Origin of the sequence: Chitinophaga qingshengii (assembly GCF_014529935.1) — a bacterium.
GTDB classification, from domain to species: domain Bacteria; phylum Bacteroidota; class Bacteroidia; order Chitinophagales; family Chitinophagaceae; genus Chitinophaga; species Chitinophaga qingshengii.
Map to the genome: position 1 here is coordinate 3,171,930 of NZ_JACVFC010000001.1, position 461,373 is coordinate 3,633,302.

Below are 461,373 nucleotides of genomic sequence, written 5' to 3' on the forward strand. Positions count from 1 at the left end.
CGCTGCAATACTGCATTCCCGGCCACCAGGGCAATATTGGCGTAATACCGGCGTATAGCCGTACATTTTGCGGCACCTGCAACAGACTTCGTATATCCGCTACCGGTAGTATAAAAACATGCCTCTATGGCAACGATGTTTTAAATGTAAAAGACCTGATCCGGTCAGGAGAAGCAATATTACCGGCTATACGGCAGGCGCTGCATCAGCGTGCTGTCAATGGTTTTGAGGCTGAACGGCTACATACCAGCGCACTGGAAAGTATGTCTGTCATTGGTGGATAAAATTATTTCACCAGCATTCTCACCCCAGCATATAAAATCAACACCGCCGTAGCGCCCGCCACCCATTTGGGTTTCAGCACACGGGCACTCAGCCGCGCGCCGATCTGTCCGCCGATGATCACTGCTATCAATAACGGCCCGGCAAATGCGGGATCGAATACGATGGCCTTTTTGGCGGCCTGCCCCATCAGACCGGCAATGGAATTGACGAGGATAAAAAAGCTGCTCAGTCCTGCTACATTTTTAGCGGTGTCGTACTTGCCTAACCGTAGTACCGGCGCGAGGTAAATACCTCCACCGATGCCGGTCATACCGGACAGTAAGCCGATAGCCCCGCCGATAAAGCCATACAGGGTACCGTTGCCTTCCCGCAATGTTTCCGGTTCCTGGTTGTTTCGTTCAAAAAACATCCGGTAACACATAAACACGGCTGCCAATGTAAGCGCCACACCCAGCAACAGGAAAAAGGTTTCCTGTTTCAAGGGTAAGTAACTTCCAATAAAAGCTAACGGCACACTCACAAACGACAATAATAAAGCCTTCTTCATGGGCAAATGGCCACTTTTATAAAAATGATACACGCCGCCTGCCACAACGGCTACATTGCACAACAGCGCCGTGGATTTCATCAGCTGAAAGTCGATCCCCCACAGGGCCAGGATAGCCAGATAGCTGGAGCCGCCGCCGAAACCGGCCGCTGAATACACCAGCGCTACCAGGAAAAAAAGAAGACAAAGTTCTATAACCACATTAATAAGTTTGCATCTGGTCGTCGATGGCACAGGCCCAGGCATGGATACCGCCTTCTACATTATATACATCCCTGAAACCCAGCTCCACCAAACGCTGCCCTACGGCCCGGCTACGCATACCATGATGGCACAGCACCGCCAGCGGAGCATCCGGCTGTAATGCAGCTGCACGGCTCAATACCTGTGCCATAGGAATATGGATGGCTTGCGGCAGATGACAAATTTCCCATTCATCCTCTTCTCTCACATCCAGTAATTGCAGGTTACCTTGTTGCAGGCGCTGCTGGAGTTGCTGTACTGACAGGGATTGCAGGTTATTCACTTCACAAACGGTTTGCTGGTAGTTGTTCGCCAAACGTTGTATCTGTAGATTGGCAGCTACCGGTGTAATATTAAAAGTAAGGTGGGTATTATGCAGTGTGTCGATGGTCATCAACTGGTTTTTCAGCGGTGTGCCAATACCGGTGATGATCTTCACCGTTTCGTTGGCCTGGTAACAACCAATGATACCGGGCAATACGCCCAACACACCTATTTCGCTGCAATTCAGCATTTCACCGGATTCCGGCGGCTCGGGGAAAATACAGCGATAGGTAGCGCCGCCCTGGTAGTTAAACACGCTCAGCTGTCCTTCGTACTTATAGATAGCGCCATAGACCAGCGGTTTACCGGTAATCACACAGGCATCGTTGACAAGGTAGCGTGTACCGAAGTTATCGGAACAGTCTACTACTACATCGTAGGCGCCTATTATTTCCAATGCGTTACCGGTAGTGAGCCAGGTATCATGTTGTATGATCTGCACTTCCGGATTCAGCTGTTGCAGGCGGGCGGCAGCCAGTTTTATTTTGGGCTGGTCCTGATCGGCGGTGGTGTACAAAACCTGTCGTTGCAGATTGGTAACGGAGACGGTATCATGTTCCACGATACCGATTTTTCCTATACCCATGGCCGTTAGGTATTGCAATACCGGTACGCCCAGTCCACCCGCGCCGATTACCAGCACGGAAGCGGCCTGCAGCAGGCGTTGTTTTTCCGGGCCAAAGCCTTCCAGTCTTGTCTGTCGGTCATATCGTTGCATAACAAATCGTCTTTTGATCATGGTTTCACCCGGCGGTACATCGTCACCAGGTCAATATATTGTCCGTCTTTTTGCTGTATTCCATTAGGCAGGCGGCCACATTCGAGGAAGCCGAAGTTGCGGTACAGGTGCATGGCTTTATCGTTGTTGCCAAATACCTGGAGATGTATCAACTGTATTTTTTCATGTTGTTCGGCCCAGCGCAGCATGGCCGTCATCAGGCGGCGACCGATACCCAGGCTGCCCCAGGCGCGTTCTACGGCGATACCCATTTCTGCGATATGTGCCTTTTTCTGATAACCGCTGTGGTTCACGGTAACAGAGCCCACCAGGGTATCGTTTACAATAGCTACCAGCATCAGCTGATTGGGATTGTCCAGGTAAGTCCTGATATAATCTTCTTCAGATCGCTCGGTCATTTCGAGCGCTTCTCCGGGGGTAAACAAGAGGTAATCCGTTTCCTGCGTCATTCGCTGGAAATTACGCAGCAGCCCGATGGCGTCTGTTATCACAGGGGGCCTGATGATCAGTTCCTCTCCGTTGGGCAAAAAATGTCTCATAGTACGAAAATAAAAAAAAGCAGCCGGTTTAGGGCTGCTCTTTATCATCAAAAAACAGATATGTTATGCAATTTTGTCTGCCCCGAAATAACGGTGCAATACCGCCGGCAACGGTATACCCGCTGCAGTCTGGTTGTTTTCCAGTATGCAGGCCATGATGCGGGGAAGCGCCAGGGAGCTGCCGTTCAAAGAGTGGGTCAGCTGCGGTTTGCCGTTCGCTTCCTTGAAACGGATCTTCATGCGGTTGGTCTGATAGGTTTCAAAGTTAGATACAGAGCTTACTTCCAGCCATTTCTGCTGGGCAGCGCTGTATACTTCAAAATCGTAGGTAATGGCAGAAGCGAAGCTCATATCGCCACCGCACAACCGCAGAATGCGGTAAGGCAGCTGGAGCGTGTTGAGCAGCTTTTCCACATGGGCCACCATCTCATCCAGTGCGTCAAAAGATTTCTCCGGATGAACGATCTGTACGAGTTCTACTTTATCAAACTGGTGTACCCTGTTCAGGCCACGCACATCTTTACCGTAAGAACCGGCTTCACGGCGGAAGCAGGGAGTATAACCGGTCATTTTGATAGGCAGGTCTGTATCTTTCACGATCTCATCGCGGTAGATGTTGGTCAGTGGCACTTCTGCAGTTGGGATCAGGAAGTAATTATCTTCCGTAGCATGATACATCTGACCTTCTTTATCCGGTAACTGGCCTGTACCAAAGGCAGAGGTTTCGTTTACCAGGTAAGGAGGGGCGTATTCGGTATAACCGTTGTCCAGGTTGAAGTCCAGGAAATACTGTATCATCGCGCGTTGCAGGCGGGCGCCCTGTTTTTGGAACACAGGAAATCCGCTGCCGGTGATTTTATTACCCAGCTCAAAATCAATCAGCTGGTATTTTTTTGCGAGGTCCCAGTGCGGCACAGCATCTGCAGGCAGGGTGGGAATATCACCACCGCGGCGTACTTCCACGTTTTCTTCCGGCGTTTTGCCGGGAGGAACGATCGCTGCAGGCAGGTTAGGCAGTTTTACGAGGGTATCGTGCAGTGCTTTTTCGGTAGCGTTCAGTTCTTCGTTCACCGGTCCCAGCTTCTCTTTCAGGGCATTCACCGCGGCACGTTGTGCTTCTCCTTCCTCTTTTTTACCCTGCGCCATCAGTTTACCGATCTCTTTAGAGAGGCTGTTCACCTGCGCTTGTGTTTCATCATACTCCTGGGTGAGGCGCTTACGCTTGTCGTCCAGTGCCAGTACTTCGTCGACCAGACCTGTTTCTTTAAAGTTTTTCAGGGCCAGGCGCTCTAATACCAGTTCTTTATTTTGACGTATAAACGGTACTTGTAACATGTTATATTATTAAAAAATTTGCTCAAAGATAAAAAAATAGCATTTAGCTGAGATATTTACCTACTATCGGGATTCTGCGGCCCACACCAAAGGCCTTGGACGATACCCGGATAATAGGGCAGAATTGATTCCTTTTGTATTCGTTGGTGTTGACCATCTTTAAGGCCCGCGAAACCAAAGCGGAGTCAAATCCCTGAGCAATAATTTCTTTAGGTCCCTGGCGGCGCTCAATGTACTGGTACAGCAGTTTGTCCAGTACGGCGTAATCCGGCAGGCTGTCGCTGTCTTTTTGATTAGGGCGCAGCTCAGCGGAAGGGGCCTTGTCAATGATATTTACCGGTATAATTTCTTTATCCCGGTTGATATACCGCGCGAGCGCGTATACCTGCATTTTATACACGTCGCCCAGTACAGACAGGCCACCGGCCATATCGCCGTAAAGGGTACCGTAGCCGGTAGACAGCTCACTCTTATTGGAGGTATTCAGCAGGATATACCCGAATTTGTTGGAAAGCCCCATCAGCAGGTTACCGCGGATACGGGACTGGGTATTTTCTTCTGCCACATTGAAGGGCAGTCCCTGGAAATACGGTTCCAGCGTGGCCAGGAAACTTTCGTAAATATTGTTGATGCGGATAACATCGTAGGGATTGTTCAGGTTTTGAGACAAGGCTACGGCGTCATCTACAGAGTGTTCGGTAGAATAGGGGGAAGGCATCAGCACCGCCCGCACGTTTTCAGCGCCCAGCGCGTCGCAGGCGATGGCCAGCGTCACTGCGCTGTCGATACCGCCGGAAGAGCCCAGGATAGCCTTTTTAAAGCCCATTTTGCCGAAATAATCACGGATACCCAGTACCAGCGCATCATAGATACGATTGATATTATGTTCAAATACCAGTTCCGTCAACGGCGTGAAAGCCTGCATGGCGGCAGGTGCTTCGCCTTTGGCGAGCAGCTCTTCCAGGTCCACGCCGCCCATGGCTTCGGTGAAGTAGGGCAGTTCTTTCACCACATTACCGGCAGCATCGTAAATCAGGGAACCGCCGTCAAATACGATCTCCGTCTGGGAGCCCACGGTATTACAGTAATACATGGGCAACCTGTATTTCAGCACGTTGGCGCGGATAATCTCTTTACGGTCTTCATCATGGTCGTAGTCAAACGGAGATGCGGAAAGATTGATCATCACATCCGGCTCCTGCGCCATCAGCAGGTCCATGGGACATACGCGGTACAGCGGGTTATCGCCCAGGTTCCAGATATCTTCACAGATAGTCACCGCCAGTTTTTTGCCTTTAAACGGAATGATGTTCCAGGCATAGGACGGCTCGAAGTAACGGTATTCGTCGAACACGTCGTAGGTGGGGAGCAGTGTTTTGTGCACCACCTGTTTTACTTCGCCTTCATGGAGGAACCAGGCCGCATTAAAAAGGTCTTTGCCTTCCCGTTGCGGGTTGCGGGCCGGACTGCCTACCAGCACGGCGATATTTTGTGTATGGGCTTTGATCACGTCGATAGCGTGATAACATTGCCGGATAAAATCTTCAAATTCCAGAAAATCGCGGGGGGGATAACCACAAACGCACAACTCGGAAAACACGACCAGGTCAGCGCCCTGTTCCCGGGCGGCCTGAATGCCTGCTATGATCTTCTCTGTATTGTGTTCAAAATTGCCTATATGATAATTCTGCTGTGCCAGTATAATTTTCATATCCTGAAAAAAGTTTAGTTTGGCTGTTGTTGTTAAAAATATACGCCCAGCCGCAGCGCAAAGCTATTCATATTTACTTTACCATCATCCCATTTAGCGTTGCGGGTTACATCCACAAAGCCATTCTGGTAGGTGAGACCTACGATACCGGTGAGGGTTTCACCCAACGGGTACTCTATTCCGGCGCCGATGAGCATGCCGATATTAATGCGGTTCATTTCCGGTAAGATGTTTACCCTGTCTGTTGTTTGATTAAGGGAGATGACATCCGCCCTGCCGCTGACCGGGAAGGCGAAATAAGTACCGAATTGTCCCCACCAGTCGATATCGTTATGAGAAGTGGTTTTTAACTTCAGCGCTACCGGTATTTCGATATAGGTGAGTTTCATATTATATTCCGACGGATTAGCTTTGAAGTCGCTCAAACCTTTGCCGGCATCATATTTCAGTTTACTGCCACCCAGTACCACGTTAAAACCCGAAGCCAGTGCATAGTTACCGGTTTCATTCAGGTTAAAATCAGCCATCAGCCCGAAGTTCAGTCCCAGTTTGGAACTGTTGCGGTTTACGCCCGACTCCTGGGGTTTCAAAATAGAGATCATCGGATCTATTTTAAAGCCCAGCCTCACCTGGCGGCCAAAATTATTGTAGCCGCTTTGTGCCATCCCAGCCGTTGCGATCCCTAATGTCAATGCCAGCAGGAAAAACCTCTTCATATGATTCATTTTAACGATGAAATTACGAATATCAATTTCGAATTACGAATTACGAATTATGAATTCGTAGTGCCCCATACAATAAGGTTGCTAAAGAAACGTATTATATAGGAATTATTTTAATTCGTAATTCGTAATTCCCAATTCGTAATTGTTTAATAATTTTACCTCAATGCGAAACAATTCTACATATTCCCTGCTTACCGGCTGCCTCATGGCACTGTGCCTCTATGCCTGTAAATCCGGCAATAAAGCGCCGGATGTTAGTCATATACCCATGAACGTTAGTATACAACGGTTTGATTCGGCGTTGTTTACCCTCGATACCAACAACGTACTGGCCGGCTTGCCCCGTCTTCATGAAACGTACCCGCTTTTTACGCCCATTTATCTGTCAGAAATCATGAACATGGGCGCCTATGGCGACAGTAGCAAGGAACTGGCGCAGCAGCTGCGGCTTTTCCTGACCAACAAGGACTTCCGGCAGCTGGCCGCTGATGTGAACCAGCGGTTTGGCAACACCGCTCCGCTGAAAAAACAGCTGGAAGAGGCTTTCCGTTACACCAAATACTATATTCCGGCTTTCCGCACCCCCAAAGTGGTCACTTTCACGTCTGCTATTGCCAATTATGGTGCCATTACGATCGACTCTATCCTGGGAATAGGACTGGACATGTATATGGGAGCCGATTTCCCACCCTATGCCCAGATCCCGGACTATCCCGAATATATGATACGCCGCTTTGCGCCTGAATATATTACCACCAACTGTATGCAGGTGCTGCAACAGCAGATGTACCCTTCGCCCCGCAATGGCGGTGGTTTGCTGGAACAGATGATAGAAGCCGGCAAACAACAGTATTTTCTCTCCAAAGTACTTCCCGATACCCCGGATTCTATCCGTTTCGGCTATACGAACGAGCAGCTGCAATGGTGCCGGGATAATGAAAAAATGATCTGGAACTTTTTCGTACAACATAACCTGTTATATACTACCGACTGGCAGCAGATCAATCTTTTCATGAACGATGCACCGGCCACCCAGGGTATGCCTGAAGGATCTCCCGGAAAAATCGGCTACTTCGTGGGCTACGAAATCGTGAACAAATACATGGAAAAACATGCTGACGTAACCGTACAGCAATTGATGGAGTCGAAGAATGTACTGGAAATATTCAAGGCAGCGAGGTACAGACCTTAGTTCAGTTTGAAAGGAACCACCATCTGGAATTCAGGAATCCTCACTTCGAGGATTTTCTTGTCCAGTTGGTTTTCCATCTGGTAGGTACCGTACATCTTCCCTATTTCAGTGCGGAGATTGGATCCCGAGACATATTGATAAGTCTCGCCGGGGGCCAGTAGCGGCTGAACGCCTACTACGCCTTCACCTTCCACTTCACGGTGGGTACCGTTGGAATCAATGATATACCAGTGGCGGCGCAGCAACTTGATGGGGAAAGTATTGTTGTTTTCAATGGTAATACGGTAAGCAAACATGAATTCGCCTCCAATAGGATTAGAATAATCCGGCTGGTAGAATGTTTCCACGCTGATGGTGATGCCCTCTGTTACCTTCTTAACCATAAAATCAACCTTTGACGTAAAAATAATAAAAATAAAGCCAGTGGGTACAAAAATTATATTTTCCGCAACACTTTAACGATTTTTTAAATAATTTCTATTCCCTCCAACATTCCCGGGTCAGCCTCCGCCTTTCTGGCGGCTACCTCCAGCGGGTTCTGGTAATATCCCTTCCGCATGGATTGGTACAGATACCGGGCCAGGAAACCTATCATGCCGTATTGGCGGTACTGTTTTACATGGCATACCTCATGCCGGACCCAGGCAATATCGGACAGGAACTCGAACCGGGACGCACCATGCAGGTGTATTGTGCGTCCCAGTACCATGGCTACTTCCTGTACCCCCATCACCATGGCGGCAATGCGGGCAAGCCCTGAATTCACTTGTATGCGGCAGCTTATTTTTTCCAATCCTTTTTCCCGAATAATGTAAATCTACGGGAAATATTGAAACCCCAGCGGAACTGCCCCTGTAACCAGGAGGTCGTCGTTTCCGGGATAAACTGGGTTTCCTGTATAGCGGAAGAATTGGTAAAATTAAGATGGAACACGTGCCCACCGGTCTCTATTTCCAGGCCTACGCCCAGCGGGTTATAAAAAGTGATCCCCTGCGCCTTGTAATAGTCACGGCTGGCCTGCGACCGGAAAGGATAAAAATATTCCGCTACAATACCAATCCGTTTGGACAACTTCAGCCGGCCACCTACCCCCAGGGCAAAGAGGTTGTTCTCATCCATATATCCTACCCGGTTACGGTGCACATAAGTGGGCGACAGCGAGAATGCCAGTTTGTCCCCGAACTTACGGGCAATGATACTCTGGGCGACGTAACTCATCCTGTCCGAAGCGCCACCGAAATAGGCCGCCTGATGCGGGTCTGCTTCTGAAGTCATACAAGACATGACCGCAGTACCCAGCAAAGCGACAGATACCGGTACATAACCGTCCCGGGTTTGCTCTACCAGCCGGTATTTCAGCAGCAGGTCTATCAGCTGATGCTGCGCCCCCGATCCTTTGGAGCGGCCCAGACCGGCCATCAACCGGTTGGTAATGCCATATTCCAGACCGATACGGATATCGGTGGAATTATCGATGCCATAAAATGTTTTGACGCCGCCAAATTCCCCGCCCAGGTCGCCAAAACGGTGATCTACCCTCACATCCAGCTCATGTTTACCCAGCATATCGGTAGAATGCCCCATAATAATACGGGTACCCTTATAGGTATACAATACCTTCGGATGCGCCGGACCGGTAGAATCAAATAACTGGCTCAGGTCCTGCTGCGCCTGAGCATATAAGCTGATGCCGGTATACAGCATCAGTAAAACCATCTTTTTCATGGGTATATTTAAAATGATGAATACAAGATTTACCGGTTGACCGCCGTATATACTGCGTTGACCGTTACCGCTACTACTTCGGCTACATTTTTTACTACCAGTGAAGGCACATCAATACGATGATCCCTGATACTGATGTTGAAGGTGGAGCCTGCCGTTATGTTACCGTCTTTCACCGTGATGGTGCCTTTTTCCCGGTAATTTTTATCTACCCCGTGCAGGTTCAGCGTGCCTTCCACGATGACCTCGTAAGTGCCGTTGCGGCTGAGGTCAGCCCCATCCAGTACCTTTCCCTTGAATTCGGCAAACGGATATTTGTCGCTCTCCAGGTAGTTTTGGTTGAAATGTTCCTGCATCAGTTTCTTTTTAAACTGAAAAGCAGTAATGGGTACTTTAAAATAGATAGCGCCGGTTTTTACGTTGATAGCCGATACGCCCTTGTCTGTTTTGGCTTCTATATCTTCCAGCGGAGCGGAAGAGAAAAAAGAGAACCGGGTATTTTTACAGGAAAAAACATCCTGCGCTGATACCGCACCGGTGATGATCACCAATGATAAAAGAAGAATCAGGTTTTTCATGTGTAAAAGATTTTGGTTTTACTGATCAGGCATACTGTGTTCTATCCAGCAGGCCAGCGAGTCTTTCATTCCCTTTGTCAGTGCCGGGAAACGGGACGGCGGCATATCCGCCTGGGCGCTGGTCACCCGCTGCGCGAAGACCGCTTTCGACGCTGTGATGTAGGCTTTCAGGTTATCCGGGGAAGAGAAATCGGCACGTCCACGGGGAATAGCGCCGGTATGGCATCCACGGGAAGTACAGTTGACTTGTATCGCCTGATACGCGTAACTGGTAACAATACGGGCCGTCTTACAATCCAGACCGGCGTTTGGGATGACAGGAGCCGGTGCCTGTTCATTTTTACAGGCTGCAAACAGCAGGCAGCCAGCTAACAAGAGTTGGGTTTTCCTTTTCATAATAGCTTATTGATCAGCATCTGATACGAAAGATGCATGGATTGGGTTGCCAGGGTTATACTATTTGGATATTGTTGTTATTTTGCAGAAAATATTCCACCCGTGACCATAGAACAAATCTATCATATCTATCTGCAGCATAGCAGCATTCAGACAGACACCCGCAAGTTGCAACCGAATGATATTTTCTTTGCCTTAAAAGGAGACAATTTTAACGGCAACGAATTTGCCGCCAAAGCGCTGGAGATGGGCGCCGCCTTCGCCGTGGTAGATGAAGCCGCCTATTTTACCCAACCGGATAAAATGGTACTGGTAGATAATGTACTGGAAACCCTGCAGGCCCTGGCACTATGGCACCGGAAACAATTAAACATTCCTTTTCTCGCTATTACCGGTACTAACGGTAAAACCACTACGAAAGAGCTGGTTAACGCCGCCCTCTCCGCCGGTTTTAAAACGTTCGCTACCATCGGCAACCTCAATAATCATATTGGCGTACCCCTCACCATCCTGGGCATCAAGCCGGATGTGGAAATAGCTGTGATTGAAATGGGCGCCAGCCATCAGAAAGAAATCGCCGGCTATTGCACCATCGCCCTGCCTACACATGGTATTATTACCAACATCGGCAAAGCCCACCTCGAAGGTTTCGGTAGTGAAGAAGGCGTACGCATCGCTAAAGGAGAACTGTACGATTATCTCCGCGCCAACAACGGAACCGTATTTGTGTGCAACGATTTCCCGTACCTGGTGGAGATGAGCAAAGGCATTGCCAACATAGTAACCTACGGCAGCAAAGACGCCGATTATACTGGCACACCCGTAGCCGGCAAGGCTCTGCTGGGCGTTGAAGTACCCGGTAAGATCGAATTTATTCAGACCAAACTCACCGGCGCTTACAACTTCCCCAACGTAATGGCCGCGGTAGCCGTAGCAAGTCATTTTAAGGTACCGGTAGAAAAAATCGGTCCCGCTATCGCTGCCTATACACCGTCCAACAACCGCTCACAGGTCATGCAGCAAGGCAGCAATACCATCATCATGGACGCCTACAATGCTAACCCTTCCAGCATGAAAGCGGCCATCGATAATTTCGTGGGCCTCGATTCCTCCCGTAAGGTGCTAATGCTCGGCGCCATGATGGAGTTGGGAACCGATAGTGTAAAAGAACACGAAACATTGGTGAAACAACTGCAACAATACCATTGGGAAGCAGTCGTGTTGGTAGGCGGCGACTTCAAAAAAGTCAACCATCCTTACATTTATTTTGATACCGCAGCCGAAGCCCAACAATGGCTGCAGCAGCAACAATTCCAGGACATGCATATATTAATTAAAGGCTCCCGCAGCACCGGAATGGAAAAAGTATTGGGATAAAATTTTTGTGCAGATACTTATTTTATAATTATTAATGATTTCATAATTGTATTATTTTTAATGCTATTATTTCTCATTTGATATTTGCCAAAATCTGAATCGCAATGCACAACAACAATTGGTGTAAAACCCTATGTATGCTCATCTGCATACTGCTAATCTCTGTTTTCATTTTTGCCCAGGAAACCACCTCCGATATTGCCGGCATCATCGGCAGTAACGATGGCCCCGTACCCGGCGCCAGCATTGTGGCGCTGCATCAACCTACCGGAACGCGTTATGTAACCGTATCGCGCAAGGATGGCCGTTTTAACCTGCCGAACCTGCGCGTCGGCGGTCCTTATGTATTAACCGTTTCCTACATCGGTTTCAAAGACGAAAAAAGAGAAAACATTTTCCTGCAACTGGGACAGGAATACAAAGCAGATATCAAGCTGCAACAAAGCACCAGTAACCTCAACGAAATTGTGGTGAAAACCGCCGCACAAAACAAAGTCATTAACAACGCCCGCACCGGTAGCCAGGAAGTGATTACCCGTGCGCAGATGGACCGGTTACCTACCATTACCCGTTCCATGCAGGACTTTACCAAACTCACGCCGTCTGCCAATGGCCTTAACATCGGAGGCAGAAGTAACCAGCTGAACAACATTACCGTTGATGGCGCCAACTTTAACAACTCATTCGGTCTGCAGCCTACACTTGGTTCCCAGACTGCTTCTCAGCCCATCAGCCTCGAAGCGCTGGAACAAATCCAGGTAAACGTATCTCCCTATGATGTAAGACAAGGCGGCTTCTCCGGCGCTGGCATCAACAGCGTTACCAAAAGCGGCACCAACCAGTTTAAAGGTACAGTGTATACCTACATTCAGTCCCCCGGTCTCCAGGGCCTGAAAGTTGGTAATACCACCGTTACCAAACCTGTTTTCGATTATAACCTGCGCGGCTTCTCTGCCGGCGGTGCTATCAAACAAAATAAACTGTTCTTCTTCATCAGTGCAGAACAGGAGAGAATCACCGCTCCGGCGACCAGTATGGTAGCGAACAGTAAAGCCGGAGCACCGGCCACAGGCAATGTTTCCGGAGCAGTGGCCGATACCCTCAACGCCTTACGCCAGTTCCTGATCGATCAGTATCAGTATGACCCGGGCAGCTACCAGGGTTATACCTATCGCACTTCCAGCGATAAGATCACGGCTAAAATTGATTGGAACGTCAACGAAAGCAACACGTTTACGTTCAAATACAACTATCTGAAATCCTTTAAGGATATCCCTGCCAGCAATAGCGGCGCACCAGGAACCGGCCGCCAACCCAGCAATACCGGACTTCCTTTCAGTGGCAGCGGTTATACCATCAACAACAATTTCAATATCTTCATTGCAGAGCTGAACACCCGTATCGGCAACCGCGCCTCCAATAAATTACAAGTAGGTTTCTCCGCTATGCGCGATTTCAGAACAGCTTTATCTGCCAAAGAATTCCCGCTGGTAGACATTCTCGACGGACAAGGCAACAGCTACACTGCTTTTGGCTACGAACCTTTTACTTACAACAACAAACTCAATACGAACGTCTACCAACTATCAGATATCTTTAATCTATACCGTGGTAAACACGAAATCACCATCGGTACACAGAACTATTATAAAACATTCCTCAATGGTTTTGCGCCCAACTATATGGGCAACTACCGTTTCAATTCCATGACGGATTTTTATGCCAGCGCCAAAGCCGGATCGGCCACCGCTTCCCGTTATGCGCTGTCCTATACTACCACCAAAGACGGCGCTTTCCCCTATGCTAAAGTAAACATGCTGGAGCTGGGCCTTTTTGTGCAGGATAAGTGGAAAGTTACCAATTATTTCACCCTGACCTATGGTTTACGTATAGACGTACCCGTTATCGGCAGCACTTTCGACAAAAACGATTCGCTGACAACGCTTACTTTCCGCGACGGTATCCATCTGGATGCAGGCCGTGCTCCTAAAACCAAACCGATGTTATCCCCCCGCATCGGCTTCAACTGGGACGCTACCCATGACGGTAAAACACAGGTACGTGGCGGCGTTGGCCTGTTCTCCGGTCCTCCGCCGGCAGTATGGCTGAGCAACCAGGCCGGCAACAACGGTGTGCAATTTGGTTCTTTCGTTGCACAAACAGGCGATAATACTCCCAGCATTCCATATGCCTTTAATCCGGATCCATCCAAATATCGGGTAGTCACTACCGAGCCATCCAAACAGTATAACATTGCCGTCATTGACCCGAACTTCAAATATCCGCAGGTGCTGAAGGCTACCCTGGCTGTCGACCGCCAGTTGCCGTGGGGCATCATCGCTACATTGGAAGGCAACTACTCCAAAGACATCAATGCCGTGTACTTCCAGAACGTGAACCTGCCTGCCAGCGGCCTGCAATTGGACAGTACACCAGACCACCGGCTGCGTTACAGCTCCACCAAAATATACGGAGCCGGTACCAGCCTGGGCAATCCAAACATCAGCGATGCTATCCTGATGCGTAATACCAACAAAGGCTACTCTTATTTTGTAACCCTGCAGGTGCAGAAAAATCTGCCTAACCTGTACCTCAGTGCAGCGTATACTTACAGCAAATCCCGTTCTGTAAACGATGGTGGCACCATTGCCCAAGGCAACTGGCGAGACCGGCCGGTAAGCGGCGATCCAAACGAAGCCTCATTGGGTTACTCCAACTACTATCTGCCACACCGCATCATTGCCGCAGCTACCTATCGTTTCACCTGGGCCAAAAATTTCGCTACCTCTATCGGTATGGTGTTTGAAGCCGCTCCCAATGGTGTGGCCAACTACACTTACAACGGCGATCTCAACAACGATGGCTCTGGCGGAAACAATGACCTCATTTACATCCCGGCGACCCAAAACGATATCAAACTGGTACCGGTAGGTTATGGTGACAAAAAATTTGACCCCAACAATCCGGCAGACAAACGCAGCGAAGCAGTTACCTGGAATCAGTTGGACAACTTCATCAAACAGGACGATTACCTGAGCCACCATCGTGGTCAGTATGCAGAACGTAATGCCGTGGTATTACCTTTCTTCAAACGCATGGACCTGAATATCACACAGGACATTTTTGTATTCAGCGGTAAACAGAAAAACAAACACACCCTGCGTCTTACTTTCGACATCATCAATTTCGGCAACCTGCTCAACAGAAGATGGGGTACTTATCAAATTGCCAATGTGCCTTCTTTCCTGAAATATGAAGGACAACTCCGCGATGCCAATGGCAAACCAACCGCAGCACCGGCATTCTCTTTTCCTTACCAGGACAAGGACAACCAAATTCCGGTGACCAATTCCTGGAGGGACAATACCAATACATTATCCCGCTGGCAAGGACAGGTGGGTATCAGGTATATATTCAACTAAACTGTGATGGACATGATTTTTGCTGATTTCGCTGATTCGCGAAGATCGAAGCGATAATTTATTAACAAATAGAAAGCCCCTGCTGAAATATATCAGCAGGGGCTTCCTCTATAATAAAATATCAATTATTGATTTCTTCACTCATCTTCGCGAATCAGCGAAATCAGCAAAAATCATGGCTATCACAGTTCCGGGTTATAATATTTTAGTACTTAACGCGTTAATACCTTAAACGCATATACGCGGACGCAAACAACGACAGTAACTGAAGCATCAATTGCCTTCGCTATTATTATCCATTATCCCGCCTTTTAAAAGAAATGAAATACCAGGTTAGCTAAAAAAAAAAGACCTGCAAGCTAAAAAACCCGCAGGTGTTCATAACCTATGCCAACTTTAGAGTAATCGTGAAAACTTAAAATTCATATTAAATATAAAAATCAAGTTTTATAATATCTTGAGTATATAAGGATCTGTCTTTTAAATTTTTGTTTTTGATTGTCTATTACTGAGATAACGTATCAGAAAATATATTTGTTCAAAAAAGGTCAAAAAATTTTGGGCAATTATTCTTCTGATTTTGGTTTTTTGGGTTCCCTTTCGAGGTCACTCACATTATCTACGTACGACAGGTTCTCTTTGGATTGCTAAAATGGAAAAAAAATTAAAATAAATTTAATTATTGTTTTTTATAATGTATAAGTAATTCGCTATTTGACTTCTTGACAAATTTCGATCAATACCCCATTTGTATTTTTTGGGTGCAGGAAACAAATCAGCTTATTATCAGCCCCTTTTTTGGGGATTTCCTGCAGCAAAACAAAACCTTCCGCCTGCAACCTGGTCATCTCCGCATGAATATCGGCCACCTCGAAAGCGATGTGATGCATCCCTTCTCCCTTTTTTGCCAGGAATTTGGCAATAGCACTGTCCGGCCCGGTAGCTTCCAATAATTCAATCTTGGTTTCGCCCTGTTGAAAAAAAGCAGTCTGTACCTGCTCGCTGGCCACTTCCTCCTTTTTATAACAAGGGGTGTTCAATAGTTTCTCAAATAACGGAACAGACACGTCCAGCGAGGCGACAGCAATCCCGATATGCTCTACTTTTAACATGGGAAATTCTTTTATGGGTATAAATAGTTACAGTCTTTCTTAACCCGGTAAAAATAGAACTTATGTCGTAGATTTGGATTGTTTGGGAGATGATATAAAAAATAAAATAAATATGTTTGATTTGCCCGTTTACCTGGATAACAACGCCACCACGCCCTGCGACCCGCGGGTACTGGAAGTGATGTTGCCCTACTTCAATGTGATGTTTGGCAATGCGGCAAGTCGCAGTCATTCCTTCGGCTGGACGGCAGAAGCCGCCGTGGACAATGCCCGGGAGCAGGTAGCCCGGCTCATTGGCGCCCAACCACAGGAGATCGTTTTCACCTCCGGCGCCACGGAGGCCGTCAACCTGGCTATTAAAGGCGTGTTTGAAACCTACACGGCCAAAGGAAATCATATCATTACCTGTCAAACAGAACACAAAGCGGTATTGGATACCTGTAAACACCTGGAGAAAAAAGGCGCCGCAGTTACTTACCTGCCGGTGAACAGTGAAGGCCTTCCGGACCTGGCCGCCCTGGAAGCCGCCATCACCCCGCAAACCATCCTGATTGCCCTGATGTACGCCAATAATGAAACCGGGGTGATCCATCCGGTGCAGGCCATTGGCGCCATTGCCAAAAAACACGGCGTTATATATATGTGCGATGCCACCCAGGCAGTAGGTAAAATTCCGGTGAATGTACATACCGACCAGATAGACCTGCTGACCATCAGCGCCCATAAACTATACGGCCCTAAAGGAGCCGGCGCCCTTTACGTCCGGCGCCGAGATCCACGGGTGAAGCTCACCGCCCAGCAAGACGGTGGCGGGCATGAAAGAGGCATGCGCTCCGGCACCCTCAATGTACCGGGTATTGTTGGCCTGGGTATGGCCTGCGAATTAGCCCAACAGGAAATGGAAACGGAGGCAAAAAGATTATCGGCCATGCGAAACCGCCTTCAGGATGCGTTATTACAAATAGAACATGCCTATGTGAATGGTTCCGTTGAACACCGCCTGCCGCATGTGATGAATATTTCCTTTAAATACGTAGAAGGGAACACCTTACTGATGGGATTCAATAAAACAATTGCACTGTCTTCCGGCTCCGCCTGCACGGCAGCTTCTATGGAACCCAGCTATGTGCTGAAAGCCTTAGGTATTGGCGACGACCTGGCCCGTGCCTCGTTGCGCTTTGCCCTGGGCCGGTTCACCACCGACGAACAAATCGATTATACGATCCGCACGGTGACCGATACCGTTCAGCAGCTGCGGGCACAAAGTCCGCTCTGGGAAATGTACCGGGAAGGACATCCGGTGGATAGCGCTTCCTGGGCACATCCATGATTTTCCTCCCGGCAACCATAATCTTATATATTTGTATTTTTATGTATCCTAATCCTTACACAACTGTCCATGCTTGCCATCTTTAAGAAAGAGATAAACCAGTTTTTCAGCAGCGTCACGGGTTATGTGGCTATTGTGCTGTTTTTACTGGCAAACGGCCTTTTCCTCTTCGTATTCCCTGATACCAATCTGCTGGATACCGGTTACGCCAACCTGGACCCGTTGTTCGACCTGGCGCCGCTGATTTATCTGTTACTCATCCCGGCTATCACCATGCGCTGCTTTGCCGATGAGTTTAAAACCGGTACCATGGAGCTGTTGAGTACCAAACCACTAAGCTGGTGGCAGATTGTGATGGGTAAATTCTGGGGAAGCCTGCTGATCGTGGTCATTTCCCTGGTACCTACCGTAGTGTATTATATTGCCGTACGGCAGCTGAGCGTCAACCCGCAACAGCTCGATAATGGCGGTATAATCGGGGCTTATACCGGTTTATTCCTGCTAGGCGCCGTTTTCACTGCCATCGGCATATGGGCCTCCTCGCTCACCAGCAACGCTATGATATCTTTCCTGATAGCCGTTTTCACCTGCTATATTTTTTACAATGGTTTCGATGCCCTCAGCAAAATCCCTGCTTTCAGCGGCGGAGCCGACTACTACCTGCAAATGGCCGGTATCCGGTTTCACTACACGTCCATCAGCCGTGGCGTGATAGACAGCCGTGACGTCATCTATTTCATCAGCGTCATCGGTTTGATGTTATATCTCACCAAATTATCCCTACAAAGAAAACTCTGGCAGAACGGTTAATATAAACAGTATGGCTAAACGAAAAAAATATATACAGCGGGCGCTGGTCATCATCCTGGTACTGATAGGTGTGAACATCGTTGCGGCCTACCTCCACGGCCGATGGGACCTCACCGCTGAAAAAAGATATACGCTCACCGGCAGCACCAAACAGCTGTTGCGTCAGCTCAACAGCCCGGTAGAAATTGAAGTATTCCTCAAAGGCGATTATCCCGCTTCCTTCAAACAGCTGGCCCAGTCAACCCGGGAACTGCTGGATGAATTCAGGGAATACGGCAAACAAAATATCCGTTTTACTTTCATCAATCCCGGCCAGGGACTTTCAGACTCTGCCCGCATGAAATTTTTCGGGGAACTCACGGACCATGGTATCATGCCGTTTAACATGCAGGTACAGGGAGATGCCAACGACAGCTATTCCCAGAAACTCATCTTCCCCGGTGCACTGGTACGGTATAAAGGAAAAACCATCGGCGTCAACCTGCTGAAAAATCAGGGAGGGCAGGATCCGCTGCAATCCATGAACAACTCGGAAGCATTGCTGGAATATCAGTTTGCCAATGCCATCAGCAAATTACAGGATGAAAAAAAGCCGTTGGTAGGGTATATGCTGGGCCATGGCGAATCGTTGGGAGCGGAAGTATACGACGCACTGACTACCCTGCAGTCCAATTATGGTCTCGATACCCTTACCCTGCAATCTGTTCCTGCTATTCCGCATGATTTTGACATCCTCCTGTTTGCCAAGCCCGCAGCGGCTTTCAGCGATCAGGATAAATTGAAGATTGACCAGTTTGTGATGAATGGAGGAAAAATATTATGGTTTATCGATGAAGCCAACGCCTCCATGGACAGTCTGCATCAGCGGCCGGAATTCCTCGCCTTCGATCAGGGGCTGAACCTGGAGGATCTGTTGTTCCGTTACGGCGTACGTATCAACCAGGACCTGGTACAGGACCTGCAATGCGATGTAGTGCCGCTGGTAGTGGGCAATGTGGGCAACCGTCCGCAGATACAGCCGGTGCCGTTTCCTTATTTCCCGATGCTGACGCCCACCGGCGCGCATCCTATTGTAAAAAATATGGATATGGTGCTGAGCCGTTTTGTGAGTTCGCTGGATACCGTGAGAACAGAAGGCGTGAAAAAAACTATCCTGCTCACCACTTCCCGCAGCAGCCGGAAAGTGCGTATCCCGGCACAGGTAAGCTGGGACATTGTTAAAGCCAAACCCAATGTGAGAGAATACCGGGAACGGAATATTCCTGCAGCCGTATTGCTGGAAGGGCATTTTACCTCTTTGTTCCGCAACCGCCTGGATCAGGCTACCATGACCGATTTTCAGCGGGTGAGCGGTCGCCCGTTCCGGGAAACGGCCGATACCGTTAACAAGATGATTGTTGTGAGCGACGGGGACCTGATCGCCAATGCCGTATCCCGTAAAGAAGGGCCGTTGCAGATGGGTATTAACGAGTTTAACCCGGGGTTTGCCTTTGCCAATAAAGAATTTTTTCTCAACTGTCTGGAGTACCTGAGTGGTAAAAGTGGTATCATGGAAAGCAGGAACAAGGAACTTACCCTTCGGCTGCTGGATGCAGAAAAGATCAGGAAAGAAAAAACGAAATGGCAGGTCATTTGTTTTTTGGTACCGATAGGCCTGGTGCTGCTTTTTGCGATGGTGTTCCAATTCGTGCGCCAGCGGAAGTTCTCGCAAAGTTTATAAGAACGTAAAGGATTAAAGCGAAGGAAACAATTACCTGTAAAGACATTAAGGTTTATACACATACAATAAAAAAGATGACCGAAGTCATCCTTTTTTATTTTTTTTATATGCATTTTACGACCCGGCTGATAAGCATTTCACCTGCATCTCTTGGCGCTCTTTGCTCTCTTATATGTCTTTGCGAGCCCATTGCGTGGAGAAATACCTATCTTTGCTCCTCACAAAAAGTGCGTGCTTAATGACACCTATCCAGTGGACATATCTCATCTTCACCGTGGTGATAGTCCTGGCTTTAGTTTTTGATCTGGGTTTATTCAGTAAGAAGAACACCAAAACAACGCTTAAAACCGCTTTATGGCAAAGCATTTTCTGGGTAGGGTTAGCCGTTTTGTTCTTTGGGTTTATGTGGTTTGAAGATGGTAGTGAAACAGCCATCAGCTTCATGAGTGCTTATCTCATGGAGAAATCACTCTCGATGGATAATATTTTTGTATTTATTCTCATCTTCGGTTTCTTTAAAGTAAGGGAAGAACACTATTCACGTGTCTTATTGATAGGTATCCTGATGGCACTTGTGTTCAGGGCCATTTTCATTAGTGTGGGAGTAGTGCTGATCAGCCAGTTTCACTGGATATTATACATCTTTGGTTTGATACTGTTGTATACGGGTTATAAGATGTTTAAGGCGAAGCCGGAGGATGAATTTAAACCAGAAGAGAGTATTGTATACCGGTTTATGAACAAATACCTGCGGGTGGCTCATGAGGAGGTGAATGGAAAATTTGTTGTCCGCAAAAATAATAAGGTGTATCTGACTACGTTATCTGTAGTAGTCGTGATGCTCGCCGTAACCGATATTATTTTCGCGCTGGATTCCATTCCTGCGGTATTTGCCATCTCACAACAGCCGGTAGTAGTATATACCTCCAACATATTTGCCGTACTGGGATTAAGGTCCCTGTTCTTTTTGTTGAGAGGTGCGGTAGATAAATTCGATTATCTTCCGCAGGGAATAGCTATTATACTGATATACATAGGACTAAAAATGCTGGCCGATTACTTTATCCACATACCGGTATATGTGTCGTTGTTAGTGATTGTTCTTTGTCTGGGAGGGTCTATCTGGTACTCCCGTCATCATCAGAAAAATAAGTTACCTGAAAGAAAAGCCTAATAATAAAACAGCTGTTATAGGAGTCATAGCAGTATGTTAGTGATTATTCAAATCTGATAAAAGTGTATAACGCAGCAAGCATTAACAAGACGCTCAAAGGGGAATTGTTGCAAGAGACCGGATTTTCTGAAATTGAGCATCTCTTACTGGACAGCCGGAAACTGAGTTTTCCGGAAACATCGCTGTTCGTACCCCTGGTTAGCCCTCGTCGCAACGCTCATCAGTATATTGAAGAGCTTTACCGTAAAGGCGTCAGCAACTTTATTGTGAGTGAGCCCGTGCCTTTGGAAAAATATCCTAAAGCCAACTTTATCCTGGTGAAAGATACCTTACAGGCGTTGCATACGCTGGTAGCATTTCACCGACAGCATTTCCACATACCGGTTATCGGTATCACCGGCAGCAATGGGAAAACCATCGTCAAAGAATGGCTGTACCAGTTGCTCGAAAAGGATTACAACATTGTACGCAGCCCGAAGAGCTACAACTCGCAAATAGGTGTACCGCTCTCCGTATGGCAGATGAAACCCGAACACCAGCTGGCTATTTTTGAAGCCGGTATTTCCCAACCGGGAGAAATGGTGAACCTGGAGAAGATTATCCGTCCTACGATCGGCATCTTTACCAATATCGGCGAAGCGCATAGCGAAGGATTTCTGAATATCCGGCAGAAGATCAACGAAAAACTGGTACTTTTTGCTAAAAGCGATATCCTGATTTACTGTAAAGACTACCTGGCCCTCAACGAATGTGTATTGTCTTTCCACAACCAGGTAGGTAAAAAAGAAAACCAGGAAGGCGGCGGCGGCGGACCGGAACTGTTCTCCTGGTCCCGCAAAACAGACGCCGACCTGCGTATTGTAACCATCGACAAACACGATAACCACACCCGTATTGAGGCGTTGTACAAACAGGAAACGCTGCAAATCAGCATTCCCTTTGTAGATGAAGGCTCCGTGGAAAACGCGATCCACTGCTGGGCCCTCATGCTGTACCTGAACAAGGAACAGGAAGTGATCCAGCAACGGATGGATCTGCTCAGCAACATCGCCATGCGGCTGGAACTGAAACAGGGCATCAACAACAGCTCTGTCATCAACGACGCCTATAACCTGGACCTCGGTTCCCTGACGATTGCACTGGATTTCCTCCAGCAGCAACAACAGCATGCAACCCGCACCGTCATCCTCAGCGATATCCTGCAAAGCGGCAAAAGCGACGCCACCCTGTATGAGGAAGTGGCCGACCTGCTGCAGAAAAAAGGTATCAATAAACTGATCGCCATCGGGAAAAACATCGGCCGGGAAAAGAAAAGCTTCCAGCAGGTGGAAAACCTGAAGACACAGTTCTTCAATACCACGGATGAATACGTGCAGCAGTTCAACGCCGATGATTTCGAAAATGAAACCATCCTCGTGAAAGGCTCCCGTGTATTCCAGTTTGAACGGATCGGTAAACTGCTGGAGCAAAAAGCCCATCAGACCATCCTGGAAATCAATCTGAGCGCCATCGCCCACAACGTAAAGCTGTACCAATCCCTGCTGAAACCAGGCACCAAACTAATGGCCATGGTAAAAGCATTCTCTTATGGCAGCGGCAGCTTTGAAATTGCCAACCTGTTGCAATTCCATGGGGTGGATTATCTCGCGGTAGCTTATGCCGATGAAGGCGTGGAACTGCGCCGGGCCGGTATTACCATGCCTATTATGGTGATGAACCCCGAGCCTGCCAGCTTCGATGCTATTTTGCACTGGAATCTGGAACCGGAGATCTATTCCATGAGTATCCTGCTACAGTTTATGGAAGAAGTAAGTGCAGCCGGCAAAACCGAATTCCCGATACATATCAAGCTGGACACGGGTATGCACCGTCTCGGCTTTGTTAAAAACGATATTGCAGAGCTGGCACAGGCGTTGACAGCCAACCAGCTGTTGAAGGTACAGTCTATTTTCAGTCACCTGGCCGCCAGTGAAGACCCGGAAAAAGATGTACTCACCCAGCAGCAAGGCCGCCTGTTCTACGAAATGAGCCATGAGCTGCAGAAAGCGCTGAGTTATACCGTCATCCGCCATATTTCCAACAGCGCCGCTATTACCCGTCACCCGGATCTTCACCTGGACATGGTAAGGCTGGGCATTGGCATGTACGGCCTCGATTCCAGCAATGGTATACAGGAGCAGCTGCGGAATGTAAGCACCCTGAAAACCACCGTGGCACAGCTGAAACACCTGGAACCCGGCGATACTGTAGGCTACGGCGCCCATTGGACCGCTAAAACACCTGCTGTGACCGCTACGGTACGTATCGGTTATGCCGATGGATACCCCCGCCGGCTGGGCAAAGGTGTTGGTAAAATGCTGATCCGTGGCAAAATGGCGCCTGTTATCGGCGTAGTGGCGATGGATATGCTGATGCTGGATGTAAGCCATATCCCTGATATTATGGAAGGCGATGAGGTGATTGTTTTTGGTGAAGCGCTGTCAGTGCAGCAACTGGCCACCTGGGCGGATACCATTGCCTATGAAATATTAACAGGAATTTCACAGCGGGTAAAAAGGGTATATTTCCAGGAATAATGATATTGCAGGCTTCGGACTTTGAAATAATCTGTTATTTTTGATAAAATTTTAATATCAATTGAAATATCGTCACGTAGTTTTTATTGTTATCCTTATCCTGGTCATTGATCAGGCACTGAAATTCTGGATCAAGACGCACATGTTCATGCAACAGGAGTTTATCATTTTCCCCAACTGGTTCCGTATCCATTTCATTGAAAATGAAGGGATGGCTTATGGTCTTAAGTTTGGCGGCGATTTCGGTAAAATATTACTGACCACCTTCCGTTTGGTGGCGGTAGTTGCCGGTTTCATCTACATCAAAAAACTTATCCGGGAAAAATACAGCACCGGTTTACTGATCTGCTGTTCCCTGATCCTGGCCGGCGCAGCCGGCAACCTGATAGATAGCATGTTCTACGGGCTTATTTTCAACGACAGCATCGGCTACGAAGTAGCGAAGTTTATGCCTGCCGGCGGCGGTTATGGCAGTTTCCTCCACGGCCGCGTGGTAGATATGCTGTACTTCCCCATCTATGAAGGTTACCTGCCCAGCTGGATACCTTTCAAAGGCGGCGATTATTTTGTGTTCTTCCGCCCGGTATTCAACGTCGCAGATGCTGCCATCTCTGTTGGTGTAGTCACCATCCTGCTGTTCCAGAAACGGTTTATTTCCCGTCATGCAGCTAAAACACCGGAGAAAACACCGAGTCATTTAGAAGTTTAGTCATTTAGACAGATATTTTTCGGGGGATTTTTGATTTTCGATTTCATCGGATTCAGAAAATCCCCCGATTGTTTTTAGGAAGATGGATATGCCATTTTCAGGAAGGGTTGGCTGAAATGAGTCAACCTTTTGCATTTTAGCGGCGGTTTATATTTCCGCCAGGTGGGGGGATATCCAGGTTGCCCAGGGCTGAAGCTCTGGGCTAAGATGTTGATGCGGCAGGCTTTCATTTAAGCCCGGCGCCTGTTTAAGCCCGGACACCGGCAGCTAAAATATCTTCCTTACAAAGTTCCTTACTATCAACCACTTGTAATTTATTTTTTTTCACTGCTTTGAAATGAACATTCCTCATTTTATATTTGTCTACTAATTCTATAGACTATATGGTTTTTAAATCTGTACATACTATGTTATTACATCGATGTTGAGGCGCTACATAAGGCTTTTCAGCGTTCCTTACCATTTTTATCATCATTCCAGGATCTACATAATGTTATAACTTTTACCCAATCATGCAAAAGTTCTTACCGATACTGGCCAAAATCCTGATTTTGGCACTTGTATTCCATCCAACCCTATCAAAGGCACAACTCAACGGCTCCTATGTAATTGAAGGCAAAATTACAGACGATCATGGCATTGGCCTGCCAGGCGCTTCTGTTCAGATAAAAGGCACTTCTTTTGGCGCCATCACCGATGCCGATGGCCATTTCCAGGTAACCAGCAATACCCGCTTCCCGCTGAAACTGGTCATCCGCCTGATTGGCTACCAGCCACAGGAATTTGACGTCAAAAACAGCAACAGTAAAGTAGCGATTCAACTGTATACACAATCGCTGCTGGTCAACGAAGTTGTAGTGTCCGCCTCCCGCCAGCAGGAGAAACTGCTGCGTTCCCCGGTAGCCATCGAAAAGCTGGATATCCGGGCCCTGAAAGAAACACCTTCGTCTACTTTCTACGACGCACTGGGTAACCTCAAAGGCGTACAGATGACCACCGCCGGGCTCACCTTTAAAGTATTCAATACCCGCGGCTTTAACGTACCCAATAACTTCCGCTTTATGCAGCTGGTAGACGGGGTAGATAACCAGGCAGCCACCCTGGGCGTACCGCTGGGTAACGCCATCGGACCTACGGAGCTGGATATACAAAGCGTGGAAGTCACGCCCGGCGCCTCTTCCGCCTTGTATGGCATGAACGCCATCAATGGTATGTCCAACCTGGTAACCAAAAACCCCTTCGATTATCAGGGTGTGAGCGTTTACCAGAAAATAGCCTTTAACCACTTCGATGGTAAAGGCAGCAGTCCCAAGCCACTCACGGAAACGGCTGTACGTTATGCACAGGCCTACTCCAAATTTTTCGCCTGGAAAATCAATGCCAGCTATATGCAGGGTACCGACTGGTACGCCGACAGTCACGATGACTTCACCCCGCAAAGCAAAATCAATCCTGACTTCCCACAGCTCAGCGGTGAAAATAACATCGCTGCCGATAACTGGAACAAATACGCCGACCAGGGTAATATTTCCATCACCGATAAAGACGGCCGCGCTTACACCGTGCACCGCACAGGCTACTGGGAAAAAGACCTCGTAGGTGATTATACCGTACGCAATACCAAAATAGACGGCTCCCTTAACTTCCGCCTGCGGAACAAAATGGAGATCTCCCTCGCCAGCCGCTGGGGCCAGATGGACGGCTTCTTCCAACGGGGCAACCGTATCGGTCTCAGAGGCGTGACTGTTTCCAATCACAAACTGGAAGTGGTACACCCCGACTTCACCGTACGTTCATATGTTTCCATCGAAAATACCGGCAAGTCCTACAATATGAACCCGCTGGCCGATAACCTGGAGAAATCTTTCAAAACAGATAAAGTATGGCAGAAAGACTATACCACCGGTCTCAATAACGCGCTGACACAAGGTTTGGACCTGGTAGCCGCGCATAAGGCAGCCCGTGCCTTCGCCGATGCCGGCCGCTTTGAACCAGGCACGCCTGCCTTTGAAGCACAACGGGATAAAATCAAAACTATCAACGACTGGGACATTTATCCTACTTCCAGAAACCCCGAAAACACCTCCGGTGGCGCCGCACTCAAACAGGAAAGCCGCTTTTACCATACAGAAGGCACCTGGAACCTGCGTAAATACGTGCACTTCGCCGACCTCCTGGTAGGCGCCGACTACCGCACCTACGAGATCATCCCCGATGGTAACAACTTCGTGGATTTCACCCGGCCGCTGGATAAACGCAACCAGGAAGGCGGAAAACATATCTGGTATGGTAAAATCGGCGGCTTCGCCCAAATCAGCAAAGCTTTCTTCAATGACGCGCTGAAACTCACCGGCTCTTTACGCTACGACAAAAACGAAAAATTCGCCGGTAAGGTAAACCCGCGTATCGCAGCAGTGTACACCGTCAAAGACAAACACAACTTCCGCTTGTCCTGGCAAAATGGATTCCGCTTCCCCTCCCTGTTTGAAGCATTTTCCTTTGTGAATAACGGACAGGTACGGCGCGTAGGCGGCCTCGCCTTTATCGAAGAAGGATTGGGGTACTTTAAAAATTCCTATCTCACCACCTCGGTAGATGCTTTCAATGTGGCGGTTAATAAAACCATCAATTCAGAGCATGTGACCAAAGACGTTGCCGCCGCTAAAAATGCCGGCCTGCTGAAAGTGGCCAACCTGGACCCCATTGTGCCGGAAGAAATCACCTCTTTTGAAGCCGGTTATAAAGCCGTATTGCTGGACAATCGCTTGTTCATCGACCTGGATGGTTATTATAGCTCCTATAAAAACTTCATCGGTCAGATTGAAGCGGTAGTACCTCAAACCGGTAATGTAAACTCACCGGATGCCGCCGTACTGAATCAGATGCTTGACAAAAGCCTGCAAAACCGTTACCGCGTGTGGACCAACAGTAAATCCACCGTTAACAACTACGGTTTCGCAGCAGCGGTTACCTATGATATTTATAAGAGTTATACCGTTAGCGGTAACGTCAACTTCAACAAACTGGCACAGGATAAAACCAAAGACGATGCACTCGTACCAGGCTTCAACACCCCCGAATGGTTTACCAACATCAGTATCGGCAACCGCAATCTCTATAAAAATATAGGCTTCAACGTAGTATGGCACTGGCAGGATACTTTCTACTGGCAGAACCTCTTCGGCAATGCCGATGTACCTGCCTACAGCACCGTAGATGCGCAGGTGACCTACCGGGTGCCCAAAATCAAAACATCATTTAAACTGGGCGCCTCCAACCTGTTGAATACAGCATATTTCCAGTATGTGGGCGGTCCTACCATCAGAGGGTTGTATTACCTGACGATTACGTATGATAATGTGTTTAAAAAATAATCTTTACAAAAAACCCGGGGTTGCAACCCCGGGTTTTTTGTTTACAACGCATTTCTCAACGGTTCATTTTTTTCAAAAGCAGTGATATTATCGAGTGTAGTGGTGGCTATTTGTGTTAATGCTTCCCTGGTAAAGAAGCCCTGATGGGCGGTTACCAGTACATTGGGAAAGGTGGTAAGACGGGAAAGCACATCATCCTGAATGATAGTACCGGAGAAGTTTTGGAAAAACAGTTGTTCTTCCTGTTCATATACATCAATACCGAGTGCGCCGATATGCCCATTCTTCAGTGCTTCCACGACAGATTTGGTATCAATCAGGCCGCCGCGGCTGGTGTTGATCAGCATTACGCCCTGTTTCATCTGGCTGATGGTATGGGCGTTGATGAGGTGTTTGGTATCCGGTGTCAGCGGGCAATGCAGCGAGATGATATCTGATCCGGCCATGATGGTTTCGGCAGATACATAGGTAACACCGGCCTTTACCAGTTCTTCGTTATTGTGTACATCGTTTGCCAGCACTTTACAACCGAAGCCCAGCATAATACGGCAAAATACGGCGCCGATATTACCGGTGCCAATTACACCGACGGTTTTCCCATAAACATCAAATCCTTCCAGTCCGCTTAACGTAAAGTTGTTATCACGTACACGGTTATACGATTTGTAGATTTTACGATTTAATGCCAGTAACAAAGTGACCGCATGTTCCGCGACTGCGTGTGGCGAATACGCCGGCACCCGCACTACTTTTATACCTGCTTCCTCCGCAGCTTTGAGGTCCACGTTATTGAAACCTGCGCAGCGCAAGGCGATCAGCCGGACGCCTTTCTCTTTCAGCCGGCGGATAACGGCAGCATCTACCTTATCATTCACAAATACACAGACGGCAGTTTCCGCTTTAATTAGTGCGGTATTATCTTCATTAAGCGGAGATTCCAGGAAACGGAACCGGTGGGTATTTTGCGCATTGGCCAGGTTAAAGTAGGTAATGTCGTAGGGCTGCGTGCTAAAAAAAAGTATATCCATCTCCGTTAGTTAATACAGGGTTAAAAAAAATACGGATTTGCGGGTTTTGACACCACACAAATCCGTAGTATGATAATCGGATTCTTTATTTGATATCGCCGACCATATTACCGGGTACTACCCACTCATCGAATTGTTCGGGAGTAACATAGCCCAGTTTCACGGCCATTTCTTTCAGTGTGGTACCTTCTTTATGTGCTTTCTGTGCGATTTCTGCTGCTTTGTAATAACCAATTTTGGTATTAAGGGCAGTCACCAGCATCAGTGAATTTTCCACATGTTTACGGATATTCGCTTCAATAGGTTCGATGCCTTCAGCGCATTTATCGTTGAAGCTCACACAGCCTTCGCCGATGAGGCGGGCAGAGTGCAGGAAGTTATAAATCATCACCGGTTTGAACACGTTGAGCTCAAAGTGGCCGTTGGCGCCGCCGACAGAGATAGCCACATCGTTACCCATTACCTGTGCCGCGATCATGGTCAGGGCTTCGCATTGGGTCGGATTTACTTTACCCGGCATGATGGAAGATCCAGGCTCGTTGTCCGGGATATGGATTTCGCCGATACCAGCGCGGGGGCCGGAACTCAGCATACGTACGTCGTTAGCGATTTTCATCAGGCTTACGGCAACTGTTTTGAGGGCACCATGGGCTTCCACGATAGCATCGTGTGCAGCCAGTGCTTCAAATTTGTTGGGAGCAGTGATGAAAGGCAGTCCGGTCAGTTTGGCGATATGTGCCGCTACGTTTTCGGAATAACCTTTAGGGGTATTGATACCGGTACCAACTGCAGTACCGCCCAATGCCAGTTCGCTCAGGTGAGGCAGGGAATTGTTAATTGCCCGCAGACCGTGGTCCAGCTGCGCTACATAACCACTGATTTCCTGGCCCAGGGTGAGTGGGGTAGCATCCATGAAGTGGGTACGACCGATTTTCACCACATGTTTGAAGGCTTCGGCTTTCTTTGCCAGGGTATCACGGAGTTTTTTAATACCGGGGATGGTTGTTTCCACCAGCATTTTATACGCCGCAATATGCATGGCAGTAGGGAAGGTATCGTTGGAAGACTGAGATTTATTAACGTCGTCGTTCGGGTGAACGAATTTCTCTTTATCCGTGAGCTGGCCGCCATGAATAACGTGGGCGCGGTAAGCTACCACTTCGTTTACGTTCATATTGGACTGGGTACCGGAACCTGTTTGCCATACTACCAGCGGGAACTCGTTGTCCAGTTTACCGGCCAGTATTTCATCGCACACCTGACCAATCAGATCACTTTTTTCTTTAGGCAGTACACCCGCGTCGAGATTGGTGAGCGCCGCCGCTTTCTTCAGGTAAGCAAATGCCCTGATGATTTCTTTGGGCATTCTGTTGATGTCCTGGGCGATCTTGAAATTTTCAATGGAGCGCTGTGTTTGAGCACCGTAATAGGCGTTTACAGGCACCTGTACCTCACCCATCGTGTCTTTCTCTATTCTAAATTCCATGGCTTAAGCATTTATGAATTAATGCAGCAAAAGTAAACTGTTCTGGTTATTCTCCCTTAAAATTTGCCTGTCTTTTCTGAATAAACGCTTCAGCGCCTTCCTGCAGGTCTTTGGTAGCGAAACAGGCCGCGAATTCACGGATTTCGGTTTCCCATCCGTCAACATCCTTGTCCACAGCGGCATTCACGCATTTTACCACCCGGCCTACGGCCAGCGGCGCTTTGGTGAGTATTTTCTGCAGGATAGCGATCGTTTTAGGCAGCAGTTCTTCCTGTTTCACCACATGGTTTACCAGACCCCAGGACAGGGCGTCTGCGGCAGTAATCATGTCGCCGGTCATCATCAGCTCTGTAGCTTTTCCTTTACCAACCAGCAGGGTAAGGCGCTGAGTACCGCCGTAGCCGGGGATCAGGCCCAGGTTTACTTCCGGCTGGCCAAATCTGGCGTTTTCACTGGCTATCCTGAAATGGCAGGCCATAGCCAGCTCGCAGCCGCCTCCCAGTGCAAAGCCGTTCACCGCAGCGATAATAGGTTTGGAAGAGTATTCGATCCGCTGAAACACCACATGGCCGCTTTTAGCCAGTTCTTCCGCCTGTTTTGGTGAAAGTGTCAGGAATTCGCTGATATCTGCGCCGGCTACAAAGGCTTTTTCACCGGAGCCGGTAAGGATAGCAGCTTTGATGTCTTTGTTACGGTAAATCTCATCAATCACCAGTCCCAGTTCTGCCATCATCTGCTGATTCAGGGCGTTCATCTTTTCCGGGCGGTTGATCGTGACAATCAAAATATTATTATCCAGTTGGGTAGAGAGTGTCTGGTACATGGCCTTCATTTTTAGTTTATCAATATTAAGCAATATTCGATAACTAATGAATCAGGTTGAGCGCTGCCTCCAGCTGCAGGTCGCGGCCCATTTTCAGCGCGGCCGGGTTGTAGGGAACGGTAATGTCCGGCGGAAAACCTACCCCCTCATAGATAGTACCATCCTTATATTTAAACATCAGGGAGGAGGTGTATACCAGGTTGAGCCAGCCGGTACTGAACTGGCCGCCATTATAGAATTTATTGCCGGTTAGTGGCCCATTGGCGCCCCAGGTGCGCTCCCCTACAAAATGACCGTTGGGCATGGTTTTAACAGCCATGGTCGTCATCTCAGCCATGCTCACCGACCAGGCGTCCGCCAGCATGACAATAGGCACCGTGACCGCCTTGGCTCCCGGCTGCGGTGTTACATAAGCCGGCGCCCAGGGGGAATAATCCAGCCGGCCATTGCCTTGCTTGGACCGGGTGTAGCCAAATTGCAGCTGCCGGGTAGTCATTTTTCCCAGCAGGAAATTCAGATCGGCCAGATCTCCACCGCCGTTGCCACGGACATCGATAATGACGCCTTTCAGGTCGGTACGCTGGGCCAGGTTGTCGAAGAAATATTGTTCCACCCTCTTTACACCGTTCATAGTATCTGTATTGAACAGCGTTTTAAGGTTGAATCCGCTGAAAAACAGGTACAGGATATTCTGGTTAATGGTCCCGGAAACAGCCACATACTGTTTTTTATCTGGCGTATTGGTAAATCCGCGTACACCGGCACTCAGATAATGACGGGGAATGGTGTCATAAAAATGGAAAATACTGATAGGGGGGTGGAAATCCGGGTTGGCTATTTTCCGTTGAAAAGCCGGGTTAACTGATGCAGAATCTGCCAGCCAGGTATCTGCAAAAGAAATATCATAGTGGGAATCCACCAGTCCGGCGGTCATCTGCTTAAAATAAGTATACGCTTTACGGACATCATTGGAATCATTGACATTCAGTTTTGCAAAAAGGGGTTTATAGGTACGATACACCTGGTCCCAGTTGACTGTATCAATATTCCAGAAAACATAGTTGTTGTTCATGCCGGTCCAGAAGGCATCAAACACTTCATTAAAATTAGCGCTGACATAGTCGCGCGGATCATTGAGCTGTGGCAGATCTTTCCGGCAGGCGGCGGTCATCATCAACATCAACAGCAGGGGCAGGAGATATATAACAGGAGATTTTTTCATCTTCATACAAAAAATTAAAGGTGAGCAACAAATTATTCAGCATCGCCGTGGAACAGGCGGTGGAGGTTAACCAGGCATCCTGCCTGTAAGACGTAGGTATCGTTGTAACGGGGAACCTGGTCTATCATGTAATTTTTCTGTTGATCGGTTAGTCCGTAGTAATACCGGGCTTCCACGAAAAGGCGGAACCTTTGCTGCAGCAGATATTCCACCCCGCCGCCGGCCACCAGGCCCCATTCCATACGGCGATCACGGCGGCTGTCGAAGGTATATTTCTCATCATAACGATACGCCTCATTATACCGGAAATAATCCGATGTCTGCTCATTGTCCGGCACATCCGGCGTACTGCTGAAAACATTGGACATCGCGCCTTTGATACGGCCGCTTATCCAGTAGGCGCCATAGCCTCCGGCATTGAGGAAACCTTTTAGTTTTTCGCCGCCGAAGGAAAAATGCGCCATCAGGGGTAACTGCAGATAGCCGTTGAGGTTATACTGGTAGATACCATCGAAAAAATGATCGCGGCGCAGTTCATAACTCTTGCGGATATACGACGGATCAGCCTGTACCGCCAGCCAGTCATTGACATGATATTGCAGTACCAGGCCGGCAACAAATCCGCTATACTGGCGGTACTGGGTAAAAGCGCGGTAGCCGGCGTTGGTGTGTACGTAGTTGTTGACGTATCCGCCGGAAACGCCTATTTCAAACTGTGCGCGGACGGAGAGGGTCAACAGGGAAATGATGGTGAAAAGGAGGAAGTGTTTCTTCATAAGAGTATCCGGTTGATAATGGCATAAAAAAATCCCGTAGCACCTTATCTGCTACGGGACGTTATAAAAGATAACACTTTAAGTGCCTAATAGTTCACCTCAATTTCCGCTTTTCCGCTTTTCATTTTCATGTAATGTCTTTTCTTCGGCACTTTGAAATATTTCACGCCTTTAAACGTATAACCGAAGGTGGCAAATACGAGGTTGCCCTCTGTACCTCTGTAGGGGTAACTTTTGCTACCGGTAGGACCGGTGCTGAAATCGCGGTTAAAGAAGTTTTGCGGGTAGTATTGTACTTTCAGTCCGAAGCCGTGTATCCGCAGGCCTGCGAACAGGGATGGCATGATCAGCGGGGTGCGGTCGCTGAACCACTCATTGAACTTATGTACTTTTTTACCGTCTACAAACTGTTTTTCCTTGTAGTTGAGGGCCAGGTCCAGCTCTCCGCCGAAGAAGAAAAAGGCGCCGCCGGTAACATCCCCGATTTTTAAGCCGAGTGGTACCCCCATTGTATACACGCGCTGTTTCAGTTTCAGGGAATCTGTCGGTTTGGAAATCAGCCCGATGTTTTTGAATTCCAGGCCGGTAAAGGCGCCGAAGTGCCGGGAGAAGTCCTTGTTGAAGCTCACATGATAATTAAAAATGAAGCTGAAGCGCGGAATATTGCGCATATGTTCACCATTCAGTTTCATATCTGCGAAGGACAACATGCCGGACAGGCCACTGGTAACATATACATTGTCCCGTTTTTTGGGATATTTTCCGAAGGAGATGGACACTTTACCATCGGAAGCGGCAGTGGAAGCCGTGGAATCTGTATGCTCCTGGGCAAAGGCACCTGTGGCAGCTAAAAGCAACAGTAACAGGACTGGGTATAACTTGTATCTCATAAAAATGGCGGTTGTGGTTTTTTAGATTTCTGGTGATATTATACCCGGAAGACGACCCGCCTTTAGAAATGTTACGGCTACACGAAAAAAAATTTAAAAATTTCTGTGCCCGGCCACCCAGGTGGTGATATAATCGGAAATATCTTTGGTGTGAGTGCCGGGAGGGAACAGTTTACCGACGCCCATTTCCTGCAACTGCAGCATGTCTGCATCGGGGATGATACCGCCGCCCGTAAGCAGTACATCGTTCAGTCCTTTTTCTTTCATCAGGGCTATTACTTTAGGGAAAACCGTCATATGTGCACCGGAAAGGATGCTGATGCCGATGGCGTCCACGTCTTCCTGGAGAGCGGCATTGACCACCATTTCAGGGGTTTGCCTTAATCCGGTATAGATAACTTCCATACCGGCATCACGGAGGGCGGCAGCGATCACTTTGGCGCCGCGGTCGTGCCCATCGAGGCCGACTTTAGCTACCAATACACGAACAGGGCGATTTAACTGGTTGACCATGCTAAAAAATTAAGGTGGTAAAGATAACGATTAGCCGTTACTAAAAGCTAAGCGCTATTTTTGCTACCTTTGCAGACATATTTAATTTTTCTTATGAGCGAAGAAAGGTCACTCAATTTTATAGAACAAATCGTAACCGACGACATTGCTAATGGCGTCAACGACGGGCGTGTACTGACACGTTTCCCGCCAGAACCCAATGGCTATCTCCATATAGGACATGCCAAGTCTATTGCATTGAACTTTGGCCTGGCCCAGCAATTCAACGGCAAAACCAATCTCCGCTTTGACGATACCAATCCTGTTACCGAAGACACAGAATACGTAGACTCCATCAAGGCAGATATCCGCTGGCTGGGCTATGAGTGGGCGCAGGAACTGTATGCTTCCGACTATTTTGAGCAGATATATGAGTTTGCCGTAACGCTGATCAAAAAAGGGCTGGCGTATGTAGAAGATGCCAGCGCTGAACAGATCGCTGCCAGCAAAGGTACGCCCACCACTCCCGGTACCCCAACACCCGCCAGAAGCCGGTCCGTTGAAGAAAACCTGGACCTGTTTACCCGGATGCGCAATGGTGAATTCAAGGACGGGGAAAAAACCCTCCGCGCCAAGATAGACCTGGCTTCGCCTAACATGCACATGCGCGATCCCCTCATGTACCGGATTAAACATACCCATCACCACCGTACCGGTGACAAATGGTGCATCTACCCGATGTATGACTTCGCCCATGGCCAGAGCGACAGTATTGAAAAAATTACCCATTCCCTCTGTACACTGGAGTTTATTCCCCACCGTCCGCTGTACGACTGGTTTATCAAGGAACTGGAAATATTCCCCAGCCATCAGTATGAGTTTTCCCGTCTGAACCTGACCTATACGGTCATGAGCAAACGAAAACTGAAACAGCTGGTAGAAGAGAAATATGTAAGCGGCTGGGACGACCCCCGCATGCCTACCATCAGTGGCCTGCGCCGCCGTGGCTATACACCTGCCAGCATCCGTCAGTTCTGCGAGCGTGTAGGTGTACAGAAACGGGAACAGATGATCGACCTCGGCCTGCTCGAGTTCTGTGTACGGGAAGAGCTGAACAAAACCGCCAACCGTGTGATGGCTGTGCTGGACCCGGTTAAACTGGTGCTCACCAACTATCCGGAAGGACAGGTGGAAGAAATGACTGCCGAAAACAACCCGGAAGATGCTGCTGCCGGCAGCCGTACCCTGCATTTCAGCAAAACGCTGTATATCGAGCGGGAAGACTTCATGGAAGAACCTCCGAAGAAATTCTTCCGTTTAGGACCTGGTTTGCATGTACGCCTGAAAAACGCTTACATCATCAAAGGTGAAAGCGTGGAAAAAGATGCGGATGGCAACATCACCACCATCTACGCTTCCTATCTGCCGGAAAGCAAAAGCGGCGGAGATCACAGCGGCATGACCGTAAAAGGCACCATCCACTGGGTAAGCGCCGAACACGCTGCTACCGCAGAAGTACGGTTGTATGACCGTCTTTTTAAATCAGAGAACCCCAGCGCTGAGGAAGGCGACTTTAAAGACTTCATCAACCCGGAATCCCTGCAGGTGATCAAAGAAGCCTACGTAGAACCTGGTCTGTTACAAGCTAAAGCGGGCGACCGATTCCAGTTTATGCGTAAGGGTTATTTCACTGTAGATCCTGACAGCACTCCTGAGAAGGTGGTGTTCAACAGGACTGTAACGCTGAAAGATGCCTGGGCAAAAGAGAAAGGCAAAGCCTAAAAAATAGTTATATAAAAAGAAATCCCCGTTGATCAGCTCAACGGGGATTTTTTTATGCAGATAATGCGGTTATCAGCTATTAAACGCCGCCACTCCTTTAGCTATGCGGGTACGGGTTTCTGTAAGACCCAGCGTAGCTGCGATATCAAAAACCGGAGGACCGAATTTGCCGCTGGTCAGCATAATGCGGAAAGGCAGCTGCAGTTCGCCCATTTTAATATTTTTTTCTGCCGCCAGGGCTTTGAAGCTGGCTTCCAGCTCCGGCGCCGTGAAAGCGGAAACATCGCCCAGTTGTTCGGACCAGGCCGTAAAGAAAGCAGCTTTATCCGCGTTCCATTTAGGTTTCACGGCAGCTTCATCATAAGCAGCAGGTGCTTCAAAGAAGAAAAATCCGTGTTCCCAGATGTCGTTGACAAAGTAACAGCGTTCTTTTACCAGTCCGGCTACAGTAGCCACATATTCCGGTGCCGCCTTCAGTCCTTTTTCTTCCAGCACGGGTTCAAAGAGGCGGGCCAGGCTTTCATTGTCTTTATGATGCAGGTACTGGTGGTTGAACCATTTCGCTTTCTCATAATCGAATTTAGCGCCTGCTTTATGTACGCGGTCGATAGAGAACTTATTGATCAGTTCTTCCAGGGAGAAAATTTCCTGTTCGGTACCATCGTTCCAGCCCAGCACGGCCAGCATATTGATGAATGCTTCCGGCAGGAATCCCAGTTCACGGAAACCTTTGGTAACTTCGTTGGTACGTGGATCGGTCCAGGTCATGGCATATACAGGGAAACCGAGGCGGTCGCCATCGCGTTTGCTCAGTTTACCGTTGCCGTCTGGTTTCAGGATCAGTGGCAGGTGGGCCCATTGCGGCATATCTGCTTCCCAGCCCAGATATTTCCACAGGAGGATGTGTACCGGTGCGGAAGGTAACCATTCTTCCCCGCGGAAAGCGTGGGTGATCTTCATCAGGTAATCATCTACCACCACAGCGAGGTGATAGGTAGGCATACCATCGGCTTTCAGCAGTACCTTATCATCAACCTGACCGGTGTTGAAGGTCACTTCCCCGCGGATCATGTCGGTAAAGGACAGCTCCTGGTCGGCAGGCATATTAATACGGATAACGTGCGGGGTATTTTTAGCCAGCAGTTCCTGTACTTCTGCCTCGGAGAGGGAGAAGGAGTTGCGCATCTTTTCCCGTACTTTATGGTTGTACTGGGGTTGCGGATTTTCAGGCGTTTTCAGCCTTTCGCGGAAAGATTCCAGTTCTTCCGGGGTATCGAATGCGTAGTAGGCGTGGCCGGATTGCACCAGTTTCTCCGCATACTGACGGTACAGCGGTTTACGTTCACTCTGGCGGTAAGGCGCATAAGGACCACCCACAGCCGGGCTTTCATCCGGGGTGAGGCCACACCAGCGCAGACATTCGTTGATGTATTCTTCTGCGCCCGGTACGTAGCGGGTCTGGTCTGTATCTTCAATACGCAGTATAAAGTCGCCTTTGTGCTGCTTTGCAAACAAATAGTTGAACAATACAGTGCGTACACCTCCAAGATGTAGGCCACCAGTAGGACTGGGGGCAAAACGCACTCTTACTTTTTTGTGATCCATAGATCGCAAAGGTAAGGAAATAGCATATAGGTTTTAGTGGTTTTAACCTATCTTGCGTTCATCGCCTCACGCTAAAAGTCAAAGCCCTTGTTCTATCTTACCAAAACACCCGGCATCCTGAAAGCTTTGTACAGCAGTTGTATCTGGGACTTGCCCCCGGCAAACAATTCCGTTTACCTGACCTTCGATGATGGTCCCCATCCGGAAGCGACGCCGTTTATCCTGGAACAGCTGAAAAAGTACGATGCCAAAGGCACTTTTTTCTGCATCGGCAAAAATGTGGTAGAGCATCCCGGTATTTACCAGGATATCCTGGAGGCAGGGCATAGTACCGGCAATCATACCCATAACCATTTAAATGGCTGGAAAACCAGTACAGACAAGTATATTGAGAATATCCTGGAAGCCCGGAAATACATTACCACCCCGCTTTTCCGGCCACCTTACGGCCGGATCACCCCTTTCCAGGTGAAACAGCTGAAACGGACCATTCCCGGTGTGAAAATCATTATGTGGGATGTGCTGAGCGCGGATTTTGACCAGGAGATAGACGGAGAAGCCTGTGTGCAGAATGTGGTTTTTAAGATGAAGCCGGGGTCTATCGTGGTGTTTCACGACAGTACCAAGGCCTGGGACCGGATGTCTTACGCCTTACCGCGGGTGCTGGAATATTGTAAAAAGCAGGGGTATAATATGGCAGCGATCCATTAAATAAAAATAGCCCGGGGATGGAACCACCGGGCTATGACATACAGCTGTTAAGCAGATTATTTTAATGTTACTTCTCTTACTTTATCGCCATTGATGGTGATCGTAGCATTTGCATCGCATATGCCGTTGCCATAGTCGATGATAGCTGTCAGGCTGTTATAGGCTACTTTCAGCTGTCCCTGGGAGATCCATTTGCAGTCGCCTTTTTTGATCAGCGGTGTTTGAGTGCTGATATCGGCGCTGCCGGCAGGACCGCCTTTTACGTATTTAATAGCAGCAGTGCCTTCAATGCTGTACACATTATCATTTGGAGTAGCGGTACCGGCACCGGCGGTTTGTTTCACGGTCTTTTTGCTGTTATAGCCTACGATCAGGGAATCAGCGTAGGTTACAAGGCCATCGGTGATGTCAGATGTATATTGAACACCAGTAGTGGTGTTGTAGCTGATACCGGAGATCACATTTTTACCGGCCACCGGGATACCGTTGTATTTATACCCGTCGAGCGTGATTTCTACGCGGGTACCGGTAGCGAAGAGGAAACCGGAGAAACTGATATAAACCTTACCGCTGCGGGTAACGCCGTAGTTATCGCGGCAGGCGTCGCCGTAATCGATGGACAGTTGTTTGGGCCATACGCCGGGGTCCGCGCTGCTAATGATGATAGAGGGGCAGTCCGTTATATCGGCGTAATCCGCATAATCCGATTTCCGGACGTTGCCGGCCACATTATGGCTTACCGCCGCAATAGCCGCCGTTTCAAACAGGTCGCCATAGATGCCCTGCATCTGTGCTTCGTGGGAGGCCACTACCAGGGTACTGTTGTCATGTTCGTTGTTGGTAGCTGCGTCGTTGGTCACTTCTTTTTTACAGGCGAAGAAAAGGGTAGCCACTGCCACGGCGGCGATGGTTACTGCCAGCACACGATTTGTACTGAAATAGCTTTTCATGGTATAGTTTTTTTAAATTAGGTTTTTCAGGATTTACCTTTGCGGAAACTAAGATACCTATTAAATATTAAAAAAATAAAAATTTAATAAAATATTTTTATCATGTTGTGGATCGATACGCACGCACATTTGTATTCGGATGAATTTCTGACCGACCAGCAGGAGATGGTAAAACGGGCGATAGATGCCGGAGTCACCACTTTAATGCTGCCGAATATTGATGAATCGTCTATCACCGGTATGCTGAAGCTGGAAGCGGCGTATCCCAAAAACTGTTTCGCCATGATGGGGTTACACCCCTGTTATGTGAAGCAGGACGTGGAGAACCAGTTACGGCTGGTGAAGGACTGGCTGATACACCGTACTTTCAAAGGCATCGGTGAGATAGGGCTGGACTTTTACTGGGACAAATCGTTGCTGGACCAGCAGTACCAGGCTTTCCGGGAGCAGCTGCAGCTGGCCCGGCAGTATAAACTGCCTGTTTCCATCCACAGCCGCGAGGCCACACGGGAATGTATAAACGAAGTAAAAGCCTTGCAGAACGGCGATCTCAGTGGGGTGTTCCATTGTTTTTCCGGCACACTGGAAGAAGCCAGAGAGATTATCGACCTGGGTTTTTACCTCGGTATTGGCGGGGTAGTCACCTTTAAAAAATCCGGGTTGGATAAAATCGTGGAAAACATTGGCCTGGAGCACCTGGTACTGGAAACAGATGCGCCTTACCTGGCGCCGGTACCTTACCGGGGCAAACGCAATGAAAGTGCCTATATTCCGCTGATCGGTGAAAAGCTGGCAGATATAAAAAATCTAAAAATAGAAGACGTAGCCGCTATTACAAGCAGCAATGCGCGGAAATTATTCAAAACGCTCTAACTGTTTAGAGGGTACCTTTGCAGGCAACTGGCAGTTAGACAATGAGTAAAATTCTGATAATCTACACGGGCGGTACAGTCGGCATGATCTACGACGATAAAACCAAAGCGCTCCGCCCTATCGGCTTCAATGAAATAAGGAACAATTTACCGGAACTATACCGGATGGGGATCGATTTTTACGTGTATGCGTTTAATCCGCCTATAGACTCCTCAGATATGCAACCGGAAATATGGGTAGAACTGGCCAGCATCATTGAAGACCGTTACGACCGTTACGACGGATTTGTGATTCTGCACGGCTCAGACACCATGGCATTTACCGCCTCTGCGCTGAGCTTCATGCTGGAGAACCTGTCCAAACCCGTGATCCTTACCGGTTCACAGTTACCTATCGGTAAAATACGCACCGACGCTAAAGAGAATATCATCACCGCTATGGAGATTGCCTGCTCCCGGCATAATGGCAGTCAACACTCCATGGTACCGGAAGTATGTATCTATTTTGACTTCTCCCTGTTCCGTGGCAACCGTTCCAAAAAATATAACGCCGAAAAATTTGAGGCGTTTTATACCATGAACTATCCGCAACTGGCAGAAGCGGGCATCGATATCAAATACAAACAACAATTCATTCTGCCTACACCTACGGCACCGCTGAAAGTGCATAAAGAACTGGAGACCAACATTACCGTATTGAAGCTGTTTCCTGGTATCAGCCGCAAGGCAGTGGAAGCTACGCTCAGTGTTCCCGGCCTGAAAGGCGTGATCATGGAAACCTTCGGCAGCGGTAATACCAATACCCAGCCCTGGTTTATTGAGAGCATCAAAAAAGTGATCGACAACGGCGCTATCGTAGTAGACATCACCCAGTGTGACGGCGGCTCCGTGGAACTGGGCAAATATGAAACCAGTCAACATCTGGTGGAGGCTGGTGTGGTGAGTGGTCATGATATGACCTTTGAAGCAGCGGTGACCAAACTGATGTTTGTATTGGGTCAGGGGCTTTCCAAAGCAGAAAGCAGGCAGATGATTGAAACATCTCTGCGGGGCGAACTCACACCTATAGAGGTCTATTAATACGAATATAAAAGAGAATTAAAGCAGAAAGTATTGAAACAGTATACTTTCTGCTTTTTTATTACCATTTTTTTTCTATATTTAACTATCAGGTCTTATTTCATCCCGTTCCCCTGCAGCTCTTTCTATCACCACAAAACTCCAATGTATGAATGTTTCGTTAACGCAAAAGTTTATCGCGGAATTCTTCGGAACGCTGGTACTGGTACTGATCGGTTGCGGCAGCGCTGTGATTGCCGGTAGCCATGTAGGCCTGCTGGGCATTTCTTTTGCTTTCGGTCTGTCTGTGCTCACCATGGTATATGCCATCGGGCACATCTCCGGCTGCCACATCAACCCCGCTATCACCATTTCCATGCTGGCCACGGGCAAAATTTCCGGTAAAGATGCCGGCGCCTACATCGTAGCACAGATACTGGGTGCTATCGCCGCCGCAGGCATCCTTTACGCCATGGCTTCCGGCAGAGCAGAGTACTCCCTGGCTGCCAACGGCCTCGGACAAAACGGTATCGGCGACAACTACCAGGACCACTACAACGTTACCAGCGGCCTGATCTTTGAAATCGTGTTCACCGCCATTTTCCTGGTTGTGATTCACGGCGCTACCAGCAAAAACAATGGCAACGGCGGTTTCGCCGGGGTAGCCATCGGCCTCTCACTCACCATGATCCATATCGTGGGTATCCCCATTACCGGCGTATCCGTAAACCCCGCCCGTAGTATCGGTCCCGCTATTTTCGCAGGCGGCGATGCCCTGGCACATCTCTGGATTTTCATCGTAGGCCCCATTATCGGCGGACTTATCGGTGGCGCTATCTGGAAACTCTACGATAAAGCATAAAAAAAACTTGGAAAATAAAAGGAAAGGATTATCTTTGCAACCCTGAAACGGAAGCTCAACCCTTCCAAATATGTTTCAAAGATAATCACGGAGAAGTGCAGGAGTGGTTGAACTGGCACGCCTGGAAAGTGTGTATAGGTGAAAGCCTATCAAGGGTTCGAATCCCTTCTTCTCCGCAAGCTTTAAAGCTCTGGTAACGCAAGTTATCAGGGCTTTTTTGCTTTGGAGGGAGGTGGTGCAGACTCATCTGGCCTTAACTTCAACGCCCAAAATGAGAATACCTTTCCTTTTTTCCGATACTCTCTTATAGTAGTAATCAGCCATTTTGAATAGTTGGCGAAGTCTGCATCATTATCTTTGGAAAAAAGTTCAATTGCTTCACCATTCCAGGTTACTACCACATAGGAGTAAAATCCGCCGTCTTTCCCGGTTCCCCACAGGAGACTGTCTTGGGTCTGATAAAAGGGAAATCCATAACCTTTTGAAAGGTCTTGTCTAACCTGATCATTGTTCCAGATTTCGTAGTGTCTAAAAAGAAAACGTGTTTGAAAAACATATTTCCCATTAGAATATCTATCATCCTCTCCAGCCCAATTCTCACCTTCTATTAATTTAAAGCCTTTAGGGAAAGATATTTGTGCTGAAGTAGGTACTGCACAGAGCAGAAAAAGTAAACTAAAAAAGTATTTCATAGGTCGGTATACGTTGATCGCTCAATATATCAATTCCCTTACATTTTATCGGCAGAATTTCTTAACTAAGGAAAAAGCCGGAAAAGGTAAAGACAATTATACCATCATCCCACCATTAAATTACTGCTCAAATAAATCAAAGACTAATAGAACGGAAAAGGATAACACGAAACACTTAAGCATGAATTTTGTTCACCGCAATAAAAATTTTTAGTTTCAATTTTCTTCATATATTGCCGAACCATTAAAAGGAATCCTAACTATTATACCAAACTCAAAATAACCATGCAGGGTAACACCACATACACCTGCATTGGTGAATACACTACTCCAAAATAAATACCTCAATGGAAGCTAACAACAAAAACACCAAAACATTCCTGCAGATCTCAGTGCATCTTACAGGGTATGATGAGATGGATTTATTGGGTACCGGCATGCTGGAATCCTATTACGATGTTGTAATACATGAAAACAACCTCCATCTGGTCTCAGAATTCCTTACAACATCTGAGAAGATATTAGGCGATCTTCCAAACATCAATGACAAAATCAGGCAGCAACTGATCGACGATGTTAAGTTCAATAGTCTAACAAGTAATATCATCATGATGTGGTACATGGGCACCTGGAATGGCAATGTGGTTAGTCCTCAGTCGTACATCCAGGGCCTTGTTTGGAAAGCGGCAGACACACATCCTCCGGGAGCTAAACAACCAGGTTACGGTTCCTGGGAAAATCCACCTATCACTATTCACCCACCCGTAGCAGTCAAACCTGCTGCTAAAGCCGAAACGCTTACTACAGTTTAACAAAAATCACATCAGTTATGGAAAACACAGAATACGATGTTATCATCGTAGGGTCGGGTATTGCCGGTTGTGTAATGGCCAAGACCCTTACCCAGGCGGGGAAAAAAGTACTGCTGCTCGAAGCTGGTTTATCTGCCGGTATCAATCTAGACAAAAACGGTAATTTTTACAACTATGTAGATTACCTGAATACCTATTACAAGGCGAATGCAAAAGTACCCAATTCTCCCTACCCTAATATCAAGGATGCACCTTCACCCAATGTATTGGATATTCAGGCCACTCCTTCTGTAGACAAAGGCTACTATGTGCAGGAAGGTGAGCTGCCTTTTGCCAGCGATTTTCTAAGGGGCCCCGGAGGCACTACACTGCACTGGCTGGGATCTACCCCCAGAATGCTTCCGAATGACTTTCAAATGAAAACTAACTATAACGTAGCTGTTGACTGGCCTATTACCTACAATGAGCTTGTACCTTATTATGAAATGGCTGAACTGGAAATAGGAGTTGCCGGAGATGCAAGTGTGCAACCTAATGCAAATGAATATACGAAAGGATATGAGTTTCCGATGAAGAAAATTCCCCAGAGTTATCTCGATCAGAAATTTATGGCACTGGTGGATAAGGTTAATAAAGGTGAACACCCTGTACAAATAGATAAAAAGAAGGTGACTATTGGTTTGACGAGTACACCACAGGGCCGAAATGCTGTTCCTAATGAAAAATACCCATATATAGATGTAATGTGGAACGCGGAACAGCAAAAACTGGTCATGACCAAACATATGTATTGGTCTGGTAAGGACCGCGCTTTCAAAGAGCTGGATAAAAAAGAGAAATACCAATACCTCCCTGTTGGCGCCGTGTGGGACCCTAATACCGGCCAGCGTTGTGAAGGTAACGCCAGTTGCGTGCCTATCTGCCCTGTACAGGCAAAATATAATGCGTTGAAATCATTGGCAAAGGCTGATGAGTCAAAGCTGACAATTAAAACACAGTCTGTAGCCTCAAAGGTGTTGCATAACGGTGAAAAAACGCAGATTACGGGGGTGGTGTACAAAACCTATGCATTTGGTGATGATGCCATTGAATACAAAGAAGTCATTGCAACAGCAAAAATATATGTACTGGCAGCCAACGCTATTGAGAATGCAAAGATCCTGCTGGCTTCCGAAGCAGCCAATTCGAGCAAGCAGGTAGGCTGCAACCTGATGGACCATTTGTGTTTACTTACCTGGGGATTGTTGCCAGAAAAGGGATATCCTTTCCGCGGACCAGGATCTACCACCAATATTTCCTCCTTTAGGGACACCGATACCCGTAAAGATCATTCAGCCTGGATTTGTCCCGTGGATAACTGGGGATGGGGATGGCCGAAATTTTCTCCGGGATCTGATGTGCAGGATGCCGTTAAAGAAAAAAAGTTCGGCAAAGAACTTAGAAATCATTTGTCCGACGTACTACCCAGACAGTTATTGTTACATTACGAATGTGAACAATTGCCCAATAAGGACAACCGGGTGTCAATAAAGGATGAATATAGAGATGCCTTGGGTAACCATCGCCCGGTGATTAAATACAATGTGTCTGATTATGAAATAAAGGCATTTGCAGCAGCAAAAGCCATCAACGACCAGCTGTTTAAAGCCGCTGGTATTAAAGACTTCACAAAATACGGTGAAAAAGATGAAAATGGTAAGTTCAAGAACCCGGACATTGTAACACCTCCCAGGAGTAAGGAAATATATAATTTCTGGGGAGCGGGGCATATTGTGGGTACTCACCGCATGGGTAAGGACGCCGACAAATCTGTCGTAGATAAAAACTTATGTACATGGGATCACAACAATCTTTACCTGGTTGGCTGTGGCAATATGCCTACCCTGGGGACCTCCAACCCCACACTTACCATGTTGGCACTTACATTTAAAGCTGCAGAAGCAATTCTCAAAAAAATATAATATACATTCTATGGCATTTGAAAAATCTGTTAAGGGAGAACGTCAGACCTTACTACCGGATGACTTTTTGGCCGACCTGCCGGTGGTTGATGAGACCTTATCCATCGAAGATGATTTCGATAAAAAATTGAGTGAACTAAAAAAACAGCTGCAGATAGCGCTGGAGCTGGAACACTCTACCATCCCGCCTTATCTCTGTGCGCTTTACTCCATCAAGCCCGGCACCAACCTGATGCCCGTGGAGATTATAAAAAGTGTAGTGCTGGAGGAAATGTTACACATGATTATGGTGGCCAACTTAATTAATGCGGTTGGCGGCAAGCCTAGAATTGGGGCAAAAGAACAAGGAGAGGATCGGGATTTCGTCCCCAACTATCCTGCACACCTACCCGGAAACGTAGACCCATCACTGACCATTAACCTGGAATGCTTTTCAAAAAAATCCATTCAAACGTTCTGGCGCATCGAACACCCTTCCAGCGACCGTAATCTACCTACTGAATTTTCCGCTTCGCAATACGGTTCTATCGGAGAATTCTATGAAGCGCTATTAAAAAATATCATCACGCTGGAAGCGGCTGCAAAAGCAAAAGGGAGGTCCATCTTTCATAAAAACCCGGATAAGCAGGTGAAACCAGAACATTATTATGGAGCAGGAGGCAAACTGTTTTCTGTTGAGAACCTGGAAGATGCTATCAAGGTTATTAAAGAAATCGTTGGGCAGGGAGAAGGTACATTGGGCTCTATTTTTTCAACACCCTATCGTGAAGGAGACCCTAAATACCTGATTTTTGGTCCGGACGTAGAAGAGTATGCGCACTATTTCCGTTTTAAAGAAGTCTTTTACGAGCGATTTTATGCCGTTGACGATTCTGCGCATCGTGATAGTCCCAATAAAGGACTACCCACCGGAGAGCGGTTTAACGTGGACTGGGATGCTGTTTATAAGATGAAGCCGAATCCCACGCTGGCAGATTATAAAAAAAATATGCCAGGGGTCTACCCAAAGGCCAGGGAGTTCAGTCTCACTTATTCAGCCTTACTGAATAATATCAACGATGCCTGTAATGGGAATCCGGATGTATTAAGCAAAGGTATTCCGCTGATGTACCAGTTAAAATACCAGGCAATTGAACTGATGAATATCCCCATTGGCAACGGCTTAATGGCCGGCCCCACATTCGAATACATACAATAGCTCCTTTTTTTCACCTCTTAATAATTAAATACTATGAGTACTGATCTGCGCGCCGGCGCACCGGTAAATGTTGTCAATGCACCAACTGAAGGCTTACAAGAGACGCTGCACGTAAAAACGATGGAATCCGGGGATTTAGCCACCTTCATTACAGACCTGGAAACAGATGGCGCAGCGGTGCTGACGGAAAAAGAAGTCATCGCTACCACTGCTACAGCGAAGCAGCCTACGTTGGGTCCCTTAGCAGATTTGCAGGGAGATTGGACAGGGAGAGGCCTGAATGTGATGTCGCTGCCTAACAACTTTAAAGCAAATCCTGCCCATCGATTTAAGGTGAAGATTAACTCGTTGATTGAAGATACACAGTTCTCTCCTATCAGCGCTCCGATTCCAAACAGAGGCAATATACAAGATGACATCTTCTTTCTGGGGCTAACTTATCTGCAAAAGGTGAGCGATGGGGAAACTCTGGAGGGACTTCATATAGAACCAGGTATCTTTCTGTTCCTGCCGTCTAATCCGGAGCAGAAGGATGCGACAATTGTAAGGATGGCTACTATTCCTCATGGTAACGCTGTTATGGCACAGGGCCCCTTCCTTACTGTTCCCTCCGCACCTATTATTAACAAGGTAGATCCTACGCCGTTTATGTTGGATAAAGATGGAAAACGTAAAAACATAACAGATCCTGGTTATCTGAAGGCTTTTTCCGAGGCTATAGATAAGGCTCCGCCTCATATTAACAAAGAAGCGTTTAAAGATCCGAATGTAATATTGAGCGATTACAATAAAAAGCTGATTCATGACGGAAAGAAGATTATCAGCACAACTGTATTCCAGGTGAATGCTACACCCATAGGTGGTATTAATGATGGTTTGGGGATTGGTCCTTCGTCTCCGAAGGATGGCGGCATCACGAATATTCCATTCGTTGTAAAGAATGCCGATGCGAACAGTATGAGTGCAACATTCTGGATCAACACTGTTGAGAATGAAGACAAGAGCCAGTTCCTGGTACTGCAGTATTCACAAACCGTTATACTGAAGTTCTCATTTCCCAAAGATTCCAATTCAAAGGAGCCGGATATCATGTGGCCACATATTACAACGGCGAATTTGATTAAACGCTAGATAAGTATATTTTGATACTATTTGCATCCGTTCGAAGTGGACGCCCTCTTGTCCACAGAAGAACAGAGAGCCTTCAGGTCGTTAGATTTGAAGGCTCTCTGTTTTTGAAAAATTTGGCGCAGAAGTCCCCACAGCAAAAAAGAAAATATTTCATAGACCGGCGTACACTGAAATCCTACACATCAATTTCCTTAGATCTTCTAAAAAATTTCTTATCTTTTTAGGGAAAGTAACAGCATTCCTACACTTTAAAAAACCATAACATGAGACCTGTAACCTTCGGTATGAATATCAGCCTGGATGGCTATTGTGATCACACGTTTACGATTCCCACTGAAGAGCTGTATGATTATTTTACCGGTATGATGGACGATGTGGACCTGGTCTTTTTCGGCCGTGTGATGTACCAGCTCATGTTCCCCTATTGGGCCGATGTGGCAAGAGATCAATCCGGCACACCAGGCGAAATAAAGTTCGCTGAAAGATTTACTGCCATCGATAAAGTGGTTGTTTCCCGGTCATTGGAAAGTGCGCCTGAGAACGTCCGGATTATTCGCAGCAATCCGGCAGCTGAACTCTTGAAACTGAAACAGCAGCCCGGCAAAAAAATCTCCGTAGACAGTGTCAGCATGCTTCCGGAACTGATAAGTGCTGGTTTGATTGATGAATTTAATCTGGTCATCCATCCGGTAATTGTGGGAAAAGGCAGGCCCATCTTACCGGCCGGCAGCCTGCAGGAACAACTGAATTTAAAGCTGGTGGAAACAAAAAATTTCTCCTCCGGAGCTGTGGCACATCATTACCGGAAAGGTTAATGCGTCACCAATGAAAACCCAAAGACTGATTTCTCTTTATTCCGGAACATTTTTTTACCCCTGATAATTCTGACGGGCATCAGCTCATCCTCATCATTGTCAATAGTAGTTGTGCTAAATGCCTTCTTCTTTTTGAAGAAAGAGGAAGTAGTATTGGTATTGGGCCCCAAAAGCATTCCGACTGTACCGTTATCCAGTAAGGTAGCATGTGTTCCATTAGAATTTATAACCGTTTTAACGGTACCGTCACCGATAATAGTGGAAGTTGTTCCATTGGAATTGATGGCGGTTCTTACAGTGCCCGATCCCACCACTACGGAATGTGTCCCATCAGGGTTTATAATAACGGATTGCGAGAAGGTGTAGCTTATAGAGAAGAAAAAGAATAACGCTATCAGTAGCAGCAATTTTTTCATATAAATTGATTTTTGGGTCGTTTGTACAAAAAAGCCGGCAATTCAATGTAGCGCATATTTCAGGCCAGATTGAGCTATCATGATAACATTACACAAGAATGTTTTTTGTAATTGATTATTAATTGTTTGAGATTTGTTGCTATTGTTATTTTTGAATAAACAGTCCCCATAATGCCCAATAACCCGATATGGATAACAATTTTATTGCTGCTATTGACTGCCGGCTGCACCAATCAGGCAGCTAAAATGGAGATTCGTTACACCTCTCTCAACGACTACGACGCTCACTATGTATTTAACCTGAAAGATAGTCCAGCTGGCTTAATGCACCTATATGGATATACCTTACAAGATCTGAAAGCGTCCAAACACTACCGGGATTCTATACAGGCAAGCGGGCATCCATATGATGCCCGGGAGAGCCTGCCCCTGAAAGCTGAACCAGTGGTACTTTACACGCCACCTAATGAATGGGAAGGCGCTCCGGATAGCAGCCATATGATCATTTCCTTTTCAACAGACGAGGATAGTTACCGGATAAACGGCATCACAGTATTTGCCTGCAAGCAGTCACACATACAGGTAAAATCGCTGGAAAAGAAAAATAGCGGTTGTACGCTGCAACTCAACACAGCATCGTTGAACCTCTGCGCTCTGCGGTGTATGTTGCAGCAAACCGATACGCTGAAGTACCAGCTTGGCGCCGACAACTTTACCTATTCATTCGTTAACAGCAACAGCCAGAAGCTATTGGCCATTGCTTATACAGAAAAGGGGAGATACCTGGAGTTGATCTTCCCGGAAAAACAACCATAACCGGTATGATGAAAAAGTACGTCTTTACAACAATAGGTTTACTTTACTCTCTGGCGCTATTCGCGCAGAGTGGTGCTTTCTCCCTGGAAACAGCACAGCGCCTGCCTGCACAGGGTTATCCCTATGGTAGTATACAGCTGATGAAAACCTTTTCTTCACAATGGGAAAACACACCCAACAAAGCAAACAATAAATCATACCCGGAGAGCACTACCCTGGATACGCTCAGCGCAGCCATGTACCGGGATTTTACTGCCCCTACGAGGAAATCCTTGTCAGGCAGACATCTACATAATTTATTCCCCCCGCAATATTTAAAAAAACAAGGGCTGGAACCCGCTGCCGATACCGGCACACTGCTGTTATTAAAGCTATCCGAAGCACATGGAATCTGCGTTTATTCAGCCATGATACAACAGGATATTCCCTGCCGCAATTGCGAGTATCCACCCCAACAGCTGCTCAATATGCTGTTTACTGCATCCGGCAATAAAATCATCGACAGGCTGTTGTTTACCTATAGTAAAGGCAGCGACCTGGAACGCAGGGAACGATACGGGTATATCGACCAACAGGGGAATATTTTGATAAAAGACTTCTCGGCTGATGAACTCAATGGGTATCTTTTAAACAAACAAAAATGGCGGGTAACGGCTAAAGGCACTTTTCGCAAAATTCAATAAAAATCACCGTTTGTTTCGTCCGGAAATAATCCCAAAGGCATAGTTGAGCTGAACGAGAATAATAAATCCAATACTCAAATAAGTATTGATGAAACACAATAATGCGCCGGCAAAGTATAACAGTTGCGCTACTACAATACGCTGTTTGATAGCACCGCTAATCGCTTCATTACCCTCTTCCGTTTCAACAAAGCCATGCTTTACCGCATAGCTCCAGTTAATATAAAGACTGACTCCCAACATCAGTATATTAAACCAGTAAACGAATATGGCAAACCGATAATTCGTGTAGTCGCTCAAAAACGCAGTCGAGAAAGGCAACAGCGAAACGAATAACAGGAACAACAACGAAATCCAGTTGAGGTTTCTATCACTTTTGTGGATATACGCAAATTGGGCGGACTGTCCCACCCAGAAAATACCCGCTGTCATAAAGCTCAGAAAATACACGAGAAACCGGGGCATCTGCGCCAGGAAAACATGCGCCAGTTCACCTTCGGTGATCTTCCCTTCTGCTGCGGGTACTTTGATCTCCAGCACCAATAAAGTCATGGCTACCGCAAATATGCCGTCACTGATCGCTTCTATGCGCGAAGTACTTTTTCCTGCAATTTTATTATAGGATAATTTCATGTTTTTAAAGTTGGGGGGATGCGTTCAACACGACAAATCAGGATAAAGATAAAAAATTTCGGCAATCGTCTGCTTGCGCCAGGTAATCAATAATGATTATATTTAAAACACCAGGAAACACAACCAGCTATAATGTCATAACAAAATGAGCACAACCAACAGAAATATACCAGGAACAGTAGCAGTAGAGGGCCGGGAGCATCTCTATATTTTAGACGACGGGAACGATTGTTTTAAAAAACACGGTAAACAGTCATTGTTCGGGAAAGTCACTTCGCAGTGCAGTATTGCCCAACATGGTGGGGTAATATCGGAAAACTGCAAACTATGGCTGCCTACAGAGGAGCTTTTCCATGGACTGTCTTACAAAGGTGATATTAAAGGGTGGCGGACGCAAATCCAGCAGGGAGCGGCATTACTGGGATTATTGACAGGCCGGATAGAGGCTGATAATATCATTTTATCCGATGGCAGAACATATCCGTTATCAGCGTGCAAAACAGTGTTTTATTAAACCGCCCCGGATATTAACCCATCCGCCGCGAATATCAATTCCCCTCCGTCTATCTAAAGATAGACGCTAACTTCGAGGCCATACTAAATTCAAATACATGCTGGAACAGGAAAAAGCGCAATTTCTGCAACAATCCCAAAAACGGTCACGATACTTCAGTATCTTCCTTGTTGTACTTCCTATTGCCGGCGTAGCTTTCTTTCTTTTCAACACATTTCCTGCAGCGCCCCGCTCATCAGACGCGGGAGGTTATGCGACCTTCACCTACGAATCCCAGTTGCGGGATTGTATCATCTACGCGGCAGTCATGTTTTTCCTGGTGTCTTTGATCAGCGTAGCCAGCTGGGCATGGAAACGGGCTTTCTTTAACCGTTTTCACGAAGTGATTATGGGCATGTCGGTGGCCGATTTTAATACCATGCGCCACCTGAATGATAGCCTGCCGGCCTATAACATGAACCGGCTCATGCCCCCTTACCTGGTCAACAATCAGGTACTATATGTTTTTAAAGCCTTCCGTACCCTTACCATCCATTTTTCAGAGATCACGGAGATGGGCGTTTGTTTAAACTATGTCAGAGGAGGTACTAACGACCAGGTATATATCAAAACACACGACGACCGCTTCTATTTCCATATTGCTGGCGGGAGACAGTATACCGAAAACCTGGAAAGGCTGGTACAGCAGATACAACCGCCCGTTCCGGTGATCCGTTACCAGGGTTCCATTGGTGTGTTGAGGGGAGCGCTCCGGCGGAATAATTAAGTATCTTTAGGCGCTATGGAAATTTTTCTGCCGTCACCGCCACTTCAACCTTTTATCCAGGCTTATAAAGTCATAGAAAGCCAGGATGAAAAAGTAAACCGTGTGGTACCGGATACAGCACCCGCTATGGCTTTCCGGTTTAAAGGGCAGATCTGTTACCTGGAAAATGAATCCACCCTGCTCTTACCGGCATCCGTCATCACCGGTATCCGGAATACGGTACGGCTCATTCACTACCAACCGCATACTTCCACTATGATAGTGCAGCTGAAAGCAGCCGGAGCCGCCGCTTTTTTCAAACCCCCGCTGCATGAGCTGTTTGGGCAAAACGTTTCGCTGGACCATTTTTTTCACCGCCAATCAATAGCGGATATTGAGGAGCAGCTGTCAGCCGCTGCCAGTCATACGCAACGGGTGGCTTTGCTGGACAAATTCCTATTATCCCATCTGCAAACACCCCGGCAGGATACCCTGGTACTGAATGCCTTGCAACAATTACATACCACCAACGGCGATATCAGCATAAAAGCGCTGGCAGCCGCCCATTATCTCAGCCAGGATGCCTTCGAAAAACGTTTCCGTAAAATTATAGGCACTACGCCCAAACAAATGGCATCCATTATACGGATGCGCACCCTCCTTCAACAACCGGTCACACAGCGGCACTTCACCCACCTCGCCCTGGAAGCCGGTTATTTCGACCAGGCGCACTTCAACCGCAGCTTCAAACAATTTACCGGTCTTACACCCACCGCTTTCTATCAGGCGCCGCTGTTCTGGTAAAAATCAATGATTTTTTACAAGGATGAGGAGGACGTATGCTTCAATTTTGTGGTACTAAAAAGTACTACGATGATAACACGCTTGTCGTTATGTGCCCTGCTGCTGACAGGGACCACTGCCAACACATCACTTAAAAAACCAAATATCACCATGGATAGCGCACAACAGCACAAGGCCATTATCATTCAATTCTACGAACAGTTAAATCACCGGCAGCTGGAACAGGCAGCCCTGCCGGCTGCGGAAGACTATACCAACAACCAGGGCGGGCGTGGCCCGGCCGGTTTTATGGCACAAGTACCCCAGGTACTGCAAGCTTTCCCTGATGCCCAATGGACGTTACTCAGCGTAGCAGCGGAAGGAGATAAAGTGTTTGTAAGGCAACAAATGCGGGGTACTCATAAGGGGTTTTTTCAAGGTATAGCCCCCACATATAAAACCGTTGTGAATGAAGGAACCGGCATTTATACCTTTAAAAACGGGAAAATCATTCACCATGAAGTGTTGACCGACCGGCTGGGATTCCTGCAACAGCTCGGTGTTTTACCGGTAGATATCACCCCATCGGCTACACGGAATGAAGTATACTTCATCGACAAATTCATCGTTCCTGCGCAGGCAGCAGCGGAATTCTCAGAACGGATGCGCTACAACCGGGCGTTTATCAGGCAACTGGAAGGTTTTATTACAGATCATGTTTACCGGCAACAGGAAGACAATGGAACGCTTTCCGTTATCACGGTAGCCACCTGGAAAAACCAGTCATCCCTGGACAATGCCAAAACCAAAGTGCAGGAAGAATATAAGCGGATGGGATTTCAGCCGGAAGCGTTTTATCAGCGGCTGGGTATTCAGTTGGAGAGAGCAGTTTACCAGGCGGACAACTAAGGATTGGTTTTCTCCCACACGGCCATCACGCCGAGCAGCACCGGGAAAGCGTTATCCATCCCTTTGCGGATAGCCCGCAAAGCCCGGGAGATCTTCTTCTCCACGGTTTTGATGGAGATCTCCATCCGGTCGGCAATTTCACGATAGGTGAGGCCTTCATCGCGGCTCATGCTGAAAATAGTGCGCTGGTCTTCCGGGAAGGTCGCCAATACCCGCTGTAACACGCTATCCAGCTCCTTAAAGGCCATCGGTTCATGCAGCAGCAGATCTTTGGAAATATGGGCCAGGCGCTCGTAGAAATTGGCATCTGACTTCAGGTTGCGCAGCGCTTTCAGCTCCTGGAAACGCACTGCCTGGAAAAGGTAGGCTTTCAGGTGTTGTACTTCCACTTCCTGCCGTCTATGCCATAGGGAGATGAATACCTCTTGCACGATGTCCTGGGCCAGATCACTGTCGGACAGCATATTCCGGGCACGCAGGTATAACACTTTCCAGTAACGGTTATATACCGCCGTAAAAGCGTCCTGATCATCCAGTGTGATCCGGTACCAAAGCTGCTCGTCCGTATATGTGCTGTAATCTGGCATCACGCTACCTGTTGCTTGAGGGCATTTCAAACAGGAAGTAACAGTAGTGTATCCATCCCCGGTGTATTGGTTGGTCGAAGGCGAAGATAACTTTAGCAGCGAAATAAAGCAAGCTCTTTTTAAAAACGGAAGGGTGCAACCACGATGGCTGCACCCTTTTTTCACGGGATATGGTCAGGTTTATTATAATTTTTCCAGCTGATCTACCAGCTCCTGCGCCAGTTTCTGGATTTTGGATGTTTCAGCATCCGCCAGGGCCCTGGCTTTGCGGGCTGCTACCAGACCTTCCTGTTTTTTCTTCATGGTGAGGCATACCCATCCGAAAGTGCTTTGAATGCTGTATTCTTCCGGGTTGAGGGCGACTGCCTTTTTCGACAGTTTATAGGCCTGTGGCAGAAATGCAGCCGTTTTAGCGTCGGCTTCGCGTTTGCCGTTGAGGCGGCGCGCCAGGAAACTCAGTTTCTCTGCATCGGTCTTCAGTACGCCTTTCATGGCCTGATCAGTCAGTTTAATATATGCTTTTGCGTTACCCTGCTGCTGATACCACTCCGCTTCCAGCATTATTGCCTGTTTCAGGCGTTCAGGGGATTTGGACTGTTTAAAATGCTGTAAGCCGGCAAAGAAACCTTTTTCATCGCCAACGTAGATTTTAGGGTACAGCGTGCTGGAGATAAGCCGGTCGGCCAGCGCGTCGCGTTCTTCCTGGCCTGCATAGGAAGCGAACTGAGTCTGATTGGCCAGGTAGTATTTACCCAGGCGGTCTTCTCCGGAACGGGCAATATTTTTAATGATTTTCCATCCCAGCGGTGTATTCAGGTCTGTTTCCGGCACCTTCGTACTGATTTCTTCCCCGATCTTTTCTGCGGTACGGCGGTCAGATCTGGCTACAGCCAGGTAATAATTCAGCAGGAAAGGCACACTTCTTTCACCGGCATTGTAGCGCGCTGTCAACGACGACATGCTGCGGTCCGGATCATTGGCCATACGAGCTTCTTCCAGAAACTCCTCCACTGACATGCGGGAACCGGTGCGGTGCACCACATCTCCTTTACCATTAACGAAAAGATAAGTAGGGAAAGACTGTACATTGTACTTCTTCCGCAGGTCCACCCCTTCGCCTTTTTCCATGTCCAGCTTGGTGTTGATGAAGTGTTCATTATAATAGTGAAACACTTCCGGTACGTTGAACACATTTTTCTCCATCCACTTACAGGGGCTGCACCAGGAGGTGTAACAATCCAGGAACACTAGTTTATTTTCTTTGGCGGCCTGGTCCAGGGAGGCCTGCCAGGTGGCGTTGTTAAACGCGATTTCTTCCTGGGCCATCCCTTTCAGCGCTACCAGCAGGCAGAGCATTGATAAGATTTTTTTCATAAAATAGTCGTTGTCCCGGAGATGCAGGCATCTCCGGGCAGTAAAAAATTAACGTTCGTATTGTGGAATACCCGGGTTGATGGCTAACACATTTGGCGGCACCGGGAAAATGTAACGTTTGTCGTTAGCCGGCAGTGTAAAAGTTTGACCATTATGTGTATGGGTGATTGTTTTGGCAAAACGGGCATCTTTGTTCAGGCGTTTCAGATCTGCCAGACGGCTGTATCCTCTGAAAGCCAGTTCCCTTCTGCGTTCTTCCAGCACCAGCCGGAGCGCGGCTTCATTATCAGCGGCCACCAGGGGTTGATTATTGGTAATACGGCTGTTACGCAGGGTATTGATCAGTTGGAGCGCTCTGTCTTTGCTGCCGATTCTGGCTTCGCTTTCCGCGGCGTTCAGGTATAATTCCGGTGTACCAAAGCCCAGGTTGAAGTCTATCCACGGCGCCCACAAAACGCGGCCCGGGAATAGTATTTCCTTGCTGCCTGTATTGGATACACCGTCGCAATAGAACAGGTTAAAACGTTTATCCACTGCTCCGGTTGGCAGATCTTTCTTAAATACGCTGATCAGGTCGGCACTGGCATATACTTCTTCAAAAAGATGTCCGGAGGAAGATCCGCCTGTTCTCAACCAGATAGTCTCTTTGTCGAGGTAACCATCAGGGAAGCTGGAACTGTCTGCCGGGTTATAAACACGTCCCCAGGTACCCTTTTTTGTAGCATAACCGGCGTAGTTTAACAGTAAGTTATTTTGTTCCAGCGCTTTATTGGCATTCTCCAGCGCAGCCTTGTAATCACCCATATACAGATTCACCCGGCTCAAAAAACCGTATGCGGCACTTTTTGAGGGCTTCGAATTAAACAGCACCTTTTCCTGCAGGTTAGGCATAGCTTCTTCAATATCCTGCTTAATCTGTGTGTAAATAGCTGCTATGCTCTTTCTTTCATAAGGCAGGTTAATATCTTCAGACAATACTAACGGAACACCGAGGGCAGAAGATGCGGTAGCGGGGTCATATTGTTCTGCATAGAGATTTACCAATGTCAGGTATTCAAAGGCGCGTGCTATCTGCGCATCGGCGCGTAGCCGGATTTTTTCCTGTTCAGAAGCATCTTTCACCGCCATCACATTGTTAATGATGGTGTTGTAGACAAAGATATTGGAGTAGGAAGGCTCCCATTGCTGGTCCTTCTCATTCTGTTCAAATACCTGACCTGGAACGAAACTATAGATGTTACGTTTATACTGATTCAGAAATGAATAGGAAGCGTGTGAGTTAACATCCATATCGTCCCCTGCGATCACATCATCCGTCATAAGTCCAGGGTAAGCAGCAACAGCGCCGACCAGCACCTGGCTATTGAACAACTTTTGATAGTCCTCAAAATACTCGGGAATAGTATACCCCTTCGGTTTTATGTCCAGGTATTTATTGCAGGCGGGCAATGTTGCCAGCGACATACCTGCCATTATAAGAATAAATATTTTCTTCATGTTTGTTCCGTTTAGAAATTAACATTTACCCCAATCGTATAGCTGGGAGGTATCAACTGGCCTCTTGTGAAGGCGCCAAACTTATTACCCGCCCATACTTCAGGGTCCAGGTTTTGTTCGTTCGCAGACCAGCGCCAAAGGTTCTGTACCTGGAAACTCACGCGCATACTTTGTATAAAAGCCTTTTTCAGCAGGCTCGCCGGCAGATTATAACTCAGCGTCACATCACGCAATTTGATATAGGAGGCTTTGCTGACATGCGTGTCCGCCGCATCCCATAAAGCAGTGAAATTAGTAGAAGCCGAACTTAAATAGCCTGGTGCGATATCAGGATTTTGTTCATCTCCCGGCTTTTTCCAGTAATTAAGTGCCAACCGGTCCATATTGCTCGTATAGTTCAACTCCGGGAACTTCGTCAGATAAGGCGCCACTACATCTCTCATCACATTTCCTCCATAATAGATAAACATAAAAAACAGGTCAAAGTCTTTGTAGCGCAAGGTATTCTGCAAGGATGCAGAATAAGGAGGCACAGTTGTACCGCTGTACACCAGATCGCTGATAGAAAGGTCTGCCAGTGATTTTACGATTTTTCCATCTTTGGTATATGCCTGTGGTTTACCGGTGGCATCCAGCCCTGCATAACGTACGCTGTACAATGCATCCATTGGAACGCCCCGGCGGCGCTGAATATCATACACATAACCATACATTGAATTATCTGATACGTCGAGTCTGGTCAGTTCATTTTTGTTATAGTTGAAATTAAAGGTGGTGTTCCAGCGGAAATCCTTCGTATTGACATTGGTACTGGTCAATGTCAGGTCTACACCACGGTTGTACATGCTGCCATAATTGACAACATAATAACTCCAGCCCGTAGTTGGATCCGCCTTCATTCTGCCCAACAGGTCTGAAGTATTTTTATTGTAAAAATCAACAGAGCCCGTCAGTTTACCGGAGAAGGTACTGAAATCGATACCGATATTGGTGACTTTGGTTTTTTCCCAACGTAACCCGGCATTAGGCGGACTATATACATAGGCCTGTGATTCATTGGTCAGGTTATTATTCCCATTATCCATGGTAATCATATACGGTCCGGCATCCTTCGGAATATTCGCGTTGATACCATAAGTGGTACGCACCGCCAGGCGGTCCAGCCAGCTGATATCTTCGCCATCTGTTATCACATACAGCAATCCGGCAGACCACATGGGTTTATATTGGTATTTTGGATCTGTACCGAACAGATTCGATTGATCCATTCTGATACTACCGGAAGCGGTCAACTTACGTTTATAGGTATACGAACCATTACCATAGAAAGAAACAAACCGGTCTTCCTGATCGCGGAATCCTTTTTCTTTTCTATCCAGGTAAAAGACATCATCAACAGCTTCCACACCTCTTTGTAACAAGACCAGATCACGCTCATTCAGTGGTTTGTAATTGAGGCTAAACTCATCATACCCATATTTGTAGATATTGGTAGCGGTTCTGCGTACCTGGCGGCGCTCAGCACCAGCTAATGCCTGGATCTCATGATCTTCACCAATCAGTTTATTGTAATTCAATTGTAAGCGCAGCATGTTGGTATTGGCACTCGTCCTCCACTCATCAAACTGGCCACCCAGCGGGATTGGCGATAAGGCACTACCTTGAGGAGTAGCATCATTAATCATCTTCGTCACCACATTTGCATTCTTACGATACAATTGTTGAATAGTGGTATCCATCCGTTCTGCCTGGTAACGCACATCCAGCGTCAGACCGTTGGCAATCCTGAAGTTAGCGCCAATGTTGAGATTCAGATAATTACCTTTTCTCGTATAGTGCTGTCTGTTCACCTCTTCCAACGGACGATAGGTTTCATCCTGTAATCCCAGACTATTCAAACGATCAATTTCAAATTGTGATTTAGTCAGATACCATTGTGCAGGTTGCCCGTTCGGATCACGTAACATATAATAAGACGCTTTCCCTCTGTTATAGTTATCCATCCCCAAAAACCCGTTGTCATAATCTTCTTTGATACTGCTACCTAACACCCCAACATCCACACGCATCCATTTCGTGAAGTTGAATGAATTACGGAGATTATATCCGAAACGCTGCGATTGCTGGTTCTTTTCATACGGACTGGTACCCAGGTAATTAACAGAGAGGTTATACCGGTATTTCTCGCTGCCGCCGGAAAACGCCAGGCTGTGTTGCTGCGTCATCGCTGCCTGGCGGAGCAATTCATCCTTCATCTGGCGGTAGCGATCATTGTTGCGGTATACGTTCAGCGCATCCTGTAACTGATCTTCTGTAATTTTATTGCCTTTACGTTCGTATAACAACCGGTACACATCGTTCATTCCCTTACGGGGATTGATGGAATTATAATCATTGGACCGGTAGTTAAACATCTCCCGTTGGAAATCGACCAGTTCAGCGCTGGACATCAGGTTGCTATATCCCCTGGAAGGCAGTGGCGTAAACTTAAAAGAGTTGTTATAAGAAACTCTCATAGCGCCGGGTTTGCCTTGTTTCGTTGTCATCACAATCACCCCGTTCGCAGCGCGGGCGCCGTAGATAGAAGCCGCAGTAGCGTCTTTCAGCACTGTAATGGTAGCAATATCAGAGGGGTTGATCACCGCACTGTCGCCTTCAAAAGGCATCCCGTCTATCACATACAGGGGAGCTGTTTGCGAGCTTAAAGTAGACACCCCGCGGATCTGTTGTTTTCCTTTGTAAGAAGTCATACCGGCAGCCATACCTTCGATACGGTCTAATATGCCTGTTTGCATTCTGCCTTTCATATCGTCGGCAGAGATCGTCGCATAAGAGCCAGGGGCACGTTCTTTAGAGATCGTCTGATAACCGGTGCTTACCACAGAGATACCGGTGAGGCGGTTAGAAAGCTGTTCCAGCTTAACTTGTATACTGCTGCTTTTACCAATGGTTATTTCCTGGTTGTTGAACCCCACATAACGGATCACCAGCACCTCACCTGGTTTGGCATCGATGTTAAACCGGCCGTCTACGTCTGAAATAGTGGATTTGGTGGTTCCCTTAATCACGATGGAAGCACCGGGTAACGGCGTACCCGCGCTGTCCGTCACCGTACCGGTAATGGGCAGGGCTGCTATGGTTTCTACCGCCAACGGCGCCGCTGTAGCTGTTTTTTCTCTTTTGATGATCACCACTTTATCCACGATCGTAAAAGTGAGCGGCTGGTCTTTAAAACACTGTTGCAGTGCGGTCGCCAGCGGTGCATTTTTTACATCGAGACTGACATGGCTGGTCTGTTGCAGGTCCTCTTTCGAATACAGGAAAGAATAACCTGTTTGTTGTTGCATCTCCCTAAAAACGCTGTTGAGTGGTGCTTTCTTAACAGAAAGCGTTACTGTCTGAGCAAAAGAGCTTGCGCTCACCTGCATAAGAGCAGCCAGCAGTAACATGACAGTTAGTTTCATAATCTTCCACATTTTACTCCGGGCCGGATACCTGCCGGAGGGCTCATAAGCTGACGGGTACAGGGTACCACGCTGGTCTTGGAACCAAGCTCTTAAAATCATACATTTGATTTTGGGTGATAAATAAAATTTCTAACAGGACATTTTAAAGTTGCCCACCGGCCAGGGATACTGCGAATATCTCTGGCCATTTTTTTTCGGGCAGATATTGATTGGTTTTTGCTTTAAGGTTTGACGATAATTTTGTTTCCCTCTACCACAAAAGACACACGGCCTGTCAGCTCCAGCATTTTCAACAACCGGGATACCGGCACATCACGGGGAATATTACCCATAAAGTGATGCGTAACGTTTCCTTCGTATACCACTTCAGCCCCGTACCAGCGTGCTACCTGGCGCATGACCGTGCGTATATCGGCATCATTAAAAGCGAACTGCCCGTCTTTCCAGGCGGTGATATCTTCAGTAGCTACATCATTGAGAAGGGAAAACTGGCCGTTAGACTGCAGTTGCGCCTGCTGACCGGGTTTCAGCGTATAGGCCTGCCCGCCGTTGTTCACACGCACGGATCCTTCCAACAGCGTGGTGCGGATAGCCGCTTCATCGGTATAGGCATTGACGTTAAAATGGGTACCCAGTACCGCGACTTCCATATCGCGGACTTTTACTTTAAACGGTTGTTGCGGGTTACGGCTCACTTCCAGGTAGGCTTCGCCTTTCAGCTCCACCGTACGGTCGGCGCCGGTAAAGGCGGTAGGGAAAGTAATTGAAGAAGCGGCATTGAGCCATACCTTACTGCCATCCGGCAGGGTAAGACGGAACTGACCGCCGGCCGGTGTGGTAAGCGTATTGTATACTACCTGTTGCACAGCGCCGGGCTGGGCCTCATAAGCCAGCTGGCCCTTGCCGCTACCGGTAATTTTACTGCCGCCTTGTGGTGTTAAGGTATCGGTCACGATATCATCCAGTGCGATGATGGTACCGTTACCCAGTGTGAGTGTCGCCTTATTACCGCCCGGGTTCAGGTCGTTGCGGAAAACCGATTTCTCTGCCACCACCGGCGCCTGTTTGCGGGGAAACAGCGCTACACCCGCCACCACCAGCACCAATACGGCTGCTGCGGCGGCATAGGCCCACCGGTAGGAACGTTTCGGGGGCGCCTGTACCCGCCGCATAATACGTTCATACATGACCAGCTGCAGCACGGCTTCGGCGTCCGGCCCCAGCTCCGACTCCCCGTCAGTCTCCAGGTGCTCGCAATAGCGATCTACCAGCGCCCGCTCTGCGGGAGTAGCCGTGCCATCCAGATAACGGTTGACAAGTTCTTGAAAGGTATTTTTATCCATAGCCTGCTTACAAGTACCCAAACAGGAATGGTACCCTACGGCCAGGAAAGTTTTTTTTGGAGAAAACGCTACATAAATAAAATAATCAAATTTATTTATTTGATTATCAATCCCGGAGACTTAACTCCGGGATGGTTTACAATAATGGTCTGGGATCAAATACTACCCTCAGGGAAGAGATTTTCCCTTCTTTCAGCTGATACCAGCTGCAGCCAAAGACGGTTTTATCACCCATGATATAATCGCATAATACGCATACATCGTCGTCCTCTTCAAATACCTTATGAATGGTGTATTTCATCTTCATACGCCCCATATCTGCTATGTATACGTCTGCTCCATCACGGGAGCCTAATACGCCCACAAATTTAAAATCATCCGCCAGCAATGCCCGGGCCGCTGTCATATCTTCGTTGTTGAGCGCTGTGAGGAACTGTTCCACTGTTTTTCCTGATTGTGCCATCATTTCATTTTTTTATCTGCATGCAAAAGTCGGACCGCTGAAGCAATCTATCCTGTGACGATCGTCACAAAAGCTCAGGACTGCCGCCGGCTACGGATACGGCTCAACGTTTCCCGGGCAACGCCCAGGAAAGATGATAACTGTGAAAGCGACACCCGCTGCAACATCTCCGGATAAGTCTGTTCCAGGTACTCGTACCGTTCCTGCGCACTCATCAGTTTAAACAAAGCCGTATGTTTTTCCTGCCTTGCAGCAATACGTTGCAGGCAAAGGCGTCCCAGGGTTTCTATTTGCGGATCACGTGCTGCGGCAGACAATAACAGTTCCCTGTCGAACCGCACCACTTCCAGCGATTCACAGGCCTGTATCGCAAAAGCCGATTTTTCCCGGCGGCCATAACTGTTGATATTGGTGGCAATATCCTGCTCAAAGAAAAAATCGGTATTGATATCCACACCGTCTTTGTCATAGTAAGCACGGCAATACCCCCGGCAGATAAAATACAGCGCGTTACACACCTCGCCAGCCTTCAGCAGGTAGTCATCCTTGTGGAAATACTGTACAGAAAGCGCTGGTAGTAAGTGTTGCCAGTTGTCATCGGAAAAAGTAGTCAGGGAGTGGATGTAGGCTATTAGTTGTTGCATTGGTTACGGTGGGTTAGATGCCATTAGCCTGATATCAGGTTAAAAAATGGACGATTTCATACTTAATCAATTCCCAGTGTTTATCTCTTAAACAAACAGGGTCAAAATCTTCATCAGCCATTTCAAAGGAGCGGATATTTAAGCGAATTAATTTTTCATCATGACTATACGGATATCGTTCCTGATGTAATTTTATCATCTGGTCCAATGAATATCTGTCCATCACCTCATGTAAGTCCCAAAAATCTTTTTTCCGTGCCCCGCGTTGTACCACATCCATCTTCATCGCTATAATTTCTTCCACAGTTGCCATTCTTATACCTTCAACTATATAAGCAGGCTGAATGAATGTGTCAGTATAATATAAATCAATTTTGACAGCATCTCTTTCATTCTCGCCTACATTATAGGATGATCCCATTGCTATAATATCAATTCCGGAATCTGATACATAAGAGAAATTATTCCTCAAATAGCGATCTATCTCCTTAAAATCAATGGAAGAATATGGGCTGTCCGTAAAAAGATCTATATCAACAGATATTCTATGCCCTAGTTGTAAACTCAAAGCTGTTCTACCTACCAATCTAAAAGCATCAAAAATCTCACAATTCATCAATTGGCGAAGAGTGTGCTTCAACAGGGGATTAACAGTATTCCAGTATAGTTTATGTGGCATTTCAATTTTGCTTTTGAAGATATTTCTCTACGATATCCCTACCATAAAAACGGATAATTTCTGCCTTTTCCGTTTCATTTCCGCGTTCAAAAACACGTTGAATGACCGCTCTTTTCATCTGCTGCCAGTCAATAGTCTCTATTTTCGTATCCCAAAAGAGTATTGGCCGCAGTTTGGATAAATCAGGATGAATATCAATATGCTGTTTTCGTTTTTCTTCCTTGATTTCATAATATACCTGCAACATCATAAAGTATCCTTCTTCCAACCCTAATGCATGTTCTATTTTCAATGCGAGCGCCGTATTCATACTTCGCTTTCCCTTTGTAATGGCACCCAATGTCTGGGGATGCTCATTAATGGAAAGCGCAAAAGGCCGCTTCGAAAGCTTTCTGTGCTTCAGTTCCATTTCCAGTACCAACCCCGGATGAATGCCCTTTAATATGGATAAATCTTGTAACATATATCAAATATAAGCAAATTTGCTTACACCAAAAATCTATTGATAATCAATAAAATAAAAACGCTACTTCACCCCGCTCGACCCTCTCACCACCAACTCCGAAGGAATCACCACCCGTATATCCTTCTCCGTTAGCACCTTCTTCTCCAGTATTTTCACCAGCATCTCCGCGGCAGTTTTGCCCATTTCAAATGCGGGTTGTGTAATCGTTGTAAGAGAAGGCTGCAGGATGGTAGCGATTTCCAGGTTGGAAAAACAAACCAGCTTCACATCGCCGGGCATATGCAATTGTAACTGCTGACAGACCTGATACACGGTAGTGGTCAGCTTTTCCACGGAAGCCACGATACCATCCGGCCTATTAGCGCGTTGCAACAATTTTTTGACCAGCTGGAAATTGCGGGTAGCATCGGCAGCACAGGTGAGGATATTGCGTGGCTGCACCGGTAGCTGGTGATCGCGCAGCGCCTGGCGGTAGCCTTCCATACGCTGACGGCAGATATACAGGTCTTCGGAGATACCGAGGTAGGCGATTTCCCGGCATCCCTGCGATAGCAGGTGCGTGGTGGCTTTATAGGCGCTCTCGGCATCATCCGTCACGACCTTGGGCGCTGCCAGGGTTTCCAGTACGCGGTCAAAAAACACGACCGGTACCTCTTTGTCCATCAGTTCCTGCACATGATCAGTGCGGGTAGTTTCCCGGGAAACCGATAACAGCACTCCATCTACCCGGCCACTCTGAAAATCTTTTAATATAGCCGCTTCTCCGTCGTAACTTTCGTGGGTGAGGTAGATGATCACGTGATATCCTTTCGGCTTCACGGCCGCCTCGATACCGTTAATAGCGATGGAAAAGAAACTGTCTGCCACCTCGGGCAACACTACTGCGATATTTTTGCTCTTACGCCCACGAAGACTGCTGGCATAAGCATTGGGAATATAATTCCATTCCGCTGCCAGCGCCCGTACCCGCTCCTTGGTAGCTGCACTGATCTCATAACTGTCGCGCAACGCCTTGGAAACAGTGGATAACGAAAGCTTCAACTCCCGGGCCAACGCCCTGATATTCACATTTTTCATGGTCAATAAATCTACGAAACCGGTTTCGTAAATAAAACTCCCGGTGTATACCTATAATCCTGTTAAAATAGCCGAAATTTAAGTCAGCCTTAAAACAGCTTGCTATGGACAACAAACAGCCTTCCTTCACTGAAAAAGAAGTGAATCCTTTAACAAGCCTCGATCAATGGGAAGATGCCGTATTACAACGGTATCCCACTCCTGAAAGTATCGCCACCTCCAAAACTGTGGAGGAATACCGGAACTACGATGCCCCGGAAAGGGATACTGTCCGCGAATTCTACCGGCTCAATCATACCTACCAGACCTATGATTTTGTGCAACAGAAAAGAGCCGATTACCTGCAGTTCAATAAAAAAGAAATGCCGGTATGGTCTGCTTTCGATTTCCTGAACCAGTTGGTAGACGATTCCGATCCGGATACCGACCTTGACCAGTTTCAGCACCTGCTGCAAACATCGGAAGCGATCCGCAACGATGGACACCCCGACTGGATGGTGCTCACAGGGCTCATGCACGACATGGGCAAAGTGTTATGCCTCTTCGGCGAACCGCAATGGGCCGTGGTAGGGGATACTTTCCCGGTAGGATGTCCTTATTCAGATAAAGTCGTTTATCCGGAATACTTCCGTAATAATCCGGACTATCAGCACGCGGAGTACCAGGAAGGTACCGGCGTTTATCAGCGTGGTTGCGGCCTGCGTAATGTACATATGTCCTGGGGCCACGATGAATACGTGTACCAGATGATGAAAGACCATCTGCCGGAATCCGGCCTCTACATGCTGCGTTACCACTCTTTCTATGCCTGGCACCGGGAAGGCGCCTACGATTATCTGTTGGATGATCATGACCGCGAAATGCTCAAATGGGTGAAACTCTTCAACCCGTATGATCTCTATTCCAAAAATCCGGTGCCACCGGACTGGAATAAACTTCGTCCTTATTACGAAGATCTCGTGGCCAAATACCTCCCGGCTACCCTGAAGTTCTGACTATTTTTGAAAAACCTCCGTTTGTTGCTGCCACCGGACAAGATCCCCCGCTTGGGGGATCGCAGCAATTGATGTATCTTATCAACCAACTTTATAAATTCCACCCATCCACCACATGAATAAGCTGCAACAAGCGGATTACATCGTCTTTTTCATCTACTTTATTGCTATCGCCACCTACGGGTACTATGTGTATCATCGTAAAAAATCAGCCGCCACCAGCTCCAAAGATTTTTTCCTGGCGGAGGGTTCCTTGACCTGGTGGGCTATCGGCGCCTCTCTCATTGCATCCAATATTTCAGCGGAACATTTTATCGGCATGTCAGGCTCCGGCTTCGCCCTCGGCCTGGCTATTTCCACCTATGAGTGGATGGCCGCAGCTACCCTGATCATCGTAGCGGTATTTTTTATCCCGCTCTATCTGAAAAACAAGATATACACGATGCCACAGTTCCTCGCCAAAAGGTACAATGACAAAGTCAGTACTGTCATGGCGGTATTCTGGTTGCTGGTGTACGTATTTGTGAACCTTACTTCTATCATCTACCTGGGTGCCCTGGCGATTGCTTCCATTTCCTCCATCCCCTTTGAATGGTGCATTGCCGGCCTCTGCGTGTTCTCTGTGATTGTAACGCTCGGCGGCATGAAAGTAATCGGCTATACCGATGTGGTACAGGTAGCAGTACTGATTATCGGCGGACTGGTAACGACCTACCTGGCACTCACCCTGCTGTCAGAAAAATTCGGCTATGGCAGCCATATCCTGAAAGGCTTATCAGTACTGCGTAGAGAAGCGCCCTCACATTTTCATATGATCTTCCACAGCGACCATCCCTATTACAAAGACCTGCCGGGTTTATCTGTATTAATAGGCGGTATGTGGATCAACAACCTGGCCTATTGGGGCTGTAACCAATACATCACGCAACGCGCACTGGGCGCCAGTTTACAGACGGCCCGCAAAGGCATTTTATTTGCCGCCTTCCTGAAATTACTGGTACCGGTGATTGCGGTACTTCCCGGTATCGTAATGTTTGTACTGCATAAGAACGGGATGTTCCAGCAGGAAATGACGGATGCTGCCGGCGTGGTGAAACCGGACCATGCCTATCCTACGCTGATGAACCTGTTGCCACCGGGGTTAAAAGGCGTTGCTTTCGCAGCGCTGACAGCCGCCATCGTGGCCTCTCTTGCAGGAAAAGCCAATAGTATCTCCACTATATTCTCACTGGATATTTATCAAAAATATTTCAACCGGGAAGCCAGTGAAAAACAACTGGTGAATGTAGGCCGCTGGGCGGTGATCATTGCGATGCTGCTGGCGGCTATTGTAACGCCATCGCTGCGTTCACTGGACCAGGCCTATCAGTTTATCCAGGAATACGTCGGTTTTATTTCTCCCGGCGTACTGGCTATTTTCCTGCTCGGTTTCTTCTGGAAACGTACCACCGCCGGCGCTGCCCTCACAGGCGCGTTGCTTACCATCCCCATTTCTACGGTGTTGAAATTCCTGCCGGCATGGACAAACGGCGCTTTCCCGGACTACCCGTTCCTCGACCGCATGTCCATCACTTTTGTGCTCATCGTGATATTGATGATCATCATCAGTATCACCCGTCCTGCGAAAGAGGCCGGCCAACACGCACTGGAAATAGACAAGTCCATGTTCCGCACCACGCCCGGGTTTATTGTGGGTTCGGTGATCATCACCGGTATTCTGACGGCCCTATATACGGTTTTCTGGTAAGCCCGATTCGGCCCGCTGCCGGATCACCTGCAGGATATTGTTTTGGATATCTTTCATAATCCATGATGCCCACCAGCTGGCATAAAAATTAAAGGTAGTATGTAACTTAAAATGGCTATAGAGGTGTAGCCTGTAATTACCGTTGGACAATGGTTCCAGCTCATAGGTCCCATTCAGCACATCAAAATATTCCCCGCCAATCACCACATGTTCATCCATGGTGGTGGAAGGGATATTGTAAGGGTCTGCATGAATAGTGAAACTCATACTACGCTGATGGTTATACGCAGTAACCTTCTCATCAAATATTAATCCTTTGTCAAATATCGCTTTACGATAGGCGCCTACGCCTTCGTAATTCAGTTCGGCTTTGATAGGGCGTGGGAAACCCAGCATACGGGTAAACCATCCCTTATCCTGTGTGGCTGCGATTGCTCCCACACGGGTCACGTTTTTCCAGATGTTTTCCTTGCTGGCGTGGATGTCTATATAAGTATACGCCTTGTATTGCCCGGGAATCTTACCAATCAGCTGTTCTACCGGAGAGATGACCAACGGCAGTAAAGCCAATACAGAAACGTATATCCGTTCCCGTTTTTTATCATTTCTCCGCTTATAATAACCGGCAACACTGCCTCCTGCTGATGCAGCTATCATAAATAAGGGCAATGCCATCAACCAGCATGCCCAGCCTTCCCAGGCGAACAACAGCGTAACTACAAAAAAGAACAAAATAGGTACCCAGGGCATCAGCATCCGGTAAGTACGGCTCTCCACCTTTTCACGGGGAGACAGGTAAATTACCAACGCTCCCATACCAAAAGGAACACCAAACAGGAAGGCCAGCCCCATAACAGCAAAAAAATCTCCGAACGACCGGTTGAACAAACCATACATCACGAACAGGAACAGCAGGGGGAGAACAATGGCAAGCAACCACCAGTTACGGGAAGGAGAAGGCATAGTGCATCAGTTTGAACAGCAAGATACCACTTCTTCCTCAGTATTTCATCTGCCAGTCCAGCTTATACCGGTACAACCAATCGAAGTTTTTAGGCGCAAACAGCGGGATGAAAATAGCCATCATCCAGTCGCGGATTTTAGCCTGCCAGGGGCGGAGAATGGTTTTAGACTTACCTCTTCTTCTGCCTTCAGCTACAATCTTTTCTACTCTTGGCTTACGGTCGGTTTCAAACTTCCGGAAAGCGGCAGCGTAGGAGCCTACGCCGGCATCGCGCAGCAGCATACCCAGGTACATAGCGTCTTCCAGCGCCATGGAAGCACCCTGGCCGGCATTGGGACTTACTGCATGGGCAGCATCGCCAATCAGCAGCACCCGGTCTTTATGCCAGGAAGGCAATGAAGCGATATCGGCCACATTTACCTTCAGCACTTTTTCGGTGTGGGTTATCAGCGCTGGTATGGGCGCATGATAGTCTTTATAACGGGCAGCCATCAACGCTTTTACTTCTTCTACCGTGGTGGAATCCAGTTCCTCTTTGGTGAAAGGCACGTCAGATGGCAGGTTGGACCACCACATGGCCATGCCGTTGCCGGCGGCGCAGTAGCCGAAGAAACCATCGTTACCAAAAGTAAAATTGAGGCTGCCGATTTCGCGTGTAGTCATTTCCGGTAGGGCAGACAGGGGAGCAAAGCCGCCATAGTTTTTCATACCGGTAAAAGCAGGGGTGGGCGCATCCGGGAAAAGCAGCTGACGCGTAGTGGAATGTACGCCGTCAGCGCCAATCAGTATATCGCCTGTAACCCGTGAACCGTCGGTGAATACGGCTGTAACCTGCGTTTCATCCTGGCGGATGCTGCACAACCTTTTTTGATAATGCACGGTGAGGTCCTGCTCTTTCAGTTCCTGCAAAAGGATATCGTATAAGGCGGCACGGGAGAGGCTTACGCCTTGCTGTCCATATTTTTCAATGGAACCATTGGGCAAATTGGCAATCACTTTCCCTTTGCCATTGCGCATACAGAGTTCTTCCGATACCGCACCGGCGGCCGTCACCCGTTCTGCCAACCCCAGGGCATCCAGTACGTTCATGCCATTGGGCGCAATGTTAAAACCCGCGCCGATGGTAGCTTTGTAACCATATGCTTCGTAAATACTGCAGGAAATGCCCGCCTTCTTCAGAAATAGCGCCAGTGCCAGGCCACTGATACCACCACCGGCTATCAAAACATGAAAAGATGTTGGGAGCTGTGTCATACAAAAGGGTTTATACCTCAAAATTGTAAAACAGCGCCCTGTTCAGCAACTACGAGTAGGTAAACGGAGGGCAGGTTCCGGTAAAAGCCCTTTTTTTACCGGTCACTTAGTTCGCTTCTGCCACTTTTTTAATCTCTGTGAGGATAGAAGACCAACCACCGGCAGCCATTGCCTCCTGGTATCTGCGGTCCCCTTCGGCAACCGTGGAATAATCACCCTGGCTTACTTCCAGCAGGGTCTGACCGTCTTTGGGCGACAGCTGATAGGTTACTTTCAGATAGTTCTCAGAAGTATCGTCAATAGTGGAGTTAGGATCAATAGTGGTATACACCAGCCTTTCACCCGGAACAATTTCTTCAATGGTACCTTTTACCGCCACCAGCTCCTGACCCTCATACACTGTTTTCCAGAGCAGTTCACTACCGGGTTGCCAGTCAGACACGGTTTCGCAGTTAAACATATATTGTTTTGTTTTCGCCGGATTCACCAGGGTATCCCATACTATCGCTGCCGGTGCGTTGATGATGATGTCGTTCTTTACGATTTTTGCTTGTGCCATATAATAGTTTTTTATAGGTAGATGAATATTTCACTCTTGTACCTGGGACAAAAGTAAAATAAAGGGTTGGCGACGTGTTGCGTATTACGGATTATTTCTAACCGAATACGGAGTGAAGCCGAACTTCTTCTTAAAGGCGTTATTGAAATGCTGTGGAGTGGCATATCCCAGTTCTGCGGATATTTCGGCAGCCGTTTTCCCCGTATCACGCAGGTATTGATGAGCCAGGTGCAACCGCTGGTCAGTCAGGTAACCGAAAACAGTATTATTGAATTTCTCTTTGAAACCCCGTTTTAGTTTGTATTCGTTGAGGCCTACCGTGCGGGCTATTTCGGTCAGGCTCGGGGGCGAGTCCAGCCGGGTATTGATCAGGTCGCGTACGGCGATGATTTTTTCGGCGTCCTGTTTATTTTTCAGGAAAACGGGTTCCCGCTCAGCGGCGGTCATACAGGATTCGGCAGATAATACCAGCAGCTCCAGGCTTTTGGACAGGAGGAACAAACGCTGAAAATCGCCGGCATATTTGCTGAAACGGATCTGGGAGATGACCTGTTCCATCTGGGAATCCAGGGCGCCCCAGGTTTCAGTAAAAATGACCGGTTGACCGGCAGCCACTTTATCAGCAAAACGTTTGAGGTGGTCACTGCCATGCTGGGTCATACTCAGGAACTGTTCCCGGGGAAACTGTACCCCGAAAATCTCCAGCTCCAGGGTTTTGTTCTCCACTACCATATCAAAAGGAACGGAATACATGAAGTTATGATGTCCGCCAATCAGGTCGTAGGTTTTACCCAGCTGTTGGTAGGTGAACAGGTAATCGCCCCTCAGGCCGAAGTGCAGCCGGATGACATCATTATCACTATGGGCGGGAGAAGCAAACAGTTCCCGGAAAGAGGACAGGCCATGACCGATGAGGATGCCATCGCACATCCATTTGGTAGCGGTAAAAGTGCCGTTAGGGTAGGTAATCACTTGTTTGTCTTCCATAGTCCTGGTTGCAGTGTGCCTGCAGTGGCAAAGGTACGACGTTCGTACAAGGGCGCAAAGCAGCTTACGCAAAGGGAGATAAGGGAGCAAAGCGCGCAGGATATCCCTGCGCGCTTTGCTCCCTTAAAAATTTTTGCGCCTTGCGGCATCAGCAAATAAGCGCAAAAATTCTTTGCGCCCTTTGCTCTCTTATAATTCTTTACGAGCCTTACAGGGGCCAGGGGTTCTGATACACGGAGTTATTGAGTTTCAGCTCCCGGGCAGACAGCGACAGCTGTATCTGCAGGGGCTGATCGTTGGCTGCGTTGAACTGTTCGGTATAACCTACGCAATAGGCATCGGTAAACCGAAGTTCCTTGAGCCGGGACATGGAATCACGACGGAAGAAAATGATACTGCCGTTTTTAGTCTGGGTATTGGAGATCATCCAATCAAAAAGATGTGTTTCTCCGGCAGATTCAATTTTCAGATTAATGCTGCCTCCTTTGGGGCGGGCGGCTGGCTTTCCATTGTGATCGGTGTGCTGACTGAAGGTAAAATCGCACTCCAGTACGTTTAACTCTTCACCGTCGATGTTGAGAACTGCTTTAAAAGACATAAATAATCGGTTAACAAGTCTGCTGCAAAACAGGCAGACAGGGAAAAAATATGGTATACAACCCTGAAAATACTGATTTATCCTTATACGGACCTCATCCGGAGCTTTAATTTTTTATGGATTTTTCGGGAAATAACCCTGTTATCAGATCAGGTCGAAGGCCTGGGCGAAGCTGGTCAGGTCATACCCTGACTGGGCGCCGATTTTGCTTTTGATATTCCGGCGATGGGTGACGGCCGTTTTTTCTGAAATATGTACTTTTTCCGCTATATCGCTGGCACTTAACCCCAGGGCCATTAACCGGAGGATTTCCTTCTCCCTTTTGGTCAGCGCGGCAAAAATATGCTGGTTACGGCGCAGGAAATTGTTCTCTTCCAGCAGCCGGTTTACCTTACTGGTCACATGATGCAACGGATCAATGGGAATAGCGCAGGTGAGTACATGGGTAGGGATACCCCGTGCGTTGCGCATAAATACACGGGTAGTGCCCAGGTGCCAGGTCCAGTCCAGATGCCGGGCCAGCCGTACCTGCTGGAAAAAGGTAACGACCATGTCTTTCTCCGCCGGAGCAGACAGCATAGCGGTTACTTTGGGCACATAATCGGCCACGTCATGCGGATTAAAATAAGTGTCATAATAGCTGTGACCCATAGCCCGGAGCTCCTCCAGGGAAACATCCAGCTGCTGCCGCCCATTCTCAGACATATACTCCACATAATCTTTCTCCACATTCATCACAATAAAAACGGCCGGCAACTCATGCTCTATGGCCTGAAGGGCCTGCAGCTTCTCTTCAAGACTGGCAGCCTCGGATAACACGGAATAAGTTCTCATGTCCTGTTAAATAGTGTATAGGAAAACCGTAATGTTGTAGATTTTGTATTGCTCTCTGGTAACAAATGTATATAAAAAACGGATAAGGGTCCCCTTCCTGTAGAAAGTGACCCTTTTTTGGGGGTAAAAATATGATGATCTGTTGGAACAGTATTAGCTTTGTGTGACAGTAACAAATGGCAGTGATACATCTGCGTCAGCAAAGATACGTGAAGGAAATGATTGTTGAAATACCTACTAGTGAGTATTTTTATCGTACATCATCAGGTTTTGACGACCGCTCACATGAAAAAAACAACCGTCTGTATCAACAATTCCATCCTCCAGAACTCGCCACTGGACGATATTTCAACGGAACAGCTTTGGAACGCTGCTCAAATTCACATAGTCAAACAGGGTGACTTTCTGCTGCGTGCCGGACAAACCTGTCAACATATCTGGCTCCTGGAAAAAGGGGCCTGCAGGGCGTTCTATGATCATCATACCCGGGAGATCAATACGGCTTTTTTCTTTGAGAGCGATTTTATCACGAATATGAAAAGCCTGCGAAACCAGGATCCGTCCGGTTATCACCTGCAAGCCAATACCCGCTCGGTACTGCTGCGCTGGCATAAAGACACGCTCGCCGGACTTTATAAACTATCACCCGCCATCGCCGCTTTTGGCCGGGAACGGCTGGAACTGCTGGCTATTGCCGGGGAAACACATGCCGACTGGTTGAAGACACATACCCCCGAAGAACGTTACCAATACATCCTGCAACATCAGCCGGAGCTGATACAACGCGTATCCATCACTCAACTCAGCTCCTATATCGGCATCTCCCGGGAAACCCTCAGCCGTATCCGCCGCCGTGTTTTGTGACGTTTGACACAACAGGCGCGGCCCATTGCCCGGTACCTTTGTGGCTGAACAAATCTATCTTACATGAATCTCTCAGAACAAAAAGACCTGGTAACCCGCTTCATACAAACAGTATGGAACAACGGCGATACCAGCCGGCTACAGGATTTTCTGCACCCTGATTTTAAAGATTACTCCCTTCCTGAAGGAATGCCCACCGGTATTTCCGGTTTGCAACAGTGGGTAGACTTGACACATACATCGTTTGTGCCATTAACCATCATTGAGGAACACCTCGCCGAACCCGGTCATTGCATGGTCCGCATCTCCATGCAAATGAAACATACCGGCTTGTGGCGAGGTATTCCACCAACGGGCCTGACCGCCGTTACCACCGGCTTCCGTTCCTTTGTGTTCCGGGACGACCGGATTATTGAACACCGGGCGTTGATAGATGGCAATACCCTGGAACGGCAACTGCACCAAGCGGCCAATGTGACGGGCTGCCAACCCAAAATGACTGGCAACTGATAATATCCGGGATAGGCGATACCGTTAGTAAGTTTCCGGCGCTCTTAATGGTAGCCTGTTTGTGCATTGTAGTCCTTTTCTCCTGCGCAAACAGGCTATTCCGTTGGCAAACAATACGTGGGAAAAATATACCGGTCCTGCACTGCTGGCATACATAACATGGTTACTATCTCCCGTAAAAATGATTTTTATTTCTACAACTATGTAATACTTTATTATCTTTTAGTTATACTTTGATAATCTTTTTTATTCCTGAAACCAGATAAATTCCCCCGCCAACGCAGTTAAAAATCAGCTATTATCAGTAATATTACATACCTGATTCCGCTTTACGTTTTATTACAGGAACAATCAAAAATCGATGCTTTTTTATCTCTGCTGATGTGACAGGCAGAAAATCAACACATTCCACGTTCACCAAAATATGGTACATGAAAAGCAAACTACTACGCGAGATCACCCCGCTAACGCAAAGCGATTGTTTTTCCCTCTTCACCCGGGAGAAAACAGCCTTCGACTTCCCATTACATTATCACGACGAATTTGAACTGAACTTTATCCAGCACGCGCCCGGCGCCCGGCGAATTATCGGCGATCATATCGAAGAAATTGAAGACCTGGAACTGGTATTGGTAGGACCCAACCTGCAACACGGGTGGTTTACCCACAAACACAATGGCGGGGTTATTAAAGAAATTACGATCCAGTTTCACCGCGACCTGTTCGATGAAAAATTCCTGCAACGCAACCAGATGAGTTTCATTAAAAACATGTTTGAACGCTCCCTTCGCGGCATCCTGTTTTCTACTGAAACTACCCGGCAAATTATGCCGCGACTGATGCACCTGCCCCAAAAACAAGGCTTCGATTCTGTACTGGAACTGATGTCTATCCTGCACGACCTGTCCGCCAGCCGGAATATGCGCATCCTCTCAGATGCTACCTTCCGCAACCTGGAAACATTTTCGTATAACAGTCGCCGTGTGGAAAAGGTGATGCATTATCTCAACAACAGTTTCGATAAAAACATCTCGCTGCACGAAGCCGCTAAGCTCGCCGCTATGACAGATGTGGCTTTCAGCCGTTTTTTCAAAGCAAGGATCGGGAAAACGTTTGTGGATACACTGATAGAGATAAGGCTGGGACATGCCTCACGGATGCTGATAGAGACCACGCATACCGTTAATGAAATAGCCTACAAATGCGGGTTTAACAACATTTCCAATTTTAACCGCATCTTCAAAAAGAAAAAAGATTGTACGCCCAAAGAGTTCCGGTTGGCTTATACCACATCCGGAACACGGACATTTGTATAGTTCAACTGCAACGGATACACGCAATTAAGCGCTGATGGCCAACTGTTTGTCCACCACGGCGAGCAGCGCGTCAACGGAGAAGCTATCCTGCAACCAGGTATCGGCAAAACTGTAGGTAATCTCCAGGGAAGGAGTAATCAGGTAAACTGCCGGAACAGGCACATCTGCATTTACACCGGCAACACGGCCCCAGATAGGATCGCTCTCCCGGTAAATACCAGCTTTGCGCGCAATACGGTGTTGTGCATCCCGCACCACATCAAAAGGCAGCGGCTGGCGGTTAAATTCGGTAAAGTGCTTTTTGCCTTCGCTGGATAATACCAGCAAACGCGCCCCGGCAGCTTCTATGGCAGCATGTTTCTCTATTAATTCAGCCATCAGCCTATCTCCGTAACCGTTCCAGTTCACAGAATAAAATGCCACTACCAAAGGCTGGGCTGTCAGCAAATGCAGGGAAGTACCACCCGTAGCTGTTTGCAGTAATGGCCCGCTGTTAATCACATTGTCTTCTTCCAGGTAAAAATCAGGGAAAAATTGTCCGGCTGTCAGCGGACGGATACGCTCCCGGTTTCTTACCGGGCTGGGAAACTGATCAGCTATAGGTTCAGGCAGATAATCTGCATAACGGTGTAAGGTAGACATGCTCGCTGTTTTTAATGGCTGATAAAAAATCCGTAGCAGGGGTTTTATCACGCGTAGTTTTATAATGATACAAAGATAAGGGAAAAATCTTATTATCCTACTAATTCTATAGACTATATGCGTTTAAAAACATAAAACATTGATTGTTATTATCTTGTACCATATTTTTTTAGGGAGATGACCAACGGGAAGATAAACACCGAAAAAAGGATCATCGAAAATAAATGACACCTGGTCAAAAGATTCCTGCAGATGGTCAAAAACCGGCCGTCTGAAAGCTATACAGGGATTAGGTTTGCTCAAAACAGCCCGTAAAATGCAAACAAAATCCTGTCGATTGGTTTACCTGGACTGGCTCCGGGTAGTGGCGATATCCGGTATTTTCCTGTTTACCGCAGCGCGTCCTTTTACACAGCATGCCACCGGTGCCGCACCGGAAAAAATAGACTATATGCTCAACAGCAGTTGCATACCGCTACTGTTCTTCATCTCAGGCGCTGCCGCCGTGCATATGGCGCTGAAACGCAGCCGCACCAAAATGATCTTACTATGGATACGCCGCTTGCTGGCCCCCATCATCACCGGCCTGTTCCTCCTGCTGCCACCACTGATTTACCTGGACCAACAGAAGACAGGCCACCATTTTTGGTCATACTATGCCATAGCAATACGACTGGCACTACATCCGGCTAACTGGCACCACCTCTGGGTGATCATTTGCCTCGCCCTCAATATGATGCTGATGATACCGCTGTTCCGCTGGCAGCGCACCGCCTCGGCCCGCAGGTTCCAGCAACGGCTGCTGTGGTTCGCCGCCGGCAAACGAATATTCCTGTTACTACTGCCGGTGGCCGTAACATTTATAGCCGGTCTCCTGCTGGGATATCCCGGTTATATACTGGTCATCCTGTACTGGTGGCTGCTGTTACTGCTGGGTTACTGTTGTATGCTGCAACCCGCGCTGATGAACAGCCTGCAACGCAACCGCCGTTGCTCTTTTATATTGTTACTGGTGGCGGTCTCTCTGGTCATTGCCGGTCACCGCTGCCACACAGGGCCGCTGGTAGCGGTATTCGTAGAACCGGTCCACGCCGGCCTCTGGGTGTTTTGCCTGACGGGTTACGGCAAAAAATACCTGGACCAGGACCTTCCTATACGCCACTACGCCAACCTCTTTGCCTGGCCATTTTATCTCCTGCAACAGCCGCTGGTCGTGATTATCGCAGCCTTTGTCATGCACCGGGAATATCCGCCCGCGCTGGGATATACTTTTGTGGTCCTGAGTACCTATCTTTTTGCCCTGCTGATTTTTCACCTGCTGATTAAACCGTTTGTGCTCACCCGTTTTTTCTTCGGCGTAAAACCAGGCACACCGCCCATTACCACCGGTAAAGTGGTGAAGGTGCCTACACCCCCTTCCGATTTTTTTTACTAACTTAATTTAATGGAACAGTTCTGGCGCAAATACATTTTCCCGTTTTTATATGCCCTTTTGATCTACACCGCCATGCGCCTGATCAACGCGGTGCTTACCGGCTTCCGGTTCTGGGAACGCCCCCTGCTGGAAACGTCGATAGAGTTTCTGCTGCTGTTCATGGGATATGTTTACAGCTATGTGCTCAATTACCTGCTCCGGTACTATCAGCGCAAACCCAAGCCCGGTCCGGTTATCAAGGAATACCTGGTAGTATCTGCCGTCATCATTGCCATGACAGACGGTATCATCCTGCCTATCCAGCACTTTACCGGCGACAACGGCAGCCAGTTGTACGACGTGATCAATTTCACGCTGATCCCTACCCTGTTTTACCTGCTGTACTATGTGATCAAACGCGCCAATGCCTCGTTACGTAAGAGCTACGAACAACAGCTGCTGCTGGAAAAAATCAGTAACAACCAGTTACAAACAGAACTCCGTTTTCTCAAAGCCCAGTTCCATCCCCACTTCCTGTTCAATGCGCTGAATACAGTTTACTTCCAGATGGATGAAAACATCGGTACCGCCAAACAAACCGTGGAAACGCTCTCCGAACTGCTGCGTTACCAGTTGTACGACCATCAGCAAACCGTGACGGTAGGAAAGGAGCTGCAATACCTGCAAACCTATATCGGCTTGCAACGTAGCCGGATGAACGACCACCTCCGGTTACAGGTAGAAATAGACAACCAGCTGAACAAACAAAGCGTATACCCGTTATTGTTATTACCCCTGGTAGAAAATGCCTTTAAATACGCCGGCGGTGAATATTGGATTCATATCTCCGCCAACCTGCAAAACGGATGGCTGGTATTTCATGTGAGCAATGCCGTGCCTACGGCCATTGAAGTGAAACAGCGGAGGGGCGGCATAGGACTGGAGAACCTGCGCCGCCGCCTCGCCTTGCTTTACCCGGAGAAACATGAACTGGCGCTTTGTAATCACCCCGACAGCTATTCGGCAGACCTAAAAATTGCTTTATGAAGATCAGTTGTATTATCACGGACGACGAACCTATAGCCCGTAAAGGACTGGCCGGATATGTGGAAAAAATAGATTTCCTGACACTGGCCGGTGTTTGCGAAGACGCGCTGTCACTCAATAACCTGCTCCGGCAGCAGCCGGTCGACCTGCTTTTCCTGGACATCGAAATGCCCTATATCAACGGGGTAGAACTGCTGGAAAGTCTGACTCATCCGCCGAAAGTGATTTTCACTACCGCCTACGAACAATACGCCCTCAAAGGCTTTGAGCTGGATGCCATCGATTACCTCATGAAACCCATTTCCTTTGAGCGGTTCCTGAAGGCGGCCAATCGCGCCCTGGAAGTATTTTCCCCTGCCACGGCCACTCCTGTGGCAGAAAGGGATATCTACATAAAAACCGGGGAAAAATTGGTACGGGTACTGCTGGAAGACATTATCTTTATTGAGGCAATGGAAAACTATGTGAATATCCACACCACACACGGACGGTACCTTACGCACGCTACCCTGAAAGCGGTAGCCGAAAATGTGACCGGTCCGGAATTTGTTCAAACCCATAAATCGTATATCATCAATACCCGGAAGATCACCAGTATAGAAGGCAACAGAATTTCCATGGGACAAGCCTTCGTACCCGTGTCCAGGGGTTTGAAAGACAGTGTAATGAACATCATCCTGAAAGACAAATTGCTGAAGAAATAAATCAGACATATGCTGCTGAAACACAAACTCTCCCTGGCTCAGATCTTTACCTTCACCTGGAAGGTAGATGTAATGCTGCTGCTTTGTTGTACCCTCGTGTATTTTGTGGATAAATACTGGCTATCGGCCCATATAGCCATCCCCGTGGCAGTATCGGCAGTATTGGGTACCGCCATCGCTTTTTTTATCGGTTTCAATAACAACCAGGCCTACGACCGCTGGTGGGAGGCCCGCATGATATGGGGGGCATTGGTCAACGACTCCCGTTCCTGGGCCAGAAGCCTGCTCTACTACACGCAGACCAACGGTGACCAGGAAAAAAAGACCTTTGTCCGTCACATGATCTACCGGCACCTCTCGTTTGTTTACGCCCTGAAAACCGCCCTCCGCAAACTCCCCGACGACTACTACACCCGCTACCTTACCAAAGAAGAAATAGACTACGTTCAGCAACAGCAAAATATTCCCAATGCCCTGCTGAACCTGCAATCGGAAGATCTGCAACGACTCCGGGATTCCGGCGCGATAGACGGCTTCGCTTTTATTGAACTCAACGACCTGCTGGTAAAGCACTGCGATGAAATGGGAAAGTCAGAAAGAATCAAAAACACCGTCTTCCCACCCAGTTATGTCTATTTCACCCGCCTTTTTATCTGGTTTTATGTGATCATGAATACCCTGATGATGACCGAATCCATCGGAGCCTGGTCCATCCTCTTCGGATGGGTGTTCGGCTTCGTGTTCCATGTCACCCACCTCAACGGGATCGCACTCATGAACCCATTCGACTATCATCCGCTGGGAACCCCGCTGGACAGCATTTCCCGCACCATAGAAATCAATTTGATAGAACTGATGGGCGATGAACCGGTACCCCAACCCGTAAAACCCAAGTTTGAAGGGCTATATATTATGTAAATTACGAATGTCGAATTACGAATGACGAATTATGAGCGAATGAAGCCCTGGTTTGTAAATATTGCCTTATAATGGCCCCCCAATTCGTCATTCGTAATTCGTAATTCCGTAATTTTACTGCATGACTTATGATCAATTATGTAATCTATATGCCCAGTCCATCACGCTAAAGATACTCCGGGCACGTAGCGCGCCAATGATGTTGTCATTTTTTCACCAAACATTCAAGGAGAAAAACCATACCACCATTCCCAATGTGGAACTGGTCACCCGTTTGTCCGACCACCTGGCAGCTACCGGCTACCGGGCCACAGACGACGAAATAGACGCTACCGGCCTGCTCGACAATGAAGACGAGAGAGCCCGGAATTATGTGGAACAATGGAGCAATAAAGGCTTCCTCCGGAAGTATCCCGATGACGACGGCAACGATATCCATGAACTGAGCAGCGATATGGAAAAAGCTATGCACTGGATATCTACCCTCCGGAAAAGGGAGTTTGTGGGTACGGAAAGCCGCTTTAAAGACATCTTTTCCAAACTGAAGGAACTGGTAGACCAAAGCAATAAAGATCCTAAACAACGTATCCAGGAACTGGAAAAAAAGAAATTTGAGATAGAACAGGAGATCAAAAGCATCACCATCAGCGGAAAAGTACAGGTATTCGACGATACCCAGATCAAAGAACGCTGCTATGATGTGAACCGCATGTCCCGTGAACTGCTCAGCGATTTCAAGGAAGTAGAACATAACTTCGAACAAATCACCCAGGAAATATACCGCAAACAAAGCGAACGCGATATCGCCAAAGGCGCCCTGCTGGCCTATACCCTCGACTCTTTTGAAGCACTCCGCCAGAAAGACCAGGGTAAAAGCTTCTATTCCTTCTGGCAGTTCCTCATGGATGAAAACAAGCAGGAGGAAATGCGCGACGTAATCGATAAACTGTACTCTCTGCTGGAAGAAAGGAATATCGAGTACAAAAACGACCGCTTCCTGAAAAAACTGAAACAGTTCCTCCATGCCTCCGGCAAAAAAGTGATCGACGCCAACAAAAAACTGAGCGATAAACTCAGCCGCGTACTCAGTGAAAAAAATCTCACCGATCACCGCAAAGCGGTAGAACTGATCAACGATATCCGGCAGCTGGCCTTCCAAACGCTGGACAATATCCCCGGAGAAGAATTTTATATCGATATAGAAAGCGACCCCGAAATAGATATGCTGGACCGCTGGGAGATGGCGGAAGATAAAAAGGTCCATCCCGACGTGGAATTCCCCGAAGGTATCGGCGGAAATGATTTTGAAGACTCCGACCTCGATGCACTGTTCAATCACTTCAACATTGACCGGACATTGCTGGAAGACCGTATCAGCACTCAATTACAAAACAAAAAACAGATCAGTTTGAAGGAACTGGTGGATATCTATGGTACAGAAAAAGGGCTGACAGAACTCATCACCTATTTCTCCATCGCCAGCCAGTCATCCAGCCATATCATACTGGAAACACCAGATCCGGTATCCCTGGGCAACCGCGTCATCAACATGCCGATGGTGCTGTTTACAAACTCTCAAAACTAAAACGAAACATGGCCGATCACAATATTTCTCCCTTTGCGCACGTGTTCCTCAAACTCATGCAGGGCCCCGTGTACGAAGAAGACAAAGCATACTGGAAAGACCTGCTGGGCTGGCAAACAGAACTCAGCAAATACCTTAACCAGGTAGGACTGCAACTCATTATCAACGAAAGCGATGGTTTTGCCCGTATCCTGCAACCTGAGGCAGATGATACCTCCGGCGATAAACCATTGCCACGCCTCATGCGTAAAACCAGGCTCACCTACGAAGCCACGCTGCTCTGCATCGTACTCCGCGAAGCCCTCGATGAATTTGACATCAAAGGCAACGGTACCCGGCTGTTCATGACCCAAAAAGAAATCAAGGAAAGACTCGCCTTGTTCTTCAAAGAGCGGAACAACAAATCCAAACTGCTCAAAGACCTGAACAAACCCATCAACAGCCTGCTGAATATCGGTATCCTCAAAGCTACCCGCGAAGACGCGGCCAACAAGGAACTGCATCAGTACGAGGTAAAAAGAGTGATCAAAGCACTGGTCAACAACGAGAAACTGGAAGAAATTAAATCAAAACTGAATTTGCATGTCCACCCTGTTCAACAGTGATTCAAAAGAAAGCGGGTTCCGGTTACAATATCTTGAAATATACAACTGGGGCACGTTCCATAATAAAATATACCGACTTAACACCAGCGGCCAGACCTCTCTGCTCACCGGCGCCAACGGTAGCGGTAAAACCACGCTCATCGACGCCCTGCTGACACTGCTCGTGCCAGCCGGTAAACGTTTTTATAACCAGTCGTCCGGTACCGATCAAAGGAAAGACCGTGGTGAAGAATCCTACTTCTGGGGATACTACGGTAAAACATTCTCCGAAGACTCGCTGCAATCTAAAACAGAACAGCTCCGTCATAAGGAAAACAACCCGTACTCGGTACTGCTGGCCTATTTCTACAATGCCGCCACCATGCACCAGATCACCCTGGCGCAGGTACGCTGGTACTCCGGAGAACTGAAAAGACAATTCATCGTATCTCCGCATAAACTCAATATCAACGACCACTTCGGCAACGGTAAATTCGATATGAAAGGCGATTGGAAAAAGAAACTACGCCTGGAATTCCCGAAAACAGAAATTACCGACAGCTTCAAGGAATACGCTGCCCTCTTCAGCAATATCTTCGGCCTGCGCAGTGAAAAAGCCCTGTCTCTCTTCAACCAGACAGTAGGTATCAAAGTGTTGGGCGACCTCAATACCTTTATCCGCGGCCAGATGCTGGAAGAAACCGATGCGGAAGGCGAATTCCTGAAACTGCGCGAAAACTACGACAGCCTGCTGTCCAGCCACCGCGCCATCCAGAAAGATGAAACCCAGCTGAAAATGCTGGAACCCATCATCACCAATAAAACCGCGTGGCAGGAACTCCAGGACCGTAACCACGAACTGCAGATGCTACAGGATCTGCTGCCTGCCTGGTTCAACAAACAGGAAAAAGATATCCTGGAAAATGAACTGGAAGCACTGCAGAAAGAACAGCAGAAAACAGCCCGCACCCTCACCGGCATCAACGAACACCTGCAAACGCTCAACCTGCGCAAGGATGAACTCATTGCCCAGAAAGCCAATAACAGCGTGGACGAGCAACTGCGTTCCATCGAAAAATCCATCCACTACGAACAAAAAGCCCTCGAAGGCAAACGTAATAAGATGGAGGAATACAACATGCTCGCCGACCGGCTGGAACTGGCGCCCAATCCGGATGAACAGCAGTTCCACGAAAACATTTCAGGCGCTGAACAACTGAAAGGCGCACACGATAAACAACTGGAAACCCTCCAGGAAGAGATGTTCCATTACAAGAGCAGCCTCACCGCCGAAAGGGCCCAGGTAACACGGCTGGAAGAAGAAATTGAATCCTTCCTCAACCGCAAAAACAATATTCCCTACGAGCTGGTACGTATCCGTCAACAGCTCGCTGATATGCTCGATGTACAGGAAGAAGACCTGCCGTTTGTGGGAGAGCTCGTTCGCGTGAAAGACAGCGAAAGCCACTGGGAAAACGCTATTGAGAAAGTGCTGCACAACTTCGGCCTGCGCCTGCTGGTACCGGAAGAGTACATCATGGACATCAATAAGTACATCAACTCCAACAACCTGCAAACACGCCTCGTTTACCACAAAGTGGAAGACGAAAGTTATACCATGCTCCGTATGCCTTCCGAAAAGGAAAGCCTGCTGCAGAAGATAGAAATCAAACCCGGTACCATCTTCAAGGAATGGCTGCAAAACCAGCTGCTGGACCAGTTTGACTATACCTGTACCGATGACATGGCAGTGTTTAATAAATCACGTAAAGCCGTTACTTCCAAAGGACTAACGCGACAGGCTACACGTCATGAGAAAGATGACCGTCCGAATCGTTCACAACAAAATAACTACGTACTCGGCTGGAACAATAAAAATAAACTGCGCCTGCTGAAGGAAGAACAGGACGAATGCAACAGCAATATTGAAACGCTGCAACATAGCATCTCCCAGCTGGAAACCACCCGTAAGAATATTACCACGGTAAATACGCTGCTGAACGCTTTCCTGTCGCTCCGCAACTACAGCGAAATCAACTGGCAAACACATGCCGGCGTGATCGAGTCATTCGCCCGCGAAAAAGCACAACTGCTGCAAACCAGCGACAAATACCAGGTGATCTGCGATCAGCTCGACGATGTCACCGCACAAATCCAGGACAAGGAAAAAGAAAAAGAAAGAGCGCTGCAGGAAAAAGGCCGTATCGATGATAAAGCCGCCGAAAAACTACGTCATTTTAATCAGCTGAAGGTCAACAAGCTGGACGATGTTTCCCTGCAATATGTACTGGAATACCTGTCCGACCTGTCACTTACCGAACCGGCGGAAACCACCGCAGAACTGGCTTCTTACCGCAAACGCGCCGATGACAACCTGAAGGCCACCTTGCACGATGCCATGCGCCAATCCGCCGAAAAAGAAGCCGAAATCACCCGGCAGTTATCCGCTTTCGTGATGCCGTCCAAAGCCATCCACGATACCTATCCGGAATGGCTCGGCGATGTCAGCGACCTGCAGCCGCATGTACGATACCTCGACGAATTCACCTCTCTCTATGAGAATATCAAATACCAGCGCCTCATTGAGCACAAAGAACGTTTCCGTAAATATATGGATACCAGCATGCTCAATGCCATTACAAACTACCGGGCATGGATATACGGCCAGGAAGATCTTATCCGCGAAGTGATGGACGATCTGAACGAACCGCTCAGGAACATCACCTTCAACAAAAATCCGGATACTTACCTCCAGCTGGAATGCCGCCATGTAAAAGACGTGGAGATCCGAAACTTCAAGGAAAAACTGAGTGGCGCCGTACCCGACTCCATGAAGTATCACCTGGAAAAAGACGAAGCCTACGGCGAACAACTCTTTGAAAACATCAAAGTACTGATCACGGAGCTGCAACAGAACGAAGCATGGCGCCGCAAGGTAACGGATGTACGTAACTGGCTCGACTTCGGCGCCAAAGAATACTACATCGCCGATAATAAAGCATTTAAATACTACGAGGATACCGCCAGTCTTTCCGGTGGGGAAAAAGCCCAGTTCACCTACACCATCCTGGGGGCCGCTATCGCTTACCAGTTTGGCATCAACGAGGCCAACCGTCAGCATCGCAGTTTGCGCTTTATCACCGTGGATGAGGCTTTCAGCAAGCTGGACCCGGAGAAAAGCCACTACCTGATGGAATATTGCGGACAGCTGAACCTCCAGCTACTGGTAGTAACGCCATTGGATAAACTGAATATCGCAGAACCGTATATCCATGCCTGTCACTTTGTATCCAACAAAAACAAACGTGACTCCGTTGTATATAACTTTACCATGGAAGAATACAGGGAAAGGAAAAAAGAGTTTGAAACCATGGAAGCGTAGTTCACGCAAAGGCGCAAAGCAGCTAAGAGCGCAAAGTTTTTCATTAAGATTTTTAAGAGAGCAAAGGAGCTAAGATCAAATGTTGATCTTAGCTCCTTTGCTTTCTTATATTCGCTTATATCATCTTTGCGCTCTTAGCTGCTTTGCGCCTTTGCGTGAACTATTTGCGGGAAAAATATTATATATTTATAGATATATGATAAACGTCAGTTTCACCGATTGGAGCAGCCACTAACTTTGTGTTCATAATTCAATGCGTATGCCTTCCGTTGAAATACTATCCAGGATACAGTTTGCCTTTACGATTGCCTTCCATTACATCTACCCGCCGCTGAGCATTGGGCTGGGCCTGTGTTTGGTGATCATGGAAGGGCTTTACCTGAAAACAGGAAAACTGTTATATAAGGAAATCACGAAGTTCTGGATCAAGATCTTTGCACTGATATTTGGTATTGGCGTAGCGACCGGTATCGTCATGGAATTTGAGTTCGGGACCAACTGGGCTACCTATTCCCATTATGTAGGCGATATCTTCGGCAGTGCGCTGGCAGCGGAAGGAATCTTTGCCTTTGCCATGGAATCGGCCTTCCTGGGGGTTCTATTGTTTGGATGGGACCGGGTGCATAAAGGCGTGCACTATTTCTCCACCATCATGGTGGCAGTGGGGTCCGCCTTGTCTGCATTATGGATTGTGATTGCCAACTCCTGGCAGCAAACGCCCGCCGGATACCGGATTGAAGGGCATGATCTCGGCGCCAGAGCCGTGGTGACCGATTTCTGGGCGATGGTGTACAATCCTTCCAGCATAGACCGTTACGCCCATGTAATCATCGGTTCCTTTCTGGCAGGAGCTTTCCTCGTGATGAGCGTTGCCGCCTGGTATATCCTGAAAAAACGTTTTGTGGAACACGCACAGGCGATGTTTAAAGTAGGGTTAGCCGTAGCCGTTATTGCAGCGCTGGCGCAGCTTTTCACCGGTCACCGTTCTGCTCACTATGTCAGTAAATACCAACCCGCCAAATTGGCCGCGATGGAAGGGCATTACGATAGCCTTGCCGTGGCGGATATGTATATCATTGGCTGGGTGAATAATAAAGAACAAAAAACAACCGGTATCAAAATTCCCGGCGGGCTGTCTTTTCTGACCCATGGCAGCTTCAGTGCGCCGGTAGAAGGTTTACGCGCCACGCCGCCACAGGACAGGCCCGGCGCGGTCAACTTCGTTTTTCAGACCTACCATATCATGATCTCTATTGGGATGACCCTGATTGGTTTGACGCTACTGGCTTTGATATTATTATGGAGAAAAAAACTGTTTCAGCAACGCTGGCTGATGATTGTCTTTGCCTGGGCGGTGCTGCTGCCGCAGATCGCCAACCAGGTAGGCTGGTATGCAGCTGAGGTGGGCCGTCAGCCCTGGGTGGTATATAAACTACTGCGCACTTCCGATGCGCTTTCCAAAAAAGTAACGGCAGATCAGGTGATGTTTTCGCTGATATTGTTTACGCTGGTATATATGTTGCTGTTTACCCTGTTCCTTTATCTGCTTAACCGTAAGATACAGCATGGGCCAGACATCGCAGGCAGTACGCACGACGACGATCACGATCAGTATTACCCTAATAATTTGACAAACCTTCCTTCTTAAACTACCCTTGCATGGAAACAATACTCGGACTGGACCTTCCCACCTGGTGGTTTTTAGTGATCGGCGGACTGATCACCGGTTACGGTGTACTCGATGGTTTTGACCTCGGCGCAGGCGCCCTGCACCTGTTTTTTAATAAGGAAGAAAGCAGGCGATTAGTGCTCAACGCTATCGGACCTGTGTGGGATGGTAATGAAGTATGGCTCGTCATAGCCGGAGGGGCGCTGTTTGCAGGTTTTCCACTGGTATATGGCGTTATTTTCTCTACCTTCTACATTCCTTTTATGTTGTTCCTCGTGGCGCTCATTTTCAGGGCTATCTCCATTGAGTTCCGCAGTAAGGAACCATGGCCCTGGTGGCGGAAGATGTGGGATATTTCCTACACGGTTTCCAGTACAGCCATTACCTTGTTACTGGGACTGGTACTGGGAAACCTCATTCACGGACTGCCCATCAACAAGGAACATGAATTCACCGGCAACCTGCTGACCTTCTTTAATCCTTATGCAATTTTGATAGCCTTTACCACGTTGTCCCTGTTTATGCTCCACGGGGCTATTTACCTGGTGATGAAGACCGAAAACCGGCTCTACGCCAAACTAACTATCATGGTGAACAATTGCAGCAAGTTCTTCATTCTTTGTTTCATCCTAACGTCGATGGCCACACTGATATACATTCCGCATATGACCCATCAGTTTAAAAATCATCCGGAACTGTTCATCATCCCCATGGTAGCGGTGTTTATCCTGCTCAACATCAAACGCAATATCGACTCCAGAAAATATTTCACCGCTTTCTTCTATTCCTGTATCATCACTTCCTGTTTGCTGATTTTGTTTGCCGTAGGACTGTATCCCAACATTGTACTATCTACCACCGATCCTTCCTACAGCATCAGTATTTACCAGGCGGCATCTTCCAACAAATCGCTGAAGATCATGTTGCTTATTGCAGCCATCGGTACACCGCTGGTGATAGGGTACAGTATTTTCGTTTTCTGGACCTTCCGCGGTAAAGTAAAACTCACCGACATGAGTTATTAACAAAAGGCAGGCATCTGCCTAAAACATAAACAAAAAGAAAAGCAAAAAAGAGATATGTATGTGGGCCAGATCGGTTATATCTGCTAAAACTAAACCACCGGCTAATACCCATAAGCCCCTCCATCCGTAAGAACCTGAACAACATCTTAGCCCAGGGTGGGCTATAAATAACAGGCCCCCGCAAGAAATTGCAGGGGCTTACCATTTAACCTATATTCTGTACTGTAGCATCGTGTTTGTGTATCTTTGGAAATTCACATCACGCTCGTAATCAACCACTTAATTATTTTCCAAAGATTTGTTACATATTAAAGACAGTTTAACCTCCCCAAAGTTTAATGCGATCACAAAAAAAAATAAAAAATAATTTTTGGCTTCCGAAATTAGAGGTCACAACCTGGCAATTTCATGAACCGTATCGATAGGCTTACCGCCATCCTCATCCAGTTACAAGGCAGAAAAATAGTCAAAGCAGCTGACATATCCGAGCGATTTAATATCAGCCTGCGGACCGTATACCGCGACGTAAAAGCCTTACAGGAGGCGGGCGTGCCCATTGGAGCGGAAGCCGGTACCGGCTATTATATCGTAGATGGTTATCACCTGCCACCAGTCATGTTTTCCAAGGAGGAGGCAGCCTCCCTGCTGACAGGGGAGAAGCTCATGGAACAGTTTGGCGACCAATCCAGCCGTAAACAATTTGGTTTTGCCATGGAGAAGATCCGGTCTGTATTACGCGGCTCCGAAAAAGATTTCCTGGAATCACTGGAAGACAATATCGTTGTCATGCGCCCCTACAGCCAGATGGAGCAGGAAAATTTCCCCAACCGCTTTTTGACGGACCTGCAGCATGCGCTGGGTCATCAACAGGTAGTCAACATGGAATACTTTTCTTTCCAGGAAGAAGTGGCTACCCGGCGTGAAACAGAACCCATCGGTATTTTCCACGATGGCAGCAACTGGCACCTGATTGCCTGGTGCCGCCTCCGGCAAGGCTACCGCGATTTCCGGGTAGACCGTATCCGTAAACTTAACCTTACATCTTCCTATTATAAAAAAGATAAACGCATATCCCTGCAGGAATACCTGGAACAGCGACGCAACGCTGCCCCGGAAAAGACATTGCTGGTGAAAATAGCGGTGGATAAAGACCTCCGGAGATATATGCGCACCCAGCTGTATTATTATGGCCTCATGGATGAAATCCCCAAAGGCGATAAGGTAGAACTGACTTTCCTCACATCCAGCCTGAATTACCTCGCCCGCTACCTGATTATGTTTGGCAATGGAGTCACTATCATTGAACCCGCTGCCCTTAAAACCACGCTGTGCGAGCTGATAACGGAACTTAATAACCACTATATCAGTTAGTTATTTTGACATTTAGATATTTAGCTATTTTGATATTTGTTTGTTTAAATAACTAAATAACAAAATTTCCAAATAACTAAATCCTCCTGACATAGGGTTGTCACACCTGCTGCGTTGTTTTGTATTGTTAAACGATAAACAATATGAAAGCACAACGCAACTGTTACGTATACGTATACGACCGGTATTCAGACTGGGAGCCAGCCCTGGCCGTCTATGGACTCAACAACTTTACCGATATCCGGGTGATACCGTTTTCGGTAGACGGGCAGCCGGTCACTTCCGGCGGGAATGTCAGCGTTCAACCGCAACAGAGCCTGGAACAGGCTATAGCAGCGGATATCGACCTCCTGATTATTCCGGGCGGCGCTACCATCGCTGCCGGCGCTGAACATGAAGCGTTGTTACCCCTCGTCCGGAAACAGCTGGACAGTGGCCGTCTGCTGGCAGCCATCTGCGATGCGACAGTATTCCTGGGCAATCATGGCCTGCTGGACCAGATTTCGCATACCGGTAATGATGCCCGCGTATTGCAGATGATGGCGCCGAATTATAAAGGCGCCGCCCATTATATAGCCCGGCCTGCCGTCACCGCCGGTAACCTGATCACCGCTGCCGGCACCGCCATGGTACCTTTCACCAAAGAAATCTATACCGCACTGGGCATACTGGAGCAGCCCGAACTGGCCTTCTGGTTTGGCTTCTTCGATGCAGCCGGTAATACGCCCCAATTCAGCCATGTACCGGCTCTGCCTTTCTTCTTCCGCAGTTACGAAGTAAATATGGAGAGTATGCTGCCCCTGGTGCGGACAGCCACCCTGGAAATGTACCGGCAAGCCATAGCCGCGGGCCTGGAAGTATGCGGCCCGGTACAATGGCACTATCATCAGTTTGACGGTAACCCTCAAACCATGTTCAGGCTGGAAATTGGTCTTCCGATAACCGCCGTCGGGCCGGTACCGGCTCCCTACCAATGCGAAGTACTGCCCGCTTTCGATTGTATCAGCACCACCCATGAAGGCGGCTGGGACAAACTCGGCGATACTTACGGAAAACTGATCAGCATTACCCGGGCCCTTGGTATTCAACTGGCTGGATACAACCGCGAACAGTATTTCCGGTACGACTTTCATCAACCGGATCAAAACATCACCAATGTACAGATGGGTATCCTAAAACCTTAACATCATGAAATACAGGCATGCTCTGGGATGGGCCCTGTTATTAGTGGCAGGATTTAAAATAGACTATGCACTCAACCTAACGGATATGAATAAACTCGATCTTACCAAAACGTTTAAAAGCTACTACACTGCCAGTCTCACGCCGCAGCTGGCTACCATCGAAAAAGGATTGTTCCTGACCATCAACGGTCAGGGCGATCCCAATGGGCCCGTTTTTGCTGAAAACACCGGCGCACTCTATGCCGTAGCCTATGGAATTAAATTCCAGTGTAAAAATGCAGGCAACGATTTTACCGTCAGCAAACTGGAAGGTTTCTGGTGGGTAAACGACACCACGGTAGAACCGCTACTGGTACCGCGAAGCGAATGGATGTATGAGCTGGCTATTCGTATGCCCGATTACGTTACCCGGCAACAACTGTCGGCGGCAGTGCTCGGCGCAGAAAAGAAGAAACAGTCTTCACTGTTCAGGAATGTAGACCTGAAAACGATGGAAGAAGGCCCCTGCATACAAATGATGCATATAGGTCCTTTCAGTGAGGAACCGGCATCCCTGCAAAAAATGGAAGACTTCATGCACCAGCATGGGTTACACATGAATGGCAGGCACCATGAAATATATTTGTCTGATACCAGGAAAACAGCGCCGGAGAAGTTAAGAACTATTTTGCGGCATCCTGTGAAGTGAAAGTATTAGTCTGACAATCCCAGTTGCTGAATGGCTTGCTGGGCAGCAATCTGGCTGGCGTCTTTTTTATTGAAGGCTTTACCGGTGCAAATCAGTTCACCGTCTACCACAGCGCCTACAGTAAAAATGCGCCGGCCATTGTCCATTTGTTCATCGAGCAGTTCAAACTCGAGGACTTTGCCGTTTTTATTAGCCCAGCCATACAATTTGTTCTTGTGGTTCATTTCCACACTTTCCAGCAGCTCCATATCGATATATGGCATAAGGATACGTTTGTGAACAAACTGTTGGGTTTTGTTATAGCCACGGTCCAGGTATACCGCGCCTACCAATGCTTCGAGGGTATTACCAAAGATCTGGCTGATCTTCAGGAAGCTGTTGTATTTGTCGTAGATGGTGAGTTTACGCAGCCCCATTTTGATAGCGATATCATTCAGTTGCTGGCGGTTCACTATTTTAGAGCGCATCTCGGTGAGGTATCCTTCTGTTTTGTAAGGATATTTTTTAAAGAGATAATCGCCCACAATAGCGCCCAGGATGGCATCGCCAAGGTATTCCAACCGCTCGTTGCTTTCGAGGAACTTCTCTTTGCTTGAGCGATGGCTAAGGGCTATCTCATACAGGGCAAAGTTGCCTGGAGGGAAACCCAACAGGGCAGTGAGCTCTTTGTACAAGTGCCGCTTCTTGGATACGAGTCGATATAAAAATCCTGGCAGTAATTTCACACAATCAAGATCAAGGAACAAATTTTTTGAAAATAACAGAAGCATTATGTCCTCCAAACCCAAAGGTGTTGGATAATGCGGCTCTCACTTCTCTCTGTTGTGCGGTGTTAAAGGTAAAATTTAATTTCGGGTCTAGCTGAGGGTCGTCGGTAAAATGGTTAATGGTGGGTGGTACAATACCGTTGATGATAGACATGATACAGGCGATGGATTCAATAGCGCCGGCAGCACCCAGCAGGTGACCGGTCATGGATTTGGTGGAACTGATGTTCAGATCATAGGCATGATCACCAAATACTTTTTGAATAGCCTTTACTTCTGCGATATCACCAAGAGGAGTAGAAGTACCGTGTACATTGATATAATCAATATCATTTGCCTGCAAACCGGAATCTGCCAATGCCTGCCGCATCACGTTCATCGCACCCAGTCCTTCCGGATGAGGAGCGGTAATATGATGTGCATCCGCAGTAGCGCCTCCGCCGGCCAACTCTGCATAAATTTTTGCACCTCTTGCCAACGCATGATCCAATGATTCCAGTACCAGCGAACCAGCACCTTCTCCCATCACAAAACCGTCACGGTCGAGGTCGAATGGCCGGGAAGCCGTTTTAGGATCATCGTTTCTTTCAGATAAGGCCTTCATGGCGTTGAAACCGCCAACACAAGGCTCATTGATCACATTCTCCGAACCGCCGGTAACTACCAGGTCGGTTTTACCGTAGCGGATGCTGTACATCGCTTCAATAATCGCATTGGTAGCGGAAGCACAGGCAGATACAACGGAAAAATTAGGCCCCCTGAAGCCGTGGCGGATAGAGATAGAACCAGCAGCAATATCAAGGATAAGCCTCGTGATAAGGAATGGGCTGAAACGGGGAGTCCCGTCTCCGGTATGAAATTCTCTTAGCTCATGACTGAAGTTGATCATCCCACCAACACCGGTACCCCATATCACCCCGGCCCGATCTACATCGATCTTGTCCTTGTTGATACCGGCATCCAGTATAGCCTGATCTGCGGCAATCACCGCTGTTTGTGTAAAGGGGTCCATCTTACGGGCCTCCTTCTTATCCAGGTAATTGGTAGGGTCGAAATTCTTCAGTTCACAAGCAAAACGGGTTTTGAACTTGGAAGCGTCAAATTGACGGATATAATCCGCGCCGGATACACCGTTCGCCAATCCGTGCCAAAATTCAGCTACGGAATTGCCGAGCGGTGTAAGAGCGCCTAAACCTGTAACGACAACTCGTCTTGGTTGCATTAAAACAATTCTGATTAGTAGGATTATTTTACATGTTCTTCCAGGTAAGCAACTGCCTGGCCAACAGTAGTAATAGTTTCAGCTTGTTCGTCAGGAATGGAGATGTTGAATTCTTTTTCGAATTCCATAATCAGTTCTACCGTATCCAAAGAGTCAGCGCCTAAGTCGTTGGTGAAGGAGGCTTCAGGAGTTACCTCGGCTTCGTCAACGCCCAATTTGTCAATGATGATCTTTTTAACTCTTGATGCAATGTCTGACATAATTTTAAGTGTTTTTGGTTTAAAACTTGACTGCAAAAATATAATTTTTATTGAATTGCCAACAGATAGCCCGAATTTTAACCCCCTGCTACTATGGACAATCCCGCCAAACCCAATACAGTAAACATATTTTGGACTTTGTTAATAAAAGATTTTCTCTCATGCACCCCCCATTCCAACCAGATATTACCCTTTTCACCCCTCAGATATACCCATTCGGGTATACCCTCCTCTCTTCCAAAAAATGTATATGTCCGCTTCCTAAAATAGCCAATTATTCAAATATTCCCCTTTCCGACCCTTCTTAATCTCCATTTAACCCGCTTTTTCACCACTTATCTAACCCCTTAACGCTAATTAACAGTCCCCACATGTATTCACAACGCCCATTTATTAAATTTGTCCGGCTTATGGGAAAGCTGTCTGCTATTGAGTTATTGGATTATTTGGATATTTTATGATATAAAGGGTTTCCTAATGGTTATATAACCAAATAGTATGTACTGCCCTCCGGTTATTTATCAATTAAAAGCGAATCGCAAAAAGGCTCATTAACATGCCCAACACCAAAAAAACAGTCCGCTCCATTATTATATTGGTAGCTGCTGGTATCGTGCTCTTCCTGGTTTATAAAAATATAACCGGCAAAAAGGAAGCAGCTGCTGCCTCCAACGGAGCCGCCGCTAAAGGCGCCAATTCCCGTCAGCCCCTTACCGATGCGTGGATTGTAAAAGCTTCCTCCCTGGATCAGGCCATTGAAGCAAGCGGAACATTACAAAGCAATGAAGAAGTGGAGGTAAAACCGGAAATCAACGGCCGTATCACTCACCTCTATTTTAAAGAAGGTACCTCCGTTAAAAAAGGCGACCTCCTCGTAAAACTCTACGATGAAGACCTCCGTGCCCAACTGCAAAAACTGAAATTACAACAGGAACTGGCTAAAACAACCCTCGAACGCCAGGAAAACCTGCTCAAAATAAACGGTATCAGCCGCCAGGACGTGGATGTAACCCGCAACCAGGTGGCGGCATACGGCGCAGACATCGAATTTACCCAGACCCAGCTGCAGAAAACCGAACTCCGCGCTCCCTTTAGCGGCAAACTGGGCCTCCGCAATGTCAGCGAAGGCGCTATCGTATCCTCTGCCACTGTTATTACCACCCTGCAACAGATAGATCCGCTTAAAATGGACTTCGCCGTGGCAGAAAAATATCGCAATGTGATCAAAAATGGCGACCAGGTCAATTTCTCCGTTGCCGGCGATAAAGACGAATACAAAGGGAGTATCTACGCCATAGACCCGAAAATTGACCTGACTACCCGCACGGTTAAACTCCGGGCCATCATCCCTAATAATCACGGAAACCTCTTCCCTGGCTCCTTTGCCAAAGTAAAAATCACCCTGCGAAACATGCCGGATGCCCTCATGATACCTTCCCAGGCAGTCATTCCCGGTACCCGCGATAAAAAAGTCTTTATAGCGGATAGCGGCAAAGCTAAACTGGTAGTCGTGGAAACAGGTATCCGCACCGAAAGCGATGTACAGATCCTCAGCGGCCTTCAACCCGGCGATACCGTGGTTACCACCGGTATCCTGCAACTGAAACCAGGCATGCCGCTGAAGTTCAACAAAATACAGTAACAACCATACATATTACCGGCTTACCGCATCACCATGCCCGGAACAAGCCGGTAATAGCCAAAACATATTCTCATGAGTCTACCTTCATTATCACTCAAACGCCCCGTCCTGGCAATTGTGATGAATATCATCATCGTGATATTCGGTCTCGTGGGCTTTACCTTTCTTGGAGTGCGAGACTTCCCGGCTATCGACCCGCCGATCGTCAATGTGCGGACTTCCTACGCCGGCGCCAACTCAGATATCATCGAAACACAGATCACCGAACCACTGGAGAAATCTATCAACGGGGTAGCCGGTATCAAAAACATATCTTCCAGCAGCAGTCAGGGTAGCAGTAATATCACCGTGGAATTTGAACTGGGACAAGACCTCGAAGGCGCTACCAACGACGTGCGCGACAAGGTATCCCAGGCACTTCGCAGCCTTCCGCCCGATATCGACGCGCCCCCGGTAGTATCCAAACAGGATGCTAACTCAGACGCGATCATCTCCATGACGGTGCAAAGCAATACCCGCAACCAACTGGAAGTGACCGAATACGGTACCAACGTACTGCTGGAAAAACTGCAAACCATCCCCGGTGTCAGCGCTATTCAGATATGGGGCGAAAAAAGATATGCCATGCGTATCTGGATGGACCCCGCTAAACTGTCGTCTTATAGCCTCACACCATCCGATATACAAGCTGCCCTGCAAAGGGAAAACGTGGAACTGCCCTCCGGTAAAATCGCCGGCAACGCCACCGATTTCACGGTGCGTACCTTCGGCCGTCTCTTTACGGAAGATGATTTTAATAACCTCATCATCAAAAATGTAAACGGCTCCGAAATACGTATCCGCGATGTAGGTCAGGCGGTACTGGGACCGGAAAATGAGGAAACCATCCTCAAAGAATCCGGTATCCCCATGATCGCCCTCGCCCTCATTCCGCAGCCCGGCTCCAACTATGTAGCTATCGCGGATGAATTCTATAAAAGATTTGAACAACTGAAAAAAGATATCCCGGAAGATTATTCAGTCAACATCGCGATGGATAACACCCGGTTTATTAAAAAATCTATCGAGGAAGTGGAAGAAACGCTCATCATCGCCCTCACCCTGGTGATCCTGATCGTATATCTCTTCTTCCGCGACTGGCTCATGGCCCTCCGTCCGTTGGTAGACATCCCGGTATCACTTATCGGCGCCTTCTTTATCATGTATATCTGTGGCTTTACCATCAATATCCTCACCCTGCTGGCGATTGTATTAGCAACCGGCCTGGTGGTGGATGACGGTATCGTAGTAACGGAAAACATCTACAAAAAGATAGAAGCAGGTATGCCCCGGATGCGGGCCGCCAGAGAAGGTTCCGAAGAAATATTCTTCGCCGTTATCGCTACCTCTATCACCCTGGCCTTCGTATTCCTGCCCATCATCTTCCTGCAGGGCTTCGTAGGTCAACTGTTCCGGGAATTCGGTATCGTAGTGGCCGGTGCCGTACTGATCTCCGCCTTCGTATCCCTCACGCTCACCCCGGTGCTCAACGTGAAACTGGGCCGTAAAACACATACCCACTCCTGGTTCTATACCAAAACAGAACCTTTCTTCCGCTGGATGGAAGACAGCTATAAAAGTGCGCTGGAATCGTTTATGCGTATCCGTTGGGTAGCAGGAATCGTGATCGCAGGTTGCCTGGTACTGATCTATTTCCTGTTCAAAACATTACCGGCAGAACTCGCGCCCCTGGAAGACCGTGGCCAGTTCCGCCTGTCTATCACCACACCGGAAGGTACTTCTTTCGATTACATGGATAGCTACGTGGATAAACTAACTCAGTTCCTCGCAGATTCCATCCCCGAAAAGAAGATTATCCTCAGTGTAACCTCTCCCGGTTTCAGCGGCGCCGGCGCGGTAAACTCAGCCTTCGCCAACGTCATGCTAACGGACCCGCATGAACGAAACCGCTCCCAGAAAGATATCGTGAACATGGTAAACCGCAATATGGTCCGGTTCTCACAGGGTAAAGTATTCGCTATCGAAACACAAACCATCCAGGTAGGACGCCGTAGCGGTCTGCCGGTTTCCTTCGTGCTCGAACATATCAACTTCGATTCCCTCACCCGCGTACTGCCCCGCTTCATGGAAGAAGTAGGCAACAGCCCGGTATTCCAGGGTACCGACGTAGACCTGAAATTCAACAAACCGGAACTGCGTATTCACATCAACCGCGACAAAGCTACCCAACTCGGTGTATCCGTACAGGATATTTCCCAGACTTTACAGCTGGCGCTCAGTAACCTGCGCTACGGCTACTTCATCCGCAATGGTAAACAATACCAGGTAATGGGACAGGTGTTCCGCGCCGACCGTGATGATCCGATGGACCTTCAGAATCTCTACGTGCGCAACTCCCGTGGTGAAGCCATCCAGCTCGACAACGTGGTAAGTATTGAAGAAGAAACCAGCCCACCGATCATCTATCACTTTAACCGTTATAAATCCGCCACCATCTCTGCGGGTCTTGCACCTGGCAAAACCATCGGCGACGGTCTGAAAGAGATGTACCGCATTTACAACAAACTGGAAAACGAGAAAATAATCGACGATTCCTACACCACCGCGCTCTCCGGGTCTTCCCGCGACTACGCGGAAAGCGGCTCCAACACTATGTTCGCGCTGGGACTGGCTCTCGTACTCATTTATCTCGTACTCGCCGCTCAGTTTGAAAGCTGGATAGATCCGCTGATTATCATGCTTACCGTGCCACTGGCCTTTGCGGGCGCCTTGTTGTCGCTGTGGGTATTCGATCAAACCTGGAACATCTTCTCTCAAATTGGTGTAATCATGCTCATAGGCCTGGTAACGAAAAACGGTATCCTTATCGTGGAATTTGCCAATCATCAGCGGGATGCAGGGCTAAACAAATCAGATGCCGTTATTCACGCATCGCAGATGCGTTTACGTCCTATTCTCATGACCAGCCTGGCCATGGCGCTGGGCGCATTACCGATTGCGATGTCACTCGGCGCCGCCGCTACCAGCCGCATTCCGCTGGGTATCGTGATCGTAGGTGGTATCGTGTTCTCACTGGTACTGACGCTGTTTGTTATTCCGGCTATGTATACCTTCTTCTCCCGTCATGGCAATAAGTCAGACGATAACGAAGAAGAGGAAGCAGAAGACAGGGAAGCTGACGTAGCTGCCGCTCATGCATAAACTGTTATTAAATTTATTATGAAGAAATATATCACCAGCATCGGCCTCCTCTTTGTTTTACTGGGAAGTTCCCTGGCTGCGGCTGCGCAAGAGAAGATACTGACCCTGGAGCAGGCCATAGACCTGGCGCTTAAAAACAATTACTCCATCCGGCTGGCCAGAAATACCGCGGAACTGTCTGCTAACGATTACGCCTATGCGAATTTTGCATTCGTACCTCGTTTGAATGCCACTGCCGGTACCACCTGGAATACAACTGCCACCAAACAGGAGTTCGTCAACGGCACCAAAAGAGATACCAGCGGCATTAAAGGCAATAACATCAGCGCCAATGCCACGCTCAGCTGGACACTGTTCGATGGTCTCAAGATGTTCGCTACCCGTGATAAACTGACAGCGCTCAAAGACCTGGGAGAACTGGCGATTAAAGATCAGATACAAAACTCCATAGCTACCGTCATCAGCGGCTACTATAATGTGGTGCAACAGAAACAACAGCTGGTAGCCATCCGTGAGCAGGTATCCATTTCAGAAGAAAGGGTTAAACTTTCTGATGCCAAATTCACCACAGGCCTTGGCCCGAAAACAGACCTGCTGCAATCCAAAGTGGATTATAACGCACAGAAAGCGCTGCTGCTCCGTCAGCTCACCCTGATAGAACAAAGCAAAGCCTTACTGAACCAGTTGATGGCTGTACCGGTGGGCGCTACCGGGTATGATGTACCGGATTCCATTCCCATTAATACGAAGCTGTCTTTTGTAACACTGCAGCAGAATGTCGCCAACAACAACACTGCGATCAAAGTACAACAGCAGAATATCAACATCTCCGCATTGACGATGAAGGAACGCCGCGCCGACTATTTTCCGGTAGTGACGTTTAACTCCGGTTACAACTACAACCGTAACACGTCCAATGCAGCGTCCAACGCCTTCAGCCCGCGCTTTAACCGCAATGGCGTATTTAATTACGGGCTCACGGCCAACATCCCCATTTTCAACGGGTTCAATGTAAAACGACAGGTGAAAAACGCGCGGATCGATTTTGACTACCAGAACATTACACTCGATAATGTCAAGTCCCAGGTGGACCTCTCCCTGAACAACGCCTTTAAAGATTATGAATACTATAAAAAGGCACTGGAACTGGAAGAAGAAAACAATCTGCTGGCAGAAGAAAATATGATGGTAGCGCTGGAACGCTTTAAACAGGGCGTATCTACCACCATCGAAGTAAAACAGGCGCAGCAAAGCCTGGAAGACTCCAACTACCGGCTTATTCAGGCCCGTTACAATACCAAATTGGCAGAAACAGAACTGCAGCGGTTAAATGGTTCACTGCTCCAATAACCGATCGGATAAATACCTGAAAAGCCCGGATAACCTCCGGGCTTTTTTGTTGGCTACTGCGGGAAAGAAATATCTATGCCTTAACATTCCTGTAACATAGCCGGCTTATATTTATATCCGGATAATGTTACAACCTCGAACTATGTCTGACAGCCCTCCTAAAGCACATTTTGAAAAATTATTTGAGGAGAATAATGCAAAAGTGTACAGGTTCGCGTTCAAGTTGACAGGTGATGCCAACAGAGCGCAGGAAATTACACAGTTATGCTTTGTTCGCCTCTGGGAAAATATGCACCAGGTAAAGGAAGGGCAGGATGTATTCCCGTTGCTGTTTGTGTATGTTAAGAACCTGGTGATCGACGAAACCCGTAAACTGTACCGCGAAAAAAAAGCGATGGCCCGGGTGGCCGATAACCCATTGGACGATGCTGTTAACAGCGGGGAAAAACAGTTGCTGCAAAAGGAGTTCGCCACCCGGCTGCATAAGCTGGTGGAAAATATGCCGGAACAACGGCGGAATGTATATATGCTCAGCAGAACACATGGTTATAGTCACCGGGAAATTGGTGAGCAGTTATCTATTTCTCCCGCTACCGTTAAAAATCACCTGACAGCCGCCCTGCAATATATCCGGAAAGGGCTGGGCCACCATTTTGGTAACAATAGCTGACACACTTCAACCCAAAAACATGCGATCTTCCTTTCGTCCGTTTTTCCTTGGTAGTATCGTACTGATAGCCGCTTGCCGCAAAAAAGAGGATATTTCACCGGCACCGACAGGCCCCGTTACGCAACAGGAAATCAACAATTGGGTACTGGACAGTATGCGTTATTTTTATTTATGGAACGATCAGCTCCCTGCCAATCCTGATAAAAGCGCTGACCCTTTTACTTTTTTCAGCAGTATCAAAAACATCTCCGATCGGTTTTCCCTGCTGTACAATCCGGAAGACCCTGCCACCTATGCACATGATATCCGCAGTAAATACGGAATCGATTTCAGCATCATCAGCTGGCCGCAACGGCCGGAAGGCGTGATGGGAGTGATAAAACTGGTGGTCCCCGGCTCTTATGCAGCCGCAGCGGGCTTAAAAAGAGGTAGTTATTTTACCCGCATCAACGAAACCAGTCTTACTGCTGACAATGCCGCCGGTCTCAGTGAACAGCTCAGGACTGCCACCACCGGTACCCTTACGCCCGCAACGGTAACCGGTAACAATATCATTGAAAACATCCCTGTACAGCTACAGGGGAAACAAATTGTTGTCAATCCCGTGTATACGTCGGCGGTAGTCAGTACCACACCGCATAAAACAGGATATATCTTTTACAATGCTTTTATAGACGGATACAACACTAACTTGCTGGAGACATTCAGCAAACTGAAAAGTCAGGGCATCACGGAACTCATTATCGATATCCGGTACAATACCGGTGGCAGCCTGGCCGCAGCAGCCATGCTCACCGCGCTGATAGCGCCGGATATCACGGAGAACAATGTTTTCGTACAGTATAGTGGCAACAGCCGCCTCGGTTCCCGGACACTGAACTTCGCCACAGCACTTTCTGTTCCCGAAAATGCAGATCCTGTCAGCTTCGGCGCGTTGCAATCCGCCCGTCTTCAGCTGCCGCGGGTATTCCTGCTAACCGGCAGTCAGACTGTATCCGCCGCCGAACTGCTGATCAATAACCTCAAGCCCTATACGAAAGTGATACAGATAGGTGAAACAACGGTAGGAAAAGATAAAGGCGCGGTCATTGTAAAAGACATGCGCAGCCCCCGGCGTATTCCCTGGGTGCTGCAACCGATTACTTACCGTCTCTCCAATGCCAGCGGGAATGGCAACTACACCCAGGGCATAGCGCCACAATATCCGGTAGATGAGATGTCCAGTTTGCCGCTGTTACCATTGGGTGATGCCAGCGACCCATTGATTGCCAAAGCACTGGCCATCATCTCCGGTGGCGGCAGGGCTTCCACTGAAAACCACCATTTTACCCGTCATATCTACGACGCCGCACAACCCGCTGTGGTCAACAGCATGGTCATCATTCCAAAATAAAAAGGGGGAAAAAGGGGTCAACAAACAATCAGTAATAAATGGAGAATAATCGGTAAAACAGGGTTTCCAAAAGTAAATCAGCGCAGCCTGGCAGCTTTCAGATCCGCCCGTTCTGCTGGTAGTGCCCTCTGCAATATTTCTGCTATCACCGTTCTGCTGCCCGTTCCCAACAACAACAATCCTCCCCGGAAGTCTTTACTGGCAGCAGGGTAGTAATCCAGGTGCAGATGCCGGATAACACCGGAACTATCTTCCGGTTCGTTACCGCCAAAGGTCAGGTCACGAAAAGGCGTATATCCCTTCCTCACCGGAGCCTTACCCAATAACAACAGACCACTGGGCCCCTGTCCGGCAACTTTTTCCACCTGTATCCGGATGGGCAGCGTGGTAGTGCCGGCTGCTATAATATGCGCGCCGCGGGTAATCACCAGTCCGCCGCTATGACGGCCATCCTGTTTATTCACCGCGGTAGGCAATATATTGACCACTGCGCCGGCTTCTATCCGCAGGGTTGCTTCATTCCCTACATATACCCAGCCATCGATATACCAGGGATGGCTGGCTGTCAGTAAGGTGTTGGAAGCAATCACCTGCCTGATAGTGTCGGCCACAGGGATAATTTCCATTTTGATTTCCTGCGCAACGGCAGGATGTACAGTATCATTTTTTTTGCAGCCCGCAGTGATAACAGATAAGCTGCCTACACCATACCACAGGTATGATATAACACGGGTTATGTATTTATTGGCGGGGTACATAAAAAGGATTAAAGGTCAATGGGATTGGTCGTAATATACCCGGCGGCAGGATCATTGGCTACCGTGCATATTTGGGTCTTCCCTCCGAGTTGCGCACCCGTAAAAACAAAGAACTCAGATCCATCCGGCTGAATGATCACCTGTCCCGTAGCCGGATCAATTAGTTTTGCCGCAAATGTATATTCGTTCCCGTTATTATTTGTAGCCCTGAACCTGATAACCGGCGACAGTTTACCTCTTGACCAGCCTTTCATTACAGCCGGGTAATCCAATATATCGCCCGTTTCGGGGTCAGCAAAAATAAAAGAGAGATCATATTTTTCAAGAGGGAAAAAAGAAGCATCCAGCTTATTGAAAAACTGCACGTCAAAAGAATCTTTGGGCACCGCTCCGCCATTGCTTCCTTCTCCGATAAAGCCTTTCAGACCGAAGTCCTGGCTGTAGGCAAAGCGGAATTGTTGTGTATGGTTGGCAGCAATATTAATCAGTGTATCCGCAAGCAATTCATGTTTATTAGCATCGTAAGCGCTCAGTTTCCCCGGTTTGCCGGCGGGCACCATAAAAGAATTTCCCCCAATGGGATTAATTGTATCCAGTTGCCTGCCATCAAAATACATCATAATTTTCGGCGTATTAGGCAGATTCAGCAAGGTAACATGGACCTTGCCAACATAATGCTCTTCCGGGAGTTCACCCTTACGACAGGAAGCCATCAATGCGACTACAACTAAAAGAAAAAACAGGCGCTTAGAAAACAGATACATATTCAAAAAATTAGTAGAAAAAAAGATGATCATCACGTATAACAGATTTCTCCGTTATACGTGATGATGATTAAAAAAGATTACAGAACGGTCCAACCATTAGCCCAGGTAGTCTGTCCGGTAGGGAAAGCACCAGCAGCTTTGGCAACAGACAGGGTCTGCGGAATGTAGTTGTTAATAACACGGGTAGCACTGAACGGAGCATTCAATTTGATATTGAGGTTCGGATCGGCAGTCGTGTAACCTTTGTTGGTAGTGCCCAGCGGAGCAAAAGCAGCAAAGGAAGTAAAGTTAACTTCAGTAGAGAATGGATAAACATACGCATGAACATAGTTGTTGGTCAGGGTAGAAGTACCATTATCATACTTGGTTTTGGTATTAGCACCGGTAGCAGGTTTCTGCGTATCCAGGGAAATACCATAGTTGAAGCCCAGGAAGATAGAGTTGTTAACTACAAACTCAGCATTTCTTCTCAGGTGAGCAGCACGGCCATATCTACCAGTGCCGGAAGGCAGGCCAGTAGAGATAGAAGCAGCTGCAGCAGTAGGCTGACCAATGATAGTCACGTAGTTGTAAGTAGGATGAGTGTAAGGAGAGAATGCATCACCGTTAGCATTGTTGTCGCTTTCAAAACCGTTAGACTGGCTCTTGTCAGCACGGTTAGGATCAGATACGCCCAGTGCATACTCAATTTTACCGGAATAACCGTTGTCAGTGTCAAACATATCATCCAGGGCATCGATAGCCAGCAGGTGAGAAGCATTTACTGTACCGCCAAAGAACTCAAAAGCATCATCTTTGGATTTGTACACTTCAATGTAATCCAGTATAGTACCATTACCAACACCAGCCAGGGTCAAACCGTTCAACTCATTGTCCTTGGCGAGCTCGTAACCAGCATACTCAATTCTTACATAGCGCAGAATACCGCTGTTATCACCAGGCAGGTTGTTGGCCGGACCACCGTAAGTAGCGTCAGCAGGGGGAATACCATTAATACCTTCTACCACTACAGCAGATGTATGGTTGGTAGGAGCCTGACCCAGGATCACCACACCACCCCAGTCACCAGATTGAGGAACAGTTTCGTTGGAAGTGAAGACAATCGGGTTGTCAACAGTACCATCAGCAATCAGTTTAGCACCGCGGGTTACAACCAATCCACCACCTGGAGTACCGGGATCAGTAGTACCGGTAGGAGGGAGACCTTTAATACCTTTGATCACTGTTCCGGGTTCAATGGTTAACACGGCATTGTTAGTTACATATACCAGCCCATCCAGTTTGTAAACTTTACAGCTTTTCAGGGTAATATTAGAGGAGATCAAACCGCTGATGGTGCTGTCTCCACAGGTACCGGAAGCTCCGGAAGGACCACCGGCAACTACCGCACGGTCGTTCTTTGCTTCATTGTTCTCTTTTTTGCAGGATGTACCTAACATCATGCCCAGCACAGCTGCTGCAGACATGAGGGTTACCGCTAAGGGTTTCTTGTTCATGGGATTTTTACTTTTTAAAGTTTAAAACAAATGAATAAGGAATGAATGAATACCTGATCAGGATATACTTTTCGGTTATGCGCAAGAGCGTTAATGTGTATTTGAAGGATAATGTTATTATTGTAAGATGGTCCAACCATTAGCCCAGGTTGTATTTCCAAGCGGAAATGCACCTGCATTCCTCGCCGGAGACGATACCTGTGGAATATAATTGTTAATCACAGGTGGCGCCGCAAACGGAGCATTCAATTTAATATGCAGGTTAGGGTCCGGAGAAATGTAGCCATAACTGGTAGTACCAAGTGGAGTAAAGCCAGCAAAAGGAGTAACATAGGCATGAACGTAAACGTTGTTCAGCGTAGAAATACCAAGTAAATACTTCGTCAGGGTATTGGGTCCCGTAGAAGGCAAGGTGCCATCAATAAAAATACCACTGTTATAGCCCAAAAAGATAGCGTTGTTGATGGCGAACTCACTATTCCTTCTGAAATGTGCCACGTATCCATATCTGCCGGTACCAGTAGGAGGAGCATTGGTAACGGAGGCGGATGCCGCATTCCGCAGCCCAATAACAGTAAGGTAATTGACAGTAGGATGGGTATAGGGCGTTACCGGATCTCCATTGATGTTGTTATCGGTTTCCAAACCATTCGATTGGCTTCTGTCGGCACGGTCGGGATCAGCTATACCCAGGGCATAATTGATAGTACCATTGTAACCATGATCCATATCAAACAAATCATCTAACGGACAGATAGCCAGCAAATGAGAAGCATTGACGGTACCTCCATACATTCCAAAGGCATCCGCTTTTGCTTTATACACTTCAATGAAATCAAGCATGGTACCATTACCAACACCTGCCAGCGTCAAACCATTCAGGGCGCCCACACTGGTTTGCTCAAAACCGGCATATTCGATCCTGACATAACGCAGTATACCACTGTTGTCATTAGAAATATTCTTACCCGGCCCCCCGTAAGTTACATCGCCCTGGAAGGGAGTAGGAAGACCCGGGACAGGCAGGGCAGAAACCGGGTTAGCAGGCGCATTACCCACCAATACTACTCCACACCAGTCACCGGATGCTGGAGCCGCTTCATTGGAGGTGAAAACAATTGGATTGGCAACAGTTCCGTCAGCTACCAGTTTTGCACCGCTGGTAATAACCAATCCTCCACCAACTGCGATAGAAGATCCTTTAATTCCTTTGATGACAGTTCCCGGTTCAATGGTCATTACGGCATTATTGGTCACATACACCAGCCCGTCCAACTTATAAATTTTACAGCTTTTAAGGGTAATATTCCCTGTAATCACACTATTGATAATACTGTCCCCACAACTACCAGCGCTTCCGGAAGGACCTCCGGCTACCACGGCACGATCATCCGTAGCTACCCCATTTCCCTTTTTACAGGACATCACTGACATCAAAGTCATTATCGCTACAATAGACGTGAAGGTTATCGTTAAAAGCTGCTTATTCATAGAACATTTACTTTTAAACATTAAAATTTATACGTAAAAGTGGCACTATAAGTACGACCCGGCGACGACTTAAAATTCACCGCATCCTGCCCTGCATCATACCGCATCGCTTTCTTAGAAGGAGCCTCCCCTTTGGAATATGCATCATTTTGTTCCTCCGTAAATTGGTTGAGATAAATGACCGCATAACTGTTCAGCAGGTTACCTGCATTTACCTTAAACTCTGCATGCTGCTTCAGGAAACGAAAGGCTATCTGCGCATCCAATGACTGTAAAGGCCGTTCCATTAAAGACATTCTGTAAGTGGCATTGGGAAGAAAAACCCTGTTGGCCACTGAATTATAGGCCAGGCTAAGAGATACCGGTTTACTGTCGTAATAAATACCGGCATTGAACATAAAATTGCTGGCGCCCATCTGCGGCCTTTTTTCTTCCGGAGCAACCGTCTCCCTTACAACTACTTTCTGCGGATGGTCCTGGTCCATTAAACCAATATTAAGCAACATCGGTTTAACAGTAGCGTCCAGGTAGGTAAAGTTGCCATACACCGTAATATTGCGCAGTACAGGCGCATTGATGAAAGAAAGTGATTTCCTCATCTCCAGCTCTATACCATAGTTTTTAGCCGATTTACTGTTTAATAATTCATAATTGTTGTTCAAATCTCTCCGGTAAATTTCCATCGGGTAGGAAAGATCTTTATAGAACAAAGAAGCAGAAAGAACTTCACCTGGCCCCGGATACCATTCATAGCGAAAATCTACATGTTTGATAGTAGTGGACCTTAACAACGATGCGGTATAATCTCCCCCCAACTCAAAATCATATTCCCTGAAAACAGACAACTCCCGCAAATCCGGACGGATGATACTTTCTGAATAAGCCAAACGCAAATTCATCGACGAGGTGAGGGAATAGGTGAGGTTAACAGAAGGGAAAAACCGCCAGTTTGGTTCCCTGCTCAACAAGTCCGAATAATCATATTCCTTACCAGGTACCGTATTCAGTTTGGCGAATGTAGAATCAAGATTGTTGTTTATTTTATTCAGGTTGTAATACTCAGCCCTTACTCCCCATACTAATCTCCATTTCTCAGCAATCCTGTTATCCAGCATCGCAAATAATGCATGTAAGGCGGCAGACCGGCGCTTAAAATTATCACCAAACTGACTTATCCCTACCTGTAACCCATTTTCCGGTACAATCCTCTTTCCCAAAGGATAATAATTCTCTGAAGCATCTGTTCTGGAAAGAGTATTCAACACAAAAAACAACCTGTCTTTATTCCAACCGGCATAACCACCTTTGAAAGTATTATCAAAACCTACTTTGCCTGCATTAAATTTGAATGGAACAGACACAGCAGCTTCCCAATTGTAATTATTCTCCAATGCACGGCTCCATGATCTCAAAGCTCCTTCTGCAAAGCTGCTATTGTAAGGACCAATGGTAATATCGTTCCTTTCAGTGCCTTCAATGGGCAGGTATTGAGCCAACAAGGTGTGATTATCCGGCTTCTGCCGGTCCAGCTTCAGGTAACTGCCACTCCATTTCAAACGAATGCCCTTTGCTCCAATAGCATGTTCTCCCCGTAACTGGTTTTGCCACAAAGATGTTTGCATTCCCAGATCAAAAAGACCGAATGTATTTGCCCCAAAATTTCCATCACCAACACCAAATATCAGTTGTTGATCCAGCGTCCGCAGGTACAGCGACTGAAAACCGATCCTGCTTTTTTCCGTGCGGTATCCTACTCCCAACATACCTCCCAGGTTAGTCACGAAACTATGACGTTGCCCGTCAAACAACTTCCCCTTCAGATCTTCTTTACCTTCCGTTTCTGCAAACCCCTCTCTTCCTAATATAATATCCTGCGTAGACAAGGTATTACGATAGCTCACAGCCGCCACCAACCCCCATTGCCGGCCGGCATCGCCACGCAGCACATGTCCAAAGGAGGCCTGGAAATTAGGAGACACCGGCGCTTTAAACTTTGTAATGGTCCAGTTATTGTTAAATAACGCAGCATTTTTCCCTTCTTTCGTATAGTGGTCCGCGATATCAAATCTGTCTTTCCAATCCAGCGTTCCAAACAGGTAACGATGTTTGGCTGTATTACCCCAGTATTCACTGCCACTCAGTGGCAAAGAATAAAAATCCTTACCAGTGGTTTTATCATTGTAACTACCGCCTACGGATACATTCAGAAAATTTTCAGTAGGGATATCCAGGGTGTTCACCTCTACCAGGCCACCGCCAAATTCTGCACTACGGTCAGGTGTGATAGTTTTGATGACCGTTACATTTTCTACAATATTGGAAGGGATGATATCAAAACTGAAATTTTTCCTGTTCAGTTCTGTGCTGGGCATCACCTGCCCGTTGAGCATCGCCTGGTTATAACGCTCGCTCAGGCCACGTACTACTACATATTTATTATCCATTGTAGCCAAACCACTCACACGTTTTAATACTTCACCGATATTTTTATCCGGCGTACGGGCAATCTGTTCTGCACTGATACCATCTGTAATGGCTGCGTTATTCTTCTGCAGGGCATACAATCCTTCAACAGATGCTTTACGGTAATTACCTGTTACAGTTACTTCTTTCAGATGTGAACCGCCACTTTTCAACACAACGTTCAGCGGTACTATGCTTTTTTCTTTTACATTGATCTCTGTTACTTTTTTCGTTTCATAGGAAATAAAACTAAAGCTGAGACTATACACACCTGGTGTCAGCACCAGTTCATAACTGCCGTCTACTGCGGTGATGGTACCTTGTCCGCTCTGCGCTGCTACGGTAACACCGGGTAACGGCTCATTTTTATTGTCTACTACTTTTCCCCGGATACGGCCATCGGTTTGTGCTGCCGGAACAGGCACACTGCCTTTGCGCAAGGCTATCACTTTATCTCCCGCCAGCTCTATATCCAGTGGTGTATGCTGATCTATATAAGTCAATACTTCGCCTAATGGTCTGCCCGGAAAACGGGCTTCGGGAATTGTACACTGTTGCAGATATTCCGGATCATAAATGAAGGTATAGGGTGTTTGTTGTTGCAATGCTTTTACCACAACTGCAGCGGTCGTTTTACCCATCTGCAGCTGTACTTTGTCGGTAAGGGATTTATAGGCCTGTGCTGCTACCAGCAAAGGTGATAAGGAAACAAAAAAAGTCAACAGGATCATTACATGACATGACATACTTTCCCCTGTACAAAATCTGAGGGTAGATTTTTGCATAATGTGTTCTTTATATTTTTTGTGGATGTAGTTAGCTATTTATGATGCGCCTGGTAGGTAGTGTCATTCATCCGGACAAATGAAATGTTGTGTACATAACCCAATGCAGATAGTATTTTTTCGAGAGGCATATCCCGGCTGAATTCACCGGAAATGGTCTTCTTGCCCCGTACTGCGTCATCCAGCACAATCCGGCAGCCATAACGTTGCTGCAACCGGGCTAATGCATCTGCCAATTGGGTGTGGTTGAAATAAATTTTCCCTTTTTTCCAGTCCAGCACATCGTTCTTTTCAAAATTGGTTAGCTGTGGTTGTTTTCCGTCTGCGTAGTTCAGCATCTGACCTGGCAGCAGCACTTCGTTAAAGGAATCGGGTTTGCTAACCGCTACTTTACCTTCCAACAGACTAATCTGGATACTGCCATCTGCCATATTGGAAGTAGCAATATTAAATACAGTGCCCAGTACGGTCGTCGTCAAATGGCCGGTGTGTACAAGAAATGGTCTTCGTTCATCTTTAGCTACTTTAAAATAGGCTTCCCCCTGTAACCAAAATTCCCTGGCTTCACCATGATAACGCTTGCTTTGGTATATAACGGCAGCATGGGTATTGAGCCATACTTCACTGCCGTCTTCCATGGTAAACATCTGGATATTGTCGCTGCTGTTGTACAAGGTGTCCCACTTTAGGGCAACAGGCCGGGCAGCACTACGATGTTGCCAGAAAAAGGCGATGGAAACGATTACACCAATCATAGCGGCGGCGGCAGCGCCATACCAGAATTTAGGTACCCTGGGCTTCATCACTACCGGCGCATTGGCTTCCTCCCATTTCTCCGCCATAAACTCATCCAGCAGGGGAGTGTCTCCGGCGGTAAGCCATTCGTCCACAGTAGCTGCTTCCTGCACGGTGCATTGTCCTTTAAAATATTTTTCCAGTAACTGTTTATCCATATTCCCAACCCCTGTTCAGGGTGTTTACGGAAAGAGTACGTCCGGGAAATAAGAAGTTCCTAGTCCGTTTTGCAGGTTAACAATTTGGTAATATGAAAAAGGCTGTCCACCCGGACAGCCTTATATAACAAGTTCAAAACCAATCTATTGTTTCCCTTTCGATTTCTGATAATCTTCAAACGACTGCTTGATAAACAACAACAGATCGTATTCGGATGCTTCATTCAGAAACTGGTAACCGGGACGGTATTTATGCATAAATGAATCCAGCTCCGGCGACTGCAGTTTGGTCATTTTACCGACCAGTTCGGGAGAATAACGGTAATCAATATACTTTTCTTTCTCCCAGTATACCAGCTGGTCACGGAACTGCTCTTTGCGCTTACGTGTTTTGCTGGGCACCAGGTAAGTTAAGGCAGTAATAGGATTGGCCGGCAATGTTTTCAACACATCCATGGCGCCGGGCTTTTTATAATTGAAATAACGCCCGTACTCATCCCGCATAGCCAACGAGTCCTTGGTATGATTGATCCCCTTTACATTCACCCCCTGCAGTTCAAACAACCGTTTCTGCAGGTAAATATCCTGTGTGGTAGACATCCCCGGGGTAACTACCCGCCGCTGCGAATAACTCAGCATGGAAAACTCGATGGTATCTCCAGGCATCGCCTCTATATAATACCGCCCGCTCTCACTGCTGAGGGTACCCGTCATCGTTCGTTTGTTAACGATGGAAACAAATGGCAATCCCGTTTTGGTCTCCTGGTCCGCCACCATACCAGACAATCTTACCTGGGCAGACGTATGCTGTTGGCAAATAAAAAAGAAGATAAACAGTGCTCCGATATATATAAAAAAACGAATCATTGGACGTACTAATCTTTCAAATTTAACGTTCCCCCCGCTAATGAAAAGTTAAAAAAGGGGGCGTATGACAGTGCTCGATCGCAAAAATATTAATTATCAGCCTTATAAATAGCTTATTTTTACCTCAATTCACCATTATCATGCCACAGAAGATCATTTTTGCTACCCAACATTACCAATATCTGAAAGACCGTATACTGGCACTTCCCGATGCCCCTTGGGAAAACGGAACATTGGAAATCCGTGATTTCCCGGATGGAGAACACTACCATCGCATTGTCAGCGAAGTCAGTAACAAGGAAGTAATCCTGGTAGGAGGCACCATCGATGATAAGGAAACGCTCGAATTGTACGACCTGGCCAGCGGTTGTATTCAATTGGGCGCCCATTCGCTCACTATCGTGATACCGTTCTTTGGTTATTCTACCATGGAAAGAGCGGTGCAATACGGCGAAATTGTCAAAGCCAAAACCAGGGCCGTACTCTTTTCTTCCCTGCCCAATACTTCCCGGGGCAACAGGATTATGCTGATAGATCTTCATGTGGATGGTATCACCTGGTATTTTGAAAATGATATCCGCCCGGTTCATCTTTATGCGAAAGACTTCGTCAGGGAAGCCGCCCTGGAGCTGGCTGGCGGACAGCCTTTTGTACTGGCCAGTACCGATGCCGGCAGGGCCAAATGGGTGGAATCACTGGCCAACGATTTTCATGTACAGGCCGCCTTTGTTTTCAAACGCCGCATCTCCGGCGAAGAAACTGCTATCACGGCTATCAGCGCGGATGTAAAAGATAAAATTGTCATCATCTATGATGATATGATCCGCACCGGCGGATCTTTGCTCCACGCTGCCGAAGCATACCGCGATGCCGGCGCCCGCGAAATTTACGTGATCACTACACATGGTATCTTCGCCGGCAATGGATTCGAAAAAATTAAAAACAGCGGTATCATTAAAGGCATCGTATGTACCGATACCCACCCCAATGCATTACTTATCCAGGATGAGTTCCTGCAGGTTAAATCGGTATCCCAACTTATCGTGAACGCTATCAACGCTAAAAGCTAAACAGCTGTAAACCAGCCATACTCATATTTTTAGCCTGCCCCTTGGCAGGCTATTTGTTTTACCGCCCGATAGCGGAACACTGTAGCACGCGCTTTCGGAGCCGCTGTACACCCGTAGTATTTTCAACTCAAAAAGAATCAATGCTCAATTTTCGTATAATCGGTAACGATAGTAACACCGTCGCAGGGAGTGTGAGAATGTTTGAAAAACCGCAATGGGATATTCTTTCCGGCGTTATGCAAAATCGAATTTTCCATGCTGCGGACAATAAACGAATGATGGGAATACTAACCATACATCCGCGTAAACAAGCCACTGTTGCTATCAGCAACCAGGCCATTAAATTTTGTGGAGAAGAGTTTACAACGGTGGGAATTCCCACTACGAATTGAGGAAAAACCTGATAAAATCAATTTAAGCCCATTGTAAAAGGGTTTTCGATTGTATTGTTAGTTGATATGTATTGTCATCAAAACAATAAGCAGTCCGTAAGAGCTGCACAAAAAATTTGTAACCAAATCAAGCACTATACAATGAGAAGCCATGTACTAGCCTGGTCGGGGCTGTGCTATGCCTTTTTCTGCTATACCCCCAGCAGCGCATACACGAAACCCGAAGGGTATCTCACCATCCAGCAGCAGCCTGCGGATACTACCGTTCCGGTTGTTATCAAACCCGCTGCTGCCGATACCTCCGGTAAAAACCGGCAGGATACCACACAAAAACCCGCTCAGGACTCAACGAAACCCACTCAGGATACGTCAAAACCTGTACAGGATACATCAAAGCCTAAACAGCCTACCGCGAAACCCAAAGAGGATACCGCACTGATCCTCCCTCCGGATGATGCTACGGTGAAAAAAGAAATCGGGAAATTTACCCTCAATGGTCTGGTAAAGGACGATAAAGGCACCCCCATTCCCGGTGCGATCATCGTGAATAAAGCTACTAAAGCCAATGTGCAATCCAACCCGGATGGTAAATTCACGATCAAAGCGGGACAAAACGACACCATCAAGATAACTTCGCCCACTTTCGCTGACCAGACGATCGTGATCGAGAAAAGAGAACCGCTCACCATTACACTCACTCCTGTTAATGCCAACAAAAAAGTATTGGGAGAAGTGGTAGTTACCGCCCTCGGTATCAAGAAAAATCCACGCTCTGTAGGTTATGCCATGCAGGAAGTCAGCGGCAACGCGGTACAGGAAGCTAAAGAAGTCAACTTCGTGAATGCCCTCACCGGTAAAGTGCCCGGCGTTCAGATCAATACCAACTCCGGCTCTATGGGCGGCTCCTCTAAAATCACGATCCGCGGGGTTAAATCCATCCTGGGTGATAACAACGCTTTCTTCGTCATTGACGGCGTTCCCATGCAGAATAACAGCACCAACGATCCCGGACAGCTCAACGGCGGCGGTGGTTACGACTTCGGTAGCCCGCTCCAGGACATCAACCCGGAAGATATCGAAAACATCTCCGTATTGAAAGGGGCGGCCGCTACGGCACTCTACGGTAGCCGCGGCGCTAATGGTGTAATGCTCATCACCACCAAAAAACGCCCCGACTCGGAAAAAGGCATCGGCGTAACGTATAGCCTCAATGCCCAGATGGACCAGGTATACAAACTGCCTTCCTACCAGAACATGTACGGTGGCGGCGCCAGCCCACGTTTTGATACGCTCTACTATAATCAGCACCCCGAAGCATTCCTGAATGAACAAAGTGCTGCTTACGATGATAACAACGGTAAAGGCCGCTACGACCTGATGCCGCAGTACTACGAAGATGCTTCCTGGGGCCCGCGCCTGGATGGTCGCCTCGTTCGTCATTACTGGTCCTGGGATAAAGACAAAGGCAACCCGCTCTTCGGTCAGACAGCTCCCTGGGAAGCACATCCCAACAATGTAAAAGACTTCTACCGCACCGGCTTTACGCTCACCAATAATATATCCATGGCCGGTAGTAACGACAAAGGCGGATTCCGCCTGTCTTACGGCAATATGAACCAAAGCTTCGTACTGCCGAATGCTACTACCAGCCGCAACAACCTGTCCTTCAACGGTAACTACGAAGTGACCAAAGGTGTGCGGGCAGTGGCCTCCATGAACTACGTAGGACTGAAAGCCAAAGGCCGCCCTGGCACCGGTTTTACCGGTCCCAACCCGGCTCTTCAGTTTACCATGTTCGGTCAGCGCCAGCTGGATATCGAAAAAGAAAAAAACTACAAATACAGCGACGGCTCCCAGATCACCTGGAACCGTAAATCATGGAACGACCCGGCTGTTCAGTTCAGCAACGGCCCTTACTGGAACCGTTACATGGACTATGAAACCGACAGCCGTAACCGCCTCTTCGGTTACGCCGGTGTAGACATCGACGCCAATAAATGGCTCTCCTTCTCCGGTCGTGTATTCATGGACGATTACAACACCCTCGAAGAAGAAAGAACCGCGAAAGATTATCTCATAGGTGGTTATATCAAAAGGGTGCGTACTTCCCGTGAAATGAACTACCAATTAACGGCTGATATCAAAAAAGATTTCAGTAAAGACTTCCAGCTGAATGCTACCATCGGTGGTAACATCATGCACCGTAAATGGACTAACACCGGCGGCGCTACGCAACAGGGCCTGCTCGTAAAAGATGTGTACAACCTGAACAACTCCGTACAACCGGCTAAAATCATCGATGAATTCTTCGAAAAACAGATCAACTCCGCATTTGCTACCGCCAACCTCGGTTATAAGAACATGTTGTTCCTCGACCTCACCGGCCGCAGCGACTGGAGCTCTACGCTCTTAAGCGGTAATAACCAGTATTTCTATCCTTCAGCTTCCCTTTCTTTTGTGTTCTCTGATCTGCTGAAAGATTGGAAATGGCTGACCTTCGGTAAAGTCAGAGGTAGCCTCGCGGCCGTAGGTAACGATGCCGATCCGTACCGCATATACGATACCTACGAGTTCCTGCCGCCTTTTGGCAACTACCCGATAACACAGGCCTCCGGCACCAAATATACCAGGGACCTGAAACCGGAACGTACTACGGAAATAGAAACCGGTGTAGAACTGAAGTTCCTGGATAATCGTATAGGCGTTGACTTTACCTACTACCGCCGTCGTACGAAAGACCAGCTGCTGTACCTGTCATTACCTGCTGCAACCGGCTACACCACCGCTTATGCAAACGGCGGAGAAGTGGAAAACAAGGGTATTGAAATTGGGCTGAACCTGAATCCTATCCGCCTGAAAAATGGTTTCCGCTGGGACATCAACGCTAACCTGGCCCGCAACCGCAACAAGCTGCTGAGCATGAACATCGACCAGTACAATACTTCACTGCCTGTGTATCTTATCGGCACCGACCGCCGTACGCAGAAAGTATCTGTAGTGGCCATGGTAGGACAGCCGCTGGGTACGCTTATCGGTACCGACTATACGTACCTCAACGGACAGAGAGTAGTAGATGCTGCCGGTCACTATGTGCCTACTACTACCAGCGTACCACTGGGCAATGCTTATCCTGACTATGTAGGCGGTGTTACCAACACCTTCACTTATAAAGGCATTTATTTATCAGCACTGGTGGACTTCCAGCATGGCGGCAGCTTCTTCTCCTACACCAACCTGTATGGCGAAAAATCTGGTCTGCTGGAAACGACCGCGGAAAATGGTATCCGCGAAAACGGTATCATCGTACCGGGTGTTACGGCAGATGGTCATCCCAACACGGTGAAGATCACCGCACAGGACCACTTCGCCGCCAATGGCGGTAATGTCATTAGCCGGGCTAATATGTATGATGCCAGCTATATCTACCTGAGAGAAGCAAAAATCGGTTATAACCTGCCGGAATCATGGTACAAAAAGATCGGTGCGCAAAGTGCCCGTCTATCACTATATGGCCGTAACCTGTGGCTGATCAAGTCCAACGCGCCAAATGTGGACCCGGCCAACATCATCAATTCCTCCACCAACGTACAGGGAATTGAAGGAGGTGCGCTGCCTTCGCTCCGTTCCTATGGTTTAAACCTGAATGTATCATTCTAAAATTTGTGAAGATGACCAACAAGATTTTAACATATAGCGCTGCTTTATTGCTGCTGGCCGCCACGGCGTTCACCGGCTGTAAAAAGCTCGATGATATCAATCACGATCCTACCAAACCGACCACCGCAGAACCGCAATACCTGCTGGCCGGCGCTCAGAAAGCAACGATGGACCTGCTGTACAGCGGCCTGCAGAACGGGTATATTGCCATGCACTATGCCCAGTACTGGTCGGCCAATTCCCGTACGGACGATAGCCGTTACAAACTGGATGAGGGTAACAATTCTACCATGTGGAACAACCTTTACCGTATCTCCCTCAACAACCTGGAGACCATCGTACGGCAGAATTCCACCAAACCGGCCACGCCGGAACTGGCGGTACAAACGGCAGTCGCCCGCGTGTCTTCCTGCTGGATATACCAGATACTGGCAGATGCCTATGGTAACGTGCCCTATTCTTCTACCTTCCAGCTGGATGCCGGTAACCTGAAACCAGCTTATGACGATGCCAAAGGTGTGTACACTCATTTGCTGGATACCCTGCAGGCGCAGATCGGCATATTGGAAGGCAATAAAGGCGTGGTCGCCAAAGGTGATGCCATCTACCAGGGCAGCTCCGAAAAATGGGCTAAACTGGCGCATTCACTGATGCTGCGTATTGCCATACGCATGGCCGACGCAGATGGCGCTAAAGCCAAACAGATCATCGAAGCCCACTATCAACAGGCTTTCTCCAGCAACGATGACAATGCACAGCTCGTTTATCTGAATGCGGCGCCCAATAAATTCCCCTTCAACGATTCCGAAAGGGAAATACCGGATTTTTTCGTAAGCGCCACTATGATGGATTATATGCAGTCCACGAACGATCCCCGCTTGCCTATCTATGCCCGTCCTTCCAAGGATGACAAGGCCCTGAAAGGCATGCCTTACGGCTGGGCCAGCGCCGATGCTACCAGACCGTCTCCCGGGCATTTTTCCTACCCCGGCGTTCAAATCTACAGCGCTACCATGCCAGGCATCCTGATGAACTATGCCGAAGTGGAATTTATCCTGGCGGAAGCCGCTGCCCGTGGTATGAACGTAGGAGAGGCTGCAACGCATTATACCAATGGTATCAAAGCATCTGTTGACTACTGGAAAAAACTGACCAATAGCAACGGCATCACCGATGCGATGGTGGACCAATTCCTGGCAAAAGTGCCTTATAGTGCAGCCGACTGGCGCAATGTGATTGGTACCCAAAAATGGCTGGCACTGTATCCGCAGGGTTTCCAGGGCTGGTTTGAAAGGACCCGCCTGAATTTCAAAAAACCGGGTGGCCAGGACTTGTTTATTGCGCCTGTATCCGGCAGTATGGATGCGTCAGCGCCTTTTGTGCCTTACCGGCTGACTTACCTGGTAACCGAACAATCGCAGAACCAGGCAGCTTATAACGATGCTGCCAAAGCCATCGGCGGCGATCAGAAAGGCACCAAATTATGGTACAACAAATTCTAAATTATACTCACACTCAACTAAAACAATCAACCGGGCGCCTGCTTCTGCAGGCGCCCTTTTTTATGCTACCCCTTTTCCCAATCCGGGACTTGACTTATCTTTAAGCCCCCCTATAATAAGTTTTAAGCAATTTTATGAAGAATGTACTGTTATTACTGGCCGTAATAGCCCTGTCAGGCTATGCGTCGGCTCAGGAGACCACACATGCGTACCAGCACTGGTATACTTATTTCGGGAATGTAAAAATCAATCAGCGATGGTCTGTCCCTTTTGATATTCAGGGCCGCATCCGGGATGGTATCAGCAACAAAGGCCAGCTGCTCATGAGGGGAGGACTGCAATATGCCGTTAACAAACAGCACCAGGTATTATTGGGATATGCCTTTGTGCCCACTTATAGCGGAGTCAGCAATACATGGTTGCCGGAACACCGGATTTTTGAACAGTACATCTATAAAGCCCCTAAAATCGACATGACTCACCGTTTCCGGCTGGAACAGCGCTGGGTGGCGCAACCAAATTCCGCAGATGCACTCAAAGCTATCCAGGATTGGAAATATGGCAACCGCTTCCGTTACTTTAACCGTACCCAGCTGGATCTTAAACATAAACAGCAACCCACCCGCTTTTATGTGGCTCTGCAGGACGAAATATTCCTTAACCTCTGGGGTAACCACATCAACTCCCTTTTCTTCGATCAGAACCGTTTCCTGACCGCTGTTGGGTACAAATTCAGTCCCACCCTGAAGGCCGATATCGGTTATATGAACCAGTTCCTCCAAGCTGGTAATGGCGCCGGAAGCATGAATCATATATTGCATTTTGCTGTATTCCAGCAACTCTGATGGTCATGATTGTTGCTGATTTCGCTGATTCGCGAAGAGGGGGCGATGGCTTATCTTATCTTGTGCCTTTTTTTAAAGATGATTTAAGAGAGATGATTATATATAAACAATATTAATCGCTTCAATCTTCGCCGAATCAGCGAAATCAATTCGGGCCGTTAACCTTGAATACAATCATAGTTATCAGCCTTCACAGTTTTGGCTGAATCACCGCTTTGAAGCCTTGGTAGGCATCCTCTGTTTTAAAGGCACTAATGGGAATCAGGAAAAAGGTCTTTTTGTCGCGGTAGAGAAAGAAGAATTTTTTAGTTTCCACTACTTTGGAGAAATGGTGCCAGCTGATGGAACGTTCATGGTTGCTGGAGCGGGTGGATATCTGAATGCCTTCTTCGGAGAAGCGGAGATGGATATCATCCTTGAAGGTGGCGGCTTTGTTGTAGATGGAAATTGGCAGAAGGTACCAAAAAACGAGCCCTAACAGCAGTACCATAATGGTGATACCGGTGAGAGCGCCGGGCGTGACCAGGTTAAATCCATAGCCCGCGATGGTAGCCAGTAGCAGGATAATCAGCGTGTTACGGAACACCTTTATCTCCCCCCGATGCATGAAATGATAGCGCAATGCATGCAACACATCCCCCTTATTGTAACTGAACTCTAACTGCATTAGGCGCCTGGCAAAACGATTTTTATCTGTTTACGGAAATCGACATAGGGTTATCCATTTCATCACGTACAGTAACAGGTGCTTCCTTCTTCCGGTTTCGCTTCAGCGAAGATTGATACTCCTCGTTGAAACCCGGAAAGTTCTTCTTGATGAACAGGAAATATTGTTGCAGGGTTTTGGGGTCCACTTTGAAAGGGAACGCCAACTCCTTACCACCTCCTTTCAGGAAGTCGTTAGTGTTTATTTTGGTTTCGTTTTGTAAGTACCACTTGTAAAGGTCCACAATAGCTTTTTCCAACTCTGCTTCATCTACTTTCTCTGCCGTCTCTACGCGAGGGAATAATAATACAAATTCTTCTACCCTGACAGGCTTGGAGGATCGATCATTATTTTTGGCATTATTACGGTTATCGTTGTTATCACCGTTTTTATCTCCATTGTTGTCCCCGTTCTTGAAACCGGTGCTGGTATTGTCTCCATTACCATTCCCGTTACCAGTGTTGGCATTTGCTGATGTGACTGCGGCCAAAACTACCAACAGCATGAACAACAGCTTTTTCATAAAACATCCAATTTTTCGAGTCTTAAAAATACAATTATATTCCGAGAATTCTAACGAAGCGAAAAAAATACGTATATCCACCTGTCTGCCCAAAAAAACAAAAGCAATGGACGAACCATTGCTTTCGAGAGTCATTTACAGTGCATGATGATTCATGCGGTGTAGGAATATTTGGTTTTTCATAGGACAGTAACCATAATAAAAATTAATACAATAACAAATATAATAAAATTATATGGTGTCGGAAGAAGAAGTATAAAAATTAAATAATTTTTAATATGAGATCGAAAAATCTCAGAAATGAAAATTAAACGCCTTTAAATTAGATAAAATAAAATGTGAAACGATTCCCGTATCGGGACAACTGAGAAGAAAGTAACCTTGAAAAGGGGGGTTTGGAGAAAAAGTAAGGGCGCCTAGAAAAGCGCCCTCAATTTGTTACTATCCTATGAAAACCCTATTTGAATACAAAGGTAAGTGCATGTTATTTTTCTTTGAAATTTTAAAGGCACAATAACATATCGTTAACAAGAGTTATAACATCGAATCAGCTACAACCCATGCTGTTACCGCAATTCAGGCATTTGTAACATGTGCCGGATCTTACCGTGATATGTCCGCAAACGTTACAGGCAGGGGCATCACGCTGCATACTACGCAGGTATTCCTGCGTATTGTTTTCTGCATGATTCGCTGCAACCGCTTGCTGCCGGGGCATTCTGGAGGCATTCGTCGCCGGACTGGCAGCAGGTGTCACCCGTACACCCGATAAAGCAGGCGATTCAGCTACCTCATCATGCTCGTCTTCACCGGTATTTCCGGGCGCATCCAACACATGCACGAGATCCGTACGTCCCAGGTATTCATATCCCAACACCCGGAAAACATAGTCCACCAGCGAGGTAGCTGACTTAATGTTCGGATGATCCACCATCCCGGCCGGCTCAAACCGCGTAAACACAAACTTATCTACAAATTCTTCCAGGGGCACACCATACTGCAATCCCACAGAAACCGCTATGGCAAAGCAGTTCATCATACTCCGCAAAGTAGAACCCTCCTTCGCAAGATCAATAAATATTTCTCCCAGGGTACCATCATTGTACTCGCCGGTACGCAGGAAAATAGCTTGTCCGCCTACCTTGGCCTTTTGTGTAAATCCACCCCGCTTGGAAGGAAGCGTTTTACGCTCCACAATGCGGGACAACTGCCGCTTTAATGTCGTGTCCTCACTGGCCATCATCCGCCGGTTTACTTCTTCCAGCAACTCATCAATCGTGAGTTGCTCTAAATCGGTCAACTGCGTAACAGCTGCTGTTTCTACCGGCGCATCCGCCTTTTTCTTTTTGTCGGTTTTGTTGCTCAGCGGCTGACTAAGTTTGCTGCCATCACGGTAAAGCGCACAGGCCTTAAGTCCCAGCTCCCAGCTCAACAAATACGCATCTGCTATTTCATGTATCTCCGCTTCATGCGGCAGGTTAATCGTTTTGGAAATAGCCCCGGAAATAAAGGGCTGCGCGGCCGCCATCATGCGGATATGCCCATGCGGGTGAATATACCGCTGCCCGTGTTTCCCGCACTTATTCGCACAGTCAAACACCGGTAAATGTTCTTCCTTCAAATAAGGCGCACCTTCTACCGTCATGGTACCGCACACGTAATCATTGGCCGCTTCTATTTCTGCATCCTGGAATCCCAATGCATGCAGCAGACTAAAATCAAGATTAAAATATTGCTCCGGTACAAAGCCCAGTCGTTGTAAACAGGCTTCCCCCAATGTATACACGTTAAACACAAAAGAAATATCGAAGGAAGAAGATACTGCCGCATCCAGCTTTTTCAGCTCTTCGGCTATAAAACCCTTCTCGCTGAGCGACTGATGATTGATGTAAGGCGCGCCGGCAAAGGAACCGGTACCCTTCGCATAATCCACCATCGCCTTGATTTCGTGCGGCTGATAACCCAGATTATGCAACGCCGTAGGAATAGACTGATTGATGATCTTAAAATAACCGCCACCGGACAGTTTTTTAAATTTCACCAGGGCAAAATCCGGCTCTACACCGGTAGTGTCACAATCCATTACCAGCCCTATAGTACCGGTAGGAGCAATCACGGTCGTTTGTGCGTTCCGGTAACCATGTTTTTCACCTGCCTTTACAGCTTCATCCCAGGCCCTTGTAGCGGCTTTTAACAGGTAATCCGGACAATACCGCGCATGAATACCCCGGGGCGAAATTTCGAGCCCTTCATACGCTTCTGTGGCATCATAGGCGGCCGCCCGGTGATTCCGCATTACCCGCAGCATATCTTCCCGGTTTTCCTCAAACCGTGGAAATGCCCCCAGATGCGACGCCAACTCGGCAGAAGTCTGATAGGCCACACCGGTCATAATTGCGGTAATAGCGCCGGCAATACCGCGGGCCTCTTCGCTGTCGTAAGCAATACCACTCACCATCAGCATGGAACCCAGATTGGCAAATCCCAATCCCAGTGTACGGTAATCGTAACTGAGCTGCGCTACTTCTTTGGAAGGGAACTGGGCCATCAGCACGGAAATCTCCAGTACAGTGGTCCACAACCGGACGGTATACTCAAATCCGGATACATCGAAGCGGTTGGTATCCTCATCAAAAAAACGCCGCAGGTTCACCGATGCCAGGTTACAGGCTGTATTATCGAGGAACATGTATTCGGAACAGGGGTTGGAAGCATTGATCCGTCCACCCTTCGGACAGGTGTGCCATTCGTTGATGGTGGTATCATATTGGGTGCCCGGGTCTGCACAACGCCAGGCAGCATAAGCGATCTGGTCCCACAATTCCCGCGCCTTCACCGTTTTGGTGGCTTTGCCGGTGGTACGGGCAATCAGGTCCCAATCACCTTCCGCCGCCAGCTGCCGGAAAAAACTGTTGGGGATTCGAACGGAATTGTTGGAGTTCTGACCGGAAACAGTGCGGTAAGCCTCGCCCTCGTAATCAGAAGAATAACCGGCCGCAATCAGGGCCGCCACCTTTTTCTCTTCTTCTACTTTCCAGTTGATAAATTCCAGTATCTCCGGATGGTCCAGGTCCAGACAAACCATCTTGGCGGCACGACGGGTAGTACCGCCCGATTTAATGGCACCGGCCGCCCGGTCGCCAATTTTCAGGAAACTCATCAGCCCGCTGGACGTACCGCCGCCACTCAGTTTCTCTCCATCTCCCCGGATATGGGAGAAATTGGTGCCCACACCGGAACCATATTTAAAAATCCGGGCTTCCCGCATCCAGAGGTCCATAATGCCGCCTTCACCTACCAGATCGTCTTCCACGCTCAGGATAAAACAGGCATGAGGCTGGGGCCGCTCATAGGCAGACGTGGATTTTTCCAGTTTACCGGTCTGCTGTTCTACATAGTAATGCCCCTGGGGCTTACCTTTGATACCGTAGCTCTCATACAAACCCGTATTGAACCATTGGGGCGAATTGGGCACACAAGCCTGGTTCAGCATGCTATATACCAGCTCCTCATAAAATACATTGGCATCTTCCGGGGAAGCGAAATAACCATAACGTTCTCCCCAGGCCCGCCAGCAATTGGCCATCCGGTGTACCACCTGCTTCACCGATGTTTCACGGCCCAAACTACCATCTTCCTGGGGTACGCCTGCCTTCCGGAAATATTTTTGCGCCAGAATGTCGGTCGCAATTTGCGACCATCCCTGGGGTACTTCCACGTTGTTCATCTCAAACACCACATCCCCACCAGGATTACGGATCACCGAAGAGCGGAGGTCATACACAAACTGTTCATAAGGACGCATGCCATCTTTGGTAAAATACCGGGAGAAGGCCATGCCACGCTTGCTGCTTGCTGGATTTTTCATACCCAAAAATTTTCACTGGATTAAAAGAATATTAAGAAAAGGGGGTATACTAAAATTAGTTTTTAAAAGCCCCGGAAAGCCGGATTATTATGCACAACTTGTGGATAATTGTATCAACACTTTGCCGCCTGGTTTGTTATAAACCAAACTGATATAACAAAATCCGGCTTAAAATTTGTCGTTAGCGGTTTACTGAGTGGATGCGTCTTGTAATGCCATAAATATCATGTAGTTCATTCATAGAAAATGAATTGCATGCATATTTATTTAGCATTGTGGGTTATTAATAAAAATATTATACATTTGCGACAACCGGAACAATGCGCTATTGATGTACAATAAAATATACACTTCGTTCATCGAAAGAAAGGCCAGGAAAGAAAAAGCATTCGCGGTTTTGATTGATCCGGATAAGGTGACCCCTGCTGGCATCATTGAACTTGCGGCCAAATGCACCGCTGCCAAAGTAGATTACATCTTCCTTGGCGGTAGTCTGGTTATCACCAATCACCTGGACGAGTGCGTGCAGCAGTTAAAGGCCAGTTGCGATATTCCTGTTATTCTATTTCCAGGAAGCCCTTCGCAGGTTTCGAGATATGCAGACGCGCTTCTTTATCTTTCCATGATTTCAGGCAGGAACCCTGAGTTATTAATTGGTCAACACGTAGTATCCGCTGCAGCTGTCAAAAAAAGCCAGTTGGAAGTTATTTCCACCGGCTATATGGTTATTGACGGCGGCGCGCCCACTACCGTTTCCTACATCAGCAATGCTACTCCGATTCCCGCCGACAAAGCGGATATCGCCATGTGCACCGCCATGGCAGGAGAAATGCTGGGTATGAAAGTAATTTATATGGATGCCGGCAGCGGCGCCCGTAACCCGATCACAGAAACAATGATCAACCGGGTATCCAGCCAGGTAGAAGTTCCCATCATCGTGGGCGGCGGTATCCGTGACGCTGAAAAAGCCTATCGTAACTGCAAAGCCGGCGCCGATATCATCGTGGTTGGCAATGCCATCGAAAATGATATTTCCCTGATCAAGGAGCTGGCAGACGCTGTACACTCTTCAGCCCCCATCACTATTTAGGAATTTTTTGATTTACGATTTTTTGATTTAGCGAATCTTTTAGCAAAGATTTACGCGAATAAAATAAAAGACCGAAGCAATTATAATCGCTTCGGTCTTCTTTTTATCTTCCAGAAATCAAAAAATTCGTAAATCAAAAAATCCCTACATATCAAAGGCTCATCATTTCCTTAAATTTAACGGCCTGCCGGCGGCTCACCTCAATTTTTTCACCTCCTCTCATCTCCAGCAATAATCCGCCATTGAAATAGGTGTCTATTTTCTCGATCATGCGCAGGTTCACAATATGTTTACGGTTGGCACGGAAAAACACCCGTTCATCCAGGCGCTCCTCGAGCGCATTCAATGACTTCAGAATCAACGGTTTGTTCGTCTCGAAATATACCCTGGCATAGTTACCCACGCTCTCAAACAGCCGGATCTCCTGCAACTTAACAAACCAGCAACGGTCCCCGTCTTTTACAAACACCTGGTCGTTTTCCGACAACAGGGTACGGATACCGCCGGAGGCTGCCAGCCGGTCTTTCTCATCCTGCTGGTGCAACTTGTGAATAGCATCGGCCAAACGCTTGGGTTCTACCGGCTTCAACAGGTAGTCCAGCGCATTGTATTCAAATGCTTTCAGGGCATATTCATCATATGCAGTGGTAAAAATCACCTGTGGCGTTTTCTCCAGCTCGGCCAGCAAATCAAAACCGGTCTTGTCCGGCATCTGAATATCCAGGAACAGCAGGTCTGGGTGCAGATTCTCAATCTTCTCGATACCATCCTTCGCGTTCACTGCTTCTCCCACCACCACTATCTCCGGGTGATCTGCCAGCAATTTTTTCAGTTCACTCCTGGCCAGGCGTTCATCATCTATTATCAATGCTTTTTTCATTGGCAATATGAAGTTTGGTTGAATGACTAATTTTTAAAACATTTAAAGCCATAGCCAGGCTATAACGCCCCGCTATAGCGGTTTCCGAATAACAAGTGATTCAAAGTAACGGCATCACCACCCGGGCTTCTACCGTTGCTTCGTCTTTATTTTTGATATCAAAGGTAGCCCTGTTTCCAAACAAAAGGCTCAACCGCTGCCGCGTGCTCTCCAATCCAAATCCATGGCCATTTACCACATTTTTCTCTACCAGCTGACCGGTATTCTGAATGGTGATCTCGTGCTCCATACCGTTCAACCGGGAAGCGATAAACACCGTTCCACCACTCACCATCCGGGAAATACCATGTTTGATGGCGTTCTCCACCAGTGTTTGCAGCATCATGGGCGGCACCTGCAATTCCAGGGTGTCCGGATCTATTTCATACCGTACCTGCAACCGCTCCTCAAACCGGATATGCTCCAGTGCAAGGTAATCTTTTACTATGTTTAATTCATTTTCCAGACTAACGGTCTCTACCTTTTCCGTGGCCATGGAACTGCGCAGAATATTGGATAATTCTGTAATCGCCGTCCTCGCCCGCTGCGGATTCTCATCCACCAGCGCCCGGATACTATTAAGGGCGTTAAAAATAAAGTGAGGGTTCATCTGCGCCTTAATCGTCTTCAACTCCAGCTCTTTTACGGTCGCCTCCAGCTTTAACCGGTCCACCTGGGATGTACGGGTCCGGTCCACATAATGCCAGACAAAATATATCACCCACCAGATAAAGGAAACGGCAAAAATTGTCACATATCCTCTTTCTATCAGATTCATCAGGAAATTGCCACTCCCGGATCTGTTACCACCCATATAATCCAGCAACAGATTATAGCCGAGGTACCATACGAGATTGGTACCTATCACCAACACAAGGAAGATAACCAGTTGTCTTTCAAAGCTATAGCTTTCCCACCCCTTGAGCTTGTTTAAGAGGGTCCGGAATAGGTGAGTAGAGGTAATACCTGAAATGATAAAAATGATCAGATAAATCGTAACCGCAGACAGATCAGTCTTTTTCAGGGTGAAGTTGAAGAATAAACTGACCAGAAAATATACAGACCACCCTAACAATTGTCCCCACCAATATTTGGATACTCGTTTAAGCATTAATTCAAATTAGTAAACTTCACCATTATTCCAAAAATACCGTATGGCCCTGCCCACCGAAACCTAATTGTTATAAATGGCGAATCAGAACCGGTAAATGGTGAATCCTCTGTACCGAATGGCGGATTAACAGGAAATACGGGGTTTTTCCGGTCATTTGTCGCCGGATAACACATATTTTTTAGTAGTTTTGTTTTTAATTAAACCCTGAACCATTAATTATGAATATCACGGCCGGTTCACTTTTAAGCCAGATAAACTCCCCCGCAGATTTGAAGAAGCTGAGCAAAGATCAGCTGCATCAGGTGTGCGAGGAACTGCGTCAATACATTATTGACGTGGTAAGTGTGCATGGTGGCCACTTTGCCGCCAGCCTGGGTGTAGTAGAGCTCTCTGTAGCCCTTCACTATGTCTTCAATACCCCTTATGACCAGCTGGTATGGGACGTAGGGCACCAGGCTTATGGACATAAGATCCTTACCGGCCGGCGCGAAGCCTTTCCCACTAACCGGAAATACAAAGGCCTCAGCGGGTTTCCTAAAAGAGACGAAAGCGAATACGATACCTTCGGCGTAGGGCATTCCTCTACCTCCATCTCCGCAGCACTGGGTATGGCTATGGCCTCCCATTACAAAGGAGAATTCGACCGCCAGCACATTGCCGTTATCGGCGATGGCGCCATGACGGCCGGGATGGCTTTTGAAGCCCTCAACCACGCCGGCGTTGCCAATGCCAACGTGCTCATTATCCTCAACGATAACTGCATGTCCATTGATCCCAACGTAGGCGCACTCAAAGAATACCTGACAGACATCACCACATCGCCTACCTATAACAAACTGCGCGATGATGTATGGCACCTGCTCGGCAAACTACCGGTGGGCAAACGCTTCACCCGCGAAATGGCCTCCAAACTGGAAGCCTCCCTCAAAGGCGTGGTGTCTAAATCCAGCAACCTCTTCGAATCATTAAAATTGCGGTATTTTGGCCCGATCGACGGCCATAATATCACAAAACTGACCGATACCCTCCAGGACCTGAAAGATATTCCCGGCCCCAAACTGCTGCATATCGTTACCACCAAAGGTAAAGGTTATGCCCTGGCAGAAAAGGACCAGACTACCTGGCATGCACCCGGCCTGTTTGATAAAATCACCGGCGAAATCTTTAAAAAACAGGTGGACCGCCCACAGCCTCCCAAATACCAGGATGTTTTCGGCCACACCATCATCGAACTGGCAGAGAAAAACGATAAAATCATCGGTATCACTCCCGCCATGCCTTCCGGCTCCTCCCTCAAATTTATGATGGAGAAAATGCCCGACCGCGCCTTCGACGTCGGTATCTGCGAACAACACGCGGTTACCCTCTCCGCCGGTATGGCCACCCAGGGCATGCGCGTGTTCTGTACCATCTATTCCTCCTTCTTCCAACGGGCTTTTGACCAGGCTGTACACGACGTAGCCATCCAAAACCTGCCGGTGATTTTCTGCCTTGACAGAGCAGGCCTGGTAGGAGAGGACGGTCCTACCCACCACGGCGCCTACGATATTGCCTATATGCGCAGTATCCCCAATGTGATCATCAGCGCCCCCATGAACGAAGAAGAGCTGCGAAACCTGATGTACAGCGCTCAACTGGAAGAAAATACCCATCCATACGTGATCCGCTATCCACGCGGACAAGGCGTAATGCCTGAATGGCGTACACCGTTCAAAGCCATCAAAGCCGGTACCGGCCGTAAAATCCGCGATGGTAAAGATGTAGCCATCCTGTCCTTCGGACATGTGGGCAACTTCGTTACCGAAGCCTGCAAGGAACTGATCAGCGATGGCCTGCAACCGGCCCATTACGACCTCCGCTTTGTAAAACCACTGGACGAAGCCATGCTGCATGAAGTATTCAGCAAATTCAGCAAGGTAATCACCGTGGAAGATGGCGCCATTACCGGCGGCTTCGGCAGCGCAGTAGTGGACTTCATGGCACAACACAACTACTCCTCCCAGATTAAAATGCTCGGTATCCCCGACAGGATCATCGAACACGGTAAACCGGAAGAACTGTTCCGCGAATGCGGTTACGATCCCGCCGGTATAGCCCGCACTACCCGGGAAATGATGGGAGAGAAAATCACCGTTACCGTATAATCAATTACAAGTTTTGAACGTATAAACAATCAGGGGTTCTCCACCATGGGGAACCCCTGATTCGTAATTTGTAATTCGTAATTTAGTGACATGTATTTGCAACTAAGAATTGTAGCAGTAAAAGACGAAACACCCGGTACCAGGACCTATCATCTCGAAAACACGACGCCCGAACCCGTAGTATACCAGGCCGGCCAATTCCTCACGTTTGTCATTCAGCTACATAACAAAGAATATCGCCGTTCCTACTCTTTCAGCTCTACGCCCGGTATCGACGAGCATATGGCTGTCACTATCCGGGAGAAGGAAAACGGCGAGATATCCCGCCACCTCCTGCGTACCTGGAAAACCGGCGATATCATTACAGCACTCGAGCCCTCCGGCAGATTTACCTTTGAACCCGCTACCGGAGAACGCGATATTTTCCTCATGGCAGCCGGCAGCGGTATTACACCAGTGTTCTCCCTGCTGAAACAGATGTTGCGGGATGAACCGGCCGCTAAAATCACCCTGATATACAGCAATACCACTCCGGAAAGAACCATCTTTTATGAGCAGCTGCGCACGCTGGAAAACCAGCATCCCAGGCTTAAAATACTCTTTCTGTTCAGCAACGACCCCGACAGTCACCATACTTACCGCCGGCTTAATAATATCCTGCTGGAACTACTTGTCACCGAACATCTCCTGTTCCATAAAGAGGCTGCCCAATTTTTCCTCTGCGGTCCGCCGGAATATATGCGCATGATTCTGCTAACGCTGCATTTTATGGGCTTCGGAGATACACAGTTGCATAAAGAAAACTTCGTGATCACCACTGAAGCAAAACTGGCGCACACCTCGCTTCCTACCGACGATACACCACGCCAGGTAAATATATTACTGCGGAATGAAACCTATACCCTGGCCATCCCGGCCAATCAAACCATCCTTAGCTATGCGCTGGAACATGACGTGCCCCTCCCTTACAGCTGTAAAGGTGGTGTTTGCGGCTCCTGTACTGCCTTATGCACCAGCGGGAAGGTGTGGATGTCTGTCAATGAAGTGCTGACAGATAAGGAACTGGCGGAAGGATTGGTGCTTACCTGTGTGGGTTACCCCGCCAGTGATCAAGTTGAAATCGAATTGTAAATTATTAAAATGTAAATAGTTTTATAAATCATATCAGTTTGATTATTATTTTTTACATGCAACTATTTTTACTAAATTTTAAGAAATTCGAGAAATGCAACGCTCCCCGATTAAGATGGCAGGTTTGTGTTTGCTTTTTGTAATCATTGTTATCAATGCTTATCTCCTTACCGGAAGCGAATCATCTACCCAAAAAACCTGGCTTATACTGAATGAAACAGTACTATGCAGCGCTTTCCTGCTGTTAACTGCCACGCTTATACGTAAACAACCGGTTTCCCAGTTTGAAAACCTGTATCTCAATCATCCCATTCCCATGTGGATTTATGAGAAAGATACCCTCCGGTTCCTGTTTGTCAATGATGCTGCGTGCAAAAAATACGGTTACAGCCGTACGGAATTCCTCGCACTCACGATCAAGGATATACGGGACAATGAAGAACTGGATGCCTTGATGGAAAATGTCCGCCTGCGTTGCAACGGCACAGAATACCGGGGCATCTGGAAACACCGCCGTAAAAACGGGGAGACCTTCTTTGTGGAAATCTATGCGCACTCCGCCATCTATGAAGGTAAAGAAGCCCGCTTCATTATGGCTAAGGATGTGGACGAACAGGTACGGGCCGCTAAAGAAGCGCATCAGCTGGGCGTGAGATATGAACTGCTGGCACAGGCTACCAACGATGCCCTTTATGACCGTAACCTCGTTACCAATGAAGTGCTCTGGAAACACGGACTGGAAAGCCTTTTCCAACATCCTACGCAACCAGACACCGACCTGTTTAACTGGTGGAAATCCAATATCCATCCGGCAGACGGTCCACTTGTCATGAGTTCGCTGGACGCCTGTCTACAACAACAACACAGCTCCTGGTCACAACAATACCGCTTCCGCTGCTCTGACGGCACGTTCAAATACGTGGTAGACCGGGCATTTATCATCTACGAAAATGGCCGGCCTACCCGCATGATCGGCATCGTACAGGATATAGACCAATACATTAAACAGGCTGTACGCCTGGAAAAACAAAATAAAACCCTGAGGGAAATAGCCTGGATCAATTCACACGAAATACGCAGGCCGGTAGTATCTATTCTTAGTATTACCAACCTGTTCGATAAAAGCAATCAGGACGTGCACCTCAATTCCCGGCTCATGGAATGGCTGCACCAATCCACCCGGCAGTTGGATGAAATCATTCACAAGATCGAACACAAAGTGAAAAGTATCGAGTAGTACCGGCTACAACTCACTGACCATAAAATGGTTAAAGTCTTCTTTCAGTTCAACAAATAGTTTTTGGAATATTTCCATGCGGTTGGACATGGTTTCATAGTCACATACCGGCCGGTCATCATGGGTCACCGTTTGCGCCTGGGCCGATATTTTTTTGGCACATTGTTTAAGATCGTGGAACGTTTCGTCGGCAACTTCCCGTTGCCTTAACAGGCGGTTTTCAAAATGCTCTACTTTCTGCATTACCTCCCGGGGCGCGGAACTGAGGGCTATCTGTTCCAAACGCTCCCGCATCAATTTTACCTCTTCTCTTACTTCATTTACTTCTTCTTTCCAGGAATTGATCTGCTCAGTCAGATCTGTTGGCTGTGTTGTAATTTCCATGGTGTATTGATTTAGCATTAACAATAATGATTCATCATTACCCAAGCGATTTTTCAGTATCCACTTGACCGCTTATTTCCCGTCATTATCTGCAAAGATTCACTTCTAAGTTACAATCTTTTTCGATGCGGCCCACCTAAGTTCCGGTATTGTTTACAGATATCTGCCAAACTCCGGAAACCATGCCATCGCCTCTAAAATACCACCTGTTCCACTGCTACCCGCCTGCAGTACATTAGGCATTCCGGCAGTACGGACCAGCAACTCAGGTTCTGCATCTCCTACTACCACCCCTTTAAATCCCATTTCATACATCGAAAAATCATTCATCGAATCTCCCGCAACCAATACGTCATGATGCGGTAATGCCAGCACTCCTAACAACTGTTGTAAAGTGTTGCCTTTATTTACACCACGGGGAAGAATATCGAGGTATTTCCCCGCCGATAATACCAGGTCGCAATGCAGCGATTCCGCTATCTCCCGGGCGGTGGTAATGTCGGTAGCATCATCGTAATAATAGGAACAACGGTACTGCTGCTGTGCCTCCTGATGCAATAATCCTTTTACCGCTTTCAGTTTTTCCCGCACCTGGTCACCAGGCCATAATTTTGCTATATCCGACTGTACAGGCTCTACCGATACCAGGGAAGCCAGATGGGTAACCGTGGCGCCCACATCGCAGATAATATATTCAGGCCGGGGAAGAATATCATCTTCCAGCAGCGTCAGTACACTTCGTATACCCCTTCCCGTTACAAACACCAGTTGTATGTCTTCTCTGGCGCGGACCAGCTCGTATAAACGTTCTTTGTCTGCCGCGGAGCCGGCCAGGAATGTTCCGTCAAGATCTGTAGCTAATAACATCTTTATAAATCGTCTGTTGATCGGTTAATATAAAAGGTTTGTTCCGGGAATACAAACACCGGTATCCTATTTAACAAAAATAAAAAACAAGAGACCAACCTTACGGCGGTCTCTTGTGTATATGATGTGTCAATATATAAATTAGTTCAGCATCGGTACATCTATCAGCAAAAACGTTGCCGGTTTCAGTACTTCCACCGTTGCTTTTTCATAATCAGACAATCCAATCGCATCGCGGGTTTGCAACACTTCATCGGCCACTTTAATTTCTCCGCTGAGGAGGAACAGGTAGCTGCCGCTGCCCGGTTGTTTCGGTGTTAGATCTATCTGTTTACCTGCTTCAAACTCACCCAGTGAAAACCAGGTATCCTGGTGAAGCGACAACGCATTACCGGCGCCATCCGGCGCTACCACTACCTGCAACGCATTATGACGGGCAGCAGGATCAAAGGTGCGTTGATCATAGCGCGGGGTAATATTTCTTTCTTTCGGGAATACCCATACCTGCAGGAAACTTACATCTTCTGTTTTGGAGGCGTTGAATTCGGAGTGAACAACACCACTACCGGCACTCATCACCTGCACATCATTTTTCCGTATCACGCCCCGGGTACCCATATTATCGCGGTGTTCCAGGCTACCATCTAATACGATAGACACAATTTCCATATTGTCGTGCGGATGAGCGCCAAAGCCCATTCCACCTTTTACCTGGTCATCATTCAATACGCGCAATGCACCGAAATGAATATTATCGGGGTTGTAGTAACTGGCAAAACTGAAAGAATGATAACTTTTTAACCAACCATGGTTAGCATAACCTCTTTCGTTTGCACGTTGTATAATCTTTTTCATAGCTATTATCTCCTTGTTTTAACAATACAAAGGTCGTTCAAAACATAGGGTAATAAAATGGATCAACTATTGAAAAGCGTGGACAAAAAAATGCAGCGGAGGAGATCCGCTGCATTCCCATAAATTATGCTGATGGATACTTATACCAGTACGGCATCCATGGTGATATTGGTGTTCAACAGTTTGCTGATAGGGCAGTTCGCTTTAGCGTCAGCAGCCATTTCAGCAAATTTAGCGGCATCCAGACCAGGAACGCTGGCTTTTACTTCCAGGTGGCTGGAAGTAATGGCGCCGTTTTCCAGGGTGATAGTGCATTTGGTGTCGATGTTACCAGGAGTAAGGCCTGCACCGGAGATCACGAAGCTCAGCTTCATGGTAAAACAACCCGCATGGGCAGCAGCAATCAGCTCTTCCGGGTTGGTGCCTACACCTTCCTCAAAACGGCTGCTGTAGGAATATTGGGTATTGTTCAACACGGTTGACTGGGAAGAAACAGTACCTTTACCTTCTTTACCAGTGCCTTGCCAATTGGCGGTTGCAAATCTTTTCATGTTTTTATGCTTTAATAATTTGAGGTGATTAATGTGTAGAGGCCCCAAATTACAAAAATAAACAGGATAAAAAAACATAACCCGGCGGACAGTGCCACCGGGTTATCGCATTCATCTTTAAACTCTTCTGTTGGTTCCTACTGTTAATCGCTGCTAAAGCTCCGCTATCTCCGCTCTTATCTCCGTAAATCAGCATTAATCATGGCTGTCACAGTTACGGTTATATTAATTCCACTAATTCCGCCATTGGTTTTCTCACTTTCTTCGCATGCTGCATAGCATCATCTGCTGCTCTGAAACCGATGGCCGCTATCACTACTGTAGCCAGCCCTTTATCCTTCAGTCCTAAAATTTCGTCGTATCGGGCTGCATCAAAACCTTCCATCGGACAGGCATCGATCCCTTCGGCAGCTGCGGCGGTCAATAAGGTGCCCAGCGCCAGGTACGCCTGCTTGGAAGTCCATGCAGCAGCACCAGCTTCATCCAGTCGGTTAACCGTACCTTTCATTACTCCGGCAAAACCAGCCAGGTCTTCCTGATTGATGTGACGGGTAGCAGCTATATTATTCGTATAATCGTCTACGTGAGATTCATTGAGGTTGCTTACCCGGGCAAACACCACCAGATGCGAAGCATCTGTAATCTGTGACTGATTCCAGGAAGCAGCTTTGAGTCTTTCCCTGATCGCAGGATTTTCAACGATCAATACTTTGTATGGTTGAAGACCGTAGGAAGAAGCCGACAACCGGGTGGCTGTTGTAATTCTGTCCAACTGGGTGGCTGTTAACTTTTTCGCTGGATCAAATTTCTTCACGGCATAACGCCATTCCAGTTTTTCTATGATATCCATTGTTATTCTTTTACGCTTCTTTGATCATTTGCACACTGGCCAACAGTTTCACTTCGTCGCTCAACAGCACGCCACCTGTTTCTGTAGTGGCATTGAAAGTAAGACCGAAATCTTTACGGTTAATTTTACCGCTCAGTTCAAAACCGGCTTTGGTTTGTCCCCAGGGGTCCACTACTTCGCCGCCAAACTCCACTTTTAGTTCTACCGGGCGGGTATTATCGCGGATGGTCAGATCACCGATCAGTTTGTAATTTTCGTCGTCGATTTTTTTCACTTCTTTGGAAACGAATTGCATTTTAGGATACTGCGCTGCGTCAAAGAAATCAGCTGCCAGCAGGTGCTGGTCACGTTGTGCGTTCTGTGTGGTAACGCTGTTGATGTCGGCGCTGAAAGAAATATTGGCAGTGCTGAAATCGTTACCTTCTGTTTGCATGGTCGCTTCAAACGTACCAAACTGGCCGGTAACAGTGGTGATCATCAGGTGTTTTACTTTAAACTGTACATCACTATGCGTAGGATCTATTTTCCAGGTAGTCATAAAAATTATGTTTTGTTGTTTGTTGTTTATAGATAAATATTTGTTTGTTATTAGTTCAGAAAGCCCATTTTACCGGCGTTATAGTCACGGATAGCTTCATTGATTTCTTCCGGTGTGTTCATCACAAAGGGACCATAAGCCACGATCGGTTCGTTGATCGGTTCGCCGCTGAGCAACAGCATGCTGGTGTCTGCAAGGGCGGTGATAGTGATATCGGTGCCGTCGTGGTCAAAGAGTACGGTTTCCACCCCTTTGGCAGTGCTGCCGTTGAGGTCCGCTTCACCTTGCATCACTACAGCGATGGTATTAAAGTTCGCCGGAAATGCCACTTCTATGGTATCGCCTTTCTTCAGCTGTACATCCAGTACGTTTACCGGGGAGAATGTTTTAGCAGCGCCTTTCACACTATTAAATTCTCCGGCGATTACTCTTACGTAACCGGCTTCACTCACTTTTACAACCGGTATTTCCGCTTTGGTCAGGTTCTGGTAACCAGGCTGACTGTTTTTATATGCTTTAGGGAGATTGACCCACAGTTGGGCCATTTCCACTTTACCACCCCGTTTGCTGAATTCAGTTTCGTGTTTTTCTTCGTGCACGATACCTGCTGCAGCGGTCATCCACTGTACGTCGCCGGGCGCCAGTTTACCATGGCTGCCGGTAGAGTCGCGGTGTTCCAGTTCGCCCTGGTATACTACCGTAACGGTTTCAAATCCTTTGTGCGGGTGTTGATCCACGCCACGGGGTTTATTGGTGGGTGGGAAATAGGAGGACGCACCATAATCCATGAGGATAAACGGACTTACCGGGTTGTTCTGTGAACGGGTACCGCCCGGCAGTACACTGTGAACCCTGAAACCGTCGCCCACCATGTGGGGAGCGGGTGCTGTTAAAATCTGACTGACATGTTTTATGTTTTTCATAATTGCCTCCTTTAAAAGACAACACAAAAATACATGTTACAACATCTATTAAGAATGGATAAAACAGCTTCCTTGATGGACTTTTTTTCGGAACGACATCAAATCAAGGCTGGTGGCTCACAGAGCGGGAGGCATCCTTAAACTCGGAAGGGCTTTGGGAGGTGTATTTCTTAAAAAAGCGGCTGAAATAGTGGGGATCGTCAAATCCCAGTTTGTAAGCTATTTCCTTAGCGGTGAGGTCTGTATTATATAAGTAACGTTGGGCTTCCAGGATGACCCTGTTACGGATATGCTCTCCTGCGGTAATACCGGACAATTGTTTGCTGATCTCGTTGAGCAGCACCGGTTTTATGTGCAACAAACCGGCATAATCGGAAACGGTTTTCAGCTCCCTGTATTTTTCCTCGATCAGGTTTTTGAATTTCAGGAAGATGGAGCTATTGTGAACAGCATGCTGTTCCGGCGAAATGGCCAGGCTTTGCCCCTTGATACGGGATACAAGCACCAGGAAATAACGCAGTAAGCCATGGAGAGCGGTTTCATATTCCGGCTCTTTGGTAGTCAACTCTTTCACCATCAGTTGTACAATGGACTCAATATCAGTCGATTGAGTTGTGTCCAGGGTAATCACGCTGCTGAACTGATCGTTGAAGAAAAGCCCGGAATTGATGCCGGATACCTGGCTTTGGTCTTTCAGGCACATAAAAGCATCCCGGAAGGCAATCATATAACCATCAATCCTTTCACTCAACTGGAGTTTATGGACCTGGCCGGGAGCGAGGAAAAAGAGGGTGTTCTTCTTTACTTCGTGCGTTACGGTATCGATGGTATGCAGCAGGGAGCCTTTTTTGATCCAATAAATGGTGTAGAAATCATGCCGGTGTGGTACACCTGCCTGATCAAAAAAGTTTTCGCCCAGCTCGCAAATGCTGGATACTACAAAGGAAGGATCAGCCTGCGCGTAGGCAGGCAATGATATGATACCGATATTTTCACGTTTCTCACCCATCTGTTAACCATCTATAAGTGTACCGGCAGGTTCTTCCTCCCTGTTCTCCGGATCAATGTATTCAATAATAAAATTATTTCTGCCTTCTCCCACCATAATACCCATGTGTTTCATCTGTACCAGTTCCAACATACTCAGGAACAGGAAGATAGCATGTACCCGGTCTTTACAGTGGTCGAATATTTTCTCAAAAGACAAAGTGCGTTCCGCCCTGGCCAGCTCTTCCATATACATTCTCGAGCCTTCCATGGTATAATCATATTTATATACCACGTGCTGAGGCTTATGGTCGCGCGCCTTCATGCGTTGCATCACCTTTTCAAAGGTCTGCGCCAGTTTAAAGAGGGTAAGTGTCTGGATTTCAGTGCCTTCACTGGTTACTTCCCCAATTTCGGCCAGCTCCTTCGCAATATTCCCCCGTTTGATATGCAGCATCCTTTCGGCCTCCATTTCGGCCAGTTCGGCGGCTGCCTGCTTATAACGCTTGTATTCCAGGATTTTGTCTATCAGTTCCAACCGCGGATCAATTTCATTGCCTTGTTCGTCCAGTTCCTTACGGGGCAATAGCATTTTAGCCTTGATCCGCATCAGTGTGGACACAAAAAGGATGAACTCACTTGCCAGTTCTATGTTCAACGACTCGATATGATGAATATAATCGAGAAACTCCTGCGTGATGGTGTTAATCGGAATATTATAGATATCCAGCTCATCACGTTCTATAAAGAACAACAGGAGGTCAAACGGACCTTCAAACTGCGGCAGTTTTATCTTATAGGAAACCTGTTCACTCACTTGATGATGTTTTATGCACAAAGGCGCAAAGCAGCAAAGACTTTTTTGTTGCCCTGCGCCTTCGCGCTTTTGCGTAATATCAAAAGTAACAAAATTCCGGCTAATCAGAACTTGGCGGCAAATCCGATACCCAGTACCTGCTTCACCTGCAGCCGGGGCCCCATTACCCCTGTTTTCTTATTTTCAAACACTCTTACCTTATCGTCATATATCATATCTACATTCAGCGTGGCGGCAATGTACTTGTTCACTTTTAACTCCAGCATATTGGTAAAAAATACCACGATATTCTGCGGATTGTCAAGGTAATTGGAGAACAAGTCCAGCCGGCCTTTGTAAGTAATATTTTTTGCTACTGTTTTCATATAGTTGGCAGACAGGTAAGCACCAATTTCATATTTGAAGTGTTTACCGGTATCTACCCCATAAGCTCCCTGACGGGCCAGGTAATCATCCATTACAAATATAAACCGGGAAGTAGCAGGAGAGAGGAACAAAGAAAACTCCGGCACCGGTTTATAGTCAAAACCGGGTGACAGCAGCACATAGGCCGGTGCAAAAAACCGGGAAGACAGTTGAGGAGTGGTATCAGCAGGATACAGGTAGCCATTCGTAAATTGCGTTCTCAGGTTGCCCAGCATGCTTACATACCAATGCCTGCCAATATCATAGCCGTATTTGGAAGTAAGATCTATCCGGTCATCGGCTTTACGTGCACCCAGACTGGTTGTATTAATAAAACCGTAGGCCAGGTCTGCTACGTTATCCCATGCCCGGCGGCCATTCTTATAAAACGCCCACGCATATACGGTCGAACCCAGCGAGAAAGTATAGTTATCGCCCCCGGCGGCCCAATTACTCAACGATCCCTGGTTGATGTTCACATTCAGATTAAGCCCTTTTTTCCAAATCTGCACCGTGGTATCCTTATCATCTTTTTTGATCTTTTTACCCGTTTCATCCCTCTGGCTCTTTATCCAGTCATTTTGTGCCTGTACTGCAATAAATCCCAGTAAAAAACAGGCAATGGACAAAGTGAATTTTCTCATTAATTACTCTTTTTTGATTAACAAATAAGCACAGTATCCTGCCGGTCTCCTCCCGGAGAACAACTGAATACTGTGCTACGATATAAAAACAGCTTATCTTTTTCTCAGCTCGTCGCGGATTTCCATGAGTAGTTTTTCCTGTGCAGTAGGTTCTGCCGGAGCAGCAGGTCCTTTTTTGGTCAGGCTGTTCATAAATTTCACCAGGAGGAAAATACAGAACGCAATGATCAGGAAGTCGATCACACTCTGGATGAATGCGCCATAGGCGAAAACGTTGGCGCCGGCAGCCTTCGCTGCTGCCAGTGATGGAAAATTGGTTCCCTTGCTGCTATCCAGGTAGGCAAATTTGTCGGTGAAATTCACACCACCTGTCACCACACCAATTACTGGCATGATGATATTGTCTACCAAGGATGTAACGATCTTTCCGAAGGCGCCACCAATGATCACACCAACTGCAAGATCCATTACATTGCCTTTCATGGCAAATTCCTTAAATTCTTTAATGAATGACATAAACGCAAGGTTTTAATTTGGTTAAAATATGACGACGAAAATAATAATAATCACAGAACTGCTTAATTATTAATCCATTATTTCTTCAAACGGGGGTATTTCATATTCAGTGATTTCAGTGTATCCCTAAGCGTTAGCGCTACAATGTATTCCTTATACCAGTTATGATCTGCGGGTACAATAATCCAGGGAACATCATTACAATATTTAAATGCATCCTCATATGCGTCCATATACTGGTCCCATAATTTGGCCTCCGCTAAGTCATTCTCATTATACTTCCACATTTTCCGCGGGTCTTCTGTGCGTTCGGTCAGCCGTTGTTGCTGAGCTTCTCTGGAAACATGCAGGTAAAATTTCAGGATATGGGTATTGTTATGTTCGGTCAACAGTTTCTCAAAATCATTGATCGCTGCCATTCTTTTCCGGGCTGTTTTGTCATCGATCCATTTATGTACCCTTTGTATCAGGATATCTTCGTAATGAGACCGGTTAAACACCTGTATCATACCCTTTCCGGGAGCCTGATTATGTACCCGCCAGAGGAAATCGTGATCCAGTTCCGCCTGGGTAGGGCCTTTAAAGGAGTAAACCGTGCACCCTTGCGGGTTGAGGGTACCGGTTACATTTTTGATGACACCGTCTTTGCCGCTGGCGTCCATACCCTGAACGACCATTAATACACAGTGTTTATGCTGGGCATATAGTAAGTTTTGTAACTCGTCCAGTTCCTGCAAAATATCCTGGGTGGCGGCTTTGGTCTTCTCTTTGTCCAATTTTTTGGGAGCGGTGGTACTGATGGCTGACAACTTGATTTTACTCATGGATTTACATTCTTACCAATGAATTTAACAAAATCAGTCCAGAAGTGTTGCAAATCAAACAATTTATATTTTGCGTAATACAGTTATATTCTGAATTTTGTAAGATAAAAAAATGCCACTTTGAACCATAAATTTGCCCACTGGGGCGTTTTTCTGCTGTTATCCCTGACCTGGGGCAGCTCCTTTATCTTAATGAAAATCGGATTGGAATCTTTTACGCCCTACCAGGTTGCCAGTTTGCGATTGGTAGCGGCAGGAGTGGCGTTGTTGCCTTTTCTCCCCAAAGCCATCCGGCAAACACCGGTCAGCAAGCTGCCGGTCATTATTCTCTCCGGTATATTGGGCAATGGGTTACCCGCATTTCTTTTCTGTATCGCAGAAACGGAGATAGACAGTTCCCTGGCCGGTATCCTCAATTCGTTGACCCCGTTAATGGCGCTGCTGACGGGTTTGATCATTTTCAAAAGTCCGATTAAAAAAGCGCAGTTACTGGGGGTATGTGTGGGACTACTGGGCGTTGTATTACTTTTCAGTTCCAAAGGAATTGCCACCGGCGGTCACTGGTACTATAGTTTACTCGTGGTGGCCGCTACCATTAGTTACGGCACCAACATCAGCCTGGTACATCACTACCTGAAAGGATTTGGTTCCTTGCAGCTGGGATCTATCGCCATGTTTTTTTGTGGTCTGTTTACCTTTCCGGTATTGTTGTTCAGCGACTTTTTCCCACAGTTTGCTACAGATCATGCGCCATGGCGCTCCTTATCAGCTGGTCTGATACTGGGAGTAATGGGTACCGGCGTAGCGGCGGTATTGTTTTACCTGTTGATCCGGCGGGCCGGTTCCATGTTTGCTTCTATGGTCACTTATGCGTTACCGGTAGTAGCCATTGGCTGGGGTTTGCTGGCCAAGGAAACGGTTACCTGGGTACAGGTGGTTTGTATGGGTATTATCCTGTTGGGCGTGTATCTTGTTAACCGGGCTAAAACGGTCTCCTGATAAAACAACAGCGGAGAGACCTGCACTCATGCGTCTCTCCGCTGTTATAATTTATAAATTTTAAAATTGGTAAATTTTAAAATTTTAGATGGCCATGATTTCTTTTTCTTTTGCTTCACAGTGTTTGTCAATCAGGGCAATGTGTTTGTCAGTCATCACCTGTACATCAGCTTCTGCATCTTTCGCGGTATCTTCACTCAGACCTTCTTTCTGTAACTTTTTGATACCTTCAATCGCATCACGGCGGATGTTACGGATGGCTACTTTCGCTTGTTCCCCTTCGTTATTCACTCTTTTCACAAATTCCCTTCTTCTTTCTTCTGTCAGTGGTGGCAGGAAGAGGCGGATCAGGATACCATCATTTTGAGGGTTGATACCGATATTAGCTGCGATAATAGCCCTTTCAATTGGCTGCAGCATATTTTTCTCCCAGGGCTGAATAGTCAGGGTGCGGGCATCAGCAATACTAACGTTGGCTACCTGCGTAAGCGGGGTAGGAGCACCATAGTAGTCTACAGTGATTCCGTCCAGTATCTGAGGATTGGCTTTACCGGCTCTTACTTTTGTAAGTTCAGTTTCCAGGTGCCCGATTGCTTTTTTCATCGAGTCCGCAGCATCATCCTGGATAAGCATTAGATCATCTTGCATAACATAAATAGTTAAGTGCCTGCAAACCTACAGGTTTTCTTTTAATCATCAAAGTAACGGATACAAGAATGGCCCACCGTATGACGATAGTAACCTTCGGGCTATTTATCCTGTAATACTCCTTCGGTGGTAACCCGCAGTATTTTAGCAGCAGCGGCATTCTGGGCAGCTGGTTGTGCAATGGAGGTAACAGGTGTTTTAACCACCGCCTGTTTCCGTTTACGGGCCAGGTAGAGGACCCCGGTAAAGGCCGTGGCAGCGCCCACCACAACAAAGGTCAGCAGGGTAGTGCCCAGTCCCTGAAGGAAATAAGCCGCCACAATAAAAGCAGCGCTTACGGTCACAGATACCAGCGTTGTTTGCCGGTGGTCCAGTTTGAGGTCCAGCAGGTAGTGATGGATGTGATTACGGTCGGCCGAAAAAGGAGAGCGTCCCTGGAGCATCCGTACGGAAAACACCCTCAGGGTATCAAAAAGCGGCACTATCAGGACAGCAATAGCTACTGCCGGCGTAGCGTCGATCGGCATTTTAGCAGCCGGGTTGCCGGCCACTTCAATAAATTTAAGGACCAGTACCGCATTCACGAGGCCGATTAATAACGAACCGGTATCTCCCATAAAAATGCGGGCAGGTGAAATATTATAAATCAGGAAACTGGCCAAACCACCTGCCAGGGCAAAACCCAGCACAGCATAGGTAATTTCGCCCACATGCAGGAAATAAGCCCCTAAAACAGCACTCACCAGCAGTCCGATACTACCCGCATGACCATCCACCCCGTCTATCAGATTGAAGGCGTTGATCACTACAATAAAATAGAAGTAAGTGAGCATCAGGCTGATATTGGTAGGCAGGGTGGTAATACCCATAAACCCATACATGCTGCTGATCTGAAGATTCCCCAGGTAGATAATTGCAAAAGAAGCGATCAACTGGCCAACCAGTTTTTTGAGTGGAGATAAGCCAACAATATCATCTTTCATGCCTACCATGAAGATGATAAAAAAGGCCGCCATCATGTATTGAAACGGCGAATTTTGCATTGATGGTACACATACCGCAGCCGCAATAATGAACCCCGAGAAAAATCCAATTCCCCCGAGCGTTGGTATGCGTTGTTTATGCGCTTTTCTTTCGTCTGGTTCGTCGTACAAATGCTTTAATTCCGCTACCCGGATAAGTATCGGAATCGAAAAATAGGTTACCACAAAACTCAGGACGGTAGCAATTAAAACATTCTCCATTAGTGGGGCTTAAGTTTTGCAAAGATATTTATTTCAATCAAATATGTAAAAGAAACACTAAAAAAATCGGGATTTTTAATACTTTGAGACCGCAAAAACAAACATTCAACGTCACAAAATCTAAGAAATCAATTAGTTTTGCGGCACAAAATCACTCAAGTATCATGCCACAGCTTCAGGATATTGCCTCTCAGATCAGAAGAGATATCGTACGAATGGTACACGGCGTCCAAAGCGGCCACCCGGGTGGCTCTTTAGGTTGCGCAGATTTCTTTACCGCCTTGTATTTCAAGGTTTTAAAGCATACTCCCCAACCTTTTGACATGGACGGCCGCGACCAGGACCTGTTCTTTCTTTCCAATGGGCACATTTCCCCTGTTTTCTATAGCGCACTGGCCCGCTCCGGCTACTTCCCGGTACAGGAACTCGCCACCTTCCGTAAACTGAACTCCCGTCTCCAGGGACACCCTACCACGCATGAACACCTGCCAGGTATACGCATGGCTTCCGGCTCCCTCGGACAAGGCATGAGCGTAGCTATCGGCGCTGCATTGAGCAAAAAACTCAATAACGATAAAGGCATCGTTTTCTGCCTGCATGGCGACGGCGAACTGGAAGAAGGACAAATCTGGGAATCCGTACTGTTTGCCCCACATCATAAAGTAGACAACCTGATCATCACGGTAGACCTGAATGGTCAGCAAATCGACGGTACTACCGACGATGTAGCCGGCCTCGGCGATGTAGGCGCTAAATTCGAAACTTTCGGCTGGACCGTCCTCCACATGAACGGTAACGATATGGACGAAACCGTTGCTACCCTCGAAAAGGCTAAAAGCCTCACCGGACAAGGTAAACCAATCGCTATCATCATGAAAACCGTGATGGGACAAGGGGTTGACTTTATGGAAGGCCACCACGAATGGCATGGTATTGCCCCTAGCGACGAACAACTGGCCAAAGCATTGGCACAATTGCCGGAAACACTGGGCGACTATTAATCATTTACGGATTTTGATATTTGGATATTTTGATATTTATCTAAAGTATTCAAGGTACTATAAAAAAGCAGCGGGACTTTAATCATAAAGTCCCGCTGCTTTTTTACAAGTCCATTGTGTCTAAAACAAATAACTAAATTTCTAAATATCAAAATATTATCAGGTGGCTTTGAGAGAAATAGCCTCGGCAGCAGCCCGGCGGGCCGGATACCAACTGGCCGCCAGTCCAATCACCAGGATGGTGATCAGCACCAGTCCAAAATCCATCAGGTGCATGCTCACCGGGTAAGTATCTACCAGGAAGGAGGTGCCTTCCAGCCGGATAAGGCCAAAATATTGTTGCAACAGGCAAAATCCGCCACCCAGCACAAAGCCCAGGAACGTCCCAATACCGGCAATGATCAGGCCTTCGGCCAGAAATATCTTCATAATCAAAGACCGGCGGGCGCCCATCGCCTTCAGGATAGTGATATCCTTTTCTTTCTCAATCACCAGCATATACAATGATCCTATCATGTTGAACGCCGCAATAATCATGATAAAACTCAGAATCACATACACCGCCCACTTTTCCGTTTGCATGATCGCATACAGGGATTGATTTTGCTCGTAACGGGTTTGTATCTTGTACGATTTGCCCAACAGCTGTTGCAGCCTGGCTTTCAGCTCGTTTTGGTTTATTCCCGGTGCAGCAGCCACTTCCAGGGCCGACATTTCATTGGGCCCCAGCTCCAGCAGCTTACGCAAAAAATCGATATGGGTGATGACATACTTGCTGTTGAATTCCTGCTGGATAGCAAAAGTACCGGCAGGATATAACACGCCGTTATTCAGCGCATCATCCGGGGTCACAAAGGCATTCACGTTCCGGCGGGGTACGTATACCGTTACCGGCACCAGGCTATGCACTACATCCACCCCCAGCGCACCTTCCAGCTCTACGCCCAACACAGCACGGTAGGCAACGTCGTCGCCTATATCAAAACGTCCGCGGAGAATATTGCTTTTAACATCCGTGACCCGGTTATAACTGGTATCAACACCTTTTAATACCGCAATGGTAGGCTCGTCGCCATAACGGAGTACCGCTTTTTCTTCTACCACTTCGGAATACGCCACTACACCGGGCGTACGCCCGATGGACTGCAGCTGTACAGGTGTAAGCAACAATGTTTTTCCGCTGGCCGGCGCAATTTTTATAGCCGGATAAAAAGAGGAATACAGGGATTTTACCAGGTCTTCAAACCCGTTGAATACGCTGAGAATAACGATCAGCGCTCCGGTACCTATCGCAATGGCAGCTACACTTACCCAGGCAATGATATTGATCGCATTGGTCGATTTTTTAGCCCTGAAATAACGGGAAGCAAACTGCCAAACCATAGATACTATTGGTTATCTCCTTTGATATGAGAATCGTCTTCTTTGATTTTCTTGAAAAGTTCTTCCATTTTAAACACGTAATCCAGGGTATCATCCAGAAAGAAAGACAGCTCCGGCATCCGGCGCAATTGTTTGCCCACACGCAACCCCAGCGCCTTCTTAATCTCTCCCATTCTGTCTTTAATACGCTCCAGCATCTCATCGGGAGATTTTATCTGGAACATGCTCAGGTATACCTTCGCTTCCAGCAGGTCAGGCGTCATTTTAACAGCAGCTACGGAAATCATGCCTCCCTCCACTACATTAAAACCCATCCGCTGAAACACACTGCTCAGCTCCTCCTGTATTAATTGTCCTATTTGCTTTTGCCTTTTAGTTTCCTGCATTGCATTCAATTTTAATCGTTAACAAAACAGCTCATATGCACAATAATAACATATTTATGATATAACACTGTCAACAGCATGCTGTGATAAACAGCCCTGTTATACGCGAAATTAACCATTTCCGGGAAAGATTAGGCCTATTTACCGGCAGGGGGTCACTTAATTGTGCTATTTTTGCATGCTAATAAAAACGCGAAGCATCAGGCATGAAGACTTTCAAGCGATTACTGGGATATGCTACCCCCCTGCATCATTATGTTCCGGAATATGTTATCTATACTATCATTGGTATCATTTTCGGCATGGTCAACTTCGCCATGCTGATTCCGCTGCTGAACGTAATTTTCGACCAGGTGGCAGCGAAACCAAAGGTCCTTTCAGAACCTTCCTTTTCTTTCACCATCAGCTACTTTATTGATCTTTTCAATTATTATTTCGACTATTTTATCCGCAGCAGTGGTTCCAAACAAAGCGCGCTCTATTTTGTGTGTGCGATCATCGGCGTTTGTGTTGTCATCGCTAACCTGGGCCGTTATATGAGTACCCGCGTGGTAACCCGGATGAAAATGACGATGCTCTCCCGCTTAAGGACCAACCTGTATAAAAAATTCACCGAACAATCGCTGGGCTTTTACAGCTCCAAACAGAAAGGCGACCTGTTATCAGTGATGACCAACGACGTGCAGGAAGTAGAAGGCTCTGTCGTGAATGCTATTCAAATCCTGTTGCGTGATCCGTTTATCATCATCGGTTATTTTGCAGCGCTCTTTTACCTGTCCGTTAAGCTCACGCTTTTTACGATCGTATTTTTCCCTATATCCGGCGCCCTGATTTCCTATATCTCTAAAAAACTGAAACAAAAAGGCTGGTTCAGCCAGGAGCTGCTGGGTAAAATTCTGAACGTAACAGAAGAAACACTGGGAGGTATCCGCATCATACAATCTTTTACCGGCGCAGCCTTTATGCAGAAAAAATTCGGCGATGTAAATCATCGTTTTGTGACGGTGAGCAAATCCATGTTCAACCAGCGGGAACTGGCCTCACCGGTATCTGAAATACTGGGCGTAATGGTGGTAGTGATCCTTGTTATCTATGGCGGCACACTGGTACTGCAAGGCAGTGATTTGCTGACAGGCGCCACCTTCATGACTTACCTGGTGTTCTATTCACAAATCATGCAGCCGGCTAAAAATATCTCCACCGCTATCACTACCATGCAACGTGGTATCGTTGCGAGTGAACGTATTTTCAGCATACTGGACACACCGGTGGCAGTACAGGAAAAAGCGGATGCAAAAGCCATCAGCACTTTTGAAGACAAAGTTGAATACAACCATGTTTCTTTCAAATACGACCAGCAATTTGTGCTGAAAGACATACAGCTCACTATCCGTAAAGGACAGATGATTGCATTGGTAGGCCGCAGCGGCGCCGGTAAATCTACCATGGCGGATGTGCTACCCCGTTTCTATGATGTCAGTGAAGGTAATATTCGTATAGACGGCACCGATATACGTGATCTAAAATTGAATGATCTGCGGTCACTCATTGGCGTAGTATCTCAGGAAGCTATCCTGTTTAATGATACAGTGTTCAATAATATTGCATTTGGTCATCCGGAAGCAGACCGTGAAGCTGTGATACAGGCTGCTAAAATTGCGAACGCACATGAGTTCATTGAGCAATTGGAAAACGGATACGATACTTCTATTGGCGACCGGGGCCTCAAACTCAGTGGTGGTCAGCGTCAGCGGCTGACGATTGCCAGAGCGATTTTTAAAAATCCGCCGATCCTCATTCTGGATGAAGCTACTTCCGCACTGGACACAGAGTCGGAAAAACTGGTACAGGCAGCGCTCGACAAACTCATGCAAAACCGCACTACTATTGTTATTGCGCACCGTCTGAGTACGATCCAGCATGCCAACGAAATTGTAGTGATGGATCAGGGAGAAATAAAAGAACGTGGCACACACGACGATCTGCTTTCCCGCGAAGGTATCTACCATAAACTGGTAGAAATGCAGGAGTTTAAATAACTCATTACGATTCGATTTTTTGATTTGAGGGAAACATGAGCTTCCTTCAAATCAAAAAACCGGAAATCAAACATTCCCCAAATCATTATCTGGCTTGCATCTCCCCGCTTCTTTTGGTATTGTTTTTGTTATACCCGATTTAATAATGCCAACCCGCTCTTTGTAGCACTCACATTTTCTTTAACCTTTTAACATAGCGAACTCCTATGATTTCTATCGTAATTCCTGTATTAAACGAAGGGGCTACCATACGCCAGGTAATAAAGACTGTAAAAAAGACCAACCGCAAAATCGAGATTATTGTGGTAGATGATAATTCCACAGACAATACGGTGGAAGAGGCCATGAAAGAGCAGGTCAGAGTGATTACCAGTAGCCAGCGGGGAAAGGGCATTTCCATGCGGGAAGGAATGATGGCCGCCAAACACGAAATTATTGCCTATGTAGACGGAGATATACTTACTTATCCTGACAACATTGTAGAGTTATTAACTGATCCTATCGAGCGCGACGAAGCTGATTTCGTTAAATCCTACTTTGAAAGGCAGGCGGGCAGGGTCACACAATTAGTGGCCAAGCCGCTGCTGAGTATTCTGTATCCGGACCTTTCCCATTTTCAGCAGCCGCTCAGCGGTATGATTGCAGGCCGCAAATCCATGCTTTCACAGGTACAATTTGAAAACGATTATGGTGTTGATATCGGTTTATTGATAGATATGCATCATTTGGGTGCACGTATTGTGGAAGCCAATATCGGCAAGGTAGAGAATGCCATGCAAACATGGGAACAGCTGAGTAAAATGTCGCGCGAAGTATCGCGGACCATCTTACGAAAAGCAGAAAATATTCCGCAGGAAAACCTGGAAACACTGGGTAACATCAACCTGATCAGGGAACAGATGGAATACTCCATCCTGGAGACGATCGATAAGCTGCAGAAGATGGTCATCTTCAACCTGGACCATGCTGTTTTCACACAAAATTATTTACAATGGGCAGCCATTGCTTTTGATCATGAAGAAGAGCTGCAGCAGATTATGGCTACGGTAACAGATCCGCTGGACCGCCTGCATCAAACAGCTGCGCTTTTTGAAGGCCGCAACATTGCGGAGCTGCTGGAAGTAGCGGATGCCATTCCGCTGATACCGGGCATTCGTGAAGTAGTGCAGGAACTAAAGAAAAGGGGATATGCCTGCGGCCTTATCACCGATGGTTTTGGGATGGTAGCCCGGCACATTAAAAATCAGCTGGGAATGGACTTCGTATTAGCCAATAAACTGCATTTGGTAAACAGCGTGGCAACCGGTGAATTAACGGTTCCCGATTATTTTCTGAAAAACGGCGAGTACTGCAAAAGCGCGGTGCTGCCGTATGTAGCAGAACAATATAACATTCATACGCAGAACATTATCTATGTGGGAGATGGTAAGCAGGACACCCAACTGTTGACCGAAGCCGGGATTGGTGTTGCGTTTTGTCCACAATATCAGCGGGCATATGTAGAAAAGGTTGCCGATAAGATTATTACCGGTTTGTCATTAGCGCCGTTATTGGATATTGCGCCAGCAAGTCCTTCCAAAAAATTCAGGCTGCCTGTTATCAGCAAAAAACAAGCACGCAACATAGGTTTGGGGGGCCTGGTAGGCCTTGCAGGAGCCGGGCTCGTGTATTTTGCGATGCGGCAGTTACGGAAACAAAAATCAAATTGTTAAATACTGACTGTAAGCCATAAACGAAAAAAGGGATTTGAAAATTCAAATCCCTTTTTTCGTTTATGAGTAACGTTATATTATTTGCTCTTAGCCAGTTTAGCTTCGATGCTCAGTGTAGCGTGCGGTACAGCACGGAGACGAGCTTTATCTATCAGCTTACCGGTTACGCGGCAGATGCCGTATGTTTTATTTTCGATGCGCATCATTGCTTTTTCCAGGTGATCGATGAACTGGATCTGGCGGCTGGCCATCTGGTTGAGCTGTTCTCTTTCCTGGGAACCGCTACCGTCTTCCATGCTCATGTATTTGTTTTCAGTATCATCGGTACCGGCTTCATCTTTGCGGGTAATGAGGCCTTGCAGGTAAACCAGTTCTTTTTTAGCGAACTCCAGTTTTTTCTGGATCAGTTCCCTGAATTCCTGCAGATCTGCATCACTATATCGGAAGAGGGGGCCGGCAACTGGTTCGGGCTGGTCCAGCACTGATTTGGTAAATTCAGGCTGATAAGCGACCTGGGCAGATTTTCCACCTTTCTTTTCAGCTTTCTCGGATTTTTCAGCTTTTTCCGGTTTTTCGGTTTTCTCGGGTTTCTCGGTTTTCTCGGACTTTGCTGATTTTTCTGCTTTTACTGCAGGTTTTTCCGCTGCTTTTTTAGTGGCTTCTTTCACCTTAGCAACTTGTTCCTTTGTATCTGCTTTCTTTACTGCCATTGTTTTAAGTTCTTTTTCTTCTGACTTAGAAATTAATGGTTTTTCTTTTTCAGCGGCAACACTTTTAGTGACCACTTGCTGCTTTACAGCAGGCTCTTTTTTAACGGTCTTCTTTGCAGGTACAGCAACTTTCGGGACGGACGATGTTTTACTGTTTTTTGCGGCTGGAGCCTTTTTAACTACGTTTTTGGGGGCAGCGGCGGTTTTTTTGGCTGCTGCTTTAGCTACCACGGCTTTTTTTGCTGCGGGTGGAGCAGGCTTGGCTATTGCTGCTTTTTTGGCGGCGGCCGCCTTTTTAGGGGCAACAGGCGCGGTCTTTTTTGCCGGAGCGGGTTTAGCAGCTTTTTTAGCTGTTGTTACCTGCTTCGCTGCAGCTTTCTTTACCTGGGCCACCTTCTGGGTCGATTTACTAGCAACCTTCTTTTTTGTTGCCATGGGGGATTAGCTTTTTTTGTTAACTAATACATTAAATTTAAGGTCATTCACCTCTATTTCTGTTCCGCCCTGTAATTGCTCCACTACATCCAAGCTATCTGCCAAAATTTCCGTGCAAATATAGTCATTATAGTTTATAATCGCCGATTTCAGCGTGTCTACGCTCTCTACCTTAACGTTAATTCTGTCAGTCAGTTCGAAGCCGCTGTCTTTGCGAATTTTCTGTATCCGGTTTACCAGTTCACGGGCATTGCCTTCATCCTGTAACTGATCAGTAATAGTAATATCCAGCGCTACCGTTAAAGCACCTTTATTCGCTACTGTCCATCCAGGAATATCTTCGGAGATTATTTCAACATCAGAGAGTTGTATCTGCAATTGCTCGCCTTCCAGGGTCAGGTTGAAATGACCGTCGCGCTCAATTGTGGTAATATCTGTATCCGTGAACGCACCGATAGCTGCTGCTACCGCTTTCATTTTCGCGCCCATTTTACCACCGAGCGACTTGAAGTTCGGTTTAATCTTTTTCTTGATAAAACCTCCCGTTTCGGTAAGATAATCAATCCCTTTGACATTTACTTCACTTTTTATCAGATCCTCCACTTTTTCCAGCTGCTCTTTCATGTGGGAACCGGCAACCGGGATGAGTATCTTTTGAAGTGGCTGTCTTACCTTGATATTCACTTTCTTACGCAAGGATAATACCAGTGATGAAATATCCTGGGCCAACTGCATTCTTTCTTCCAGATCGGCATCAATAGCTGCCGCGTCAGACACCGGGAAATCAGTGTGGTGGATGGATTGTCCCTGGAAACGGCCACTCACACGGTTGAGGTTGTTAAATAACCAGTCGGTGAAGAATGGGGAAACCGGGGCCATCAATTGTGTAATTTTTTCCAAACATTCGTACAACGTCTGGTAGGCACTGATTTTGTCGTGCCCGTAATCTCCTTTCCAGAACCGGCGGCGGCACAAGCGCACATACCAGTTACTCAAATGCTCATCCACAAAGTTTTCGATGGCTCTGCCTGCCTGAGTCGGTTCATAATCATCGAAATTGGCGGTCACATCCCGGATCAGGGAGTTCAGCACGGAAATAACCCAACGGTCAATTTCCGGGCGTTCCTGCAACGGAATATAGGCTTCGCTGAATGTAAACTTATCAAGATTAGCATACATTGCGAAGAAGTTATATGTATTGTAGAGGGTGCCGAAGAGTTTGCGTTGCGCTTCTCCGATACCTTTTACGTCAAATTTGAGGCTGTCCCAGGGGGAAGCATTGGTGATCAGGTACCAGCGGGTAGCGTCTGCACCATATTGCTCAATGGTTTCAAACGGATTCACTACGTTACCGAGGCGTTTACTCATTTTCAGCCCGTTCTTATCCAACACTAAACCATTGGAAACCACTGTTTTATAAGCCACATTATCAAAAAGCATCACGCCGAGGGCATGCAATGTGTAGAACCAGCCACGGGTTTGGTCTACCCCTTCTGCGATAAAATCGGCCGGGAATGCCTCACCTTTTTCAATCAGCTCTTTATTTTCAAACGGATAATGCCATTGCGCGTAAGGCATCGCGCCACTGTCGAACCAAACATCTATCAGATCCGGTTCCCGGCGCATAGGCTTGCCGGAAGGGCTTACCAGGATAATATCATCTACATAGGGTTTATGCAGGTCCAGGATACCTTCATGCAGGTAGGACTTGTTCACATCTCCACCCAGCACTTCGTTTGCCTTACGGATTTCGGCATTCAGCTCGTCGATGCCACCAATACAGATTTCCTCGGTACCATCTTCCGTGCGCCAGATGGGCAACGGAGTACCCCAGTAGCGGCTGCGGCTCAGGTTCCAGTCCACCATGTTCTCCAGCCAGTTACCAAAGCGGCCGGTACCGGTAAAGGCCGGTTTCCAGTTGATGGTTTTATTCAGTTCCACCATCCTGTCTTTCATGGCCGTAGTTTTGATAAACCAGGCATCCAGCGGGTAGTACAGCACTGGTTTGTCTGTACGCCAGCAGTGAGGATAGGTGTGTTCGTATTTTTCTACCTTAAAGGCACGGTTCTCTTTTTTCAGTTTCACGGCGATGTCCACATCCACATCCTTGTAGTCCGGATCATCTTTGTAATTTTTAACATATCTGCCGGAGAACTCACCTACGTTGTCGGTGAACTTACCTTCACGGTCTACCAGTGTCAGGATACCGATGCCATATTTTTTCCCTACCCGGTTGTCATCTGCACCAAAAGCAGGAGCAGTATGTACGATACCGGTACCATCTTCCGTGGTCACAAAGTCGCCGATGATCACACGGAACGGATCACCTTCTTCCGGTCGGGTATAAGGAAGCAGTTGTTCGTAACGGATATTTTCCAGCTGGCTGCCTTTGGCACTGGTCAGTATCTTCCAGGGGATTACTTTATCACCTTCCTGGTAAGCCGCGAAGTCGGCATTTTCACCTTCTGCCTTGAAATACTTACCCAGCAAGTCTTTCGCCATCACTACATTGATAGGGAGATGGGTGTATTGGTTGAAAGTGCTGACGAGTACATACTCGATATTAGCACCTACCGTCAGACCAAGGTTGGAGGGTAAAGTCCAGGGAGTGGTGGTCCAGGCCAGGAAATAAACTTCGTCTGAGCCTGCGGCATCAAACAGGAATTGGGAGTTTTCCGCCTGTTTGGCCTTAAACATCGCTACAACCGTAGTATCTTTTACATCCTTATAGGTGCCTGGCTGGTTGAGCTCGTGAGAGCTAAGACCGGTACCGGCTGCCGGAGAATAAGGCTGGATACTTACGCTTTTGTATAACAGCCCTTTTTTATACAGGGTCTGTAAGCACCACCAGAGTGATTCGATGTATTTATTATCAAAAGTGATATACGGATCTTTCAGGTCTACCCAATAGCCCATTTTCTGGGTCAGGTCGTCCCACTTGTCTTTATATTTCAGTACTTCTTTACGGCAGGTCTCGTTATACTCTGCGATAGAAATCTTTTTACCGATATCTTCCTTGGTAATTCCCAGGCTTTTTTCCACGCCCAGTTCCACCGGCAGGCCATGGGTATCCCATCCGCCTTTCCGTTTTACCTGGAAACCTTTCATGGTTTTATAACGGCATACCAGATCCTTCAGGGTACGTGAAATCACATGGTGAATACCCGGCAAACCATTGGCGCTGGGAGGACCTTCATAAAATACGAACGGCGTAGCGCCTTCCCGTACTTCCACGCTTTTTTCAAAAGCCTGCTGAAGCTCCCATTGCTGAAGTATATCTTTCTCTATCTGAGGTAAATTCAGTTGGTTATATTCCTGATATTTGCTGGACATAAAACAATTCCCCGCCCTTTGATGTTATTTAGACAATAATTGATTAAAATTGTGCGAAGTTAAGAAAATACGACGGCACCTGTAAAGGCAACTTTACCAAAAACGGTAGTTTTAAAAATATTTTTCGTAACTTTTTTAGTAATTTACAATAAAGAGTATTTATTTTACGTTTTTGGCATTGTTTTAGCTCTTTGCCAGGAAGAAAAAGAGAAACCTAAGTCAGTTAATTTAACCCAACGAGGATAAACCATATCTTGATTTATGAAAAAGTTGACGTTAATTTTTTGTGCAGTATTGATCACTTCCGGCATAACTTTTGCACAGCAGAAAAAATCAGTTAAGAAAACAAAAACAGTTGCGAAAAAGGTGGAAGCACCTGCAGCGGTTAAAAGTTCTTTTGATCAGACCTTTGCCGGAACTACAGACGCGAAGTGGACGAAAACAAGTGCAGGCCACTGGAACGTCAGTTTCCACAAAGACAACATACAAACAATAGCAGAGTATGACGCTGATGGCAAATGGATTGCTACCAGAAGTTCCTACGACGCGCAAACACTGCCGGAATCAGTGGCTGGTACACTGAAAACTAAATATCCGGCTGCCACCATAAAAGATGGCTGGAAAATTGAAAGAGCAGATGTAGCTGCTTACTACAAAGTAAACATTCAGGACAATGGTGCAGAGAAAGCAGTGCTGTTGAACGATGCAGGCACCGTCACTGAATAATCAAACACGTATTTCATAGGTATAGGGATAAATAGGACAGACCCTGCTCTTTTGGGCGGGGTTTTTCATTTTATATCACCGCACCGCGGCGCATGAATACTCGCTCCCCAACGCTTCTCCGGCATCGACCCCATCTCCAGCTCCAACGTACCCCCCTCCATTAACTGCTGATGCGTGAAAAAAGGCGTATGCAACACCTCACCATTGAACCAGGCCCGCTGGATATACTGATTCTCCGCAGAACAATGCCTTGCCACAATCGTAAACCGCTTACCTTTCGGTAACCGCAGCGTCGCTTTCGTAAACACCGGACTCCCGATCGCATAAATAGGCACCCCCGCTGTAACCGGATAAAAACCGAGCGAGGAAAACACCACAAACGCACTCATCCCTCCGCCATCCTCATCTCCGGGAATACCAAAAATGTTATCCTTAAACCATACATCCAGCAGCATACGCACCCGGCGCTGCGTTTTCCAGGCCGCACCCGCATAATTATACAGGTAAGGAATATGAAATCCCGGCTCATTACCCATTGAAAACTGACCTACCAATCCGGTAGCATCCGGAAACCGGTGCCAGAATTCATACCGCGGCATGGCCGGCGTGGTGCGGAACAGCTCGTCCAACCGTCTTTCAAAAGCCCTTTCACCACCCATCAGCTGTATCAAAGCCGGAATATTTTGCTGCACCGCCCAAAGGTAAGTCCAACCGTTGTTTTCATCGTAGTAGTCGCGGCCGCCGGGGCCGCCATCCCAGGCGGGATCAATGGCTATCCATTTTCCGGCGCTGTCCCTGGGCTGGAAAAAACCAGCGCTGTCATTCCATAAGTGCCGGAAATTTTCTGCTCTTGCGGCAAACGACTGCTGATCCTTGTACCGGTGTAAATCCGCCGCCAGCTGGGATAACGCCCAGTCGTCATAACTATGTCCCAGTGTTACTGCTACTGCCTGCCGTTTTTCAAACGGGTGAACAGCCGCCACCGCTTCGGTGTCGCCAGGTGATAATGCAGGGTAATATCCTTTTGCGTAATAAAAACTATCCAGTGAAATACTGCCGCCATTTCGCCAGGGCAACATGGTTGCTTCCAGCGCATTTTTTTTCATACCCTCATACGCCGTGGTGATGCGGGGTATTTTCAGCCCCTTGCGCCAGGCGTCCAGGAAAACAATGGTGCTGTGAAAACCGTTCATACAGGGATGATCACCGTACAACCTTGGAAAAGTGGGCATCCATCCACTTTGCTCAAACATGGTAACATAAGCATCAAGCATATCTTCTTCCTGTTCCGGATGCAGGATCATGCGCAGCGGATGCAGCGCCTGATAGGTATCCCAGGTAGCATCATCTACATAAAAAGGGCGACGGGCAACATTTACTTTTTTGTTGTAGCCACTATAGTAAAGAGAATCTTCCGTAATGTTTACCATTCGTTCATGACAACGGTACAACGCTGTGTAAAAAGCGCGGCGTTGCGCCGTAGTACCGCCTTCTACCGTTATTTGACCGGCTACGTCATGCCAGCGGCGCCGGCCTTCGGCGATCAGGGTTTCCATGCTGCGACCTTCCAGCTCCTGTTGAAAATTTCGCTGCGCCTGTTCGATACTAACATACGAGATGGCATATTTTAATTCAACTGCATCCACTTTCCGGCCGGGAAACCGTACATAATACAAAGTATCTGACAACACACCTGCCGATATGGCTGTGTTAAATCTGCCATAAACATACACCGGAACATCCTCATGAAAAATTGTCTTGCCTGCAAACGCATTTGCTGAAATAAAATGCCAGGGAGTTGTGAATAATAATTTGCGATCAGCAGCTGCCGGAAAAGAAAACCGGTATACACCGGTTTTACACCCGGGCGCAAATTCCACCCGGATACTATCTTCTATCAGCATAGTACTGTAATACCAGGGATGTATCACTTCCTGCACGGGATCATAGGTAGCGCGGCGTTGCCATAAGGCTGTAGAAAGCGGTCGGGTAGCGGGTTTCACAACAAACAAAGCTCCGTTGTTGTGCGTTGCCACCTGTAACGGAAACCCGGTAATCTGATCGTCGGTATAGTCTCTCCTTAACGGATATACGCGAATCATCTCGTTGGGCAGCTGTATAACCGGCCGGGTAGGTTGTAATAACGTGGGTACGTTGCCGATAGTAGGGTCCATGTATTCCTCCGGAGCCGGCTGACAAGCACCCAAAAACAATAGGGCTACCAACGACAAAAAAGACAGGTGTGGATGCATAAGCTGCTGGTTATACAAACAGGGCCCGCGTATATGCGGGCCCGTTATGACAGTTAAAGAGGGGTTATTTGCCGTATTCAAGCACGGCCATCACGGGAAAATGGTCGGAAGGCTCTCTGGCTATGTACTTCGAGAGTTTTACCTCTTTCGGAAAATTGGCCGCAGCGCCAGTTTCATTTTCAGGACGCGGACTGCGATAAGTATCTGTCAGTATGCCATAACGGCTTACTTTGAACTGTTTTGTCAGGAAGATGTGATCAATGCGACTGTCAGTTTTGCTATCAGCACGGAAAGAATTGAATGTTCCGTTCAGCGCATAACGCACTGCCGTTGCTTCATAAGCATCCTGCATGACGCCGGAGTTATGGATCACTGCATAGGATTCGCTGTGTTGGTCCACATTAAAATCACCGGTAAGCAACGCCGGTTTATTACCCGCTATCTCTTTTACCTTAGCCAGCACCAGCCTGGCACTTTCTGCCCGGGCCACTACCCCAATATGGTCCATATGCAGGTTAAAAAAGAAAAATACAAACCCGGTTTTTTTGTCCTTAAACTCGCCCCAGGAGCAAATCCTGGGCAACACAGCATCCCATCCCTTGTTGGGTCTGTCTGTGATAGTTGACAACCAGAAATCACCATGACGCAGGAGCTTAAAACGGTCCGTTTTATAAAAAATAGCGGAATGTTCTCCCGCACGTTGTCCGTCATCCCGGCCTATACCGGTAAAATCGAAGCCTGGCAAACTATCCTTGATATTCACCAACTGATGGTATAAACATTCCTGTGTACCGAAAATATCGAAGTCATGAAACCGGATCAGCGAGGCGATAACAGGAAATCTTTGTCCCCAGCCATTTCCATGCAGCGAGTCTTCTTTGTTATTATCGTTGCGCATGTTATAGGTAGCTACGTTAATACGTTGAGCCGTTAACGTGATACACCAAATCAACCCTGCAAAAAATAAAAAAGCTACTTTCTTCATGTTATATTTTTAAAGATGATTGATTACTCTGTCCAGCCAGGGTTTTGTCCCAATTTGGGATTCAGCTGAAGGTCCGTGTAGGGAACCGGATACAGGTATTTATAATCTTTCCACTCTTTGGGCACATTATCCAGCCAGTGAATTTCACCGGAATTTCCATTGGCCAGCTGTTGCGGATTGGTCACATTATTAGCTACCGGCGATACGTTAATATAAGTAACCCCTTTCTGTTGGGTAGCGGGTAATGTTTTGTAAAAACATACGTCATTTACGCCATCGCCGTTGAGGTCCATCGGTACGTCCAGTGCAGGCACATACATGCCTGTCCAGCTCTTTGCCAGCAATTCTCCTTTTTTCCATCTTACCAGATCATAAAAACGGAACCCTTCCAGTACCAGTTCGACACCTCTTTCCCTTCTCACTTCCATGAGTGCAGGATTGGTGACTTCAGGGAAATAATTCTTTTGCATATAGGCATCCAGGACAACCGGCTTACCGGTAGTACCACCGGTAATACCGGCACGGGCGCGTAATGCTCCAATGGTTTTACTCCAGTCGTCATCCGACAATACACCAAGTTCCGCCTGCGCCTCCGCATAGTTGAGCAGGATTTCTGCATAGCGCATCAGGCAAATAGCATTGGTATTGTTGGCGCCGTTATCATAAAAGGCATCATCGAGGCTCCACTTGATAGGCATATAACCTGTATATACATACGAAAATACCGGCGGGGCGGTAATGGTGGCTCCATTGCTGGTTCTGGTATAGCCACTCGTGCGAATGGTTTGCTGCAGCCGTTTATCACGGCCTTGTGTCTCCTTTAAAAAAGGCAAGGTATCGTACCGGTCGGTATTGGTAAACGGCGTACCGTCAATATTCAGGTAGGTATTAATAAACGTGCGCGTGAAACTCAGGCGGGCGCCGTAGGTAGAGCTGGTATACCACCAGTTGGCATCGTTGAAAACTCCCAGACTGGAACTGGCGATATTGGCCAGCATTACTTCAGCAGCCACCGGCGCATTGCTGATGAACAACTGGCGGTAGGACTGCGCAGTGCCACCGCCCTGATTCAGGGAAAACGCTTTGCTGTCCATCACTACCTTTGCAGCCGCAGCAGCAGCTTTCAGCCAATTTTCAGCAGTGCCCATCAGGTTATAGGACTGCTGGTATCTACGGAAAGTACCTTCAAACAAACATACCCTCGATTTAAAACCCTGCACCACATTTTTGGTAATCTGGCTGCTGGTAGGATCATTCGCGAGGGTGATGTTGGCGGCAGCATAGTCCAGGTCTGCCACTACGGAGTCCATGATCAGCGTACGCGGATCACGGCCATTGTAAAGACCAGCGTCGTTTACTTCAAATGGTTTTCCAATCCAGGGCACATCTCCAAAACGTTTTACTTTATCAAAATAGAACCAGGCACGGAAAAAACGGGCCAGTCCGATATAGTTATTCCTCACTGCCTCCGGCACTTTAGGATTGTTGCAGTTAGCGATAAAGTAGTTGATATTGCGCAGATTCTTCCAGTCCCAGCCGGTGGCTATGCGGGATGTATAAGCTCCCTGGCGCAGAAAATCAGGTACTGCGTTCACGGCGCTATAGTCTGCCATATTATCTGCCTTATAGACATCATTGATACCAGGCAGTACATCATAGAATGAATTGGCGTAAAGCTTCATCCCGTCTTCACTGCCGAAGATGGCATCTTTGGTGGCGGTATCTACCGGCGCCTGGTCCAGGTTTTTAGCGCAACTTCCGGTGAGCACCCATGCCGTCAGCACTACCCCTAGCCAGGTAAGCCTTTTGGACAGTGCGTTTTTATATTGTTGCATAATTTATCCTTTTTATATTAAGAGGTGATGATCAAAGCGTGATACTAAGTCCGAGCGTAAAACTTTTCAGGATAGGATAGTTGTTACCATTACCGGAGTTGCCGGAATCGGTAACAGTGTCGGAGCGGCCAATACTTTCTACGTCCAGATCGCGGGTAATGCGATACATAGGAGACCAGGACCAGAGGTTTTCAGCGGAGAAATACACTCTTGCTGCGTTGAACCGTGCCCGTGATATCAGTGCTTTAGGCAGATTGTAACCGATCTGAATATTTTTCAGGCGGACGTAAGCCACATTTTGCAGGTATTTGGACTGCTGTGCTTTCAGCTCGCCGGCGCCATTCTGTGCCACATAACCGCGATAACGGGGGAAGTAGGCATCCGGATTGTCTTCGGACCAGATATTGCCGATCTGTGATTTAGGCATCTGGTTGTAAGGCCTGTTGTATTGTCCCCAGAACACATCAGATTCTGCACCAGGCCACCAGTCTTGTTTACCTACACCCTGGAAGAAAACACTGAAGAAGAAATTGTTCCAGTCAGCACTGAGATTCAAACCATAGGTGTAGTGAGGCAGGGAGTCTCCGATAATAGTGAGATCACCATGATCACCCAGTGTATTAGCACCGTTGTTGATGATGCCATCACCGTTGAGATCTTTAAACCGGATATCGCCGGGAAGCCACTGGCCGGAGTTGGAAGCCTTAAACAGTGCTTGTGCCTTGGCAGCAGCCGCCACATTGTCTTTGGTCCAGTAACCATCATTCACATAACCCCATATTTCACCTACTTTTTTACCGGCGTACCAGTCAGTTAGTTTGTTGTTTGTGTTATTATACCTGGTGATGGTAGCGCTATAGTTGGCTAAAGTAGCGTTAACACTATAATGCAGCGGTTTGGAGGCTACGTTGAACTGATCGCGCCAGCCGAGTGCAATTTCCCATCCGTTTGTTTTCAGGTCGGCGTAGTTTCCTTTAGGCACATCCGTACCAAATACAGCGGGCAGTGTCTGGCCTTGGGTGAACATGTTTTTAGTAATACGCGTATACATATCACCGGTAAAAGTGAGGCGGCTGTTGAGCGCAGCCAGGTCTACACCGAGGTTACGGGTGGTGGAGGTTTCCCAGGTAAGGCCATCCGGCAATACCACCGGCTGGGTGGTTTGTTGCGGGCGGACACCATTGATTACCCTACCGGATTGTTTGATTTCCAGTTTTTCCTGGAAAGCGTAGGACTTGATATTACCATTACCCAGGGAACCGTAAGAACCTCTGATCTTCAGGTCGGAGATAGCTGTTTCCGGAATATGCCAGAAGGCTTCTTTGGAAAGGCGCCATCCTGCGGATACAGAAGGGAAAAAAGCGTAACGCTGGCTGGCCGGAAACTTGGACGAACCGTCGTAGCGGCCGTTGACTTCCAGCAGGTAACGGTCTTTATAGGAGTAGTTCAAACGGAAAAATTCACCCATAATAGCCCAGCGCTCATAACCGCCGGCAGTGGCAATATTGGTACCCAGGGCCAGGTTCAGGTCTTTGGCATCACTGTACACAAGACCATTGCGGGTGGTGGAAAAACCTTTGTAGGTAGACTGCTCGTAGTTAAAACCGGCCATTGCTTTAAAGTAATGGTCTACCCCAAAGCGGGTTTCGTATTCCGTATAGATATTGGACGCCAGGTACAACGTGTTGTAATTGCTCATCATGAGATCGTTGTAACCCAGGCCTACGTAGGCAATGGAGCCCGGCGCATTACTATAGGGAACGGGGACGCGTAAACGTTTTTGGTTATCCGCAGTGTTTTGTACGGTGAAGTCACCTTTCAGGCGCAGTTTGTCCTTGTAAATATCCGCAGCGAAACCGGTGGTATTTCTGAACACCTGTTTATTCAGATCCACCCCATTCTTACCATAGAAAAAGTCACCCACGGTATAGGCAGCAGTATAGGTAAGCGTGCCATCCGGGTTGAAGAGCATAGAGGAGGGGTGGCCTTCATCGGCGATATTACGCCAGATACCACCGCCTTCACCTACGTTGAGCGGGTTGTGGTAATCCCTGCTGGAGAACTCCGTGCTGTTATACACGTTGAGGAAAGGAAACAGCTGAATGGATCCTTTGGCTCTCAGGTTATACATTTTATAATCGTCGGAGTTGAAGCGGAACAATCCATCCTGTCCATAATACCTGACGGTGATATAGTAGCTGGCTTTTCCGCTGCTACCGGAAACGGAGAGGTTATGTTCCGCAGCGCTGGTGTGATTTTTATACAGCAGGTCGTACCAATCGGTATTACCATAATATTCATAGTTGCCGGCTGCGTTCACAATAGTTTTCGGCAGACCGGGGTTTTCCGCGTGTTCTTTCAGCGCCGCCAGGTAAGCTTGTGAAAAAGGTTGTGTTTTGTTGATGTTCTGGGGTACCTGGGAATAATCGTTCCAGGCGGTCCAGGCTTCGTTGAAATTTTTGGCGTATTCATACCCGTCGCTTACCACATTTGGTACCGTGGTAGGCTTTTTCAGGGAGTAGTTGGTGGAATAGGTAACGCTCAGTTTGTCTTTCACCGGTGTTTTGGTGGTGAACAATACTACGCCGAAAGCACCTCTGGCGCCGTAGATAGCAGCAGAAGCAGCATCTTTCAGTACAGTAACGCTGGTCACGTCAGCGGGATTGAGCATACTGGGGTCGCCTTCCACGCCATCGATGAGTACCAGGGCATTACCGCCCTGTCCGATGGAAGTGATACCGCGAACATTATAGGCAGGGGCCTGGGTAGGTTTGCCATCGCCGGGAACGAGGTTGAGGTTGGGCACTACGCCCTGTAATCCCTGGCTCAGGTTGGGCAGCGGGCGGTTTTCCAGTGCCTTGGCAGATACCTGGGTAACAGCGCCGGTCAGGTTTACCTTTTTCTGGGTACCGTAACCTACTACCACTACATCACTGAGGGAGGACACATTTGTTTTAAGTGCCACCTGTATAAAGGCCTGGTTACCTATCACCACGGTGTCAGTACGGAAGCCGATAAAGCTGAAGACCAGCCGGGAACCGGCAGGGGCGTTAAGGGAGAAATCGCCTTTCGGGTCTGTACCAGTACCGGTGGAAGTGCCCAGCACTTTTACCGATACCCCCGGCAGCGGCTGCCCACTTTCATCCAGCACCTTTCCCTTCAACGGAAGGGATTGAGCCGAACTGCCGTAAGCATAAGAGAACAGCATTAGCGTGTATAACCATCTTTTCATGGTAACATCTGTGGTTTAATGAACAGGAGTGAATTATCGCCCTGCAAGTAAGCCGTGGCGGGTTAACAGGCAGATTAACCGGGGATTAACAGCGGTGGTTAACAGGAAAAAAAGCGATGAATAAATTATGAAATGCGTGTTTTATCTTTTAACTTAACCCTAGAGAAGTTTCTTAAAACAAAGTTAACTTCGATATCAGAAAACTTAAGCGTTTAGACTTTAATTTGCCACGTTATAAAAGCCGGACAGCCCGCCTTGTTATTCGAACAAATGAAAAAAAGACTTACAGGATTGTAAGGGAGCTTATGTACAGATATATAGTCTTTTTCCTCATATCCTTTTCACTCGTTATTACCAGCCGCGCACAGGGTGGTTACGGGCTTGCCTTTGCCAGTAAAAATATTGCACAGGAAGACCGTACTTCACTGGACCTTACGCCTGAAAAACCCATGCAGGTAAAAGGGGGCTACAGCTTATCCTTTGACCTGTCTTTCCAGCCTTTTTTCCGGTCGTACTTCGGTTATGTATTTAGAATTACGGACGAAAAGCATCAGAATATCGACCTGATATATAATGTCCGTACAAAGGCATTTTATGTGGTCACCGGGAATGCATTTTCAGGTATTTCCTTCGCGATTAGTGCTGACAGTTTACTGCATCAGTGGAACAATATCCGCCTGGATGCCAACAATGAAGCACATACGCTGGCCGTTTCCGTGAATGGCCGGCCAGTGGGTAAAATCCAGAGCGCTGTTGTTTCCGGCAGTTCGCTCCGGATATGTTTCGGCGCCCATTACCGCAAAACATTCCGCACATTTGACCTGCCCCCTATGCGGATAAGAGAAGTAAAAATGTTTGCCGGGAATACGCTGCAACATCACTGGCCGCTGGACCAAACGCGGGGGCATACCGATAAGGATCTCATCAACGGGCAAACCGCCGAGATCAAAAACCCTGTGTGGATGCGGCCTGCCTTTACCTCCTGGCAACAAACGGATTCCTTTATTGTAAAAGGGAATGCCAACGTAGCCATGGATGCAGCCTCCGGCACTATCTACATCAATAGCGACGATAGTCTTTATGCCTACCATTGTTATACACATCATACCACCGCACAATACTCACCGCATATATCACCCCCAGGGCTACACGCAGTTGTCAACCCGGTTGACCGGCAGCTTTGCCAACTAAAGCCCGACAGTCAACAGGTGAGGATATATGATACCCTTCATCATGTCTGGAACGGTGTGATGGACACACTCAGCGCCACTGTTTACTGGCATTCCAATCTCTTTTTCTCCCACTACGACAGTAGTGTGTATATCCTGGGAGGATATGGCGACTTCCGGTATAAAAATGAGGTACGCCGTTATCATCCCGGACGCCGGCAGTGGGATCGGGTAAACATGGGAGGCGATGTTTTCACGCCCCGGTATCTGGCCGCGCTGGGACATAACAAAGCAGGAGATACAGCGTATATACTAGGGGGTTATGGCAGCACTACCGGCGATCAATTGCTTAATCCGCATAACCTGTACGACCTGGTATTGTTTGATGTAAAACGCCGCAGCTTCCGGGCTATCTATCGCCTGAAAGAGCCGGAAGAGCAGTTTACCTTTGCCAGCAACATGATACTGGACACTGACCGGCAGGAATATTATGCCCTCACTTTCCCCAACGACCGGATGAACTCATCGCTGCAACTGATCCGGGGTTCGCTGAAAGAGCCGGTGTATACCGCCATGGCTACTACTATTCCTTTTGATTTTTATGATATCCGATCATCCGCCAGGTTGTTTTACACACCTGAAAGCGATGAGTTGACAGTAGTGACCTTATTCTCCCTGAAAAACAATACCACGCAGGTACGTATTCATACCTTACAGTTTTCGCCCTATGGCCTGGGGGCGCCCATGCCGCCTGGCAAATCAACACCGTTGTATCTTGTCCGGATTATCATTGCCATAGCAGTAGTAGTGGCCTTGTTCTTACTGGCGTTGGGCATTGCAGCACTGAACCGCCGGAAAATGCCCCCGACAGCACCGGCGCCGGTTGTACTGGCAACGACGATACCCGCGCCTGTGCTTACCGCTACTCCGGCGATTGCCGTTACCGTAGCTTATCCCGGCGTACAGTTATTTGGTCATTTTACAGTTACAGATAAAGAGGGGCATGATATTACCCGCGCCTTCAGTCCTTTGCTGAAAGAGTTATTCCTGTTGTTGTACCTGCATTCATTACCTGGCCGGAATGGTATTTCATCGGAAAAAATCAATGATATACTGTGGCCGGGAAGAGCGCTGAAAGATGCCAAGAACAACCGGTCTGTCAACCTCGTCAAACTGAAAAACCTGCTCGATAAAATCGGTGTTTACACGTTGGTCAAAGACAATGAACGGTGGCTTTTCCGGTTTGAAGATCCGGCTGTGCATACAGACCTGGACGATTATTATATCCTGCAGCAGGATGGCGATCATATCTCCGCGCTGACCAGCATTTTAAAACGGGGTCCTTTTCTGCAGGAGACTGAATACCCCTGGCTGGACAAATTCAAGGCTGATATAAACGAAAGGAGTACCACGCTGTTAAGCGCTTTCCTGGAGGAAACCCCGGACGCAGCGCCGGCGCTGGTACTGGAAGTATGTGAGGCCATCCTCTATGCCGATTCGCTTCATGAAGAAGCCATCAGGCATAAGTGCAGGGCGCTGGTTTCCCTAAGGCAGCATACCGCTGCGCGAAACCTGTATGCGTCGTTTCTAAAGGAATATAAAAGTACCTATGGAGCAGCGTATGAGCTGGAATATGCCGAAGCTATTGCGCATTGCTAAAAATTAAAAGCCGCCCCGCAGAAGCGAGGCGACTTTATAAAATCTGGTCGAAAACTTCTCTGGTAATTCAACTTGTGTTTCCCTGGTGTTTGATAAAGAACGCAAGTCTAAAATTTATGGCTTTACTTTTTGTATCACCGGAAAAGTTTCTTCCCATGGTCAAATCTAATAAGGAAGCTTGGAAGGGTCACAGATAGATATCTGTCCGTCGTTTTAACAATACAAAGTAACGACGATATTCGCGGCGGCGGTTTTCAATTCGGGAAAAGAAATGATCAAAGCGGGAAATTGCAAAAAAAATGCTGATAGCGGGTGGCTATCAGCATTTATAAAAACTTCTTTCTAATTGATTATCAACGAAGTAATAACTCACAAGGTTTTAATCCTGTATGTTTTTTAAAGGCGGTGGAGAAGTGGGAGATGCAGGAATAACCCATGAGCATTGCTACTTCAGACACAGACATTCCTTTTTCGTACAACAGGCCCTTGGCCTTTTCCATTCTTTCTTTCTGGAAATAGTCGTAGATGGTGGTACCATACATGGCTTTAAAGCCTTTTTTCAGGTAACATTCATTCATGGCTACTTTACGGGCCAGATCACGGATGGTGATGGGGGAATCCAGTTGTTCCAGTAAGATACTTCTTGCTTTTTCAATTTTCTCCCGGTCTTCCAGGTGCGTGAGGAAGCGGCAGCCATAACGTTCGTCGGGATCGTTCTGCATGAACTGGTCGGAGCTGTACAGCAGTAAGTCCAGGGCCCGGCTTTGCAGGAAGATGTTCTTCAGCATGCCTTCGTAGTTGTGGTGTACCATTGTTTCCAGCACTGACTTGGATTTGGTGCAGGGCTGGATGGTTTTCACGAAAGGTTTGCGTGCCTGGTTCTCAAAAAGGGAGAACGAGGTCGTATTTTTCTGAAGCGACTGAATAAATGCTGGCTGGAATCTGACAGTGATCAGGTCTACAGAAGGGACCTTATCCTTACAGGCTTCCTTATCGCCCTCTGCACACAACTGGTCGGTGCAGGCGGGATTTTTACAATATTTGCTGCCGGCCACACAATAGCGCAGTTCTATTGCGGCGGACTGCCCTCTTTTAGCCGGTTGGTATACCACCATGGCTACGTCTTCCACCGGCAGCGGTTTGTCGTAAACAAAGCGCTGCAATGTAAAGTCCAGGCAATCCGGGACAGTCACGCTATCCTGCTCCGCCAGCTGTAGCTGGTCGCTCATGGCGGGCTGCGGGATGGCTAATGCCAGTATTTCCTGAATTTCTTTCACTTTACCTGATGTTTTAAAACCGGGACAAATTTAACACTTCCAGTTTTAATCAAATACATTTTGACAATACACTTACAAAGCATTCCTAACATAAGGAATAACTTTCACGTATTTGGCGGCTGTTATATCATGCAATTGGTATAAATTTCGTTTATTCATGATAGATGGAACAAAGGAAAAGGAAATTACCCAGGATCATCAGGATAATATTAACCGCCCTCGCCATACTGCTGGTATTGGTGCTGTGTACGGGTTGGTATCTTAATCAGCACTGGACCAAGCTGTTACGCAAGGAGTTATCGGGCTATGTAACTGACTTGTCCGATAGCTTGTACATTGTACAATACAAGGACCTGCATCTCAATGTGCTTTCCGGCAGCCTGACCGTGGAAAAAGCCTCTATGACGCTGGATTCCGCTGTGTACCGCAGGATGCTGGCTGCTCATCGTGCCCCGGAAAACACCTATCTCATCAGTGTAGAAAAACTACAACTGCGCTACTTCAGACCGTGGCGGTATTTCATCAAAAATGAACTGAATGCCGGTGAACTGATCGTCACCGGTCCGAGTATAGTGATGGACCAGAACAGCACCGTGCGGGATACCACGCGGCCCAGAACAGCCTATGAGAACATCTCTACCAAGATGAAATCCATTTTCATCGGGCATTTCCAGCTGGACAACACCCATTTTAAATATGTATTTACCCGGCGCGATTCTTCCCGGGTGATCCATCAGTTCCGGAACCTTCGGATAGGGGTAAACGATTTTTTGATTGACTCTGCTGCATTGCATGATCCTACCCGTTACCTGTATGCCCGCAACTATGAAATAGGGATGCGGGATTATATGAACCGCACCCGGGACAGTCTTTATTGGATATTTGTGCGCGGTATCAGCTATGACGCAGCGGAGAGAACGCTGAATATCGGTCAGTTTGAGGTACAGCCCCGGTATGACAAGGCTGCGTTCCAGCAGCGGACGGGTGTACAGCAGGACCGGTACGAACTGTTATTTAACGACATCCGGGTACAGGAGCTGGACCCGCGGTTATTGCTGCAGGAGCAGCAAATCTGGGCCCGTCGTGTTAATATCGGGAATGGCAAGGTGCATATTTACCGGGACCGGACCTTGCCCATGCCGCCGGGCGACAAACTGGGGCAGTTTCCTAACCAGGTATTGCAAAAGCTGCATATACCCCTGAAAATAGATACCCTGACCGGTAATAATATGGAATTGCAGTACGCAGAGCTGAGCCCTTTGACCCAGCAAACGGGCGTGCTCAATTTCAGTCACGTTCATGGCCGGTTTACCAATATCACCAATATTGATTCTATGGTGGCTCGTAACAAGCATTGTCTGGCCGATTTTGACGCTATTTTCATGCAAAGTGGTAAGCTGCGGGCGCATTTCGATTTCCTGTTGAACAATCCGGCCGGCCGTTTTGCCGTCTCCGGCCAGTTGAAGAACATGAATGGCAAGGACCTGAACAGCGTTACCCGGCCGTTGGGCATGATTGAGATCCGGTCCTGCAATATCCGGGACCTGAATTTCAACATCCAGGGCGACGAGCGGAAGGCGGCCGGTAGTGTGACCCTGTTGTACGATAACCTGAAAATCGCTATCCTGAAGCAGGATAAGGACCACCACAGCTACCGCCGTAAGGGACTGATGAGTTTTGTGGCCAATGTGATGGTGATCAAAGACAGTAATCCGTTAAATGGGGAGAAAGTGCGGGTTGCCACGCCCACCCATACCCGGGATATCCAGAAGTCATTTTTTAACCTCGTGTGGAAAACATTATTTGCCGGCGTGAAGGAGACCGCGGGGGCCGGAAAATTATAGTGCAAAAAAGTGGTATCCATCCCACCCAAAAACAGCTATTCTTTTATGGAAATAAGGCTTATTTTTCGTATTTTTGCGTGATTGTCTACCGATTTTGTTTCTAAACGATTTTACACCAACATATGAGCGAAGAATTAGTGCAAGCAACCAGCCCCAGCAACGGTTATGATGCGGGGAGTATTCAGGTATTGGAAGGACTGGAAGCGGTGCGCAAGCGTCCGGCCATGTATATTGGCGACATTGGCATCAAAGGACTTCACCACCTGGTATATGAAGTCGTGGACAACTCCATTGACGAAGCCCTGGCTGGCTATTGTAAAAATATCGAAGTAACGATCTGCGAGGATAACTCTATCCGTGTAAAGGATGACGGTCGTGGTATCCCTACCGGTATCCACCCGAAAGAAGGCCGTTCCGCCCTGGAAGTGGTAATGACCGTGCTCCATGCCGGCGGTAAATTTGATAAAAACACCTATAAAGTATCCGGCGGTTTGCACGGGGTGGGTGTCAGCTGCGTAAACGCGCTGAGCTCCGTACTGCATGTAACCGTACAAACGGAAGGTAAACTGTTTGAACAGGAATACCACCGCGGTATCCCTCAGTATTCAGTACGGGAAATCGGGGTTAGCGAAACCACCGGCACCACCGTACACTTCAAACCGGATGGCGAAATATTCAAGGAAACGACCTACAACCGGGAAATCCTGGCTGGCCGTTTAAGGGAACTGGCTTACCTGAACCGTAAGATCAACATTACCCTGTCTGACGAAAGAGAAAAAGACGAAGAAGGCAACATCTTCAAAGAAACCTTCTACAGCGAAGGCGGTATCCGCGAATTTATCCAGATGCTGGATAAAAACGGTCGCCGTAACCCGCTGCTGCCTGCCCCTATCTACGTAGAAGCCCATGATGCGGCCTCCAACGTAGCGGTGGAAGTAGCCCTGGTATACAACGATGCCTTCAGTGAAAACATCTTCTCCTACGTTAACAACATTAACACCATCGAAGGAGGTACACACGTAGCCGGTTTCCGCCGTGCCATCACCCGCGTGTTTAAATCCTATGGCGATAAAAACAAACTGTTCGAGAAATCCAAGGTAGAAGTAACCGGCGATGACTTCCGTGAAGGTTTGAGCGCTATCATCAGCGTGAAAGTACCCGAACCACAGTTTGAAGGACAAACCAAAACCAAACTCGGTAACTCCGACGTAATGGGTGTGGTAGATAGTTCTGTAGCCGCTGTACTGGATGCCTTCCTGGAAGAAAATCCACGTGAAGCAAAAACCGTTATCAACAAGGTGGTATTGGCTGCCCAGGCCCGCGAAGCGGCCCGTAAAGCCCGCCAGCTGGTACAACGCAAAAGCGTAATGACCGGCAGCGGCCTCCCCGGTAAACTGGCAGACTGCTCCGACAACGATCCTGAAAAATGCGAACTGTTCCTCGTCGAAGGTGACTCCGCGGGTGGTACTGCCAAACAAGGCCGTAACCGTAACTTCCAGGCTATCCTGCCACTCCGTGGTAAGATCCTGAACGTGGAAAAAGCCATGGAACATAAGATCTACGAAGACAACGAGATCAAAAATATCTTCACTGCCCTGGGGGTAACCATCGGCACTGAAGAAGATGATAAAGCGCTGAACCTGTCCAAACTCCGTTACCACAAGCTGGTGATTATGACGGATGCCGACGTGGACGGTAGCCACATCGCCACACTGATCCTCACCTTTATCTTCCGGTATATGAAAGCGATGGTGGAACAGGGTTATGTATACATCGCCCAACCGCCACTGTACCTGGTGAAAAAAGGTAAGGAACAAATCTACGCCTGGACAGAAGAACAACGTAAAGCCGCTACCATCCAGCTGGCTGCCGGTGGTAAAGAAGACAGCGTAAACGTACAGCGTTATAAAGGTCTTGGTGAGATGAACGCAGAACAGCTGTGGGAAACTACCATGAACCCCGACAAACGTACCCTGAAACAGGTTACCATCGAAAGCGCTGCCGAAGCAGACCGCGTATTCAGCATGCTGATGGGCGATGAAGTACCCCCACGCAGAGCGTTTATCGAGTCTCATGCGAAGTATGCGAAAATCGATGCATAAACCCAGGGCTGAAGCCCTTGGCTAAAGATTTCGCTGATTAGTGGATATTAGTACGAAGAATAAAAAGAGGATCGCCCATTGATATCTTATCAATGGGCGATCCTCTTTTTTATTTTGGATATAATATAATGATCTCCGCTAATCAGCGAAATCAGTATTAATGTTTATTCCCGGGATATAATATAATTAGCCAGCAGCTGGTATATAAATACCCCTATCAGCATAATAGCCACAAATATATTGGCGTAATCGTTGGTGATAAAGGCGAAGATAATACCTAACAGCCCGATGACTGCCAATGCCAGCGTGTATATCCGGAAGATCTTTTTGTTCTTCTTTGATTCCGGGGTGTACATACTGGAAACCGGTAATAACAACACACCGGAGCAAATGGCGATAGACAGCAGTCCCGGAATGGAAGTGATCCAATACCCGGCGGCCGCCAGCAATGCCACCAGCAGCAGGCATCCTACGATGGTGGATACTTTGGTTTGCTGCGGTGTAAGGGCGTAACGGCCATAAGGATTTAACCGCAGGAACAGGTTGCTCACCGGTGCTATCAGCCAGGTGGACAAGGCCACCAACGCCAGTAACACATACAAGGGGAAAAATACTTTGCTGGCAATTTGTGTCAGGATAAAGATGCCGCCAATAATCAACCATTGGATGCCGGCTTTCTGTCTGCCCATAAAAAAGGCGTAGTTCAGGAACTGACGATACAGCCAGTAGCGGGCTTTCATCGCCTGTACCATGCCGCTCTTGGCCCATTGCTGATTGGGATCTAACTTCAGGGATTCCCTGAAATGTTCCAGTGCCTTACGGTGATCGCCGGCCTCCAGCCATTTCCAGCCCAGGTTGGCGTGCGTATAGGCGTTCTCAGGATTATGCTCCAGCGCCTCGTGCAGGTTGGAGAAAGCCTCTTCTTTTTTACCCATGTTAAATAAGGCGTTGGAGCGGAGGTTGAGGCAGACCAGGTTTTCCGGGTCTATGGCCAATCCTTCCTGCGCCTTCTGCAACGCTCCGGGGTAGTCCTTTTTAAACAGCAGTATCTGGCTCCACATACCGAAATAATCGGCCTGGTAAGGGTGAATAGACACCGCCTCGCTGATAGCCTGTATAGCTTCGTTGTACTGGTTTTTATTGAGCGCCATACGCGCCTTCAGGTACAGGAACCGGTCATCGTGCGGGGCAAAGCCCAGTGCGTTGTTGATCACCTGTTCGCCTTCTTCCATTTTGCCCATTTCCAGATAGCAGATCGCCAGCAGGAAAAGCGCATCGATATCATTGGCGCTGGTACTGAGATGTTGTTTCAGGGTAGTCAGTGCATCCTGGTAACGCCCTTGTTGCAACAGCAGCTGGGCACGCTGAATGAGTACAGCCATACATTATTTCTTTATATCCAGGTATTTCAGCACATCGTCGTACAGGCCCGCCTCGTTGGAATACAAGGCATAGTTACGGGCTGTATTAAACCATTCCCGGGTAGTGGGTTTATGTGATTTGACGGCTTTCACCAGTTCTTTTTGCGATATAGGCTGTGGTGCGCCTTTTTGGAGCGCTTCCAGCAGTTTGTCTTCCACGGCGAGGTCCACGATGGCTTTCAGATCGGCGCCGGAGTAGCCTGCCGTAGCTTTAGCCAGGGCTTTATAATCCACGTCCGACACAGGCTTGTTGCGTAGTTGCAGCTTCAGGATGGATTCGCGGCCGTCCGTGTCCGGAGGAGCCACGAAGATAATACGGTCAAAACGGCCGGGGCGGCGGAAAGCCGGGTCCAGGCTCCAGGGCGCGTTGGTAGCGCCAATGATCAGCACGTTTTCATTATTGGCTGCAATACCGTCCATTTCTGCCAGGAACTGATTGATCAGGTGACTGGCGCCGCTGTTGCGCATGGACGTACGGTTAGCGCCAAGCGCATCTACTTCATCGAAGAAGAGTACGCAGGGTTTACGCTGACGGGCCAGTTCAAAGAGCGCATGCAGGTTCTTTTCACTGTTGCCGATCCACATGTCCAGCACGTCATGTATGCCTACGTTGATGAATTCGGCCTGTATTTGTCCGGCTGTAGCTTTGGCCAGGTAGGTTTTACCACATCCCGGAGGACCGTATAACAGAATACCGCCGCCGGCTTTTTTGCCGTAGGCTTTATATAGGTCAGGGAACTGCAGCGGTTTGATAATTTTCAGGTCTATCTCCTGTTTCTCCCGGTCCATACCGCCTACGTCGGAGAAGTTCATCTCTGGTTTTTCCAGGGTGAAAATTTTATCCGGATCTTCATCGATGTTGTCCTCTTCATCAAAAGAAGAAGAAGCGGGTTGTTGTTGCGGCATGCGGAACTGCGTGTCCAGGGCTTCATCACGGAAACCCGGATTGAGTTGCAGCAGATGCTGATAGATTTCTTTGGCCGACTGGAGCGAGTTTTCTTTGACAAGGATACGGCAATGAAGCAGGAGCGCATCGAAATGATCCGGCTCATGATGTTCCAGCTGTTCCAGTACAACTATAGCGGCAGAATATTTTTGCTGATGATAAAAGGTACGGGCCAGTCCCAGTTGAGCAACGGTGTGGTCCGGCGACAGTTCCAGTACTTTGCGGTACTGTTCTTCTGCCTGCACATAATCATAATCCTGTAACAGCACCTGGGCCAGGTGTAAGCGCAACGGCACATTTTCCGGTGAAAACTGCACTGCTTCCTGTAATTGTTTAACTACTTCCGATGACATAATGTGCTTTTATTCATTTAAAACTTCAACAGTAATAATACGGAATTACCCCACAAAAATATTGTTAATATTGACGCTCGCCGTTTCTGCAGTCCTGTTACCTTCCCACTTATTCATTAATATTTTATTTAATTTAAAAATTATTACATATATTGCAGATGAATTTATCCCTATGCCCGTATATTAACCGGTACACCTATTTCCTATGAGCATAACTGGCAGCGGCGTTATTTGCCGGGCCAGCACCGGTTTACCTATGCAGCGGCGACAACAGAGCATTAAAAAATCAGCATATATGCGTTTAAAAATCTTCGTATGGGCCGTTATTGCCATCTTCGCCGGAGTTGGACTTGCCGGTTGCAGTAAAAAGAAAGACGTGACACCAGAGGGTTACTTTACGTTCAAGGCAGGGGATGCAGCCTATCGCTCCAATTCTACACAAGGGGTTATTTCAGACACGGTCGTTGCCGGTAAAAAGACACTGATCATTGACGGAGTAACCAATAATTTCGGCAAACACATGGAACTGATGATTACTTTCCCGGACGGATTGAAGACCGGGCAGTATAACGAGAGCGCCGCCGTTATGACGCTGATGGATATTCAGCAAAAAGAGACTGGTTTTATCACTAAAACCATCTCCATCAAACTTGAAAGCATTAATAGTAATCAAGCGGAGGGAACCTTCTCCGGCACCTTAATTAGTGGTGAAATAGAAAAACCTTTAACGGACGGGACTTTTAAAGTCTACTTTTAAGAAACACCGTTTTAAAAAACGCGTAAACCCTGTCTTTTAAGACGGGGTTTTTTATGGCCCGATCTGTCATTTTCGTATAGTCATCCTGGTTGTCTTAAGAAAATTATTGTTTAAGAACTGTTAAACAAATCCGGTGCATCATCCCGCTATATGATTCTTAACATTGTTTTCATACAACATCTTAAACATGATAGTTTATTAACTTAACCGGAGATTAATTCAGCTATTTTAAGATCACTTTAAGCAGTCCTTAACAATTTGGTAATGATGAGTTAACATTATGGTTGCTTTGGAGTAGTTGTTTTGCACCAGCAAATACAACACTGGCTTTATGAAATCAATTGTCACGCTTCTAGTGAGCATTCTGGTCGTCTTCGGCTTCCAAACAACACAAGCACAGATTACCACTTCCATTATTTCAGGTAAAGTAGCGGATCCTGCCGGACAGGCGATCCCCGGGGTTACCGTAGTAGTGTTAAACACTGCCACCGGTACCAAAAATGGCACACAAACCAACAGCGATGGCCGTTACATAGTTCCGAACCTGAATCCGGGCGGTCCTTACACCATTACTGTATCTTTCATTGGTTATAAAAAAGAAGTAAAAGAAAATGTGAACCTGACCTTAGGTTCCACCAACTTTAACTTTAAGCTCGCAGAAGAATCCACTGCCCTGAGCGAAATCGTGGTAACCGGCAATACCGGCAGCAAAACCGGCGGTACCAAAATAGGACAGGAGCAGATCAAAAGCATCCCCAGCCTTAGCCGTAGCCTGCAAGACCTCACCAAGGTTACTCCGCAGAGCAACAACAACTCATTCCTCGGTACCAACTACCGTTACAACAACGTAACTGTAGATGGCGCCATCAACAACGATGCGATCGGCTTTAGCCCTTCCCTCGGTGGTCAAAGCGCTACCAGCGGTCAGCCAGGTAGCAGCACCCGTACCAATCCCGTATCTCTCGATGCGATCCAGGACGTACAGGTATTACTGGCTCCATTCGACGTTAAAATCGGTAACTTCCTCGGCGGTAGCGTGAACGCGGTTACCCGTAGCGGTACCAACGAAGTACACGGTTCCGTTTATGGTTACGGCCGTACCGCTTCCATGATCGGTAAAAACAACGCCGGTGACGGTTCCAAACTGCCTTCAGACTTCCACGAATACCAGGCAGGCGCCCGTGTAGGTTTCCCGATCATCAAAGACAAACTGTTTTTCTTCACCAACGAAGAAATCACCCGCCGCGTAGACCCGGTGATCCTCGCCGCAGGTTCCGCTGATGGTGGTGGTATCCTGACTCAGGACGACGCCGATAAAATTACCGCTGTCATGAAAAATTACGGCGTAGATATCGGAACCGCCGGTAACACCAGCATCTACTCCAACTCCAACAAATTCTTCAACAGATTGGATTGGCATATCAACAGCAAACATCAGCTGTCTGTTCGTAACAATACCATCACTTCTGAAGCGACTAACCTGGAACGTGATCAACAGAACTTCCGTTTCAAAGGTATCGACTTCAAACAGGTGAATAACCAGAGCTCTACCGTTGCTGAACTGAAAAGCACCTTTTCCAACACGCTCTCCAATAGCCTGATCCTGGGTTATTCCAGCATCCACGACTACAGAGACCCGCTGTCTAACCCAGCTGCTCCGCAGATTCAGATCAAAGGCCGCACTGCCGGTTCTACCATCTTCCTGGGTACTGACCGTGAAGCGAGCATCTTCAACATGAAACAAAAAACCTTTGAGATCACCGATAACGTGACCATCTTCAAAGGCAACCATACTTTCACAGTAGGTACACACAACGAGTTTTACAACATCACCTACGGTTTCGTAAACTCCTGGAACGGCCGTATCGACTACAACAGTGTTGAAGATTTCATCAACAACAATCCCAGCCGCGTACGTGGTAACTACAACTACGCCAACAACTCCCGCGATTTCATCATGGCGAATCCTCCGGCACAGTTCAAGGTTAACCTGCTGAGCCTGTACGGTCAGGATGAAATCCAGCTGACAGATCGTTTTAAAATCACTCCTGGCGTTCGTTTAGACTACACTGGTATTCCAAACAAACAACCGTTGAGCGACAAAACGATCAAAGCACCGGTTGACGCCAACTACGGTACCACCTATACGTATACCAAACCTCAGGATATCAAAAACAACTTCCTGAATAACGTACAGATTTCTCCGCGCTTAGGCTTTAACTATGACATCAAAGGCGACAACAGCCTCGTGCTGCGCGGTGGTACCGGTCTGTTTACCGGCCGTATTCCTTTCGCATGGTTAGGTTATGCTTACTACAACAACGGTGTAACTTATGGCGCTTACGATCAGAAATCTACCAAACCTTTCGTGAACACGCCGCTGCCAGCAGCTAAACCTTCTGATAACGGCATCGCTGATTTTGCTGCACAGAACGGTGCTAAAGTAAATGACGCTGCCGGCGCAACCCAGGTGGACCTGATCGACAACAACTTCAAAATGCCGCAGGTATGGAGAAGCAGCCTGGCACTGGAATACAACACCCGTGACCAGTGGAGATTCAGCATCGAAGGTATCTACACCAAAGTAGTAAAAGACCTGATGTTCCAGCAGATCAACCTGACAGATAATCCTACCTACTACGCATACGACGTGAACAAACAACAGCCCATCTGGTCTGGCGCAAAAACCAACCCGTTATATACCAACGCTTACCTGTTGTCCAACACCGATAAAGGTTACCGTTACAGCATCACTGCTCAGGTATCCAAATCCTTCCCCTTTGGTCTGAACTTCATGGCCGCCTATACTTACGGACAGGCTAAAGATATCACCAACGGTATCCGCAACTCCATGGAATCCAACTGGCAGCTGAACCAGGCGCTGAACCCGAACAACCCGGCCCTGGCTTACTCCAACTTCGATATCCGTAACCGTATCGTAGCTACCGTTAACTACAAACACGCCTGGGATAAGAGAAACAAATGGGTTTCCAACTTCTCCGTGTTCTTTAACACTTCTTCCGGTTTACCTTATACCTATGGCTTCGTAAACGCCACCGTACAGGGTACTCCTCAACAGGTGAGCCTGGCTTACATCCCGAAAGATGTAACCGATGCCACCAACTTCTTTGCTGACATCGCTGGTGGTAAAACTGCCGCTCAACAGGCAACTGAGTTCATGAACTTCATCAACGCCGATAAATACCTGAGCAGCCGCAAAGGCCAGTTCACAGAACGTAACGGTGGCCGTACACCATGGAATACCCAAGCTGACTTCCGCTTTAGCCAGGACTTCAACTTCAAGGCAGGTAAATCCATGCACACCCTCACCCTCACTTACGATATCGTGAACCTGACTAACCTGCTGAACAAAGAATGGGGTATTCAGTACTTCTCACCGAATACCTTCAACTCAAGCGCCAGCGTAGGTGCAACACCAACCGGCAAAGTAGTGAACAACTACCCGGTCCTGAAACTGGAAACACCAGGCTCTCCTTACTCCAAGGACTTCTTCGGTTCCCGTCATCAGATGCAGCTGGGTCTGAGATACAGCTTCTAATTGTAAGTACACATCCAATAAAAAAAATGGCGTCTCTGTTGAGACGCCATTTTTTTTATATTCATTTTATCCGGGGAAGTTTTTCATGTTCTTTTTGAAAACCTTGCCCGACTCCTTGCTATCCATCGCCGCCCAATTGGCCATGGCCCAGAGCACATCCCGCATAGCCTTTCCTGATTTGGTTAAACTATAGGTTACATGCGGCGGTATTACCGGTTCCGCTTTACGGGATACCAACCCATCTGTTTCCAGTTGTTTGAGTTGCTGTATCAATACTTTTTCTGTAATGGAAGGTACTGATCTTCTTAATTCGCCGTAGCGTTTAGATCCGGATAACAACTGGAACAAAATGATCGGTTTCCAGTATCCGCCAATCTTTTCCATCACGTAGGTAACCGGGCATAACTGGCTTGCCAGCTGCTTATTAGCCTGTATTACGGAGCTTTCTTTAATTGCTGTCATGGTACATACTTTAGGGTAAGTACTGGTAAAAAGTACAGTACAAATGTATCTTTGTTCCAGCAATAAAAAAACAACTACTATGAAAATTATCATCACAGGATCATTAGGAAATGTAAGCAAACCATTAGCTACCCAACTGGTAAACGCAGGACACCAGGTGACCGTTATCAGTCAGGATATCAATAAAACAGCCGCTATCAAAGCACTGGGCGCTACAGCCGCTATTGGATCTATCACCGACGCAGCGTTTTTAACTACTACTTTTAAAGGCGCCGATGCCGCATATACCATGATTCCGCCTATTGCCACATCCGGCAACTATTACCAGGATGTAGCCGCCATAGCTGACAACTATCGCCAGGCATTGGCAGAAGCGGGCGTAAAACATGTGGTCAATCTCAGCGCCATCGGAGCAGAAGTACCAACTGGCAATGGTTTATCCAGCGCTTTTTACCAGGTAGAAGAAACGCTGAACCAGCTGCCGGATACCCACATTACACATTTAAGGGCAGGTATGTTTTATACCAACTTTTACGGTAACCTGGCGATGATATTACAACAACATATTGTTGGGAATAATTTTCCGGGAGATATCCAACTCGCGCTGGTGCATCCGCAGGATATTGCAGACGCTGCTGCAGCCTCGCTTTCCGGCTTAACCTTCACCGGCAAATCATTCCGGTATATTACCAGCGATGAAAAAACGGGGAATGAAATAGCACAGATTTTCAGTACCATAGTGGGACAGTCTATTCCGTGGATAGCATTCCCCGACGAGGCTTTACAACAAGGCGCTATGCAAAACGGCTTCTCCGCACACATGGCTTCCCTTTTTGCAGCGGTAGGTATCAGTATCCGGGAAGGCCGGTTATTCAAGGGTTATGCGGATCATCAAACGGTAACGGGCAAACGAAAGTTTGAAACATTCGCGGCAGAGATGATACCATCCCTCGCCGTATAATAAAGAAAGGCTTCAACAGTATTGTTGAAGCCTTTGCTTTTTAGTTGTAGATTAGAGCTTATTTGATACCGAATACTGTTCTTACTTCAGCGCGGATTTTGATGGTTTTGAAATCAATTTCCGGAGCACCGCCACCCATTGCATCAGCAGATTTGTACATGGCTACGTTAGCAAATTGCGGACGGACATCAGTGTAGTTATCGGTATTGATTTCCTGTACTTCGATAATGTTGTCGATGCTGTTACCGATAGCAGCCAGCATGTATTCAGCTTTCGCTTTAGCCGCCTTCATGGCTTTGATTTTTACTTCCTGGCGGTATTGTTCCATTTTGCTGGAAGTAAAGGAAGCGATGCGGGTGCTTTCAATACCTTCTGCATCAACTGCACCGAGGATATCATTGATTTTATCCAGCTTGTTCAGTTTCAGGCGATATTGTTTGCGGGCCATGAATTCATTCGGATCTTTTTTCTTCCGTAAGATTTCATAATTAGAGCTGCTGATGTTCTCGATAGTCAGGCTTTCTTTCGGCAGCCCCGCGTCAGCGATGGCTTTTACCAGTTGTTTTTCCAGCGTGGTGATGTCCACTTTGTTTTTGCCTTTTATATATTCCTTCAGGGAGATATCCAGGTTGATTTCATCCGGTGTGATTTCTATTTCAGCAGAACCGTTTACTTCAATTTTCTTTACCTGTTTATTGTCGGCCTGTTGGGCGAAAGTGCTCAAAGCGAAGAATAATCCGGCGGCTAATAACATTACCTTTTTCATGTTTCCTAAGTTTTCTTATTTAAAAAATTTGTTTTCGTTGTTTGTACACCCTCATGATGCGATGTAAAAGCCTGTTTCCACAAAAGCGGGAAAAATTTTTTTTCACCCACCATCAAATAGACATAAAAACATATTCATTTCACATTATCAATGAAACGATTACACAGGAAAAATGTTACAAAAAATTATTTACGGCTGTCTGTTATGCCTTTAAGGAAAGCATGGAGATCGTCCATATGACGGATACGATTCACTACCAACATGAAGTTTTTACCTACTTGTTTGAGTTTAGCGTTGTTGGTACGGGTTTGTATATACGTTAATATATGATTGAACGTAGGCGATTCAAAATAAGGAGAGTCGGGGTTATTGATAAAGTAGCAGCGGAGGTTTTCTTCCTTGAGCATCATTTTTTCGAAGCCCAGTTGAATAGCCATCCAGCGGCAGCGTATCATGGTCAGCAGGTCTCTTACCGGTTCAGGCAGGGCGCCGAAGCGGTCTACCAATTCTTTTTCAAACTGCTGTAAGCGGCCGTCTTCCGTGATATTATCCAGTTCCTGGTACAGGTTCAGACGTTCCTGGATACTTTCTATATAAGTATCCGGAATGAGTATTTCCAGATCGGTATCAATGGTACAGTCGTTGACGAAGTCTTTTTTCTCTTCCAGTTGTTCTTTGAAGAGGTCGCGGAATTCGTTTTGTTTCAACTCGCGGATAGCTTCGTCCAGGATTTTCTGGTACATATCGAAGCCTATTTCTGCCATGAAGCCGCTTTGTTCGCCTCCCAGCAGGTTACCGGCGCCACGGATATCGAGGTCGCGCATAGCGATCTGGAAACCGCTGCCCAGTTCACTGTGTTGTTCCAGTGTTTGCAGGCGTTTACGGCTATCGGCCGTGAGTGTGCTCATTGGCGGCGCCAGCAGGTAACAGAAGGCTTTTTTATTACTGCGGCCTACGCGTCCACGCAGCTGGTGCAGGTCGCTCAGTCCGAAGTGGTGTGCGTTGTTGATGATGATGGTATTGGCATTCGGGATATCCACGCCGCTTTCCACGATATTGGTACATACCAGTACATCGTACTTACGGTCAATGAAGTCCATGATCACCTCTTCCAGCTGATGTCCTTCGAGCTGACCATGAGCCGTAGCGATGGCCAAATCGGGGCAAAGCCCCTGGATCAGTGAAGCCATTTCAGCCAGGCCTTTTACACGGTTGTGTATGAAGTATACCTGTCCGCCTCTTTCTGTTTCGTAATAAATCGCTTCGCGGATAGCGTCCTGGTTAAATACCTGTACTTCCGTTTCAATAGGCTGCCGGTTAGGCGGCGGGGTATTGATAATGGAAAGGTCACGGGCGCCCATCAACGAAAACTGCAGCGTTCTTGGTATAGGCGTTGCCGTTAGTGTAAGCGTATCTACGTTATGTTTCAGCTGTTTCAGCTTTTCTTTGGCAGAAACACCGAATTTTTGTTCTTCATCCACCACCAGCACGCCCAGGTCTTTGAACTTTACGTCCTTGCTGAGCAGGGCATGAGTACCGATGATAATATCGATTTTTCCTTCCTCCAGGCGTTTTAATGTTCCCTTTTTCTCTTTGGAAGATTTAAACCTGTTGAGATAATCCACCGTGCAGGGGAAATCTTTCAGGCGTTCAGAAAACGTTTTATAGTGCTGGAAAGCCAGGATAGTAGTAGGAACCAGTACGGCGGCCTGTTTACCATCCACGATGGATTTAAAGGCAGCGCGGATAGCTACTTCTGTTTTACCAAAGCCTACATCACCACATACGAGGCGGTCCATGGGGGCGGGGCCTTCCATATCCCTTTTCACGTCGGCGGTAGCCTTGCTTTGGTCCGGCGTATCTTCATACAGGAAGGAAGCTTCCAGCTCTGTTTGCAGATAGGTGTCCGGCGCGTGTGCAAATCCCTGCTGGGCCTTGCGCACGGCGTATAGTTTAATCAGGTCTTTGGCAATATCCTTAACCTGTGTTTTGGCTTTTTCCTTCAGCTTGTCCCATGCATCGCTGCCGAGTTTATTCACCCGGGGTTCCATGCCTTCCTTACCGGTATACTTACTGATTTTGTGCAGTGAGTTGATGTTTACATACAACAGGTCGTTGTTCTTGTAAATAATGCGGATCGCTTCCTGCATTTTACCACCGGATTCAATCTTCTGTAAACCGCTGTACACGCCTACACCGTGGTCGATATGCGTTACATAGTCGCCCGGTTGCAGTTCCCGCAGCGTTTTCATGGTAATGGCCTTGTTTTTATTATAGGCCTGCTTTACCCTTGATTTGTGAAAACGCTGGAAAATCTGGTGATCGGTGTAACAAACGAGTTTCAGCGAATGATCAATAAATCCGTGGCTGATCGCTACCGGTATGGGGAAGAAGACAAAGTCTGCCTTCAGGTCTTCAAAGATACTCCGCAAGCGTTCAAGCTGGCGCGGGTTATCTGCGAATATAAAAAGGGAATATTTGCCGGCGTTATGTTTACCCAGGTCTTTGATCAGGAGGTCGAACTGTCTGTTAAAGACTGGTTGTTCCTGTGTATCAAAGACGATAGTTTCTGAAGATTTACCGTTTTCCGTGAAGTAGTCTTTATTGCCGAAAACGATGGTCGTCTTTTGCAGCAGCTGTTCCAGCAGGGGAGCGGCTTTCACAAAATCATCCCCGTTCAGCACCATATCCTCGTCATCATTCACCTTCACTTTTTGGCCGGTCTGCAACCAGTCATCCAGCCTTTGTTCCAGCTGTTCCACCACCCCCTGGATATAAGCCGGGTCTTTCATCCACACCACCGTATTAGCGGGAAGAAATTCCACCAGGGAAGTCTTGTGGTGATCCACCGTATGGGTGTCCATATTGGCGATGAGCGTCACTTGTGTGAGCTTGCGTTCGCTCAGTTGGGTTTCCGGGTCAAACAGGCGGATGGAGTCGATATCTTCCCCGAACAATTCGATGCGGTAAGGTTTTTCATTACCGAAAGAATAGATATCGAGGATACCGCCTCTCACAGCGTATTGGCCGGGTTCATATACAAAGTCAGTGTATTCAAATCCCCAGGCTACGAGTTTTTCCAGCAGCGGGTCCACTTTCAGGACGTCTCCAACTTTCAGCTGCACCATATTGGCACTGAAAGCCTTGCTGCCGGCCACTTTTTCCCAGAGGGCTTCCGGGTAGGTGACCAGTACTTTTTTCCGGGTACTATCGCCGGAGAATTTCATGAGCGCTTCTGTGCGCAGCATGCTATGGCTGCTGTTGAGTTCCTGGAACTGTCCGGTTTTTTTGAAAGAGTCGGGGAAGTAGAAAATGTCAAGCGCCTGACTGAGTTCTTCCAGATCGTTCTGGAAATAGGCTGCCTCCTCTTTATCATTTAAAATAAAGAGATGGTTCGCGTCTGCATTTGCCCAGGCTGATACTGCCACAAAGTTTACGGCGCTTCCACTGAGGGAAGAAAGCTGAAAGTATTGTGGGGTGGGTGATTGTATCCCCTTCACCAGCGTCTGCAGGCGAGCATCACGTTGAAATAATTGTAATACAGCCTGTAAATTCATGAAGGCTGCAAAGATACAAAGATTTGGGTATTTGATTTACGGATTTTGGGATTTATGGATTTACGGATTTGGGGGATTAGGAGAGCGGATATTTCTTCGCAAAATCGTAAATCAAAAAATCCCAAAATCTTTTATTATATTCAGTGAAAATCCTATTTCCATGCAGGAGATCTGGTATACAGGCATCGTCACCCGGCTGGTAGATGAAACCCATAATACACGGCGTTTCTGGATCCGTATCCCAGAGCTGGAACGATTTGATTTTAAGCCCGGGCAATTTGTAACCCTGGACCTTCCCATTCATGAAAAGAAAAACAAACGCTGGCGCAGTTATTCCATAGCCTCCCATCCGGACGGCACCAATGAATTTGAGTTGGTGATTGTGTTACTGGAAGGCGGGGTGGGCAGCACCTATCTTTTCAATGAAATCAAAGAGGGAAGCACTATACCTGTACGTGGCCCGCTGGGTATGTTTACCCTGCCGGCCGATATGCAGAAAGACCTGTTCCTTATCTGCACAGGTACCGGTATTGCGCCGTTCCGCTCCATGGTCAACTATATACAGCTGCACCAGCTGCCTCATCCCGATATTCACCTGATCTTTGGCTGCCGTTATGAGCAGGATCTGCTGTATGCCGCAGAAATGCGGCAGCTGGAACAAACACTGCCCGGCTTTCATTATATCCCCACATTAAGCCGGCAAGAGGACTGGGCCGGTAAAAAAGGGTATGTACACAATGTCTATGAAGAGATCCTGGCGGGCGACAAAAAGCCGGCGCATTTTTATCTCTGTGGCTGGAAAGCCATGATAGACGAGGCCCGGCAACGTATTACCGCCATGGGGTACGACCGCCATGATATACACCTGGAATTATATGGTTAGAAGCTATAACCAAAGCCTGTATCCACGTTGGGGGTTACCCGATTGGAAGAAAACATCAGCATGGCACCCATTCTGAACATAAAATGTTTATTGATAAAATGCCGCCGGCCGGAAACCGACAGCCAACCTAACAAAGTACGGTCGGTAGCCCCTTCTTCAAACCAAAGCGAATCGCCAAAGAGGTAAGTCATGCCAGCGCCCAGCTCCAGACAGTTCCGGTCCGGGTTGGGTAAACCCAAAACATAATTAAGCCCTCCATAGAGACTGGGACGGGCGGGTGTAACGGCAATCGTGGTTGTCGTTGAATCTCTGTACCTATTTCCTTCACGGACAAGCCTATAGTTCAACCGGGTTTCTTTATAACGGGGCACAAAACCAACACCGGCCAACATGCCCAGGCCTGTCCGCTTTCCGGTAAAACGCATATCATAATTGAGTCCCAGGCCGCAGGAAGCACCGAACAGGGAGCCATATATCACATGTGGCCAGTTTTTGGGCAGATAAACCGGGTGTTTTTCAGGGGGAAATGAGATGGAATCAGCAGGGGCAGCCGTTTGGGCGTAAAGGGAAACGCAGCAAAACAAAAGGGCCACAGTAGTGATACTTCGTATACGCATAGGGGGTAGGGATATATACGAAATAAAACGACTGTGACCCGGAATATGTTACATGATCTTATTCAGCACAATGTTTCTTACTTCTGTGAGCGGAACGCGTTCCTGCTCCATAGTATCGCGGTAACGGATGGTTACCGTACCGTCTTCTTTAGTCTGGTGGTCTACGGTTACACAGAAAGGCGTACCGATAGCATCCTGGCGGCGGTAACGTCTGCCTATAGCATCTTTTTCTTCGTAGAAGCAGTGGAAGAAAGGCTTACAGCTGTCCATCAACTCACGGGCAATTTCCGGCAGACCTTCTTTTTTGATAAGCGGGAACACGGCCAGTTTGATAGGCGCCAGTTTTGCCGGGAGTTTCAGTACCACGCGGCTGTCTGCTTTCTCCGGTGTGCTCAGGTCCTGCTCTTCGTAGGCGTTGCAGATGGTTAACAGGAACATACGATCCAGACCGATAGAGGTTTCTATCACATAAGGCACGTAGTTCTGGTTAATTTCTGTATCGAAGTACTGGATTTTTTTGCGGCTGTATTCCTGGTGCTGTTTCAGATCGAAGTCAGTACGGGAGTGGATACCTTCCACTTCCTTGAAACCGATCGGGAATTCATATTCGATATCCACCGCTGCATCGGCGTAGTGGGCCAGTTTCACGTGGTCTTTGAAACGGTATTTGGAAGGGTCTGTACCGAGGCTCAGGTGCCACTGCATTCTTTCTTCTTTCCATTTCTCGTACCATTCTTTCTGTGTGCCAGGGCGTACGAAGAACTGCATTTCCATCTGTTCAAATTCGCGCATACGGAAGATGAACTGACGGGCAACGATTTCGTTACGGAAAGCTTTACCTATCTGAGCGATACCGAAAGGCACTTTCATGCGGCCCGTTTTCTGCACGTTGAGGAAGTTCACGAAGATACCCTGCGCTGTTTCCGGACGCAGATATATCTCATTAGCTTCGTCTGTAACGCTACCCAGCTGGGTGGAGAACATCAGGTTAAACTGACGGACGTCTGTCCAGTTGGAAGTGCCGCTAACGCTGCAGGTTATCTTTTTCTCTTCGATCAGGGTTTTCAGGCCTGCGAAGTCATTTTCTTTCAGGAGTTCGTCCATCCGGGCCAGCACCGCGTTACCTTCTGCTTCCGGCAGTGTTTCCACGTACGCTTCAATCAGGTGGTCTACCCGGTAACGTTTTTTGCTGTCCTTGTTGTCGATCATAGGATCGCTGAAGTTGTCCACGTGACCGGACGCCTTCCAGGTGGTAGGATGCATGAAGATAGCTGCGTCGATCCCAACGATGTTTTCGTGCAGCTGGGTCATGCTTTTCCACCAGTAGTCCTTAATATTTTTCTTCAGCTCGGAACCATACTGACCGTAATCGTATACCGCGCTGAGCCCATCGTATATTTCGCTGGACTGAAAAACAAAACCGTATTCTTTACAATGCGATATAATCGCCTGGAATTTATTCTGATCTGTAGACATAGTGGCGCAAAGATAAATGCCAATTTTGAAAATATGATTGTAATTATTTAATAATATATTTCTAGCTAGATAATATATACTTATCCTTCTTCCACCGTATCCGGTGGAGCAGGCGGCACATGGGCGACTTCAATCTGTTTTACCCAGACAGCATAATCGTTAGGATAGATTTCCCGGCCCAGGTGGCGTACATACACCCGGGTAAAGACCGCCCCGAAATACAGGATAGCTGCGGAATAGTATACCCATAGCAGGATAATCACCACAGAACCGGCTGCCCCATAGGTAGAGCCTACCTTACTGGCCCCGAGGTAATAGCCGATAGCGAATTTACCGATCATGAACAGCACCGCTGTTGCAACAGCGCCCACCCTCACATCTTTCCATTTGATACGGGCATCGGGCAATACTTTAAAGATAATGGTAAACAGAGTAACGATAACCAGGAAAGGCACTACCAGGTTGGCTACATATAAAATCAGCGTAGTGGTGAGTTTGGTGGGGATCAGCTGTACCAGCACATTCTGGAATAGCTCCACCAGGCCATTGACCGCCAGCGATACCAGCAAAATGAAGCCCATGCTTACTACCAGCGAAAAAGACAGCAACCGGTTGATCAGCATACGCAGCAAACCGTTTTTCTTGGGTTTGGATTTCAGTCCCCATATAAAATTGATGGAGTCCTGTATCTCTGCAAACACCCCGGTGGCACCGATGATCAGTGTCACAAAACCAACCATGGTGGCCCAGCTCATATCATTTGACAGGGTAGCGTTACGGATCATGGATTGTATCTGAATAGCCGCTTCGCTGCCTACCAGGCCCTGGATCTGGCCATAGATACTGCCTTCCACCGCTTCCTTACCTAGAAAAAGGTCACAGAAAAAAATGATGATGATCAGCATGGGGGCGACCGAAAAGATCGTATAATAGGCCAATGCAGCGCTGAGTTTCAGTACTTTATCATCCACAAAAGCGCTACCGGCATCCTTTAGTATGTTCCAGTAGAACCGTATTTTTCCCGTTTTATTGTTCATGCAGCAGGGTTTTACCCACAGGAAGCAAAAAACATGCATGAGCATGGCTTCCCGTGGCATAGGCCAGAGAAGGATTATTTTAATTTAGGATTGTTCGCATGCCGGGTAGCATCCCGGATATTCTTTTTGTCGAAGTTTTTTTCCAGCGCCACCGTCATGTCGATACCTGTTTGATTGGCAATACACAGCACCACCCACATCACATCGGCCAGTTCATCGGCCAGCTCTCTTTTTTTATCACTGTCTTTAGCAGACTGGTCGCCGTACTGCCGGGCCATTACACGGGCTACTTCTCCTACTTCTTCCGTAAGGATAGCCATATTGGTTAGTTCACTGAAATACCGGACGCCGGTAGTATTGATCCAGTTGTCTATTTTTTCCTGTGCTTCCTGTATAGTCATGGATAATGGATTAATGTTTTAAAGATAACGGATTGCAGACATAATGGTTTATCTATTCCCGTTGCTGCGTATCAATGATAATCGTGACCGGGCCATCGTTGACCAGGGCCACTTTCATATCGGCGCCGAAGATACCGCGCTGAATGGTAGTACCGAGGTCCTGTTCCAGCTGCGCGATCATTTTTTCATACAGCGGGATGGCTACATCCGGTTTACTGGCACGGATATACGAAGGCCGGTTACCTTTTTTCGTGGAGGCGTGCAGGGTAAACTGGCTCACCAACAGGACATCGGCATGCATGTCCTTAACTGAAACATTCATCACGCCCGCATCATCGTTGAATATGCGGAGGTTGACGATCTTACTGCTCAACCATTGTATGTCTTCCTGCCCATCAGCATCTTCAATGCCCAACAATACCAGCAGGCCCTGTCCGATCTGGCCGGTGATGACGCCGTCTACCGTTACCGACGCTTCGGATACACGTTGTATAACTGCTCTCATATCAATAATAGGGCTGTTTTTATCATGAGCCGGAAAATTAACACAAACCGCCGTAACATTTGCGGCTTTTATCCGCTTAACAGCTACCAAAATCTATTGTTTATGTTACGTATGCTACTAAGCACCCTGATATTGTCCCTGCTGATAACAAGCTGCAGCAACAACAGTAAAAAGGCGGATGACCCTTGTGGAAATTGCTGCTTTGTCAGTGAATCCCTCCGCTTCCGGCTGATAGATGCCAAAACCGGTGAAGACCTGGTATCAGGTTCCCAGTCGATTATTCCGGTTGACAGTATCCATTTCCTGTTGTCAGATAACAAATCCGGCTATTATCGCCGCGCAACGGGGCTCAGTACCCAGGGAAAGTTTCTTTACGGTCCCGGCCCATGGCCTGGTATATTGCTGGAGATCGGTCTGCCTGGTGGTGCCAAAAAGGAAAAAATCACCATTAACGGCAAATCGGTGAACTGTTGCACTACCGGTATTGCCAGTGTTACCGTGGGCGAAAATCCGGTACCAGTGCAAAAAGATAGCTCCGGTGTTTATCTGATTCCTTATTCCCGGTAAATATTCCTCCCCGGGGGCCACGCTCCCGGAACTCCTGATTATTGTCTCCCCGGTTCCAACTACCCGCTTCCATCCTCTTCCTGTATCCGCTCTGCTCATCTTCGCGCATCAGTACTCATCATGGCCATCACAGTTATTTAACGTAAATTTGCATTATAAAAAAGACCCATACAATGAACATCGACGTTACACCTGAGCTCACCTTTCGTACGGCCCGCAGCGGCGGTTCGGGCGGACAGCATGTGAACAAGGTGGAAACCATGGTGGAAGGTTATTTTCATATAGACACCTCCGCCCTGTTAACCCCTGAGCAAAAACAGCTCCTCCACGAGAAACTGGCCAACCGTATCAATACCGAAGGAATATTGCAGGTGAAGTCCCAGACAGCCCGCACCCAGTTGGGCAACAAACAGGAAGTGATCTTCAAGATCAATGACCTGATCAACAAAGCGCTGATCCCGCGTAAAAAGCGGATTGCTACCAAGGTGCCCAAGGCGGTTATTGAGAAAAGGATACAGTTTAAGAAGCGGATATCTGAGAAAAAACAGCTGCGAAGGGGCAATTTTGAGTGACGGCATTCGTATTTTGCATAAAATTTTAGGATTTGAGCATCAAAAAACTGGCAGGACAGACGGTTTATTACGGGTTGAGTAATATTGTGAGCAAGCTGCTCAATTATTTCCTGACACCTTTTTACCTGAGTATTTTAAGCAGGGCCTCCTTCGGGGAGATGTCTAACGTATATGCCTATATCCCTTTTGCCAATATTGTGCTCACCTATGGAATGGAGACCGCCTTTTTTCGCTTTGCCAAGCAGGAGAACAAAGCACATGTGCTGGGTACCTCTACCATATCCCTGCTGTTTTCTACAATATCCATCACCATCCTGCTGCTGTTATTGCGCGGGCCGGTGATTAACTCGTATACCGGCGAACTGGCGGGCCTTACCGGGCATCCGTCATTTTATACTTACGTGGTACTGCTAATGGCTTTCGACGCGCTGACAGCCATCCCATTTGCACAACTGCGGCTGGAAGGCCGTCCGGTGCGCTATGCGGCCATCCGGGTAGCCGGTATCCTGACGACCATCTTCTTTAACATCTTTTTCCTGGTGATCTGTCCCAAGCTGGCGGCAGCCGGCCATCAATGGGCGCCCAGTCTGCATAACGGCAGCGACCAAACAGGATATATCTACCTGAGTAATATGCTGGGCAGCGCCATCACCCTGGTACTGTTTATACCACAGATACGGAAGATAGAATGGAAGTTTGACCCCGCGCTGTGGAAGAAAATGATCCACTATGCCCTGCCCCTGATTATTGTGGGCATGGCCGGTATGGTCAATGAAACCTTCGACAGAGCCTGGTTTCTGCCACAATTCCTGCCGGGCAACGATATGGAAGCCAAAAAGGAGACCATCGCCCTGTATAGTGCCAACTATAAACTGGCCATCCTCATCACCATGTTCATACAGGCGTTCCGGTTAGGGGCGGAGCCCTTCTTCTTCAAACAGGCCGAAAGTGAGAACCCACAGCGGGTATATGCCCGTATTATGAAGCTGTTTGTGGTGATGCTCTGTTTTATGTTCCTCTTTGTGAGCCTGTACCTCAATGTGTGGAAGATATTCCTGCGGGTGCCCTTTTACTTCCAGGGTATGCGGATTGTACCTGTACTGCTGCTGGCCAATATGTTCCTGGGGATCTACTATAACCTCACGATTTGGTTCAAGCTGACCGACCGCACCAAGACCGGTGCGGTGATCACCCTGATTACGGCTGTACTGGCTTTTCTCCTCAACTACTGGTGGATTCCGGTAATGGGATACTATGGCGCAGCATTAGCCACCATGGTCTGCTATTTTGTTCAGATGGTCGTTTGTTATGTATGGGGACAACGTTATTACCCGATACCCTATCATCTGCCTAAATTAATTACCTACATAGGGCTGGCCGTGGTCACCTACTATGTGTTCAACTGGCTGAACAGCAAAGTGCTTTCTCCCCGCGACATTTACGCCCTGAAGGCTTCATCGCTGGCAGTAGCCACCCTGTTCTTTGCAGCCTATGCCTGGTTTATCTTCCGGATGGAACGGAAAGAATTTGCCCGGATGCCGTTTATCGGGAAATTCATCAAATAATTTAGGGATTTATTGATTTACGGATTTTGGGAAGGTAGCCGCCGAAGTCCCGAAATCAATAAATCCGTAAATCAACAAATCCCTAAATAAGGAAAGGGTTGTATTTCTTCTCAAAGCCTATCGTAGTAGCGGGACCGTGACCAGGGAACACCCTTGTCTCATCCGGCAATACAAACAGCTTCTCCCGGATGCTGGTCAACAGTGTAGCGTGATTACCACCAGGCAAGTCGGTACGCCCGATACTCTGGTAAAAAAGCACATCACCACCTACAATGAACTGCTGGCTGGCGCAGTAAAAAGAAACGCTGCCCGGAGAGTGGCCCGGAGTAAACAGCACATCCAGCTCATGGCCGCCAAACGTGATCTTCTCACCTTCCACCAGGTAACGGCCAGGCATAGGTGAAGGATCGAAAGGCAGATTGTACATGGCTCCCACAGCCTGGGAGTTATCCATCACCACCTGCTCCTTCTCATGAAACTCCGGTTTTACGTGATAGGTCTCCGCTACCAGTTTGTTCCCGAAGATGTGATCGAAGTGGCAGTGGGTGTTCAGTAATCTCGTAACATTTAACCCTTCGGTTTGTATATATTGCAATAATTCTTTTCTTTCGTCCTGAAAATAACAACCCGGGTCTATAATTATACATTCCCTTTTTCCGTTAATAAGCAGGTAGGTGTTTTCCTGGAGAGGACCAAAAGTGAATTGTTGGATTTCGATCATTGTTACCTGATTTTTAGCTAATTTTAAAACAGATCACAATATTATCAATACTTTCTGTATGAACAGATTTATTACCAGGTTATTATTCGGCGCCCTATTACTTGGAACATCCGTCACACAAGCCCAGACCAATACAGTTGAATTCGGCCAAAATCGTGTTCAGTTCAAGAATTTTAAGTGGAGATATTATCAGACCCGCCATTTCAACACCTATTTTGCCCAAAATGGGCTGGAGCTAGGCAAGTATGTAGCCCAGGTAGCCGAAAAGGAATTGCCTGCGATAGAGCAGTTCATGGAGTCCAATCCCCGCCAGCGCATCAATATTGTGGTCTATAACAGCTTCGGGGAGATGAAACAGTCCAATATCGGCATTGGTATTGACTGGCAGAACACCGGAGGTGTAACAAAGCTGGTAGGTAATAAAATGATCGTGTATTTTGATGGCAACCACGAAAACCTGCACCGCCAGATCCGGCAGGGGATAGCCCGTATTTTGCTGGAAACCCTGCTCTTTGGTGAGGATATCGGCGAATTTGCCGGTAATGCCGCCCTGATAGACTTCCCCAAATGGTTTACCGATGGCTTTATCGCCTATGCTGCCGAAAACTGGAACGGCAAACTGGATGAAGAACTGAAAGCCACCCTGTTATCCGGCAAATACAATAACTTCAACCAACTGGCCTACGATAAACCATTGCTGGCCGGACAAGCCTTCTGGTACTATGTGGAAAGCAAATACGGTAAAGATGCCGTGCCTTACCTGATGTATATCACCCGCATCAACCGGGGACTGAAAAAAGGCTTCGAGCAGGTACTCAATCAAACACCTAAAAAAGCCACCCAGGACTTCTTTGTCTTCTACCAGAAACGTTTTGCAGAAGACAACCGCAGACGGAAAACATCTGCCAAAGGCCGCACCATTGTGGCACAGGAAATCGGCAAATCCGACTACTACCGCTTCAATCCCAATCCGAAGAATAACTCCTACGCCGTCGTAGAATTCAAAAAAGGCGTTTATCGTGTACAGATACAGCTGGGCTGGAACAAACCCAAAGTGCTCCTGCGCAGCGGCGTAATGCAGCTGGCCAACCAGGTAGATCCCAACTATCCGATGATGGCCTGGAACCCCAAAGGGAACCGCCTCGCTGTAGTGTATGAACATGAAGGCAAGACCAAACTGATGGTGTATGACCTCATCACGAAAACGACCCTACGTCAGGACCTGCCGCAGTTTGACCGCGTAGTGGACTTTAAATACATGCCGGTACAGGAAAATACACTTCTGCTGTCTGCCATCAAAAATGGCCATACCGACATCTTTACCTATAGCATCGCCCATTCTAAAACAGAACAAATCACCAACGACGTATACGACGACCTGGACCCGTCTTTCGCAGCCTTCCCCGGCAAAAGCGGTATCATCTATTCTTCCAACAGGCCCGTTCCTAAAGGAAGAGGCAGCGATACCACCCTGCCTAACAGACCATACAACATCTTTATGGTGGATAACTGGAACAAAAGCAGCGAAAAACAGATCACCCAGCTCACCGACATGAAGTACGGCGATGCCAGACTGCCCATGCAGTACAACACTACCCACTTCACCTTCGTATCCGATGCCAACGGTATCCGTAACCGTTATGCCGGCTTCTTTAAATCTACCAATGCCGGTGTGGACTCCCTCTTCTTCGTAGGGTCTGAAGTACTGCATAATCCTGATAAAGAAGAACTGGACTCAACACTCGCCGCCTATGGCACCACCGCCCCGGATTCCGTACAGGCCGTGGCTATCACCATGGACTCCACCTACACCTTCCCGATATCCAACTATCCTTACGGTATCCAGGAATCCCGGATTACCGGTGAACAGGGAGAAGTATCTGAAGTGGTAGGCTATGCGGACATCAAACGCCTCATGAAGCTGAAAGTAGATACCAATGTGCTGAAGAAAAGAAATGTGAATGCCAGGCCGACCAACTTCCGCAAGGCGGAAATGCATGCCGACAGCCTTCGCATGGGCCTGCCCACCTACAACGTGGCGCCGCCTAAAGACACTTCTACCCACGGTAACTTCTTCCAGAATGAATTCGCCAACGAACCGGCGGATACTTCTACCAACAGTCGAAATAATGTAGCAGGAGAACCGTCCATGCCTGGCCTGTTTGAAAAGAAAAAAGAAGAACCAGTGCTGAAAAAAGCCAAGCTGTTCCCCTATAAATTCAAATTCGCATCAGACTACCTGGTGCTGCAACTGGACAACTCAGTACTGATTAATAAATATCAACCGTTTATGGGTCAGCCCAGCGCTCCGATTCGTTTAACCGATCCCGTGAATGGTATGATTCGTATAGGCGTGAGCGATCTGTTTGAAGACCTGAAGTTTAACGGCGGGTTCCGTATTCCGTCATCCCTGCAGGGCTCTGAATATTTCTTCAGCACCAGCTACCTGAAAAAACGTTTCGATTATAAGTTCACCTACTACCGTAAAGTGGACCGGAACGGCGACATTATCATCAGTGACTCTACATTAGGCCAGTTCCAGGCGCCGGCTAAGTTTATCACGAACCTCTACCAGGCAGAAGTACGTTATCCGTTTGACCAGGTGCGGAGCCTCCGCCTGTCAGTAGGTTACCGTACCGACAAACTGGTGGTACAGGCAGTAGAAGCACCGTCGCTTTACTCAAAGAATTACACCGAAAGTTATGTGCTCGGCCGTCTGGAATATGTGTACGATAACACCATTAATCCCGCTATTAACATCTGGAATGGTACCCGTTATAAAGTTTACGGCGAGATCAATTCCCAGTTGACCAATGGCGGTTTGAATGAGGCATTCAATCCTCATTCACCGGCCACCGGCGGAAGGTTCACCTATAATATGGGCGTTGACGTCAGACACTATGAAAAGATATACCGCAACTTCATCTGGGCTACCCGTTTTGCGATGGACATGTCCTGGGGTACCCGCAAACTGTTATACTACCTGGGTGGTATCGACAACTGGCTGAACCCTCAGCTTAACCCATACACGCAGGTAAATCCAGGTACCAATTACGCCTTCCAGACCCTCGCAGAGAACCTGCGTGGTTATAAACAGAATGCCAAAAATGGTAATAACGTGATGTTGCTCAATACTGAATTACGTTTGCCTGTATTTGCCACTTTCATAGAGAAGCCCATCAACTCCGCGTTCCTGCGTAACTTCCAGGTAACCACCTTTATGGACATTGGTACCGCCTGGAATGAAAAGCTGAGCTTCAAAGATGCCAATTACACCACTTACCAGGATGAACGCGGTGGAGTGACCACCCGTATCAAAGAAGGTTTCCTCGGTCCGTTCATCGGCGGTTATGGCTTTGGCGCCCGTACTACCATCGCGGGCTATTTCCTCCGGGTAGACGCTGGTTGGCCGATGGTAGCGTTCTTCCGCGGCAGCCCGATCTGGTATTTCGGCATGGGAGTAGATTTCTAGTCCCCAGGGCTAAACAGGACCGAATAAAAGAGAAGATTGATATTTTATATACAAACAAAACGCCCGTTTGATTTTCATCAAACGGGCGTTTTGTTTGTATTTTTTATGCAGATTGTTTTCTGAACAGGGGATACATGAGGCTGAGGAAGATGCCCATACATACCGTGAAGGCCCATGCGCTGCGATGCTCTACCGGATGCAGCAGGATATCCCTCATATCGCCGAGGAGGGTGAGCGGATCTTTTACTACATCCCAGCTGTTATAGCGGAGATAACGACCGATATATACGCCCATACCACAGAGGAACATAATGGGGAATGTAAACAGCCAGGCTGGCCAGCGGGTATAGCGGGCGCGCCAGAGTTGTTCCATACTGCGGATAGACATGTAACCGAGCATCATACCGTTCCAGGCGAAGGAGAAAATCACGAACAGATCGAACCAGAGCGGGACACCGCCATCGAAGAGATGAAACAGGTCGGTGAGGATATACGGTGCATTAGGAATAAACAGCAGCCAGGCGATGAAACAGCCGTACCAGGAGAACCGGTTGCTGATTTCAGCCGGATGTTTTTCCATCCAGCGGGTAATAGCAAAGGGAACATAAGCCAGGAACAGGTTCCAGACCAGGGATACACGCAGGTAGCTACCGGAATGGTATACACGATAACAAAGCAGCGCCAGGCTGAATAAGATAGAAAAGTACAGCGTATAGGTTTGCTGGTTATTGGTGATTCGTTGCCGGATCAAACGGAAGATGCCTTTCAGTCGCATGGTACGAATGTTTTTAGATGGATAATGAATCTATAGGATATGCGGGATAAATATCAACGCACCAATACCGGCGGCGGCGATGGCGGCAATGAGCACGGCGCCTGCCGCCACGTCCTTGATCCACTTTACACGGGGATGCAATTCGGGCGACAGGTGGTCCATGATTTTTTCGATGACGGTATTCAGCATTTCTGCGACCCAAACCATCGCGATGGTGATGATTAGCAAGATCCATTCCATCCTGGAGAGCTTATACCAGCAGCCGGCTGCCGTTACTACGATAGTGGCCACCAGGTGGATGCGGGCATGTGGCTCGCTGCGGAGAAAAGCCGCAATTCCACTGAAAGCATATCCGAAACTGGCCAACCGTCTGCTGAAATAAGAATCTTTCCTCATATTTATTGTACTGTTGATTTCTCTGATAATTTATCCCACTTGATCGTTCTGCTGAAATACATGATAGCGGCCAGGGTGAGGAAGAGGCCAATACTGCCCATCAGAAGGGCCTGGTCTTCCGCACTGATGATCACATAAATGAAACCGTACAACAGCAGCAAGGTAGCACCAATTCCTGCAGCAATACGACTGCTTTTATAGGCGCTGGCTACGTACAGCGTGATGAGGCCAATGGTCAGCCCGCTGGCGATCAGGTAGGCCGTGGTAAAGTTAAGTTGTTCTGATATGGATATCAGCAACGTGTAAAAAATACAGAGGGCGAGGCCTACAAGGGCGTACTGCAATGGATGAATGGCGCGGCGTTGGGAGAGTTCGATAAAATAGAAGATGATAAAAGTGAGTCCGATCACCAGGATGGCATATTTCACTGCCCGGTTGGACTGCTGGTAGCTTTCAGCGGGCATAAAAAACTTGATACCGAAGTCGGCGCTATGGATATCATATTTGTTGCCGGCCCAGCTTTGGGGGTATTCGCGGTTCAGGTCCTGTATTTCCCAGGTTGCGCTGAAGCCTTTGGCGTCCACACGGCGGTCTTTCGGCGGGAAGGCGCCGTCGAAGCTGGGATCGGGCCAATTGGAGCTGGTATGTACGGTGGTGGTTTTACCGACAGGGGAGAAGCTGATCCTGCCGGAGCCTTTCACACCCAGTTCCAGGGTGAAAGCGCCGGCGAGGGCAGCGGTATCGCCGGAGGCCAGTGATACCGGTGACTGGATGCCGCTTTTGAAAAGGTCGGTATTGACCACGCCGGGACTGAAAGGGAAAGTGTTGCCATTCCAGACCATTTTAACCTGGTTGTCTATGCCACGCAGGTCGCTGATGCCCATGATAATGGAAGCCTGCTGCCATCTCAGGGCGGATGGCGGTACGCCTGATTTGTACAGGGCTGCCGGGCTGAAAGTACCACTCAGCTGCATTTTGGCGTCATATACCGCCACGCTGAAGATGCCTCTTTTAAGTTTTTGGGGTAACAATTCTCCATTGATTTTTAATTGTTCCGGTAACAGGTATACGTAGTTATCGTTCGCGGAACCTGCAATGGTATAGGGAATGGCCAGTATCGGGCCGGTAATATGTTGTTCGTACCCCCAGCGGCTGCTTACCTCCTCTACCGCAGAGGCTTGCCTGTCCTGGCGTTCGCGGATAACATCCATGATCATGCTGGCGGGGATGAGCAGCACGAGGACCATGATGACAATGATGATCGCTTTAAATGCATAAGCGTAGCGACTAAAAAAGGAAATGTTGTTCTGGGGATTTTCCATGGTTTTGATTTTTTAAAAAGCACTTTGTATTTCAAAGTTAAAAGACAAAAAAAATTATTTAGTGAATTTGATCATATGTTCCAGTGCAATGAGATGGCCTTTAAAAGCCTTTTCTCCGGCAGTGGTGATTGCGTAGGTGGTATTGGTTTTGCGGCCAATAAATCCCTTATACACCTTGATATAGCCGTTTTCTTCCAGGGTATTGAGGTGTGAGGCCAGATTGCCGTCGGTTACCTCCAGCATCTGTTTCAGGTCATTAAAGTTGACCTCATTATTCACCATCAACACACTCATAACACCCAGTCGGATGCGGCTCTCAAATATCTTATTTAAATTTCCGATCGGATTCATGCTAATTATTGAAAGCTTCCCTTTCTCTCATATTTCCACCACATCACGATTCCATAAACGATGTGCAATACCCCAAATCCCACGGCCCAAAAATAAAGTCCTTTACGTAAAAGAAAAAGGTTACCGATGCCCAACAACACTTCCAGGATACCCAGGTAACGCAATTCAGGCAAGGTATACTTGCTCGCATTTACCAGTGCCAGTCCATAAAAAACCAGGCAGGTAGGAGCCACCAGCGATTCTATATGATTGTACAACAACCCGGCTGCAAAAGCACCACCCGCTGCCAATGGAATGCAGACGTTGATCAACACCTTCCGGCTTGTTACATCCCATATCGGCAGGTTATTTTTCCGCGCCCTGCGCCAGGTAAAAAATAAACCACCACCCACTGCCGCCGCCATCACCACCAGGGCTGTAATAATCAACTTATACTTCAGGTCAATATAATCAGCATCACTATACACCCCGCTCTTATCCCAGCGCTCATAATACGCCACCAGCCATACCCGAGCCAGCCAGGCGCCCACCAGGGCAGATACCCCTGCTGATACGCCACTCAGCCCGCTCAGTGAAATAAACCGGCTGCTGCGCTCCATGATACGCTTAATGTCCGTTAAGGCTTGCAAATGTTGTTGATCTGTCATATTGAAAAAGCACTTTGCAATACAAAGCTAAATTAATTTCTGAAATTCCAAAATATATTTTTTTTGTCATAACTGCCTTACCTTCAGGAAAGCAACTATCCGGATTACCGTTAAATAATCTAATATTGTTGTCAGATATGTTTGGTTGGAAAAGTATTATAGCAGTCCTAATAGGCATAAGCGTTGGTTGTACGGCATTGAAGGCGCAGCAATATAAGGTCAGTGGAACAGTGAGAGATGCGCACTCACAGGAAATTATTCCCTTCGCTACCCTTCAGTTTGATCACACACAGACCGGAATGGTTACTGACGCTGAAGGAAAATTTTTATTTGAATTAAATGTTATCCCGTCAGATTCGCTACTGGTGAGGGTAATGGGATACACCATTCTTAAAATGCCGGTCAACCGGACCCTGAAAGAGCAGACAGTCAACTTCGAGATCACCCGCTCCGACGTATCCCTTAAAACATACGAAATTAAAGCCAACGTTAACTTCGCCCTTATTCTTCTCAAACAGATCGTAAAACATAAACCGGAAAACAACTATAACCGGCTCGATAATTATAAATACGAAGTATACAATAAACTGGAACTGGACATGAAAAACCTGAACAAGGAAAAATTGTCCAAAAACAGGTTCACCAAACCGTTTGCTTTCATCCTCAACAATATCGACAGCACATCGGAAGACAAACCCTTTCTGCCCATCTTCCTGACAGAATCCTTGTCTGACTACTATTATCAATCCAGCCCCCGTAAAACAAAAGAAATCATCAAAGCCGCCCGTACCTCCGGTATAGACAATGAAAGTGTGACGAAGTTCCTCGGCGGTATGTACCAGAACATCAATATCTACAACAACTTCATACCGGTATTCGACAAACAGTTTGTCAGCCCCATACACAACAACGGCGCTTTCTACTACGACTATAAAATTGCGGATACACAATATATCAGCAGCCAACGGTTTATCAAACTCAACTTCACGCCTAAACGAAAAGGGGAGAACACCTTTATCGGTGATATCTGGGTTCACGATACTACCTATGCCGTCATGAAAGCCACCCTGTCTGTACCCAAAGATGCCAACATCAACTTCGTACACCGGGTAAGTATGGTACAGGAATTTAAACAGCAGCCCGACAGCAGCTGGTTCCTCTACAAAGACAAATTTGTAGCCGACTTCTGGGCGCCCAGTCCCAAACCCGGCAAAACATTCGACTTTATCGGCCGTAAAAGCACCACCTACGATAACGTTATCACCAACGATACCGCCGCCACCAATATTTTCAGCAATAAAAAATATCCGGAGGCAGTCGTGGTGCTCGATAGCGCCCGTATCAGGAAAGAATCTTTCTGGAATGACAACCGCCCCGAAGACCTCAGCAAAAATGAGGTCGGTATCTATAAAATGATTGATACCCTTCAGCGGATGCCACTCTTCCAGCGGTATTCCAATACCATCCGCTTCCTGGCAACAGGGTATAAACCATTTGGACCAATAGAGTGGGGCCCTTATTATTATCTATTTTCCCAGAACAGGCTGGAAGGCTTCCGCCTGCGCCTCGACCTGGGTACCACGCCCAAATTCAACAAAGACCTCTATCTCTACGGATACCTGGCCTATGGCTTCGGAGATAATGTATACAAAGGTAAAATGTCGGCGCTCTGGCTCCTGAAAAGGCATCCCCGCATGTACCTCTACGGCGCCTATACGAAAGACCTCGACAACGGTTCCCACTACTACGACGAAGTAGGCACCGACAACATCTTCACCCTCGCCATCCGTAAAAACGGTATTCCACAGAAGTTCCTCATGATACAGGAACAGCGGCTGGAGTTTTTCAAAGAATACTACAGCGGTTTCTCGCACCAGGTAACGTTGCTGCATAAACAGGCAAGGCCTTATGAGCCGCTGCCTACCGCAGCTTACTACCCTAAAACTGTCAACGACCGTGACCCGCTTACCACTACCGAAGTAGAACTGAAACTTCGCTGGGCCTTCCAGGAGCAGTTCCTCGAAGGCAATTATTACCGTATCAGTCTGGGTAGTAAATATCCTATCACAGAACTGAAGTACGCCGTGAGTATCCCGGGTATCGCCAGTAGCGGTCAACAGTATCAGCGTGTATCCCTCAGCGTGTCCGACTATGTTAAATTGCCTCCTTTCGGCTCCCTGTACTATAACGTTTTTGGTGGCAAGATCTTCGGTACCGTTCCATATACTTCTCTCGAAGTACATCCCGGCAACGAAATCTACTACTACAACAAGTACGCCTTCAACATGATGAACCGCTTCGAATTCCTAAGCGATCAATATGTAGGCTTCAACGTAGAGCATACCATCGGCAATGGTATCTTCGGTTATATTCCCCTTATCAAAAAGCTGAAATGGCGTCAGTTCTGGACCGCCAAAGGCGTTGTCGGTTCCCTGTCTGAACCCAATAAAAAACTGAACCTGTATAACGGCTATCCGTTCCGTACCCTCGAAGGAAACCCTTACCTGGAGGTAGGTACCGGTATCGAGAATATCTTCAAGTTCCTGCGGGTAGACTTCATCTGGCGCGTAGCACCGGATGTATTACCGGATGAACCGGCCAGTAAAAAATTCGGTGTATTCGGCAGCTTTAAATTGCAGTTCTGATGAAAAAAGACGTAACACATACCATCCTGTTCGATACCCTGTTATCCGGCGAAATAGGTGATATGTATTACGACCTGCATAACGACTTCGAGTGTATCCGTATCAGTTATAGCCTGTTGGAGAAAAAACTGGAATTGAGGTTTACCAACGATGATGACAGGATTATCGTTACTTTTTATGATGCCCGGTTAGGCGTCTGTAGTTTTCATCCCACGCAACCGCGAAGCACCCTCGATCTCTTTCACCGCGGCCGTTTTGAAATGAATAACAATCTGCATGAAATGACTTCCAGAGGGGAGTATTATTACTGCTTATCTTTTATGGAGACTGATAAGTTGGAAGTGTTTGCCAGGCAAGTAGTGATGGAGATGAGCAGGTTGAATAGTTAAGAACAACCTATAACGTTATCCCTTTAAAAGCACTATGAAATGATTCCGTCAAACATTAAGCTTTTGATCATAACTGTACTGTACTGCATGGGTGTAACTAAGATATATAGCCAGTCCATACCAACCCACGACAGCTCCCTCATTCTTCACAATATCATTAGCTATCATATCAGATACGCTGTGGAAGCCGATTTAGGCGCTAGTTCAAAAGACCTGCTGGCGCCTTACGGGGAAGGTATCTTCCAAAAATTAATGCCGGCAGATGGCCAACTGGAAACGGAAATAATGCCGTATAACGGAGAGACACTATATCCGGATAAAACCTATCAGTTGTTTGTTATTCATCTGCCAGGCTTTAAAACAGTGTATCCGAATGGAAGGGCCATCACAAATCGTTTGCACGCTTTTCGATTTGACGAATACTATCTCGTTGCTTATAACGCTAAAAAAGATTCCATAAAATATATCAGTGGCAATTTCTTCAAATCCGCCATAACACAGGATTTCAAGTTGGACAACAATGCTCCTGAATCGTTCTTTCCCTACCTGAGATTAAGGTGTCACGCAATGAAACCCGGCAATATTATCTTCAACAGAAGAGTTGAAACAGGCCTCTATTTCACCATATACAGTAAAGACCTCAACATTGATGTGGAAGTTTTTATCCGGTATGATGATCATGAAACAGTAAATATAACCGACAGCCGGCTCTCAGGAAGTATTACCAGTACAAACATAAAATCCCGGATAATACATGCTGACTCATATTAACGGGTAAGTCAATCTGAAATTCATCATTATGAATCGAAAGAAATGCTGCAAAAAAAAGAGACTAATCACCAGCCTGTTTTGTTGGGGGCTACTTGTGATCTCCTTGCAGACATGGTCTCAATCTATTTTTAAGGTCGTGGAGACTCCCCGTGACCCACTCTTCGAAATCTGTCCAGGAAAACATGATAATGAAAAATACTATAGAATTATTCTCGCAAATGATAGTTTGTATCCTGTTTCCACCTACCCCGTTATCCCTTCTGACATTAAGATTGATACCTTAAAAGCGATTGAAGAGCTATTGGCACTTAAAGGAGACAAAAGAATATACGTAGTCCCTTTAATGTGCTATGATCCCGTACGATCACAGATTTACATGGGAGAGAGCAAAAATTACGCTATACAAGTACACGCGCTTTTCATCATAAATCAATTAATATTCGGCAATAACTTCTCATACGCCTCCTGTCCGGTACTAGTTAGCAAAAAAGATAACTCGGAAGCAACTATATCGGGAGAAATAATAGAGGAGGCATTTAAGTCCTACGGCAAATGGTATAAGCGAATAAGAAAGATTGGCCTGAGTCAGGTCATTGCCAGGAAAATGATGCCGCTAGACAGTAGTACTGTCAAATGGTACTAACAATTCTTGTTGATTTCACCAATTCATTAAGTAAGCAGGCAAAAAACAGGGGAGTGACCTCATTCAGAATAAACCTTTTAAAATTGCGTCATTATATCCACATTCATGGTTTCTCTTTTTTAATAAGCCGGGTCAGCATGTTGCTTCCATGGAAGCCTGATTGCGCACTTTTGAGCCCAATCCGTATTTCACTTTCACTATAGTTAGTCTTTAAAATCCCGGCTAATGTAACCACATCATTGGCCGTCTTTGCGTAGTCGTCGTCTATAAAGTTGTCCCACTTACTGACCAACGCCATCAGAAAGTTTGCCCTGTCTTGCTTTTGCAAATATTTTATTTCGCCATTTTTTCCTTTCAGCTTTGTCTTCTATCTGCCCATCAACAAACAAGTAATCATCGAAATCAAATGTATATAGCGACATTTTTTTCAGGACTTCAGTTAACTTTCCATTATCCCTTTCAATACTATAGATTTCTTTCAGGAATTGGTAGTAAGAATGATTATACTCTTCACGGGAATTATACATAATCTGTTCCTGGCAATATGTTTCAGCCAGATTAAGATGACCCAGCTGTATTAACCTACCAATAAGGTCACTGTTGTAATCGTTATTAAAACGAATCGGTTTAAACACGTTATAATAAGTCTCGAATAAATGATTACTCGTTACCAGGTTAAATATGGTTTCCGTATACACACTGCCATCAAAAAATTCGATTGGATTACAACCGGCATACTGCCCAACTAACTTATTTATCACCGCTGTTTTTCTTTCCCCGTTGCTTACCCCAATAACATCAACCAGGAACCACAAGTAGGAAACGCGGAGCTTATGACGATCAACAATTATCCGATCTGCAAAATACCCTACAGCGATAGTCCAACTCTCGTCAGTTCGTAGTTGCTGTAAATGATCTGCCACCTTGAGCAACTGGCTTTCCAAATACTTTTTGATTCTATTGCTGGTAGTAGCGATTGTCAGTTGTATTTCGGCCACTATTTTCACCAATGCATCAAAGTTCAGGAATGCATCCTGATCGGTTAACTGTGCGCAATATTCGTTTACTACAGTATCATGCACCTCTGCCCACAACTCTGCAATTCTTTTTACCTCACTGGCTTCCGCCCTCTTTTTGCTTTTAATTACAGCTTTCACCGCATCTCTTGTCAGCTGCTCTATATCTGCCGGACTATACTTTTTTTGCTGATTGCCAAACTGATACAGAAAAGCAAGTTCAAGATCTTTGTTTCTTGCAAGTATCTCCTTAATCCAGGATTTGAGCTTTTCAGCGTCTACCTCATCTATCAGATCCTTAAGGCGACTTTCTTTTTTGTTCCCTTTCGATGGCTGTTTTCCCTGCTTTTCTTTTATGATATACAATAGCAAAGCCGCTTTGTGTTGGCAAAAGTCTGTCTTACTCCCGCAATCACAGGAATGGGTTACAATTTCTTTTTTATCATTCAATGAGACGGCGACATCGAAACTGGCACTACCTTCATCTACATAGGCTTGAAAATAGTTTTTATCTATCTCATCACATTCCCTGACAATATTTTTCGCCGCTTTTTTCAAAAGCTCTTTAGGAAGTATTTGCATGTAGTTGTTGAGTAGAAAACTCATATGGCTGCAATACTAAAAATGTAATATTATGACGATACTGGACAAGTATACATCAAATCAAAATCATCGAACTTAATTATTCCGTCACACCCTATCCAACCCTTCACAAATCACCTTACACGCCTGCACAATCTCCTCCTCCGTAATAATCAACGGTGGTGCTATCCGCATACATTCCGGTGCAAACAGGAACCAGTCGGTGAGTACGCCATTGGCAATACAATAATCAATCGTCTTCTTATTCACCTCAAAGCTCTCTACTTCCATCGCCATCATCAATCCGAGTGAACGCACTGATTTGATAGCAGGATGTTGCAGGTGTTTGCGGAACAATTCACCTTTAGCTTTTACATCTTTGATCACCTGTGATTCCAGCAATGCGTTGAAACCAGCGAGACCAGCGGCACAGTTTACCGGGTGCCCGCCGAAGGTGGTGATATGCCCCAGCACCGGGCTGTTGGTGAGGCTCCACATAATAGTACGGGAGGAGATGAAAGCGCCCAGTGGCATACCGCCGCCCAGGGCTTTCCCGAGCAACAGGATATCAGGAATGATACCCAATTGTTCAAACGCCCATAACGTACCGTTACGGCCAAGACCACACTGTACCTCATCGAGTATCAGCAGGGCGCCGGTTTCGTTACATTTAGCGCGTAAAGCGTGTATCCATTCCAGTTGGGGAACGATGACGCCTCCTTCTGCCTGTACGCTTTCTGCAAATACGGCTGCGGTGTTATGTGTAATCAGTTCCAGGGAAGCGTAGTTGTTGTATTCGAGGTGTTGTATACCCGGCAGTAATGGCCGGTAGGCGTTGCGCCAGTATTCATCGCCGAGGATGCTGAGGGCGCCTTGTGTAGATCCGTGATAACTGCGGTTAAAAGCAGCGATCTCTGTTCTGCCGGTGAAACGTTTGGCCAGTTTCATAGCGCCTTCTACGGCTTCTGCGCCGGAGTTGGTAAAATATACACAGTCGAGGTTGCCGGGAAGATGTTGTGTCAGCGCCCGGGCATAGGCTACCTGTGGCGACTGTACGAATTCTCCGTATACGAGCAGGTGCATATATTGCTGCGCCTGTTCCTGGATAGCCTTCACCACAGCAGGGTGACAATGCCCCATGTTACAAACACTGATGCCGGCAATCAGGTCCAGATATTTCCTGCCATTGACATCCCACATATACATGCCTTCCGCTTTTACGATCTCCAATGCCAGTGGTGCATCTGAAGTTTGCGCTACGTGCTGCAAAAAAAGTTGCCTGTTGTTCATATCTCTTACATTCTCTGCGAAGGTAGAAAACAACGACTAATTAGTAATTGTTATCTTTGTAGCATTCAGATTAAAACTATCATTTATGTCTCACATTATACCCTTAAGAGGATTTACTCCGAAGATTGCAGACGGCTGCTTTATTGCACCCAATGCCACCATTATTGGCGATGTGGAGATGGGCAAAGGTTGCACAGTATGGTTCAACGCGGTGGTACGCGGCGATGTGAACAGCATCCGCCTCGGCGAAAACGTGAATGTACAGGACGGCGCTGTGATTCATTGCACCTATGAAAAATCCAAAACCATTGTGGGTAATAATGTGTCTATCGGGCATAATGCTATCCTGCACGGTTGTACAATAGATAACGATGTGCTGATCGGTATGGGCGCCATCGTGATGGACAATGCGCATATCAGCAGCAACAGCATCATCGCTGCCGGTGCGGTTATACTGGCAGGCACCCATGTGGAGCCGGGCACTATCTGGGCCGGCGTACCCGCCAAAAAAGTAAAGGATATTGATATGGCCCTTATTAAAGGAGAAATCAACCGTATCTCCAAAAACTATAACATGTACGCTTCCTGGTATAGCGAAGGAGAGCAACAACCGTAACACTTTATAAAAATATATTATATTGCGGGCAAATATCCTTCTATGAAAACGTTTATTTGCCTGCTCCTTTTGGCAGCTATTGTGCTGCCAGGCTGTTCTTCACAGAAATACGGGTGTCCTGCCACCAGCTACAACAAAAAAGATTTACAGCGATCCAACCGCAAAGCCGGCAAACAAATGCGTTTATTCTAGTAAAACTATACTATGCGCAAAATAATCGCCCTGGCCCTGTTGGCTGTTGTCTTCACGGCCTGCCGTACACAAAAGAAAGGATGCCCCCTGCCCAAACGCAACTGGGGCGCAGAGAAAGTGCTGGATGAACTCAGTAAACCCAAAAAATAACTAGTACTGTTCTTCTTCGATGGTCTCGAGGATAGTGGCATAGCTCACATACCGGTCCGGATCAATTTCTCCGGCCTCCACCGCCTCTTTTACGGCGCAGCCGGGCTCGTTGATATGCAGGCAGTTATTAAACTGACAGTGGGAGAGATAAGGTTGCATTTCCAGGAAATAGTGGGATAACTCGGTTTTCTCTATCTCTACGATACCAAACTCCCGCACACCGGGAGTATCTATCAGGCAACCGCCATCTGGCAGGTCATACATCTCTGCAAAAGTGGTGGTATGCAGACCTTTGCCGCTCCAGCCGCTGACAGCGGTGGTACGCAGGTCCAGCCCGGGTATCAGATCGTTGATCAGGGAGGATTTACCCACGCCCGAATGGCCCGACATCAGGGTGGTCTTATCTTTCAGGATCGCCTGAATGGCTGCTATCCCTTCTTTTTCTGTAGCAGAAATGAGCTTCACCGGGTAACCTATTTCGGTGTACAAGGCTTCTATTGCTTCAAACTGCTCCATCTCCTTAGCCCTGTAAATATCTTTTTTGTTGAATACCAATACCGCCGGGATATGATAGGCTGCAGCGGTGACCAGGAAACGGTCTATAAAACCCTGGGAGGTACGCGGCTCGCGGACGGTACAGATCAGCATAGCCTGGTCCAGGTTGGCTGCAATAATGTGTTTTTTATTACGCCCATGAGGAGAGCTGCGCACAATATAATTCCGGCGTTGCCCGATCTCCGTGATCATGGCGTTTTTGGCGTTAGCATCGCTGTCATCGGGCACAATCTCCACTACATCGCCTACGGCAATGGGGTTAGTAGAGGTGATATCCTCATTTTTTTTGAAGATACCTTTCATCCTTGCCTGAAATGTTTCGCCGTCAGTGGTTTTCACCACATACCAGCTACCCGTTGATTTATATACTGTTGCTTGCAATAGTCCGGAAATTTATAATATCCCCAAAGGTAACATTTCGTCACGCAAAGAAAAAAAGTGAGCAAAGAAACAAAAGGTGGTCCCTTTGCTCCTTTGCTCACTTTGATAGCTTTGCGTGATTATGGTAAACTTCTGAACAGGGAATAGCGCAATACTACCTCCAGCAGGATGCAGGCCAGGGCCAGTATCGCTAATGGGAAGAAGTGTTCTGCATATCGTTTGTAAGAGGTGATTTCCACTTTGGTTTTTTCCAGCTGATCGATTTCTGAATAGATGTTTTTCAGATCGGTGGTGTTGGTAGCCCGGAAATACTTACCGCCGGTTTCTTTGGAGATCTTTTTCATCAGCGGTTCATCAATCTGTACGTCCTGCATCACCATTTGTACGCTGCCATCGGCCATGGGCATGGGAAAGGGAGCTTTCCCCTGGGTACCTACACCGATGGTATACACCCTTATTTTGAATGCTTTGGCTATTTCCAGGGCGGTGAGCGGATCTATGAGACCAGTGTTGTTGACACCATCCGTCAGCAGAATAATGACCTTGCTTTTAGCATGACTGTTACGCAGGCGGTCTACCGAAGTAGCCAGGCCCATACCAATGGCGGTACCATCCTGTAACATGCCGCTTTTTACTTGCATAATCTGATTTTTCAGCACGGCATGATCGGTGGTAATAGGGCATTGGGTGAAACTTTCGCCGGAAAACACGACCAGGCCTATACGGTCGCTGATACGTTTGTCTACGAAGTCCATCGCCACTTTTTTGGCGGCTTCCATCCGGTTGGGTTGCAGGTCTTCTGCCAGCATACTACCGGATATATCGATGGCCATGACGATGTCGATCCCTTCACTATCGATATTTTCAGAGGTGTTGGAAGTCTGAGGCCGGGCCAACGCCGTTACCAGGGCGGCATAAGCCAGGATACGCAAGGCCAGTAATACCGGCCGGAAACGCACCTTCCAGGATACGGGCAGTCCTTTCAGGCCTGCTACGGAGGATACCTTCATCACGCCCTGCGCGTTTTTCCGCCGGGCAATGCGCCAGTAAATCATCACTGGTATCAGTAACAAAAGCCAGAAGAACGCCGGGTAGGCAAATTCAATATTTTTCCACGCTGAAAAATCCATTACTTAAAGAGGGTTAAATGACTAATTACGCACCTTTTTGCGGCTTTTCTTCCGGCACTACAGGCTCTTCTTTGGGCCTTGTCCATTCCAGGATCTCTTCGGCTTTGTGCATACAGTCTTCATGCTCATCGGCAGTAGGCTGTAATTTGGCAAATTTGGCAAGATCCGCAATGGCCAGCAGGGCACGTAATTTATCCCGCTGCTGGTTCAGTTTGGTCACCGGCTTGATATTGTTCAACAGCTCTTCAGATGTTTGTTCCAGTGCGGCAATGCCAAACTGGTGTTCGAAGTAGGTACGCAAAATATCAGTCAAACGGGTATAATACTGTTTTATATCGCCTTGTTGCCACAACTGTTCGCCTTTCAGGGATTTCAGTTGTTGAACGGCCAGTTCATAAGGCGTTACCAGCGGCAGTTTCACTGCTGGTTTCTTTTCCGGGCGTTTGCGGAAATACAGCAGCAGGCCCAGGACTATCAGCACCACAGCGGCGCCTATCGCGATATACAGCCAGTAGTCCCATATATTCCAGGGTACTGCCTGTACGGTCTTGATCGGTTTAAATGCTTTGGTGGTATCTACGGCGACAGTGTTTACATCGATGCCCAGCGGTTGACTGAACAGGGTATCTATGCTGTTGGCGCCGTTAGCGCCATATACTTCAAATTTCAGGGGAGGAAATTCCCAGCGCCCGGAGTCGAAGCTGGTCACGGTGAGCGTTTGCTGCAACACCTTCAGGTCCTGCTGTGTCAGCGTGTCCAGGTTGGAGCGGTTAACCACTTCAAAATGTTCCAGCGAGTCCGGCACAGTAGGAAACAGCAGCCTGAATTCGGGCTTGTTAAAAACTGCCGCCGGCACTGTGGCCCTCAGATGCAGCTTTACCTGTTCACCGATCCGGATGTTGCTGGTGTCCGCTTTGGCGGTCACTTCGAGGGTTTGCTGTGCCAGCAGGCCGAATGGGAACAATAACCCAATAAAGAAAGATAAAAGGATACGTCTTATCACTTGCTGTTTATACATGTCTGAATTTGCTCTCCTTAATAACTTAAGCCCTGTTTAGGAAAAATGTCTGCAGCGCTTTTACATAATCTTCATCAGTACGAACGGTCATCAGCTCTGCGCCGCTTTTCATAAAGGCATTTTTGCAATATTGCGCATGTTGTGCAAACTGGTGTTCATAATACTGCCTTACCCGGCGGTCAGCGGTATCTACCCACTGTGTGGCGCCGGTTTCAGCATCCGCTACCTGGATAAGCCCAACGGGAGGCAGGTCCCGGTCGCGCTGGTCATACACCTGGATACCTACTACGTCATGCCTTTTGGCAGCGATGTTAAGGGCATCCTGGTAATTGCCGGACAGGAAGTCGCTCAGCAAAAATACAATGCTGCGCTTTTTGGCGGCATTGTTGAAGAAACGGAGCGTTTCCTTGATATTGGTACCTTTTCGTTTAGGCGTGAACGATAGTAGCTCACGGATAATGAACAGGATATGTGATTTTCCTTTTTTAGGCGGGATATATTTTTCCATCCCGTCGCTGAAGAAGATAACGCCTACCTTATCATTGTTTTTGATGGCCGAAAACGCCAGTACGGCGCACAATTCGGTGATCAGTTCCCGTTTGTCACGTTTCTGGGTACCGAAGGCAGAGCTTTCACTCATATCTACCAGCAGCATCACCGTCAGCTCTCTTTCTTCTTCAAAAATCTTCACAAACGGGTGATTGAAACGGGCGGTCACGTTCCAGTCGATAGACCGTACATCGTCGCCAAAGTGATAGTCCCTCACCTCGCTGAACGACATACCACGACCTTTGAAGGCGCTGTGGTATTCGCCCGCAAAAATGTGGTTGGTAAGCCCTTTGGTCTTGATTTCTATCTGTCTTACCTTCTTGAGTATTTCGGCAGTGTCCAACATGATAAACGATTATGGCACTTCTACGGCATTGAGAATTTCACTGAGGATGTTTTCGCTGGTCACGTTTTCGGCTTCCGCTTCGTAGGTAAGCCCCACACGGTGGCGCATTACGTCGAAACAGATATTGCGAACGTCTTCCGGGATCACGTATCCCCTGCGTTTCATAAAGGCATATGCTTTGGCTGCCAGCGCCAGATTGATGCTGGCTCTTGGAGATCCGCCATAGGAGATCAGCGGCTTCAGCTTCTGCAGCTTGTATTCTTCCGGGTTACGGGTAGCGAAAACGATGTCGATGATATATTTTTCGATTTTCTCATCCATATATACTTCCCTAACCAGCTTACGCGCGTCCATGATATCTGCCGGCTGAATAACCGCACGGATGGGCGTAGCAGCTTCAGGGTTCAGGTTCTGACGGATGATATGTCTTTCTTCTTCCTTGGTTGGGTATCCGATTACTACTTTGAGCATGAAACGGTCTACCTGGGCTTCAGGCAGGGTGTAGGTACCTTCCTGCTCAATCGGGTTCTGGGTAGCCAGTACCAGGAAGGGATCATCCAGTTTAAAGGTATTATCGCCAATGGTGATCTGTCTTTCCTGCATGGCTTCCAGCAGGGCGCTCTGTACTTTGGCCGGGGCACGGTTGATTTCATCCGCCAGGATAAAGTTGGCGAAGATAGGCCCTTTACGCACCACAAACTCATTCTTCTGCTGGTTGTAGATCATAGTACCTACCACGTCTGCCGGTAACAGGTCGGGAGTGAACTGTATACGGCTGAACTTAGCATTGATGGCTGATGACAGCGACTTAATAGATAAAGTTTTTGCCAGACCGGGAACACCTTCCAGCAATACGTGTCCCTGTGCCAGCAAACCGATGAGCAACCTCTCCACCATATAACGCTGTCCCACGATGACCTTGCCCAGCTCCATGTTCAGGAGATCCACAAAAGCGCTGGCCTGGTGAATTTTTTCATTCAGTTGCCGGATATCGGACGATGTATTTTCCATGCTGTTAGTTTTTCAAGTGTGCTAAAATAAACATTCTCTTGTCAAATAAAACTTATCACTATGTGAAATAGCCGTTAAAATGCTGTTAAACTTGCCACAGTGGCTGCTCTCCAAGAAAATAAGTCTAACGGGGATGCCCAAATTAAGAAAGCTCCCGCATATTTATATAATATTTTTCCGTATAACGTACATTTGCCGTGGCTATGAGCCACTTAACAGCAAACTCTGACCCAAAAAAAAAGCAATATCATGGAAGATCTTGAGAAGCGGTGGAAACCAATAGAAGATATGCTGACAGCCAAATTCGGGAAAAAGCCTAATATGGAGGCGATACTGTTCCTGATCGGTGTCAATGAAATCAATCATCTGAAGAAAAAATATACCAAAGAGCAAAAGCAGGACCTGATGCACGTTGCGGTGTGTACCCTCCTCAGCAAAAGCGGTTATTACGAACTGGATGGTTATGATAAAGACGGATGGCCTCATTTCAAAGAGCTGCAACCCGTTCCCAAATTCGGCCTGGCAGAACAGGAAGCCTTTTTGAAAGAACATATCATCGAGTATTTCGCCGACGAAGCAGACGCATAATCCACTGACATGAAAAAAATTGTACTCCTTTGTACCTTATTGCTGGCTGTGGCCACTATGGCCATGGCTAAAAACAGGAAAGTAAAGGTTATTACACCCTACGGCACCATGGTGATACGCCTGTATGATCAAACGCCCAAACACCGGGACAATTTCCTGAAACTAAGCCGGAAACATTTCTACGATAGCACCCTGTTTCACCGGGTAATCAAACAGTTTATGATTCAGGGAGGCGACCCGGATTCCAAACGCGCCAAACCCGGCGCCGTACTGGGAGAGGGAGATGTAGGGTATACCATCCCGCCGGAATTCCAGCTGGACCTGTTTCACCGCAAAGGCGCCCTGGCAGCGGCACGCGACGACAATCCCACCAAAGCCTCTTCCGGATGCCAGTTCTACATTGTGCAGGGCAAGGTATTTACCGATGAGGAGCTGGACAAACTGGAGAAAACCAGGCTGGGAGGCCGTAAGATCCCGGTAGATCAACGGGAGGTGTACAAAACGGAAGGCGGGTCTCCGCATCTTGACCAAAGCTATACCATTTTTGGCCAGGTAATTAAAGGCATGGAGGTGATCGACAAAATCGCCGCGCTGAAAACTGACAGCCACAATAGGCCACTACAGGACGTTCCCATGAAAATACGGGTCGTTAAAAAATGGTTGTTGTTCTAAAAGTGTTCATCAAAATATCAACATCAAAAAATCCGTAAATCCTAAAGGATTCCTTATTTTTACGGCTCAAAACCAAACTAATTATGAATTTTCCGTCAAACCTGCGTTACACCAAGGATCACGAATGGGTTTTATTAGAAGGCAACGTTGCCACAGTCGGCATTACCGAATTTGCGCAACGCGAATTAGGCGATATCGTATTTGTTGATATTCCTACTGTAGGTAAGACTATTGGTGCTGAAGAAGTATTCGGTACTGTAGAAGCGGTAAAAACTGTTTCTGACCTGTTTCTGCCTGTTGCTGGTAAAATCGACGAAGTGAACGCGGATCTCGAAAGCGAGCCAGAACTCGTAAACTCTGATCCATACGGCGAAGGTTGGATGATCAAAATGACCGTTACCAACCCTGCTGATGTGAACGGCCTGCTGACTGCAGACCAATACAAAGCGCTGGTAGCAGAATAATTACGCCAACTGATATTTAATATACAGAAGAGACAACAGGCTGCGCGTTATGAACGGCAAGCCTGTTGTCTTTTTTTTGCCCAACGTTAATCGATTTACCGGATTATGAAACTCTGGAAATATTATCTTCCGGCCACTGTTTGGATGATATTGATCCTTATCCTCTGCACCCTGCCGGGAAAGGACATCCCCTCCAACTCATTCTTTGAAAAAGTACACTTCGATAAAATCGTTCATTTCGGTCTTTTCGGGGGTATTGTGCTGTTTCTCAGCCTGGGTGTATACTGGCATCAGAAAAAAATATCCTCCGGCATACTGTTCCTGTTTGTGGTACTGGCTGCCTTCTACGGATTTGTTATTGAGCTGATTCAAAAATACTGGGCCATTGGCCGCAGTTTCGACATGTATGATGTACTGGCAGATACGCTGGGCGCTATCGCCGGGGTGTTTGTGTTTAAACTGGTACGTTACCTGTTCTTCAAAAAGCCTCAATAAAAAATCCCCCCTGAAACCAGGGGGGAATGTATATCTGCTTATGAGAAATATGTGTATCTAATATCTTTATTGTTGACCGGCTTCTTTCTTCGCATCCATTTTCATCTTGTCGTTTGCGAAGATGGAGAACTCAACACGACGGTTGATAGCACGGTTAGCTTCTGAATCATTAGGAACTTTGGGCTGGCTCTTACCATACCAGAACCCCTGGATACGATTGGCAGCAACACCCTGACCTTTCAGGTAGTTCATTACGCTGTTGGTTCTTCTTTCAGACAGACCCATGTTGTAAGCGTCTGTACCTTTGTCGTCTGTGTGACCTTCCACCCGCACATAGGTGTCAGGATATTTGTTCAGGATCTGAGCCAGCTGCTGTACGCTCTGCTGTGCAGCAGGAGACAGATCAGATTTGTCGAAGCCGAACAGTACGCCTGCATCAAATGTCACGTTAATACCTTCCCCTACACGTTCTACTGTTGCATTCGGAACTTCGTTTTTGATTTCCTGAGCCTGTTTATCCATTTTTTTACCGATCAGGGCGCCACCGGCACCACCAAGAGCAGCACCAATAATGGCTCCCAGCGCTGTGTTACCAGCTACCTTACCGATTACGGCACCAGCAGCAGCACCACCGCCCACACCGATAGCAGCGCCTTTTTTAGTATTATCCATGCTCTGCCAGGTGCTACAGCTAAACAACATGGTTGCAGATAAAACCAGGGCTACCAGAACATTCAATCTTTTCATCATAGTAATTTTAGACATGAAGGTTATTTATATGTAAATCAGGATGACAAATGTAAGTCGAAATGTGGGAAACAAATACTTTGCCAGTTTCTTTTTTGTATCCACAACTTATTGAAACATAACTATGAACAAACATTAAAAAAAACACAAGCAATCAATTTATAATCAAATAATTATATACGATATGCTTGTGTTTTTGCCGTTATGAATACATCCGGAGAGACAACAACGAATTAGCCCAAAAGGTTTTTGAGCATACCGCCGATACCGCCGGCCTCATTATTTCCTTGCTGCTGCTGGCTGGCGCCATTGGAAAACATACTGGTCAGGTCGCTCAGGTCTACCTTACCGTCGCCGTTTTTATCCAGACCGCCGGACAGCTTACCCAGCACTCCCTGCAGATCGATACCATTAGCAGCACCACCGGTCAGGGAACTGAAGATACTGTTGAGGCTGAAATTGTTGTTGGACGGGTCGTTGGTTTTACTCACCAGGGAGCCCAGCACCGTTGGGATCAGGGAAGCTGCCAGCTGCGTTGCAGCGCCTTTGTCCAGGTTGAATTTCTCGAGCAGCGTGCCTACAAAATTATTGGAGATATTATTTACCACCGGGTTGTCCTGGGTAGCGCCGGAAGCCGACTGGCCGCCCAATAAAGACAACACGCCTTCGGTATTGCCATTGGCCAGTTCCTGTTGCAGGCCATTGGTAATAGATGCTGTAGCGGCGCCGATGACCGCTTCATTTTGTTCGTTGGGTACGTCAGGGTTATTAACAACAGTGCTCTGTGCGTGTTCCCGAACGAGTTCCATTAATTGCTCTAACATCTGCTATGGATTTTTATGGAGAAAAATAACGAGGTATAAATTAAATGTAGGATTATTTCAGCACCCCGCAAAGTCCCGCAAAGAAGCTAAGTGAGCAAAGAGCGCTAAGGAGCGGAGAAAGAAGCGGATGGTGCACACAAAAACGCCGGGCAGCGAAGGCGCGAAGGAGTTTAAAACTAGTAAGATTTAAATAAGATTTAATAAAGAGAGCGAAGAGAACACTCATTACAGTGATCTGCTTCGCTCTCTTTTATCCTTATAATAAGCAAATAAGCTTTGCGTCTTTGCTGCCTGGCGCCTTTGCACGCACCATCCGCTTCTTTCTCCGCTCCTTAGCGCCCTTTGCTCACTTAGCCGCTTTGCGTGACTAGCTGCCTTGTTTCAGCTTTTCAGCGTTTTCTGCAAACTGCAGCGCATCCACCATATCCTTGATTTCCCCGTTCATAAAGGCATCCAGGTTGTAAACGGTCATGCCTATACGATGGTCCGTAACACGGCCTTGCGGGTAGTTATAGGTCCGGATCTTGGCGGAACGGTCGCCGGTAGACACGAGGCTTTTACGCTGGGAAGCGATGGCATCTTCATGTTTACGGACAGCCGCTTCATAGATACGGGTACGCAGCATTTTCATCGCGATCTCCCGGTTGGAGTGCTGGCTACGGCCTTCCTGGCATTCTACTACCACGCCGGTAGGAATGTGGGTGAGCCTTACCGCAGACTCGGTTTTGTTTACGTGCTGGCCACCTGCACCGGAGGAACGGAAGGTGTCCATTTTAATATCTGCTTCGCGTACATCCACGTCTACTTCTTCCGCTTCGGGCAGCACGGCTACCGTAGCGGCGGACGTGTGCACACGGCCGGCAGCTTCTGTGGCAGGCACACGCTGTACGCGGTGTACACCGGATTCAAACTTCAGGGTACCATATACATCATCTCCGTTCACTTCTAACACCACTTCTTTAAAACCACCGGCAGAACCAGGGGTCTCATTCAGCAGGTTGGTACTCCAGCCTTTGGTTTCGCAGAAACGCAGGTACATGCGCATCAGGTCACCGGCAAAGAGGCTGGCCTCATCACCACCGGTACCCGCACGGATTTCCAGGATAGCGTTTTTCTCATCCTGGGGGTCTTTAGGGATCAGCAGGTTGCGGATTACCTCTTCCTGTTCCACTTTTTGCTCTTGCAGCGCTTCCGTTTCGGCTTTGGCCAGTTCGCGCATCTCCTCATCGCCACTATCCAGCACTTCCTTGTTGAAGGCAATATTATCCAGCAGCTTGCGATAGGCATCATATGCCTTCACAATCTTCTCCAGCTGCCGGTATTCCTTGCTTAGCTGGCCAAATTTTTTGTTGTCGCTTACCACTTCCGGGTTGGTCAGTGCCAGCGCCACCTGGTCAAAACGGCCTTTTATCGCTTCGAGTTTGTCTATCATAATTATCTTTGACTTTTGAGTATCCCTCCCGAAAGGGGGGTCGGTGATACTGCTAATCGGGTTGCAAAATTAACACCATTCATTTAATTAAATATCAGGTTGTTGAAACAGATCAAATTAAAAGGGAAGGATATATTCGACGGCCAGCGTTTTTTAGGCCCCGGCCAGGTACTGGTACTGGATGAAAACGGCGTAGTGACGGGCATTGTAGCGGAAAATGCTGCTGGTGACAACGTACAGGAAGTGGAGGGCATCCTCTGTCCCGGTTTCGTGAATACCCATTGCCACCTGGAACTTTCCCACATGAAAGGAGTGATTCCGGAAAAAACCGGGTTACCTGCTTTCCTTACCCGGGTAATGGAAGGACGGCAACACGGCCAGGACCAGGCAGCCGCGATCGCTGCTGCCGAACAGGCCATGTGGGACGCAGGCATCGCCGCGGTAGGGGATATCTGCAACAGTCCCGCTACTATTCCCCAAAAACGCCACCAGCGCCTCTGGTACCATACTTTCGTGGAATGTATGGGCGTAGCGGAAAGCAGCGCCGCTACCCGCTACCAATACAGCCTGGAGGTGTTACAGGCCTTCCGGGAAATACCCGGTCATAGCGCTTCTATAGCGCCGCATGCGCCCTATTCTGTCAGCAGCGCACTCTTTGGCCTGCTGGCGCAAACACCGCATAATACGCCGGTCACCATCCACAACCAGGAATGCCAGGCGGAAAATGAACTGTATAACAGCAAAACCGGCGATTTCCTTCGGTTCTATGCCCATTTCGGGATGGACGCCGGCAGTTTCCAGGCAGCCGGCACCAACAGCCTGGAAGCCTACCTGCCACGCTTTGCCCACAACAAAATACTCCTGGTACACAACACCTACACTTCCGCCGCCGACATTCAGTTTGCCCTGCAACAGCCGGTGGAAACCTGGTGGTGTTTCTGTCCGCAGGCCAATTTGTATATTGAAGACCGTTTGCCTGATATTCCCCTGTTCCGTGAGGCAGGATGTAATATTACCCTGGGTACCGACAGCCTGGCTTCCAACCATCAGCTGTCTGTTTGGGAAGAAATCAGGACCATACAGACCCATTACCCGGACATCCCGCTGGCAGAGCTGCTATGCTGGGGTACCAGCAACGGCGCCAAAGCCCTGGGCATCGAAAGCCGCTATGGCAGCTTTAAAGAAGGGATGCAGCCCGGCGTGGTGCTGATAGCCGATCACATCAAACGTATTATTTAGAATTAACCATATGAATGATTTCCTGAACCAGGTTATCCTGGACAATCCCGTAAGGGACTATCTCATCCTCATTGGGGTACTGCTCTTCGTGTCTTTTATTAAACGGTATGTATCCAAGGGGATGGCAGCCATCCTGTTCCGCCTGGTGCGCCACTGGTCCCCCCAGATCGAAGAAAAAGACTTCATCAACCTGCTGCTCCGGCCACTGGAGTACTTTCTGTTACTGGTCACCTTTATGCTGACCATCAACCGGTTCACTTTCCCGGCTGTACTCAATGTACACCTGTACAACAAGGCTACCCTGAAAGACCTGACGGATACCCTGCTATCGCTGGCCTTCAGCATGAGTATCATCTGGATCATGCTGCGCCTGATCGATTTCATCGCGCTGGTATTGGAGAAAAAAGCCCAGGTGTCGGCAGATAAGACTGATAACCAGTTTATCATCTTCTTCCGCGATTTCTTCAAGGCGATTATCTTTATTATGGGTGCCATTGCCTTTATCCGGATACTCTTTGGCCCTTCGCTGGTAGAAAAGATCATCGCCGGCCTTGGTATCGGTGCGGCAGCCCTTGCCCTCGCTGCCAAAGAAAGCATCGAGAACCTTATCGGCTCTTTTATCATCTTCTTCGACAAACCATTCCGTGTAGGCGACAGCGTAAAAGTAGACGCCTACCAGGGTACCGTGGAAAAAATCGGGTTGCGCAGCACCCGCATCCGCACGCTGGAAAAGACTTTCGTGACCGTGCCCAACAAAAAAATGGTAGACAGTATCCTGGACAACCTCTCACTCCGTACGCAGCAACGGGTGGCCATGCGCCTGGAAATAGGCTCAGAAACGCCGCCGGACAAGCTCGTAAAAGTGCTGGACGATATCCGCAACCTGCTGAAAGACAATTCCAGTATCCTGCCCGGCTTTACGGTAAACCTCAACGATTTCACGAAAGACACCTATGTCGTTCAGGTCATCTTCAATACGTATATCATCGATGGCAGCCAGTATGCAGCCCTCCGGGAGAAGGTAAACCTCTCCATCATCCGGTTGCTGGCAGACAACGAGGTGAAATTGCCTACTACGTCCACCAATGTTACATTTAGGAATTAGATATTTAGTTATTGGTGATGCAAGGTTTATTACTTATAATCAAATGAACTGTTGCATCACCAATAACTAAATATCTAAATAACTAAATTTCAAAATTCCTCCATAAGAAAGGCCTGTTGATTCCCATCAACAGGCCTTTCTTATGGAGGAAGCTCTTTAAAGCGGTTATTCTTTTTCTTTCTTGGAACTGCTCAGCAAAATGCGGGACAGATCACCTTCAATAGATTCTTTCGGCGTACCTACGATACGGCCCACTTCATTACCATCGCGGAAAACGATTACGGTAGGCAGTTTTTTCACTTTATAATCGGTAGGAGCGTCTGTTTGCAACTTCTGGTCAGCACCGAACAGCAGTACCTGGTCTTCCGGGCTGCCGGCGGTGATCATTACTTTGTACAGTTCAGGAACCACCTTACGGCTGGTTTCATCCCAGGTGCCCATTACCACCACCAGGTTGTAGTTACTCCGGTTGGATTTAATGTAGTTGAGCATATTATCATTGGGCTGGTAGCTGTTAACCCCTTTATAAAACCAATCGGTAGATTGGTCTTGCATCAGGGTTTTCATTTCTATTTTACCTTTGATCACTTTATCGTTACCATTCTGTGCCCAGGCCATCGTTGAAAAAAGCAGGCCGCCTCCCAGGAGTAATGTTTTCAAGCGCATAATCATGTTTTTATAATTGATCTTTCAGTTCGGTTAAAAAACCACGTACCTTTAGCAAAGCCTGTACCATTTCGAAATTCCGGGCCGCCAGTTTAAGATCTTCCTTCAGTTTTTGTTTGGCGCCTTCTATGGTATACTTTCTTTCCCGCAGTAAATGGTAGATCAGTTTAAGGTGCTGGATATCTTCCTGACGGAATAACCGGTCGCCTTTCCTGTTTTTTTTGGGTTGAAGAATATCGAATTCATTTTCCCAATAGCGTATCAGTGAAGTATTTACCCGGAACATGGCAGCTACCTCACTAATCGAATAATATTGCTTGTCCAGCACTAATTTGTCCAACTCCATAATCAAGTCTGGGTCTTCCGATACCTCTTTCAATGATTTACGTCCCCGCTTTTTACCTGGCTCTCTGGGTACAACGATGGTCTTCTTCACTTTTACTTTTACAGTGCCTCCCGCACTCTCCGGTACCGGATGGGGAGTTCCAGGTGTGGAAAAGAGGTCTAACTGTTGCATAACGGTAAAAAACGGTGAAAAATATTCTTTACGGGAATGAAGTTAAGCTTTTCATGGCAAGCATGTAGCTTTTATCCTCCGGAAAAATATCATTTACCTGTTACAACGTATTAAAACCTAGGCACTAACAGTACCGGCTATTAGTCGAAAGACTGGTTGCCGGACCTGGCCATCTTCAGCATACGGTCAAATTGCTCGGGGGTAAGGTCATTAAAGAAGAAGTACACAGGGTCCACCTTTTCGCCGTTTTTAATGACTTCATAGTGGCAGTGCGGGCCGGTCGATTTACCGGTGCTACCCACCCATCCCAGTACATCGCCGCGTTTTACGGCCTGGCCGGACTTCACCTTCATGCGGAGCATGTGACCATATAATGTTTTATAACCATACCCATGCCGTACAATCACATGGTTGCCATAGCCTACATCACTCAAACTGGCCTCTTCCACGGTGCCATCGCCGGTAGCGTAGATAGGCGTACCACTGGGTGCGGCAAAGTCAAGCCCGGCATGGTATTTCATGGTTTTATAGATCGGATCGATACGATATCCAAAGCCGGAAGCGATGTGTTTCAGGTCTTTATTGGCCACCGGTTGTATAGCCGGGATAGATGCCAGCATCTGTTGTTTGTTCTTGACCAGGTTGTCTATCTCGTCATAAGATTTTTCCTGTGCTTTGATACGGTTGGTCAGTTCCTTCAGCAGGATACCGGTAGAAGCAATAATCTCACTGCTGGCAAAGGATTGCAGCTGGGCAGCTTCCTCGTCGCGGTTAATTTTGCCTTCCCGGGCACTGTCAGGGATAGGAGAGGCCTCAAATATCACCCGGTAAATTTCATTATCACGGTCTTCCAGTTCGGCCAGCTTTCCCTTCACTTCTTTCATACGGCCCTGTAAAGCGTCATATTTTTCTTTCATCCCTTCCAGGTCACGGCGCAACGACTTCTCTTTCGGCGAGTCTACCACCCGGTAGGCAACAGACAGGAAGATAGCCCCGGTAACAATAGCAGCAGATACAAACCCGAGTATTCTCAGGATCTTCACCCGCAGGGATACTACGAGCTTCTCATATTTTAATGTTTGGGTATTGTAAAAATATTTAACCTTCTTCATGCACCGGGTGTACTTTACGCTGGCTTACAGCAGTGAACGCTATTCCAGCAATTTTATTTCATGAGGTCCAAACAAGCGGATGGCCGTTGTTGCGTTATTTTCTGTTCACATTAACTTTTTTATCGGGTAACACAACCTGTTTTGAATAATCATACAGGTTTCAATATTTTTGCACTCCCTGTAAACCGTCGGAAAATAAGGCGCACAAACCTAATGTAATTAGATTAAAACATCAACCTTTTGAATGTCAATTTTCTAACTACTTTATAATGGCTTGAAAAACAATATAAAAACGACCGTTTTCCGGTATTACATGGAAATAAAAATACATATTAACTCGCATCCATATTTATGACAGCATCTGAGATAAGACAGCAATTCCTGGATTTTTTTGCGTCGAAAGGACACCAGATCGTTCCTTCTGCCCCTATCGTGATTAAAAACGATCCCACCCTGATGTTCACCAACGCGGGCATGAACCAGTTTAAGGACTACTTTCTGGGCAACAAAACGCCAGCCCACACCCGGGTGGCGGACACGCAGAAATGTCTCCGGGTAAGCGGAAAGCATAACGACCTGGAAGAAGTAGGTATCGACACCTACCACCACACCATGTTCGAAATGCTGGGCAACTGGAGCTTTGGCGACTATTTTAAGAAAGAAGCCATCGCCTGGAGCTGGGAGCTGCTCACAGAAGTGTATAAAATCCCGAAAGACAAACTCTATGTCACTGTTTTCGAGGGAGATGCGAACGAAAACCTGCCTAAAGACGAGGAAGCCTATAACTTCTGGAAAGAACATATTGCAGAAGACCGTATCCTGCTGGGCAATAAAAAAGATAACTTCTGGGAAATGGGCGATACCGGTCCATGCGGCCCCTGCTCCGAAATACATGTGGACTGCCGACCGGATAACGAAAGGAAGGCCATAGACGGTAAAACACTGGTCAACGCCGACCATCCCCAGGTGATCGAAATCTGGAACAATGTATTCATGCAGTTCAACCGCCTGAAGGACAAGTCCCTGGAACCACTGCCCGCCAAACACGTGGACACCGGCATGGGACTGGAACGCCTGGTACGCGTACTGCAGGGTAAAACCTCCAACTACGACACCGACCTGTTCATGGGTACCATTCATACCACCGAACAGTTCACCGGCAAAAAATATGAAGGCACTGATACCCGCAAAGACGTGGCCTTCCGCGTTATTGCCGACCATATCCGCGCTATCTCCTTTACCATTGCCGACGGCCAGCTGCCGTCCAACACCGGCGCCGGTTACGTGATCCGCCGTATCCTCCGCAGAGCGGTGCGGTACTATTTCTCCTTCCTGGACGTGAAAAAACCACTCCTGCACGACCTCGTGCCGGTACTGGCCGCTCAGTTCTCTCACGTATTCCCCGAGCTGCAACAGCAGGTGGACTTTGTGAAGAAAGTGGTGTTTGAAGAAGAAAACAACTTCCTCCGTACCCTGGAAAGCGGTATCCGCCGGATCGAAGACTTTATGAAACAGGCAGGCAGCAAAGTAGTAGACGGACAAACCGCTTTCGAATTATATGACACCTACGGTTTCCCCTACGACCTGACTTCCCTGATCGCCTCCGAAAACGGTTTCAGCGTTGACGAGCCAGGCTTCAAAGCTGCTATGCAGCAACAGAAAGACCGTTCCCGCGCCGCTACCGCCGTAGATGCCGGCGACTGGGTAATCCTGGACGAAACACCGGACTCCGTATTCATCGGTTACGAACAACTGGAAGGCACTACCAAATTGCTGAAATACCGCACTATGAAAGCGAAAGGTAAAGAGCAGTTCCAGCTGGTACTGGGCCAAACGCCTTTCTACGCAGAAAGCGGCGGACAGGTAGGCGATACCGGCGTACTGCACTTCGATGACGAGGTAATCCATGTTACCGATACCAAAAAAGAAAATAACCTCATCATTCACTTTGCCGATAAACTGCCCGCTAACCCGGCAGCCAAAGTAAAAGCCACCGTAGCCAAAGACAAACGCCATGATACGGCCCGTCACCACTCTGCTACCCACCTGCTGCACGCCGCACTGCGCCAGATATTAGGTACACACGTAGCCCAGAAGGGGTCACTCGTAAACGCAGACAACCTGCGCTTCGACTTCTCCCACTTCGCTAAAGTGACCGATGAAGAGATGGCACAGATTGAAAGCATCGTAAACGAAAAGATCCGTCAGAACATCCCGGTAGTGATCAAGGAACTGGCTAAGGAAGAAGCCCTGCAACTGGGCGCCATGGCACTTTTCGGTGAAAAATACGGCGATGTGGTGCGTGTAGTGATCATGGACCCGGCCTACAGCGTAGAGCTGTGCGGCGGTACCCACGTAGGCTCCACCGGCGAACTGGGCCTGTTTAAGTTTGTATCCGAAGGTGCGGTAGCCGCCGGCGTTCGTCGCGTGGAAGCCGTTACCGGCGCTAAAGCCGAAGCCTTCGTCAACGAACAGCTGCAACAACTCAAAGAAATCAAAAATACCCTGAAGAACCCGAAAGAACTGGTGAAAACAGTGGAAACACTGGTTCAGGACAAATCTTCCCTGGAAAAACAACTGGAAGCCCTGGAACTGGAGAAAGTACGCCAGCTCGCTGCCAGTCTGCGGAACCAGGCACAGGATATCAACGGTGTTAATTTCCTCGGTCAGGTGGTAAGCGTTGGCAGTGCGGAAGGCCTTAAACAACTGGCCCTGCAGTTGAAAAACGACATCCCTAACCATGTACTGCTGTTTGCAGCCAATATCGGCGGCAAAGCCAGCGTAGCCCTCAGCATCGCCGACGAACTGGTGGCAGCCAAAGGATGGGAAGCACCTAAAATCATCAAGGAAAAAGTAGCTCCCCTGATCAAAGGCGGCGGCGGCGGACAGAAATCATTCGCTACCGCCGGCGGCCAGGAAACAGATAAACTGGATCAGGTAGTGGCTGCGGTAAAAGCCATCATCGGATAAACACATTCGGTTAATATATCAAAAGCCGACCCCGGGAGGTCGGCTTTTTTATTTAATATCGTAGCAGGAATTCCCCGGAAGCAGCCCCTGGAAAAAAATTTTAACATTTCATCAGATGATCACCGTCACCTGACAAACAGTTTTAACTTTTTCTTGCCTGTTGCCCCGGTTATTTTTGTAACACCAAAAAAATTAAACTGGCATATGAAAAACGTACTCAGAAATTTTACCCTTGCAGGCTTCGGTTGCCTGGCCATTAGTGTAGCATCCGCACAAAACCGGAATGCTCCCGCTAAAGATAAAATGGGCGAGTATGATGAAATCGTCATTAAAAACAAAAGCAACAAAGGCGGTAAAGTAACCGTAGAAATCAAAGACGGCGATATCCTGATCGACGGCAAAAAAATGGATGAATACAATAATCCTGACATCTCTGTTTTCCGTCGCAGTATCACGCCGATGAATGGCAACAACTTCAGTTTTGACGGGCCTTCCGGCGGCGGTATCCAACTCTTTAACAGTGACGGAGATGACGAAGAAGGCGAAGCCCTGCCGATCACCGGTAACAAAGCAGTACTCGGTGTAATCACCGAAAAAACAACCGCTGCAGGCGCTACCGTAAAAACGGTTGCTCCCGGCAGCCCGGCTGAAAAAGCAGGTATCAAAACAGGAGACGCCATCACAAAAATCAATAATGAAACGATCAACGAACCGAAAGAGCTGTTTGAAACCGTTGGCCGTTTCAAACCAGGTGACAAAATAACGGTTACGTATATACGCAATAAAAAGGAAAGCAAAACATCCGTCACACTGGATGAAAGAAAAGAAGATTCTTTCGGCAGTGAATTCAGTGGCCCCCGCAGAAGAGGCAACCTGTTTACTTTTCCCATGCCCCGCGGCGGACAAGGATTTGGCGGACCGGGCTTCTCTTTCAACACACCGGATGAAGGCGTAAAACTCGGCATCCAGGTACAGGACACCGACGAAGGCGATGGCGCACAGGTGATCAACATGACACCCGGTTCCCCGGCAGAAAAAGCAGGCTTCAAAATCAACGACCTGATTACCGATATGGCCGGCAGCCCGGTAAAATCAGCACATGACGTAGCTGAACTCTACCGCGCTAACCGCAACAAAGGAACTATAACGGCTACGATTAAACGAAATGGTCAAACGCAGACCATCGATATTAAGGTTCCGAAAAAACTGCATACAGCAGATCTTTAAACAGACTTTTTTCTTTTGGGTTTAATATACAGGCGAACGGCTGACCAGCAGGTCAGCCGTTTCGTTTGATAGACGTTTATGTTTCCCATTATTTCATAATCCTCTTCAGCATACCCAGCTTATTCTTAAACGGCGGATACTTCACCGGCACATCCAGCCAGGTAGCCGTTTTCAGCATGCCTTTGGCATGTGTGAACGTTTCAAAGCTGTAACGTCCGTGATATTGCCCCATACCGCTATAACCCGCTCCTCCAAAGGGCAGCTCAGGATTGGTGAGATGCACCAGGGCATTGTTGACACAACCACCACCAAAACGCACCTGTTCTATCAATGCATTTTCTGTTTTTTTGCTTTTGGTGAAGACATATAACGCCAACGGATAGGGATTTTTCCGGATGGCTTCGATGGCTTGCGGTAAAGTCTCAAAAGTAAGGATAGGCAGCACCGGGCCGAAGATTTCTTCCTGCATCACCGGATCATCCCACTCTACATCATCCAGCAGGGTAGGGGCGATGTAGCGCTGATCACGGTCTGTTTGTCCGCCATGCAGCACATGTCCTTCTTTCAGATAAGCCGCCACCGCATCGAAACGGCGGGTATTGATCATCCGGGCATAGTCTTCGCTGGCCGCCGGATTATCCCCAAAGAACTCAACGATAGCCGCTTTCAGCGCTGCCACCAGTTCCTCCTTTATTTTATGATGTGCCAGGAGGTAATCGGGCGCTACACAGGTTTGGCCGGCATTCCAGAATTTGGACCAGATGATTCGTTTAGCCGCCACCTTTATATTCACTTTTTCATCTACCACACAGGGAGATTTTCCACCCAGTTCCAGTGTCACGGGTGTGAGATGCGGCACTGCCATCTCCATAATTTTTTTTCCTACCGGAATACTACCGGTAAAAAATACGTGATCAAAACGGAAAGCCATCAATGCCGGAATCACGGTACCACCCTCGCCTTCTACTACGCTGATATACGCCGGATCAAAGGTTTCCCGGATCATATCGGCGATCACCGTGGCGGTATGTGGCGCCAGTTCAGAAGGTTTCAGGATGGCGCAGTTACCGCCGGCAATAGCGCCTACCAGCGGGCTGATCTGCAGCATAAAAGGATAATTCCACGGTGCGATGATCAGCGTAAGGCCCAGCGGCTCGCGGTATACACGGCTGCTGCTGGGATAAGTCACAAAAGGCGAAGTCACCACTTCCGGCTCCATCCACTGTTTCAGGTTGGCTGCGATATAGGCGATTTCTTCATATAAAAATCCCACCTCGCTGCTATAGGCTTCCAGCGGGTGTTTATGCAGATCGTTCTTCAGTGCTTCGAGGATACGCGGCTCAAAACGCTGTATCGCTTTTTTCAGTCGTTGCAGCATCGTCTTCCTGAAAGCATAAGGACGGGTAACACCGGAATCGAAATAATCGTGCTGGGACTTGTACAGTTGACTTATCTGGGCATTGCTGATCATAGGGTGAAAATTTAACCTTTATCTGCCTCAAGTTAGGTATTTCCGGGCATGAAATAGGCCGAAAACCCAGCATTATTTGAATATATTTGTGGTAATCAGTACGGATTATGAGCGATATCTATAGCAAATATGAAACTGTGATCGGGCTGGAAGTACATGCCCAGCTGTTGACCGACAGTAAACTGTTCTGCAGCGACAGTGCAGCCTTTGGCGGAGCGCCCAATACACATATCAGCGCCATTTCCCTGGCACATCCCGGCACCTTGCCCCGGATGAACCGTAAAGCGGCGGAATATGCCATCAAACTGGGCCTCGCCTGCCACTGCGAGATTGAAAAAGACAACTATTTCGCCCGAAAAAATTATTTCTACCCCGACCTGCCCAAAGGCTACCAGGTATCCCAGCATACGGCGCCTATCTGCAAAGGCGGCTATGTACCGGTAGTAACCGATGCCGGCAGCCGGCAGATTCAGCTCAACCGTATCCACCTGGAGGAAGATGCCGGCAAACTGCTGCATGATCAGGACCCGGCCAACAGCTATGTTGACTATAACCGCGCCGGCGTGCCCCTCGTGGAAATTGTGAGCGAACCCGATATGCACACCAGCGACGAAGCCTACGCCTATCTCACGGAACTGCGGCGCCTCGTGCGTTATCTCGGCGTATGCGACGGTAACATGGAAGAAGGCAGCATGCGCTGCGATGCCAATATCTCCGTACGTATCAAAGGCACTACCACACTGGGTACCAAAGTGGAAGTAAAAAACATGAACTCTATCCGCAACGTAAAGCGGGCCATCGATAATGAAGTCAAAAGACAGATAGACCTGATCGAAGCCGGCGGCACCCTGGTACAGGAAACCCGCAGCTTCGATGCCGCTACCGGCAGCTCATTCTCCCTGCGTTCCAAAGAAGAAGCCAACGACTATCGTTACTTCCCGGAACCAGACCTGGCCCCCTTCCACCTGACAGATGAATTCATCGCTTCTATCAAAGCTACCCTGCCAGCACTGCCGGAAGAACTCATTCAAAAATATATTACCGTTTTCGGTCTGCCGGAATATGACGCCCGCGTGATCTGTGACGATAAAGGCACCGCCGATTATTTTGAAAGTCTTACTGCTATCACCACACAATACAAGGCTGCGGCCAACTGGATGCTGGGCCCGGTAAAATCATGGCTCAACGAACATTCGGAAGATATCTCCCGGTTCCCGGTTACACCGGCTGCCCTGGCAGCCCTCATTCAACTGACTGACAGCGGGAAAGTAAGTTTCTCCATCGCCTCTTCCAGGATATTACCGGAGATGACCAGCACCTCCGAGGACCCGCTGTCCATCGCTACCCGGCTCAATCTCCTGCAGGATACCAATGCGGATAATATCAGTCCCATTATCGATGAAGTACTGGCCAAATACCCCGACAAGGTGGCCGCTTTCCGCGGTGGCAAAAAAGGATTGTTATCCCTTTTTGTGGGAGAAGTCATGAAACTGTCCAAAGGCAAGGCAGATCCGCGACTGACCAACGAACTGCTGGCAGAAAAATTGAAAGGGTAGCCGCTTTGAAGATATTTAGCTAATATTGACAGTTGAAAGGCTCAGAAAAACGATAAAAAATCAGTAGCATGAAAAAATACTTATTGTGGATGTCCGTTGCAGCGTTCCTGGCCGGATGTACCGGTGGTCAACAGGAAAAAGGAGAATTTAAAATCGAGGGACACTTTACCAATCTTCCCCTCGGCTCTATCGTACTGGAAGAACTGACGCTCGATAACCTGAAAATGGTGGACTCTACCAGCGTAAAAGATGCCAGTGGCAAATTTACCCTGAAAGGTATGGTTCCCGAACAAGGTCTCTACCGTATCCGTTTTGATAATGGCAAATTCATCCTGCTGTCGCTCGACGCCGGAGATATGAAACTGGAAGGCGATGTCAACAACCTGGAAGCCATGAAGGTAACCGGTTCTGAAGCAACTTCCGAACTGCAGCAGTTCCTGCAGGACATCAGCAAACAGTCTATTGCCCTGACAGAAGAAATGCGCAAGGTAGACAGCCTCCACGGCGCTAAAGTACCGGACAGTGTATTTCAGCCGCAATTGGCCGCTATCCAAAAGAAAGAAAAAGATTTCGAACAAAGCTTCTTTGATGTCGCTGAAAAAACTAAAAATCCGGCCAACGCCGTTTTTGCTATCAGCCAGGTAAGAAACCCGGAAGAAATCATTGCCCACAAACAGGTGATCGCCGGTTTAACTACCCGTTTTCCTAAAAACACCCTGGTAAAAAGCATGACCGATAAAATCGCTGAGCTGGAAAAAAGCAACCAGACAGGCGCCGGTGATGCGGCAGGTGGCGAAGAACCTTCTGCAGCGGTAAAAGTAGGCCAGGAAGCACCTGATTTCTCTCTTCCTGATCCTAATGGCAAAACAATCAGCCTGAAGTCGCTGCGTGGTAAATACGTGCTGCTCGATTTCTGGGCCAGCTGGTGCGGACCTTGCCGCCAGGAAAATCCTAATGTAGTGAGAGCCTTCCAACAGTTTAAAGGTAAAAACTTCACCATCCTGGGCGTTTCTCTGGACAAAACCAAAGATCAATGGCTGGCTGCTATCGCGAAAGATGGTCTCACCTGGAATCACGTGAGCGACCTGAAGTTCTGGGATTCATCTGTAGTACCACTGTATGGTATCAACGCTATCCCGACCAACTTTCTGCTCGATCCGCAAGGCAAGGTAATTGCCACTGACCTCAGAGGCGATGATCTGATTGCTAAACTGCAACAAGTACTGAAATAATTCTTTTTGATATAAAACAAAGGCCGGCCTGGTATACAGGCCGGCCTTTGTTTTATATCTGCTACAAAAAAAATGTCCCGGGAGGATTCCCGGGACCGATGTTAACTGAATATATGTTACTCATCATCTAATTATGCTATAGATATTAGTATTCTGGATTCTGTTGTGCTTTCAACGTAGGGTTGGAAGCAGTTTCAGTGGACGGAATAGGCCAAATAAAACGGTAATCCGTATAAGTGATGGCGTTATAGCTTGGCGTAACCGTTGGTCTGGTAGTAGTATTGTAATCACTACCATCCGTTTTAAGATCGGCCTTCAATATTTTGGCCGGAATACCTTTGGCGGAATACACCGGATCGAGTGCAAGACGGTGGATATCCGGCCAGCGGCGGCCTTCACCGGCAAACTCAACACGACGTTCGTTCAGGATAGCCAGTGTCATGTCTGCAGGCGGTACGGTAATTCTGTTTGGGCTGGCAGCAGGTAGTGATCTGTTACGTACGGCGTTGTACAGCAAAAATGCCTGGGCAATGTTGCCGGTACGGGAATAGGCTTCAGCCGCATTCAGCAATACTTCCGCATAACGGATAATAGGCGCCCAGTCAGATTTATTCAGACCATCGCGGTATTTGTAGCTGAAGTAATAATTATCCACCGGTTTACCATCTTTAGTGGTAGTTTGTTTAATCTGCATCAATGACCTGCGCAGGTCATCAGTCGCCCAGAAAGGTGCATTGTACAGGTTAGGGCTGGTAGCTACCAGTCCGCGGCCACCACTGGTGGAAGGCAGGAACATGGAAGCCAGCGCACCGTTCGTATCACCATTTGCCAGCGCACTGTTGGCAATAGAGAAAACAGATTCCCCATTCTTATCATTTTTAGTAAATGGTTCGTCCGGGCTGGCAGTCAGTGCATATCCGTTGATGGCGCTGGTAAAGCTGGTACCGGCAGCAGCAGTACCCAACTTGACGCCTTCTGCAATTACACCGGCATAATCGCCTTTATGCAGCTTTACCCGCATTTTCAAAGCAATCACAGCTCCCTGAGTAGCGTGGTTATAACCGAATTTCGTAGTACCGTTTAAGTTAGGTTCGGCAAAATCCAGGTCGGCCAGGATTTTATCATAGGCTTCTGCTACAGTACCTCTGCCAACTTTGATACCCTCTTCGATTTTCGCAACGGAGTTCATGGCCATGGTACGGTAAGGAATACCCATTTCACCACCATTCTTAGAAGCGTATGGGCGGCAGAAATGAATCAACAGTTCATGATGAGCCAGCGCACGCAGGAAGCGGGCCTCCGATTCCAGTTGCAATCCTTTTGCGGATGAAATAACCCCTTTACCTGTTGCAGCTTTTACTCCTTCTATGAAGGTGTTAGCCTGGTTGATCAGCGCATACAGGTTTACCCACATATTCACATTATTCGCGGAAGTGGTGGAATACTGTGCCTTGTAAGTGATTTCATAAAACCCTTCCAGGTTGACCATATCTTCCCCTCTCATTTCACCCTGCTCAATAGAGGCAGCACCGAAAGGATAGCCACGTCCGGCAGTGTAACTATCGTTGTAGCTACCGATAGCAGCCGCATTATACACGCCATTCAATGCCAGCTCCACCTGCGCGGAGTCAGTGAAAACGGTATTATCCGCCAGCTGATTTTTTGGAGTAAGTTCTGTAAACTTACTGCAGGAAGTAAAACCAACTGCTATTATCAGCAATCCTGCCACCGCTTTGGTAATATTACCACTATATTGATATCTCAAATTTCTTGTCATGATGCTAATTTTTACAGTCCAACATTAATACCGATTGTGTAAGTACGAGGCATAGGGTTGGTGTTATAATCGATGCCCGGTTCAGTGTTTGCTCGCAATCCGGTATAGGCATTCAGTTCGGGATCCATACCGGTGTATTTGGTGATCACAAAAGCGTTTTGTACCTGTGCAAATATGCGGAGGTTGCTCAGGTGCATATTTTCCACTACACGTTTAGGTACGGAATAACCCAGACCAATGTTTTGCGCACGGATAAAGCTGGCATCTTCCAGGAAGCGGCTGGACGCATTACCATTCTGTAACACGAAGTTGTCAGAACCCTGATACAACTTAGGTACGTCAGTTTCCTGTCCTGGTTTAGTCCATCTGTTGAGCAGCTCTCTGCCACCGTTTTGGAATTTCTGGTTGTTCAGTGCCTCCTGACGGGTAACGTTGTATATTTTGTTGCCCCCGGCGAAAGACAGGAAGATATTCAGGTCAAAACCTTTGTAGGTAAAGGTGTTATTCAAACCACCATAATAAGTAGGGGTAGCCTGGCCCAATACACGTTTATCCGTAGCAGTGAGCGCTTCTGCTCTTTTGCTCATATCCTCCGGTTTGGCAGGATCATAGGCGTAGTAATAACCTGATTTGAAATCACCCTGCACAATAGAACCATCTGCCTTTTCCCATAATGGGTTACCATTAGCGGTGTTTACCCCTTTGGAAACATAGCCATAGAATTCACCCACGGAATTACCTACACGGGTAATATTATAGGCATAAGTGATATCGGCATCATTCACCAATCCAGTCACCCTATTTTTAACAAAGGAGATATTAAACCCTGTAGACCAGGTGAAATCTTTACGCTGAATGTTGGTGCTGTTAACGGAAAACTCAAAGCCTTTGTTGTACATCAAACCGATGTTGCGGCTGATAACGTTAGGTCTGCTGGCGCCGGGAATACCGAGGGAAGGCGGAGTTGGCGCTAACAATACCATACCATCAATATTGTTTTTGAAGTATTCAGCAGTTACATTAATACGATCATTCAGCAGTCCCAGGTCCAGACCCACATTAATCTTCTTGCTGGTTTCAAAAGTCAAATCGGGATTGTACAGCTGATTGTAGATCAGCCCCAGGTCATTCCCATACAATGCAGTTTTGTAAAGACCGGCAAAAGGATAGGAACCAATCTCCACATTACCTACTTTAGCATAACCACCTCTGATTTTCAGATTGCTGATAAAGTGAAGTCCTTCTGCATTACGGAAGAAGTTTTCCTGAGACAGTCTCCATCCCACGGAAACGCCTGGCAGGTCGGCACTTTGATTGCCCGGAGGCAGTGCAGAAATTGCGTCGCGACGGAAGGTAGCAGATACGATGTAACGGTCCAGGTAAGCATACGTAGCCCGCGCGAAATAAGAACGGAAAGCGCGCTCTATGATATCACCGCCGATAGTTTGTGTACCGGCGCCGTTGGTGATAATGTTGTTTTGTCCAAAGAATGCGCTGGTCAGGTTGGTCCCATTGGCAGAGAAGCTGCGTTCTCTGGTTTTTTGGAATTCAATACCAGCTACCGCATTGATGTTATGATCGCCCAACTGCCTGTTGTAGCTGAGGGTATTTACCCAATTGTAGCGGAAACTTGGAATAGACTGTTGAAATACGATACCCTTAAAGTTACGGCCGTCACCGTGAACAGGGTTCCAGTATTGGAAGTCTTCTCCATTCAGTGCATTAACACCGATCTGTGTTCTTACATCCAGGCCTTTGATGATTTGTACGTTGGCAAAAGCATTACCAGTTACGTTCAGGTTCTGGTTGCGGTAAATATTATTGTCGATTACGTACAGAATATTGGTGTAATTATCTGTGATTTTTTCCAGGTTAGCGCCACTACCCAGTACTTGTTTGTCGGCACTGAGGTTGAAGGTACCATCATTCCATTTAGCCGGTACGTTAGGTAAGGCACGCAGCGCGTTGGTGATGTTACCGGAAAGGCCGGTGGTGCTGTTATTGAGACCATTGTTGGTAATATGGGAAATATTGGCATTGATGCCCACTGTAATCACATCCAGCGCTTTTTGTTCCAGTTTAAAACGAGCCTGGTATTTACGCTGGCTATTACCTACGGCAATACCATTCAGCTCTGTATAGCCCATGGAAATGTAGTAGTTGGTTTGATCGTTGGCACCGCTGAGAGACAGGGCATGGTTGTGCTGGAAACCTGTGCGGGTAACGATCTTCTGCCAATCAGTATTATAGAAACCACCATCCGGATTAGGAGTAGGGAAAGCTACTGCTGCTTTGCCCAGGTTGGTATATTTCTCATTGGTAACGGTGATAAATTCGTCCGCATTCATTAAAGGGAAACGTTTGGAAGGTGTAGCTGCTGCAAACCAGTTGTCGTAGGTAATTTTAGCTCTTCCCAGTTTACCTTTTTTGGTAGTGATCAGGATCACACCACTGGCGGCGCGGGAACCATAGATCGCAGTAGCAGCACCATCTTTCAGTACTTCCATGCTTTCGATATCATTAGGATTGATATCACCCAGCGGGTTGTTAGGAGTAACACCGCTTTGGTTACCGGTAATGTAAGGAACTCCATCTATCACATACAGCGGATCAGCGCTGCTGGTGAGGGAGTTCGTACCGCGGATACGGATACGGGCAGCCTGACCGAGGATACCGCTGGGTACAGACACCTGTACGCCTGCGACCTGTCCCTGTAACTGGCGGTCAACACTGGAGTTAGCCTGGTTAACCAACGCCGTGCCCTTTATGCTGGACACAGCAGCCGTCAGGTTTTTCCTTTCGATAGTGCCATATCCCACTACCACTACTTCACTCAATCCTTTCTCATCTCTTGCCAGTTTTACGTCAATACTGTTTTTTCCGGCAATATTTATCTGTTGGGAGGCATAACCTACAAAAGACACATCCAGTACGGCGGCTTTTGCATCTACTTTTAACTGAAACTCGCCGGCACCATTGGTGATAGTACCGTTAGTAGTGCTAACAATCCTCACGGTAACACCGGGCAAAGGAGCACCATCCTTTGCATCGGTCACTTTACCGGAGATTGTTCGTGTTTGTGCCAGCGCCTGTATAGCACTGATGGCCGCAAACAGCCAAAGAAGCAATCCTTTCTTCATAAGCGATTTTGATTTTGAAAAAAAAGTAACTGGTAACATATAGTTTAGGCATGGAGGAGCCGTTAAGCACCTGTGCTTTTTCTCATAAAAAAATTTAGCAAAAAAGTGACCGTGCGCAGAGAGTTCTGCACTATCTCATATTATATCAACAAGAAGTCTGATCGAAAAATACTCCTGTACAGAATAAATTCACGTCAATAAGCAAAAACAAATTTTAGTTGACTACCCTCTTTGTAATCCTATAACGATGTAAATTAATCTACCCCCTATGTTAGCAGGAAAAAAAGATACTACAGCTACAGAAAAAGAGTGTACATCAATTGTCAATAACGAAGAGATACAAGCTGGTCAGGCATGATACTCATAAGCACTTAAAACCCCTTAATAATTAACTTAAAATAAGCTTGGTTTAGAATTTTTCGTTCAATTTAGATTTCAATTTTTCTCTACAACTTCGGATTCTGGTTCTTCTCTTATCTTGATGGGTACAAATATAATGAAAACGTTCAGGCAGGTAATAGCATGTTCGTGTTATGCGCAAAAAGAAAAGGCTACCCACAGGGGTAGCCTTTTTCCGGTTATCTGAAGTATCAAATTATTCTGTACCGCCAGCCCACCAGATCTTGTCTCTGAAGATGTTGACTTTAGGAACATTGGCGCCGTTGTTGGAGGTTTCCGTGGTAGGATAAGGGAATCTTTCCAAAAATCCATAGGCAGCGTTGTTATTATTCGGATTATTCAACGTCGGGATTCTTGTTCTGCGGTAATCGTTGTATGCTTCGATTGCCTCAGCTTCATAGAACGCAATGTATTTCTGCGTCATGATTTCCTGCAGGTTTGCTGCCTGAGTGTTTCCCAATAAAGGTACAACCTTGTTGTTATAATAGTCTGCCCCACCCGTTACACCGTGATAAGCAAAATTAGCTTCAATAGCTGCCTGTAAAGCAGGTCTGAAATCCTGACCTTTTCTGGCAAGCAGTTCTGCTTCGATGAATTTCACTTCATGATAAGACATGAGCGGAGTAGGCGCTGTCCGGTTAAGGGAAAGTTTGGATGTTGAGTAAAGTGTCCCTTGGCTTTCCAATGCCGTACCATTTGGTGCTGGTACTACCTGCCCATCTTTTTTCTCAAAATAGGCTGCGATACGCGGGTCATTGCGTTGATTCATCAGATCATACAATGTCTTACTGGTAGAAAGCGCTTTTCTATCTTTAAGATGTTGAAACCATGGATTTTCTCCGGTAGCTGTAGGCTGGTACTTGTCAAAAATAAATGCATTCAATGCATTATCAATGCCGTTCGGCAAGCAGGCCAGCGCTTTGTCAGCGGCATCAGGCATTACGCCTGACAGGTGCAGATAGTAACGCATTTTGAGGCTCCATGCAGCTTTCACCCATTTGTCCATGTCCCCTTCGAGGATAAGGTCATTCTCAGCAATTTTATTGATGATGGCCTGATCTACGGGTTTGGCAAAGTTGGCAATGGCAGCATCCAGGTAAGGAATGATCACCTTGGTATAAATATCCTGCTGTTTGTCATATTTCGGATGACGGTTATCCAGACCTTTCAATGCTTCATTAAAAGGCACCTGTCCCCACATGTCTGTCACAACGGCCAGATTGTAAGCCATCAGCACCTGTCCGATACCGAGGGTAGCGGTGTTTTGCGCTTCAGCTCCGCCCGGAGAACATTTTTTAATAATGTCCTGCAGGATCATCATGTTATCGTAAACCGCATTCCAGCTGTTATTCATCAGCGAAGATGCAGTTACACCCACACGCAAGTCAGCATCTCTCATCTGGCCGTGAGTACCTGTATTCAGTTCGACAAATACAGATGTATACCAGGCCATATCTGTACCGACAGTGGAAAAGGCGGTTTCTGTAGTAACCGCAGGCAGTTCGTTTGCCGCCAGAACGTTCTCTGCATCATTCCGGTTCTTATTGATATCGTCCATGATCTTGTCCGTACAAGCGGTAAAGGACAACGCGACCAACGGCACCATTATATATCTCCAGTGTTTCATAATCAATGTGCTTTTAAAAATTAGAAAGTCAGGTTAAGACCTACACCAATGCTGCGTGCCTGCGGCAGGGACATATAGTCGAAACCACCCTGCATGTTACCGTTACCCTGAGAAGACTCAGGATCGAAGTTAGGCAGCTCTGTCCACAACAAAATATTACGTGCAGAAATATTCAGGCTGGCAGCTTTAAACACTTTCATCCGGTCCAGGATGTTGCGGGGAAGATCAAAGCCCAGAGAAATTTCTCTTAATTTTAGGTAGGAAGTACCGTATATATTGGCTTCGGAAATAGAACCCAGCACTGTGTACAGATCCTGGAGGGCGCTAGCACCTTTAATCACTTTGTCATTAGGTTCTCCGCCGCTACCGTCAGGCTTAACAGTAGATGCTTTCACACCTTCATACTTGATCTCATCGGTACCACGGCTTTCTGTCCTTTTAGAAGTACCATACAGATCAATCAGTCTGTTGGCACCAGAGTACATCTGACCACCATTTTTCCATTGTACCAATGCGCTCAAATGAACAAATTTATAACGCAGGGTCGTAGAGTAGTCCATAATAAACTTAGGTGTAACGCTGCCGATAACACCATCGTCGCCTCCAATAGGATAGCCGTCGTCATCCAGCATTAATTTTCCTTCGTTATTACGAGCAAAAGTAGTACCGTAGATAGAAGGATAAGAATAACCAATCGCTGCACGCACTTGAGGATCGGTAAAGCCTCCCAGGAAGATGTTATCTACACCAGTAGACAGTTTCACTACTTCTGTAGTCACTTTAGTATAGTTCACATTCAGATTCCACTCAAAATTGTTGGTTTTAACCGGAGTAGTTTTCAGTGAAATCTCATGTACTTTGGCAGACAATTCACCACCATTCTGATATACCCGTGCAAAACCAGTAGATCCTGCCATCGGTACTGCAAAAATTTGATCGATTGTATTCTGCGCGGTATAAGAGTATTCTAAGCTAATTCTGTTTTTCAGGAAGCCCAGTTCAGCGCCGAACTCGTATGATCTGGTGTTTTGTGGTTTGAAATCGGAATCGTACAGAGTGGAATTCGGACGGAAAGCCACTAGGTTGTTAAACGGAAACACGATACCATCTTCCAGGAACCCGCTGGTGGAATTATGTTTCTTATACACCGGCAACAGGAAGGTTCCTGCAGTACCCACTTGTGCAACTGAAGCACGTACTTTAGCAAAGATATCTTTGTCCTGCAGAGAAGGCAGCTCGCTCACTACCCATGCCAGTGATCCGGATGGATAAAAGAAAGAACGTTTACCCGAAGGCATGGTAGATACGTATTCGTTACGAGCAGACACGTTCAGGTACAACATTCTTCTCCAGTCCAGACCAACGTTACCATAAAAACCAACTTGTCTGTCCCTGTATTGAGATTGTGTGCTGATCTGAGTCATAGCGTTGTCCATGTTCTTATAGCTTGGAACAACAAGGCCAGTACCATCACCAGTGATCAGACGAGTGTAGTTGTCGTTCAATTCGCTACCCACCATAGCTGTCAGCTTAAAGTCACTGTTCAACTGTTTGTTATAGGAGATGTTCAGTAAAGAGTTGAAAGAACGGTTGGTGAAAGCTCTGTTAAGGATGGAACCACCAGTAGGTATGTCAGGAGACGGTACTGTTCCGGAAGCGGTAGTACCGCCGGTTGGAGCAGATCCCAGCTCATAGAATTCATCCATATTGGTATTGTAAATATCAGTACCCAACTGATATTTGATAATCAGATCCTTGATGGGTTCGTATAACACAAAAGCATTCCCAAAGAAACGTTTGGTCTTTTCGTTGAAACTATTGAACTCGTTAGACCAATATGGATTATCAAATGTACCAGTACGATAAGAGATTTGTTTGTATTTGTTACCCGCTTCGTAGTAGGGTGTGTTTTTCATATCGTAGCTCGGAGGCGCGCCATAGATCTGGAACAGAATACTGTTATTACCAGTAGGCAGTCTGTCGATATCAGTGTTAGACAGATTGAAGCTGGTTCCCACTTTTACTTTAGAGCTTACATTAAAGGTACCATTGAACTTGGCATTAAAACGGTTCATGCCTGTGCTGCGAACAATACCTTTCTGAGAAGTATTACCGAAGCCAAAAGCATAGTTACCCCAAGAACCTGCCTGAGACATATTCAGGGAAGTATTGGAAGTATAACCGGTCTGGTAAAAGTCTTTAGGATTGTTGTATGCCTGAGGGGTCAACCATTTACCTGCCTGAGGACTCCAGTATTTACCCTTGGATTCAGCGGTAGGCGTACCACCGTTAAATACATTGCCCACATTGCCACCAAAAGTAGGATCATCCGGAATGGCGCCTATCTCGGGTCCCCAGGAGCCGGAACCAAAGTTGAGATAGTTTCCTCTGGATCCCTGCGCATATTTCTGTTGCAGGTCAGGCAGTCTGGAGATCTGATCCCACTGATAGTTGGAAGACACGTTGATCACCGGTCTTCCTCCTTTATTGCTTTTACCGCTTTTGGTAGTGATCATTACCACACCATTCGCAGCACGCATGCCGTAAAGGGAAGAAGCTGCCTGGCCTTTCAAGATGTCAATAGACTCGATATCATTCGGGTCAATATCAATAGAACGACCGGCGAAGTCGGTACCAGTTACACCCAGACCACCTACCTGGAAGTCAGGATTACTGTTTACCGGCATACCATCCACTACATACAGAGGAGCGTTGTTACCATCAAAGAAACGGGCACCACGAATGAAGATCTGTGCAGAAGCACCAGGCATACCGCTGGAAGCTCTTACTTCCACACCGGATACCTTACCCTGAATGGCCGTAGCCAGGTTAGGGTTGGCTGCCCGTACCAGCTCTTCAGATTTTACTGTACCTACCGCATAACCCAGCGCCTTTTTCTCGCGGGTTACACCGAGCGCGGTTACTACCACTTCACCCAATTGTTTGTTGTCCAATACCAGGTGCACATTCAGTACATCTTTGGCAGCCAACGTTTGGGATTCGTAACCCATAAAGGTAAATACGAGGTGGGCATTCGAAGGTACTTCCAGTTTATAGGATCCATCAGCACCTGTAACCGTACCTTTGGCAGTACCTTTCACAGTAACAGTTACACCTTGAAGATGGGCGCCGTCCTTGGAATCGGTCACCCTACCTGTAATCGTTCGCGTCTGCGCAATCGCGTGCACGACGCTAATGGCCATGAGAAGCCATAAGAGTAGTCCTCTTTTCATAAGCAATTTAGATTTGATTTATTCAGTTAACCTAAAACACTGGGTCGTCGAATTACTTTACGCTTTAACTATTCGGGAAACTCAGGGACACTGCAGTAAGAGCACTGTTTTGGCATCAGGCACTACTTTCACAGCATAGGATTCTAAAACATCTACATAAGCAAAGCAGTAACATAACGGGTTACAACATCACACAATTCAGATTTTGATTTTTTAGTTAAATGTTAATTTTTCTTTAAAAACCGACACAAGATATAAAAACAAAAAATATTTCCTACTACCCGAAGGTAATATTTTTAACAAATCCATAAGATTCTAAATCATTCTTGATAAGTTAACCTACCTATATTTCATAACAAAACGCGCCACCCTGGCGGATGACGCGTTCTCCTAAAATGTATATGCAATAGCGTTATCAGGGCTTGGACAAAGTTGTGGGATTGTTCCCAAAACTACCTTCGTCCACCTCTGTTGTTACATTTAATAAGATTGTAGTGTCGCAGGGATTGATTTCTCCAGTGCCAGACACCGTCAGGTTGTGATACCCATCAAAGAGGTCCGCAATCTTTTGCTTCGGTATCGTGAACTGATAACTCTGCTTCACAAACGTGGCTGTCATTTTCACACCAGCAAGCCCGGCCCAGCCCGTAAAGGTAAATGTCGTACCAGTCGGATCTATGGCTACTGTTACAGGATAAGTTCCTTCAGTAACTCCGGGATCGTCAACGGTCATGCTCCCAGGATACGCCGCCAGATTAAGCGGACATACCTTTTTATACCTCAACCTCGGGATCAATCCTACGGAGTTCAAGACATCAGAACCATAAGGACGCAGGAAGCGTTTGCTACCATCAGCCAAGGTAACCGTGTCTCCAAAACCATGGAGCTGCGAACCATCGCTCATGGTGAAATTAGTCGCCACCTCAAAATAATCCCCTGCCTTTAATCCGTTGGCAGGAAGTCCAAACAACTGCATGATCTGCGTCCCGGTAAGACCAACAGTGGTTGGCAAAGAGGTAATCCCCCCCTGCAATACTTTGATGTTATTGTATTTCCCGTTCATCGCTATCACTACATCGGTTGTTTTGGGCTGATCTCCGGTAGGAAAATACAAGGCAACGTTGAAGGCTGTATTAAAATCCGGCAGGTTGTCCGACTGTATCAACAAATCTTTCGTTTTATCCTGCGTAAACTGCGGCACCTGACGCTTGGTAATACCATCCGGCAGCTTGGGATTATCATTCTTCCGGCAGGCAAAAAAAACGACCATTCCCAGCGCCAACATTGTTATATAGATAATCTTATTCTTCATACTTACAGTTTTTGTGTCCGTGAATGAGGAGGTTATTTTTGCCAGAATACGGGCGTTGCGGCTGGTTGTTTCTGCGCCGGAGCATTCGGGTTTACCTCTATTTCATTATTAGGCCAGGGCAGCGAAAGCGGATAACTCCTTCCAAGCGCTACAGATATTTTAGCCTGTGGAGGTGGCAGGGTAGGGTTACCCAGCAGCGGCGGCTGCGCGAAACCACCAGGCGCCATGGTCGGATCATTCGGATTAAACAGAATGGGAAAACCGGTACGACGGTAGTCTGTATAACTATCACAACTAAAGCCAAATGTCTGTATCCATTTCTGGGTCATGATCACTTCCAGTTTATCTTTGGCTGTAGCCCTGGCATCATATACGGCCAGTATTTTATCGCGATAATCAGTGGCAGCTGTTCCCACAATCAACGGCACATTTTGATTTCCTTTAGCCAGACCGCTGACAAAATCTACCTGTTTAAACGATTCATCAATCGCATCAGACAACTTCTGACGGGCATTTCCTGGCAAAATACCTGCATTCATCAACTCTGCTTCTATATAAAGCACATCCGCATAAGTAAGCAACCTCAAAGGCGCCGCACCAGTGCCACTGCCGGCCTTCACCACGGTCGCATCGCCAATATCGTAGCGGCCACCCACCGGGTATATACCAAACACCGTCATACTATTGTCCTGCGAAGCATTCCGGAACGAACTCGTTGATCCGAAGTAAATGGAAATAAAAGCGGAATCACGATACTCTGTCGGATTCTGTGAGGCGCCCGTTTTACTATTCTGATTATAAAAATAGTAAGGAATCCTTGGGTCCTTAATACCAGTAAACAAGCGCGGGTTATATCCCTTCATGATTTCATAAAACCAGGGACTGATATAATGGGATTTCTGAGTAGCATAATATTCGCTAAATCCGGGATTTCTATCATCGGGCGCTACCTGAGAACCATATTTCATCATAAACCCTTCCTTGGTTTGACTAATCAATCCTCCTGCACTGACCAGCTGATTCACCGGGCCAGATACATCTTGCACCAATCGCACCTGGTTATATAATTTTAACTTGAGACTTTTAGCCATCCTCAGCCAACTCGGGATATCACCACCATAAAATAAATCATCCTTATTAGGCTCCTGCACCGTTACAGCAGTAGACTGCAGATTGGTAATACCTTCATCAATAAGGGCAAATAACTTCGGATAAATATCAGCCCCCTTGTCGAATTTCGGATAGCGCAGACCGTTAGGTCCAAACTGATTTGCCTCCAGGTAAGGCAAATCGGCAAACGCATCCACAAACTGGCTGTAGGCATAAGCCTTCAATATCTTGCCGATACCAGCGTAATGCTGGAAACCGCCGGTATTAGCCTGTGCAATCAGCTGCTCCACATTCTCCATCATCCCGATATAATCCGGGAGACCACTCACTGGCTGTGCGGCGTAAAAAGAAGCCCATGCACCATTAATATTAACATCAATACCGGTTGATCCGTATTGATCGGGGTCTTCCCTTACCACAATCTGATGCGTGTACACAGACAATACTTCCGTGAGCCCTAACGCGCCCCGGGCAGCATTGGTGAATCCCAAATCATAAGACAACCCTTGTTCTGCACCGGTAAGCAACAGAGGCAACGAACCTTTCGCAGGATTATTGGGATCTTTATTAATATCCAGAAACCCTTTTGTACATCCCGTCACCACCACGAGTGCTATTAAAATTATACTGCTTAATCTTTTCATCGGTTCAATTTTTAGTGATAAACTAGAATGTCACTTTCACGTTTACACCATAACGTCTGGTAGTAGGTGCACCGGACAATTCTATACCCTGTATGTTAGTGGCGCCAAAGCTGCCCACTTCCGGATTAAAACGGGTATACTTGGGGAAATAGGGCGCATAATACCAGAGGTTTCTTCCTGTCAGCGTCAGGGTCAGTGCACCAATAGGTGTTTTACTAAACCATTTCTTTGGAAAATCATAACCTAATGTCAACTCGCGGAAAGTGTATACGGTAGCGTCATACACATTCCATTCGGATGCGGAGTTGGTGGCAAATGTTTCTCCAAAATACATTTCAAAAAGGCTGATGGCAGTATGATTCGGAATTCTGTTCCCTTTATCATCCAATAAGGGCTTTCCGGTATTGACATCTCCATAATAACCGGGAATCACGTATACATTTTCACGGTTCTCAGGACCGGTATCTTTGGTCACACCACGTCCCAGCAGGGAGCTGGTGGTCACGGAGTAAATATCACCTCCTCTGGTCAGATCGAAGAGCGCATTCAGGAAAAATCCTTTATAGTTCAAAGTAGTACCTAAACCGGCCTTGAAATCAGGATTGGGATCACCGACCATACGCTGGGCAGGATCTCTAACCAGATAACCATTGGAAGGATCAATCAGCAAACTTCCATCTGTATCTCTGACATCCGCATTTCCACGCAGATAACCGTAGGGTTTACCTGCTTCCAGGAATGGAGAAAGGGCATCCAGCACACCTCCCAGCGGCAAGCGGATAACACCGGGTTTCAACTCTTTCACGATGCTTCTGTTCCGGGTGAATATACCGTGTATGTTCCAGGTAAGGTTTTGATTGCGGACTGCGATCACATTCAGGTCCGCTTCAATGCCCTTATTGGTCAGCTTTCCATAGTTGTCTATCACCTGCACAAAACCGGAAGAAGGCGGCAATGACAAGGGAGCAATCTGGTTAGTAGACAAGCGGCTATACCAGGCGAAATCCAGTGTTACCCTTCTTTCATAAAATTCCAGGTTGGCGCCCACCTCAAAGTCCTGCGTAAACTCAGGCTTCAGATTGGGGTTACCCGCCGCAGGGTCCTGCATAACACCTGATTGTCCCTGGAAAGGAGGGTTTACCCGGAAGATATTAAACAACTGGTACGGGTCTGCATCCCGGCCAACCTTGGCCCAGCTGGCCCGTATTTTACCAAAGGTCAGCACCTTGCTTTCCATTTTAAGCGCGTCGGTGAAGATAAAGGACGCTGCCACACTGGGATAAAAGTAGCTGCGGTTGCTGGAAGGCAGGGTAGAGGACCAGTCATTTCTGCCTGTCAGTGTCAGGAACAACCATTTTTTATAGTCCAGATCTACTTCCCCGAAAATACCCCACAACCGGCGCTGGAAGAAAGCATCCTCCGTCGGAATAACCGTTTTGGTGTTCAGCATACTGTAAGTACCTGGTACCACAATGGTTTTACCGGTATTGATCTGTGATTTTGTGGTACGTTGGTTCACGTTATGTCCTACCAGTACTTTCAGTCCGAAGTCTTCATTTTTCAGTTTAGGGGTGAACGTACCAATAAGGTTGGATTCTATTTCTGTAAAACGATAGTTCTGTTGCACAATTTGACCTACCCCTTCCGCGCCTCTTGAACCGATATCCACCACTTCCTTACGCAGGAAGCTGTTCTGGTTTACCCCAATCTGATAGCTGAGATTAAACCAGGGTAACACTTCATAGTTGAGTTTCAAACCGGCTACATAACGGTCAGTAGCTGTGGTAATCGTATTATGTTTGAAAGCCCAGAGCGGGTTATCATACTGCGATTTATTGGTAGATACCGGATTACCGGCTGCATCCTCGAAAGGCAAGCCTGCAATATTCCAGTTTCTGGCCAGGAACAGGTTACGGGCAAAGGAAGAAGTAGCTCCCGGTACCTGGTTTTCCCCGAAAATACTACCCCCCTGGTTACTGGTACTGTAACTGAAGTTGCCATTCACGGTCAACCCATTAGCCAGACGGGTGACACCGCCAATAGACATGTTTCCTCTGTTAAAAAATGAGTGGGGTACATAACCATCCTGACTTAGATAGGAGGCAGTGGCGCTTAGTGCTGACTTTTCATTGCCTCCATTTACGCCCACAGAGTTCTCCGTAATAAAACCGGTACGGAACAGGTCTTTTACGTTATTGGGCACTGCCCGGTAGGCGATGTTACCGGAGGCAGGGAAAAGCTCAGGGAAAGCACTCAGATAGTCCGGCCAAACCGGTATGGAGTCTAGTGTACCAAACCGCGGCCCCCACGAGCCGTTCGCGTTTTGATATCCGAAACTGGCGCCCGCGCCATAGTCGTTCTGGTATTTGGGCAGGTTGGCCACCCTTTCCATCGAAAGAGAACTGGAATAAGTCACTTCCAGTTTTCGTTTACCAATATTGGCACTACCGGATTTGGTGGTGATAATGATCGCGCCATTAGAAGCTCTGGAACCATATAACGCTGCCGCGGCAGCACCTTTCAGCACTGTCATGGAAGCAATATCATTGGGGTCGAGGGACGAAAGACCGCTGGAGTAGGCGCCACCACCGGATGTCTGACTGGAAGTGGTTACCTGATCATTATTGTAAGGAATCCCATCTACTATTATCAAAGGTTCGTTGTTACCGAAAAAGGAGGTATTACCGCGGATATTAATACGGGTGGCGGCTCCCGGCGTACCCTGCGAGGTTCTGATGTCTACGCCGGCTACTTTACCCTGTAAGCCTTTCAGCATGTCCGGCTCGGATTTTTGTACCAGCTGATCAGGTTTTACGGTAGATACAGAGTACCCCAATGAGGCTTCGTTTCGTTTTAAACCAACAGCGGTTACCACTACTTCGCCCAATTGCTTTTTATCGGCCTCCATCGCCATGTCAACTTCATTCCCCGGGCCTACTGCGACCTCTTTCGTGAGATATCCCACAAAGGAAAACACGAGCGTAGCGCCGGTAGCTACATTGGGTAATTTATAAGTACCATCACCGGATGTAAAAACACCTCTGGTCGTTCCTTTCACGACTACGGTAACGCCGGGAAGCGCAGAACCATCTTTAGCATCCGTAACTTTTCCGCTGATCGTTCGTGTCTGGGCTACTGCGCTGAGAACGCTGCTGCACACGAACAGCCATAGTAGTAGCACTCTTTTCATAAGCGACTTGGTTTTGATTGACTGAAATAGAAGTTAACCCGGTTAAATTACGACAAAAAAAGCTGATATATTACCAGTATTGGTTAAAATAATATCAGATAATTTCAGATATTTTGCTATATGAACAGATATAAATATTCGTTAAATAACAACTAGATAACAGGAAGACATTCGGAAATGTTGAGAAAAATACAGTTGGGGAAATACATTTTTTTTATGCGAATAAGAAGAAATCTGCATAAAAGAATTTTTTTCCAGATGGGGGAGAAGTATCACATAACGTCAATAAGGATTCCAAACGGTACACAACAAAAAAGGGGCGCCCAATGGGCGCCCCTTTCATTTCATCAGATGCGGAAATTATTTATTATAGTCAGGATTCTGAACCATATTCGGATTGGCATCTATTTCAGCCTGTGGGATCGGGAAAGCCACACGCGCATTGGTAGGAAGAATTTCTACCTGCGGCAGTGCATCCGCATCCAGCACATGACGTATTCCACCCAATCTGAACAGATCGGTAGCAGCAAAACCTTCACCTACCAGCTCCAGTCTTCTCTGCTTAACCAGTTCCGCTCTCACAGCAGCCGGAGTGGCATCAGTGAAAGCTGTCAGACCACGATGCTGACGCAGGTCGCTAAGGTCTTTAGCAGCCAACGCTAAATTACCCTGACGCATATAAGCCTCTGCACGGTTCAGCAACACTTCACTTACTCTCAGGATTTTAACGTTGGACATACCTGTCAGCCCCAGGCCGTTACCCACCCACTTCATCATGTAGAAGTTGCCGGAAAATGCTTTCACAGCAGCGTTACGGTAATCAGCAGGGTCCAGCAACGCCATAAAGCTATTATTCAGGCGAACATCTCCATAACCACTGGTAGAAGTACCATCGTTGGGCAGGTAGATATTACCGAAGTTATCGGAACCTCTGTTTTCCGGTGTCAGGAAACGCAGACTGAAGATGTCTTCAGAAGTGGCTGCGTTGGTGGTATAGTTGCCCAGGTAATTAGCATCGCTCCACAGCGGAAAACTATTGATCAGCGGCGTAGCCTCATCTATTACCAGCTGCCAGTTGGCATCTGTGGGCTTGGTAGTGTCGCCAATATACAGATAAGCACGGGTCAGCAACGCTGAAGCCGCCTGTTGGGACGCACGGAAAATGGCGTCTTCTTTAGTTGCTGCCACCGGCGCCAGGGTTTTAGCCACCTTCAGGTCACTGATAATAGCTTCGTAAGTCGCTTTCAGCGTAGCACGGGAAGGCTTGTAGGTAGCAGGCACTTCTACGGCATTCATCACCAGCGGTATACCGGTATTCGCATCTCCGGCTTTGTCCTTCATCTGGGAATATGGACGGGTGTATCTTCTCGCCAGGTCAAAATGCGCCAGGGCGCGCATAAAGTAGGCTTCTCCTTTATACGGTTTGGTAAGATCCGTTTCCGGCAATTTATCGATGATCATGCTCGCCTGGCTGGCAACACGATATGGATTCAACCAGGTTTTGTTTTGTGAAGCAGAAGCCAGCGGTGTAAAGGTGTATTTAAACTCAACGGTAAACCGGTTAGAGTTGGCAGCGGTGATCTTCATATCATTACCGGTAACATCGGCAGATACGTTATAGTCGCGGCCATAATACTCCAGTTCCTGTGCACGTTCATACAGACCGTTCGCCAGAATACGGGCATTCGCTTCAGTAACAGCGGTTTTATCATCCCACGCATTGGATGGTGCGATGTCGAGCTTGGAGTTACAGGCGGAAAAAGCCATAGCAGCTACCAGCGCGAGTATAGAAAGTTTTGGATATTTCATAATTTAAACCAAGATTTTGTTAAGCAACTTCTTCAATTACAATCCTACACTAATACCAAATGTGAACACACGGGAAGTAGGATAACGGTAGAAATCAACACCTGCGTTGGTAGTAGCCAGAGAAGCAGTGCTGGTCGGAGGCAGCGGGTTAGTGTTGATATCCGGATCCCATCCTTTGTAGCCTGTCAGTGTCAGTAGGTTTTCTGCCTGTGCATATACGCGCAGGGACTGCATCTTCATAGTACCCAGTAGTTTTTTAGGCAGTGTATAGCCTACGGTCAGGTTTCTGATTCTGGCGTAAGACAGGTCTTCGAGGTAGCGGGTAGAAACCTGGTTACCAGCGTTGGTACCGGTACCACCTAATACCACTTTAGGCCTGTCGGAATTATCTCCTTTTTGTTTCCAGTGATCCAGCGCATCTTTCGCCTGGTTACGGGTGATAGCACCATCGCTTTCCAGGTTGGAGCGGTTGTAGTTGTATGCTTTGTTGCCCGTGCTGAAAGTGATCAGCATAGAGAAATCAAACTCTTTGTAGTTGATTTTGTTGGTCCAGCCGCCAGTTACTTTCGGCAGTGCCTGACCTACAAACTGTCTGTTAGCCTGCGCTTCCAGGTAGCTCTCGGTCGGTTTTCCACCATTACCAATCCACATAGGATTACCATTGTCCGGATTTACACCTGCCCATACCGGCATATACCAGGAGCCAAATGGCATACCCACTTCAATACGCTGTCTGGAACCGGCAGGAATAGCTTGTTGACCACCCAGGTTCAATACTTTATTACGCAGGGTAGAGAAGTTTACGTCGGAAGTCCAGGTAAAGTTTTTAGTACTAACAGGAATACCGCCGATGCTTACTTCAAAGCCCTGGTTCAGCATTTTACCAACGTTCATGTTGATAGCGTCAAAACCGCTGGTCATAGACAGTGGCAGCTGCATCAGCAAAGCGGAAGAACGTTTGTCATAGAAACCTACGCTACCGTATAAACGACGATTCAGTACGCTGAAGTCCAGTCCGATATCGAACAGGTTTTGTTTTTCCCAGCTCAGGTTATAGTTGGCAGGCTGGTTGGCAAATGCAGCAGCTTCACCCAGGTAAGCACCTGTGAGGCTGTACAGGCCACGGAAAGGGAAGTCAGGGTACAGACCCAGTCCTTCTGCGTTACCCATTACACCATAGCTGGAACGCAGTTTCAGATCGTTCAGCCAGGAGATGGATTTGGTGAATTCTTCTTCTGTAATACGCCATGCAGCACCTACAGAGTAGAAGTTACCATAGCGCGCGTCTTTAGGGAAACGGGAAGAACCGTCTCTTCTGAAGCTGGCGCTCAGGAAGTATTTTGATTTATAGTCGTAGTCAGCTTTACCGATCAGACCCTGGAAAGCATAGGCTCTCTCGCTACCGGAACCGTCGAACAGATTGGCTCCTACGTCTGGTACCTGCAGCTGATTGCCGGGGAAACCGTTTTTCGCAGACAGGGTATAAACCCAGTTCTGGTAAGAGTATTCGTTACCGGCCAACAGGCGGAAATTATGGTCTTTCTTTACGGTAAAGTTGTAAGTCAGCAATTGCTGAGTGGTATACAGACCGATGTTGGAGTTCCCGTTATACAGATAACCGCCATAGTTACGGCCATCATAGGAATCAGGAGCAGTCCATTGTTTTTCACGGATACCGGTGAGTTCTGCATTACCTTTTACGACGAAGCGCAGACCATCAATGATGTTATAACCCAGGGCTGCGTTGAAGATCGTTTGTGTGTTGTTGCTTTTGCGATAGTTGTTGGCTACCGTGTGCAGGAAGTTACCACCCTGCAGGGTAGGGCGCCAGGAATCCGGAATATCGGACACACCAGCCCAGGTAGGAGAACCAGGTTGACCTTTTGTATAGCCGATATAAGGATTACCGTTATCATCATAAGCAGGAATCCAGGGCACTTGTGTGAGTGCGCCCATCAGGGGAGAAGAGTAACCATTACCGCCACCAGCGCTGGACTGGTCGGTATAGCTACCGCTCATTTTTACGGCCAGGTCAAACTTATCGTTGAATTTGTGGTCCACGTTCAGACGACCGGAATAGCGGCTAAAGCTGCTACCAATCAGGATACCATCCTGTTTGAAGTAATCGCCGGAAGCGTAGAAGGTAGTTTTTTCGTTACCGCCACTGGCGTTAATCCCGTAGGCCTGTGTTTTACCAGTGCGGAAAGCCAGGTCCATCCAGTCTGTGTTGTAGTCGGCCAGATGATCCGGGCGGATCTTCTTGATATCATCCGCGGTAAACAGTTTTTGGGTAGGATGTTTCGGGTCCATTACGTTAGCCAGACCTTCACGCTGATACTCGAGCAACTCGGTAGCGTTCATCATCGGGATACGTTTAGCCAGGTTCTGGAAACCGAATTTACCATTGAAGTTGATTCTGCTTTGGCCTTTTTTACCGGATTTGGTGGTAATAACCACTACACCGTTAGAACCACGGGAACCGTAGAGCGCAGTAGCGGAAGCGTCTTTCAGAATGGTAACGTTTTCGATGTCGGCAGGGTTCAGGTTGGAGAGGATGTCCTGAGAAGGTGTATTCTGCGTAAAATCACCGGAGGACATAATCACACCGTCCAGTACATACAGCGGGCTGTTGCTGGCGGATACAGAACCGATACCGCGCACCCTTAATTCCGTTTTGGAACCAGGCTGGCCGGAGTTGGTAGATACGGAGATACCAGTGGCATTACCTTGCAGCATCTGGTTTACATCCGGCAGGGAAATGTTGTTTACCTTGGCGCCGCTGATGGTGGAAGCAGCGATGGTGGAGTTGGTCTTTTTCTCCAGGGTGTAACCGGTTACCACTACCTCATCCAGGCTCTTGGAATCGGTACCCAGGGAGATTTTAAGTGTGGAAGCTTCGCCTACCGGCAGTTCTTTGGTTTCATAACCGATGAATGAAACGACTAATACATCTTTCGCAGACACCTGCAGGCTGAATGTGCCGTCTGGAGTGGTGGCAGTACCTCTGGTGGTGCCTTTTACCTGGATGGTTGCGCCAGGTATAGGAGATCCGTCTTTCCCGTCGGTAACTTTCCCCGTTACGTTGCGACTCTGCGCAAAAGCCTGACCAACCACGCATAGCACGGCCAGGAGGAGAAATAATACTTTCCTCATAAGCATGATTTTGTTTCCTAGTTTTTAACCTTCAAAAAATACTAATCTATATCGAGGCCTGTTACCTCAATTCATTTGGTTTCCGTTCCGTAAATAAAAGTTGATATAATATGCGTGGATAACTATAGCTGGCAGGTAGAATACAGTATGACAATCTCAAAAAAGTATGACAATCGTAAAAATCAACGACTTCTTTTACGATTTATTCAATAAATCGCTTGAAGAAGTAGTCAACTTCTTTCCCATAAGCAGTTTCCTTAACAATTTTTCAACCAGCTGTAAATATAGTTTTTATTAACAAAAAATTAAGCTGGAAAAGTTGGCGATAACACGACAATAACATTGTTTTAACACAACGTTAACTTATTATTTTTTTGTAAAATTTGTATATGCATGAGAATAAACAAGCGATAGGACTACCACCTGCATTTCAACAAAATCTAAATCGAAAATAAAAGTTGTCCCACCTGTTGGTGGGACAAATAAACTTATCAGGAAAGGGTGAGCGGGTAGTTTTTCAACAACTCCAGCAACACGCTATACAGGTCCTCATTACGATGGTTAAACCTGTATTCACATTCTTTAAGATGTAAATAGGCCGTATTACGGTTCAATCCCTTGAACTTGGCCAGGCGGTGCTTGGTAAGCCCCCAGAACGCATCTACATCGTCCATTAAAGGGCCTCCGCTTATCGTATCTGTTGTTGAGCTACCCAACCTGTACAAACGGTACTGGCCGAGGTCCACCACCCCATTAAACCGGCGTAAACGCTCCGTCGCATCCAGTGTTTCCAACACGGAGCGGCCACGGGTAGCGGCATGGATCATAGGTCTGCTTACGTCAGGTAAAATTTCGGTGTGTAACCGGTCAGCAATTCTGCAGATACCGAAAATAACCGGCTTTACAATGCGGTCAACTTCCGGTTTAACAGCCACCAGCGTGTCGCCGTCGTGGTCTGTCTGGGTCTCAACCTGCCGGTTGTCGTAGGCTACGACCGGAACCGGCACTGGATGCTGCGTTTCGCAATAACGGGCTATCTGGTTTCTGAGTTTCTTCAGGTAACTGTTGATCGTTACCCTGCTTACTCCGCTGATATCCGCGATCTGCGTCGCAGTGAGATCGTCGGCGAACAGCCGCAGGATCTCCTTAAACTTGCGCTCGGATAAATGAGCGCCCTTTAAGTATTTGTTTTTCATGAACTAGTGGTTAGAATGGCATTATAAACCTCTTACTTTTTATCCGGTATACGGCCCGCTTTTATACAAGCGGCTATAAGGGTATTTGAATGCTGTCCACTAGATTATTTTAAGCCCTTTTTTTGTCCATTTTAGCTAAAAAAACTGAAATTGTTTAGCACCAGACCTAAAAAGCGCAAAGCAGCAAGGATACCGCGTTTAAATAATTCGGCCTCCTTGCTGCTTTTTGCGCTTTATATAAAAAAACTATTCGTTGTCGTTTACACCCAGTTTAGACATTTCGATGTCCTCTTCTTCATCCAGCGGTTTCCACAACTCCTTCTTCCGCGCCTTCTTCAACAATGCCTTCTCCATCCATAGCAGTAAGGCGGGCAAAATAGTCAGGTTTGTAATCATCGCTACTACCAGGGTTAACGATGTCAGCCATCCTAACGCCTTGGTACCGCCAAACTCCGAGAAACTGAAAATCATAAAACCGGCAAACAGGATCATCGAGGTGTAAATAATACTCAACCCCGTTTCATGAATGGTCTGCTTCACGGTCGCAGATATATCCAGATCATGCCGCGGCAACTCCTGTTTAAAATTCACCAGGAAACGAATGGTAACATCAATGGCTATACCTAACGCCACGCTGAATACCAGCACTGTAGATGGCTTTAATGCCACGCCAACCCATCCCATCACCCCGGCAGTTACGACCAGCGGAATCACATTCGGAATCAAAGAAATGATCAGCATCCGCCAGGAACGGAACAAATACAGCATACATACCATAATCAACACAAAAGCTAACAGGATACTTTCCGTTAAACCATTGATAATGAAACGTGTTCCTTCCTGGAAAATCACACTGGTACCGGTAAAAGTCACCTTGTAATGAGCGGTATCAAAAATAGCATTCACCTTTGGCTCCAACGAGTCCATCAGCAACGGTAAACGTTGTGATCCCACGTCTTTCATATTCACACTCACCCGCGCTATCTGCCTGGTACTGTCCATAAAGGAAGACACCAGCTTGGAAAAAGTAGAAGCCGAACCATTGGCTGTATTGGCCGATTTCATCCGGAGATAAGGCGCTAAAAAGCCTAAATCAAACTGATTGGGCACTGCGTAGTTGGAACTGTCGCCGTTGTAATAGGCCTGCTTGGCAAACTTAATCCCTTCCACTACAGACAACGGCCGCGCAAAGTCAGGCTGCGAGGATATCAACTGCGTCAGCTCATCCAGCTTGTTCAATGTCTGCAAATTCACTACGCCGTTTTTACGCCTGGTATCTACCGCTATCTCCAACGGCATCACGCCCTTAAAGTTGTTCTCAAAAAACTTCAGATCGGTATACAGCTTATCTGTCTTCGGAATATCATCCAGCATATAACCGACCGACTTCAACCTGCCCATCCCTACCAGCGCGGCAATCACCAGTACGGCTGTTACCAGGTACACCGGCTTGCGGTATTTAAACACCAGCGTGGTCAGGAAATCCAGCACCTTGCCCAGGAAAGCATTATCGAGATAGTTGATATGCTTGGTTTTAGGCGGTGGCAGGAAACTCAATACAGACGGCAGGAAAATAAAGGATATCAGGAAGATGAACATGATGTTCAATCCCGCTACCACACCAAACTCTTTCAGGATGGCACTGTTGGTAAAACAGAATACGCCAAAACCAATAGCAGCGGTAAGATTGGTAAACAACGTTACAATACCCATGCGTTGTATCATCCGCACCAGGGCCTTGGTTTTGTTGCCGTGCTGCGCATATTCCGTATGATATTTACTGAGGAAGTATACACAGTTCGGAATCCCGATTACCACGATCAGCGAAGGAATCAACCCTGTCAGCAACGTGATCTTATATCCCATTAATACGATGGTGGCCACAGACCATACTACGCCAATAGCCACCACTACCATCGACATCAATACGGCGCCGAAGGAGCGGAAAAACAGGAACAGGATCAAGCCGGTAAGCAGGAAAGATATTTTCAGAAAGAGTTTCAGCTCATCAGCCACTTTAACGGCCATGACCGTACGGATCAGCGGTAACCCGCTCAGATGCACTTCGGTATGATGCTTTTCCTCAAAGGCTTTCGCCAGCCTGGTGATTTCAGCAACAACGGCGGTTCGTTTAGGGGAATTAAACACATCTTTGTTAACATAGATGGCCATCATATAAGCCTTCGTATCCGGATTATACAGCAGTCCCTTGTAGAACAGCAGGGTCTTAAAAACACCCGCCAGGCTATCGATCTGCGGCTGCGTATAACTGCTGTCTTTAAACAGGAGTCCGGCTTCCAGCTTCTGGGTACTGTCATTCTTCACCAGGTTGATGGCCAGCGGCACGCTGAGGATATTTTCCACCGCGGAAACCTGCTTCAGGTTATGGTTCAACTGTAAATAATCCCGGAAAAAATCTGCCTGGAAAAATTTATCTGTCTGTACACCGAGCACCAGCATGTTACCATCTCCGCCAAACTTCTTTTTGAACTCCTGGTATTCCAGGAACTTAGGGTTATCATGCGGTATGGTAGCCACATAATCGTAAGACATCTGCACCTTGGAGGCATAAAAAGCCATGACGCCGGTGGCGACCAGTAACAGTAGAAGGAGGGGTAGTCGGAATTTTAGCACAAAGCTGGCTAAACGTTGCCACATAAGGATTTTTCAATTTGTTAAATGGCGTAAAGGTAGTTAAAATCCCTATTAGCTAACCCGCCGATCGGCAGATGAATTACATTTGTCCCTAAATTGCAGCTTTATTCCGGCGCATCATTAAAATCCAGGCACCTTGCTTCATAAAACACGCGGCATAGTATTACGGACAGTGAAATACGGCGATACCAGCGTGATCGTGGGTATTTTCACGGAACTATTCGGGCTCCAGTCCTATATTGTGAACGGTGTCCGCTCTGCCAAGCCCAAAGCGGCTAAAGGCGTACTGTTGCAACCCGGCAACATCCTGGAACTGGTGGTGTATCATCAGGAAATCAAAAACCTGCAACGTATCTCCGAATTCAAGCTGGGCTACATCTATACCTCACTGCATTACAATGTGGTAAAAAACACCATTGCCCTGTACCTGATTGAGTTGTTACAGAAAAGCCTGAAGCAGCCGGAGCAACACCTTGACCTGTACTACTTTACGGAAAATACCCTGCAGCTGCTCGATGGATCGCCTACAGCGGTTATCGCCAACCTGCCCCTGTATTATACGCTGAAACTGGGCGCTTTCCTGGGCTTCCGGCTCAATGGCCGCTTTTCCGAGTACACGCCCTACCTGGACCTCCAGGAGGGGACCTTCTCCGATCTGCCACCTCACCACACGGCTCACCTGGACCCTGAATACAGCGAATTAACAGACCGGCTGTTCCAGTGCCACGAGGTGCAACAACTGGCAGCTATCAACATGTCTAAAGAAAAAAGAAGGAAATTATTATACGCTTACCTGGAATATCTCCGGCTGCATATGCCTGATTTTACAGAGCTGCACTCACCGCCCATCCTGCACGAGATCCTTGACGCCTGATTGTGCCAGCCTGGCGCCTTTTTCTGTAAAGAATTCCAAAGTAGTGGCAGTGCCATCAAAAACAGCGTAGGAAGTATAGTTCAGCCATTCTCCCAGGTTGATGTAACGACTGTTGTCGCCTACCTGTAAATCCAGCGGCAGGTGCCGGTGACCGAAGATAAAATAGTCGAAATGTTCGCGTTGTAATACTTCCCGGCTGTAGATCGCCAGCCATTCCTGGTCTGCACCCAGGAAATGTTCCAGCTCCTGGCCCGCAGCAGCGCGGCTTTTACGGCTGAAGTAATTGGCCATGGAAATGCCCGCTACAGGATGGATACACGAAAACAGCCAGCGGCAGACTGGATTACGGAAAACTTTTTTGAGGAATTTATAACCATGATCGCCGGGACCTAACCCGTCGCCATGGCCGATATAGAATTTTTTACCGCCGATGGTGAATACCTGTGGCTCGTAATAAACAGGAATGCTCAACTCATCTTCAAAATAACCATCCATCCACATATCATGGTTACCGATAAATACGGATATACCGATACCTTTGTCTGTCAGATCTGCCAGTTTTCCCAGCAGCCGGGTATATCCTTTGGGGATCACATGTTTGTATTCAAACCAGAAATCGAACAGGTCGCCTACCAGGAAAATATGAGCGGCATCTTTTTCCGCCATTTCCAGCCATCGCACGATGAGTCGTTCCCGTTCCCGGCTGGCGTTCATATTGGGCACCCCCAGGTGGAAATCAGACGCGAAATATATTTTCTTATTGGCTGGTAAAGGAATTTCCATGTGACAATTTGCGTTTCCCCTTTCAAACATATAGCCTTCCGCGTATGGTTTCAAAGAACAGGGATGTTCCATTAAAACCGGCAGGCGGAAGGCTAATGCGAAATGAATTTATTCGTCTACTAAAAATACGTATACTTCTTTTGGCCCGTGGATACCCACTACCAGTGTTTTTTCGATATCTGCCGTACGGCTGGGACCTGTAGCGAAAGATACTGCCGAAGGCAGGTCATTGCCGTATTTGTCTTTCAGTCTGCTGAAAGCATCTTTCAGATCAAATACCAGCTGGTGTGTGTAAGCCACCATAACGTGTACAGGCGCATATACCGGTACCACTCTTCCGCTGGGCTGGGCAGCACTGAGTACTACCGTACCGGTGCGGGCGATCAGGTACTCGCAGTCGGTGATGGCAGCATCTGCTTCGTGGATATTCCCCTGGTTCAGTGAAGGCAGGTCGTTTTTTCCGATCAGCTTCAACAGGCTGGGGGTTTGGCAGTAAACATTCCGCCATTCCTTGTTTTCGGATAATACCCGCAGATTTTCCAGCAGTTCTGCTTTGCTGGTACAGAAAACAAATTTCCCCTGCAATCTGGCAAACTCTTCTGCAAACTTCAGTTCCAGCCCTTCGTTCTCTGTCTTGAAAACAGCAGAGTTGCCCTCCGAATTCGGGAAGGGCAACTGTACAGGCTGGCTTAACGCATTCCGTACTCTCTTCAGAATATTTTCCTTGGCAGGAGAAATCTTCATATTAAAAATTATGCATTAGCAGGTGAAGGAGAAGGGTTGATGATATCTGCCGGATGTACACCGTCAGTGGTCATACCTTCTTTTCCCAGGTGATGTTCTCTCGGCACATCATAAGGACGTTTGCCGATCAGCCTTTCCAGGTCGGCCTGGTATAAAACTTCTTTTTCCAGCAGTTCCTTGGCGAGGGTTTTCACCTGTTCCATTCTTTCGGTCAGCAGGTTTTTGGTCCTTACATAAGCCGCATCAATCAGTTTTCTCACCTCTTCGTCGATCATCCGGGATGTTTCTTCGGAATAAGGTTTAGTGAAGGACTGATCGCTGTTCGGGTCATAGAAAGAGACGTTGCCGATCTTATCGTTCATACCGTATACGGTCACCATTGCGTAGGCCATGCGGGTAATTACCTGCAGGTCGTTCTGTGCGCCGGTGGATATTTTACCAAATACCAGCTCTTCCACAGCACGGCCGCCGAGGGTCATGCAGATATCGTCCAGCAGTTGTTCGGTATTATACAGGTATTGTTCTTTCGGCAGGTATTGTGCATATCCGAGTGCAGCTACACCACGGGGCACGATGGTCACTTTCACCAGCGGGTTGGCATGTTCGAGATACCATCCGCAGATGGCGTGTCCGGCTTCGTGGTAAGCGATTACTTCTTTTTCTTCCGGGGAGATGATTTTGTTTTTCTTCTCCAGGCCACCGATCACACGGTCGATGGCATCGTTGAAGTCTTCCATCTCTACCTGTGTTTTGCCTTTACGGGCAGCGATGAGGGCTGCTTCGTTACATACGTTGGCAATATCAGCGCCGGCAAATCCGGGGGTCATAGAGGCCAGTTTCTTCACATCCAGGTTAGGGGATGTTTTGATAGGCTTCAGGTGTACTTCAAAAATGGTTTCTCTTCCGGCCAGATCAGGTTTGTCGATAGAGATCTGACGGTCGAAACGGCCGGGGCGCAGCAGGGCGCTGTCCAGTACATCCGGGCGGTTGGTAGCAGCCAGGATGATGATACCGCTATCGGTACCGAAACCGTCCATTTCCACGAGCAGCTGGTTCAGGGTGTTTTCCCTTTCATCATTGCTCATCATCACGTTTTTACCTCTGGCACGTCCAATCGCGTCGATCTCATCGATGAAGATGATACAAGGCGCTTTTTCACGGGCTTGTTTAAACAGGTCGCGTACACGGCTGGCACCCACCCCCACAAACAGTTCCACGAAATCAGAACCGGACATGGAGAAGAAAGGTACCTGAGCTTCTCCTGCCATGGCTTTCGCCAGCAGGGTTTTACCGGTACCCGGAGGGCCTACGAGTAAGGCGCCTTTCGGTATCTTACCACCCAGAGAGGTGTATTTTTTCGGATTTTTCAGGAAGTCCACAATCTCCATCACTTCCACTTTTGCTTCATCCAGACCAGCAACATCGTTGAACGTAATGTTCACACGGGTACCTTTATCAAACAAAGTGGCTTTGGACTTACCGATATTGAAGATACCACCCGGGCCACCGCTACCACCGGCAGGGCCGCCCATTTTACGCATCAGCAATACCCACAAGCCAATGATCAGGATAATAGGCAGCAACAGCTGGAAGATAGGTTCAAACCAGCTTTGACGTTCGTCATAGGAGATTTTAACCTGATTTTCCATCGGCACCCCTTCCTGGGCTTTGTCGATGTCTTTTTTGAAACTCTCTTCGCTGCCAATGGAGAATTTGAAGTGAGGACCGGGATTCAGGCCACCACCAAAACGGCTCCTGGCCACGTCTGTGAATTTGGGCAGTTTAAGACTGTCTTGTTTTATGTAGACCTCTACATATTTCTTGTTTACAACAACCAATTTATCTACGTCTCCAGGTTTCAAATAATTCAACTGAAACTCCTGGAAGCTGATCTCTTTGGTGGAGGGTTTGAAATCCGGGAAGAAGTTCATTGCGAGCAGGGCAATGCCTATAAAAGCATACACCCAGTATATATTGAACTTCGGTCCTTTTTTCGGAGATTTCTCTGAACCCTTATTGAAGTTATTGCCTCCTTTTTCCATAATCTTACGCTCCTTTACGGATGTTTATTACAATCAGAATATTTATATAATAATTAATACTTTCAAGACTGATTTGTTCAGTCATCGTTGTGGTCCATCCTGTCGGCGTCACTCCACATTTCCTCGAGATTATAGAACTTCCTTGTTTCCGGTTGGAATACGTGTAAAACAATATTCACGTAGTCTACCAGTATCCACTGTTGAGCCGTAAAGCCCTCGTGTTTATAAGGGGCTTCACCAACCTTCAGCTCTACTTCGTGAGCCACAAAGTCGGCGATTGCTCTTACCTGGGTATTGGAATTGGCTTCACATATTACAAAGAAATCGGCCACAGCTTCAGGAATCTGGCGTAGATCCAGGGACACGATATTTTCCCCCTTCTTTTCCTGTATGGCTTTTATGATGGTGGTAAAAATTTCACTTTCTCTGGTCAGGCGCGTTTGGGCCTTTTTCCTCGTGCTCAGAACGGTTAAGGGTGCCAATAAATCTCGTTTTTGTTAAAAATAAACTTTAATTGTCAAAGTTACTAAACAAGCGCTAATATAAGATGCAGAAATATCATGCTTAAGGGCCTACAAATGTTAAGAAAATAATAAAATGAATTACTTTTCCGGCTGTTTTAAGACTAAAAAAGGTTCATGTGGTAGGATACCCGTTTTATATACTAGACGAAATTGACAGCACCAATAACTATGCCATGGGGCAGGTAAATTCGGGCCATGTGACATCCGGTACAGCCTGGTTCACCAGCAACCAAACGGCAGGAAAAGGGACACGCGGGAAACAATGGGTGGCCCGCCCCGGCGACATTATCGCACTCTCTGTTGCCCTGCAACCAGCCATGTTACCGCTTTCCCGTCAATTCATGCTAAGTATGGCCGTAGCGCTGGGTGTGCATGACTTCCTCACTACTTATGCCGGTGATGAAACCCTTATCAAATGGCCCAATGATATTTATTGGCGTGACAGAAAGGCAGTAGGCATCCTGATAGAAAACGTATTGCGGGGTAATATGTGGCATTATGCCATTATCGGCGTCGGCATCAACCTGAATCAGGGGAAGTTCCCGGACGATCTTCCCAATGCTGTCTCACTCAAACAAATAACCGGCAAAAATTGGGACGCTGCCACCATGGCACAGGAACTCTGCCGCTACCTGGATGCCCGGATCCGGACACTGCAACTGTCCGCTCTCGATACACTACTGGCAGAATATAAGTCCAAACTCTTCCGTTGGCAACAACCCGGCCTGTACCGGAAAGATGGCGTCGTTTTCCAGGGCATTATCCGCGATGTATTACCCGACGGCCGCCTTTGCCTGGAGCGCGACGGAGAAATACTGCAGCTTGGCTTCGGTGAAGTGGAATTCGTGTTGAGCAAGTAGGGTATACTTACTGTGACAAAGCAAAACTTCAGCACAGCAGGACTAATACAGGACGCCTACAGTGGCCGGCATGCACTGTACTTTAGGGCTACACCGGACATAACGGTTGATGCGTTTCCCCGGGGAAATCACCCTTTTATACCGCCACGCGGCTCTACACAACACATATTACTGCACCGGCTGCTTCCAGTCATAGCTTTGCTGCTTCGCCCATACACCCTTCTGCAACAATACCGGCACCTGCGGCGATAATGCGGACAACAGATATACGCTGGCGCCATGTTCCCGGGCCAGGATATGCTCTATCGCACCTACCTTCTCTATCTTCCCGATTAACGGGCGATACTTATCATCCGGCTCATATCCCAGCAAAATGATGTATTGCAGGGTATCCAGCCGGGGAAACCAGTATACATAGTCCGCACTGAAGGATATCGCAGCCGGCATGCTATCACGGTTATAATAGTTTACTGCACCCGCCTCGCCATAGTTATCGGCCATCACCAGGGTGTGTTTTCTCGCCTCTTCGGGTATCCGCTGCCATGCCTGCATCGTCAACTGCGACAGCTCCTTCCAGCCCAGCATGTCCGCAAAATCCTGCGGCAAAGCATGGTCCTTTCCTTCTTCCCATCGCAACATACCCAATGCGGCAAACTTGGCTGCTTTCTCCTGGGCTTTGTAGGGATTCAATACCGGGAACATCACATTCAGCAGGTATACAAACGGTACCACCACCACAGCCAGCCATAACACCCTCAGGTAACGGCTCCAGCCATTCCGGAAAACGCGCTCCCAATAAGCACAACCGAAAGCTATCAGCACCGGATACAAGCCCAGCGCATAATAACTCTTGGCCCGCATATAAATCATCAACAAAATGACCAGTACATACATCAGCAATACCACCCGGTAAATCCGGTAGGGCCAATAAAACAACAACCCCACAAAAGCAGCGACTACCAGGAAAGCACCACCCAGAAAAAAGATAAACTGATCCGTCACAAAGCCCATCCGGCTAATATGTACCAGCTGGGTAGCTGCCAGTTCGCTCATATGATGCAACACCGGAAAACCATGCTGCACCTGCCATATCAGGTTAGGCGATATCAACACGAGCATCATCAGGCCTCCCAGGTATAAATTTTTCTCCCGGAAAATACGCCGGTGCGAAGACAACAACAACGCCGCCAGCCAACCTGCCACCAATACCGCCATGGTGTATTTATTGAGTATCCCGGCACCCGCCACCACACCGGCCCACAGCAACCATTTACCCTGCTGGCTTTGCAGGTAAAGCATCATCAGCCAGCAGAACAGTGCCCACATCAGCACATCGAAAGAATTCGGCTGGTACAATACATTCAAACGTGAGAAAGCAGAACAAACAAATACCGACAATGCCAGCGCCTGCGCATACAACCCGCCGCCCAGGAAACGCACCATCCGCCAGATAATCACCATTGTCAACGCTCCGTACAATGCCGGGAAAAAACGAACCCAGAAATATCCGCCGCCCAGCCATTTAATCAGCAGGGAATTGAAAGCAGTAAAAGGCGGAACCGACAAATAGCCCGCCGTCAGATGATACCCCATATCCAGGTGCAGATACTCATCGCGGTGCAGGTCATACGCCGGGTTCACCACCGTATACTGAAATATTATTTTAAACACTAAAAACAGTAAGAGCAATAACAGGGAAGTACGACGCGGGTCTAGCTTCATGGGACACGATTTTGATTGATTACAACAGGAATAAGATGATCATCTGCAAAATAAAAAAGCGGAAAACTGCCTCTTTAAGCACAGTCATTCCGCAGGTTACTTTTTTATCTTGCTTATCCGCTATGCAAGGCAGGACGCTCTTTACAAGGGATCATCAAGGGCATCGATGATAACAAGATTTTGGTTGATAAAGGCGTTAACAAATTGTGAAATTTTCAGAAACTAATCAAAAATCAATTTGCAACTCAGTTGCAATAAATAGACGTAGCCGGTATAGTAAAGGGTTTGAAGACATTCAGTAGAAAAAAACTTAACATTGCGTCTATTACCGGTCATCCAAAAAATATCCGGAAATCATTTAAATTCGGTAATGCCTACTCAAAAAAACCCCGCTATTCTGCTCCAGACGATGGAGGACTTCACCGAAAAACTGTACGCTACGCAAACCATGATACCCAAAGCCCCCCTGAAAGGAAGCTTTGCCGTTCATGACCGGGCGGATCATCCCTGCGTGGATGAGGTGACAGCCAGCAGACGGGACTATTATAAGATCAGCTTCTTTAGTAAAGGACAGGGTATATTTACGATGGGAGAAGACCAGTACGAGATAGATGGTCCAACCCTGCTGTTCCTGAACCCGCATGAGGTAAAAACCTGGAGGGCTACCTCCGACGTACAGGAAGGTTATTTCTGTCTGTTTACAGACCTGTTGTTCGATTCTGTTCATGCCCTTCATGAAGATCTCCTGCTGCACCCGTTGTTACAACAGGGCGCCAGGGCAGTATTCAAACTTGATCAGCAGCAATGTGATTACCTGCAATCCATCTTCCGGCAGCTGCTGAAAGAATACCACGAAAACGCCGCTTTTAAACAGGAAGCCATTCTCATTTACCTGCGGTTGCTGATGCTGGAAGGCAAACGGCTGGCAACACAGGCGCATACGCCGGTGCGTTCACAAACTGCGGCACAGGTGCTGGCGCATCGGTTCACCGATATGCTGGAAAAGCAGTTCCCCATTGAATACAATCATAACCAGGTAAAACTGAAAACAGCCAAGGAATTTGCACAGCGGCTGAATACGCATCCTAACCACCTGAATGCCTGCGTAAAACAAACTACCGGTCGTACGGTAAGCGAACATATACGTATGCGCATGTTACTGGAAGCCCGGTTGTTGCTCATACATACCGACTGGCAAATCGCTGAAATAGCCTGGTGCCTGGGCTTTGAAGAGCCCGGCAACTTCACGCACTTCTTTAAAAATCACAGCGGGCAGGCGCCTCATATCTACCGGCTGCAATAGCACTTTGATTTTTACAATTAATACTTTGCCTGCTACAATTGCCATCCCCTTACCGCTGGTTAATTTTGACACATAAAATTTAACTATATGCAGTACAGAAAACTTGGAAAAACCGGCGAATCAATATCCGCTATAGGACTGGGTTGCATGGGCATGTCCTTTGCCTATGGCAATGCCGGCGATTTTAACGAAGAAGAATCACTGAAAACGCTGGAACTGGCGCTGGAACTGGGTGTTAATTTCTGGGATACCGCGGATATGTACGGACAGGGTGCTAATGAAATCCTGCTCTCCAAAATATTGGCTACCAAAAGGGACAAGGTTTTCCTGGCCACCAAATTCGGTTTCCGTTTCCGGGAAGATGGTTCCACTTATTTTGACGGATCTCCAAAACACCTGAAAGAAGCCTGTGATGCCAGCTTAAAAAGGTTAGGAGTAGATGTAATTGACCTCTACTACGCCCACCGCGTAGATGACCAGGTACCCATCGAAGAAACCGTAGGTGCCATGGCCGACCTGGTAAAAGCCGGCAAGGTGCGTTACCTGGGCCTGTCTGAAGCCAGCGCCGCTTCCATCCGCAAGGCTTACACCGTACATCCGATCGCGGCATTGCAAAGTGAATATTCCCTGTTCACCAGAGACGTGGAAGGAGAAATCCTGAAAACCACGCGGGAACTGGGTATCTCCCTGGTTGCCTATAGCCCCCTGGGAAGAGGCATGACCACCGGCGCTATCACCAATGCCAGCACACTGGCAGAAAAGGACTTCCGCAGAACATTACCCCGTTTCCAGGAAGGTAACTTTGAACAGAATCTGCAGACAGTTACTGCATTGGAGGGCTTTGCGAAAGAAAAAGGAATCACTGCGGCTCAACTGTCCCTCGCCTGGCTGCTGGCACAGGGAGAAGATATTATACCGATACCCGGCACTAAACGCAGAAAATATTTGCAGGATAATGCAGCAGCGGCTGATGTACAGCTGAGCAGCGCTGACCTGGAAAAAATAAATGCCATCCTGAAAGACGGCATCGCTGGCGCCAGATATACAGAAGGATCCCTGAAACTGGTGAACCGGTAGTGATTTACGGATTTTTTGATTTACGAATTTTTTGATTTCGTGAATACAAGCGAAGACCAAGGCAAGTAATTTATCGATTTGGTCTTCGCTTTTTGTCATCCCAGAAATCAAAAAATTCGTAAATCAAAAAATCCGTAAATGATTTCATTTTGTTCTCTTATATCCCCAGTCCAGCAACCATTTGATCACTTTCTCCTTATAATCGCCCTGGATGAGTATCTGGCCGTCTTTTACACTACCGCCGGTACCACATTTTGTTTTTAAGTCCTTGCCCAGCTTTTCCACATCTTCGTCTTTGCCAATAAAACCATCTACCAGCGTTACCACTTTACCGGCGCGTTGTTTGGTATCCAGTTTTACCCGCAGCTGTTGTTCAGCAGGGGAGAGGGTTTCCTGTTCTTCCGTATGTTCGGGTTCAAATGAAAAATTAGGATCGGTAGAATATACAATTCCGTTGCCGGCGTTATTTTTTTTCTTGGTCATGGCGCAAAAAATTTAGAGTTTATTCATTCACGATCACTTTGATAGCGGCTGGTTTAACAGACAACCGTACCGTACCGTCGCCATTGATGGGCACTGCGTCGCCATCTACCTGCAGGTACTGCAGCGAATGACTGCGGATCGTAATTTCCTTTCCGGTATAATGTTTAAGATAACGTGTTTTATCGATGTTGCCTGCCAGTGAATGAAAACTCACAGGAAGCAGGTGATAAAAACGCACAGGAGGCATAATACAGAGGTCCAGCTGCCCGTCGAAAACACTGGCGCCGGGCGCCAGTTTAAACTCGTAGCCAAACTGATTCCCGTTGGCCACGGTGAGCAGGAACGCTTTTTCGTCCAACTGGCGGCCATCGATACTGATTTGGTAGGCTTCCGGATTATAGCTGCTGAAACTTTTCAGCACCAGTTTGGCATAGCCGATCAGGCCACGTTTTTTGGTATGTTTAAACTGCTCCGCAATCAGTGCATCGAAACCAACCCCGGCATTACTGAGGAACAGATGCTCATTGGCGTAGCCCACATCAATAGGCCGTTGTTTATTGTTGATGATCAGCTGCAAGGCTTTATCCACATCCAGCGGTATTTTCAGCGCTCTGGCCAGGCCATTGCCACTGCCCAGCGGCAGGATAGCCATAGCGGTATCACTTCCCACCAGCCCCTGGGCAATTTCGTTGATAGACCCATCGCCACCTACGGCCACTACAGTATCCACGCCGTTTTTCACCGCCTCTCTGGCCAGGTCGGCCCCATGCCCCAGATAAGCCAGGTGGGTGATGCTCACCTCAAACTGACCTGCCGGGAAATACCTGCCGATGGCGCCTTCCAGTCGTTTCTCACGATCTGTGCCCGCTTTGCGGTTAATGATAAAAAGGATCTTCTTCAAAAAAACTGTTTTAAGATATAATCGCTTTCAGACTCAGGTCCAGGCTTACAGCATGATGAATAATAGCGCCTACGGAGATAAAGTCCACCCCGGTTTTAGCATATGCCTGAATAGTATCCAGGTTGATACCGCCGGATGCTTCCGTTTCCACCTTCCCGTTAATTAACGCCAGGGCGGCCGTGATTTGTTCAGGCGTAAAATTGTCCAGCATAATCCGGTCCACCTGTCCTACTGCCAGCACTTCCTTCACATCTTCCAGGTTGCGGGTTTCTACTTCTATCTTCAGCGGCAGGTTACGTTCTGCCAGGTAAGCTACGGTTTTATTGACAGCTGCGGTGATACCGCCGGCGAAATCGATGTGGTTGTCTTTAAGCATCACCATATCATAGAGGCCCATACGGTGATTAACGCCGCCACCTATACGAACTGCTTCCTTTTCCAGCATCCGGAAATTAGGGGTGGTTTTGCGGGTATCCAGGATACGGGTATGGTATCCTTTCAGCAGCTCCACATATTGATGGGTGAGGGTGGCGATACCGCTCATCCGTTGCATACAGTTGAGCACCAGCCTTTCTCCCATCAGCAGGGTATGAACGGCTGCTTCTATTTCAAAAGCAGTTTCACCGGCCACCATGGCATCTCCGTCTTTTTTAAACGGGGTGAATACCGCGTACATATCGAGCCATTTAAAGATAGCGGCTGCCACTTCCATACCCGCCAGGATGCCATTTTCCTTGATTTTCAGCACAGCCTTCCCTTTGGCAGTGGGTGGTATACAGGCCAGGGTGGAATGGTCCCCGTTTCCGGTATCTTCTGCCAGGGCACTTCTGATAAACGCATTCAGCGCAGCTTCTTCTAACATGGTGCATAATTTAGTCCCGCAAAGCTACGGAAGTGAGCAAAGTACGCAAAGGATAAATATCGGGAGCTTAATATCCTTTACACCCTTTGTTGCTTAAATCAGTAAAAATCTGCAAAGGATAAATATCCGGAGCTTATATCCTTTGCTCCCTTTTCTCCTTTGCGTGACAAAAATAAAAAGTGCCCCGCAATAAATGCGGAGCACAGTGGCTTTTTCAATGAATTTATGTGGTCAATTTTACTTATTCTCAAATCTCAATTCGTTGAGGACCATGGCTCCTCCTTTTTTCTGGAGGAAGAAGGAAAGGCGGTAATTTCCGCCGCTGGTGCTCAGATTACCGATACCAAACCGGGAAGCTTCACCTCCCTGGTGTACCAGTTCAAAGGATTTAACCTGGTTTTTGGAGAAAAAATCCTTCAGGATAATCTCCGCCTGCGCTTTACTATAAGAATTCGCTTTACCGCTGATATTAATTTCGACATTATTGTCCAGGTAACGGGATAAGCTGTTAACATCGCCTTGCTTGATAGCTCCTACCACATCTTCAAACGGTCCGGCAACCAAATTTTCCTCCGAACCTGCCGACAGCGCATATGCTGAAAAAATTCCTCCCAACAACACCATCAGCACAATCAATAGCTTCTTCATTGTCAGTTTTTTTATTAGAAAAGTAACATAATCAAACACAAATTAAATGCGAAAACTATGCCAAACGCGTTGTAACTCAACAAAATCACATCATAGTGGTAGCAATGAATCAATAAATAATAATCTAAAAATAACATGTAAATAAATTTGAATAACTGATTATCAGAATAGAAGCTGACCGACCCTGGCATTTGTTATTTTTAGATTAGGCGTATTTTTGTAAAATATTTAGAAAGTATTCAACTGCATTATAAGTACTTTCACCCCGAGTTGAACATCAATAAACTATTAACCTTAACCAGACAGGATATGGAAAAGAAAAGAGCCATTCTCGTAATTATGGATGGATGGGGCGAAGGTAAAGTACCTACTGCCGACGCCATTGCACAAGCGAAGACACCTTTTGTAAGCAGCCTATATAACAAATATCCCCATAGCCACCTCGTTACCTGCGGTGAAGCCGTAGGCTTACCGGACGGACAAATGGGCAACTCTGAAGTGGGCCACCTCAACATCGGCGCCGGCAGAATCGTTTACCAGGAACTGCAACGGATCAACGTAGCGGTACGCGACGGAGAACTGGCCGCCAATCCTGTTCTGCAGGACACCCTGGCACACGCCAAAAACAATAACAAAGCCCTGCACCTCATCGGACTGGTGAGCAACGGCGGCGTACACTCCCACATCGAACACCTGAAAGCACTGACCTCCATCGCCAAAGAAAAAGGCCTGGAGAAAGTATATATCCACGCCTTCACCGATGGCCGTGATACCGACCCCAAAAGCGGATTGGGCTTTTTGGAAGACCTGCAGGCACACCTGCAACAGTCAACCGGCAAAATAGCCTCCGTTACCGGCCGCTACTACGCTATGGACAGGGATAAACGCTGGGAACGCGTGAAACTGGCCTACGATGCCATGGTACACGGTACCGGAACGGGTACCCACGACGTGCTCACCGCCATCAAAGCCTCCTACGCAGAAGGCGTAACCGATGAATTCATCAAACCAATTATTGTAGAAGATGAAACCGGCAAACCCGTAGCCACCATCCAGGACGGCGATGCTGTACTCTGCTTCAACTTCCGCACGGACCGCTGCCGCGAAATATCCCAGGTACTCACACAGGAAGCCTTCCCCGATTTCAATATGAAACCGCTGCAGGTGTACTATACCACCATGACCGAATACGACAAGACCTATAAAAATGTACACGTTATCTTCGAAAACGATAACCTGAACATGACCCTCGGTGAAGTATTGGCGAAAGATGGTTATACCCAGGTACGTATCGCAGAAACAGAAAAATATCCGCACGTTTCCTTCTTCTTCTCCGGTGGACGGGAAAAAGAATTCGAAGGCGAACGCCGCATCATGATACCTTCTCCCAAAGTAGCCACCTACGATCTGCAACCTGAAATGAGCGCCAACGAAGTAACCGACGCCATTGTACCGGTGCTGCAGGAGAAATCAGCCGATTTTATTGCCCTCAACTTCGCGAACGCAGACATGGTAGGCCATACCGGTGTATTCTCCGCTGCAGTAAAAGCCGTAGAAACAGTAGACCACTGCGTGGAAAGAGTTGTCACCGCCGCACTGGCCAGCAACTACACCGTATTCCTGACTGCCGACCATGGTAACGCAGACTATATGGTCAACGAAGACGGTACGCCTAATACTGCACATACCCTCAACCTCGTTCCTTTCTTTATCATCAGCAACGACTTCCAGGGTAAGGTGAAAGATGGTAAACTGGGCGATATTGCCCCTACCATCCTGCATTTCATGGGACTGACCGCACCTAAGGAAATGACCGGCAACCTGCTCGTTTAGTTCTCGCGTAGTTCTCGCAAAGAACGCAAAGGAGCAAAGAGCGCAAAGATTATATAAGCGAAAAAAGAAAGCAAAGGAGCGATGGATCAACATTTGATCTTCGCTCCTTTGCTTTCTTATTAATCTTAACAAAAAACCTTTGCGCTCTTTGCTCCTTTGCGCTCTTTGCGAGCACTACGCGGAAAAAATATTTCCAGGATGTGTAACTTTTCATTTATCCATCCCGTTTAACTATCACCATTCTGATATTTTCTCAGTCAGACCGACTGATATTCATATTTTTAGTGCTCTCGACAGATTTGCTCATGCATCGATGCGCCGTTTTTACGGCGCATTTTTTCTGACCCATATTTAAGTACTAATTTTGCCGTATGAAACATTACCGCTACATGACGGTACTATTAACCATATTCGGTTTTATAGCCTGCCATCAGGATAACAAAACAACAGGAAAAACAACGGCCACTGCCAAGTACGAACCACTGCCAGCCTATTTCCAGGGAGAACGGAACCGTATGCACTCCGATAGTTTCAGCCTGCACAAAACAATCACCCTCAACGGCGTGAAAGATACCGCTACCATTACCGGCGCCGACAGCACCGCCCTGCAGGACCTGCTGAAACCATTCTCCGATATAGACCTGAACAAACCATCCCTGCGGGATGAATACGATACCTCCAGCTTATATGATCCCTTTTCCGGCCGGAAATCCGTTATCTATAAGTCTAAAGGAAAACAAACCTTCCCGTCTGAGGTAACGATGGAGCTGGATAAAAACGGTACCATTCAACAGGTCAATATCCATAGCTATACCGTCAACATGGTGTACGAGTTCAGGCAAGACCTGTTTTACCAACGCAATAAAAACATTCGTATCGCCACCTATCAGAAAATAGCTTTCCTGGCGCCGAAAGAAGTAGAAGTCAATGTAGCGGTCACGCCCAAAAACAGGATGTAACACATGACACCAGCAGCGTTTCAGCAAATAGCACATACCATACCGCTCGAAGCCGGTATCTACAAATATTATGACCAGGAAGGCACCCTGCTGTACGTAGGGAAAGCCAAAAGCCTGCGCAAAAGAGTCAGTTCCTACTTCGTAAAAAATCACGATAACTTCAAAACCCGGAAACTGGTGGAACACATCCACCATATTGAGTTTACGATCGTGGATTCCGAACAGGACGCTTTCCTCCTGGAAAACGCCCTGATCAAACAGTTTCAGCCCAGGTACAACATTAACCTGAAGGACGATAAAACCTACCCGTATATCGTTATCAAACATGAACCGTTCCCACGGGTGTTTTTTACCCGCAACGTGATAAAGGATGGTTCAGATTACCTGGGGCCGTTTACTTCTGTAGGCCGTGTCCGTGAAATACTGGAAGTGATCCGGTACAACATTCCCCTGCGTACCTGCAATCTCAATCTGAGCGAGCAGAATATTAAAAAGGGAAAATTCAAGGTATGCCTGGAATACCACCTGGGCAACTGTAAAGGCCCCTGTGAAGGATTACAGACAGAAGAAGACTACCGCGAAGGGCTTTCGCAGGTAAAAAACGTACTGAAAGGCAACCTCTCACCGGTAGTGAACCTTTTTAAGGAACAAATGCAGCAATACGCTGCCAGTATGGAGTTTGAAAAGGCTGAGATCATGCATAAAAAGATCAAAAGCCTGGAAGACTATTCTGCCAGGTCCACCATTGTCAACAACCGTATGGGCAATGCGGACGTGTTCTCCATCATCAGCGACGGCAATCACGCCTATGTGAACTATCTCCGCATTTTCAACGGTACTATTTCCGATACCAAAACGGTGACCCTGGAGAAACAACTGGAGGAAGGCGATGAAGAAGTACTCAGCTACGCGATCGCCTATCTGCGCGATGTATTCAAAAGCATCACCACGGAAATCGTAGTGCCTTTCCCGTTAGAATACCCGGAGAGTAACGTCACCATTACGGTTCCCAAAGGCGGCGACAAAAAGAAGCTGCTGGAGCTGTCAGAGAAAAACGTGAATTATTTCAAAGACGAATTATACCGTAAGAAAATACTCCATCTGGAAGGCAAGAGCGATATGGAACGCAAGCAGGTGCTTTACCAGCTGCAGGCAGATCTGGAATTGCCGCTGTTGCCGGAACATATCGAATGTTTCGATAACTCCAATTTCCAGGGCGCCTATCCGGTGGCTGCCTGTGTAGTGTTTAAAGACGGAGTAGCCTCCAAAAAGGATTACCGGCATTTTAATATCAAAACGGTACAGGGTATCAACGACTTTGCCTCTATGAAAGAAGTCGTATACCGGCGCTATTCCCGTTTGCTGGCGGAGCAGCAGCCATTACCCCAACTCGTTATCATCGATGGTGGTAAAGGTCAGTTAGGCTCCGCTATGGAAAGTATCCGCGAGCTGGATTTGATCGGCAGCATGACAGTGGTGGGCCTTGCTAAAAATGAAGAAGAGATTTTTTTCCCGGGTGATTCGGAAAGTATCAAACTGCCTTTCAACAGCGAAAGCCTGAAACTGATCCGCCGCGTACGTGATGAAGTACACCGCTTTGGTATTACTTTTCACCGGCAAAAACGCAGTAAGGGCACCTTTAAAAACGAACTGGAAACCATTAAGGGAATCGGCCAGCAGACAGCCACACAGCTGCTAAAAACCTTCCGTTCCGTTGCCAAAATAAAACAACTCACCGAAGAAGACCTAACCCAGGAAATAGGCAGTGCCAAAGCCAAACTGGTGTGGGAACATTTCCACAAAAGCCAGGATTAAACGGCTTCTCCTACCTGTTGCGGACAACTGCGGATCATATTTTCCGCCTGTAATATATGCCGGTTGATATGCGCTGTCATAAAGCCGAATGTATCGCCTACAGACAATTTAATCAGGCTGGACAGGGAAGTGGCAACTTTTGCTTTTTGCAGGTTAATGTGAAAGGCTCTGTCCATCAGTATTTCCATGGTTTCCTGCTGTTGGATAAATTCCTGTAAGACGGCGGTTGCATCCGGTTGTGTGGAAGGAAGATGTCCTTTGGGGGATTTCATACGGGAACGCAACTTTCCATCTGGGGTGGGTTGCATTTGTTTGGTAAACCAGGCACCCAGCCAGCTGCTCTTAAAAGTATCCAGGGGGCGGCTGCCATTTTTTTCCGCCACAGTAATGGCCTGGTCCAATCCGGGCAGGTAAAACCGGCCGTAGGTATTGAGGTGTTCCAGGCATTGCAGGGCACTCCAGCACCCGGGTTGGGAGGAATAAGACAATACAGCTACAGATTGGCCACCAAAACGGCTTTCTGCTTTATACTGAACTGCAACTGTCTGCTGGCGGAGTTCTTTCAAAAAAGCGCTGGTATTAATCGGCATCATCATTATAGAATTTACCACAAAACTATCTCTTACGCTAACGGAAAAAGTTGGCGCAGATCAAGATTTTACAACTTTACTGATTTCAGGAGTTTGCTGAAGGTGGCGGGATCGATGCCCAGGTAGGAAGCCAGGTATTTCTGTGGTATCAGCTGTAATACGTGCGGACTGCGGGTCAGCAGCGTTCTGAACTTCTGTTCCGCGCTGTAGGAGAGGATTTCCTTGTGGCGGTCCAGTATACCCCCCAGGGCGGCTACTGTGCCGAGGCGCACCCATCTGTCGAGCAGCGGGTATTGCCGGGTAAGCCGGTCGAAATCAGTCCAGGACATGCGTAACATACGGCTGGGCGTGAGTGCTTCCAGGAACCAGGGAGAGGGGCGTTGCAGCTGAAAGGCATCTATTACACCGGAGAAGGAGCCGGTGTAGGAAAACAGGATGGTTACTTCGCGATCTTCTTCGAGGCTAAACAGCCGTTGTACGCCGTCTTCCACGAAGTAGATATATTTTTCCACCTCACCGGCTACAGTGATCATTTCTTTTCTTTTGAAAGCCACTGGTGTCCAGCAGGCCGACAGTTCCTCCCATTCCTTGTCGGGCAGGGGCATGATGCTGAAAGCTGTTTTACGGAGAAGTTCCATGGAAAGCAAAATACGAAGACTGTATCATATAAAAAGCAAAGACCCGGCAGGTGCCGGGCCTTTGCTTTTTATACGTAGTACGTAATTCGATTTGTTTAGTATTGCCAGAGATCCTGTTCTTTATTAAAGATACGGTCTTTGATAGACTGGCCTTCGAGAAGGCGCATTTTACCGTCTTTAATGTAGTCCTTGATTTCGCGGTTGTAGGTATTGTTTTCCTTCACGATATAGCTGCCGAAGAAACGCATCTCGAAGAGGTCTTCCCAGCTGATAGTAGACGCGTCGTTGTTCTGGTTGTACACATCGTACTTAGCCAGGGTGGCGCGGAGATCAGGATAATATACCCAGAACAGGGGGATAGAAGCGCGGACGCTGCCATCTTCGTTCATACGAGACACCATAGGGGCGATACCGAGGATACGGACTTTCAGGGCAGAAGCTTCTTTGTCGAATACCCATACTTCTTTGATCTTGTACTGTCTGATAGTACGGGGATCGAAGTCGTCGCGGGTAGTCACCATTTTTTCTTCGCCGGTTACCGGGTCGATACTGCGTACGGTCCTTTCTTCACCTGCGATCTTGGTTTGGATCTCATTATACGGCATTACCGTTGTGAAGCGGTCATCGATAGGGTTGAATGCTTCAACTTCCTTATTCTTGATAGCAGTCAGCAGAATGTTAATGAACAGTTGGTTCGTGCCACTTTCGTCTTCCACGTTGTATTGGAAGGGGAGGTTGATTTTCTCCCGGACATCGATTACCTGCCAGACACGTTTTTCCCAGAAACGGTCATCCTCGCGGATGTAATCGTAAACGATAGGAACACGTTCTCTTGCGAGGTTTTTCTCCGCTACTCCATCCACGCGCAGGGATTTGCGGGGCGTATCAGATACGGGGGCGGTGAGGCCGTCCGGACGTTGAGACGCTGCCGTAGGAGCAGGAGGAGGTGGTGTTACAGCATTCCCGGTAGCAGGGTTTACAACCGGTGCATTCGGGTCTGTGGGCGTAGCTTCCGTAGCTGTTCTCCGACGGGTAGTACCGCGTCTTTGCGCATCTGCAGTTGTAGCGGCTATCACCAGCAACATCGTACACCAACCAATTCTGTTAAACATTACTGCTCGCATATTCAGTAATTTATGACCTGTTAATTTAATTTAAATATTGTGCTCGGCATTGTACGGACAACACCATCCGGGCCTTTTACTTTTACATTTTCGAAGTATACTTCATCACCCGGGCGGAGGGCACGGATAGAAGCGACTACGCTGTTCGGGAAATAAGCGGAGTTGGCTTCACCTTCCTGGTATTCTTTGCCTTTGGCAGATACACCGATACGGTAACCTACTACATCATATTTTACGCCTTCAAATTCGAAGTCTTCCAGCGCAGCAGCGAGACCCAGCTGAACTTTAAAGTCAGCGGCTTTCATGCTGCCACCTTTGTTAAATCCTACTTTCAGTACCGGGTCCGGAACACGTTTTACACGGAATTCTTTCTGACCCAGTTGTTTTACTTTACCGTCTACATTAGCTACCACGTTGATGATCGCTTTACCAGGCTGGCTAACGGTTACCACGTATTCACCGGAGCCGCGTTTGGTAATGTTACCACCGTTCATGGAAGCAGATACCGCTTCTGCAGGTACGCCGGCAGCGGAGATAGAGATCGGGTTCTGCAGACCGATGTACAGTACGTTCATTTTGTCGGCAGAGATAGAGGTGGTAGAAGCGCCTACGTTATAGCTTTCAGTGAAAGTTTGTGTGATAGGTTCGCCACCGGCAGGGTTAGGCAGGGAGATAGTACCGGAAATGGTTCTCTCGCCGATGCCGCTCACTGGCATGGAATAGGTAGCCAGACCATCAGTAGCAGTAATCGTTTGCCCGTTAACGGTAATCGTTGGGTTTACGGTGGTGCTATAAGCGCCCACTGCGATTTGTGCAGTCAGCGTTTGGCCGTTCATCAGGTTTTTGGAATTCAGGGAGATGAATGGTCTGATTTTATCAAATTTAAAGTCTTTCGCATTGATCTGACGATACAGGTCGTCGATGATAGCAGACTCAGAGTTTTTGATATCGTTCTGGAATTTACCCAGGATGGTTACTGCAGCAATAGTAGGAACCATGTTGAAGTGGTAGGTAGTCCATGTTTTAGCAGCGCCGGTATGATCAGCACCGGATTTACCTACTTCTATTTTCAGGGGTAAAGTTTTTGCAAATTTTGCCTGGTCTTTAGGTTCAACAAAAGTAAGCAGCTTTTTGCGCAGCTCCTGCAGTCTGGCTTCCAGTTCAGGACCTTTTTTCATATTCTCCATTACGCGGGTAGGAGCATCCAGGTCGGACTTGGATTTGAGCTCGCCTGTTTCATCTTTACCACCGCTTTGCTGGATGATCAGATCTTTCAGGCCTTCCACGTAGTTGTATGCATCCGCGGAAAGTTTTTTCACTTCTTCAGCTTTTGCTTTCAGCGGTCCAACTTTTTCCGCGTTTTCCTTCATTTGTTCCGTGAACTGCCCGTAGATGAAATTGTTTTTATCTGTGAGGGCGCCGTTGGATGTAATGATAGAGTTATTGACGATACTAAATGCATTTAATATTTCAGCAGAGACGTTCAACGCGAGCATGGCCGTTAAGACCAGGTACATAATGTTGATCATCTTCTGCCTGGGATCTTTAGGTAGTGCCATAGTTCTTTAGCAGATTTAATGAATGGTTTATTAAACTATAAGCAATACATTATCTGTTTCCGTGCATGGCAGTCAACATGTTGCCGTAGATAGCATTGAGGTTGCTGAGGTTTTTAGCCAGCAGGGTAATTTGTTCCTGCGTTTTCTTAGCGTCGTCGATGCTGCCGCTCATAGCCGCTGAAGTTTTCTGCAGGTTGCTGTAGAAATTGTTCATGGCTTTGAGGTGGTTGTTGGTGTCTTGCAGTTCCAGCTCATAGATAGCGTTAAGGGAAGCCAGGTTTTTGGTCATGCCCTGCATCTGTTCGTGGAAGCTTTTGGTAGACTCGGAGGCACTATTGAAGGAGGATACTGCAGAAGCGGCGGTAGTGTAGGCGTTAGCCACGTTACCGATAGCAGCGGCAGCTTCTCTTGTTTTCTGGGTGTAGTCTCCGGTTGCTGCTACTACGTCGCTGATATCTCTCATTTTATCAACGGTAGTACCCAGTTTCTGGAAGTTTTCGCTCAGGCGTTGCAGATTAGCAGGAGTGATATCTGCTTCCTGCAGCATTTTGTCGAGACCAGCAACAGCAGGGCTGCCGGCAACGGCTACTACCTGGCCTTCGGCGTGGGAAGCGCCGGAATCAGGCACGAATGCGTATACGAAGAAAATGAGCGCTTCGGTGCTCAGACCAAAAATCAAGGCGACATCCGCTAATGGCCAGTGTTGCAGTTTAAATAACGCTCCGATAATTACAACAGAAGCGGCAATACATACGAAAAAGTTCAGCCATTTAGCTTTGTTAGGATTCATAGCCATAGGTTAAAATTTACTGGTTAAAGTGATAAGTGTTAAAGTTCTCTGTATGGAATAGTTATTTCTCAAAGATTTGCTTAATGTGTGCATAAATAAACGCTTTTCTGGTTTAACGGATCAGCTGTTATTTGTGTTTGCTTCTTCTGCTCAATGCGATGGTACATCTAAAACCTACATACGATTTGGCACTGTCCTGATATTCATATGTTCTGGTACCTGTTTGCAGGAAGTATCCCACATCTTTCCAGGAACCGCCTCTGATAGCTTTACGTTTCATTTTCAACGGCGCGTCGTCCGGAACATCCATTCTCAGATAAGGGTTCATATCGGAGGTGAATGAGTAGGCATTTTCGTAGAAGATGTCGGCAGTCCATTCTGCTACGTTACCGGCCATGCAATACAGACCGTAGTCGTTAGGCCAGTAGGCGTCTGCACGAACGGTGTAGAATCCGCCATCTTCCGGATAGTTACCGCGGCCGGGTTTAAAGTTGGCCAGCAGACAACCTTTTTTATTGCGGATATAGTAACCACCCCAGGGATAGGGAGTCTGCTCTCTACCGCCACGGGCAGCGTATTCCCACTGTGCTTCAGAAGGCAGCTGGAATTTATCTTCCGTGAATAATTTTTTAGAGTTACGGTAATCTTCCCAGAACTTACTTCTCCATTCGCAGAAAGCGGTGGCCTGGTGCCAGTTAACGCCTACTACCGGATAGTTGTCGAATGCCGGATGCCAGAAATACATACGGGTCATCGGCTCGTTGTAAGCATAAGAGAAGTCCCTGATCCAGCACAGCGTGTCCGGATAAATGGGAACGTCTTTCTTTACGATGAACGTAGAACGGGGCTTACCGAAGTTCTCCCTCAGCTTGGCCTTGTCCCAGTTAAACGTTTCCTGGTGATAAACCAGCTTTCCAACGTCTACGTCCTTACGGCCGTACAGACGGTCCGCTTCGGTGTATATCATCGCGTCCAGTTTTTCCACTGTCGCTTTGTCTTTCCAGTTGATCTTCTGTTTCCAGTCGATAATGTCATGCCCGTCGTCCTGTTTTACGTGACCCAACAGGATGTGCGCAATGGAGTCCTGAACCCACTGCACAAACTGGCGGTACTCGTTGTTCGTGATCTCCGTGGCATCCATGTAGAAGCCGGAGATAGAAATCGATTTGTTACGCGCAGTGTAGGCATAGTTCACATCCTCATCGCTGGGACCCATGTGAAATGTTCCAGCAGGAACATAAACCATCCCATAGGGTACAGGGGGGGTGTACTTGGGTCTGGGGCTTACGCCGATCAGTTGCCCTTGTGCATTTTTGGGGCCTTTACTACCGCCACAGCTGGCCAGCAGGGAAACCAGCAGAATTGCCAACAGACCTTGTAAATAGTTAAGCTTCATAAGGGTAGCTTTCATCAGAATATGTTTTTCTATAACCAGCCTGGTGCTTTTTGCCTGAATGCTAGGGAACACATTTCTCATATTTATCACCCGCTTTGTTTATATGAAAGATAGCAAATGTAATAATAAAATTTAATTTGTAGTCAACTTTTACACAACTTTTTCAATTCCACATACCCCGGTTCGGTAACTAATTTAAACGTATTTTTTAACATTTTATTATATCACCGGTCCAACATTTATTTTACTTCTTCTACCCTTATAACGGGCAAGTTACATAATTATTCTATTAAATTAATAATTTCTTCTATATAAAACACCGGCTTAATACAATGATAATCCTTGCATAAATAAACTAATGTGTTGTTTTCCTGGTATCTATCCTCCAGGAGCGGAATATCAGGCTGATTTTTTTCTGAGCCGATTAAAATCCGGAAAGGGATAAACCACTGCCCCGCCGCCTGCATTTGCTCCCGGAAAGCCGGACCTACCACCGCTATTTCAGGGGTACCTTTTACAAATTGCAATAACTGGCTCGCCCACACGCCGAAAGAAGTGGGATACCGGGTAACCGTTTGCGCAATGCCCGATACTGCGGCCACTGCCTTGTTTCCCCAATCTTTATTATCGAAAACAACAGAAAGATACCAAAGGTTCTGCGCCATCAATGCATTACCACTGGGCACCGCTCCATCGTAGATTTCCTTCTTCCGCACAATCACATCATCCTGTCCGTCAATAGTATAGTAGAAAAGATGACCACCATCACCAAAATGATCATTGACAAAAGCAGTGATGTCATGCGCCTGGTACAGGTACCGCGTATCCCCGGTAATTTCCTGCAGGGCTATCAGCGCGCGTATCAGGCAGGCATAGTCGTCCAGGAAGGCAGGGTATTTGGCCTGACCACCTTTCCAGGTATGGTAAAAGGCCTGTGTACCGTCGTTCTGCGGGAAATGCTTCAACAGGAAATCCATATTGCGCACCGCCATCTGCCGGTAAGCATCATCCCCTAAAGCGGCATACGCCCGGCAACAGGCATGTACCATCATGGCATTCCAGCCCAGTAATATTTTATCGTCCAGGCCCGGACGGACCCGGTTGGCCCGCACAGCCAGCAGTTTTTCCCGGCAGCCTTTCAGCATAGCGCCCAGTACGGCCGGATCATACCCTTTTTCAGCGGCAAACTGCTCCAGTGGCTGTTGTATCCACAATATATTCTGCTCCTCCCAGTTTCCCTGTTCAGTTACATCATAAAATTCACAGAAGGGACCTGCCTGCTCGCCCAGTACATGGTGTATCTCCGCCTTGCTCCAGGTGTAAAACTTACCTTCCACACCTTCGGAATCTGCGTCCAGCGCAGCATAAAAGCCACCCTCCGGAGCGGTCATCTCCCGGGTAATAAAGGTCAGGGTATCTTTTATAGTTTGTGCGTACACGTTATAACGGGTCAGTTGCCAGGCATCACACAACACATCTATCAACAACGCATTATCATACAACATCTTCTCAAAATGGGGGGCCAGCCACTTCTCATCGGTGGAATAACGGGCAAAACCGCCACCCAGCTGATCATACAGGCCTCCCTGCAACATTTTATCCAGCGACAGCAAAGCCTGTTGCAAAGCTTCCGGATGTTTATAGGCGTGATGATACCGTAGTAAATACGCGATGGTAAAAGTCTGCGGGAATTTAGGCGCCCGCCCGAAACCACCCCATACCGTATCTGCCTGCCGCAATATGTTTTCGCAGATGGTATCACATTGCTGGCGGGTAAACAACTCCTCCCGCGGGATATTGAAGTTAACACCGGCATCCAGTCCAAACTGGCTCGATTGCTCAATATGCCGGGTCAGGTTATCGGCCTGGGTTTCTATGTCTTCTCTTTTGTTGGCGAAAGCATCGGCCAGCGACAGGAGTACGTCTTTCCACGACGGCCTGTTATACGCCTTTACCGGCGGGAAATAAGTACCGCCGTAAAACGGTTTTTTATCCGGCGTGAGGAATACGTTCAACGGCCATCCACCGGCGCCGGTCATGGCCTGTACTGCATCCATATAAATATGGTCCAGGTCCGGCCGCTCTTCCCGGTCTATTTTAATATTGATAAAATACTGATTCATGATGCCGGCAGTAGCCGCATCTTCAAAGCTTTCCCGCTCCATCACATGACACCAGTGACAAGCAGCATATCCGATACTCACCAGGATCGGTTTATTTTCCTTCCTGGCCCGCTCCAGTGCCTCTTCGCCCCAGGGATACCATTCCACCGGGTTATGCGCGTGCTGTAGTAAATAAGGACTGGTTTCGCCCGCAAGTTTATTCATGGAATCCGCTTAATTAATTGAAACAGGGACAGTTGACTGACTAAAAAATACGACGCTACAAGAATAAAAAGATTTTAAGAGAATTTACACGTTGCCGAAATATTTTTTAGGGAGATAACAATAATAGCTGCTGCGGCCGCTTTGCAGTAAAAAAAACAGGGATGGCAATTGCCATCCCTGGTAAACTATTTATGCGACACAAATTTTCGCTTATTTCTTAAGACCTGCTAGGTACTGATCCAGCGCTGCCGCCATAGAAGGTGCTTGCGGAGCTGGTGCTTTTACATCCAGTCTTAATCCTGCTTCTTCCACCGCTGCCGATGTAGTAGGTCCGAATGCCCCGATACGGGTACCGTTCTGTTCAAAGGAAGGTACGTTCTCGAACAAAGACCTTACGCCGGAGGGACTGAAGAATACAATCATGTCGTAGTTGGTCTTTGCCAGGATCTCCTTCACATCGTTGGAAACGGTCTTGTAAAGGGTAGCTGTGGCATACTCACACTTGTTCGTTTTCAACCATTCTTCAATGTCCTTCTTCTGACTGTCGGAACTCGGGAAGAGAAACTTCTCATTGTCCCGGTGTTTGTTCATTACTTCCAGTACACCTTTGGTAGAACCGTCGGCACCGTAAAACACCTTCCGCTTGCGATAAAGAATAAACTTCTGCAGGTATAACGCAACTGCTTCCGTGATACAAAAGTACTTGCAATCCTGCGATACTTTGATCTTCATTTCCTCACAGATCCGGAAAAAGTGATCCACCGCATTACGGCTTGTAAAAATTACTGCCGTGTAAGTCAGGATGTCAATTTTCTGTTTCCGAAACTCCTTAGCGGGTAAGCCTTCCACCCTGATGAATGGAAAAAAGTCCAGTTTTATGTTGAACTTTTTAGCCAGATCAAAATAGGGAGACTTTTCTGTTTCAGGCTTAGGTTGAGAAATTAGGATTGACTGAATTTGTTTACCTTGCAAATCTTTTTTTGGCCCGCCTTTTATCATACTTTTTTATGCTCTTGTGTTAACAATAGGCGATAATCAAGGATTACCAGTTAACCAGATATTCAGCAGCACCTTCGTTAATATTAGCACCGGCGCTACTTCGAATGCGCAAAGGTAAAGAAAAAAATGCAATTTACTGAAGGATAGGTATTGCTTAACCAAAGAATAAGACCTAATATACCGGTATAGAACCAGTAATATAATAAAGAAGATTGAAATATAGAGGAAAGTATGGGCTATTTCGACGTCGCAAAAAGCCAGCACAACCAGGAATGGGACCAACAACACCCCTAAAATTTTATTGATCAGGTATAAGATAAAAATATAGGCATCCGCCAGCTCGCTGTTACCAAACAACCAGCCACAAAAACGCAGCATCACATACTTAATCCCGTAAACAGCCGCCACCAGGATAACCAGCCCCGGAATCAGCAACCATGGCTCCGCCTGCGGAAATACCTGTTGCCGGTACAATACCAGGTAAAGGTATACGCCCAGCGACACCGCAAAGAACGCATTGAGCAGCATATTCGGGAAAGGCGCCTGTGACAGCTGGTCCTTTAACTGCCGCTGGCTCAGCGTAGGATTAAAGAAAGCCCGGAACAGATCCACAAAATATTTGGTGTATGCCAGCCGGATAATACTCAACAACAGTAAAACACCGCCCACCAGGTATACCAGCCAGTCCATATTGCGGAAAGGGCGTAAAATATTGGTATCCCGGAACAGTGGTTTACCCGGTTTCAGGAACACATTCTCTTCAGCCAGCTTCTTCAGGTATAAATCATACTCCGATACCGGCTTGGGTTTGGGAACGGCCGCCAGCGCAGCGCTGTCGGTTTTATGTATACCGGTATCGGCTGGCGATGCAGCCGTAGCGGGGGTTACCGCCCTTCTCACCGTATCTTTTGCTATAACACGCGTGGTGTCTTTTTTCACCGCAACCTTTGCCGGACGGGGCTTCGGACGAAGCGAATCGGATACCGCATGGGTAGCCGCCGGTCTCTTTTTTACAACAGGGGCCGGCACAGCAGCACTGTCTGCTGTTTGTGCCATCATCGGTAAATAGCTGAAAATAAGTAGAAACAATAACCAGTTGCGCACCAGGAAAATATTTTGCTATGACTTTTAATCGGTTTTCCAAATTCTATGTGCCCCATCATCACACCAACCAGGGGGCAATTAACAGTGTCCTGCTCACATAACAAAACTGAAACGTAATTTTGCTGTTTGCAAAGATATTAAAATAGTCCATAGTTGACCGGTAAAACGGCAACAGCAGGCTATTATATAAAAACGTCCATGGCCGGAATTTATTTACATATTCCTTTTTGTAAGCAGGCTTGCTACTACTGTAATTTCCATTTTTCCACTTCGCTGGCCCGGAAAGCCGAAATGGTACAATGCCTCCTGCAGGAAATCACCCTGCAACAGCCCTACCTTGCCGGTGAACGGGTAGACACCATCTACTTCGGCGGCGGCACGCCCAGCTTGCTGGACACTGCAGAACTGCAACAACTGCTGGACTGCCTGTACAACACCTTCGATGTGGCGCCCGATGCGGAAATTACCCTGGAAGCCAATCCGGACGACCTGGACATCCACAAGCTGCAGTCTCTCAGGGATGCGGGTATCAACCGGCTCAGTATCGGTGTACAGTCCTTCCATGAAACCGATCTGAAATGGATGAACCGCGCCCACAACAGCCAGCAGGCGCTGGACTGTATTGTACAGGCGCAACAACTCGGATTTCATAATATCACCATAGACCTGATTTACGGTGGTCCAACCCTTAGCGACGAAGGCTGGCGGCAGAACGTGCAACAAGCCATTGCACTGGGCGTTCCGCACCTGTCCTGCTACGCACTCACCGTGGAACCCGGCACTGCGCTGGACCATTTCATCCGCAAGAAAAAAATGGCCGCCACAGATCCCGATAAAGCCGCCCGTCATTTTGAGTTACTGATGCAATGGCTGGAAGCTGCCGGCTATGAACACTACGAAATTTCCAATTTTGCGTTGCCCGGCTGGCATTCCCGGCATAACAGCAGTTACTGGCAAGGCCGCTCTTACCTGGGGCTGGGCCCTTCCGCCCACTCCTTCAACGGACACTCCCGGCAATGGAACGTAGCCAATAACGCCGCGTATATCAAAAGCATTACCGCGGGGGTAGTGCCTGCGGAAGTGGAAAGTCTGACCACTGCCATGCAATTCAATGAATACATCATGACCTCACTGCGTACCTCCGCCGGCTGCAACCTGGAATGGGTGGCGGAAAAATTTGGAGCCGGCCAAAGCCTGCGCCTGCAGGCCGAAAGCAAAGCCCTGATTGCTAAGGGATGGATGGAACACAAAGGAGAAACACTGCGGCTCACGAAAGCCGGCCGGCTCTTCGCAGATGGCATTGCAGCGGATTTGTTTATTTGATTTACGGATTTATGGATTTATGGATTTTGGGGAGTATTGAGCGAATATCGACGAGAAAAAAATTTAGGGATTTAATTATTTAAAGGACTATTTATACAAAACATCTCTTTAATAACTAAATCCCTAAAATCAGAAAATCCGTAAATGATATTACCAGCCCAATACGTAGGAGAAGATCAGTGGTGCTACGATGGTGGCATCTGATTCCACGATGAATTTAGGCGTATTGATATCCAGTTTGCCCCAGGTGATTTTTTCGTTGGGAACAGCACCGGAGTAGGAACCGTAGGAGGTAGTAGAATCGGAGATCTGGCAGAAATAGCTCCAGAAAGGAACATCTGTCCACTCCAGGTCCTGGTACATCATCGGTACTACGCAAATCGGGAAGTCACCGGCGATACCACCACCGATCTGGAAGAAGCCAACGCCTTTACCACCGGAGTTTTTACGGTACCAGTCAGACAGGAAGATCATGTATTCAATACCGCTCTTCATGGTAGACGCTTTCAGTTCACCTTTGATGCAGTAGGAAGCGAAGATGTTACCCATAGTGCTGTCTTCCCATCCCGGAACGATGATAGGAATGTTCTTTTCAGCAGCAGCCAGCATCCAGCTGTTTTTAGGATCGATTTCGTAGTTTTCCTTCATCACACCGCTCAGCAGCAGTTTGTACATGTACTCATGCGGGAAATAACGTTCACCGGCATCTTCTGCGTCTTTCCAGATTTTATGGATATGTTTCTGGATACGGCGGAATGCTTCTTCTTCAGGAATGCAGGTATCGGTTACGCGGTTAAAGCCTTGTTCCAGCAGGTCCCATTCTTCCTGAGGGCTCAGGTCGCGGTAGTTAGGCACTCTTTTGTAATGGGTGTGTGCTACCAGGTTCATAATATCCTCTTCCAGGTTTGCACCGGTACAGGAGATAATGTCCACTTTACCCTGACGGATCATTTCCGCGAAAGAAATGCCCAACTCGGCCGTACTCATGGCGCCGGCCAATGTTACCATCATTTTACCACCTTCCAGTAAATGTGTTTCATATCCTTTGGCAGCATCCACCAATGCAGCAGCATTAAAGTGGCGGTAATGGTGCTGGATAAATTGAGAAATGGGTCCCTTATTCATGTCATTTAATCATTTATACATTAACAGTCTGGCTCATAAAGCCTTGACAGCTGGCAAAGTTAAGATAATTTTCGAAGGGAAAGGGGAGTGGGCTATAAAAGCGAAAGGTCTGTGGCAGCGCCCACAGACCTGTTCATTTCAATCAAACGGAAAGCACAACTAAAACTAGGCTTTTTTAAGACGGCTCTGTAAGCTGGTAGCGCCAGATCCATCCGCTTTTAATGTGGTCCAGGTATCTTTTCCTTCGAGGGTAATGAAGTATACTACGTTACCGTTGGCAGCATATTCCACGATGCAGTAGATATTATCTTTCGGATATTTTTTGTTCAGTCTTGAAGTCAATGCCAGTGGCAACTGATCCGGAGCCAGGTAGCGGGAAGTAGCGAGCAGGTTGCCTCCATCGTCGAAAAAGGCGGTCACTTTGCTGCTGCTGATAGTAAACTTAGCAGTGTAAGTCTTATTATCATCTGTATACCATTTTACTTCACTGGCGCCTGCAAAACTTTCTTTGAAAGCACTTGCTATTTTGCTGTTAACAGTAGTTTCGTACGGATTTGCAAAGAGAGTGGCTGAACTGAGCAAGAATGCTGCACTCATCAGGAGAATTAACTTTTTCATGGCGGAAAAAAATTAAGAGGTTTTTAAATTTTTTTTGTTGGTTTTTTGCTTTGATGACTCAAAACTACGACGCGAATGGATGGTTGGTCAAGGCATACTTTACTGGTGGAGACACTTGATAAGTTGGAGTATCCGCTTTCGGACGTCCGGTTGGCCGGGGGCGGACAACCGCGCGTCTTCCGCAGCCCTGGCTTGTTTGTTGGTGCCACCTTGCCAATGTTGCATGAGCGAACGTTAAGATTGTGTTAAAGTGGATAGGAAATATGGTTCAACGTGAAAAGCGGCACGGCCTTCCTGTTCAATGGTAAAACGATCGTTACATTTGTTCCGTAAAACACCAGAAAGGCTTTATTATGAACTACCTGGCACACGCTTACCTGTCTTTTCACCAACCGGCACTGATAACCGGCAACCTGATCGCTGACTATGTAAAAGGCCGGCAGCAGCTGGCATTGTATAGTCCCGCCATACAACAAGGCATCCGGATACACCGGGCTATCGACACTTTTACGGACCAGCATCCCGTTACCTCCAGGGCCAAGTCTTTTTTCCGGCCTGCCTGCGGCCTCTACAGCGGGGTGTTCACAGACCTGGTATACGATCATTTCCTGGCGCTTGACAGCAGCCGTTTCCCCGGGGAAACCCTGTATGATTTCGCCACAGAGGTATATGACGTCATTAATCATCAAGAGGAAACATTGCCAGAGCGGTTCCTGGACATGTTTTCCTATATGCAGCAATATAACTGGCTATATAATTACCGCAACGACAACGGCATGGAAAGAGCCTTCCGGGGCGTCAGCTCCAGAGCAAAGGGATTAGAAAGCAGTCCTGCCGTTATTTTCGCCGTTTTCCTGGAACATTATGAAGCGCTGCGGGACTGCTACCAGGCATTTTTCCCTGCGCTACAGACACATGTGGAAAATTTGTTACAAACCGAAAACCGCTAAGGGTCCGTTAACAGGGTAGGCTCACTTTCCTGATTCGGTAAAAATCTCTAGGTTTGGGGCCGCAAACAGTTTTATCAGTATATAAAGTTTACAGAATGTTTAGAAAAGCCATCATCTTCGCCTTCGCACTGGGATTATATGCCACCCATGCAGGCGCACAGGATAAAAAGTTACCCCCATTGGATGCCAGCCCGATGGATATGGCCTATTATCCGCCCATGTACCCCTACGTAGTAAAAGTGAAGGGAGAACCGGGCAACCTCGTAGCCCGTGTTATCTATAGCCGGCCGCAGACAAAAGGAAGAGATATTTTTGGCAACCTGGAAGAATATGGAAAAATATGGCGATTGGGCGCCAACGAAGCCACGGAGATAGAATTTTTCCGGCCGGTAACGATCGCAGGAAAAAGTATCCCGAAAGGACGGTATACCATGTATGCTATCCCTACCGAAAAAACCTGGACCATTATCATCAACAAAGAAACGGATATATGGGGCGCGTTTAAATACGATCAGCGTAAAGATGTAGTAAGAACAGCCCTTCCGGTAACTGCCCTTGATACACCGGTGGATGCCTTCACCATGGTATTTGAAAAAGGTGATCCCGGCGCCAACCTGGTGATCGCCTGGGATAAGGTGACGGTAAGCCTGCCCATCCGGTGGACAGACAGCCCTGTAAAAAAATAAGGCAGGTATCTGCCCACAAGATAAAAAGACAGAGGCCCGGCGACATCAAAGTCGCCGAGCCTCTGTCTTTTATATAATTTTTGTCTGTTCAAATGGAAAGGGCGGTAAGAATACCGCCCTAAGAATTTTAACCATATCCTATGAAAAACCTATTACGAAAGTATAGCGAATATCCGTACCTGTTAGTGATGATTTGGTGAACGATATAAAAATCCTCGTAAGCGTGCAAAATCATTCCATCAACAATTTTTAAACCGCTAAATTGGACAATAATTGCCCCGTCTGCTAAAATGTTTCCCATCGCAAAACAGCCTATATTTGAAAAACCACCAGAAATTATTCATTATAAAATATTCAAGACATGAAGCTGGGAACTAAACTCATACACGCAGGTGTAGCGCCCGATCCCTCCACGGGGGCCATTATGACGCCTATCTTTCAAACCTCCACCTATGTACAAAGTGCTCCGGGGGTACATAAAGGATATGAATACGCGCGCACCCAAAACCCCACCCGCGATGCCCTTCAAAATGCGTTGGCAGCCATTGAAAACGGTACCCATGGTATCAATTTCGGCAGCGGCCTCGCAGCTACCGATGCCGTGATGAAACTCCTCTCGCCCGGTGATGAAGTAGTGGCTACCAACGACTTGTATGGCGGCACCTACCGTATCTTCACCAAAGTATTTGAGCGCTACGGTATTAAGTTTTCCTTTATAGGGATGCGCGACGCAGCGAATGTAGCAGCGCATATCACGCCCAACACCAAAATGATCTGGCTGGAAACGCCCACCAATCCGCTGCTCAATATTATTGACATCGCTGCGGTGGCGCAAATCGCCCGGAAGAACAATATTTTGCTATGTGTAGACAATACCTTCGCCTCCCCGTACCTGCAAAATCCGCTGGACCTGGGCGCAGATATCGTACTGCATTCCGCCACCAAATACCTGGGCGGCCATAGCGACGTAGTACATGGTGCTGTGATTGTTAAAAACGAAGACCTGGCTAAACAGTTGTATTTCATACAAAACAGCTGCGGCGCCGTACCCGGTCCGCAGGATTGTTTCCTGGTATTACGGGGCATTAAAACCCTGCATGTACGAATGCAGCGCCACTGCGAAAACGGCGAAAAAATCGCGCATTTCCTGCGCAATCACAGTAAGGTAGACAAGGTATACTGGCCCGGATTTACCGATCACCCTAATCACGACATTGCCAAACGGCAGATGCGGGGTTTTGGCGGCATGATGTCTTTCACCCTGAAAGATGATAATATGGACGCTGCCAACCGGGTACTGAGCCATACGCACCTGTTTTCCCTGGCAGAATCACTCGGTGGAGTAGAGTCGCTGATCGGCCATCCGGCCAGCATGACACATGCCTCCATTCCCCGGGAAGAACGTATTAAAAACGGACTGGCAGACTCTCTCATCCGCCTGAGTGTTGGCATTGAAGATGCAGACGACCTGATAGAAGACCTGAACCACGCGATTGGCTAGCACGCTCATCAATCTGATTTTAATTCTTTCCGGTTAAAAATTATCTTTACAGCTATATCATTTTACCTGGACCATATCCACAGCCTTTTTTAATGTGCTGACGACATAAACCACCTGCGCAGTTGCCCCGATGGTAACAGCGCAGGTGGTTGAGCGTATAGCCAGGCTGCCGGTGTTACATGTGAAAACTATGAAGAGCCAACAATTGAAGGATTTCCTGAATGCGAAAGCGGCATCCTACAATCATCCGGATTTTATTGCAAATGACCCCATTTGCATCCCGCACCGATTCAGTGAACTGCAGGACATAGAAATTGCAGGCCTCTTTGCGGCCATCCTGGCCTGGGGCAACCGTACCAGCATCATCAATAAATGCACGGAACTGATGCGGCATATGGATAATGCGCCCTATGACTATATCCGTAATCACGACCCACGCGACAGGATGAAGCTGATGACCTTCTGTCACCGCACCTTTAACGGCGTAGACCTACTGTATTTCGTGGAATTCCTACAGCATTACTATACCAACATCACCTCCCTGGAATTCGCTTTTAGCGGGCATTTGACCCCGGAAGATGAAAACGTGGAAAAAGCCCTGGTTGGCTTTCATAAAATGTTTTTCTCCCTGGAACATCCCGCCCGGACTGAAAAACACATCTCTTCTCCTGCCAAGCATTCAGCATGCAAACGATTGAACATGTATTTACGCTGGATGGTGCGAAAAGATGAAAATGGCGTGGATTTTGGGCTGTGGCAACATATTTCCCCATCACAACTGATATGCCCGATGGATGTTCACGTCAGCCGCGTGGCTACCCGGCTGGGACTCATATCAGATGGGAAGTCAGACTGGAAAACAGCCGTAGCGCTCACCCATGAGCTCAAAAAGCTGGACCCGGAAGATCCGGCCAAATACGACTTCGCCCTGTTCGGACTGGGAGTGATTGAAAAATATGTTTGATCAAAATAAATTACGGTAATGAAAAAACTATTGGGCGCCATTGCTTCTTTGTTGACTTTAACCTTCGCCACCCAGGCGCAGGATTATATGTCTATCAATTACAACTTCAACAAGGGAGAACAGTTTGAACTGGAACAGAAAAGCCACACAGAAACCTATACCACTGTTAACGATATTCAGCAACGGGTAACCCGCGATTATAACAATATCATCAGCATTGACGTTACAGATGTGATTCCCGGCAAAACCACGCTCACCTTCCGTTACAAGGAACTGCGCTTTAACTTTAACGCCAAAAACCAGAATATTTTTGTAGATGCCAAGGTGAACAAACCGGAAGAGCCCTTCCAGGCAGGTCTGAAAAAAGTGCTGGACCAGCCCTTCACCGTGGAATTACAAAGCAGCGGCGCCATCAGTAAAATTGAAGGCCTCGATAACCTGGTAGACAACGCGGCTACCGCTTTCAGCAGCTTAAAGAAAGATGAACAGGAAGCCTATAAAAAACTCATCAAAGACCAGTTTGGCACAGAAGCTTTCCGCACCTGGCTGGAACAATTACTGATCATGTACCCCGCCCATGGCATTAAAACCGGTACCCAATGGGAAGAAAGCGTTCCCCTTCGCGGTGGCCTCATTGGCCGGGTAGACCTGTACTGGAACCTGCAAACCTGGGATACCCAGACCGCTAAAATCGGCGGTACTGCCAAAATAAACACAGATAAGGTACAAACCCTGACCCTCGACGACGACATCAAAGCCACGGCGGAAATCAGCGGTACCACTACCTCCAATTACATGGTGATGCGCAGTAGCGGTCTGCCTGCCATTTGCGTACAGAACACCGAAATGACGGGTAACTACACCTACAAGGTAAACAGGGCGAAACGTATTAAACACGACCTGAAAGTGCCGGTAAAGGTCATTACCAACGCTTCCTACAAAATAAAACAGATGAAATAATGAGCACCTTTCCGGTACCACATCTCCAGGAAACAGCTACCTGGGCACAACAAAACTTTGAAGTGAGTGTGCCTCCGGACAATATCAGCTTTGATCATCTATCGGAAGTCCTGGGCAAACGGCTCGAATACCTGATCAGCAAAGATTTTCAACAGTTTATCTTTCTCCTGTACCGTATAGACGTGTCAGAGAAAAAAGTAAGACAGATACTGGCATATGCCGCCCGGCAAGGCACTGATCCATACCGGCCCATTGCCAACCTGATTATTGAAAGGCAACTGCAGAAAATAGCTTCCCGCGAAGCTTTCCGGCAGGATAACCTGCCGGACGACGAAGAAAGATGGTAAATCATTTACGGATTTTGGAATTTATGGATTTACGGATTTCGGGAATGGGAGATTAGTCAATGTCATAAATAATGTGATAAAAAAAGCAGCGTGATTCATCATCCGCTGCTTTTTTTATCACATTATTTGAGATTCGCCCAATAATCAGCCAATCCCAAAAATCCGTAAATCCATAAATTTCAAAATCCGTAAATCAAAACATCAGTTCTCTTACTTTCTCTTTGTCTTCTTTTTCTTTATCAAGGTCGAAGAAAGTACCGAATACCCTGTCCCAGAAAGCAGAGCTCACGCCAAAACCTTTATCCTCACTTTTGTAATGATGCAGGTGGTGATTACGCCACAGCGGCTTCATGAACTTAAAAGGAGGGTTCCAGGCATGGATAGCATAGTGCATGCTGCCATAGATCAGGTAGCCAAGCAGAAAACCCGGGAAGAACATAAAAGTGTACTGCCGAAGGAAGATATACTGGCTGCCGAAGATCGCGGAGGCCAGTATCAGACTGGGCACCGGCGGCATGAACAAGCGCTGCTTGTCTCTCGGGTATTCGTGGTGGTTACCGTGCATTACGTAAATAAAACGCTGCACACGCGGACTGTCACTGGCAAAGTGAAACATAAACCGGTGCATGATATACTCGAAGAACGACCAGAATAACATCGCGCCTACGAATATCATCGCCACCGTTCCCACTTCAAAACCTAATGTGTCATGGCTATAATAAAGCATATAGCCAATAATGGGCAAATACATTCCCCAGATCACCAGGGGATGCGTCTTTGTCAACATCTCCAGGTACTGGCTTTCAAATAATCTTGCCTGTCCTTTGTTCTTAATCTTTTCAAATTTCATGAATCCCAGTTTTAACGCGCAACAGTTACGGGAATGATGAATAAAACCCCTCTTACTTTATCCCCGGCAGGTAGCTATGCCCCCGTCTGCCGGTTTCAGGCACAAAAATACAACTTCACCTTCATTGGGGGGTTTTAGTCTCCAAAATATTTTATTCAGGGCTGCTGATAATTGATCCGAAACAACTGCAGATCCGGCTGGTATGCCCGTTTCCGTTGCAGCTCGTATTGATAAAGGATATTACCGGCATCCCGGAAAAAAGGGTACCCTTCTTCATCATATTCATATTTATTATCATTCAATACCCCATCCCGGTTCACATAAATGGTCCCGGTCAGCATAAATTCTACATGATGCTCAAAATCAACAATATAAGCGGCATCTGTCAGGAAACCGTACGACCAGCCCGTTTTATTAAACACCCGTATATTAGACGCGATGTGGTGCCCTGCACCCTTAAAAAGAAAAAATTTCGTGTAGCTGTCGAAGTATTCGGTGGTATCGTAAACAGGGTCTGTGCTTTCGGAAGGGTATTCAGACATATACCGGTACAGGAAAGAGTAATCCTGCGGAGCAATATGGAAACGCTGCGCTGCCGGTACCGATTGCGGAAACATGATCGATTGCAACATCTGTTGCAGTGACTGCAACGGCAGGTTGTTATGTTTGGTAAAATCCATCGGCTCGGATACCAGGTGATCATTTTTATCCATGTAACCAGCGCCTATCCGGATGTTTTTACTGAAGTCATATTGCAGTTTACTCTCCGCCGGCGCCTGTCTGTACAAGGTTTTCCCATTTTTCACAAACCGGATGGCATTGGTATGCCGGTTCTCTTCTTCCGACAGCGGCATAAACCGCCGCACAATACGCACCTCCTTATAGCCCTTTTTCCACAGCCTTTCGTGAATGGATTGCTGTCCCACAAATTCATACAACCGGTTATAGGCATCGTTGTCGCTGATCAGGAAAATACGTTTAATGTAGTGGTTGATAGAAGGCAGCCCGCTTTTAGCGGTACTATCGGTATGCACCGTTTCCTGCCCGCTCCAGCTACTGTCAGACAACATGGTGGTATTACCGTCCAGTCCGGGTACTTTCAGCTCCCTCATTTTTTCCAGCGCCAGCAGCGCAATAGGCAGCTTTACCGTACTGGCCGGGTTAAAGTACTGATTAGCATCCACGTTGAGATAATAATGCCGGAAATGAGGTTTATTTTGGGCATCGCGGTCAATCTGCGTATAAATCAGCTGATACCGGAAAGAATCAGGATGTTGCAGGATATGCTGCAACAACGGGGTAGCCTCGCGGGCAAACATGTTTTTCAGTAAAGTGTCGGTACGGGGCTGTGCCTCTGCAAAGGACAAACAGCCACAAAGCAGCAACATCAGACAGTTACGCATCATAGCAGAGCAATAGTGGTTCTGGTTACCAAAATATAAAATTATCCGCTGGCTACTAAATACCGGCGGATCTTTTCGTTAAAATTGCCCGCTCTCAGCCCGAAACGGGCATTTAATTTAGTAAAAAACCGCAGGAGCATCCTTATATTTGGTCAATCATACAACCAGAACAATACAAATCATGAAACTTGTAAGTTATTTAAGAGAGGAAACAGACCAGCTGGCCATTCTTGTTGATGGACTGTTATACAACACCCAGGAACTGCATCCCGACCTGCCCAACAACATGGGCATGTTCCTGATGATGTGGGAAGATGTGATCGACATAGCCAAACAAGCCGATGCCAGCCTGAAAGCCGGTAAACATCCGGGCAATGCGCATGGCGTACCGGTGGAAAGCGTACAGCTGCTGTCTCCCGTACCATTCCCTACATCCTGCCGCGACGGCTACGCCTTCCGGCAACACGTTGCCGCCGCCCGGCGCAACCGTAAAGTGGAGATGATCCCTGAATTTGATCAGTACCCCATCTTCTACTTTACCAATCACAACGCCATCCAGGGACCCGGCGATATTCACTGTATGCCGGACCATTTCGAAAAACTGGACTTCGAACTGGAAGCAGCGATCGTTATCTGCAAAGCAGGCCGCAATATCAGCGCAGCGGAAGCCGATGATTATATCGGTGGTTATATGATCATGAACGATATGAGCGCCCGCACCCTGCAGATGGAAGAAATGAAACTCAACCTGGGCCCTGCCAAAGGCAAGGACTTCAGCACCGTTATAGGTCCCATGCTGGTAACACCCGATGAACTGGAAACGTTCCTGATCCCGGCAAAACCAGGCCACACCGGCAATAACTACAACCTGAAAATGACTTGTAAAGTCAACGGTATCCAGGTCAGCGAAGGCAATATGGGCGATATGGACTGGACCTTTGCTGAAATCGTGGAACGCTGCGCCTATGGCGTTAACATCCTTCCCGGCGATGTGATCGGCAGCGGAACCGTAGGCACCGGCTGTTTCCTGGAACTGAACGGTACCGGAAAACTCAACGATCCCAACTATACCGAACAATGGCTGCAACCCGGCGATGTGGTTGAAATGGAAATCGAAGGACTGGGCACGCTGTCCAACAAAATCGTAAAAGAGGATACTGACTTCTCTATACTGGCACTGAAGAAAAACGTATAGGTATGAAGGTAGTTCCATCCGAAATTAAAACCAGCGAACTGCAGGCTTATATGCAGGGAGCTATCGCTCCACGCCCGATTTGTTTTGCCAGCACGGTAGATGCAGAAGGCCGGCCTAATTTGTCTCCCTTCAGTTTCTTCAACATGTTCGGCACCAATCCGCCTACGCTGATTTTTTCACCGTCCCGGCGCGTGCGTGACAATACCACCAAACATACGCTCGAGAATATTTACGCTACCCGCGAAGTAGTGATCAACGTAGTGAACTACAGCATGGTGCAACAAACGTCACTCGCCAGCTGCGAATATCCGCCGGGCGTAGATGAATTTGTGAAGGCTGGTTTTACACCGCTGCCTTCAGAAAAAATAAAACCGCTGCGGGTAAAGGAAAGCCCGGTTCAGCTGGAATGCGTGGTCAAACAGATCATTGAAACCGGCAACCAGGGCGGCGCCGGTAACCTCGTTATCTGCGAGCCTGTGCTGATTCATCTCAACGATGACATCTTCGATCCCAACGGCAAAATAGATCCGCATAAAATAGACCTGGTAGCCCGTATGGGCGGCGACTACTACTGCCGCGCTTCCGGCGATGCCGTATTTGAAGTACCCAAACCTAATACACAATTAGGAATTGGCGTAGATGCGTTACCGTTATCTATCCGTAATAGCCGTATACTCACCGGTAATGATCTCGGGAAGCTGGGCAACGTCCACGAAATGCCTTTCGTGGACCCTGCTTTTGATGATCATCACCTGAAAAATATCATCCAGTATTACAGCGTTACACCAGAGGAAATGGAACGCGAGTTGCACCACTACGCCAAACAACTGCTGGAAGCCAACAAGGTAGGAGAGGCCTGGCAGGTGTTACTCAGCGCGTAGGTCCACGCAAAGGCGCAAAGCAGCAAAGAGCGCAAAGTTTTTTAATTTTAAATAAGAAAGCAAAGGAGCGAATGATCAAATTTGATTATTCGCTCCTTTGCTTTCTTTTATTCGCTAATATTTCTTTGCGCTCTTTGCTGCTTTGCGCCTTTGCGTGAACCTACAGGATGTTTCCGAACACTTTTTTCAGCAGGTCCGTTGTTCTGGCAGCAGGATTGGCGCGGATAGCCGCTTCTTCTTTACCAATCTGATCAAACAGCGCGTTCACCGCCATGCCGGTTACGTAGTCCTGTAAATCAGGATTTACTTTATTAAAGGTAGTCGGCAGTTTGTTATAGGTGTTTACGATATCACCATAGAAGCGGGTAGCACTGGTGCTGTCAAGTGATTTTTTCACAACAGGTGAAAAAGCCGCTTTCAGCTGGTCTGTTGTTTTACTTTTGAAAAATTCTGTAGCGGAGTTATTACCACCTTTTACGAGGTTGAGCGCATCGGTGAGCGTCATTTGTTTGATGGCATTCACGAAGATAGGCGCTGCATAACCGACTGCTTTTTCAGCGGAACGGTTGATCTGCAGGATCGCTTTATCCACTTGCGGACCGAGGCCTACGGCTCTCAGGGTATTACCGATTTTCACCGCATCGGGAGGTAATAACAACTTGTACAAATCGTTGCCAAAGAAACCGTCTGTTTTGTTGAGGCTGGCGATACCGTTGGTAACACCTTTCAGGAGCGCTTCCTTGATAGCGGAACCCGCTTCAGATTCCGTTACTTTGGCACCGGTAGTAGTGGTATTGGTAGTGGTGGTTGCAGTAGAATTGGATTTTCCGAGTTTTTTCAGTTTATCCAGTAATTGTGCCTGGCTGGCGTGCATGCAGCCAACGCCCAGCAGCACTAACAGTGTTTTTTTCAGCATAAGTGTTGTGATGATAGTATTAATGTTTCAAATATATACAATTATTCGTGTATCGTTAATAACGGAATATGTGTCTGGTAGGCCAGTTTAGTGGTATTACTGCGTTTGAATATCCGCTCAAACAAACCATGTTTTTTAGGAATCGTCAGTATCAGATCCGCCTCCAAACCTTCCGCAAATTCCGTGATGCCCTGAATGATATCCGGGTTGTCCACAAAATGATATTGTGGCTGGTACCCTTCCAGTAAAGTGTCGAGCATCAGCGTTTCAAACGGCGTATCTGTAGAAAAATGTTTGCTTTCATGATCTATGTTGATGACATGTATTTCAGCATGAAAAGCATCCAGTAATTTCTTCAGCGGTGCAATAGGCGTAGTATCAGCCACCTGGCGCAGATCGCAGGCAAACACTACTTTTTTAATGCCTTTGAAGGTTGCTTTACCGGGAATAATCAGTACCGGGCAGGTAGTATGTTTCACTACATCGATGGTATTGGAACCCACCAGTATTTCTTCCATCTTACTACCTCCGGTAATACCCATCACGATCAGGGAGACTTCCTCTTCCTTCGCCACATCATTGATGGTAGCGGCTAACAGGGTATTGTCTGCCCGGGTCACGATACTGATGCCTTCCGGGGCTACGGGCGACAGTTCTTTCTGCATTTTATCCAATCCTTCCAGGGAAGCGATCCGCAGGTCATCAGGATTTACCATCGGAATAGATGTAGGCACATCGGGGATGGGAACAATCAGCTCGTAGGCATGATAAAGCACAATCCGGTCAACTTTTAGCTGTGTAGCCAATGCCAGCGCATAATTGGCTGCATTATAGGCGGTATCAGAAAAATCAGTGGGTACAAGTATCGTTTTCATATGACTAATTTTAAGATACAGAGAGCATTACTTAAAGTTAACGATGTGACGCGGTATCTGAAAGCTTCCCTGAAAGGGTATAGAAAATTTAATGCCGAAAATTTTCACGCAAAGGAATTTTAAGATGGTAGCGGGTGGTAAGCCCGCCAAGGATCGAAGATCACGTTATGCCGCTTATTTTTTACATATGATGTTCCATTCTTCCCAATAAAAGACCATATTCTGTAACTCATATTATACTTAAAAACATACAATATAAGTTACAAAATATGGTCTTCGATCCTTGGCAGGCTTAACCACCCGCTACGGTCTTATGGTTCCTTTGCGAGACTATTTCTCTGGTTTCATTTGCGGGAAGAACAACACATCCTGGATAGAAGGCTGGTTGGTCATCAGCATAGTAAGACGGTCGATACCGATACCGATACCGGAAGTAGGCGGCATACCATACTCGAGGGCACGGAGGAAATCATAGTCGATGTACATGGCTTCATCATCGCCACGTTCCATGAGCTGTACCTGTTCTTCGAAACGTTCGCGCTGGTCGATAGGATCGTTCAGCTCACTGTATGCATTGGCAATTTCTTTACCATTCACGATCAGCTCAAAACGTTCTACCAGTCCGGCTTTGCTGCGGTGTTTTTTCGTCAGCGGGCTCATTTCCACCGGGTAATCGGTGATGAAGGTGGGCTGTACGTAGTGGCCTTCGCATTTTTCGCCGAAGATCTCATCGATCAGTTTGGCTTTACCGAATTTGGCGTCTACGTGGATACCCAGTTGTTTGCAGACATCACGGAGCTGTGCTTCGTCCATGCCGGCGATATCGAAGCCGGTGTGTTCTTTGATGGCGTCGTACATAGGCACACGGCGGAAAGGCGCTTTGAAGTCGATCACTTTCTCACCTACCTGAACTTCTGTAGTGCCATGCAGGGCAAGCGCCACTTTTTCCAGCAGGGTTTCGGTGGTACGCATCATCCACTCGTAGTCCTTGTAGGCGGCGTACATCTCCATAACGGTAAATTCCGGGTTGTGGGTACGGTCCATACCCTCGTTGCGGAAGTCTTTCGCAAATTCGTATACCCCTTCAAAACCACCTACGATAAGGCGTTTCAGGTACAATTCGTTGGCAATACGCAGGTATAACGGTATATCCAGCGCATTGTGGTGCGTAACAAACGGACGGGCAGTAGCACCGCCGGGGATAGCCTGCAGGATGGGAGTTTCCACTTCCAGGTAGCCCATGTTATTATAGAAGTCGCGGATGGTCTGAAGGATTTTAGTGCGTTTGATAAACACCTCTTTCACTTCCGGGTTGATGATCAGGTCCACATAACGTTGACGGTATTTGAATTCGGGATCGGTTACCTCGTCAAACACCTGGCCTTCCACTGATTTCACGATCGGGAGGGGGCGCAGGGCTTTGGACAGCATGCTTACTTCCCTTGCGTGAATGGAAGTAGCGCCGGTTTTGGTGATGAAAGCATATCCTTTTACACCGATGATGTCACCGATGTCCATCAGTTTCTTGAAAACAGTGTCGTAGCCGGTCTTGTCTTCACCGGGGCAGATATCGTCGCGACGTACATACAGCTGGATACGGCCGGCCTTGTCCTGCAATTCCACAAAAGCGGCCTTGCCCATATCACGCACGCTCATAATACGACCTGCCAGGCATACATCCTGGAATTGCTCCTTGGTGGCTTCCGAATAGTTATTTTTTATGTTAACGGAAGTATCATTAACCGGGTACTCTGCCGCAGGATAGGGGTCGATGCCCAGTTTCTGCAGCTCCTGTAATTTTTCCCGGCGTATAATCTCTTGCTCAGATAATTGTGTCATGTGATTATTTGTAAATGCCAAATGGAGTGCAAAAATAACTGATTATAGGGAGAATCTCATGCAAAAGGGCTGTAAGACTACAGCCCTGCTTATTTTTTTGACCATATCCTATGAAAACCGGCTTAAAGGTAGCCTGTTCCACTGCTATAAGCAGCCCTGGTTCGGGAATGTGGTCAATAATTGCATAAACGGCGGCAATATCCGGATATCTGGCTGGCCGTTTATGGATTTTGTGAAAGGTATGTTTGAGTTATGCTTATTTTCGCCCGCCAACGACAACAAAATCAACTATCATTATTATGAGAAGCTTATCATGGTTGGGCAGCACCGCCCTGTTGCTTGCCGTTATGCCACATTTAGAGGCACAGGACAAGCAGGATATTACCTTTGAGCAGGCCTTCAGAGGTCAGGCCACAGATATTACCCAGCCCTTGCCGGCACTGAAAGGCTGGGCAGATGGCGAGCATTACCTGGAAATGCGCCGCGACGCTGCCGGTCGTATGCAAGCCATGAAAATAGATGCCCGTACCGGAAAGGCTGAAATATACACCGCCCCGGTAGATGGCCCCAGTGTAGAAGTACGCGACCGCGATGTTTACTATAAAGGCGTTGATGGTAACAGTATCCGGCTGACCAACGACACCCTGGAGGAAAAAAATCCTACCCTGTCACCCGACGGACTGCATGTGGCCTTCACCCGTCACAACGACTTGTATAGCGTAGAAATAGCTTCCAAAAAGGAAACCCGTTACACACACGATGGCACCGATGTTATTTATAACGGGTGGGCATCCTGGGTGTATTATGAAGAAATCCTCGGCCGCCCCACCCGCTACCGCGCTTTTTGGTGGAGCCCCGACAGCAAACAAATCGCCTACATGCATTTTGATGATACCAAAGTGCCTGTATTCCCGATCTACAGTGAAAAAGGACAGCATGGATTTCTTGAAAATACCCGTTATCCTAAAGCCGGCGACCCTAACCCTGCTGTAAAAGTAGGCGTGGTGCCCGTAGAAGGCGGCAACACCGTATGGGCCGATTTCAATGAAAACGATGATCAGTACTTCGGTATGCCTTTCTGGACAGCCGACAGCAAACAACTCTGGATGCAGTGGATGCCCCGCAGCCAGGACAATCTGAAGATATACAGCATTGATCCGAAAACAGGCGCTAAAAAACAGATCTACAGCGAAAACCAGCAAACCTGGGTAGATTGGTTCGACGACGTTCCTTTCCTGCAAAATAACCAGGGCTTCCTGCTGCAGAGCGATAAAACCGGCTGGTCACACCTCTATCTCCATAACATGGACGGCTCTCTGAAAAAACAGCTCACCAATGGTAACTGGACGGTTAAATCCGTGTTGCATACCGACGAAAAAAACCAGGTGATCTATTTTACCGCCCGCAAAGAGGTTTCCACCCGTTTCGACCTGTATAAGGTAAATATGAAAACCGGCGCTATTACCCGGCTGACTTTCGGCAACTACAACCATGAAATCAGCATGGCGCCCGGTGGTAAATACTTTATCACTACCTATTCCAACCTGCTTACCCCTTCCAGAATGGCCCTGCTGGACAATAACGGCAAAGTGATCCGGGAACTGGGCAACAGCAAAGGCAATAAATTTGATCAGTTTAACCTGGCTAAAACGGAGCTGACTACCTACAAAACCCGCGATGGCCTGGTATTACCGATGACTATCACCCTGCCGGTACACCTGCAGCCCGGTAAAAAATACCCGATCCTGATCAGTATTTATGGCGGTCCTAATGCGGGTACTGTGTATGACAGCTGGAAATTCTCTCCCATATCCCAATGGTGGTCACAGGAAGGCGTTATCCAGGTGGTGATTGACAACCGCAGCAGCGGCCAGCTGGGAAAAATGGGAATGAACTACATTCACCGCCAGCTGGGCAAGTATGAAATTGAAGACTATATGGATGCCGCTATGTGGCTGCGTACCCAGCCCTGGGCCGATCCTTCCAAAATATGTATGACCGGCGGCAGCTTCGGCGGCTATATGACTGATATGGCGCTTACTTACGGCGCAGATGTATTTACCCATGGAATGTCCAACTTCGCCGTAACAGACTGGCAGTTGTACGATAGCCATTACACAGAGCGTTACATGGATACCCCGGCGGAAAACCCCGAGGGGTACAAAAATACCTGCGTCATGACCTACGCCGACCGCTATAAAGGCCTGCTTCGCATGACCCATGGCACCATGGACGATAACGTGCATATACAACAGGTTATCCAGCTGGTTGACAAGTTCCAACGGCTGAACAAACATTTTGAATTTATGCCGTATCCTGGCGAGCGCCACGGCTACAGAGGTCCCAATGCCGCGCATTTCTCTTCCGAAAACGCCCGCTTTATCTACAATCATTTGCTGGATCAGCCATTCCCTGCAAAATTCAGCACCAAATAACGACCATACGGTCCTGTATAAACGAGGTCCCGGAGCATATCGTCACGATATCCCTCCGGGACCTCGTTCTTTTTGTCTTAAAGGTGTGTGAATCAACGTATAAAAAGGTAAGAAAGCGACATCACAGGCAAGGATAAACAGGACCAAAGTAAATAGGACCAAAAAAAGTTTACGGGTTAAGTGATCATGAATTGTTCAGGTAAAGGGAGAAAAAGTATGAGGTGCGGGTAACAGGTTTTAGAGAAAAAAAACAGGGCTGCAAGACTACAGCCCCGAAAAATTTTAACCATATCTTTATTGAAAAACCTACACCAAAGGTGGGCGTTTTTTGAATTAGATGTTGCTCCATTTTTGTGAACGATATATTTTATTCGGGGAACGTCGTAAAAGAGACGGTGAACGCATATTGCAGTTTAACGCGTATTATTTAATTATAATGCAACTAATTTTAACATATAAAATTGATTATCATTTAGTTATATCGTAAAAACGGCTTACTGGCGGTAAAAATGCCTCCTGCTGCCTGCAGCCACGCTACAGGTGAACGTATTAAAAGAAGCAGTGAACGTAAAATGACAAGCGGAAAGTGCAGGGTTAAGGAAAATAAAAAAGGGTGGTAAGAATACCGCCCTTGTAATAATTTTAACCATATCCTATGAAAAACCTAAAACAAAGATATACCGTGAAATCCAGTCCCGGGTTTCCATTTCCGTGAACGCTGTAATATTGTTCGTGAAAAGAGGATAATCGTAAATATCTTATTATATTAAATAATTTGCAATATTATAAATATATAGAATTATTTTTTATAAATATGTATTAATGATTGATTATTAATTTATAATGAAGTTCTAATGTCAACGTATTATTTTTTTTCGTTGAATTGCGGGAAAAAGACCTGATAACTTTATGCGTTCACAGCATAAACGGGCACGTTGACGGACTGTATCTATACGTTGAACCTGTTACTGCTCAGGCTATCCGTTGGCCGTTTTGGACGGTCTTGCCTGGCTGCAGGAGGGTAACTTCTTTATCATCGCCTAAAACACCTAATACCAGGCACTCAGAAATAAAATTGGCGATTTGTTTGGGAGGAAAATTAACAACCGCGATAATTTGTTTGCCGATCAGTTCTTCCTTCTGGTATAGCCGGGTAATTTGCGCTGAAGATTTTCTCATGCCTATTTCCGGTCCAAAATCTATCAGCAGCTGATAGGCGGGGTTACGCGCCTTGGGAAAATCATTTGCCTCGATAATTGTTCCCGCTCTCATTTCTACCTTTTCAAAGTCCTGCCAGTTGATCAATTCCATGTTCGGTCGTTTTTTTAAAAATAACGGACTGCGTCCAAAAAAGCAAAAGTGAAGATTGGTTTGTGAGGAGCGGTCGGATAACGTGTTGAAATGCACCTTCAAAAGGGCATTCTGGCATAGTTATTGTTTTTAATATTACAAATTTTAGGTTAAAAAATAGGTTAAAGCGAAAGAACCCCACCTGCAGAGGTGGGGTTCTTTCGTTATATACGTTCCGGCGGCGTAGTTACTGCATAGACAGGCTGTCCTGCATCGTAATAGGTCCGCTTACATTGATAATCTTTCTGTCGGTAAAATCTTCGTTGGCGATCAATCCCCAACCATGGAGGGAGTCGGTAGGGGTTTTAATAAACACCTCTTTGGTAGAGTAGAATACCTTCTTTTTAGGATCCCAGTTCAGTTCGTCCGTCTTCAGGCGGTCACCCTTTTTATTCACCACCACCACATTTTTGGTGAGGAATATGGCGCCTTCATCTTCCATATAACGGCCGGTATCGGCAGTCAGCGTACTTTCCAGACCCAGGGTATCATTGAACATGAGTACTTTCAGGCCTTGTTTAAACTTCACATACGACGGCTTGTCCAGGGTTCTTTCCATAGCCGGCGCCGTTAGTTTGGCGTTCACCTTGCCGTTCTGGCTGAAGATGCCCACGATATCCGTACCGTTTTCCACCGCTGCTTTTTTGGAATCAAATTCCATGATTGCCTGGACATCATTTTCGCAGGCAACAGCAGTCAGCGCAATACACAGATATATGAGTCGTTTCCCGATCATACGGTCAGGCTTAATCGTATTTCTTCTTGATAAACCACCTATCGCTCAGGGTAAAGCCCAGCGACAACCGGTAGATATTTTCTTTCAGGGCGGTATTGTTATTACCACGGTGGGCTACATCAAAGGCAACATTGACCATGCTATACTGGTTGGAGTAAGGCATACGGCGTACCGGTAAACCCGCGCCTACTGTAAAGCCCATGATATTCATGTTCTGACCACCGAGCTTCAGGTAATCCAGTCCGTAATAAGCACCCAGGCGATAAGCCACACGGTTCCAGTAACCGCTGAGTGCCGTTGCATTGGGTACAAACTGGCCACCGATAGCGAGTTTCCAGGCATTCTGGAGGGAATCCGGCTGGTCATATTTTCTGAAATTGCTCCACTGGGTAGTGTTGAAGTCCATACCGATCTGCCATTTATCCAGCTTACGCAGCATAAAACCGGCGCCCAGTTCCTGCGGGTATATGACGGTACCCTTAGGCCCTTTCTCGGATTTAACCGAGTCGAGCGAGGAAAAGTCGTTGGTGGATGCATTGTATACCAGGCTTTCGCTCAGGTTTTCCTGGCGCACCGACATATTCTGTTGCAGGCTTCCGGAAGCGCCCAGTGTCAGGTCCATCTCTTTGGTGAGTTTGGCTTTGTACTGTACACCTACTTTGTAAAAGAAGCTGCTATAGCTGATACGTGTCATGTGGCGGGACGCATTGATATCCGTTACCGGGTAAATGACACGGGTATTGTTCTCAATATTACCGAACAGGTAACCCAGGTTTACACCGATGCTGAAATTACCGATGCCCACACCGGTACCCGCATATAATTGGTATAAACCGCCACTGCCCTGGTAACGGCTGGCTACCGGCAGTTTCAGGGTATCAAAAAAGATCTTGTCCTGCGACTCCTGGATGTTGTAGGATACCCTGGTTACGGGTCTCAAGCCCAGGTTGATGCCCCATTTTTTGCGGACAGGGATGCCTATCTGCAAATAGGAGAGGGTACCAAAGCCGGAGTTGAAGCTGGCGTTTTTGTCGGAGATAGACCGGGAGCCCGCTTCCACCCCTACATCGAAAGTAGTGAGCAGCAGATTGGAATAGCTGGCCGGATTGATAAAGTTAACGGATGTAGGATCACCATACGCCTGTGATACGCCACCCATACCACGGTTGACCGTATTCTGGTTGTTGTTCAGATCGCCTAAACCGTAACGCGAGTAAGGTGAATTATCCTGTGCTGTAGCATTATTTGCCACCAGGAAAAATCCAACCAGGAAGCAAAGAATACTGACTTTAGTCCAATGCATTTCGTATCAGAATTGAGTTTAAACCCTTGTCCAGTGAAAATTATGGGTCTGCAAATATCTACTTTTTAAGGCGGGAAGCAAAAAAAACCAAAATCCGCCCTGTTAAAAGCGCGTTAAAGTTGACAATCCCGAACGCCGAAAGCCTTTACTGGCCGTCATCTCCCAACAAAAATATATTTTTTTATCAATATCTTATGAGGTGTTTTTACCATCAAAAAGTTTACAGGTCTTCTGCAGAAAGATTCCTGAAATGACCATTGAGCTTTACCCGCTCTTTGAGCCGCTCCATTTCCGCCATCATCGGAATTACCTTGTGAAGATGACGTTTCAGGTATTCCAGTCGCTGTACTTCATAAAACAGGTGCAACAACTCGTACTCTTCCGTAAGTGACAACCCGGCGTGGTGAGCCAGGTCATAAGCTGTGAGCCGGGCATCTTCCCGTGGAAATTTTTTATGTACCTGGAGAATGGCGTGCAGCTCGCGGATACCGTGGAGGACTTCCTCCAGCAGGCGCATATTGCTCCCCTCATGGTTTTCCGGGTAATTGACAATAGCACCGGCATATAATTTATCAGGGATGGAGCCAATATGCTCCAGTGTCCTGAATACACTGGTTCCCCGTGTAATCAGGTCCATTTCCCCGTTATCATATAATTTTTCCACTCTTTCTATGGTTACCAGGGTTCCGTATTCCATTATTTTTTTGTCGATTACCGCCGGAATGCCAAAAGGCTTATTTTCGGCCACGCATTCCCGGGTTAATTGTTTATACCGGGGTTCAAATACGTGGAGATTCAGCTGTTCTCCCGGATATACCACAATACCAAGGGGAAATATGGAGATAAAATTTGTCATCTTGCAGATCGGCGTTTAGACTAAAGATAAAAAAAACGGGCCGCATAAAGGGCGCATAATCCGCTTATTAGCCTGTCATTATGCATATATTAAATAAAAGGAATACCTTTATAGATAACATTATTACTCATTCGCAGACATGTTAGCAACTACATCCACGATATCGTTGTTGATTTCTACCTATAATTGGCCAGCAGCCCTTGCCTTATGTCTGAATAGTATCAAATCACAGACAATATTACCCAATGAGGTAATTATTGCTGATGATGGTTCCCGGGAAGACACCAGGGAATTGATTAACAGCATCAGAAAAGATTTTCCGGTGCCACTTATTCATGTATGGCAGGAAGACAAAGGGTTTCGATTGGCACAGATCAGGAACAAGGGAATCGCACAATCCACTTCCGACTATATTATCCAGATTGACGGCGATCTTATACTGGATAAACACTTCGTGGAAGACCACCGGCACCTGGCTGAACCCGGCTATTTTATTACCGGCAGCAGGGCCCTTCTCTCTTCAAATGTTACCAATCAGTTGCTACAGGCGCATGAGGTCAATATTAACTACCGCGCTACGCCGTTCAGCCATCTGTTCAACGCTTTACGTTTTCCGGCCCTCAGCCGCTTTCTTTCCAAACGTTATAAAGTAGGTGGCAGACATAAATATTATGTTAAAGGTTGTAACATGTCCTTCTGGAAAAAAGACCTGCTCACCGTCAACGGATACGATGAAAACTTCACCGGCTGGGGAATGGAGGATAATGATATTGCGGTGAGGTTGTTAAATGCCGGTGTCCGGAAAAAATTTATCAAGATGGGGGGTGTAGCCTATCACCTCTATCACCGGGAGAACTCCCGTGGTAAACACCAGGAAAACATGATCCTGGTAAAAGCCGCTGTTAGCAGTAAAAAAATCAAAGCAGACAAAGGTATCCTGGAATACCTGATCAACTAAAGATATTGTGCATGTACCAGCAATATATGGATGGACTTTTGCGTGGAGAGATCAAAGCGCTGGCCCGCTGTATTTCCCTTGTGGAAAATGAAGCGACCGGCTATGAGTCCCTGCTGGAACAGCTACCCAACAACAGTCAAACGAAAGTAGTGGGTATCACGGGTCCACCCGGCGCCGGTAAAAGCACCCTGGTCAATGCACTGATCACCCACCTGCTGGCCGCCGGCCAGAAAGTAGCCATTATTGCTGTAGATCCTTCTTCTCCTTTTAATTTCGGCGCCTTGCTGGGCGACAGGATCCGGATGGCGCAACATTTCGGCGATCCCAACGTGTATATCCGGTCCATGGCCAGTCGCGGTGCACTCGGCGGCCTTAGTCCTAAAATCATTGAAGTCAGCGATCTGATTAAAGCCGCCGGTTTTGATTATCTCTTCATTGAAACGGTAGGAGTAGGGCAGAGCGAAGTGGAAATTGCCGGTATCGCCGACACCACCATCGTAGTGGTAGTCCCTGAAGCAGGCGATGAAATTCAAACCATGAAAGCCGGATTGATGGAGATCGCAGATATTTTTGTGGTCAATAAAGCAGATCGTGACAACGCCGATAGCTTTGTTAAAAACCTGCGATTGCTGGCCCATAGCAAACAACAGGAACATTGGGAAATACCTGTTCTCAAATCCATTGCTACCCAACAGGAAGGGATAAACGAAATTACCGCCGCTATTGAACGGCATCACCAGGCCATACAACATCAGCACCAGCGCCATTCCATCCTGCTTGCAGAAAAAGCCTATCAGCTGATACAATACCGGCGTATGCACGACATCAGCAAAAAAACGTTGCAGGCAGAAATTACCGCACAGATGGCGCAACAATCATTTAACCTGTACCGGTATGTTGCAGAAAAGGCAGGTCGTTAAATTTTATTATCTTTGTCCCATGCGGACAACTACATTCGGCATATCCATCGCTTACGCAGTGTTCAACTACGGCCTCTGACCCTGAGGCTGCGGGCATCTTGTTGTCTCCACTTTCCCGTATTCAATTTTATTTCTCACGTATAAATCTGGTTATTATGGCTTGGTTATTCCTGCTTATTGGCGGACTATTTGAAGTTGGCTTTACGATTTCTCTGAAGTATTCTGAGAATTTTTCTAAGCTGTGGCCTTCTGTCAGCTTTTTTATCTGTATTTCGCTCAGTTTCTTTTTCCTGAATAAAGCGATCAATAGCGGTTTGCCGATTGGCACCTCTTACGCCGTGTGGACAGGCATTGGGGCAGCCGGTACCGCCATTGCAGGCATGATCTTTTTTAAAGAGCCTTTTGCGATGTGGCGTATATTCTTCCTGATTATGCTGATCGGATCTATTGCAGGCCTGAAGGCCGTATCCGGAGGAGAGTAACTTTATTTGGCAAGGCGCCCGTATCAGGCGGCGCGCCTTGTTTTAATCAAAGGCCATGACACCATAAAAGCCACCATAGCTGCTCCCGATACCGGCAGCACCGCCGGCAGGCAGTGTGTCAGCTCCAGCATGAGTACAATGGCTGTCAGCCAGGCCCTGGTAACGCCGGCAAATAACGCCCCCATTCCTATTAAAGCAGCCATCACCGGATTGATGATAATACCAGGGCATATCAATTGAGCGGCCACCGCCAGTAACAAGCCGATGGCGCCTCCCATAATCAACAGGGGCGTGATCGTTGTACCGGTATTATTGCCCGCCGTAAAAAACAGCCACGCTATCAGTTTCACAAAACCAGCCACAAACAAGAGTTGCAGCGTTACATGCGCCTGCAGGATATTACTTCCATATACCTGTCCGTTACCCAGACTTTCCGGCGCCAGGTAGCCCAATATACCTACGGGTACCGCCGCCAGCAGCAACCACCACGGGTTACGTCGCCGGAGCCGCTCCGCTACCAGCATAAGGCCACGGGAGGCGCGGATCACCAGTACCGCTATCAGGCCGATGAGCAGTCCCAGTACCAGGTATACACCGAAAGCCGGTCCATTCAAAGCCGGACCGGTCCCCATTACAAAAAAAGGTTCCGTGTTGTGTGAAAAGAAATGTGCCAGTCCGCCTACCGCGATGCCCGCCAGCACAGGCAGGAGGGTGGCCAGCGACCAGCTGCTGAGCCATAATTCCAGCGCCAGCAGCAACGCCGATACCGGCGCCCCAAAATACCAGGCTACACCGGCAGCAGCGCCGGCTACCAGTAGCAGTTGCGCTTCTGCAGTGGAAATACGCAATTTTTGCTGGTCCTGCTGCGCAAAAGCCCCGGCTGTCAGCATAACAGGAGCTTCCATGCCTACCGGTGCGCCGGTGCCGATATTAATCGCCAGCGCCGGTAGTTTCCAGGCGGGAATATTTTGCCGCGAAAGCCATAAGGACAAGGCGGCGCCTATGACCGGGATGAACAGTAGCAGGATACCCGCTTCACTGTCTACCGGGTTGCTGCTTGCGCCCGACAATTCCCCGAAAAAGGCCAGGGCGGTGATATAGCGTACCAGCCAGGTGAGCAGCATACCGAAGCCCACCGTTAGAATACCGGCAGCAGTAGCCAGGGCTGTCAGGTAGCCGATACGTCGGAAATGGCCCCCGCCGGGGATGGTTTCAAAATTTTCTTTGCTTCCGGATAGTACAGAGTGGATACCAAGACCGTTTTTATATAAGAATGTCAGGATGTTTTTCATTTCGGCAGTTAAAAATACCTGGTTAACAGGAAATCAAAGCTATACAGTTCATCCGAAAATCTCAAATAATTCAAAGTCCTATATCTGCTCGAACAGATTGGTATACTGCAAATAAAAAAAAGTTGCTGCAATTGCATAAAATTGCATTTAAATAGGATTCCTTACTATATTTGCACACGACCATCATCTAATTGCAGCAGTTCAAAACGTTTGTACGATATGATTAACGCAGCTGAACGGTCATCCCTGATTCCAGCACCCCAAAGCACGTCTGTTGATGCACAGGTATTGATTAAGATCAAACGCATGATGTTGTTCACGCATGAAGATGAACAATATCTGACGATGGCGGGAGCCATATTGGCACCTCATGCAGAGGAGATATTGAACCGCTGGTATGAGGGTATTGTGCGTAACAATTACCTGGCTCATTATTTCACCAGTAGTGGCGCCCCGGACCTGGATTACCTCAACGATCTCCGTCCTCATTTCAAAGCGTGGATTATGGCCTTATGTAACCGTCATGACAGTCATCGCTGGTGGGAATTTGAGGAGCGTATTGCCCGGCAGTTGCAGCTCAGAAATGTTCCGCTGGATGATTTACATCCTTTGTCGCCGGTGTATTTGCGGTACATGACAACTTTCGTATTTCCGGTAAGTGAAGCTGGCCGTTTTTTTATCAACGGTGCAGGATATAACGAAGCAGAAGCAGCGGCCATGCATCAGGCGTGGTTTAAGGCTGTGAGCCTGAGTGCCCTGTTATGGATTTATCCTGATGACCGGCCGGCGCCCTTTTAGATAACCATTATTGCCCCAAACTATTTTATGGAAGTAGCCGTATACAAGGCATATGCGAAAAAGAGAGCAGGAGGGTTTCTGCACTTCGACATTATTGTGCCTACCGAAACCGCTTTTACCGCTGTATTGGCCTATGGCAGCGCTTTTTTACAGGGCCGGCTATCCGAAAATGTTCCTGTTACCGGCAGAGATTGCCGGTTTTGTTATATCACTGAAATCCTTCCACGCTGGGCGCCGGCGATCGCCAACCGGGGATATTATATTCATGAATCCCAAGGATGTCACTAATATGCTATTTACAAGCCGCCTTTATTATTGTACCTTGCCCCGCTAATTAAGGACAGTAGTAACTATGGGGAAAGTTTCCACATTCAGCCCCGCGCAGCAGGCAGAAAACACACCAAGCAAAATTGTGGTTGCCCTTGAGCGCTTATCAGAGGCTTTCAGGGTGCTCCTTTGGCAGGAGGCCACACAATATGGGTTGAGTCCCATACAGATTCAGGTACTGACGTTCCTGCTCCATTATCCGGAAGAGCAACGGACAGTGACCTCGTTAGCGTTGTATTTCAACATGACAAAAGCCACCATCAGCGACGCTGTGAAATCGCTGGAACAAAAGAACTACCTGGTAAGAAAGCCGAGCCAAACGGATACCAGGAGCCATTCCCTACACCTGTTGAAGGAAGGACGCGCTATCGCCAAAAAGGTGGAGCACTTCGCCGCTCCTATGCAGGAAGCCGTAGCAGCCAGTCCTGTAAAGGAACAAGGCGTACTGCTCGAACAACTGATGCAGCTGATTTACCAGCTTAACCAACAGGAGGTGATTACGCACCAGCCGATGTGCTTTAATTGCGAGCACTTTGCCGCCGGCAAACGTGGGAATTATTGCAACGCGCTGGGAATCACCCTGAAGCAGGGTAGCCTGCGGGTAGATTGCCCGGTATTTGAAGCCGCAGAATAGGCCAACAACTTAGCTTGTCCGGTGTGAGTGTTTTGTTGTATGTTTTAGAGAGATGCAGACCATTTTTCCGTTCTTCAGCAGAACGCTCCCCCGGGGAGCCTTGTCAGGGTTGTATACGTGCCAACTGTAATGTCATTTCATTATCTCCGGCAACAAACCCCAGTTTTTCGTAGAGCTGACGTCCATCCTTGCTGGCATGCAAGCTCAGTTTACCCGTGTTACGATCCTTTGCCTCTATCATCAGCCTTTCCATTAAGGCTCTGGCTATGCCTTGCCCACGATAAACGGGCAACGTATATACATTGAGGATATAGGCCACCTGGCCATCAAGATTGTGATAAAGAGGAGGCTGGTTATAAAAAACGATGCCGGCGCTGGCCACTACCTGGCCATTATCTTCCGCCAATAAGTTAACAAAATCGCCCTTGGGAAGGTGTTCCCGGAGGTAAACAGCTATTTTTTCCTGTAACAGCGCGTCGCGGGAAGTATCTGCCTGCGGATATATTTCGTTCAGAAACCGGAGCCGTAGCGCTACCAGCTGAGTAATATCATGGATGTTCGCCTTTCGATAGGTGATCATAGCGAATATATAAATAGGGTTAAAACAAGGCTGTGGAAGCTATATCAGGAGGCTTCCCGGTTGCTTTTCCACCAGCGGAAAGCCAGCAGACCGATGATCGCCAGCGGTGTAAACGCCAGCATCAGGATACCATTGTTCAATCCCTTCGCAGGGCCTTCTCCCAACTGTTGCGCTGTTTTGGTACAAAGCGAGCATTGTGCCAGCAACGGTGAGCTCATCACTGTCAGTATTACGGTCAGCAGCAACAAATACAGCTTATTCATATCATCATCATTTAATCCAGCAAAATTAGGTCATCTAACGGAAAATCATCTTCGGAAATATATCAATGGTAATATGGGGAAATCATGATATACACAATCACTCCTGTTACAGCCACATAGAACCAGATAGGCCAGGTGATACGGGCTATTTTCCGGTGCCGGGGTATATCATTCTGGAAACCACGCAGCAGGGTAAACAGCACCAGCGGCACAATGATACCAGCCAGTACAATATGCGTGAGCAGCAGGAAGTAATAGAGATAACGGATACCGCCCAACACCGCTTTTTCTGCTGCGTCTACCACGCCGTTATGGTCTGCATCCCCGAAGCGTGTTTCAGGCGCCAGGGCATGGTAGGTAACGTATGACAAGAGGAAGATGACCGATAGCCCCACCGCAATGAGGTTGGTGACTTTATGCGCCTTTACCTGTTGATTTTTAATGAAATACAGGCTAGCCACCAGCAATACCGCCGTAGCGGAGTTGAGGATGGCGTGGAACAACGGAAGAATCCTGACATCGAAACCCGGATGGAAGTCCGGTTTCGGCATAAAGAACAATATAGCCACCAGTGCGGGGATCACAACAGAAATGATGGCAATAGGTGTGTTTAGATTTTTATTTTTAAGTTCCATAATATATTCCGGATATGCGAAAGGTGGAAAAAGAAGAGAGATCTTTCTTTTATCCACCTTTCAGTAATACGTTATCATTTATCAGCTAAAATTTCTGAACAAACCTTTCAGGAATTTCCAGAATCCCGGGCGATGCCTGTCTTTTTCAAGATACAGGGTAGCGATATCGGTAGCACATTGTTTAACGGCGTTGGAATCGAGCCCGTTGTAGTATCCTCTGATATGTCTGTTTTTATCAATCAGTACCAGCTTTTCAGTGTGAACGAAATCATCCGGTCCGCCATCGCCTTCCGTTACAGAAACGAAGAAATCGTGTCTGGCGAGGTCGTAGATTTCTTTCTTATCGCCGGTCAGCAGCCACCAGTTGTCCGGATTTACATTATAGTCATATCCGTATTTCCGCAGCCTTTGAACTGAATCTCTGACAGGATCTACCGAAAAGGAGAGGATCTGGAGCAGGGTATCTGTTTTCCCGTAAGCGCTCTGGATCTTTCTCAGGTTTTTGGTCAGGGTAGGGCAGATAGACGGACAGGAAGTGAAAAAGAAATCTACCAGGATCACTTTACCTTCCATGTCTTTCAGGCTTACCTGCTGACCCAGCTGGTTGGTCATTTTAAAATCCCTGATCTGATGGAAAACGGTGTCGTAGGTGGTTTTACCATTTTGAACAACCGTATCCACTCTTTCGGGAATGTAATACTTTGGAATAGGTATTACGTTTTTCCCGTAATGATCTACAATCAGGTAACCTGTCAGCGGTACCAGTATAGCCAATGCAACTCCTAATATAGCCCTGCGAGAGATGACGCTGAAATTTAAATGTCAAAAACTTAGTGGTGTGTTCCGTGGCCTTCAGCCGGTGCTTTCACTGCTTCGATCGGAGTACCTGGTTTCAGGTCTCTGTTCATATTTTTCCAGGAATTACCTTCATAGAGGAAAGCGATAATGAACCAGATGAAGAGCAGCAGTGGAATCAGTACAGTATAGATCAGGTTTTTAATTTCGCTGCCGAGGTGCATGAACTCAGAAACGATATAAAATGCTTTCACTATTGTCAGTCCGATGAACACAGCGTTCAGCAGTACTCTGCTGGGGAAACCTGTTTCCAGGTGTAAAAACGCCAGACCAACTTCCACCATGGTTACAGCCAGGAGGATCCAGAAAGTTCTCCAGATCTTTTTGGTAGATGAATCATGATGTGCATGTCCTTCTGCAGTATGCGTATGCTCCATTCCTATTGAGATTAAATAAATTCTAAAATGCGATAATTCAAATTACAAACCTTGTATCCGTTTAGTTGAAGCTACCCGATTAAAGCAGGTAGAAGCAGGTGAATACGAATACCCAAACCAGGTCTACAAAGTGCCAGTACAGACCGACTTTTTCCACCATTTCGTAGTGACCTCTTTCTTCGTAGGTACCTTTCAGTACGTTAGCGAGGATGATGATATTCAGTACAACACCGGAAGTTACGTGCAAGCCGTGGAAACCGGTGATGGTAAAGAAAAAGTTAGTGAAGTTGGTAGAAGCCAGGGTACCATCCACGTTGTGGAAAGGATTGCGGCCCCACCAGGCGCCTTCATGGAACAGGTGTGTCCATTCCCAGGCCTGACAAGCGAGGAAGCAGATACCACCGATGATGGTCCAGATCATCCATTTGGCAACAGCTTTTCTATCTCTCATGTGACCGGCATGAACGGCCAGTACCATGGTCACAGAGCTCATGATGAGGATAAAGGTCATCAAGCTCACAAATACCAGCGGTAAGTTGGCGTGTCCCATACCCGGGAAGGAACGGAAAACGTCATTCGGATCAGGCCAGGAAGTGCTGGAAAAGCGGATAGTTCCGTAAGAGATCAGTAATGCTCCGAAGGTGAAGGCATCTGAAAGCAGGAAGTACCACATCATCAACTTACCATAGCTCACATTAAAGGGAGAGTATCCTCCGTCCCACCATTTTTTCTTCGCTGTAACTGCTGTGTCCATTGTTAGTTTTATAAAATTTTACAAAGTTTATCTCGCGATACTTAAAAAAATCAACAGGTAGATCCACAAAACGTCCACGAAATGCCAATAGGTGGCAGCTACTTCGATGGGAACTGCGGAGTAGGTTCTGACGCGGGTTCTGTAGGCCCGGCCAAACATGATAAGCAGTGCTACCACACCGCCTAATACGTGCAGCATGTGCACGCCTACGATAACATAAATAAAGGAAGCGGAAACCGGTCCGTTGAGGGCGAGTCCGCTATTTCTCATTTGTGAAAAGCCGATCCACTGACAAACAGCAAAAGCCACACCTAATACAGCGGTGAGGGTTATCAGTTGTTTGTAGCGTTGCATATTCCTTTCCTTAAACTGTTTAAGGGCCAGGTGGATAGTCAGGCTGCTCAGTAAAATTAAAGCAGTAGACAACCAGAAAATATGCGGCAGCTCAAATGCCAGCCAATTAGCCTGCGATCTCTTCACAACGTACGCACTGGTAAATCCGATGAACATCATGGTAATACTACCCATTGCTATCCATAGGGAATACTTGTGCGGATGAATTTTCTTACGTTGTATGCTCATTGTATGCATCACTCCTTCTATTGCTTTTAGGCCTTGTCCAGCAGCTGTGCCAGCTGAACAATGGTCAGGTAAATGTATGAACCAAACATCAGTTTACGTGCTGCAGGGACATCATTCTTTCTGTACAGGTTAATTGCACGGTACAGGAAAAACACACCTGCCAGGATGGCCACGATAGCAGAGATACCGCCGGTGATCTTAAGCAGGTAAGGTGCTACGCCGGCAGGGATCAGTAACAGGGTATACATAACGGCCTGCAGCGCAGTGAACTTATTAGGTTCACCATTGGCAGGCAGCAGTTTAAATCCTGCACGGGTATAGTCTTTATGTGCAATCCAGGCGATAGCCCAGAAATGCGGGAACTGCCACAGGAACTGGATCGCAAACAGTGACCAACCGCCTTCGGAAAGGTTGTTGGCGCCTGCAGCCCAGCCAATGAGCAGCGGCATAGCACCCGGAATTCCCCCTACCAATACAGCCAGGGAGTTCCATTTTTTCCAGGGTGTGTATACGAATCCGTACATCACCAGGGAGAAAAGGCTCAGGGCAGCGCTCAGCCAGTTAAAACAATATCCCATGACCAGGAAACCAGCAACACCGGTTACCGCTGCTACGATGACCGCTTCCGTTTCGCTCATCCTGCCGGAGGGCAGGGGGCGGGTGGCGGTGCGGGCCATCAGCTTATCGGTATTTTTTTCCCATATCTGGTTGATGGTATTGGCTGATCCGGAAACCAGCAAACCACCGGCAAATAACAAAAGAACTTTGATCAGGTCAAACTCCACACCCGGCACCAGCAGGTAAGCTACCACAGATGAAAATACCACCATGAAGGTGAGATTAAACTTCATTAACTGAGAATAATCCTTCACCTTACTCGCTACTGCATACGATGACGACAACTTTATGGAGTTTTCTTGCAACATTTTATTTCTATCCACATCCCGGGTTTTAAATCCGGGACAAATTTACAAACATCACGGTGAACAAGATTCCGGAAAGCAGTTTATTTCTGCGTCCCGGAATCTGTTTATAAGTTAGTGAGCTGACTCGTTAGGACCAATTGGTTCTGTCTGCGGGATGAAGTCTCTTCCATCCTTGCTGTAGTCATAAGCCCAGCGGTGAACTTCAGGAATTTCACCAGGCCAGTTGCCGTGACCCGGGTTGATCGGAGTAGTCCATTCCAGGGTGGTAGCTTTCCATGGGTTCGTTTCGGTCAGTTTTCTTCCTTTGAAGATGCTGTAGAAGAAGTTGAACACGAACAGCAGCTGCGTAGCGAACACCAGGATTACCACGATAGAGATAAACTGGTTGAGGCCACCAAACTGGTTGAAGGAAGTCCAGCTGGAGTAGTCGAAATACCTTCTTGGCATACCGGCCATACCTTCGTAGTGCATAGGCCAGAAGATCAGGTAAGCACCGATCAGGGTTACCCAGAAGTGGATATAGCCGATAGTATTGTTCATAAAGCGGCCATACATTTTCGGGAACCAGTGATAAATACCGGCAAACATACCGAAGAAAGCGGACACACCCATTACAATGTGGAAGTGAGCGATTACGAAGTAGGTATCGTGCAGGTGAATATCGATAGAGGAGTTACCCAGCCAGATACCGGTCAGACCACCAGAGATAAAGGTGCTCACGAAACCGATAGAGAACAGGGAAGCCGGTGTAAAGCGGATATTACCTTTCCAGATGGTAGTGAGCCAGTTAAATACCTTGATGGCAGACGGCACCGCAATGAGGAGGGTGAGCAGTACGAAGAAGGCGCCGAGGAATGGGTTCAGACCAGTAACGAACATGTGGTGAGCCCAAACCAGGAAGGCCAGGATACAGATAGCGAACAGGGAACCGATCATGGCCAGGTAGCCGAAGATAGGTTTACGGGAGCTAACTGCCAGTACTTCAGACACCATACCCATGGCAGGGAGGATGATGATATATACTTCAGGGTGACCGAGGAACCAGAACAAGTGCTGGTAGAGGATGGCGCTACCACCTTCGTTTGCCAGGGCTTTACCTGCGATGAAGATATCAGAGAGATAGAAGCTGGTACCAGCGTGACGGTCAAACAGCAGCAGAATGAAGCCGGACAGCAGTACAGGGAAAGACAGTACACCCAATACAGCGGTAAAGAAGAATGACCAGATGGTTAAAGGCATTTTGGTCATGCTCATACCTTTGGTACGCATGTTCAGCAGGGTAGAGATGTAGTTCAGACCACCCAGCAGCTGTGAAACAACGAACAGCGCCATAGAGATCAGCCACAAGTCAACACCTATTTTAGAACCGATGGAAGCGTCGCCCAGTGCACTCAGTGGAGGGTACATGGTCCAACCGCCGGAAGCCGGTCCTGTTTGAACGAACAGGGAAGCCATCATCACGAGGCTGGCCAGGAAGAAGAACCAATAGCTCAGGCAGTTCATGAAAGGAGAAGCCATATCGCGGGCACCTACCTGCAGGGGAATGAGCAGGTTAGAGAAGGTACCGCTCAAACCAGCGGTCAATACAAAGAATACGAGGATAGTACCGTGCATTGTCACCAATGCATAGTAAGCTTCCGGAGTGATACGGCCACCTTTAGCCCAGTGACCCAGAATGCTTTCCAGCCAAGGGAAAGTAGCATCGGGAAAACCCAGTTGCAAACGGAACACCACAGAAAAGAAAGCACCGATGATAGCCCAAACGATACCGGTGATCAGGAATTGTTTGGCAATCATTTTATGATCAAGGCTGAATACATATTTCGAGATGAAATTGTCTTCATGATGGTGCTCATGATCATGATGATCATGCGCGCCGTGCATTACCTCCTGTTGACTGTGCAATGTTGCTTCGTTACTCATAATCGGTTCTGTTTATAATAAACCAACGCCCGGGAAGGTATCGCGTTTGTTAGTTTGTCTTTTTTTATTGGTTAATTACTGCGTCAAAAAATTCTTCTACACAAAATTACGGCTTACCGATATTCGCTGCCACTGTTTTTTGTGTGCTATCGGCCTTTGGCGCTTCAGCAGGAGCCGCGGCCGGGTGAGCCAGGCTGTACTGCAGCGGTTGTTTTGCAACCCAGGCATCGTATTCTTCCTGAGTTTCAACAACAATCACACCTCTCATAGAGTAGTGACCGGAACCACACATCTGATCGCAGGATATTTCGTAGGTGAAATCCGGGTTACCGGTTTTTTCCTTCATTTGTTTGGTAGTGTACTTGGGAGTGAACCACAGGGTGGTAGGAATACCCGGTACAGCGTCCATTTTCATACGGAACTGAGGTAAACCGACGTCGTGAATAACGTCACGGGAACCGATTATGAATTTTACAGGTTTACCTACTACCAGGTGCACTTCAGTTGCCATGAAGTCGTCTTTACCCAGTTGGTCATCCCAATCCATACCCAGCGGGTTGCTGGCAGCTTCGTCGATTTTTTTGAAATCGCGGCGGCCGAGCTGGCCGTCTTTACCTGGGTAGCGGATGAGCCAGTTAAATTGTTTACCAGTTACTTCTACGATCGCTGCATCTTTCGGAGCGTCGGAGGTGAGCTGGAACCAGTGTTTCAGACCGAATGCCACCAAAACAGTCAGTGCGATGGCCGGGATAACGGTCCAGATCACTTCCAGTTTGTTGTTATGCGGAAAATAAAATGCTTTACGGCCTTCTTTTTCCTGGTATTTAAATGCGAACCAGAACAGGAGGATCTGAGTACCGACAAACACGATACCCGTGATGGCGAGGGTTACGTAGATGAGTGTATCTACGCCTTCACCCTGTACAGATGCAGATTCGCCCAGGATCTTGCCCTTCAGCAGATTATTACAATAATACACGCCGATGAGCCCCAGCACCAGGAATGCTATCAGCAGGAAACCATTGATACGGTTACTTTGCTGGCGCGCTTTCTTTTCTCCCTTCAATATGGACACATATTCGCTCGCCTTCGCAATCTGGAAGATGACTATGAATATGAGAACAATAACTAAGACTGCTAAAAATCCTGACATTGCTATATGAAATAATTAAGTTATCTAATGCTTTTCTATTGCTAAATCTTCGTTATCACCATATTAGGTGTGGTGAACAATACTTTCTTTCAGGTAAGGATGATTTTTCGGTACCAGCGGAGCTTTAGTGAGCGCGTTAGCTACCAGGAAAATAATCAGACCAACGAAGCCAGCGCCCAGACCCAGTTCATACCATGGGAATACCAGGTGTTTGTAGGTGCCGGGGCCTACCATCTGCCAGAAATCGAGCCAGTGACCGGCGATTACTACAACAGCGATGAAGGCTACGGAAGTATAGTTACGTTTGGTGTCTCTCTTCATGAGGAACAGCAACGGCGTAATAAAGTTGATCAGGAGGTTCAGGAAGAAAATAGGTCTCCATTCGCCCCATACGCGAGGCTGGAAGTATTCAGTTTCTTCCGGCATGTTAGCGTACCAGATCAGCATGTACTGGGAGAACCAGAGGTAAGTCCAGAAGATGCTGAAAGCAAAGATAAATTTACCTAAGTCGTGCAGGTGTTCTTCATTTACGTAAGTCAGGTAACCATGTTTTTTCAGGTACACCACAAACAGTGCGATCAGGGACAGGCCGGATACCCAGCTGCTGGCGAAAGTATACCAGGAATACATAGTAGAGAACCAGTGTGCGTCGATGCTCATCAACCAGATCCAGGGGGTGGTGGAGCCAACGCTCAGGGTGAATACAACCAGGAAAGCACCGCACCAAACGGTATTTCTCCAGATCAGTTTACGGCCGGTTTCTGGTTTCAGGTCCCAACCATCTTCTTCGATAGACATGTTACGGAGCTTCAGGGTGAAGAAGATCCACAGGCCCAGTGTGAGGATGGTAGCGGTAGTATAGAAGCCTTTGTTCAGGAAAGCGGATTTCCAGGTCAGGATCTTATCTTCTGCTACGTGGTGTGCGTTGATCCAGTGGTAGATGTGTTCTTTACCACCGAAAACGATGATCATTACAATGATAAACAGGATCGCAGCCAGGGCAGGAACTGCCATGGAAATTGCTTCAGGAACGCGACGGAAGGCAATCTGCCAACCACCGTGTGCCAGTGTTGTGGCTGCAATAAAAAAGGTGCTGGCCAATGTAATCAGCAAAAAGAAGCTGCTGTTTTGCAACAGACCGGCCCAGAACCGTGTCGCGTTCTCGCCTTGAAACGCAATTAATCCGATCAATAAAGTCAGCAAGCCCACGCCCATTAACACGAAGCTGGTCTTTTTTAATCTTGCCGGTACTACAAATTGGTCTTTCATTACTGTATATTAAAATACTTGTTTGAAATTCAGTTTTAACTCTTTCTAACTTATTTGGCTGCTGCGCTATCTTTCGCAGGAGCGGCTGCAGCTGCAGGCTGAGCAGCGCCTGGTTGTTTGCTCTTAATGTAAGCAGCAATCTTCCAGCGTTGTGCTCTGTCGAGCTGGCTGGCATAGCTACCCATCATATTATAACCATAGGTCATTACATGGAACAGGCGGCCTTCGGAATAACCAGCTTTAGCGCCGGCTACCAGGTTGGCTGGTGCTGCAGAGTAAGGGCCTTCGCCTCCTTTGTACAGCGGACCGTTACCATCCAGTGCAGTACCGTGGCAGACACCGCAATAAATATTAAATAAACGCTCACCTTCTTTCAGATCATCGGGGGTGATGGTCAGCGGATTTTTTACCAGATTTGCCTGTGCCGTATCTGCTTCTTTCAGATGGTAAGGCAAAAGTTCACCTCTCTTAACTGTTCCGTCCACTGGTTTCAGACCTGCCAAACGCGCACTGTAAAACTCATACGCACGGGATTCATACATGTCGGGCATATAAATCCTGCCGGGCTTCCTGTTATGCTCCCCTCTGTTACAGGCTGCCAGGAAAGCTCCAGTTGCCAATGCGGCTACAATCAATATGTTAGAAGTCCTTTTCATCAGAAATTATTTATGCTAGCTTTCATTAGTTCTGCTTACAGCTTCTAATGGTTGCAACTGTATTTTTTTGCTGTTAATGTTATTAAGCGTTAGCCGGAGAAGCGTAAACGTCCTCGTCGTTTTTGTCATATCTGCCATACCACCAGCCAGCTTCAGCCCGCTGTTCGTTGACATCGTGTGCACCAGCTTCGTTCAGGAAACGTTTGATTTCCTCTGCGTTGCTTTTTTCGGTGAGTTCGATGACCATTACAAACTTATCATCAGTTTGTCTGGGATGGAAGATATGTTTCTTTACGCCTGGCATTAACTGACACAGGTAGCAGAAAGTCATTACCATACCTACCGCCGCAAACAATACAGTCAGCTCGAAGGTAATAGGAATGAATGCCGGTAATGGAAAGTGAGGCTTACCACCGATGTTCAGCGGCCAGTCTACGTTAAATACCCAGCTCATGAAAGTTAAAGCCGTGGTGGTACCAGTGATACCATATATGAAACCGGCTGTGTGCAGGCTGGTTTCCCTTAAACCCATTGCATGATCCAGGCCGTGAACAGGAAAAGGAGTGTATACATCGTGCAACTTGTAACCTGCAGTGCGAACTTTCTTCACTGCCGGAAACAACACTGCCTCATCGTCAAACAAGCCTACAACAAAATTTTTAACAGCCATATATTTAAAAATTCAAATTCCAATTAATTAATTCTGTCAATTCCTCTATTAGTGAGCGTGTTCGTGGTGAACAGCTTTTGCAAATTGTTCTGCAGTTTCACCTTCGTATACTTCCATTTTCTCTTTAAAGTTCTCACCGGAAGTTTTCAGGATAGCCTTGATTTCAGCTACTGCGATTACCGGGAAGTATTTAGCGAACAGGAAGTAGCAAGTGAAGAACAGACCAAAAGTACCCATGTAGAAACCAACTTCCGGCCAGGACGGACGGTAGTAAGACCAGCTGGATGGCAGATAGTCGCGGTACAGGGAAGTACAGATGATCACAAAACGTTCGAACCACATACCGATGTTTACGATGATGGACATTACGAAAGTAACAGCCACGCTTCTTCTCATTTTACGGAACCAGAACACCTGCGGCGTGATTACGTTACATGTCATCATGATCCAGTAAGACCAACCCAGCGGACCGGCAGCACGATACTTGAAGAAAGTAGCGAACTCGTAAGGGTTAGCACCGTACCATGCCATGAAGAGCTCAGTCAGGTAAGCACAACCTACTACGGAACCGGTGAGTACGATTACCTTGTTCATGGCTTCCATGTGGCCCAGGGTAATGTATTCTTCCAGGTGTAATATTTTACGGGTGATGATCAGCAGTGTTTGTACCATCGCGAAACCGGAGAAGATCGCACCCGCCACGAAGTAAGGAGGGAAGATGGTAGTATGCCAACCAGGAATAACGGAGGTAGCAAAGTCAAAAGATACGATGGTGTGTACAGACAGTACCAGCGGAGTAGATAAACCTGCCAGTACCAGCGACAGCGCCTCGTGACGTTGCCAGTGTTTGGTAGAACCTGTCCAACCGAAAGCAGCTACACCGTACAGCAGTTTACGCAGTTTGGTTTTAGCTCGGTCACGGATGGTAGCGAAGTCCGGAATCAGACCGGAGTACCAGAACAACAGGGAAACGGTAAAGTAAGTAGAGATCGCGAATACGTCCCACAGCAGCGGAGAGTTAAAGTTAACCCATACCGGACCGCGGGTGTTAGGATAAGGCAGGATAAAGAAAGCCATCCATACACGACCCATGTGAATAATCGGGAACTGGCCGGCGCACATTACCGCGAAGATGGTCATCGCTTCTGCCGCGCGGTTCACCCCTGTACGCCATCCCTGACGGAACAGCAGGAGGATGGCCGAAATCAGGGTACCGGCGTGACCGATACCTACCCACCATACGAAGTTGGTGATATCCCAACCCCAACCGATGGTTTTGTTCAGATTCCAAACACCCACACCGAAATAAATCTGCCAAAACACTGAAAATGCGCCGAAGCCCAACAGTGCCAGTGAAATTACAAAGCCTACATACCACAATTTACCAGGCTTCCCTTCAATGGGACTAATGATATCTTCCGTTACCTGGTGATAATCCTTAACCCCGTCAACTAAAGGTTCTCTCAGTGTGGATTCGTATTTTAAACTCATATTCTATAAGCTTTTAGCTGCTAGCTTCTAGCTACTAGCCCTTGTCTTTTGTTATGATCTCAGATTCTGTAACTGTCTTTGTTATTTTCTCCCTTAACGTTACTTGTTAAAAGATCTTACGCATGATGCGCTTCTTCCTTGTGAGCAGATTCTTTCTCTGCTTTTTTAGGAGCGGCATCTTTGTTTCTGATCTTAGCCAGGTAGTTGATTGAAGGCAGTACGTGTGTTTCTTCCAGCACGTAGTACATTCTTTCAGTTTGCTCTTCGTTACGGATCTTATAGATTTCGCTGTTTTTGTCGTTTACGTTACCGAATACGATCGCATCAGCGCCACAAGCCTGCTGGCAAGCTGTTTTAGCAGCACCGTCTTTCAGCGGGTGACCTGCTTTCTTAGCGTCCAGTTTAGCTTCCTGTAAACGTTGTACGCAGAAAGAACATTTTTCCATCACACCACGGCTACGAACCACTACATCAGGGTTCAGTACCATACGGGTGAGGTTATCGTTCATATCAGCAACATCGTACAGGTTGTTTTCGAAGCTGTCCGCACCGTTCCAGTCTCTCCAGTTGAGGCGACGAACTTTGTAAGGACAGTTGTTAGCGCAATAACGGGTACCGATGCAACGGTTGTAAGCCATCTGGTTAATACCTTCAGAGCTGTGGTTGGTAGCACCAACCGGGCAAACGTTTTCGCAAGGTGCGTTATCGCAGTGCTGGCACAGCATTGGCTGGAACACTACTTCCGGATTGTTCTCATCACCGCTGAAGTAACGGTCGATACGGATCCAGTGCATTTCGTGTCCTTTACCTACTTCCTCTTTACCTACTACAGAAACGTTGTTTTCTGCCTGACAAGCAATGGTACAAGCGCCGCAACCGAAGCAGGTGTTCAGGTCGATGGACATGCCCCATTTGATACCAGGGTAGGGGTGAGAAGAGTACAGGGTAGCATCGCTGCGGAAGTCTTTACCAAACTTATCCAGTTCCCTTCTGTCTTCATTCACTTCTTTCGGATTGTGGCTGAATTCAGCGAGGGTAGTTTCTTTAATGATAGGACGGCCTTCGTAGCTGTTGTGTGTTTGTGTTAACGCAACAGGGTACATTTTACCGGTAGCTTCTACTGCAGCGTCTGCAGTGAAGTAATCGAAAGTCTGACCGTTGAAGCTTACGAGCGGGTAAGCGTTCTGGCCGATGCCAGCGGCAGCGCGGCCAATATTTTTACCACGGCCGTAACCTACTGCGATAGCGATCGTTTCAGGGTGGATACCTGGTACAATCAGCATTGGCAGTACGATTTCTTTACCGTTGGTTTTTATTTTCAGTTCTTTTTTCTCAACGTTGATTTCGTAGTCATCACCCAGTTGAGCAGAGAATGTTTTAGCGAGCGTGTTGGAGATACAAGCGTAGTTGTCCCAGGTAGCGCGGGTGATCGGATCAGGCATTTCCTGCAACCATGGGTTGTTGGCTTGTCTACCGTTACCGATGGCTACTTTTTCGTACAGTACTACTTCGTATTTACCACCTTTTTTCGCGCCGGAGATTTTCGCAGCAGCGCCGGCGATATCACCGGAGAAGGAGGCGCCACCTAAAGCGGGAGCCGTAGTTGGTTCAACCACACCATCCTGCAGTGCTTTATCCCATGCTTCCTGGCTACCCAGTTTAGCTACCCATTCAGCCTTCAGATAGTCGGCCCAGGCAGTGGTGTTACCAGTCCATGCCAGCAGGGAATCCTGTGCAGCACGTGTTTTGAAGAGAGGGGAGATGGTAGGTTGTGCGAAGCTGTAGTAACCTGGTTTGCCCTGAGCGTCGTTCCAGTTTTCCAAGAAGTGGTGATCAGGAGCAGCGAACTTACACAGTTCAGTTGTTTCGTCGAGGCGGTCGTTGAAGGACAGGGAGAGTTTTACTTTCTTCAGGCCTTCGCTGAATTTAGCCGCGTCGAAGTAGTCGTAAGCCGGGTTAGCGCCATATACCAGTACAGCACCGATGCTGCCTGCGTTCATGTCGTCTACCAGTTTGGTCATATCGCTGTCGATACCCTGGCGGTAGCCGGAAGGGTTAGCCCAGTCGATAGTAGTACCGTTAGCGCCTACGATATTGTTGATCGCGTTAACGATCAGTTGAGTGTTTACGTCGTTGGAGCCGCTTACTACCAGTGCTTTACCGGCGAATTTCTTCAGTTCAGCAGCAGCTTTCTTAATACCTTCTTCTACTTTAGCATCCAGTTTGGGAGCGGTTACGCTGCCGCCTACAGCTGCCAGCAGGGCCAGTGCTACTGCACCAGCTTCAGAAGGTCTGTGCGTATATCTTTCGTCAGCGTTTGCACCGGTGAGGCTCATATTGCTTTCGAACGCGAACAGTTTGGACATTTCCAGCTGTTTAGCGCTCACCTTACGGGTTTGTGCAAATTGACGGGCGTATTCAACGGGGTTGAGCCAGGTACCGATGAAGTCGGCGCCAAGGCTAACGATTGCTTTTGCGTTTTCGAAGTGGTAGGAAGGGATGGTCCTTTTACCGTAGGAAGCCTCGTTAGCGAGCAGCATACCGGAGTATGATACCGGATCGTGCACTACGTGGCGGGAGTTGGGATACTTAGCCAGGAAAGCGTCGATTACTTTCTTAGTGCTTGGGCTGAGGATGGAAGTGCTTAACAAAACAACGGGAGCACCGCCGAGGCCGGCCAGTGCAGCGCTTACTTGTTTATCCAGTTCCGCCCAGGTTGTTTCAGTACCGCCGATAGTCGGGAAACGCAGACGAGCTACGTCGTACAGGCTCAATACAGTGCCTTGTACTTTTGCTGAAGTAGAACCACCTGTGATGGAAGACAGGGTGTTACCTTCTATTTTAATGGGACGGCCTTCGCGGGTTTTAACCACCACCGGCACATACTCACCATCGATGGTGTAAGAAGAAGCATAATAGTTGGCTACGCCCGGAGTAATTTCCTCCGGTTTGTTCACGTAAGGGATAGCCTTATGAACGGGCGTTTCGCAGCTGGCAGCGATAGTAGCCGCAGCTGTAGTGAAACCGAGGTATTTCAGAAAGTCCCGGCGGGGGGTAGTCGCATTCAACAGGCCTTCACTCTCAAACGGTAATTCTTCACTGAATTCGTTCTTCACAATTTCCTGATGCGCTTCGGTATTGTGCAACTCCTCCAAGCCTTTCCAATACTTTTTTTGCTCCATGTTATATTAACGAGTTACGTTTTATGAATTTTGATATCTTCTGAAACACGTCATGATTTTCTGTAAGCAGAAAATCATGATGCGTTAAATCCTTTCTAGTAGTGACATTTTTGACATTCAGTACCACCTACCATTTCAACAGTCACACTATCGATCTTCTTATCTTTAATATCCTGATGAAGTTTCTCGAAGATGCTGTAGTAGTTGTTGTCAGCGAACTGTACTTTAGTGGTACGGTGACAGTTAATACACCAACCCATTGAGAGGTCAGCGAACTGGTGAACCTCGTCCATTTCGGTGATAGCACCGTGGCAGGTCTGACATTGTTGTTTACCGGCTACCACGTGTTGGGAGTGGTTGAAGTAAACGTGGTCAGGCAGGTTGTGGATCTTAGTCCATTCGATAGGACGACCTGGTTTGGTATACTTACCTTTTTCAGCGTCCCAGCCTACGTAATCGTATAATTTTGCGATTTCTGCGGTACCGTCCACTTTCTTGCCTTCAGCAGTAAACAGCTCAGGGCCGGAGTACTCTTTAATGGCTTTGTGACAGTTCATACAGATGTTCTCGGAAGGAATCATAGCGTGCTTGCTCTTCTCAGCACCGGCGTGGCAATACAGACAGTTGATCTGGTTGATGCCGGCGTGCACTTTGTGGCTGTAGAAGATCGGCTGCTCAGGCATATAGTCTTTCTGACGACCCAGCCCGATAGCTCCCTGGATGGTGAAGTAACCGCCTACCATGAAGAGCACCAGGATACCCAGGGCGATGTAGGCTTTGTTTTTGTAGAAGGGGATCGGCTCAGGAGTAGGATGACCTTCTTTATCACCAGCAAGTTTGTTCAGGTTGCTGTTGATTTGCATCAGGATCAGGGCTACCACAGCCAGGATCAGGGTGATAATACCGAAAAGCAGGCTGTTGTCGCTGCCTTGCTCTTTGGCACCGGCAGTTGCAGGACCTTCTTTAGGAGTACCACCTACAGGTTTAGCCTCTTCAACTTTAATGAACGCCAGGATGTCGTCAATATCTTCATTGGTTAATGAAGGGAAAGCCGTCATCGCGGTTTTGTTGTACTCATTAAAGAGGTCGTTGGCGTACTTGTCGCCAGACGCCAATACGGACGCGGAGTTATGAATCCACTGGTGCAATAATTTCTTATCAGCCCAGCGACCTTCTACCCCCGCCAGTGCAGGACCTGTCAGCTTCTTGTGGACATTGTGACATGAAGCGCAGTTTTGTTGGAAGATTTGCTTACCCTTGGCAGGATCCGCTGCTTTTACGGCAGAAAACGGAATTACTATACTAGCGCATAGAATAAGCACACTCACAAAATGCTTGCGCAAAAGAATGGAAACACGACGATACACAGCCTATATAGTTTAGATTTGACCTAAAGTTTCTTAAAAGTGCCAGCAAAAATAAGACACAATGTTGACAATTTACCAACAATTCTAAAAATTATTTGCCTTAAGAAAAGCGTCATTTTGGCTCCCCGAACGATGACATCCCTGTTGTAATCCTTTATGCTGGCTAATTACGGAGTACCCCGCTCCTGACCTTTCAAAACTTATTATTTTGATTGAAAGTTCGATTCCATTTTATTGACAGGCCTATATAATAGCAGGACAGGCGTTTTGCAAGGGATATAGTATTATTATATGCAGATCCAAACTTCATAGCGGCCCCCTATATCCCTGCCTACATAATATATTATATTACCTCAACCGCCTGAATTTACAGTAAGAATCTTATTTTTACCATTAATAACCTGCCACCGGACCAGAATGTTCAATCTGTCTGTAAAAAATAACTCCCATGCGTACACTCATTGGCTTATCCGCCCTTTTCGCCGTCCTGACGGCCTGTAACAATCACCCAACTACCCAAACCGGCACTGATAGCGCCACTGGCGGCACCACTACACCAAAGGCCACCACTACGGCGACCCACATCACCGGCACCTACCAGGGTACCCTGCCCTGTGCAGATTGCCCGGGTATGGATTACCAGATCAGTCTCTTCGACGATCATACCTTTACCGAACTGGTATCCTACCAGGGCAGGGGACAAGGCATCGCCTATACCGAAAAAGGAACCTGGCAACAGATCAACGACTCTATTGTCAGCATTAAGAAAAAAACCGACAGCAGCTCTTTCCTCGCTTCGGAAAATAAACTCCTGGTATTGGACAAACAAGGCAAACGCATTGAAGGCGCCCTCGCCAGCAACTATGTGCTGAAACCGGTAGAAGGCGGCGACCGCCGCGACATACTGGCCCGGAAAGCCAGTGACGGCGTTACCTTCACCGCCAATGGCAACGAACCCTTCTGGAGCCTCGACGTGGAAGCCCGGAAAATCAAGTTCTATACCGCTGCCGGCGATAGTGTCCTGGCTACCCTGCCTGCCGCCCGGCCCAATACTGATACCCTGAAGGTGTATACCACCCCGCAACTGACTGTCTCCATCCGGAATGTGATGTGTACCGATGATATGAGCGGACTCATGCGCCCAAATACTGTAGAAGTAAAGGTAAAAGACCAAACTTATCATGGTTGCGGGGAGTATGTGAAATAACTCCCGTCCGAAAAAACTGTTGAAATAGTACCTTTGCGGCTAAAACAGAACAGTTGAAAAACATTGTCATTTTCGCATCGGGTGCAGGAAGCAACGCGCAAAAGATCATCGATCATTTCAGGAATTCAGATAAAGCCAAAGTATCCCTGATTATATGCAACAAACCAGGAGCGGGCGTGCTCGACATCGCCCAACGGGAAGGGATACCCGCTGTATTAATTGAAAAGGAGAAATTCTTCCATACAGATACCTATGTGGAACTGCTGAAAGCGCAGCATACAGACCTGATCGTGCTGGCTGGTTTCCTTTGGAAAGTACCGGCTAACCTGGTGGCAGCATTTCCCAACCAGATCATCAATATTCATCCGGCGCTGCTCCCGAAATTTGGCGGAAAAGGCATGTACGGGCATTTTGTGCACGAAGCGGTAATTGCCGCCGGGGAAACAGAAAGTGGCATCACCATTCATTATGTCAATGAAAAATATGATGATGGCGAAAGCATCCTCCAGGAACGCTGCGCGATCACTGCGGAAGATACCCCGGAGACAGTGGCCCGTAAGGTTCAGGCGTTGGAGCATCAATGGTTTCCGGTAATTGTGGAACGAATATTGCTAAAATAATAAACGGTATGCGGCCCTTACCAGTGGCCGCATACCGTCCGTCAACCCTCTCACTCGTTACCTACTAACTGTATGAAAAAGACTCTGTTGCTCATCGGAATACTCTGTTTGTCTGCGGCATCAGCCTATGCCCAGGACGGCGGAAAAAAGATCCGGGCTACCTACCTCAAAATAAATCCCACTACCCTGATTAATGAACTGGACATTATCCTGGAACAGGACATCTCCGACAAAATCAGCATAGAGCTGGGTGTCAGTGGTATTTATACCGATTATCCCGACTACGTTCTGGCCAAGAAAATCGACTTCGGCCAGAAAAAACCCGATATCAGCACAGAACAATTTGTAGACGGGCGTGGCCTCGGATTCCGGGCAGGGCTCCGTTATTACCTGATCACCCGGGAAATAGGTCCCAGTTCCGCTGCCGGTACCTACTTTGAACCGATACTGATCTACAAAAAGTTGTTCTACTCCAATGAAGATGTGGTCTTCAACAACAACACCTACACCAATTCCGGCTCTAAAGATGTATATGCGATACAGTTACTTGTAGGCCGCCAGTTCCGCAGGGAGAAACTGGTGCTCGATCCCTACTTCGGTATCGGCCTCCGTGGCAAAGCCTATCATTCCGATAATTATGAATCAGGCGAAAACGGGGTAGTGAACCGTAACAAGGGCACCCTGGTAAGCGTACTGCCCAGCCTGCACCTGGGTATCAAGCTGGGCCTCCGCCTTCGCAAGTAATACAACGTTCACCATCTAAAAAGGTACAATCACCTTCGCGCTGAAATTCCTGCCCATATTATAAATACCTCTCCGTCCGTTGGGGGACTCATTATAATATTCAAAGTATTTCAACCGGTTCATATTGGCCTGATAAGCCACGTTAAAGGCATTGTCCAGCTGCAGGAACAGTTCCAGCACCGTTTTCCCCTTTTTGTTGACAATACCGGAACCGGCGCCGAAATTAATCAGCGTATAGCCGGCGGTGTAAGTCTCCGTATCATCTACTCCATAAAAATGATCCTTCGCGGCAAAACGATCCACTTCCGCCCGCACATATGCTTTGGATAGCATCCCAAAATTGCGCGTGGCCGTGGCTTTCAGCGCAGAGCGTATATGCAGTGGCGGTATAAAGGGGAGATAACGGGCAGCATCACCATACAACCCGATCAGGGCCTTATTGCGGTTACGCCCTTCCGTATAGGCGGCACTGTTATCCATTGTTAACCAGGGCACTGTGCGCGGATGCAGATTTACACTCACTTCTGCCCCATACAGCCGCGCACTGGATTGCTGATAACGATACGTAACGTTACCGGGTACTATCACCACCGGTTCGCCATTGGCATCGTACAATCTTGCCTGGTAGATATAATTATTGATGTTATTGTTAAATACCTCCACACTGATATCGAGGTCCGGCAGATAGGCGAGGAAGCCCAGGTCCTGCTGGAAACTGAACTCCGGCTTAAACTCCCGGTTACCCAGGTATACGATATGCGCACCGGGGTCCAGTCCATTGGCGCCTATTTCATTGATGTTGGGCGCCCGGTACCCTCTGGCCACATTGGCTTTCAGTAATACGCGCTGGCTCAGGTTCCAGGTTATCCCCAGACTGCCGGAGATGCCGGTATAGTTATGCCGGAAAGCCGGGAACTGCAGCGTAGCACCGGTAGTATCGGGCAGATTGTATTTTTTATCGAAACCGTTGTCTTTATTGGAACCAACATAAAAATCGTTCCAGTGAATATGCCGGGTATCATACCGGATACCGCCGGAAATATCTACCTGACCGATAGTTTTCCTGGCAAAGAGGAAACCACCGATATCGAACAGGTCATAATCGGGAATAGGGAAGTCGGTAGCATTGCGGCTGCGGTTACGCTGGTACATCCCATTTACCCCTGCGGTAGATTCAATGCCGGCTATTGATGGCAGGTTATAGCGAAAGTCATAGTTGAGTGTGTTCAACACTACGTATAATCCCGGCTGGACCGGCATTTCCGGATGGTTATACTCCCGGCGTACGCTTTGTTGCACGGCCAGGAGGGAGTTAAGATCCCCTTTGCCTAACTGCCAGCGGGTACGGTTATAAAAACGGTAGTGCTGGATATGCTGGTGCAACGGGTTCAGCGTATAGGTACGCAGTTCATTGTCCGGTACAATGGGCCTGTCTTTGATATTATCATCTGCATCTTTTACCTGCCGGGTAAATTTGCGGGTTAGTGAATCGCGGCTTCCATCGGGGATTTCCTGAGTATTGTCGTATAAGCTGGCGCCCCATTGGGAGTGGCCCCAGGATTTATCTACCCGGGCCAGCGCTGTCAGGTTATATTCCCGGAAAGCGGTGCCGTATACAAATCCATCTATTTTATTCTGATAATTGTGCGCTGCTTTAAAAGTGCCGCGCAGCACGTATTTCCAATCGTTTTTATTATAGGCCAGTCCGAGCGAAGAACCGATCATGCCGTTATTGGTGTGGTAATCGGTAAGAAAGCTGCCTTTGAGTTTGCCTGGTTCTGTTTCCGGCACATCCGGTATCATGTTGATGACACCGGCGAGCGCGTCCGAGCCGTAGGTAAGGCTTGCAGGGCCTTTCACCACTTCAGCCCTGGCAATACCGTATTGGTCTACTTCAATACCATGTTCATCGCCCCATTGTTGTCCTTCCTGGCGAACCCCGTCGAAGAGCGTCAGTACCCGGTTGTAGCCCAGGCCACGGATGAAGGGTTTGGAGATATTCGGTCCCGTAGTCACAGCGCTTACGCCCGGCACACCTTTCACGATAGCGTCAATGATGTTGTTATTGACATTCATGTTCATCGCTCTCTTTCCTATAACGGCAATGGGTATAGGATTTTTGCGGACAGCGGTAGCCCGCGATACACCTGTCACCACCACTTCGTTTAGTTTGGACAAATCCTCTTCCAGCGAAATATCCAGGGTGATGGTTTGTTTTGCGCCGATATTTTTCTTTAATGTCAACGGCTGGTACCCTATCATGGATATACGGATATCATAGGTGCCCGGTTGTACATTGCGGATATTGAATACACCCTGCTGATCCGCTATAGCGCCTGTTTTCAGCGCCGGTATAGCCACATTGGCGAATTGTACCGGTTTACCGTTGGCAGTAATTTTTCCCGTAATGGCGCCTTGCTGGGCGTGTAATGACATCGCCAGTAGCAGGGCACTTAGTAGTGTAAATAAATGTTTCATGTAAAATCCGACACTTGTAGGTAAAGCAGGCGCATGGAGATCCCGGGAGCAGTGAAAACACTTCCCCATGCGGCTACAGTGATTTATTTTTTCACAAAACTATAACCTTATTTTATACTTGCCTTAATTATTATTTAGGCCAACCTAAATATTGATTACATCGCAGGAAAAGGGTCGTTAAAAGTGGCGCCCTGTATATATTGTTTCACTTCTGCTTCAGAGCAGAGGCAGTTGTCGAGTTCCGCGGTAATAGAAGCGGGGTCCATGTGCTGACCAATCAGCACCAGTTCATTGTATCGATCCGCAAAACGTTCATCCCAGCGGCTGGTAATAAGTTGGCAGGTATCCTCATCAACGTTCCATTGCTGGCGGGGGATGGCACACCACCAGTAGCCGGCTTTTTCCGCCCGCAGGGATCCGCCGGCCTGGCTCCAGTTGACCGCCAGTTTAGGTCTTGACACCAACCAAAACAATCCCTTACTGCGAATGATATTTCCCGGCCATTGTTCATTGAGATACCGCCAGAAACGCTCCGGGTGAAAGGGTTTACGGCTGCGGTATACAAAAGAACCGATGCCGTATTCTTCTGTTTCGGGTGTATGTTCATGCTCCAGTTCCGCTTGCCAGCCGGCACTTTGAGCCGTAGCATCAAAATCAAACAAGCCGGTGTTGAGGATTTGATGCAACGGGACCTGTCCGTTTACCGACTCGAGGAGTACTGCATTTGCATTGAGTTTGCGCAGCATGGCTTTTAAATTACCCAGCTGTTCAGGACTCACGAGATCGCATTTATTCAGGACGATCACGTTGGCAAATTCCACCTGATCAGTGAGCAGGTTAACGATCGTTCTCTGGTCGGCGGCATCGTCTGTTAGTCCCTGGTCCTGCAGCCGTTCAATGCTGCTGTAATCACGGGCGAAGTTATAGGCGTCCACTACCGTCACCATGGTATCCAGGCGACTGATAGCGCTGAGGTCTATCCCGTTTGTTTCATCCTGGTAACAGAAGGTTTGTGCCACTGGTATGGGTTCGGAGATGCCGGTAGATTCTATCAGGAGATAGTCGAACCGGTTTTCCCTTGCCAGCTGTTCCACCGCTTTCAGCAGATCGTCGCGCAGCGTGCAGCAGATGCAGCCGTTGCTCATTTCCACCAGGCGTTCTTCTGTTTTGTGCAAGGTGTTTTCGTTTCTCACCAGTTGCGCATCGATATTGACCTCACTCATATCGTTAACGATGACGGCCACACGAAGATTTTCGCGGTTGTGCAATACATGATTCAGGAGCGTAGTTTTCCCTGCGCCAAGGAAACCACTCAGCACGGTAACAGGTAATTTTTTCATATCCTATGTTAGTGATGTTTATGTACCCTGCAATACCGGCGGTGGCGCTGGTTGAGCAGGTGTGCGCCTACGATGGCGGCTGCGCCGATGCAGATCAGCATATATTCCCAGGCAGCTGCCACTTCCAGAAAGTGGCCCGCCAGCAGTAGCGCAAAACCACCTATAAACAGCAGCAGTGGCAACAGCCGGCGATGATGCCGCCAATAGCCCTGGCCCAGTGCCAGGCAACCTATGAGAAACGAAAACAGCAACAGACAATATTCCAGCAGGGGGTTTTCCGTTATTTCCATTCCCAGTAAAGGGAGCGCTGCAAATAGTAAAGGCAATACAGCACAGTGTACCGCACAGAGCATAGAGGCTCCTATTCCTATCGTGTCCAGATTCATCCGTCTAAATATATTCTCCACCTTACCTAAAATTTTGAATCAGTCACAAAACTATGTAATTTTGCAACAACGTTGCAAATAAATCCGCCTCATTTTGATATATTTAAAAAGATAATTTAAAAGATGTTGATCATCTACCTAAAACAGGGTAATATCGCTATCAATGATCGGTGTCTGTCAACTAAGTGTTACCTTTGTGAATCGAATAATTTTATGAACTAAATAGTGGGGATTTTTCACCTATGTCTAAGAAAGCGATCTTATATATTGTGTTTTTCTCCGTGTTGAGCCTGGGATTCCTGGGATACGCGGGTTATGTGATCAAAGGGGAAAGGGGCACTTTCCTGGGTAAGGAAAAATTACCGGTCCTGGGTGCGCCGGGCCATACCGTACAAGGCTTTTCCTTCACCGATCAGGAAGGGCATACCCGCACCAAAGCGGATGTACAAGGCAAGATTTACGTAGCAGAATACTTTTTCACGACCTGTACCGGTATTTGTCCGAAGATGAATGCGAACATGGAAAAAGTATATGCAAAATATAAAAACAAACCTGAGTTCCTGATCCTGTCTCACACTGTAGATCCTGATCATGACAGTGTTCCGGTGCTGAAAGTCTATGCGGAAAAACATGGCGCGGACCCTAAAAACTGGTGGTTTCTCACCGGCAGCAAAAAAGAACTGTATGCATTGGCCCGCCAGGGTTACCTGGTAGATGACGGCACTTATACCGGGGACGAAGATTTTGTACACACCCAGTGGTTTGCCCTGGTAGATAAAACCGGACAAATCCGTGGCCTCTACGAAGGCACCAAAAAACAGGACGTGGACAAATTAATTGACGACATCGACCGATTAATGGAAGAATAAAGTTTTTTCATCATGGGTACCACCAAACAAATAACAGAGAAAATAGGCATCTTACTGCGGGACAGCAAACTGAGTGTAACAGAAACCAGGGTAAAAATCCTGGAACTGTTTATGAAAAGTGACGGTGCACTCGAACACAGTGACTTTGAAAAACTCGCCGGTAAATCATTTGACCGGGTGACAGTATACCGTACCCTGCAGACATTCCTGGAAAAAGGCATCATTCATAAAATACCCACTACCGATACCTCCGTACGGTATGCGGTATGTAAATCTGAATGCACAGAACATCACCATCACGATCACCACGTGCATTTTAAATGCGAAACCTGTGGCAATACAACTTGTCTTGATGAAACAGATGTTCCCAACATACAACTGCCGAAAGGCTACGCCATGCACAATGTGGAAGTGGTAGTCAATGGTGTATGTAAATCCTGTAAATGATTTTGGGATTTACGGATTTCGGGATTTACGGATTTCGGGGATTGATAAAAGCGAAGACCAAAGCATTTAGGGATTTTTTGATTTACGGATTTTTTGATTTTGCGAATAAAAAAGCGAAGACCAAAACAACTCATTGGTAGTTGCTTTGGTCTTCGCTTTTATCAATCCCCGAAATCCGTAAATCAAAAAATCCCTAAATTTTCTCTATCTCCTGTTTCATAAAATCAGCCAGCTCTTTAATATAAGCCGGAGACAGATCGAAGCGGATACCGGCAGCTTTGTACAGATCCGGCAACGTTTTGGTGTTACCTAAACTTAACGCCTGTACGTAGTTATTCAACGCCGTTTCCTTGTTTTCCTTGAACTGTTTCCACATAGCGATAGCGCCCAGCTGTGCAATGCCATATTCAATGTAATAGAAAGGCACTTCAAAGAGATGCAGCTGTCGCTGCCAGGTGATGGCGCGATAGTCTTCATGACCGCTCCAGTCTACCACAGCAGGGGAGAACTCATTCAGTATTTCCAGCCATTTAGCCGTACGTTCTTCCGTAGTGTGTTGCGGATGTTCGTATATCCAGTGCTGGAATTTATCGATGGTGGCAATCCATGGGAAAATGGTGAGTGGTCTTTCCAGCTGCTGCAGGCGTGCCCGGCGCAGTTGTTCCTTATCATCGAAGAAGATATCCCAATAATCCATTGTCAGCAGTTCCATGCTCATACTGGCTACCTCCGCTATTTCCATCGGGTATTCCTTGAAAGCGCTCAAAGGCAGGTTATGGCTCAGGAAAGAGTGAATGGCGTGGCCGCCTTCGTGTACCATAGTAGTGAGGTCTTTCATCTGACCGGCAGCATTCATAAAAATAAACGGTACACCGGTTTCAGCGAGCGGACAGTTGTATCCTCCCGGAGCTTTACCGATGCGGCTTTCCAGGTCGAGGCGGCCCATTTTTTTCATCACGCGCAGGCAGTCACCGAAGAACGGTCCCAGCTGATCGAATGTTTCAATGGTTTTAGTGATCAGTTCTTCTCCGGTATGGAAGGGTTCCAGCGGTTTGATGCCAGCGGGTTCCGCTTCCGTATCCCAGGGTTTCAGCTGATCGATCTTCAGTTTCGCCTTTTGTTTTTCCAGTATCTGCTGTACCAGTGGCAGGATATGTGTTTTCACCGCTTCGTGGAACTGGAAACAGTCTTCTTTGGTATAATCGAAGCGGCCCAGTTCTTCGAACTTATAATCGCGGTAATTGGCAAAGCCGGCGTTTTTGGCAACCTGGTCGCGCTTCTGTACCAGGCCGGTATACAGCTGGTCCAGTGCGTCGCGGTCCTGCAGGCGGCGGGCAGCAGTTTTGGTAAACACTTCCTCGCGCAGGGCGCGGTTTTCGTTTTCCAGGAATTTAGCAGCCTGTTGCAACGTATATTCCTGACCGTTAACCGTGATTGTCATTTTACCAGCGATAACGCCATACTGTTGTGCCATTACGCTCAGTTCCGCCTGTAAGGGGATATTTTCCTCGCGGAAAAGTTTCACCTGCTTTTTTACATTGCGGAGATAGGTCTTATACAGGTCCTGGTCCAGGTCTTTCAGGAATGGATTATCCAGCAATTTTTTATTGAGTGCATCAGCATAGGGTTGCAGGCGGGGCTGTATTTCCATGCAGAAGTAGGTAAATGCATCTTCCAGTTCCTTGTTGGTGGTGTCGCAGGTCATTTTGATCTGGCGCCAGCAGGCATCTTCGCTGACAACGGCTTCCAGTTCGCTGATATCTTTCAGCCATTGTTCCAGGTCTGCCACGCTGTTGATGTTTCTTTGCTGCAGTGTTTCAAAGTAAGGCTGCAGTGCGTCCCAGGTAGTCACCGTAAACGTTTCCGGTAAAAAGTGACGGGGGAGTTTTTTTATATCTGCGTTCATGTGCTGATGTTTTACTGAATTTTTTCGGATACTGAATTTAGTCAATTTAGTGTAAATCCCCCAAACGAATCAGGCTTCCGTACAGTGGGATACTGTGCGGAAGCCTGCATTATTTTGGTATTTGATTATTTAAATATTAAAATAACCAAATAGCTAAATGAAAATTACTCTTCTGTTTTTTTCTTGCGGGGTTTAGCCACTTTTTTAGGCTCTTCACCTTCGGCAGCAGGAGCGTCTTCTTTTTTAGCTTTCGCTTTCTTAGGCGCTTTTTCTTCTTCGCCTTCAGCTGCAGCCGCTTTTTTAGCGCGGGGCTTTTTCGGCTTTTCTTCTACGGCAGCTTCTTCAGCAGCAGGTTCAGCAGCTTTTTTCTTTTTGGCAGGAGCTTCTTCTGATGCTACTTCAGCAGTTTCCGCTACTTCTTCTCCTTCGGCCAGGATTTCCTCAAATTTCAGCAGATCGTTCGCTTTGAGGATACCAAACCATTTCACCATTTTCTTCATATCGCTCACATACACCCTGTCTTCATCGAATTCAGGATATACGTTTTTGAAATAAGCTTTGATCGCATTGTTGTCTGCTTTGCTTTCGATCAGCGGATAAGCAGCTGCTTTTTCGTCCATGGCTTTGAATACTTCAGCCAGGTTGACGTTTTCACCGGTAGTGAAAACTTCGATACTTTCCAGTGGAGTAAAATTATGCACGCGGGAAGATACAAACCTTGTGCTTTTATCTTCCAGTGACCTAACGATGGCGCCATCTTGTTTGCTGGCAATTAACTGAAACAAACCGCCCAATCCGGTTACTGCAACAATTTCTCTGTACTGCATGTTCTAATTTTTAGGAAGCGCAAATATAAATAATTATAATAGATTGCCCGCTGACAAATTTTCACCTCGAAAATGCCGTCAACAAAGGGCTGGCATCAATTCAACTTTCGTGCCATGACCAGGGACTGTTTCCAGCGTTTTACCCGGCCTTTGAGGTCAAATATTTCAATTAAAAATATATAAATACCTGGCGGCAAAAGTACTTTATTTTCTCCAAATCCATCCCAGGAGAGATTTCCTTTATTTCCCAACGTCATGTTCCGCGCCAGGTAACGGATTGGGACACCTGCAGTATTAAAAACAGTGACATTACCTACCCAAGTTGTACCGGGAAGCTCCCATTGTAACAGGGCACAGTTGGCCGGAGGCATATCATCCGGACAAAATACCGGCGGCTCCAGCACCATACGCATAACATCCGCCGTTTCCGGCCATGGATGCGAATTGGTATAACCCGGCGTAGCATAGCCGGCAGAAGCTGCAGCAGACACCCAGTTCACCCGTCCGGCACTGTCGCGGCGTTCCAGTGAAACACCCCGGGGCTGGTCCGTCAGCGGAAAGTGAAAAGCAGACTGGTATGTAATTTCATCCAACACCAGGGTATCGGCGCGCAATAACACCAATCCACCGGCGGTTGCCGGCATTACCGGCAGGCTGCTGATCGTTTGTATATTCTCCCTATGGATACAACGATAATTATTACATAACCGGCCGGCCTCCGTGGTGACCGCCAGGAATTGGCCAGGCATCAGCAAACGCCCGTTTGTGGCGGCTCTTTTCTTCGGTCCCCATTGCCCGTCTGCCTTTCTGGCGCAAAGGGCAAGGCTGCTTACATCCACCGCATGGCTGCTGCGGTTATACAGTTCTATAAACTCCGGTACGCCGGCAGGCGGATCAAACAGGATTTCATTGATCACCACATCACCTGGAAGTGCCGGCTGTGGCCGTGCGAAAGGCAGACTGTTTTTCAGGCCGCTTTCTTTTCCCTGGCAATCTATGATGCCCTGCAGCATGACCGTGCCCGAATCTGCCGGTATGGCCAGTTGCAGGTTTACAATGTTAAACAAAGGGGGCAGTACTGACACAGCAGCCACCGGGGCAGTATTTACCTGGTATCCCGCAGGAGAAGCTGCAGCCAGGCTGTCGAGTGTTTTACTGACATGCAGCAACAGGTGCAAACTGTCGGGCATCTCCATAAAATAAAGATCCGGGCGGGCATCATCCATTATTGGTCTGGCCGCAGTGTTATAGGCGCCTGGCGTACCTCCGGCAGGAGATGCGGAGGCAGTCCAATTTATTTTACCACTACAGGGTAGTGACGGGTCCTGCATTTCCAGGCTGCGGCCAGCAATGGCCGCAGCCGGAAGTCCGTACCAGTCAGCCGTATAGGCAACGGCATGTATCACCTGGCGGCGGCTATTGTAGAGTACCACTAACCCCGTATCATCCGGCAGTGGCGGGAAACGCTCCGGCGAAAGGGCATTGGGCAGCCCGAAAGCAGCCGCCTGCGCAGATAATAACAACAAACTGTCGGGTTGCAGCACAAACGCCGGCAGCAGGGTTTCCCGCTTATTTACGGCCAGTATACAGCGTTGTAGTTGAACAGCATGACTGCTCCGGTTGCGCAGTTCAATATATTCAAAAGGTGGCAACCCTATAGCCGGAGCGGGTTTGATCATCATCTCATGAATCACGACATCATATATAGCAGGGGACATGGTGTCCCTGGCCAGGAGAGCCTGCCATAGCAGGGCAATACAAACAATAGACATATAGCTGTTTTTTGTGGGGTTAAGCCTCAAACCTACGGGGAATCTGTCAGTTGAATGTTAATGCCCTCTTAACGCCGAATAAATACCGGCTTTTGTTATGAAAAGCGGCCGGTATATATTAATTTTGGGACTCCAAAAATTAAAATGTAAAACAAAATGAAAGTTGCCGTAGTAGGAGCGACCGGTCTGGTAGGCTCAAAAATGTTACAGGTCTTGACAGAGCGGAATTTCCCTGTCACTGAATTGATTCCCGTGGCTTCTGAGAAGTCTGTAGGTAAGGAAGTAACATTTAAGGGTAAGACCTGGAAGGTGGTGAGCGCTGATACGGCTATTTCCATGAAGCCTAATGTGGCTATTTTCTCTGCCGGCGGCAGCACTTCCCTGGAGTGGGCGCCTAAATTTGCGGCAGCGGGTATTACCGTAATCGATAACTCCAGCGCCTGGAGAATGGACCCATCCAAAAAACTGGTGGTACCGGAAGTAAATGGTGATGCTATTACCCGGGAAGACAAAATCATTGCGAATCCTAACTGTTCTACCATACAGATGGTGCTGGTGCTGAAGCCACTGCACGAAAAATACAAGATTAAGAGAGTAGTGGTATCTACCTACCAGTCAGTAACCGGTACCGGTGTTAAAGCCGTTACCCAGCTGATGAATGAAAGACAAGGTATCAGTGGTGAAATGGCTTATGCCTATCCGATTGACCTGAACGTTATTCCCCAAATCGACGTATTCCTCGATAACGGCTATACGAAAGAGGAGATGAAGATGGTGAATGAGACCAAGAAAATTATGCGCGACGACAACATTAAGGTAACGGCTACGACTGTACGTATTCCGGTAATGGGTGGTCATAGTGAAGCGGTGAACATCGAGTTTGAAAACGACTATGATGTGAATGAAGTACGTACGCTGTTATCTCAGACGCCTGGTGTGGTTGTAGTGGATGATCCTGCTAAAGCGCAATATCCGATGCCTAAAGACGCACACGATAAAGATGAGGTGTTTGTAGGCCGTATCCGCCGGGATGAAACGCAGCCTAACACGGTTAACATGTGGATCGTGGCAGACAACCTTCGCAAAGGCGCTGCAACAAATGCTGTGCAGATTGCAGAATATTTGCAAGAGAAGAACTGGTTATAATCATACTGTCGTGCTATGTAATTGTATGCCGTAAAGCGCCCTGAACGTAGCTCCCGCGTATGACTATACGAAAATAGAATTATAACTCCTTAAAAGCAAGCGTCTTAGCGCTTGCTTTTTTTTGAATATTTCATAATTGTATAACATACAAAGTGTAAAAATTACACGGAAGTAGTATTGATTTGTGGCCGATAAAATCCAATTTTGATAACATAATCCTATGCCAACTAAGCTTTTTGCAAAAAGAGTAGTCCAATTTTAGAGAGATGTCGGATATTTTCGTTATTTTCTAATCAGAAAACACCCTTAAGTCCTATGAAAACCAACACCAATCGTGAGCTTTTGTTAATGCACAAGTTTACCGAAGAGTGGAGCACCAATTTTTCTTCACAGGTATCCAGAATTATGAATATCGTGGACCAGCAGGATACACTGGATGGAATAATTCCTATCATTGAGGTGGCAAATGTCTACAATCAACGGTTTGCCCACGCGCGTACAGACAAGGAGAATTTGCTGAAGAACAGAAAAGCGCGTCCGTTCGAATTTCTTATTCACAAAAATTAGCCATTTAGTTATTCAGTCATTTTTTCATTTAGTTATTTAATGGGCATTATTAGCGCTTCGCGTCAATCAAATAATTAAATAGCCAAATGAAAAAATGACTAAATGGGGCATTAGTCCATCGCGCGGTTAATGAACGCAATCAGTGGTTGCATGAGCGCAAATGTTTTCAGGATTTCCCGGACCAATGACGGCTGTACACAAGCGTCATCCGTTACGGGGTGTGATACAATGAGGCTTTTTAATTTCAGGTAGGCAATAGCGGGATTATCGTTCTGATATCCCTGGGGCACTGTTTTGAGGGCATCCCCTTCTACCTTTCCGAAATGTTTAATAAAACCTTTATTGGCGATGATGCGTTCAAACTCCCCGAAGTTGTAGTCAATTTCCTGTCGTACTTTTTTCAGTTCAGGGGCAGCCGGCATCCAGAGGCCGCCACCGGCAAAACTATTGCCGCCCGGTTCCAGGTGGAAGTAATATCCCGCCAGGGGAGACTTCTTGCCGCCTGCCTGAAAAGAAGCGCCCATATTTGGTTTGTAAGGAGTCTTGTCTTTCGAAAATCTAACGTCTTTATATATACGAAAAACACAGTCTTTCACCTGCAGGCCGGATAATGTGGCATCCTGTTTCATCAGGCCGTCTATCACCTGCTGGACCAGGCTTTCAAAATCTTCCTTGGCAGACAGGTACTGATCCCGGTGTTCGTCGAACCAGCCCTTGTTATTGTTCTGTTTCAGTGATTTCAGGAACTTCAACGTGGAAGGCAGTAACATTGTCATTGTTTTTTTTACAGCAATATAGCGATTATGATATGATCATTCGGGCAGAATTAACAAGCGGGATGATAAAAAAGAATTCCCCGGACGTAAAGCCCGGGGTTGGTGCAGGTTTCCAATCTCTACTCTTTCTGATATTTAGAAATGATAAACAGCGGCCAGCAGCACATTGGAGGTAATACCGGCAGGCGCTCCGTCTGACTTATTAAAAATATCCGCCGACGCCTTGTCCACCCGGAACTCGGGTATAATCGTCAGGTTTCCTGCCTTATAATTGAGGGATAACGTACCGGCCACTACGCTGCCTCCGCCGGGTACGGCGCCAAATACCTTTACCCCGTCTTTATCACTGAAGTACTCCCCGCGCAGCGTAAGGCCTACCTTACTGGTGAAATCACAATTCACATACAACGCCGATCCCCACCAGTTGGCATTTTTCCGGTCCTCCTTCGGCTGCTTTGTTTGCAGGTAAGTGCTGTAGGTACCGTTATAACCCAATCCCAGCACAGGGCTCACCTGGTAGGTAGCTACCACATCCACCTGGTGGTTTTGCACACCAGCCGTATCTTTTCCTTCGAGATAATTGAGATATAGTTTGATGGGCGTTTCCGCCGGGGCAAAGCCCAGCTGGGCGCCTATATATTTATGACTGTTTAAGGTGACTGATTTAAGATCGGTAGGATTAAACACGCCTACCATCGCGCTCAGCGAAGAGCTGAGGGTAATATCTGCTTTCACGCCGGTATGAAAAAAAGGGCCGTAGCTAAACATATAACTCATACTATAATTACGGTTCAGGTAAGCGTCTACCAACTCATATCCTACGTGGGTAGCGTAGCTACCCAAACTCAGTTTAACCTTTTCCGTTAGCTGATAGGATACGTATAATTGTTTGATCGCCATAGACAGACCGTTGGAAGGAGAGGGTACATCGTTATAGGAAAACTCTCCCGCTCTTTTGCCGAATCCCAGATCGGCTACTATGCTACCTTTTTTAAATCCGTGTTCCACTTTCAGGGAAACCATTCCCAGCTCAAAGGAGTTATGGGAATTGGTGAAGCTGGTTTTATTATCTGTGTAGTTGCCGTTCAGGTTGTATTTATAGTAGACGTCCGCAGAACCTGAAATCTTAAAAGCCGGTGCCGGCAGGGTGTCAGAGGATTGAGACCAGGCAACAAAGGTATTGCCCATAACAAATAAGGTCGTTAGCATTCGTTTCATGTACTTAGTAGTTTGGTTGATAAAATGGATAAGTAATGATGCGGCCTTCTCCTGCGGATTGTTTTGGGGAATGTGTGCGTGCTGATGCTACATAGTTAGGAATGGATAATTAAGAAAGCGTTTCACTATTTTACAGCTGCTATCTCATTAATTATCCATTCCAGATCTTTCAAACGTTATCGCCTATACGTTTTAATAAAATTGATAAAGGTCAGAATCCAACTCAAAGAACTTGTGATCACGGAAGGTCATTACGGGCAGTGCTTTTCAGGAGTGAACGAGTTCCTCCTCCTTCAGTGTTCCTGAGTCGGTTACACTCATCATAGCCGGATGATAGTGTTCGTTGTGCTGTGTTACGTCCAGGCCCAGGGCTTCTTCATCTTCACTCACTCTCAGCGGGTGGATAAAGTTGATCAGTTTAAAGATGCCGTAAGACACGGTGAAGCTGTAACCTACTACCAGCAATAATCCCAGTACCTGGTTGCGGAACAGTTCGAAGTTGCCGTAGAACCAGCCGTTGTTACCACCTTCGTTGATCGCTTTGGTAGCGAAGATGCCGGTGAGCAACATCCCTACCATACCACCAAGACCATGACAGGGGAATACATCCAGTGTGTCGTCGATGCTGGTTTTAGATTTCCAGTGTACCGCCATGTTGGAGACGATGGCTGCAATAAAACCAATGAATATACTTTGCGGGATAGCAACAAATCCGGCTGCCGGCGTAATGGCCACCAGGCCTACTACAGCGCCGATACAAAAACCAAGGGCCGATGGTTTTCTTCCGCGTATTACGTCAAAGAAAACCCAGGACAGACCCGCAGCGGCAGTAGCAGTATTGGTAGTAGCAAAAGCTGTTGCTGCCAGAGCATTGGCGCCCAGCGCGGAACCGGCGTTAAAACCAAACCAGCCAAACCACAACAGACCGGTGCCTAATAATACAAAGGGGATATTAGCCGGCTGCAGTTCTTTCTTTTCAATATGGTCCTTTCTGCGTTTCAATACCAGCGCGCCTGCCAGGGCTGCACAACCTGCGGAGATATGCACCACGGTACCACCTGCAAAGTCCAGTACGCCCAATTTAAAGAGGATACCTTCCGGATGCCAGGTCCAGTGTGCAATCGGCGCATACACCAGGATGCTGAACAGCACCATAAACAGCACATAGGAAGTAAAACGAATCCTTTCCGCCACTGCACCTACTACCAGTGCCGGTGTAATAATGGCAAACTTCATCTGGAAAAGCGCAAACAACAGCAGAGGAATGGTAGGGGCCAGGCTCCAGGGAGCGCCGGAACCTACATGGTTAAACATAAAATAGGTAGTGGGATCTCCAATAATGCCATGATAAGACTTTCCAAAGGCCAGGCTGAATCCTACCACAAGCCAGACCACGCTGATCAATCCTGTTGCAATAAAACTTTGCATCATGGTGGATATCACATTTTTCCGGTTCACCATCCCGCCATAAAAGAAGGAAAGGCCCGGCGTCATCAAAAATACCAGGGAAGATGCTACCAGGATCCAGGCGATGTCAGCCGTATTATATTTACTAACATCTGAAAAATTAGGGAGCGCTGGAATAAAAATTCCGATTATTGCCACTATCGCCAGAAAAATAAAGGGGAGATAGTCTTGGAATGAATTTTTCTTCATAGCATTGATTTTTAAATTTCTTAAATAAAAGTAGAGTTGAAATTTAAAACATCAAATAGAAGAGGCTAAAAATCGAATAATTTGAATTATCGCCGTAAAAATCGGGATTTATGTTAATTATATTATAATATATAATAATATAAATAATATTTCAAGCTGTTAATACAGTTATTCAGGGGTAAGCATTTGACATATAAATAATTGGAAAACAAATAATTACATGTTAATTTAAAAGGGTTGAGATTTTTTCAATAAAATATAGGAAAGATCTTACTATAGTTTGGGATAACCGGTTATAAATAACTATAAATCATCTTCATACATATTTATAATATATCACTGGATGTTATTTTCTCCAGTGATATATTATAAATAATTCTATATAATGTTTATGTTGAGGGGAGGAGAATTATTGTTTCATTTCCTGTAATTCGCGTTCCATGGCAAACATCTGATCACGCAAACGGGCTGCCTCCATAAAGTCGAGGTCTTTGGCCGCCTTTTCCATATCCTTCTTCACTTTCACAATGGCTTTCTCCATTTGCGGGATCGTTTTGGCAGCAACCGTGGTTTCTTTCGCATATTGTACGGCATCTTCCGCTACCAGTGCTACATCATGCACTGCGTAAGGGGACGACTCATCAAAATGTTTGATTTCCAGCACGGAAGTCTGTCCCAGGATCTGTTCCTTGCTTTTACGCACGGTCCTCGGCGTAATATTATGCTCTATATTATAAGCGGCCTGCTTCTCACGGCGACGATTGGTTTCATCGATCGTCCGTTGCATACTATCGGTCATATGATCTGCATAAAAGATCACCAGACCGTCAACGTTACGGGCCGCACGGCCAGCCGTCTGTGTCAGCGAACGTTCGTCACGCAGGAAACCTTCCTTATCTGCATCCAGGATAGCCACCAGCGATACCTCCGGCAGGTCAAGACCTTCCCTGAGCAGGTTCACACCCACCAGTACATCGATATTACCCAACCGCAGATCGCGCAGTATCTCAATACGCTCCAGGGTATCCACCTCAGAGTGGATATAACGCGATTTAATATTAATACGGCCCAGGTATTTGTCCATCTCTTCAGCCATGCGTTTGGTCAGGGTAGTCACCAGCACACGGTCCCCTTTCTGCACCCTTTTGTCAATTTCATCCAGCAGGTCATCCACCTGGTTCACACTGGGCCTTACCTCGATAGGCGGCTCCAGCAGGCCGGTCGGACGAACCACCTGTTCCACCACAATACCTTCGGTCTTTTTCAGCTCATATTCACCGGGGGTAGCACTCACAAAAATGGCCTGGTTCACCATGTTTTCAAATTCGTAGAAATTAAGCGGACGGTTATCCAGCGCAGAGGGCAAACGGAAACCGAATTCCACCAGGTTCAGCTTACGGGAACGGTCGCCACCATACATGCCGCCGATCTGCGGAATGGTTACGTGGCTTTCATCCACCACCAGCAGGAAATCCTTCGGGAAATAGTCCATCAGGCAGAAAGGACGGGTACCTGGTTTGCGGCGGTCCAGGAAACGGGAGTAGTTCTCAATACCGGAGCAATAACCCAGCTCGCGGATCATTTCCACATCATAGTTCACCCTTTCGGACAAACGTTGTGCTTCTATCAGTTTCCCGTTGGCTTTAAAATATTCCACCTGGGCATGTAATTCGTCCTGTATTTCGTAGATCACCTGTTGCATGATATCTTTCGGCGCCAGGTACAGATTGGCCGGGAAAATGGCCGCATTTTCCATAGTACCGATACGTTTCCCGTTCTGTACGTCAAAACTTTCGATCTCCTCAATTTCATCCCCGAAGAAGGTAATCCGGTAGCCATAATCCACATAAGGCAGGTTAATATCCACCGTATCACCCTGTACGCGGAAATTACCCCTGTTAAAATCGCCGGTAGTACGGCTATAGAGAGAGTTTACCAGTCCATGCAGGAACGCGTTGCGGCTAAATGTTTGCCCCTGTTGTATACGGATAATCCCGTTCTCATACTCCGTAGGGTTACCCATACCGTAAATACAGGAAACACTGGCTACCACGATGATGTCGCGGCGTCCGGAAAGCAGGTTGGACGTAGCTCTCAGTCGTAGTTTATCCAATTCCTCATTGATAGCGAGATCCTTTTCGATATAGGTATCACTCACCGGCATATAGGCTTCCGGCTGATAATAATCGTAGTAAGACACGAAGTATTCCACGGCATTATCCGGGAAAAACTGTTTCAGTTCCCCATACAGTTGAGCTACCAGGGTTTTGTTATGGGTCAGCACCAGGGTAGGACGTTGTACATTCTGGATCACATTGGCTACCGTAAAAGTCTTGCCTGATCCGGTCACTCCCAACAGGGTTTGATATTGTTCACCTTCCAGTATTCCTTCGGTCAATTGTACAATGGCCCCCGGTTGATCACCAGCGGGAGCATATGGCGCTTGTATCTTAAATGGCATATTGAAAATTTCATTTGAGCAGTATGTAAAAATACAAAAACGGCGTGTGTTAAAGTGTTAAAAAAAGAGCTTTACTTTTGCCCTTTCAATCCACCGACTTTACTCATGAGAAAAAAGATCCTGACAGGCCTGATTCTGGCCTTTTTACTGCCTTTAGCCAGCTTTGCCTGGGGGCCCAACGGGCACCGTATTACCGCGGAGATTGCCTGGCAGCACCTGACCCCACAGGCTAAAAAAGCCATTACCAACATCCTTGGGCGTCAGAGCCTGCCTATGATCGCCAACTGGCCGGATTTTATCAAATCCGATACTACACACCAGTACGACCATACCAATACCTGGCATTATCTCGATTTCCCGGCTGGTATCAGCCGTGAGGAATTCGATACCCAGCTGAAAGCTGCTACCGGCGAGAATTTGTATACACAAACCCAGGCGATGATCCGGGATCTGAAAAACAAAAAGCTGCCGAAAGAAAAACAACTTTTTGCGCTTACTTTTCTCGTACACATGATGGGCGATATGCATCAGCCGCTGCATGTAGGTCGTGATGAAGATATGGGCGGTAATAAAATCGCTGTTACCTGGTTTAATACCCCTTCTAACCTGCACCGGGTATGGGATGAGCAGCTGATTGACTTTCAGCAGCTTAGCTATACGGAATACAGTAAAGCCATTGACATTGCCACCACTGCGCAGGTAAAAGCCATGCAGAGCGGCACGATGGGCGACTGGATGTTTGAATCCCACCTGCTGGCGGATAAGGTGTACGGTTACACTAAACCGGACTCCAAACTCAGCTACCGGTATAATTATGTGTTTGTAAACGATCTGAATAATCAGCTGTTGAAAGGCGGCCTGCGTTTGGCGAGTGTATTGAACGGTATTTTCAGATAAAGCCGGGTATCAGACGAGCTTTCGCCGTTTCCCAGGGCTGAAGCCCTGGCCTGTGAAGCGAATAAATAGTATTAAAAGAGAAAGGCCAACCTTACCGGTTGGCCTTTCTCTTTTATCTACAGGAAGATCTACACCAGGTCAATATCGAAGTTTACCAGTTGCACAAACTGTTCCAGGCGGGCAGTCAGTTCTTCGTGAGACACTTCTTTCAGACGGGAAGTACCAAACTTCTCCACACAGAAGGAAGCCATAGCAGAACCTACAATGATCGCCGTTTTCATGTTTTCGAAGGAGATATCGCGGGTTTTAGCCAGGTATCCGATAAAACCACCGGCAAAGGTATCTCCGGCGCCGGTTGGGTCGTATACGTCGTCCAGCGGCATCGCAGGCGCAAAGAATACGTGGTTTTCGTGGAATAATAGGGCGCCGTGTTCACCTTTTTTGATGATCAGGTAACGGGGACCCATAGTCAGGATTTTTTTAGCTGCTTTTACCAGGGAATATTCACCGCTCAGTTGACGGGCTTCACTGTCGTTTACCATCAGCACGTCTACTTTTTTCAGCACTTTCAGCAGGTCCTCCATGGCTACTTCCATCCAGAAGTTCATAGTGTCCATCACGATCAGTTTAGGACGGACCGTCAGCTGATCGATTACGCTCATTTGTACCTGCGGGGTGAGGTTGCCCAGGATGAGGAATTCGCTGCCCTGGTAGCTTTCAGGAATAACCGGATTAAAGTCGGCCAATACGTTCAGGTCAGTCACCAGCGAGTCGCGGGTATTCATGTCCATGTGGTATTTACCAGACCAGTAGAAAGATTTCTCTCCTTTCTTCACCTGTACTCCTTTCAGTTCCACGCCTCTGGCAGTCAGTTCGTTCAATTCCGCCTGGGGGAAGTCTTCACCAATAACGGAAACCTGATTTACCGGTTTTACGAAGTTGGAAGCAGCCCATGCGATATAAGTAGCGGAACCACCAATGATTTTTCCTGATTTACCAAAGGGCGTTTCTATTTCATCAAACGCCATCGTGCCTACGACAGTAAGAGCCATGATATCTACCTGAATTTTATTAGTTTAAAATTTAATACAAAACCAGGCAAAGGTAACATCTTCCTCAGAAAGTTCCTTACGTTAAATCTTCACCTGTTTCCAGGTACCGCGGCGGAATAACAGCACTCCCGCTACAGCCATCATCGACTCGGCAATAGCGATCGCCCAGAAAACGCCCTGAGGCCCCCAGTTAAACCAGATCGCCAGCGACCAGGCCAGCGGCACCTGGAACATCCACAGCGCTACCAGGTTAATAAGGGTAGGGGTACGGGTATCCCCGGCGCCGTTGAATGACTGGGTAATGACCATCCCATAGGCATAAAACACGTATCCAAGGCTCATCAGGCGCAAACATTGCACGCCATAGCCCACCACCTCCTGCTCAGGGGTAAACAGCCGGATGATAGTAGGCGCCCCGGCCAGGAAAACCAGTCCCACCACCCCCAGGAAGAGCATATTCAGGAAAGCGGCCCGCCAGACCGATTTTTCGGCCCTGTCAGGCTGTCGGGCACCGAGGTTTTGCCCTACCAGTGCAGCTGCGGCATTGGCCATGCCCCATGCCGGCAGGATGGTAAAAATCACCACCCGGATGGCGATGGTATATCCTGCCACCGCATCTTTCCCGAAATAGGAAATAATTCTGACGAGGAAGATCCAGCTGGCAGATGCGATCAGCATTTGAGCAGTACTACCCATTGCCAGCCTGAGGATAGATAAAATAGTGTTCCAGGCGGGCGACAATTGTTGCCGGGTGATACGAATCAGATCCTTACCCCGCACCAGGTGATATACCTGATAACAAACGCCCGTACCCCGACCAATAAAAGTAGCCAGGGCAGCGCCCTGCAATCCCATTGCAGGCACCGGTCCCCAACCATTGATCAGCAACGGGCACAACAAAATATTCAGTCCGTTGGCAATCCACAGCGATCGCATGGCCAGGGCGGCATCACCGGCTCCCCGGAAAATACCGTTGATCAGAAACAACAGCACAATGACCAGGTTACCGGCCAACAGTATTTTCGTATATCCGGTACCGTAATCAGCCACTTCCTTCGATGCACCCATGAGCAGTAAAATATCCCGGGAAAATATCAATCCTGCCAGGCTGATGATCACAGACAATCCCCCAGCGATATACAACGCCTGCATCGCAGCATGCGCTGCTTCTTCGTGGTTCTTTTCGCCGGTACGCCGCGCCACTACAGCAGTAGCGGCCATACTCAGTCCCATTGCGCAGGTATACACCAGCGTCAGTACCGATTCCGTTAGTCCAACAGTGGTGATGGCATTCACGCCCAGGTGGCTTACAAAAAATATATCTACAACAGCAAACAGCGATTCCATCGCCATTTCCAGCACCATAGGGATGGCCAGTAAAAATATGGCCCGGTTGATACTACCGGTAGTAAACTCTTTTTCAGTTCCGGCAACGGCTATACGGAATAGTTCAAAAAAATGAACGACACGTACCTGTGCCCGTTTAAAGAATGGCATGTCCAATAAAATTAAACAATGAAAAATAGCGTCCTGCAGGCTGCAGGGCTGTTAAAGTTTCTACTGTGGGGGAAAACGTGGCAGACACTCCGCCACTAACTTAGTTTCTCATACGGCGATTGTTTTTACATCGAAAGATGTCAAACAAATGTACCCGTTTTTTTGAAAAGTTAAAATAATTTATGGGTGGATTGTAACATTTACATCCGGGCCTCGTTTAACATCTCAGTAAGCGCGCTGAAAACATTCAGGAAACCAAAAGTTAATTATCCATTAACCTTTAACACAAACATCATGTTTATGTTTCAAAGAAACGCTCTCAAACTGGGAGTCGTAGCGGCTACTGTATTGGGTATAGCCCTCACCGCGTGCAATAGTAAAGACGACAATCCTACGCCAGCGCCACCGCGCTCCGCCACCTACAAACTGAGAGGTACCGGCACCGATGCTACCCGTCAAACGGGTGCTGTTACCATCACTGAAAACAGCGATAGTTCAGTCAACGTAATTTTAACGCTGGGTAAACACGTAAAAGATACCCTGCATCAGGTGTATTTTATTAGCGGCAATTACGCAACGCCTACCACTGATACATTACAATCCGCAGAAGCTAAAGGAACCGGCGGCTCCAGCGTAGTTACGGTAGAGTTGTTTAAAAATGTAAAGACCATCAAACTGCGGCAGGCTGCCGGCGCCAGCAAAGACATAGCGTTTAAATATAACGATGCTACCAAACTGCTTGCCCATATCAAGGTAAAACACAGCAAGTTCTCCGCAGACACCCTCGCTATCGGCAATTTCGGCAAAGAGAATTAAAGCCTCTATATACCGTTAAAACTGTTCTGGTATAGTGTGATGAAAAAGAAATAGCCGGCATTACGCCGGCTATTCTCCTGTTTTTTATTAGGATATGGAAAAAGTAATCCGGGACAGGTCCCGCTTACTTCAGCATTATTGTGACGACTCGTCTTTATTACTTTCATTCGGTAATGCAGGCATCTGTTTCCGCAGTACCTTAAATTCTGTACGCCTGTTTTTCTGACGGCCTTCAGGATTATCTTTATGGTTCGGCAGTGAGTTCGGTGCAACCGGACGGGATTTCCCATATCCTTTTGCGATCAGCCGCTGCGAAGAAATACCCCGGCTGATCAGGTAGTCTACGCAGGATTGTGCACGCGCCTGAGACAATTTCATGTTGTATTTATCGGACCCTACACTATCCGTATGCGCCGACATTTCAATCATCATCCGCGGATTATCTTTCAGCATATCCACTACTGTATCCAGTACTATCTTAGATTCAGGACGAAGTGTAGCTTTTCCAAAATCATAGTAGATATTATCCAGTACAATTGGTTTCTCTACTTCATAATGTTTGAGGCAGAGGGCTGGATTTTCAAGAGAATCCACCTTGTTCAGCTCATCTGTTTTAAAGTAAAGGCTTTTGGTAAAGTAGTTCTCTTTCTCCACCACGACTTTATAATAGCGTTGCGGATCTACTTCAAAAGAATACCGGCCGTTAGAACCGAGGGTTATTTTCTTAACCGTTTTTTGTCTTACTGTATCCAGCAAAGTCACCGTAGCGCCTGCCAAAGGTTGATGGGTATCACAATCCGTGATCAGGCCACCGGCAGTTTTCCGTATTCTTTTAATGCTGAATACTTCCAGGCAGCAAACAGATTCCCTGTCAGAGCTGATGAACCCTTCCGCAAAAGGATGTGTATTGTCTATAGCTGAATAATAGATATCATCTTTCGGTGAATTCAGGGGTTTGCCCATATTCACCGGGGTAGACCAGGAACCGAAATCACCTTCACTCTGAAAGAAATCCAGTCCACCGAGGCCTACACGGCCGTCGGTACTGAAAATCAACAGGCTTTTTTCAGCATCATAAAAAGGTGCTTGTTCTTCATCTTTTGTATTGATGGTAGTGCCCATATTGCGGGCATTACCGGGCGTATTGCTATTCATCACGCAATACCAGATATCGTATTTACCCATACCGCCGGGCCTGTTGGAGGCAAACAACAGGTATTTGCCATCTGCTGTAATATAGGGCTGCATAGAATTGTAGCCTTCAGCATTGATATTGTCACCCATTTTCTGCGGCTCCGACCAAACGCCGTTTTGTTTGGTGCTGAGATAGATAGCCGCTTGTTTCACGCCGTCTTTCATTGACCAGCGGGTGAGGTACATGGAATTACCATCGGGGGAGAGAGAAGAAACACCCTGGTCATAACCTTTGGTTATCGGTATTTTCAGTTTCTGGCTGTTGCCGAAATCACCGCCGGAACCGCTGGCAGTATAAAGATCATTTACATAAGGATTCCCTTTTTTATCTTTCTTCTTATCAGCGCCCTGTGCCGCAGGCAATCCCGGAGGATTATCTGCACGGGAAGAGGTAAACAGCAGCGTATTGGGAGCCATCACCACCGGGGCATAATTGGCGCCGCCTTCGTTCACATTGCCGGACAATTTCGTGATGGTATACCGCGATTGTTTGGCCGCTTCGCTGAGTGCAAATTCACAATTCGCGATTTCCAGCGGAACACGGGTAGATAGATCATCTGCTCCGGTATAGCTACTCTTAAAATCGTTGAACTGCTTGAGCGCTTCCTCATATTTTCCGTTGGCTCTCAGGCATACGCCATACCAATATTTCGACTGAATAAACTGGGGATTGTTGAAGGCTACCACCTGGGAGTACCAGGTTTCAGCATTTCCAAAATCGTGATATAGCCTGTAGGATTCCGCCAAACGCGCTACCACCTGCTGATAGTCTTTAAACTTACCGCTGGGGGGCGCGGCATTCGCAACGGCATAAGGTAATATTTGTTCTGGCTTTACCTTAAAAGTGCCGAGTGCTTTGTTATAATATTGAGCTGCCGAATAATAGTCTTTGGCGTTGTAGTATACGTCTGCCGTATGTTTGAAATCAATTACGTACTGCGCCTGTATCGAATTTATCAGCCCTGCAAAAATTACCAGTACAAGAAGAGTAATTTTTTTCATGAAGGTTCTAATTCTATGGTCTATATAAATATTGTATCCACTGCTGTTATATCCACTTGTTGTTATATCCTTATAATCTGGGGCAGATGAAATATTCTTCATTCAGCACCCGTCTTTTCCTGCTGATAAAGGAAAGGGATATTTCAAAGCTTTGGCTGCCGTTTACCAGGCGGCGCATGTTTGATGTGTTGGCATCATAGCTGAGACCGAGTACAAAACCTTTGAAATGGAAGCCGGCAAAGGGAATTACGGCATCATTAAAACGATAGTTACCACCCACCAGGAAGTCAAAATCAGTATTTACCAACAGTTGTGCATACATACCGGCCACTACCTCCTCGGCATTACCCTGACGCATATACAGGCCGGTAGGAGTGAGACTTACTTTTTCATTCAGTTTGATTTTGGTACCGCCGTGAACAAGGTAACGTACAGGCAGTCTGTGTTCTTCCGCTGAGCCGCCTGCGAAAGGATCTTTAGGGCTGGTCAGGTGAGCCGCTGCAAACCCTACAAACGGGTTCAGCATGTGATTGGGGTTGCCATCAAAGAACATGGCGCCTGCGCCGGCATCAAAAACAGTAGAGGAGGTAGTCGTTATATTTTCTCCATTGGCAATGCTGGGGTCGAAGCCGATGGTTGGTTTATACTGGCTGCCTGTCTGGAATTTAGCCGGATCTACGCGACGGTTAATGATACCCCCCTGTATACCGAATACGATCTGGCTGGTTTTGGTTTGACCAAACCGCACACCGGTGTATGATACACTGGCCATGGCGTTGAGGAAATTATATCCGGCATCGCCGGCAGACATATTCAGTACATTCAGGCCTACGCCGATGTTTTTGTCTGTGGCTGCATCTACGGAAACACCGGCGGTAGAGAAAGGTTTTCCATAGTTTGCCCATTGGTTACGATAATTTCCGGATACCCGGTAATCCCCGTCAATAACGCCTGTGAGCGCCGGGTTTAACCAGAGCGGATAAGCATAATACTGGGAAAAGTGCGGGTCTACCTGGGCAAAAGACTGCCTGGATAACAAACTGCTCCACAAAAGTACTGCAACAATAAAGATCCTTTTCATAGGAACATTTTTTACTTGTTCAAAATTGACCGGGGTGCAACCGGTGCCTGGTATGCACCCCGGCTAGTTCATTTGTTTATTGATCTACGGGTTTCTGTTCCTGTCGTTTATCGCATCAGCGTTACGTTACCTTTCTTCACCACTTCGCTGCCATCCTGCATAGTCGCTTTCACGATGTATACGTATACGCCTACCGGTTGTTTCTGTCCACCCATGGTACCATCCCAGCCCTGACGTTGGTCTTTGGAGGTGAATACGAGTTGACCCCATTGGTTGTATACTCTGAATTCGAGTTGTGCGATCGCTGTACCGTATACATACAACACATCGTTGGCTCCGTCGCCGTTCGGGCTGAAGAGGTTTGGTATGAAGATGTTGTTGCCTTGCGGGTTAGCGGTGGTACAAGTCAAGGTACCCAACGCGCTGGTTTGACAATCACTGTTGCCGATGGCTCTTACACCGAATGCCAGGCTCTGATTAGGCTGCAGGTTGTTGATAGTAGTCGAAGTACCAGTTGGACCGGTGCTTGGAGCGGTGAAGGTGACACCGTTGTCGATGGTCACTTCATAGCGTACCGCACCTGGTACAGGATCCCATTTGAAGGTGACGCTGGTAGCAGTGATACCGGCAAGGCTCACGTGCGGTGTAGCAAGCGGTTGCAGCATGCTGACGATCACCGCTGTTCTGGCGCCTACCCCGGTACAACCACCGGAGGCACTGGCCGCTTCCACATAGTAGGTAGTGGTGGTATTGAGTGCTGGTGTAGTAAACACCGGACCGGTAAATATTGGTGCTCCACCGGTTGGTGCACTGTACCAGTTAAAGGTGACGCCTGGTGTTGTTGAACTGGCTGTCAGTGTAGCTTTATTACCCGGACAGATACCGTTTTCAGCGCCGGTTACTGTTGGTGTTGCCGGAGCGTTGATCAGCTGAACACTCACTGCCGCGCGGGTTGCACTTGGGCAGCCGGTACTGTTAACCGCTTCCACATAGTACATCGCATTGGCTGTCACCGGTGGTGTTGTAAAGCTGCTGCCGGTTGATATAGCTGTTCCGCCGGTTGCGGTAGTATACCATTTGTAAGTCAGTGCCGGATCAGGGTTCAGCACACTCAGTATCACGGTTTGACTTTGGCAGGTCTGCAGTGTTGCATTAGCTACTACCGGTGCAGCTGGTGTTGCGTTCACGGTTACACCTACCGGTGTTCTGCTGGCACTTACACAACCACCGCTGGTAGCTGCTTCAACATAGTAGGTAGCATTACCTGTTGGTGTGATGCTGTAGTTTGCACCGGTGAATACTGGTGTACCGCCGGTAGCCTGGGTGTACCATTTGTAGATCACGCCAGCCTGTGCATTCTTCACGGCCAGGGTTACGGTCTGACCAGCGCAGGTCGTTACCGGATCTGCCAGTGGCGCATCGATGGTGCTGATCACGGTGGCTGTTACACCAACGCGGGAGCTTCCGCAACCATTGGTATTCATGGCAGCCACATAGAAGGTAGTAGTAGCTGTAAGCGGACCAGTAGTGTAGCTGGTGCCTGTAGACAGCAGGTTACCGTTCGTTGGAGCATCATACCAGTTATAAGTCACGGTTGGGTCCGGATTCTGGATGCTGAAGGTAACGGTACTATTGATACAAGTAGTCAGGTTATTGGCCGCTACAGTCGGCATTGCCGGCGCCGCATCTACATTTACAAGAACCGGAGTTCTGGTGGCGCTGGAGCAGCCGGTGCCAATATTGGCCTGTACATAGTAAGTAGTGGTATTGTTTACAACCGGTACGTTATACACCTCACCGGTGAAGAGCAGAGTACCGCCTGCAGGTGCATCATACCATTGATATATAAATCCTGGTTGTGCATTCTTCACGGATACCGTTACACCGGTACCGGCGCAGGTCCTGAGGCTGGATGCTGTTACATCCGGAGCAGCTGGAGCGGAGGTCACTGTAACAGTGGCTTTCACTCTTGCAGAAGGATTACCGCACTGGTTCGGATCACCCACGGCTTCTACATAGAAGTCAGTAGTGGTATTCAACACAGCCGTTGTGAATACAGGACCGGTGAAGATAGCTGTACCGCCTGTTGGTGTGGTATACCAGTTATAAGTGATATTGTTTGCCGGAGAAATCACCCGCAATGTAGCGGTAGATCCCACGCAGATGGTGAGTGCATTAGATTCAAGTACCGGTGTTGGAGCCGTGCCTACGCCTACGGTTACTTTAGCTCTCACCGCGCTGGTACAGCTACCGTTGCTGGCTTCTGCATAGAAGTCGGTGGTGGCATTCAGTGCGCCGGTGGTGTAGGAAGTACCTGTTCCGAGCAGATTACCGCCGGTAGCCGCATCATACCATTTGTAAGTAGTGCCGGGCACCGGATTCTGGATATTAAGCGTCACGCTACCGCCTGCGCAAACACTAGGAGAGCTTGCTGCAACGGTCGGTGTAGCCGGTGCTGCGCTGGTAGTAACCACTATCGCAGTCCTCGGACCAGGGCATCCGCCACAGGATCTTGGACAAGTACTGCCGACGATACCTCTCACATAGTAAGTGGTGGTGCTGTCAGCAGTGAAGGTGTAGCTGGTACCGGTGAATACCACGTTACCTACGGCATCATTCCATTCATATCTTACGCCAGCCTGCGGGTTCTGTACGCTTAACGTTACGCTGGAACCGGTGCAGGTAGTAACCGCTGCCGGTGTTACCACAGGCGCCGGCGGTGCAGTCACCACAGTTACTGTAGCCATCACACGTTTGGATGCAGCGCCACAGGGACCGCTACCTACCGCTTCCACATAGTATTGTGTGGTGGCAGACAGGTATGGTGTAACGAATACCGGTCCGGTAAAGATTGGTGTACCGCCTGTTGGGGTGGTGTACCAGTTATACGTCAGCGCGTTGTCCGGGTTAAGGATCGCCAATGTGGCCGGAGTATTCATACAGGCGGTCACGTTATCCGCCACCAGTACTGGTGTTGGAGCGCTGCCCACGCCGATGGATATTTTAGTCCGGGTAGTATCCGTACAGCTGCCGGAAGACACTTCTACATAAAAGTCAGTAGATACTGTCAGGCCTTTCACGGTATACACCGGTCCTGTGAAGAGTGCGGTACCGCCGGTGGCCACATTGTACCATTTGTAGGTGAGGCCATTCACCGGATTGGTGACAGAGAGTACCACAGAGTCTCCCGCACAGATATTGGTATTGGAAGCGCTGACAGTTGGTGTTGGCAGGCTGGTGAGTGTTACATTCACCGCTTTTGCCGTACCGGCTGCGTTAGCGCAGCTGTTGCTGCCTTCTACGGTTACGTAGTAAGTAGTATTAGCACTGATGACCGGTGTGGTGTAAGATGCGCCGGTAAACAGCAGTGTTTGCAGGTTAGCATCCTGGTACCATTTGAATACCGGGTTGGTTACAGTAGTGCTGGTAGCTGTCAGGGTAACCGTCGTCTTCGCGCAGATGGTTGTATCCCTGAGGGTGATATCTGCAGCGGTAGAGCGTTTATTAACCGTTACGTGAGCCGCTTTCAGGTTGCCGGCGCTGTTTTCACAGTTACCCGCGTTGCTTACACTCACGTAGTAGGTGTAGGTACCCGGAGCGAGGCCGGTGATAGTCAGTACGCCTGTTGCGCTTACACCCTGTGTGATCGGACCGGTTTTATCCGGATTAGCATACCACTTGAATACAGGGTTCTGTACAGTAGTGGATGTTGGCGTCAGTACAGCGGTATCGCCGGCACAGATAGTTTGGTCTGTTACGTTGATATCTGCCGCAGTAGCTCCGTTGGTGACGAACAGGGTGATGATGGCGCGGGCGCCGCTATTGACACAATTGTTGCCATTCACTGCTTCTACATAGAATTTGTAGGTACCGGCAGCGAGGTTGGCCGGGGTAGTGTAGCTATTGGTATTGGATGCCAGTTTAGCGCCACCGGTAGCCGCATCGTACCAGTTGAAGTTTACACCTGGTACAGCATTTACGCTGAGGGTAACCGCTGTGTTTACGCAGGTAGTTACCGTGTCGGCGGTAGCTACTGGTGTAGCCGGGATGCCGTAAACAGTTACCTGTGCAGGCAGAGAAGCTGCGCCGCTACAGTTGTTCCGCATGGCTCTTACAGTAAAGTTGTAGACACCGGAATCGAGGGTGGACGGCGTTACATAAGCGATGCTATCCAGCAGGTGGTTGCCTTTACTGTCGTACCAGCCGTAGGTAACGCCAGCCACAGGGTTCACTACGTTGAGGGTAGCCTGTTGACCTTTACAGATGCTGGCGTTGGTTACCTGAACGGTAGGCTGTACGATCGCACGTTGTGCGTAGTTGAAGCCTACTTCCGTCAGGGCGCCGGCGATACCGGATTGCAGTTTCACTTCCACGCCGGTGAATGGTTTGGAAGGAACGAAGGACAGTAATGCGCTTCTGCCACCACTGAGCAAGTTGATATTCACGAGCGGGTTGGACACCAGAACGGAGTCGCCCGGAGTGTTACCATTATAGGATGTCAGTTGCAGACTTGCCAGTACGGCGGCAGAGAGCACCTGGCTTGGGTTGGTGACCATTACTTTCACTGTATCGCCCGGAGTGGAGACACCGTTGAAGTAAGCTCTTTCCCAAACGGAAGCATTCAGTACACCGAGGTCTATTACGAGGGAAGAGTAAGTATTGGCACTGTTGTCTACAGCCAGTTGCGGGTTGTACACATTACCCAACAGCAGGAGACCGGAGCCTCCGATGGTGTAGGATGTTGCGCCTTCGCAAGGCACCGGATCCTGGCGGTCAGAGATAGTGACAGCGGTTACCGGTACTCTGGCAGAAGTACAAGAGCCCGCACCAGGTATGGCAGCTACTACCCAGTACGTAACCGTACCGGTGGTAGCAGAAGCCGGAGCGGCGAATTGTGCTCCTTTAAACAAGGTGTCGGTGCTGGTGGAAGTAGCAAACCAGTAGAACATGGCATTTGCTGTAGAAGCAGATGCGGTGAACACCGGTTGCTGGTTAATCACCACGGTATCAGGGTTGGGCGTTACAGTCGGAGCCGGCAGGGAAGCTGCGGTACTTACGTTAACAGCCGTTCTGGTGGCAGATATAGTATTACAGCTATCATTCACTGCTTCTACATAGTAGGTAGCAGGCGCTGTTACATTGATGACTTTGTAGGTGAATCCACTATCTGTGTTCAGTTTGGTACCACCGGTAGCTACATTGTACCAATTGTAGGAGTAGCCGGCCAGCGGGTTAGATACAGCCAGTACCGCGTCGGAGCCAGGGCATACCTGCACATTGGCAGATTGTACATTCGGCGCAGCCGGGGCTGCCGCTACTTTCACCATTGCCTGTGCTCTTACGGTGCTTGCGCAACCGTTGCGATATGCTTCTACATAGAAGCTGGTATCGGAGGTCAGCGCACCGCTGGTGAAGGAAGTGCCGTCAGTAAGGTGGGTACCGTTGGCAGTATACCAGCGGTAAGTCACACCAGCAGCAGGGTTTTGTACGTTCAGCGTAGCGGTATTACCTGCGCAAACCGCTGTAGTAGACGCTTGCACAGTAGGTTTGGCCAAAGCGCGTTGTGCGTAGTTAAAGCCTATTTCAGTCAGCGCACCTACGATACCGGATTTCAGTTTCACTTGAACAGCATCGAATGGTTTGCTCGGCACAAATTCTGCGATCGCCTGTGAACCATTGTTCAACAGCGTCAGTTTCAGCAACTGATCGTTCACGGTCACCGAATCCTGTGGCGCATTACCATTGTAGGTAGTCAGCTGAACACTGCCCAGCAGTGCTGCAGACAGTACCACACCCGGTTCGGTGAGCAGTACCCTTACAGTATCGCCAGGAGCAGAGAGGCCGTTGAAGCCTACTTTTTCCCATACTTCCGCGTTCAGTACCCCAAGGTTGATCACGAGAGAAGAGTAGGTGCTGGCATCATTATCCACAGCCAGTTGCGGGTTGTATACATTACCCAGTACGAGGAGACCGCTGCCGCCGATAGTTTGGGTGGTAGCGCCTTCACAAGGCACTGGTGTTGGTGTATTAAAGGTTCCGTATACCACGACTACCGGTACACGGATAGAAGAGCATGAACCATTGATGGAAGCTTTTACCCAATAGGTAACAGATCCAGGTGTATTCTGGGTAGGCGGTGCGTAAGTAGGACCTGTAAACAGGCTGTCGTTGCCGGTTTGACTGCCATACCAGATGAATGAAACATTAGCAGCATTAGAGGTGGCCTTGAGTACTGCCTGGGTACCGATGTTAACGGAATCCGGGTTTGGTGTAACCACCGGTGCACTCAGTGAACCAGAGATCACGATATGGAATGCTTGTCTCGGAGACACCGCACCACAGCTGCTCACCGCTTCCACATAGAATGTAGTGTCTTTGGTAATATTCGGTACGTTGAATACGTAACCGCTGTCGGTGTTCAGTTTAGTACCGCCAGTGGCCACATTGTACCAGTTATAGATAAGACGATGGTCCGGTGTAGATACCGCCAGTGCCGCGCTGGTGCCAGGGCAGAGGTTCAGGGTCTGATCGGCGCCCGGTACAGCCGGAGCAGGAGACACAGTAACGGTTACGGGTACACGTCCAGGGTTAGCGCAACCATTGGCGCCTACCACCTGTACATAGTAAGTAAACGTACCTGGTGTTTTCAGGGTATCAGTAGTATAACTATTGTTGCTGCCCAACACGGTAGTGCTGGTAGCATCGGCATACCAGCGTACAGTAGTACCGGCAGCAGGTGTTACAGAGAGTGTCGCTTTCTGGTTTACGCATACGGTATCTCCGGTACCGCTGATAGTCGGGTTCGGATACAGGATACGTGCGCCATAGATATCGATAGAGTTGAGCAGATTAGCCAGCCCTGTAATTCTTACTTCTACGCGATCGTATGTACCGGTAGCGGCCACGGTAGCGTTGAATTGCTGACCGCTCAACAGGCGCAGGCTAAGCAGGTTAGCCAGTGTATCTGCTTTTACGGCAGTAGTGCCATTATATTGTGTGATCACAATACCTGCAAACAGGCTTACATCTGCCAGACCACCAGGAGCAGCCATTGTCAGGCGAATGCTGTCGCCTGCCGCACCAGGGTTCGGGAAGATGAGCTGTTGGTATACAGATCCACCTAACAGGCCGACTGGTATATGCAGGCTGGTAAAGTTAGTAGAAGAGCTGTCGATGTCGAAGGTTGGATTCTGCACGGAGCAGAGGATACAACCCAGGGTAGTACCGGAAACCTGGCTGGTAGGTACATTACAATCCGGAGAAGGAATTACCGGACCGGTTACCACCACGTCTACCCGTACCCGTGCAGAAGTACATCCGCCCTGGGTAGTTACGGCAGCATAGTAGCTGTAGGTACCCGGGTTATTGAACGGACCAACCACCAGGCTGGCGCCGGTTCCGAGAATAGTAGTGGTAGTGGAGTCTGTGTACCAGTTGATCACCGCACCTGGTACCGGTGTAGCAGTCAATGTTGCCTGTTGACCGGTAGGAACGATCACAGATCCGGTTACTACCGGTGTAGCAGGAGCATTGGCGATATTTACCACCGCAGCTTTCAGTGCGCCGGCAGGGTTTTCGCAACGGTTGGTACCGGTAACAGCTACATAATAGGTGTAGTTACCCAGTGCCAGGCCGGTAACGGTGAGGTTACCTACGCTGTCTATCGTATAATGTACCGCCCCTTCGGTGAGACCGTTGGTGATGGCAGTTGTTTTATTGGCGTCTTTATACCAGGTGAATACCGGGTTGGTTACTGTAGTAGAAGTAGGTTTCAATATAGCACCACTGCTTACACAACCAAAAGTGGTATCTGCCAGGTTGATATCCGCGGCAGCACCCAGGGCGTTCACTGTAACGGTAACGCGTAAACGATCAGGATTCGCGCAACCGTTGGTACCGATTACCTGTGCCCAGTAGGTTACTGTGCCCGGGGTATTGAGTACCGGTGTTGTATATGGATTGGGGCCTAAAGCAGTAGTGGTGGTAGAATCAGCAAACCATTGAACGGTAGTACCCGGTGCAGGCGTAGCATTGAGCGTAGCAGTAGCACCTACGCAGGCCTGTACGTTGCGTACCAGTGCAGTCGGATTGGGGCTGATAATGCGGGCGCCATATATATTGACTGAATTGAGCAGGTTTAGAGTACCTGTCATTTTTATTTCAACGCGATCAAATGCACCGACAGCCGGTATAGTGATATACCCTCTTGTATTTCCTCCCAGCAATTGCAGGTGCAGCAGGTTGGAGATAGTATCTCTTGCCACCACGTTCGTTCCATTCGCCACCGTTAATACCACACCGCCCAACACAGACAGATCCAGCAAACTACTGGATGCACCAAGCTCAAACCGGATACTATCAGTAGCAGCGCCGGGTTGTGGGAAGATGAGCTGTTGGAAAGCAGCACCACCCAGCAGGCCGACAGGCACGCTCAGTTGCGAGAAGTTGGTTGGGTCGCTATCCACGGCATTTTCCGGGTTGTTCACCGCGCACAGCAGGCAACCCAGGGTAGTTCCCCAAGCCTGTGTGGTAGGTGCGTTACAGGAAGTAGGTGTACCAGGCGCAGTGATGGTCAGATCTACCCGTACTCTGAAAGAGGAGCAACCACCGGGCAGGCTTGAGCCTACATAATAAGTGTGTACACCCGGTGTAGCGAACGGACCTACCTGATAGTCAGGCCCTGTAAACACCGGCGCCTGCGTGGTATCGGTATACCATTGGATGGTAGCGTTCGGCGTAGTAGCTGATAACGTAATTGTTTGGCCTGTAAAACCGGAAACGCCGGTAGCGGTTACCGGAGGCAGCGGGTTGGTACCTACCGTCACCGCAGCTGCGGCGAGGGAACCAGCCTGGTTTTCACAATGGGTACTGTCTGTCAGGCTTACGTAATAAGTTGTTGCAGCAGTGAGCCCTGTGACGGTGAGTTTACCCGTAGTGGGATCAATAGTATATGTAAGCGCGCCATCAGGTCCATTGCTGATGGGCTGTGTTTTAGCATTGTCTTTATACCATTTGAAAGTAGGTGTACCGGAAGGGTTGGTAGCCGTAGGTATAATCACTACCGTACCGGCGCAAGCGGAGGAGGTAGGTGGTACCGTAACATCAACGGCGGCAGCGTAGTTATTCACGACAACGGTTACCAGAGCTTTCGCAGATTCAGAGGCAGAGCAGGTTTTTAGCTGCGCCGACACATAGTACCGGAAGGAGCCTGCAGTAGCAGGGTTTACAGAAATGCTGGAACCGGTGCCGACCACGTTCGTCATAGTGGAATCGTACCAGGTATAAGTATAGTTTGTATTGTCAGGATTGCTAATAGACAGTGGAACGGCAGTACCGAGGCAGGTAGTTTTGATAACGCCGCCGGTAGCCGTTGGCGCAGGGGATATCCGTTGTATTTCATGTACGTTTAAAGCAGCCAGTGCGCTGACGATTGCCCCGAATCTCACCTGAATATGATCGAAGGGCGCGCTGGATGCGAACGAAAGTGTTTGTATTGAACTGGAGCCGGTCAACAAATCAAGGCGGAGCAGGTTACTGTTTCCGGGTATACTATCGACGACAGTGCCGCCGTTATAGGTAAGAATGGTGATCCCATTCAGTAGTTGAAGTGTTAGCAGTGAACCGGGGTTCGAGACGACAATTCTAACCGAATCGCCCGTTTTGGACAATCCGGGATAAACAGCTGTCATCTGGGCTTGTCCTGCAGCTGCCAAAGCGGTCTGCATGACTGCATAAGTAGAGATGTTACCATCTACCGCTTTTTGCGGATCAGTGACGCCTCCCAATGAAGCAAGGCCCAGATCGGCGGTAGCTCCGGTGAGCACATCAATGGGAGTGTTACAATCTATAACGCCGGTAGCTGGTTTATTATAATATGCTGCAAATACTTTCAGGCTCAGTGCCGCGCTGAGTAGCCCGGCGTCGATGGTGATACGTACTCTGTCATATGCCGCGTTAGGGGCAGGAACGAATACTTCGGCCTGGTTACCACTGACCAACAGGTTCAACAGCGTACCAGAAATATTGGCGGGGCTGCCTACGGGGGTGTTTCCGTTATAGGGCTGTACCTTAATCGCACTGGCTAGTCCCAGGGATAAGAGTGTACCGCCTGTACCAATTTTTACGATCGAGGGGGAAGACGGAGAAGGTAGCTGACTAAATTTAAGGTCCTGATAAATGGTTGCCAATACAGCCACTCCGGCATTAATAACGGATGCTGTTTGCAGGAAGCTGGTGCCGGTGACATCTACCGCACTATCAGGATTCGTAACGTTACAGACCAGACAAAGGCCTGTAGTATTGTTTTCCTGGCTATTTGCATATACGCGGGTCGTTTGCGTTTGTGCCATTGCAGATTGGGCTGTTAAGCCGAGTATCATCAACAGTAACAGCAGGTTTCCCAAAAACAAACGGGTATGCCTTTTAAAGAATAACACGGGTGTGTTGAAGGCACTTTTGGCCCCGAATCGGGTAGTAGGGGTTGCAATAAAAGGGCAATTAGGAGTAGTGTTTGAATGCATAGCACCAGATATTAAAATAAACGATATTCATTTTGCAATGAATTACAAACTACTCTGGCAGGAGGATAGGCTATGATGTGGCAGTGTGGACAATGATTGAAAGCAAGGTGACAGATGTATCCTACTTTCAATCATATGTTAAAAGATTGCAAAAAACGTTACGAATGTATAGTGAAGCAGGGGATAAAAGGTGGTTCATTTTAGTTCATTTTGAACGGTAGCGTCCCTTTCGTTCATTTCTGAATCTCATTGTTCAGTTTGTTCATTTCGATGACGACAGTCATCTTTTTGCAGGCCTTCACTCCTGAAGGCTGACAAAAAGAGGGTTTCCCGGAAATTTTTTTCAAGTCAGACCAAAATTTTTTAAGCAAACGGGACCTTGGCAATTTGGTTGACCATTCTTATTGCAACTTCATAAAAAACAGCAAATTATACTTTATATAAAAATGTGTTTTTGTTCAAAAATCATTTTTATTACAAATATTTATATATATAATCATTTTTAAAATCACTTGTTCATTTTGTTCATTCCACTTTTCTTAAATCTAAACCCCTGACTCATACGTACTTAAAAAAGTATCGAAAATTCCTAATCCATTTATTGTCCCCTATGATTGATCTATCCTATGACTTCATCATGACACTGCAGAAAGAAGTATTGCGCAGATACGGTGTTGAAGTCATGTCGTCGGCAGATTGCAAAAATCTGGCTCAGTCCATATTGGATAACACAACCAAACTGGTTAGTGAGACAACGCTCAAAAGGGTATTCGGATTTGCTGTTACACAACACAGCTTTTCCCGCTACACATTGAACACCCTCTCACAATACTGCCGGTTTAAGGACTGGGAAGATTTTCAGCAACATCATTATCAATTGCTCAACAGCTCCAGTCGCAGCAACCAGCAACTGGACACCCGCAGGTGGGATGAACTGAAAACCAAAGCGGACGCTGTATCCCATTACACCATCCTGACGCTTAAAAACCGTTCAGGTATAGCGTTCCCATTTACCGTTCCCCGCACATTCTGCAATGCACACATTGAGCGGTTCCTGGAAAGCGATTACGCGGCTACCGCCCTGATTGCCCCATCAGGATGGGGTAAATCCGTGGCCCTGGTACACCTCGCCGAACATTTCTGGTTCTGCAAGGATGCCCGGTTCAAACACGACGTATGCTGGTTCATCCATGCACACGCCGCCGGCAGCCTGTTACTGAAAGGGTTCTCCTTAGCCAACTGGCTGGACAACCAAATGGACCTGGGCAAAGGTGAAAACTTCCGGGAATATTTCTCCAGTCACTTTAATAATAAAGGAGGCCGCCTGATCCTGATCATCGACGGGTTCGATGAAATCGCTGTTTCGGGTGATAAACTCAAATTATTATATACCAAACTGGAGGACTTCGTTTACTCCAACGACCGCTACCCCTGGGTGAAGGTGATCCTTTCCATCCGGAGCAGTACCTGGTCCGAAATATTCCAGCATTCCCACCAATACCCGGCCTTCCGCCGCTACTGGTACCTGGGACCGGAAATGGATGAAGAAACCAACATCAACCTCCCGGCGCTTACCGAACAGGAAGTGAAGTCCGTTCTCTACAACCACCATTTCGATCCATCTACCATCCGGATGTTTTCAGAAAGTTTCCTGCAGAAACTACGAAACCCGTATTACCTGCAACTCTTCTGTCAGCTGAACGCCGGCCCGGAACAAAACTTCGTGGATGAGCACCTGAGCTTGTTTGAAATCGTGTCCCGCTTTGTGCAAAACAGGGTCTTCAACTCCCAGAGCAATGCCTTCAAAATAAAGATCATCGAAAAACTGCTGACACTACTCGATTTCGGCAGAACCGGTATCTATATAGATAAAAGCAAACTGCTCAACCAGAACGCGGACCTGTTTCCCGCCTATAAAGAGTTGCTGGCCGATAATATCCTGGCAGAAGAAAACCTGAGCCAGGAAATCATGTTCCATGTAAAGGTGCGCTTCGCACATACTTTCCTGCTGGAATACTTTGTGGCCATGCATTATCTCCAGCAAAACAACCAGGAGATCAACGAACCTTTGTTGCGCAACATACTGGACCATCTGCCTCAATCCCCTTACCGTATCGGGGTATTTCGCTGGCTGCTCCGCTATGCGATCACCACCCGGCAAACGGATGGTATCATCAAAATGTTCCATCTCCCGCTGGCCAATATCGAGAAATCACATCTGCTGGAATATCTCGTCCTTCACTACCAGCACGAAGGCAATAACCAGGTGGAACTGAAATCTATCTTCCCACCGGGATTCTTTAAGAAGAACCCTCTCAGCCAGATCATCAACGATGAATTCATGCATTTCCGTAAAAGAAAAGTGCTGAATGCCTTACTGGGACTGGCCGAAGCCAAGGAAGACAAACTCAAGATCCGTAACCTGCTTTTTACCATGGCATTGCTGCAACTGGATGCAGAACAATGTGAACTGGAACTCAACGCCATCAAAAAGCTGTATAGTGCCGATGAATTTGATGGGGAACTATGGGTAACGCCTTACGAAATACTCCTCTTTATATATGAGTATCTGAAATTCGGCTTTGTGAATGAAAGCATCCGGGCCAAAATTTATCAATACCAACAATACTGGGGACATGGGCCCCGGCAGCAGATTTCCGTGGCACAGGAAATTGTGTTCCGCAACATGGGCACGGCATTCCTGCTGATGGAAGATTATGAACACCTGCTGAACTTCACCCGGCGCCTGTTTCAGACTTATCCTTCGCTGCCCTACCGCAAAGCGGATTCTTTCCGCCTCATGCTGTTGTTATGGCAGGCTCAAGGCCACCTGGGACAGGGGAACATTAAATCAGCGGAAAGGATTTGCCGGCATGCGGACCAGGTCATCAAAAAATATTCGTCTGATTATTTCAGCGGTAAATACCTGGAATCATTCCAAAAACTGCTGCATGCAACGGTATATTACAATGAACACGAGTTCCATAAAGCCATCCGTGTGGCTGAAATAGCCATCGAGCACGCCCAGAAGCTGGACCTGAAAGTGCTGGCGCTGATGAACTTCGCCCTGTTGAAGAACATCTACCGCGACCTGAATATGGACAAACAGATTACCGACACGCAACAACAAATAGAATTAATCCGTAACAGTACCTCTTTCAAACAGGCCATTCCAAATTTTGCGAAGTGATTATGGCATAATTTTGCTTTATTGCATAGCATAATGGCCATTGATGAAAGTAAATACACGACGTCCACACAATTGATGCTCAACACGCTGGGCCTGCTGACGTTGTTACCACTCGCACCTTTTATAAACAGGTTCCTTCCGCCCATCGTGGCGGGAGGTTTCCATATAGACCTGGCTGTATCTTTCCTGATCAGCCTTTTGATCGTATATGCACTGCGATGGGTTTTCCGGCCGCTGATTATTCCCGCCTTCCTGTTGATGTGCGGGGTACTCATGATCAACAAATACCGTGAAGATTACACTTTCACCAATGTATTAAACGACTATAAAGGCATGGTGCAGGGCAACTGGGGCACCAAAGACAGCAAACAGCTGGACATTCTGTCCTTATACCCCCGCCGCGTGGAGAGCTACCGCGATAAGACCGTTCGCGGTCTCCGGGAAAAAGTCAATTACCAGGATTCTGTTGTCCGTAATTTCTCTGTTAAACACTCATTGGACTACTACGATGAGTACTTCTACAAATACGGGAAGATCACCCGGTTCCTGTCCCTCTTCCGGTATATCAACGGTAATTTCAAATATGTACTGGATTCCCGTCGTGATGAATATTTCGCTACGCCACAGGAAACCATCCAGAATGGCCTTGGAGGCGACTGTGATGATCACTCCATCCTGATGACCTCCTGCCTGCAATCTATCGGGGCACGCTGCCGTATCGTACTCATCAAAGGGCACGCCTATCCGGAGCTGTATTGTGGCACCAAGGAGGATTTCGAAATCATGAAACAGGCGATCATCACCCTTTTCCCTAAGCCAGTCATCAAAGAACTATATTATCACGAGCTGAAAGGAGAGTACTGGATCAACCTGGATTATACCGCCAGACATCCCGGCGGTCCCTATATGAACGATAAAGTTTATGGGTTGATTGAGCTCTGATCCCTAAATTTGCGACATGAGTCGATTTAGCCGTATCCGGAAGCATCATAGTTTTTTCAGGTTTAAAAGGGATTTTGAACAATACAGCCTCCGTAAAGCCAAAAGTTATGAACTGCTTCTGCACTGGCTTCACAGCAAACTGAACCGCAATCAGTTCCTGTTATTGTCCGGTATCCTGGTGGGATGTTCCGCCGGTCTGGCTGGGGTAGTGCTCAAAACACTGGTCCACTACATTCACTATATCATCACCTACAAGGTACATTTCAGCACGCAGATCATCTTTTATGTTGTTTTCCCCTTTCTGGGGATTGTGTTGACAACGCTGATAGTCATTTTCTTTTTTAAAGGCCAGTCCCGTAAAGGGATTCCGGCCATCCTGCATGAAATTGCGCAGAACTCCAGTCTCATCCCCCCCGTGAAGATGTACTCCCAGATACTGCAAAGTGCTGTCACCGTAGGGTTAGGGGGGTCGGCAGGGCTGGAAAGTCCGATTGCCGTTACCGGTGCTGCGTTGGGGTCCAATTATGCCCGGACCTATACCCTGGGCTATAAGGAACGCACCCTGTTACTGGCCGCGGGCGCCACTGCCGGCATCGCCGCCGCCTTTAACGCCCCTATTGCGGGGATGATGTTTGCCTTCGAGATCCTGCTGACCGGCGTAGTGTTTTCCGATTTTATGCCGCTGATCGTAGCGGCTGTTTGTGGTAGCCTGCTCTCCAAGATCATTCTGCAGGAAGAAGTCCTTTTCCATTTTGAATCCCGGACACCCTTTAATTACCACAATGTTCCCTTCTATATTGTACTGGGAGTGTTATGCGGCTTCTATTCCCGTTATTTTGTGGTGCTGTCGCATAAAGTAGAACATTTTTTTAAGCGGCTGGGATGGAGCGCATTGCGTAAAGCCATGCTGGGCGGGGTATTGGTATCAGCGCTCTGCGTAGCCATGCCGCCCTTGTTCGGAGAAGGTTATACCGTTGTCAAATCGCTGGCTGGTGGCCATGGTGAAAGCATCCTGGAGAATAGCTTCTTCGGGTATTTTCCGCCACAAAGCTGGATGCTGCTGGTATTCACCGGTTGCGTATGCCTGCTGAAAGCATTTGCCACCTCCATTACCATTCAGAGTGGCGGCAACGGCGGGAACTTTGCACCCTCGTTGTTTGCCGGAGGCTTCCTGGGTTTCTTTTTTGCCATGCTCTGCACGCAGGTGGGCTTTACGGAGGTACCTGTTACCAATCTCGTGATTGTAGGGATGGCCGGGGTAATGGCGGGGGTGATGTATGCTCCGCTGACCGCCATCTTCCTGATAGCTGAGTCCAGTTCAGGTTATGATCTTTTTATTCCGTTGATGATTGTGTCTACTACGGCTTACCTGATGGCGAAGTGGTTTTCACCGATTTCGCCGGAGCTGACGGAATGGGCGAAAGAAGGGAAGGTTTTCACCAAAGAGCACGACAAAAACATACTGCTGATGATGCGCATGGATGACCTGGTAGAGCGGGATATTCAACAGATTGATATCAACAGTAATCTGCGGGAACTGATAGCGCTGGTAAAAGACGGGCATCGTAACATCATTGCTGTTGTGGGTGAGCAGGGCCGGCTGGACGGCATCATTACACTGGACGACTTACGCCCTGTAATGTTTAGTCCGGAACTATATGATACGATAACTGTTAAGAAACTAATGAAAGCTCCACCGGCAGTAGTATCTTTAAAAGACAATATTACGCTGGTACTGAAAAAATTCGACGAAGCGCATGTGTGGAACCTGCCGATAGTACAGGACAAAAAGCTGATCGGATTTGTCTCTAAGTCACGCATACTCAACAAGTACCGGCTTTTATTACAGGAATATTCAGAAGGATAGACACATCAATATATGGCGCGGGTATTAATCAATTTTGCACATCCGGCCCTGGAAAAGTCCAGGGTACACCAACAACTGTTGACTACGGTGAAGGGTATACGGGGTATTACTATCAACGATTTGTATGAGCAGTATCCCGACCTGGACATCAACGTAGCACGGGAACAGTCGCTGCTCGAAAAGCACGATATCATTCTCCTGCAACACCCTTTTTACTGGTACAGCGCGCCGGCCATCGTCAAACAGTGGCAGGACCTGGTGCTGGAACATGGCTGGGCCTACGGTCATACCGGTAAAGCCCTGAAGGGGAAATATTTTGGCAATGTGATTTCCGCCGGAAGCGCCGAAACAGGCTACCATCCTGACGGGAAACACCAGTACCCTGTTACGCAGTTCCTGTTACCTTTTTCGCAGACAGCGATATTATGTAACATGGATTACATGGCGCCTTACGTGATTTATGGCGTGCATCGCATGGATATTGAAGATATCCGGGCTGCCGCGCAGGACTACCGCAGGATGCTGGAACTGCTGCGGGACGATAAAGTAGCCCCCTCGGCGCTTTTGCGTTTGAACTATATGAATGAGGCCTTACAACTTCCATCCCAAACCCGATAAATATGAATCAACACTCACTGTTATTTCAGTCGATGGTATATCTGGCTGCCGCCATCGTGTTTGTGCCGCTGGCAAAAAAAATGGGGCTGGGCGCCGTTTTAGGCTATCTCATTGCCGGCGTGATCATTGGTCCGTCTGTGATGGGATTCATTGGTAAAGAAGGAGAGGACATTATGCATTTCGCCGAATTTGGCGTAGTGATGATGCTGTTTCTCATTGGGATGGAGCTGGAACCCACTTTACTCTGGCGATTACGTACCTCGATACTCGGGCTGGGAGGGTTGCAGGTGCTGGGCAGTGCCGCTGCCATTGCCGCGCTGGCCTATTGGCTGGGACAACCGATCAACGCATCGCTGGCGCTGGGGATGATCCTGTCGTTATCTTCCACCGCGATCGTACTACAAACGCTCAATGAAAAAGGGTGGATGGGCACATCAGCAGGGCAGAGCGCCTTCTCTGTACTGTTGTTTCAGGATATTGCCGTAATTCCCATGCTGGCTATCTTCCCGCTGCTGGCCAGCGGAGCCGCTGATAACGCCGAGTTGCATGAAGCGTCGCTGCGTGATAACCTGCCTGCCTGGGGACAAACACTCGTAGTACTGGGAGCAGTAGCCGCCATTATTATTGCCGGCCGCTATCTCGTTAATCCGTTGATGCGGATCATTGCCCGCACCCGGGTACGGGAGCTGTTTACCGCGATGGCACTGCTGATGGTAGTCGCCATCGCCGTACTGATGAACCTGGTGGGTCTTAGCTCCGCGCTGGGCGCCTTTCTGGGAGGCGTAGTACTGGCCAACAGCGAATATCGTCATGAGCTGGAAAGTGATATTGAGCCTTTCAAAGGTTTGTTACTGGGATTATTTTTTATCGCCGTAGGCGCCTCCATTGATTTTTCACTGATCATGGAAGAGCCGTTGTTAATATTCGGATTAGTAATAGGGCTGATGGTTATCAAAGCCCTGGTGCTGCTGGGATTGGGGAAAATATTCAAACTCAGTACAGACCAGAACCTGCTCTTCGCCTTTGCTCTGGCTGATATTGGGGAATTTGCCTTTGTATTGCTGGCCTTCAGCAACCAGGTGCATTTGATAGACAGTAAACTATCCGCTATGCTGACCGCCATTGTGGCTATCAGTATGGCGTTGACGCCGTTGGTAATGTTATTGTACGAAAAAGTAATACAGCCGCGGTTTACCTGCCGGGTACCGGAGCGGGAGGAACGTTCTTCCGACGAGATACATGAGAAGAATCCTGTAATTATCGCCGGCTTTGGCCGTTTCGGTAGTATGACCGGGCGTTTCCTGCGGGCCAATGGCATCAAATGCACCATCCTGGATATGGATTCCGACAGGGTAGATTCCCTGCATAAACTGGGCATCAAAGTATATTATGGAGATGCTTCCCGCTACGATCTGCTGGCAGCAGCCGGCGCCGCCGATGCCAAGCTGCTCATTGTAGCCACCGATCAGATTGAACAAACCCGTCAGATTGTAGAGCTGGCACAAAAATACTTCCCGCATCTGCAACTGCTGGTGAGAGCGCAGCAGGTAGAAGACACCTTTGACCTCATGGACCAGGGCGTATTGCATATTTACCGCGAAACGGTAGACACCTCGCTGCGCATGGGAGCAGATGCACTCCGGATGCTGGGTGTACGCGCCTATCATAGTGAGCGGGCCGCCCGCACTTTTTTCAGACAGGATGAACGGACATTAAAAGGCTTATCGGCCACACGGGACGACAAAAAACAATACCTCATCAGTATGCGGGAGCGTATTGAAGAGATGGAAAAACTCATTGTCTCCGACCGTATCAAAACCTGGCTGGATGAAGGACAGGGGTGGGACGCAGAGCCTATCAGGGATGAAGTTCGTGGGGAACCGGAGGGTTGATCAACTGATATGTTGAATAATCAGCCCGGCTACATGGTGTAATAACTCAACATCTACCGGGTGGCTGTGATCATGCATGGGTTTGTCGGCGACTGCTCTTACATAGCCCTCTTCATCGGGCTCAAATGAGATCTCGTGTTCTGCGATAACGACCTTGTATACAGTCTTGTATGTTTGATGAACCGTGTTCACTTCCAGAATATGAGGATGGCCCTTATATTCAAATTTCAGGGTAAAAGTATCTGTTGCCATTGGTTACTGCCGTTACAGGGATCAGGCTTCTTTTTCACTGTGCTGTTGATGATAATAACGCTTGATCCTGTTTTTCTCATCACGGGAAAGCTGATGAATAAACCACAGGGAAAAATAAGCCAGTCCGCTAATGATAAATATGTACCCTATGAATCCCGCCGTGTGGAAAATACGGAACCACATCCAGTCATTCGTGTAGGCGTACTGCGCTAAGGTAGCTAAAATCACACCGGCCAGTACCAAGATGATCGCTATTTTTTTCATCGGGGGTGAATTTTGGGATAAAGAATACTGTTCATGGAATCCGACGACAAACGAAATGCCATTACCATATCTACGTTACAACAAACAATTACGGATGTTGTTCATGCAGATATTTTTCTACATAACGTATAAGCTAGAACGAAAGAGTGGGGAATATAGTTACAGCTGCAGGCGAATATGCAATTTATTCAGCCCTTTTACCAGGAACAGCATAGCCACCGCGAAACATGCGCACCAGATGATGCCCGGGAGACCCTGCCCTAAAACCGCTGGCAGATTGAGGCTTAACGCGATCATCCCGAAATACACGATATCGGGCAGAATATAGGTGAGCAGCGGATTAGATCCCGCCGGTTTAAAAAAGGAAGTCCATCTGCTCAAATGTTTTACATCTATCAAAAAATACAAAAGTGAAAAAACAGCCACACAGATAGCGGAACAATACAGGCACCAGCTGGGCGTTGCGTTGATCTTGGACAGCTTATAAGCAGGCCGTAACAGACTTCCCGCCACCACCAGCAGCGCAAAGAAACCGACCACCCTGCTTACCAGACGGCTGCCCGTCAGACCGAGGTCTTCATCAAAATAAAATAAAGTCAGCAGCATACCACACAGTACAATTGACGTATGCGCTGCATTCCCCGCCTGCGTCGTCAGCCAGCTGAACGCGCCATTTTCCATAAACGGCTGTTGACACAAAATATAAAATCCAATACACGCCGCTATCATCAGGAAAATAGCGCCAGGTACACCTTTAAAAAACTGGTAAATCATACAGGCGTACACGTAAGCCCATCCTATCAACCCCAGGATACCCCACCACTGCGGCGAGAGGTAATGCGTACCATCTTCTCCGCCACGATATATTAAAGCCAGTACGATCAATATCACCGCTCCGATACCTTTGAGTACCCAACTGATCCAGCGTTGCTGAAAAGTATATACATTCCAGACCAATATCACGCTGCCATAAAACAGTAACGCCCATACGGCTTTACTCGTACCTGTTGCATTAGCGTTGAGACCATCCGTATTTACCATAAACACTCCCAGCACCAGCAATCCCAGTGTACGCCACAAGATATGTTTTTGCAGTTGCCAGAAACTATCTCCTTTAGTCAGCCTGCTGTTGATCGCAAACGGAATAGACATTCCCACTATAAACAGGAATGCCGGAAACACCACATCCACAAAGGTCATCCTGTCTTCATTGGCATGCGCGTGTTGCATCCATGAAGGAATACCGTCCACACCAGCGACGCTGTTAACAAAAATCATTACCAATATGGTGATTCCGCGAAAAGCATCGATAGACAAGATACGACCGGAAGAGAGTTTAGTGATCATAGGGGAAAGTGGTTGACTATCGCTCAATATACATAGTATTAAGTTCATTTTAAGCTGCCAGTGGTCAAAAAAATTTATCTTTCCAGCCTTAAACCAATTAGCACTTATGAGGAAATACCTGTTCACAGGCGTCAGCATTGCCAGCATTGCATGTATGACCGCCTGCAACCAGGGTCAGTCGGGCACCCAACAACAAACCACGCCCGACGTCCTGGCCGCCAACGTAGACAGCACCGTAAACCCCGCACAAGATTATTTCGACTATGTCAACGGTGGATGGATCAAACAAAACCCTATCCCGGCGGAATATAGTTCCTGGGGCATCGGCAACCTGGTAAAAGAAGAGCTGTACAAACGTCTCCGTCTTATCAACGAACAGGCAGTGGAAAAACCGGGCGATGATATCTCCCGTAAAATCGCAGCCTTCTGGAAAAGCGGGATGGACTCTGTCGCCATCAATGCCGCCGGTATTAAACCTATCGAGGCCGATCTGAAAGCTATCGATGCCGTAACCAACACCGGGGAGTTAATTACCCTTGCCGCACAGCAGAACATCTTCACCAATGTTTTCTGCAGCCCTTACATTGCACAGGATGCTAAAAACAGTGAAGTAATTGCACTGCAGTTTTACCAGGGTGGTCTCGGTTTACCTAACCGCGATTACTACTTTAATACTGATGACCGTACCGCCAAAATCAGGAAGGCATACCCCGCGCATATTGCGAAAATGCTGCAGTTCACCGGCATGGACAGCAGCGCCGCCAAAGCGGCTGCTGCCAGCGTAGTAGAGCTGGAAACCATTCTGGCCAAATCCAGCCGTAAACTGGCTGATCTGCGCGATCCGGAAGCCAACTATCACAAAATGGCCGTGAGCGATTTAAATAAGATCGCCGGTAATATTGACTGGGCCGGGTTTATCAAACAACAAGGCATTAACAGTCACGCCGATACGATCATTGTTGGTCAGCCTGAGTTCTATACCGCATTGAGCGGTGCAGTAAAATCGCAGCCACTGTCTACCTGGAAAAATTATCTTAAATGGCACCTGATCAACAGCGCAGCTTCCACGCTTAGCGATAACATCGCCGACACGGACTTTGCTTTTTATGGTACCCTGCTGAAAGGTCAGGAGAAACAGAAACCTCGCTGGAAACGTGTACTCGATACTGAAGAAGGCGCAATGGGTGAGGCTCTGGGGCAGCTGTTCGTAAAAGAATTCTTCAATGCTACCGCTAAAAAACGCTATGAAAACCTCGTAGAAGATATCCGCGGCGCACTGAAAACACGTATCGAAAACCTTACCTGGATGAGCGACAGCACCAAACAGAAAGCACTGTATAAGCTGTCTAAAATCACTAAAAAAGTAGGTTATCCTGATAAGTGGAAAGACTTCTCCGCAATGGCTATCAAAGAACAGTCATACGCAGAAAACGTGAAAGCCGCGCAACAATGGTGGCATAACTACCAGGTCAACAAACTGGGTAAACCGGTAGACCGCACCGAATGGGACATGACCCCCCAGACGTACAATGCCTACTACAACCCCAGCAACAACGAAATCGTGCTGCCTGCCGGTATCTTCACCGTTCCCGGCAAACGCGACGAAGAACTCGACGACGCCATCGTATATGGCTACGCCGGCGCTTCCACCATCGGTCACGAAATCACACACGGCTTCGATGACGAAGGCCGTCAGTTTGATGCGGATGGTAACCTGAAAAACTGGTGGACCAAAGAAGATGAAGCGAAATTTAATCAACGTGCAGCCGTGATGGTGAAACAGTTCGATTCCTATGTAGTAGTAGACTCCCTGCGTATCAACGGTAAAGCTACCCTCGGCGAAAATATTGCAGATCTTGGCGGTATCCTGCTCGGTTGGGATGCATTCCAGAAAACAGAGCAGTTCAGGAAAAATCAGCCGATCGCCGGTTACTCTCCGTCACAGCGTTACTTCATGGGATACTCCCTGGGTTGGTTAAGCCACACCAAAAAAGAAGACCTGGCGAGGAGAGTATTGACAGATGTACACTCACCTGCTAAGTTCAGGGTGAATGGACCTTTCAGCGATGTGGATGCTTTTTATAAAGTGTATGGATTGAAAGAAGGGGATGGTATGTGGAGAGCGGATAGTCTTCGCGTGAGGATTTGGTAGGATACCTTTTCCCTGTTTATAGAAACCTGATTGGAATACACTTTCCAATCAGGTTTTTTTATTCATACAGCTGTTGTAATTTGAGCAGACAGTTTGTTTTAACCCTGTAATGCACACATTGCGCAAACTATTAACTATCTTGAGGCGCATAATATTGAAATTGGATTGCTAATTAATTTCGGAGCTACCAGCTTAGAGTTCAAACGAGTCAGAAATGGGAAGTTCATTCAAACGTGAGCGACGGAGGAAACCGGTCGCCCGTCTTTTGGTTATTGCTATTGGGTTATTTGCTATGAGTGCTGATGTATCAGCCCAAACATTTTCGGAAGCCTTCAAACCATTTACCGGTACACCCCGCCACTATGTATGTTATCATACACCGGACAGTGTTACGATTGATGGCAAGCTGTCGGAAAAATCCTGGGAACAGGTACCCTGGACGGCAGATTTCGTGGATATTGAAGGAGATGCCAAACCCAAGCCACCACTGCGTACCCGCGTAAAAATGATGTGGGACGAACATTACCTCTACATTGCAGCGGTGATGCAGGAACCACACATCTGGGCTACTTTAAAAGACCACGATGCGATTATATTTCAGGACAACGATTTTGAAGTATTCATCGATCCGGACGGCGACACGCACCAGTATTTCGAACTGGAAATCAATGCTTACAACACCGTGATGGACCTGTTCATGAGCAAGCCCTATCGCCTGGGCGGCAACGCATTGCTTAACTGGGATACTAAAGGGCTTAAAACCGCCGTTCATATTAACGGCACCCTCAATCAGCCTAACGATAAAGACAAGGAGTGGACGGTGGAAATGGCGATACCCTTCAATGCGCTGCGTTTCTTTAATGATGTACGCCGTCCTTCCGATGGCAGCACCTGGCGCATCAATTTCTCAAGGGTAGAATGGGATACCGACATAAAAGACAACCAGTATGTGAAGCTGAAAAAGCCGGAACACAACTGGGTATGGTCTCCACAGGATATCATCAACATGCATGCACCTGAAAGGTGGGGATACCTGCAATTCAGCACACAGCCCACAGGCAGTGCGGCCGTACCTTTCCAGCTGCCGGCTACCGAACCTGCCAAACAATACCTGTGGCAGCTCTTTCATGAGCAGGTACGCTACTTTGAGGGTCACGGTAAGTTTGCCGCTAACCTCCGGGAGTTGAAAATGCCCTCCCAACAAACCGCCGCCGACGGCGCCACTTACACACTGCAACTGGAAGGCATCAGCAACCAGTTCACCGCCGGTATAAAGGGCAGCAATTTTAACGGTACGATTTACATTAACCAGGAAGGTCGTATCACCATCGACAGAAAATAACGCTTATGAATAAACGTAATTTTATCAAGGCAATGGGACTGGGTGGTCTGGCACTGGCCAAACCGGCGCTCCCCGCCCTCGCAGCAGGTACCGCGAAAGCGGCGCAGTCCATGGAGAAAATGGGTGTACAGCACCGGGTATGGATTAATCCGAATCCTAAAGAAAAGGCAGACGAACTGAAAAAACGTTACGCTACCTATCGCAAAGCAGGCATCACCGATCTGTTTTTTGAAGCCGATAGCGAGGTACATTTCAGAGCAGCCCAAGCCAGTGGTATCAAAGCGCATCGCTGGATATGGACCATGAACCGGGGCGAAAAAGAGCTGCTGGCCAGTCATCCGGAATGGTATGCCGTGAACCGCAAAGGCGAGTCCTGCTCCAATCATCCTCCTTATGTGGATTATTACCGCTGGTTATGTCCCAGCAAACCGGAAGTGGTGAACTATCTGAAATCACAGGTAGAACAAGCGCTGTCCAAAGATTACGTAGATGGTATCCATCTTGACTACGTCCGTTTCTGCGACGTTATCCTGCCGGTAAATCTTTGGAGCCACTATGGTATCGATCAATCGAAGGAATTGCCGGAATATGATTTCTGTTACTGCAGCGATTGCCGCAGTGCTTATAAAACAACCTATGGCAAAGATCCGCTGGAAATAGAGCATCCGGATCAAAGTCCGTCCTGGCGTAAATTCCGCTACGACCGTATTACGCACGTTGTAAAAAATCTTGCACAGGTAGCAAAGCAACATAACAAACCGATTTCCGCGGCGGTATTCCCTACACCGGAAATAGCGAAACGTATTGTACGCCAGGACTGGACCAACTGGCCGCTGAATGCAGTTATGCCGATGATCTACCACGGCTTCTACCGTGAAAACATTACCTGGATAGGCGATGCCGTAGCTGAAGGCGTGAAGACATTACATGGTGCGTTCCCGTTATATGCCGGATTGTATCTGCCTGATTTTAATAACAATTACAATGATCTGCGCGAAGCCGTGAAACTGGCTGTAGACAATGGCGCTGCCGGGGTTTCCATTTTCGGTAGCATGACGCCGGAAGTATTACGCGTATTGGCGGAAAGCGTATAAATTTTGTTATTTAGGAATTTAGTTATTTTAATGCCCATTACCTGGACCTTTTTTAAATAACTAAATTCCTAACAACAATAATTAAATATCTAAATAACAAAATCTACAAATTGTTTGCGGGTCTGTCTGCTACCGCTTTACCAAAGTTATAGTTCGGTTTGCTGCCCATGGTTACTACCATTGTTCCACCTTTCACCAGATCCTGGTGAGTAATGAAACTCTTCGTATATGGTTTACCGTTAAGTGTCATGCTTTGGATATAGATATTATCCTTGCTATTATTGATCGTTTGAACGGTAAAGGTTTTACCTCCTTCGAGTTTCACCGAAGCCTTGTCAAACAGGGGGCTACCCATCACATATACGCCATTGGCGGGGTTTACAGGGTAGAAGCCCAGGGAAGAGAAAACGTACCAGGAAGACATTGCACCACAGTCTTCGTTACCGGCGAGGCCTTCCGGCTGGTCGAAATAAAACGCTTTCATCACCTGTCTTACTTTCTCCGCTGTTTTCCATTGATTACCTGCGAAAGCATACATGTAAGTCACATGATGGCTGGGTTCATTACCATGCGCATACATACCGATCAGGCCGGAGATATCGCTGGATGCTTCCGCGCCCATATCGCCTTTAGCCGTGAAGAGGCTATCCAGTTTACGGGTAAACGCCTCATCGCCACCCATCAGGTTGATCAGGCCTTCCACATCCTGTGGTACCAGCCAGGTGTATTGCCAGCCGTTGCCTTCCGTGAAATCGCCTTTCTCGTGGATAGAGTTAAACGGATCGTAGGGTGTTTTGAAGCTGCCATCAGCCATACGCGGACGTACAAATTTGATGCTGCTGTCAAAATAGTTTTTATAGTAGGCTGCCCGTTTTTTGTAGTATTCGTAATCTTCCTGTTTGCCCATCTTTTTAGCCATGGCAGCGATACACCAGTCGTCGATCGCATATTCCAGTGCTTTGGACACGGATTCATATTCTTTATCTGCCGGGATATAACCTCTTTCCTTTACATATTTAACACCCAGGTCATCGCGCATGGAAGTAGCTTTCATGGCTGCAAAAGCATCTTCTGCATTAAAGCCGGTGAACCCTTTCAGATAGGCGTCTACGATAGGGGGCACCCCATGGTAGCCTACCATACAGTTGGTTTCGCTACCCATGAGCGGCCATACCGGCAGTTTGCCCTGCTGTTTGTGAATGGTGATCATGGAGTTGACGAAACTGTTCACTTTCTCCGGATGGAGGATAGTGGTCAGCGGCGCCGCAGAGCGGTAGATATCCCAGAGAGAGAAAACGGAGTAGTTATCGAAGCCTGGATTGGGATATACTTTTTTATCGGTGCCACGGTAGCTGCCATCGTGATCGTTGAACAGCGCGGGGTCTATCATGGTGTGATACAGCGCTGTGTAGAACACGCGGCGGGCCGCTTCATCTTTGGTTTGAATATCCACCTTGGACAGTTCCTTATCCCATTTGGCATTGGCGCTGTTCACTACTTTAGCGAAATCCCAACCCGGCATTTCGGCGTTGATATTAGCTAATGCATTGGCGCTGCTGACAGGGGAGATGCCGACTTTCAGCATGACCTGTCCCGGAGATTTTTCAAAGGAGATGACGCCTTTTACTTCTTTTCCTTTCAGGGAGATGCCTGCCTGTTTGTTATCTCCTTCAAATACCTGGAATTGTTTTACCGGTACGTTGGATTTAATGGTGAACCATACACGCTGATCTACCGCCCAGCCTTTGGAGTAGCGGTAGCCTTCGAGGGTGTAGTCATCTACCTTGCGGATAAAGGTCTCTACCGGAGCATCCCAGCCGATGCCTTCCTTCAGGTCGATGATGATGTTGGAAGGTTCATTTTTCGGGAAGGTATATTTATGTAACGCCACCCTTTCAGAGGCAGTCAGTTCCACGTCGATATTGTAATCGTCCAGTTTTACCGCATAGTAACCCGGGCGGGCTTTTTCGCGGGCATGGGAATAATGGGAGCCATAGCCGGAAGTAGGGTTTTCCTGGGTACCGCGGTTGGTGCGGACTTTACCGGTGTAAGGCATCATCAGCACATCGCCCAGGTCGCCGATACCGGTACCGCTTAGGTGCATTTGAGAAAAACCGATCACAACACTGTCGGAGTAGTGGTAACCGGAGCACCAATCCCATCCTTTAACGATGTTGGTAGGTCCTACCTGAACCGCGCCATAAGGCACGCTGGCACCTACAAATACGTGACCGTGGCCACCGGAGCCGATATAAGGGTCGACTGCCGCTACCGGTCTGCTTTCAATAAAGCCCTTTTGCTGCGCCGATGCCGGGATACCGTTAAGCATCAAGGCCGACAGGGTGAGCGCGCCACCGATCCTAAATCCCATATTCATAACTAAATCCTTTTAGCAAGCTAATATACGGGGTCAGCGGCACTTTTTAATGACTTTTTTTTCACGCAAAGGGCGCAAAGGTGAAAGTAAGGGCGCAGAGGCGCGAGTAGCAAGCGAAGATGAGGCGAGTAGTTCGCGAAGATGCAGCGAATGGAGCGCGAAGATTAATTACTAAAGTTGTCCCGCTGGTTCGAGCGACGTCGTCGCTTCCTCCGGCTTCGCCGGTTTTTTCAGGAACTGTTTGGTATATATCTCCACGGCAATCATCAACCAAAGTACCAGACAAGGTAATGCTTTCAGCGCATAAGGCACTGCCAGGTTCTTTCTGACCCAGGGGGTCACCACATCGGAATGAGAGAAGCTCACCAGCAATATGGCGAAAAACAGGAATATATTATTTAAACGGGTAGCCGGCTGTAATACATACCAGATGCAGATAGCAGGAATAGCGATAATATAAGTAGGTGATTCCGAGCTACTACTAAACAATACCGGGAACATCAACACGGAACACAGCATGTATAAACGATAACGGGAATTGTATCGATACGGTAGCCGGATGTATTGTGACAGGAAAATCAACACCGCAGGGATCAATATATAGAAATCGTTTAAGCCCTGCAGATGGAATACCCGCTGAATGAATCCGCCAGCGGAGATATTCTGGAAGATGGTAGTCACCGCCTCATTCAGCTCATTCTTATGCGCCAGGGCTGCATACCATTCAAAATAGCTGTTTATAACATATTGCGGGCTGGAGATGAGCATCGGTAGCGCAAACAGAACCGCGCCCCAAAGTAACAGGCCACCAATGAGCCGTTTAGGATTACTGCTGAAGAAGAAGAATGCCAGTCCAACGATGCCGTATATTTTCGTCAGCGTTCCCAGTACGATCAGGAATGCCGCCGTCATATCTTTCCCTTTCACGATGCAGGCAAAAGTCAGGATGATAAACGCTCCTATGAACTGGTTCATCTGAAACCAGCCGCTGGCGCCCATTAGTTCCTGTGTACACAACAGCAGAATGATGTTTTGCTGAAGACGCGCCAGCGGTAACTGGCGGATAGCGTAGTACAACACTGCGGCGCCGGTCATAGCCCACAGCAATGCGCCTACTTTGGTTTCCAGTCCGGCGAAAGGCGCGATCACAATACTGAATACAGGGCCATACAGGTTCACATCGTAGTATTCCTGAGGATACTCGATATAAAGGGGTTGCTGATGGATCAGGTGGAAGAATACATTCTTGAAAACGAGGAAGTTATTGATATTGCCCCGGGATATTTCCGTAATGGCGCCAATAAAAGCCAATCCAAACCAAAGGAACATAATCAGCCATTCCTTTTCCCCTAAATATGTCAGCAGGTTCTTTTTACTCTGTACAGCGGTGTGATTCATCGTAGGTCCAAGCTATATGTGTTGATATGACGCAGCAAAAAGCCGCATCCCCCTATTGGAGGACGGCAATAATGTGGTAAAGCAGGTAATTAATCTTCAAAAGAAGCCCACTGCGCAGACTGCAGATTGACGGCAGTCACCGCGCCTCCGATTACAACGGCCGCGGCCACAACTATAACAAAAAGTGCTACCATGTAGATCTGATTTTTTGCATTCTCAGGAACAAATATAGGGAAATGATAACCCGCTTCGCATGGCATTTTTCCGTAAATTAATAGTATGAACAAGTATGGCTCCACTCACAAGAAACGCTCAAGGGCAGCAGAAGATAAGCTCACCTTTAAAGAAAGACTGGCCGCCCTTAGTAATATCCCCGCTTTTTTCCGGATGGTATGGCAAACCAGTCGCGGTTTGACAATTGCGAACGGCCTGCTTCGCATTGCGCAATCCGCTATGCCGCTATCGCTGTTATACGTCGGTAAACTGATTATCGATGAAGTAGTACTGATTGCTAAAGACAACACGCACCATAACACGCAACTGTTATGGCAACTCGTCGCCCTGGAATTTGGGCTAGCCATCCTATCCGACGGTATGAGCCGGGCGATTTCCCTGATAGACAGCCTGTTAGGCGACCTGGTAGCCAACCATACCTCCGTTAGAATCATGGAACATGCCGCCACCCTGGACCTGGACCAGTTTGAGGATTCCGAATTTTACGACAAACTGGAACGTGCCCGTCAACAGACCATCGGGCGTACCATCCTGCTCTCGCAGGTATTCAGCCAGGTACAGGACCTCATTACCATGGGTTTCCTCGCCGCCGGCCTGATCGTCTTTAATCCCTGGCTGATACTGCTTTTACTGGTAGCAGTCATCCCGGCGTTCCTGAACGAATCGCATTTTAACCACCTGCATTACCGCCTCACCTGGGGCCAAACCTCCGATCGCCGCGAACTGGATTATATCCGTTACCTCGGCGCCAGCGACGAAACCGCCAAAGAAGTGAAGGTCTTTGACCTCTCCGACTTCCTCATACAGCGCTTCCGCGTAATCTCCGATAAGTTCTACAACGATAAAAAGAACCTCGAATCAAGACATGCCGTCTGGGGAACGCTGTTCGCCCTCCTCGGCAGCGCCGGTTACTACGCCGCTTATGTCATCATCATCATGCAAACCGTCAGCGGAGTGCTCTCCATCGGTAGCCTCGCTTTCCTCGCCGGTTCCTTCCGGCAGCTGCGGACTACCTTCCAGGGCATCCTGATACGCTTCTCCAGCGTAACACAAGGCGCTATGTACCTCAAAGACCTCTTCGATTTCTTCGAGATACAGCCGCTGATGCGCTCCCCCCAGCATCCAAGACCATTTCCTCGTCCCATCCAGCAAGGTTTCACCTTCGAGGATGTTGGCTTCAAATACCAACACTCCGATAAATGGGCTATCCGTCACCTTACCTTTACCCTCCATGCCGGCGAGAAACTGGCCCTGGTAGGGGAGAACGGCGCCGGAAAAACGACGCTCGTCAAGCTGCTGGCACGGTTATACGATCCCGTAGAAGGCCGTATCCTCCTTGATGGCATCGATCTCCGTGAATATGACCTCTCCGAATTACGTACACAGGTCGGCGTTATCTTCCAGGATTATCAACGCTACCAGATGACGGTCTCCCAGAATATCGCCGTCGGCAACATCGATCAGGGAAACAACCACGCCCTGATAGAAGACGCAGCGCGGCAGAGTCTTGCTGAACCGCTGATTGAAAAAATGCCGCATGGTTACGAACAAATGCTCGGCCGGCGTTTCAATCAAGGTATCGATCTCTCCGGCGGCGAATGGCAGAAGATCGCCCTCGCCCGTGCCTATATGAAAGACGCGCAGTTACTCATCCTTGACGAGCCTACATCAGCATTGGATGCCCGGGCGGAATACAATGTATTCCTTCGCTTCGCGGACCTCACAAAAGATAAGACCGCCGTGTTGATATCGCACCGGTTTTCTACCGTGCGTATGGCCAATAGGATACTGGTGCTGGAGAAAGGGCAGCTGGCCGAGATTGGGAGTCATGAAGAGCTGTTGGAACGGAGAGGGAAGTATGCGGAGTTGTTTGAGCTGCAGGCGGCGGGGTATAAGTAATATTTTGTATTATTGATGCGAACCCATGAATCATGTTGACAGAACTATTCTCTGAATTTATAGATATTTATCCTGGCGAGAAAAATAGTGTTAAGGAATCCACGGATAAATCTTATGCTCATCTTCGTTCAACAAAAATATTAACAGAAGAACTTCCATTATTGCTGCAACAGCAATCGGGGCTTTCTAGCGACCAATATAGCTTCAGAGGATCTGTAGGTAAAGGGTACATGACCGAAGTACCCAACTTGTGCATCCTGGACACAGATATTACCAACTCCCCAGAAAAGGGATATTATCTTGTTTACCTGTTTGATCCCAGAATGACGAAGTTTTACCTATGCTTATCACTAGGATGGACACAGTTCGAGAAAACATATGGCGCTCGAATGGGGCGGAAAATCATTCTCAAAAACCAATACGGGTTAAGAAATCAATTTGACACCAGCACTTCCTTCTCCGCCACAGAACTAGGTCTATTGGCAGAAAGAACACGTACCAAGGGATATATCTACGGCACCGTCTTTCATAAAGTGTATTTTATTGACGAAATGCCAGATGATCAAATGTTGTTGGATGATCTTCAGAAGATGGTGGCATTGTATCAAATGATGAAACTAGAAATAGGCGCTGACATCGTCCATAAAACAGTTCCAACAGAAAATGATTTTCAACAAGAGATACAAACAGCAACACCGGTTCAATTACCTGATGGCCCTATACCCAGGCCACCGCTACAGCCTCGCGCTCCCTCCAAATGGAAGAGGGATGCGGGCATCTCGTCTGATGCGTTAGTACGCGCTCAATACAAATGCGAAATAAATCCTTCGCATGAGACCTTCACTTCTCAGAAGAACAAACACCCTTTTGTAGAAGCACATCACTTCTTACCTATGGCCAATCAAGATAACTTTATCAACAGCCTCGATGTGGTAGAAAACATCATCGCTTTGTGCCCTACCTGCCATAGGGCTTTCCATCATGGAGAAAACGATTACAAAAAGGAGCTGATCCACCGGTTTTATGAAGAAAGGATACTAGGGTTACAACGTAGAGGCATAAACATCTCCGAAGAAGCACTGCTCAATATCTACCTTAAACAAGATGATATCATGGAATAAGAGGTGTTTTACAACACCTCTTATTCATCAGGAATCCTACTGTATCTTGTACCAAGACAATCCATGCACTCCTTTCGGGTGATGCACTGACGCCTTCAAATTACTTCCATTGATCTCGAACCATGGAAAAGAACTGCGTCCGTTAGGATGATACACCGTCGGATAGACTTTGTCATTGGAGATTTCAAACCAAGGCTGCGTATGCGTGCCACTGGCATGATGAACAGTAGTGAAGATTTGGTTATCCCGGATTTCAAATTCGGCTAACCCTTTCCATCCTTCAGGATGGTTGATAGTTCTGTAGATGTACATTGGTTAAAATTTTCGGGTTAAAAACGTGATATAAATTTAAGGGAAAAATGGGAGAGGAGGAAAATCAAGAAATCAAATTTCTTATTCAATCATATAAAATTATTAAATTGTTTTAGGATCAATTAATTGTGATGGTCAATAAGATACCGAAAAACGGTTTCAATTCTTATATGGTACAATTAAAACAACCGAAGTATCCACGCTTTACGGACATTGCGGACGAATTTCAATTCCTTTATGGTATAATTAAAACTGTGCCGTCCGCCGCTTCTTTCAAGTACATATAGTCATTTCAATCCTTTATGGTACAATTTAAACGTCGTTGAATTTTCAGCTGCTCATCTAAACGATCAGTTTCAATTCCTTAATGGTACAACTAAAACACGAAAGATATCGCCCTATCACGGGAAACTAACTAGTTCCAATTCCTCAATGGCACAATTAAAACTGTGTATGTAAAGGCCCTGGGCCTCATGATGGACCTATTTCAATTCCTCAATAGTACAATTAAAACATTGATTACATGACGAAGGTGTATACTGGTATTATATTTCAATTCCTCTATGGTACAATTTAAACCACCTGTTGAGCGATGCAATAAATGGTGAATTACCATTTCAATTCCTCTATAGTACAATTAAAACAGAAGTTCAAATCTGTATTATCCACCGCATTAGGGTCATTTCAATTCCTCTATGGTACAATTAAAACATGGGGGTGCAGATTTGGCTATGTTCACACCATACACATTTCAATTCCTTTATGGTACAATTAAAACAGCGGAAGGAGTGTCGGTATTACTGGTGCCGCGAGTGATTTCAATTCCTTTATGGTACAATTAAAACTGTTCTTGCAGAATCTTACGGGTGGTGCATATAAGCAATTTCAATTCCTTTATGGTACAATTAAAACTGGCAGCCAAAGATTAAAGCTGCCCTTGATTCAAATGTATTTCAATTCCTTTATGGTACAATTAAAACGATAACTGAATTAATGGTTGCCCGGAAGTCACGAATTATTTCAATTCCTTTATGGTACAATTAAAACAAACAATATCATCAATAGGAATATCTGGGATTTGTTCATTTCAATTCCTTTATGGTACAATTAAAACCCTTCAAATTCTCAAATCCCACCCTTACCAGCAGGGCGTTTCCTAACCCAATATACCCATTTTTCAACCTCCACCAGTCGTCGACCTCCAATTATACGATTTACCCCGGCGACCGACGACTTTTAATCTTTCCGTCTCTTCACCAACAGTTCCCCAGCTTCCACCTCCAACACCTCCGCTATCGCAAACAACGTCTCCACCGTAGGCTGAATTTTATTCGTACACCATTTAGAAACAGTGTTAATATTCATCCCTAACGTTTCCGCTAACCATTTATTGGACTTTTGTTTTTCTGCCAGAACAGCTTTAATCCGGTTGAATACTTTCTCACTCATGAAATAGCTTTTAAAGCATATTAATTAGCAAATTAAGCAAAACGGAAATAAAAGCAAAAATTTATTCGCATATAAATATGCCTTCAATGCATATTTTAATTATTTTTAAGTAGAAACAAAACTCCATTGCCATGAACCCCTCCAACTTCCATTTCACCTACCTCACTGCCACAGAAGAAGCAGATCCTATAAAAGCACTCCGCCACTTCTGCGACCTCATGCCACTACAAGAAATAAGAAAAACCTTGCACCTATGGTTAATGGAAACCTTATCCGCAGAAGACACCACCTACGAAAACACCACCGAAAGAGCGCAATTATTATTGACATACAATCAGTTATTATCGCTACTAGACGCAGTGTATAAAATTACGTATAACCCATAACGTTATACAAAACAAAAATTTTTCAATACAACAGAACACAGTACCAACAACGCTTTTAAAGGAATAAAAAATCCAACTTCTTATCAGGATTAAAAAAATATTTTGGAGATATTAAAATAATTTCTCCATCTTTGCATTGTTAAAAAAATCATAAACATGCATCCAATGAATATACATATACAAAAGATCAGCTCAGTAGGCTATAGAGCCTATGAAGGTTGCGGGGCATGTTATGCTACAGAATAGTTGAATCAACGAATTCGATATAACACAGGCCCTGCAAGAGATTGCGGGGCTTTTTATTTAGCATAAAACATGAAAAAGCTAACGATATATCATCACCATAGCAGTATACAGCCACAAGGCCGTAAGCACTCCTATGTCATTAATCGAATACGATCCGGTATTATATCCGCATGAGCAATCATGTGAAAATAATCTAAAACCGGTCGTTGTAAAATGGCCGGTTTTTTTGTTGCCCCAAAAATCCCTGGCCTGTAGCTCAACGGTAAGAGCAGCTGCCTTATACGCAGTGTGTTACTGGTTCAAATCCAGTCTGGCCAACGAAAAAATGGTTTAGGTAGTTCAATGGTAGAACGTCCGATTGTGGTTCGGAAGATCCGGGTTCGACTCCTCGCCTTTACCCTCTTTGTTAGTGCTGCGATGACGGTGTATCGCAATGGTCTGTAAAACCATCGCCTCCGGGCTTAGCAGGTTCGAATCCTGCCACTCACACCAGGCGCAAGCCAGAAATTCTTCCCCGCCGGGGAAGCACGTATCGTTCTGTACGCAAACCAGGTGAGGGTTTTCAAGCGCCCACAGTGCAACGGTAGTAACTGGTTGTATGCTGTTGCGGCAAAACAGATGCGTGATAGTTAAATCTATGGGTAAGGGGTTCGAATCCTCTCTGACTTTATGAAGCCAGTAGCTCATTTGGTAGAGCAATAGAAACAAAAATGGGTTCGACTCCCGTCTCGCAAGAGTTACGCCAAACGGTCAGGCAAAGGACTGAAGATCCTTCAGAAGCGCACACTTCTTTAAAAAGTGCAACTCTTAAAAAAGTCAGGGCTACATGCCCACACAGCCGCGTCAAAAGGGCGCAGCTGCAATCCGGTCAACACCAGCAAAAGGCTGTATAAATCCGTATCGTTCGTATCTCTTAGTTACCTTCCTTCCGCTATAACAGATACGCACCTACGGAGTGAAAGTCTCTTCCGTGAAAACGGGATGGTCAGTACTCCTGGCTTTTTATTTTTCATCCACCCAAAAACAAAAAACAATGAAAAGGGTAATTATCAATGCGTATGAAATCGGGCTCGTCTTCAAAAGGGGCGTATACCAGCGCATGTTGAAAACCGGCAGCTACTGGCTGTTTGGAGAAGATGTGAAAGTGTATGATATCAACGCCGCTTTCACCGCACCGGTAGAACTCAACATCCTCCTGCAGGATAAAGATCTCGCCGATGCCCTGCACGTCGTAGACGTAAAGGAAACGGAAATCGTACTGGTGTACGAAAATGATTTACTGAAACAAGTGCTCACTACCGGGAGATATACTTTCTGGAAAAATGTGATCGATTATAAATTCGTAAAAGCTGATCTCAGCAAAGTGGAGATCACGGAAAATATTGACCGGGCTACGCTCAACCATAAACTAGTGGCGCCGTTCGTGAGATCTTTCACTGTGGAGAACTACGAAAAAGCCATCTTGCTGATCGATGGTAAATATGAGATCACCCTCACCCATGGCACTTACTACTGGTGGAGAAATACCATCTCTATCCTGGTAAGTAAGGTAGATACCAGGCTGCGGCAGCTGGAAATCAACGGTCAGGAAATCCTGACTAAAGACAAAGCGGCACTGCGGCTCAACGCCTGGGCACAGTTCAGGGTAGACAACATCGAAAAAGCCCTGTTGGAAAACAAGGACTACGAGAAACAGTTGTATGTACTGTTCCAGCTGGCTTTGAGAGAATATATCGCAGGCCTGGCCTTCGACGAACTGATGGAGAAAAAAGACGCCATCTCTGCTTTTGTGCTCGATGCGGTAAGCAAAGATGCAGAAGCCCTGGGGATCGCCATCGCCAGCTTCGGTATCCGGGACATTATCCTGCCGGGCGATATCAAAGACATCATGAACCAGGTACTGGTAGCGGAGAAAAAAGCGCAGGCCAATACCATCATGAGAAGGGAAGAAACCGCCAGCACCCGGAGCCTGCTGAACACCGCCAAGCTGATGGAAGACAACCCGATGTTGTTTAAACTGAAAGAAATGGAATACGTGGAGAAAATCGCGGAAAAAATCAATAACATCAGCGTGACCGGCAACGGCGTACTGATTGATCAGCTCCGGCAGATCTTCATCAGCAAATAGTTTTTCAGAAAAGAGTTAACTTTGCGGTTGACTCTTTTCTAATTTTTTCAACTATGCACGGACGTAACCGAAACGATATATACCCAGGCCTGGAGGTAGCGATCATCCTCAAAAAAGATCAGCGCTCCGGCAAACGAACCTACGGCATCGTGCAGGATATCCTGACTTCTGCACCCTTCCACTCCCGTGGTATTAAAGTCCGCCTGGAAGACGGCCAGGTTGGCCGCGTGGCCGAAATCAACGTCACGGAAGAAGACTGACATTTCCACTACATATAAGTACCAATTATCACGTGAAAGGACGTTCCTCATCACGCAGAAAAATCGTACTTTGATGACGTTTCAAGAGTGCGAAAATCCACATGCGTAATATAACTACCCTCAATGATGTTCACCAGCAGTTTGCCGAGTACTTCGAAGTACCGGTCCTGAAGCCGTATGCTTACCTGCTGTCTAAAAAACTCAGTGAGGGACATATCTGCCTGGACCTGGACAGCATCAGCACCGAACAGGAAAACCTGCCTGGATTTTACGAAATCCGGGAAAACGGCCCTGCACCGCTGACAAGCATCCCCCTGGTAGGCAAAAACGGGAACGATTCCCAGCCTTTTGTACTCTTTCAAAACAGGCTGTACCTGCAACGGTACTACCGCTACGAAACCAGTTTCCTACAACATATCAACGACTTTCTCGCCGCGGAAAAAGAACTGCTGCCGGAGAGAATTGCACTGCTGGAACAACAGCAGGCATTGATACAACAACTGTTTCCTGCCGGCGGTGCCCTTCGTGACGGCGACGATCCGGCCGATTGGCAACTGGCAGCGGCCATCACCGGCGTGTTGAATAATTTCACTATCATCACCGGAGGACCGGGTACCGGTAAAACTACCACAGTAGCCAAACTGCTGGCTATCCTGTACGCTACCGCGCCTACGCTCAAGGTAGCCCTGGCTGCACCCACAGGGAAAGCTGCTGCCAGGATGGCGGAGAGCCTCCGTAACACCACTATCCCGGTAGAACCGGCCATCGCCGCGAGGTTCCAGGAACTGAGTCCGTCTACTATTCACCGGTTGCTCAAATCCATTAAAAACAGTCCCTATTTCCGCTACAATAAAAAGAACCCGCTCACCTATGATGTAGTCATCATCGATGAGTGCTCTATGATAGACGTAGCCCTCTTCGCCAAACTGCTGGATGCCATCCATCCGCAGACCCGCCTCATCCTGCTGGGCGATAAAGACCAGCTGGCATCGGTAGAGGCAGGCAGCTTGTTCGGCGACCTGTGCCAGGCACAGGAAAAACTGAACATGTTCTCCGGTGACAGGCTACAGCTGATCAACCGGTTTATAACCGATGACAGCCGTAAAATACCATCCACCCAGGAGCAGCCACCATCAAAACACCCGCTCTTTGAACATCTGGTGGAACTGCGCCGCAGCCACCGCTTTACCGGTAACACCGGTATTGGTAAATTCAGTAAGGCACTGATCCGGAACGATCAGCAGGCCATCCGTAGTTTCCTGCCTGCCGGCAGCGATGAACAGGTGGTGATAGACCAATCCTGCGACCCTGCGCTGTTTGAGCAATTCATCGCAGGGTATGAATCGTTTCTCACGGAAACGGATACCCGCACCGCACTCCGTAAACTCAACGATCAACGTGTACTGGTAGCCGTGAGAGAAGGCGCCCAGGGGCTTTACGCTATCAACCGGGATATTGAGAAATATCTCCATGATCACGGCAAAATCAACATCACCGGGGATTTCTATAGAAACCGCCCGATCATCCTTACCCGTAACTATTACGAACACGGTCTGTTTAACGGGGATACCGGCATCATCCGTCCGGATGAAAACGATGTGCCGATGGCCTGGTTTGAAGATAGCAACGGAGAGTTGAAAGCGGTACTGCCCGGTTATCTCACCCAGGCAGAAACGGCTTTTGCTATGACCATCCACAAAAGCCAGGGATCGGAATTTGGACGGGTATTGGTCATCCTGCCGGATGCGGCCGATGTACCCATCCTGACAAGAGAACTATTATACACCGCTGTCAGCCGTGCACGGACCAAAGTATACGTACAAGGCACCGCGGAAGTGATCCTCGCTGCAGCAGAACGTTTTGTGGCCAGAGCCTCCGGCATTGCCGCCCGCTTCCAGGCACAGGCAGGGGATGTCAAAACAGGAAATTAAACATGGCTTTATATCTCAAGGTTTCAAACTCGCTTAATAGTCTTGCTGCCGGCCTTTCAAACGATCTGAAGGCCGCAGGCAACGGCGTGTTCCAGCCTCACTATATCATCACGCAGACGGAGGGGATGAACAACTGGCTCAAACTGCAACTGGCCTATAAAATGGGTATCGCAGCCAACTGCCGGTTTATGAAACCCAACGATCTGCTGTTTCATCTGTACCTGTTGCTGGGTGGACCTTTTACGCAGGTACTCTCGCCGCAAAACCTCAGCTGGCTTTTGTATAAGCTGATGGGAGATGCCGATTTTGCAGAGAAATTCCCCGAAGTGGCTACCTACTTCAATGAAGGAGAAGGTGAACATGAGCTGAAACGAATGGGACTGGCCGAAAAAGTAGCTGACTTATTTGACCAGTACCAGGTATACCGCCCGGAAATGATCAAAGAATGGAGTGAAGCCGATCCTGCCCAACTGAAAGCCGACGACTGGCAAGCCTGGCTCTGGGCCAAGGTTAAAGCTGTCTCCGGCAGCTCCCTGCCGGATAAAACGCTGGTCGGTAACTATATCCTCGAAACCCTTTTCCTGAAAGGACCACATACCGGCTTATCGTCCAAAATGCCGGCGGTGCATTTGTTTGGCCTGTCCATCATCACGGCCTATCACATCAAGATTTTACACGAACTTTCTTCTTATATAGATATACATTTTCACATCATCAACCCTGCCCCTACCATCTACTGGTTTGATGATAAAAGTGAAAAACAACTGGCCCGCTGGCGGCAGAAGGGAAGAAAAGAGCAACCGGTAATTGAACCCTGGAACCCTGGCAACGCCCTGCTGACAGGCTGGGGCCGCGTGATACAGAATACTTTCGGTCTCTTTTTCCAGTACGACGCCTTCGCCAATGCCTACGATGAAATAGACATTGAAGAACCCATCCCGGATACCCTGCTACATAAAATACAGCACGATATCTTCATGGCTGCTATTGAAGACCGTCACCAGCTTTCACTGGAAGATATCGAAGATGGTTCTATTACTATCAACTCCTGTTATACGATAGCCCGTGAGGTAGAGGTGCTGTATAACTACCTGGTTCACCTGGTAGACCGGCGACAGGAGGCATTGTCTCCCCGCGATATAGTGGTGATGGTGAGCAATATCGATGCTTATGCACCCTATATCCGGGCTGTATTCAATAATGCGCCGCATACCTTCCGCTACACAATCGCCGACGAAAGTTATACCGACAACGACAACCTCTTCAACGCCCTGCGTGCGCTGCTGATCATGAATGAAGAGAGCTTTACCGCAGAGTCGGTAATGCAGTTGCTGGATTTTTCATATACCCGTCAACGTTTTGGGCTAAACGATCCTGTTCGTCTCCGGAGCGTGGTGGAAGCCGCTAATATCCGCTTCGGCATCGAAGGCAACAAAAGGGAAGAAACCCATTTTGTAAGCTGGCGTTATGGCATACAGCGTATCATGTATGGTATTTGTATGAGTGGGGAGGAAGAATATGGTTATGGAGAGGATAGCTTTTTTCCCCTGGATATGCAGGAGGGGAGCGATGCGCATGAAACCATCCGTTTCTGCCACTTCGTGGAAGTACTGATGGCTTCTATCGAAGAAAGGAAAACGCAACGCACCATCGGCGATTGGGTGAAATATACCGAACAGCTGGTACATAACCTGCTGTTTGAACAACAGGAGGAAGTTGATGAAGATTTTAATGCGCTGATTAAACAGCTGACCGATTACCATTCGCTGAATGAATACCTGCAGGAACCGGTTACCTTTGAAGTGTTCAGTCATAGCCTGTTACAGGTGCTCTCCGGCTCTACAAGAGCGGGGTTGTTCGTTAACGGTGGTATCACTTTCTGCTCCCTGATTCCGATGCGAAGCATTCCCTTTAAGGTGGTCGCTTTGATGGGCCTTGATTTGGATAAGTTCCCGCGTAAGGAGATTAAGTCCAGCTTCAACCTGATGGAAAAACAATGGCAGCGTGGTGATCGTAACATCAAGGAAAACGACAAACACCTGTTTCTTGAAACCGTACTATCTGCGCAACAATACCTGTATATCAGTTATGTTGGTCGTAACGCGAAGGACAATACGTTAATTCCGCCTTCCGCCCTGGTGGATGAGCTGGTGGATTATATCATCTCCGGTATGGAAGATGGAGATGCAAAAGACGCCAGGGAAGTGCTGATTACACAGCAGCCATTGCAGGGATTCAGCCATCGTTACGACGATGGAACCGGGCGGCTGTACAGTTATCTCAATAATCCATTACCTACGGAAAAGAAGATCATTCAACCAGGTAAAAAAACAGATACCCCCACTTTCAGTGAGGTGAGTCTGGACGAGCTGGTCAGCTTCTTTAAAAATCCGTTTAAGATTTATTACAACAAGGTCCTGGGCATTTATTATAATGATGAACAGATTTTGCTGAGCGATACCGAATTATTCAGCCTGGACAGCCTGCAGCAATGGCATGTTAAAACCCAGTTACTTCCGGTGGAAACGGCAGATAAACGTACTTTACAGAAAAAACTGGTCAGAAAAGGGCAGTTACCGCTGAACAACATGGCGTTTGTAGCCGTTCAGCGGGTAGAAGATGAAGTGGAACCGGTACGTGAGCTGTATGAACAATGTACTGCCGGTGCGGTTGAACAAAAAGATTCATTTGAACTGGAAATCGATAACACCCTGGTGAAAGGCAACCTGGATAATATTTACAACGGTCGCCTATTGCGCTTAAGCTGGTCTAAGGGGGAAACAAAATATCTCATAGAAGCCTATATCCGCTATCTGGCGGGGGTGGCATCCGGCAAGATATCAGGCCTGCAATTTATTTCCGGGAAGAATAAAAAAGCAGTTTTTAACGCCGGCAGCTTATCGAAGGAAATCGCGTATAGCCGTTTAAAGACATTACTGGACATCTATAAATCTGGTTTTGGGCGGATAGTACCGTTCTCACCTGAATTTAGCATGACTCCGGCGGATGTAGTAAAACTGGACGAAGAGACTTTTAATACACTCATAAAAGCCAGTCTTGACGGGTTTAAGCCTACTTGCAATGACGACTATATCCTGCGGGAATACCAGAAAGGATTTTTTGACCAGGAAGGCCTTTGGGCCGATTATAAGCTTATTTGTGAATTACTGATTGTTCCCCTGGCGGAAATTTTTCCGGATTATTATGTGTAAACGATGATGGAGAAAAGATATCACGACTTTAATGCAACAGCCGTTCCACTGGAAGGGAGTAACCTGATTGAAGCCAGTGCCGGTACGGGGAAGACTTATTCCATCGCTATCCTGGTACTGCGGCTGATTCTGGAGAAACAACTTTCCATCAAGGATATTCTGATGGTAACCTTCACGCAGGCGGCAGTAGCTGAGCTGGCAGACCGTATCAGGCTGTTTGTCCGCAAAGCTTATGCTGCGAGCCAGGACCAGGACCCACAGGACGGAAAAATTGAATCGCTGGTACAGGCGGCCATCGAACAATGGGGCGCAACAGCCATCCATCAACGTTTACGCGATGCCGTATTATTGCTCGATGAAACCGCCATCCTGACTATCCACAGCTTTTGCCAGCAAACACTGAACGAGTTTGCCTTTGAAACCGATCAGCTGTTCGGTGCTGAAATGGTGCCGGATACCACGCCCATCATCGAAAGTGAGTTGAATAAGTTCTGGCGTAAACATGTTACCACGCTACATCCTGCCATATTACAACTGATATGGCAGGAGTCGATGCGGGATAATATCCAGATGATCTTAAAGGAGCATCTGGACGGTAAAAGATACCTGGGATATCAATCCGGCGCACATTATGAGATCTCGCCCGAGCAGCAGCAGGACTGGCTCGATGACCTGGACAAAATAAAACAGCAGCAAACAGCATTAGAGACCAAACGCCTTGCCTATATCGCGGATAACTACGATAGCCTCATGGCATTATGCCAGAGCAATGGCAATGCACGCAGATACATCCTTCCCTATGCTGACAGTCCGGAGAAGTTTGCAGAGATTGTTAACGAAAAACAGGGCACCGATTATGTCAAAAAGCTATTTCCGGAAATTGTAGAGATGATCGCTGCACGGAATGTTTTTGACACACAATTTGATGAGCATAAAAACACGCTCCGCCGCCAATTGAATTACCTCGCCATACAGGAAGTAGCCGAAGGTGTAAAAGCATACAAACAGTACAGCAATATGCTGAATTATGATGATTTGATCAGTCATCTTAACCAGGCGCTGGTACAACGGGAAAACACACGTTTGGTAGACAACCTGCAAAAAAAATACAAGGCGGTTTTTATAGATGAATTCCAGGATACCGACCGGCAGCAGTACGAAATTTTCAACCGCGCCTTCGGTGAAAACACCATTCTGTTCTATATCGGCGATCCCAAACAAAGTATTTATGCCTGGCGAAAAGCAGATATCTATACTTACTTTGAGGCCCGCAATAGTGTACAGCATCTCTACAGCATGAATCACAACTTCCGTTCATCGGAGAACCTGATTGATGCCATGAACGTTTTCTTTAAGCCTACAGCTGATTTCGACACCTTCGAGTTTACAGGAGAAAGAGATAGTATCCAGTATTTCGAAGTGATGTCCCCTGAAAACAACAGTAAAGGTTTTTTATATCACGGGGAAGAAAAAGAAATACCGATTACCATTTTCCATAGTACTAAAAAAGAGGCCATCAACAGTGCAGTAGCCGCGCAGGTGGCTCAACTGCTGGTTGACCGGTCCTATCAAATTATCAAAGGCAACGAAAAACGGGCTATCACTCCCTCCGATATCGGCATTCTCGTGCGTACCGGTAAAGAGGGTAAGATGATCAAGCAGGAGCTGGCCCAGTTGGGCATCCCGGCCGTCACCATCGATGAAACCAAGGTATTAAATACCGCAGAAGCTATTGATGTGTTGTACCTGCTGGAGGCCATGGAAACACCGGAAAGGTCTACCATCAACCGGGCATTGTTATCACCCTTCACCGGCTTCACGGTGCAGGATATTCTCAACCTGGATGATGAGCTGTCCCTCACCCGCTTTGGCGAGTACCAGCGGCAATGGCAGAACAATGGTGCATATACCGCGCTCATGCAGTTCATCGCGGAGTTTGATGTACGTAACGTGTTGCTGGGTAACCACTCCAAAAATGGGGAGCGTATTATTACCAATCTCTATCAGTTGGCGGAGCTGGTGCATCAGGTACAAAACCGCAAAAACCTATCCATGCGTGACCTGATTGCCTGGCTGAAAAGAGGCATCGATGGCATGCTGGTAGAAGGGGATGAATATGTTCAACGGGTGGAAAGTGACGAAGAAGCGGTGAATATCGTTACCATACACAAAAGTAAAGGACTCGATTACCGCATTGTTTTTGCGCCACACCTGGATTTCCAGGGTGGAAATTATAACTACCTTAGCTTCAGAGACCCTGACACCGGCGATTACATTAATGCCGAAAAAGACAGGGTAACACCGGAACAGCAGGAAGCACAGCGTAAGCAGCAGGTACAGGAAGATCGCCGGTTAATCTACGTTGCCATTACGAGAGCCATATATAAATGTTATCTCTTCAGAAATAATAGTTCCAAGCTCAAAGACACTTCTTTCTCAAAATTCGTGAAGGCACTGGAGGTATACCATCCCCATTCGCCCTTCATCTCCATAAAAGAAGATCTGCCACAGGCCCCGGAGCAGCCCTACCGCAAAAGCAAGCTACCTACCCGCAAGGCCGGCAACGCTCCTGTATCTTTTTATCTCCAGGAAGAAAACTGGCGTAAAATGAGCTATACCATGCTCGCGGCCAAACCGGAGCAGAAGCCCCGTATCCGCAGTGCCCAGCAGGAAGATGAATACGATAACTTCATCTTCAACACCCTGCGCAAAGGCGCTAAAACAGGTAACCTGCTGCACTTTATATTCGAGAATGTGAACTTCTCCGACAACAGTCAGTGGGAATACTGGATAAAAGAAGCCATAGCGCGATTTGTACCGGGGCAGGAGGAAATCTATCTTCCCATGCTGCAACAGCTGTTACAGCACGTGATGCACACCCAGATAAAAGTAGGCAAAACCAGCTTCCAGCTGGCATCTGTCGGCAAGCACAAACGTCTGGCAGAGCTGGAGTTTGACTTCCCCGTGCCACTGTTCCGGGCCAATATGCTGAATACGCTTTCAGATAACGAACTAACGGTATCGGTTAAACGGTTTTCGGAAGACAGGAACCAGGAGCTGGAAGGTATCATGAACGGTAAAATCGACCTGTTCTTTGAACACAACCACCGGTATTATATTCTCGACTGGAAATCCAACTACCTGGGCGGCAGTACGGCAGACTATACGCCCGCAGCGCTGGCAGCGGCGATGAATGAAAACAACTATCACCTGCAATACCTGATTTATACCGTGGCCGTGAAGAAGTACTTAGAAAGCAGGTTACCGGAATTTGACTACCATAAACATTTCGGCGGCGTTGTCTATTGTTTTGTACGCGGTATCCGCAACAACGGCGACTACGGCATTTTCACCGCGCGGCCGGATATAGACACCATCACCTTCATAGAAGACATGCTGACCGCTAAAAGTCACCGGTACTAGAGTAGTTTCAGGTCTTTGGTGATCCTGTCTATTTCTGTATTCAGGTTTGGTCCGATAGCACAGCAGGTGCGGGTAGGTACCCCGCCGAATTCGGTCAGCCCGGAATCGGTGATCAGAGTGGCATTGAGGCCATCTTCAATCGCCTGTTGATAAACGCGTAACAACTCTTCTTCGGAGTCTACCGACAGGCATATTTTGGTAAATCCTTTGGTGAACCATTCCTGTACCTCTTCCGGATTGCGGACACTTGTTTGTAAAGTTGTTCCTTCAATAGTGGCTTCGCGGGTCAGAAAAGCGATAGATGCATGGGCTCCCTGTGCGATCATTTTCCCTTTGCGCATATTCAGGTCTTTCCGCATAACGATGACCTGTTTGACAATTCTCGATGACATGGTTTTGATAACTTTAATTACATGGGTATAAATGTAACCCTTACGCGCATACGATCTGTAAAATAGAGCGGAAGACGGGACTCGAACCCGCTACCTACAGCTTGGGAAGCTGTCGCTCTACCAGGTGAGCTACTTCCGCAGGTATGACTAAAGTTATAAAAAAAACGGAAAAAACAAGCTGTTTACTATGGCAGCAACAACGCCTCACCGGAAAAATTACGATATACCTTTCCTCGGCCATAACCTTCCGGATTCACTCCGGCGTGTTGTTTCCTGTTACGAAAAAACACCTGGCGCCCCAGGTAGATAGCACGTTGAAGCAGGAAGTTGTTCAGCAGGGCGGGGGAGGTTACCCGGTGAAAGAGGCGGTTATCCTTTGTGAGCAGTATGTCCTTGCCTTGCGGTGTCAATTGCAGATAGGCCGCGCCGTTTTCCCGGTACAACCGGATATTATTATCGCTCAACTGGTAGGTACCCGCATATCTTCTTTTAGGGTGAAGATCAGCCTGGGTACTTTCATAATGCAGCAGGTCACGATCGACAAAAAATCTTTCAAAAGTAAAATCATGCCGCAAGCAAATGACTTCTGACGTTTGTTCATAATAATGCCCCACCAGCAAGTCTTTTATTTTTGAAGTGGAGAATCCGGAAGCGATGCGTAAGGCGTCATCATGGTGGATAGCCTGCAAATAAACAGGATCGCGGATGATTATTTTTTTCCTTCCCAGCGCTATCAGCCGGCCTTTAAAGTCCTGGTCTTCGTAGCCGTAGTCCATTACCCGCTCATCATAACCGCGCAGGGTGTGGAAATCCTCGTTCCATACACAGATACGTCCCTGTACATCCCACCATTTTTTCCCCGGACCAATACCAGCAGGAGAGAGGAAGCCGGCGGGTTCTTCGTTGAAAGTGCGGTTCACATACGCCGTGAAACCGGCGCCAGTGTAGTTATCCGCGTCCACGCTGCAAAGGATATCGCCGGAAGCCAGGCGGAAAGCCATGTTTTTAGCATGACTCATATGGAAGTAAGTCGGTTCCGGGTTATAAAAATAAACGAGCCTGCCGGAGGCGATATAACTACCCAGCGTGTTTTGTACCCATTCGTGGAGATCATCAGCGGAACCGTAATTCAGCAATACAAATTCCAATGGGCTGTATCCGGCGTTATCCTGTATGTTTCTTTGCAGGGTTTCTTTCAGGTGCATGGTCCGGTTCATACAAACCGTACAACAGGATATTTTGTGTTGTAACATCTTCTTTAACGGATGAGGAGTGATGAAAGCATAACATTCCCGAAAGCTGATTGTTTGGGGTCTTGCAAAAATGTGAAGTTATCATTAACTTCCTGATAAGTTCCACGACTTACCTCCCTGCCGCTTTAGTTTTGCAGCGTTTTATAATATTTCTTTTCAACCATTTAAATGTCACATCCTATGAAGCTACAAGCTTATCATCTTCCACTGGCGTTGTCCATTTGCCTGGCTGCCTGCCATAAAAACATGGCAGACAAGGCGGTACCCGCCGATACTCAAAAACAAATGCAGACCGTGAGTGGTGCTCCACTGGCTGCCAGCACCGTTACCTATACAGACGAGAGCGGCTTCGTCAGCAGTTTAGCTGCTTATGGATTTAATACGCCGGATCAGCTGAATCTCAACCGGGCAGCATCTACCAGTGGTTACAACACCGTGTACGGGTTTAATATTCCGGCGGCCAACCAGGTCACCGGTTTCAAATGGAACAGTGGTGATGAACAAACACAGGAATGGCGTCCGCAGGGTATTACCGGATTTTCCTGGGGTGGTAAAAAGTTTTTGCTGGTAACCTGGTATGGGGTAGATCCCGGTACCATCGCGGGAATTAACAATCAACATAAAGGCGTGCGTGTTTCGCTGGTAGATATCACTAATATGTCCAGCATCACCTACCGGCATATCCTGCTGGTGCAGAATGTCGCTAACATGTCCAAAGCTGCGCTGTACAAGGCTTCTAATCCATATACCCAGCTGGGCTCATTTTGTCCGGTTACCATTCACGCAGGTGGCGTAGCCTATTATGCCGGCAAGATTTATGTCGCCGATACCAACCTGGGTATTCGTGTATTTGATCTCAACACGTTCGTATCAACTGCCGGTGATACCTCCGAAACACGTATCGGCCAGGAGAGCAATGGCGATCTGAAAGCGTTTAACTACGCTTACATCCTGCCACAGACGGGGTATTACAAGATCACCAATGCCAAACCCTTTTCCTGCATAGAGCTGGGCGAAGGCGCTACACCAGCCGATAAATACCTCTGGACTTCCCAGTATCTTACAGATGCTGCCGCTACCCCACAAGTTTTCGGTTTTCCGGTCAATACAGCCGGACAAGTAAGCACCACTACGCAACCGACCGTGATCACACCTATTGATAACGACAGTGGCCATGTATACGGGATACAAGGTGTTTTCAGAGCCGGCAGCAAAACGTTTATGACCACCACCGGCAACAGTTCCTACCTGGGTTCAACCGCGCGCCTGGTACGTTATAACGATGGTACCACAGCAGGCACGCGTTACCGCTGGCCTCACGGTGCAGAAGACCTCTTCCGCGATACTACTACCGGATATCTCTGGAACCTGACTGAATATGAAACCGCGAAATACGGGCAGGATAACAGGGTTGTATTTGCCGTGCGTTTGGCTGATTACAACTAGATCTATACGAGCCTGCCGCTATGGCAGCAGGCTCGTATTTAATTAACTCTTTTGAAGTAACGATCCACGCCGCAGGATAACCCAAATTGTCTGATCACCAGTTCATTTCCTTTCCACTCATAATAGGCCGCTGCGCTATCCGGTCTATTGTCAAAAATGAGTTTGCTACAGGTTTTTCCCGCCGGATCTTTCACATTTGGTTCTATTGAAAAAATGCCGTTGCGTATTAACTTTCCCCCTTCATACCATGCATAGTTATTATCGAGAAAATGGTATGTCGTGGTAACAGGCGTCCAACCCAGGGTTGTACACGCGCCGTCGGACTTTTGGTATTCCCAGGTGCCGGCAAGATCATTCAGCGAAGTATCTTTATTCTTTTTACAGCTTATACTGCCAACAACCAGCAGTAGCCATAACAATGAACGTTTCATGGAGGGGATTTTTTGGTTGATAACAGCTATAAAACGGACACCGGTGCCACATAGTTACACCTCGGGTGTTATTCGTACGTGCATAAACGTATAAATGGTTTTGTTTTTTCAAACTTACTTAGTAAATTAGAGATACTATACTTGTAGCACCTTATAACCCAATAAAAAAACTCAAATAACCTGGTTTCACGTGTTAACCATCCCGCTTTTCTTTTAATCACTCAAAATCCAAAACAACATGAAAAAGAAAAAACCCGTATTGAGCCCGAAACTGATCCTCAACAAATTCACTATTACAGAACTCTCTGTTGACGAGCAAGCCAAGCTGGCTGGCGGTGTTACAGCATTACCCCGTTGCGGCACTACAGGAACACAACGTCCTACAGATTGTACCGCTACTCCCGGTCATACCTGCTGTTAAGACCTGGTAACCTGTAATTTCTTAACAATGTTATCCCGGCTCCGGGAGGTGGTTTGTTTTTCTGAAAATATCCATCTTCCGGACAGGGATATTTATGCCTGTTCCCCGCTGCATTTTATGTATCTTCACTTACCTAAAAGTGAAACGGGATTACCATGAATTTCAGGCTTTTATATCCTATTCAGCCGCTGAAAAAATACATCCGCTATTTTTGGATGCTGGAAAGCCGTTCCAACACTGCTGAAGAAAAATCCTTCAAAATAATGACAGATGGCATTCCCGGGATGATCTTCCAGCAACATCCGGAAGCTTTTCGGGACCACTATCACCAACAATTACCCAGTCTGTTTCTCTACGGCCCTAAAACACAGTACGCCAATATGCAGGTAAAGGGTACGTTTTTGAACGTGGGCGTCAGCTTCCAGTCAGCCATACTGACAGATATCTTTCCTATTACCACACACGATCTCACCAATCAATTCATTGGGCTGGATGAACTGATGCGCACTTCCCTGGAAGAACAATTGTTATACGCGACCACCTTTGAACAAAAGGTGCAGCTGCTGGAACGCTTCTTTATACAACGACTTAAAAAAAACCACCGCTCCGACGGAAAAGCCGGATGGGCGATACAATTATTGCAACAGGGGAAAACCCTGCCGCAGGTGCAATCAGCGCTCCATGTTTCGGAGCGGACACTGGAACGTTATTTCAAACATCATATCGGTGTTACACCCAAAATGTACGCGCGTATCTGTCGTTTTCAATCAACACTGGAGCTGATCCGGCAATCCAACTTCGGATCACTGACAGCCGTAGCTCATCTGCAACAATATTTCGACCAGGCGCATTTTATAAAAGAGTTTCAATTATTCGCAGGCGCTTCGCCCAAACACTTTCTCCGTAAGGCTCATGAGCAGTTACCCAACTTCGCGGAATGGTCTTCCTGACCGCTGTCGGGTTTTTACAATTTCAGGTCTGTATAGCCGGCTAATTTTACATCATCTATCTATATAAAAAATATATACAAGATGAAAAACACCGTGAATTGGTTTGAAATTTATGCTGCCGACTTCAACAGGGCCAAACAATTTTATACTACCGTTTTTGAAGTCGAATTAACTGCCATCCCCATGCACAGCGAGCGACATGCTCATATGGACTACGCCGTTTTCCCCGGCAATGAAGAAGGGAGCGGCAGCATGGGAGCGCTGGTAAAACTGGACAAGGTAAATCCCGGTCCCGGCGGTACACTGATATATTTCGATACGAAGGAGATAAATACCGAATTAAGCCGGGTTACAGCGGCAGGCGGAAAAATATTACAACCCAAGGTCAATATCGGCGAGGCGGGATTTATTGCGCTGATAGAAGACACGGAAGGCAACATTATTGGTTTACGTTCAAAACAATAACAACATGCAACCACCTAACTCAACCGCCGTGCGGACTGCCCTTTGGCGAGCGCTTCATGTTCAGCTGGATGCGGCGCCACATATCCTGGAAGATACAACAGGCCTGCAACTCATTGCTCCGGAAGAAGGATGGCAGCAACGGCCTGATATGGACCCGGTTTTCTCCCGGCGGGTACGTGCCGCTATGGTGGCCAGGGCCCGTTTCATTGAAGACCTGATGGTCCGGGAAGCAGATAATGGCATCACACAGTACGTCATCCTGGGCGCCGGTCTGGATACTTTTGCGCAACGGCATCCTGACATGGCGGCCCGTTTGCAGATCTTTGAAATTGATGAACCCGGTACCCTCGCCTGGAAACGGCAGCGGCTTATCGATAACGGCTATACGATTTCCTCCGGTCTGCATTTTGTCGGGGTTGATTTTGAAAGAGGACAATCCTGGTGGGATAGCTTACTGGAAGCAGGATTCAATCAAACCATTCCGGCAGTTATTGTTTGTACAGGCGTAACCCTCTACCTGAGTAAGGAAGCTATCAGCCAGATGCTCCGGCAGGTGGCTGCTATGGCGCCCGGCACAAAAGTAGCCATCACGTTTCTGCTACCGCAGGAATTACTGGAAGAAGAAGACCTGCAGCTGCAGCAAGCATCTATGAAAGGTGCGAAGGCTTCCGGTAATCCGTTTGTCAGTTTCTTTACGCCTGAACAGTTAACCGAACTGGCCACTGCAAGCGGGTTGAACAATGTTTCCATTATTTTGCCGGCACAATTAAAGGCGTTGTATTTCTCCAACAGGAAAGATGGCCTGGCGCCAGCCAGTGGAGAAATGTTTTTAACCGCCACAATAGGAAGTTAATAGTTGTGCGTGGAAATGTGTATTTTGGATACTTCGTCCCTGTGCAACTTTCTTTTGGTATGAATGCAAAACCCTATCAACAATAGAAAGATATCATGGGCTGGCTGTTGCTGAAAGGCAAGGCCTGTTATGCCAACCGTCGATTTCCACCGGCTTCCGGAGGAATCTTTGTATGGTAGCATTTGACGAATTATCCTATTCACATACTAAATCTTCGAACGACTTATGCAAAACTTCTGGCAATCCAGGGTAAATCATTATATCGCCCTGCACGCCCGGCCACTAGCTTATGACGAAACCCATCAAACTTTTTTCGGCGCCAAAGGTGTCTGGCATGTACATAGTCACGCCTTGTGTACGGCTGTAATGGGCGACTACAAATCCTTTTCCAATGCGTACATGCCTAAAGTAGAAGGCAATCCGCTCGCCAATAGCATTAACCAGATGGACCCTCCCCGGCACCGGTTTCTGAGAAAGATTCTCTCCCAGTCGCTCACACTCGCCAGGGTAGAAGAAATGACACCATGGATCCATACTATCGCACATCAATTGCTGGACGCTGTAAATCCCCATGAAGGATTTGACTACGTAAAAGACTTTGCCGGCCCGTTTCCTTCGGTTGTCATCAACCATTTGCTGGGCATCGGCTATGAAAACAGCCAACAGGTAAGCAGCTGGGTAGACACCATCCTGGCCCCGCCAGACGGCGAAGATATCCAGGCCATCATGATGGTCAAACAACAGGTAATGGGGCAGATGATGCAGTTTTTCCAGGAATTGATTACTGCCCGCAAAAGCGCTCCAGCCAATGACCTGCTCAGTGCGCTGCTGCAACAGGACGACGATGGCATTAAGTTGACAGAAGAAGAAGTATTTGGAACCGCCATGGCCCTCATTATGGCGGGCAACTCCACTACCAGCGGCCTCATGGCCAATAGTGTCCAGTACCTGCTTTCCCGTCCTGACCTGCAGGAAAAAATCCGTCAAAAAAATGACCTCGACAATATCCTCGACGAATTGCTGCGTTATTGTTGTCCGATACAGAGTCATTACCGGAAAGCAAATATGAACGTGCAGCTGGCAGGAGAAACCATAAAGAAAGGCGACATCCTGAAAGTTTGGATCGGGGCCGCCAATTTCGACCCGGCCGTATTTTCAGATCCGGAACAGTTCAATACCGACCGGCCCAATATTAACAAACAGATCAGCTTCGGTCATGGTATCCACTATTGTATCGGGGAAGCCCTGGGCAGGGTGGAAGCCAATACAGCCCTTCATGCGTTGTTCTCCCGGTTCCCGGATCTACGCCTTGCTTCCGAAGGCCCTATCGTGATGAATGATGACAGCCTGGTGCTGTTTCCATCATCGCTTCCGATAGTGGCAGGTACACGCTAAAACTCCGTTTATGAACCGGTGGCGACGTTAAACGAAAGAAATTTCTGCAACTCAGCTCCGATATTATCCGTAGTCAATTCCTTTCGAATAAAACCATCTGCTCCGGCTTGTAGTACCCGTTCCTTCAACCCTGCTTCCTCAACAGTACTCGCTATAATTACGGGAATATGCCTGGTGGCATATTCCTTTTTGAGTTTTTTCAGTACTTCCATACCATGGATATCCGGCAGGGTTAGGTCCAGCAAAATCAGGTCTGGCAGGGGAAACGTCCTGGCGGCTTCCAGTCCTTTGGCACCGGTAAATTCGGAATGCATTTCACAACCGGTTTCCTTCAATCGTTGCCTGAATAGCTTATGATACATTTCATTGTCATCAATAAATAATACACGGGCGCCGCCAAAATCGGCCTGTTGTTGTTCTACCGGCGCCGTTTCCTGTTCTCCCAACTTAAACACCGGATGGCGGAAGGTAAACGTAGCGCCTTTACCCGGAACACTGTCCACCTGTATATTGCCGCCAAGGGATTTTGCCAGTACCCGCGCATTAGGCAGTCCAATACCATAACCGGGCTGAAATGCGTTATAGGTGGTGGTAAACGGCAGGAATATCTGTTCCAGCTGGTCGGCCTCAATGCCGGGGCCCTGGTCGCTGACACGGATGGTAAAATGCCGTTTATTGGCATCCAGGCCTATTTCCAGCTCCACCGCTGTTCCTACGGCGGTGAACTTAATGGCATTGGACAACAGGTTGTTCACAATCCTGGTCGTACGGCGCACGTCGGTCACAATACGGGGTGGAATATCTGCCTGTATGCTTAACTGCAGCATCACATTTTTTCTTTTGGAACTCATGGAATTGAACCGGACAATTTCTTCCGCCCATTGGCGCACGGTAATAATTTCCAGGTTCTTTTCCGGTAGCTGGCCTTTTCTAAGCAGGGAAAAATCCAGTGCATTGCTGACCTGCTGATCCAGGTTCCAGCTAACAATAGCCAGGTTGGACAGCTGCTCCGCCGGCACTCTCACTACATCCGGAAAGCCTTGTTCCTGCTGTGTGTTAAGCAGATCCTTATTGCTCAGCACCAGGTTATTGACGCCCTGCCGCAAGTCATGCCAGTTCGTATGTACAAACTCTTCCAGGAAATTGCAGGCGGTAGATAACTGGGCAGTTTTCTCCGCGATGATCTGTTCCTGGCGTTTCCGCTGTTTCAGCAATGCTGTAATGTAACAATACAGTGTAATGCAGTTCAGCAGAAATACAATCATGGCAGCCAGTTTATTGATGACCGATAACTGGTATTCAGAAAGCGTCAGGGGAGGAACAAACTGGTAGAAATAATCTACCTGAAGTATAAGAATCGCTACAACCGCCAGTATAATGCTGGTAATAATATAACGTTCCGAGTTATACAGCAGCACAACGGAACCAATCAGGAAAGTGGCAATAGCGCTCACATTGACCGCCGGGCCGAACAATAACCCGAAATATAAAAACGATGCCATATGCGCCCCAAACATCAGCATCACCGCGGCATTATAACGATGTTTGTAATTCAGGTAGGGTACCAGCATAAATAGCAGTCCCTCCGCAGTAGATGGTATATATATCCGGAGGCTATGTGTCAGTGACAGTATAATCAGGCCCGGAATAAAATTCATTAATACGGTAATGGCTCCAATCAGGTTTACGATGTAGATTTTTCTTCTGGCGTCCTGATCGAGTAAAGGGTTATCAGTGCCTATTCTGCAAAATTTGTCGATCCAACTTCGGGTGGTTTTCAGTGTAGTCGTAGTAAGCATACCTCAGGCTTTTAAGGGCTTTTAAGTAAGGAAAGGGTTCATCCTGGTTATCTTGATTAATCCTGCATTGTTCTGGCAGCCGGGTCATTTTCCGGCGCTCGGGTTAATCGGTTTTCCGGCTTCAGGTTTAAATGTAATAAAAAACAATGGTAAATGGGAGGCAGTGGGATGAAAATGCGTAATAAACTTCACTTTTGGAGGGTAAAACTTTACAACAACTATCATAAACACTTAAAAACTAATTATACTACGCTTTTTGCTGAAAATTTCGATCTTTTTTATTATTTTTATATAAAAGCGAAGGATAATGCGCACAGAGGTTATTGATTTTGGGAAAAAGATTCAACAACGCAGAGAGCTGCTGGGTCTGTTACAGGTACAACTCGCAGCACTTTCAGGTGTCAGCACCCGCACTATCCAGTTAGTGGAACGGGGTAAAGGCAACCCATCACTACAAACGTTGATCCAGCTCGCAGATCCGTTGGGCCTACGTATTGACCTGTTATTAAAACAATCAGTAAATACAGAGCCATGAAATCAGCCCAGGTTTTTTACAACAAAATATTAGCCGGATACTTATCTAAAAAAGGAAAAAGGTACCGTTTTGTATACGAGAAGCAATATCTCACAGCCGCTGATAGCCGCGCCATCAGCCTTACACTGCCTTTACGGGAAGCTCCTTATGAAAGTGACATACTTTTCCCGGTTTTTGTCAACTTATTAAGCGAAGGAGCTAATAAAGCTATGCAAGTCAGGTTGCTGAAAATTGACGAAAACGATTATTTCGGACTTCTACTGGCCACTGCAGGCGGTGATCATATAGGTCCCTTATCAATAAAAGAAGATCATGCCGCTACCAACCATTAATGTTTGCCCTTCGACACTGCGTCCGGGGTTTACTACATATAGCCCATTGGCTGAAGCGAACCTGTTTGGAAGCCGCGGTAGGAAGATTTCACATGTTTTGCCATTTGGCCCTCCCGGAAAAAACACTGCGCTCACACGAGCATACAACGAAAAACGAAAACATATCAGCATCAGTGGGGTGCAGGAAAAATACAGTCTACGTCAGGAGAAAAACACGCTGGTATTAACAGACACAGCCGGCACCCACATACTAAAACCGGTACCAAATGAGCGGCTGGAGCTGTTGGAAGACCTCCCCGCAAATGAACATTTAAGTATGCAGATCGCCAAACAAGTGTTTGGCATCAACACCGCTGAATGCGGCATTATTTTTTTTGACGATGGATCGACGGCCTACCTCACCAGACGTTTCGATTATAAACCCAACGGTAAAGACAAATATCAACTGGAAGATTTCGCTACCCTGATGGGTAAATCCCCCGAAAGAGAAGGAGTAAATTTCAAATACAATGCATCCTACCTCGATATCGCCAATTTGATCAAACAATATACAGTGGCTACCCCTGTAGTGTTGCTGGAATTTTTCCGGTTATTGGTAATCAACTATCTTATCGGTAATGGAGATGCGCACCTTAAAAACTTCTCCCTGATGGAAACGAGCCAGGGAGATTATATCCTTTCACCTGCCTATGATCTGTTATGCACAAGACTACATCTTGACGATCATCATCTGGGACTTCACAATGGCCTTTATGAAGAGGATTATAATGAGGCTACTTATTACGATGTTGGCATGTATACCGGTGAATCCTTTATTGTGTTTGCCGGGAAAGTAGGTATTCCTATACCACTGGCGCGGCAGGTGATCGACAAAATCATTCACAAAACTGTTGATGCTCTTGTGTTGGTTGAGCGTGGCTTTTTAAGCGAAGAAGGTAAAAGGAGATATAGGGAGATATTGGAGCAACGGAAACGGCTGTTGGCTTATGATCCGGAGACGAGGAAATTTAGGTAATCATCTTGATAGCTTTATAAAATCGATTAAATGGTGTCAACCTCACGCAATAACTATCTTAATAAATTGGTTATCAATTATTTAAAAATATAATTTTATTAACCTAAAAACTAAAATATATTTATTTATATTAGGAATTCAGCAACTATTGGTTTAAAATGAGAATACCATTCCGTATCATTTCGCCAAAATTGGAATCGGACTGGCAATTCCACTATCATCATTTATCCGGTTGTTGATAATCAATTATTAGTATTTTTGTCCGCATTTGCTCAACGTCTGCGTTACAAAAAACAGCCTGCTATTACAAGTGACAAATAGCCTCATTGTTATTCCCGATGGAGGTTTTTATTATTAAGAGGTCGAAAATCATTCAACGAAATGTTCAACGAAGATTCAAGAGTTAAAATTCCCGCCATTTTGCATCTTTGCCGCATGGGCTTTACCTATATCCCTAGAAGCCAGCAGCAACGAATTGAGGAAAATAATGTCTTCCCGGCAATCTTTAAAAAAGCTATTGCTGAAATAAATGGCATTTCAGAACAGGAAGCGACAGTTGTGTTGGAGGAAGTTGGATTAAAACTGAAGTATGATGACCTCGGACGGGATTTTTACAGGCATCTCGTCAATACGTCAGGCATAAAACTGATTGATTTTCAAAGCTTTAACAAGAACACATTTCACGTTACAACAGAGCTTACCTGCAAAAATGGAGATGAAGAATTCCGTCCGGATATTACGTTGTTGATTAATGGGATGCCATTGGTCTTTATAGAGGTAAAAAAGCCCAATAATAGGCAGGGGGTATTGGATGAACGCAATCGTATTGACAAGCGATTTGCATTAAAAGAATTTTCTGTATTTGCGAACATCACCCAATTGATGATTTTTTCCAACAATATGGAATATGAAGACGGTGTGATAGAACCTGTAATGGGCGCTTATTATGGAACGCCATCCAAAACAGGGGTACAGTTCAATTACTTCCGGGAAGAAAACGTATTAAATTTAACCCAGCTACTTAAACCCGAAGATCCGGCGCTGGAGAACCTGGTGCTAAAAGACAATAATATTGTTGCCATAAAACATACCGCAGAATTTAAAACGAATAAACATTTTGACACCCCAACTAACCGCCTGCTCACCTCCCTACTTAGTAAGGAGCGGTTGGCTTTCTTCCTGCAGTTCGGAATCGCATATGTTGAAGAGGAAAAAGAAGGCAAAATCGAGGTCCCAAAACACATCATGCGCTATCCTCAGTATTTTGCGACCAAGGCAATAGAGACTGAACTGGATAAAGGCATCAAAAAGGGTATCATCTGGCATACACAAGGAAGCGGAAAGACCGCCTTGGCTTTCTTTAATGTGAAATTTCTCACACATTATTATCAGAAGAAAAGTGTAATTCCCAAATTCTATTTCATCGTTGATCGTCTGGACTTAGCCATTCAGGCCAGGAATGAGTTTCGCTCAAGAGGTCTGCTTGTAAAGATGGTAAATTCCAGGAACGAGTTTATCAGAGACATAAAAACAGCAAGCGCCATACAGAATAACTCCGGCGAACTGGAAATTACAGTTATTAACATTCAAAAGTTTTCAGAAGACAGTAAAGTACTGGAAGAGCTGGACTATGATATCAATATTCAGCGGGTATACTTTATTGATGAAGCACACAGAAGTTATAACCCTAAGGGAAGCTATTTAATCAACCTGTTAAAGTCTGATGAAGCAGCTGTAAAAATAGCATTGACAGGCACGCCGCTATTAAGGGAAGTAGCTAAAGATTATGATTCCAAAGCCATTTTTGGAAACTATATTCACAAATACTACTATAATATGTCCATCGCAGATGGTTATACATTGCGATTGATACGGGAAGCGATCAGCACCTCCTACAAAATGCAGATGAAGGATGTAATGTCACAGATCAAGGTACTACAAGGGGAAATATCCAAAAGCGAGATTTTTGCTCACTCCAAGTTTGCAGCACCGATGCTGGATTATATTATTAAGGACTTAAATGCCTTTCGGAAAACGCACGATGATAACACTCTTGGTGGTATGGTTGTATGCGATAGTTCCGATCAGGCAAAGGAACTATTTCATCAATTTGAAAAAATTTATGGTGTTCAAAAATACGAATATGCTATGGCTGCTGAAGATCCGGCTGTTTATAGCATGCCGCTACCGCTGAAGGCGAGCCTGATATTGCATGACGTAAACAGTAAAGACGAGAGGGAAATAGATATCAAGGCATTTAAAAACGGTAAAATAGACATTTTATTTGTATACAATATGTTACTCACTGGTTTTGACTCTCGTCGCCTCAAAAAGTTATATCTCGCCCGTGTAGTTAAAAATCATAATCTTTTACAAACCTTAACCAGGGTTAACCGGCCTTACAAACATTACCGTTATGGGTTTGTAGTAGATTTTGCCGACATCACTAAAGAGTTTAAGACGACCAACCAGAACTATTTTGAGGAACTGCAAAATGAATTAGGCGATGAAATGCAGAACTATTCCAATTTATTTAAAACGCCGGAAGAGATTCAAAATGAAATCATAACAATTAAAGACAAGCTGTTTCAGTTCGACACCCTTAACGCTGAAAACTTCCGTTTACAGATTGGCGATATTAAAGACAAAAAGCAATTAGTAGATTTGCTGAATGTTTTAAATAACGCAAAGGAGCTAAGAAATATCATCCGGTTACAAGGAAATGAAGAGTTACTTGAACTAATTGATTTTCATAAACTTAAGCAATTATTAAATGAAGTACAGCGTAGACTGGACATGTTAAACCTGGTGGAGGACATTAATAGCAACAATGACTCCTCTAATTTGCTGAATGCCGCATTGGAAGATATTTTCTTCCAGTTCACCAAAGTATCAGAAGAAGAAATGATACTGGCAGACCGGCTACGGAACCAGCTACGTAAGACGCGAGAAGAACTGCAACGAAATTTCGATCCTTCAGATCCAGCTTTCATCAGCTTGAGGGAAGAACTGGAGCGGATTTTTAAAAATAAGAATTTGGACGAAGTAAGCCAGGAGGATATGCGGGAAAATATTCATCTCCTTAGTAAAATATATGATGAGATAAAAGAGCTCAACCGCAAAAACGCCCTACTAAAAGCCAAGTACGAAAACGATGAGAAATACGCGCGAATTCATAAACGGCTTACAGCAGCGCATACCGTACCAGCGAAAGAATCAGAGGTGCATGATGCCCTAATGGGCACTAAGACACAGGTAGATGGTTTCTTTTTAAACAATACTAATCTGTTACAAAATGACGAATATTTCAAGGATGAAGTAATGAGTATTGTAATACATCAGTTTATTGATACAAAAAATATAAAACTTGATTACAATACCACTGAAGTAATTAACCATTTAATAGTTAAAGAATATTTACAGCAATACAATCATTACAGATAAGCTATGACGGAACTAGAATTTATTACCAAAACAAAGGCGCTGATAGACGACCTGAAAAGCGTATGCGCCAACTATGGTTTGGGAAATGACGCAAGCGAGTTTAATATAATTACCCAGGTATTTTTGTACAAATACCTGAACGATAAATTCATTTATGAGGCGAAGAAAATAGACAAAGACCTGGCCCAAGCAGATGATTTCCAAAAGGCTTACGAGGCCATGCCGGAGGAAAAAAGGAAGTTTTTGCATGGCAGGATTGGTAATAAAGCTGCTAAATTAACGCCCGAACAACTCATTACCTATCTCTTCAACAATTCCAACAGTGATAATTTTGCAGAAACGTATTTTGATGGCACGTTACTTAACATCAGCACCGAAAATGTAAGTTTATATTCTGTCAAATCCACAACTGGTGTCAAGGATAAAATGTTTGACAACATTAGCCAGTTTATCCGTGATTCTTCTCAGCGAGATGCCTTCTGCCGCGCATTGATTAACAAACTGGTTAATGTTAGCTTTGAAAGGATGTTCAGCGAGAAATATGATTTCTTTGCTACCATTTTTGAATACCTGATTAAAGATTATAACAGCGACAGTGGAGGGAAGTATGCAGAATATTATACACCTCATGCCGTAGCGCATATTATGGCTGCGATATTAGTGAACGAAACGGATATCAGTAATGCAACTGTGTATGATCCCAGTGCGGGGTCCGGGACTCTGCTAATGAATATTGCACACGCCATTGGTGAGAAAAACTGTACAATTTATTCCGAAGATATTTCGCAGAAGTCGGCGAATATGCTACGGCTGAACCTGATCCTGAACAGTCTTTCCCATTCCATACCTAACATCATTAAGGGCAATACTATACTACAACCTTCTTATATCAAAGAGAAATTTCAGTATATCGTTTCTAATCCGCCATTTAAGCTCGATTTTTCCGATTATCGCGAAGACCTCGCGAAGGATAGTTTTAAGGAGCGTTTTTTTGCAGGTATTCCTAACGTACCTAATACAAAAAAAGAGAGCATGGCTATTTATCTGCTCTTTATTCAGCACATTATGTACAGCCTAGCTCCTAATGGCAAAGCGGCTGTTGTCGTTCCAACAGGATTTATTACTGCACAGAGTGGCATTGAACGAAAAATCCGCGAAGCCTTGGTTGAGCGCGGCTGGTTGCGAGGGGTAGTGAGTATGCCAAGCAATATATTTGCCAGCACAGGAACCAACGTATCTATCTTATTCATAGATAAAAAAGCGAATAGCGATAAAGTGGTACTGGTAGACGCTTCTAAATTAGGTGAAACGGTAAAGGATGGCAAAAACCAACGGACCAAACTAACTGATGCTGAAGAGCGTCGTATTATAGATGCAATGAACAAAAAGCAAGCTATTGAAGATTTTTCCGTTGTGGTAAAAAAAGCTCAAATTGTGGAAAAGAATTACAGCTTTTCCGCCGGACAGTATTTTGGATTGAAGATTGAATATGTGGACATTACAGCCAAAGAGTTTAGATCTAAAATGGAGTGCTTTGAGGACCGGCTGAATGCTTTGTTTAAGGAAGGTGAAAAACTGGATAAAGAAATTATTAAACAGTTAAAAGGGGTGATATATGAATAAGTGGAGAATAGACAAATTATCAACATTATGCACGAGAATTGGTGATGGATTACACGGCACTCCTCAATATTCGGAAAATACAGGATTTTATTTCATAAACGGTAACAATCTTAATGGAGGCCGTATAATAATTAATTCAGACACAAAGGAAGTATCCGAAGATGAATATAAAAGCAATTTTATTCCTTTAAACGAAAATTCTCTTCTGTTGGGAATTAATGGAACCATTGGTAATATGGCTTTTTATCGAGGTGAAAGAATCATGCTAGGTAAAAGCAGCGCTTATTTAAATTTTACAACTAGCATAAACAAGTTTTATTATTACTACTTTCAATTGCCTGGCGTCCAAAAATATTTTTATGACGTTGCGACGGGCTCCACCATTAAAAATCTATCATTAAAATCTCTGCAGGACTTTAAAGTTCCAATACCAAATGATGTCGAGTTCAAAAAAATAGTAGCCGTACTTTCTGCTTTTGACGATAAAATTGAGCTCAATAATAAAATCAATGCAGAGCTGGAACAAATGGCGAAGACGCTATATGATTACTGGTTTGTGCAGTTTGATTTTCCGAATGCCAAAGGGAAACCATACAAATCTTCCGGCGGGAAAATGGTTTGTAACGAAGTATTGAGAAGAGAGGTGCCGGAGGGATGGCAACACGAGCTTATAAATGACCTCGGTACAATCGTAGGAGGGGGAACTCCATCAAGGTCTATTGAAGAATACTTTACAAGTAATGGTATAGCCTGGATTACTCCTAAAGATTTGTCATTAAACAATGGCAACAAATTTATTACTAAGGGAGATTTAGACATTACAGAGAAGGGCTTTATGGCAGCGTCTTTAAATCTTCTACCTGCAAAATCTGTTTTGATGTCTTCAAGGGCCCCAATCGGATATCTAGCGGTTAATACAGTTGATTGTACAACGAACCAAGGATTTAAATCTATTGTTTGCAACAAAACATATTCACACGAGTACGTTTACTATGTTTTGAAAAATTATATGCCAACAATAGAAGCTAATGCCACTGGCTCAACTTTTAAGGAAATATCAGCAGGTGTATTCAAATCAATAAAGATCATAAAGCCTAAATATGAGATTGTAGAAAAATTTATTGAGCAGGTCAAACCTATTTTTGATAAGCAAGACAACTTAGAAAAACAGAATCATCAACTCGCTAACCTAAGAGACTGGCTCCTGCCGATGCTGATGAATGGGCAAGTGAAAGTTATTGGTAATACTCACAGCCATGGACAAGATTTATTGATGGCGACTAGACCGGAAGCCGCTTTGGGAAAAGTTGTACAACTAAACATACCGACTAATAGAAAAACATTCGCCAAACAGGTATTAGCAGGAAAGATTATTTCAAGGTTTAAGAATGATGCAAATTTTACAGACATCAAGTTTCAGAAAATACAATTTCTTGCAGAACATATTGTAGAAGCTGACTTGAACCTCAACTACTATTACCAGGCGGCCGGTCCCTATGACAATGTATTCATGCATACTATTTATAATGATCTCAAAAAGAATAAATGGTATGAGTGCAAGGATAGAAAATTTGCAGCCTTAGAAAAACAGGGTAAAATAGAAAAGTATTATCAAAACTATTTTGGTCCGGCAACAGGACAACTAGATAAGCTTTTCCGTTTGTTATCAGGTGCGACAGAGGCTAAATCGGAAATTATTGCAACTATCTATGCTGTTTGGAATAATTTCATCATAGAGGGAAAGCCAATTGTGGAAGATGAACTGATTCAATCTTTCTATAATTGGAGTGAGCGAAAGCACCAATATACCAGAGCCCAAGTATTGGAAGGGTTGCAATGGCTAAGAGAGTACAAGCTGGAACCAACGGGTTTTGGAAAATTGATAAAAAAGGCTAAAAGCAAAAAATAATTCAAGTATTTATGCCAATACCGGACTATCAAACAATAATGCTGCCTCTATTGAAGCAGTTATCTGATCGAAAAGAATACTTATTTAGGGACGTCATAGTTTTATTAGGCAAACAATTCAAATTAACTGAGGAAGAAATGAGTGAACTTCTTCCTAGCGGCCAATCCCTATTGTTTGCGAACCGGGTTGGTTGGGCAAGAACTTATTTGAAAAAGGCAGGTTTGTTAGATTCTCCTAAAAGAGGAGTGGTCTGTATAACCGAGCGAGGCTTGCAAGTACTAAAAGGAAATCCGAAAAAGATCGACAACAATCTACTCAAACAATTTCCTGAGTTTGTAGAATTCCAGAACATAAAAAAGGAAGATGCTGGATCATTGGAGCAAATTGATACTACTCAAGTAGAAAAGCAAACTCCCGAAGAAACTATCGACTTAGCTTATCAGAATATACGCCAATCCTTGGCACAAGAACTTATCGATACAGTTCGTCGATTAAGTCCAGCTTTCTTTGAACGGCTGGTTGTAGAATTATTAGTGAAAATGGGGTATGGTGGTTCTATGAAGGACGCCGGAAAGGCGATCGGGAAAACTGGCGATGAAGGAATTGACGGAACAATTAAGGAAGATAAATTGGGGTTGGATATAATTTACATTCAAGCAAAACGTTGGCAGGCAGGCAACGTTGTCGGCAGGCCGGAGTTGCATAGGTTTGTAGGGGCTTTAGCTGGGCAAGGAGCGAAGAAAGGAATTTTCATTACTACTTCTATGTTTTCAAAGGATGCACTGAACTATGCCCCTAAAAACGAAACAAAGATTGTATTGATAGATGGAGTGCAACTAGCACAATTAATGATTGATTACAATCTTGGCGTATCAGTACAAAGATCTTATGATATCAAACGTCTGGACAATGATTATTTTGAAGAATGATAGTCATATAACATTCATGTTGTAATTCTCAGCGAAGAATATGAGCACAAGACTATCGCGAAAAATAAATTAACTTAGATAACGCTAAGCTCTTCGACCACGCTGCTGGCAAATTGTTGGCAAAAAATAAAAAAGGTCACCGAAGTGACCTTTTAAATGTTTGATAACCAAGCTCCCCCTGCTGGACTTGAACCAGCGACCCTCTGATTAACAGTCAGATGCTCTAACCAACTGAGCTAAGGAGGAATATAACGGATTGACTGATAGTCCTTCCGGGCGGCAAATGTACTAAATGCCGGCACAATTCAAAGAAAATTTTTCAAAAAAAAAGTCCGGTATAATCATACCGGACTGCTGTAAGTTAAAAGTGCAATGGGGGAGGGACCGCATTTTTGACCGGCTTCGTGCTTTTCAGATAAGCAAAAATAGCGGCGGCATCTTCATCCGTTAAACGGGCGAAGTTGGGCCAGGGCATGGGGGGAAGCAGGGTACGGCCGCTCTCACTCCCTTTATAGCGACCCTGGCGTATGGCCCTTTTAAAAGCATCCAGGGTCCAGTTGCCGATACCGGTATCGTCGCTGGTCAGGTTCCCGGAGAAACTAACACCCCAGGGACCGGCGGCGGAGGTCATGTCTTCATTGAATTGCGCGATACCTCTTTTGGCCATGGCGGTGTCATAAGCGGTGACAGGACGATCTGCCGGGTAGCCGGACAACATTGTTTCGGGGATCACTTCCGGACCTTTAGGACCTAAGCGTTTGGGGGAATGACAGTCATTACATCCCATAATCGTTACCAGGTATTCACCGCGTGCTACCAGGCGGGCGGAATCTGTTAGTGGTGCGTTTTCGTTTTTTGCCATGTTGGTGCCGCAGGAGAAGAAAAGGCTGATGAGTGCGCAGGCAGACATGAAAATAGTTAGTCTTATTCTTTGCATAATGGGGTCATTAAAAGAATTAGGGATTAAAAATTCTACGCAAAATTATTGCTCCGCTTATTACGCCATAAGTGCCCTTGTTTGAATCGTTATATATACTACTGGATCGCGTGTTTTAATACCCGGGCAGGGATACCCTTGGTAAAATTGTTCTTCATTAACGTGTGACAATGTGGGGTCGATGCACTTCAGGCAATATCGTAAAATAAAAAGTACCTGGGATTCACATGATAGTAAACAAGGTCAACTCATTTGACCACATTAACCACTCCTTCTTTTAAAGGCTAAAGATAACAACAGAAAAGGATACTGTAAAACCCACGCGAAAAGTCCTGCTTTCGCGGGCAGCCGGACTCAAAAACAGTCCATATACAGAGGCATAATCTTTGATCGGGACAGCGATATGAGCAAGCAGATTTTTAACAGATCAATTAAAGTGGATGGTATCGATATCTTCTACCGGGAGGCAGGAGATAGAAAAAACCCGTCCATACTGCTCCTACCGGGTTTTCCGACCTCGTCCGTCATGTTCAAAAACCTGATGACCGCTTTATCAGACTGCTATCACCTGGTTGCGCCGGATTTCCCCGGATTTGGCTTCAGCGCTTTCCCTGCTAAAGATGAGTTTGAATATTCCTTCACAAATATATCTGCTTATATAAACACCTTTACCGATGAGATCAACCTACAGTCATTTACCATCTATCTTCACGATTATGGAGCGCCTGTTGGTCTTCGTTTATGCCTCAGCCATCCGGAAAAAATCGAAGGAATAATTGTTCAGAGCGGTAACGCATACGAAGAAGGCGTTAAGGGCATATGGGATGAAATGAAAGACTATTGGGAAAATCCTACTCCTGAAAAAAAGGAAAAACTTTACGCATTTCTAAGTGAGGAAGGGGTGAAATGGCAGTACACGGCAGGGCTGCCGGAAGAATTGTTACCAACATTAAGTCCTGAATTATGGATACTTGACTGGGAATCGATGAAAAGGCCCGGCAATATCGATATGCAGTATGAACTGAATTGTGACTATCAGCACCACATGAAAATGTACCCCGTCTTTCAGGAATATTTCCGTGTTCATCACCCGAGGGCGCTGATTATATGGGGTAGATATGATCCGTTTTTTAATGTCGAAGAGGCTTTCTGCTACAAGAGAGACTTACCGGAAGCCCAGGTCCATATTCTCGATGGCAGTCATTGGGTACTGGAAACAAATTTTGATGAAGTATTGCAGCTTATCTGTGACTTCTTAAAGAAAGATTGACCCATACAGCAGCCCGTTCGCATCATCATGACATTCATTACAAGAACGCCATCCACAGCAAATTTATGCACAAAAAATTACAGCAACTTCCGTATCATTCATCTGCTATAGGATCAAAAGGAATTATTTGCTGTTCCACCAACCTGCTATAAAGACTTTTCGCATAACGATTCGCATACTCTTCTTTTTCTGCCGGCAAGATGCAAAAATAACTATTATACCGCTGCTCCCATGTTTCATAGTCTTCCTCTTCTTTGCCCGGGCGCTCTACTACTTCCAGGTAATGTACATAGTGTCCAAACTCATGTAACAGGGTTCTGTATAATTGTGTTTGTCTGACATTTAGAGGCTCCGGATCTATAGTCAGCAATCTTCCATCATCCATAAACTGATGACCATCTGCTTTCAACCGCTCCAGTTCTTTCTGGGCTGATACTGATAAAGACTTTGGCCATTTTATTTTTTTTGAATAATCTACTGCCTCCAGGATAACAGCAGGATAAGAATTCCCTTCAAATTCAAAACTATAAATCAGTCTTCCCCATACCGGGGCCATTACCTCTTCCTTTCGTTTTGGCTGGCGAAGCACAATTAATGTAAGATCACCATAATCAACAGCAGGTATTTGCTCAATCATCCGCTTTAAATCATTCACAGAACAGGCATGCTTCGAAGTTGTTCTGGCTGCTTCGGTCACAAAAAGAAATTCATGGTTATTGATTGTTATCTGCTGCTTTTGGTAAGGTCCCAATAACTCATAATAACGCTTAGACGTATGGGCTTGGGGAATCTTATACTTGTTATACTGCCCATGCCCCTGTTTGGCAGTACCGATATTCCTGTTCTTTCTAACTGGATTATGCATAACAAAATGGAGTGAAGATAAAATTGATCAGCTACCCATAGAAATCCCTTCATCTTTCCAAATACGCAGGAGATTGTTCAGAAGGAAAGTAAAGTATTTATCTGAGCCCAGGTTGGTAGAAATATTAGATTGGCCAATCCAAAAGGGCTCCTGCAGATTTGTTTTGTCCAGCAGGTAAAACGTTTCCAATTGATCGGTGAACTCCTGCCGGATATGGCGGTCAGGCACGTGGGCCGGACCTGAAAATAACAGGGAAGCCGCCGCTCTGGACAGGGGGGTATTCAGATTTTTTCTCACTGACTTATCATTCACTTCTTTGGGCGCTACTACCAGTATCACATCATGCGGAAACAAACCTGAAGCCTTGGCTATATTCTCGTCGGTGCAGTATTCTAACGTTCCCAGATGTACTACGGAAGTCTGAAATGATGTATTACGAAATTCCTTATCCAGCGCATACTTCATATCCTGACCGATCTTGCGGGTAGACATTGGGCCGGCTGAGATAATCAGCAAGCTTCCGATTTTACGGGAGGTGGTGTTCTGTCTGATTTCATTCAGGACAAAACCATGGCTCTGGGCCACAGTTGGGATTACAGGGACTAATAGCCAAAGTAACAGTAACAGGCGTTTCATAAACTATAGGAAAATATCGGAAAGATACATTTTTTACAAACCCGTCATAGCAAAGCTCCTGTTTCCGGTAATATTTAACATATCACGACGCAGCGGTGCTGCAGTCGACTTGCGCCATCAGCGCTGTTTCATAGTGTTCAATAAAAGAACGAAAGGCATGGCAAATTTATACATGAAAATTTTTCGTATGACCGTTCTATTTATATGAAATAGTTTTGCTTTTCATACGCGGAATTTTGTATCTTCATTACAGTCACTGTATGACTTGTAAGCCTTGTCAACCCAGTTAATAGTAAAACCCTCATCTTCCAATCCATACCATTACATCCCTCATGTTACATTTCTTAACCCAAACAAAAGCTCATGAAACCATTAGCCTATTATTTCATTTCGTTATTAATGATCCTATTGTTCGCCTGTCAGAAAAAAGACAACGCACCTGCCCGGCGGGACGTCTCAGATCATATCGTTTCAAAACTGCAGGCGGCAGGCTTCCATACCAGCGAAGGCCTGCAGAAGTATAAAGATGGGTACCTGGTTGAATATGATATTTTCCTTACAGAAAAACAGATCAACGAACTGGCCGCCAACACTGTAAATCCCAAAGTGCAGGTAGAGCATTACCGGAGCAGCAACACCGTTCCCGGACCACTCAGGACCATTTATGTGTATATCGATCCCACCTTCGACGCCTATGTACAGACTGCTCTGGACAAGGCGCTGGAGAGATACAATGCGCTCAACATCAGTTTAAGGTTTATCCGTACTCCCGATACCAGGGCGGAGATAAACATACTGCCGTTCCGGGAGGTCAGCAATGTTCTGGTCTACAGTGCCGGGTTCCCTTCTGGCGGCAATCCTGCGAGCCCCATTAAATTAAACACCTATTATTTCAACGGCACTTCTCAGCGGCCGGATGCTATCAGCACCATTGCGCATGAAATAGGACATGCCATAGGCTTCCGCCATACCGATTACATGAACCTGGCTTTCAGCTGCGGTACCGGCGGCAATGAAGGCACCGCCGGCGTTGGCGCGGATTACATCCCCGGCACACCTACCGGCCCCTCTGCCAACTCCTGGATGCTGGCCTGCACCAACAATACCGACAGACCTTTCACTGCTGAAGACAAGGTAGCACTGGCAACGGTATATCCCGCCCCACCGGCATGGGTGCGTTTCAAAAACAGAGGGAACAATACCTACCTCTACGACGACAACGGCATCCTGCGCTATAGCTATACTCCTTCCGACGACCGCTATAAATGGAACCTGGAGAAGATAAATGGATATACCCGCATCAGAAATGTATCGTCCGGGAAGTATATGAATATTGAGCGCGGCTATAGTTATGTGGAATGTACAGTACTACCCATCTCTTACGCCAGTGGCTATTGGGCATTTGAATACGTTGACGGCTATACCCGGTTGAGAAATCAATGGAAAGGTGGTTACATTAATCTGGAGAGCCAAAACAGTACGGCCCAGAACTCAGATGTACCCGCGCATTTTTTTAGTAGTCAGTGGATCGTGTCACAGTGACGCCACACCGTTAAATGGTGGATGAAAAGATGACGTTTATAAAACGCTTTCTGTTTTGCTGACAGAAGGCGTTTTTTTTGGAAGTAAACAAAAAAGGCCTGCATTACTGCAAGCCTTGCTTTTTCGCTCCCCCTGCTGGACTTGAACCAGCGACCCTCTGATTAACAGTCAGATGCTCTAACCAACTGAGCTAAGGAGGAGTGTTTCCCGTATCGTTTGTGCGATTTGGGATTGCAAAAATAGGCAAATTTTCATTTTCGCAAAATCTTATACCCACTTTTTTTAATTTTTTTTCTGAAAGCTGATAAAGTCCGCTACCGCAAAGGATTTCAGAGGGATGTTTTTTTAACCCTCACCAGCACCTTTTCCCCCAGCGCGGTGGCACGCGTAGCTTTTCGTACAAAAGGCAGGTCCAGCTTACTCACGTAAAAATTTGGAAACCGCTGTAACACGGTACACGCATAACCCTTTTGTTGCAAATCTGCCACTCCTTCCTGCGTGGTGAAAACCACGCCGGTAGCGGCGCTGTCAATGCGGGGCACCGGAGCGTTCAGATAGTATTCGAAAGAATAGGAGTTATGCTGATAAAGCGTAACAGGGGTACCCGGGATGGTGGCATTGGCATAACGGGCAGCTTCGCTACCGCTCTGGTACTGCATCATATCAGGATAGAGGATCGTGTTGAGATAAAGATTCAGCAGGATGCTGATAGCAACACTCCGGTAAAAGACGGCAGCTTTGGTGCTTTTGTCGAGCCAATAATGCAACAGTATGTACAACACAATCAGTGCGGCGACAGGAATCAGCCAAACATATCCCATGGCAGGCTTATAGAGCAGGTCTATCACCACGCCGGCAACTGCTATCAGGATGATGATCGTGTACTGCGTGATACGGAAAAAACGCAGCCCCTTATCAGTTTGCAGCGACAGGATATAGTTGGCCGTAAGGATAGCGAAAAACGGGAAAATGATATTAAGGTAATGCGGTAACTGAAAGCGGGACAACGAAAACAACGCAAAAGTGGCCAGGGCGCCGCAGATGCAATAGTATTCGGCTTGTTTTTTCCACTTGCGGAAAAACAGGATCACAGCGGCATACAACATCACCGGCCAGGGGAGAAAGGCCCACAGCAGCGTGTGAAAAAAGAAAAACGGATCGCCGGCGCCCTTGATAGGCCCGGTGTTCATAAAACGCCCAAACTGGCTGTCCCAGAAAAAGAAACGTAGTCCGGATACGCCGGTGCTGCCGAAGACCACCTTTTCGGGATGCCGGTCAAACTGCTGGTAGAGTGCGTATAGTTCAGGCGTAATGAATAAACTGATGAGCAGGAAAGCTACCAGCCATTGCCAGTGGAACAGTTGTTTCCATTGACGGGTAAACAGCAGATGCCCGCCAATAGCGGCGCCGATGGGCACCAGGGCGAAAATGCCCTTGGTCATCACCGCGCAGGCGGTAAACAAGGCGCCAGCCAGCAAATGATACCGCCAGGGCTGCTCCACACTGCGGTAAAAATGATACACCGCAGCGATAATCAGCCCGGTGAGATAAGGCTCCGCCCGCACATCATTATTGGAAAGTACCAGGTGCTCCGCCGTCAGCAGGATACAAACCGCCCAGCGGGCGGTATTCTCCCCATAAAGCGACCTGGCAAAACGATAGGTATACCAGGCTCCCAGCAACAGGAACAGGATAGCGGGCAGTTTATACGACCACGTATGAAAACCGAATACCTGGAAACTTAAAGCGGCCATCCAGAAAGGGAAATGAGGCTTGTCCAGCCATTCATGGCCATCGGCGAAGAGGTTCAGGTAATCGTGTTTCAGCACCATGGTTTTGGCAATGCCGGCATAAAGCGCGCCATCCGGCTCCAGGATGGGCACCTGGAGGGCGCTGAACTGCAGTAATATCAGCAGGGAAATAATAAACAGCCAGATCTGCTTCTCTGAAAGGGCAAATGGGCGGACAGTTGCAGGTAGTAACATATGCAAAAGTTACGCTCATCCGCTGATGGATAAAAACCGGCAGGGGGTAATTAACAAAAAAATAAACCGGCGGTTACCATAGCCAGCCGCTCTTTTCCAGGCCTACATAAGGACCGTCTTCCCGCTGTTCTATGGGGTAGGTTTTGAGAAAATATCCTTCGCCGCTGCAGTTGTAGCCATTTTTCATGCTGAATTTATACCGGTGCAGCGGACAAATCACATTACCGGCGGCATCGATGAATCCATCGGCCATGATACCGCCGGCATGCGGGCATTTATGCGCAAAAGCGTACAATTGGCCCTGGTGCAGGGCTACACTGATCTTTTTTCCGTTCACTTCCTGAATACGGATGGAATTGTCGGCAAGTGGCAGGTATCCTTCGTCCAGTTTATGCCAGGTGTACGTTTTGGCCATTAGTAGAAAAATTCTGTTTTGTAGGGATAACGTTCTCTGTAAAGCTGGCCCACCTTGTCCATGATGGTTTTACGCAGCTCTTCCACATTGCGCTTTTCTATGGCAGCAATGAAAACGGTATTGCCGTGGGTTTTCGTGTCCCAGTTTTGTTTAAGCGATTGCAGGATATCTTTTTTGATATCTTCTTCCAGCCACTTATCGAAAGTATTGGCTTCGTACAGGTCCATTTTGTTAAAGACCATGATCGTCGGCTTCTCAAAGGCTTTCAGCTCCTGCAGGGTACGGTTCACCACTTCTATCTGCTCTTCATACTGCGGATGGGAGATATCTACCACATGCAGCAGGATATCGCTCTCGCGCACCTCATCCAGCGTAGATTTGAAGCTCTCTACCAGGTGGTGGGGCAGTTTACGGATAAACCCTACCGTATCGCTGAGCAGGAAGGGTGTTTGTTCAAACACTACCTTACGCGTAGTGGTGTCGAGCGTGGCAAACAGCTTGTTTTCCGCGAACACCTCGCTTTTACTGAGCATATTCATGATGGTGCTTTTGCCTACGTTGGTATAACCTACGAGGGCAACCCGGATAAACTCCCCACGTTCCTTACGCTGGGTCAGCGATTGTTTGTCTATTTCAGCCAACCGTTTACGTAACAGGGCTATCTTGTCCTTTACGATACGACGGTCCGTTTCGATCTCCGTTTCACCGGGACCTCTGCTACCGATACCACCGCCCTGGCGTTCCAGGTGGCTCCACATACCTCGTAAACGGGGAAGGATATACTGATACTGGGCTAGCTCTACCTGCACTTTCGCTTGTGCGGTACGGGCACGACGGGCAAAAATGTCCAGGATCAGGTCACTGCGGTCAATGACTTTTACCTTCAATACTTTTTCTATGTTGGCGATCTGGGAACCGGTCAGCTCATCATCGAAAATGACGAGCGACACATCCCTGCCGGCGATATATTGATGGATTTCTTCCAGTTTACCTTTACCCACAAAGGTAGCCCTGTCCGGGTGGGCCAGCTTCTGCGTAAAGCGTTTTAACGTGGTGGCGCCGGCTGTTTCAGCCAGAAACACCAGCTCGTCCAGGAATTCCTGTACCTGCCGCTCCGTCTGGTCTTTGGTTATAACCCCCACGATCACCGCTTTCTCTTCTTTTTGGACGACTTGTTTTTTCTCTATCAAAGTGTTGTAAAATTTGCTGCAAAAATACTTGTTTTTCACCAGTGATGCCGATGATTGACCTTTTTTTCTGATATATGGAGATGACCGCCATTTGTCCGTTCATCAGAAAAACAGGCTAAATCGGCGGAATCAGCCGGCAGTTTCCTACATTTACGCGATCCAAAACAACCTTGCAGATCATGTACAAACCATTTTTACTGACAGGACTATTAATTTCAACTATGGCGACAGCCCAGGACAAAATGACGCCCGAATTGCTGTGGCAACTCGGCAGAGTCAGCGGTGAGGCGATCAGCGCTGATGGCAAAAGCGTTATCTTCAACGTATCAAAGCCAAACCTGGCCGACAACAAGAGTGAAAGAACCCTCTATGCAGTACCGCTGACAGGCGGCGCTCCCAAACAACTCACCGGTGCCGCAGGCGATGTGGCCGTGCTCCCCGGCGGAAAAATTGGCTACTCCCTCAAAGGCCAATGGTGGGAAATGAACGCCGACGGCTCCAATGCCGTACAGAAAACAAATGCGACCGGTGAAATGCAAAACATCAAAATTTCTCCCGATGGTAAATACATTATGTTTACCCGCGAGGTGAAAGTGAAAAAAATCTCCGGCGCAGATCATTACCCTGATCTCCCTAAATCCAATGTACAGATATACGATAACCTGAACTACCGCCACTGGGATACCTGGGAAGATGGTAACTTCTCCCACGTTTTTTATGCAACCTATAACAATGGGGAAGTAGGCACCCCCGTGGATATTATGGCAGATGAACCGTTCGACTGCCCGCAGGTGCCTTCCGGCGGACCGGAAGACCTTATCTGGAGCCCGGACGGCCAGAGCATCCTGTATGTCACCAAAAAGAAATACGGGAAAGACTACGCCATCAGCACCAACACAGATATCTACGAATACAACCTCGCTACCAAAGCTACCCGCAATCTCACAGAAGGAATGATGGGTTATGACATGGCTCCTGTTATCAGCCAGGATGGTAAATATCTTACCTGGCTCAGCATGGCCCGCGACGGCTTCGAAGCAGATAAAAACGATGTGATATTGATGAACCGGGCTACCGGCGTTAAAACCAATCTCACTAAAAACTGGGATGGAACCGCTTCTGCCGTACGTTTCAGCAACGATGGTAAAAAAATCTTCTTCCTCGCCGTGCTGAAAGGCACCGAACAACTGCTGGAAATAGCCCTGCAGAAAGACCCGGCACAGACTACTGATAAGCATATACGTCAAATCACCTCCGGCGATTTTGATATTAATGGCATCGTGGCGCAGTCCGGCAACACGCTCGTCGTGTCCCGTACCGATATGAACCACGCAGCAGAACTATATACCGTAGATCTGCAGAAAGGCGCCCAACAGCAACTCACCCATGTTAACAAAACCACCTACGATAAAATAGGCATGTGCAAAGTGGAAAAACGCTGGGTAAAAACCACGGATGGCAAAGAAATGCTGGCCTGGGTAATTTTCCCGCCGGACTTCGACCCTGCCAAAAAATATCCTACCCTGCTGTATTGCCAGGGAGGCCCGCAGTCAGCCCTTTCACAGTTTTATTCCTTCCGCTGGAACTTCCAGCTGATCGCTTCCCAGGGCTATATTGTGGTAGCGCCCAACAGAAGAGGAATGCCAGGTCACGGTGTGGAATGGAATGCTTCTATCAGCAAGGATTGGGGTGGCCAGCCTATCCGCGACTACCTGAGCGCCATTGATGATGTCAGCAAAGAAAGTTATGTGGATAAAAGCCGCCTGGGCGCTGTCGGCGCCAGCTATGGAGGTTACTCTGTATACATGCTGGCAGGCGTACACGAAAACCGCTTCAAAACCTTCATCGCGCATGACGGTCTGTTTGACCTGAAAAGCTGGTATGGTACTACCGAAGAGCTATGGTTCGCCAACTGGGATATCGGTGCTTACTGGGACCCGGCGAATGCCAATACCTACAAACACTTCAGCCCGAGCGACTATGCCGGCAAATGGCATACGCCTATCCTGATCATCCAGGGCGGTATCGATTTCCGTGTACCGATTGAGCAGGGCCTGCAAGCCTTCCAGCTGGCGCAGCTGAAAGGTATCAAAAGCAAACTGCTGTATTTCCCTGAAGAAAACCACTGGGTGCTGAAACCCCAGAATGCCATTGTATGGCAACGTGAATTCTTCAACTGGCTGAAAGAAACGCTTTAATCATCATACCGGCATTGTGGTGTATAACCGCAATGCCGGCTTTTAAAACCCTCTCCGTATGTTCACCTCCCTGTTACTGGAAACGGCCAATGGCGTGGCCACCATCACCCTCAACCGCCCGGAAGTTTACAACGCATTCAACGACCCGCTGAGTTACGAACTGCAGGATGCCCTGAAACAAGCAGAGAGAGACCCTGCCGTTAGGGTAGTGGTGTTGACGGGGGCCGGCAAAGCCTTCAGCAGCGGACAAGACCTCAAAGCTTCTACGGAAGCGGGTAAACGCAGCTTCAGCGAGTCTTTGCACAAACGTTATAATCCTATTATCCGGGCTATCCGTAACATGCCCAAACCGGTTATCTGCAAACTCAATGGGGTGGCCGCCGGCGCTGGTTGCTCCCTGGCACTGGCCTGCGATGTCATCATCGCCAGCGAAGCAGCCAGTATGATTGAGATTTTTGTGAATATTGCACTGGTACTGGATTCCGGCTCATCCTATTTCCTGCCACGCACAGTAGGGTATCACCGCGCTTTTGAACTGGCTACCAAAGCTTCCAAGGTAACCGCTGCAGAAGCCCTGCAAATGGGGCTGATCAATAGGGTAGTACCGGCTACCGGGCTGGATGCAGCCGTGGAAGCCGAAGCCGCCTATTATGCAGCCGCCCCTACCAAAGCCATTGCCCTCATGAAAAAAATGCTGACAAAAGGTATGACGGAGTCCCTGGATGCCATCCTCGATTACGAGGCCTATTGCCAGGAAATTGCCGGCAACTCCAGCGACTACCAGGAAGGCGTCAGCGCTTTCATCGAAAAAAGAAAACCGGCTTTCACCGGCAACTGATACCAAAACAAAAAGACATAAAAAAACGGCCATGGTTGTATCAAACCATGGCCGTTATATTTTTACTGATGGAACGATTACAGTCCGCTCAGGCAGATACCAATCTGGTAAGGTCTGATAGACAAATCGCTGTTGTCTTTCAGCATCGGGTTCAGAGCATAAGCACCAAACAGGGCGAAGTTGCCATAACCTACACGGGCAGTGGCAGAAAAACGCCAGGGGTTGAAAAAACCTTTGTTCAGGTCCTTATCCCAATTTTTAGAGCCATTAGGCGCCGTGTTACGGCCTTTCGTATGTGCGTTCACCAGGGTACCTACTTTCACACCCACAGCAGCTTTAAAGCCTTTGTTGGCGTTGTCAGGTACGGCACGATAGCGCAGCTCGATCGGAATTTCCAGGTAGGTGGTAGCTACCTTGAATTTTTTATAGGCACTGCTGGCAGGGAAAGTCGCCTTGTTAGGATCTACTTTGCCGGCAATATCCAGGGTATGATCTTTCAGATATACGCCGCTGGTGCTGATACCCAGACCCGCAGCCACGCTCAGCGGAGACTTCTTAAACGGGAAATCGTACATCAGCGCAATATTAAAGCCCCTGTTGAAGCCCGTCTTAACACTGTCAGGAGCTCCAGCCCAACCATCATAGGATAACTGAATCATCAGAAAATCCCGGGAATGGGTGGCCCTGTTAACTGCCTTGTTCATGGGAGAACCGCCTTCCTGTGCAAATACACCCACAGCTACAGCTATCAGGCCAAGGGTAAAAATTATTTTTTTCATAAAATATTTTAATACTTAGGAAAAAGAATATTAGGCAAATATATTGGATGATTGCAAAAAAATTGGTTAAAATATTCCTAACCATCCTCTTTTCGGCGCGAAAGTTACATAAAAAGTCATATTGATAAATCATATTCTTTACATGTGCTCCCGCCGGAGAATGAACAAGATGAACACCAATAATGCATTTTTTTAGCTAAATTTCAGAAATGAATCCTCCAACGGGGGAACAACCCCGGCCAAAACAGCAAACTAGTCTGTGAAACCAAAACGCTAAATGAGAAACATTGCCCTCACCGTTATAATCATTGTGGCAGCTGTGCTAATGGTACTCAGCGGTTTCATTTTTTATGCCGGTATGGTGCAGAAACGAACCAACGCAGCGGTGGACTGGATCAAAAACAGCCAGATTATCACCAACCAGGTCAGGGCCATCGCCATACTCGATTATAAAAGTACTGCCGGCCTCAAAGACCACTTGCTCAGCAACGGCCGTATCCCCCTGCAGGAAGCCCAGCTACAGGACAGTATCCAACAGGCACTTCAACGCCTGACCGGAAACATGTACAATAACACCGACCAACAAGGATACCTCCAGCAAATACAACATTTACTGCTGCAAAGGCGCCACACCAAACAACAAATCGTTGCGCTGGCCGCCACCAATCCGGACAAAGCCAGGGAAATGGTTGTGAGCAGGGAATTTACCGCGGAAACATATAGCCTTCGTAACCTCGTTTACGCCTATGTTCAGTCCGAACAAAAGGAAATCCTCCAGCGCAATAACAACAACGCCGCCTATACTACCTGGTCTTTCCGGGTAACCCTCATCATCAGCGCCTTTATGCTGATCCTGCTGCTGGGAGAAGCCCGCTATATTTTTAAATGGCTGACGAAAATAAAAGTCTGGAGCAACCAGCTGCTCAAAAGTGAACAAACCTTCAAACGCCTGGCAGAAGAAGCAGAACCGATTATCTACAAATCTACCATACACGGTTTCTTTACCTACGTAAGCCCCCGCGCGGAAGAGCTCACCGGCTACCCCAATACCAGCCTCGTAGGCAAACACTATTCCCTGCTGCTACAGGAAGCCGAATTTGAACGGCTCAAAACATTCTACCTGCAACAGCTGGACAACGGCGACGAATACTCGTCGCTCCGCTTTGAAATCACTACCCGCGACGGCAAAAGAAAATGGGTGGAGCAACTCGCTTATGTCATCACCGGCGACAACGGTAAGAAAGAGTTTGAATGCATCGTTCGGGATATTGACCAGGAATACCGCAAGGAACAAGAGATCCAATACCTGCAAAAACGACTGGAAGCCATCCTGGACAGCATGCCTTCCATGATGTTTGTAAAAGACATGCAGGGCAATTACCTGCTGGTCAACTATCGTTTTATGGAGGTGATGAAGGTCAACAAAGAGGCTATTGTAGGAAAAACGGATGCAGACCTGCATTACCCATGGGTAGAACGTTATGCTGAAATGAGCCGTAAGGTAATGGAAACCGGCAACCGGGAAAAAATGGAAGAAACACTGACAGTAGATGGCAACACACTGCATTTTCTGCTGACGATGTTTCCCCTCCTGAATCCCGCCCATGAAATGATCGGTATTTGCTGCATCGGCTCCGACCTCACCGAAAAAACGCTTTACCTCCAGCAGGAAAAGGAAGCCCGTGAAAAAGCCGAAGAAGCCCAGAGAAGCCAGGAAATGTTCCTGGCCAATATGAGCCACGAAATTCGTACGCCCATGAACGGTATCGTTGGCATGACACAACTGCTGCTACAGGAGAAAGCCCTCTCTTCTGTTCAACAGGAATATGTAGCGGCCATCCGGCAGTCGGCAGAAAATCTGTTGGTCATCATCAACGAAATACTCGATTTCTCCAAAATAAAAGCAGGGAAACTGGAACTGGTCAGCAAACCGTTCCATCTGCGGGAAGTGATCAACAGCACCGTATTTCCCCTACAGTTGCAGGCCCGGGAAAAAGGATTGGTCTTTAATATCCGGACCATGGACAATATCCCCATGGAGCTGTTGGGCGACGAGGTAAGACTACGCCAGATCCTCATCAACCTGATCGAGAATGCTATCAAATTCACCGCCCAAGGGTATGTAACGGTAACGGTTACACTGGTATCGGCCGACAAAAACGATTCCCGCATCCGGATAGGCTTTGAAGTAAAAGATACCGGTATTGGTATTGCGGAAGATAAACTGGATACTATCTTCGAAAGTTTCTCCCAGACACACAAAGGCAATAGCCGCGACTTCGGCGGTACCGGCCTGGGACTCACCATTTGCCGGCACCTGATAGACCTGCAAAATGGCAGCATTAAAGTAAACAGCACGCCCGACAAGGGTTCTGTATTCTATTTTGAACTGCCATTCACAAAAAATCCTTTCCCCCGACAGGAAACCAACGGCCAGCCTAATATTCAGGCGCCGCAGTTACCGCTAAAAGGATTATCTGTTCTGATTGTGGAAGATAACCGGATCAATCAGCAAGTGGCCTACTACACCATGAAGAAAGGCGGCGCCTCGCATGTAGACGTAGCCGACAGTGGTGCCGCCGCGCTGGAAATATTAAGTACCAAATCCTATAATTGCATCATTATGGACCTTCAAATGCCCGGCATGGATGGTTATGAAACCACCCGTGCTATCCGTAACAATGGTATCAATACCAGCATCATTGCGCTCACAGCCTCTGCACTGGATGGCGAAAAAGAGCGCTGCCTGCAGGCCGGGATGAACGACTACGTGTCCAAGCCTTTTGAAAAAGATGATCTTTTCAGGAAAATCCAGGCTTCTACCAGTAACAATGAAGAACAAGGTCCCAAACCCGAACATCGACCGGAACCCGCTCATCACCTGTCTGCCCCCACCGGCGCCGGAAACGGTACGCCACCACCTTCTCACCCGGCGCCCGGGAAAAAACCGCCCATCAGCTTTGAGTTTATTCATCAGGCGGTAGCAGAAGATGAAGTGAAAATTGTGTTGCAGGAACTGATCCTCTCCATGCCAGCCTACATCTCACAGATGCGCCAATTTATCGCGGAAAAAAACTGGCCGGAGGTAGGTAACCTGGCTCACCAGCTGAAAGGCAACCTGGGATTCGTGGAGATGCACGAAGCAGTGCAACTGGCCCACGAAATTAACCGGGGCGTAGTGCTGGACACCAATTATGAGGAAATATCCCGCAAAGCTGCCAGGATAGAAGAATTATTTAATCATCATAAAGCCGATATTGAAGCGCATATCGCTATCTGCCCATGATTATTGCGCTACCGGCAGCGTAAAATAAAACAGGCTGCCTTTGCCTTCTTCACTGGAAACACCGATTGTTCCACCTTGTGCTTCGATAAATTCTTTGGAAATGGCCAGTCCCAGGCCATTTCCTTTATGCCCTTTTACACCCGGCACCTGGAAAAAACGTTCAAATATCCGGTCACGGAATGCCAGCGGTATGCCCTTACCGTAGTCCTGTACAGAGAAGGATAACATATTGGTCCCCGTATCTTCTACCCGCAGATCGATAGACGATTTCAGCGTAGAATAACGGATAGCGTTGGTCAGCAGATTCACCAGTACCCACGCGGTTTTCTCTACATCCGCCATCACCCGCGGCAGCGACTCCGGCAAATGCGGACGTATCGTGACTTCCCGCTGGGCGGCCTGCTTCTGTACCGTATCCATGGCATATTGCACAATGTTTAAAGCCGTAACCGGCTGCGGCTGCAGCTGGATATTGCCACTCTCTACCTGCGACAGGTCCAGCAGCTCACTCACAATTTTGATCATCCGCTGATTATCCTGCTTCATACTTTCCAGCAACTCCCGTTGCTCCGGTTTCAGGGTACCTATTCTTTCATCTTCCAGCAACTTAAGACTGAAGTCAGAAGAGGCCAGCGGCGTTTTTAACTCGTGGGAGATAGTAGCAATAAAATGGGTTTTGGCGAGATCCTGCTCCTTAAAAGCAGTAATATTTTTGAGGATAACGACATAGCCTATACGTTTATCTTCGTGTCGGATATCCGCTACTTCCTGGGTGAAAAAACATTCTTTTCCTTCTACCACAATCTTCAGTGGCACATTTTCCGCGGGATTAATCAGAAAACGCAACAAATCATTCTGTTTGGCCATCTCATCAGCAGCATGACCAATAAGTTCCTTCTCCGGAATACTCAATAATTGCAACGCCTGCGCATTGGCAAAAAGAACGGTGTTCTGGGTATCAAAGCCAATGGTAGCATCTTTCAGGCTGCTGATCACGGCTTCGGCACGTTGTTTTTCAAAAGTGATGCGGGCAATATTACTATGTTCGTATTCATCCAGCCGCTGGGCCATGGTATTAAAGGCGGTGGCCAGTTCACCCAGCTCGTCATTGGATTTGAAATGCAGCCGCTTGCTGTATTGTTTGTTGGAGATGCCTTTGATGGCTTCCGTCAGCGCATCGATCGGGTTGGCGATATACCCGGGGAAGTTGTACACAAAAGTCAATCCCAGCAGGAAGCATACGCCGCTGATAATAGCGATATACAGCAGGGCATTATCGGCCGTTTTTTTTACCAGTTCATTTTTCCCGACGATAGCATTCATGTTGAGGTCCATGATGGTGTAGATGCCCTGTTTGATGGCCGCTACATCGGCGGGGTGAATGATACTGTCTTGTTGCATTTTCTGAAACACACCGGCAACCGTGGCGGTAGCAGCGCGTTCGCCACGTTCGGTTACGTTGGCCTGCTGATGTTTCAGATTGGTGGCAAACCGTTGCTGGGCCTGTTGCCGGTGTTGTGGCAAGTCTTCCAGCGCTACCAGCATATTTTTGGAGTATTCCAGCGACTCATAGTTGTCTTTCAGAATGATCTTAGCCTTGACCGTCAGCCGGTTCAGATAATAGTACCCCAGCACACTCACTACCAGCAGCATCATGTAGAGGAACAGCACCCCCAAAGTAATCTTCGTTTTTAACCTCAGTGTACTCATGACAGGATAATCAGATCTATGTCGTTGGAAGAAAGGGTTTTTAGCAACTGGTTAAACAGGTTGGTCCGCAAAATAATCCGGAACAAACTGATATGCGGTTTGCCGATACAAACGGTGGTAATCTGTTTATCCAGCGCTACACGGATGATGGCGTCGGAAATACGGCTATCGTGTTCCTGCACAACTTCCGCGCCTAATTCTGTAGCCAGTTTGAGATTATTGATTAAATGGCGCTGGGCGGCCAGCGGTATTTTTTCTACGCTCTCCCGGGGTGTTTGTACATACAGCACATACCAGTCTGCATGGTAATAGGCCGCCAGGCGGGAGGTTTTACGGATCACCTTACGGGCCACTTCGTCGTTGGTGGAGATGCAGGCCAGGAAGTTCTCATGGCGCATCTGCTGGCTTCGCGGCACTTCTGTTTCCACCTTTCTTTCCACCTGGGTGGCCACTTCCTTCAGCGCCAGTTCGCGTAGCTGGAGGATCTTATCAGCCTGGAAGAAGTTGCGTAAGGCAGTTTCTACTTTGGATTGATCATAGATCTTGCCTTCTTTCAGGCGGGTAATCAGTTCATCGGCGGTCAGGTCAATATTCACTACTTCATCGGCCATCTGCAGCATACTATCGGGCACCCGTTCCTTTACTTCCACGCCGGTAATAGCTTTCACTTCCTGGTTGATGCTTTCGATATGCTGGATATTGACAGCCGAAATCACGTTGATGCCGGCATTCAGCAGGTCTATTACATCCTGCCAGCGTTTTTCATTTTTCGAGCCGGGGATATTGGTATGGGCCAGTTCGTCTACCACTACCCATTCGGGCGCCAGCAGCAGGATGGTGCTGACATCCATTTCTTCCAGCATCTTGCCTTTATAGAAAACCTGCCTGCGGGGAATGGCAGGCAGGCCTTCAAGCAGGGCGTGCGTTTCCGCCCGCCCATGGGTTTCTATGTATGCTATCTGGACATTGATGCCGTTCTTTAACATGGCATGTGCTTCCTGCAACATGCGGTAAGTCTTGCCCACACCGGCGCTCATGCCGATGTAGATTTTGAACTTACCCCGGCCAGCACGGTTAGCCAGGTCAAGGTAATGCTGTACGGTATGTTCTTTTGTTGTCATGATATATTAAAACCACACTGCGAGCGATGCTGTCAGGGCAGTATTTGTGTTTTTAAGCGCTGTTCCTTTGATGAATGTTTTATCTCTTCCGTCAAACATCCTTCCTTCTATACGAAACATCACATGGCTGACAGGGGTGAAGTCGAGGTTAAGGGAATAGCCGGTAGTCTGGAATCCGTGCGGTGTCCCGGTAGCAATCACTACACCGTCTGCATCGTTAAAATATTCCACCCTGCCTGCTGCCGCCAGTTTATCAGTGAAAGCATAACGGGCAATCACAATTGGTGTATACCAGTTGGATAACTCGCTGCTGCTTTTTTCCTTTTGTTGCAAACCATAGTCAATTCCCGCTATCAGGCTGAATTTATCTGTTATACCAAAGGTACCATAAAGGTTGTTAAAATAACGCATCCGGCGGGTGCTGTCGGGGAAGTCGTTGCCTACATAAGTACTCCAGTTAAGCAGCACTTTATCAGACGGCTTAAAAGTAATCTGCGTACCGAAATTCGGGGTCTGGTTACCATCTACCCGTTTGATACGTTGCCATCCGTTGAGATACATCGCGGCAAATGACCATTTTTCATTAGGCGTCCAGGTTACTTTGGCGCCGGTTTCAAAATAAGGTGAATTTTCTGCCAGCATACTACGGGTAAGTGTATAACAATCTTTCCCGATAGCGCTTTCAAAACCAATATGAGCGGGCATAATACCGGCATCAATCCATACATTTTTACCCACCCTTACGCCGACATTGGCTTCGTATACATATTGAAAAATAGAGGGTTCCGCTGCCAGATTGTACTGGGCATAGGTACCGGCCATCAGGCCGATGTTTCCCCGTACCCGGTCCGACGTGTAATTGGCTTTCAGCAGGGCCAGGTTGAGGTTCAACTCATTGTGCCGGTTGAAATTATACAGGAAGTTGGGCTTGGTATGATTGGATGGCTGATTCATATCATAACTATAATACGCTTCCGCATAACCGGAAAATGTCAGTTTACCTTTTTCTTTCTCTGTAGTGGTTTCCGTTTGGGCAAAAAGCGTGATAGCGGCAACCATGATGGCGACCAGCAATAAAATCTTCTTCATAAAATTGAATAGGTTAAATGGGTTTCCGGTGAGGTTTTCACCGGAAACCAGTGTTTTATTTTAATTCATCCAGGGCGATGTTGAGTTTGAGCACGTTCACAGTGGAAGGGCCCAGCATGCCCAATACGGGCGCTTTGGTGCTGGCATCGACCAACTGTTTCAGTTTCTCCGGTGCCATACCCCTGGCTTTCGCTACGCGCGGAATTTGTACGTAAGCCGCAGCAGGAGAGAGGTGAGGGTCCAGACCGCTGGCAGAAGCAGTCACCAGTTCAGCCGGTATATCGGCTCTTTTCACATCCGGGTTATGCGCCAGGAAAGTGTCTATTCTTTCCTGTACGGTTTTCAGGTAATCCGGATTACCGGGCGCCTTGTTGGAACCGCCGGAACCGGCAGCATTGTAATCTACCGTGCTGGGGCGGGACCAGAAGTATTTATCTTCCGTGAATTTCTGTCCTATATTTTCATACCCTACTACTTTTCCGTTATGCGTTACCGTTACACCGCCACCTTTACCGGGCGCCATTTTAGCGATACCGGCAATCATGAGTGGGTAGATACCGGCCAGCAGCACCAGCAGGAGAACAGTCAGTTTAATAGAGGGCAGGAGATATTTTTTCATTTTCTTATTTTTTTATTTTCCCATTTTTACTGCATAAAGAGGGCGATCAGCATATCTATCAGTTTGATACCGATGAAGGGGGCGATCACACCGCCTACACCATATATCAGCAGATTCCGGCGAAGCAATGCGCTGGCGCCTATAGGCTTGTAAGCCACACCGCGCAAAGCCAGCGGAATAAGCATAGGTATAATGATGGCGTTGAAGATCACGGCGCTGAGAATAGCCGTTTCAGGGCTGTGCAGCTTCATGATATTAATGCCCTGCAACGCAGGGATAGAGGCAACGAAAAGCGCCGGCACGATGGCGAAATATTTCGCAACGTCGTTGGCAATGGAGAAAGTGGTGAGGGTACCGCGTGTCATCAGCAGCTGTTTACCGATTTCCACGATCTCAATCAGTTTGGTGGGGTCGTTGTCCAGGTCCACCATGTTACCGGCTTCCTTAGCGGCCTGGGTACCGCTGTTCATGGCTACGCCCACATCTGCCTGGGCCAGGGCCGGGGCGTCGTTGGTACCGTCGCCCATCATCGCTACCAGGCGGCCTTCCTGTTGTTCCTTCCGGATGTAGGTCATTTTATCTTCCGGTTTGGCTTCTGCGATGAAGTCGTCTACACCGGCTTTGGTAGCAATGTATTTAGCGGTCAGCGGGTTATCACCGGTTACCATCACGGTTTTCACCCCCATTTTGCGCAGGCGCTCAAAACGTTCGCTGATACCGGGTTTGATAATATCCTGCAGTTCTATTACTCCTTGTACTTTGCTGTTGAGGGCTACTACCAGCGGGGTACCACCGTCGCGGGAAATAGCTTCCACGCGGGACTGGGTGTCTTCCGGAAAATGGAAACCTTCTTTTTCGGTGAGCCTTCTGATAGCATCGTACGCGCCTTTGCGGATACGGTTACCATCCGGCAGATCGATACCGCTACTGCGGGTTTCGGCAGTGAATTTTACCAGGCTGGCGCCATTCACGGACAACTTGCTGACAATATCCTTACCGGCCAGTTCCACGATGGACTTACCTTCCGGCGTTTCATCAGATAAAGAGCTGAGTGCGCACAGGCGGATAAATTCTTCCGGCGCATGACCATTGGAAGGATAGAAGTTGGTCGCCTTTCTGTTACCGATGGTGATGGTACCGGTTTTATCCAGTAACAGCACGTCAATATCGCCGGCTGTTTCTACGGCTTTACCGGATTTGGTGATCACATTGGCGCGCAACGCGCGGTCCATACCCGCAATACCGATAGCAGAAAGCAAACCGCCGATGGTAGTAGGGATCAGGCACACAAACAAAGAGATGAATGCGGCAATGGTAATCGGCGTTTGTGCATAGTCTGCAAATGGTTTCAGGGTTACGCATACAATGATGAACACGAGGGTGAAGCTGGCCAACAGGATCGTCAGCGCTATCTCGTTCGGTGTTTTCTGGCGGCTGGCGCCTTCTACCAGGGCAATCATTTTATCCAGGAAGGATTCGCCCGGTTCGGTCGTTACGCGCACCTTGATATGGTCTGACAGTACTTTGGTACCGCCTACTACACTGGATTTATCGCCGCCGGCTTCGCGGATCACCGGTGCAGATTCACCGGTGATAGCTGATTCGTCGATACTGGCAAGGCCCTGCACAATCTCGCCGTCTGCCGGGATAATATCGCCCGGATCACAAACGAAGATGTCGCCTTTACGCAGCGCGGAAGAAGACACCACCTTGATTTCATTGGTGAAAATTTCTCCGATCAGCTCTACTTTTTTAGCGGGTGTTTCTTCCCTCGTACGGCGCAGGCTCTCTGCCTGCGCTTTACCACGTGCTTCTGCAATCGCTTCTGCAAAATTGGCAAACAGCACGGTAAGGAACAGTATTAAAAAGACAGTGAAGTTGTAAGTAGCACTTCCCTGGTCGGTATTTTTAGTAAAAGCGGCGTAGATGGCCACTATCAGCATCACCACGGTACCTACCTCCACGGTAAACATCACCGGGTTTTTAATCATCAGTCTCGGATTCAGTTTCACGAAGGACTGTTTCAGGCTTTGCATCACCTGCTCCCTCGGAAACAATGTATTATCTCTTTTCTTCATGGTAGTTGTTCATTATAGTTTATCATCTGTACAGGGAGAAATACTCTGCAATAGGACCCAATGCCAGGGCCGGGAAATAAGCCAGCGCCGTCAGAATCACGATTACGGCAAAAGTCATGGCGCCGAAGGTGATAGAATCCGTACGCAGCGTACCGGCAGATTCCGGAATGAATTTTTTAGACGCCATCAAACCTGCAATCGCAACCGGACCGATAATGGGTAAGAACCTGCCGAGTATCAGCACAAAGCCGGTAGTCACGTTCCAGAATACGTTGCCGTCACCCAAACCTTCAAAGCCGGAGCCGTTGTTGGCATTGGAAGAAGTATATTCATACAACATCTCGGAGAATCCGTGGTAGCCGGGGTTGTTCAACCAGGCGGACGGTTTCACGGCCCAATTGGCTTCCGGGTGATGAGCCAGTACCCAGGAAGAGAGGGCCGTGCCCGCCAATATCAGGAAGGGTGACAGCAGCGTGATGATAGCGGCTATCTTCACCTCTCTGGCTTCCAGTTTATGTCCCATCAGTTCGGGCGTACGGCCTACCATAAGACCGGAAATAAACACCGCGATGATGATAAAAATGTAGTAGTTAAGGATACCTACACCACAACCACCGTAGAAGCAGTTAAGCATCATGGCCAGCAGTTCCATCAGACCGGTCATGGGCATAGTGCTGTCATGGAAACCGCAGATAGAACCGGTAGAGATAATAGTGGTTACGGTACTCCAGTAACCGGTGGCGGCAGGACCAAAGCGGACCTCCTTGCCTTCCATGGCGCCCGTGGCCTGTTGTATGCCCATATGCGCAATAGCCGGGTTACCATTTATTTCGGCCGTCATAGTGGGTATGAGCAGGCATAACATCCCGATGGTCATCACCCCGAAAATGACATAGGCAAACTTGCGGCGGTTGACAAACATCCCCAGGGCAAATACCATGGCGATGGGAATCACCACCTGCGCCACCATTTCGGTCATCCAGGTAACATAGTTGGGGTTTTCCAGCGGATGTGCAGAGTTGACCCCGAACCATCCGCCGCCATTGGTACCCAGATGTTTAATGGCTACAAAACCGGCAGCGGGCCCACGGGACACATTTACGGTGTCGCCTTGCATAGTCACGACCGTATCTTTACCGTCGTAGCTGGCAGGGGTACCGTTGAATGCCAGTATGATAGCAATCACGATACACAGCGGTAAAAGCAGACGGGTATTGGTTTTCAGGAAAATATCCCAGAAGTTGCCCAGCTTGGTCGTACTCTTTTCTTTAAAGGCTTTGAATACGACGATTAATGCGGCGATACCGGTAGCAGCGCTCACAAATTGCAGGAAAGCCAGTACAAACAACTGGGTAAGATAAGTGACGCCCGTTTCACCGGAGTAGTGCTGCAGGTTACAGTTCACCAGGAAGCTGATAGCGGTGTTAAACGCCAGGTCGGCAGACTGTCCTGGGTTGCCATCGGGATTTAATGGCAGCTTATCCTGGAACATCAGCATAAAAAAGGCATATACAAACCATACCAGGTTGATGGTGAGCAACGCTTTCAGATGCTCTTTCCAGGTCATTTCCTCCTTGGGGTTGATACCGGATATTTTGAAGAAAAGCCGCTCCAGCGGCGCCATAAAGTCGGACCAGGTTTTTTCTCCGTTAAATACCTTTACAATATACCTTGCCAGTGGCCAGGCGAGTAGTAATGTTAGTCCATAGGTGGCAATAACGCCTAAAATTTCTGTTGTCATTTCCAATTAATTAAAAAGCATGTAGCATGCGGCCACAGGAAGGCCGTCTCAGAATTTTTCCGGTTTCAGCAGTACATATATCATGTAACCGAAGACCAGTATTGATAGCACGAATAATGCGGTCATAGTAGCTGTTGTTTATCAGATTTTTTCGAAATAATCTACAGAGGCGAAGAAGAGGGCAAAGCAGGCCAGGCCCGCGAGTACCAGTAATACAGTCATCATAAAAAATGTTTTAAAGCGCTATTGTTTGTAAATGTTGAATCCTGACAATGCGGAGAGAAGAAGGTAACATGTCCCGGTGTTGCGTACATAATATCGGAGATAACGCATACATAAACACACTTTCAATAGCATTCCGCAGCACGTTGCTGCCGTTGCGGTACAGTACCCCTGCAATGGTAAAACAACGTTTCACTTCCTGTAATTGTTCATGACGGATCATGTTGCCGGTATAGTCGGCAAATGTGTGAATTACTTTACTCACTTTTTCTTTGGCTGTCAGTTGTTCCATTGGAAATGACAGACCAGGGATCTGTAAACCGATCAATTGTGAGATTTTCGAGTCTGGTAACATGTGAATCAAATGTTTGATACAAATAAGGGCATACCAGCCAAATGCCAGTATTAAAAAGAAGTTAAAAATATCTTCCAAACAATTGACAATCAATCAAATAAGTTAATATCAAAATAATTAAATAAAAAATGACCGGGGGGAACCATGCAGAATCTGAAGGGTGTTTTCAAAAATGGGAGGCAAAAAAAGCGCCTCCCGGGATGGGAAGCGCTGATCAATTTTTACAGTCGTGAAATTTAAATGTTTTAACTAAACAGGTACAATACATCTTCTTTGGTCAGCTTCTTCACAAAGCCGCTATCATCGGAGATGATTTCTTTCACCAGCGATTTTTTACGCTCCTGCAACTGTAATATTTTTTCTTCTACCGTGTCTTTACAGATCATGCGGTAAGCGAAGATATTTTTTGTTTGTCCGATACGGTGGGTACGGTCAATCGCCTGTTGTTCCACGGCGGGGTTCCACCAGGGATCTACGATATACACATAATCGGCCGCGGTGAGGTTAAGACCCACACCACCGGCTTTCAGGGAAATCAGGAACACCCGGCATTCATCGTTATGCTGGAAGTTCTGGATAGCCTTCTCACGGTCCATGGTAGAGGTGCTGCCATCGAAGTATTCGTACGAAATCTTCATGTGCTGCAATCTTTCCCGGATAAGGCCCAGCATACCGAGGAACTGGGAAAACACCAGCACCTTGTGGTTACCGATATTTTCAGCGATTTCGCGGGTCAGTTCATGCAGCTTCACGGAATGGTTAGGATATTGTTCCGTATCGTTGAGGATAGCCGGGGAATCGCAGATCTGGCGCAGCTTCATCAAACCTTGCAGGATGGTGAGCTGTGACCGTTCCATGCCCTGGTCTTCGATAACACCCAATATCTTGGAGCGATAGGTATTGCGGTAAGCATCGTAAATATGACGCTGTTCCGGGTCCATTTCGCAGAAGATAACCGTCTCGATTTTATCCGGCAGGTCCTTTGCCACCTGTTCTTTGGTACGGCGCAGGATAAACGGATAAATCAGTTTACGCAGGTGTTCTTTTCTTTCTTCATCCTGGAACTTGTCAATAGGAGTAGCAAATTCGTTGCGGAAGAAGTCCACACTACCCAGCATACCGGGGTTGAGGAAGTTCATCTGCGCATAGATATCGAAAGTATTGTTCTGCATAGGGGTACCGCTCAGCGCCAGCCTGTTCCTGGTTTGTAACAGCTGCGCCGCTTTTGTCACTTTGGACTGCGGGTTTTTGATCGCCTGGGATTCATCCAGTACTACATAGTCGAATTCCAGTTTCATCAACGTCTGGATGTCGCTGCGCAGCGTTCCGTAGGTGGTGATGATCACATCGAACTTGGCCAGTTCTTCCGAATCCTTGATACGGGTAGGGCCATGGTGGATATGATGCTGGATTTCCGGTGTAAACTTACGGATCTCATTTTCCCAGTTATAGATCAGCGTAGTTGGACACACCACCAGCGCCATACACTTACCGCCATTTTTGTTTTTGTAATACTGGAGGAAGGTCAGTGCCTGAATGGTTTTACCGAGACCCATATCATCTGCCAGGATACCGCCCCACTTGATTTCATCAAGATAGTTGAGCCACTGGAAGCCACTTTCCTGGTAAGGACGCAGCGTCGCCTGCAGGTTATGCGGCAGGGAGATATTACGGATTTCATCGAACTGCAACAGCTTTTTGCGTTTCTGTTCCAGTTCTATCACTACGGCTTCATCGTCAATAAACTCGTACAGTTCGTCAATGACGCTGAAGTTATATTTGCTGAGTTTAAGCCCTTTGTCTTTTTCTTCCCCTACTTTGAAGAGGAGAGAGTATTTACGCAGCCATTCTTCCGGCAGCAGGCCCAGGGAGCCGTCTGCCAGTTGCACATAGTTTTGTTTGTTGGCCAGCGCATTTTTAATGTCTTTGATGCTGACCTTCTGGTCGCCATACAGCACTTCAATCTGCGCATCGAACCAATCGATACCGGAGCTGATTTGCAGGTTGGTGACCGGCTTATGTGAACTGAATTTGAAGTTGCGCAGGTTGTCGAAACCGAATACCCGTACATTCATTTCTTTCAGCGCATCGAAGAAGAGGAAGAACCAGTTGTTCTTCAGGGCTTCTTTGGCGCGCAGATAAAAATAGTGCTGGTTATCGTTTTGTGCGAAGTTGGTGTGCAGGGTACGCAGGCGGTTGACAAAGGCGTCTTCCGCTTCCTTGTTGCGGCGGATAACGACTACTTTGTTGCCTTCCTGTACGGTGATTTTTTCTTCTTCGTTCCATTCCACTTCCTGGCCGCGGTAAGCGAATCCAGGCTGGATGATGAACGTTTCTCCCAGTTCTTTCAGGTATACGCGGCATTCCGGTTCTACGCCCGTTACTTCGGCCAGCAGTTCTTTATCAAAGCGGATATCGTACTGGCGGCTTAATGGCAACAGGTAGTCCTTCAGGTATACCGGCCATTCCTTGTTCGGAATTTTCAGTTTACCGTTGTTTTGCTGGAAGATAGCCACATGCAGGGCATCCTGCGGACTTTCAAACAGGAACAGCGTGTTTTGATAGAGAAACAGCAGCGGGCTTTCCCAGTTGTTCTGGGAAACGTTGATCAATTCCCCTTCTATGGATACAAAGCAGTTGATTTCCACATGGGTGTTGCCGCTGGTAGTCTGGAGAACCAGTTTCAGCCTGTCGGCCCCAATTTGCAGGGGCTGCAGATTTTTGGTTTTGAACTGCTGCCTGTTGGGAAGATAAAATACCAGTCCATGTTCTGCCAGCTGGGGAAACAGTTTGGCGAGTTTAGGGTGCAGGTATTCCAGCATCAGCTCTTTGGTTTCGGTAGGCAGCTCTTCCGCATTTTCATGCGTGATGTTTTCCCAGATGCCCGCGAAGGGTGAGTTTTTACTAAGAAACTTGCTGACTTCCGTACCCTGTAGTTTACGGATGGGGGCAATCAGCTCCCGGTCTTTTTCCTTGTATTGGTAGAAGTCAACGTATTTGGTGAGGTCCAGTTTGCTGGCCAGGGAAACGAAGGCGGTTTGTTCTTCGTTCACTTCACCGCTGACGATGTCTATTTTGAAATAAGGGTATAATGTTTCGTTGGCATTAAATACCGCAGCCAGGCGTTGCGTTACCGTGAGGGTTTCTTCCGGCGGTGGCGGGGCTTGTTGCTGCTGTCTGCCAGCAGCGGCGCCGTCTACCCGTTTAATGGTAGGGTCCAGTACACGCAGGAAGGGTTTGCCATCCATATAGGAGAAGGCAAATTTACCGTCGAGGTCATCGGTGAGGGAATAGCCGTAGAGGGAGAGGAGTTTATTTTTCTCTTTATCCCAGTTACGCAGTGTATCAAAATAAAAGGGGCCGTTTTTCTGCAGCAGTTGCAGGAAGAGGGCGGTTTTATGTACACAGAGCGCATGGGCTGTTTCATCGCAGGTACAATGGGTATCGAAAAAACGTTCCTCATTGCGCTGGATGATCAGCGGGTATTCCTTTTTATCCAGCGTTAATACAGCTTCCACCTTTTCATCTTTGGCAGATGAAACTTTAGCCGGATGCTTTTTGACGATCTCTTCTGCTTCCGCTATGATGGCGCTGGAAGTCAGCAGTTTAATCGTTTTAATATCGATGGATTTCATTTTGATCAGGGTATGTTGCTGATCAAAATGTGTTTCGAAGCTCTCGAAATGATTCTTATCCAACATTTCCTGGAGCTGGAACAGGGCTGCCGCTTCGTGGCGGCAGATGTCGCCCAGGTTGTAAGGACATTGACAACGGATAGACATACCACTGGTTTCCCCGTATTTGTTGATGGAAACCCGGTAATAGTTGGCATGTGTGTCACTTTTCACGCGGAAAGTAGCTGATTTCAATACCGGGTCAGCTTCGATGAGCTCAACGCCACCGGTAGAAAAAATACGCTTCCCCCTGCGGATCACTTCATCAGTGCCGTTATTGTAAACATATTTTAGCAAATGGGGTAGCGACATACTATTCGTTGTTGCCCGCTTTTATATCAGCGACTACGGGGTAAATAAATATATCAAAAAACTTTAACCGCTGATGAAAAGGCAATCCACAAAAGTAAGCAGAAATCTTTAATAAACAGCGGGCAAAATACCCATAAAACAGCAATCCCTTGATGGTGGCAAGTTAGCTACGATCCGCCCGGGCAGGGCGCTTTATTTGATATTTAAATATTTTTATATTTATTTATTCTAATGCGTTTTGACTGATATTATTTTACCATTGTTTATCAAGTTATTATAATCACATAATTAAAAATTGATATAAAAGAGAAATCTGTGATAAAAGATGGGGCGTAAGGGAAGCACCGGATAGCTCAGGCCATTATTCAATATGCCGGATATACCGCTTCACCGAAAAATCCATGGCAGCCTTGGCCCCCGTACGTACATATTTCCCGAAAGCGCCGTACATGGCATCATAAGCATACGGCGCCACCGCATCGTCAATTACTTTTACTTCGGCGGCAGACAACGGAATATTATTAGGATAACTATACATGAAAGACATCGTCTTCCTGTCAGTCGAGACCTGTATCACATCACCGACCAGGAGCATTCCTTTGCCAGCCGGGCTGTACAGCACATTAGCGCCCGGGAAATGCCCGCCGCACAGTACCAGTTTGATACCATCCCAGAGCTCCAGCGAAGACCCGCTCCATAGTTTGATCACCTCATCATGCCGGCCCAGCCAGGAGGCGTCGAGCTGATGCACGTACACGGGTATACGCCCGAATGCATGGCTCCACTCTACAATAGAAGAAAAATAATGCGGATGCGAAATGGCAATAGCGCGGATACCACCCAGGCGTTGCATGATATCTATCGTAGAGGCGTCGAGGTGAGTGATACAATCCCAGAGGACATTGCCGTGAGGCGTTACCAGCAGGTGGGCACGCTGACCAATACCAAAATCCGGTGTGGTATAAATGGCGTATAAATCAGGCGCTACCAGCTCAATGATATTTTTGTGCCGGGGTTGCAGCTGTTCAAAAGTGGTCCAGCTTTGACCGGCAGGGTTTACATACTGTCGCTCGTCTTCACAGATAGGACAGTGTGCTGGTGCGGTGTCAGTAGCGTCATACTGTACGCCACAGGTTATACAGATATAATGTTTCATGTCCGTCGTTTGGCCTGTAGAAAGGTAGGGGATTTTCGACAAAAGCGGTAATCCTATTCCTCATTTTCGGTATTCAAAAAATGACGAAAGGTTCTGCTATGTGGGGATTACCGGGAGGAACGCTGACGATGGGAGGGGAATGGTGATATCGTTATTTAGTCATTTAGTTATTTGGAAATTTTGTTCAGTGAATATCAATTTCCCAATAACTAAATGACTAAAATATCAAAATGGAACCAGCTCTCCGTTCCTGAATATAGGCAGCACATTGGCGCCGTCAGGAGTGAGGCAATAGGCAATATCTTTTTCCAGGCCGTATTTAGCGAGGCGTTGGTAGTGGGAGGCTTGTTTCATGTAGCCGTGAATATCACCTTTATTGGCGTTGTATACTGTTTCAGCAGCGACAGCGGCATCACAGTTCACGTCAAAGTGTTCGCGGATGCGGCTTACCACGGCGCCGGCAAACAAGGTGTCTTCCAAGTTTACGCGGTCTTTCCAGGCGGCGCAGCCGAGGATCACGTTTTGTCCCTGCGACACCAGGTAATCGCATACCGCGCTGATATTAGGGAAAGAACCGGTAACGATCTGGATAGCGTCTTTAGCCATGTGCAACAGTTTCGTTCCGTTGGTGGTGGTCAGTACCAGTGTTTTGTTTTCGATAAACTCCCGGGGATATTCAAAAGGGGAGTTACCATGTACCAGTCCTTCCGCTACTTTGCCATCGCGTTCACCGGCGGTGATGCCATCAATAGCTTTACCGATATTCACACATTCTTCTACAGTGGCAACTGGTATAACGCTGGCGGCGCCATTATAGAGGGCCGTACAAATAGTAGAGGTAGCGCGTAATACATCAATAATGACTACGATACTGTTTTTCACATCATAGAGATGTAGTAAAGCCGGAGATAAACATACTTCCAGGCTGGGTTTGTTGCTTGCTGTCATTCAATTGCTTTTAGGCATTAATCAAGGATTACTCTCCACTTTTCGCTCTCTGCGTAATCCTTGATAATATCATTCCGTTGTTTCAGCAGGCGGGTCATGTATTGCTGCAGGTATACCTTTTCAAACATCCGCCCGAACCAACCGTAGGGAGTGCCAAAGTCCATGATGTCGATCATTACGGTACCGTTACCGATTTCCCTGAAGTGATGTTCATGTTTCATGTGGGTAAAATCCCCTTCTGTCATTTCATCCGTGAAATGTACGCCTTCATGCATGGCAGTGATTTTTGTTGTCAGCTCCCGCATTTTGCCAATATGTTTGGCTCTCCAGGTAACTGTTTCATTCAGCCGTATCAGGCCATTGGTGCGGCCTTTGATGGCTTCTTCCTGCATGTGGGCCATGCTGCGTTTATGCAGGGTTATACTCCGGCTAAGGTCGTATACCCGCTCCAGCGGCGCATGGATAACGGTCGTTAAATGTATCGTCGGCATAGATATGGCAATAAATAAGTAAATCGTCTCTCTAAAGAAGCAAAGAACCAAATAAAAGAGCAAAGGAGCGAAGAACAACTGTAATCTCCTTTTCCCCTTTGCTCTCTTATCATTCTTTGCGTGCCGAAATTAATAACTTTCACCCGCTATTCCTAGCCAAGGAAAGGCACTTTCGACACTTTTGCCTTCAGGGCCTTGTCCCTCACAGCGATAAATATTTCTGAGTCCAGTGCGGCATGAGACATTTTCACATAACCGAGACCTACCGCTTTGCCCAGGGAAGGGGATTGTGTACCGGAAGTTACACGGCCAATCACGTTACCTGCTGCATCTTTGATTTCGTAATCATGACGGGCAATGCCTTTGTCAATCATTTCAAAACCAACGAGTTTCTGGGTGATGCCTTCTGTTTTCTGTTTTTCGAAGATAGCACGGGAAGGGAAGTCTTTCGTGAATTTGGTGATCCAGCCCAGACCAGCTTCCATCGGAGAAGTACGGTCGTCGATATCATTACCATACAGGCAGAAACCCATTTCCAGGCGGAGGGTATCACGGGCGCCCAGTCCGATTGGCTTCAGGCCTTTAGGACCGCCGGTAGCGAAGATAGCGTCCCAGATTTTGTCTGCTGCACCGTCTTTGTCTTCAAAATAAATTTCTATACCACCTGCTCCGGTATAACCGGTAGCGCTGATCACCACATTGGGAACACCCGCAAAATCGCCTTTGGCAAACGTGTAATATTTCAGGTTCACGATATCCACATCGGTGAGGGGTTGCAGCATGCTGGTGGCGTTAGGGCCCTGGATAGCCAGCAGACAGGTTTTGTCGGAAATGTTGTGCATTTCCACCCCTTTGGTATTGAACTGGCTGATCCAGTTCCAGTCCTTTTCGATGTTGCTGGCATTTACCACCAGCATGTACACGTTGTTTTCTTCAATACAATATACCAGCAGGTCATCTACCAGGCCGCCTTCATTGTTGGGCAGGGAGCTGTACTGGGCTTTGCCGGCAGTCAGTTTGGAGGCGTCGTTGGTAGTAACACGTTGAATCAGGTCCAGCGCATGTTCACCTTTCAAAATAAACTCACCCATGTGGCTTACATCAAATACACCGGCATTGGTACGTACCGCCTGGTGTTCATCGTTGATGCCCGTATAGGAGATTGGCATGTTGTAACCCGCAAAAGGAGCCATTTTGGCGCCCAATGCAATGTGCTTCTGTGTAAAAGGTGTGTTTTTCATACTTTGTTTTTAAAACGGGGCAAAAATAGGGATTTGCCCCTTATGAAACATAAACCACTTCCGGGGTATGACCATTCTCAGACCGACATCATATTAAACATAGTTAAAATGCAACAGGGGCTTAAAAAAGAACTTGGGCCGGTTGCGCGTTAGGTGGGGGTAATTCGTAATTTTGCAGCAGACCCAAAAAAAGATGGCGTGAAAAAGATAACCTGGCTGTTACCACTGGTATGTACTACCTTGTTCGTAGATGCACAGAAAAAAAGTGACCGAAAAACCCTGTCCAATCTACAAACGCATGTCACCTATCTCTGCAGCGACAAGCTGGAAGGCCGCCAAACAGGCGCCCCCGGCGAACAACTGGCTGCGGCCTATCTTTCCTCCCAACTCGAACAAATAGGCATCAGTCCCAAAGGCGACAACGGTTTCCTCCAAACTTTCACCATCCGCGAAGGCCGCGAACCGGATAACTGCACCCTCACGCTCAACCATGAAAAACTGGTGTCCGGTAAACAGTTCATCCCCCTGCCTTTCAGCGCCGGCAAAAACGCCAAAGGCGAAGTACTCCCGGCAGTAAATGAACCGGATAATATCTGGCTGATCAATGCCGCCGAAATAGAGGCAGACCCGCACAAAAGCAATATGGGTCAATATCTCCGGGAAACGCAGGTGGCCGCTAAATCCGGCGCATCGGCCGTTATTTTTTATAATGGCAGGGAAACTCCCGAGGAAGTCAACAGCTGGCACAAACAAAACGTAAAATCTACCAGCATCCCGGCGGTATGGGTCAACAGCGATATCAGCAGAATACTGGCTAAGGATGATGCCAACGCTTTCCAGATAGATATGAAGGTGGCTTTTAAACCGGTGAAAATAACCGGCACCAACGTTATTGGCTTTATCGATAACAAAGCCCCCAAAACCGTGATCATCGGGGCGCATTACGACCACCTCGGCAAAGGCGGCGGCGCTGATGACAACGCCAGCGGAACTGCCGCCCTGCTGGAACTGGCGCGTATGCTCAAATCCGGCCGGTTCAAAAACCATAACTTCGTGATCATCGCCTTCTCCGGCAAAGAAGAAGGCCTGGCCGGATCTTCCTGGTTTACCACCCATAGCGAAGGCATCGACCTTTCACAGGTAAATTATATGATCAACCTGGACATCGTTGGCGATCTCAACGCTGCACGGGGCCTGCAAATAGGCGGAACCAGCTCCTATACGGGATGGCCGGAAGTTATCGGCAGTGTGGCGGCGAAAGACATCCGGGTCGTTTACGACGCCAATAACACCAGCGAGTCCGATCACACTTCTTTCTATAAAAAGAATATCCCTGTGTTGTATTTCTACACCAATGCCCATAAAAGCATTCCCGAAGCGGAAGACAACCCGGATAAAATCAACTACGACGGCACCCTTACCGTTATTAAACTGGTGTACGATATCATCAGCAAAACGGATAATATGGAAAAACTGGCCTTCAATTCCACTACCGCCAGCAAATAATTCCCATCGCCTCCCGCGTTTTCTATGAACAGGAATGAATTACATTGACACGAATTTTATAAATTCGCGGATTGCATTGCGTTCAAACGTCCTGCATTATTTGTTATTAATTCAACGCATCCCTGTTAAATGGACGAAAAACTGGCCCTCGTATACCGGTATTTCCAACTGCTGGAAAATTTCTCCGCAGATCCGGCCGAGTTTGCCAATATTTTTCACCCGGGCGTTATTCAGACGGAATATCCCAATCAGCTGTCAGCCGAAGTCAAACAAAGAAATTTTGAATTGATGCTCGACAGTATGGCTACCAATAAACTGATCCTGAAATCGCAACATTACAGCGTTCAGAAAGCCGTTCAGAATGGAAACTCCCTTGTAGTGGAAGCCACCTGGACCGGCGAAATAGGCGTGGATGCCGGCAAATACAGAAGGGGACAGGTGATGAAAGCCTTTATCTGTACCGTCATCGAATTCCGCGAAGGAAAAATATACCGGCAGCGTAATTACGGCTGCTATGAACATTAAAGCCAGATATCATGAAAATATTATTATCCATCCTCACCGCCGCTTGCCTGCTCTTTGCGTGTAACCCTACCCGTAATGACCACCAGGTGAATAAGGATGCCTACGATGTGATCACCGAAAAAAGTTATGTATACCGTGAATTCAAGCCGGCTTCCAGCCCGTTGATGGATTCTGTTCTGCAGCTGCGTAAGGAAATCACCGATTACCTCGACCAGCAGGGATTTAAACCACATATCGCCGGTAAGGACAGCCTGTTGTTCCACCGGACCAACGGCCTGGAGGTGATGATAGAAATGCCCGCCCCGCAGGACGCCTGGTCTATGAATACCATCATCGTATTTGATCCGGTGAAAAACCCGTTATTTGTAAATTTACATAAGGGCACCGCCCAGATCGAACATTATATTAAAGCAAAATAATCCGTTAGCAGTTTGCCAATAGTACAGAACATCAGGTTAACCGTAGACGCGGTCGTATTCGGATATATTCCCAGGGAAGGCATCGTTGTGCTGTTGATTAAACGCACCATTGACCCTTATCTGCATAGCTGGGCGCTGCCCGGCGGCTTTGTGCTGGACGGCGAATCGCTCGAAACGGCCGTCACCCGCGAACTGCTGACAGAAGCCGGTGTTCATATCAACTATCTCGAACAGCTGTATACCTTCGGCCTGCCAGGCCGCGACCCCAGAGGGAGAGTGGTGTCTGTTGCCTACTTTGGCCTGGTGAACCCGACCAACTTCAAACTCGCTGCCAGCTCCGACGCAGAAGATGCGTCCTGGTTCAATATCAAGGACCTGCCCTCACTGGCCTTCGACCATGCCACCATCATTGATGTGGCGGTACAACGCCTCCGCAATAAAATCCGTTACGAACCCATCGGCTTCGAACTGCTTGATCAGAAGTTCCCCATCGCGGATCTCGAAAAACTCTACGAAACACTGCTGGACCGGCCCATCGACCGCCGGAACTTCCAGAAAAAAATAAATCACCTCGGTATTCTCATTGCCCATAACGAAAAACAAAAACAGGTGTCCCAGGGCCGCCCCGCTAAACTTTTCAGCTTCAATGAAGAACAATATTTTAAGCTGAAAAAAGAAGGAATGGCGTTTGAGATTTAGTGATTTTTTGATTTTCGATTTTTTGATTTTTTGACTGATTATAACGAAGATGGTATCATGTTCGGAATGTTTATAATTTTATAAATTACTGTAAATCAATTGGTTTAAAATATTTTGTGTATTTTTTACAAAAAATATTTTGACTGATATTAATTCTCTTTATATATTTGTGTAACAAATACACAAAATGGCTCGGATATGCAAACAACAAAGCCCACAGGAGTTATTATAGCCCGGTTTCAAACGCCCTCCCTTCACGAAGGGCACCTGGAACTGATCCGGCAGGTGAAACTAAAACATAACCGTGTACTGATCATCCTCGGCGTAAGCCCGGTGAAAGGCAGCCGTAAAAATCCGCTCGATTATTACACCCGCGAGCGCATGATCAAACAACAGTTCCCCGAAATCATTATACTGCCCCTCAGCGACCAGAAATACGATACCATATGGTCTAAAAAGCTGGATGAACTACTGCACAACAATTTCCCCCACGAAACCTTCGTGTTGTACGGGAGCCGCGACAGCTTCATGGGTACCTATTCCGGCCGCTACCCTACGGAAGCACTGCCTCCGGTAAAAGATTACAACGCCACCGCCATGCGGGAAGCTCTGTCAGATAAAGTGTTCGACACAGAAGAATTCCGCGCCGGCATCATCTACAACACATACAACCTGTTCCCCGCTGTATATGCCACCGTAGACATCGCCCTGTTTAAAAACAACAAACAGCAGCTGCTGGTAGGCCGCAAACCCAACGAAACTACCTGGCGCCTCCCCGGCGGGTTCTCCGACCCTACGGACGATTGCTTTGAAGTGGCCGCCGCCAGGGAACTCCGCGAAGAATGCGGCAACATGGAAACCAGCGCCATGGAATATGTGGCCTCCGTTAAAATAGACGACTGGCGCTACCGCTCCGAAACCAATAAAATCATTACCACCCTGTTCGCTACCGACCTGC

375 protein-coding genes and 7 tRNA genes (2 of these 382 running past the window's edge) are annotated in these 461,373 nt (G+C 47.4%); 167 read left to right on the forward strand and 215 right to left on the reverse strand.

The genetic code is table 11. The features are described from left to right. Positions 1-284, forward strand: the end of a protein-coding gene (gene moaA, locus ICL07_RS12270; protein WP_188088186.1) for a GTP 3',8-cyclase MoaA. It extends 682 nt beyond the left edge of the window; the window shows 284 of its 966 coding nt (coding positions 683-966); the start codon falls outside the window, past its left edge; it ends in the stop codon at positions 282-284. Positions 285-286: 2 nt separating this feature from the next. Here moaA and ICL07_RS12275 read toward each other — a convergent pair whose 3' ends face one another. The 6 genes from ICL07_RS12275 to ICL07_RS12300 all read right to left on the reverse strand — a co-directional run bounded on the left by ICL07_RS12275 (position 287) and on the right by ICL07_RS12300 (position 6,439). After that, on the reverse strand, positions 287-1,033 hold the full coding sequence (locus ICL07_RS12275; RefSeq protein WP_188088187.1) for a TSUP family transporter: 747 nt from the start codon (positions 1,031-1,033) through the stop codon (positions 287-289). 1 nt (position 1,034) lies between these two features. Further along, the gene (locus tag ICL07_RS12280) at positions 1,035-2,117 is read right to left on the reverse strand and encodes a HesA/MoeB/ThiF family protein (RefSeq protein ID WP_246485013.1); all 1,083 of its coding nucleotides are present in this window, start codon (positions 2,115-2,117) and stop codon (positions 1,035-1,037) included. 17 nt (positions 2,118-2,134) lie between these two features. Further along, on the reverse strand, positions 2,135-2,677 hold the full coding sequence (locus tag ICL07_RS12285) for a GNAT family N-acetyltransferase (RefSeq protein ID WP_188088189.1): 543 nt from the start codon (positions 2,675-2,677) through the stop codon (positions 2,135-2,137). A 63-nt stretch (positions 2,678-2,740) separates the two neighbouring features. After that, entirely contained in the window at positions 2,741-4,012 is a 1,272-nt protein-coding gene (gene serS / locus ICL07_RS12290; protein WP_188088190.1) for a serine--tRNA ligase, read from the reverse strand. A gap of 43 nt (positions 4,013-4,055) precedes the next feature. Beyond that, entirely contained in the window at positions 4,056-5,723 is a 1,668-nt protein-coding gene (locus tag ICL07_RS12295; RefSeq protein WP_188088191.1) for an NAD+ synthase, read from the reverse strand. 32 nt (positions 5,724-5,755) lie between these two features. Next, positions 5,756-6,439 carry a porin family protein gene (locus tag ICL07_RS12300; RefSeq protein ID WP_188088192.1) on the reverse strand — a complete coding sequence of 228 codons (684 nt, stop codon included), beginning with the start codon at positions 6,437-6,439 and terminating at the stop codon, positions 5,756-5,758. A 172-nt stretch (positions 6,440-6,611) separates the two neighbouring features. On the opposite strand from ICL07_RS12300, the gene gldB reads away from it, so the two are divergent. Further along, positions 6,612-7,640 (forward strand): gliding motility lipoprotein GldB, encoded by a 1,029-nt coding sequence (gldB, locus tag ICL07_RS12305; protein ID WP_188088193.1) that lies wholly within the window; start codon positions 6,612-6,614, stop codon positions 7,638-7,640. Here gldB and apaG read toward each other — a convergent pair. The 5 genes from apaG to ICL07_RS12330 form a co-directional block, all read right to left on the reverse strand. Continuing rightward, positions 7,637-8,023, reverse strand: coding sequence for a Co2+/Mg2+ efflux protein ApaG (apaG, locus tag ICL07_RS12310; protein WP_188088194.1), 387 nt, complete (start codon positions 8,021-8,023; stop codon positions 7,637-7,639). The genes gldB and apaG overlap by 4 nt on opposite strands. An 83-nt stretch (positions 8,024-8,106) precedes the next feature. Next, on the reverse strand, positions 8,107-8,406 hold the full coding sequence (locus tag ICL07_RS12315) for a DUF4157 domain-containing protein (RefSeq protein ID WP_343071013.1): 300 nt from the start codon (positions 8,404-8,406) through the stop codon (positions 8,107-8,109). Positions 8,407-8,420: 14 nt separating this feature from the next. Continuing rightward, complete coding sequence (locus ICL07_RS12320) at positions 8,421-9,365, reverse strand: DUF5777 family beta-barrel protein (protein WP_188088195.1); 945 nt, start codon at positions 9,363-9,365, stop codon at positions 8,421-8,423. Positions 9,366-9,394: 29 nt separating this feature from the next. Further along, the gene (locus tag ICL07_RS12325) at positions 9,395-9,943 is read right to left on the reverse strand and encodes a YceI family protein (RefSeq protein ID WP_188088196.1); all 549 of its coding nucleotides are present in this window, start codon (positions 9,941-9,943) and stop codon (positions 9,395-9,397) included. A gap of 18 nt (positions 9,944-9,961) precedes the next feature. Beyond that, the gene (locus ICL07_RS12330) at positions 9,962-10,339 is read right to left on the reverse strand and encodes a hypothetical protein (RefSeq protein ID WP_188088197.1); all 378 of its coding nucleotides are present in this window, start codon (positions 10,337-10,339) and stop codon (positions 9,962-9,964) included. Positions 10,340-10,441: 102 nt separating this feature from the next. On the opposite strand from ICL07_RS12330, the gene ICL07_RS12335 reads away from it, so the two are divergent. Together ICL07_RS12335 and ICL07_RS12340 are read left to right on the forward strand one after the other, a co-directional pair. Then, positions 10,442-11,716: a UDP-N-acetylmuramoyl-tripeptide--D-alanyl-D-alanine ligase gene (locus tag ICL07_RS12335; RefSeq protein WP_188088198.1), complete on the forward strand. Its 1,275-nt coding sequence runs from the start codon at positions 10,442-10,444 to the stop codon at positions 11,714-11,716. A 137-nt stretch (positions 11,717-11,853) separates the two neighbouring features. Beyond that, the gene (locus tag ICL07_RS12340) at positions 11,854-15,138 is read left to right on the forward strand and encodes a TonB-dependent receptor (RefSeq protein ID WP_188088199.1); all 3,285 of its coding nucleotides are present in this window, start codon (positions 11,854-11,856) and stop codon (positions 15,136-15,138) included. 710 nt (positions 15,139-15,848) lie between these two features. On the opposite strand, the gene mce is transcribed toward ICL07_RS12340, so the two are convergent. Then, positions 15,849-16,250 carry a methylmalonyl-CoA epimerase gene (gene mce / locus ICL07_RS12345; RefSeq protein WP_188088200.1) on the reverse strand — a complete coding sequence of 134 codons (402 nt, stop codon included), beginning with the start codon at positions 16,248-16,250 and terminating at the stop codon, positions 15,849-15,851. A gap of 112 nt (positions 16,251-16,362) precedes the next feature. On the opposite strand from mce, the gene ICL07_RS12350 reads away from it, so the two are divergent. From ICL07_RS12350 to ICL07_RS12380, 7 genes are all read left to right on the forward strand, one after another. Continuing rightward, positions 16,363-17,580, forward strand: coding sequence for an IscS subfamily cysteine desulfurase (locus ICL07_RS12350; RefSeq protein ID WP_188088201.1), 1,218 nt, complete (start codon positions 16,363-16,365; stop codon positions 17,578-17,580). 69 nt (positions 17,581-17,649) lie between these two features. Then, positions 17,650-18,390: a gliding motility-associated ABC transporter permease subunit GldF gene (gene gldF, locus ICL07_RS12355; protein ID WP_188088202.1), complete on the forward strand. Its 741-nt coding sequence runs from the start codon at positions 17,650-17,652 to the stop codon at positions 18,388-18,390. Positions 18,391-18,400: 10 nt separating this feature from the next. Further along, positions 18,401-20,110 (forward strand): gliding motility-associated ABC transporter substrate-binding protein GldG, encoded by a 1,710-nt coding sequence (gene gldG / locus ICL07_RS12360; protein ID WP_188088203.1) that lies wholly within the window; start codon positions 18,401-18,403, stop codon positions 20,108-20,110. Positions 20,111-20,348: 238 nt separating this feature from the next. Further along, the gene (locus tag ICL07_RS12365) at positions 20,349-21,284 is read left to right on the forward strand and encodes a TerC/Alx family metal homeostasis membrane protein (protein ID WP_188088204.1); all 936 of its coding nucleotides are present in this window, start codon (positions 20,349-20,351) and stop codon (positions 21,282-21,284) included. 62 nt (positions 21,285-21,346) lie between these two features. Beyond that, entirely contained in the window at positions 21,347-23,860 is a 2,514-nt protein-coding gene (locus ICL07_RS12370; protein WP_188088205.1) for a bifunctional UDP-N-acetylmuramoyl-tripeptide:D-alanyl-D-alanine ligase/alanine racemase, read from the forward strand. Positions 23,861-23,921: 61 nt separating this feature from the next. Further along, positions 23,922-24,569, forward strand: a complete 648-nt coding sequence (locus tag ICL07_RS12375) for a lipoprotein signal peptidase (RefSeq protein ID WP_188088207.1) — start codon at positions 23,922-23,924, stop codon at positions 24,567-24,569. A 512-nt stretch (positions 24,570-25,081) separates the two neighbouring features. Further along, entirely contained in the window at positions 25,082-27,943 is a 2,862-nt protein-coding gene (locus ICL07_RS12380) for a TonB-dependent receptor (protein ID WP_188088209.1), read from the forward strand. A 41-nt stretch (positions 27,944-27,984) separates the two neighbouring features. Here ICL07_RS12380 and ICL07_RS12385 read toward each other — a convergent pair whose 3' ends face one another. The 7 genes from ICL07_RS12385 to ICL07_RS12415 form a co-directional block, all read right to left on the reverse strand. Beyond that, positions 27,985-28,971, reverse strand: a complete 987-nt coding sequence (locus tag ICL07_RS12385; protein WP_188088210.1) for a 2-hydroxyacid dehydrogenase — start codon at positions 28,969-28,971, stop codon at positions 27,985-27,987. 85 nt (positions 28,972-29,056) lie between these two features. Continuing rightward, a complete protein-coding gene (gene fumC, locus ICL07_RS12390; RefSeq protein WP_188088211.1) occupies positions 29,057-30,457 on the reverse strand; it encodes a class II fumarate hydratase in 1,401 nt (466 codons plus the stop codon). A gap of 46 nt (positions 30,458-30,503) precedes the next feature. Continuing rightward, a complete protein-coding gene (locus ICL07_RS12395) occupies positions 30,504-31,280 on the reverse strand; it encodes an enoyl-CoA hydratase/isomerase family protein (RefSeq protein WP_188088213.1) in 777 nt (258 codons plus the stop codon). Positions 31,281-31,323: 43 nt separating this feature from the next. Continuing rightward, entirely contained in the window at positions 31,324-32,508 is a 1,185-nt protein-coding gene (locus ICL07_RS12400; RefSeq protein ID WP_188088215.1) for a S41 family peptidase, read from the reverse strand. Between the two features lie 26 nt (positions 32,509-32,534). Next, complete coding sequence (locus tag ICL07_RS12405; RefSeq protein ID WP_188088216.1) at positions 32,535-33,278, reverse strand: porin family protein; 744 nt, start codon at positions 33,276-33,278, stop codon at positions 32,535-32,537. An 86-nt stretch (positions 33,279-33,364) separates the two neighbouring features. Then, entirely contained in the window at positions 33,365-34,168 is an 804-nt protein-coding gene (locus tag ICL07_RS12410) for a hypothetical protein (RefSeq protein WP_188088217.1), read from the reverse strand. A 93-nt stretch (positions 34,169-34,261) separates the two neighbouring features. Further along, positions 34,262-34,681 carry a cobalamin B12-binding domain-containing protein gene (locus ICL07_RS12415; RefSeq protein WP_188088218.1) on the reverse strand — a complete coding sequence of 140 codons (420 nt, stop codon included), beginning with the start codon at positions 34,679-34,681 and terminating at the stop codon, positions 34,262-34,264. A gap of 93 nt (positions 34,682-34,774) precedes the next feature. Here ICL07_RS12415 and ICL07_RS12420 point away from each other — a divergent pair, with 93 nt between their 5' ends. Beyond that, a complete protein-coding gene (locus ICL07_RS12420; protein WP_188088220.1) occupies positions 34,775-36,442 on the forward strand; it encodes a glutamine--tRNA ligase/YqeY domain fusion protein in 1,668 nt (555 codons plus the stop codon). 72 nt (positions 36,443-36,514) lie between these two features. Here ICL07_RS12420 and gltX read toward each other — a convergent pair whose 3' ends face one another. After that, the gene (gene gltX, locus ICL07_RS12425) at positions 36,515-38,047 is read right to left on the reverse strand and encodes a glutamate--tRNA ligase (RefSeq protein WP_188088222.1); all 1,533 of its coding nucleotides are present in this window, start codon (positions 38,045-38,047) and stop codon (positions 36,515-36,517) included. Positions 38,048-38,134: 87 nt separating this feature from the next. On the opposite strand from gltX, the gene ICL07_RS12430 reads away from it, so the two are divergent. After that, positions 38,135-38,758, forward strand: coding sequence for a polysaccharide deacetylase family protein (locus ICL07_RS12430; RefSeq protein ID WP_188088223.1), 624 nt, complete (start codon positions 38,135-38,137; stop codon positions 38,756-38,758). A gap of 56 nt (positions 38,759-38,814) precedes the next feature. Here the strand turns inward: ICL07_RS12430 and ICL07_RS12435 are convergent, their stop codons facing one another. Beyond that, a complete protein-coding gene (locus tag ICL07_RS12435; protein ID WP_188088224.1) occupies positions 38,815-39,708 on the reverse strand; it encodes a hypothetical protein in 894 nt (297 codons plus the stop codon). Between the two features lie 102 nt (positions 39,709-39,810). Here ICL07_RS12435 and ICL07_RS12440 point away from each other — a divergent pair, with 102 nt between their 5' ends. The 4 genes from ICL07_RS12440 to ICL07_RS12455 all read left to right on the forward strand — a co-directional run bounded on the left by ICL07_RS12440 (position 39,811) and on the right by ICL07_RS12455 (position 42,677). After that, complete coding sequence (locus tag ICL07_RS12440; protein WP_188088225.1) at positions 39,811-40,581, forward strand: TatD family hydrolase; 771 nt, start codon at positions 39,811-39,813, stop codon at positions 40,579-40,581. A gap of 41 nt (positions 40,582-40,622) precedes the next feature. Further along, a complete protein-coding gene (locus ICL07_RS12445; RefSeq protein WP_188088226.1) occupies positions 40,623-41,660 on the forward strand; it encodes an asparaginase in 1,038 nt (345 codons plus the stop codon). Between the two features lie 148 nt (positions 41,661-41,808). Further along, on the forward strand, positions 41,809-42,501 hold the full coding sequence (aqpZ, locus tag ICL07_RS12450; protein WP_188088227.1) for an aquaporin Z: 693 nt from the start codon (positions 41,809-41,811) through the stop codon (positions 42,499-42,501). Positions 42,502-42,590: 89 nt separating this feature from the next. Further along, positions 42,591-42,677: transfer RNA gene (locus tag ICL07_RS12455), tRNA-Ser, on the forward strand. Positions 42,678-42,707: 30 nt separating this feature from the next. Here the strand turns inward: ICL07_RS12455 and ICL07_RS12460 are convergent. Beyond that, entirely contained in the window at positions 42,708-43,193 is a 486-nt protein-coding gene (locus tag ICL07_RS12460) for a hypothetical protein (protein ID WP_188088228.1), read from the reverse strand. 347 nt (positions 43,194-43,540) lie between these two features. Between ICL07_RS12460 and ICL07_RS12465 the strand changes: the two genes are divergently transcribed. From ICL07_RS12465 to ICL07_RS12485, 5 genes are all read left to right on the forward strand, one after another. Beyond that, positions 43,541-44,005 carry a hypothetical protein gene (locus tag ICL07_RS12465; RefSeq protein ID WP_188088229.1) on the forward strand — a complete coding sequence of 155 codons (465 nt, stop codon included), beginning with the start codon at positions 43,541-43,543 and terminating at the stop codon, positions 44,003-44,005. 17 nt (positions 44,006-44,022) lie between these two features. Continuing rightward, a complete protein-coding gene (locus ICL07_RS12470; RefSeq protein WP_188088230.1) occupies positions 44,023-45,966 on the forward strand; it encodes a GMC family oxidoreductase in 1,944 nt (647 codons plus the stop codon). Between the two features lie 10 nt (positions 45,967-45,976). Further along, positions 45,977-47,164 (forward strand): ferritin-like domain-containing protein, encoded by a 1,188-nt coding sequence (locus tag ICL07_RS12475; RefSeq protein ID WP_188088232.1) that lies wholly within the window; start codon positions 45,977-45,979, stop codon positions 47,162-47,164. Positions 47,165-47,197: 33 nt separating this feature from the next. Next, positions 47,198-48,295: a heme-binding protein gene (locus ICL07_RS12480; RefSeq protein WP_188088233.1), complete on the forward strand. Its 1,098-nt coding sequence runs from the start codon at positions 47,198-47,200 to the stop codon at positions 48,293-48,295. A gap of 263 nt (positions 48,296-48,558) precedes the next feature. After that, positions 48,559-49,110, forward strand: a complete 552-nt coding sequence (locus ICL07_RS12485) for a dihydrofolate reductase family protein (protein WP_188088234.1) — start codon at positions 48,559-48,561, stop codon at positions 49,108-49,110. Here ICL07_RS12485 and ICL07_RS12490 read toward each other — a convergent pair. Beyond that, complete coding sequence (locus ICL07_RS12490) at positions 49,107-49,526, reverse strand: hypothetical protein (RefSeq protein WP_188088235.1); 420 nt, start codon at positions 49,524-49,526, stop codon at positions 49,107-49,109. The two genes, ICL07_RS12485 and ICL07_RS12490, sit on opposite strands and share 4 nt — an antisense overlap. A gap of 171 nt (positions 49,527-49,697) precedes the next feature. Between ICL07_RS12490 and ICL07_RS12495 the strand changes: the two genes are divergently transcribed. Together ICL07_RS12495 and ICL07_RS12500 are read left to right on the forward strand one after the other, a co-directional pair. Beyond that, positions 49,698-50,342: a hypothetical protein gene (locus ICL07_RS12495; protein WP_188088236.1), complete on the forward strand. Its 645-nt coding sequence runs from the start codon at positions 49,698-49,700 to the stop codon at positions 50,340-50,342. A gap of 5 nt (positions 50,343-50,347) precedes the next feature. After that, positions 50,348-51,025: a hypothetical protein gene (locus ICL07_RS12500; protein ID WP_188088237.1), complete on the forward strand. Its 678-nt coding sequence runs from the start codon at positions 50,348-50,350 to the stop codon at positions 51,023-51,025. Between the two features lie 3 nt (positions 51,026-51,028). Here ICL07_RS12500 and ICL07_RS12505 read toward each other — a convergent pair whose 3' ends face one another. Then, the gene (locus tag ICL07_RS12505) at positions 51,029-51,658 is read right to left on the reverse strand and encodes a TMEM175 family protein (RefSeq protein WP_188088238.1); all 630 of its coding nucleotides are present in this window, start codon (positions 51,656-51,658) and stop codon (positions 51,029-51,031) included. Between the two features lie 145 nt (positions 51,659-51,803). On the opposite strand from ICL07_RS12505, the gene ICL07_RS12510 reads away from it, so the two are divergent. The 4 genes from ICL07_RS12510 to ICL07_RS12525 all read left to right on the forward strand — a co-directional run bounded on the left by ICL07_RS12510 (position 51,804) and on the right by ICL07_RS12525 (position 54,609). Beyond that, complete coding sequence (locus ICL07_RS12510; protein WP_188088239.1) at positions 51,804-52,172, forward strand: hypothetical protein; 369 nt, start codon at positions 51,804-51,806, stop codon at positions 52,170-52,172. A gap of 97 nt (positions 52,173-52,269) precedes the next feature. After that, positions 52,270-52,938, forward strand: coding sequence for a hypothetical protein (locus tag ICL07_RS12515; RefSeq protein WP_188088241.1), 669 nt, complete (start codon positions 52,270-52,272; stop codon positions 52,936-52,938). A gap of 15 nt (positions 52,939-52,953) precedes the next feature. Then, the gene (locus tag ICL07_RS12520) at positions 52,954-53,721 is read left to right on the forward strand and encodes a response regulator transcription factor (RefSeq protein ID WP_188088242.1); all 768 of its coding nucleotides are present in this window, start codon (positions 52,954-52,956) and stop codon (positions 53,719-53,721) included. Positions 53,722-53,790: 69 nt separating this feature from the next. Further along, on the forward strand, positions 53,791-54,609 hold the full coding sequence (locus tag ICL07_RS12525; protein ID WP_188088243.1) for an ester cyclase: 819 nt from the start codon (positions 53,791-53,793) through the stop codon (positions 54,607-54,609). Here ICL07_RS12525 and ICL07_RS12530 read toward each other — a convergent pair. The 10 genes from ICL07_RS12530 to ICL07_RS12575 all read right to left on the reverse strand — a co-directional run bounded on the left by ICL07_RS12530 (position 54,606) and on the right by ICL07_RS12575 (position 66,206). After that, positions 54,606-55,196 carry an RNA polymerase sigma-70 factor gene (locus ICL07_RS12530; RefSeq protein ID WP_188088244.1) on the reverse strand — a complete coding sequence of 197 codons (591 nt, stop codon included), beginning with the start codon at positions 55,194-55,196 and terminating at the stop codon, positions 54,606-54,608. The genes ICL07_RS12525 and ICL07_RS12530 overlap by 4 nt on opposite strands. 183 nt (positions 55,197-55,379) lie before the next feature. After that, positions 55,380-56,570, reverse strand: coding sequence for a thioredoxin family protein (locus tag ICL07_RS12535; protein ID WP_188088245.1), 1,191 nt, complete (start codon positions 56,568-56,570; stop codon positions 55,380-55,382). A gap of 48 nt (positions 56,571-56,618) precedes the next feature. After that, complete coding sequence (locus ICL07_RS12540; protein ID WP_188088246.1) at positions 56,619-58,067, reverse strand: RagB/SusD family nutrient uptake outer membrane protein; 1,449 nt, start codon at positions 58,065-58,067, stop codon at positions 56,619-56,621. An 11-nt stretch (positions 58,068-58,078) separates the two neighbouring features. Further along, complete coding sequence (locus ICL07_RS12545; protein WP_188088247.1) at positions 58,079-61,531, reverse strand: SusC/RagA family TonB-linked outer membrane protein; 3,453 nt, start codon at positions 61,529-61,531, stop codon at positions 58,079-58,081. Between the two features lie 224 nt (positions 61,532-61,755). Then, positions 61,756-62,877, reverse strand: coding sequence for a FecR family protein (locus tag ICL07_RS12550; protein WP_188088248.1), 1,122 nt, complete (start codon positions 62,875-62,877; stop codon positions 61,756-61,758). 136 nt (positions 62,878-63,013) lie between these two features. After that, positions 63,014-63,343: a nuclear transport factor 2 family protein gene (locus ICL07_RS12555; RefSeq protein ID WP_223151825.1), complete on the reverse strand. Its 330-nt coding sequence runs from the start codon at positions 63,341-63,343 to the stop codon at positions 63,014-63,016. 71 nt (positions 63,344-63,414) lie between these two features. Beyond that, the gene (locus tag ICL07_RS12560) at positions 63,415-63,984 is read right to left on the reverse strand and encodes a Crp/Fnr family transcriptional regulator (protein WP_188088249.1); all 570 of its coding nucleotides are present in this window, start codon (positions 63,982-63,984) and stop codon (positions 63,415-63,417) included. A 34-nt stretch (positions 63,985-64,018) separates the two neighbouring features. Continuing rightward, positions 64,019-64,663: a nucleotidyl transferase AbiEii/AbiGii toxin family protein gene (locus ICL07_RS12565; protein WP_188088250.1), complete on the reverse strand. Its 645-nt coding sequence runs from the start codon at positions 64,661-64,663 to the stop codon at positions 64,019-64,021. 1 nt (position 64,664) lies between these two features. After that, on the reverse strand, positions 64,665-65,126 hold the full coding sequence (locus ICL07_RS12570; protein WP_188088251.1) for a helix-turn-helix transcriptional regulator: 462 nt from the start codon (positions 65,124-65,126) through the stop codon (positions 64,665-64,667). A 63-nt stretch (positions 65,127-65,189) separates the two neighbouring features. Further along, a complete protein-coding gene (locus ICL07_RS12575; protein WP_188088252.1) occupies positions 65,190-66,206 on the reverse strand; it encodes a LacI family DNA-binding transcriptional regulator in 1,017 nt (338 codons plus the stop codon). Between the two features lie 104 nt (positions 66,207-66,310). Between ICL07_RS12575 and ICL07_RS12580 the strand changes: the two genes are divergently transcribed. Both ICL07_RS12580 and ICL07_RS12585 read left to right on the forward strand, forming a co-directional pair. Beyond that, entirely contained in the window at positions 66,311-67,201 is an 891-nt protein-coding gene (locus ICL07_RS12580; protein WP_188088253.1) for an inositol oxygenase family protein, read from the forward strand. 115 nt (positions 67,202-67,316) lie between these two features. Then, a complete protein-coding gene (locus tag ICL07_RS12585) occupies positions 67,317-68,948 on the forward strand; it encodes a sodium/sugar symporter (protein WP_188088254.1) in 1,632 nt (543 codons plus the stop codon). Here ICL07_RS12585 and ICL07_RS12590 read toward each other — a convergent pair. The 6 genes from ICL07_RS12590 to ICL07_RS12615 form a co-directional block, all read right to left on the reverse strand. Further along, positions 68,928-69,911, reverse strand: coding sequence for an APC family permease (locus ICL07_RS12590; protein WP_188088255.1), 984 nt, complete (start codon positions 69,909-69,911; stop codon positions 68,928-68,930). The genes ICL07_RS12585 and ICL07_RS12590 overlap by 21 nt on opposite strands. Positions 69,912-69,948: 37 nt before the next feature. Then, the gene (locus tag ICL07_RS12595) at positions 69,949-71,166 is read right to left on the reverse strand and encodes an FAD-dependent oxidoreductase (protein WP_188088256.1); all 1,218 of its coding nucleotides are present in this window, start codon (positions 71,164-71,166) and stop codon (positions 69,949-69,951) included. A 106-nt stretch (positions 71,167-71,272) separates the two neighbouring features. Then, positions 71,273-71,725, reverse strand: coding sequence for an SRPBCC family protein (locus ICL07_RS12600; RefSeq protein ID WP_188088257.1), 453 nt, complete (start codon positions 71,723-71,725; stop codon positions 71,273-71,275). Positions 71,726-71,809: 84 nt separating this feature from the next. Next, the gene (locus tag ICL07_RS12605) at positions 71,810-72,712 is read right to left on the reverse strand and encodes a helix-turn-helix domain-containing protein (RefSeq protein ID WP_188088258.1); all 903 of its coding nucleotides are present in this window, start codon (positions 72,710-72,712) and stop codon (positions 71,810-71,812) included. Between the two features lie 208 nt (positions 72,713-72,920). Next, positions 72,921-73,310 carry a type VI secretion system tube protein TssD gene (gene tssD / locus ICL07_RS12610; RefSeq protein ID WP_188088259.1) on the reverse strand — a complete coding sequence of 130 codons (390 nt, stop codon included), beginning with the start codon at positions 73,308-73,310 and terminating at the stop codon, positions 72,921-72,923. 144 nt (positions 73,311-73,454) lie between these two features. Continuing rightward, positions 73,455-74,144, reverse strand: a complete 690-nt coding sequence (locus ICL07_RS12615; protein ID WP_188088260.1) for a helix-turn-helix transcriptional regulator — start codon at positions 74,142-74,144, stop codon at positions 73,455-73,457. A 285-nt stretch (positions 74,145-74,429) separates the two neighbouring features. On the opposite strand from ICL07_RS12615, the gene ICL07_RS12620 reads away from it, so the two are divergent. The 3 genes from ICL07_RS12620 to ICL07_RS12630 all read left to right on the forward strand — a co-directional run bounded on the left by ICL07_RS12620 (position 74,430) and on the right by ICL07_RS12630 (position 76,834). Beyond that, a complete protein-coding gene (locus tag ICL07_RS12620; RefSeq protein WP_188088261.1) occupies positions 74,430-75,008 on the forward strand; it encodes a Crp/Fnr family transcriptional regulator in 579 nt (192 codons plus the stop codon). Between the two features lie 63 nt (positions 75,009-75,071). Beyond that, complete coding sequence (locus ICL07_RS12625; RefSeq protein WP_188088262.1) at positions 75,072-75,518, forward strand: ester cyclase; 447 nt, start codon at positions 75,072-75,074, stop codon at positions 75,516-75,518. 431 nt (positions 75,519-75,949) lie between these two features. Continuing rightward, the gene (locus ICL07_RS12630; RefSeq protein WP_188088263.1) at positions 75,950-76,834 is read left to right on the forward strand and encodes a helix-turn-helix transcriptional regulator; all 885 of its coding nucleotides are present in this window, start codon (positions 75,950-75,952) and stop codon (positions 76,832-76,834) included. Between the two features lie 24 nt (positions 76,835-76,858). Here ICL07_RS12630 and ICL07_RS12635 read toward each other — a convergent pair whose 3' ends face one another. Next, the gene (locus tag ICL07_RS12635) at positions 76,859-77,476 is read right to left on the reverse strand and encodes a redoxin domain-containing protein (protein ID WP_188088264.1); all 618 of its coding nucleotides are present in this window, start codon (positions 77,474-77,476) and stop codon (positions 76,859-76,861) included. A gap of 316 nt (positions 77,477-77,792) precedes the next feature. Between ICL07_RS12635 and ICL07_RS12640 the strand changes: the two genes are divergently transcribed. The 12 genes from ICL07_RS12640 to ICL07_RS12695 all read left to right on the forward strand — a co-directional run bounded on the left by ICL07_RS12640 (position 77,793) and on the right by ICL07_RS12695 (position 93,047). Continuing rightward, positions 77,793-78,911, forward strand: a complete 1,119-nt coding sequence (locus ICL07_RS12640; RefSeq protein ID WP_188088265.1) for an acyltransferase family protein — start codon at positions 77,793-77,795, stop codon at positions 78,909-78,911. Positions 78,912-78,920: 9 nt separating this feature from the next. Then, a complete protein-coding gene (locus tag ICL07_RS12645) occupies positions 78,921-79,937 on the forward strand; it encodes a sensor histidine kinase (RefSeq protein WP_188088266.1) in 1,017 nt (338 codons plus the stop codon). Further along, positions 79,934-80,641: a LytR/AlgR family response regulator transcription factor gene (locus tag ICL07_RS12650; RefSeq protein ID WP_188088267.1), complete on the forward strand. Its 708-nt coding sequence runs from the start codon at positions 79,934-79,936 to the stop codon at positions 80,639-80,641. Before ICL07_RS12645 ends, ICL07_RS12650 begins: the two co-directional genes overlap by 4 nt. A gap of 9 nt (positions 80,642-80,650) precedes the next feature. Continuing rightward, positions 80,651-81,559, forward strand: coding sequence for a bestrophin family protein (locus tag ICL07_RS12655; RefSeq protein ID WP_188088268.1), 909 nt, complete (start codon positions 80,651-80,653; stop codon positions 81,557-81,559). Positions 81,560-81,680: 121 nt separating this feature from the next. Next, positions 81,681-83,144: a DUF3375 domain-containing protein gene (locus tag ICL07_RS12660; protein WP_188088269.1), complete on the forward strand. Its 1,464-nt coding sequence runs from the start codon at positions 81,681-81,683 to the stop codon at positions 83,142-83,144. A gap of 8 nt (positions 83,145-83,152) precedes the next feature. Then, positions 83,153-83,749, forward strand: a complete 597-nt coding sequence (locus ICL07_RS12665) for a DUF4194 domain-containing protein (protein ID WP_188088270.1) — start codon at positions 83,153-83,155, stop codon at positions 83,747-83,749. Further along, complete coding sequence (locus tag ICL07_RS12670; RefSeq protein WP_188088271.1) at positions 83,727-87,110, forward strand: ATP-binding protein; 3,384 nt, start codon at positions 83,727-83,729, stop codon at positions 87,108-87,110. The genes ICL07_RS12665 and ICL07_RS12670 overlap by 23 nt, the downstream gene beginning before the upstream one ends. A gap of 259 nt (positions 87,111-87,369) precedes the next feature. Beyond that, positions 87,370-88,758: a cytochrome ubiquinol oxidase subunit I gene (locus tag ICL07_RS12675; RefSeq protein ID WP_188088272.1), complete on the forward strand. Its 1,389-nt coding sequence runs from the start codon at positions 87,370-87,372 to the stop codon at positions 88,756-88,758. An 11-nt stretch (positions 88,759-88,769) separates the two neighbouring features. Beyond that, a complete protein-coding gene (gene cydB / locus ICL07_RS12680) occupies positions 88,770-89,804 on the forward strand; it encodes a cytochrome d ubiquinol oxidase subunit II (protein WP_188088273.1) in 1,035 nt (344 codons plus the stop codon). A 408-nt stretch (positions 89,805-90,212) separates the two neighbouring features. Next, on the forward strand, positions 90,213-91,175 hold the full coding sequence (locus ICL07_RS12685; RefSeq protein ID WP_188088274.1) for a helix-turn-helix transcriptional regulator: 963 nt from the start codon (positions 90,213-90,215) through the stop codon (positions 91,173-91,175). A 143-nt stretch (positions 91,176-91,318) separates the two neighbouring features. Next, entirely contained in the window at positions 91,319-92,359 is a 1,041-nt protein-coding gene (locus ICL07_RS12690; RefSeq protein ID WP_188088275.1) for a DJ-1/PfpI family protein, read from the forward strand. A gap of 4 nt (positions 92,360-92,363) precedes the next feature. Further along, the gene (locus ICL07_RS12695; RefSeq protein WP_246485014.1) at positions 92,364-93,047 is read left to right on the forward strand and encodes a GyrI-like domain-containing protein; all 684 of its coding nucleotides are present in this window, start codon (positions 92,364-92,366) and stop codon (positions 93,045-93,047) included. A 5-nt stretch (positions 93,048-93,052) separates the two neighbouring features. Here the strand turns inward: ICL07_RS12695 and rnc are convergent, their stop codons facing one another. From rnc to ICL07_RS12710, 3 genes are all read right to left on the reverse strand, one after another. Continuing rightward, positions 93,053-93,721: a ribonuclease III gene (gene rnc, locus ICL07_RS12700; RefSeq protein WP_246485015.1), complete on the reverse strand. Its 669-nt coding sequence runs from the start codon at positions 93,719-93,721 to the stop codon at positions 93,053-93,055. Positions 93,722-93,782: 61 nt separating this feature from the next. Beyond that, on the reverse strand, positions 93,783-95,036 hold the full coding sequence (gene fabF / locus ICL07_RS12705) for a beta-ketoacyl-ACP synthase II (protein WP_188088276.1): 1,254 nt from the start codon (positions 95,034-95,036) through the stop codon (positions 93,783-93,785). A gap of 23 nt (positions 95,037-95,059) precedes the next feature. Next, positions 95,060-95,296, reverse strand: coding sequence for an acyl carrier protein (locus ICL07_RS12710; protein WP_012788038.1), 237 nt, complete (start codon positions 95,294-95,296; stop codon positions 95,060-95,062). A 556-nt stretch (positions 95,297-95,852) separates the two neighbouring features. Between ICL07_RS12710 and ICL07_RS12715 the strand changes: the two genes are divergently transcribed. From ICL07_RS12715 to ICL07_RS12735, 5 genes are all read left to right on the forward strand, one after another. Then, positions 95,853-96,938 (forward strand): efflux RND transporter periplasmic adaptor subunit, encoded by a 1,086-nt coding sequence (locus ICL07_RS12715; RefSeq protein ID WP_188088277.1) that lies wholly within the window; start codon positions 95,853-95,855, stop codon positions 96,936-96,938. A 72-nt stretch (positions 96,939-97,010) separates the two neighbouring features. Next, positions 97,011-100,139, forward strand: a complete 3,129-nt coding sequence (locus ICL07_RS12720; RefSeq protein WP_188088278.1) for an efflux RND transporter permease subunit — start codon at positions 97,011-97,013, stop codon at positions 100,137-100,139. Positions 100,140-100,157: 18 nt separating this feature from the next. Then, on the forward strand, positions 100,158-101,489 hold the full coding sequence (locus tag ICL07_RS12725; protein WP_188088279.1) for a TolC family protein: 1,332 nt from the start codon (positions 100,158-100,160) through the stop codon (positions 101,487-101,489). Between the two features lie 142 nt (positions 101,490-101,631). Beyond that, positions 101,632-102,159, forward strand: a complete 528-nt coding sequence (locus tag ICL07_RS12730; RefSeq protein ID WP_188088280.1) for an RNA polymerase sigma-70 factor — start codon at positions 101,632-101,634, stop codon at positions 102,157-102,159. A 19-nt stretch (positions 102,160-102,178) separates the two neighbouring features. Further along, positions 102,179-103,552, forward strand: coding sequence for a S41 family peptidase (locus ICL07_RS12735; protein WP_188088281.1), 1,374 nt, complete (start codon positions 102,179-102,181; stop codon positions 103,550-103,552). A gap of 77 nt (positions 103,553-103,629) precedes the next feature. Here the strand turns inward: ICL07_RS12735 and ICL07_RS12740 are convergent, their stop codons facing one another. The 7 genes from ICL07_RS12740 to ICL07_RS12770 all read right to left on the reverse strand — a co-directional run bounded on the left by ICL07_RS12740 (position 103,630) and on the right by ICL07_RS12770 (position 113,132). Continuing rightward, positions 103,630-104,310 carry a hypothetical protein gene (locus tag ICL07_RS12740; protein WP_188088282.1) on the reverse strand — a complete coding sequence of 227 codons (681 nt, stop codon included), beginning with the start codon at positions 104,308-104,310 and terminating at the stop codon, positions 103,630-103,632. 8 nt (positions 104,311-104,318) lie between these two features. After that, positions 104,319-105,074 carry a hypothetical protein gene (locus ICL07_RS12745; RefSeq protein ID WP_188088283.1) on the reverse strand — a complete coding sequence of 252 codons (756 nt, stop codon included), beginning with the start codon at positions 105,072-105,074 and terminating at the stop codon, positions 104,319-104,321. Positions 105,075-105,154: 80 nt separating this feature from the next. Continuing rightward, positions 105,155-106,573, reverse strand: a complete 1,419-nt coding sequence (locus tag ICL07_RS12750) for a hypothetical protein (protein WP_188088284.1) — start codon at positions 106,571-106,573, stop codon at positions 105,155-105,157. 117 nt (positions 106,574-106,690) lie between these two features. Further along, positions 106,691-108,064 carry a hypothetical protein gene (locus tag ICL07_RS12755; protein ID WP_188088285.1) on the reverse strand — a complete coding sequence of 458 codons (1,374 nt, stop codon included), beginning with the start codon at positions 108,062-108,064 and terminating at the stop codon, positions 106,691-106,693. Between the two features lie 20 nt (positions 108,065-108,084). Next, positions 108,085-111,273 carry a TonB-dependent receptor domain-containing protein gene (locus tag ICL07_RS12760; RefSeq protein WP_188088286.1) on the reverse strand — a complete coding sequence of 1,063 codons (3,189 nt, stop codon included), beginning with the start codon at positions 111,271-111,273 and terminating at the stop codon, positions 108,085-108,087. A 74-nt stretch (positions 111,274-111,347) separates the two neighbouring features. Continuing rightward, on the reverse strand, positions 111,348-112,265 hold the full coding sequence (locus tag ICL07_RS12765; protein WP_188088287.1) for a FecR family protein: 918 nt from the start codon (positions 112,263-112,265) through the stop codon (positions 111,348-111,350). 144 nt (positions 112,266-112,409) lie between these two features. After that, complete coding sequence (locus tag ICL07_RS12770; protein WP_188088288.1) at positions 112,410-113,132, reverse strand: carboxypeptidase-like regulatory domain-containing protein; 723 nt, start codon at positions 113,130-113,132, stop codon at positions 112,410-112,412. A gap of 140 nt (positions 113,133-113,272) precedes the next feature. Here ICL07_RS12770 and prs point away from each other — a divergent pair, with 140 nt between their 5' ends. The 4 genes from prs (at position 113,273) to ICL07_RS12790 (ending at position 120,598) form a co-directional block, all read left to right on the forward strand. Beyond that, positions 113,273-114,202: a ribose-phosphate diphosphokinase gene (gene prs, locus ICL07_RS12775; RefSeq protein WP_188088289.1), complete on the forward strand. Its 930-nt coding sequence runs from the start codon at positions 113,273-113,275 to the stop codon at positions 114,200-114,202. A gap of 533 nt (positions 114,203-114,735) precedes the next feature. Beyond that, on the forward strand, positions 114,736-118,251 hold the full coding sequence (locus tag ICL07_RS12780; protein WP_188088290.1) for a SusC/RagA family TonB-linked outer membrane protein: 3,516 nt from the start codon (positions 114,736-114,738) through the stop codon (positions 118,249-118,251). A gap of 11 nt (positions 118,252-118,262) precedes the next feature. After that, the gene (locus tag ICL07_RS12785; RefSeq protein ID WP_188088291.1) at positions 118,263-119,753 is read left to right on the forward strand and encodes a SusD/RagB family nutrient-binding outer membrane lipoprotein; all 1,491 of its coding nucleotides are present in this window, start codon (positions 118,263-118,265) and stop codon (positions 119,751-119,753) included. A 134-nt stretch (positions 119,754-119,887) separates the two neighbouring features. Further along, the gene (locus tag ICL07_RS12790) at positions 119,888-120,598 is read left to right on the forward strand and encodes a DUF2490 domain-containing protein (RefSeq protein ID WP_188088292.1); all 711 of its coding nucleotides are present in this window, start codon (positions 119,888-119,890) and stop codon (positions 120,596-120,598) included. A gap of 190 nt (positions 120,599-120,788) precedes the next feature. Here the strand turns inward: ICL07_RS12790 and ICL07_RS12795 are convergent, their stop codons facing one another. The 3 genes from ICL07_RS12795 to ICL07_RS12805 all read right to left on the reverse strand — a co-directional run bounded on the left by ICL07_RS12795 (position 120,789) and on the right by ICL07_RS12805 (position 125,695). Then, a complete protein-coding gene (locus ICL07_RS12795; protein WP_188088293.1) occupies positions 120,789-121,232 on the reverse strand; it encodes a YcxB family protein in 444 nt (147 codons plus the stop codon). Between the two features lie 55 nt (positions 121,233-121,287). Next, entirely contained in the window at positions 121,288-121,827 is a 540-nt protein-coding gene (locus tag ICL07_RS12800; RefSeq protein WP_188088294.1) for a hypothetical protein, read from the reverse strand. A gap of 547 nt (positions 121,828-122,374) precedes the next feature. Continuing rightward, positions 122,375-125,695: a vitamin B12-dependent ribonucleotide reductase gene (locus ICL07_RS12805; RefSeq protein WP_188088295.1), complete on the reverse strand. Its 3,321-nt coding sequence runs from the start codon at positions 125,693-125,695 to the stop codon at positions 122,375-122,377. 331 nt (positions 125,696-126,026) lie between these two features. Between ICL07_RS12805 and ICL07_RS12810 the strand changes: the two genes are divergently transcribed. Then, positions 126,027-126,785, forward strand: a complete 759-nt coding sequence (locus tag ICL07_RS12810; RefSeq protein ID WP_188088296.1) for a phosphoglycerol geranylgeranyltransferase — start codon at positions 126,027-126,029, stop codon at positions 126,783-126,785. A gap of 151 nt (positions 126,786-126,936) precedes the next feature. On the opposite strand, the gene ICL07_RS12815 is transcribed toward ICL07_RS12810, so the two are convergent. Together ICL07_RS12815 and ICL07_RS12820 are read right to left on the reverse strand one after the other, a co-directional pair. Further along, positions 126,937-127,665, reverse strand: coding sequence for a LytR/AlgR family response regulator transcription factor (locus ICL07_RS12815; protein WP_188088297.1), 729 nt, complete (start codon positions 127,663-127,665; stop codon positions 126,937-126,939). Positions 127,666-127,765: 100 nt separating this feature from the next. After that, positions 127,766-128,815 carry a sensor histidine kinase gene (locus ICL07_RS12820; RefSeq protein WP_188088298.1) on the reverse strand — a complete coding sequence of 350 codons (1,050 nt, stop codon included), beginning with the start codon at positions 128,813-128,815 and terminating at the stop codon, positions 127,766-127,768. A 221-nt stretch (positions 128,816-129,036) separates the two neighbouring features. Between ICL07_RS12820 and dxs the strand changes: the two genes are divergently transcribed. The 3 genes from dxs (at position 129,037) to ICL07_RS12835 (ending at position 133,330) form a co-directional block, all read left to right on the forward strand. Then, a complete protein-coding gene (gene dxs, locus ICL07_RS12825; RefSeq protein ID WP_188088299.1) occupies positions 129,037-130,962 on the forward strand; it encodes a 1-deoxy-D-xylulose-5-phosphate synthase in 1,926 nt (641 codons plus the stop codon). 90 nt (positions 130,963-131,052) lie between these two features. Continuing rightward, a complete protein-coding gene (locus ICL07_RS12830) occupies positions 131,053-132,093 on the forward strand; it encodes a ferredoxin--NADP reductase (RefSeq protein WP_188088300.1) in 1,041 nt (346 codons plus the stop codon). 94 nt (positions 132,094-132,187) lie between these two features. After that, a complete protein-coding gene (locus tag ICL07_RS12835) occupies positions 132,188-133,330 on the forward strand; it encodes a PAS domain-containing protein (RefSeq protein ID WP_188088301.1) in 1,143 nt (380 codons plus the stop codon). Between the two features lie 6 nt (positions 133,331-133,336). On the opposite strand, the gene ICL07_RS12840 is transcribed toward ICL07_RS12835, so the two are convergent. The 12 genes from ICL07_RS12840 to ICL07_RS12895 all read right to left on the reverse strand — a co-directional run bounded on the left by ICL07_RS12840 (position 133,337) and on the right by ICL07_RS12895 (position 142,491). After that, a complete protein-coding gene (locus ICL07_RS12840) occupies positions 133,337-133,714 on the reverse strand; it encodes a hypothetical protein (protein ID WP_188088302.1) in 378 nt (125 codons plus the stop codon). Between the two features lie 153 nt (positions 133,715-133,867). Next, positions 133,868-134,581 carry an HAD-IIB family hydrolase gene (locus tag ICL07_RS12845; RefSeq protein WP_188088303.1) on the reverse strand — a complete coding sequence of 238 codons (714 nt, stop codon included), beginning with the start codon at positions 134,579-134,581 and terminating at the stop codon, positions 133,868-133,870. A gap of 141 nt (positions 134,582-134,722) precedes the next feature. Next, on the reverse strand, positions 134,723-135,436 hold the full coding sequence (locus ICL07_RS12850) for a pirin family protein (protein WP_188088304.1): 714 nt from the start codon (positions 135,434-135,436) through the stop codon (positions 134,723-134,725). A gap of 140 nt (positions 135,437-135,576) precedes the next feature. After that, positions 135,577-135,987: an OsmC family protein gene (locus ICL07_RS12855; protein ID WP_168870494.1), complete on the reverse strand. Its 411-nt coding sequence runs from the start codon at positions 135,985-135,987 to the stop codon at positions 135,577-135,579. A gap of 220 nt (positions 135,988-136,207) precedes the next feature. Then, complete coding sequence (locus tag ICL07_RS12860) at positions 136,208-136,837, reverse strand: NAD(P)H-dependent oxidoreductase (protein ID WP_188088305.1); 630 nt, start codon at positions 136,835-136,837, stop codon at positions 136,208-136,210. Positions 136,838-136,847: 10 nt separating this feature from the next. After that, positions 136,848-137,375 (reverse strand): YceI family protein, encoded by a 528-nt coding sequence (locus ICL07_RS12865; protein ID WP_188088306.1) that lies wholly within the window; start codon positions 137,373-137,375, stop codon positions 136,848-136,850. A 50-nt stretch (positions 137,376-137,425) separates the two neighbouring features. Further along, positions 137,426-138,298: a pirin family protein gene (locus tag ICL07_RS12870; protein WP_188088307.1), complete on the reverse strand. Its 873-nt coding sequence runs from the start codon at positions 138,296-138,298 to the stop codon at positions 137,426-137,428. Positions 138,299-138,401: 103 nt separating this feature from the next. Then, positions 138,402-139,307, reverse strand: coding sequence for a helix-turn-helix domain-containing protein (locus ICL07_RS12875; protein ID WP_188088308.1), 906 nt, complete (start codon positions 139,305-139,307; stop codon positions 138,402-138,404). Between the two features lie 3 nt (positions 139,308-139,310). Next, positions 139,311-140,102, reverse strand: coding sequence for a segregation/condensation protein A (locus tag ICL07_RS12880; protein ID WP_188088309.1), 792 nt, complete (start codon positions 140,100-140,102; stop codon positions 139,311-139,313). 104 nt (positions 140,103-140,206) lie between these two features. After that, positions 140,207-141,151, reverse strand: a complete 945-nt coding sequence (locus ICL07_RS12885; RefSeq protein ID WP_188088310.1) for a DUF3078 domain-containing protein — start codon at positions 141,149-141,151, stop codon at positions 140,207-140,209. A 93-nt stretch (positions 141,152-141,244) separates the two neighbouring features. Beyond that, on the reverse strand, positions 141,245-141,667 hold the full coding sequence (mscL, locus tag ICL07_RS12890) for a large conductance mechanosensitive channel protein MscL (RefSeq protein WP_188088311.1): 423 nt from the start codon (positions 141,665-141,667) through the stop codon (positions 141,245-141,247). Between the two features lie 77 nt (positions 141,668-141,744). After that, the gene (locus ICL07_RS12895; RefSeq protein ID WP_188088312.1) at positions 141,745-142,491 is read right to left on the reverse strand and encodes a PPK2 family polyphosphate kinase; all 747 of its coding nucleotides are present in this window, start codon (positions 142,489-142,491) and stop codon (positions 141,745-141,747) included. Positions 142,492-142,611: 120 nt separating this feature from the next. Between ICL07_RS12895 and ICL07_RS12900 the strand changes: the two genes are divergently transcribed. Beyond that, positions 142,612-143,490, forward strand: coding sequence for a DMT family transporter (locus tag ICL07_RS12900; protein ID WP_188088313.1), 879 nt, complete (start codon positions 142,612-142,614; stop codon positions 143,488-143,490). 84 nt (positions 143,491-143,574) lie between these two features. Here the strand turns inward: ICL07_RS12900 and frr are convergent, their stop codons facing one another. Next, positions 143,575-144,138 (reverse strand): ribosome recycling factor, encoded by a 564-nt coding sequence (gene frr, locus ICL07_RS12905; RefSeq protein ID WP_188088314.1) that lies wholly within the window; start codon positions 144,136-144,138, stop codon positions 143,575-143,577. 101 nt (positions 144,139-144,239) lie between these two features. Next, positions 144,240-145,382, reverse strand: a complete 1,143-nt coding sequence (locus tag ICL07_RS12910; protein ID WP_188088315.1) for a glycosyltransferase family 4 protein — start codon at positions 145,380-145,382, stop codon at positions 144,240-144,242. 164 nt (positions 145,383-145,546) lie between these two features. Between ICL07_RS12910 and ICL07_RS12915 the strand changes: the two genes are divergently transcribed. Beyond that, positions 145,547-146,383 (forward strand): transketolase, encoded by an 837-nt coding sequence (locus ICL07_RS12915; protein ID WP_188088316.1) that lies wholly within the window; start codon positions 145,547-145,549, stop codon positions 146,381-146,383. A 159-nt stretch (positions 146,384-146,542) separates the two neighbouring features. Here the strand turns inward: ICL07_RS12915 and ICL07_RS12920 are convergent, their stop codons facing one another. Together ICL07_RS12920 and rbfA are read right to left on the reverse strand one after the other, a co-directional pair. Beyond that, positions 146,543-147,766 carry an ABC transporter permease gene (locus tag ICL07_RS12920; protein ID WP_188088317.1) on the reverse strand — a complete coding sequence of 408 codons (1,224 nt, stop codon included), beginning with the start codon at positions 147,764-147,766 and terminating at the stop codon, positions 146,543-146,545. Positions 147,767-147,771: 5 nt separating this feature from the next. Further along, a complete protein-coding gene (gene rbfA / locus ICL07_RS12925; RefSeq protein ID WP_188088318.1) occupies positions 147,772-148,152 on the reverse strand; it encodes a 30S ribosome-binding factor RbfA in 381 nt (126 codons plus the stop codon). A 206-nt stretch (positions 148,153-148,358) separates the two neighbouring features. Here rbfA and ICL07_RS12930 point away from each other — a divergent pair, with 206 nt between their 5' ends. Together ICL07_RS12930 and ICL07_RS12935 are read left to right on the forward strand one after the other, a co-directional pair. Further along, entirely contained in the window at positions 148,359-150,191 is a 1,833-nt protein-coding gene (locus ICL07_RS12930; RefSeq protein WP_188088319.1) for an ABC transporter ATP-binding protein, read from the forward strand. 206 nt (positions 150,192-150,397) lie between these two features. Continuing rightward, positions 150,398-151,903, forward strand: a complete 1,506-nt coding sequence (locus ICL07_RS12935) for an HAD-IB family phosphatase (protein WP_188088320.1) — start codon at positions 150,398-150,400, stop codon at positions 151,901-151,903. A 77-nt stretch (positions 151,904-151,980) separates the two neighbouring features. Here the strand turns inward: ICL07_RS12935 and ICL07_RS32690 are convergent, their stop codons facing one another. Then, entirely contained in the window at positions 151,981-152,571 is a 591-nt protein-coding gene (locus ICL07_RS32690) for a TraR/DksA family transcriptional regulator (RefSeq protein ID WP_343071016.1), read from the reverse strand. Here ICL07_RS32690 and ICL07_RS32415 point away from each other — a divergent pair. Next, positions 152,558-153,058 (forward strand): hypothetical protein, encoded by a 501-nt coding sequence (locus ICL07_RS32415; RefSeq protein WP_246485017.1) that lies wholly within the window; start codon positions 152,558-152,560, stop codon positions 153,056-153,058. The two genes, ICL07_RS32690 and ICL07_RS32415, sit on opposite strands and share 14 nt — an antisense overlap. On the opposite strand, the gene ileS is transcribed toward ICL07_RS32415, so the two are convergent. Beyond that, the gene (gene ileS / locus ICL07_RS12945) at positions 153,055-156,381 is read right to left on the reverse strand and encodes an isoleucine--tRNA ligase (protein WP_188088322.1); all 3,327 of its coding nucleotides are present in this window, start codon (positions 156,379-156,381) and stop codon (positions 153,055-153,057) included. The two genes, ICL07_RS32415 and ileS, sit on opposite strands and share 4 nt — an antisense overlap. A 261-nt stretch (positions 156,382-156,642) precedes the next feature. Here ileS and ICL07_RS12950 point away from each other — a divergent pair, with 261 nt between their 5' ends. Further along, a complete protein-coding gene (locus ICL07_RS12950) occupies positions 156,643-157,107 on the forward strand; it encodes a PepSY-like domain-containing protein (RefSeq protein WP_188088323.1) in 465 nt (154 codons plus the stop codon). Positions 157,108-157,172: 65 nt separating this feature from the next. Here the strand turns inward: ICL07_RS12950 and ICL07_RS12955 are convergent, their stop codons facing one another. The 4 genes from ICL07_RS12955 to ICL07_RS12970 form a co-directional block, all read right to left on the reverse strand. Continuing rightward, positions 157,173-159,359: a GH92 family glycosyl hydrolase gene (locus ICL07_RS12955; RefSeq protein WP_188088324.1), complete on the reverse strand. Its 2,187-nt coding sequence runs from the start codon at positions 159,357-159,359 to the stop codon at positions 157,173-157,175. 64 nt (positions 159,360-159,423) lie between these two features. Further along, positions 159,424-160,344 (reverse strand): endonuclease/exonuclease/phosphatase family protein, encoded by a 921-nt coding sequence (locus ICL07_RS12960; protein WP_188088325.1) that lies wholly within the window; start codon positions 160,342-160,344, stop codon positions 159,424-159,426. A gap of 23 nt (positions 160,345-160,367) precedes the next feature. Continuing rightward, positions 160,368-162,179: a RagB/SusD family nutrient uptake outer membrane protein gene (locus ICL07_RS12965; RefSeq protein ID WP_188088326.1), complete on the reverse strand. Its 1,812-nt coding sequence runs from the start codon at positions 162,177-162,179 to the stop codon at positions 160,368-160,370. 31 nt (positions 162,180-162,210) lie between these two features. Then, complete coding sequence (locus ICL07_RS12970) at positions 162,211-165,411, reverse strand: SusC/RagA family TonB-linked outer membrane protein (RefSeq protein ID WP_188088327.1); 3,201 nt, start codon at positions 165,409-165,411, stop codon at positions 162,211-162,213. 305 nt (positions 165,412-165,716) lie between these two features. Between ICL07_RS12970 and ICL07_RS12975 the strand changes: the two genes are divergently transcribed. Further along, positions 165,717-168,239, forward strand: coding sequence for an AfsR/SARP family transcriptional regulator (locus tag ICL07_RS12975; RefSeq protein WP_188088328.1), 2,523 nt, complete (start codon positions 165,717-165,719; stop codon positions 168,237-168,239). Between the two features lie 353 nt (positions 168,240-168,592). Here the strand turns inward: ICL07_RS12975 and ICL07_RS32695 are convergent, their stop codons facing one another. After that, positions 168,593-169,516 carry a helix-turn-helix domain-containing protein gene (locus ICL07_RS32695; RefSeq protein WP_188088329.1) on the reverse strand — a complete coding sequence of 308 codons (924 nt, stop codon included), beginning with the start codon at positions 169,514-169,516 and terminating at the stop codon, positions 168,593-168,595. A 164-nt stretch (positions 169,517-169,680) separates the two neighbouring features. Here ICL07_RS32695 and ICL07_RS12985 point away from each other — a divergent pair, with 164 nt between their 5' ends. Both ICL07_RS12985 and gyrB read left to right on the forward strand, forming a co-directional pair. Then, positions 169,681-171,360 (forward strand): hypothetical protein, encoded by a 1,680-nt coding sequence (locus ICL07_RS12985; protein WP_188088330.1) that lies wholly within the window; start codon positions 169,681-169,683, stop codon positions 171,358-171,360. Positions 171,361-171,482: 122 nt separating this feature from the next. After that, a complete protein-coding gene (gene gyrB / locus ICL07_RS12990; RefSeq protein ID WP_188088331.1) occupies positions 171,483-173,462 on the forward strand; it encodes a DNA topoisomerase (ATP-hydrolyzing) subunit B in 1,980 nt (659 codons plus the stop codon). A gap of 164 nt (positions 173,463-173,626) precedes the next feature. Here gyrB and ICL07_RS12995 read toward each other — a convergent pair whose 3' ends face one another. Continuing rightward, entirely contained in the window at positions 173,627-174,844 is a 1,218-nt protein-coding gene (locus ICL07_RS12995) for a tetratricopeptide repeat protein (RefSeq protein WP_188088332.1), read from the reverse strand. A 3-nt stretch (positions 174,845-174,847) separates the two neighbouring features. Continuing rightward, positions 174,848-176,182: an ATP-binding protein gene (locus ICL07_RS13000; RefSeq protein WP_188088333.1), complete on the reverse strand. Its 1,335-nt coding sequence runs from the start codon at positions 176,180-176,182 to the stop codon at positions 174,848-174,850. Positions 176,183-176,387: 205 nt separating this feature from the next. Here ICL07_RS13000 and ICL07_RS13005 point away from each other — a divergent pair, with 205 nt between their 5' ends. After that, the gene (locus tag ICL07_RS13005) at positions 176,388-176,939 is read left to right on the forward strand and encodes a hypothetical protein (protein WP_188088334.1); all 552 of its coding nucleotides are present in this window, start codon (positions 176,388-176,390) and stop codon (positions 176,937-176,939) included. Between the two features lie 331 nt (positions 176,940-177,270). After that, the gene (locus ICL07_RS13010) at positions 177,271-180,498 is read left to right on the forward strand and encodes a TonB-dependent receptor (protein WP_188088335.1); all 3,228 of its coding nucleotides are present in this window, start codon (positions 177,271-177,273) and stop codon (positions 180,496-180,498) included. A gap of 66 nt (positions 180,499-180,564) precedes the next feature. On the opposite strand, the gene ICL07_RS13015 is transcribed toward ICL07_RS13010, so the two are convergent. After that, positions 180,565-180,960, reverse strand: a complete 396-nt coding sequence (locus ICL07_RS13015; protein WP_188088336.1) for a winged helix-turn-helix transcriptional regulator — start codon at positions 180,958-180,960, stop codon at positions 180,565-180,567. Between the two features lie 79 nt (positions 180,961-181,039). On the opposite strand from ICL07_RS13015, the gene ICL07_RS13020 reads away from it, so the two are divergent. Next, positions 181,040-181,921, forward strand: a complete 882-nt coding sequence (locus tag ICL07_RS13020; protein WP_188088337.1) for an NmrA family NAD(P)-binding protein — start codon at positions 181,040-181,042, stop codon at positions 181,919-181,921. 58 nt (positions 181,922-181,979) lie between these two features. Here the strand turns inward: ICL07_RS13020 and ICL07_RS13025 are convergent, their stop codons facing one another. Both ICL07_RS13025 and mfd read right to left on the reverse strand, forming a co-directional pair. Then, on the reverse strand, positions 181,980-182,687 hold the full coding sequence (locus ICL07_RS13025; RefSeq protein WP_188088338.1) for an SIMPL domain-containing protein: 708 nt from the start codon (positions 182,685-182,687) through the stop codon (positions 181,980-181,982). A gap of 185 nt (positions 182,688-182,872) precedes the next feature. Then, positions 182,873-186,244: a transcription-repair coupling factor gene (gene mfd, locus ICL07_RS13030; protein ID WP_188088339.1), complete on the reverse strand. Its 3,372-nt coding sequence runs from the start codon at positions 186,242-186,244 to the stop codon at positions 182,873-182,875. A 160-nt stretch (positions 186,245-186,404) separates the two neighbouring features. Between mfd and ICL07_RS13035 the strand changes: the two genes are divergently transcribed. Continuing rightward, positions 186,405-187,127, forward strand: a complete 723-nt coding sequence (locus ICL07_RS13035; RefSeq protein WP_188088340.1) for a ferredoxin--NADP reductase — start codon at positions 186,405-186,407, stop codon at positions 187,125-187,127. On the opposite strand, the gene ICL07_RS13040 is transcribed toward ICL07_RS13035, so the two are convergent. The 5 genes from ICL07_RS13040 to dtd form a co-directional block, all read right to left on the reverse strand. Beyond that, complete coding sequence (locus ICL07_RS13040) at positions 187,124-187,744, reverse strand: hypothetical protein (RefSeq protein ID WP_188088341.1); 621 nt, start codon at positions 187,742-187,744, stop codon at positions 187,124-187,126. The genes ICL07_RS13035 and ICL07_RS13040 overlap by 4 nt on opposite strands. A 48-nt stretch (positions 187,745-187,792) precedes the next feature. Beyond that, positions 187,793-189,220 carry a glycine--tRNA ligase gene (locus ICL07_RS13045; protein WP_188088342.1) on the reverse strand — a complete coding sequence of 476 codons (1,428 nt, stop codon included), beginning with the start codon at positions 189,218-189,220 and terminating at the stop codon, positions 187,793-187,795. A gap of 80 nt (positions 189,221-189,300) precedes the next feature. Continuing rightward, the gene (locus ICL07_RS13050; RefSeq protein WP_188088343.1) at positions 189,301-190,257 is read right to left on the reverse strand and encodes a YihY/virulence factor BrkB family protein; all 957 of its coding nucleotides are present in this window, start codon (positions 190,255-190,257) and stop codon (positions 189,301-189,303) included. Between the two features lie 74 nt (positions 190,258-190,331). Beyond that, a complete protein-coding gene (locus ICL07_RS13055; protein WP_188088344.1) occupies positions 190,332-190,658 on the reverse strand; it encodes a nucleotide pyrophosphohydrolase in 327 nt (108 codons plus the stop codon). A gap of 52 nt (positions 190,659-190,710) precedes the next feature. Continuing rightward, on the reverse strand, positions 190,711-191,163 hold the full coding sequence (dtd, locus tag ICL07_RS13060) for a D-aminoacyl-tRNA deacylase (RefSeq protein WP_188088345.1): 453 nt from the start codon (positions 191,161-191,163) through the stop codon (positions 190,711-190,713). 102 nt (positions 191,164-191,265) lie between these two features. Between dtd and ICL07_RS13065 the strand changes: the two genes are divergently transcribed. The 3 genes from ICL07_RS13065 (at position 191,266) to ICL07_RS13075 (ending at position 193,867) form a co-directional block, all read left to right on the forward strand. Continuing rightward, positions 191,266-191,730: a hypothetical protein gene (locus tag ICL07_RS13065; RefSeq protein WP_188088346.1), complete on the forward strand. Its 465-nt coding sequence runs from the start codon at positions 191,266-191,268 to the stop codon at positions 191,728-191,730. A gap of 173 nt (positions 191,731-191,903) precedes the next feature. Further along, positions 191,904-192,302 (forward strand): alternative ribosome rescue aminoacyl-tRNA hydrolase ArfB, encoded by a 399-nt coding sequence (gene arfB, locus ICL07_RS13070; RefSeq protein WP_188088347.1) that lies wholly within the window; start codon positions 191,904-191,906, stop codon positions 192,300-192,302. A 32-nt stretch (positions 192,303-192,334) separates the two neighbouring features. Continuing rightward, positions 192,335-193,867 carry an oligosaccharide flippase family protein gene (locus ICL07_RS13075; protein WP_188088348.1) on the forward strand — a complete coding sequence of 511 codons (1,533 nt, stop codon included), beginning with the start codon at positions 192,335-192,337 and terminating at the stop codon, positions 193,865-193,867. Between the two features lie 82 nt (positions 193,868-193,949). Here the strand turns inward: ICL07_RS13075 and ICL07_RS13080 are convergent, their stop codons facing one another. After that, entirely contained in the window at positions 193,950-194,588 is a 639-nt protein-coding gene (locus ICL07_RS13080) for an MBL fold metallo-hydrolase (RefSeq protein ID WP_188088349.1), read from the reverse strand. A gap of 58 nt (positions 194,589-194,646) precedes the next feature. Between ICL07_RS13080 and ICL07_RS13085 the strand changes: the two genes are divergently transcribed. Beyond that, positions 194,647-198,060: a hypothetical protein gene (locus ICL07_RS13085; RefSeq protein ID WP_188088350.1), complete on the forward strand. Its 3,414-nt coding sequence runs from the start codon at positions 194,647-194,649 to the stop codon at positions 198,058-198,060. 103 nt (positions 198,061-198,163) lie between these two features. Here the strand turns inward: ICL07_RS13085 and ICL07_RS13090 are convergent, their stop codons facing one another. Genes ICL07_RS13090 through ICL07_RS13110 form a run of 5 tightly spaced genes read right to left on the reverse strand, consistent with a single transcriptional unit; the run spans position 198,164 to position 201,551 of the window. Continuing rightward, positions 198,164-198,835: a DUF1361 domain-containing protein gene (locus tag ICL07_RS13090; RefSeq protein WP_188088351.1), complete on the reverse strand. Its 672-nt coding sequence runs from the start codon at positions 198,833-198,835 to the stop codon at positions 198,164-198,166. Between the two features lie 30 nt (positions 198,836-198,865). Next, positions 198,866-199,231: a diacylglycerol kinase family protein gene (locus ICL07_RS13095; RefSeq protein WP_188088352.1), complete on the reverse strand. Its 366-nt coding sequence runs from the start codon at positions 199,229-199,231 to the stop codon at positions 198,866-198,868. A 2-nt stretch (positions 199,232-199,233) separates the two neighbouring features. Continuing rightward, positions 199,234-200,553: a cell envelope integrity protein CreD gene (gene creD, locus ICL07_RS13100; protein ID WP_188088353.1), complete on the reverse strand. Its 1,320-nt coding sequence runs from the start codon at positions 200,551-200,553 to the stop codon at positions 199,234-199,236. 54 nt (positions 200,554-200,607) lie between these two features. Further along, a complete protein-coding gene (locus ICL07_RS13105) occupies positions 200,608-200,904 on the reverse strand; it encodes a winged helix-turn-helix domain-containing protein (RefSeq protein WP_188088354.1) in 297 nt (98 codons plus the stop codon). 5 nt (positions 200,905-200,909) lie between these two features. Next, complete coding sequence (locus tag ICL07_RS13110; protein ID WP_188088355.1) at positions 200,910-201,551, reverse strand: hypothetical protein; 642 nt, start codon at positions 201,549-201,551, stop codon at positions 200,910-200,912. A 230-nt stretch (positions 201,552-201,781) separates the two neighbouring features. Between ICL07_RS13110 and ICL07_RS13115 the strand changes: the two genes are divergently transcribed. From ICL07_RS13115 to ICL07_RS13130, 4 genes are all read left to right on the forward strand, one after another. Continuing rightward, positions 201,782-204,196 carry a DUF5686 family protein gene (locus tag ICL07_RS13115; protein WP_188088356.1) on the forward strand — a complete coding sequence of 805 codons (2,415 nt, stop codon included), beginning with the start codon at positions 201,782-201,784 and terminating at the stop codon, positions 204,194-204,196. Next, positions 204,196-204,585, forward strand: a complete 390-nt coding sequence (locus ICL07_RS13120; protein WP_188088357.1) for a hypothetical protein — start codon at positions 204,196-204,198, stop codon at positions 204,583-204,585. The genes ICL07_RS13115 and ICL07_RS13120 overlap by 1 nt, the downstream gene beginning before the upstream one ends. Positions 204,586-204,672: 87 nt before the next feature. After that, entirely contained in the window at positions 204,673-205,356 is a 684-nt protein-coding gene (locus ICL07_RS13125) for a hypothetical protein (RefSeq protein WP_188088358.1), read from the forward strand. A 28-nt stretch (positions 205,357-205,384) separates the two neighbouring features. Beyond that, positions 205,385-205,999, forward strand: a complete 615-nt coding sequence (locus ICL07_RS13130) for a hypothetical protein (protein ID WP_188088359.1) — start codon at positions 205,385-205,387, stop codon at positions 205,997-205,999. Between the two features lie 281 nt (positions 206,000-206,280). On the opposite strand, the gene ICL07_RS13135 is transcribed toward ICL07_RS13130, so the two are convergent. After that, positions 206,281-207,597: an SWIM zinc finger family protein gene (locus ICL07_RS13135; protein ID WP_188088360.1), complete on the reverse strand. Its 1,317-nt coding sequence runs from the start codon at positions 207,595-207,597 to the stop codon at positions 206,281-206,283. Between the two features lie 108 nt (positions 207,598-207,705). Then, positions 207,706-208,887, reverse strand: a complete 1,182-nt coding sequence (locus ICL07_RS13140) for an aspartate aminotransferase family protein (protein WP_188088361.1) — start codon at positions 208,885-208,887, stop codon at positions 207,706-207,708. An 85-nt stretch (positions 208,888-208,972) separates the two neighbouring features. On the opposite strand from ICL07_RS13140, the gene ICL07_RS13145 reads away from it, so the two are divergent. The 3 genes from ICL07_RS13145 to ICL07_RS13155 are packed head-to-tail and all read left to right on the forward strand — an operon-like array spanning position 208,973 to position 209,845. Further along, positions 208,973-209,503: a gamma carbonic anhydrase family protein gene (locus tag ICL07_RS13145; RefSeq protein ID WP_188088362.1), complete on the forward strand. Its 531-nt coding sequence runs from the start codon at positions 208,973-208,975 to the stop codon at positions 209,501-209,503. Positions 209,504-209,545: 42 nt separating this feature from the next. Continuing rightward, positions 209,546-209,695 (forward strand): hypothetical protein, encoded by a 150-nt coding sequence (locus tag ICL07_RS13150; RefSeq protein WP_188088363.1) that lies wholly within the window; start codon positions 209,546-209,548, stop codon positions 209,693-209,695. 12 nt (positions 209,696-209,707) lie between these two features. Next, complete coding sequence (locus ICL07_RS13155) at positions 209,708-209,845, forward strand: hypothetical protein (RefSeq protein WP_188088364.1); 138 nt, start codon at positions 209,708-209,710, stop codon at positions 209,843-209,845. Here ICL07_RS13155 and rsgA read toward each other — a convergent pair whose 3' ends face one another. From rsgA to ICL07_RS13180, 5 genes are all read right to left on the reverse strand, one after another. Then, positions 209,846-210,781, reverse strand: coding sequence for a ribosome small subunit-dependent GTPase A (rsgA, locus tag ICL07_RS13160; RefSeq protein ID WP_188088365.1), 936 nt, complete (start codon positions 210,779-210,781; stop codon positions 209,846-209,848). It abuts the gene before it with no gap. Positions 210,782-210,900: 119 nt separating this feature from the next. Further along, positions 210,901-211,911 carry a vWA domain-containing protein gene (locus ICL07_RS13165; protein ID WP_188088366.1) on the reverse strand — a complete coding sequence of 337 codons (1,011 nt, stop codon included), beginning with the start codon at positions 211,909-211,911 and terminating at the stop codon, positions 210,901-210,903. A gap of 25 nt (positions 211,912-211,936) precedes the next feature. Then, a complete protein-coding gene (locus ICL07_RS13170; RefSeq protein ID WP_188088367.1) occupies positions 211,937-212,929 on the reverse strand; it encodes a hypothetical protein in 993 nt (330 codons plus the stop codon). A 25-nt stretch (positions 212,930-212,954) separates the two neighbouring features. Further along, a complete protein-coding gene (locus ICL07_RS13175) occupies positions 212,955-213,824 on the reverse strand; it encodes a DUF58 domain-containing protein (RefSeq protein WP_188088368.1) in 870 nt (289 codons plus the stop codon). A gap of 9 nt (positions 213,825-213,833) precedes the next feature. Continuing rightward, a complete protein-coding gene (locus tag ICL07_RS13180) occupies positions 213,834-214,835 on the reverse strand; it encodes an AAA family ATPase (protein WP_188088369.1) in 1,002 nt (333 codons plus the stop codon). 249 nt (positions 214,836-215,084) lie between these two features. On the opposite strand from ICL07_RS13180, the gene ICL07_RS13185 reads away from it, so the two are divergent. From ICL07_RS13185 to ICL07_RS13200, 4 genes are all read left to right on the forward strand, one after another. Then, positions 215,085-215,423 (forward strand): hypothetical protein, encoded by a 339-nt coding sequence (locus ICL07_RS13185; RefSeq protein WP_188088370.1) that lies wholly within the window; start codon positions 215,085-215,087, stop codon positions 215,421-215,423. A 9-nt stretch (positions 215,424-215,432) separates the two neighbouring features. Continuing rightward, positions 215,433-216,095, forward strand: coding sequence for a peptidylprolyl isomerase (locus tag ICL07_RS13190; protein ID WP_188088371.1), 663 nt, complete (start codon positions 215,433-215,435; stop codon positions 216,093-216,095). An 83-nt stretch (positions 216,096-216,178) separates the two neighbouring features. Then, positions 216,179-216,559 (forward strand): glycine cleavage system protein GcvH, encoded by a 381-nt coding sequence (gene gcvH / locus ICL07_RS13195; RefSeq protein WP_188088372.1) that lies wholly within the window; start codon positions 216,179-216,181, stop codon positions 216,557-216,559. A gap of 105 nt (positions 216,560-216,664) precedes the next feature. After that, positions 216,665-217,054 carry a VanZ family protein gene (locus ICL07_RS13200; protein WP_188088373.1) on the forward strand — a complete coding sequence of 130 codons (390 nt, stop codon included), beginning with the start codon at positions 216,665-216,667 and terminating at the stop codon, positions 217,052-217,054. Between the two features lie 66 nt (positions 217,055-217,120). On the opposite strand, the gene ICL07_RS13205 is transcribed toward ICL07_RS13200, so the two are convergent. The 3 genes from ICL07_RS13205 to prfA all read right to left on the reverse strand — a co-directional run bounded on the left by ICL07_RS13205 (position 217,121) and on the right by prfA (position 220,057). Then, positions 217,121-217,801, reverse strand: coding sequence for a YiaD family glycine zipper/OmpA-like lipoprotein (locus ICL07_RS13205; RefSeq protein WP_188088892.1), 681 nt, complete (start codon positions 217,799-217,801; stop codon positions 217,121-217,123). A gap of 233 nt (positions 217,802-218,034) precedes the next feature. Further along, positions 218,035-218,625: a hypothetical protein gene (locus ICL07_RS13210; RefSeq protein ID WP_188088374.1), complete on the reverse strand. Its 591-nt coding sequence runs from the start codon at positions 218,623-218,625 to the stop codon at positions 218,035-218,037. A 367-nt stretch (positions 218,626-218,992) separates the two neighbouring features. Next, positions 218,993-220,057 (reverse strand): peptide chain release factor 1, encoded by a 1,065-nt coding sequence (prfA, locus tag ICL07_RS13215; protein ID WP_188088375.1) that lies wholly within the window; start codon positions 220,055-220,057, stop codon positions 218,993-218,995. A gap of 102 nt (positions 220,058-220,159) precedes the next feature. Here prfA and ICL07_RS13220 point away from each other — a divergent pair, with 102 nt between their 5' ends. Together ICL07_RS13220 and ICL07_RS13225 are read left to right on the forward strand one after the other, a co-directional pair. Then, positions 220,160-221,296: an amidohydrolase family protein gene (locus ICL07_RS13220; protein WP_188088376.1), complete on the forward strand. Its 1,137-nt coding sequence runs from the start codon at positions 220,160-220,162 to the stop codon at positions 221,294-221,296. 10 nt (positions 221,297-221,306) lie between these two features. Further along, entirely contained in the window at positions 221,307-222,401 is a 1,095-nt protein-coding gene (locus ICL07_RS13225; protein WP_188088377.1) for a mechanosensitive ion channel family protein, read from the forward strand. Between the two features lie 165 nt (positions 222,402-222,566). Here ICL07_RS13225 and ICL07_RS13230 read toward each other — a convergent pair whose 3' ends face one another. From ICL07_RS13230 to ICL07_RS13240, 3 genes are all read right to left on the reverse strand, one after another. After that, complete coding sequence (locus tag ICL07_RS13230) at positions 222,567-223,067, reverse strand: thioredoxin domain-containing protein (RefSeq protein ID WP_188088378.1); 501 nt, start codon at positions 223,065-223,067, stop codon at positions 222,567-222,569. 10 nt (positions 223,068-223,077) lie between these two features. Then, positions 223,078-223,584: a MerR family transcriptional regulator gene (locus ICL07_RS13235; protein ID WP_246485020.1), complete on the reverse strand. Its 507-nt coding sequence runs from the start codon at positions 223,582-223,584 to the stop codon at positions 223,078-223,080. Between the two features lie 140 nt (positions 223,585-223,724). After that, positions 223,725-224,696, reverse strand: coding sequence for a peptidoglycan DD-metalloendopeptidase family protein (locus ICL07_RS13240; RefSeq protein ID WP_188088379.1), 972 nt, complete (start codon positions 224,694-224,696; stop codon positions 223,725-223,727). Between the two features lie 351 nt (positions 224,697-225,047). Here ICL07_RS13240 and alaS point away from each other — a divergent pair, with 351 nt between their 5' ends. Further along, complete coding sequence (gene alaS, locus ICL07_RS13245) at positions 225,048-227,666, forward strand: alanine--tRNA ligase (protein ID WP_188088380.1); 2,619 nt, start codon at positions 225,048-225,050, stop codon at positions 227,664-227,666. 204 nt (positions 227,667-227,870) lie between these two features. Continuing rightward, the gene (locus ICL07_RS13250) at positions 227,871-228,893 is read left to right on the forward strand and encodes a PDZ domain-containing protein (RefSeq protein WP_188088381.1); all 1,023 of its coding nucleotides are present in this window, start codon (positions 227,871-227,873) and stop codon (positions 228,891-228,893) included. Between the two features lie 88 nt (positions 228,894-228,981). On the opposite strand, the gene ICL07_RS13255 is transcribed toward ICL07_RS13250, so the two are convergent. Next, the gene (locus tag ICL07_RS13255) at positions 228,982-230,364 is read right to left on the reverse strand and encodes an aldehyde dehydrogenase (RefSeq protein WP_188088382.1); all 1,383 of its coding nucleotides are present in this window, start codon (positions 230,362-230,364) and stop codon (positions 228,982-228,984) included. A gap of 107 nt (positions 230,365-230,471) precedes the next feature. Between ICL07_RS13255 and gatB the strand changes: the two genes are divergently transcribed. Together gatB and ICL07_RS13265 are read left to right on the forward strand one after the other, a co-directional pair. After that, positions 230,472-231,920, forward strand: coding sequence for an Asp-tRNA(Asn)/Glu-tRNA(Gln) amidotransferase subunit GatB (gatB, locus tag ICL07_RS13260; RefSeq protein ID WP_188088383.1), 1,449 nt, complete (start codon positions 230,472-230,474; stop codon positions 231,918-231,920). Between the two features lie 68 nt (positions 231,921-231,988). After that, positions 231,989-233,152 (forward strand): TlpA disulfide reductase family protein, encoded by a 1,164-nt coding sequence (locus ICL07_RS13265; protein WP_223151829.1) that lies wholly within the window; start codon positions 231,989-231,991, stop codon positions 233,150-233,152. Positions 233,153-233,297: 145 nt separating this feature from the next. Here ICL07_RS13265 and ICL07_RS13270 read toward each other — a convergent pair whose 3' ends face one another. From ICL07_RS13270 to ICL07_RS13320, 11 genes are all read right to left on the reverse strand, one after another. Beyond that, entirely contained in the window at positions 233,298-234,929 is a 1,632-nt protein-coding gene (locus tag ICL07_RS13270; RefSeq protein ID WP_188088384.1) for a RagB/SusD family nutrient uptake outer membrane protein, read from the reverse strand. A gap of 11 nt (positions 234,930-234,940) precedes the next feature. After that, the gene (locus ICL07_RS13275; RefSeq protein ID WP_188088385.1) at positions 234,941-238,069 is read right to left on the reverse strand and encodes a SusC/RagA family TonB-linked outer membrane protein; all 3,129 of its coding nucleotides are present in this window, start codon (positions 238,067-238,069) and stop codon (positions 234,941-234,943) included. Between the two features lie 595 nt (positions 238,070-238,664). After that, entirely contained in the window at positions 238,665-240,095 is a 1,431-nt protein-coding gene (locus ICL07_RS13280) for a SusD/RagB family nutrient-binding outer membrane lipoprotein (RefSeq protein WP_188088386.1), read from the reverse strand. Between the two features lie 20 nt (positions 240,096-240,115). Further along, positions 240,116-243,328 (reverse strand): SusC/RagA family TonB-linked outer membrane protein, encoded by a 3,213-nt coding sequence (locus ICL07_RS13285; protein ID WP_188088387.1) that lies wholly within the window; start codon positions 243,326-243,328, stop codon positions 240,116-240,118. Between the two features lie 415 nt (positions 243,329-243,743). Next, complete coding sequence (locus tag ICL07_RS13290; RefSeq protein WP_188088388.1) at positions 243,744-244,640, reverse strand: hypothetical protein; 897 nt, start codon at positions 244,638-244,640, stop codon at positions 243,744-243,746. Between the two features lie 32 nt (positions 244,641-244,672). Then, a complete protein-coding gene (locus ICL07_RS13295) occupies positions 244,673-246,394 on the reverse strand; it encodes a SusD/RagB family nutrient-binding outer membrane lipoprotein (protein WP_188088389.1) in 1,722 nt (573 codons plus the stop codon). A gap of 22 nt (positions 246,395-246,416) precedes the next feature. Continuing rightward, entirely contained in the window at positions 246,417-249,584 is a 3,168-nt protein-coding gene (locus ICL07_RS13300; RefSeq protein WP_188088390.1) for a SusC/RagA family TonB-linked outer membrane protein, read from the reverse strand. A 360-nt stretch (positions 249,585-249,944) separates the two neighbouring features. Continuing rightward, complete coding sequence (locus ICL07_RS13305; protein WP_188088391.1) at positions 249,945-251,393, reverse strand: RagB/SusD family nutrient uptake outer membrane protein; 1,449 nt, start codon at positions 251,391-251,393, stop codon at positions 249,945-249,947. A gap of 36 nt (positions 251,394-251,429) precedes the next feature. After that, positions 251,430-254,546, reverse strand: a complete 3,117-nt coding sequence (locus tag ICL07_RS13310; protein WP_188088392.1) for a SusC/RagA family TonB-linked outer membrane protein — start codon at positions 254,544-254,546, stop codon at positions 251,430-251,432. Between the two features lie 491 nt (positions 254,547-255,037). After that, positions 255,038-255,742 carry a LuxR C-terminal-related transcriptional regulator gene (locus ICL07_RS13315; protein WP_188088393.1) on the reverse strand — a complete coding sequence of 235 codons (705 nt, stop codon included), beginning with the start codon at positions 255,740-255,742 and terminating at the stop codon, positions 255,038-255,040. 246 nt (positions 255,743-255,988) lie between these two features. Continuing rightward, complete coding sequence (locus tag ICL07_RS13320; protein WP_188088394.1) at positions 255,989-258,400, reverse strand: efflux RND transporter permease subunit; 2,412 nt, start codon at positions 258,398-258,400, stop codon at positions 255,989-255,991. Between the two features lie 133 nt (positions 258,401-258,533). Between ICL07_RS13320 and recO the strand changes: the two genes are divergently transcribed. After that, positions 258,534-259,271, forward strand: a complete 738-nt coding sequence (recO, locus tag ICL07_RS13325; RefSeq protein WP_188088395.1) for a DNA repair protein RecO — start codon at positions 258,534-258,536, stop codon at positions 259,269-259,271. Here recO and ICL07_RS13330 read toward each other — a convergent pair. The 4 genes from ICL07_RS13330 to rsfS all read right to left on the reverse strand — a co-directional run bounded on the left by ICL07_RS13330 (position 259,236) and on the right by rsfS (position 263,322). After that, positions 259,236-260,054 (reverse strand): UDP-2,3-diacylglucosamine diphosphatase, encoded by an 819-nt coding sequence (locus tag ICL07_RS13330; RefSeq protein ID WP_188088396.1) that lies wholly within the window; start codon positions 260,052-260,054, stop codon positions 259,236-259,238. The two genes, recO and ICL07_RS13330, sit on opposite strands and share 36 nt — an antisense overlap. Positions 260,055-260,162: 108 nt before the next feature. Further along, positions 260,163-260,798, reverse strand: coding sequence for a LutC/YkgG family protein (locus tag ICL07_RS13335; RefSeq protein ID WP_188088397.1), 636 nt, complete (start codon positions 260,796-260,798; stop codon positions 260,163-260,165). A gap of 8 nt (positions 260,799-260,806) precedes the next feature. Further along, the gene (ftsH, locus tag ICL07_RS13340; RefSeq protein ID WP_188088398.1) at positions 260,807-262,840 is read right to left on the reverse strand and encodes an ATP-dependent zinc metalloprotease FtsH; all 2,034 of its coding nucleotides are present in this window, start codon (positions 262,838-262,840) and stop codon (positions 260,807-260,809) included. A 77-nt stretch (positions 262,841-262,917) separates the two neighbouring features. Next, positions 262,918-263,322, reverse strand: coding sequence for a ribosome silencing factor (rsfS, locus tag ICL07_RS13345; RefSeq protein ID WP_188088399.1), 405 nt, complete (start codon positions 263,320-263,322; stop codon positions 262,918-262,920). A 158-nt stretch (positions 263,323-263,480) separates the two neighbouring features. On the opposite strand from rsfS, the gene ICL07_RS13350 reads away from it, so the two are divergent. Further along, positions 263,481-264,224, forward strand: a complete 744-nt coding sequence (locus ICL07_RS13350) for a biotin--[acetyl-CoA-carboxylase] ligase (RefSeq protein ID WP_188088400.1) — start codon at positions 263,481-263,483, stop codon at positions 264,222-264,224. 168 nt (positions 264,225-264,392) lie between these two features. Here the strand turns inward: ICL07_RS13350 and ICL07_RS13355 are convergent, their stop codons facing one another. Continuing rightward, the gene (locus ICL07_RS13355; RefSeq protein ID WP_188088401.1) at positions 264,393-265,946 is read right to left on the reverse strand and encodes a glycosyltransferase family 39 protein; all 1,554 of its coding nucleotides are present in this window, start codon (positions 265,944-265,946) and stop codon (positions 264,393-264,395) included. Between the two features lie 370 nt (positions 265,947-266,316). Here ICL07_RS13355 and ICL07_RS13360 point away from each other — a divergent pair, with 370 nt between their 5' ends. Beyond that, on the forward strand, positions 266,317-267,249 hold the full coding sequence (locus tag ICL07_RS13360; RefSeq protein WP_188088402.1) for an AraC family transcriptional regulator: 933 nt from the start codon (positions 266,317-266,319) through the stop codon (positions 267,247-267,249). Between the two features lie 87 nt (positions 267,250-267,336). Further along, positions 267,337-268,326, forward strand: coding sequence for an aldo/keto reductase (locus ICL07_RS13365; protein ID WP_188088403.1), 990 nt, complete (start codon positions 267,337-267,339; stop codon positions 268,324-268,326). A 144-nt stretch (positions 268,327-268,470) separates the two neighbouring features. Here ICL07_RS13365 and ICL07_RS13370 read toward each other — a convergent pair whose 3' ends face one another. From ICL07_RS13370 to ICL07_RS13385, 4 genes are all read right to left on the reverse strand, one after another. Then, a complete protein-coding gene (locus ICL07_RS13370; protein ID WP_188088404.1) occupies positions 268,471-268,809 on the reverse strand; it encodes a translation initiation factor in 339 nt (112 codons plus the stop codon). A 19-nt stretch (positions 268,810-268,828) separates the two neighbouring features. Then, positions 268,829-269,710, reverse strand: coding sequence for a diacylglycerol/lipid kinase family protein (locus tag ICL07_RS13375; protein ID WP_188088405.1), 882 nt, complete (start codon positions 269,708-269,710; stop codon positions 268,829-268,831). A 10-nt stretch (positions 269,711-269,720) separates the two neighbouring features. Next, complete coding sequence (nadC, locus tag ICL07_RS13380; protein ID WP_188088406.1) at positions 269,721-270,572, reverse strand: carboxylating nicotinate-nucleotide diphosphorylase; 852 nt, start codon at positions 270,570-270,572, stop codon at positions 269,721-269,723. Between the two features lie 237 nt (positions 270,573-270,809). Further along, on the reverse strand, positions 270,810-271,220 hold the full coding sequence (locus tag ICL07_RS13385) for a DUF4783 domain-containing protein (protein WP_188088407.1): 411 nt from the start codon (positions 271,218-271,220) through the stop codon (positions 270,810-270,812). Between the two features lie 309 nt (positions 271,221-271,529). Here ICL07_RS13385 and gpmI point away from each other — a divergent pair, with 309 nt between their 5' ends. The 3 genes from gpmI (at position 271,530) to uvrC (ending at position 275,827) form a co-directional block, all read left to right on the forward strand. Further along, positions 271,530-273,053, forward strand: a complete 1,524-nt coding sequence (gene gpmI, locus ICL07_RS13390) for a 2,3-bisphosphoglycerate-independent phosphoglycerate mutase (RefSeq protein WP_188088408.1) — start codon at positions 271,530-271,532, stop codon at positions 273,051-273,053. Between the two features lie 371 nt (positions 273,054-273,424). Continuing rightward, positions 273,425-274,012 carry a hypothetical protein gene (locus ICL07_RS13395; protein WP_188088409.1) on the forward strand — a complete coding sequence of 196 codons (588 nt, stop codon included), beginning with the start codon at positions 273,425-273,427 and terminating at the stop codon, positions 274,010-274,012. A gap of 3 nt (positions 274,013-274,015) precedes the next feature. Next, a complete protein-coding gene (gene uvrC / locus ICL07_RS13400) occupies positions 274,016-275,827 on the forward strand; it encodes an excinuclease ABC subunit UvrC (RefSeq protein WP_188088410.1) in 1,812 nt (603 codons plus the stop codon). On the opposite strand, the gene ICL07_RS13405 is transcribed toward uvrC, so the two are convergent. The 9 genes from ICL07_RS13405 to ICL07_RS13445 form a co-directional block, all read right to left on the reverse strand. Continuing rightward, complete coding sequence (locus ICL07_RS13405) at positions 275,824-276,423, reverse strand: DinB family protein (protein WP_188088411.1); 600 nt, start codon at positions 276,421-276,423, stop codon at positions 275,824-275,826. The two genes, uvrC and ICL07_RS13405, sit on opposite strands and share 4 nt — an antisense overlap. 62 nt (positions 276,424-276,485) lie before the next feature. Next, a complete protein-coding gene (locus tag ICL07_RS13410; protein WP_188088412.1) occupies positions 276,486-277,055 on the reverse strand; it encodes a Crp/Fnr family transcriptional regulator in 570 nt (189 codons plus the stop codon). Positions 277,056-277,150: 95 nt separating this feature from the next. Beyond that, complete coding sequence (gene porN / locus ICL07_RS13415) at positions 277,151-278,179, reverse strand: type IX secretion system ring subunit PorN/GldN (RefSeq protein ID WP_188088413.1); 1,029 nt, start codon at positions 278,177-278,179, stop codon at positions 277,151-277,153. Positions 278,180-278,199: 20 nt separating this feature from the next. Next, positions 278,200-279,738, reverse strand: coding sequence for a type IX secretion system motor protein PorM/GldM (gene porM / locus ICL07_RS13420; protein WP_188088414.1), 1,539 nt, complete (start codon positions 279,736-279,738; stop codon positions 278,200-278,202). Positions 279,739-279,787: 49 nt separating this feature from the next. Then, positions 279,788-280,528, reverse strand: a complete 741-nt coding sequence (gene porL, locus ICL07_RS13425; protein ID WP_246485021.1) for a type IX secretion system motor protein PorL/GldL — start codon at positions 280,526-280,528, stop codon at positions 279,788-279,790. Between the two features lie 127 nt (positions 280,529-280,655). Next, positions 280,656-281,924, reverse strand: a complete 1,269-nt coding sequence (gene porK, locus ICL07_RS13430) for a T9SS ring complex lipoprotein PorK/GldK (protein WP_188088894.1) — start codon at positions 281,922-281,924, stop codon at positions 280,656-280,658. Positions 281,925-282,205: 281 nt separating this feature from the next. Continuing rightward, positions 282,206-284,251, reverse strand: a complete 2,046-nt coding sequence (locus ICL07_RS13435; RefSeq protein ID WP_188088416.1) for a thioredoxin domain-containing protein — start codon at positions 284,249-284,251, stop codon at positions 282,206-282,208. A gap of 210 nt (positions 284,252-284,461) precedes the next feature. After that, the gene (locus ICL07_RS13440) at positions 284,462-285,250 is read right to left on the reverse strand and encodes a uroporphyrinogen-III synthase (protein WP_188088417.1); all 789 of its coding nucleotides are present in this window, start codon (positions 285,248-285,250) and stop codon (positions 284,462-284,464) included. A gap of 36 nt (positions 285,251-285,286) precedes the next feature. Next, positions 285,287-286,309 carry a DUF4271 domain-containing protein gene (locus ICL07_RS13445; RefSeq protein WP_188088418.1) on the reverse strand — a complete coding sequence of 341 codons (1,023 nt, stop codon included), beginning with the start codon at positions 286,307-286,309 and terminating at the stop codon, positions 285,287-285,289. Positions 286,310-286,552: 243 nt separating this feature from the next. On the opposite strand from ICL07_RS13445, the gene hemW reads away from it, so the two are divergent. Continuing rightward, entirely contained in the window at positions 286,553-287,677 is a 1,125-nt protein-coding gene (gene hemW, locus ICL07_RS13450; protein WP_188088419.1) for a radical SAM family heme chaperone HemW, read from the forward strand. A 150-nt stretch (positions 287,678-287,827) separates the two neighbouring features. On the opposite strand, the gene ICL07_RS13455 is transcribed toward hemW, so the two are convergent. The 3 genes from ICL07_RS13455 to ICL07_RS32610 all read right to left on the reverse strand — a co-directional run bounded on the left by ICL07_RS13455 (position 287,828) and on the right by ICL07_RS32610 (position 289,645). Continuing rightward, a complete protein-coding gene (locus ICL07_RS13455; RefSeq protein WP_188088420.1) occupies positions 287,828-288,802 on the reverse strand; it encodes a deoxyhypusine synthase family protein in 975 nt (324 codons plus the stop codon). 165 nt (positions 288,803-288,967) lie between these two features. Next, entirely contained in the window at positions 288,968-289,420 is a 453-nt protein-coding gene (locus ICL07_RS13460; protein WP_188088421.1) for a hypothetical protein, read from the reverse strand. 99 nt (positions 289,421-289,519) lie between these two features. Then, positions 289,520-289,645, reverse strand: coding sequence for a hypothetical protein (locus tag ICL07_RS32610; RefSeq protein ID WP_281389538.1), 126 nt, complete (start codon positions 289,643-289,645; stop codon positions 289,520-289,522). 128 nt (positions 289,646-289,773) lie between these two features. Between ICL07_RS32610 and ICL07_RS13465 the strand changes: the two genes are divergently transcribed. The 6 genes from ICL07_RS13465 (at position 289,774) to ICL07_RS13490 (ending at position 294,828) form a co-directional block, all read left to right on the forward strand. Beyond that, positions 289,774-290,370 carry an acyl carrier protein phosphodiesterase gene (locus ICL07_RS13465; RefSeq protein WP_188088422.1) on the forward strand — a complete coding sequence of 199 codons (597 nt, stop codon included), beginning with the start codon at positions 289,774-289,776 and terminating at the stop codon, positions 290,368-290,370. A gap of 95 nt (positions 290,371-290,465) precedes the next feature. After that, positions 290,466-291,056: a DUF2911 domain-containing protein gene (locus ICL07_RS13470; protein ID WP_188088423.1), complete on the forward strand. Its 591-nt coding sequence runs from the start codon at positions 290,466-290,468 to the stop codon at positions 291,054-291,056. A gap of 361 nt (positions 291,057-291,417) precedes the next feature. Next, complete coding sequence (locus ICL07_RS13475) at positions 291,418-292,557, forward strand: cystathionine gamma-synthase (RefSeq protein ID WP_188088424.1); 1,140 nt, start codon at positions 291,418-291,420, stop codon at positions 292,555-292,557. 190 nt (positions 292,558-292,747) lie between these two features. After that, positions 292,748-293,521 carry a TIGR02757 family protein gene (locus ICL07_RS13480; RefSeq protein ID WP_188088425.1) on the forward strand — a complete coding sequence of 258 codons (774 nt, stop codon included), beginning with the start codon at positions 292,748-292,750 and terminating at the stop codon, positions 293,519-293,521. A gap of 18 nt (positions 293,522-293,539) precedes the next feature. Continuing rightward, positions 293,540-294,481: a DUF6263 family protein gene (locus ICL07_RS13485; protein WP_188088426.1), complete on the forward strand. Its 942-nt coding sequence runs from the start codon at positions 293,540-293,542 to the stop codon at positions 294,479-294,481. After that, complete coding sequence (locus tag ICL07_RS13490) at positions 294,481-294,828, forward strand: hypothetical protein (protein ID WP_188088427.1); 348 nt, start codon at positions 294,481-294,483, stop codon at positions 294,826-294,828. Before ICL07_RS13485 ends, ICL07_RS13490 begins: the two co-directional genes overlap by 1 nt. 193 nt (positions 294,829-295,021) lie before the next feature. On the opposite strand, the gene ICL07_RS13495 is transcribed toward ICL07_RS13490, so the two are convergent. Continuing rightward, positions 295,022-295,678, reverse strand: coding sequence for a sterol desaturase family protein (locus tag ICL07_RS13495; RefSeq protein WP_188088428.1), 657 nt, complete (start codon positions 295,676-295,678; stop codon positions 295,022-295,024). Between the two features lie 155 nt (positions 295,679-295,833). Beyond that, complete coding sequence (locus tag ICL07_RS13500) at positions 295,834-297,084, reverse strand: serine hydrolase (RefSeq protein ID WP_188088429.1); 1,251 nt, start codon at positions 297,082-297,084, stop codon at positions 295,834-295,836. 178 nt (positions 297,085-297,262) lie between these two features. Between ICL07_RS13500 and ICL07_RS13505 the strand changes: the two genes are divergently transcribed. Then, positions 297,263-298,276 carry a fumarylacetoacetate hydrolase family protein gene (locus tag ICL07_RS13505; protein ID WP_188088430.1) on the forward strand — a complete coding sequence of 338 codons (1,014 nt, stop codon included), beginning with the start codon at positions 297,263-297,265 and terminating at the stop codon, positions 298,274-298,276. 2 nt (positions 298,277-298,278) lie between these two features. After that, complete coding sequence (locus ICL07_RS13510; protein ID WP_188088431.1) at positions 298,279-299,157, forward strand: flavin reductase family protein; 879 nt, start codon at positions 298,279-298,281, stop codon at positions 299,155-299,157. A 160-nt stretch (positions 299,158-299,317) separates the two neighbouring features. On the opposite strand, the gene ICL07_RS13515 is transcribed toward ICL07_RS13510, so the two are convergent. From ICL07_RS13515 to lysS, 3 genes are all read right to left on the reverse strand, one after another. After that, complete coding sequence (locus tag ICL07_RS13515; protein WP_188088432.1) at positions 299,318-300,073, reverse strand: DUF4197 domain-containing protein; 756 nt, start codon at positions 300,071-300,073, stop codon at positions 299,318-299,320. A gap of 41 nt (positions 300,074-300,114) precedes the next feature. Then, positions 300,115-300,948, reverse strand: a complete 834-nt coding sequence (locus tag ICL07_RS13520; protein ID WP_188088433.1) for a universal stress protein — start codon at positions 300,946-300,948, stop codon at positions 300,115-300,117. A 330-nt stretch (positions 300,949-301,278) separates the two neighbouring features. Next, positions 301,279-302,787 (reverse strand): lysine--tRNA ligase, encoded by a 1,509-nt coding sequence (gene lysS, locus ICL07_RS13525; RefSeq protein ID WP_188088434.1) that lies wholly within the window; start codon positions 302,785-302,787, stop codon positions 301,279-301,281. Positions 302,788-303,086: 299 nt separating this feature from the next. Between lysS and ICL07_RS13530 the strand changes: the two genes are divergently transcribed. After that, entirely contained in the window at positions 303,087-305,222 is a 2,136-nt protein-coding gene (locus ICL07_RS13530) for a S9 family peptidase (protein ID WP_188088435.1), read from the forward strand. 972 nt (positions 305,223-306,194) lie between these two features. Here the strand turns inward: ICL07_RS13530 and ICL07_RS13535 are convergent. The 4 genes from ICL07_RS13535 to ICL07_RS13550 form a co-directional block, all read right to left on the reverse strand. Further along, positions 306,195-306,533, reverse strand: coding sequence for a tRNA-binding protein (locus ICL07_RS13535; RefSeq protein ID WP_188088436.1), 339 nt, complete (start codon positions 306,531-306,533; stop codon positions 306,195-306,197). Between the two features lie 226 nt (positions 306,534-306,759). Then, positions 306,760-307,308: an LPS export ABC transporter periplasmic protein LptC gene (gene lptC / locus ICL07_RS13540; protein WP_188088437.1), complete on the reverse strand. Its 549-nt coding sequence runs from the start codon at positions 307,306-307,308 to the stop codon at positions 306,760-306,762. A gap of 10 nt (positions 307,309-307,318) precedes the next feature. Beyond that, positions 307,319-308,611: a BamG family beta-barrel-assembly machinery protein gene (gene bamG / locus ICL07_RS13545; RefSeq protein ID WP_188088438.1), complete on the reverse strand. Its 1,293-nt coding sequence runs from the start codon at positions 308,609-308,611 to the stop codon at positions 307,319-307,321. 220 nt (positions 308,612-308,831) lie between these two features. Next, entirely contained in the window at positions 308,832-309,467 is a 636-nt protein-coding gene (locus tag ICL07_RS13550) for an LON peptidase substrate-binding domain-containing protein (RefSeq protein ID WP_188088439.1), read from the reverse strand. Between the two features lie 139 nt (positions 309,468-309,606). Between ICL07_RS13550 and ICL07_RS13555 the strand changes: the two genes are divergently transcribed. The 3 genes from ICL07_RS13555 (at position 309,607) to ICL07_RS13565 (ending at position 311,827) form a co-directional block, all read left to right on the forward strand. Continuing rightward, positions 309,607-310,425 carry a glycosyltransferase family 2 protein gene (locus tag ICL07_RS13555; RefSeq protein WP_188088440.1) on the forward strand — a complete coding sequence of 273 codons (819 nt, stop codon included), beginning with the start codon at positions 309,607-309,609 and terminating at the stop codon, positions 310,423-310,425. A gap of 11 nt (positions 310,426-310,436) precedes the next feature. Then, the gene (meaB, locus tag ICL07_RS13560) at positions 310,437-311,345 is read left to right on the forward strand and encodes a methylmalonyl Co-A mutase-associated GTPase MeaB (protein WP_188088441.1); all 909 of its coding nucleotides are present in this window, start codon (positions 310,437-310,439) and stop codon (positions 311,343-311,345) included. A 155-nt stretch (positions 311,346-311,500) separates the two neighbouring features. After that, positions 311,501-311,827 (forward strand): DMT family transporter, encoded by a 327-nt coding sequence (locus ICL07_RS13565; protein ID WP_188088442.1) that lies wholly within the window; start codon positions 311,501-311,503, stop codon positions 311,825-311,827. A 23-nt stretch (positions 311,828-311,850) separates the two neighbouring features. Here ICL07_RS13565 and ICL07_RS13570 read toward each other — a convergent pair whose 3' ends face one another. Next, positions 311,851-313,119: a chloride channel protein gene (locus tag ICL07_RS13570; protein WP_188088443.1), complete on the reverse strand. Its 1,269-nt coding sequence runs from the start codon at positions 313,117-313,119 to the stop codon at positions 311,851-311,853. Positions 313,120-313,338: 219 nt separating this feature from the next. On the opposite strand from ICL07_RS13570, the gene ICL07_RS13575 reads away from it, so the two are divergent. The 3 genes from ICL07_RS13575 to ICL07_RS13585 all read left to right on the forward strand — a co-directional run bounded on the left by ICL07_RS13575 (position 313,339) and on the right by ICL07_RS13585 (position 314,878). Then, a complete protein-coding gene (locus tag ICL07_RS13575) occupies positions 313,339-313,917 on the forward strand; it encodes a protoglobin domain-containing protein (RefSeq protein WP_188088444.1) in 579 nt (192 codons plus the stop codon). 27 nt (positions 313,918-313,944) lie between these two features. Continuing rightward, positions 313,945-314,205, forward strand: coding sequence for a DUF2024 family protein (locus tag ICL07_RS13580; protein ID WP_188088445.1), 261 nt, complete (start codon positions 313,945-313,947; stop codon positions 314,203-314,205). A gap of 64 nt (positions 314,206-314,269) precedes the next feature. After that, positions 314,270-314,878: a MarR family winged helix-turn-helix transcriptional regulator gene (locus ICL07_RS13585; protein WP_188088446.1), complete on the forward strand. Its 609-nt coding sequence runs from the start codon at positions 314,270-314,272 to the stop codon at positions 314,876-314,878. A gap of 103 nt (positions 314,879-314,981) precedes the next feature. On the opposite strand, the gene ICL07_RS13590 is transcribed toward ICL07_RS13585, so the two are convergent. The 16 genes from ICL07_RS13590 to ICL07_RS13665 form a co-directional block, all read right to left on the reverse strand. Continuing rightward, a complete protein-coding gene (locus ICL07_RS13590) occupies positions 314,982-315,458 on the reverse strand; it encodes a GNAT family N-acetyltransferase (RefSeq protein WP_188088447.1) in 477 nt (158 codons plus the stop codon). 44 nt (positions 315,459-315,502) lie between these two features. Beyond that, complete coding sequence (locus ICL07_RS13595; protein ID WP_188088912.1) at positions 315,503-315,721, reverse strand: hypothetical protein; 219 nt, start codon at positions 315,719-315,721, stop codon at positions 315,503-315,505. Between the two features lie 62 nt (positions 315,722-315,783). Next, positions 315,784-316,356 (reverse strand): DUF420 domain-containing protein, encoded by a 573-nt coding sequence (locus tag ICL07_RS13600; RefSeq protein WP_188088448.1) that lies wholly within the window; start codon positions 316,354-316,356, stop codon positions 315,784-315,786. An 81-nt stretch (positions 316,357-316,437) separates the two neighbouring features. Beyond that, on the reverse strand, positions 316,438-317,130 hold the full coding sequence (locus ICL07_RS13605; RefSeq protein ID WP_188088449.1) for an SCO family protein: 693 nt from the start codon (positions 317,128-317,130) through the stop codon (positions 316,438-316,440). A 56-nt stretch (positions 317,131-317,186) separates the two neighbouring features. Next, complete coding sequence (locus tag ICL07_RS13610) at positions 317,187-317,588, reverse strand: cytochrome C oxidase subunit IV family protein (protein ID WP_188088450.1); 402 nt, start codon at positions 317,586-317,588, stop codon at positions 317,187-317,189. Positions 317,589-317,667: 79 nt separating this feature from the next. Then, positions 317,668-318,342 (reverse strand): cytochrome c oxidase subunit 3, encoded by a 675-nt coding sequence (locus tag ICL07_RS13615; protein ID WP_188088451.1) that lies wholly within the window; start codon positions 318,340-318,342, stop codon positions 317,668-317,670. Between the two features lie 27 nt (positions 318,343-318,369). Further along, complete coding sequence (locus ICL07_RS13620; protein WP_188088452.1) at positions 318,370-318,933, reverse strand: cytochrome c oxidase subunit 3; 564 nt, start codon at positions 318,931-318,933, stop codon at positions 318,370-318,372. A 17-nt stretch (positions 318,934-318,950) separates the two neighbouring features. Then, positions 318,951-319,826, reverse strand: coding sequence for a heme o synthase (cyoE, locus tag ICL07_RS13625; protein ID WP_246485022.1), 876 nt, complete (start codon positions 319,824-319,826; stop codon positions 318,951-318,953). A gap of 135 nt (positions 319,827-319,961) precedes the next feature. Continuing rightward, complete coding sequence (locus tag ICL07_RS13630) at positions 319,962-321,773, reverse strand: cytochrome c oxidase subunit I (protein WP_188088453.1); 1,812 nt, start codon at positions 321,771-321,773, stop codon at positions 319,962-319,964. A gap of 106 nt (positions 321,774-321,879) precedes the next feature. Next, complete coding sequence (locus ICL07_RS13635; protein ID WP_188088454.1) at positions 321,880-322,926, reverse strand: cytochrome c oxidase subunit II; 1,047 nt, start codon at positions 322,924-322,926, stop codon at positions 321,880-321,882. 63 nt (positions 322,927-322,989) lie between these two features. Then, positions 322,990-324,195 (reverse strand): quinol:cytochrome C oxidoreductase, encoded by a 1,206-nt coding sequence (locus ICL07_RS13640; RefSeq protein ID WP_188088455.1) that lies wholly within the window; start codon positions 324,193-324,195, stop codon positions 322,990-322,992. 50 nt (positions 324,196-324,245) lie between these two features. Further along, on the reverse strand, positions 324,246-324,851 hold the full coding sequence (locus ICL07_RS13645) for a c-type cytochrome (RefSeq protein ID WP_188088456.1): 606 nt from the start codon (positions 324,849-324,851) through the stop codon (positions 324,246-324,248). Between the two features lie 82 nt (positions 324,852-324,933). Continuing rightward, a complete protein-coding gene (locus tag ICL07_RS13650; protein WP_188088457.1) occupies positions 324,934-325,521 on the reverse strand; it encodes a DUF3341 domain-containing protein in 588 nt (195 codons plus the stop codon). A gap of 48 nt (positions 325,522-325,569) precedes the next feature. Further along, entirely contained in the window at positions 325,570-327,012 is a 1,443-nt protein-coding gene (nrfD, locus tag ICL07_RS13655; protein WP_188088458.1) for an NrfD/PsrC family molybdoenzyme membrane anchor subunit, read from the reverse strand. A gap of 116 nt (positions 327,013-327,128) precedes the next feature. Continuing rightward, positions 327,129-330,194: a TAT-variant-translocated molybdopterin oxidoreductase gene (locus ICL07_RS13660; RefSeq protein ID WP_188088459.1), complete on the reverse strand. Its 3,066-nt coding sequence runs from the start codon at positions 330,192-330,194 to the stop codon at positions 327,129-327,131. Positions 330,195-330,289: 95 nt separating this feature from the next. After that, complete coding sequence (locus tag ICL07_RS13665; protein ID WP_425490611.1) at positions 330,290-331,561, reverse strand: c-type cytochrome; 1,272 nt, start codon at positions 331,559-331,561, stop codon at positions 330,290-330,292. Positions 331,562-332,009: 448 nt separating this feature from the next. On the opposite strand from ICL07_RS13665, the gene ICL07_RS13670 reads away from it, so the two are divergent. From ICL07_RS13670 to ICL07_RS13680, 3 genes are all read left to right on the forward strand, one after another. Beyond that, on the forward strand, positions 332,010-332,768 hold the full coding sequence (locus ICL07_RS13670) for a copper resistance protein NlpE N-terminal domain-containing protein (RefSeq protein ID WP_188088460.1): 759 nt from the start codon (positions 332,010-332,012) through the stop codon (positions 332,766-332,768). Between the two features lie 53 nt (positions 332,769-332,821). Beyond that, positions 332,822-333,388: a phosphoribosylglycinamide formyltransferase gene (gene purN, locus ICL07_RS13675; RefSeq protein ID WP_188088461.1), complete on the forward strand. Its 567-nt coding sequence runs from the start codon at positions 332,822-332,824 to the stop codon at positions 333,386-333,388. A 72-nt stretch (positions 333,389-333,460) separates the two neighbouring features. Beyond that, positions 333,461-334,132 carry a hypothetical protein gene (locus ICL07_RS13680; RefSeq protein WP_188088462.1) on the forward strand — a complete coding sequence of 224 codons (672 nt, stop codon included), beginning with the start codon at positions 333,461-333,463 and terminating at the stop codon, positions 334,130-334,132. Between the two features lie 15 nt (positions 334,133-334,147). Here the strand turns inward: ICL07_RS13680 and ICL07_RS13685 are convergent, their stop codons facing one another. The 3 genes from ICL07_RS13685 to ICL07_RS13695 all read right to left on the reverse strand — a co-directional run bounded on the left by ICL07_RS13685 (position 334,148) and on the right by ICL07_RS13695 (position 338,336). Next, positions 334,148-336,610 (reverse strand): TonB-dependent receptor, encoded by a 2,463-nt coding sequence (locus ICL07_RS13685; RefSeq protein ID WP_188088463.1) that lies wholly within the window; start codon positions 336,608-336,610, stop codon positions 334,148-334,150. Between the two features lie 155 nt (positions 336,611-336,765). After that, positions 336,766-337,950 carry a GTP-binding protein gene (locus ICL07_RS13690; RefSeq protein WP_188088464.1) on the reverse strand — a complete coding sequence of 395 codons (1,185 nt, stop codon included), beginning with the start codon at positions 337,948-337,950 and terminating at the stop codon, positions 336,766-336,768. Positions 337,951-337,958: 8 nt separating this feature from the next. Further along, entirely contained in the window at positions 337,959-338,336 is a 378-nt protein-coding gene (locus ICL07_RS13695; RefSeq protein WP_188088465.1) for a MerC domain-containing protein, read from the reverse strand. Positions 338,337-338,578: 242 nt separating this feature from the next. Between ICL07_RS13695 and ICL07_RS13700 the strand changes: the two genes are divergently transcribed. Continuing rightward, positions 338,579-339,205, forward strand: coding sequence for an SCO family protein (locus ICL07_RS13700; RefSeq protein ID WP_188088466.1), 627 nt, complete (start codon positions 338,579-338,581; stop codon positions 339,203-339,205). Between the two features lie 12 nt (positions 339,206-339,217). After that, the gene (locus tag ICL07_RS13705) at positions 339,218-339,652 is read left to right on the forward strand and encodes a Fur family transcriptional regulator (protein WP_188088467.1); all 435 of its coding nucleotides are present in this window, start codon (positions 339,218-339,220) and stop codon (positions 339,650-339,652) included. Positions 339,653-339,845: 193 nt separating this feature from the next. Here the strand turns inward: ICL07_RS13705 and ICL07_RS13710 are convergent, their stop codons facing one another. From ICL07_RS13710 to ICL07_RS13720, 3 genes are all read right to left on the reverse strand, one after another. After that, positions 339,846-341,558, reverse strand: a complete 1,713-nt coding sequence (locus tag ICL07_RS13710; protein ID WP_188088468.1) for a M3 family oligoendopeptidase — start codon at positions 341,556-341,558, stop codon at positions 339,846-339,848. A 164-nt stretch (positions 341,559-341,722) separates the two neighbouring features. Further along, entirely contained in the window at positions 341,723-342,385 is a 663-nt protein-coding gene (locus ICL07_RS13715; protein ID WP_188088469.1) for a DUF5606 family protein, read from the reverse strand. 95 nt (positions 342,386-342,480) lie between these two features. Further along, a complete protein-coding gene (locus ICL07_RS13720; protein ID WP_188088470.1) occupies positions 342,481-344,157 on the reverse strand; it encodes a lamin tail domain-containing protein in 1,677 nt (558 codons plus the stop codon). A gap of 156 nt (positions 344,158-344,313) precedes the next feature. Here ICL07_RS13720 and ICL07_RS13725 point away from each other — a divergent pair, with 156 nt between their 5' ends. After that, entirely contained in the window at positions 344,314-345,303 is a 990-nt protein-coding gene (locus ICL07_RS13725; protein ID WP_188088471.1) for an aspartate-semialdehyde dehydrogenase, read from the forward strand. A gap of 315 nt (positions 345,304-345,618) precedes the next feature. Further along, positions 345,619-345,870, forward strand: a complete 252-nt coding sequence (locus ICL07_RS13730; RefSeq protein ID WP_079471700.1) for a hypothetical protein — start codon at positions 345,619-345,621, stop codon at positions 345,868-345,870. Positions 345,871-345,980: 110 nt separating this feature from the next. Here the strand turns inward: ICL07_RS13730 and ICL07_RS13735 are convergent, their stop codons facing one another. From ICL07_RS13735 to uvrB, 4 genes are all read right to left on the reverse strand, one after another. Next, positions 345,981-346,640, reverse strand: a complete 660-nt coding sequence (locus ICL07_RS13735; protein WP_188088472.1) for a DUF2461 domain-containing protein — start codon at positions 346,638-346,640, stop codon at positions 345,981-345,983. 141 nt (positions 346,641-346,781) lie between these two features. Beyond that, positions 346,782-347,864: a porin gene (locus ICL07_RS13740; protein WP_188088473.1), complete on the reverse strand. Its 1,083-nt coding sequence runs from the start codon at positions 347,862-347,864 to the stop codon at positions 346,782-346,784. A 267-nt stretch (positions 347,865-348,131) separates the two neighbouring features. Further along, positions 348,132-349,520 carry an ammonium transporter gene (locus ICL07_RS13745; protein WP_188088474.1) on the reverse strand — a complete coding sequence of 463 codons (1,389 nt, stop codon included), beginning with the start codon at positions 349,518-349,520 and terminating at the stop codon, positions 348,132-348,134. A 409-nt stretch (positions 349,521-349,929) separates the two neighbouring features. Beyond that, a complete protein-coding gene (uvrB, locus tag ICL07_RS13750; RefSeq protein ID WP_188088475.1) occupies positions 349,930-351,981 on the reverse strand; it encodes an excinuclease ABC subunit UvrB in 2,052 nt (683 codons plus the stop codon). Positions 351,982-352,086: 105 nt separating this feature from the next. On the opposite strand from uvrB, the gene ICL07_RS13755 reads away from it, so the two are divergent. Next, the gene (locus ICL07_RS13755) at positions 352,087-352,878 is read left to right on the forward strand and encodes a S1/P1 nuclease (RefSeq protein WP_188088476.1); all 792 of its coding nucleotides are present in this window, start codon (positions 352,087-352,089) and stop codon (positions 352,876-352,878) included. A gap of 128 nt (positions 352,879-353,006) precedes the next feature. On the opposite strand, the gene ICL07_RS13760 is transcribed toward ICL07_RS13755, so the two are convergent. Continuing rightward, a complete protein-coding gene (locus ICL07_RS13760) occupies positions 353,007-353,930 on the reverse strand; it encodes a PfkB family carbohydrate kinase (protein WP_188088477.1) in 924 nt (307 codons plus the stop codon). Positions 353,931-354,011: 81 nt separating this feature from the next. After that, the gene (locus ICL07_RS13765) at positions 354,012-355,427 is read right to left on the reverse strand and encodes an MATE family efflux transporter (RefSeq protein WP_188088478.1); all 1,416 of its coding nucleotides are present in this window, start codon (positions 355,425-355,427) and stop codon (positions 354,012-354,014) included. 300 nt (positions 355,428-355,727) lie between these two features. On the opposite strand from ICL07_RS13765, the gene ICL07_RS13770 reads away from it, so the two are divergent. After that, positions 355,728-356,243, forward strand: coding sequence for a hypothetical protein (locus tag ICL07_RS13770; RefSeq protein WP_188088479.1), 516 nt, complete (start codon positions 355,728-355,730; stop codon positions 356,241-356,243). A gap of 135 nt (positions 356,244-356,378) precedes the next feature. Here the strand turns inward: ICL07_RS13770 and ICL07_RS13775 are convergent, their stop codons facing one another. From ICL07_RS13775 to ICL07_RS13785, 3 genes are all read right to left on the reverse strand, one after another. After that, a complete protein-coding gene (locus ICL07_RS13775; protein WP_188088480.1) occupies positions 356,379-358,439 on the reverse strand; it encodes an OmpA family protein in 2,061 nt (686 codons plus the stop codon). A 70-nt stretch (positions 358,440-358,509) separates the two neighbouring features. Further along, positions 358,510-359,520, reverse strand: coding sequence for a PorP/SprF family type IX secretion system membrane protein (locus ICL07_RS13780; protein WP_188088481.1), 1,011 nt, complete (start codon positions 359,518-359,520; stop codon positions 358,510-358,512). Positions 359,521-359,627: 107 nt separating this feature from the next. Further along, the gene (locus tag ICL07_RS13785) at positions 359,628-370,040 is read right to left on the reverse strand and encodes a gliding motility-associated C-terminal domain-containing protein (protein ID WP_188088482.1); all 10,413 of its coding nucleotides are present in this window, start codon (positions 370,038-370,040) and stop codon (positions 359,628-359,630) included. A 610-nt stretch (positions 370,041-370,650) separates the two neighbouring features. Here ICL07_RS13785 and ICL07_RS13790 point away from each other — a divergent pair. Genes ICL07_RS13790 through ICL07_RS13810 form a run of 5 tightly spaced genes read left to right on the forward strand, consistent with a single transcriptional unit; the run spans position 370,651 to position 378,549 of the window. After that, positions 370,651-373,230 (forward strand): NACHT domain-containing protein, encoded by a 2,580-nt coding sequence (locus ICL07_RS13790; protein WP_188088483.1) that lies wholly within the window; start codon positions 370,651-370,653, stop codon positions 373,228-373,230. Between the two features lie 33 nt (positions 373,231-373,263). Continuing rightward, positions 373,264-374,172 (forward strand): transglutaminase domain-containing protein, encoded by a 909-nt coding sequence (locus ICL07_RS13795; protein WP_188088897.1) that lies wholly within the window; start codon positions 373,264-373,266, stop codon positions 374,170-374,172. 16 nt (positions 374,173-374,188) lie between these two features. Further along, positions 374,189-376,039: a chloride channel protein gene (locus ICL07_RS13800; protein ID WP_188088484.1), complete on the forward strand. Its 1,851-nt coding sequence runs from the start codon at positions 374,189-374,191 to the stop codon at positions 376,037-376,039. A gap of 12 nt (positions 376,040-376,051) precedes the next feature. Next, on the forward strand, positions 376,052-376,657 hold the full coding sequence (locus tag ICL07_RS13805; protein WP_188088485.1) for an NAD(P)H-dependent oxidoreductase: 606 nt from the start codon (positions 376,052-376,054) through the stop codon (positions 376,655-376,657). A 2-nt stretch (positions 376,658-376,659) separates the two neighbouring features. Continuing rightward, positions 376,660-378,549 carry a monovalent cation:proton antiporter-2 (CPA2) family protein gene (locus ICL07_RS13810; RefSeq protein WP_188088486.1) on the forward strand — a complete coding sequence of 630 codons (1,890 nt, stop codon included), beginning with the start codon at positions 376,660-376,662 and terminating at the stop codon, positions 378,547-378,549. Here ICL07_RS13810 and ICL07_RS13815 read toward each other — a convergent pair whose 3' ends face one another. The 3 genes from ICL07_RS13815 to ICL07_RS13825 form a co-directional block, all read right to left on the reverse strand. Further along, complete coding sequence (locus ICL07_RS13815; RefSeq protein ID WP_188088487.1) at positions 378,550-378,801, reverse strand: hypothetical protein; 252 nt, start codon at positions 378,799-378,801, stop codon at positions 378,550-378,552. It abuts the gene before it with no gap. A 21-nt stretch (positions 378,802-378,822) separates the two neighbouring features. Then, a complete protein-coding gene (locus tag ICL07_RS13820; protein ID WP_188088488.1) occupies positions 378,823-379,065 on the reverse strand; it encodes a hypothetical protein in 243 nt (80 codons plus the stop codon). A 159-nt stretch (positions 379,066-379,224) separates the two neighbouring features. After that, complete coding sequence (locus tag ICL07_RS13825; RefSeq protein WP_188088489.1) at positions 379,225-380,412, reverse strand: DUF5009 domain-containing protein; 1,188 nt, start codon at positions 380,410-380,412, stop codon at positions 379,225-379,227. A gap of 106 nt (positions 380,413-380,518) precedes the next feature. Between ICL07_RS13825 and ICL07_RS13830 the strand changes: the two genes are divergently transcribed. The 4 genes from ICL07_RS13830 to ICL07_RS13845 all read left to right on the forward strand — a co-directional run bounded on the left by ICL07_RS13830 (position 380,519) and on the right by ICL07_RS13845 (position 385,000). Beyond that, positions 380,519-382,564 (forward strand): M13 family metallopeptidase, encoded by a 2,046-nt coding sequence (locus tag ICL07_RS13830; RefSeq protein ID WP_188088490.1) that lies wholly within the window; start codon positions 380,519-380,521, stop codon positions 382,562-382,564. 117 nt (positions 382,565-382,681) lie between these two features. Next, entirely contained in the window at positions 382,682-382,801 is a 120-nt protein-coding gene (locus ICL07_RS32795) for a GxxExxY protein (protein WP_425490617.1), read from the forward strand. 55 nt (positions 382,802-382,856) lie between these two features. Beyond that, positions 382,857-383,906, forward strand: coding sequence for a carbohydrate-binding family 9-like protein (locus ICL07_RS13840; RefSeq protein ID WP_188088898.1), 1,050 nt, complete (start codon positions 382,857-382,859; stop codon positions 383,904-383,906). 5 nt (positions 383,907-383,911) lie between these two features. Next, positions 383,912-385,000 (forward strand): family 10 glycosylhydrolase, encoded by a 1,089-nt coding sequence (locus tag ICL07_RS13845; protein ID WP_188088491.1) that lies wholly within the window; start codon positions 383,912-383,914, stop codon positions 384,998-385,000. Positions 385,001-385,103: 103 nt separating this feature from the next. On the opposite strand, the gene ICL07_RS13850 is transcribed toward ICL07_RS13845, so the two are convergent. Together ICL07_RS13850 and ICL07_RS13855 are read right to left on the reverse strand one after the other, a co-directional pair. Further along, entirely contained in the window at positions 385,104-387,377 is a 2,274-nt protein-coding gene (locus ICL07_RS13850; RefSeq protein ID WP_223151831.1) for a GH92 family glycosyl hydrolase, read from the reverse strand. A 171-nt stretch (positions 387,378-387,548) separates the two neighbouring features. Beyond that, positions 387,549-388,775 carry a glycosyltransferase family 87 protein gene (locus tag ICL07_RS13855; protein ID WP_188088492.1) on the reverse strand — a complete coding sequence of 409 codons (1,227 nt, stop codon included), beginning with the start codon at positions 388,773-388,775 and terminating at the stop codon, positions 387,549-387,551. A gap of 279 nt (positions 388,776-389,054) precedes the next feature. Between ICL07_RS13855 and ICL07_RS13860 the strand changes: the two genes are divergently transcribed. Beyond that, positions 389,055-390,908, forward strand: coding sequence for an ABC transporter ATP-binding protein (locus tag ICL07_RS13860; RefSeq protein ID WP_188088493.1), 1,854 nt, complete (start codon positions 389,055-389,057; stop codon positions 390,906-390,908). A gap of 32 nt (positions 390,909-390,940) precedes the next feature. After that, positions 390,941-392,029, forward strand: coding sequence for an MrcB family domain-containing protein (locus ICL07_RS13865; protein ID WP_188088494.1), 1,089 nt, complete (start codon positions 390,941-390,943; stop codon positions 392,027-392,029). A gap of 1,548 nt (positions 392,030-393,577) precedes the next feature. Here ICL07_RS13865 and ICL07_RS13870 read toward each other — a convergent pair. Further along, entirely contained in the window at positions 393,578-393,790 is a 213-nt protein-coding gene (locus ICL07_RS13870) for a helix-turn-helix transcriptional regulator (RefSeq protein ID WP_188088495.1), read from the reverse strand. Positions 393,791-393,921: 131 nt separating this feature from the next. Between ICL07_RS13870 and ICL07_RS13875 the strand changes: the two genes are divergently transcribed. The 9 genes from ICL07_RS13875 (at position 393,922) to recB (ending at position 405,376) form a co-directional block, all read left to right on the forward strand. Continuing rightward, complete coding sequence (locus tag ICL07_RS13875) at positions 393,922-394,176, forward strand: hypothetical protein (protein WP_188088496.1); 255 nt, start codon at positions 393,922-393,924, stop codon at positions 394,174-394,176. Positions 394,177-394,667: 491 nt separating this feature from the next. Further along, positions 394,668-394,740: transfer RNA gene (locus ICL07_RS13880), tRNA-Ile, on the forward strand. Positions 394,741-394,755: 15 nt separating this feature from the next. Continuing rightward, positions 394,756-394,820: transfer RNA gene (locus tag ICL07_RS13885), tRNA-His, on the forward strand. Positions 394,821-394,827: 7 nt separating this feature from the next. Next, positions 394,828-394,914: transfer RNA gene (locus tag ICL07_RS13890), tRNA-Tyr, on the forward strand. 541 nt (positions 394,915-395,455) lie between these two features. Then, a complete protein-coding gene (locus ICL07_RS13895) occupies positions 395,456-396,550 on the forward strand; it encodes a slipin family protein (protein ID WP_188088497.1) in 1,095 nt (364 codons plus the stop codon). Between the two features lie 53 nt (positions 396,551-396,603). Further along, the gene (locus tag ICL07_RS13900) at positions 396,604-396,810 is read left to right on the forward strand and encodes a YwbE family protein (RefSeq protein WP_188088498.1); all 207 of its coding nucleotides are present in this window, start codon (positions 396,604-396,606) and stop codon (positions 396,808-396,810) included. Between the two features lie 101 nt (positions 396,811-396,911). Beyond that, the gene (gene recD / locus ICL07_RS13905) at positions 396,912-398,741 is read left to right on the forward strand and encodes an exodeoxyribonuclease V subunit alpha (protein WP_223151832.1); all 1,830 of its coding nucleotides are present in this window, start codon (positions 396,912-396,914) and stop codon (positions 398,739-398,741) included. 2 nt (positions 398,742-398,743) lie between these two features. Then, positions 398,744-401,953, forward strand: a complete 3,210-nt coding sequence (gene recC / locus ICL07_RS13910) for an exodeoxyribonuclease V subunit gamma (RefSeq protein ID WP_188088499.1) — start codon at positions 398,744-398,746, stop codon at positions 401,951-401,953. Between the two features lie 3 nt (positions 401,954-401,956). Continuing rightward, positions 401,957-405,376, forward strand: a complete 3,420-nt coding sequence (gene recB / locus ICL07_RS13915; protein ID WP_188088500.1) for an exodeoxyribonuclease V subunit beta — start codon at positions 401,957-401,959, stop codon at positions 405,374-405,376. Here the strand turns inward: recB and pth2 are convergent. The 3 genes from pth2 to ICL07_RS13930 all read right to left on the reverse strand — a co-directional run bounded on the left by pth2 (position 405,373) and on the right by ICL07_RS13930 (position 407,021). After that, positions 405,373-405,768 (reverse strand): aminoacyl-tRNA hydrolase, encoded by a 396-nt coding sequence (gene pth2 / locus ICL07_RS13920; RefSeq protein ID WP_188088501.1) that lies wholly within the window; start codon positions 405,766-405,768, stop codon positions 405,373-405,375. The genes recB and pth2 overlap by 4 nt on opposite strands. A gap of 66 nt (positions 405,769-405,834) precedes the next feature. Continuing rightward, positions 405,835-405,907 (reverse strand) — tRNA-Gly (locus ICL07_RS13925). 46 nt (positions 405,908-405,953) lie between these two features. Then, positions 405,954-407,021: a glycosyltransferase family A protein gene (locus ICL07_RS13930; RefSeq protein ID WP_281389545.1), complete on the reverse strand. Its 1,068-nt coding sequence runs from the start codon at positions 407,019-407,021 to the stop codon at positions 405,954-405,956. 180 nt (positions 407,022-407,201) lie between these two features. Here ICL07_RS13930 and ICL07_RS13935 point away from each other — a divergent pair, with 180 nt between their 5' ends. Next, complete coding sequence (locus ICL07_RS13935) at positions 407,202-408,467, forward strand: hypothetical protein (protein ID WP_188088503.1); 1,266 nt, start codon at positions 407,202-407,204, stop codon at positions 408,465-408,467. A 38-nt stretch (positions 408,468-408,505) separates the two neighbouring features. Here ICL07_RS13935 and ICL07_RS13940 read toward each other — a convergent pair whose 3' ends face one another. After that, the gene (locus tag ICL07_RS13940) at positions 408,506-408,898 is read right to left on the reverse strand and encodes a hypothetical protein (RefSeq protein WP_188088504.1); all 393 of its coding nucleotides are present in this window, start codon (positions 408,896-408,898) and stop codon (positions 408,506-408,508) included. A 238-nt stretch (positions 408,899-409,136) separates the two neighbouring features. On the opposite strand from ICL07_RS13940, the gene ICL07_RS13945 reads away from it, so the two are divergent. The 5 genes from ICL07_RS13945 (at position 409,137) to ICL07_RS13965 (ending at position 412,982) form a co-directional block, all read left to right on the forward strand. Beyond that, on the forward strand, positions 409,137-409,319 hold the full coding sequence (locus tag ICL07_RS13945; RefSeq protein ID WP_188088505.1) for a class I lanthipeptide: 183 nt from the start codon (positions 409,137-409,139) through the stop codon (positions 409,317-409,319). Between the two features lie 155 nt (positions 409,320-409,474). Further along, positions 409,475-410,269: a helix-turn-helix transcriptional regulator gene (locus ICL07_RS13950; protein WP_188088506.1), complete on the forward strand. Its 795-nt coding sequence runs from the start codon at positions 409,475-409,477 to the stop codon at positions 410,267-410,269. A gap of 81 nt (positions 410,270-410,350) precedes the next feature. After that, on the forward strand, positions 410,351-410,734 hold the full coding sequence (locus tag ICL07_RS13955) for a VOC family protein (RefSeq protein ID WP_188088507.1): 384 nt from the start codon (positions 410,351-410,353) through the stop codon (positions 410,732-410,734). A 4-nt stretch (positions 410,735-410,738) separates the two neighbouring features. Then, on the forward strand, positions 410,739-411,587 hold the full coding sequence (locus ICL07_RS13960) for a class I SAM-dependent methyltransferase (RefSeq protein WP_188088508.1): 849 nt from the start codon (positions 410,739-410,741) through the stop codon (positions 411,585-411,587). A 225-nt stretch (positions 411,588-411,812) separates the two neighbouring features. Then, on the forward strand, positions 411,813-412,982 hold the full coding sequence (locus tag ICL07_RS13965; protein WP_188088509.1) for a cytochrome P450: 1,170 nt from the start codon (positions 411,813-411,815) through the stop codon (positions 412,980-412,982). Between the two features lie 8 nt (positions 412,983-412,990). Here the strand turns inward: ICL07_RS13965 and ICL07_RS13970 are convergent, their stop codons facing one another. Beyond that, a complete protein-coding gene (locus ICL07_RS13970; protein ID WP_188088510.1) occupies positions 412,991-414,781 on the reverse strand; it encodes an ATP-binding response regulator in 1,791 nt (596 codons plus the stop codon). A 307-nt stretch (positions 414,782-415,088) separates the two neighbouring features. On the opposite strand from ICL07_RS13970, the gene ICL07_RS13975 reads away from it, so the two are divergent. From ICL07_RS13975 to ICL07_RS14005, 7 genes are all read left to right on the forward strand, one after another. After that, entirely contained in the window at positions 415,089-415,316 is a 228-nt protein-coding gene (locus ICL07_RS13975) for a helix-turn-helix domain-containing protein (RefSeq protein WP_188088511.1), read from the forward strand. Then, entirely contained in the window at positions 415,313-415,648 is a 336-nt protein-coding gene (locus tag ICL07_RS13980; RefSeq protein WP_188088512.1) for a HipA N-terminal domain-containing protein, read from the forward strand. The genes ICL07_RS13975 and ICL07_RS13980 overlap by 4 nt, the downstream gene beginning before the upstream one ends. After that, entirely contained in the window at positions 415,629-416,663 is a 1,035-nt protein-coding gene (locus tag ICL07_RS13985; protein WP_188088513.1) for a HipA domain-containing protein, read from the forward strand. Before ICL07_RS13980 ends, ICL07_RS13985 begins: the two co-directional genes overlap by 20 nt. A 381-nt stretch (positions 416,664-417,044) precedes the next feature. Further along, positions 417,045-420,107 carry a type I restriction endonuclease gene (locus ICL07_RS13990; protein WP_188088514.1) on the forward strand — a complete coding sequence of 1,021 codons (3,063 nt, stop codon included), beginning with the start codon at positions 417,045-417,047 and terminating at the stop codon, positions 420,105-420,107. Positions 420,108-420,110: 3 nt separating this feature from the next. Then, complete coding sequence (locus tag ICL07_RS13995; protein WP_188088515.1) at positions 420,111-421,730, forward strand: HsdM family class I SAM-dependent methyltransferase; 1,620 nt, start codon at positions 420,111-420,113, stop codon at positions 421,728-421,730. Then, positions 421,723-423,639 (forward strand): restriction endonuclease subunit S, encoded by a 1,917-nt coding sequence (locus ICL07_RS14000; RefSeq protein ID WP_188088516.1) that lies wholly within the window; start codon positions 421,723-421,725, stop codon positions 423,637-423,639. Before ICL07_RS13995 ends, ICL07_RS14000 begins: the two co-directional genes overlap by 8 nt. Positions 423,640-423,650: 11 nt before the next feature. Further along, positions 423,651-424,568, forward strand: a complete 918-nt coding sequence (locus ICL07_RS14005) for a restriction endonuclease (protein WP_188088517.1) — start codon at positions 423,651-423,653, stop codon at positions 424,566-424,568. Positions 424,569-424,740: 172 nt separating this feature from the next. On the opposite strand, the gene ICL07_RS14010 is transcribed toward ICL07_RS14005, so the two are convergent. Next, positions 424,741-424,814 (reverse strand) — tRNA-Asn (locus tag ICL07_RS14010). A 115-nt stretch (positions 424,815-424,929) separates the two neighbouring features. Then, positions 424,930-425,505: a c-type cytochrome gene (locus ICL07_RS14015; RefSeq protein ID WP_223151834.1), complete on the reverse strand. Its 576-nt coding sequence runs from the start codon at positions 425,503-425,505 to the stop codon at positions 424,930-424,932. Between the two features lie 403 nt (positions 425,506-425,908). On the opposite strand from ICL07_RS14015, the gene ICL07_RS14020 reads away from it, so the two are divergent. Then, complete coding sequence (locus ICL07_RS14020; RefSeq protein WP_188088518.1) at positions 425,909-426,775, forward strand: alpha/beta fold hydrolase; 867 nt, start codon at positions 425,909-425,911, stop codon at positions 426,773-426,775. 94 nt (positions 426,776-426,869) lie between these two features. Here ICL07_RS14020 and ICL07_RS14025 read toward each other — a convergent pair whose 3' ends face one another. Together ICL07_RS14025 and ICL07_RS14030 are read right to left on the reverse strand one after the other, a co-directional pair. Beyond that, positions 426,870-427,640, reverse strand: a complete 771-nt coding sequence (locus ICL07_RS14025) for a hypothetical protein (protein ID WP_188088519.1) — start codon at positions 427,638-427,640, stop codon at positions 426,870-426,872. Between the two features lie 27 nt (positions 427,641-427,667). Further along, on the reverse strand, positions 427,668-428,156 hold the full coding sequence (locus ICL07_RS14030; RefSeq protein WP_188088520.1) for a hypothetical protein: 489 nt from the start codon (positions 428,154-428,156) through the stop codon (positions 427,668-427,670). 483 nt (positions 428,157-428,639) lie between these two features. Here ICL07_RS14030 and ICL07_RS14035 point away from each other — a divergent pair, with 483 nt between their 5' ends. Continuing rightward, positions 428,640-429,818, forward strand: a complete 1,179-nt coding sequence (locus ICL07_RS14035) for a M57 family metalloprotease (RefSeq protein ID WP_188088521.1) — start codon at positions 428,640-428,642, stop codon at positions 429,816-429,818. Positions 429,819-429,944: 126 nt separating this feature from the next. On the opposite strand, the gene ICL07_RS14040 is transcribed toward ICL07_RS14035, so the two are convergent. From ICL07_RS14040 to hflX, 4 genes are all read right to left on the reverse strand, one after another. Then, positions 429,945-430,018: transfer RNA gene (locus ICL07_RS14040), tRNA-Asn, on the reverse strand. 129 nt (positions 430,019-430,147) lie between these two features. Then, a complete protein-coding gene (locus ICL07_RS14045; RefSeq protein ID WP_223151836.1) occupies positions 430,148-431,803 on the reverse strand; it encodes an ArnT family glycosyltransferase in 1,656 nt (551 codons plus the stop codon). Between the two features lie 73 nt (positions 431,804-431,876). Further along, entirely contained in the window at positions 431,877-432,218 is a 342-nt protein-coding gene (locus ICL07_RS14050; RefSeq protein ID WP_188088522.1) for a Rieske (2Fe-2S) protein, read from the reverse strand. Then, positions 432,218-433,408 (reverse strand): GTPase HflX, encoded by a 1,191-nt coding sequence (gene hflX / locus ICL07_RS14055; protein ID WP_188088523.1) that lies wholly within the window; start codon positions 433,406-433,408, stop codon positions 432,218-432,220. Before hflX ends, ICL07_RS14050 begins: the two co-directional genes overlap by 1 nt. Before the next feature lie 179 nt (positions 433,409-433,587). Here hflX and ICL07_RS14060 point away from each other — a divergent pair, with 179 nt between their 5' ends. Both ICL07_RS14060 and ICL07_RS14065 read left to right on the forward strand, forming a co-directional pair. Further along, a complete protein-coding gene (locus ICL07_RS14060; RefSeq protein WP_188088524.1) occupies positions 433,588-435,606 on the forward strand; it encodes a S9 family peptidase in 2,019 nt (672 codons plus the stop codon). A gap of 58 nt (positions 435,607-435,664) precedes the next feature. Then, positions 435,665-436,444 carry an enoyl-CoA hydratase-related protein gene (locus ICL07_RS14065; protein WP_188088525.1) on the forward strand — a complete coding sequence of 260 codons (780 nt, stop codon included), beginning with the start codon at positions 435,665-435,667 and terminating at the stop codon, positions 436,442-436,444. A 77-nt stretch (positions 436,445-436,521) separates the two neighbouring features. Here ICL07_RS14065 and ICL07_RS14070 read toward each other — a convergent pair whose 3' ends face one another. Then, the gene (locus ICL07_RS14070) at positions 436,522-437,223 is read right to left on the reverse strand and encodes a porin family protein (RefSeq protein ID WP_188088526.1); all 702 of its coding nucleotides are present in this window, start codon (positions 437,221-437,223) and stop codon (positions 436,522-436,524) included. Between the two features lie 277 nt (positions 437,224-437,500). On the opposite strand from ICL07_RS14070, the gene ICL07_RS14075 reads away from it, so the two are divergent. Continuing rightward, positions 437,501-440,509, forward strand: a complete 3,009-nt coding sequence (locus ICL07_RS14075) for an ATP-binding protein (RefSeq protein ID WP_188088527.1) — start codon at positions 437,501-437,503, stop codon at positions 440,507-440,509. Here ICL07_RS14075 and ICL07_RS14080 read toward each other — a convergent pair whose 3' ends face one another. From ICL07_RS14080 to gcvT, 13 genes are all read right to left on the reverse strand, one after another. After that, positions 440,510-442,219, reverse strand: a complete 1,710-nt coding sequence (locus ICL07_RS14080) for a sensor histidine kinase (RefSeq protein WP_188088528.1) — start codon at positions 442,217-442,219, stop codon at positions 440,510-440,512. Continuing rightward, positions 442,216-443,340 carry a sensor protein KdpD gene (locus ICL07_RS14085; RefSeq protein ID WP_188088529.1) on the reverse strand — a complete coding sequence of 375 codons (1,125 nt, stop codon included), beginning with the start codon at positions 443,338-443,340 and terminating at the stop codon, positions 442,216-442,218. The genes ICL07_RS14080 and ICL07_RS14085 overlap by 4 nt, the downstream gene beginning before the upstream one ends. Positions 443,341-443,346: 6 nt before the next feature. Continuing rightward, complete coding sequence (locus ICL07_RS14090; RefSeq protein WP_188088530.1) at positions 443,347-444,429, reverse strand: porin; 1,083 nt, start codon at positions 444,427-444,429, stop codon at positions 443,347-443,349. Positions 444,430-444,484: 55 nt separating this feature from the next. Continuing rightward, positions 444,485-445,048, reverse strand: coding sequence for a K(+)-transporting ATPase subunit C (locus ICL07_RS14095; protein WP_188088531.1), 564 nt, complete (start codon positions 445,046-445,048; stop codon positions 444,485-444,487). A gap of 26 nt (positions 445,049-445,074) precedes the next feature. After that, entirely contained in the window at positions 445,075-447,126 is a 2,052-nt protein-coding gene (gene kdpB / locus ICL07_RS14100; RefSeq protein WP_188088532.1) for a potassium-transporting ATPase subunit KdpB, read from the reverse strand. Positions 447,127-447,148: 22 nt separating this feature from the next. Beyond that, the gene (gene kdpA / locus ICL07_RS14105) at positions 447,149-448,867 is read right to left on the reverse strand and encodes a potassium-transporting ATPase subunit KdpA (protein WP_188088533.1); all 1,719 of its coding nucleotides are present in this window, start codon (positions 448,865-448,867) and stop codon (positions 447,149-447,151) included. Between the two features lie 48 nt (positions 448,868-448,915). Next, entirely contained in the window at positions 448,916-448,993 is a 78-nt protein-coding gene (locus ICL07_RS32800; RefSeq protein WP_078670327.1) for a potassium-transporting ATPase subunit F, read from the reverse strand. Between the two features lie 109 nt (positions 448,994-449,102). Beyond that, the gene (locus tag ICL07_RS14115; RefSeq protein ID WP_188088534.1) at positions 449,103-449,444 is read right to left on the reverse strand and encodes a DUF7674 family protein; all 342 of its coding nucleotides are present in this window, start codon (positions 449,442-449,444) and stop codon (positions 449,103-449,105) included. A 245-nt stretch (positions 449,445-449,689) separates the two neighbouring features. Then, on the reverse strand, positions 449,690-453,430 hold the full coding sequence (locus tag ICL07_RS14120) for a DEAD/DEAH box helicase (RefSeq protein ID WP_188088535.1): 3,741 nt from the start codon (positions 453,428-453,430) through the stop codon (positions 449,690-449,692). A gap of 361 nt (positions 453,431-453,791) precedes the next feature. Continuing rightward, positions 453,792-454,586 (reverse strand): MBL fold metallo-hydrolase, encoded by a 795-nt coding sequence (locus ICL07_RS14125; protein WP_188088536.1) that lies wholly within the window; start codon positions 454,584-454,586, stop codon positions 453,792-453,794. A gap of 225 nt (positions 454,587-454,811) precedes the next feature. Beyond that, positions 454,812-455,534 carry a 2-phosphosulfolactate phosphatase gene (locus tag ICL07_RS14130; protein WP_188088537.1) on the reverse strand — a complete coding sequence of 241 codons (723 nt, stop codon included), beginning with the start codon at positions 455,532-455,534 and terminating at the stop codon, positions 454,812-454,814. 17 nt (positions 455,535-455,551) lie between these two features. Continuing rightward, entirely contained in the window at positions 455,552-456,025 is a 474-nt protein-coding gene (locus ICL07_RS14135) for an SRPBCC family protein (protein ID WP_188088538.1), read from the reverse strand. A gap of 152 nt (positions 456,026-456,177) precedes the next feature. Beyond that, positions 456,178-457,266 carry a glycine cleavage system aminomethyltransferase GcvT gene (gene gcvT, locus ICL07_RS14140; protein WP_188088539.1) on the reverse strand — a complete coding sequence of 363 codons (1,089 nt, stop codon included), beginning with the start codon at positions 457,264-457,266 and terminating at the stop codon, positions 456,178-456,180. 198 nt (positions 457,267-457,464) lie between these two features. Between gcvT and ICL07_RS32700 the strand changes: the two genes are divergently transcribed. The 5 genes from ICL07_RS32700 to ICL07_RS14165 form a co-directional block, all read left to right on the forward strand. Next, positions 457,465-458,772 carry a M28 family peptidase gene (locus ICL07_RS32700; RefSeq protein ID WP_188088540.1) on the forward strand — a complete coding sequence of 436 codons (1,308 nt, stop codon included), beginning with the start codon at positions 457,465-457,467 and terminating at the stop codon, positions 458,770-458,772. A 129-nt stretch (positions 458,773-458,901) separates the two neighbouring features. Continuing rightward, the gene (locus tag ICL07_RS14150; RefSeq protein WP_188088541.1) at positions 458,902-459,297 is read left to right on the forward strand and encodes a nuclear transport factor 2 family protein; all 396 of its coding nucleotides are present in this window, start codon (positions 458,902-458,904) and stop codon (positions 459,295-459,297) included. Positions 459,298-459,308: 11 nt separating this feature from the next. Next, positions 459,309-459,716, forward strand: a complete 408-nt coding sequence (locus ICL07_RS14155; protein ID WP_188088542.1) for a hypothetical protein — start codon at positions 459,309-459,311, stop codon at positions 459,714-459,716. A gap of 12 nt (positions 459,717-459,728) precedes the next feature. Beyond that, positions 459,729-460,415, forward strand: a complete 687-nt coding sequence (locus ICL07_RS14160) for an NUDIX hydrolase (protein ID WP_188088543.1) — start codon at positions 459,729-459,731, stop codon at positions 460,413-460,415. Between the two features lie 198 nt (positions 460,416-460,613). Continuing rightward, positions 460,614-461,373: the 5' portion of an NUDIX domain-containing protein gene (locus tag ICL07_RS14165; RefSeq protein ID WP_188088544.1), read on the forward strand. Its footprint extends 146 nt past the window's final position; 760 of the gene's 906 nt are visible here — the first part of the coding sequence; its start codon is at positions 460,614-460,616; its stop codon lies beyond the right edge, outside the window.

Excerpts from the sequence above, each read along its gene's own strand:
- ICL07_RS12655 (WP_188088268.1), top strand. The coding sequence starts at position 80,651 with ATGCTGCTGAAACACAAACTCTCCCTGGCTCAGATCTTTACCTTCACC.
- ICL07_RS12830 (WP_188088300.1), top strand. The coding sequence starts at position 131,053 with ATGTATTTGCAACTAAGAATTGTAGCAGTAAAAGACGAAACACCCGGT.
- ICL07_RS13230 (WP_188088378.1), bottom strand. The coding sequence starts at position 223,067 with ATGCGCTTGAAAACATTACTCCTGGGAGGCGGCCTGCTTTTTTCAACG.
- ICL07_RS13950 (WP_188088506.1), top strand. The coding sequence starts at position 409,475 with ATGAATTTCAGGCTTTTATATCCTATTCAGCCGCTGAAAAAATACATC.
- ICL07_RS12540 (WP_188088246.1), bottom strand. The coding sequence starts at position 58,067 with ATGAAGAAAATATTTATTCTTATAATGGCAGGTATGTCGCTGGCAACA.
- ICL07_RS12930 (WP_188088319.1), top strand. The coding sequence starts at position 148,359 with ATGAAGACTTTCAAGCGATTACTGGGATATGCTACCCCCCTGCATCAT.
- ICL07_RS12805 (WP_188088295.1), bottom strand. The coding sequence starts at position 125,695 with ATGAAAAATCCAGCAAGCAGCAAGCGTGGCATGGCCTTCTCCCGGTAT.
- ICL07_RS13980 (WP_188088512.1), top strand. The coding sequence starts at position 415,313 with ATGAAATCAGCCCAGGTTTTTTACAACAAAATATTAGCCGGATACTTA.
- ICL07_RS12870 (WP_188088307.1), bottom strand. The coding sequence starts at position 138,298 with ATGAAAAACATAAAACATGTCAGTCAGATTTTAACAGCACCCGCTCCC.
- ICL07_RS13250 (WP_188088381.1), top strand. The coding sequence starts at position 227,871 with ATGAAAAACGTACTCAGAAATTTTACCCTTGCAGGCTTCGGTTGCCTG.
- hemW (WP_188088419.1), top strand. The coding sequence starts at position 286,553 with ATGGCCGGAATTTATTTACATATTCCTTTTTGTAAGCAGGCTTGCTAC.
- ICL07_RS12970 (WP_188088327.1), bottom strand. The coding sequence starts at position 165,411 with ATGAAAAGATGGTTATACACGCTAATGCTGTTCTCTTATGCTTACGGC.
- ICL07_RS13040 (WP_188088341.1), bottom strand. The coding sequence starts at position 187,744 with ATGCGTATACGAAGTATCACTACTGTGGCCCTTTTGTTTTGCTGCGTT.
- ICL07_RS12285 (WP_188088189.1), bottom strand. The coding sequence starts at position 2,677 with ATGAGACATTTTTTGCCCAACGGAGAGGAACTGATCATCAGGCCCCCT.
- ICL07_RS13985 (WP_188088513.1), top strand. The coding sequence starts at position 415,629 with ATGCCGCTACCAACCATTAATGTTTGCCCTTCGACACTGCGTCCGGGG.
- ICL07_RS13995 (WP_188088515.1), top strand. The coding sequence starts at position 420,111 with ATGACGGAACTAGAATTTATTACCAAAACAAAGGCGCTGATAGACGAC.
- ICL07_RS13660 (WP_188088459.1), bottom strand. The coding sequence starts at position 330,194 with ATGGAGCAAAAAAAGTATTGGAAAGGCTTGGAGGAGTTGCACAATACC.
- ICL07_RS13815 (WP_188088487.1), bottom strand. The coding sequence starts at position 378,801 with ATGGCAACAGATACTTTTACCCTGAAATTTGAATATAAGGGCCATCCT.
- ICL07_RS13055 (WP_188088344.1), bottom strand. The coding sequence starts at position 190,658 with ATGACTATACAGGAAGCACAGGAAAAAATAGACAACTGGATCAATACT.
- ICL07_RS12350 (WP_188088201.1), top strand. The coding sequence starts at position 16,363 with ATGTTTGATTTGCCCGTTTACCTGGATAACAACGCCACCACGCCCTGC.
- ICL07_RS13975 (WP_188088511.1), top strand. The coding sequence starts at position 415,089 with ATGCGCACAGAGGTTATTGATTTTGGGAAAAAGATTCAACAACGCAGA.
- ICL07_RS12465 (WP_188088229.1), top strand. The coding sequence starts at position 43,541 with ATGGAAGCTAACAACAAAAACACCAAAACATTCCTGCAGATCTCAGTG.
- ICL07_RS14090 (WP_188088530.1), bottom strand. The coding sequence starts at position 444,429 with ATGAAGAAGATTTTATTGCTGGTCGCCATCATGGTTGCCGCTATCACG.
- ICL07_RS13785 (WP_188088482.1), bottom strand. The coding sequence starts at position 370,040 with ATGCATTCAAACACTACTCCTAATTGCCCTTTTATTGCAACCCCTACT.
- ICL07_RS12535 (WP_188088245.1), bottom strand. The coding sequence starts at position 56,570 with ATGAAAAAAATCTTATCAATGCTCTGCCTGCTGGTAGCGCTGAAAGGG.
- ICL07_RS13300 (WP_188088390.1), bottom strand. The coding sequence starts at position 249,584 with ATGAAAAGAGTGCTACTACTATGGCTGTTCGTGTGCAGCAGCGTTCTC.
- ICL07_RS32610 (WP_281389538.1), bottom strand. The coding sequence starts at position 289,645 with ATGCAACATTGGCAAGGTGGCACCAACAAACAAGCCAGGGCTGCGGAA.
- ICL07_RS12910 (WP_188088315.1), bottom strand. The coding sequence starts at position 145,382 with ATGGAGAATGTTTTAATTGCTACCGTCCTGAGTTTTGTGGTAACCTAT.
- ICL07_RS14025 (WP_188088519.1), bottom strand. The coding sequence starts at position 427,640 with ATGCATAATCCAGTTAGAAAGAACAGGAATATCGGTACTGCCAAACAG.
- ICL07_RS13015 (WP_188088336.1), bottom strand. The coding sequence starts at position 180,960 with ATGACAGCAATTAAAGAAAGCTCCGTAATACAGGCTAATAAGCAGCTG.
- ICL07_RS12580 (WP_188088253.1), top strand. The coding sequence starts at position 66,311 with ATGGACAACAAACAGCCTTCCTTCACTGAAAAAGAAGTGAATCCTTTA.
- ICL07_RS14050 (WP_188088522.1), bottom strand. The coding sequence starts at position 432,218 with ATGGCCAAAACGTACACCTGGCATAAACTGGACGAAGGATACCTGCCA.
- ICL07_RS13565 (WP_188088442.1), top strand. The coding sequence starts at position 311,501 with ATGGCTTGGTTATTCCTGCTTATTGGCGGACTATTTGAAGTTGGCTTT.
- ICL07_RS13265 (WP_223151829.1), top strand. The coding sequence starts at position 231,989 with ATGAAAAAATACTTATTGTGGATGTCCGTTGCAGCGTTCCTGGCCGGA.
- ICL07_RS13465 (WP_188088422.1), top strand. The coding sequence starts at position 289,774 with ATGAACTACCTGGCACACGCTTACCTGTCTTTTCACCAACCGGCACTG.
- ICL07_RS12440 (WP_188088225.1), top strand. The coding sequence starts at position 39,811 with ATGTTGTGGATCGATACGCACGCACATTTGTATTCGGATGAATTTCTG.
- ICL07_RS13855 (WP_188088492.1), bottom strand. The coding sequence starts at position 388,775 with ATGAATCACACCGCTGTACAGAGTAAAAAGAACCTGCTGACATATTTA.
- ICL07_RS12645 (WP_188088266.1), top strand. The coding sequence starts at position 78,921 with ATGGAACAGTTCTGGCGCAAATACATTTTCCCGTTTTTATATGCCCTT.
- ICL07_RS12295 (WP_188088191.1), bottom strand. The coding sequence starts at position 5,723 with ATGAAAATTATACTGGCACAGCAGAATTATCATATAGGCAATTTTGAA.
- ICL07_RS12410 (WP_188088217.1), bottom strand. The coding sequence starts at position 34,168 with ATGAGATACAAGTTATACCCAGTCCTGTTACTGTTGCTTTTAGCTGCC.
- ICL07_RS13550 (WP_188088439.1), bottom strand. The coding sequence starts at position 309,467 with ATGACAAATTTTATCTCCATATTTCCCCTTGGTATTGTGGTATATCCG.
- ICL07_RS12620 (WP_188088261.1), top strand. The coding sequence starts at position 74,430 with ATGAAAAAAACAACCGTCTGTATCAACAATTCCATCCTCCAGAACTCG.
- ICL07_RS12960 (WP_188088325.1), bottom strand. The coding sequence starts at position 160,344 with ATGAAGAAAGTAGCTTTTTTATTTTTTGCAGGGTTGATTTGGTGTATC.
- ICL07_RS13285 (WP_188088387.1), bottom strand. The coding sequence starts at position 243,328 with ATGAAAAGAGGACTACTCTTATGGCTTCTCATGGCCATTAGCGTCGTG.
- ICL07_RS13680 (WP_188088462.1), top strand. The coding sequence starts at position 333,461 with ATGAAAAAGACTCTGTTGCTCATCGGAATACTCTGTTTGTCTGCGGCA.
- ICL07_RS12975 (WP_188088328.1), top strand. The coding sequence starts at position 165,717 with ATGTACAGATATATAGTCTTTTTCCTCATATCCTTTTCACTCGTTATT.
- ICL07_RS13740 (WP_188088473.1), bottom strand. The coding sequence starts at position 347,864 with ATGAAACGAATGCTAACGACCTTATTTGTTATGGGCAATACCTTTGTT.
- ICL07_RS12650 (WP_188088267.1), top strand. The coding sequence starts at position 79,934 with ATGAAGATCAGTTGTATTATCACGGACGACGAACCTATAGCCCGTAAA.
- ICL07_RS13965 (WP_188088509.1), top strand. The coding sequence starts at position 411,813 with ATGCAAAACTTCTGGCAATCCAGGGTAAATCATTATATCGCCCTGCAC.
- ICL07_RS13840 (WP_188088898.1), top strand. The coding sequence starts at position 382,857 with ATGAGTGCTGATGTATCAGCCCAAACATTTTCGGAAGCCTTCAAACCA.
- ICL07_RS13145 (WP_188088362.1), top strand. The coding sequence starts at position 208,973 with ATGTCTCACATTATACCCTTAAGAGGATTTACTCCGAAGATTGCAGAC.
- mce (WP_188088200.1), bottom strand. The coding sequence starts at position 16,250 with ATGTTAAAAGTAGAGCATATCGGGATTGCTGTCGCCTCGCTGGACGTG.
- ICL07_RS13170 (WP_188088367.1), bottom strand. The coding sequence starts at position 212,929 with ATGTATAAACAGCAAGTGATAAGACGTATCCTTTTATCTTTCTTTATT.
- ICL07_RS13615 (WP_188088451.1), bottom strand. The coding sequence starts at position 318,342 with ATGGACACAGCAGTTACAGCGAAGAAAAAATGGTGGGACGGAGGATAC.
- ICL07_RS13900 (WP_188088498.1), top strand. The coding sequence starts at position 396,604 with ATGCACGGACGTAACCGAAACGATATATACCCAGGCCTGGAGGTAGCG.
- gatB (WP_188088383.1), top strand. The coding sequence starts at position 230,472 with ATGAGCGATATCTATAGCAAATATGAAACTGTGATCGGGCTGGAAGTA.
- gcvT (WP_188088539.1), bottom strand. The coding sequence starts at position 457,266 with ATGAAAAACACACCTTTTACACAGAAGCACATTGCATTGGGCGCCAAA.
- ICL07_RS13670 (WP_188088460.1), top strand. The coding sequence starts at position 332,010 with ATGCGTACACTCATTGGCTTATCCGCCCTTTTCGCCGTCCTGACGGCC.
- ICL07_RS13830 (WP_188088490.1), top strand. The coding sequence starts at position 380,519 with ATGAGGAAATACCTGTTCACAGGCGTCAGCATTGCCAGCATTGCATGT.
- ICL07_RS12730 (WP_188088280.1), top strand. The coding sequence starts at position 101,632 with ATGTCTGACAGCCCTCCTAAAGCACATTTTGAAAAATTATTTGAGGAG.
- ftsH (WP_188088398.1), bottom strand. The coding sequence starts at position 262,840 with ATGGAAAAAGGAGGCAATAACTTCAATAAGGGTTCAGAGAAATCTCCG.
- ICL07_RS13530 (WP_188088435.1), top strand. The coding sequence starts at position 303,087 with ATGAGAAGCTTATCATGGTTGGGCAGCACCGCCCTGTTGCTTGCCGTT.
- ICL07_RS12860 (WP_188088305.1), bottom strand. The coding sequence starts at position 136,837 with ATGGATATCATAGAAAAACTGGAATGGCGTTATGCCGTGAAGAAATTT.
- ICL07_RS13095 (WP_188088352.1), bottom strand. The coding sequence starts at position 199,231 with ATGAGGAAAGATTCTTATTTCAGCAGACGGTTGGCCAGTTTCGGATAT.
- ICL07_RS14095 (WP_188088531.1), bottom strand. The coding sequence starts at position 445,048 with ATGAAAAAATATCTCCTGCCCTCTATTAAACTGACTGTTCTCCTGCTG.
- ICL07_RS13395 (WP_188088409.1), top strand. The coding sequence starts at position 273,425 with ATGAAACATTACCGCTACATGACGGTACTATTAACCATATTCGGTTTT.
- mscL (WP_188088311.1), bottom strand. The coding sequence starts at position 141,667 with ATGTCATTCATTAAAGAATTTAAGGAATTTGCCATGAAAGGCAATGTA.
- prs (WP_188088289.1), top strand. The coding sequence starts at position 113,273 with ATGCCACAGAAGATCATTTTTGCTACCCAACATTACCAATATCTGAAA.
- ICL07_RS13155 (WP_188088364.1), top strand. The coding sequence starts at position 209,708 with ATGCGCAAAATAATCGCCCTGGCCCTGTTGGCTGTTGTCTTCACGGCC.
- gldF (WP_188088202.1), top strand. The coding sequence starts at position 17,650 with ATGCTTGCCATCTTTAAGAAAGAGATAAACCAGTTTTTCAGCAGCGTC.
- ICL07_RS12600 (WP_188088257.1), bottom strand. The coding sequence starts at position 71,725 with ATGGCACAAGCAAAAATCGTAAAGAACGACATCATCATCAACGCACCG.
- ICL07_RS13860 (WP_188088493.1), top strand. The coding sequence starts at position 389,055 with ATGAACAAGTATGGCTCCACTCACAAGAAACGCTCAAGGGCAGCAGAA.
- ICL07_RS13090 (WP_188088351.1), bottom strand. The coding sequence starts at position 198,835 with ATGCGACTGAAAGGCATCTTCCGTTTGATCCGGCAACGAATCACCAAT.
- ICL07_RS13135 (WP_188088360.1), bottom strand. The coding sequence starts at position 207,597 with ATGCAAATACTTCCTAAAGAGCTTTTGAAAAAAGCGGCGAAAAATATT.
- ICL07_RS13790 (WP_188088483.1), top strand. The coding sequence starts at position 370,651 with ATGATTGATCTATCCTATGACTTCATCATGACACTGCAGAAAGAAGTA.
- ICL07_RS12300 (WP_188088192.1), bottom strand. The coding sequence starts at position 6,439 with ATGAAGAGGTTTTTCCTGCTGGCATTGACATTAGGGATCGCAACGGCT.
- ICL07_RS12765 (WP_188088287.1), bottom strand. The coding sequence starts at position 112,265 with ATGGATAAACAGTTACTGGAAAAATATTTTAAAGGACAATGCACCGTG.
- ICL07_RS12490 (WP_188088235.1), bottom strand. The coding sequence starts at position 49,526 with ATGAAAAAATTGCTGCTACTGATAGCGTTATTCTTTTTCTTCTCTATA.
- ICL07_RS13295 (WP_188088389.1), bottom strand. The coding sequence starts at position 246,394 with ATGAAAAGATTAAGCAGTATAATTTTAATAGCACTCGTGGTGGTGACG.
- ICL07_RS14020 (WP_188088518.1), top strand. The coding sequence starts at position 425,909 with ATGAGCAAGCAGATTTTTAACAGATCAATTAAAGTGGATGGTATCGAT.
- bamG (WP_188088438.1), bottom strand. The coding sequence starts at position 308,611 with ATGCATTGGACTAAAGTCAGTATTCTTTGCTTCCTGGTTGGATTTTTC.
- ICL07_RS13875 (WP_188088496.1), top strand. The coding sequence starts at position 393,922 with ATGAACCCCTCCAACTTCCATTTCACCTACCTCACTGCCACAGAAGAA.
- ICL07_RS12555 (WP_223151825.1), bottom strand. The coding sequence starts at position 63,343 with ATGATGGCACAATCAGGAAAAACAGTGGAACAGTTCCTCACAGCGCTC.
- ICL07_RS12625 (WP_188088262.1), top strand. The coding sequence starts at position 75,072 with ATGAATCTCTCAGAACAAAAAGACCTGGTAACCCGCTTCATACAAACA.
- ICL07_RS13165 (WP_188088366.1), bottom strand. The coding sequence starts at position 211,911 with ATGGATTTTTCAGCGTGGAAAAATATTGAATTTGCCTACCCGGCGTTC.
- ICL07_RS13020 (WP_188088337.1), top strand. The coding sequence starts at position 181,040 with ATGAAAATTATCATCACAGGATCATTAGGAAATGTAAGCAAACCATTA.
- fabF (WP_188088276.1), bottom strand. The coding sequence starts at position 95,036 with ATGCAACCAAGACGAGTTGTCGTTACAGGTTTAGGCGCTCTTACACCG.
- ICL07_RS13515 (WP_188088432.1), bottom strand. The coding sequence starts at position 300,073 with ATGCTGAAAAAAACACTGTTAGTGCTGCTGGGCGTTGGCTGCATGCAC.
- ICL07_RS13640 (WP_188088455.1), bottom strand. The coding sequence starts at position 324,195 with ATGAAAGACCAATTTGTAGTACCGGCAAGATTAAAAAAGACCAGCTTC.
- ICL07_RS12950 (WP_188088323.1), top strand. The coding sequence starts at position 156,643 with ATGAAAAAGTTGACGTTAATTTTTTGTGCAGTATTGATCACTTCCGGC.
- ICL07_RS13185 (WP_188088370.1), top strand. The coding sequence starts at position 215,085 with ATGGAAGATCTTGAGAAGCGGTGGAAACCAATAGAAGATATGCTGACA.
- ICL07_RS13180 (WP_188088369.1), bottom strand. The coding sequence starts at position 214,835 with ATGGAAAATACATCGTCCGATATCCGGCAACTGAATGAAAAAATTCAC.
- ICL07_RS13370 (WP_188088404.1), bottom strand. The coding sequence starts at position 268,809 with ATGACCAAGAAAAAAAATAACGCCGGCAACGGAATTGTATATTCTACC.
- ICL07_RS13725 (WP_188088471.1), top strand. The coding sequence starts at position 344,314 with ATGAAAGTTGCCGTAGTAGGAGCGACCGGTCTGGTAGGCTCAAAAATG.
- ICL07_RS12865 (WP_188088306.1), bottom strand. The coding sequence starts at position 137,375 with ATGACTACCTGGAAAATAGATCCTACGCATAGTGATGTACAGTTTAAA.
- meaB (WP_188088441.1), top strand. The coding sequence starts at position 310,437 with ATGTACCAGCAATATATGGATGGACTTTTGCGTGGAGAGATCAAAGCG.
- gltX (WP_188088222.1), bottom strand. The coding sequence starts at position 38,047 with ATGGATCACAAAAAAGTAAGAGTGCGTTTTGCCCCCAGTCCTACTGGT.
- ICL07_RS13235 (WP_246485020.1), bottom strand. The coding sequence starts at position 223,584 with ATGCAACAGTTAGACCTCTTTTCCACACCTGGAACTCCCCATCCGGTA.
- recB (WP_188088500.1), top strand. The coding sequence starts at position 401,957 with ATGATGGAGAAAAGATATCACGACTTTAATGCAACAGCCGTTCCACTG.
- ICL07_RS12760 (WP_188088286.1), bottom strand. The coding sequence starts at position 111,273 with ATGTCATGTCATGTAATGATCCTGTTGACTTTTTTTGTTTCCTTATCA.
- ICL07_RS12835 (WP_188088301.1), top strand. The coding sequence starts at position 132,188 with ATGCAACGCTCCCCGATTAAGATGGCAGGTTTGTGTTTGCTTTTTGTA.
- ICL07_RS12635 (WP_188088264.1), bottom strand. The coding sequence starts at position 77,476 with ATGTCTACCTTACACCGTTATGCAGATTATCTGCCTGAACCTATAGCT.
- ICL07_RS13590 (WP_188088447.1), bottom strand. The coding sequence starts at position 315,458 with ATGATCACCTATCGAAAGGCGAACATCCATGATATTACTCAGCTGGTA.
- ICL07_RS12545 (WP_188088247.1), bottom strand. The coding sequence starts at position 61,531 with ATGAAACTAACTGTCATGTTACTGCTGGCTGCTCTTATGCAGGTGAGC.
- ICL07_RS13990 (WP_188088514.1), top strand. The coding sequence starts at position 417,045 with ATGTTCAACGAAGATTCAAGAGTTAAAATTCCCGCCATTTTGCATCTT.
- ICL07_RS13460 (WP_188088421.1), bottom strand. The coding sequence starts at position 289,420 with ATGAAAAAGTTAATTCTCCTGATGAGTGCAGCATTCTTGCTCAGTTCA.
- ICL07_RS13105 (WP_188088354.1), bottom strand. The coding sequence starts at position 200,904 with ATGAATCCGATCGGAAATTTAAATAAGATATTTGAGAGCCGCATCCGA.
- ICL07_RS12735 (WP_188088281.1), top strand. The coding sequence starts at position 102,179 with ATGCGATCTTCCTTTCGTCCGTTTTTCCTTGGTAGTATCGTACTGATA.
- ICL07_RS14045 (WP_223151836.1), bottom strand. The coding sequence starts at position 431,803 with ATGTTACTACCTGCAACTGTCCGCCCATTTGCCCTTTCAGAGAAGCAG.
- ICL07_RS12340 (WP_188088199.1), top strand. The coding sequence starts at position 11,854 with ATGCTCATCTGCATACTGCTAATCTCTGTTTTCATTTTTGCCCAGGAA.
- ICL07_RS12380 (WP_188088209.1), top strand. The coding sequence starts at position 25,082 with ATGCAAAAGTTCTTACCGATACTGGCCAAAATCCTGATTTTGGCACTT.
- ICL07_RS12605 (WP_188088258.1), bottom strand. The coding sequence starts at position 72,712 with ATGGAAGACAAACAAGTGATTACCTACCCTAACGGCACTTTTACCGCT.
- ICL07_RS13745 (WP_188088474.1), bottom strand. The coding sequence starts at position 349,520 with ATGAAGAAAAATTCATTCCAAGACTATCTCCCCTTTATTTTTCTGGCG.
- ICL07_RS12405 (WP_188088216.1), bottom strand. The coding sequence starts at position 33,278 with ATGAAGAAACACTTCCTCCTTTTCACCATCATTTCCCTGTTGACCCTC.
- ileS (WP_188088322.1), bottom strand. The coding sequence starts at position 156,381 with ATGTCCAGCAAATATCAGGAATATAACCAACTGAATTTACCTCAGATA.
- mfd (WP_188088339.1), bottom strand. The coding sequence starts at position 186,244 with ATGAATTTACAGGCTGTATTACAATTATTTCAACGTGATGCTCGCCTG.
- ICL07_RS13765 (WP_188088478.1), bottom strand. The coding sequence starts at position 355,427 with ATGCCATTCTTTAAACGGGCACAGGTACGTGTCGTTCATTTTTTTGAA.
- gcvH (WP_188088372.1), top strand. The coding sequence starts at position 216,179 with ATGAATTTTCCGTCAAACCTGCGTTACACCAAGGATCACGAATGGGTT.
- nadC (WP_188088406.1), bottom strand. The coding sequence starts at position 270,572 with ATGTTAGAAGAAGCTGCGCTGAATGCGTTTATCAGAAGTGCCCTGGCA.
- ICL07_RS12565 (WP_188088250.1), bottom strand. The coding sequence starts at position 64,663 with ATGCCACATAAACTATACTGGAATACTGTTAATCCCCTGTTGAAGCAC.
- ICL07_RS14000 (WP_188088516.1), top strand. The coding sequence starts at position 421,723 with ATGAATAAGTGGAGAATAGACAAATTATCAACATTATGCACGAGAATT.
- lptC (WP_188088437.1), bottom strand. The coding sequence starts at position 307,308 with ATGATCGGGAAACGACTCATATATCTGTGTATTGCGCTGACTGCTGTT.
- ICL07_RS14115 (WP_188088534.1), bottom strand. The coding sequence starts at position 449,444 with ATGTTACCAGACTCGAAAATCTCACAATTGATCGGTTTACAGATCCCT.
- ICL07_RS13010 (WP_188088335.1), top strand. The coding sequence starts at position 177,271 with ATGAAATCAATTGTCACGCTTCTAGTGAGCATTCTGGTCGTCTTCGGC.
- ICL07_RS12485 (WP_188088234.1), top strand. The coding sequence starts at position 48,559 with ATGAGACCTGTAACCTTCGGTATGAATATCAGCCTGGATGGCTATTGT.
- ICL07_RS12480 (WP_188088233.1), top strand. The coding sequence starts at position 47,198 with ATGAGTACTGATCTGCGCGCCGGCGCACCGGTAAATGTTGTCAATGCA.
- ICL07_RS13240 (WP_188088379.1), bottom strand. The coding sequence starts at position 224,696 with ATGAAGAAGGTTAAATATTTTTACAATACCCAAACATTAAAATATGAG.
- ICL07_RS12660 (WP_188088269.1), top strand. The coding sequence starts at position 81,681 with ATGACTTATGATCAATTATGTAATCTATATGCCCAGTCCATCACGCTA.
- ICL07_RS13730 (WP_079471700.1), top strand. The coding sequence starts at position 345,619 with ATGAAAACCAACACCAATCGTGAGCTTTTGTTAATGCACAAGTTTACC.
- ICL07_RS13330 (WP_188088396.1), bottom strand. The coding sequence starts at position 260,054 with ATGGAAATTCCTTTACCAGCCAATAAGAAAATATATTTCGCGTCTGAT.
- ICL07_RS13650 (WP_188088457.1), bottom strand. The coding sequence starts at position 325,521 with ATGGCTGTTAAAAATTTTGTTGTAGGCTTGTTTGACGATGAGGCAGTG.
- ICL07_RS13505 (WP_188088430.1), top strand. The coding sequence starts at position 297,263 with ATGAAACTTGTAAGTTATTTAAGAGAGGAAACAGACCAGCTGGCCATT.
- ICL07_RS13270 (WP_188088384.1), bottom strand. The coding sequence starts at position 234,929 with ATGACAAGAAATTTGAGATATCAATATAGTGGTAATATTACCAAAGCG.
- ICL07_RS12470 (WP_188088230.1), top strand. The coding sequence starts at position 44,023 with ATGGAAAACACAGAATACGATGTTATCATCGTAGGGTCGGGTATTGCC.
- ICL07_RS12875 (WP_188088308.1), bottom strand. The coding sequence starts at position 139,307 with ATGGGTGAGAAACGTGAAAATATCGGTATCATATCATTGCCTGCCTAC.
- ICL07_RS13480 (WP_188088425.1), top strand. The coding sequence starts at position 292,748 with ATGAAGAGCCAACAATTGAAGGATTTCCTGAATGCGAAAGCGGCATCC.
- ICL07_RS13475 (WP_188088424.1), top strand. The coding sequence starts at position 291,418 with ATGAAGCTGGGAACTAAACTCATACACGCAGGTGTAGCGCCCGATCCC.
- ICL07_RS14075 (WP_188088527.1), top strand. The coding sequence starts at position 437,501 with ATGAGAAACATTGCCCTCACCGTTATAATCATTGTGGCAGCTGTGCTA.
- ICL07_RS12820 (WP_188088298.1), bottom strand. The coding sequence starts at position 128,815 with ATGCTTAAACGAGTATCCAAATATTGGTGGGGACAATTGTTAGGGTGG.
- ICL07_RS12510 (WP_188088239.1), top strand. The coding sequence starts at position 51,804 with ATGAGCACAACCAACAGAAATATACCAGGAACAGTAGCAGTAGAGGGC.
- ICL07_RS13225 (WP_188088377.1), top strand. The coding sequence starts at position 221,307 with ATGAATGATTTCCTGAACCAGGTTATCCTGGACAATCCCGTAAGGGAC.
- ICL07_RS13080 (WP_188088349.1), bottom strand. The coding sequence starts at position 194,588 with ATGATCGAAATCCAACAATTCACTTTTGGTCCTCTCCAGGAAAACACC.
- ICL07_RS13870 (WP_188088495.1), bottom strand. The coding sequence starts at position 393,790 with ATGAGTGAGAAAGTATTCAACCGGATTAAAGCTGTTCTGGCAGAAAAA.
- ICL07_RS12475 (WP_188088232.1), top strand. The coding sequence starts at position 45,977 with ATGGCATTTGAAAAATCTGTTAAGGGAGAACGTCAGACCTTACTACCG.
- tssD (WP_188088259.1), bottom strand. The coding sequence starts at position 73,310 with ATGTCTTTTAAAGCAGTTCTCAACATCGACGGTGAAGAGTTAAACGTA.
- ICL07_RS13800 (WP_188088484.1), top strand. The coding sequence starts at position 374,189 with ATGAGTCGATTTAGCCGTATCCGGAAGCATCATAGTTTTTTCAGGTTT.
- ICL07_RS14135 (WP_188088538.1), bottom strand. The coding sequence starts at position 456,025 with ATGCCGACGATACATTTAACGACCGTTATCCATGCGCCGCTGGAGCGG.
- ICL07_RS14080 (WP_188088528.1), bottom strand. The coding sequence starts at position 442,219 with ATGAGTACACTGAGGTTAAAAACGAAGATTACTTTGGGGGTGCTGTTC.
- ICL07_RS12665 (WP_188088270.1), top strand. The coding sequence starts at position 83,153 with ATGGCCGATCACAATATTTCTCCCTTTGCGCACGTGTTCCTCAAACTC.
- ICL07_RS12915 (WP_188088316.1), top strand. The coding sequence starts at position 145,547 with ATGCCACAGCTTCAGGATATTGCCTCTCAGATCAGAAGAGATATCGTA.
- ICL07_RS13805 (WP_188088485.1), top strand. The coding sequence starts at position 376,052 with ATGGCGCGGGTATTAATCAATTTTGCACATCCGGCCCTGGAAAAGTCC.
- ICL07_RS13935 (WP_188088503.1), top strand. The coding sequence starts at position 407,202 with ATGAAGCTACAAGCTTATCATCTTCCACTGGCGTTGTCCATTTGCCTG.
- ICL07_RS12570 (WP_188088251.1), bottom strand. The coding sequence starts at position 65,126 with ATGTTACAAGATTTATCCATATTAAAGGGCATTCATCCGGGGTTGGTA.
- porN (WP_188088413.1), bottom strand. The coding sequence starts at position 278,179 with ATGCGAGCAGTAATGTTTAACAGAATTGGTTGGTGTACGATGTTGCTG.
- porL (WP_246485021.1), bottom strand. The coding sequence starts at position 280,528 with ATGAATCCTAACAAAGCTAAATGGCTGAACTTTTTCGTATGTATTGCC.
- ICL07_RS13700 (WP_188088466.1), top strand. The coding sequence starts at position 338,579 with ATGTCTAAGAAAGCGATCTTATATATTGTGTTTTTCTCCGTGTTGAGC.
- ICL07_RS12840 (WP_188088302.1), bottom strand. The coding sequence starts at position 133,714 with ATGGAAATTACAACACAGCCAACAGATCTGACTGAGCAGATCAATTCC.
- ICL07_RS13580 (WP_188088445.1), top strand. The coding sequence starts at position 313,945 with ATGGAAGTAGCCGTATACAAGGCATATGCGAAAAAGAGAGCAGGAGGG.
- dtd (WP_188088345.1), bottom strand. The coding sequence starts at position 191,163 with ATGAGAGCAGTTATACAACGTGTATCCGAAGCGTCGGTAACGGTAGAC.
- ICL07_RS12325 (WP_188088196.1), bottom strand. The coding sequence starts at position 9,943 with ATGAAAAACCTGATTCTTCTTTTATCATTGGTGATCATCACCGGTGCG.
- gldB (WP_188088193.1), top strand. The coding sequence starts at position 6,612 with ATGCGAAACAATTCTACATATTCCCTGCTTACCGGCTGCCTCATGGCA.
- ICL07_RS13710 (WP_188088468.1), bottom strand. The coding sequence starts at position 341,558 with ATGAACGCAGATATAAAAAAACTCCCCCGTCACTTTTTACCGGAAACG.
- ICL07_RS13130 (WP_188088359.1), top strand. The coding sequence starts at position 205,385 with ATGAATCGAAAGAAATGCTGCAAAAAAAAGAGACTAATCACCAGCCTG.
- ICL07_RS13770 (WP_188088479.1), top strand. The coding sequence starts at position 355,728 with ATGTTTCAAAGAAACGCTCTCAAACTGGGAGTCGTAGCGGCTACTGTA.
- ICL07_RS14060 (WP_188088524.1), top strand. The coding sequence starts at position 433,588 with ATGTACAAACCATTTTTACTGACAGGACTATTAATTTCAACTATGGCG.
- ICL07_RS13275 (WP_188088385.1), bottom strand. The coding sequence starts at position 238,069 with ATGAAGAAAGGATTGCTTCTTTGGCTGTTTGCGGCCATCAGTGCTATA.
- ICL07_RS13620 (WP_188088452.1), bottom strand. The coding sequence starts at position 318,933 with ATGCATACAATGAGCATACAACGTAAGAAAATTCATCCGCACAAGTAT.
- prfA (WP_188088375.1), bottom strand. The coding sequence starts at position 220,057 with ATGATAGACAAACTCGAAGCGATAAAAGGCCGTTTTGACCAGGTGGCG.
- ICL07_RS13600 (WP_188088448.1), bottom strand. The coding sequence starts at position 316,356 with ATGGAACTTAAAAATAAAAATCTAAACACACCTATTGCCATCATTTCT.
- ICL07_RS12755 (WP_188088285.1), bottom strand. The coding sequence starts at position 108,064 with ATGAATAAGCAGCTTTTAACGATAACCTTCACGTCTATTGTAGCGATA.
- ICL07_RS13930 (WP_281389545.1), bottom strand. The coding sequence starts at position 407,021 with ATGTTACAACACAAAATATCCTGTTGTACGGTTTGTATGAACCGGACC.
- gpmI (WP_188088408.1), top strand. The coding sequence starts at position 271,530 with ATGGAAAAGAAAAGAGCCATTCTCGTAATTATGGATGGATGGGGCGAA.
- frr (WP_188088314.1), bottom strand. The coding sequence starts at position 144,138 with ATGCAAGATGATCTAATGCTTATCCAGGATGATGCTGCGGACTCGATG.
- ICL07_RS12815 (WP_188088297.1), bottom strand. The coding sequence starts at position 127,665 with ATGAAAAAAGCATTGATAATAGATGATGAACGCCTGGCCAGGAGTGAA.
- ICL07_RS12895 (WP_188088312.1), bottom strand. The coding sequence starts at position 142,491 with ATGAGTAAAATCAAGTTGTCAGCCATCAGTACCACCGCTCCCAAAAAA.
- ICL07_RS13705 (WP_188088467.1), top strand. The coding sequence starts at position 339,218 with ATGGGTACCACCAAACAAATAACAGAGAAAATAGGCATCTTACTGCGG.
- aqpZ (WP_188088227.1), top strand. The coding sequence starts at position 41,809 with ATGAATGTTTCGTTAACGCAAAAGTTTATCGCGGAATTCTTCGGAACG.
- ICL07_RS13695 (WP_188088465.1), bottom strand. The coding sequence starts at position 338,336 with ATGAATCTGGACACGATAGGAATAGGAGCCTCTATGCTCTGTGCGGTA.
- ICL07_RS13335 (WP_188088397.1), bottom strand. The coding sequence starts at position 260,798 with ATGAAGATTTCTCCTGCCAAGGAAAATATTCTGAAGAGAGTACGGAAT.
- ICL07_RS13795 (WP_188088897.1), top strand. The coding sequence starts at position 373,264 with ATGGCCATTGATGAAAGTAAATACACGACGTCCACACAATTGATGCTC.
- ICL07_RS12685 (WP_188088274.1), top strand. The coding sequence starts at position 90,213 with ATGAACCGTATCGATAGGCTTACCGCCATCCTCATCCAGTTACAAGGC.
- ICL07_RS12280 (WP_246485013.1), bottom strand. The coding sequence starts at position 2,117 with ATGCAACGATATGACCGACAGACAAGACTGGAAGGCTTTGGCCCGGAA.
- ICL07_RS14005 (WP_188088517.1), top strand. The coding sequence starts at position 423,651 with ATGCCAATACCGGACTATCAAACAATAATGCTGCCTCTATTGAAGCAG.
- ICL07_RS12640 (WP_188088265.1), top strand. The coding sequence starts at position 77,793 with ATGCAAACAAAATCCTGTCGATTGGTTTACCTGGACTGGCTCCGGGTA.
- nrfD (WP_188088458.1), bottom strand. The coding sequence starts at position 327,012 with ATGAGTTTAAAATACGAATCCACACTGAGAGAACCTTTAGTTGACGGG.
- cydB (WP_188088273.1), top strand. The coding sequence starts at position 88,770 with ATGGAAACAATACTCGGACTGGACCTTCCCACCTGGTGGTTTTTAGTG.
- ICL07_RS12675 (WP_188088272.1), top strand. The coding sequence starts at position 87,370 with ATGCCTTCCGTTGAAATACTATCCAGGATACAGTTTGCCTTTACGATT.
- ICL07_RS13895 (WP_188088497.1), top strand. The coding sequence starts at position 395,456 with ATGAAAAGGGTAATTATCAATGCGTATGAAATCGGGCTCGTCTTCAAA.
- ICL07_RS13960 (WP_188088508.1), top strand. The coding sequence starts at position 410,739 with ATGCAACCACCTAACTCAACCGCCGTGCGGACTGCCCTTTGGCGAGCG.
- kdpA (WP_188088533.1), bottom strand. The coding sequence starts at position 448,867 with ATGACAACAGAAATTTTAGGCGTTATTGCCACCTATGGACTAACATTA.
- ICL07_RS13385 (WP_188088407.1), bottom strand. The coding sequence starts at position 271,220 with ATGAAGAAGCTATTGATTGTGCTGATGGTGTTGTTGGGAGGAATTTTT.
- serS (WP_188088190.1), bottom strand. The coding sequence starts at position 4,012 with ATGTTACAAGTACCGTTTATACGTCAAAATAAAGAACTGGTATTAGAG.
- ICL07_RS12530 (WP_188088244.1), bottom strand. The coding sequence starts at position 55,196 with ATGCCAGATTACAGCACATATACGGACGAGCAGCTTTGGTACCGGATC.
- ICL07_RS14085 (WP_188088529.1), bottom strand. The coding sequence starts at position 443,340 with ATGACAACAAAAGAACATACCGTACAGCATTACCTTGACCTGGCTAAC.
- ICL07_RS13290 (WP_188088388.1), bottom strand. The coding sequence starts at position 244,640 with ATGAAGAATAAGATTATCTATATAACAATGTTGGCGCTGGGAATGGTC.
- ICL07_RS13685 (WP_188088463.1), bottom strand. The coding sequence starts at position 336,610 with ATGAAACATTTATTTACACTACTAAGTGCCCTGCTACTGGCGATGTCA.
- porM (WP_188088414.1), bottom strand. The coding sequence starts at position 279,738 with ATGGCACTACCTAAAGATCCCAGGCAGAAGATGATCAACATTATGTAC.
- ICL07_RS13255 (WP_188088382.1), bottom strand. The coding sequence starts at position 230,364 with ATGATCAGCAATGCCCAGATAAGTCAACTGTACAAGTCCCAGCACGAT.
- ICL07_RS12810 (WP_188088296.1), top strand. The coding sequence starts at position 126,027 with ATGTACAATAAAATATACACTTCGTTCATCGAAAGAAAGGCCAGGAAA.
- ICL07_RS12420 (WP_188088220.1), top strand. The coding sequence starts at position 34,775 with ATGAGCGAAGAAAGGTCACTCAATTTTATAGAACAAATCGTAACCGAC.
- ICL07_RS13440 (WP_188088417.1), bottom strand. The coding sequence starts at position 285,250 with ATGATAAAAGGCGGGCCAAAAAAAGATTTGCAAGGTAAACAAATTCAG.
- gldG (WP_188088203.1), top strand. The coding sequence starts at position 18,401 with ATGGCTAAACGAAAAAAATATATACAGCGGGCGCTGGTCATCATCCTG.
- ICL07_RS13955 (WP_188088507.1), top strand. The coding sequence starts at position 410,351 with ATGAAAAACACCGTGAATTGGTTTGAAATTTATGCTGCCGACTTCAAC.
- ICL07_RS13280 (WP_188088386.1), bottom strand. The coding sequence starts at position 240,095 with ATGAAACACTGGAGATATATAATGGTGCCGTTGGTCGCGTTGTCCTTT.
- ICL07_RS13510 (WP_188088431.1), top strand. The coding sequence starts at position 298,279 with ATGAAGGTAGTTCCATCCGAAATTAAAACCAGCGAACTGCAGGCTTAT.
- ICL07_RS12630 (WP_188088263.1), top strand. The coding sequence starts at position 75,950 with ATGAAAAGCAAACTACTACGCGAGATCACCCCGCTAACGCAAAGCGAT.
- ICL07_RS12520 (WP_188088242.1), top strand. The coding sequence starts at position 52,954 with ATGGAAATTTTTCTGCCGTCACCGCCACTTCAACCTTTTATCCAGGCT.
- ICL07_RS12445 (WP_188088226.1), top strand. The coding sequence starts at position 40,623 with ATGAGTAAAATTCTGATAATCTACACGGGCGGTACAGTCGGCATGATC.
- ICL07_RS12500 (WP_188088237.1), top strand. The coding sequence starts at position 50,348 with ATGATGAAAAAGTACGTCTTTACAACAATAGGTTTACTTTACTCTCTG.
- ICL07_RS32800 (WP_078670327.1), bottom strand. The coding sequence starts at position 448,993 with ATGACCGCATTATTCGTGCTATCAATACTGGTCTTCGGTTACATGATA.
- ICL07_RS13305 (WP_188088391.1), bottom strand. The coding sequence starts at position 251,393 with ATGAAATATCCAAAACTTTCTATACTCGCGCTGGTAGCTGCTATGGCT.
- ICL07_RS13365 (WP_188088403.1), top strand. The coding sequence starts at position 267,337 with ATGCAGTACAGAAAACTTGGAAAAACCGGCGAATCAATATCCGCTATA.
- ICL07_RS12550 (WP_188088248.1), bottom strand. The coding sequence starts at position 62,877 with ATGGATAAAAATACCTTTCAAGAACTTGTCAACCGTTATCTGGATGGC.
- ICL07_RS13760 (WP_188088477.1), bottom strand. The coding sequence starts at position 353,930 with ATGGCTCTTACTGTCGTAGGCACGATGGCGTTTGATGAAATAGAAACG.
- ICL07_RS12745 (WP_188088283.1), bottom strand. The coding sequence starts at position 105,074 with ATGTATCTGTTTTCTAAGCGCCTGTTTTTTCTTTTAGTTGTAGTCGCA.
- uvrC (WP_188088410.1), top strand. The coding sequence starts at position 274,016 with ATGACACCAGCAGCGTTTCAGCAAATAGCACATACCATACCGCTCGAA.
- ICL07_RS12575 (WP_188088252.1), bottom strand. The coding sequence starts at position 66,206 with ATGAAAAATGTGAATATCAGGGCGTTGGCCCGGGAGTTGAAGCTTTCG.
- ICL07_RS13690 (WP_188088464.1), bottom strand. The coding sequence starts at position 337,950 with ATGAAAAAATTACCTGTTACCGTGCTGAGTGGTTTCCTTGGCGCAGGG.
- ICL07_RS12935 (WP_188088320.1), top strand. The coding sequence starts at position 150,398 with ATGATTTCTATCGTAATTCCTGTATTAAACGAAGGGGCTACCATACGC.
- ICL07_RS13140 (WP_188088361.1), bottom strand. The coding sequence starts at position 208,887 with ATGAACAACAGGCAACTTTTTTTGCAGCACGTAGCGCAAACTTCAGAT.
- ICL07_RS13775 (WP_188088480.1), bottom strand. The coding sequence starts at position 358,439 with ATGAAAAAAATTACTCTTCTTGTACTGGTAATTTTTGCAGGGCTGATA.
- apaG (WP_188088194.1), bottom strand. The coding sequence starts at position 8,023 with ATGGTTAAGAAGGTAACAGAGGGCATCACCATCAGCGTGGAAACATTC.
- ICL07_RS12615 (WP_188088260.1), bottom strand. The coding sequence starts at position 74,144 with ATGAGAACTTATTCCGTGTTATCCGAGGCTGCCAGTCTTGAAGAGAAG.
- ICL07_RS13035 (WP_188088340.1), top strand. The coding sequence starts at position 186,405 with ATGCAGGAGATCTGGTATACAGGCATCGTCACCCGGCTGGTAGATGAA.
- ICL07_RS14035 (WP_188088521.1), top strand. The coding sequence starts at position 428,640 with ATGAAACCATTAGCCTATTATTTCATTTCGTTATTAATGATCCTATTG.
- ICL07_RS12435 (WP_188088224.1), bottom strand. The coding sequence starts at position 39,708 with ATGAAAAGCTATTTCAGTACAAATCGTGTGCTGGCAGTAACCATCGCC.
- ICL07_RS12995 (WP_188088332.1), bottom strand. The coding sequence starts at position 174,844 with ATGGCTGTACTCATTCAGCGTGCCCAGCTGCTGTTGCAACAAGGGCGT.
- ICL07_RS12585 (WP_188088254.1), top strand. The coding sequence starts at position 67,317 with ATGAATAAGCTGCAACAAGCGGATTACATCGTCTTTTTCATCTACTTT.
- ICL07_RS13850 (WP_223151831.1), bottom strand. The coding sequence starts at position 387,377 with ATGAATATGGGATTTAGGATCGGTGGCGCGCTCACCCTGTCGGCCTTG.
- ICL07_RS12790 (WP_188088292.1), top strand. The coding sequence starts at position 119,888 with ATGAAGAATGTACTGTTATTACTGGCCGTAATAGCCCTGTCAGGCTAT.
- ICL07_RS14065 (WP_188088525.1), top strand. The coding sequence starts at position 435,665 with ATGTTCACCTCCCTGTTACTGGAAACGGCCAATGGCGTGGCCACCATC.
- ICL07_RS14070 (WP_188088526.1), bottom strand. The coding sequence starts at position 437,223 with ATGAAAAAAATAATTTTTACCCTTGGCCTGATAGCTGTAGCTGTGGGT.
- ICL07_RS12385 (WP_188088210.1), bottom strand. The coding sequence starts at position 28,971 with ATGGATATACTTTTTTTTAGCACGCAGCCCTACGACATTACCTACTTT.
- rbfA (WP_188088318.1), bottom strand. The coding sequence starts at position 148,152 with ATGCAGGAAACTAAAAGGCAAAAGCAAATAGGACAATTAATACAGGAG.
- ICL07_RS14120 (WP_188088535.1), bottom strand. The coding sequence starts at position 453,430 with ATGTCGCTACCCCATTTGCTAAAATATGTTTACAATAACGGCACTGAT.
- ICL07_RS14125 (WP_188088536.1), bottom strand. The coding sequence starts at position 454,586 with ATGAAACATTATATCTGTATAACCTGTGGCGTACAGTATGACGCTACT.
- ICL07_RS13435 (WP_188088416.1), bottom strand. The coding sequence starts at position 284,251 with ATGAATAAACTTGCGGGCGAAACCAGTCCTTATTTACTACAGCACGCG.
- ICL07_RS12525 (WP_188088243.1), top strand. The coding sequence starts at position 53,791 with ATGATAACACGCTTGTCGTTATGTGCCCTGCTGCTGACAGGGACCACT.
- ICL07_RS12750 (WP_188088284.1), bottom strand. The coding sequence starts at position 106,573 with ATGAACAAGAAACCCTTAGCGGTAACCCTCATGTCTGCAGCAGCTGTG.
- ICL07_RS12320 (WP_188088195.1), bottom strand. The coding sequence starts at position 9,365 with ATGAAAAAGATGGTTTTACTGATGCTGTATACCGGCATCAGCTTATAT.
- ICL07_RS13865 (WP_188088494.1), top strand. The coding sequence starts at position 390,941 with ATGTTGACAGAACTATTCTCTGAATTTATAGATATTTATCCTGGCGAG.
- ICL07_RS12725 (WP_188088279.1), top strand. The coding sequence starts at position 100,158 with ATGAAGAAATATATCACCAGCATCGGCCTCCTCTTTGTTTTACTGGGA.
- ICL07_RS13455 (WP_188088420.1), bottom strand. The coding sequence starts at position 288,802 with ATGAATAAGGGACCCATTTCTCAATTTATCCAGCACCATTACCGCCAC.
- ICL07_RS14155 (WP_188088542.1), top strand. The coding sequence starts at position 459,309 with ATGAAAATATTATTATCCATCCTCACCGCCGCTTGCCTGCTCTTTGCG.
- ICL07_RS13410 (WP_188088412.1), bottom strand. The coding sequence starts at position 277,055 with ATGGAACTTCTCCGTAAAACAGCTTTCAGCATCATGCCCCTGCCCGAC.
- ICL07_RS13715 (WP_188088469.1), bottom strand. The coding sequence starts at position 342,385 with ATGCAGTACAGAGAAATTGTTGCAGTAACCGGATTGGGCGGTTTGTTT.
- ICL07_RS13495 (WP_188088428.1), bottom strand. The coding sequence starts at position 295,678 with ATGAAATTTGAAAAGATTAAGAACAAAGGACAGGCAAGATTATTTGAA.
- ICL07_RS12780 (WP_188088290.1), top strand. The coding sequence starts at position 114,736 with ATGAGAAGCCATGTACTAGCCTGGTCGGGGCTGTGCTATGCCTTTTTC.
- ICL07_RS12560 (WP_188088249.1), bottom strand. The coding sequence starts at position 63,984 with ATGCAACAACTAATAGCCTACATCCACTCCCTGACTACTTTTTCCGAT.
- ICL07_RS13720 (WP_188088470.1), bottom strand. The coding sequence starts at position 344,157 with ATGTCTATTGTTTGTATTGCCCTGCTATGGCAGGCTCTCCTGGCCAGG.
- ICL07_RS12845 (WP_188088303.1), bottom strand. The coding sequence starts at position 134,581 with ATGTTATTAGCTACAGATCTTGACGGAACATTCCTGGCCGGCTCCGCG.
- ICL07_RS13050 (WP_188088343.1), bottom strand. The coding sequence starts at position 190,257 with ATGAACAATAAAACGGGAAAAATACGGTTCTACTGGAACATACTAAAG.
- ICL07_RS13315 (WP_188088393.1), bottom strand. The coding sequence starts at position 255,742 with ATGAAAAACAAATACTTAAAGGGCGCTCATTTATCCGAGCGCAAGTTT.
- ICL07_RS13630 (WP_188088453.1), bottom strand. The coding sequence starts at position 321,773 with ATGAGTAACGAAGCAACATTGCACAGTCAACAGGAGGTAATGCACGGC.
- ICL07_RS12855 (WP_168870494.1), bottom strand. The coding sequence starts at position 135,987 with ATGAAAAGATTTGCAACCGCCAATTGGCAAGGCACTGGTAAAGAAGGT.
- ICL07_RS12710 (WP_012788038.1), bottom strand. The coding sequence starts at position 95,296 with ATGTCAGACATTGCATCAAGAGTTAAAAAGATCATCATTGACAAATTG.
- ICL07_RS12885 (WP_188088310.1), bottom strand. The coding sequence starts at position 141,151 with ATGAGAAAATTCACTTTGTCCATTGCCTGTTTTTTACTGGGATTTATT.
- ICL07_RS13175 (WP_188088368.1), bottom strand. The coding sequence starts at position 213,824 with ATGTTGGACACTGCCGAAATACTCAAGAAGGTAAGACAGATAGAAATC.
- ICL07_RS12365 (WP_188088204.1), top strand. The coding sequence starts at position 20,349 with ATGACACCTATCCAGTGGACATATCTCATCTTCACCGTGGTGATAGTC.
- ICL07_RS13000 (WP_188088333.1), bottom strand. The coding sequence starts at position 176,182 with ATGTCATCGGAAGTAGTTAAACAATTACAGGAAGCAGTGCAGTTTTCA.
- ICL07_RS14130 (WP_188088537.1), bottom strand. The coding sequence starts at position 455,534 with ATGACAGCAAGCAACAAACCCAGCCTGGAAGTATGTTTATCTCCGGCT.
- ICL07_RS13735 (WP_188088472.1), bottom strand. The coding sequence starts at position 346,640 with ATGTTACTGCCTTCCACGTTGAAGTTCCTGAAATCACTGAAACAGAAC.
- ICL07_RS12515 (WP_188088241.1), top strand. The coding sequence starts at position 52,270 with ATGCTGGAACAGGAAAAAGCGCAATTTCTGCAACAATCCCAAAAACGG.
- ICL07_RS13045 (WP_188088342.1), bottom strand. The coding sequence starts at position 189,220 with ATGTCTACAGATCAGAATAAATTCCAGGCGATTATATCGCATTGTAAA.
- ICL07_RS13190 (WP_188088371.1), top strand. The coding sequence starts at position 215,433 with ATGAAAAAAATTGTACTCCTTTGTACCTTATTGCTGGCTGTGGCCACT.
- ICL07_RS13940 (WP_188088504.1), bottom strand. The coding sequence starts at position 408,898 with ATGAAACGTTCATTGTTATGGCTACTGCTGGTTGTTGGCAGTATAAGC.
- ICL07_RS13810 (WP_188088486.1), top strand. The coding sequence starts at position 376,660 with ATGAATCAACACTCACTGTTATTTCAGTCGATGGTATATCTGGCTGCC.
- ICL07_RS12415 (WP_188088218.1), bottom strand. The coding sequence starts at position 34,681 with ATGGTCAACCAGTTAAATCGCCCTGTTCGTGTATTGGTAGCTAAAGTC.
- ICL07_RS12985 (WP_188088330.1), top strand. The coding sequence starts at position 169,681 with ATGGAACAAAGGAAAAGGAAATTACCCAGGATCATCAGGATAATATTA.
- ICL07_RS12330 (WP_188088197.1), bottom strand. The coding sequence starts at position 10,339 with ATGAAAAGGAAAACCCAACTCTTGTTAGCTGGCTGCCTGCTGTTTGCA.
- recD (WP_223151832.1), top strand. The coding sequence starts at position 396,912 with ATGCGTAATATAACTACCCTCAATGATGTTCACCAGCAGTTTGCCGAG.
- ICL07_RS12395 (WP_188088213.1), bottom strand. The coding sequence starts at position 31,280 with ATGTACCAGACACTCTCTACCCAACTGGATAATAATATTTTGATTGTC.
- ICL07_RS13520 (WP_188088433.1), bottom strand. The coding sequence starts at position 300,948 with ATGAAAACGATACTTGTACCCACTGATTTTTCTGATACCGCCTATAAT.
- ICL07_RS13360 (WP_188088402.1), top strand. The coding sequence starts at position 266,317 with ATGCCTACTCAAAAAAACCCCGCTATTCTGCTCCAGACGATGGAGGAC.
- ICL07_RS12400 (WP_188088215.1), bottom strand. The coding sequence starts at position 32,508 with ATGAAGATGAAAAAATCTCCTGTTATATATCTCCTGCCCCTGCTGTTG.
- ICL07_RS13500 (WP_188088429.1), bottom strand. The coding sequence starts at position 297,084 with ATGATGCGTAACTGTCTGATGTTGCTGCTTTGTGGCTGTTTGTCCTTT.
- ICL07_RS12920 (WP_188088317.1), bottom strand. The coding sequence starts at position 147,766 with ATGGTTTGGCAGTTTGCTTCCCGTTATTTCAGGGCTAAAAAATCGACC.
- ICL07_RS12770 (WP_188088288.1), bottom strand. The coding sequence starts at position 113,132 with ATGATTCGTTTTTTTATATATATCGGAGCACTGTTTATCTTCTTTTTT.
- ICL07_RS12505 (WP_188088238.1), bottom strand. The coding sequence starts at position 51,658 with ATGAAATTATCCTATAATAAAATTGCAGGAAAAAGTACTTCGCGCATA.
- ICL07_RS12740 (WP_188088282.1), bottom strand. The coding sequence starts at position 104,310 with ATGTACCCCGCCAATAAATACATAACCCGTGTTATATCATACCTGTGG.
- ICL07_RS13025 (WP_188088338.1), bottom strand. The coding sequence starts at position 182,687 with ATGAAAAAGGTAATGTTATTAGCCGCCGGATTATTCTTCGCTTTGAGC.
- ICL07_RS13635 (WP_188088454.1), bottom strand. The coding sequence starts at position 322,926 with ATGTCAGGATTTTTAGCAGTCTTAGTTATTGTTCTCATATTCATAGTC.
- dxs (WP_188088299.1), top strand. The coding sequence starts at position 129,037 with ATGAATATCACGGCCGGTTCACTTTTAAGCCAGATAAACTCCCCCGCA.
- ICL07_RS13005 (WP_188088334.1), top strand. The coding sequence starts at position 176,388 with ATGAGCATAACTGGCAGCGGCGTTATTTGCCGGGCCAGCACCGGTTTA.
- ICL07_RS12670 (WP_188088271.1), top strand. The coding sequence starts at position 83,727 with ATGTCCACCCTGTTCAACAGTGATTCAAAAGAAAGCGGGTTCCGGTTA.
- ICL07_RS12720 (WP_188088278.1), top strand. The coding sequence starts at position 97,011 with ATGAGTCTACCTTCATTATCACTCAAACGCCCCGTCCTGGCAATTGTG.
- fumC (WP_188088211.1), bottom strand. The coding sequence starts at position 30,457 with ATGGAATTTAGAATAGAGAAAGACACGATGGGTGAGGTACAGGTGCCT.
- ICL07_RS13570 (WP_188088443.1), bottom strand. The coding sequence starts at position 313,119 with ATGAAAAACATCCTGACATTCTTATATAAAAACGGTCTTGGTATCCAC.
- ICL07_RS14015 (WP_223151834.1), bottom strand. The coding sequence starts at position 425,505 with ATGCAAAGAATAAGACTAACTATTTTCATGTCTGCCTGCGCACTCATC.
- ICL07_RS13820 (WP_188088488.1), bottom strand. The coding sequence starts at position 379,065 with ATGAAAAAAATAGCGATCATCTTGGTACTGGCCGGTGTGATTTTAGCT.
- ICL07_RS13490 (WP_188088427.1), top strand. The coding sequence starts at position 294,481 with ATGAGCACCTTTCCGGTACCACATCTCCAGGAAACAGCTACCTGGGCA.
- ICL07_RS13110 (WP_188088355.1), bottom strand. The coding sequence starts at position 201,551 with ATGACAGATCAACAACATTTGCAAGCCTTAACGGACATTAAGCGTATC.
- ICL07_RS12695 (WP_246485014.1), top strand. The coding sequence starts at position 92,364 with ATGAAATACAGGCATGCTCTGGGATGGGCCCTGTTATTAGTGGCAGGA.
- ICL07_RS13555 (WP_188088440.1), top strand. The coding sequence starts at position 309,607 with ATGTTAGCAACTACATCCACGATATCGTTGTTGATTTCTACCTATAAT.
- ICL07_RS13485 (WP_188088426.1), top strand. The coding sequence starts at position 293,540 with ATGAAAAAACTATTGGGCGCCATTGCTTCTTTGTTGACTTTAACCTTC.
- arfB (WP_188088347.1), top strand. The coding sequence starts at position 191,904 with ATGAACATCGACGTTACACCTGAGCTCACCTTTCGTACGGCCCGCAGC.
- ICL07_RS13210 (WP_188088374.1), bottom strand. The coding sequence starts at position 218,625 with ATGTTAGAGCAATTAATGGAACTCGTTCGGGAACACGCACAGAGCACT.
- ICL07_RS13755 (WP_188088476.1), top strand. The coding sequence starts at position 352,087 with ATGAGAAAAAAGATCCTGACAGGCCTGATTCTGGCCTTTTTACTGCCT.
- ICL07_RS13205 (WP_188088892.1), bottom strand. The coding sequence starts at position 217,801 with ATGAAAAGATTGAATGTTCTGGTAGCCCTGGTTTTATCTGCAACCATG.
- gyrB (WP_188088331.1), top strand. The coding sequence starts at position 171,483 with ATGAGCGAAGAATTAGTGCAAGCAACCAGCCCCAGCAACGGTTATGAT.
- ICL07_RS13825 (WP_188088489.1), bottom strand. The coding sequence starts at position 380,412 with ATGATCACTAAACTCTCTTCCGGTCGTATCTTGTCTATCGATGCTTTT.
- ICL07_RS13645 (WP_188088456.1), bottom strand. The coding sequence starts at position 324,851 with ATGAAAAGGACTTCTAACATATTGATTGTAGCCGCATTGGCAACTGGA.
- pth2 (WP_188088501.1), bottom strand. The coding sequence starts at position 405,768 with ATGTCATCGAGAATTGTCAAACAGGTCATCGTTATGCGGAAAGACCTG.
- ICL07_RS13780 (WP_188088481.1), bottom strand. The coding sequence starts at position 359,520 with ATGAAAAGGATCTTTATTGTTGCAGTACTTTTGTGGAGCAGTTTGTTA.
- ICL07_RS12460 (WP_188088228.1), bottom strand. The coding sequence starts at position 43,193 with ATGAAATACTTTTTTAGTTTACTTTTTCTGCTCTGTGCAGTACCTACT.
- ICL07_RS13310 (WP_188088392.1), bottom strand. The coding sequence starts at position 254,546 with ATGAGGAAAGTATTATTTCTCCTCCTGGCCGTGCTATGCGTGGTTGGT.
- ICL07_RS12595 (WP_188088256.1), bottom strand. The coding sequence starts at position 71,166 with ATGACACAGCTCCCAACATCTTTTCATGTTTTGATAGCCGGTGGTGGT.
- porK (WP_188088894.1), bottom strand. The coding sequence starts at position 281,924 with ATGAAGCTTAACTATTTACAAGGTCTGTTGGCAATTCTGCTGGTTTCC.
- ICL07_RS13470 (WP_188088423.1), top strand. The coding sequence starts at position 290,466 with ATGTTTAGAAAAGCCATCATCTTCGCCTTCGCACTGGGATTATATGCC.
- ICL07_RS13150 (WP_188088363.1), top strand. The coding sequence starts at position 209,546 with ATGAAAACGTTTATTTGCCTGCTCCTTTTGGCAGCTATTGTGCTGCCA.
- ICL07_RS12785 (WP_188088291.1), top strand. The coding sequence starts at position 118,263 with ATGACCAACAAGATTTTAACATATAGCGCTGCTTTATTGCTGCTGGCC.
- recC (WP_188088499.1), top strand. The coding sequence starts at position 398,744 with ATGGCTTTATATCTCAAGGTTTCAAACTCGCTTAATAGTCTTGCTGCC.
- ICL07_RS13065 (WP_188088346.1), top strand. The coding sequence starts at position 191,266 with ATGTTACGTATGCTACTAAGCACCCTGATATTGTCCCTGCTGATAACA.
- ICL07_RS13120 (WP_188088357.1), top strand. The coding sequence starts at position 204,196 with ATGAAAAAAGACGTAACACATACCATCCTGTTCGATACCCTGTTATCC.
- ICL07_RS13355 (WP_188088401.1), bottom strand. The coding sequence starts at position 265,946 with ATGAAGCTAGACCCGCGTCGTACTTCCCTGTTATTGCTCTTACTGTTT.
- ICL07_RS12495 (WP_188088236.1), top strand. The coding sequence starts at position 49,698 with ATGCCCAATAACCCGATATGGATAACAATTTTATTGCTGCTATTGACT.
- ICL07_RS13945 (WP_188088505.1), top strand. The coding sequence starts at position 409,137 with ATGAAAAAGAAAAAACCCGTATTGAGCCCGAAACTGATCCTCAACAAA.
- ICL07_RS13610 (WP_188088450.1), bottom strand. The coding sequence starts at position 317,588 with ATGGAGCATACGCATACTGCAGAAGGACATGCACATCATGATTCATCT.
- ICL07_RS13585 (WP_188088446.1), top strand. The coding sequence starts at position 314,270 with ATGGGGAAAGTTTCCACATTCAGCCCCGCGCAGCAGGCAGAAAACACA.
- ICL07_RS12690 (WP_188088275.1), top strand. The coding sequence starts at position 91,319 with ATGAAAGCACAACGCAACTGTTACGTATACGTATACGACCGGTATTCA.
- ICL07_RS12850 (WP_188088304.1), bottom strand. The coding sequence starts at position 135,436 with ATGAAAAAGATTATACAACGTGCAAACGAAAGAGGTTATGCTAACCAT.
- ICL07_RS13125 (WP_188088358.1), top strand. The coding sequence starts at position 204,673 with ATGGGTGTAACTAAGATATATAGCCAGTCCATACCAACCCACGACAGC.
- ICL07_RS14150 (WP_188088541.1), top strand. The coding sequence starts at position 458,902 with ATGGACGAAAAACTGGCCCTCGTATACCGGTATTTCCAACTGCTGGAA.
- ICL07_RS13320 (WP_188088394.1), bottom strand. The coding sequence starts at position 258,400 with ATGTGGCAACGTTTAGCCAGCTTTGTGCTAAAATTCCGACTACCCCTC.
- ICL07_RS13845 (WP_188088491.1), top strand. The coding sequence starts at position 383,912 with ATGAATAAACGTAATTTTATCAAGGCAATGGGACTGGGTGGTCTGGCA.
- ICL07_RS13405 (WP_188088411.1), bottom strand. The coding sequence starts at position 276,423 with ATGATGATGCCGATTAATACCAGCGCTTTTTTGAAAGAACTCCGCCAG.
- ICL07_RS13535 (WP_188088436.1), bottom strand. The coding sequence starts at position 306,533 with ATGGAATTGATCAACTGGCAGGACTTTGAAAAGGTAGAAATGAGAGCG.
- kdpB (WP_188088532.1), bottom strand. The coding sequence starts at position 447,126 with ATGAAGAAAAGAGATAATACATTGTTTCCGAGGGAGCAGGTGATGCAA.
- alaS (WP_188088380.1), top strand. The coding sequence starts at position 225,048 with ATGACAGCATCTGAGATAAGACAGCAATTCCTGGATTTTTTTGCGTCG.
- ICL07_RS13575 (WP_188088444.1), top strand. The coding sequence starts at position 313,339 with ATGATTAACGCAGCTGAACGGTCATCCCTGATTCCAGCACCCCAAAGC.
- ICL07_RS12715 (WP_188088277.1), top strand. The coding sequence starts at position 95,853 with ATGCCCAACACCAAAAAAACAGTCCGCTCCATTATTATATTGGTAGCT.
- uvrB (WP_188088475.1), bottom strand. The coding sequence starts at position 351,981 with ATGCCATTTAAGATACAAGCGCCATATGCTCCCGCTGGTGATCAACCG.
- ICL07_RS12800 (WP_188088294.1), bottom strand. The coding sequence starts at position 121,827 with ATGAAAAAGCTGTTGTTCATGCTGTTGGTAGTTTTGGCCGCAGTCACA.
- ICL07_RS12590 (WP_188088255.1), bottom strand. The coding sequence starts at position 69,911 with ATGCCTTCTCCTTCCCGTAACTGGTGGTTGCTTGCCATTGTTCTCCCC.
- ICL07_RS13085 (WP_188088350.1), top strand. The coding sequence starts at position 194,647 with ATGAACAGATTTATTACCAGGTTATTATTCGGCGCCCTATTACTTGGA.
- ICL07_RS12955 (WP_188088324.1), bottom strand. The coding sequence starts at position 159,359 with ATGCATCCACACCTGTCTTTTTTGTCGTTGGTAGCCCTATTGTTTTTG.
- lysS (WP_188088434.1), bottom strand. The coding sequence starts at position 302,787 with ATGACACAATTATCTGAGCAAGAGATTATACGCCGGGAAAAATTACAG.
- ICL07_RS13970 (WP_188088510.1), bottom strand. The coding sequence starts at position 414,781 with ATGCTTACTACGACTACACTGAAAACCACCCGAAGTTGGATCGACAAA.
- ICL07_RS13200 (WP_188088373.1), top strand. The coding sequence starts at position 216,665 with ATGAAACTCTGGAAATATTATCTTCCGGCCACTGTTTGGATGATATTG.
- ICL07_RS12965 (WP_188088326.1), bottom strand. The coding sequence starts at position 162,179 with ATGCAACAATATAAAAACGCACTGTCCAAAAGGCTTACCTGGCTAGGG.
- ICL07_RS13445 (WP_188088418.1), bottom strand. The coding sequence starts at position 286,309 with ATGATGGCACAAACAGCAGACAGTGCTGCTGTGCCGGCCCCTGTTGTA.
- creD (WP_188088353.1), bottom strand. The coding sequence starts at position 200,553 with ATGGAAAATCCCCAGAACAACATTTCCTTTTTTAGTCGCTACGCTTAT.
- ICL07_RS13595 (WP_188088912.1), bottom strand. The coding sequence starts at position 315,721 with ATGAATAAGCTGTATTTGTTGCTGCTGACCGTAATACTGACAGTGATG.